375 protein-coding genes, 5 tRNA genes, 5 riboswitches and 3 other annotated features (1 of these 388 cut by a window edge) are annotated in these 371,573 nt (G+C 42.1%); of the genes, 301 read left to right on the top strand and 79 right to left on the bottom strand.

All coding sequences use genetic code 11. The features are described from left to right. Positions 1–506: 506 nt before the first annotated feature. From rpmH to MKX97_RS18010, 11 genes are all read left to right on the top strand, one after another. On the top strand, positions 507–641 hold the full coding sequence (gene rpmH, locus MKX97_RS18060; protein WP_040760031.1) for a 50S ribosomal protein L34: 135 nt from the start codon (positions 507–509) through the stop codon (positions 639–641). Positions 642–760: 119 nt separating this feature from the next. Next, positions 761–1,111, top strand: coding sequence for a ribonuclease P protein component (gene rnpA / locus MKX97_RS18055; protein ID WP_040760028.1), 351 nt, complete (start codon positions 761–763; stop codon positions 1,109–1,111). Positions 1,112–1,184: 73 nt separating this feature from the next. Next, entirely contained in the window at positions 1,185–1,958 is a 774-nt protein-coding gene (yidC, locus tag MKX97_RS18050) for a membrane protein insertase YidC (RefSeq protein WP_040760025.1), read from the top strand. Further along, positions 1,955–2,830 carry an RNA-binding cell elongation regulator Jag/EloR gene (jag, locus tag MKX97_RS18045; RefSeq protein ID WP_342536624.1) on the top strand — a complete coding sequence of 292 codons (876 nt, stop codon included), beginning with the start codon at positions 1,955–1,957 and terminating at the stop codon, positions 2,828–2,830. Before yidC ends, jag begins: the two co-directional genes overlap by 4 nt. A 348-nt stretch (positions 2,831–3,178) precedes the next feature. After that, positions 3,179–4,564, top strand: a complete 1,386-nt coding sequence (gene mnmE / locus MKX97_RS18040; RefSeq protein WP_009499362.1) for a tRNA uridine-5-carboxymethylaminomethyl(34) synthesis GTPase MnmE — start codon at positions 3,179–3,181, stop codon at positions 4,562–4,564. A 51-nt stretch (positions 4,565–4,615) separates the two neighbouring features. Beyond that, entirely contained in the window at positions 4,616–6,505 is a 1,890-nt protein-coding gene (gene mnmG, locus MKX97_RS18035) for a tRNA uridine-5-carboxymethylaminomethyl(34) synthesis enzyme MnmG (RefSeq protein WP_342536623.1), read from the top strand. A 51-nt stretch (positions 6,506–6,556) separates the two neighbouring features. Continuing rightward, complete coding sequence (gene rsmG, locus MKX97_RS18030) at positions 6,557–7,276, top strand: 16S rRNA (guanine(527)-N(7))-methyltransferase RsmG (RefSeq protein WP_221837403.1); 720 nt, start codon at positions 6,557–6,559, stop codon at positions 7,274–7,276. An 80-nt stretch (positions 7,277–7,356) separates the two neighbouring features. Next, positions 7,357–8,217, top strand: a complete 861-nt coding sequence (gene noc, locus MKX97_RS18025) for a nucleoid occlusion protein (RefSeq protein ID WP_342536622.1) — start codon at positions 7,357–7,359, stop codon at positions 8,215–8,217. Between the two features lie 416 nt (positions 8,218–8,633). Further along, a complete protein-coding gene (locus tag MKX97_RS18020) occupies positions 8,634–9,395 on the top strand; it encodes an AAA family ATPase (RefSeq protein ID WP_009499358.1) in 762 nt (253 codons plus the stop codon). After that, positions 9,388–10,218 (top strand): ParB/RepB/Spo0J family partition protein, encoded by an 831-nt coding sequence (locus MKX97_RS18015; protein ID WP_009499357.1) that lies wholly within the window; start codon positions 9,388–9,390, stop codon positions 10,216–10,218. The genes MKX97_RS18020 and MKX97_RS18015 overlap by 8 nt, the downstream gene beginning before the upstream one ends. A 77-nt stretch (positions 10,219–10,295) precedes the next feature. Then, a complete protein-coding gene (locus tag MKX97_RS18010) occupies positions 10,296–11,000 on the top strand; it encodes a DUF554 domain-containing protein (RefSeq protein ID WP_009499356.1) in 705 nt (234 codons plus the stop codon). Here MKX97_RS18010 and yyaC read toward each other — a convergent pair. Continuing rightward, a complete protein-coding gene (gene yyaC / locus MKX97_RS18005) occupies positions 10,911–11,549 on the bottom strand; it encodes a spore protease YyaC (RefSeq protein WP_221837416.1) in 639 nt (212 codons plus the stop codon). The two genes, MKX97_RS18010 and yyaC, sit on opposite strands and share 90 nt — an antisense overlap. 124 nt (positions 11,550–11,673) lie before the next feature. Between yyaC and MKX97_RS18000 the strand changes: the two genes are divergently transcribed. From MKX97_RS18000 to ychF, 3 genes are all read left to right on the top strand, one after another. Further along, on the top strand, positions 11,674–12,606 hold the full coding sequence (locus tag MKX97_RS18000) for a mechanosensitive ion channel family protein (RefSeq protein WP_245799558.1): 933 nt from the start codon (positions 11,674–11,676) through the stop codon (positions 12,604–12,606). Beyond that, a complete protein-coding gene (locus MKX97_RS17995; RefSeq protein WP_009499353.1) occupies positions 12,587–12,784 on the top strand; it encodes a DUF951 domain-containing protein in 198 nt (65 codons plus the stop codon). Before MKX97_RS18000 ends, MKX97_RS17995 begins: the two co-directional genes overlap by 20 nt. A 94-nt stretch (positions 12,785–12,878) precedes the next feature. After that, positions 12,879–13,979 (top strand): redox-regulated ATPase YchF, encoded by a 1,101-nt coding sequence (ychF, locus tag MKX97_RS17990; RefSeq protein WP_078818759.1) that lies wholly within the window; start codon positions 12,879–12,881, stop codon positions 13,977–13,979. Positions 13,980–14,037: 58 nt separating this feature from the next. On the opposite strand, the gene MKX97_RS17985 is transcribed toward ychF, so the two are convergent. Next, on the bottom strand, positions 14,038–14,580 hold the full coding sequence (locus tag MKX97_RS17985) for a DUF3267 domain-containing protein (protein ID WP_340760878.1): 543 nt from the start codon (positions 14,578–14,580) through the stop codon (positions 14,038–14,040). 154 nt (positions 14,581–14,734) lie between these two features. Here MKX97_RS17985 and rpsF point away from each other — a divergent pair, with 154 nt between their 5' ends. The 18 genes from rpsF to MKX97_RS17895 all read left to right on the top strand — a co-directional run bounded on the left by rpsF (position 14,735) and on the right by MKX97_RS17895 (position 36,588). Continuing rightward, positions 14,735–15,022 (top strand): 30S ribosomal protein S6, encoded by a 288-nt coding sequence (gene rpsF, locus MKX97_RS17980; RefSeq protein ID WP_009499350.1) that lies wholly within the window; start codon positions 14,735–14,737, stop codon positions 15,020–15,022. Between the two features lie 48 nt (positions 15,023–15,070). Then, positions 15,071–15,583 (top strand): single-stranded DNA-binding protein, encoded by a 513-nt coding sequence (gene ssb, locus MKX97_RS17975; RefSeq protein ID WP_009499349.1) that lies wholly within the window; start codon positions 15,071–15,073, stop codon positions 15,581–15,583. 41 nt (positions 15,584–15,624) lie between these two features. Continuing rightward, complete coding sequence (gene rpsR / locus MKX97_RS17970) at positions 15,625–15,864, top strand: 30S ribosomal protein S18 (protein WP_171805962.1); 240 nt, start codon at positions 15,625–15,627, stop codon at positions 15,862–15,864. A gap of 334 nt (positions 15,865–16,198) precedes the next feature. Then, the gene (locus tag MKX97_RS17965) at positions 16,199–17,137 is read left to right on the top strand and encodes a DUF2232 domain-containing protein (RefSeq protein WP_009499313.1); all 939 of its coding nucleotides are present in this window, start codon (positions 16,199–16,201) and stop codon (positions 17,135–17,137) included. An 11-nt stretch (positions 17,138–17,148) separates the two neighbouring features. Then, a complete protein-coding gene (locus MKX97_RS17960; protein WP_139366044.1) occupies positions 17,149–19,122 on the top strand; it encodes a DHH family phosphoesterase in 1,974 nt (657 codons plus the stop codon). Next, positions 19,122–19,568 carry a 50S ribosomal protein L9 gene (rplI, locus tag MKX97_RS17955; RefSeq protein ID WP_040760012.1) on the top strand — a complete coding sequence of 149 codons (447 nt, stop codon included), beginning with the start codon at positions 19,122–19,124 and terminating at the stop codon, positions 19,566–19,568. Before MKX97_RS17960 ends, rplI begins: the two co-directional genes overlap by 1 nt. Positions 19,569–19,583: 15 nt before the next feature. Then, positions 19,584–20,939, top strand: coding sequence for a replicative DNA helicase (gene dnaB, locus MKX97_RS17950; RefSeq protein ID WP_078818757.1), 1,356 nt, complete (start codon positions 19,584–19,586; stop codon positions 20,937–20,939). 220 nt (positions 20,940–21,159) lie between these two features. Continuing rightward, positions 21,160–21,870, top strand: coding sequence for a response regulator YycF (gene yycF / locus MKX97_RS17945; RefSeq protein ID WP_078818756.1), 711 nt, complete (start codon positions 21,160–21,162; stop codon positions 21,868–21,870). A 6-nt stretch (positions 21,871–21,876) separates the two neighbouring features. Continuing rightward, the gene (gene walK, locus MKX97_RS17940) at positions 21,877–23,700 is read left to right on the top strand and encodes a cell wall metabolism sensor histidine kinase WalK (RefSeq protein WP_340760872.1); all 1,824 of its coding nucleotides are present in this window, start codon (positions 21,877–21,879) and stop codon (positions 23,698–23,700) included. After that, positions 23,691–25,022, top strand: a complete 1,332-nt coding sequence (yycH, locus tag MKX97_RS17935; protein ID WP_342536619.1) for a two-component system activity regulator YycH — start codon at positions 23,691–23,693, stop codon at positions 25,020–25,022. The genes walK and yycH overlap by 10 nt, the downstream gene beginning before the upstream one ends. After that, positions 25,009–25,821, top strand: coding sequence for a two-component system regulatory protein YycI (yycI, locus tag MKX97_RS17930; protein ID WP_221837422.1), 813 nt, complete (start codon positions 25,009–25,011; stop codon positions 25,819–25,821). Before yycH ends, yycI begins: the two co-directional genes overlap by 14 nt. A gap of 11 nt (positions 25,822–25,832) precedes the next feature. Next, positions 25,833–26,621, top strand: coding sequence for an MBL fold metallo-hydrolase (locus tag MKX97_RS17925; protein ID WP_078818753.1), 789 nt, complete (start codon positions 25,833–25,835; stop codon positions 26,619–26,621). Positions 26,622–26,738: 117 nt separating this feature from the next. Then, positions 26,739–27,992, top strand: a complete 1,254-nt coding sequence (locus MKX97_RS17920; protein ID WP_340760867.1) for a trypsin-like peptidase domain-containing protein — start codon at positions 26,739–26,741, stop codon at positions 27,990–27,992. Positions 27,993–28,393: 401 nt separating this feature from the next. After that, positions 28,394–28,873 (top strand): 23S rRNA (pseudouridine(1915)-N(3))-methyltransferase RlmH, encoded by a 480-nt coding sequence (rlmH, locus tag MKX97_RS17915; protein ID WP_040760017.1) that lies wholly within the window; start codon positions 28,394–28,396, stop codon positions 28,871–28,873. A gap of 459 nt (positions 28,874–29,332) precedes the next feature. Then, positions 29,333–29,443, top strand: a riboswitch (cyclic di-GMP riboswitch). A 201-nt stretch (positions 29,444–29,644) separates the two neighbouring features. Further along, complete coding sequence (locus MKX97_RS17910) at positions 29,645–31,696, top strand: methyl-accepting chemotaxis protein (protein WP_342536618.1); 2,052 nt, start codon at positions 29,645–29,647, stop codon at positions 31,694–31,696. 186 nt (positions 31,697–31,882) lie between these two features. Further along, a complete protein-coding gene (locus MKX97_RS17905) occupies positions 31,883–34,063 on the top strand; it encodes an amidase family protein (RefSeq protein WP_342536617.1) in 2,181 nt (726 codons plus the stop codon). Between the two features lie 637 nt (positions 34,064–34,700). Further along, positions 34,701–35,885 (top strand): sodium/glutamate symporter, encoded by a 1,185-nt coding sequence (gltS, locus tag MKX97_RS17900; RefSeq protein WP_009499309.1) that lies wholly within the window; start codon positions 34,701–34,703, stop codon positions 35,883–35,885. 424 nt (positions 35,886–36,309) lie between these two features. After that, positions 36,310–36,588, top strand: coding sequence for a hypothetical protein (locus MKX97_RS17895; RefSeq protein ID WP_009499308.1), 279 nt, complete (start codon positions 36,310–36,312; stop codon positions 36,586–36,588). A gap of 247 nt (positions 36,589–36,835) precedes the next feature. Here the strand turns inward: MKX97_RS17895 and MKX97_RS17890 are convergent, their stop codons facing one another. Further along, positions 36,836–37,042, bottom strand: a complete 207-nt coding sequence (locus MKX97_RS17890) for a hypothetical protein (RefSeq protein ID WP_009499307.1) — start codon at positions 37,040–37,042, stop codon at positions 36,836–36,838. A 223-nt stretch (positions 37,043–37,265) separates the two neighbouring features. Here MKX97_RS17890 and MKX97_RS17885 point away from each other — a divergent pair, with 223 nt between their 5' ends. Further along, entirely contained in the window at positions 37,266–37,766 is a 501-nt protein-coding gene (locus MKX97_RS17885) for a DUF1456 family protein (protein WP_040760247.1), read from the top strand. A 123-nt stretch (positions 37,767–37,889) separates the two neighbouring features. Here the strand turns inward: MKX97_RS17885 and MKX97_RS17880 are convergent, their stop codons facing one another. Further along, complete coding sequence (locus MKX97_RS17880; protein ID WP_009499305.1) at positions 37,890–38,705, bottom strand: DUF817 domain-containing protein; 816 nt, start codon at positions 38,703–38,705, stop codon at positions 37,890–37,892. A gap of 178 nt (positions 38,706–38,883) precedes the next feature. Between MKX97_RS17880 and MKX97_RS17875 the strand changes: the two genes are divergently transcribed. Both MKX97_RS17875 and MKX97_RS17870 read left to right on the top strand, forming a co-directional pair. Then, on the top strand, positions 38,884–39,570 hold the full coding sequence (locus MKX97_RS17875) for a peptidylprolyl isomerase (protein ID WP_342536616.1): 687 nt from the start codon (positions 38,884–38,886) through the stop codon (positions 39,568–39,570). A 211-nt stretch (positions 39,571–39,781) separates the two neighbouring features. Continuing rightward, on the top strand, positions 39,782–40,651 hold the full coding sequence (locus tag MKX97_RS17870) for a DMT family transporter (protein WP_342536615.1): 870 nt from the start codon (positions 39,782–39,784) through the stop codon (positions 40,649–40,651). Positions 40,652–40,732: 81 nt separating this feature from the next. Here the strand turns inward: MKX97_RS17870 and MKX97_RS17865 are convergent, their stop codons facing one another. Then, entirely contained in the window at positions 40,733–41,350 is a 618-nt protein-coding gene (locus MKX97_RS17865; protein ID WP_342536614.1) for a YitT family protein, read from the bottom strand. A gap of 118 nt (positions 41,351–41,468) precedes the next feature. Between MKX97_RS17865 and MKX97_RS17860 the strand changes: the two genes are divergently transcribed. Further along, positions 41,469–42,248, top strand: a complete 780-nt coding sequence (locus MKX97_RS17860) for a TatD family hydrolase (RefSeq protein WP_342536613.1) — start codon at positions 41,469–41,471, stop codon at positions 42,246–42,248. A gap of 75 nt (positions 42,249–42,323) precedes the next feature. On the opposite strand, the gene MKX97_RS17855 is transcribed toward MKX97_RS17860, so the two are convergent. Next, positions 42,324–42,815: a hypothetical protein gene (locus MKX97_RS17855; RefSeq protein ID WP_342536612.1), complete on the bottom strand. Its 492-nt coding sequence runs from the start codon at positions 42,813–42,815 to the stop codon at positions 42,324–42,326. Positions 42,816–43,118: 303 nt separating this feature from the next. Here MKX97_RS17855 and isdC point away from each other — a divergent pair, with 303 nt between their 5' ends. From isdC to MKX97_RS17810, 9 genes are all read left to right on the top strand, one after another. Further along, positions 43,119–43,808 carry a heme uptake protein IsdC gene (isdC, locus tag MKX97_RS17850; RefSeq protein WP_342536611.1) on the top strand — a complete coding sequence of 230 codons (690 nt, stop codon included), beginning with the start codon at positions 43,119–43,121 and terminating at the stop codon, positions 43,806–43,808. Then, positions 43,805–45,241: an NEAT domain-containing protein gene (locus MKX97_RS17845; protein WP_078818743.1), complete on the top strand. Its 1,437-nt coding sequence runs from the start codon at positions 43,805–43,807 to the stop codon at positions 45,239–45,241. Before isdC ends, MKX97_RS17845 begins: the two co-directional genes overlap by 4 nt. A 232-nt stretch (positions 45,242–45,473) precedes the next feature. Further along, a complete protein-coding gene (locus tag MKX97_RS17840) occupies positions 45,474–46,691 on the top strand; it encodes an NEAT domain-containing protein (protein WP_342536610.1) in 1,218 nt (405 codons plus the stop codon). Between the two features lie 42 nt (positions 46,692–46,733). Continuing rightward, positions 46,734–47,621 (top strand): heme ABC transporter substrate-binding protein IsdE, encoded by an 888-nt coding sequence (gene isdE / locus MKX97_RS17835; RefSeq protein ID WP_342537536.1) that lies wholly within the window; start codon positions 46,734–46,736, stop codon positions 47,619–47,621. Positions 47,622–47,653: 32 nt separating this feature from the next. Then, positions 47,654–48,619: an iron ABC transporter permease gene (locus MKX97_RS17830; protein WP_009499296.1), complete on the top strand. Its 966-nt coding sequence runs from the start codon at positions 47,654–47,656 to the stop codon at positions 48,617–48,619. Positions 48,620–48,625: 6 nt separating this feature from the next. Continuing rightward, complete coding sequence (locus MKX97_RS17825; protein ID WP_221837436.1) at positions 48,626–49,396, top strand: ABC transporter ATP-binding protein; 771 nt, start codon at positions 48,626–48,628, stop codon at positions 49,394–49,396. A gap of 11 nt (positions 49,397–49,407) precedes the next feature. Then, the gene (gene srtB / locus MKX97_RS17820; RefSeq protein WP_342536609.1) at positions 49,408–50,184 is read left to right on the top strand and encodes a class B sortase; all 777 of its coding nucleotides are present in this window, start codon (positions 49,408–49,410) and stop codon (positions 50,182–50,184) included. Positions 50,185–50,308: 124 nt separating this feature from the next. Further along, on the top strand, positions 50,309–50,926 hold the full coding sequence (locus tag MKX97_RS17815) for a CoA pyrophosphatase (RefSeq protein ID WP_342536608.1): 618 nt from the start codon (positions 50,309–50,311) through the stop codon (positions 50,924–50,926). Positions 50,927–51,038: 112 nt separating this feature from the next. Continuing rightward, positions 51,039–51,764: a 3-ketoacyl-ACP reductase gene (locus MKX97_RS17810; RefSeq protein WP_342536607.1), complete on the top strand. Its 726-nt coding sequence runs from the start codon at positions 51,039–51,041 to the stop codon at positions 51,762–51,764. A 105-nt stretch (positions 51,765–51,869) separates the two neighbouring features. Here the strand turns inward: MKX97_RS17810 and MKX97_RS17805 are convergent, their stop codons facing one another. Further along, a complete protein-coding gene (locus MKX97_RS17805; RefSeq protein WP_342536606.1) occupies positions 51,870–52,352 on the bottom strand; it encodes a DUF2798 domain-containing protein in 483 nt (160 codons plus the stop codon). Positions 52,353–52,483: 131 nt separating this feature from the next. Between MKX97_RS17805 and MKX97_RS17800 the strand changes: the two genes are divergently transcribed. From MKX97_RS17800 to MKX97_RS17770, 7 genes are all read left to right on the top strand, one after another. After that, complete coding sequence (locus MKX97_RS17800) at positions 52,484–53,674, top strand: DUF4317 domain-containing protein (RefSeq protein ID WP_340760825.1); 1,191 nt, start codon at positions 52,484–52,486, stop codon at positions 53,672–53,674. A 111-nt stretch (positions 53,675–53,785) separates the two neighbouring features. Continuing rightward, positions 53,786–54,328 (top strand): RNA polymerase sigma factor, encoded by a 543-nt coding sequence (locus tag MKX97_RS17795; protein ID WP_221837440.1) that lies wholly within the window; start codon positions 53,786–53,788, stop codon positions 54,326–54,328. After that, positions 54,321–55,583: a DUF4179 domain-containing protein gene (locus tag MKX97_RS17790; protein ID WP_078818738.1), complete on the top strand. Its 1,263-nt coding sequence runs from the start codon at positions 54,321–54,323 to the stop codon at positions 55,581–55,583. The genes MKX97_RS17795 and MKX97_RS17790 overlap by 8 nt, the downstream gene beginning before the upstream one ends. 258 nt (positions 55,584–55,841) lie before the next feature. Continuing rightward, a complete protein-coding gene (locus MKX97_RS17785) occupies positions 55,842–57,341 on the top strand; it encodes a malate:quinone oxidoreductase (protein ID WP_078818737.1) in 1,500 nt (499 codons plus the stop codon). Positions 57,342–57,548: 207 nt separating this feature from the next. Next, on the top strand, positions 57,549–58,574 hold the full coding sequence (locus MKX97_RS17780; protein ID WP_342536605.1) for a LytTR family transcriptional regulator DNA-binding domain-containing protein: 1,026 nt from the start codon (positions 57,549–57,551) through the stop codon (positions 58,572–58,574). 250 nt (positions 58,575–58,824) lie between these two features. Beyond that, positions 58,825–59,673: an ABC transporter ATP-binding protein gene (locus MKX97_RS17775; RefSeq protein WP_221837449.1), complete on the top strand. Its 849-nt coding sequence runs from the start codon at positions 58,825–58,827 to the stop codon at positions 59,671–59,673. Continuing rightward, complete coding sequence (locus MKX97_RS17770) at positions 59,670–60,377, top strand: ABC transporter permease (protein ID WP_221837452.1); 708 nt, start codon at positions 59,670–59,672, stop codon at positions 60,375–60,377. The genes MKX97_RS17775 and MKX97_RS17770 overlap by 4 nt, the downstream gene beginning before the upstream one ends. Before the next feature lie 51 nt (positions 60,378–60,428). Here the strand turns inward: MKX97_RS17770 and MKX97_RS17765 are convergent, their stop codons facing one another. After that, a complete protein-coding gene (locus MKX97_RS17765; RefSeq protein WP_078818735.1) occupies positions 60,429–60,965 on the bottom strand; it encodes an ECF transporter S component in 537 nt (178 codons plus the stop codon). A 188-nt stretch (positions 60,966–61,153) separates the two neighbouring features. Between MKX97_RS17765 and MKX97_RS17760 the strand changes: the two genes are divergently transcribed. Next, the gene (locus tag MKX97_RS17760; protein WP_009499281.1) at positions 61,154–61,873 is read left to right on the top strand and encodes a sulfite exporter TauE/SafE family protein; all 720 of its coding nucleotides are present in this window, start codon (positions 61,154–61,156) and stop codon (positions 61,871–61,873) included. An 83-nt stretch (positions 61,874–61,956) separates the two neighbouring features. Here MKX97_RS17760 and MKX97_RS17755 read toward each other — a convergent pair whose 3' ends face one another. Then, positions 61,957–62,319, bottom strand: a complete 363-nt coding sequence (locus tag MKX97_RS17755; RefSeq protein ID WP_009499280.1) for a DUF779 domain-containing protein — start codon at positions 62,317–62,319, stop codon at positions 61,957–61,959. Positions 62,320–62,340: 21 nt separating this feature from the next. After that, positions 62,341–63,861 (bottom strand): aldehyde dehydrogenase family protein, encoded by a 1,521-nt coding sequence (locus MKX97_RS17750; RefSeq protein ID WP_342536604.1) that lies wholly within the window; start codon positions 63,859–63,861, stop codon positions 62,341–62,343. A 729-nt stretch (positions 63,862–64,590) separates the two neighbouring features. Between MKX97_RS17750 and MKX97_RS17745 the strand changes: the two genes are divergently transcribed. Continuing rightward, positions 64,591–65,445, top strand: coding sequence for a YitT family protein (locus tag MKX97_RS17745; protein ID WP_078818734.1), 855 nt, complete (start codon positions 64,591–64,593; stop codon positions 65,443–65,445). Positions 65,446–65,743: 298 nt separating this feature from the next. Next, on the top strand, positions 65,744–67,213 hold the full coding sequence (locus MKX97_RS17740; RefSeq protein WP_342537533.1) for a YdiU family protein: 1,470 nt from the start codon (positions 65,744–65,746) through the stop codon (positions 67,211–67,213). Between the two features lie 151 nt (positions 67,214–67,364). Here MKX97_RS17740 and MKX97_RS17735 read toward each other — a convergent pair whose 3' ends face one another. The 9 genes from MKX97_RS17735 to abc-f all read right to left on the bottom strand — a co-directional run bounded on the left by MKX97_RS17735 (position 67,365) and on the right by abc-f (position 77,394). After that, a complete protein-coding gene (locus MKX97_RS17735; RefSeq protein WP_078818732.1) occupies positions 67,365–68,663 on the bottom strand; it encodes a hypothetical protein in 1,299 nt (432 codons plus the stop codon). 150 nt (positions 68,664–68,813) lie between these two features. Continuing rightward, positions 68,814–70,352 carry an AbgT family transporter gene (locus MKX97_RS17730; RefSeq protein ID WP_340760794.1) on the bottom strand — a complete coding sequence of 513 codons (1,539 nt, stop codon included), beginning with the start codon at positions 70,350–70,352 and terminating at the stop codon, positions 68,814–68,816. An 11-nt stretch (positions 70,353–70,363) separates the two neighbouring features. Further along, positions 70,364–71,548 (bottom strand): amidohydrolase, encoded by a 1,185-nt coding sequence (locus MKX97_RS17725; RefSeq protein WP_221837457.1) that lies wholly within the window; start codon positions 71,546–71,548, stop codon positions 70,364–70,366. A 222-nt stretch (positions 71,549–71,770) separates the two neighbouring features. Further along, positions 71,771–72,718, bottom strand: coding sequence for an ABC transporter permease (locus MKX97_RS17720; RefSeq protein ID WP_340760790.1), 948 nt, complete (start codon positions 72,716–72,718; stop codon positions 71,771–71,773). Continuing rightward, positions 72,687–73,610 (bottom strand): ABC transporter ATP-binding protein, encoded by a 924-nt coding sequence (locus MKX97_RS17715; protein WP_078818728.1) that lies wholly within the window; start codon positions 73,608–73,610, stop codon positions 72,687–72,689. Before MKX97_RS17715 ends, MKX97_RS17720 begins: the two co-directional genes overlap by 32 nt. A gap of 107 nt (positions 73,611–73,717) precedes the next feature. Continuing rightward, a complete protein-coding gene (locus MKX97_RS17710; protein WP_176132620.1) occupies positions 73,718–74,389 on the bottom strand; it encodes an ABC-2 transporter permease in 672 nt (223 codons plus the stop codon). Further along, positions 74,386–75,246 carry an ABC transporter ATP-binding protein gene (locus MKX97_RS17705; protein WP_342536603.1) on the bottom strand — a complete coding sequence of 287 codons (861 nt, stop codon included), beginning with the start codon at positions 75,244–75,246 and terminating at the stop codon, positions 74,386–74,388. Before MKX97_RS17705 ends, MKX97_RS17710 begins: the two co-directional genes overlap by 4 nt. 5 nt (positions 75,247–75,251) lie before the next feature. Beyond that, positions 75,252–75,623, bottom strand: a complete 372-nt coding sequence (locus MKX97_RS17700) for a GntR family transcriptional regulator (protein ID WP_078818725.1) — start codon at positions 75,621–75,623, stop codon at positions 75,252–75,254. A 220-nt stretch (positions 75,624–75,843) separates the two neighbouring features. Beyond that, complete coding sequence (abc-f, locus tag MKX97_RS17695) at positions 75,844–77,394, bottom strand: ABC-F type ribosomal protection protein (protein WP_009499265.1); 1,551 nt, start codon at positions 77,392–77,394, stop codon at positions 75,844–75,846. A gap of 347 nt (positions 77,395–77,741) precedes the next feature. Here abc-f and MKX97_RS17690 point away from each other — a divergent pair, with 347 nt between their 5' ends. Beyond that, a complete protein-coding gene (locus MKX97_RS17690) occupies positions 77,742–77,969 on the top strand; it encodes a hypothetical protein (protein WP_342536602.1) in 228 nt (75 codons plus the stop codon). A gap of 15 nt (positions 77,970–77,984) precedes the next feature. On the opposite strand, the gene MKX97_RS17685 is transcribed toward MKX97_RS17690, so the two are convergent. Together MKX97_RS17685 and MKX97_RS17680 are read right to left on the bottom strand one after the other, a co-directional pair. Further along, on the bottom strand, positions 77,985–78,143 hold the full coding sequence (locus MKX97_RS17685) for a hypothetical protein (RefSeq protein WP_009499263.1): 159 nt from the start codon (positions 78,141–78,143) through the stop codon (positions 77,985–77,987). A gap of 72 nt (positions 78,144–78,215) precedes the next feature. Then, positions 78,216–79,124, bottom strand: a complete 909-nt coding sequence (locus tag MKX97_RS17680) for a patatin-like phospholipase family protein (RefSeq protein WP_221837473.1) — start codon at positions 79,122–79,124, stop codon at positions 78,216–78,218. A gap of 183 nt (positions 79,125–79,307) precedes the next feature. Here MKX97_RS17680 and MKX97_RS17675 point away from each other — a divergent pair, with 183 nt between their 5' ends. Together MKX97_RS17675 and MKX97_RS17670 are read left to right on the top strand one after the other, a co-directional pair. Then, entirely contained in the window at positions 79,308–79,643 is a 336-nt protein-coding gene (locus tag MKX97_RS17675; RefSeq protein ID WP_040759996.1) for a DUF378 domain-containing protein, read from the top strand. Positions 79,644–79,870: 227 nt separating this feature from the next. Further along, positions 79,871–81,865, top strand: a complete 1,995-nt coding sequence (locus tag MKX97_RS17670; RefSeq protein ID WP_342536600.1) for a methyl-accepting chemotaxis protein — start codon at positions 79,871–79,873, stop codon at positions 81,863–81,865. A gap of 99 nt (positions 81,866–81,964) precedes the next feature. Here MKX97_RS17670 and MKX97_RS17665 read toward each other — a convergent pair whose 3' ends face one another. From MKX97_RS17665 to MKX97_RS17645, 5 genes are read right to left on the bottom strand one after another with little or no spacing between them, the layout of a single operon-like run. Beyond that, entirely contained in the window at positions 81,965–82,726 is a 762-nt protein-coding gene (locus MKX97_RS17665; RefSeq protein ID WP_340760776.1) for a polyphenol oxidase family protein, read from the bottom strand. Between the two features lie 39 nt (positions 82,727–82,765). Continuing rightward, complete coding sequence (gene menC / locus MKX97_RS17660) at positions 82,766–83,878, bottom strand: o-succinylbenzoate synthase (RefSeq protein ID WP_342537532.1); 1,113 nt, start codon at positions 83,876–83,878, stop codon at positions 82,766–82,768. Beyond that, positions 83,868–84,686 (bottom strand): GNAT family N-acetyltransferase, encoded by an 819-nt coding sequence (locus tag MKX97_RS17655; protein WP_340760773.1) that lies wholly within the window; start codon positions 84,684–84,686, stop codon positions 83,868–83,870. The genes menC and MKX97_RS17655 overlap by 11 nt, the downstream gene beginning before the upstream one ends. Further along, the gene (locus MKX97_RS17650; RefSeq protein WP_342536599.1) at positions 84,683–85,831 is read right to left on the bottom strand and encodes an amidohydrolase; all 1,149 of its coding nucleotides are present in this window, start codon (positions 85,829–85,831) and stop codon (positions 84,683–84,685) included. The genes MKX97_RS17655 and MKX97_RS17650 overlap by 4 nt, the downstream gene beginning before the upstream one ends. Positions 85,832–85,847: 16 nt before the next feature. After that, entirely contained in the window at positions 85,848–86,696 is an 849-nt protein-coding gene (locus MKX97_RS17645) for a MurR/RpiR family transcriptional regulator (RefSeq protein ID WP_340760769.1), read from the bottom strand. Positions 86,697–86,862: 166 nt separating this feature from the next. Between MKX97_RS17645 and MKX97_RS17640 the strand changes: the two genes are divergently transcribed. From MKX97_RS17640 to MKX97_RS17625, 4 genes are all read left to right on the top strand, one after another. Further along, positions 86,863–88,485 carry an ABC transporter substrate-binding protein gene (locus MKX97_RS17640; protein WP_340760767.1) on the top strand — a complete coding sequence of 541 codons (1,623 nt, stop codon included), beginning with the start codon at positions 86,863–86,865 and terminating at the stop codon, positions 88,483–88,485. Between the two features lie 344 nt (positions 88,486–88,829). Continuing rightward, positions 88,830–90,311 carry a BCCT family transporter gene (locus tag MKX97_RS17635; RefSeq protein WP_040759993.1) on the top strand — a complete coding sequence of 494 codons (1,482 nt, stop codon included), beginning with the start codon at positions 88,830–88,832 and terminating at the stop codon, positions 90,309–90,311. Between the two features lie 107 nt (positions 90,312–90,418). Next, entirely contained in the window at positions 90,419–90,883 is a 465-nt protein-coding gene (locus MKX97_RS17630) for a RidA family protein (protein ID WP_040759991.1), read from the top strand. A 168-nt stretch (positions 90,884–91,051) separates the two neighbouring features. Next, the gene (locus MKX97_RS17625; RefSeq protein ID WP_078818720.1) at positions 91,052–92,608 is read left to right on the top strand and encodes an ABC-F family ATP-binding cassette domain-containing protein; all 1,557 of its coding nucleotides are present in this window, start codon (positions 91,052–91,054) and stop codon (positions 92,606–92,608) included. A 194-nt stretch (positions 92,609–92,802) separates the two neighbouring features. On the opposite strand, the gene MKX97_RS17620 is transcribed toward MKX97_RS17625, so the two are convergent. From MKX97_RS17620 to MKX97_RS17605, 4 genes are all read right to left on the bottom strand, one after another. Further along, positions 92,803–93,810, bottom strand: a complete 1,008-nt coding sequence (locus tag MKX97_RS17620) for an iron ABC transporter permease (RefSeq protein ID WP_342536598.1) — start codon at positions 93,808–93,810, stop codon at positions 92,803–92,805. Beyond that, positions 93,807–94,814 carry an iron ABC transporter permease gene (locus MKX97_RS17615; RefSeq protein ID WP_342537531.1) on the bottom strand — a complete coding sequence of 336 codons (1,008 nt, stop codon included), beginning with the start codon at positions 94,812–94,814 and terminating at the stop codon, positions 93,807–93,809. Before MKX97_RS17615 ends, MKX97_RS17620 begins: the two co-directional genes overlap by 4 nt. Before the next feature lie 74 nt (positions 94,815–94,888). Continuing rightward, a complete protein-coding gene (locus MKX97_RS17610; RefSeq protein WP_078818718.1) occupies positions 94,889–95,821 on the bottom strand; it encodes an iron-hydroxamate ABC transporter substrate-binding protein in 933 nt (310 codons plus the stop codon). Continuing rightward, a complete protein-coding gene (locus tag MKX97_RS17605) occupies positions 95,818–96,618 on the bottom strand; it encodes an ABC transporter ATP-binding protein (protein WP_342536597.1) in 801 nt (266 codons plus the stop codon). The genes MKX97_RS17610 and MKX97_RS17605 overlap by 4 nt, the downstream gene beginning before the upstream one ends. Before the next feature lie 121 nt (positions 96,619–96,739). Between MKX97_RS17605 and MKX97_RS17600 the strand changes: the two genes are divergently transcribed. Further along, positions 96,740–97,786 carry an NAD(P)/FAD-dependent oxidoreductase gene (locus tag MKX97_RS17600; RefSeq protein WP_342536596.1) on the top strand — a complete coding sequence of 349 codons (1,047 nt, stop codon included), beginning with the start codon at positions 96,740–96,742 and terminating at the stop codon, positions 97,784–97,786. On the opposite strand, the gene MKX97_RS17595 is transcribed toward MKX97_RS17600, so the two are convergent. The 4 genes from MKX97_RS17595 to MKX97_RS17580 all read right to left on the bottom strand — a co-directional run bounded on the left by MKX97_RS17595 (position 97,746) and on the right by MKX97_RS17580 (position 100,231). Then, positions 97,746–98,543 (bottom strand): alpha/beta hydrolase, encoded by a 798-nt coding sequence (locus MKX97_RS17595; RefSeq protein WP_342536595.1) that lies wholly within the window; start codon positions 98,541–98,543, stop codon positions 97,746–97,748. The two genes, MKX97_RS17600 and MKX97_RS17595, sit on opposite strands and share 41 nt — an antisense overlap. A 20-nt stretch (positions 98,544–98,563) precedes the next feature. Beyond that, on the bottom strand, positions 98,564–99,229 hold the full coding sequence (locus tag MKX97_RS17590) for an MOSC domain-containing protein (protein ID WP_040759990.1): 666 nt from the start codon (positions 99,227–99,229) through the stop codon (positions 98,564–98,566). Positions 99,230–99,366: 137 nt separating this feature from the next. After that, a complete protein-coding gene (locus MKX97_RS17585; RefSeq protein ID WP_040759989.1) occupies positions 99,367–99,828 on the bottom strand; it encodes a spore coat protein in 462 nt (153 codons plus the stop codon). Positions 99,829–99,898: 70 nt separating this feature from the next. Beyond that, a complete protein-coding gene (locus MKX97_RS17580) occupies positions 99,899–100,231 on the bottom strand; it encodes a hypothetical protein (protein ID WP_040759988.1) in 333 nt (110 codons plus the stop codon). 168 nt (positions 100,232–100,399) lie between these two features. Here MKX97_RS17580 and MKX97_RS17575 point away from each other — a divergent pair, with 168 nt between their 5' ends. The 3 genes from MKX97_RS17575 to MKX97_RS17565 all read left to right on the top strand — a co-directional run bounded on the left by MKX97_RS17575 (position 100,400) and on the right by MKX97_RS17565 (position 102,068). Continuing rightward, positions 100,400–101,179, top strand: a complete 780-nt coding sequence (locus MKX97_RS17575; protein WP_342536594.1) for an alpha-hydroxy-acid oxidizing protein — start codon at positions 100,400–100,402, stop codon at positions 101,177–101,179. Further along, a complete protein-coding gene (locus MKX97_RS17570) occupies positions 101,164–101,523 on the top strand; it encodes an alpha-hydroxy-acid oxidizing protein (protein ID WP_340760743.1) in 360 nt (119 codons plus the stop codon). Before MKX97_RS17575 ends, MKX97_RS17570 begins: the two co-directional genes overlap by 16 nt. A gap of 188 nt (positions 101,524–101,711) precedes the next feature. Continuing rightward, positions 101,712–102,068: a hypothetical protein gene (locus tag MKX97_RS17565; RefSeq protein ID WP_342536593.1), complete on the top strand. Its 357-nt coding sequence runs from the start codon at positions 101,712–101,714 to the stop codon at positions 102,066–102,068. Between the two features lie 64 nt (positions 102,069–102,132). On the opposite strand, the gene MKX97_RS17560 is transcribed toward MKX97_RS17565, so the two are convergent. Continuing rightward, positions 102,133–102,465: a DUF5658 family protein gene (locus MKX97_RS17560; protein WP_340760738.1), complete on the bottom strand. Its 333-nt coding sequence runs from the start codon at positions 102,463–102,465 to the stop codon at positions 102,133–102,135. Between the two features lie 225 nt (positions 102,466–102,690). Between MKX97_RS17560 and MKX97_RS17555 the strand changes: the two genes are divergently transcribed. From MKX97_RS17555 to MKX97_RS17540, 4 genes are read left to right on the top strand one after another with little or no spacing between them, the layout of a single operon-like run. Further along, complete coding sequence (locus MKX97_RS17555) at positions 102,691–103,053, top strand: GntR family transcriptional regulator (RefSeq protein ID WP_340760956.1); 363 nt, start codon at positions 102,691–102,693, stop codon at positions 103,051–103,053. After that, on the top strand, positions 103,050–103,961 hold the full coding sequence (locus tag MKX97_RS17550) for an ABC transporter ATP-binding protein (RefSeq protein ID WP_009499236.1): 912 nt from the start codon (positions 103,050–103,052) through the stop codon (positions 103,959–103,961). The genes MKX97_RS17555 and MKX97_RS17550 overlap by 4 nt, the downstream gene beginning before the upstream one ends. Then, complete coding sequence (locus tag MKX97_RS17545; RefSeq protein ID WP_342536592.1) at positions 103,930–104,679, top strand: hypothetical protein; 750 nt, start codon at positions 103,930–103,932, stop codon at positions 104,677–104,679. Before MKX97_RS17550 ends, MKX97_RS17545 begins: the two co-directional genes overlap by 32 nt. Continuing rightward, positions 104,676–105,386 (top strand): hypothetical protein, encoded by a 711-nt coding sequence (locus MKX97_RS17540; protein WP_340760732.1) that lies wholly within the window; start codon positions 104,676–104,678, stop codon positions 105,384–105,386. Before MKX97_RS17545 ends, MKX97_RS17540 begins: the two co-directional genes overlap by 4 nt. Positions 105,387–105,436: 50 nt before the next feature. On the opposite strand, the gene MKX97_RS17535 is transcribed toward MKX97_RS17540, so the two are convergent. After that, complete coding sequence (locus MKX97_RS17535) at positions 105,437–106,306, bottom strand: arginine deiminase family protein (RefSeq protein WP_009499231.1); 870 nt, start codon at positions 106,304–106,306, stop codon at positions 105,437–105,439. 174 nt (positions 106,307–106,480) lie between these two features. On the opposite strand from MKX97_RS17535, the gene selD reads away from it, so the two are divergent. From selD to MKX97_RS17510, 5 genes are all read left to right on the top strand, one after another. Next, the gene (gene selD / locus MKX97_RS17530; RefSeq protein WP_340760729.1) at positions 106,481–107,527 is read left to right on the top strand and encodes a selenide, water dikinase SelD; all 1,047 of its coding nucleotides are present in this window, start codon (positions 106,481–106,483) and stop codon (positions 107,525–107,527) included. Between the two features lie 21 nt (positions 107,528–107,548). Next, on the top strand, positions 107,549–108,583 hold the full coding sequence (mnmH, locus tag MKX97_RS17525; protein WP_340760728.1) for a tRNA 2-selenouridine(34) synthase MnmH: 1,035 nt from the start codon (positions 107,549–107,551) through the stop codon (positions 108,581–108,583). Between the two features lie 250 nt (positions 108,584–108,833). Then, positions 108,834–110,129: an MFS transporter gene (locus MKX97_RS17520; RefSeq protein ID WP_340760727.1), complete on the top strand. Its 1,296-nt coding sequence runs from the start codon at positions 108,834–108,836 to the stop codon at positions 110,127–110,129. Between the two features lie 120 nt (positions 110,130–110,249). After that, a complete protein-coding gene (locus tag MKX97_RS17515; RefSeq protein ID WP_040759981.1) occupies positions 110,250–110,504 on the top strand; it encodes a PepSY domain-containing protein in 255 nt (84 codons plus the stop codon). A 92-nt stretch (positions 110,505–110,596) separates the two neighbouring features. Beyond that, complete coding sequence (locus MKX97_RS17510) at positions 110,597–111,076, top strand: GAF domain-containing protein (RefSeq protein WP_078818712.1); 480 nt, start codon at positions 110,597–110,599, stop codon at positions 111,074–111,076. Between the two features lie 41 nt (positions 111,077–111,117). Here the strand turns inward: MKX97_RS17510 and MKX97_RS17505 are convergent, their stop codons facing one another. Beyond that, the gene (locus MKX97_RS17505; RefSeq protein ID WP_009499225.1) at positions 111,118–112,440 is read right to left on the bottom strand and encodes a sodium-dependent transporter; all 1,323 of its coding nucleotides are present in this window, start codon (positions 112,438–112,440) and stop codon (positions 111,118–111,120) included. A 172-nt stretch (positions 112,441–112,612) separates the two neighbouring features. On the opposite strand from MKX97_RS17505, the gene MKX97_RS17500 reads away from it, so the two are divergent. The 3 genes from MKX97_RS17500 to MKX97_RS17490 are packed head-to-tail and all read left to right on the top strand — an operon-like array spanning position 112,613 to position 114,561. Continuing rightward, positions 112,613–113,065 (top strand): helix-turn-helix domain-containing protein, encoded by a 453-nt coding sequence (locus MKX97_RS17500; protein ID WP_078818711.1) that lies wholly within the window; start codon positions 112,613–112,615, stop codon positions 113,063–113,065. A 16-nt stretch (positions 113,066–113,081) separates the two neighbouring features. Then, positions 113,082–114,227: a substrate-binding domain-containing protein gene (locus MKX97_RS17495; protein ID WP_340760726.1), complete on the top strand. Its 1,146-nt coding sequence runs from the start codon at positions 113,082–113,084 to the stop codon at positions 114,225–114,227. A 31-nt stretch (positions 114,228–114,258) separates the two neighbouring features. Beyond that, the gene (locus MKX97_RS17490; protein ID WP_340760725.1) at positions 114,259–114,561 is read left to right on the top strand and encodes a hypothetical protein; all 303 of its coding nucleotides are present in this window, start codon (positions 114,259–114,261) and stop codon (positions 114,559–114,561) included. 328 nt (positions 114,562–114,889) lie between these two features. Here MKX97_RS17490 and MKX97_RS17485 read toward each other — a convergent pair whose 3' ends face one another. Next, entirely contained in the window at positions 114,890–115,222 is a 333-nt protein-coding gene (locus tag MKX97_RS17485; protein WP_078818699.1) for a helix-turn-helix domain-containing protein, read from the bottom strand. A 174-nt stretch (positions 115,223–115,396) separates the two neighbouring features. Here MKX97_RS17485 and MKX97_RS17480 point away from each other — a divergent pair, with 174 nt between their 5' ends. Beyond that, on the top strand, positions 115,397–116,245 hold the full coding sequence (locus tag MKX97_RS17480; RefSeq protein WP_340760955.1) for a VOC family protein: 849 nt from the start codon (positions 115,397–115,399) through the stop codon (positions 116,243–116,245). Between the two features lie 60 nt (positions 116,246–116,305). Here MKX97_RS17480 and MKX97_RS17475 read toward each other — a convergent pair whose 3' ends face one another. Further along, positions 116,306–116,698, bottom strand: a complete 393-nt coding sequence (locus MKX97_RS17475; protein ID WP_221836985.1) for an OsmC family protein — start codon at positions 116,696–116,698, stop codon at positions 116,306–116,308. A gap of 129 nt (positions 116,699–116,827) precedes the next feature. Here MKX97_RS17475 and MKX97_RS17470 point away from each other — a divergent pair, with 129 nt between their 5' ends. The 20 genes from MKX97_RS17470 to MKX97_RS17375 all read left to right on the top strand — a co-directional run bounded on the left by MKX97_RS17470 (position 116,828) and on the right by MKX97_RS17375 (position 136,146). Continuing rightward, positions 116,828–116,971 carry a YfhE family protein gene (locus tag MKX97_RS17470; RefSeq protein ID WP_009499217.1) on the top strand — a complete coding sequence of 48 codons (144 nt, stop codon included), beginning with the start codon at positions 116,828–116,830 and terminating at the stop codon, positions 116,969–116,971. 133 nt (positions 116,972–117,104) lie between these two features. Continuing rightward, complete coding sequence (locus MKX97_RS17465) at positions 117,105–118,085, top strand: alpha/beta hydrolase (RefSeq protein WP_221836984.1); 981 nt, start codon at positions 117,105–117,107, stop codon at positions 118,083–118,085. A 209-nt stretch (positions 118,086–118,294) separates the two neighbouring features. Then, on the top strand, positions 118,295–119,749 hold the full coding sequence (locus MKX97_RS17460) for a PAS domain-containing sensor histidine kinase (protein WP_040759977.1): 1,455 nt from the start codon (positions 118,295–118,297) through the stop codon (positions 119,747–119,749). Further along, on the top strand, positions 119,718–120,287 hold the full coding sequence (locus MKX97_RS17455) for a response regulator (protein ID WP_009499214.1): 570 nt from the start codon (positions 119,718–119,720) through the stop codon (positions 120,285–120,287). The genes MKX97_RS17460 and MKX97_RS17455 overlap by 32 nt, the downstream gene beginning before the upstream one ends. Positions 120,288–120,456: 169 nt before the next feature. Next, positions 120,457–121,716, top strand: a complete 1,260-nt coding sequence (eutH, locus tag MKX97_RS17450; protein ID WP_009499213.1) for an ethanolamine utilization protein EutH — start codon at positions 120,457–120,459, stop codon at positions 121,714–121,716. Positions 121,717–121,750: 34 nt separating this feature from the next. Continuing rightward, the gene (locus tag MKX97_RS17445; protein WP_009499212.1) at positions 121,751–122,092 is read left to right on the top strand and encodes a BMC domain-containing protein; all 342 of its coding nucleotides are present in this window, start codon (positions 121,751–121,753) and stop codon (positions 122,090–122,092) included. A gap of 12 nt (positions 122,093–122,104) precedes the next feature. Next, entirely contained in the window at positions 122,105–122,602 is a 498-nt protein-coding gene (locus MKX97_RS17440; RefSeq protein WP_342536589.1) for a EutP/PduV family microcompartment system protein, read from the top strand. 521 nt (positions 122,603–123,123) lie between these two features. Continuing rightward, positions 123,124–124,569, top strand: a complete 1,446-nt coding sequence (locus tag MKX97_RS17435; RefSeq protein ID WP_040759975.1) for an ethanolamine ammonia-lyase reactivating factor EutA — start codon at positions 123,124–123,126, stop codon at positions 124,567–124,569. A 14-nt stretch (positions 124,570–124,583) separates the two neighbouring features. Then, positions 124,584–125,948 (top strand): ethanolamine ammonia-lyase subunit EutB, encoded by a 1,365-nt coding sequence (locus MKX97_RS17430; RefSeq protein ID WP_009499209.1) that lies wholly within the window; start codon positions 124,584–124,586, stop codon positions 125,946–125,948. Positions 125,949–125,961: 13 nt separating this feature from the next. Next, positions 125,962–126,954 (top strand): ethanolamine ammonia-lyase subunit EutC, encoded by a 993-nt coding sequence (gene eutC / locus MKX97_RS17425; protein WP_342536588.1) that lies wholly within the window; start codon positions 125,962–125,964, stop codon positions 126,952–126,954. Positions 126,955–126,967: 13 nt separating this feature from the next. Beyond that, positions 126,968–127,612 (top strand): ethanolamine utilization microcompartment protein EutL, encoded by a 645-nt coding sequence (gene eutL, locus MKX97_RS17420; RefSeq protein WP_342536587.1) that lies wholly within the window; start codon positions 126,968–126,970, stop codon positions 127,610–127,612. 76 nt (positions 127,613–127,688) lie between these two features. Further along, on the top strand, positions 127,689–129,161 hold the full coding sequence (locus MKX97_RS17415) for an aldehyde dehydrogenase family protein (RefSeq protein ID WP_171805961.1): 1,473 nt from the start codon (positions 127,689–127,691) through the stop codon (positions 129,159–129,161). Positions 129,162–129,184: 23 nt separating this feature from the next. Further along, positions 129,185–129,469 carry a BMC domain-containing protein gene (locus MKX97_RS17410; protein WP_009499205.1) on the top strand — a complete coding sequence of 95 codons (285 nt, stop codon included), beginning with the start codon at positions 129,185–129,187 and terminating at the stop codon, positions 129,467–129,469. Positions 129,470–129,622: 153 nt separating this feature from the next. Further along, positions 129,623–130,504, top strand: a complete 882-nt coding sequence (locus tag MKX97_RS17405; protein WP_342536586.1) for a phosphate propanoyltransferase — start codon at positions 129,623–129,625, stop codon at positions 130,502–130,504. Between the two features lie 16 nt (positions 130,505–130,520). Next, positions 130,521–130,826: a EutN/CcmL family microcompartment protein gene (locus MKX97_RS17400; RefSeq protein WP_009499203.1), complete on the top strand. Its 306-nt coding sequence runs from the start codon at positions 130,521–130,523 to the stop codon at positions 130,824–130,826. After that, complete coding sequence (locus tag MKX97_RS17395) at positions 130,801–131,136, top strand: BMC domain-containing protein (RefSeq protein WP_009499202.1); 336 nt, start codon at positions 130,801–130,803, stop codon at positions 131,134–131,136. Before MKX97_RS17400 ends, MKX97_RS17395 begins: the two co-directional genes overlap by 26 nt. 171 nt (positions 131,137–131,307) lie before the next feature. Continuing rightward, on the top strand, positions 131,308–132,255 hold the full coding sequence (mdh, locus tag MKX97_RS17390; protein ID WP_009499201.1) for a malate dehydrogenase: 948 nt from the start codon (positions 131,308–131,310) through the stop codon (positions 132,253–132,255). Between the two features lie 113 nt (positions 132,256–132,368). After that, positions 132,369–134,471, top strand: a complete 2,103-nt coding sequence (locus MKX97_RS17385) for a methyl-accepting chemotaxis protein (RefSeq protein WP_078818695.1) — start codon at positions 132,369–132,371, stop codon at positions 134,469–134,471. Between the two features lie 407 nt (positions 134,472–134,878). Beyond that, positions 134,879–135,052 (top strand): hypothetical protein, encoded by a 174-nt coding sequence (locus MKX97_RS17380; RefSeq protein WP_171805952.1) that lies wholly within the window; start codon positions 134,879–134,881, stop codon positions 135,050–135,052. 347 nt (positions 135,053–135,399) lie between these two features. Next, positions 135,400–136,146: an IclR family transcriptional regulator gene (locus MKX97_RS17375; RefSeq protein WP_078818694.1), complete on the top strand. Its 747-nt coding sequence runs from the start codon at positions 135,400–135,402 to the stop codon at positions 136,144–136,146. A gap of 687 nt (positions 136,147–136,833) precedes the next feature. Here MKX97_RS17375 and MKX97_RS17370 read toward each other — a convergent pair. Further along, entirely contained in the window at positions 136,834–137,484 is a 651-nt protein-coding gene (locus MKX97_RS17370; RefSeq protein ID WP_078818693.1) for a DedA family protein, read from the bottom strand. A gap of 213 nt (positions 137,485–137,697) precedes the next feature. Beyond that, positions 137,698–137,873: riboswitch (cobalamin riboswitch) on the top strand. Between the two features lie 172 nt (positions 137,874–138,045). On the opposite strand from MKX97_RS17370, the gene MKX97_RS17365 reads away from it, so the two are divergent. From MKX97_RS17365 to MKX97_RS17295, 15 genes are all read left to right on the top strand, one after another. Further along, complete coding sequence (locus MKX97_RS17365) at positions 138,046–139,461, top strand: hypothetical protein (RefSeq protein WP_342536583.1); 1,416 nt, start codon at positions 138,046–138,048, stop codon at positions 139,459–139,461. A gap of 77 nt (positions 139,462–139,538) precedes the next feature. Further along, positions 139,539–140,654: a sugar diacid recognition domain-containing protein gene (locus tag MKX97_RS17360; protein WP_078818691.1), complete on the top strand. Its 1,116-nt coding sequence runs from the start codon at positions 139,539–139,541 to the stop codon at positions 140,652–140,654. Between the two features lie 164 nt (positions 140,655–140,818). Next, on the top strand, positions 140,819–141,943 hold the full coding sequence (locus MKX97_RS17355; protein ID WP_340760720.1) for a YibE/F family protein: 1,125 nt from the start codon (positions 140,819–140,821) through the stop codon (positions 141,941–141,943). Beyond that, the gene (locus tag MKX97_RS17350; RefSeq protein ID WP_078818689.1) at positions 141,940–142,701 is read left to right on the top strand and encodes a YibE/F family protein; all 762 of its coding nucleotides are present in this window, start codon (positions 141,940–141,942) and stop codon (positions 142,699–142,701) included. Before MKX97_RS17355 ends, MKX97_RS17350 begins: the two co-directional genes overlap by 4 nt. Before the next feature lie 234 nt (positions 142,702–142,935). Further along, on the top strand, positions 142,936–144,348 hold the full coding sequence (locus MKX97_RS17345; RefSeq protein WP_078818688.1) for an FAD-linked oxidase C-terminal domain-containing protein: 1,413 nt from the start codon (positions 142,936–142,938) through the stop codon (positions 144,346–144,348). Continuing rightward, entirely contained in the window at positions 144,341–145,654 is a 1,314-nt protein-coding gene (locus MKX97_RS17340; RefSeq protein ID WP_078818687.1) for a (Fe-S)-binding protein, read from the top strand. The genes MKX97_RS17345 and MKX97_RS17340 overlap by 8 nt, the downstream gene beginning before the upstream one ends. A gap of 241 nt (positions 145,655–145,895) precedes the next feature. Next, positions 145,896–146,939: a DctP family TRAP transporter solute-binding subunit gene (locus MKX97_RS17335; RefSeq protein WP_040759967.1), complete on the top strand. Its 1,044-nt coding sequence runs from the start codon at positions 145,896–145,898 to the stop codon at positions 146,937–146,939. Between the two features lie 18 nt (positions 146,940–146,957). Beyond that, a complete protein-coding gene (locus MKX97_RS17330; RefSeq protein ID WP_009499187.1) occupies positions 146,958–147,443 on the top strand; it encodes a TRAP transporter small permease in 486 nt (161 codons plus the stop codon). After that, complete coding sequence (locus tag MKX97_RS17325) at positions 147,440–148,762, top strand: TRAP transporter large permease (RefSeq protein ID WP_078818686.1); 1,323 nt, start codon at positions 147,440–147,442, stop codon at positions 148,760–148,762. Before MKX97_RS17330 ends, MKX97_RS17325 begins: the two co-directional genes overlap by 4 nt. Positions 148,763–148,774: 12 nt before the next feature. After that, the gene (locus MKX97_RS17320; RefSeq protein WP_342536582.1) at positions 148,775–149,539 is read left to right on the top strand and encodes an SDR family NAD(P)-dependent oxidoreductase; all 765 of its coding nucleotides are present in this window, start codon (positions 148,775–148,777) and stop codon (positions 149,537–149,539) included. Continuing rightward, on the top strand, positions 149,532–150,005 hold the full coding sequence (locus MKX97_RS17315; RefSeq protein WP_342536581.1) for a PPC domain-containing DNA-binding protein: 474 nt from the start codon (positions 149,532–149,534) through the stop codon (positions 150,003–150,005). The genes MKX97_RS17320 and MKX97_RS17315 overlap by 8 nt, the downstream gene beginning before the upstream one ends. Positions 150,006–150,011: 6 nt before the next feature. After that, complete coding sequence (locus MKX97_RS17310; protein WP_342536580.1) at positions 150,012–151,493, top strand: AMP-binding protein; 1,482 nt, start codon at positions 150,012–150,014, stop codon at positions 151,491–151,493. Continuing rightward, entirely contained in the window at positions 151,490–152,623 is a 1,134-nt protein-coding gene (locus MKX97_RS17305) for a beta-ketoacyl synthase N-terminal-like domain-containing protein (protein ID WP_078818684.1), read from the top strand. The genes MKX97_RS17310 and MKX97_RS17305 overlap by 4 nt, the downstream gene beginning before the upstream one ends. 4 nt (positions 152,624–152,627) lie before the next feature. After that, complete coding sequence (locus tag MKX97_RS17300; RefSeq protein ID WP_342536579.1) at positions 152,628–152,930, top strand: OB-fold domain-containing protein; 303 nt, start codon at positions 152,628–152,630, stop codon at positions 152,928–152,930. A 238-nt stretch (positions 152,931–153,168) separates the two neighbouring features. After that, the gene (locus tag MKX97_RS17295; RefSeq protein ID WP_342536578.1) at positions 153,169–154,131 is read left to right on the top strand and encodes a bile acid:sodium symporter family protein; all 963 of its coding nucleotides are present in this window, start codon (positions 153,169–153,171) and stop codon (positions 154,129–154,131) included. Positions 154,132–154,247: 116 nt separating this feature from the next. Here MKX97_RS17295 and guaC read toward each other — a convergent pair whose 3' ends face one another. The 10 genes from guaC to nhaC all read right to left on the bottom strand — a co-directional run bounded on the left by guaC (position 154,248) and on the right by nhaC (position 162,879). Then, on the bottom strand, positions 154,248–155,231 hold the full coding sequence (guaC, locus tag MKX97_RS17290) for a GMP reductase (RefSeq protein WP_009499179.1): 984 nt from the start codon (positions 155,229–155,231) through the stop codon (positions 154,248–154,250). A gap of 186 nt (positions 155,232–155,417) precedes the next feature. Continuing rightward, a complete protein-coding gene (locus MKX97_RS17285; protein WP_009499178.1) occupies positions 155,418–156,182 on the bottom strand; it encodes an ABC transporter permease subunit in 765 nt (254 codons plus the stop codon). Beyond that, positions 156,179–157,075, bottom strand: a complete 897-nt coding sequence (locus tag MKX97_RS17280; protein ID WP_342536577.1) for an ABC transporter ATP-binding protein — start codon at positions 157,073–157,075, stop codon at positions 156,179–156,181. Before MKX97_RS17280 ends, MKX97_RS17285 begins: the two co-directional genes overlap by 4 nt. Next, on the bottom strand, positions 157,059–157,286 hold the full coding sequence (locus tag MKX97_RS17275; RefSeq protein WP_009499176.1) for a PLD nuclease N-terminal domain-containing protein: 228 nt from the start codon (positions 157,284–157,286) through the stop codon (positions 157,059–157,061). The genes MKX97_RS17280 and MKX97_RS17275 overlap by 17 nt, the downstream gene beginning before the upstream one ends. Next, entirely contained in the window at positions 157,283–158,383 is a 1,101-nt protein-coding gene (locus tag MKX97_RS17270; protein WP_040759964.1) for a helix-turn-helix transcriptional regulator, read from the bottom strand. Before MKX97_RS17270 ends, MKX97_RS17275 begins: the two co-directional genes overlap by 4 nt. 193 nt (positions 158,384–158,576) lie before the next feature. After that, on the bottom strand, positions 158,577–159,257 hold the full coding sequence (locus tag MKX97_RS17265; RefSeq protein ID WP_078818681.1) for a DUF3169 family protein: 681 nt from the start codon (positions 159,255–159,257) through the stop codon (positions 158,577–158,579). Further along, positions 159,254–159,460, bottom strand: coding sequence for a helix-turn-helix transcriptional regulator (locus tag MKX97_RS17260; RefSeq protein WP_342536576.1), 207 nt, complete (start codon positions 159,458–159,460; stop codon positions 159,254–159,256). The genes MKX97_RS17265 and MKX97_RS17260 overlap by 4 nt, the downstream gene beginning before the upstream one ends. Positions 159,461–159,655: 195 nt before the next feature. Next, positions 159,656–160,252 (bottom strand): GNAT family N-acetyltransferase, encoded by a 597-nt coding sequence (locus MKX97_RS17255; protein ID WP_342536575.1) that lies wholly within the window; start codon positions 160,250–160,252, stop codon positions 159,656–159,658. A gap of 404 nt (positions 160,253–160,656) precedes the next feature. After that, positions 160,657–161,289, bottom strand: coding sequence for a YetF domain-containing protein (locus tag MKX97_RS17250; protein ID WP_078818709.1), 633 nt, complete (start codon positions 161,287–161,289; stop codon positions 160,657–160,659). Positions 161,290–161,502: 213 nt separating this feature from the next. Continuing rightward, positions 161,503–162,879 carry a Na+/H+ antiporter NhaC gene (nhaC, locus tag MKX97_RS17245; RefSeq protein WP_078818680.1) on the bottom strand — a complete coding sequence of 459 codons (1,377 nt, stop codon included), beginning with the start codon at positions 162,877–162,879 and terminating at the stop codon, positions 161,503–161,505. 391 nt (positions 162,880–163,270) lie between these two features. On the opposite strand from nhaC, the gene MKX97_RS17240 reads away from it, so the two are divergent. Both MKX97_RS17240 and MKX97_RS17235 read left to right on the top strand, forming a co-directional pair. Further along, on the top strand, positions 163,271–164,512 hold the full coding sequence (locus MKX97_RS17240; protein WP_342536574.1) for a cytochrome P450: 1,242 nt from the start codon (positions 163,271–163,273) through the stop codon (positions 164,510–164,512). A gap of 43 nt (positions 164,513–164,555) precedes the next feature. Beyond that, entirely contained in the window at positions 164,556–166,109 is a 1,554-nt protein-coding gene (locus MKX97_RS17235; RefSeq protein ID WP_245799555.1) for a DASS family sodium-coupled anion symporter, read from the top strand. Positions 166,110–166,167: 58 nt separating this feature from the next. Here the strand turns inward: MKX97_RS17235 and MKX97_RS17230 are convergent, their stop codons facing one another. The 3 genes from MKX97_RS17230 to MKX97_RS17220 all read right to left on the bottom strand — a co-directional run bounded on the left by MKX97_RS17230 (position 166,168) and on the right by MKX97_RS17220 (position 170,287). Next, a complete protein-coding gene (locus tag MKX97_RS17230) occupies positions 166,168–167,427 on the bottom strand; it encodes an erythromycin esterase family protein (protein WP_342536573.1) in 1,260 nt (419 codons plus the stop codon). Positions 167,428–167,504: 77 nt separating this feature from the next. Further along, positions 167,505–169,019 carry an APC family permease gene (locus tag MKX97_RS17225; RefSeq protein ID WP_342536572.1) on the bottom strand — a complete coding sequence of 505 codons (1,515 nt, stop codon included), beginning with the start codon at positions 169,017–169,019 and terminating at the stop codon, positions 167,505–167,507. Between the two features lie 134 nt (positions 169,020–169,153). Beyond that, positions 169,154–170,287: a bifunctional cystathionine gamma-lyase/homocysteine desulfhydrase gene (locus tag MKX97_RS17220; protein ID WP_342537530.1), complete on the bottom strand. Its 1,134-nt coding sequence runs from the start codon at positions 170,285–170,287 to the stop codon at positions 169,154–169,156. Positions 170,288–170,476: 189 nt separating this feature from the next. On the opposite strand from MKX97_RS17220, the gene MKX97_RS17215 reads away from it, so the two are divergent. Genes MKX97_RS17215 through MKX97_RS17205 form a run of 3 tightly spaced genes read left to right on the top strand, consistent with a single transcriptional unit; the run spans position 170,477 to position 172,759 of the window. Further along, positions 170,477–171,322 (top strand): amino acid ABC transporter substrate-binding protein, encoded by an 846-nt coding sequence (locus MKX97_RS17215; protein WP_342536571.1) that lies wholly within the window; start codon positions 170,477–170,479, stop codon positions 171,320–171,322. Next, positions 171,312–172,028 carry an amino acid ABC transporter permease gene (locus MKX97_RS17210; RefSeq protein ID WP_009499160.1) on the top strand — a complete coding sequence of 239 codons (717 nt, stop codon included), beginning with the start codon at positions 171,312–171,314 and terminating at the stop codon, positions 172,026–172,028. Before MKX97_RS17215 ends, MKX97_RS17210 begins: the two co-directional genes overlap by 11 nt. Further along, complete coding sequence (locus MKX97_RS17205) at positions 172,025–172,759, top strand: amino acid ABC transporter ATP-binding protein (RefSeq protein ID WP_009499159.1); 735 nt, start codon at positions 172,025–172,027, stop codon at positions 172,757–172,759. The genes MKX97_RS17210 and MKX97_RS17205 overlap by 4 nt, the downstream gene beginning before the upstream one ends. Positions 172,760–172,814: 55 nt before the next feature. Here MKX97_RS17205 and MKX97_RS17200 read toward each other — a convergent pair whose 3' ends face one another. Further along, on the bottom strand, positions 172,815–173,138 hold the full coding sequence (locus MKX97_RS17200) for an MGMT family protein (RefSeq protein WP_078818677.1): 324 nt from the start codon (positions 173,136–173,138) through the stop codon (positions 172,815–172,817). A 381-nt stretch (positions 173,139–173,519) separates the two neighbouring features. On the opposite strand from MKX97_RS17200, the gene kynU reads away from it, so the two are divergent. The 6 genes from kynU (at position 173,520) to MKX97_RS17170 (ending at position 179,710) form a co-directional block, all read left to right on the top strand. Further along, positions 173,520–174,791, top strand: a complete 1,272-nt coding sequence (kynU, locus tag MKX97_RS17195) for a kynureninase (RefSeq protein ID WP_342536570.1) — start codon at positions 173,520–173,522, stop codon at positions 174,789–174,791. Further along, the gene (kynB, locus tag MKX97_RS17190) at positions 174,788–175,420 is read left to right on the top strand and encodes an arylformamidase (RefSeq protein WP_342536569.1); all 633 of its coding nucleotides are present in this window, start codon (positions 174,788–174,790) and stop codon (positions 175,418–175,420) included. The genes kynU and kynB overlap by 4 nt, the downstream gene beginning before the upstream one ends. Beyond that, positions 175,417–176,235 carry a tryptophan 2,3-dioxygenase gene (gene kynA, locus MKX97_RS17185; protein ID WP_221836948.1) on the top strand — a complete coding sequence of 273 codons (819 nt, stop codon included), beginning with the start codon at positions 175,417–175,419 and terminating at the stop codon, positions 176,233–176,235. Before kynB ends, kynA begins: the two co-directional genes overlap by 4 nt. 66 nt (positions 176,236–176,301) lie before the next feature. Continuing rightward, a complete protein-coding gene (locus MKX97_RS17180; RefSeq protein ID WP_342536568.1) occupies positions 176,302–177,945 on the top strand; it encodes an S-layer homology domain-containing protein in 1,644 nt (547 codons plus the stop codon). A 136-nt stretch (positions 177,946–178,081) separates the two neighbouring features. Continuing rightward, positions 178,082–178,501 carry a MarR family transcriptional regulator gene (locus tag MKX97_RS17175; RefSeq protein WP_342536567.1) on the top strand — a complete coding sequence of 140 codons (420 nt, stop codon included), beginning with the start codon at positions 178,082–178,084 and terminating at the stop codon, positions 178,499–178,501. Between the two features lie 12 nt (positions 178,502–178,513). Then, the gene (locus MKX97_RS17170; protein ID WP_342536566.1) at positions 178,514–179,710 is read left to right on the top strand and encodes an MFS transporter; all 1,197 of its coding nucleotides are present in this window, start codon (positions 178,514–178,516) and stop codon (positions 179,708–179,710) included. 95 nt (positions 179,711–179,805) lie between these two features. Here the strand turns inward: MKX97_RS17170 and MKX97_RS17165 are convergent, their stop codons facing one another. After that, positions 179,806–180,996 carry a coenzyme F420-0:L-glutamate ligase gene (locus MKX97_RS17165; protein ID WP_340760708.1) on the bottom strand — a complete coding sequence of 397 codons (1,191 nt, stop codon included), beginning with the start codon at positions 180,994–180,996 and terminating at the stop codon, positions 179,806–179,808. Between the two features lie 112 nt (positions 180,997–181,108). Between MKX97_RS17165 and MKX97_RS17160 the strand changes: the two genes are divergently transcribed. Beyond that, on the top strand, positions 181,109–181,993 hold the full coding sequence (locus MKX97_RS17160) for a LysR family transcriptional regulator (RefSeq protein WP_009499150.1): 885 nt from the start codon (positions 181,109–181,111) through the stop codon (positions 181,991–181,993). Between the two features lie 60 nt (positions 181,994–182,053). Here the strand turns inward: MKX97_RS17160 and MKX97_RS17155 are convergent, their stop codons facing one another. Both MKX97_RS17155 and MKX97_RS17150 read right to left on the bottom strand, forming a co-directional pair. Next, a complete protein-coding gene (locus MKX97_RS17155) occupies positions 182,054–184,108 on the bottom strand; it encodes a catalase (RefSeq protein ID WP_342536565.1) in 2,055 nt (684 codons plus the stop codon). Positions 184,109–184,177: 69 nt separating this feature from the next. Beyond that, entirely contained in the window at positions 184,178–185,845 is a 1,668-nt protein-coding gene (locus MKX97_RS17150; protein ID WP_342536564.1) for an AarF/UbiB family protein, read from the bottom strand. Between the two features lie 297 nt (positions 185,846–186,142). Here MKX97_RS17150 and MKX97_RS17145 point away from each other — a divergent pair, with 297 nt between their 5' ends. The 7 genes from MKX97_RS17145 (at position 186,143) to MKX97_RS17115 (ending at position 194,734) form a co-directional block, all read left to right on the top strand. Further along, the gene (locus MKX97_RS17145) at positions 186,143–187,390 is read left to right on the top strand and encodes an HDOD domain-containing protein (protein WP_078818672.1); all 1,248 of its coding nucleotides are present in this window, start codon (positions 186,143–186,145) and stop codon (positions 187,388–187,390) included. A gap of 183 nt (positions 187,391–187,573) precedes the next feature. Continuing rightward, the gene (locus MKX97_RS17140) at positions 187,574–189,274 is read left to right on the top strand and encodes a BCCT family transporter (RefSeq protein WP_009499145.1); all 1,701 of its coding nucleotides are present in this window, start codon (positions 187,574–187,576) and stop codon (positions 189,272–189,274) included. Positions 189,275–189,338: 64 nt separating this feature from the next. Continuing rightward, positions 189,339–190,115 (top strand): ABC transporter ATP-binding protein, encoded by a 777-nt coding sequence (locus MKX97_RS17135; protein WP_009499144.1) that lies wholly within the window; start codon positions 189,339–189,341, stop codon positions 190,113–190,115. A 65-nt stretch (positions 190,116–190,180) separates the two neighbouring features. Beyond that, on the top strand, positions 190,181–191,632 hold the full coding sequence (locus MKX97_RS17130) for a phospholipase D family protein (protein WP_009499143.1): 1,452 nt from the start codon (positions 190,181–190,183) through the stop codon (positions 191,630–191,632). Between the two features lie 106 nt (positions 191,633–191,738). Further along, on the top strand, positions 191,739–192,356 hold the full coding sequence (locus MKX97_RS17125; RefSeq protein WP_009499142.1) for an SDR family oxidoreductase: 618 nt from the start codon (positions 191,739–191,741) through the stop codon (positions 192,354–192,356). A gap of 138 nt (positions 192,357–192,494) precedes the next feature. After that, positions 192,495–194,069 (top strand): sensor domain-containing diguanylate cyclase, encoded by a 1,575-nt coding sequence (locus MKX97_RS17120; protein ID WP_342536563.1) that lies wholly within the window; start codon positions 192,495–192,497, stop codon positions 194,067–194,069. Positions 194,070–194,122: 53 nt separating this feature from the next. Further along, positions 194,123–194,734 (top strand): SAM-dependent methyltransferase, encoded by a 612-nt coding sequence (locus MKX97_RS17115; protein WP_340760700.1) that lies wholly within the window; start codon positions 194,123–194,125, stop codon positions 194,732–194,734. A gap of 916 nt (positions 194,735–195,650) precedes the next feature. Here MKX97_RS17115 and MKX97_RS17110 read toward each other — a convergent pair. The 3 genes from MKX97_RS17110 to MKX97_RS17100 form a co-directional block, all read right to left on the bottom strand. Continuing rightward, positions 195,651–196,958: a uracil/xanthine transporter gene (locus MKX97_RS17110; RefSeq protein ID WP_342536562.1), complete on the bottom strand. Its 1,308-nt coding sequence runs from the start codon at positions 196,956–196,958 to the stop codon at positions 195,651–195,653. A 208-nt stretch (positions 196,959–197,166) separates the two neighbouring features. Then, positions 197,167–199,587, bottom strand: coding sequence for an EAL domain-containing protein (locus MKX97_RS17105; protein ID WP_342536560.1), 2,421 nt, complete (start codon positions 199,585–199,587; stop codon positions 197,167–197,169). Positions 199,588–199,825: 238 nt separating this feature from the next. Next, positions 199,826–200,530: a pseudouridine synthase gene (locus tag MKX97_RS17100; protein ID WP_009499137.1), complete on the bottom strand. Its 705-nt coding sequence runs from the start codon at positions 200,528–200,530 to the stop codon at positions 199,826–199,828. A gap of 186 nt (positions 200,531–200,716) precedes the next feature. Further along, positions 200,717–200,939, top strand: a binding site (T-box leader). Positions 200,940–201,023: 84 nt separating this feature from the next. On the opposite strand from MKX97_RS17100, the gene MKX97_RS17095 reads away from it, so the two are divergent. From MKX97_RS17095 to MKX97_RS17000, 20 genes are all read left to right on the top strand, one after another. Beyond that, entirely contained in the window at positions 201,024–202,406 is a 1,383-nt protein-coding gene (locus tag MKX97_RS17095) for a chorismate-binding protein (protein ID WP_342536559.1), read from the top strand. Between the two features lie 184 nt (positions 202,407–202,590). Beyond that, positions 202,591–203,628: an anthranilate phosphoribosyltransferase gene (gene trpD / locus MKX97_RS17090; RefSeq protein WP_009499134.1), complete on the top strand. Its 1,038-nt coding sequence runs from the start codon at positions 202,591–202,593 to the stop codon at positions 203,626–203,628. Further along, a complete protein-coding gene (gene trpC / locus MKX97_RS17085; RefSeq protein ID WP_342536558.1) occupies positions 203,625–204,413 on the top strand; it encodes an indole-3-glycerol phosphate synthase TrpC in 789 nt (262 codons plus the stop codon). Before trpD ends, trpC begins: the two co-directional genes overlap by 4 nt. Continuing rightward, positions 204,410–205,045, top strand: coding sequence for a phosphoribosylanthranilate isomerase (locus MKX97_RS17080; protein WP_342536557.1), 636 nt, complete (start codon positions 204,410–204,412; stop codon positions 205,043–205,045). Before trpC ends, MKX97_RS17080 begins: the two co-directional genes overlap by 4 nt. Then, a complete protein-coding gene (trpB, locus tag MKX97_RS17075) occupies positions 205,026–206,216 on the top strand; it encodes a tryptophan synthase subunit beta (RefSeq protein ID WP_342536556.1) in 1,191 nt (396 codons plus the stop codon). The genes MKX97_RS17080 and trpB overlap by 20 nt, the downstream gene beginning before the upstream one ends. After that, the gene (gene trpA / locus MKX97_RS17070; RefSeq protein WP_009499130.1) at positions 206,216–207,007 is read left to right on the top strand and encodes a tryptophan synthase subunit alpha; all 792 of its coding nucleotides are present in this window, start codon (positions 206,216–206,218) and stop codon (positions 207,005–207,007) included. Before trpB ends, trpA begins: the two co-directional genes overlap by 1 nt. A gap of 180 nt (positions 207,008–207,187) precedes the next feature. Then, entirely contained in the window at positions 207,188–208,216 is a 1,029-nt protein-coding gene (locus tag MKX97_RS17065) for an ABC transporter ATP-binding protein (RefSeq protein WP_342536555.1), read from the top strand. Then, positions 208,194–209,120, top strand: coding sequence for an ATP-binding cassette domain-containing protein (locus MKX97_RS17060; RefSeq protein ID WP_342536554.1), 927 nt, complete (start codon positions 208,194–208,196; stop codon positions 209,118–209,120). Before MKX97_RS17065 ends, MKX97_RS17060 begins: the two co-directional genes overlap by 23 nt. A 12-nt stretch (positions 209,121–209,132) precedes the next feature. Continuing rightward, positions 209,133–210,101: an oligopeptide ABC transporter permease gene (gene opp4B / locus MKX97_RS17055; protein ID WP_009499127.1), complete on the top strand. Its 969-nt coding sequence runs from the start codon at positions 209,133–209,135 to the stop codon at positions 210,099–210,101. A gap of 49 nt (positions 210,102–210,150) precedes the next feature. Then, on the top strand, positions 210,151–211,014 hold the full coding sequence (locus MKX97_RS17050) for an ABC transporter permease (protein WP_221836986.1): 864 nt from the start codon (positions 210,151–210,153) through the stop codon (positions 211,012–211,014). Positions 211,015–211,028: 14 nt separating this feature from the next. Then, positions 211,029–212,771 carry an oligopeptide ABC transporter substrate-binding protein gene (opp4A, locus tag MKX97_RS17045; RefSeq protein ID WP_342536553.1) on the top strand — a complete coding sequence of 581 codons (1,743 nt, stop codon included), beginning with the start codon at positions 211,029–211,031 and terminating at the stop codon, positions 212,769–212,771. A gap of 231 nt (positions 212,772–213,002) precedes the next feature. Next, on the top strand, positions 213,003–213,932 hold the full coding sequence (locus tag MKX97_RS17040) for an LD-carboxypeptidase (protein WP_342537529.1): 930 nt from the start codon (positions 213,003–213,005) through the stop codon (positions 213,930–213,932). Beyond that, complete coding sequence (locus tag MKX97_RS17035) at positions 213,933–215,042, top strand: dipeptide epimerase (RefSeq protein ID WP_078818660.1); 1,110 nt, start codon at positions 213,933–213,935, stop codon at positions 215,040–215,042. Next, positions 215,029–215,934 (top strand): C40 family peptidase, encoded by a 906-nt coding sequence (locus tag MKX97_RS17030; protein ID WP_342536552.1) that lies wholly within the window; start codon positions 215,029–215,031, stop codon positions 215,932–215,934. The genes MKX97_RS17035 and MKX97_RS17030 overlap by 14 nt, the downstream gene beginning before the upstream one ends. A 188-nt stretch (positions 215,935–216,122) precedes the next feature. Then, positions 216,123–216,602 (top strand): acyl-CoA thioesterase, encoded by a 480-nt coding sequence (locus MKX97_RS17025; RefSeq protein WP_078818658.1) that lies wholly within the window; start codon positions 216,123–216,125, stop codon positions 216,600–216,602. A gap of 126 nt (positions 216,603–216,728) precedes the next feature. Beyond that, a complete protein-coding gene (locus tag MKX97_RS17020) occupies positions 216,729–217,514 on the top strand; it encodes a hypothetical protein (RefSeq protein WP_221836906.1) in 786 nt (261 codons plus the stop codon). Positions 217,515–217,516: 2 nt separating this feature from the next. Further along, on the top strand, positions 217,517–218,311 hold the full coding sequence (locus MKX97_RS17015; protein ID WP_342536551.1) for a hypothetical protein: 795 nt from the start codon (positions 217,517–217,519) through the stop codon (positions 218,309–218,311). 2 nt (positions 218,312–218,313) lie between these two features. Next, complete coding sequence (locus MKX97_RS17010; RefSeq protein WP_040759947.1) at positions 218,314–218,682, top strand: GntR family transcriptional regulator; 369 nt, start codon at positions 218,314–218,316, stop codon at positions 218,680–218,682. Further along, entirely contained in the window at positions 218,672–219,367 is a 696-nt protein-coding gene (locus MKX97_RS17005; RefSeq protein WP_176132615.1) for an ABC transporter ATP-binding protein, read from the top strand. The genes MKX97_RS17010 and MKX97_RS17005 overlap by 11 nt, the downstream gene beginning before the upstream one ends. Before the next feature lie 392 nt (positions 219,368–219,759). After that, positions 219,760–221,667 (top strand): DUF2207 domain-containing protein, encoded by a 1,908-nt coding sequence (locus tag MKX97_RS17000; RefSeq protein ID WP_342536550.1) that lies wholly within the window; start codon positions 219,760–219,762, stop codon positions 221,665–221,667. 21 nt (positions 221,668–221,688) lie between these two features. On the opposite strand, the gene mscL is transcribed toward MKX97_RS17000, so the two are convergent. Both mscL and MKX97_RS16990 read right to left on the bottom strand, forming a co-directional pair. Then, positions 221,689–222,075 carry a large conductance mechanosensitive channel protein MscL gene (gene mscL, locus MKX97_RS16995; protein ID WP_078818653.1) on the bottom strand — a complete coding sequence of 129 codons (387 nt, stop codon included), beginning with the start codon at positions 222,073–222,075 and terminating at the stop codon, positions 221,689–221,691. Between the two features lie 27 nt (positions 222,076–222,102). Beyond that, positions 222,103–222,768: a phosphatase PAP2 family protein gene (locus MKX97_RS16990; protein ID WP_221836895.1), complete on the bottom strand. Its 666-nt coding sequence runs from the start codon at positions 222,766–222,768 to the stop codon at positions 222,103–222,105. 141 nt (positions 222,769–222,909) lie between these two features. On the opposite strand from MKX97_RS16990, the gene ytxJ reads away from it, so the two are divergent. From ytxJ to MKX97_RS16965, 5 genes are all read left to right on the top strand, one after another. Continuing rightward, complete coding sequence (gene ytxJ, locus MKX97_RS16985) at positions 222,910–223,239, top strand: bacillithiol system redox-active protein YtxJ (RefSeq protein ID WP_078818651.1); 330 nt, start codon at positions 222,910–222,912, stop codon at positions 223,237–223,239. 182 nt (positions 223,240–223,421) lie between these two features. Further along, a complete protein-coding gene (locus MKX97_RS16980; protein WP_342536549.1) occupies positions 223,422–224,468 on the top strand; it encodes a fatty acid desaturase in 1,047 nt (348 codons plus the stop codon). 239 nt (positions 224,469–224,707) lie between these two features. Beyond that, positions 224,708–225,835, top strand: a complete 1,128-nt coding sequence (locus MKX97_RS16975; RefSeq protein ID WP_078818649.1) for a sensor histidine kinase — start codon at positions 224,708–224,710, stop codon at positions 225,833–225,835. A 6-nt stretch (positions 225,836–225,841) separates the two neighbouring features. Then, the gene (locus MKX97_RS16970; protein WP_078818648.1) at positions 225,842–226,453 is read left to right on the top strand and encodes a response regulator transcription factor; all 612 of its coding nucleotides are present in this window, start codon (positions 225,842–225,844) and stop codon (positions 226,451–226,453) included. A gap of 24 nt (positions 226,454–226,477) precedes the next feature. Continuing rightward, the gene (locus MKX97_RS16965) at positions 226,478–227,788 is read left to right on the top strand and encodes a D-serine ammonia-lyase (RefSeq protein WP_342536548.1); all 1,311 of its coding nucleotides are present in this window, start codon (positions 226,478–226,480) and stop codon (positions 227,786–227,788) included. 110 nt (positions 227,789–227,898) lie between these two features. Here MKX97_RS16965 and thiE read toward each other — a convergent pair whose 3' ends face one another. Genes thiE through thiM form a run of 3 tightly spaced genes read right to left on the bottom strand, consistent with a single transcriptional unit; the run spans position 227,899 to position 230,176 of the window. Then, positions 227,899–228,567 (bottom strand): thiamine phosphate synthase, encoded by a 669-nt coding sequence (gene thiE, locus MKX97_RS16960; RefSeq protein WP_342536546.1) that lies wholly within the window; start codon positions 228,565–228,567, stop codon positions 227,899–227,901. Next, entirely contained in the window at positions 228,567–229,382 is an 816-nt protein-coding gene (gene thiD, locus MKX97_RS16955; RefSeq protein ID WP_078818645.1) for a bifunctional hydroxymethylpyrimidine kinase/phosphomethylpyrimidine kinase, read from the bottom strand. The genes thiE and thiD overlap by 1 nt, the downstream gene beginning before the upstream one ends. A 23-nt stretch (positions 229,383–229,405) precedes the next feature. Then, complete coding sequence (gene thiM, locus MKX97_RS16950) at positions 229,406–230,176, bottom strand: hydroxyethylthiazole kinase (protein ID WP_342536545.1); 771 nt, start codon at positions 230,174–230,176, stop codon at positions 229,406–229,408. Between the two features lie 61 nt (positions 230,177–230,237). Continuing rightward, positions 230,238–230,342: riboswitch (TPP riboswitch) on the bottom strand. Positions 230,343–230,535: 193 nt separating this feature from the next. Here thiM and MKX97_RS16945 point away from each other — a divergent pair. Continuing rightward, on the top strand, positions 230,536–231,732 hold the full coding sequence (locus tag MKX97_RS16945) for a DUF3238 domain-containing protein (RefSeq protein WP_342536544.1): 1,197 nt from the start codon (positions 230,536–230,538) through the stop codon (positions 231,730–231,732). A gap of 31 nt (positions 231,733–231,763) precedes the next feature. On the opposite strand, the gene MKX97_RS16940 is transcribed toward MKX97_RS16945, so the two are convergent. The 3 genes from MKX97_RS16940 to MKX97_RS16930 all read right to left on the bottom strand — a co-directional run bounded on the left by MKX97_RS16940 (position 231,764) and on the right by MKX97_RS16930 (position 235,143). Then, positions 231,764–233,167 (bottom strand): HAMP domain-containing sensor histidine kinase, encoded by a 1,404-nt coding sequence (locus MKX97_RS16940; protein ID WP_221838257.1) that lies wholly within the window; start codon positions 233,165–233,167, stop codon positions 231,764–231,766. Then, positions 233,164–233,859: a response regulator transcription factor gene (locus MKX97_RS16935; RefSeq protein ID WP_221838255.1), complete on the bottom strand. Its 696-nt coding sequence runs from the start codon at positions 233,857–233,859 to the stop codon at positions 233,164–233,166. The genes MKX97_RS16940 and MKX97_RS16935 overlap by 4 nt, the downstream gene beginning before the upstream one ends. Positions 233,860–233,997: 138 nt before the next feature. Beyond that, the gene (locus MKX97_RS16930) at positions 233,998–235,143 is read right to left on the bottom strand and encodes a trypsin-like peptidase domain-containing protein (protein ID WP_342536543.1); all 1,146 of its coding nucleotides are present in this window, start codon (positions 235,141–235,143) and stop codon (positions 233,998–234,000) included. A 286-nt stretch (positions 235,144–235,429) separates the two neighbouring features. Between MKX97_RS16930 and adh the strand changes: the two genes are divergently transcribed. Both adh and MKX97_RS16920 read left to right on the top strand, forming a co-directional pair. Next, on the top strand, positions 235,430–236,971 hold the full coding sequence (gene adh, locus MKX97_RS16925; RefSeq protein WP_009499098.1) for an aldehyde dehydrogenase: 1,542 nt from the start codon (positions 235,430–235,432) through the stop codon (positions 236,969–236,971). A gap of 53 nt (positions 236,972–237,024) precedes the next feature. Further along, positions 237,025–237,381, top strand: coding sequence for a DUF779 domain-containing protein (locus MKX97_RS16920; RefSeq protein ID WP_009499097.1), 357 nt, complete (start codon positions 237,025–237,027; stop codon positions 237,379–237,381). Positions 237,382–237,411: 30 nt separating this feature from the next. On the opposite strand, the gene MKX97_RS16915 is transcribed toward MKX97_RS16920, so the two are convergent. Next, complete coding sequence (locus tag MKX97_RS16915) at positions 237,412–237,813, bottom strand: thiol-disulfide oxidoreductase DCC family protein (protein WP_342536542.1); 402 nt, start codon at positions 237,811–237,813, stop codon at positions 237,412–237,414. A 170-nt stretch (positions 237,814–237,983) separates the two neighbouring features. On the opposite strand from MKX97_RS16915, the gene MKX97_RS16910 reads away from it, so the two are divergent. Together MKX97_RS16910 and MKX97_RS16905 are read left to right on the top strand one after the other, a co-directional pair. Further along, entirely contained in the window at positions 237,984–238,181 is a 198-nt protein-coding gene (locus tag MKX97_RS16910) for a hypothetical protein (RefSeq protein WP_009499095.1), read from the top strand. 146 nt (positions 238,182–238,327) lie between these two features. Beyond that, positions 238,328–238,675: a hypothetical protein gene (locus tag MKX97_RS16905; protein WP_342536541.1), complete on the top strand. Its 348-nt coding sequence runs from the start codon at positions 238,328–238,330 to the stop codon at positions 238,673–238,675. A gap of 573 nt (positions 238,676–239,248) precedes the next feature. On the opposite strand, the gene metH is transcribed toward MKX97_RS16905, so the two are convergent. Together metH and MKX97_RS16895 are read right to left on the bottom strand one after the other, a co-directional pair. Next, positions 239,249–242,689 carry a methionine synthase gene (metH, locus tag MKX97_RS16900; RefSeq protein WP_342536540.1) on the bottom strand — a complete coding sequence of 1,147 codons (3,441 nt, stop codon included), beginning with the start codon at positions 242,687–242,689 and terminating at the stop codon, positions 239,249–239,251. Continuing rightward, on the bottom strand, positions 242,670–244,529 hold the full coding sequence (locus tag MKX97_RS16895) for a bifunctional homocysteine S-methyltransferase/methylenetetrahydrofolate reductase (protein ID WP_342537528.1): 1,860 nt from the start codon (positions 244,527–244,529) through the stop codon (positions 242,670–242,672). Before MKX97_RS16895 ends, metH begins: the two co-directional genes overlap by 20 nt. A gap of 81 nt (positions 244,530–244,610) precedes the next feature. Further along, positions 244,611–244,720: riboswitch (SAM riboswitch) on the bottom strand. 164 nt (positions 244,721–244,884) lie between these two features. On the opposite strand from MKX97_RS16895, the gene MKX97_RS16890 reads away from it, so the two are divergent. From MKX97_RS16890 to rpsI, 67 genes are all read left to right on the top strand, one after another. Further along, positions 244,885–245,082 carry a hypothetical protein gene (locus MKX97_RS16890; RefSeq protein ID WP_009499090.1) on the top strand — a complete coding sequence of 66 codons (198 nt, stop codon included), beginning with the start codon at positions 244,885–244,887 and terminating at the stop codon, positions 245,080–245,082. A gap of 267 nt (positions 245,083–245,349) precedes the next feature. Beyond that, the gene (locus MKX97_RS16885; RefSeq protein ID WP_342536539.1) at positions 245,350–245,952 is read left to right on the top strand and encodes a biotin transporter BioY; all 603 of its coding nucleotides are present in this window, start codon (positions 245,350–245,352) and stop codon (positions 245,950–245,952) included. Then, a complete protein-coding gene (bioB, locus tag MKX97_RS16880; RefSeq protein WP_009499088.1) occupies positions 245,949–246,953 on the top strand; it encodes a biotin synthase BioB in 1,005 nt (334 codons plus the stop codon). The genes MKX97_RS16885 and bioB overlap by 4 nt, the downstream gene beginning before the upstream one ends. A gap of 229 nt (positions 246,954–247,182) precedes the next feature. Beyond that, positions 247,183–247,653 (top strand): CtsR family transcriptional regulator, encoded by a 471-nt coding sequence (locus tag MKX97_RS16875; RefSeq protein WP_009499087.1) that lies wholly within the window; start codon positions 247,183–247,185, stop codon positions 247,651–247,653. 11 nt (positions 247,654–247,664) lie between these two features. Next, positions 247,665–248,216 (top strand): UvrB/UvrC motif-containing protein, encoded by a 552-nt coding sequence (locus MKX97_RS16870; RefSeq protein ID WP_342536538.1) that lies wholly within the window; start codon positions 247,665–247,667, stop codon positions 248,214–248,216. Then, positions 248,206–249,294, top strand: a complete 1,089-nt coding sequence (locus MKX97_RS16865; RefSeq protein ID WP_009499085.1) for a protein arginine kinase — start codon at positions 248,206–248,208, stop codon at positions 249,292–249,294. The genes MKX97_RS16870 and MKX97_RS16865 overlap by 11 nt, the downstream gene beginning before the upstream one ends. Positions 249,295–249,485: 191 nt before the next feature. Then, positions 249,486–251,933, top strand: a complete 2,448-nt coding sequence (locus tag MKX97_RS16860; protein ID WP_040759940.1) for an ATP-dependent Clp protease ATP-binding subunit — start codon at positions 249,486–249,488, stop codon at positions 251,931–251,933. A gap of 82 nt (positions 251,934–252,015) precedes the next feature. Next, positions 252,016–253,386: a DNA repair protein RadA gene (radA, locus tag MKX97_RS16855; protein ID WP_009499083.1), complete on the top strand. Its 1,371-nt coding sequence runs from the start codon at positions 252,016–252,018 to the stop codon at positions 253,384–253,386. 144 nt (positions 253,387–253,530) lie between these two features. Continuing rightward, positions 253,531–254,613: a PIN/TRAM domain-containing protein gene (locus MKX97_RS16850; protein ID WP_009499082.1), complete on the top strand. Its 1,083-nt coding sequence runs from the start codon at positions 253,531–253,533 to the stop codon at positions 254,611–254,613. 28 nt (positions 254,614–254,641) lie between these two features. Further along, positions 254,642–255,322 carry a 2-C-methyl-D-erythritol 4-phosphate cytidylyltransferase gene (gene ispD, locus MKX97_RS16845; protein ID WP_078818702.1) on the top strand — a complete coding sequence of 227 codons (681 nt, stop codon included), beginning with the start codon at positions 254,642–254,644 and terminating at the stop codon, positions 255,320–255,322. A gap of 13 nt (positions 255,323–255,335) precedes the next feature. Then, complete coding sequence (gene ispF / locus MKX97_RS16840) at positions 255,336–255,815, top strand: 2-C-methyl-D-erythritol 2,4-cyclodiphosphate synthase (protein ID WP_342536537.1); 480 nt, start codon at positions 255,336–255,338, stop codon at positions 255,813–255,815. 78 nt (positions 255,816–255,893) lie between these two features. Beyond that, positions 255,894–257,354, top strand: coding sequence for a glutamate--tRNA ligase (gene gltX / locus MKX97_RS16835; RefSeq protein ID WP_342536536.1), 1,461 nt, complete (start codon positions 255,894–255,896; stop codon positions 257,352–257,354). A gap of 55 nt (positions 257,355–257,409) precedes the next feature. After that, positions 257,410–257,625: a binding site (T-box leader), on the top strand. A 205-nt stretch (positions 257,626–257,830) separates the two neighbouring features. Beyond that, entirely contained in the window at positions 257,831–258,505 is a 675-nt protein-coding gene (gene cysE, locus MKX97_RS16830) for a serine O-acetyltransferase (protein WP_342536535.1), read from the top strand. Beyond that, on the top strand, positions 258,486–259,886 hold the full coding sequence (gene cysS, locus MKX97_RS16825; protein WP_342536534.1) for a cysteine--tRNA ligase: 1,401 nt from the start codon (positions 258,486–258,488) through the stop codon (positions 259,884–259,886). Before cysE ends, cysS begins: the two co-directional genes overlap by 20 nt. A 4-nt stretch (positions 259,887–259,890) precedes the next feature. Next, positions 259,891–260,310, top strand: a complete 420-nt coding sequence (locus MKX97_RS16820) for a Mini-ribonuclease 3 (protein WP_009499076.1) — start codon at positions 259,891–259,893, stop codon at positions 260,308–260,310. After that, positions 260,307–261,065: a 23S rRNA (guanosine(2251)-2'-O)-methyltransferase RlmB gene (gene rlmB / locus MKX97_RS16815; RefSeq protein WP_342536533.1), complete on the top strand. Its 759-nt coding sequence runs from the start codon at positions 260,307–260,309 to the stop codon at positions 261,063–261,065. Before MKX97_RS16820 ends, rlmB begins: the two co-directional genes overlap by 4 nt. Beyond that, on the top strand, positions 261,062–261,574 hold the full coding sequence (locus MKX97_RS16810; RefSeq protein ID WP_342536532.1) for an NYN domain-containing protein: 513 nt from the start codon (positions 261,062–261,064) through the stop codon (positions 261,572–261,574). Before rlmB ends, MKX97_RS16810 begins: the two co-directional genes overlap by 4 nt. Positions 261,575–261,656: 82 nt before the next feature. Continuing rightward, positions 261,657–262,295 carry an RNA polymerase sporulation sigma factor SigH gene (gene sigH / locus MKX97_RS16805; protein ID WP_078818379.1) on the top strand — a complete coding sequence of 213 codons (639 nt, stop codon included), beginning with the start codon at positions 261,657–261,659 and terminating at the stop codon, positions 262,293–262,295. Between the two features lie 80 nt (positions 262,296–262,375). Next, positions 262,376–262,525 carry a 50S ribosomal protein L33 gene (gene rpmG, locus MKX97_RS16800; protein WP_342536531.1) on the top strand — a complete coding sequence of 50 codons (150 nt, stop codon included), beginning with the start codon at positions 262,376–262,378 and terminating at the stop codon, positions 262,523–262,525. 56 nt (positions 262,526–262,581) lie between these two features. Beyond that, a complete protein-coding gene (gene secE / locus MKX97_RS16795; RefSeq protein WP_009499072.1) occupies positions 262,582–262,767 on the top strand; it encodes a preprotein translocase subunit SecE in 186 nt (61 codons plus the stop codon). 105 nt (positions 262,768–262,872) lie between these two features. Continuing rightward, positions 262,873–263,409 (top strand): transcription termination/antitermination protein NusG, encoded by a 537-nt coding sequence (gene nusG, locus MKX97_RS16790; RefSeq protein ID WP_040760196.1) that lies wholly within the window; start codon positions 262,873–262,875, stop codon positions 263,407–263,409. A gap of 171 nt (positions 263,410–263,580) precedes the next feature. Beyond that, positions 263,581–264,006, top strand: a complete 426-nt coding sequence (gene rplK, locus MKX97_RS16785; RefSeq protein ID WP_029053289.1) for a 50S ribosomal protein L11 — start codon at positions 263,581–263,583, stop codon at positions 264,004–264,006. Positions 264,007–264,126: 120 nt separating this feature from the next. After that, positions 264,127–264,825 carry a 50S ribosomal protein L1 gene (gene rplA / locus MKX97_RS16780; protein ID WP_040759935.1) on the top strand — a complete coding sequence of 233 codons (699 nt, stop codon included), beginning with the start codon at positions 264,127–264,129 and terminating at the stop codon, positions 264,823–264,825. A 44-nt stretch (positions 264,826–264,869) separates the two neighbouring features. Then, positions 264,870–265,010 (top strand) — a sequence feature (ribosomal protein L10 leader region). Between the two features lie 30 nt (positions 265,011–265,040). After that, positions 265,041–265,541, top strand: a complete 501-nt coding sequence (gene rplJ / locus MKX97_RS16775) for a 50S ribosomal protein L10 (protein WP_009499068.1) — start codon at positions 265,041–265,043, stop codon at positions 265,539–265,541. A gap of 66 nt (positions 265,542–265,607) precedes the next feature. Next, positions 265,608–265,970, top strand: a complete 363-nt coding sequence (gene rplL / locus MKX97_RS16770) for a 50S ribosomal protein L7/L12 (protein WP_009499067.1) — start codon at positions 265,608–265,610, stop codon at positions 265,968–265,970. Positions 265,971–266,062: 92 nt separating this feature from the next. Continuing rightward, positions 266,063–266,677, top strand: a complete 615-nt coding sequence (locus tag MKX97_RS16765; RefSeq protein WP_342536530.1) for a class I SAM-dependent methyltransferase — start codon at positions 266,063–266,065, stop codon at positions 266,675–266,677. 208 nt (positions 266,678–266,885) lie between these two features. Further along, positions 266,886–270,431, top strand: a complete 3,546-nt coding sequence (gene rpoB / locus MKX97_RS16760; protein ID WP_342536529.1) for a DNA-directed RNA polymerase subunit beta — start codon at positions 266,886–266,888, stop codon at positions 270,429–270,431. A 179-nt stretch (positions 270,432–270,610) separates the two neighbouring features. Beyond that, positions 270,611–274,204 carry a DNA-directed RNA polymerase subunit beta' gene (gene rpoC, locus MKX97_RS16755; protein ID WP_009499063.1) on the top strand — a complete coding sequence of 1,198 codons (3,594 nt, stop codon included), beginning with the start codon at positions 270,611–270,613 and terminating at the stop codon, positions 274,202–274,204. Between the two features lie 293 nt (positions 274,205–274,497). After that, on the top strand, positions 274,498–274,917 hold the full coding sequence (rpsL, locus tag MKX97_RS16750; protein ID WP_009499062.1) for a 30S ribosomal protein S12: 420 nt from the start codon (positions 274,498–274,500) through the stop codon (positions 274,915–274,917). Positions 274,918–274,951: 34 nt separating this feature from the next. After that, positions 274,952–275,422: a 30S ribosomal protein S7 gene (rpsG, locus tag MKX97_RS16745; protein WP_009499061.1), complete on the top strand. Its 471-nt coding sequence runs from the start codon at positions 274,952–274,954 to the stop codon at positions 275,420–275,422. A gap of 47 nt (positions 275,423–275,469) precedes the next feature. Continuing rightward, positions 275,470–277,548, top strand: coding sequence for an elongation factor G (gene fusA / locus MKX97_RS16740; protein WP_009499060.1), 2,079 nt, complete (start codon positions 275,470–275,472; stop codon positions 277,546–277,548). A gap of 117 nt (positions 277,549–277,665) precedes the next feature. Then, on the top strand, positions 277,666–278,853 hold the full coding sequence (tuf, locus tag MKX97_RS16735; RefSeq protein ID WP_009499059.1) for an elongation factor Tu: 1,188 nt from the start codon (positions 277,666–277,668) through the stop codon (positions 278,851–278,853). 378 nt (positions 278,854–279,231) lie between these two features. Beyond that, entirely contained in the window at positions 279,232–279,540 is a 309-nt protein-coding gene (gene rpsJ / locus MKX97_RS16730; protein WP_040759929.1) for a 30S ribosomal protein S10, read from the top strand. A 36-nt stretch (positions 279,541–279,576) separates the two neighbouring features. After that, the gene (gene rplC, locus MKX97_RS16725; RefSeq protein WP_009499057.1) at positions 279,577–280,206 is read left to right on the top strand and encodes a 50S ribosomal protein L3; all 630 of its coding nucleotides are present in this window, start codon (positions 279,577–279,579) and stop codon (positions 280,204–280,206) included. A gap of 25 nt (positions 280,207–280,231) precedes the next feature. Then, positions 280,232–280,855 carry a 50S ribosomal protein L4 gene (gene rplD / locus MKX97_RS16720; protein WP_009499056.1) on the top strand — a complete coding sequence of 208 codons (624 nt, stop codon included), beginning with the start codon at positions 280,232–280,234 and terminating at the stop codon, positions 280,853–280,855. After that, positions 280,855–281,139, top strand: a complete 285-nt coding sequence (gene rplW, locus MKX97_RS16715) for a 50S ribosomal protein L23 (protein WP_009499055.1) — start codon at positions 280,855–280,857, stop codon at positions 281,137–281,139. The genes rplD and rplW overlap by 1 nt, the downstream gene beginning before the upstream one ends. 32 nt (positions 281,140–281,171) lie before the next feature. After that, a complete protein-coding gene (gene rplB, locus MKX97_RS16710; RefSeq protein WP_040759928.1) occupies positions 281,172–282,002 on the top strand; it encodes a 50S ribosomal protein L2 in 831 nt (276 codons plus the stop codon). Between the two features lie 60 nt (positions 282,003–282,062). Further along, positions 282,063–282,341 (top strand): 30S ribosomal protein S19, encoded by a 279-nt coding sequence (rpsS, locus tag MKX97_RS16705; RefSeq protein WP_009499053.1) that lies wholly within the window; start codon positions 282,063–282,065, stop codon positions 282,339–282,341. 19 nt (positions 282,342–282,360) lie between these two features. Then, positions 282,361–282,705: a 50S ribosomal protein L22 gene (gene rplV, locus MKX97_RS16700; RefSeq protein ID WP_009499052.1), complete on the top strand. Its 345-nt coding sequence runs from the start codon at positions 282,361–282,363 to the stop codon at positions 282,703–282,705. Between the two features lie 3 nt (positions 282,706–282,708). Continuing rightward, entirely contained in the window at positions 282,709–283,365 is a 657-nt protein-coding gene (rpsC, locus tag MKX97_RS16695) for a 30S ribosomal protein S3 (protein ID WP_009499051.1), read from the top strand. A 2-nt stretch (positions 283,366–283,367) separates the two neighbouring features. Beyond that, positions 283,368–283,802: a 50S ribosomal protein L16 gene (gene rplP / locus MKX97_RS16690; RefSeq protein WP_009499050.1), complete on the top strand. Its 435-nt coding sequence runs from the start codon at positions 283,368–283,370 to the stop codon at positions 283,800–283,802. Next, complete coding sequence (gene rpmC, locus MKX97_RS16685; protein ID WP_009499049.1) at positions 283,792–283,992, top strand: 50S ribosomal protein L29; 201 nt, start codon at positions 283,792–283,794, stop codon at positions 283,990–283,992. The genes rplP and rpmC overlap by 11 nt, the downstream gene beginning before the upstream one ends. A 17-nt stretch (positions 283,993–284,009) precedes the next feature. Beyond that, the gene (rpsQ, locus tag MKX97_RS16680; RefSeq protein WP_040759927.1) at positions 284,010–284,273 is read left to right on the top strand and encodes a 30S ribosomal protein S17; all 264 of its coding nucleotides are present in this window, start codon (positions 284,010–284,012) and stop codon (positions 284,271–284,273) included. Between the two features lie 38 nt (positions 284,274–284,311). Continuing rightward, positions 284,312–284,680 carry a 50S ribosomal protein L14 gene (rplN, locus tag MKX97_RS16675; protein ID WP_009499047.1) on the top strand — a complete coding sequence of 123 codons (369 nt, stop codon included), beginning with the start codon at positions 284,312–284,314 and terminating at the stop codon, positions 284,678–284,680. Between the two features lie 35 nt (positions 284,681–284,715). After that, positions 284,716–285,027: a 50S ribosomal protein L24 gene (rplX, locus tag MKX97_RS16670; protein WP_342536527.1), complete on the top strand. Its 312-nt coding sequence runs from the start codon at positions 284,716–284,718 to the stop codon at positions 285,025–285,027. A 26-nt stretch (positions 285,028–285,053) separates the two neighbouring features. Next, a complete protein-coding gene (gene rplE / locus MKX97_RS16665; protein WP_009499045.1) occupies positions 285,054–285,593 on the top strand; it encodes a 50S ribosomal protein L5 in 540 nt (179 codons plus the stop codon). Between the two features lie 20 nt (positions 285,594–285,613). Continuing rightward, complete coding sequence (gene rpsN / locus MKX97_RS16660; protein ID WP_009499044.1) at positions 285,614–285,799, top strand: 30S ribosomal protein S14; 186 nt, start codon at positions 285,614–285,616, stop codon at positions 285,797–285,799. Between the two features lie 29 nt (positions 285,800–285,828). Then, on the top strand, positions 285,829–286,227 hold the full coding sequence (rpsH, locus tag MKX97_RS16655) for a 30S ribosomal protein S8 (RefSeq protein ID WP_009499043.1): 399 nt from the start codon (positions 285,829–285,831) through the stop codon (positions 286,225–286,227). 30 nt (positions 286,228–286,257) lie between these two features. Continuing rightward, positions 286,258–286,797, top strand: a complete 540-nt coding sequence (gene rplF / locus MKX97_RS16650) for a 50S ribosomal protein L6 (RefSeq protein ID WP_009499042.1) — start codon at positions 286,258–286,260, stop codon at positions 286,795–286,797. Positions 286,798–286,830: 33 nt separating this feature from the next. Next, positions 286,831–287,193, top strand: coding sequence for a 50S ribosomal protein L18 (gene rplR / locus MKX97_RS16645; RefSeq protein ID WP_078818360.1), 363 nt, complete (start codon positions 286,831–286,833; stop codon positions 287,191–287,193). Positions 287,194–287,215: 22 nt separating this feature from the next. Next, positions 287,216–287,716, top strand: a complete 501-nt coding sequence (gene rpsE / locus MKX97_RS16640; protein ID WP_009499040.1) for a 30S ribosomal protein S5 — start codon at positions 287,216–287,218, stop codon at positions 287,714–287,716. A gap of 13 nt (positions 287,717–287,729) precedes the next feature. Beyond that, positions 287,730–287,912, top strand: a complete 183-nt coding sequence (gene rpmD, locus MKX97_RS16635; protein WP_009499039.1) for a 50S ribosomal protein L30 — start codon at positions 287,730–287,732, stop codon at positions 287,910–287,912. A 32-nt stretch (positions 287,913–287,944) separates the two neighbouring features. Continuing rightward, complete coding sequence (gene rplO, locus MKX97_RS16630) at positions 287,945–288,385, top strand: 50S ribosomal protein L15 (protein WP_009499038.1); 441 nt, start codon at positions 287,945–287,947, stop codon at positions 288,383–288,385. Next, complete coding sequence (gene secY / locus MKX97_RS16625; protein WP_342536526.1) at positions 288,385–289,677, top strand: preprotein translocase subunit SecY; 1,293 nt, start codon at positions 288,385–288,387, stop codon at positions 289,675–289,677. The genes rplO and secY overlap by 1 nt, the downstream gene beginning before the upstream one ends. Before the next feature lie 48 nt (positions 289,678–289,725). Then, positions 289,726–290,379, top strand: coding sequence for an adenylate kinase (locus tag MKX97_RS16620; protein ID WP_009499036.1), 654 nt, complete (start codon positions 289,726–289,728; stop codon positions 290,377–290,379). A gap of 345 nt (positions 290,380–290,724) precedes the next feature. Continuing rightward, positions 290,725–290,943 (top strand): translation initiation factor IF-1, encoded by a 219-nt coding sequence (gene infA, locus MKX97_RS16615; RefSeq protein ID WP_040759924.1) that lies wholly within the window; start codon positions 290,725–290,727, stop codon positions 290,941–290,943. Between the two features lie 39 nt (positions 290,944–290,982). Then, positions 290,983–291,096: a 50S ribosomal protein L36 gene (rpmJ, locus tag MKX97_RS16610; protein WP_076758849.1), complete on the top strand. Its 114-nt coding sequence runs from the start codon at positions 290,983–290,985 to the stop codon at positions 291,094–291,096. 24 nt (positions 291,097–291,120) lie between these two features. Continuing rightward, positions 291,121–291,486 carry a 30S ribosomal protein S13 gene (rpsM, locus tag MKX97_RS16605; protein ID WP_009499032.1) on the top strand — a complete coding sequence of 122 codons (366 nt, stop codon included), beginning with the start codon at positions 291,121–291,123 and terminating at the stop codon, positions 291,484–291,486. 25 nt (positions 291,487–291,511) lie between these two features. Continuing rightward, the gene (rpsK, locus tag MKX97_RS16600) at positions 291,512–291,901 is read left to right on the top strand and encodes a 30S ribosomal protein S11 (protein ID WP_009499031.1); all 390 of its coding nucleotides are present in this window, start codon (positions 291,512–291,514) and stop codon (positions 291,899–291,901) included. Positions 291,902–292,025: 124 nt separating this feature from the next. After that, positions 292,026–292,970 (top strand): DNA-directed RNA polymerase subunit alpha, encoded by a 945-nt coding sequence (locus MKX97_RS16595; RefSeq protein WP_009499030.1) that lies wholly within the window; start codon positions 292,026–292,028, stop codon positions 292,968–292,970. Positions 292,971–293,001: 31 nt separating this feature from the next. After that, complete coding sequence (rplQ, locus tag MKX97_RS16590) at positions 293,002–293,382, top strand: 50S ribosomal protein L17 (protein ID WP_009499029.1); 381 nt, start codon at positions 293,002–293,004, stop codon at positions 293,380–293,382. A 292-nt stretch (positions 293,383–293,674) separates the two neighbouring features. Continuing rightward, positions 293,675–294,532 (top strand): energy-coupling factor ABC transporter ATP-binding protein, encoded by an 858-nt coding sequence (locus tag MKX97_RS16585; RefSeq protein WP_009499028.1) that lies wholly within the window; start codon positions 293,675–293,677, stop codon positions 294,530–294,532. Beyond that, positions 294,508–295,383, top strand: a complete 876-nt coding sequence (locus MKX97_RS16580; protein WP_221835282.1) for an energy-coupling factor ABC transporter ATP-binding protein — start codon at positions 294,508–294,510, stop codon at positions 295,381–295,383. Before MKX97_RS16585 ends, MKX97_RS16580 begins: the two co-directional genes overlap by 25 nt. Further along, positions 295,377–296,174 carry an energy-coupling factor transporter transmembrane protein EcfT gene (locus MKX97_RS16575; RefSeq protein WP_342536525.1) on the top strand — a complete coding sequence of 266 codons (798 nt, stop codon included), beginning with the start codon at positions 295,377–295,379 and terminating at the stop codon, positions 296,172–296,174. The genes MKX97_RS16580 and MKX97_RS16575 overlap by 7 nt, the downstream gene beginning before the upstream one ends. A 5-nt stretch (positions 296,175–296,179) precedes the next feature. After that, on the top strand, positions 296,180–296,917 hold the full coding sequence (gene truA, locus MKX97_RS16570; protein ID WP_221835285.1) for a tRNA pseudouridine(38-40) synthase TruA: 738 nt from the start codon (positions 296,180–296,182) through the stop codon (positions 296,915–296,917). Positions 296,918–297,090: 173 nt separating this feature from the next. Continuing rightward, complete coding sequence (gene rplM / locus MKX97_RS16565) at positions 297,091–297,528, top strand: 50S ribosomal protein L13 (RefSeq protein WP_009499024.1); 438 nt, start codon at positions 297,091–297,093, stop codon at positions 297,526–297,528. A 19-nt stretch (positions 297,529–297,547) separates the two neighbouring features. Further along, complete coding sequence (gene rpsI, locus MKX97_RS16560; protein ID WP_009499023.1) at positions 297,548–297,940, top strand: 30S ribosomal protein S9; 393 nt, start codon at positions 297,548–297,550, stop codon at positions 297,938–297,940. A 68-nt stretch (positions 297,941–298,008) separates the two neighbouring features. On the opposite strand, the gene MKX97_RS16555 is transcribed toward rpsI, so the two are convergent. The 4 genes from MKX97_RS16555 to MKX97_RS16540 all read right to left on the bottom strand — a co-directional run bounded on the left by MKX97_RS16555 (position 298,009) and on the right by MKX97_RS16540 (position 302,600). After that, on the bottom strand, positions 298,009–299,049 hold the full coding sequence (locus MKX97_RS16555; protein WP_342536524.1) for a site-specific integrase: 1,041 nt from the start codon (positions 299,047–299,049) through the stop codon (positions 298,009–298,011). A 337-nt stretch (positions 299,050–299,386) separates the two neighbouring features. Beyond that, positions 299,387–300,631: a Rep family protein gene (locus tag MKX97_RS16550; protein ID WP_342536523.1), complete on the bottom strand. Its 1,245-nt coding sequence runs from the start codon at positions 300,629–300,631 to the stop codon at positions 299,387–299,389. A gap of 176 nt (positions 300,632–300,807) precedes the next feature. Further along, positions 300,808–302,241: a hypothetical protein gene (locus MKX97_RS16545; RefSeq protein ID WP_342536522.1), complete on the bottom strand. Its 1,434-nt coding sequence runs from the start codon at positions 302,239–302,241 to the stop codon at positions 300,808–300,810. Positions 302,242–302,249: 8 nt separating this feature from the next. After that, positions 302,250–302,600, bottom strand: coding sequence for a hypothetical protein (locus tag MKX97_RS16540; RefSeq protein WP_342536521.1), 351 nt, complete (start codon positions 302,598–302,600; stop codon positions 302,250–302,252). Between the two features lie 154 nt (positions 302,601–302,754). Here MKX97_RS16540 and MKX97_RS16535 point away from each other — a divergent pair, with 154 nt between their 5' ends. The 6 genes from MKX97_RS16535 (at position 302,755) to MKX97_RS16510 (ending at position 308,666) form a co-directional block, all read left to right on the top strand. Next, complete coding sequence (locus MKX97_RS16535) at positions 302,755–303,807, top strand: hypothetical protein (RefSeq protein ID WP_342536520.1); 1,053 nt, start codon at positions 302,755–302,757, stop codon at positions 303,805–303,807. 380 nt (positions 303,808–304,187) lie between these two features. After that, on the top strand, positions 304,188–304,877 hold the full coding sequence (locus MKX97_RS16530) for an HNH endonuclease signature motif containing protein (RefSeq protein WP_342536519.1): 690 nt from the start codon (positions 304,188–304,190) through the stop codon (positions 304,875–304,877). Then, positions 304,874–305,266 carry a hypothetical protein gene (locus MKX97_RS16525; RefSeq protein ID WP_342536518.1) on the top strand — a complete coding sequence of 131 codons (393 nt, stop codon included), beginning with the start codon at positions 304,874–304,876 and terminating at the stop codon, positions 305,264–305,266. Before MKX97_RS16530 ends, MKX97_RS16525 begins: the two co-directional genes overlap by 4 nt. A 701-nt stretch (positions 305,267–305,967) precedes the next feature. After that, positions 305,968–306,204, top strand: a complete 237-nt coding sequence (locus MKX97_RS16520) for a hypothetical protein (protein ID WP_342536517.1) — start codon at positions 305,968–305,970, stop codon at positions 306,202–306,204. Next, positions 306,204–306,761 (top strand): hypothetical protein, encoded by a 558-nt coding sequence (locus tag MKX97_RS16515; RefSeq protein ID WP_342536516.1) that lies wholly within the window; start codon positions 306,204–306,206, stop codon positions 306,759–306,761. The genes MKX97_RS16520 and MKX97_RS16515 overlap by 1 nt, the downstream gene beginning before the upstream one ends. 219 nt (positions 306,762–306,980) lie before the next feature. Then, complete coding sequence (locus tag MKX97_RS16510) at positions 306,981–308,666, top strand: hypothetical protein (protein ID WP_342536515.1); 1,686 nt, start codon at positions 306,981–306,983, stop codon at positions 308,664–308,666. Between the two features lie 272 nt (positions 308,667–308,938). Here MKX97_RS16510 and MKX97_RS16505 read toward each other — a convergent pair whose 3' ends face one another. Then, on the bottom strand, positions 308,939–309,484 hold the full coding sequence (locus MKX97_RS16505; protein WP_342536514.1) for a DoxX family membrane protein: 546 nt from the start codon (positions 309,482–309,484) through the stop codon (positions 308,939–308,941). Between the two features lie 313 nt (positions 309,485–309,797). After that, a riboswitch (cobalamin riboswitch) is annotated at positions 309,798–309,974 on the top strand. A 132-nt stretch (positions 309,975–310,106) separates the two neighbouring features. Between MKX97_RS16505 and cobJ the strand changes: the two genes are divergently transcribed. From cobJ to MKX97_RS16285, 44 genes are all read left to right on the top strand, one after another. Beyond that, positions 310,107–311,789 carry a precorrin-3B C(17)-methyltransferase gene (cobJ, locus tag MKX97_RS16500; RefSeq protein ID WP_221835310.1) on the top strand — a complete coding sequence of 561 codons (1,683 nt, stop codon included), beginning with the start codon at positions 310,107–310,109 and terminating at the stop codon, positions 311,787–311,789. A 9-nt stretch (positions 311,790–311,798) separates the two neighbouring features. Continuing rightward, the gene (gene cobK / locus MKX97_RS16495) at positions 311,799–312,581 is read left to right on the top strand and encodes a precorrin-6A reductase (protein WP_342536513.1); all 783 of its coding nucleotides are present in this window, start codon (positions 311,799–311,801) and stop codon (positions 312,579–312,581) included. Continuing rightward, positions 312,571–313,236, top strand: a complete 666-nt coding sequence (locus MKX97_RS16490; RefSeq protein WP_078818376.1) for a precorrin-8X methylmutase — start codon at positions 312,571–312,573, stop codon at positions 313,234–313,236. Before cobK ends, MKX97_RS16490 begins: the two co-directional genes overlap by 11 nt. Beyond that, positions 313,211–314,347 (top strand): cobalt-precorrin-5B (C(1))-methyltransferase, encoded by a 1,137-nt coding sequence (locus tag MKX97_RS16485; RefSeq protein WP_221835368.1) that lies wholly within the window; start codon positions 313,211–313,213, stop codon positions 314,345–314,347. Before MKX97_RS16490 ends, MKX97_RS16485 begins: the two co-directional genes overlap by 26 nt. Further along, positions 314,322–315,515, top strand: coding sequence for a precorrin-6y C5,15-methyltransferase (decarboxylating) subunit CbiE (gene cbiE, locus MKX97_RS16480; RefSeq protein ID WP_342537527.1), 1,194 nt, complete (start codon positions 314,322–314,324; stop codon positions 315,513–315,515). Before MKX97_RS16485 ends, cbiE begins: the two co-directional genes overlap by 26 nt. After that, positions 315,515–316,219, top strand: coding sequence for a precorrin-2 C(20)-methyltransferase (gene cobI / locus MKX97_RS16475; RefSeq protein ID WP_078818344.1), 705 nt, complete (start codon positions 315,515–315,517; stop codon positions 316,217–316,219). The genes cbiE and cobI overlap by 1 nt, the downstream gene beginning before the upstream one ends. Beyond that, positions 316,216–316,998: a precorrin-4 C(11)-methyltransferase gene (gene cobM, locus MKX97_RS16470; RefSeq protein ID WP_040760191.1), complete on the top strand. Its 783-nt coding sequence runs from the start codon at positions 316,216–316,218 to the stop codon at positions 316,996–316,998. Before cobI ends, cobM begins: the two co-directional genes overlap by 4 nt. Continuing rightward, the gene (locus MKX97_RS16465) at positions 316,991–318,127 is read left to right on the top strand and encodes a cobalamin biosynthesis protein (RefSeq protein ID WP_078818343.1); all 1,137 of its coding nucleotides are present in this window, start codon (positions 316,991–316,993) and stop codon (positions 318,125–318,127) included. Before cobM ends, MKX97_RS16465 begins: the two co-directional genes overlap by 8 nt. Continuing rightward, positions 318,124–319,482 (top strand): cobyrinate a,c-diamide synthase, encoded by a 1,359-nt coding sequence (locus MKX97_RS16460; protein ID WP_342536512.1) that lies wholly within the window; start codon positions 318,124–318,126, stop codon positions 319,480–319,482. The genes MKX97_RS16465 and MKX97_RS16460 overlap by 4 nt, the downstream gene beginning before the upstream one ends. Beyond that, the gene (locus tag MKX97_RS16455) at positions 319,479–320,108 is read left to right on the top strand and encodes an NAD(P)-dependent oxidoreductase (RefSeq protein ID WP_221835318.1); all 630 of its coding nucleotides are present in this window, start codon (positions 319,479–319,481) and stop codon (positions 320,106–320,108) included. Before MKX97_RS16460 ends, MKX97_RS16455 begins: the two co-directional genes overlap by 4 nt. Further along, positions 320,105–320,866, top strand: a complete 762-nt coding sequence (cobA, locus tag MKX97_RS16450) for a uroporphyrinogen-III C-methyltransferase (RefSeq protein WP_221835322.1) — start codon at positions 320,105–320,107, stop codon at positions 320,864–320,866. The genes MKX97_RS16455 and cobA overlap by 4 nt, the downstream gene beginning before the upstream one ends. Continuing rightward, a complete protein-coding gene (locus MKX97_RS16445) occupies positions 320,860–321,414 on the top strand; it encodes a nitroreductase (protein WP_221835323.1) in 555 nt (184 codons plus the stop codon). Before cobA ends, MKX97_RS16445 begins: the two co-directional genes overlap by 7 nt. 13 nt (positions 321,415–321,427) lie before the next feature. Next, positions 321,428–321,967 (top strand): cob(I)yrinic acid a,c-diamide adenosyltransferase, encoded by a 540-nt coding sequence (locus MKX97_RS16440; RefSeq protein ID WP_078818338.1) that lies wholly within the window; start codon positions 321,428–321,430, stop codon positions 321,965–321,967. After that, a complete protein-coding gene (locus tag MKX97_RS16435) occupies positions 321,967–323,448 on the top strand; it encodes a cobyric acid synthase (RefSeq protein ID WP_342536511.1) in 1,482 nt (493 codons plus the stop codon). The genes MKX97_RS16440 and MKX97_RS16435 overlap by 1 nt, the downstream gene beginning before the upstream one ends. Before the next feature lie 35 nt (positions 323,449–323,483). Next, positions 323,484–324,350, top strand: a complete 867-nt coding sequence (locus MKX97_RS16430) for a methyltransferase domain-containing protein (protein WP_342536509.1) — start codon at positions 323,484–323,486, stop codon at positions 324,348–324,350. Beyond that, positions 324,343–325,383, top strand: coding sequence for an iron ABC transporter permease (locus tag MKX97_RS16425; protein WP_342536508.1), 1,041 nt, complete (start codon positions 324,343–324,345; stop codon positions 325,381–325,383). Before MKX97_RS16430 ends, MKX97_RS16425 begins: the two co-directional genes overlap by 8 nt. A gap of 2 nt (positions 325,384–325,385) precedes the next feature. Then, positions 325,386–326,171: an ABC transporter ATP-binding protein gene (locus MKX97_RS16420; RefSeq protein WP_342536507.1), complete on the top strand. Its 786-nt coding sequence runs from the start codon at positions 325,386–325,388 to the stop codon at positions 326,169–326,171. Next, positions 326,168–327,160 carry an ABC transporter substrate-binding protein gene (locus tag MKX97_RS16415; protein WP_340760660.1) on the top strand — a complete coding sequence of 331 codons (993 nt, stop codon included), beginning with the start codon at positions 326,168–326,170 and terminating at the stop codon, positions 327,158–327,160. Before MKX97_RS16420 ends, MKX97_RS16415 begins: the two co-directional genes overlap by 4 nt. Before the next feature lie 29 nt (positions 327,161–327,189). Continuing rightward, on the top strand, positions 327,190–328,386 hold the full coding sequence (locus MKX97_RS16410; RefSeq protein WP_342536505.1) for a CbiX/SirB N-terminal domain-containing protein: 1,197 nt from the start codon (positions 327,190–327,192) through the stop codon (positions 328,384–328,386). Between the two features lie 164 nt (positions 328,387–328,550). Then, positions 328,551–329,576 (top strand): iron ABC transporter permease, encoded by a 1,026-nt coding sequence (locus tag MKX97_RS16405; RefSeq protein ID WP_040760189.1) that lies wholly within the window; start codon positions 328,551–328,553, stop codon positions 329,574–329,576. A gap of 2 nt (positions 329,577–329,578) precedes the next feature. Next, complete coding sequence (locus tag MKX97_RS16400) at positions 329,579–330,382, top strand: ABC transporter ATP-binding protein (RefSeq protein WP_078818330.1); 804 nt, start codon at positions 329,579–329,581, stop codon at positions 330,380–330,382. Further along, on the top strand, positions 330,379–331,383 hold the full coding sequence (locus MKX97_RS16395) for an ABC transporter substrate-binding protein (RefSeq protein WP_078818329.1): 1,005 nt from the start codon (positions 330,379–330,381) through the stop codon (positions 331,381–331,383). Before MKX97_RS16400 ends, MKX97_RS16395 begins: the two co-directional genes overlap by 4 nt. 169 nt (positions 331,384–331,552) lie before the next feature. After that, entirely contained in the window at positions 331,553–332,575 is a 1,023-nt protein-coding gene (locus MKX97_RS16390; protein WP_342536504.1) for an ABC transporter substrate-binding protein, read from the top strand. 397 nt (positions 332,576–332,972) lie between these two features. Beyond that, a complete protein-coding gene (locus tag MKX97_RS16385) occupies positions 332,973–333,308 on the top strand; it encodes a metalloregulator ArsR/SmtB family transcription factor (RefSeq protein ID WP_078818327.1) in 336 nt (111 codons plus the stop codon). Positions 333,309–333,329: 21 nt separating this feature from the next. Beyond that, positions 333,330–334,283 (top strand): cation diffusion facilitator family transporter, encoded by a 954-nt coding sequence (locus MKX97_RS16380; RefSeq protein WP_078818326.1) that lies wholly within the window; start codon positions 333,330–333,332, stop codon positions 334,281–334,283. Positions 334,284–334,533: 250 nt separating this feature from the next. After that, on the top strand, positions 334,534–335,217 hold the full coding sequence (locus MKX97_RS16375) for a hypothetical protein (protein ID WP_342536503.1): 684 nt from the start codon (positions 334,534–334,536) through the stop codon (positions 335,215–335,217). 41 nt (positions 335,218–335,258) lie between these two features. Then, positions 335,259–335,534: a glutaredoxin family protein gene (locus MKX97_RS16370; RefSeq protein WP_009498995.1), complete on the top strand. Its 276-nt coding sequence runs from the start codon at positions 335,259–335,261 to the stop codon at positions 335,532–335,534. Between the two features lie 99 nt (positions 335,535–335,633). Beyond that, positions 335,634–335,921, top strand: a complete 288-nt coding sequence (locus MKX97_RS16365) for a metal-sensitive transcriptional regulator (RefSeq protein ID WP_041072599.1) — start codon at positions 335,634–335,636, stop codon at positions 335,919–335,921. A gap of 71 nt (positions 335,922–335,992) precedes the next feature. Then, a complete protein-coding gene (gene copZ / locus MKX97_RS16360; protein WP_009498993.1) occupies positions 335,993–336,193 on the top strand; it encodes a copper chaperone CopZ in 201 nt (66 codons plus the stop codon). Positions 336,194–336,325: 132 nt separating this feature from the next. Further along, positions 336,326–338,737, top strand: coding sequence for a heavy metal translocating P-type ATPase (locus MKX97_RS16355; RefSeq protein WP_009498991.1), 2,412 nt, complete (start codon positions 336,326–336,328; stop codon positions 338,735–338,737). Between the two features lie 885 nt (positions 338,738–339,622). Then, positions 339,623–339,925, top strand: coding sequence for an urease subunit gamma (locus MKX97_RS16350; protein ID WP_009498990.1), 303 nt, complete (start codon positions 339,623–339,625; stop codon positions 339,923–339,925). Between the two features lie 31 nt (positions 339,926–339,956). Further along, positions 339,957–340,280: an urease subunit beta gene (locus MKX97_RS16345; RefSeq protein ID WP_078818319.1), complete on the top strand. Its 324-nt coding sequence runs from the start codon at positions 339,957–339,959 to the stop codon at positions 340,278–340,280. Then, on the top strand, positions 340,277–341,995 hold the full coding sequence (gene ureC, locus MKX97_RS16340; RefSeq protein WP_078818318.1) for an urease subunit alpha: 1,719 nt from the start codon (positions 340,277–340,279) through the stop codon (positions 341,993–341,995). Before MKX97_RS16345 ends, ureC begins: the two co-directional genes overlap by 4 nt. Positions 341,996–342,005: 10 nt before the next feature. Beyond that, positions 342,006–342,461 (top strand): urease accessory protein UreE, encoded by a 456-nt coding sequence (ureE, locus tag MKX97_RS16335; RefSeq protein WP_078818317.1) that lies wholly within the window; start codon positions 342,006–342,008, stop codon positions 342,459–342,461. Beyond that, entirely contained in the window at positions 342,454–343,140 is a 687-nt protein-coding gene (locus MKX97_RS16330) for an urease accessory protein UreF (RefSeq protein ID WP_078818316.1), read from the top strand. The genes ureE and MKX97_RS16330 overlap by 8 nt, the downstream gene beginning before the upstream one ends. Positions 343,141–343,178: 38 nt before the next feature. After that, entirely contained in the window at positions 343,179–343,799 is a 621-nt protein-coding gene (ureG, locus tag MKX97_RS16325; RefSeq protein ID WP_078818315.1) for an urease accessory protein UreG, read from the top strand. Continuing rightward, positions 343,792–344,616 (top strand): urease accessory protein UreD, encoded by an 825-nt coding sequence (locus MKX97_RS16320; RefSeq protein WP_340760652.1) that lies wholly within the window; start codon positions 343,792–343,794, stop codon positions 344,614–344,616. Before ureG ends, MKX97_RS16320 begins: the two co-directional genes overlap by 8 nt. Before the next feature lie 464 nt (positions 344,617–345,080). Then, the gene (nikR, locus tag MKX97_RS16315) at positions 345,081–345,500 is read left to right on the top strand and encodes a nickel-responsive transcriptional regulator NikR (protein WP_342536501.1); all 420 of its coding nucleotides are present in this window, start codon (positions 345,081–345,083) and stop codon (positions 345,498–345,500) included. A gap of 117 nt (positions 345,501–345,617) precedes the next feature. Next, on the top strand, positions 345,618–347,231 hold the full coding sequence (locus MKX97_RS16310; RefSeq protein WP_342536499.1) for an ABC transporter substrate-binding protein: 1,614 nt from the start codon (positions 345,618–345,620) through the stop codon (positions 347,229–347,231). Between the two features lie 43 nt (positions 347,232–347,274). Next, positions 347,275–348,234 carry an ABC transporter permease gene (locus MKX97_RS16305; RefSeq protein WP_340760952.1) on the top strand — a complete coding sequence of 320 codons (960 nt, stop codon included), beginning with the start codon at positions 347,275–347,277 and terminating at the stop codon, positions 348,232–348,234. Then, positions 348,231–349,103 carry an ABC transporter permease gene (locus MKX97_RS16300; RefSeq protein ID WP_221835349.1) on the top strand — a complete coding sequence of 291 codons (873 nt, stop codon included), beginning with the start codon at positions 348,231–348,233 and terminating at the stop codon, positions 349,101–349,103. Before MKX97_RS16305 ends, MKX97_RS16300 begins: the two co-directional genes overlap by 4 nt. A 57-nt stretch (positions 349,104–349,160) precedes the next feature. Beyond that, positions 349,161–350,084 (top strand): ABC transporter ATP-binding protein, encoded by a 924-nt coding sequence (locus MKX97_RS16295; protein WP_342536498.1) that lies wholly within the window; start codon positions 349,161–349,163, stop codon positions 350,082–350,084. After that, positions 350,074–350,676 carry an ATP-binding cassette domain-containing protein gene (locus tag MKX97_RS16290; protein ID WP_009498973.1) on the top strand — a complete coding sequence of 201 codons (603 nt, stop codon included), beginning with the start codon at positions 350,074–350,076 and terminating at the stop codon, positions 350,674–350,676. The genes MKX97_RS16295 and MKX97_RS16290 overlap by 11 nt, the downstream gene beginning before the upstream one ends. Positions 350,677–351,124: 448 nt before the next feature. After that, positions 351,125–351,562, top strand: coding sequence for a HicA family toxin-antitoxin system (locus MKX97_RS16285; RefSeq protein WP_139366024.1), 438 nt, complete (start codon positions 351,125–351,127; stop codon positions 351,560–351,562). Positions 351,563–351,710: 148 nt separating this feature from the next. Here the strand turns inward: MKX97_RS16285 and MKX97_RS16280 are convergent, their stop codons facing one another. Beyond that, positions 351,711–353,765, bottom strand: a complete 2,055-nt coding sequence (locus MKX97_RS16280; protein WP_342536497.1) for a catalase — start codon at positions 353,763–353,765, stop codon at positions 351,711–351,713. Between the two features lie 250 nt (positions 353,766–354,015). Between MKX97_RS16280 and MKX97_RS16275 the strand changes: the two genes are divergently transcribed. From MKX97_RS16275 to MKX97_RS16250, 6 genes are all read left to right on the top strand, one after another. Beyond that, the gene (locus MKX97_RS16275; RefSeq protein ID WP_342536496.1) at positions 354,016–354,564 is read left to right on the top strand and encodes a hypothetical protein; all 549 of its coding nucleotides are present in this window, start codon (positions 354,016–354,018) and stop codon (positions 354,562–354,564) included. Positions 354,565–354,586: 22 nt separating this feature from the next. Beyond that, the gene (locus MKX97_RS16270; RefSeq protein ID WP_342536495.1) at positions 354,587–354,955 is read left to right on the top strand and encodes a DUF3889 domain-containing protein; all 369 of its coding nucleotides are present in this window, start codon (positions 354,587–354,589) and stop codon (positions 354,953–354,955) included. A gap of 92 nt (positions 354,956–355,047) precedes the next feature. After that, positions 355,048–355,644: a hypothetical protein gene (locus MKX97_RS16265; RefSeq protein WP_340760645.1), complete on the top strand. Its 597-nt coding sequence runs from the start codon at positions 355,048–355,050 to the stop codon at positions 355,642–355,644. Between the two features lie 80 nt (positions 355,645–355,724). After that, the gene (locus tag MKX97_RS16260) at positions 355,725–356,027 is read left to right on the top strand and encodes a rhodanese-like domain-containing protein (RefSeq protein ID WP_342536494.1); all 303 of its coding nucleotides are present in this window, start codon (positions 355,725–355,727) and stop codon (positions 356,025–356,027) included. A 259-nt stretch (positions 356,028–356,286) separates the two neighbouring features. Then, positions 356,287–357,000 (top strand): N-acetylmuramoyl-L-alanine amidase CwlD, encoded by a 714-nt coding sequence (gene cwlD / locus MKX97_RS16255; protein WP_078818305.1) that lies wholly within the window; start codon positions 356,287–356,289, stop codon positions 356,998–357,000. A 77-nt stretch (positions 357,001–357,077) separates the two neighbouring features. After that, positions 357,078–358,133 carry an Mrp/NBP35 family ATP-binding protein gene (locus tag MKX97_RS16250; protein ID WP_342536493.1) on the top strand — a complete coding sequence of 352 codons (1,056 nt, stop codon included), beginning with the start codon at positions 357,078–357,080 and terminating at the stop codon, positions 358,131–358,133. A gap of 26 nt (positions 358,134–358,159) precedes the next feature. On the opposite strand, the gene gerD is transcribed toward MKX97_RS16250, so the two are convergent. Next, on the bottom strand, positions 358,160–358,777 hold the full coding sequence (gerD, locus tag MKX97_RS16245) for a spore germination lipoprotein GerD (RefSeq protein ID WP_009498962.1): 618 nt from the start codon (positions 358,775–358,777) through the stop codon (positions 358,160–358,162). Between the two features lie 330 nt (positions 358,778–359,107). On the opposite strand from gerD, the gene MKX97_RS16240 reads away from it, so the two are divergent. Beyond that, entirely contained in the window at positions 359,108–359,791 is a 684-nt protein-coding gene (locus MKX97_RS16240; RefSeq protein ID WP_342536492.1) for a KinB-signaling pathway activation protein, read from the top strand. A gap of 35 nt (positions 359,792–359,826) precedes the next feature. On the opposite strand, the gene MKX97_RS16235 is transcribed toward MKX97_RS16240, so the two are convergent. After that, on the bottom strand, positions 359,827–360,492 hold the full coding sequence (locus MKX97_RS16235) for a hypothetical protein (protein ID WP_078818302.1): 666 nt from the start codon (positions 360,490–360,492) through the stop codon (positions 359,827–359,829). 176 nt (positions 360,493–360,668) lie between these two features. Between MKX97_RS16235 and MKX97_RS16230 the strand changes: the two genes are divergently transcribed. The 14 genes from MKX97_RS16230 to MKX97_RS16165 all read left to right on the top strand — a co-directional run. Then, positions 360,669–360,743: transfer RNA gene (locus tag MKX97_RS16230), tRNA-Asn, on the top strand. 7 nt (positions 360,744–360,750) lie between these two features. After that, positions 360,751–360,826, top strand: a tRNA-Thr gene (locus MKX97_RS16225). Between the two features lie 16 nt (positions 360,827–360,842). Further along, positions 360,843–360,917: transfer RNA gene (locus tag MKX97_RS16220), tRNA-Glu, on the top strand. An 80-nt stretch (positions 360,918–360,997) separates the two neighbouring features. Then, positions 360,998–361,082 (top strand) — tRNA-Tyr (locus MKX97_RS16215). Between the two features lie 46 nt (positions 361,083–361,128). Beyond that, positions 361,129–361,203: transfer RNA gene (locus MKX97_RS16210), tRNA-Gln, on the top strand. A 218-nt stretch (positions 361,204–361,421) separates the two neighbouring features. After that, complete coding sequence (locus tag MKX97_RS16205; protein WP_342536491.1) at positions 361,422–363,521, top strand: EAL domain-containing protein; 2,100 nt, start codon at positions 361,422–361,424, stop codon at positions 363,519–363,521. A gap of 17 nt (positions 363,522–363,538) precedes the next feature. Next, on the top strand, positions 363,539–364,444 hold the full coding sequence (gene rocF / locus MKX97_RS16200) for an arginase (protein ID WP_009498956.1): 906 nt from the start codon (positions 363,539–363,541) through the stop codon (positions 364,442–364,444). A 181-nt stretch (positions 364,445–364,625) separates the two neighbouring features. After that, positions 364,626–365,189, top strand: a complete 564-nt coding sequence (gene sigW, locus MKX97_RS16195; protein ID WP_009498954.1) for an RNA polymerase sigma factor SigW — start codon at positions 364,626–364,628, stop codon at positions 365,187–365,189. A gap of 12 nt (positions 365,190–365,201) precedes the next feature. After that, on the top strand, positions 365,202–365,837 hold the full coding sequence (locus MKX97_RS16190; protein ID WP_009498953.1) for an anti-sigma factor: 636 nt from the start codon (positions 365,202–365,204) through the stop codon (positions 365,835–365,837). Positions 365,838–365,995: 158 nt separating this feature from the next. Continuing rightward, the gene (cdaA, locus tag MKX97_RS16185; RefSeq protein WP_009498952.1) at positions 365,996–366,832 is read left to right on the top strand and encodes a diadenylate cyclase CdaA; all 837 of its coding nucleotides are present in this window, start codon (positions 365,996–365,998) and stop codon (positions 366,830–366,832) included. Then, positions 366,825–368,168 (top strand): CdaR family protein, encoded by a 1,344-nt coding sequence (locus MKX97_RS16180; protein WP_009498951.1) that lies wholly within the window; start codon positions 366,825–366,827, stop codon positions 368,166–368,168. The genes cdaA and MKX97_RS16180 overlap by 8 nt, the downstream gene beginning before the upstream one ends. Positions 368,169–368,221: 53 nt before the next feature. Further along, positions 368,222–369,571 carry a phosphoglucosamine mutase gene (gene glmM, locus MKX97_RS16175; RefSeq protein ID WP_040759912.1) on the top strand — a complete coding sequence of 450 codons (1,350 nt, stop codon included), beginning with the start codon at positions 368,222–368,224 and terminating at the stop codon, positions 369,569–369,571. A 129-nt stretch (positions 369,572–369,700) separates the two neighbouring features. Beyond that, complete coding sequence (locus MKX97_RS16170; protein ID WP_040759911.1) at positions 369,701–371,320, top strand: diguanylate cyclase; 1,620 nt, start codon at positions 369,701–369,703, stop codon at positions 371,318–371,320. 15 nt (positions 371,321–371,335) lie between these two features. Then, positions 371,336–371,573: the 5' portion of a response regulator gene (locus MKX97_RS16165; RefSeq protein WP_009498948.1), read on the top strand. Its footprint extends 128 nt past the window's final position; only the first 238 of its 366 coding nucleotides appear in the window; its start codon is at positions 371,336–371,338; its stop codon lies off the right edge, out of view.

Below are 371,573 nucleotides of genomic sequence, written 5' to 3'. Positions count from 1 at the left end.
TCGTGTGCCTCCTTTACGATGAGATATTAAAAAGCCTGGAATCCGCTTATGCACAGTATCCAAGCTTGTGGATAAAACTTATCGAAACATGTTGAAAAAACTATCCACACACTATTCACATATGTGGATAAGATTCTTTAAATAAATTATACACACAATAAAAGCTTTTTAATTGTAACAGGGAACATGAATAATGACAAGGTGTCTAATGATTTATTCACAATGCCCGCAACTGTGCATAAAATGGTTATCCACAGCCTTGTATATGTGAAAAACTTGTCGACAAATGCCGGAATAAAAAATCCACAATTTTAGTCTGCACACAATTCATCAAGAATCTGCTTTCAAAGAATTGTGGATAAGTTATATGTTGAACGAGCTAAAATCTAGTGAGTAGTCAAATGCCAGTGAATAGAAAAGCATTGACATTCTTTTACTGGGTGGCTATACTATTCAAGACTGTCACAATAGGAAAAGAGACAATCAAGCAGGAGGTGTCTTACGAAATGAAACGTACATTCCAACCAAATAAACGTAAACGCAGTAAAGTCCACGGATTCCGTACTAGAATGAGTTCTAAAAACGGCCGTAGAATTTTAGCAGCTCGTCGCCGTAAAGGAAGAAAAGTTCTTTCAGCATAAGGCCACTGACTTATCAGTGGTCTTTTTTTTGCTATTATGGCTATTTAGGCTAACGGAATTTGTTTACGTTGTTGAGGACCAGCAGATGAAGTTTGAAGAAAATTAAAGCAGGTGGAATTATGAAGAAGAGCCAGCGGATTAAAAAGAATAAAGAATTTCAGACGGTTTTTAAGAAAGGTAAATCATTCGCCAATCGGCAATTCATCGTCTATACCTATAAAAAAGAGCATCAAGAAGAGTTTCGCATTGGCTTGTCTGTCAGCAAAAAGGTGGGCAATGCAGTCACCCGCAATCGAGTGAAACGCTATATCCGTCAATCTTTCCTAGAAATGAAAGATGAGATTAGACAGGATCTCGACTATGTTATCATCGCAAGAAATCAAGCAGCCACGCTCGATTTCCATACGGCCAAAAAAAATCTGCAGCATGTCCTGCGAATTGCCAAAGTATTTAAAGACAAGAAGAAGTAGAACGTTTAGTGTCATCATGATAAACTGAGAAAAAAGTTGAGAAATCACCTTGTGATTGTTTGGGGGAAAACATGTGAAGAAGAAATTAATATTCCTTTCGTTGCTCGTCGTGGTCGCTGTCTTCATGGCTGGTTGTACGGAATTCAAAGAGCCGATCACCGCGGAAAGTACAGGGATTTGGAACGAGTACATAGTTTGGCCGCTCGTTACCTTGATTATGAAATTCAAATCTTGGCTTGGGACGTACGGATTGGCGATCATAGTCGTAACTGCTATCATTCGTACTGCTTTGCTACCATTAATTATTCAACAAACGAAGAGCTCGAAACGGATGCAAGAAATTCAACCACGTTTGAAGGCGTTGAAGGAAAAGTACAAGTCTAAAGATGCTGTGACACAGAAAAAGTATCAAGAAGAAATGCAACAAATTATGATCAATGAAAAGATCAATCCGGTTGCTGGATGTTTGCCAGTCATCATCCAAATGCCCATATTTATCGGTTTCTACCATGCAATCAACCGGATGAATGCAACACCGACGATTGAATTGGGGAACTTCTTGGGCGTTGCACTTGGTACACCGAGTATCGTATTCGCCATCATCGCCGGACTGTTCCAGTTGATGGTACTTCGCACGGGACCAGCAATGGATAACCCGCAAATGAAAGTCATGATGTATATCATGCCATTCATGATCATGGTTTTCGGATCATTCTTACCAGCAGCACTTGCCCTATACTGGGTTGTTGGAAACATCATTTCACTTATCCAAAATATTTTTATTTACAAGCCGTTTGACAAACCGAAAGACGGTGAAGTTGTAAAAACAGGAGGGAAAAAGAAATGAAGCAACTTACACAAAGGGCTGCAACCGTTGAGCTAGCAATTGCATCAGCTTTACAAGACCTGGGTGTAACGAGAAATGAAGTAGAAATAAAGGTGCTTGAAAACGGCAGAAAAGGATTTTTAGGTTTTGGGGCTAGGGAAGCAGAAATACTTGTAACAGTCACAAAACAGAAGCCAGCAAAGCAGCGAACACCTCAAGTAACAAATGAATTGACTGAATCTGATGAATCCAGAACATTAAATGAAGTCAGCGAAGTACCTTCCATTGTTACTGAGCCTGCACCAGAAGTGGTTCAGGAGCCGGCGGCGGAGTTGCAACCAGAACCGATAATTGTTTCTGAACTGGAGCAGCAGCCAACTACGCTGGATCCAATTGACGATATGAATGAAGAAACTTCTAATCTCAAGAAGTACAGCGAAGCAGAAGCAATTGAGGAAACTAAACGTTATATAGAAGATGTAGCGAACAATATGGGGATTACAGACTTAGCTATCACGTACGAAACAAAAGGAAAGTACATCAATTTTCAATTGGATAGTGAAAAGGCAGCATTCTTAATAGGAAAAAGAGGCCAGACGTTGAATGCTATTCAGCAATTAGCCCAGCTCGTTGCCAATAAAGTCACCCATCAATTCAAGATTGTACGAGTCGACGTAGCAGATTATCGAGAACGTCGAGAGCAATCACTAGAACAGCTTGCAGACCGCATGGCGGATCGTGCTATCCGTACGAAACGCCAAGTAGCACTTGAACCGATGCCTTCATACGAAAGAAAAGTCATCCATAATGCATTATCTCGCAGGCTGGATGTCGAAACTTTCTCAGAAGGAAAAGATCCATATCGACATATTGTAATTAAAGGAATCGAATAAATACTAGGCTGTCCGAAAAGTCATTTATATGACTTTTCGGACAGTTTTTTTTGTACTCGAACTCCTCATACACCGTGCCAAACTGAATTCATCATGCACTGACCAAAACCTCCGTGGACTGATCTAAACTCACTATGTACAGAAACAAACTATCCTCAAACAGTCGCAGTCTTGTCAATTTATGACTTGTACACATCTCCTAATTTGTCTATTTGTGAAATTATCCACATTTTTTCATTTCGCACGCTAGGAGATTTAGATGATTTATGATAATATAGGATGTTAGAAAGTTGTGTCCGCATTAAAGATATTCACATGTGGATAACGAAGCCAGGAAGGTGAAAAAACTTGCATTTTGATACGATAGCCGCCATATCAACTCCAATGGGAGAGGGAGCGATTGCAATCGTTCGGATTAGCGGTGAGGATGCGTGGACGATAGCGGACCGTATATTCCGTTCGCCTGCAGCTTTAGCCTTAAGTGAGCAACCCTCACATACGATTCATTACGGACATTTGCATAATCCTGCTACTGCAGAAATAGTGGAAGAAGTCATGGTCTCGATTATGAAAGGACCAAAGACGTTTACACGGGAAGATATAGTAGAGATTAATTGTCATGGAGGAATCACTTCGGTCAATCGGGTACTTGAACTCGTATTGACAGAGGGCGCAAGATTGGCGGAACCCGGCGAGTTTACCAAACGGGCATTTCTAAATGGTCGGATTGACTTATCACAAGCTGAAGCAGTCATGGATTTGATCAGAGCCAAAACGGATAAAGCGATGAACGTAGCGCTCAATCAAATGGAAGGAAAACTGTCCCATTTGATAGGCGATCTTCGCCAAGCACTTCTAGAAACACTTGCACAAGTGGAAGTGAACATTGATTATCCGGAATATGACGATGTAGAAGAAGTGACAATCCCCTTGATGATTGAAAAAGGGGAGTGGGTACGTGATGAGATTGATCAGCTATTACGTACTTCTTCGCAAGGGAAAATTTTGCGAGAAGGACTATCAACTGTTATTGTCGGGCGTCCGAATGTCGGGAAGTCTTCATTGCTAAATAGCTTAGTTCAAGAAAATAAAGCGATTGTGACTGACATTGCAGGCACTACCCGTGATATTATAGAGGAGTATGTCAATGTAAGAGGAGTTCCTTTACGTCTTGTTGACACGGCTGGAATTCGCGAAACGGAAGATATTGTGGAGCGCATCGGGGTGGAGCGTTCAAGACAAGTGCTGAAAGAAGCCGATTTGATTCTATTGATGGTCAATAGTTCAGAACCATTGACCGATGAAGACGAAAGGTTATTTGAAGCAGTTGCTGGAATGGACGTGCTCGTCATCGTCAATAAAACCGATTTGCCAGCGAAGATCGACTTGCAGCGAGTTTATGAAGTGGCGGGAAAAGAACGTGTCATCACAACGTCCATCTTACAGGAGCAAGGGATCACGGAATTGGAAGAAGCAATTGCCTCATTGTTTTTCGAAGGATCGATTGAGTCAAATGATATGACGTATGTGTCGAACGCTCGTCATATAGCGTTATTAAAACAAGCACGCAATACGATTGAAGATGCTGTAATGGCTGCTCAAACAGGAGTCCCGATTGACATGATTCAAATAGATGTAACACGTACATGGGAAATCCTTGGTGAAATTATCGGGGATACCGTTCAAGATAGTTTAATTACGGAGTTGTTTTCAAAATTCTGCCTCGGAAAATAATAAGTTCAGCCAACCAGCTGAACAATTTAATAATAGGAAGGATGAACGAACATGCCACAATTTGAAGCAGGCACGTTCGATTGTATCGTCATCGGAGCTGGACATGCAGGCGCAGAAGCGGCTTATGCTGCAGCAAAGATGGGCGCATCGACTTTAGTTTTAACAATGAATTTAGATATGATTGCTTTCATGCCATGTAATCCGTCACTAGGAGGACCTGCAAAGGGAATCGTGGTGCGTGAAATTGACGCACTCGGCGGAGTAATGGCAAAAGTTATTGATAAAACGCATATTCAAATGCGTCTTTTAAATACAGGTAAAGGCCCGGCTGTACGCGCTTTGCGTGCACAAGCCGATAAAGTTTTGTATCAGCAAGAAATGAAACGAATTTTGGAGGAACAGCCAAACCTTACTCTTCGTCAAGCTGTCGTCGAACGATTGATTGTAGAAGACGATGAAGTAAAAGGGGTGGTAACGCAAATCGGCGCCATTTTCCGCGCGAAGACCGTCATTATCACGACTGGCACATTTTTGCGCGGGGAAGTTATTATTGGAGACTTGAAGTATTCCAGCGGGCCGAACAACCAAATGCCGTCCATTAAGTTGGCAGATCACTTGAAAGAGTTGGGCTTGCAAACAGTTCGATTCAAAACAGGTACACCGCCTCGAATTAATAGCAATACGATTGACTATAGCAAGACGGAAATTCAGCCAGGAGATGACGTGCCGCGTTCATTCAGTTATGAAACGACAGAGTTCATCATGGATCAATTGCCATGCTGGCTTACGTACACGACACCTGAAACGCATGAAATCATTAACGAAAACCTTCATTTGTCTCCAATGTATTCGGGGATGATCAAAGGTAAAGGGCCAAGCTATTGCCCATCCATTGAAGATAAAATCGTTCGTTTTGCAGATAAATCAAGACATCAAATTTTCTTGGAACCTGAAGGCCGCAATACGCGTGAAGTGTATGTCCAAGGATTGTCTACGAGTTTACCTGAACATATACAACATCGCTTAATCGCCAGTGTACCTGGTTTAGAAAAAGCGGAGATGATGCGTGCAGGCTATGCGATAGAGTATGATTCCGTTATTGCTACTCAATTATGGCCAACACTGGAAACGAAGAAAATTAAAAATCTATATACGGCAGGTCAAATAAACGGAACATCCGGTTATGAAGAAGCCGCTGCGCAAGGTCTGATGGCAGGAATCAACGCAGCACGCAATGTTCTTGGCAAAGATGAGGTCGTACTAGCGCGGAGTGATGCGTATATTGGGGTGTTAGTCGATGACTTGGTCACAAAAGGAACGAGCGAACCGTATCGTCTGTTGACGTCTAGAGCTGAATATCGTCTATTGCTTCGCCATGATAATGCAGACATGAGACTGACGGAAATTGGTTATCAAATTGGCATGATCAGTGAAGAAAGACACGAAAGATTTATTGCTAAGAAAGCGCAAATTGATGCTGAAATTGATCACTTGCGTAAGACTTCCGTCAAGCGGACAGAAGAAGTCCAAGCAATTATCGCTGAAGCAGGGGGCACCGCATTGCGTGAACCGATGAAAGCTGCTGATCTATTGAAACGTCCGGAAATGAAATACAGCGAATTACGCAAAGTAGTTCCTCCTCTTGAAGAGATAAATGAGGAAGTGGCGGAGCAAGTAGAGATTTTCATTAAGTACGAAGGATATATCGAAAAGTCTATGCAACAAGTAGAGCGAATGAAGAAGATGGAGAACAAGCGGATTCCTGAACATATCGATTACGATGCGATTTCAGGAATTGCAAAGGAAGCAAAAGCAAATTTAAAGGCTGTACAGCCTTTATCGATTGCACAAGCTTCTCGTATTTCAGGGGTTAATCCCGCAGACATATCCATCTTATTGGTCTATATTGAGCAAGGGAAAATTGCGAAAGTATCCGGTTGAGTATATGGCTGGCGCAAAGATGCGTCAGTCTTTTTGAAAAGGAATGAGAACATGACGGAAGAACAGTTTTACGAAGCATTACGACAGGAAGGCATTGAATTGTCCGATGTGCAAAAACAGCAATTCAAGCGCTATTTTGAAGTGCTTGTAGAGTGGAATGAAAAAATGAATTTGACGGCGATTACGGATGCGCCGTCTGTGTATTTGAAGCATTTCTATGATTCAATCACTAGTTCATTTTACGTGGACTTGTCTTCTGTTGAATCGATTTGTGATGTAGGCGCTGGTGCTGGCTTTCCGAGTATTCCATTAAAGATTTGCTTTCCGCATCTTCAAGTGACAATTGTAGATTCTTTGAACAAGCGAATAACTTTTTTAAATCATTTGGCGAATGAATTGAAGCTGGAAAAGGTGGCGTTCGTCCATGCGAGAGCAGAGGAATTCGGACGCGATCCAAAGTATAGAGAACAATTCGATTTAGTTACCGCCCGTGCGGTAGCGCGTTTGTCTGTACTATCCGAGCTATGTATCCCGCTTGCTAAACAAGGAGGACTTTTTGTCTCCATGAAAGGCGCTGCGGCTTCAGAAGAACTGCAAGACGCAACGAAAGCTGTTAAATTACTCGGAGCAGTGTTGCAGGAAGAACATGAATTTTTATTGCCAGTAGAAAACAGTGAACGACATATCTTTATATTTAAAAAAGAGAAACAAACGCCAAAGAAATATCCACGAAAAGCAGGGGTACCAAACAAAACGCCAATTACAGGCTGAACCTATAAAAATGTTTCACGTGGAACGGAAAAAGAGATAGAATTGTAAAAGGGACTAGTTTCGAAAAGGTGGTGCAGGGGTTGAAAAATACTTTTTCGCGCTTTTTTGGTGGGGGAGAGAAGATAGGATCGATAGAAGAGGACGTTCAGAATCTTGAAAAGGTAGAACAAATTGCAATTGATTTAATCAAACCAAATCAATTTCAGCCGCGAACAATTTTTAATGACGAAAAAATTGAAGAACTCGCTAGAACGATCCATACGCATGGTGTCATCCAACCGATTGTAATTCGGAAAATGGATGAAGAACAGTATGAAATCATTGCAGGGGAAAGAAGATACCGTGCGATGCGCAAGCTCGGCTGGTCTGAAGTCCCGGCTATTGTTCGTAACCTGAATGATAAAGAAACAGCTTCGATAGCATTGATTGAGAACTTGCAACGTGAAGAGTTGACGGCCATTGAAGAAGCATACGCCTATGAAAGTCTGTTAAAGCTCCATGAACTGACACAGGAGGCGCTAGCTCAACGATTGGGAAAAGGTCAGTCGACAATTGCTAACAAGATGCGTTTATTAAAGCTGCCTGAAGAAATACAAGATGCAATTTTGAAACAAGAAATTTCTGAAAGGCATGCACGTGCTTTATTACCATTAAAAGAAGCAGCTCTTCAATTAGAAGTAATGGAAGAAGTGAAAATCAATCACTATAATGTGAAGCAACTCGAAAAACGAATCCAAGAAATTCTACATCCTAGTGAAGAAGCGCAGCCTGCCAAAAAACGAGCACCCCGTCGAAAAGCAGTCAGCAAAGATGTAAGAATTGCAGTGAACACACTGAGACAATCTCTGTCTTTGATGACGAAGAGTGGAATCGAAGTGGAATCAGAAGAAGAAGACTCAGAAGAATTCTATACTATCACGGTCAAAATACCTAAAAAGTGACGAACCAAAACTCTTGCTACTCGACTAGCAAGAGTTTTCTTATATATCAATAGAGTTCATCTAATGAAGATGATAAAATGATAGAGACAGTATAACGAAAGTTTATACTCTTACGAACATAATACCGATTAGTTCCACAATGATTTTCACTTTAGTATTGAGGTTTTTAATGTAGAGACCAATTTATAAATGTTGGATTAAAGTTTTTACATGAGTTTAGGTAGAAATGGAAATCAGTGTCCTCACATTTTATTTTGATTGTAATTTATTTATTTCAGTTTATATAGTAAAGAAACTGAAGCAAATCTAGCGAAGGTTCAACTGCAGAGTCGACCGGAGCCCGGGGACTGGCAGCGATTATTGGTTTTTGCTTAAAGAATAAAATAATTGAACTATGAAAGAAAGCAGGTGCGAGAGTGGGTAAGATTATTGCCATAGCAAATCAAAAAGGAGGAGTCGGCAAAACGACGACTTCTGTAAACTTAAGCGCATGCCTTGCCCATATCGGCAAAAAAGTGCTTTTAATCGACTCCGATCCTCAGGGCAACGCAACGAGTGGAGTCGGCATCAATAAGGGAGACGTGCAAGACTGCATCTACAGTATATTGATTGATGACGTACCTGTAAAAGACGTCATCCTTCAGACGGAAATTGAAAATCTTGAGATTATCCCTGCGACCATCTCCCTAGCAGGGGCAGAAATTGAATTAGTCTCTACAATTTCTCGTGAGGTACGGATGAAACACGCCATACAGGATATTAAAGATCAATATGACTACATCATCATCGATTGTCCTCCGTCGCTTGGTCTGTTGACGTTAAATGCACTGACAGCTTCTGACTCGATCATCATTCCAGTACAATGTGAATACTACGCACTGGAAGGGCTCAGCCAGCTGCTCAGCACCGTCCGGCTCGTGCAAAAACATTTGAATGACTCGCTTTATATTGACGGTGTATTACTGACAATGTTCGATGCACGAACGAATTTGGGAATTCAAGTCATTGAAGAAGTGAAAAAGTATTTTCAAGACAAGGTGTACCGTACGATCATTCCGCGGAATGTTAGATTAAGTGAGGCACCGAGTCACGGTAAGCCGATTATTATGTACGATTCAAGATCAAAAGGTGCAGAAGTCTATTTAGAGCTGGCAAAGGAAGTGGTGGAGAATGAGTAAGGGTCTAGGTAAAGGGCTTAACGCATTGTTTCCTGGTGAGTCACTGGAAAAAGTGGAACTTCTGCGTTTGAACAGCATCATAGAAAATCCATACCAGCCACGGAAAGAGTTTGATGATACATCGCTTTCGGAGTTAAGTGAATCCATTAAAGAACACGGTGTGCTACAACCGATTATCGTACGAAAAGCAGGGACGCAATACGAAATTGTTGTAGGGGAAAGAAGATATCGTGCATCGAAGTTAGCGGGGAAAAAAGAAATTCCAGCGGTCGTCCGCGAATTAACAGATGAACAATCGATGGAAATGGCTATCTTAGAAAACTTGCAAAGAGAAGACTTGACTCCAATTGAAGTTTCAGAAGCCTACCAAAAGCTTATGGAAAGTCTGCAACTCACACAAGAACAACTAGCTTTTCGCCTTGGAAAGAGCAGACCGCATATTGCGAACCATGTCCGATTGCTCGCATTACCGGAGAAGGTACGAAAAGATATATCACAAGGAAATCTGACGATGGCGCATGGGCGGACTTTATTAGGTCTTCGAAAAAAGGAACAAATCCTATTAATTGCAGAAAAGACAAAGAAAGAGCACTTAAATGTTCGCCAATTAGAGAAGCTTGTACAACAATTAAATGAAGATGTTCCACGTGAAACAAAAAAAGAAAAGAAGAAAGATTTGTTCATTGCAGCTCAAGAAACTACACTAAGAGAACAATTTGGGACGAATGTAACGATTAAAAAGACAAAGAATAAAGGAAAAATTGAAATCGAATTTTTCTCAGACGAGGATTTTGAACGAATCCTTGAACTCTTGAATGATTAATAATTCGTCAAATACCTATTTTGCGAATAAAGCAAAATAGGTATTATTCTGACTGAAGAGGACACGGATGTGACTGCATGATATTATTTGGATCGGTGTTTAATGTGCTGACTATTGTGGTAGGTACATTGATTGGGCGTTTTTTACATGGTATACCTGAGCGAATGAAAGAAACGATCATGTATGGGATCGGACTAGCAGTAGTAGCAATTGGTTTGCAAATGACGTTCGAGTCCACACAAATCGTCATCGTAATTATCAGCATCGTGATAGGAGCAATCATTGGTGAGTGGGTAGATTTGGATCAAAAGATCAACCGACTCGGCCAATGGATTGAAGGAAAGCTGCCGGCAAGAAAAGAAGGCCCAGGTATAGCCCAAGGTTTTGTGACCGGCACACTTATATTCTGTGTAGGTTCTATGGCAATTATCGGTGCCATAGACAGTGGGCTTCGAAACGATCACAATGTACTCGTGATGAAAGGGATTTTGGATGGTTTTACTTCTATTATTTTAAGTTCTACATTAGGGATTGGCGTGGCTTTTTCAGCTGTTCCAGTTCTTCTGTATCAAGGTAGTATTACGTTTCTTTCAACGTTCATTAGCCGTTTTGTTCCAGATGATTTGTTACAGTTCTTTATATCTGAAATGACTGCGACAGGTGGGCTAATGATTGCGGCAATTGGCCTGAACTTAATCGGCCTGACGAAGATGCGTGTGGCGAATTTTATCCCTGGTATTGGTGTAGTTGCCATCCTGGTGACGATTGTTTATGCTTTTTGAAGTTTGCCGATGATGTGCTAGTTGTAAAGCTCGGCCAATCATGCGGCTCATTTCAAAAGGAAGATGCAAACGGGTACTTTGTAAAACGGCTTGTTCCATAAAACCAGCAATGTTGACGATGCCTTTAATTGAGACATCGCCGATTGGAGGAAGCTCTTTGCCCACTGCTTTTCCTGGTGAAATTGGTCCGCTATGGAACAATAGATCACCGACTGCGTCCCTTTTACTAAGACACGCGTCAATAGCAACAGTGAATGCATCAGGATAAATCTCGGTTGTTTGTTTGATTCGTTGTTGTAAATTTAATGCATGAAGAGGTTCCCTTAAAGTACCGATCACCGGGTAGGGAAATAAGCTGAGTTCAGATAAGTAGGAGCCAGTCAACGGACCCAGGGAGTCACCTGTTGAACGATCTGTCCCGATACAATAGAAAACAATAGGTTTTTGGTTAAAAGGGATATGCTCTGCGAAATAAGAACTTAATTTCCAGACAACACCGGTTTCTTTGTGGGGAATACGGTAATGATAAGAAGACTCAGCAATATACATACGGAAACACCAGTCCTTTATAATTTTTATACGTTAGGATACTGTGGTAAAAAAATGTAAGTACGTATTGCTGTGCAGTATAACCTGGGGGATTGAGGTTTATACGAAAGGAGGATTTCTTTCAATGGCAGTGTCTACAAATACAGAAGTGAAAGAAAACCTAGAAGATGTTGGGGAAGCGTTTAAGCAAGTGAATAAAACATTATTTGATTCGGATTTTTGGATCAGTACCGGCTTCTTTGCGCTACGAATCTTTTTGATTGTCATGATTTCTATTGTGTTGGTTAAGGTAGGACATATGTTGATCCGCCGATTTTTTTCTATCAAATTAAAGAGTCCAATGCGTAAGAATGAACGGCGTGAAAAGACGATGATCAAGCTGTTGGAAAACGCATTGACGTATGTCGTGTTTTTTTCCGCGATGCTTTCCATTTTGACGGAGTTCGAAATTGATGTAAAAGGACTTCTAGCCGGAGCTGGAGTTCTTGGGTTAGCAGTTGGTTTTGGAGCACAAAGCTTAGTGAAAGATGTCATTTCAGGTTTTTTTATTATCTTCGAAGACCAATTCGGCGTGGGAGATTACGTACGCATTAATTCTGCCGAAGGAACAGTTATTGAAATTGGCCTGCGAACGACAAAGATTGGTTTATTCGGAGGCGAAGTATTTATCGTGCCGAATGGACAAATTGGCGAAGTTATAAATTTTTCGGTGACTAACTCTATGGCCATATTGGATATCGGGGTATCTTATGAAACAGATATCGACCATGCAGAAGAGCTGATATCCGAGTTTTTAAAAGGATTGCCAAAAGATCGCTATCCGGAAGTAATTGGCATTCCGGAAATGCTTGGCGTTCAAAGTATCGACCCATCCAAAATCGTGTTACGCATTGTAGCTGAAACAGAGCCTGTTGCAAATTTCAGAGTGGGAAGGAAGTTACGTCAAGATTTAAAGAAATTCATGGATCAAAATGGAATTGAACTGCCTTATCCAAAAATGGTGTTATTCCAAGAGAAGATGGAAGGGGATTCGCAAAATGGCGGAGAAAGAGTTTGATTTGCATGACGTGGTGGAGATGAAAAAACCACATCCTTGCGGCAAGAATGCATGGAAGATCATTCGAATGGGTGCCGATATCCGAATAAAATGTGAGGGATGCGGGCATAGTGTCATGATTCCACGTAATGAATTTGCCAAAAAGATGAAAAAAGTTCTTCTGAAGAACGAGTCTTGAGAACAAATAGACATTCAAGCATATTGTCCTTATAATGAAATGGTTGACTATCGAATAATGCAAGCTTTGGATAGATGAGAAAGGTGTGGGAAGAATGGCGTTAACAGCTGGGATTGTAGGTCTTCCGAACGTGGGGAAATCAACATTATTTAATGCAATTACAAAGGCAGGAGCGGAAGCGGCAAACTATCCATTTTGTACGATCGATCCGAACGTAGGGATCGTTGAAGTACCAGATGAGCGTTTGGATAAGCTGACAGAACTCGTTGTTCCTAAAAAGACTGTTCCGACTGCATTCGAATTTACTGATATTGCAGGAATTGTAGAAGGCGCGAGTAAAGGAGAAGGATTGGGAAATAAGTTTCTTTCCCATATTCGTGAAGTCGATGCAATCTGCCAAGTAGTCCGTTGTTTCGTGGATGAAAATATTACGCACGTTGCAGGTAAAGTGAATCCGATTGATGATATTGAAATCATTAATTTGGAATTGATCTTAGCGGACATGGAAAGCGTGGACAAACGTTTGGCGCGCGTTTCCAAAATGGCGAAGCAAAAAGACAAAGCGGCTATGATCGAAGAACCAATTTTATTGAAGTTAAAAGAGGGCTTTGAAAACGAATTGGCAGCGCGTTCTGTTGATTTGACGGATGATGAATATCAAGTGGTCAAGGGCATGCATTTATTGACGATCAAGCCAATGCTTTACGTTGCAAACGTCTCGGAAGATGAAATTGCCGACGCTGACAATAATCCGTATGTTCAGCAAGTGCGTGATTTTGCTGCGAAAGATAATGCAGAAGTCATTGTCGTATGCGCGAAGATTGAAGAGGAAATGGCAGAGCTTGAAGACGATGAGAAGGAAATGTTCTTAGAGGAACTCGGCATCAAAGAATCAGGACTCGATCAATTGATCAAAGCAACGTATAATTTGCTTGGATTGGCTACTTATTTCACGGCAGGCGTTCAGGAAGTGCGTGCATGGACGTTCCGTAAAGGCATGAAAGCTCCGCAATGTGCGGGCGTTATTCATACCGATTTCGAACGGGGCTTTATTCGGGCGGAAACGGTAGCTTACGATGATTTAGTAGAGAATGGGTCGATGGCAGCAGCGAAAGAAGCTGGAAAAGTCCGTTTGGAAGGTAAAGAATACATCGTTAAAGACGGCGATGTTATGTTGTTCCGTTTTAACGTGTAATTGGGGTATTTGAAAAGCTGTTTCCTTATCTTGATAGGGAAACAGCTTTTTTGTACATTCATTCAGTACTATAAATGTAAAGCTTCGGCAGCTCGGGATCATCTTTCACCATGGCGTTATCAGGAAACTTCTTCAGCTCTTTATACATTGCAAAATCCCCGGCTGCTCCGCCAATCAGTAATGCACCCAGCATCAGCAAGACACCGTCACCTATATAGAGCGCAATTACAGCCGGTAAAATCCCTGTCATCCAAAAGGGCAGTAATAACGCTTTACGAATTCCTTTATTGTCCATTAATTGATCTGCCGTGGCATAAGCAATTCCCATTTTTAAATTGACTCCGTAGTCCATGTTCTTCCAAGGTACTTTGCAAAAAACACGGAATCCTAGCAAATGGAAAAACTCATGTACCACAATTAAAATAAGATATCCGATAAATCCATAAAGCAAATACCAAAAAGAAAAGGTCAACTCCAATCCGCCTTCTAGCAGAAAACGAATCAGGAAAAGTGCGAGAAGTGGAAGGACTGTCAGCCAAATACTCTCCTTCGCTACTTTTTGCAAATCTAATTCTACAATCACAGGATGTTGTTCTTCCATACGCAATCACTCCTTGATCCTCTCAGTATAGTCTATTAAGGGTTGATGTTTCAACGGAGTTGTGGTAATATCAACTGATGTGAGTAATATCAAAATTACTTACTCCTTGCCCGCTTGAAAAGCAGGGCCCAAGTCCATAAGGAGGTGACTATTGATGAGAAAGTACGAGATTATGTACATTATGCGCCCAACTCTTGAAGATGACGCGAAAAAAGCATTGATCGAACGTTTTGATAACGTCCTAACTTCAAACGGAGCGGAAATCATCGAGTCGAAAGAGTGGGGCAAGCGTCGTCTTGCATACGAAATCGACGACTTACGTGAAGGTTACTACCAATTAGTAACTGCAAACGCAGGTACTGAAGCAATCGATGAATTTACACGTCTAGCGAACATCAACGAAGGTATCATTCGTCATATGACTGTTCGTGTGGATGCGTAAGCTGATATAAACTAATTTAATCTGATGATGAGGGAGGTTTGATTCTGAATGATAAACCGTGTCGTTTTAGTTGGTCGATTAACGAAAGATCCTGAACTAAAGTATACACAGAGTGGTATTGCAGTGACTCGTTTCACTCTGGCAGTGAACCGTGCGTTCTCTAACCAGCAAGGAGAGCGAGAAGCAGATTTTATTAACTGTGTAGCTTGGCGTAAACAGGCTGAGAATATCGCGAATTACTTACGAAAAGGAAGTCTTGCCGGAGTAGATGGTCGTATTCAGACGGGCAGCTTTGAAGGACAAGATGGTAAGCGTGTTTACACGACAGAAGTTGTTGCAGACAGTACTCAATTTTTGGAACCGCGTAGTGCCAATCAAGAACGGCCACAAACGCCATCTTATGGTGGAGCGCCTTCTTATAATAATGCACCTTCGCAAGACCAAGGGTACAACCAGCAATCCTACCAACCGAATCAGCAAAATATGACGCGTGTCGATAACGATCCATTCCAACCAGGCGGCGGTCCGATTGAAGTAACAGATGACGATTTGCCGTTCTGATTGATAGGTTCATTCATACGCAAACAGGAAGGAGGACAACAATTATGGCACCACGTCGTGGAGGTCGCAGACGCCGTAAAGTTTGCTATTTTACTTCAAACAACATTACACACATCGACTATAAAGATGTAGATTTGTTGAAGAAGTTTATCTCTGAGCGAGGAAAAATGTTGCCTCGTCGAGTTACTGGTACAAGCGCTAAATACCAACGTAAATTGACGATCGCAATCAAACGTGCACGTATCATGGCACTTCTTCCGTTCGTAGCAGAAGAGCGGTAATATATAAACCGCCACTGACTGAATTATTCAGTCAGTGGCGGTTTTTTTATCTAAATTCACGAAAGTTTGGTCCATTTTACGTTAGTGTCAGTGAAGTAATCCCTTAAGAGTCGTCCATTTAGAATAATAGCTATTGATTGCGTAGTGTTCACTAGATATCCTAATTAACTGGAAGTCATAGCTCCCTCTACTTTTGTTTTCAGAGTGAATCATGATACAATTAGAAGGATGAATGTAACAAAATTTTAATAAAGACCAGTAGAACATTGTCTGCTTACGGAAAATCCGTATGCTGGAACAGAACAAGTTGTGAATGAATTGAGGCGTGAAGGATATGCAAGATCAAGCAAGGAGAATTACGTACGGAGCGATGATGATCGCATTATTTGCCCTACTATTGGCGTTCACGATGTATGTACCGTTGCTCGGTGCATTGACGCTGCTGTTTATTCCGCTACCTATAACGCTGTATCGTTTGCGTTATGACCGGCTTTCTACATTGCTGGTGGCCGCGTGCACTTGGCTCATTACACTGCTGATCGGTGGACTGCTGTCGATTCCGTCAGCCATCGTATTGAGTGCTGTCGGATTTGTCATCGGAGATACAGTTCGTACAGGCAAATCAAAGCTTTATGTATTTATGGCGACAGGGCTGACGTTATTAGTGTCTTTGAGTCTATTGTATCTCGGTTCTGTATGGTTTTTTAAGATGAATCCGATTGAACAGCTATTGCAGCAATTCCAATCGATACAGGAAGAAGCATTGGTCATGCTTACCGGAATGGGGAATTCAACAAGAGACATAGAAAAGATGGTGGCTGAGGCGTTTACCTATTATCAAACGATCGTCCCGTCGCTGTTTATTTTATCAGTTTTTATAGCGGCCTATTTGTTTGTAATGCCAATTTTGGCGGTCGCTGCACGCTTACGTTTTGAAGTTCCTAAGTTTGCTTCCTTCCTTACTATGCGTTTGCCGTTTGCTACTGTGGTCGTCTATATGGTTTTGTTATTGATTTCCATTTTATCACAGACGGAACAAGGAACGACATTGTATCTTATGGAAGCGAATGCCATTCTCATCTTTAGATTCTTATTCTTCATACAAGGTTTGGCGTTGATTTATTTTGCATTACACACGATGAAGTTACCGGGAATCGTCAATGTACCGGCTACGTTGCTTGCAATGTTCCTCAGTCCGTTTACTGTAATGCTAGGTGTTATAGATATCGCCATCAACGTTCGTGCTTGGATAGGTAAAGACAAGAGAGGGTAGGAGATGAACTATTGAATTTATTTTATAAAAAACGAGCTATACGGACTCCGTTGGCAATCTTGTCACTCCTTGGAGCGGTAGGTGCTGTCTTGCTGATGCTTTACCAATTTTGGATTGGGCTGTTTTTCGCGGTCATTTTTGCAATGGCACTCGCGATGGCCTGGAAGATGGAAAATGAAAGTTATCAAGAAACTGAAAAGTATATTGAAACGCTATCTTATCGAATGAAAAAGGTCGGTGAGGAAGCGTTATTGGAACTCCCCATCGGGATCATCTTATTAAACGACAAGTACTTGATCGAGTGGGTGAATCCATTTGTCTCTTCTATCTTTCCGGATGAAACATGGATTGGAACCGACCTGTATGATATGAATGAAGGCTTCCGCCAAATAACGAAAGAGGACAATGAGCAGGAAGTCATCACACTGAATAACCGTTCGTACAGAGTATATTATAAACCGGAAGAGAAGTTACTATATCTATTTGACGTAACGGAGCGGATGAAGATCCAATCTCTTTATTACGAGGACCGTACGACCATCGGAATTTTGCTGGTAGATAATTATGATGAGCTTTCGCAAACGATGGATGATCAAACTCGGAGCCGTATGAATTCCTTGGTCACTTCACTTGTCAACGAGTGGGCAGAGGAGAATGGTATTTTTGTTAAGCGTATTTCTTCTGATCGTTTCTTAGCGGTGTTCAATGAAGGTACATTGGAAAAGTTAGAGAAGACCAAGTTTGCCTTGCTAGATACAATCCGTGAGAATACAGCAAAGCATACCGCACCGCTTACATTGAGTATTGGTGTTGGAACAGGTACTACGTCTCTCACAGCTCTTGGTGAGTTGGCTCAGTCAAGTCTAGATTTGGTTCTAGGCCGAGGCGGTGACCAAGTCGCCATCAAGCATTACGATGGTAAGTTGAAATTTTACGGAGGTAAGACAAATCCGGTTGAAAAGCGGACGAGAGTGCGGGCGCGGGTTATATCTCATGCGCTGCGTGACTTAATCCAGGGCAGTGATCGTGTATTTGTCATGGGTCATAAGATGCCAGACATGGATGCGGTAGGTGCGTCAATCGGAGTACGTAAAATGGCGCGTATGAATAATGTAGAAGGCTATGTTGTTGTTAATTTTGATGAGTTGGATGCAAGTGTCAATCGACTGATGGATGAAGTTGAAAAAGACGAAGAACTATTTAAGCATATGCTTATGCCAGATGAGGCACTGGAATTGATGACAGAGCGTTCATTGGTGGTCATTGTAGATACGCATAAGCCAAGTATGGTCATTGACGAGCGTGTCTTAGAAAAGGCACAAAAGGTTGTCTTGATTGATCACCATCGACGTGGCGAGGAGTTCATAAACAATACCGTTCTTGTTTATATGGAACCTTATGCATCATCTACGGCGGAACTGGTTACGGAACTTCTGGAATACCAGCCGAAAAATGAAAAATTGACGATGTTGGAATCTACTGCAATGCTCGCGGGGATTGTCGTAGATACGAAGAGCTTTACGTTGAGGACAGGAGCCCGGACATTCGAAGCTGCTTCATATTTACGGACGAATGGAGCCGATACCGTATTGGTGCAACGCTTATTAAAAGAAGATATTGCAACGTATATCGAGCGTTCCAAGTTAATTGAGACCGTAGAGTTTGCGGGCGATGGCGATATTGCGATTGCGAAAGGACACGATGGTGTCGTCCATAGTTCAGTGCTCATTGCACAGACCGCTGACATCCTACTGACAATGCAAGGCATCTCCGCTTCCTTTGTAGTGGCTCAGCGTGCTGATGGAAAAGTTGGAATCAGTGCCCGGTCATTAGGTGAGCTAAATGTCCAAGTCGTTATGGAAGACCTAGGAGGCGGAGGTCATCTGACAAATGCAGCTTGTCAATTAGAGATAGGATCAGTTGAGGAAGCTGTCGAAATGTTGAGGAATACACTAGATCAATACGTGGAGAGGGGAAATGGATGATGAAAGTAATTTTTTTGCAAGATGTAAAAGGAAAAGGTAAAAAAGGTGAAGTAAAAGAAGTATCAACGGGTTATGCGCAGAACTTTTTGCTGAAAAATAAGATGGCAATCGAAGCAACGGCAAGCAATCTTAGCCAGTTGGAAGGCCAAAAGAACCGTGAAAAGAAAGATGCAGCAGCTGAACTGGCAGAAGCAAAGGAACTAAAAGAGACAATTGAGAAATTAACAGTTGTACTAAAAGCAAAGTCCGGTGAAGGCGGCCGACTATTCGGTTCTATTACATCGAAACAAATTGGACAAGCATTGGAAAAACAACATAACATCAAAGTGGATCGTCGAAAAATGGAGCTGCCGGATGCGATTCGTGCGCTTGGATTCACAAATGTACCGATAAAATTACACCCTGATGTAACCGCAACATTAAAAGTGCAAGTTACAGAAGAATGATAAGGAGATAATAGTTTGAACCAGATGATCGAACGTACACCTCCTCATAATAATGAAGCAGAACAGTCGGTCATTGGGGCTATATTTTTAGAACCACAGGCACTAATTACCGCATCGGAAATTTTATTGCCAGATGACTTCTACCGGATTGCCCATAAGAAGATTTTCGATACAATGCTTGTGTTGAGCGATAAAGGACAGCCGATCGATCTTGTTACCATCACCGAAGAACTAAAGGTGAAAAATGAGCTTGAGGATGTTGGAGGAATCTCCTATTTAACGGAGCTTGCCAACGCCGTACCAACCGCAGCGAATATCGTACACTACGCAAACATAGTAGAAGAGAAGGCTTTATTGCGACGACTGATTCGAGTAGCTACGGGCATTGTAGAAGATGGTTATACTCGAGAAGATGAAGTTGAAGCTTTGCTTGGTGAAGCTGAGAAAAAGATGATGGAAGTGTCCAACCGCAAAAATGCCGGTGACTTCCGTCATATCAAAGATGTTTTAGTAGAGACGTATGATAACATTGAATTGTTGCATACACGTAAGGGTGAGGTGACAGGGATTCCAACTGGTTTCCGTGACTTGGATAAAATTACGGCAGGCTTTCAGCGCAATGATTTAATCATTGTGGCGGCTCGTCCTTCTGTTGGTAAGACGGCTTTCGCCTTGAACGTCGCACAAAATGTGGCGACAAAGACGGATGAAAACGTCGCGATTTTCAGTCTGGAAATGGGTGCTGAGCAGCTCGTCATGCGGATGCTTTGTGCGGAAGGTAATATCGATGCACAAGTGCTTCGTACAGGGAATTTAGAAGCGGATGATTGGCGCAAGCTGACTATGGCGATGGGGTCCTTATCCAATGCCGGAATTTTCATTGATGACAGTCCAGGGATTCGTATCAATGAGATTCGATCCAAATGCCGACGCCTGCAGCAAGAGCACGGTCTTGGGATGATCATGATCGACTATTTGCAGCTTATTATGGGAAGTGGGCGCTCCAGTGATAACCGTCAACAGGAAGTGTCCGAGATTTCGCGTTCATTGAAGGCATTGGCGCGTGAATTAAAAATACCTGTTATCGCTCTTTCTCAGCTTTCCCGTGGCGTAGAACAGCGGCAAGACAAGCGACCGATGATGTCTGACTTACGGGAATCGGGAAGTATCGAGCAAGACGCCGATATCGTATCGTTCTTGTACCGTGAGGATTATTATGACAAAGAAACTGAAATGCAGAATATGATTGAGATCATCATAGCCAAGCAGCGTAACGGTCCGACCGGTACGGTGACGTTGGCTTTTGCAAAGGAATACAATAAGTTCTTAAATATTGACTGGAGTCAGCATGAAGCGCCTCCATCCTATTGAGCGACAACACTTCTTTTCTCTAGATGTATAGAAAAGGAGTGTTGTTTTTTCACTATCCACCGAACATGTATTTCCCGGGAAATAGCAACATGTGGTAGCTACTTGAAAAAAGTGCGATTTGAGTGTAATCATGATAGAGTTAAAGGATATGGAAAGATTTTTTCTTTGTAGCTAATTGTCTATAAAACCGATTGCCAAATTGGCAGGAAAGGAACAGACCATGCAAAATAAAACAATATTCATAGTAGACGATGAAAAACCCATCGCAGATATAATAGAATTTAATCTGAAAAAGGAGGGCTTTACGGTTTTTTGCGCGTATGACGGAGAAGATGCGATTAACCGCGTGGAAGAAATTCAACCGGATCTTATGCTGCTCGACATCATGCTGCCAAAGCGTGATGGTATGGAAGTATGTCGGGAAGTCCGTAAGAAATATGATTTTCCGATTATTATGCTGACAGCTAAGGATTCAGAGATCGATAAAGTATTAGGACTAGAGCTTGGAGCAGATGATTATGTCACTAAGCCATTTGGTACTCGTGAATTAATTGCGCGTGTAAAAGCGAACTTGCGACGCCATGCGAGAACAATGGAAGAAGACAAGGAAGAAGCGACAAATGATATTACGGTCGGACAGCTTGTCATTCAGCCAGATGCTTATTTTGTACAAAAGCGCGGTGAAACGATTGAACTAACACATCGTGAATTCGAGTTGCTGTTTTACTTGGCAAAGCATATTGGACAGGTGATGACTCGAGAGCACTTATTGCAAACAGTATGGGGCTACGATTATTTTGGGGATGTGCGAACAGTCGATGTCACGATTCGTCGTTTGCGTGAAAAGATTGAAGACACGCCGAGTCACCCAAGCTGGATTGTCACAAGACGTGGCGTAGGTTATTACTTGCGCGACCCGGAACAGGAGTAAGTCACTATGCAGAAAGTTGGCTTCTTCCGGTCGATCCATGTCAAGTTCGTCTTGATCTATGTTTTACTCATTCTCGTGGCGATGCAGATTATCGGGCTTTATTTTGCTACTACGCTAGAAAAAACACTAAAAGAAAACTTTACAAATTCGATTGTAGACCGGATGAATTTGGTAGAGTTCAGTGTGAGGGAAGAAATTACGAAAGAACGGGAAGATGGCGATCCCACGCTCGAACAAGGCTTAAAAAATGTTCTCACTGAGTTTACTTCAGATGATATTAAAGAAATACAAGTCATTAACCCAAAATATCGTATTTTAGCTACTTCTTCATTTGAAAATCAAATGAGAGTCGGACAGCATTCAAATAATGACAGTGTACGGAAGTCCATCACATCTGAAAGTATTAAAGATGTCATCACACTCGATCCTCAATCGCATAAACGAGTCCTTGCGTTAGCACAACCTATATTCAATGGGAATGAAATTATCGGTTCGCTCTACGTCGAAGCCAATATCGAGACCGTCTTTCAGCAAATCGAACAAATTAATCGAATACTAGCTGGAGGAGCCGCGTTTTCGCTTACCATCACGATTATCGTCGGGATTTTCATTGCACGGACTTTTACTCGTCCCATCTCGGACATGCGGCGACAAGCACAGGCAATGGCGAGCGGAAACTTCATGCGAAAGGTTAAAGTGTACGGAACCGACGAAATGGGTCAGCTGGCAATTGCGTTTAATCATTTGACCAATCAACTGCAAGAGTCGCAATCAACCACCGAGAGTGAGAGGCGAAAACTAGCCTCTGTTCTGGAAAATATGACGGACGGAGTTATTGCGACCGATCGAAAAGGTCGTGTCAGTTTGATTAATGATTCTGCACTACAGATGCTTAACCTAACGACGGATTTGGTGATTAACCGTCCAATTGCTAGCATTCTGGGCATTGAATCAGAGTATACATTTGAAGAGCTGATTCAAGTAAAAGAGTCGATTCCTCTAGATTTCAGTACGGAAGAGCAATCTTATATTTTACGTGCAACGATTTCTGTGACGCAACGCGAAACAGGCTTCGTCAACGGTTTAATTGTCGTATTGCATGACAATACGGAGCAAGAAAAGATCGACATGGAACGCCGTGAATTCGTTTCAAACGTCTCCCATGAATTACGTACACCGTTGACTACGATGCGCAGTTATTTGGATGCGTTGGCTGAAGGGGCATGGAGAAGTGAAGAAATCGCACCGAATTTCCTTCACGTAACACAAAATGAAACAGAGCGGATGATCCGTCTCGTTAACGACCTACTGAAGCTATCTCGAATGGACAGTAAGGAATATGAGCTGAATAAAGAATGGGTAGAATTCAACCGATTCTTCAATGCAGTCATCGAACGTTTTGAGTTCTCCAAGTCACAAAATGTACACTTCACACGCAACCTATATTCAAGCAGTTTATTTGTCGAAATTGACACCGACAAACTAACTCAAGTACTCGACAATATTATTTCCAATGCGTTGAAATATTCACCAGACGGCGGGGAAGTCCGTTTTGGCGTTACAGTTTCCGGTGATCATATTAAAGTTATGATCTCAGACGATGGGATGGGAATCCCCAAGTCGAATGTGAATCGCATTTTCGACCGTTTCTATCGAGCGGACAGAGCGCGCTCTCGTGCCCTCGGCGGGACAGGTCTAGGTCTCGCAATTGCGAAAGAAATGATTGTTGCACATAAAGGAAGCATTTGGGCTCAAAGTGAGGAAGGAAAAGGGACAACGATCTTCTTTACATTGCCATTTGAACAACAAGAGGACGGTGAGTGGGATTGAAGTATATTGAAACAATCAAATCCATCATATTACTGTTGCTGGTCCTTTTGAGTGTCATGTTTACCTTCACAATTTGGACGTTTACACCAAATTATGAACCGATGGAACAATTACAGACGGTTGATATTTCCATTGCCGAAAAGAAGACGATAGATGAGATTATCAAACCGTATAAAGTGATTACTAATTTGAAAGATCAGGTGCTAGGTTCCGTTGATTCTGGCAAGATTAATACGATCCTTTCAGAGATGGGTACTTGGAATTTGACAAACTTGCAGAGAGTGAATCAAGACATGACGAAATTGGATATTTCACAAGTGTTGCGGCAGCCAAGTCAGATGATACTTTACTTCCAAGGCGAAGTCCCAATACTTGTCTATGATAATGTACTATTGATTGACGATACTAGTATTCCGGAGGACACATTCAATCGACTGGTCATCGACTGGAGTCAATCCACTCAACTGCCGACTGTTCATTTTTTAAGTGAAACAAGTGGCATACATTATCAAGCACAAGTCAGTTTGCCGAATAGATCAAGCTTTCTACGCAATATTGTTGATGTCGGTCAGTCGTTTGCCGAGTATGCTGAAATTGATCGAGGCAACGCACCATTCTTGGCAGTTTCAAAAGATCCAGTCACTATTAAACGGTATACGTATTATCAAGAAGAGGTTAATCCAATTCAATTTCGAAATGCATTATTCAGTGATCCGAGTGCTGTCCGACGCAATCAAACCGATACCAACATAGAAGAGTATGTTGATGACCATCGTGCGCGAATGGACGTCAATACGAAGAATAAAACACTGACCTATGTCATGCCGGTCGCGGAAAGTCAGGAAATTGCAATTCCTTCAGAGCTGCTTGTAAACACAATTGATTTCATCAATGAACATGGTGGTTGGACGGACGACTTCCGCTATGCATATATGAATCCCATTTCCCGCTATGTTAAATTTCAGTTATATGTGGACGGTTTTCCAGTCTATAGTGATCAGTCCGGCACAAATGAGATAATAGAATACTGGGGAGAGTCTCAAATCTACAAATACATTCGGCCGTATTACAAACTTGTCAATTTCGAGACAGTAGATGAAGAACTTCCGTCAGGTTTGGATGTGGTAGAAGCACTCAAAGATTCTGACGAATTGGACTTTGATTTGATTGATGAAATCTCCACGGGTTATTACTTGATTCATGATGAAAATAGCAGATTGCTCATTTTGCAGCCTTGCTGGTATTATCTGATCAAAGACAACTGGTTCCGCTTTATACCAGACGGCTCTTCTGAAGGAGGTGACCGGGTTGGATTGGAATAGAACCAAAACGATCTTTATCATCGTCTTTTCAATTTTGAATATTTTCTTGTATTCTTTATACGTGAATCGCCAAATGGATGTCGGGGATATGCAGGTCATTGGAAAAACTTCTTTGGAAGAAACGTTGCAGTTAGAAAATATCACCTACAGTCCGATCCCGTTCACTAAAAAGGAAGTCTCTTATTTATCAGCCCATATGGCTACATTTACTGAAGAAGATCTGAAGCAATTAAATAATCAGTCATTTGTACTGATTGATAAAACACGTTTGCTTTCTCATCTGAAAAAGACAGTAAAGGCGAGAGATGGGGATGGCAATTATGAGTTCGATGATTTTCTAGCGAAGTATATTCTCAAAGGTGATAGCTACGCATTGTGGGATGTCGATGAAGAAGAGCAACGTGCTGTATTCTTTCAGCGAGTGAAAAGTGAAACCATCTTCTACAGTCCCAATGCAATGTTGGTTGTTCATTGGGATGACGAAGGGAACATTACGCATTATGAACAGCGTATGCTAGAGGATTTTGTCAGCTTCAATCACAAAAAGGAATTGTTGTCACAGGACGCTGCAGTAGGCTCACTTGTAACGCGTGGCTATTTGAAACCCGATTCTACTGTCGTACAGGTCAAGTCAGGATATTCTATTCTAGTCCAATTGACGGAAACCCAAGTATTTGCACCGACGTGGAACATTCAGGTAAAATTGAAGGATGGAACTATCGAAAACTACTTCATTAATGCAATTGAAGGAAAAGTGATTGAGTTCCAATCCGATCTACTAGAAGAACAGACAGAATAGGAGTTTTCCACATGCGTTTTAGCATTTTAGCGAGTGGCAGTACAGGCAACTCGCTTTATATAGAGACGGACGAGCATGCTTTTCTCGTGGATGCCGGGATGAGCGGTAAGAAAATCGAAGGCTTGCTCGGCTCGATCAATCGCTCCATGAAAGAAATAGATGCTATTTTTGTCACACATGAACATAGCGATCATATTAAAGGAATTGGTGTTCTCGCGAGGAAATACAAAACCCCCATTTATGCTAACGCAAAGACATGGTCAGCGATGGACGGTCTTGTTGGAGAGATTCCATTGGATCAACGTTTTCATTTCGACATGGAGACAGTGAAAACATTCGGGTCGTTGGATATTCAATCATTTGCCGTGTCTCACGATGCAGCAGATCCCATGTTTTACACATTCAATGAAGGGGATCGAAAGCTAGCTGTTATCACCGATACAGGATATGTCAGCGATCGTATGAAGGGTCATATCGCAGGAGCTGACAGTTTCGTCTTTGAAAGCAATCATGATGTAAGCATGCTGCAAATGGGGCGTTATCCATGGTCTATTAAACGTCGAATCCTGAGTGATGTCGGCCACGTGTCGAATGAAGATGCAGCTGTCGCGATGAGTGAAGTCGTAGCTCAAAAAGAGACGCATATTTATTTAGCACACCTTAGTTTAGATAATAATATGAAAGACTTGGCGCGCATGAGCGTGGCACAGACATTGGAGAGTTGCGGTATTCGTGCAGGCGAATATGTCCATTTACGCGATACTGACGCAGCAGAATCTACAGAGCTTGTACTTGTCTGAAAAAATGCGAAAAGCCTTGCTTTAATTAGTAAGGCTTTTTTGCATTTTCAATGATAGATTGGGGTAAAGTACATGTATGATATGTAATGAGAACATTTGGATAAGGAGGATATGCGAATGGATGATGAAAGAAGAGGGATGGATGGAGAAAGAGAACAAGAAAGAGAAGAAACATCATGGCAGCCAATCCCGCCTGCCGAAACGAAACAAGAGAAAAAACGTAAAAGTGGTTTTTGGATGGGCCTGCTAGGTGGAATAATAGGTGGACTGATCGTTTGGTTGGTCGTAATGTTTGCATCTGATTCAACAACAAATGAAGTACAAGTAAATAAACCTTCTAATTTAACAGAGACACAACACAGCCAAGTTCCTATGGATATTTCAACAGAGATTACGGACGTAGTAGATGACGTAGCTTCGGCTGTTGTTGGTATTACCAACATCCAGACAGTTCAAGATTTCTGGTCGGCAAGGACTTCTGTCCAGGAAGCTGGGTCAGGCTCAGGCGTTTTGTACAAAAAAGATGGAGACAAAGCATATATCGTCACCAATCATCACGTCGTGGAAAATTCAGAGCAATTGGAAGTCAGCTTTGACGACGGAACTAAAGTAGAAGGAAAGCTGATCGGCAGCGACTTATGGACGGATCTAGCTGTAGTTGAAATTGATTCGAAACATGTAGATACGGTAGTGGAATTCGGTGATTCCGATGCGCTAAAACGCGGCGAGTCGGTCATCGCCATAGGTAACCCACTTGGACTAGGATTCGCAGGGTCTGTCACAGTCGGTGTCATTTCAGGGAAAGATCGTTCGATTCCAATGGATCTGAATAAAGATGGAATCATCGATTGGCAAGCAGATGTATTGCAGACAGATGCTGCAATCAATCCAGGGAACTCAGGTGGTGCACTGATTAATATGGCAGGTCAGCTGATCGGCATTAACTCCATGAAAATTTCACAGGAGACAGTAGAAGGAATCGGATTAGCAATTCCGATTAATATTGCATTACCGATCATTGAACATCTTGAGGAGACAGGGCAAGTGAATCGACCGACAATGGGTGTTTCCTTACTCGATCTTCAGCAAATTCCAAGTCAACAGCAGCAACAGACCTTGAATTTACCCGAGGATGTGACGGAAGGCGTGGTCGTAACAGAAATCATGCCGAATTCCCCAGCACTTGCGGCAGGCGTTAAAAAGTATGATACAATTGTTCAATTGGATGAGGAGAAAGTGACGGATATGGTCGCGCTTCGTAAATATTTATACAATAAAAAAGAAATTGGCGATCAACTGAAATTGAAAGTGTATCGTGATGGAAAACCAGTGGAGTTAGAGATGGTCTTGAAGGATGGCAACACATTCTAAGACTATCCACAACCTGAACAAATTACAATCCACATCAGGCATCGAGCAGAAACGTGCTACGGTGCCTGATTTTTTATGGAGTTATCCAATTGTGGATAAAATCTAAATAATGTGTATAGTATTGTGTAAAAGAAAATAAGTATATACTAGTAGAAAAGCTGGTTAGTGTAAGGTATAAAGCCTTGGCATTCATGGTTTTTGAAATTTTCTATTTTACTGGTAGACATGAAAGTTTTCATTATGAGAATAAAACTATAAAAGGTTATCCACAGAACAAGATAAGAATAGTTAGTGAATTTTACATGTAGTAGGGAAGAAATAGTCGGGCACAATATGTAGAACGCGCTGTGGATATGTGTATAAGTATTGTGCATAACTTTTGGAGAGCGAGTGGATAAGTTGTGAATATAACAATTGTGACCGTGGGTAAGTTAAAGGAGAAGTATTTGAAGCAAGGAATTGAAGAGTATACAAAACGGCTGAATAGCTATGCCAAAATGCAATTAATTGAAGTGGCGGATGAAAAAGCACCCGAAACTTTGAGTGAAGCGGATATGGAAATTGTTAAAAAGAAAGAGGCAGATCGGATCTTGGCGAAGATTGCTCCGGATGCTTATGTAATTGCTTTGGCGATTGATGGAAAGATGAAAACTTCGGAAGAATTTGCTGCGAGTATAGAATCGCTAATGACATATGGGAAAAGTAAGATCGTGTTTGTAATTGGCGGTTCGCTTGGATTGCATATGAGCGTGTTGCAGCGGGCGAATGAGAAGTTATCTTTTTCAAAAATGACGTTTCCACATCAGTTAATGAAACTTGTGCTGGTCGAGCAGGTTTATCGGGGGTTTCGGATTATTAAGGGAGAGCCATATCATAAGTAAAGGCGGTTATCGATAAAATAAGACGAGACTCGGTCAGTGACAGACACTAGACATAAATGAATTCAAAGAGAACCATAAGAAAAGTGCTTCCATTGAAGTAGAAAATGCGAAGCTTTAATAGTTTTCAAGGTCTATTTCGAAGCTGGAGATAGGCCTTTTAGGCGTTTCAGAGCAATCGAGATTAGTTAATATTGTAACTAATAGTAGGCGGGTGAGTGATAGTATCAGCATAATACCGGATAAAGTCCCAAAATTAATTAATTACTAATTTGAAATCATATTTTTGACTTCATATTTATAAAACTATATACACAGTGAAAAAAACATCCCTTTTCATCAGTTTTGAATTATTCACATGATTCTTTTATCACATAATAAAAGTTGTTTCCGGTCAAAAAGTCTTGAATTTAATGGAGTTACGTGAGATTATAAGGGAGCATAATTTTAAACTAAAACTATAGAAGTTAAAGGCAAACTGATCTGAAAGGGCAGGACGCAAAGCTTAGGGTCTAAAGTTTAGGGATTATTTAAAAGTCCTGCAATCTAAACAATGATCGCCTGGTTACCAAGTTTATGGATTAATATATTCCTTTGGCTATTCTATATTATATAGAATAGCTTTTTTAGTGTTTAAAATTACCTGGCATGAGTTTGGCGTCAAGATATAGTTAGAAAGGATTAAGAGATTCTTTAAGTTATCAATTTAGAAGCTTTGCAGTTGTTGGTAACTTACGCTTTGATTCACTATCATAAACAGAAAGAAGTGTAAAAATGAATAAGAAAAGAATTTCGTTCAAAGCGAAGTTATTGGTTTTTTCATTATTACTATCACTAGTACCAATTATTTTTATTGGAGTTTTAGTTAATAAAACAGTTAGCGAAAAAACCGAGGATGATTATATCAGTTTCAGCGAGAAAGAAATTAAACAGGTGGACAATGGCATTTCTCTATACTTTGAAACGATTAGAGAAAATGTCAATTTATTAGCTAATGACAATTCCGTTTTAAATGCCGATTCAAGTATTACTTCATATAAAGATATAGCGGGAGATGCCTCTATTGATATGACCCCTTCAGAAAATGGGGATAAAGAGAAAGCCATTTTTAATGTGTTTTCTCAATTTAGTATTAATCACCCTAAAGCTTCTTATGTTTATATGGGCACATCGGATGGAGGTTATGTCCAATATCCTGAGGGACCAGTGTCAGCAGGTTTTGATCCTAGAGACCGTCCTTGGTATAGCACAGCTATTGAAGAACCAGGTGAAGTAAAATTAACAAGCGCCTATGAGGCAACTGGTATAGAAGGAATTATAGTAAGTAATGTAGTGTCGATTGAAAAAAATGGAAAACAAACAGGTGTGTTAGGTTTAGATGTAAGTTTGGAAGGCTTAACAGATATTATCAAGGAAATTAGTATAGGCGATAATGGTTATGTAATTCTCGCGCAAGAAGATGGAACAATTCTTGCACATCCAAAAGATCCTGAATTGAACTTCCAACCAGTGTCTAAACTAAACATACCTTCTTTAAAAGATCTAAGTAAAGATGGCTCATTTGAAGCTGAACTAGATGGAGAAGACTATGTATTAAACACAATCACTTCAGAAATTGATGGCTGGAAGTATATTGCTGTTATAAAGAAGGATGAAATTTTAAGTACCGCTACTTTTATTCGCTCAATGCTTTTTCTTATAGGCGGTATTTTTGCGATTCTTGCTGTAATCGCATCTATTGTTATGAGTTTACGGATAACGAAGAGAATTAAAAGTATTAGTGATTTGTCTTTAGCGATGTCAAATGGTGATTTGACTCAACAAGTCACGGTGAAGGTGAAAGATGAAATCGGGGATATGGGCGAAAATTTCAATACCATGTCTAACAGTTTAAAAGAAACAATAAAAAAAATTGCACATGAATCCCAACAATTATCTGCGACATCTGAGGAGCTGGCAGCCTCTTCAATCGAAAATCAAACAGCTTCCAATGAAATATCCGAATCAATTCAATTTGTTGCTACTGGAACAGATGAACAGGATGCTGCTATGAAAAATGCGGTAGGTATTATCAATGAAGTGTATAAGCATGTTGATGACGTGACAGTGAGCATGGACAATGTAAGTAATTCCATACATTATTCGACAGAAACTGCTATACAGGGCAGTGATGTCGTTGAGCAAACTGTAAATCAAATGGTTGAAATTGATAAAAACGTGAGTTCTTCCGCTGAGAAAATTAGCATGTTAAATGAAAAATCAAATGAAATTAGACAAATCAGCTTTATCATTCAATCAATTTCAGAGCAAACGAATTTATTAGCTTTGAATGCTGCAATTGAAGCTGCAAGAGCTGGCGAACATGGAAAAGGATTTGCAGTAGTGGCAGATGAAGTTCGAAAACTCGCAGAGCAATCCAGTAATTCAGCATTGCAAATCAATGAAATTATTCAAGATATTGAAGATGGCATTGAAGATTCGATGGGTCTAGTAAATCTAGGGGTAAGCTCGGCAAAAGAAGGAATGAAACTCGTGAATGAAAGCGGGAAAGCGTTTGGAGAAATTAAGGACTCCATTCTCGCTGGTACAACAAAAATATCCGAGGTTAACATAGCAATGGAAAACATGAAGAATCATATAGCTGAAGTGGTAGTTCACATAGAGGACGTTTCAAAAACGAGTATTGAAGTAAATAATTATTCTCAAAACGTCGCAGCATCCTCCGAAGAAATGAGTGCCTCAATGGAGGAGGTTTCATCGGTTTCTCATGAGTTAGCTAGGATGTCAAATGAATTGGAAGTAGCCATCCAGGAATTTAAACTGTAAAAGTATAATTTCTATCTAAACAATAACCAAAAGAATGTGTTAGATATCCTAACATTTTGATCCATTATATTTAACTTTGTTTATGATATACAGAAATGTTGTATAAAATGACCTCTGAATATTGTTATATAACTTTCAGGGTGAAAATTTTATAGTTAATTTGTTTTAGAATAGGGAGGAAACATTATGTTTAACATATTAAATCGAGTTAGAACCTTGATAGCTCTTATGCTAGTAGTAGCCGTGCTTCCATTGGCAAGTGTCTCTGCGGAAGAAACTGAATTTAATCCATTTGAAAAAAGTATTAGCGAAATTTCCGATGCTTTAGATAACAACCAAATTAAATCTGAGCAGTTGGTTAAGTATTATCTAGAACGTATAGAAGCATATGACAAGCAAGGTCCTGCGATTAATTCGTTCACTAATATTAATGAAGAAGCTATAGAGATTGCAAAGCAATTAGATGCAGAGAGACAAAGTAAAGGCAAAAGAAGTGTACTTCATGGTATTCCAATCGTTGTAAAAGATAACTTTGACGTCAAAGGCATGCCGACAACGGCTGGCTCTGTTGCACTAAAGGATGCTTATCCCGTAAAAGATGCTTTTGCTATTCGGAAACTTAAGGATGCAGGAGCCATTATCATTGGAAAAACAAATATGTCAGAGTTTGCAGCATCTTATGGTAGATTAGGATATAGCTCTTTGGGCGGTTTAACCTTGAATCCTTACAACCTTAAACGTGATGCTTCTGGTTCTAGCAGCGGAACTGCCGCGGCAATCACAGCAAACTTTGGTGTATTTGGATTAGGTACTGATACGTCTGGATCGGTCAGAGGACCATCTCATGTTACGGGACTTGTCGCTATCAGACCGACATTAGGTTTAATAAGCCGTGGCGGAATCGTTCCGTCCTCGTTAAATTTCGATACTGCTGGTCCAATGGCTAGATCTGTAGAAGATGTAGCGATTGCATTGAGTTTTATGGCTGGAGTCGATGATAAAGATGACCAAACCTTATCTGCAAAGGGACATATAGTTGAAGACTATAGTAAGTCCTTAGACAATACTGCTTTACAAAATGCAAGAATTGGAGTAGCTGTTGACTTTTTTGGAGACAACGCTGAGGTGGATACAATTACTAATAAATCCTTGAAGAAAATGGAGGAAATAGGGACGGAACTTATTCCGGTATCTTTCTCAGAGACGACACAATATCTTTGGACACCAATTATTGGGCCAATTAATGAAGCTAATTTTAAGTCTCAGTTGGAAGAGTATCTAAAACAGTTCCCTGAAAGTCAGCCGAAAACACTAGAAGAAATAATTAAAATTAGTGAATCACCAGAGGTTTTGAATTCAGCAACGCCAGTAAATCCAGCAGGTTTGGAAGGTCTAAAAACGAATTTAAAACAAGCGGCGTTTAAAGACACACCAGAGTACAATGATTTAGTAACAAAAGAGATATCTAAAGTACGTGATGAAGTACAATCAATAATGGAAAAAGAAAATTTGGATGCCATTGTTTTTCCAACAATGTCATGTCCTGCATCACCAAGATTCGATAAGGAAGACCCGACATATTTATGTGATGCCTATGACACGTATGCCGCAAGTTATGTAGCGTCTGCTACAGGATTCCCTGAGATTACTGTTCCTGCCGGTGCTACTGGTGAAGAACTGCCTGTTGGGATCTCTTTCATGGGGTTGGCATTTAGTGAACAGTCTCTATTAGATATAGCTTATTCTTTTGAACAAGCAACCAATGCTAGAACGCTGCCTAAAACAACGCCTAATTTCGAAATGAATGCAGATGAAAAGCCAGCATTTAAAGATGTAAGTTCATATGTCGATGAAATTATGTATTTGACAGACAAAGGAATAATTAATGGTTATCCAGATGGAACATTTAAACCAAATGAGTCAATTACACGTTTACATGCTATACGATTGATTTTGAAAGAAAAGGGAATTGTCGACTATTCAGATGTTACTAACCCAGGATTTGTTGATGTTTCACCTGGTGATTATGGATACGAGGAGATTGCTAAGGCTGTTGAATTGGGTATCGTCAACGGAAAAGTTAATTCCCAAGGTGAAAAGTATTTCGACCCTACCGGAAAATTAAGCCGCTCGCAAGCGGCTGCAATCTTAGTGTTAGCTTATGATTTAAAAGGCACTCACCCAACCGATTTTAAGGATGTTCCCAAGGGGAATTGGGCTCACAACTATATTTCTGCGTTGGTAGCAAATAATATTACAACGGGTTATTCCAACGGTAAATTTAAGCCTAATATTAATATATCACGTCAACATTTCGCGGCATTTATGGCCCGATACCTAGATGATCAATTTAAGCCCACGAAGTAAAGGCCGATAGAGGCCTTTCTTCAATTTAGATAAAGGTTACACAAAAATTATAGAAAAGATTTAGGCTTCTCATAAGCAGTCAGAGCTTATGAGAAGCCTTTTGTATGTGTAGAATTACGGTCATGTTAAAAAGCTTTGGTTACTATAAACAAATTACAGGTTAATATGTTATGGCGAAGCTTATCATAAATAAGGCAATTCATAGAGAGGACCACCTGAAACGTTGACATGACAATGACTTAGGTGGTTTTGTCTTTTATATTATGTAAATTATCAAGTCAAGTCGTACAATGCTGAAGCAAAAGAAAAGTATAGCGATGGCTAATTGAACAAAAGATTAAAAAATATCATTTTTTTAGAAATACATATCGAAAAATGTCGGATTTTGTAGGATTCAATAGGTTTACCGTAAAATATCGACATAACTCTATTTTCTAGGTATGAAAGCGTTTACCAAGGAGAGAGGGAAACGGAATCATGCCGTGATTAGCCGGCTACATTCATTCGGCACGTAAGTAAAAAAAGACAAACTTTAACATAGGCTTGGTTAACCCGGCTCTTGATAAATCGGTTGAACGGTTCGGCTGAGGGAACTTATCAATGAAGCGGTAAAGGCTTTTTAGAAAGGTGAAGATATATGATTGAACTCAACCAGATTACAACACTGTTCCTTGCAGTAGCTCTCTATTTGCTTGGAATGGCACTTGTCAGCCGGGTCGGATTCCTTAACCGGTTCCTGATCCCGGCGCCTGTCATCGGCGGTTTGATATTCGCCACTTTAGCGCTCGTGTTGAAAACTACGGGGATTGTCGAGATTACATTGGATACATCGCTACAGTCGTTGTTCATGATCGCCTTCTTTACGACGGTCGGCCTTGGAGCAAGCTTCAAGCTCATCAAACTGGGCGGAAAGCTCTTAGTCATCTATTTGCTCTTGTGCGGCGTCACGGTGTTCTTGCAGAACGTCATCGGTGTTTCGTTTGCTCAATTGTTTGGAATTGATCCACTATTGGGTGTCATGGCCGGAGCAGTTTCGATGAACGGAGGACATGGCGGTGCTGCGGCCTACGGACAGACGATTGAGAACTTGGGCGTTTCCTCAGCCTTGACGATTGGAATGGCTGCCGCCACACTTGGCCTAATTTGTGGTAGCCTTACCGGCGGTCCGGTTGCGCGGTACCTGATTAAAAAACATGACTTAAAGCCATCAGCGGGTAAAATAGAAGAATATGTAGAAAATGATGAGAGGCCGATTCAAGAGTGGTCGTTCATGGTGCAAGTTGCCCTTCTCACGTTCTCCATGGCAGTGGGAACGTATCTTGGGGATTTGTTTACAAATGTGACCGGCTTCGTCCTGCCGTCCTATATCGGGGCGATGTTCGTAGCGGTTATTGTTCGGAATCTTACTGACCGCTTTGTAAAGGGTACGGTGAACATGAAGGAAATCAACTTAATCGGGGACGTTTCGCTTGCAATCTTCCTCTCGATGGCACTGATGAGCATCAAGCTGTGGGAAGTTGCAGATCTCGCACTACCGCTCATCGGCATTATACTCATCCAGGTTATCGTCATCGTCCTATATGCCGTCTTTGTGATGTTCCGAATGCTTGGCAAGGACTACGATGCGGCTGTTATGATCTCCGGATTCTTAGGCCACGGGCTGGGTGCAACACCGAACGCAATGGCGAACATGTCCGCAACCGTGAGCAAGTATGGTCCTTCTCGCACGGCATTCCTGGTCGTGCCAATTGTCGGTGCATTCCTTATTGATGTTGTATTTAGCGCGCCGATCATTATCACAACCATTAACTTGTTCAAGTGAGTTATTGGAATGACTGTTTCCACATTAACTATCTCTAATTTAATAAAAAAAGCTTCTAGCCCTTGTCTATCGGCTGGAAGTTTTTTTGTATAGGAAAGGATGAGGAAGATAAAGTTTTCATCCAGAAATGAGAATCCTTATGTTAATGTTTTTTATATTTACTAAGTCCACTTCTTGCTCACCTGTTAAGACAAGCTTATTTGTTGGCATATGTATTATCTCCTTCTAAATATTCTAAATATTTATTGGGAAAGTCGTATTTACATTAGCAACGGAGAACCTTATTATAAATAAATGTTATAAAAGGAAATGCCACGTAATTATATCTACTGTCATTAATCCCTGACCACGCATAGTTCCAGGTTTTTTTACAATACTAAGCATGCCGTAAAATATCTTATTTGCAGGAGGGAAAGAATCGTAAATGGCTAAGAATTCAAAACAAAGTTGGAAAAAGGATCATCCAGGCACTTTTTTAAGCAATTCTGTTCAGAAGGCTGATCGTTCGGTGAAGCAGGCGATGTCGCATCCTGAGGAGATAGCTGTGGAGCATGCTTTTAATTCGATAGCACGAACAGAAAAGGCATTAACGAAGGCAGAGCAATATGATGAGCGTATGGATTCCGTTCAACAAAACAAAGAACAGTTAGACATGATGAAGAAACAGTTGAACGAAGCACAAGAGATTGTAGAAGACCAATAAACGAAGACAATCCCCCCTCTAGGTTTTGTTAGCCTTTTGGGGTGATTTCTTCATGACCGTCAAATAACGAAAAACTTATCCTGACATTAAACTCCATAAAATATTCGTTGATATTTTTCAATTGAATTTAGAAATGTATTACATAGCTTTTAATGGAGTGGTAGTAACTCTATCAGCTGCTCTAAATGGAAATAAAACGCGAGATAAATAGGTAAGCCTTATTTTCAGGCATAAGACCGGAAGCATTTCATTTTCCAATCGTCTTCTTGAAGACCCTCGGATTCTCCACATAGCTCCCGAGCACCCAACCACAATCCGTACAGATGAGATGGATCAGCTTATGACCTATTCCCATCTTTTTATAAGTTGTCACGCTTGCGTATCCGCTTTGAACTCCTTTTCCGATCGCCGATCCTCCGCATTGCGTGCAAGCTTTTACATTTGTAGGCTGCATTTATTCTCCTCCTCTCCTGTATACGAATCATTTCCTTTAAAAGATTCGAGCGCTTCTTTCTATAAATGTCTGTGTGGAATCGGAATTCTCATATTTCAAATGTATTAATAATGTAAAAATGAGTTGAATAATATAGAGAAAAAAGAAAAGGGTTAATTGAGACAATGAAATGCAAATAGTACTATACTTAGAACAACAGCTAAAACAGGAAAGGTGTTAGGTGATCCTATTGAATAATAACGATATACTTACTCGATTAAGATATGCATTGGATATAAAAGACACAGCGATGGTAGAGATTTTTGAGTTGGGTGGTATGGAAACGACGAAAGAAGAAGTTCAGAAAATGTTGTCGAAGTCAAAAGAAGATGAAGCGCAAGAAAATGAGTACGTTAAAGAAGTCAATAATACTATGTTGGAGTCCTTTTTAAATGGATTTGTGAGCCTGAAAAGAGGAGTGCAGGATGTTAAGCCGGAGAACGAGCAAAACCAATTCTTAATGACTGACCGAAACGTGAATAATATCCTGCTCAAGAAGATGAAAATTGCACTTTCGCTCACGAGTGAAGATATGTTGGAGATCTTACAGGATGCAGGGGTTAATTTATCAAAAAGTGAATTGAGTGCAGTTCTCAGAAAAGAAGGACACCGAAATTATAAGGAATGTGGCGATCGATACGCTAGAAATTTCTTAAAAGGTTTGGCGCTAAGATATAGAGAATAGGAGTAGTAAATTGCTTGTCTGATTAAAAAAGGTATCTACGCATTATTGAATATAGGGTTCAATATTGCGCAGGTACCTTTTTGCATAACTTATTCTCCATTCTGTATAGGTCTCTCTAAGTTGCTATTTCACAGGTGATTTTTCTTTAATCATCTTCAACGTCGCTACAATTAGAAAACTAACAATGACCAACAGCAGCCAAGAACTTAATTTTCCTATGCCGACCAGCTGCCATGTGTCGCTTTGATTCGGATATTTCCAAGCGCCAAAAAACGTTGCGATGTTCTCTGCAACCCAGATAAAAAAACCGATAAGTACAAATGAAAACGCAAGGGGCATACGGTATCGTGTTCCGTTCACTGCATATGTGACCCAAGACTGCCAAAAAACAATTACAACCAGCGCAGACAACCACCAACGAATATCAATCCAATAATGATGAGTGAAAAAGTTTAAGTAGATGGCAGCGGCGAGTGGCACGACTGCCCAAAGTGGCGGCCATTTCACGAGATTCACATCCAGTCTCCTCCATGCCTGGCAAAGATAGCTTGCAACACTTGCATACATGAATCCGCTGTATAAAGGCACTCCTAGTATTTTGAAATACCCATCCTCGGGGTATGACCAGGATCCCATATTAACTTTAAATACTTCAAGGGCCAGACCGATCAAGTGAAACATAGTGATGACTTTTAATTCATCACGAGTTTCTAGCCCCGAACGCACCATCCACCATTGCATAAGAAGAAAGATGATGAGTAGCCAGTCGTATCGAGGCAGTATAGGCAGGGGAATGACTTGGGTCAAGGCTAAGGAGCCAAAGATAACGACTGGAAACAGGCAGGACAGGGCTTGCTGCCATCCAAAATGGACAAGTTGCAGCCAGGCTCTCTTGATCTGTGTTTTTACTGTTTTTTGCTGAATTAAGCTGTCTCTCATAGGGCATCTCCTTCTAGTTTCATTTATAATCTGGAAATATAAATAAAGATGAGATGTAGTCTCTGTGGAAGTTAGTATGACGATGAATGATCGGATAGGGTTCGCTATTTAGCGTGAATTGCCTGATTATGTGTTATATAATGAACGAGCAGATTACATAAGGGAGTTGTAAAAGTAGATGTTTATAAGAAATAAAGCATTTTATTTAATCTTTAGCCTGATGGCGCTGGCTTTTCTTTTAGTGGGGTGTGGATCGTCAACAAAAGACGAGCAGCAGGAGGAGAAGACAGACGGGCAATCAGAGGAACAACCGGTAAAAGAAGCAGATTATTCGGAAGAAGTGGAAGAAAACCCGATTGTGACGATTACGATGGATAACGACGAAAAAATCGTCCTAGAATTAGATCCTTCTGTAGCTCCAAATACAGTAGCCAACTTTATTTCATTAATTGAGGAAGGTTATTATGATGGACTGATTTTTCACCGAGTCATTCCAGGTTTCATGATCCAAGGGGGAGATCCTTCGGGAAATGGATCAGGCGGTCCGGGATATTCGATTGACGGGGAATTCACTAGTAATGGATTTGAAAATAATCTGAAACATGAACGCGGCGTTGTCTCTATGGCACGCACAGGGGAACCAAATTCTGCAGGCTCCCAATTTTTTATTATGGCAGAAGATACGTCCCAGCTTGACGAAGAATATGCTGCGTTTGGAAAAGTAATTGAGGGCATGGAAACTGTGGATGCAATCGTTGCTACTGAAACAGACTCTTCAGATAAGCCGTTAGAAGATCAGAAAATGAAGAAGGTGGAAGTGGATACGAAAGGCTTTGACTATCCATCTCCGAAAGTGAACGACTAATGTAAGAAGGGTGTCCTAGTAGGTTTCGGGGCTTTTATAAAAAAATTAAGGTACCTGCATCATATTGATTTCCGAAATCAGTATGGTACGGGTACCTTTTTTAACTGTTATATGAACGTAAATGATAAGAACCAAACAAAAATGTATACGAAAATTCTTGCGGGGTATAAAATAGGGCAGTTAGCATTATGTTGCAGGAAGGATGATGCAAATGTTAAAAGCTTACGCTTGGCTAACATTTTGTGTGCTCGTATGGGGAAGCAATTTTGTTTTCGGAAAGATGTTAGTTGAAGTGTTTTCCCCCTCCATGTTAACCACACTCAGACTTTTATTTATCGTATTATTTCTAATTGGGATATCTGCTTACAAAAAGCAGTTACGAAGAGTTACGAAAGCAGACTTCCTTGCGCTGTTTTTTCTTGGAGTAATTGGCGTTTTCATCAATCAATGGTCATTTTTCGAAGGGTTGCAAACGGCAGACCCTACAACTTCTGCATTGATTTTAGCCACAGCACCTATTGTAACTGGCGTATTAGCGGCTATCTTTTTAAAAGAAAAGTTCACCATTCGAATGTTGATGGGATCAGTTGTTGCTCTTATAGGGATTTATTTTGTCGTGACCAAAGGGGGCGTATCTTCCCTGCAGATCGACAAAGGTTTAATATGGATTGTGATTACGATGATTACCTTCGCTATTATGGTTATAATGACCAGACTTCTTTCTCAACGAATAGACCCATTCACCATTACGCTCTATTCAAATGTTGTCGGTTTAGTGGTGTCAATTCCCTTCGCTTTTACATTAGATACTCCTTTGCGAATCAGCTTCGAGATATCAGATTGGGCTTTTCTGATTAGTACCGCCATTGTGGTGCACGGCATTGCGACATTGATTTGGAACAATAATATACGGTATGTCGATGCTTCAAAGGCATCTATATTATCTAATCTTGAACCTTTTGTCGCCATGGTAATGGGAGTATTACTGCTTTACAAACCAATCGCTGGATCAGAACTTTTGGGATCTTTATTTATAGTTGGCGGAGTCTTGTTGTCCACATATCAACGAAAGAAGCGTTAGGTGCCTGCGTACCAGAAAACGTGTTAGCAGGAACATCCATAAATGTTTGAACTAACACGTCAGTTTTTTACGGTTTTTTCATTACTTAAGTAGTTCTGGACGATTTGTTAGTGCTTTTATGTAAGGTGAAAAAAAACTAATAAATACTCCTGTAAATAGCGCGTTCACTAGCGTCCCCAGCCCGATTGCTCCATCAAATAATAAAGCAATGATAACGAGAATAAAACTGATCATGGCGCGGGTATACGTCACACTCAAACCCGTTAGCTTGGATAATATTAGCATGGAACGATCCATTGGGTTGGGCTCAAATTGGGATTGTAAATAAATCGCAATACCTAGACCTATCAATACAATTCCTGCTCCTGTACAGATCCATTGACCGATCCAAGTTCCCGGTGCAATCCAATCACGCAATAAAATTAACCATGCGTCAATTCCAAGGCCAGTGATAAATGCCGAAATTAATGCGTAATATTCAGGTCTTTTCTTCTTCGCAATGGCGTTACAAAAGACCATTGCTGCCCCAACGACAATTTCCCAACTGCCGATTGTTAAGCCAAATGTGCGGTATAAGCCAACAAGAAGGGCATCAAACGGTGAAGCACCCAGTGCGGATTGGATCGTTAATGTGATGCCTAACGTCAAAACAATTAGACCGGCAAGATAATAATGAAATCCGGCTTGCAGCAATCGCAAAGAACATAACCCCCTAGACGTGATAATATGATAAATATAGCAACGATCATCTAGTTCTGATTGTATAGTAACTTCCAGAATGTTCAAACATTGTAGGAACAGAAAGCGAGGGGTGTTCATGAGCAGACGTCTGATTGATGCCCATATTCATTTGGATATGTACGAAGACGGGGAAAGAATCGTTCTCCTAGACAAGTTAGAAGAAAGTTCGGTTGATGCACTGGTTGCTGTATCGAATAATTTAGCATCATCCAATCGTCAATTGGAACTAGCAGGTTTAGACAATAGGATCAAACCAGCAATCGGATATCATCCAGAACAAGCTTTGCCGGCTGAGGAAGAACTTCAAACAATCCTAAACGTAATCGATCAAAACCGTCATCGGCTTACTGCCATTGGAGAAGTGGGATTGCCGTATTATACGCGTCAAGAACAACCTGATTTAGAAGTAGAACCTTACATAGAAGTACTTGAGCAATTCATTCGAAAGGCGAAGGGCTATGAGTTGCCGATCGTGCTGCATGCCGTTTATGAAGATGCTGCTCTTGTTTGCGATCTACTGGAGTCTTATTCAATTGAAAAAGCACATTTTCATTGGTTTAAGGGAGAGGATACAATTCTAAAACGTATCCTAGCGAATGGATATGTCGTCTCCGTGACACCGGATGTCACATACAAAGTAAAGGTTCAGCATATTGTCGACCAGACACCACTTTCACAGTTGATGGTCGAGACAGACGGACCATGGCCGTTTGAAGGTCATTTTTCAGGAAAAGTGACACACCCTTCGATGATGCACAAAAGTATCCAAACGATCGCGGAAATAAAGCATTTGAATATAGATGAAGTCTATCGAAAGATTTATGCAACGACTAGAAATTTCTATCGGATTGAATAAAAGAAGAGACGTGCCCTCGAAAAGTAGAGGATTCGTCTCTTTTTATATACCCATTTTGAGCTCAACGTGGTCGGTTTAAGAGCAAAGTACAATAATCTTATAAGGTGTAGTCTGAGCAGGTATACTTCTTGTAGAAGCACCGTATACCACAATTAGATCGCGTCCGCCAATATCTCCATTAAAGGATTGGCCATTTTGTAAGATGATTTGAGTTTGCGGGGATAGATTCAGTCGCAGCGTTCCGTCACTACTTTCCAGACGACGGTTAAAATAGTCCACTTTCACATTTTGATATGGAGAATCTCTACTCATGACAAGTGCCCTGAATTGTGGTGGGTAGATAAGAGGGGCTGGTGCATTTGCATCGTAGAAACCAGTTACCTGATCACCTATCTCTACCATTACATGATCTACAAAATAAGTTGTCGGTCCTACTACAAAATTCACTATGTTTCCGTAACCGCTATCTACCATGAACAGCTTATAACATCCGGCTCCATTATCTTGGCCTGTTGAAAAATCATCAATCATCATTACAATTCCGCTAAAAGATTGAAATTCCATCATCCGACTCCTCGCGTTATTAATTAACTACCTCTTTATAGATTATGTATTCCTCCCAGCTTGGTGAATGATTTGACTAGAACAATACGATAGTTAAGTCTGATTAGAAAGGTTTGACATTGATACGATAACAGGATATATTAAATGATAATCGTTCTCATTTGTCGACTCAATTGAATATGAATCTTCAATTGTCACACAAATGCCATGAGAAACGGTAGAAAAGTATAGTTTATCATTCGTACTTTCTACCATTTGTGCGATAATTTAGATGTGGAATTTTGCCCAGTTGTTGGGGCTTCCCTAGTGTCAGTTATTTTTTACAATGATTTATTGAAAGGAGATTTACAACAAGTGAAAAAAGGATTTATTTATGTTTTACTTACAAGTTTTTTACTGTTTACTGTTGCCTTGCCAAAAGCTTCAGCACAGGTTGCGGATGGTACACATTCACTCGAATATCAAGTGAATCAGCCGGATAGTAACTCTGCTTCAATCGCCAATGATTATTTCGTAAAACCGGCGAAAGTAACGACTAAAAATGGAACTGCCACCGTGCAAATCACACTGAAAAACAGTGAGTGGATTACAAAGTTCGAACCGCCGGGCGGGGCGACTATAGTCAGTGAAGATAAAGAAGCCGACACACGTGTTGTTCAATTTACAGTAAGTGATTTGTCACAACCTATTAAAACGGCGATGAAAGTTGATATTGAAGATATTAATTACCATCATGAATACACAGTATCAATAGTTTTCGATGCGATGGAGGATGCTGCTCCGGTCACTCCGCCAGCTACGAATGAAACTAAAACAACTGAAGATATGAAAGTAACCACAAACGCCACAACAACTAAAAAGCCAACAACTGAAGGACAAGTGGCAAACCCACAGACTAGTGACTCAGCGCCATACCTATTAATCTTTGCGTTAGCAGGTTCTGCATTTTTACTTTATAGAACTAAATTTAAAAGAAAACAGGGGGAACAATCATGACGAAAAAACAATCATCACGCGCAACGAAAGTGGTCCTTGCATCATTACTCGCAGCATCACTCTCCATTCCAACAGCGGCGTCTGCAAATATTGGAACAAGTGACAAGGCTGCGACTACTATTGCAGCTACAGTTGCAACGGATCAGGTAATAGATTTTCATGTATACAAACCAGGAACTAACGAGCCACAGCCCGCAATTAGCGGTCACATCGTCCCTCAAGGAAAGCTAATTGAAAAAGACGGTGAATATGAAGCTCAATTAACAATCCCGGCCAAATCTGCACCAATGATTGCAGGACTTCAGACAAAACAGGGCGAAACATATGTTGATGCAACAGAAGTAAAAAATGCAGACGGGACGATTACATACAGTTTCCCAATGGCAACGGATACCGTTTACCCAGGTAAAATCCATGTAGTTGTAGCTGCTGCCAATATGGATCATTGGTATGACTTCGATTTCAAAGCACAGGTTGCTAAAGAAGAAGCAGAGGCAGTTAAGAATGTAGCAGTGCAAGTGTTCAAAGATGGTACGAGTGAAGAATCGATCATGAAGAATTACATGTCACCTACAGCAAGCGTTAAGAAAGTAACAAATGGCAATGAAGTAACAGTAACATTTCCGAAAGGTCACTATATTCAAGAATTCAAAATCGATGGCAAAAAAATAGCGATTGCTACCGAAGACAAGTCAACAGATGAGCGCACATACACATTTAACGTGGCTGATCTTACAAAATTAGTTGATGCAGAGCTTCACGTTATCGTAGACGAAGCAGGCGTTAAATATGATTCAAATCACAAAGTTCAGATCGGCTTGGATGGTGTAAAACCAAGCGACAAGCCAGTTGTAAATCCAACTCCAAGTGCGAATCCTTTTAAAGATATTGACAAGGATGGAAATAAAGCTGCGATTCTAGCTCTTTATGAAAAGGGAATTGTTAAAGGTGCAGATCAATTTAACCCTCGTAACAACATTACACGTTCCCAATTTGCATTAATGGTAGCACGTGCGTTGGACTTGAACTCAACTCAATCTGCAGGATTTAAGGATATCGCTAACATTACAGACAAAGAACGCGTAGGTGCAATCAACGCGCTGGCCGAAGCAGGAATCGTCAAAAAAGGTGACAAGTTCAATCCGAATAACACATTGACTCGCCAGCAAGGCGCATTGATGCTTTATCGTGCCGTAAATTACGCTGCAGGAAAAGAAATGAGCTACGGAGATACAAGTCTATCCTATTATGCGGACAGAGCTCTTATAACAGATCCAGAGACGAAAAAGGCTTTCGCTCTTCTGTATGCGGGAGATATAATGACAGGCTCTAAAACGACGGACGGTAAGACAGTTATCAATCCAGGCAGCCCATTGAAACGTACACAAATGGCTAAGATCTTAAATGGTTCACTTGAATTTATGGAGAAATAATAAGTTTTGACATGTACTTCCTTTCGCTGTTCTACTCAGCGGGAGGAAGTTCCTGTCGTTTTATCTTTATTCAGCAGCACGCTGAATAATAGAAGTATGTAGGCTAAGATCGCCACATCCTGTGGCAACATCTGCATGACCTACATCCTGTAGGTCTAAGCACAATTCAAAATCTGGACGCAATTACGCCGAGGCATAATTGTTTTTCAATTAAAGGGAGCGACCGTTGGAAATGAGAAGAATAATCTATATAGCTTTGCTTACATCAATCATCTCTGCGCTGCTTCCTTTTCATTTTGGAGAATCTGTCGTAACAGCAGATGAACCAACAAAATTTAAGAATGGCGTGTATCAAGTTGAACTAAATTTTCTAGCACTTGAAGCGGTGGAACTGGGAGAGTTATTCAGCAAGCACGCTACGTTAATCATCCATGAAGGTCGATATGCATTGTCGGTTCCAATAAGGTTTGAAGGCGGCATCATCAATTCCATAACTGCAAAACAGCAGGAAACCACAATTAACTCCCTACTGGATAGATCTGAAAATTTAGTTCAGTTTGATATGAAAGATGTAAAACAGAAGATCGTGCTCGAAGGGACAGTAAAATTATCGGCAGATGAAAAGCCGAGAGTGTTTTCTCAGGAAATGGTAATTAACTTTGATTCATTCCTCGAAAGAGAAGAACCATCAATAAGTGACAGTCAACAAAGCCGTGACCTTATCAATTACACGCTATTAAAAGACGGCAAAGAAGAACTCTCCGTCATGCAGACATATGTAAACCCTGTCATGAAAATAATTGAAAAAGATGACAGCTTTTATGCACAGATGGAGATCATCCAATCATCTTGGATCAAAGTTCTGACGGTAGAGCGTCAAGGAAAAATGGTAGAGCCGAAAGTCATCTCACAGAGTGACAACACACGTATTATTGAGTTTGAAGTGGAAGACTTCCGCAAGAAAATCCGGCTTTGGGCTGAAGTGGAAATTCCTCAATTAATGTATTCGTCTAGCTACTTTACACAGTTACAGTTCGATGAAAAGCAAGCAATGAAATTTGAAACCAAAGTGGATATACCTGAACTGGTTACGTCGAATGAGACAAAGATACCTCTTGTGAGAAGGCCTGTACAATCACCTGAGTCAACACGGCCATCTCAAAAGGAGAGGCAGTCGAGTCCAACTGTCGCAACACCTAAAGAAGTTCCTGTAGAAGAGCAATTACTATTTGACCGTACTTTGGATGAACTGAAGAAAGATGAGAAACTACCAGTTAGACAGGTGGCAGAAGAAGAGGTGAAGGGGGATCAAATCGCCTATAAGCCAGATGAACAAGTCATACCCTTCAATTTATTAAAGGTCGGTCTTCTTTTCTTCGTCTGTATCCTATCGGGGATCTTGCTGATTCGTCGTATTAAGAATGGAAAAAAAGAAATGGTTAATGAGTAATGAGTGGAGGATCACAACGTGCAAAAAAAATGGAGAAATTTCATGCTCTTCGTAGCGATTATGGCATTATCCGTTGTAGCCGGGTGCAGTGGCAGCGATACCAGTAAAGAAACGGAAGCAGCAAGCTCGCCTGTTGAGAATGAAGCTGAAGAAACGAATGATCGACGAATCATAGCGGGGACTGTCGTGATTGCAGAAATTCTTGATAAATTAGATATTGATGCAATTGCCGTGCCAGAGTCTGAAAAGCAATTAGCCAGTCGTTTCAATGATCTTCCTACGATCGGCAATGCCATGCAGCCTGATATGGAAATCGTAAAGTCTCTGAACCCAACGGACTTTTTATCTGTTTCTACATTGGAATATGATTTGACGGATGGTTTTGAGCAATTGAACATACCGGCACATTTTTTAAACTTCCAAAGTGTCGATTCTATGATACAGGAAATTCAGACACTCGGTGAACGCTATGAACGGACAGAAAAAGCCGATAAGCTGGTTGCCGATTTGCAGAAAAGTATTGATGCAGTAGAAACGGTTGCAGCGAATAGAAAAGGACCAAGTGTGCTAATTTTACTTGGGATTCCAGGAAGTTATTTAGTGGCTACTGAAAATTCTTATGCAGGGGACTTGGTAAAACGCGCGGGCGGCACCAATGTAATGGAAGGCCAAGATCCAGAATACTTATCATCTAATACAGAATATCTTCATAACAGCAATCCTGATATCATATTGCGCCTATCACATGGAATGCCAGAAGAAGTCGTGGAAATGTTCAATGAGGAATTTCAAACAAATGATGTTTGGAAACATTTTGATGCAGTGAAGAACGATAGAGTATACGATCTTGAAGAAGAGCTTTTTGGAACGACAGCCTCATTGAAAGCACCTGAGGCGTTAAAGGAATTAATGAAGATTTTCTATCGTTAATTGATGAATTCAAGTGAAAAGGGAAGACCACCATGACAAAAAGAATTGTAAGTTATGCGGTAGTAGCTGTGTTACTCATCGTGACCATTGTTTACTCAGCTACTACCGGCAGCATTAAGATGGGTTTTTTTGAATTTTTAGGAGCATTATTTGAACCGGGTAACAGTCAGATGGAAGCAATTCGAGATTTGCGTTTTCCACGAATGATTGTTGCGCTATTTGCAGGTGCGGCTCTTTCCGTTTCCGGTGTTTTATTACAATCCGTTATGCGCAATCCCTTGGCGGACGCAGGTATTATCGGGATATCTTCCGGCGCGGCGTTTGTTCAGCTATTCATTATTTCATTCTTCCCGGCGCTCTTTTTCATGACGCCTTTATTTGCGTTCATGGGAGGGGCATTCGCTTGTTTTCTCGTCTTTGCCTTGTCATGGAGATCAGGTTTGAGCCCGCTTAAGTTGATTCTGGTTGGAATTGCGATCAATGCTATGTTTACAGGGTTAACGGAAGCGTTCATTAGCTTTGGGGGGTCGCTAAATGTATCAGCCTCGAGTGTTATTGGCTCGAATCTAACAATGCGTACATGGAGTGATGTATCGACGATTGCAACGTACGGTACAATTGGATTGATTTTATCATTTGTGCTCTATAGTTGGTGCAACTTACTGGTGTTGCAAGATAAAACAGCGAAAAGCATTGGGTTTCATGTAACGCGTGCCCGACTGATCATTGCGGCGGTGGCAGTGTTACTAGCGGCAATTTCGGTTGTGGTAGCTGGTGTGATTTCGTTTGTAGGGTTACTCGTACCGCATATAGCACGTCGTTTGGTTGGCTACGATCATAAAGTATTGATTCCATTTACAGCCCTTTTAGGTGCACTTATTATATTATTGGCTGATACCATCGGCAGAACGATTGTATCACCACTAGAAATACCTGCTTCTACGATTATGGCGATTATCGGCGGACCGTTCTTAATATTCTTACTGCGAAAAGAGTGACCAGCTATGGAAATGAAGAGTATCATCGTATCGCATGATAATAAAACAAATCATTTGGATGGTGTGACGACAACGATTCCAAAAGGTGAAATTACAACAATCATTGGGCCGAATGGTTGTGGAAAATCAACGTTATTAAGCGTCTTATCCAGAAATAACATGCCGAAATCCGGTTCCGCTTCATTAGAAAATCGCGATTTGGTCATGTATAAGCCAAAAGAATTTGCAAAGAAACTTGCAATTGTTTACCAGCAAAACGATGTGCCGAAAGACTTGACAATTGAAAAACTTGTTAGCTTTGGTCGGCTGCCTCACAAGACAATGCTACAGCGTAATCAGGAAGAGGATCATCAAGCAATTGATTGGGCATTATCTGTTACGAATCTAGTCGAAAAACGACATAATGACTTAGAGGCGTTGTCAGGAGGAGAGCGTCAACGAGTGTGGATTGCAATGGCATTAGCACAGCAATCTGAAATCCTTTGTTTGGATGAACCGACCACCTATTTAGATATTTATTATCAAATCGAATTATTGGAACTCGTGAAATCGTTAAATGAAGAGTATGGGTTGACGATCGTGATGGTATTACATGATATTAACCAGGCAATCCGCTATAGTGATCAGATTATCATGATGAAGGATGGACAAATTATTGCAGAAGGCCCTCCGAGGGAAGTAATCACTAAGGATGTCATAAAAAAAGTTTATGGTGTCAATGCAATTTTTAAGGAAGATGACGAGATTGGCCTCTATATGATGTCACTTGGTATTTAGGGGGTCTCCGAATGAGAAAACGTATTTCTAAATTGATGCCGTTCGTCTATTTGGCCGTGTTCCTTTACTCAGGTTACTTACTAGCGCAGTATCTTTATACATACATTGAAGCCTCTAGTTCTTTGAAGGAAACGCAATTGATCTATGAGACGGCGTTGGAAAATAGTGTAGAACCTGTGGAGACGGAGAGTTCATCTAAAGAGGATATTTTATCTCGCTATACAATGCGTCCGCAATTTGAAGAGTTACATGCGGTGAACGAACAGATTGTCGGATGGCTTTCAGTAGAAGGAACAAAACTGAACAATCCTATATTGCAGTCGGAAGATAATGACTTTTATCTGAATCGCAATTTTAAAGGCGAATATAGCCGTGCTGGCAGTGTGTTTATGGACTATCGTAACGATGTGACAGATATGAGCCGCAATACAGTGATTTACGGACATGCGATGAGAAATGATACGATGTTTGGTAGTTTGAAGAAGTTTGGTAAGCAAAGTTATGCAGATGACCATCCCGTGATTTATATGGATACACTTTATGATGGTTATGATATCGAAGTGTTCGCTGCGTATGAAACGACAATTGACTTTTATTACATTGAGACAAATTTTAAAACGGATGAAGACTTCATGCATTATTTAGAGGAAGTAGAATCGCGTTCATTAATTGAAATGCCTGTTGAAGTTAATCGAGATGATCAAATTGTCACACTGTCTACATGCAATAATTCAGTTAACAGTAAAGACAAACGTTACGTTGTACAAGGAAAACTCGTGAAAAGATGAGAGATCATATACTTATTAAATTAGGAAGTCACCTTGCTTAAATTGGGTGGCTTTTTTTGAAATTCTTTAAATGGGAACTCTCTAATGATACGATAGATGTAAAATGTCGGGGTGAGAAAACTTCATGAATCTTGATCACTTAAATCAACAGTTAAATGAAAATAAGTCTTTATTCATTGGAGAGGAGACAGCTTTTCGTGCCGCAGTGCTAATTCCGTTAGTTGAATTAGATGAAGAATGGCATGTTCTGTTTGAAGTGCGTTCACTCACGATGAGAAAACAACCAGGGGATATAAGTTTCCCTGGCGGTCGCATAGATGCCACAGACGCATCACCTATGGCTGCTGCTTTACGAGAAACAAATGAAGAGTTAGGTGTTGATCCAAAAATGATCACTATGATAGGGCAATTAAGTCCTTATGTGGCCTCTCCTTCATTTGTCGTCTACCCATTTGTTGCGACCATTGATTATGATCAGACTATTCATAGCTATAACAAAGATGAAGTGGAAGAGGTCTTCACGATTCCTGTAGAATGGCTCTTGAACTATGAGCCGTATATGCATTTAGTTTCCGTTCAGCCAGCTCCATCGTCCACCTTTCCTTTTGAAAAGATTATGAACGGTGATCAATATCAATGGCGAGCCCATTCAATGGAAGAATGGTTTTTTGAATATGGAAAATACACAGTTTGGGGACTAACCGCTAGGATTTTAAAACACTTCATTGAGATCATCAAATGAGTATAGATTGTATGGTGATAGTTCATGAACTTCACATGAATTCAAATCCATGCTATACCCCATGGCAAGCAGTATAATGGGACTGATATCAGTATGAAAAGGAGACGATCACATGACACAATCTTTAAAAGGAAAAGTAGCATTTATTACAGGTGCAGCTAGAGGGATTGGAAAGGCGACTGCGATTGCGTTAGCAAAAGAAGGGGTAACGGTTGGTTTACTTGCAAGAACTGAATCAACTTTACAAGAAGTGGCTACTGAAATTGAAACATTTGGTGTGAAAGCAGCGTATGCTACGGCTGACGTTTCATCTAAAGAGCAAGTGGAAGCGGCGATTGCCTCATTAACTGCTGATTTAGGTGCTGCAGATATTTTAATAAATAATGCGGGTATTGCGACTTTTGGTTCGGTACTGGATATGGAACCAGAGGAATGGAAAAAAATCATTGATGTGAATTTAATGGGTACTTATTATGTGACACATGCCGTCTTACCTCGATTGATTGAAAAAAATGGCGGCGACATCATTACGATCTCATCGACCAATGGGTTGAACGGAGCTGCTACATCCAGTGCATACAGTGCATCTAAATTCGGAGTAATTGGATTCACTGAATCATTGGCACAGGAAGTCCGTCGAAATAATATTCGTGTTTCTGCATTAACTCCAAGTACGGTGGCAACTGACTTGGCTATGGAGTTAAGTTTAATTAAGGAAAATGATGATTCAAAACTAATACAAGCTGAAGATATTGCTGAAGTGATCGTGAATCAATTAAAGCTGAATCCTCGGATTTACGTAAAAGCGGCAAGCTTCATCGCGACCAATCCTTATTGACTTGGAATCGTAAAAGAACAAGCTAACTATCCATATATGGGGTAGTTAGCTTTTTAACGGCTAATTGCAAAATATGCCGCATATTTTGCTGCGAAAGATATTCATTTAAATATTTAGTTCTGGTTTTGGTATTGCTGGTTTAATATATTTGATCAGTAGCCTGCGTGAGCACGGCCCCACGATCAGTAATTGCGCCGGGAGTGCGACTATAAAGTTTAGCCCAACTATTTTAAGATAGGCTAAGAAAATAGAGCCTTCAATACCTGTCATGAACGCTGTCAAAATTAACCCATAGACGGACATAATCAGAACCATTGCAGGGACCATACAAATAGCAATTGCTAAAATAAAATTGTTTTCTTTGGAATTATCATATGGCAGAGCAAATGCAAGTTTGCGCGCTTTTGGTTCAACCAACGACTCCGCGATAAATGCGACAATAAATGTTATGATAAATTGGATCGCGACACCACCTACTGTAAATGATGAAAATCCATGTAACGCCATGTTGTAAACGGACATAATTAAAACCATACCGAAACACATAAACAACCCAAAAATAATACCTTCTTTTTTATTACTAGGCAAATAATAACTTCCTTTCTTTTAGTGAGTAGTGTAATTATATATGGTCAATTTTTTTTACATAAGTGACGTTTTTGTGTCTTTTATTTCAGTCGGTAATTAATGGTTGGATTAACGAGGGAGTTGGAAAGTAGATGAATAAAAAAGATATTGCGGACATTAGGAAAAGATTTAAGCTGGATTCAGATCTTTTGACGATCACGGATATTTATAATATCTATATTAGGCAAGAGAGCAGTGAGATCTATCATGAGGAAAGCCAGGCATTTCCTTTGCTGGATCGCGAGCAACAGGAATTGTTTCTAACAAACTTCAAAAAAGTATTAGGTGGAAAGCTGGGTATGAAATTGTTTGAAGTGAAATTCGAACGTCAAACAGAAGAACAACCCGACCACGCACAGCAACTTTTGTATGACGGTCTTCAGGCGGAAGAAGCAGATGAATGGAAAGACGAAATGCAGCAACTCGCATTGAAGATGGTGAAGGACGTTCAATATGAAAAAGATCTTGTTGTTACGTTTATTCGGGGGAAGTATTTCAAAAAGACGAAGCGTGCTAGTGAAGAATCAGAAGTCGATGCACGAGACGAAGTGTTCACGACTCCTTTTATTCTTTGCAGCATGAATCAGACGGACTTACCGAAACGCTCGCTTGTATTTGATTTCATTGGAAGGGAATTTAAGTCGAGTGAGATGGTTGATCCAATCATAAATCTTGCCTCTCCTATTGGCGGATTTTTATTTCCTTGCTTCACAGACAATGCAGCAGACGTCAATCATATTTTGTATGCAGCGGGTAAGGCGAACAAGCCGGATTACCGCTTCATTGAGGAAGTATTAAATGGGGAAGAGATCATGACGGCGGCAGATGATAAAGCGGTATTTGAAGAGATCGTTAAACAAGTGGTGGGTGAGGAAGTGGATTCGCAAACTCTCGCCAACGTGTATGAAGCAGTACATCGCTTGACGGAAGTGGATGAAGAAGAGGAAGAACCAGAAGAACCACCTGCTTTGGACAAGCATCAGATGGAGCGCGTACTGAAGATGAGCGGTGTAGATTATGTAGACGCTGAACAAGTGAAGACAGCTTTTGAAACTGTAGTTGATGATGAATTGTATGAAATGAAAGCAACCCATATTGTTCCGAGCTACACATCCAAGTCGATCAAGATTGAAACGAAAGTAGCCAATATCTCGATCAGTCCGCAAGATTTAAAGTACGTCAAACAAGTGAATTATGATGGAAAACGCTGTATTTTAATCGAGGTAGAGGAAGATACGATCATTGAAGGATTTAAATTGATTCCGGAAGAGTTGTTGAAGTAGAAGTAAACTTTATATATAAACAAACCGTTCGCCTACCTTGGCAGAACGGTTTTTCTAATTAAAATGAACTTTTTGCTGCTATGATGACTCTTATAAGCGAGAGGTGAGAACATGAGGGTCGTTCGGTTAGTGAAAAAAGCGAAAAAAGGCAGTAAAGAAGCTTTGTTGCAATTAATTACTGAGCAACAAGATGAGTATTATCGACTGGCTCTCAAATATATGGGTAATTCACATGATGCCATGGACGCTATGGAAGAAATGATTGTTAGTTTGTATCGGAACATACAGCAACTTGAGAAAAACGACGCCTTCTATAGCTGGAGTAAGACAATTTTAGTGAATCAATGCAAACAAATGCTTCGCAAAGTAAATAAGGTTACGCTGATTGACAATTGGGAAGCAATTGAATCTCACTCTGATTCATCTGCTGTCCAAAATCCTTTCGAGCAAACAGAACAACGCATGGATATACAGGATCTGTTGCTGCGAGTGAATGCACAGCAAAGGGAAGCAATCGAGTTAAAATACTTTCACGATTTAGATTACGAAACAATCGCAATGATGACACAAACCTCTATAGGAACAGTGAAGTCGAGAGTCTTTAATGGATTGAAAAAAATGCGTGAACAAGCAAGGGGTGGATTCGATGAGTGAACTGGAGCGGCAATTGGCGGAAGAGAAAAGACGTTTAGAAAAGACGACAGCCCCAAAAGAATTGGAAGAAAGGCTACGTACGGCATTGGAGAAAATACCGAAACGACAAAGAAAACGTATACCAAAGTGGGTTTCCGTGGTGGCTGCATTGCTCATTCTCTTTGTGGTTGGCTATCAATATGATGCGTTTGCTTATTACGGAAAAAAACTGCTTGGTTTTGAAGAAATCATGCCTGCTACGCTCGCCCAATTAAATGAGTCGGACAAAGGACAGTCTATTGATCGAAAAATAATGCTGACTGATGGAACTGAATTGAGGCTGGAAGGTCTCATGACAGATGAAAACCAATTGGTACTTTATTATACACTCAGCAATCCTGAAGGCTTAGGGGAAGATATTTCGTTAATGAAATTGACTGGTCTATTTACAAACTCTTCTTCGCGCTTCGGTACATCCTCTATGAATGAGGAAGGAACGGAGCTAAAAGGAATGCAGACGTTCGAGCCGGTGAGTCCATTCGCGAAAAAGCTGACATTAGAATTTCATGACTCTAACATACAGGACTGGTTTGAGATCACATTTCCATATGATCCAAAAGCTGCGATGCAAACAGAACTGAAGAAAGCCATAAAAAAGAACGTCCAAGTGGATCAAGGAAGTATTCGCTTTGATTCTATTACGGCAACGCCCAGTCAAACGACAATCAAAGGTAAATTAAAAGTTGATAATTTTGATCGGATTCCCTTAGGATTTGACGGAGTGAAGTTGTTGGTCAATGGGGTGCCGATGGATCAGATAAGTGGCAGTGTTTCATCGGCATTCAACGGCGATATATTTACAATTGATTTTGATGCTTTGCCGGAAGGTCTTAATTCTCTTGCACTTGCAGTAGACAGGTTTGTTGGATATAAGCATGTGGATGAAACAATAATTCTAACTTCTAGAGAAGAAATGTCTGCTGATCTTGAAGGTGAGGAAGTAAATATCCGGAAAGTAGAAGTGACATCGGAGGGCTTAGAAATTATAGTAGCAACAGATGGAAATATCCTGTTGGATAACGTTGCTGTGCAAATTGATGACCATAAAGTTCCTTTGCAAACGACATTGAGACAGAATTATGTAACGGATGAAAAAGGTAAGGAGTACAAAGAACGAATCCTACTATTCGATACAAATCAACTGCCAGATGCCTTCTTGGTTGAAGGCCTTCATTATGAAAAAGAGTACAATAAAATAATTAAGATTCCACTGTGAAAATAACAGATTCAAATAAGGAAAATGTCACGAATTTTAATAAACACACCGAAATTCCGACATTTTTCTATCTAATTCCTTACAATTAAACAAGTCTCTTTAATCCTAGTTGCATTTAAGGTATAATAGAAAAGATAGTAGTAGATGTATGGTCAAACTAAGACAGAAAAAATGCTCCTAGGACGCGCCATGTTTGCTGTGACGCCTTATTTAGGAACATTTACATTTCTGTAAATTTCACATATAAGGAAGGTCAAAATGAGTAATAGACAAACAAAATCAGATGTTATCTTAATAGGTGCCGGAATTATGAGTGCGACGCTGGGGACAATGCTTAAGGAGCTAGCGCCAGATTGGAAGATCACATTGTTTGAAAAGCTGGATAAAGCAGGAGAAGAAAGTTCTCATGAGCTAAACAATGCGGGAACAGGACACGCAGCTTTGTGTGAACTAAACTACACTTCCGAAAAAGCGGATGGTTCTATCGATATTACAAAAGCTGTGAAAGTAAATGAGCAGTTCCAATTATCGATGCAATTTTGGTCTCATTTAGTTGATAAAAAGCTAATTAAAAATCCAGAACAGTTTATTATGCCATTACCTCATATGAGTTTAGTTCAAGGCGAAGATAATGTAACATATCTAAAAAAACGAGTCGAAGCGATGACTGCGAATCCATTGTTTGAAGGAATGGAATTTTCTGAGGATCCGGAAAAACTAAAAGAATGGATTCCGCTTATTATGAAGAATCGTCAAGTGAATGAATCAATTGCAGCAACTAAAATTGACTCAGGAACAGACGTAAACTTTGGAGCATTGACACGGATGCTGATTGAACACATGAATAAAGTAGACGTTGAAATTAACTATGGTCATCAAGTAGAAGATATTAAACGTACTAGTGATGGCGAATGGGAATTAAAAATAAAAAATAATCAAGACGGCAAACTTGAGTATCATAAGGCTAAATTTGTTTTCATCGGCGGTGGTGGCGGAAGCCTTCCGTTGCTGCAAAAGACAGGAATTCCGGAAAGCAAGCATATTGGCGGCTTCCCAATTAGCGGTATTTTCATGGTCTGTAAAAATCCAGATGTGATTGCGCAGCATCATGCCAAAGTATACGGTAAAGCAAAAGTCGGTGCGCCTCCAATGTCGGTTCCGCATTTAGACACACGCTATATCGACAATGAAAAGTCCTTACTATTTGGACCGTTTGCAGGCTTCTCACCGAAGTTCTTGAAAACGGGTTCAATGCTAGACTTGATCGGTTCTGTAAAACCGAATAACGTGACGACAATGCTTGCATGTGGTGCGAAAAACATGTCCTTGACTAAATATTTAATCGAACAAGTCATGCAAACAAAAGAACAGCGTATGAATGAATTACGTGATTTTATTCCAGATGCAAAAAGTGAAGATTGGGATTTGTGGACTGCAGGCCAGCGTGTTCAAGTTATTAAGGATACAGAGAACGGTAAAGGAACCCTTCAGTTTGGTACAGAATTAGTAACAGATGCGGACGGTTCAGTTGCTGCGTTACTTGGAGCTTCTCCAGGAGCATCCACTGCAGTAGCAGTAATGTTGGATCTTATGCAAAAATGTTTCCCTGAGCAGATAGACGAATGGGAACCAAGATTGAAAGAAATGATTCCTTCTTACGGCAAGTCATTGGTTGAGAATCCTGAGCTTCTGAAGGAGATTCATGCTTCTACAGCTAAAACATTAGGCCTGACTGAAAAAGAAGTCGTTCATAATTAAATAAGAAACAAACTAGAGCTCTGTGACGATATCTATCGCACAGGGCTTTTTTAATTGTTGCCAGTCGACACCGCTTTCACTGCAAGGTAGATTGGGTTTAGTTATAAAATAGTTAACGACAGAACTGTTCACACAATGAAGTGGGATTTTACTCAATGATAATATAGAATGAATATGATAGATAATTCATGAAATGAGGGTTTATTCATGTCACTTCACTTTATTAACGCGGAAAAACGGATTCACGATTCTGTTATCTTTCCTTCATTTGACTTATCAGTCGATCCGGGGGATATAGTGGCTGTCTATTCGAGCGTAAATGTTCGAGAACAGCTGATAGAATTACTTTTAGAGAAAACGAGGCTTTCAAATGGAGAAATTAGAGTAGACGATAGTAAGATCTCCAATAATAGGCAGAAGGTCGGGATTCTTTTTCTTCAGGATGGTCTATATGAGCGATTGTCGATTGAGGAAATGATTAGTTTTATAAAAGATCTTTATACATCAAACGTACTCAAAGACGATGTAATACAAGCCGTACAATTAGATTCAAAGCGAAAGGTAAAGATAAAGCAATTATCCTACTCGGAAAGAAAACGTGTCCAGCTGGCCTGCTTACTTATTAGGGATCCGGATATTTACATATTTGAAGAAGCAGATCAGAACCTTGATTTGGAATCGAAACGGATTTTTGTATCAATACTTCAAAGATTGAAAAAGCAGAATCGCAGTGTCTTAATTCTAACGGGTAATATGGAAAGTGCCGTTACTACATCTGATAGAGTCCTCAGATTGGATGAAAATGGGCTACATTCAATTCATACACAGGAAGCCATTGAAGATCAAGCCACTCTGATTGAGGAAAAGCCATTGGTTGCAGATTCGGTACTGCCTGTTCGTTTCGAAAAAATTCCAACGAAAATCAATGAAAAAATTGTCTTGTTTGATCCACCTGAAATTGACTATATTGAAAGCAATGAAGGACTCTCTCTTTTGCATATAAAAGGAGAGTCCTTCCCATCCGTTTCTACACTGACTGAATTGGAAGCACGGTTACTGCCATTTGGTTTTTTCCGCTGCCATAGATCGTACATTGTAAATTTACAGAAAGTACGCGAAGTGATTACATGGACTAGGAATAGTTACAGTCTCGTGTTGGATGATACTCAAAAATCGACAATTCCATTATCGAAGTCTAAGATGGTAGAACTAAAAGAGATGCTAGGGCTCTAATGTTGTCGAAATAAGTGTTATTTCCCGGGGAATAACATGAAAATAGTATTTGGACTAACCGAATAGGAGCTTATTTCAGAGAGTCAGCTGTAACTATACATAATTGACGATTCATTCAACTTTGATATTGTCCCATTCACCCTTTACTAGCCTCTTTTCATTTGAAATATGATGCAGTCCACTTTTCTTTTACGTATTCTAAAGGTGTGAAGAGCAGATACTTGCAAAGTTATACACGAGGAGGAAGGAAATGGATAACATTATTGAGGTGAAGGGGCTAGCAAAAGTATTTGGAAATCAAACAGCAATTGAGGGGTTGAATTTTCATGTTAAGAAGGGAGAAATTTTTGGTTTTCTAGGTCCCAGTGGATCGGGTAAAACAACAACTATTAAAATACTAACTGGGCAAGTAACACCAACGAACGGAACAGCAGTTGTTTTCAATCAGTCCGTTTCACAGCTGAAGAAACCAGAATTTCGCAGCCGTTTCGGTGTGCTTACCGATAACAGCGGACTGTATGAGAGATTATCTATTCATGATAATTTGAAATTATACTGTGAGTTATATAACATACCGTACTCAAAAATTGATGAAGTATTGGACACTGTCAATTTAAAGAAGGAAAAAAACAAAAGAGTCTCCACTTTATCTAAAGGGATGGCACAGCGAGTGACGCTTGCGAGAGCGTTGATTCACGAACCGGAGTTGCTTTTCCTGGACGAACCGACGTCTGCACTTGATCCGACAAATTCTCTTCATATCCATGAAGGGTTGCGTGCGCTCAATGCAAAGGGTACGACCATTTTCCTGACAACGCATGACATGCAGGAAGCTGAACTCTTATGTGATCGCGTAGCCTTTTTAAATAAAGGTTCTATCCAATTACTGGATACACCGGATAAGCTAAAAAAGCGCTATTCCGATTCTACAATCACAGTAGAGCTGATGACAGAAGAGAAAGTAGTTTTGCCTGCGGGAACCGAAGGAGCAGATCGCTTGTTTGAATATATGAATACAAATCAGGTAGTAACAATCCATTCAAATGAACCAACTTTAGGGGAAATTTTTGTGCAAGTGACAGGGAGGAAATTGGCATGATGATTTCATTGAGACGAATGAATGCGATATTGCAGAAAGACTTTAAAGACTTTTCACGGAACTTGGCAGTTTCTACAGTTCTCATTATGCCTATTGGATTAGGGGCATTCTATGGACGTGGGGGAGTGAATTCAATTGAGGCACATTATATGCTCATTAACTTGGCATTTGTGATGATTGCGACATTCGTACAGTGTTGTTTAATCGCAGAAGAAAAAGAGAAAAACACATTGCGTGGTCTTATGCTTTCACCTGCAAGCACAACTGAAATCCTTGGCGGGAAAAGCTTACTCACATTTATCTTGACGATGATTACTGTCTCTATAACAGCCTACTTAGCTGATTATAGACCTGCAAATATTGGTGTTATTGTGCTGGCATTCATTTTATCTTCTTTCTTTTACATTGCAGTCGGTACATTACTCGGTCTCTTTTCAAAATCTGTTATGGAAGCATCTGTTATTGTAATGCCTGTAGTTGCGGTTTTCTCAATGGGAACGTTTCTTCCAACATTTGTGGATCAGTATCCGTTCTTAAAAATGGGGATGTACTTGCCAAATATTCAGCTGATAGAATTGGCTGTAAAAGTCGAAGCAGGCGGTGGTTTCGGGGATGTCCTGATAGAGTTACTCATCATACTTGCATGGACTATTATCCTATGCATGCTGACGGCTGCTATTTATCGAAAGCGGATGGTGGATTGATAGAAAAAGAGTTCTTGCGCTTGAGACTTTACAGCGCAGGAACTCTTTTTGTTATTTAAAAAACTGTACTTTTTTCAGCATCGCACAAACCGGAATTGCAATCGCAATTCCCACAATACATTGGACGATATCACCAGGAATCGATGCCAATGGGATGATCCAACTGTTATATAAAATTCGTTCGCCAATATAATAACCAGCAATCGTTATGGGAACAGACACGGTCATAGCTAGCAAGTTAAACTTGAGGCTGGTTCCTTTACGACCGTTCGACCAAGCAATTTTTCCCACGATATAACCTTGTAAACCGCGTGTCAAAAAAGTGATAGGTGCCCATAACGTCCAGCCGCTAATCAAATCAAACAGGCCCATTCCAATAGCTCCTGCGAGCGCACCTTTTTTAGGTCCGAATAAGATAGAAGCTATGAACAGCATAGCGGTACCGAGATGAATCAATCCGCCATTTCCAATTGGCAACTTAATATTGAGTAAGAGAGTCGCAACAAATACGAGTGAAGCAAGCATGGAAGTTAGTATCAGATCGAACGTCTTCGCTCGGGAAGCTGCATATCCTTGTGTTTTTTGCATTGTCTAGACCTTCCTAACGTTGTGAGATTTATTGGTTTAGGATATAGGAAATCTGGTGTTTTTAAAAGCATCACTTTCTAATAAAGTTTAGGGGTCAGCAAATAAACGTACATACAAATGTGGAAATGGTAGAATAAACATCAACATAAGAAAGCTGTAGCATAGTAAAAAAAGATTGTAGGTGTTGTATGGAGACTTTTATATTTATTCTTATAGTTTTAGTCGCATCGATTCTTCAAACTAGTACAGGATTTGGATTCTCCATTTTGGCGACTCCATTTCTTCTCTTCTTGTTCGAACCGCTTGAAGCGATCCAGTTGAACTTACTATTATCATTAGTCATTTCTAGCGTCTTGATCCTAAAAATCAGGCAAGATATTGACTTGGGAATACTAAAGAGATTTGTAATCGGAAGTACTGCTGCTTTACCCGTGGGCATTCTAATTTTCGCGTTATTGGATATGAGACAATTAAAGTTAGGGATAGGTCTATTTCTTCTCGCAGTTACGATTCTATTGCTATTCAATTTTAGAATAGCTCTAACTAAAAGCAAGGACTTAGTAGTAGGCGGCATTTCAGGGGCACTGACAGCCAGTATCGGCATGCCGGGACCTCCGATTTTGGTTTATTTTTCAGGAGCTGATACATTAAAAGAAAAAGTGAGGGCTACTACATTAGCTTTTTACTTATTTATCTATTCCACTAGCTTGATCATCCAAGTGCTTTTCGTAGGGACTGCTAAGAGTATTTGGGTAGCGGGTGGGTATGGATTGCCTATCGTGGTGGTTGGTTTGTTTTTGGGGCAACGGTTGTTCAATCGGATTAACCAAACGGCCTTCCGTTTCATTATGTATGCAATTTTACTAATTACAGGAGTATATCTGCTTGTTGAAAATTGGCCTTATTAACGACTTGATTGGTATCTGTTAAGAAAAATAGAGGCTGTCCTGTAGACGCATTGTAGCGACTAGCAGAACAGCCTCTTATGTTGTTAAAACAGACTTTTCAACTCTTCATACTCTTCTTCAGTGAACACGCGAGATTGAGTAATAAAGTGTGTTTCTTCAATACTATCTAGCGAAAACTCGGCACCTCTTCCAGGTACAGCATCGATTATGAGCTGGGTATGCTTCCAATATTCATATTGACTTTTATGCATATAAAATGGTGTGTCGGCCATCATGCCGAGTAATACATCTGCATCACCGAGTTGGAAATCACCTTCTTTATAGCACATCGGCGCAGAACCATCACAGCAGCCGCCTGATTGATAAAGTAAAACGGAGCCATGGATATTCTTAATAGTATTCAGAAATAAAACAGCCGCTTCTGTAGCTATTACCCGTTCAATCATGGAACAACAGATCCTTTCGATTTAGAAGAATCCTTGAGAGCTTTTATCGTAGCTGACTAATAAACATTTAGTTTGTTGATAGTGATCAAGCATCATTGCATGGTTTTCGCGTCCGATTCCCGATAATTTGTAGCCGCCAAATGCAGCGCCCGCAGGATATTGATGATACGTATTTGTCCATACACGTCCTGCTTGAATGCCACGTCCTGCACGGTATGCAATATCGCCTGTACGTGACCAGACACCTGCACCTAATCCGTAAAGTGTGTCGTTTGCGATTTCCATTGCTTCATCGAAATCTTTGAATGTCGTAACTGCAAGAACAGGTCCGAAAATTTCTTCTTGGAAGATGCACATTTTGTTGTGACCTTTGAATACAGTTGGCTTAATATAGTTACCATTCTCAAGATCGCCACCCAAATGGTTCTCTTCTCCACCGATTAAGCATTCAGCGCCTTCTTCAGTACCCAATTTAATGTATGAAAGGATTTTTTCTTTTTGTTCATTAGAAGCTTGCGCACCCATCATTACTTCTGTGTCCAGTGGGTTGCCGATTTTAATAGCTTTTACTCGTTCAAGTGCACGTTCCATGAATTCATCGTAAATGGACTCTTGGATCAAAGCACGAGAAGGACATGTACAAATCTCACCTGAGTTTAAGGCGAACATTACGAAGCCTTCAATTGCTTTATTCAAATATTCATCATCATGAGCCATTACGTCTTCAAAGAACACGTTTGGTGATTTTCCACCCAGTTCGAGCGTTACTGGAATAATATTTTCTGTAGCATATTGCATAATTTGACGACCAACCGCTGTAGATCCTGTGAATGCAATTTTCGCAATTCGTGGATTTGTCGCTAGCGGTTTCCCTACTTCTACACCGAAACCATTGACGATGTTTAGGACACCTGCTGGAAGTAAGTCTTCGATTAACTCCATGAGTACCATGATGGAAGCAGGCGTTTGTTCAGCTGGCTTTAAGACGATACAGTTCCCGGCAGCTAAAGCTGGTGCGATTTTCCACACAGCCATTAGAATTGGGAAGTTCCAAGGTATAATTTGTCCGACAACGCCAAGTGGTTCTTGGAAATGGTAAGCGACTGTGTCGTTATCTAACTGCGATGTACGCCCTTCTTGTGCACGAATAGCGCTAGCGAAGTAACGGAAGTGGTCAATAGCTAGTGGAATATCGGCATTTAATGTTTCACGTACTGCTTTCCCGTTATCCCAAGTTTCAGCTACTGCTATCATTTCAAGATTCTCTTCCATACGATCCGCAATTTTATTCAAAATCATTGCACGTTCCGCAGCAGAGGTTTTACCCCATGCATCTTTTGCAGCATGAGCGGCATCTAATGCTAGTTCAATATCTTCTGCCGACGAACGAGCAGCCTTCGTAAAGACTTCTCCAGTGACAGGGGATTTATTATCAAAGTATTGACCGTTTACAGGTGCGACCCATTTCCCGCCAATAAAGTTATCATATTTTTCCTTGAATTGAACGACTGCGCCTTCTGTATTAGGATTTGAGTAAATCATAGATGTAAGTCTCCTTTAAGAGTAGTTTAAAACCACACCCAAACGACGGATTAAAATTATACGGTAAAAGTATTATTCAGGTGTTGTTCTATTAATATAATGTTCCTAATCGTTTTAAAATGCAAGTAACATAAACTTTCTTGTGTTAATTCTACTCTTTGAAGGTATATCAGTATATCTATTGTATAACAGTAGAATAAGGGGAACTCTGACGCATAACGGTTTCCTTCGCAAGAAAGAATCTTAGAATTAATTTGGACGTTCTACAAATCCTACTCAATATGTTATTTTCTATAGTTGGAAAGACTGTTAAATTCAACATGTTAAGTTTTTGTAGTATAGTAAGATGGGTAGTGTATGATAACAAGTTTGACCGTACACAAACTTTTGACGCAAAGGAAGGAAGGCAAATACCTCTTCTTTTGCGCTTTTTTCTTGTTCTTACAAATTAATTTGAAAATATCTAATCCGATTTAATTGTCTTAACATCATCAGTCAAACCTTCTAACAATTGTAGAATCCGTTCTTCCATAAGTTCATCCTCCTTTTCAATGTTATATTGCGTTCATTATATAACGCTTAAAGAGAATTATCTGCTGAAAACAGAACGAATGTTTCTGTGTTTTAATTGGAAATAAAATTAGATAAACGTGCCTAGATGCCAAGCCATTCAATTTGAGGTAAAATGGCAAGGGTAGATCAGTCTGCTGGGAAAGGAATGATTGAACTTTGAAGACCTCTACAGCAAAAAGAAAGTTACTTACAGAGTACATTTGGATTATGATTGGCTCGGTTTTTGTCGGCTTGGCCTATAATATATTTTTCCTTCCTGCAAGGCTTGCAGCAGGTGGAGTATCAGGGATCAGTACGATTGTGTATGAACTGTATGGATTCGAGCCTGCGTTCGTGCAATGGCTGATCAATATTCCGCTATTTTTCCTCGGCCTAGCGCTTCTTGGAAAGGATTTTAGTCTAAAAACTTTAGTTGGCACTTTTTTTGTGCCATTTACGATTTGGTTGAGTGCAGACCTTCCGTTCACAATCGATAACCCTTTATTATCGGCAATCTACGGAGGCATTCTGTTAGGTGTGGGACTGGGTATCGTTTATCGAGGGAATGGATCGACTGGAGGGCTTGCAACGGTTGCACAAATCGTGAAAAAGTATACGGGCCTGTCCAGCGGCTATGCCCAACTCATAGTAGATGGGGTAGTTGTAATTTGCTCAGCATTTGTATTTAATTTCGAGTTGGCTCTATTTGCAATGATGGCGATTTTTGTGACGAGTAAAGTAATTGATTTTGTACAGTTGCAAACATCTCATTCGAAACTTGTGTTAATTATTACAGAGCAAGAAGAGCGAATTCAGACGATTATTAAGGAAGAGATCGATCGGGGATTGACGAAAGTACGGTCTGTCGGTGGTTTCGCCAACCAAGAAAAAACTATGATTTTATGTGTAGTGGAGCAACAAGAAGCGATTTATTTAAAGAAAATTCTACAGGAAGAAGAACCGCATTCATTTGTCGTGTTCTTGAATGCATCTGAAATTCTAGGAAGAGGATTTTCTTTGGCGAAAAGCTAACAGACATGAGTTGTCTAAAGCGTCTACATGGCGTTCTAGACAGCTCTTTTTGTTTAGTGAACATTTGCAAAAAACTCAAAGAAGATACAATGTTTTTACAAAATACGAGCTTAGTAAATACTATCGAGTATCCATCCGATTAGAATATAATTTGGTTTATATTTGAGTAATTAATTTAAAGAAGTGCAAAATACAATATACTTCATCTCTTGAATGAACAATTTGGCGGAATCGCGGAAGTGGACAATTTGTTTTGTATAAAGGACGATAGGGATAGTTATACCGTTTGTCACGCGGAATGAAAGGAGAGATTATGGTGAATAATTATTTGTCTGGTTGGAACTTAGAACTCAGCTTCTGTGATTTGCCCGATACATTTTACGCATTAGTGGAACCGAACATTGTCAGTTCACCCCAACTCGTCATCGTGAATGATGCGCTCGCTTCTTCACTTGGTCTGGATGTGGAGCAGTTGAAGACATCGGAAACAATAGACGTTTTTGCAGGAAACAAAAAGCTTGAAGGAATTGAACCGATCGCACAAGCGTATGCAGGACATCAGTTTGGCAATTTTACGATGCTCGGTGATGGACGCGCAATGCTTCTTGGGGAACAGATCACACCTCAAGGAAACCGTATGGATATCCAGTTGAAAGGTTCGGGTCGCACGCCATTTTCTCGCGGCGGTGATGGACGTGCAGCGCTTGGTCCGATGCTTCGTGAATATCTAATTAGCGAAGCTATGCATGGACTCAGTATTCCGACGACACGAAGTCTTGCCGTTACGGTAACAGGTGAGCCGGTGCTGCGTGAGACTGCATTGACAGGTGCTGTATTGACAAGAGTCGCATCAAGTCATTTGCGTGTAGGGACGTTTCAATATGCAGCTGCACGACAAGAAGTCGAAGATTTACGTGCTTTGGCGGACTATGCCATAAATCGACACTATCCAAGCATAGCCAAAAAAGATAATCCTTATTTATCCTTACTAGAAGAAATAATTGCACGCCAAGCTTCCTTAGTTGCGAAATGGCAGCTAGTTGGTTTCATCCATGGTGTGATGAATACTGATAATATGACGATTAGTGGAGAAACGATCGACTATGGTCCATGTGCATTTATGGATACCTACGAGCCGACAACAGTTTTCAGCTCGATTGACGTGCAAGGACGCTATTCTTATCGCAACCAGCCTGGTATTGCAGAGTGGAATCTGACACGATTAGCGGAAACTCTTTTGCCGCTATTGCATGACGATCAGGAGAAAGCAGTGGAGCTTGCAGAGAATAAACTGTCCGAATTTGCAAAGTTGTATGTGACGAATTGGATGGGTGGAATGAGAGCGAAACTTGGATTATTCAATGAAGAAGAGCAAGATGAAATACTTGTGAAAGATTTATTGGCATTAATGCAAGAGCATCAGGCAGACTATACGAACACATTCCGTTCATTAACGTTAGGGCGGTTGGAGAAGATGTTCGAAGAGTCGGGATTCGTGGAATGGAAAGAGCGGTGGACAGCTAGATTGCAACGTCAATCGAATAATGAACAAGCTGTCCAGCAGTTAATGAAGAAGCATAATCCTTCTGTTATTCCGAGAAATCATCGAGTGGAAGAAGCATTACAGGCCGCGGAAGAGGGGGATATAAAACCTTTCTTAAAGCTCTTGCATGTGCTGGAACATCCATATGCTTATACAGCTGAGCAAGAAGATTATACAGTACCATCTGATAACGGAAACTCCTATCAGACATATTGCGGAACATAAGGACGGCCTATTCGACGGAGACTCTTGTCGAATAGGCCGTTTTTATCTTTATTCTGGCTCCCATCTCTAAAGGCGGGTGAGATGAATAAAGTCTGCGGCACGGAGTTCTCAGCACCATTTAAAATCTGGACGCAATTACGACAAGGTGTAATTAAGTATACTGCTCCTTAAATGCATATAACTTACTTGGTCTTCCTTTTGAAACGGCTTTCTCCTCACCGACTTGCTTTATAATTCCTGCAGTGCTTAACGCAAGAAGCGCACGTTGTGTATTGCGGTCACTCATTTTTAATTCAAACGCAAGCTCTTTTGCGGTAAAAGCAGACCATCTCTTACGTCTTATGACTTCGCGTATTCTATCAAATAATTGAATATTAATATTTTCGGCTTTCAAAAGCTCAAGCAGATAATTCTCATGGTGGACTGAAGATTCATCATATTGATCTTTTGGTAAATCTAGGACTTTTCCTTCATGATCAACCATAATGATCGTATCAGACTCTCGTTGCGTAAGTTGCAATGCTTTCCTTGCATGCATCTCAGCTTTTAGTGCAGAGTCGCCAAATCCTATACCACTTGTGATTTTCCTATTCCACGCACGCTCTAGTCGCCCAATTGTCTCTCGTAATACAGAAAATGTGTCAATGATTTCTCCGCGCGAGCTGAAAATCATGTACTGTCCTTCTCGATAGCTGATAAAGGAGCCGTTCATTTCTCGACTTAATAGTAGTAGTTCCTCATTCAATTTTAGTGTGGTGAACTGGATATCATATGACAGGTTGGTGGGATGCTCGTACAACAGATTATCAATATGTACCATACACACTCCGATTTGTGAACGTTTTAAAAATGAAATTTCTGCATGGTTATCGATGATTTCCAACGCATGCCGCGTCGCTAGTTTTGTTGTACTGATCCAATCGGCAGGGATACCTTTTTTGTGTAATGCATTCATGATATCGGGATAACATGTCAAGACGGCATCTACCTTTCCAGACTCCCATAAGCGGACATGATGTTCGTACAAAGACCAATAATCGACAGCCGCGTCAAATGCCTCCACAAAGACTTCTTTGACCGGGAGATTCAGTTGGCTAAGAGAGGCATCGACTACATTCGAGGTATTAATAATATCGATACTTAATCGCTCAATTGGTTTTCTTACTTGATTCGTTATATTAAGCAGTGCTTTGTAAAGTCCAGTTTCCAACAGAACGATGGAAAAGAATTTAGCAGAATCCAAGCCTGTCCGTGTAGCCAGTTCATAAGGAATGGGGCCAGAGAATAAAAAATAGTCAAATGCATCATATTGTGCCTTGACGATATCGATAGTTTCGATTGCTGTTTCATAAGTGAAAGAGGTAAATGCCAGTCGTGAAGGAAAATCTTCAATTACACTCTGAATCCGTTCGACAGAAACTAGCGGACCGATAATTGCCACTTTAAACATTCTATACCTCCCATAAAGCCACTGTATTTATGTCAGTATATCAAAGAAACAACATGTAACGTCAAATTTCTTTAGGCAGAGTAGCCCCTCATTCTTTTAGACAAAAAAGTGTCTCTTGGCCGTAAACATCGCTAAGAGACACTCTGCATATTACTTATCCAAAAAAATAGGTGCATCCGGTCCTACTGGAATTCCTAGTAAATACCAAACGACTAACAGAATAATCCAGAAGATGCCATAGAACACCGAGTAAGGGAACAGTCCTGCAATTAATGTGCCAAGCCCAGCTTTCTTATCAAACTTCTGAGCGAATGCTAATATGAGTACTAAATATGGAAACATCGGTGTTATAGGATTCGTAATGGAGTCACCGATTCGGTACATCATTTGTGTGAATGCCGGATGATAATCCAAGTACATAAACATTGGCACAAAGATTGGAGCTAATATAGCCCATTTTGCAGAGGCACTCCCAATTAATAAATTAACCAAGGCCACAAACAAAATGAAAGAAACGAATAGTGGAATGCCTTTAAATCCAATAGAATCTAAAAAGTTTGCCCCTTTAATTGAAATAATTGCTCCCAGGTTACTAGCGTTGAAATATGCAAGCATTTGGGCAGAGACGAAAACAAGAACAATGTAAGGTCCCATCGAGCTCATCGCACGACCAATTTGTTGTGCAAAATCCTTGGAGCTCTTAATCGTTTGTGCCCCAATTCCGTAGAAAATGCCTGGTACTAAGAACAAAATCATTACTAGCGGAACAACTGAAGCCATAAGTGGAGAGTCCTGAATAATAGAACCCGTTTCTGCATTTCGTAACCATCCATTGACTGGGATGACGCCGATCAATAGGATTGCAACTACAGCCACTACAGAAATATTTGCCCAGCGCAAACCTTTATTTTCAAGTGGAGTAATTGCTTCATTCTCCAACATATCTCCCTCGAATGCGCCATAACGAGGAATCGTAAATTTATAAGTGACCCATGTCCCAACAGCCAGTAGGAAGAAAGTTGATACGGCAATAAAGTAATAGTTCATTGCTGGATTCGCAACGAAAGAAGGATCTACAGTTTGTGCGCCGATTTCCGTAAATCCGGCAGCTAACGTATCGGTCATACCAATAAGTATATTTGCGGAAAACGCACCAAGCGTTGATGCGTATGCGGCAATTAATCCCACAAAAGGGTGATAGCCAAAAGACATCAGAATCGTTGCAGCAAGTGGCGGTAATACAACTTGTGTTGCATCTCCTGCGACGTTACCAATAATACCAATTAAGACGATCATCGGAATGATAATCTTTTTCGGCGTAGAAAGTACCGCTCTTCTCATTAATGTCTTGAAGTATCCACTTTCATCTGCGAGCCCGACACCAAGCATGATGACCAAAACTGCACCAAGTGGCGGGAAGTCACTAAAGTTTTTGACCATTCCTGTCAGTTGCTCTAAGATTCCATCTCTTGAGAGGAGATTCTTTGCTATAATCTCCTCTCCATCTACAGGACTAATTGCCGAAACGTTAAAGAAAGAGGATAAGGCTGAAATGACAAGAATAGCTAAAGCCATTATGGCAAATAAAACGATAGGATCTGGCAACCTGTTACCGACGACTTCAATACGGTTTAGCATCCGATCAAAAAATGAGTTTTTAGTTTTTACCTTATCTTGTTTTTTCGACATGTCAGCACCCCTTAGTATTGGCTAGTTAAAAATAGGGCAGTTGAAACAAAATATGAGATGCCTATTTTAAGAGCCTTTTCGTTTATTTCAAAGCGAGGATGATGATGAGGATAAAAGACATCGTCTTTCTTTTTCATGGCACCTACTCCGATATAACAACCCGGTACGACATTACTAAATGCAGAAAAGTCTTCTCCGCCCATCATCGGGGGAATCTCCTCTACCTTTGCATCCGTAAAAAATTCGGTTAGATGTTGCATCACTTTGGTCGATAAATCAATATCATTGAAGACCGGATCATAACCATATTGATAAGATAACTCAGCTGTGGCGCCATGGGCTTCTGCTATATTTGTGCTGATTTTTTCTAAATTATCTTTAATTTTCTCTCTGACGTCATTGGATAGAGTACGAACGGAACCACCAATTAACGCTTGATCGGGAATCACGTTATAAGCGTCACCACTATGGAAACGAGTACAAGAGACCACTCCGCTTTCGAGGGGACTCAAAACTCGGGAAACGATTTGCTGAAGGTTTGAAACGATTTGAGAACCGATGGCTAGCGCATCTATTGCCCCTTCTGGCTGCGAAGCATGTCCTGACTTCCCTTTAACGGTAATATCAAAAATGTCCGATGCAGCAGACATTGGACCTTTTGTTACTTGAATTTCTCCGACAGGTACAGTGGACCATAAATGCATACCTAAGATACAATCCACACCTTCAAGCACTCCCGCCGCGACCATTTCCTGAGCTCCGCCAGGGGGTAATTCCTCTGCGTGTTGAAATATAAAAACAAATTCCCCGGTAAGCGTTTTCTTTATTTCGGAAAGAACTTTTGCTGTACCTAGCAACATAGAAGTATGCCCGTCATGACCGCAAGCGTGCATCTTCCCGTCCACTTTTGATTCAAAAGAGATACCCGTCTCCTCATGAATTGGCAACGCATCAATGTCTGCCCGCATAGCAATCGTTTTGCCATCGCCTGCTAATCCTTTTAATCTTCCCATCACACTGGTTTTAGTGGGTCTTGATACTTCTATTCCATCAAATGTATTCAGCTGTTCTTCAATAAATTTAGATGTCTCATACTCTTCAAATGATAGTTCAGGATGCTGGTGTAAATGGCGTCTCCATTCTACTACCTGCGGAAATACTTCTTCTACCATGGTTGTAATCGTTTTCTTTTGCATGTCATTGACCTCTCTCACTTAACGCAAATTTAACGACAAGGTCGTTATTTGGATATTATAGTATCTGAGAGGGGGAAATATCAATAGCTAAATTTTCTTATCTTTCAAAGAAGGGGAAATTTTCTACTTGTCAATAGATAAAAGAAAAGGCAGAAAGATTGCTATAGCAATCTTTCTGCCCGTTTCTAATAATCCAAATAAACTAGTAATATTTTTTATCGGTTATGCGGTAATATCCCGTTTCGTAAACACAGAATAGCTGATAACTAGGAAAACCACGAGATAAACGACCAAGACGGTAAGAGAAAAAGGCATGGTCATTCCTTCTACGAAAGGCTGACCCATTTCATAAACAGTCAGATCCATATGTGTGAATACAAGATACTTTACGATTTCATAATTTGAGAGCAACAATACAATCGTGTTGCCGGTGAAAAAAATGAACAGGGAAAGGCCGATTGCCATTCCGTTCGAACGAAATACACTGCCGATCATGAAAGCGAAGGTAGCCGTAATGATCACATTGGCAAAGGACAGAATAAGCAAATATAGTCCATGTCCCCACACAGGAACAGAAACGATTGCATTGCCGTCCATCTTGAGTTCTTGACCACCGCCAGAAGGGAACAGAATGTACGCACAGGCTATGGTTACAACAAAACCAATAAGCATCAGCAACATCCCAAACAGCAGAACCGTGATATATTTTGACGTCATGATTTTCCAGCGTTTTACTGGCCGTGTCAGTAACATTTTAATCGTTCCTTGTGAGAATTCAGAAGCAACGATCCCTGCCGCAACAATGACTGTCAGTAACACAACTAGACTGCCAATTCCTACAGGATTAATAATCATAGACTCCCGACTGTCTTGCGCTAAAGGCGGGACATTCTGGTCTAAGCGATATTCCAAAATTTTAGCGGTTTCTTCCGTTTGTTTTCGTTCGCTTTTCGATAAGTCCATTTGAAGTGTTTCGTTCGTAAATTTTAATTGCTCCTGAACATTGGTTTTCCAATCAGTCGGTTCAGTCGTATTCTGACTGTTTATCCACTTCGTCAGTCCCATTAGGCCAATGACGATAGCGATAAGTAACAAAGTCATGAGCCAAGTACCTCTTTTAGCCCAAAGTTTCATCCATTCATTTTGTATGAGCTTCAGCAATCTGCCCACCTCCCGTCATTTCCAAGAATTGATCTTCTAACGTTTTTCGATGTGGCTGTACGGCAAATACTTGGATTCCATTTGCGGTTAGAAGTTGAACGATTGCTGGAATTTGGCTTTTCTCTGCCTGTAACAACAGACCAACAGGCATTGTTTCGACAATGAACCCTTTGGACAAAAGTAATTCCTGTGCATCTTCAGCGGGGGACGCTTCCAGATAATAATGAGATTGCACAGGCTCTGTCATGTCTTGTATATCAACAAGCTTACCGTTTTGGATGACGGCAATCCGGTCGCACATCAATTCGATTTCAGAAAGCATATGACTGGAAACGAAAACAGAGACATTCTCAGTGGCAGCGATTTCTCGCAAATATTGTCGAAACTCTCGAATACCGGCAGGGTCGAGCCCGTTTGTCGGTTCATCTAGAATAAGAAATTCAGGTCGATGCAATAAAGCTTGTGCTAAACCGAGTCGCTGGCGCATTCCAAGAGAGTAGGTGGAGACTTTTTCGTGGATACGTTGTTCCAACCCTACTTGGCTAATGACTTCATCGATTCGTTCTTTGCTTATATCGCTTTGCATGCGCGCAAAATGCAGCAGATTTTTATAGCCAGTCATAAATTTGTACATCTCAGGATTTTCTACGATCACCCCGATTTTTGACAATCCCTCTTCAAAGTCTTCAGACAGTGGTTTTCCATCAATGAGAATTTCGCCGCTCGTTCGTTTCATCAGCCCAACCATCATACGGATGGTTGTAGTTTTTCCAGCTCCATTAGGTCCTAGAAATCCGGTGATTTGCCCGGGATATAACGATAAATTGAGGTCATCAATAATCTTCTTGTTTCCAATGACTTTGGTCAGATTCTTTAATTCTACTATTGGTTTAATAATCATCGAACCTCCTTTTTTTCTACAAGGTGTGTATGGGTACATACCGCCTTGAATAGTGAGTCGTTGTTATATATACGGCTATCAAGAGAAAAAGTTCTGTTTAATAGCAATTAAGCATGATCAAAATCTGAATTGCCATAAATTCGTATCGACAATTGGATGGATAGCCACGTTACCAATGCACTGACCAAGAGAAACAAGAACGCAAAGGTCCATTGATTTGTAGTCAATAGCTGAGCGATATGCATCATCCACTCGTGAGTTGAAGTCATTCTTGGATTTTCCAAAATATTTTTTATTATAGTAAGTGACATCATGGCCAACACGGGAATCATGACAGTCAAAGTGGAGGCCAACACATAGCCAGCTTTAAATTGCAGTGGATAGTAAATAGAAATCAGTAGAAAAAAGCTGCCCAGTGCTATAAGCAATTCAGTTATACTCATCATGCGTGCAGGAAACGGAGCGAACGTTTCAAACAGGAAGATATATATAAGCACTGCCACAGCGGATAGAACAAACCAAATGAGCCCTGCAGCATACTTAGCTAGCACGACTTGTTTCCTCGTGACCGGCAGACTATTTATTAGGACAGACTCCTTTTCAAACGACTTGGTATTGGAAGAAATAGCTATAAAGTAAGCAACAACGGCAAGTAGGATGACATGACGGATCGGTTGACCATCTGTAAAAAAGTTTGTAAATATAATAAACCACAAAATAGTTAGGAAGTAAGTACTCACTCTTTGCGTATATAAATCTTTGCGTATCAAAAGATTCATTGGTATCCACTCCTTACTGTGTAATACATAATGTCTTCGAGTGTCGGTTTTTCCATAAGCAATGCATGAAAGTGACTTAAAGAGGTTTTTACAGAATCCACCAGACATTCAAAGCCTACATCTGTTTCCCTCAACCCGATCACAGGCAATCCATTGAGCAGGCTGCGCTGGTCAGCTGTGCCTTTTACAAGCACATAGCGCTCGGTGAATTCATCCATCTCGCCTTGAAAGATGATTCGTCCATCGTGAATGAAAATAATAAAATCAGCAATCCTCTCTAAATCAGTCGTAATATGTGTTGAAAAGAAGATGGCTTTCTCTTCATCTTGAATAAGTTCTTGCATCAGATCCAGCAATTCTCGACGAACAATAGGATCTAATCCGGCTGTCGGCTCATCCATAATAATGAATTCGGGATGGTGGGCAAGTGCCATCGCGAGTGAAAACTTCATTCGCATTCCTTTTGATAAATGTTTTACGAGTTTAGTAGCAGGGAGGTGAAATTTTTTTAGATAGTAGTAAAATAATTCATCATCCCAATTTTTATAGAAAGGGGATAGAATCCGTTTGTTTTTTTCAATTGAGCTATCCTCATAATAGTAATTTTCATCGTAAACAAACCCAATTCGCTGTTTGATCTTCGCCGTATGTTCGCTATGAGACCTATCAAAAATACGGATATCGCCTTGATCTTGACGGATTAAGTCCATAATGCAGCGAATGGTAGTACTTTTTCCTGCCCCATTCGGTCCAATAAAACCAGTAATGAAACCTTTCTTAATATCAAAGTTCAGATCATTCAGCACAAAGCCAATCAACTGTTTCGTCAAGCGGCGGACTTCCACAACATTTTCCACTTTTCTCACTCCTCATATAACAATGTCAGCATATCAACCAATTCTTCTAATCCCACATCGAAAGCTCGGCTATCTTCAATGACCATTGCCAGTTGATCCTCAATTTTCTTCAATTGCTCTTCCTTCAGCAATTCATGATTTTGTGCTGCGACAAACGAACCTTTTCCCGGGAAAGTTTCAATCAGTCCATCTCTTTCCAGCTCTTCATACGCTTTTTTTGTCGTGATGACACTGACCTGCAAGTCTTTCGCGAGTTTTCGAATGGAAGGCAGTGCTTCCTTCTCCTGTAATTCTTTAAGTAGGATCTGCTCTTTAAGCTGGTTCTTAATCTGTACATAAATTGGTTGGTTCACTGTATTGGAGATGACAATATTCAATACATCACCTCATTTCTTTTCATATACTGTATATGCACAGTATATACAGATAGCTAAGTAGAGTCAAGTGTAGTTAAATAAAAAAACCTTCAAATGAGATTTCATTTGAAGGGAAGGTGCAACTATGCAAAAGCTTTCGAAGAATGATACCGTTTCGGCGTGATTGGTGACGATAGGATTAATAGTACTTAGCCTTAATTATTCGCAAGCTTATAATTAATCACGATTTAGCCTTTTTAATTAACTTCAATAGTTCAGTGAAGCGAGCATCTAGCACGGCGTATTGTGGATCCTTAGGAGTCAAATATGACAATTGTCCAAGCACGGCCTGTTTTTCAGTCTCGAGTGCAAGTAATACTTCATTCATTGTTTGTTTAGCTTGTGGTAAGTGCAGTGTGCCATTTTCAACTGTTACACTGCGAGTAGCTAGTTTTTCCCGAAAGTAGCGGTCGTGGGAAACGAAAATAAGCGTGCCTTCATAAGCCAGTAGCGCATCTTCCAATTGCTCGCGAGACGCAATGTCGAGATGATTTGTTGGTTCGTCTAATAATAAAACATTGCGTCGCTCCATGATAAACTTAGCAATTTTTAATTTAATCCGTTCGCCCATGCTTAACTCATGAATGGCTGTATGCCAGTGTGCATTAGTGAAGCCTAAAAGAATGAGTTGTGTACGGATTGTGCCTTCTTCCTCGAAGTTATCGTACGTAAAGAATTCGGCAACCGTTTGTTCAAGAGGAAGATCGAAAACTGACTGCGATAAATAGCCAATGTTTGCTGCCTCTGTTAGCCAAAGTTCTCCGCTTGTTATCGCAGATGTATATATTGCGTGTAGTAAAGTAGATTTACCGGCTCCATTTGCACCAAGTATTGCAACTTTTTCGCCACGGGTCACAACTAGGTTTACATCTTGTAAAATAGGAGAAACTGCTACGTTTTTTAATTCAATAATGCGTTTGCCTATCGTACGCTCGACGGCAAGCGAGAAATGAATGGTATGTTCCTTGCTGACTTTATCAATGTGATGTTCCTGCAATTGTTGTTCGAGTTTTTTACGTTTCGATTTCACTTGCTTATCTGCACGTTTAGCTTTGGTTCGGTAATATTCCTTCGCGCCCATTGCTTTCGGGTGGTGGGCAGCTGTGGATTCTTTATGCATAGTAGCCGACCATGTCTGGAGCTCATTTAATTGCTGCTCGACACGTGCAATGTGCTTTTGTTGTACAGTGTACGCATGCGCCTGGCTATCACGCTTCGCTTTGCGCCATGTTTCATAATGACTATAATCGCCAGTGACCACATCAATCGCGCCATCATCAATCGCCCAGATAGTCGTGGCGACTTGGTCTAAAAAGAATCGGTCATGTGATACGATTATCCATGTTTTGGAACTTGTTTGGACCAGTTCTGTAAGCTTTGCTAAGCTGTCATCGTCTAGATGATTAGTCGGCTCATCGAGTAAAAGAATCGGTGCGCGCGAAGTTAACGCCTTCGCGAGGCGGAGCTTCAATTGCTCACCTCCGCTTAACTTTTCGTAGGGAAGGGCTGGGACCTGCCAATCACTGAGGAATGCAAGTTCCTCGGATGTAAACTCCAGTTTTTCGCTTTGCGCCTCTTGTGTCATAAGCGCACTTGTTTTTATAGTGTCGTGTAGTTGGTGTAGAAGCGTAGATTTGCCGCAGCCATTAGGCCCGACAATCCCAATGGTTTCACCACGCTCGATCGTCAAGGTAGTTTCTTTGAATAAACGGTGTGTCACAGTAACTTGCATGTAGCATCTCTCCTTAATGTTTAGAAAGAAAAAATCCTTCTAAACAAGTAGTTTAGAAGGATTAGCCATGTTTAAAAATCGCACTATTATTGTGCGAGCGGCAAAATGTACAGACTAATCCTATGGTTCTTGAAAGCGAAAAATATTCGTTTCCTTAATCTTCCACAGATTAGTTATCCATTGTCCACTCGTCACCCCGTTCATATAATTAACCTCAGTATAGTAGGTGCTTGTTGTGTTGTCAAATGGATAAACTAAGGCTTGCAGCACACACATCTAAGCAGCAAGCCTTGGTTTTTAGTTTATTGAAAATTGTGATAGAGTGTTGAGTAAAGGAGTGAACGCAAATGAGCAGGTGTACAATCGACCATTCTCAAAATGATGTCTTGCAAAAGCTGAAAGAACAACACATGTTTTTGCCGAAAGATTTATTCAAGCGTAGTGAGATTTTTTTAAGCAAGCCATTGGATCGAGGGACGTTGAATGAGGTATTTCATCTACTGAAAAAATATGATTTGGCAACAGGAGAAGAAAGAATGGAGCGTAATAAAAACTTGGAAAAACTGTATAGCTAAGTGGATGTTTCTATATTAACTTGCATCGCCTTGCAAAAGAGAGATCGCTGTTTTGAGCAGCTGAATATCTTTTAGGATAAAAGATTTTACATCGGCGGGTGCAGTTTGGTATTCATCGGTCAAAAGTTGCAGCTCTCTGTTGAAGATAAAACTTTCTTGACAATTAGTCATCATTGCAACCCTCCTTATAAGTCATTTTACCCGCCAAATCTATGAGTTAAACAGAGATAAGAGCAAATATTTCATTTAGATGACATTTTGTTTTCTGACGACCTGTAAACGTGTTGGAGACCAAGTGCGTAAAAATTGCTTGGTTCGGTTTCGTCCAATATTGAGCAATTCCTCCATTTGTTCTTCGGTCAGATCAAATTGCGTTGCACTGTAATCATCCACGGGAATAAAGACGATGTTTTTTTCGTGTTCTCGAGAAATATATTTTTCATCATGCGCATTTTTCATCGTGGAAAACAATGCTTCGAATAATTGCAATGCATTGTGAATGGGACGACCGGATGTTTCCTCTTGGCGGCGGCTTAATTTCAATCCAATCAATGGATGGCGTGTATCGTCATCAAAAATCCACATTGGAAAATTACTCAGCACGCCACCGTCTACAACTACTGCTCCCTTTGGTGCATCCAGACGGACGGGTTCAAAGAAATAGGGAATTCCGCAACTCATACGCAATGCTTTCGCAATAGAAAATTTATCGGGATCATAGCCATATTGCTCTAAGTCATCAGGCAACAGCATCATTTTTCCGTTCGTTAAATCAGATGCCACCAGTTTCAACGAGCCTTTCGGCAGATCGCCAAATGCATAGCAACCTTTTCTTGCGAGCTTGTCAAAAAACCAATCCTCTAGTGCTTTTCCTTGATAAAGACCCATTCTCCAATAAAGCGAAACCCATTTCATGAAAGGAAATGGCAGCAAGGTTTTTCGTGGATCAAGCAATGATTGAAAATCTTCTTCCGCTAACATTTTCTCTATCTCATTTGCTGTATATCCTGCAGCCAAAAAGCTTGCTAAAATTGCCCCAGCACTCGTTCCCGCCAAGTTTCTAAAACGATAGCCTTGTTTCTCCAATTCTTGAACGGCACCTACTAATGCAAATCCTTTCAATCCGCCTCCTGAAAAAACTCCATCAATTCGCATGTCGTCCCTACTTTCATTTGTAGTCTTCTTCTACTGTAGAGTCCAGACAACAGAAATAGAACCTGTTAACGGTCTATGTGTATAAAAATATGCATGAAAAATCTCTTTTAGTGAACTATAAGAAGGAATCTTTACAGTTCTGTATTGAATTCGATTATGGATTTACTGAAGGAGGTGTTAGGTATGAGTATGGTTATGCGGGTTGCATTGGCATTGGTCATTATCGGAGCTCTTAACTGGGGATTAATAGGGTTTTTCGGTTTTGATTTAGTGGCAACTATATTTGGGGGGCAAAACACAATACTTGCAAAGATTATCTATGCAATTGTAGGGCTTAGTGGATTGGCAGCGATCGCTCTTTTATTCAAGCCGGATGAAGAGATAGAAGGTGAATACAGTGAAAACCGTGAAGCATTTAGAAATGTGAACTATAACGCTGAATTCGGTGATGAACCAGACTTTACGGCAATGAGAAAAGACAATGAAAGAGACATAACAATTGAGGATGAGGATAAATAGTGAATGATTGATGGAAGACCGGTAAGAAATCGAGCAAATAAATATTAAAGAATTCGAATAGAATAACACAAGATGTCGGAAATCCTCTCTACTTAATGTGGAGGGGATTATTTTTATTCGATACTAGGTTTAAAATTATTAAAAATGTTTTAAAGAAACTAAACTTACGGATACTTTAGACGATAAACTAGTGGGGAAGTACTATATACAGACAGGGAGAATGGATTATGAAAAGGTCGATAAAGACGAAAATCATCAGCAGTTCAATTGTTTTGTTTTTCTTAGGGGCTGCAATTATGACAGCGTTCAGCAGTAATGCAGTACAAAAAAATTCTTTTGAGAACAATGTCGAGGCAAGCGAAGCAATTGTTCATGAACTAAGTCGTTCGACAGGAAAGTACATAGAGCAATTTGAAAAGGGCCTTAGCCAATTAGCAAGTTCTTCGGATTTTAGAGATTATAAAAGTGCGACAGGCGAATCGGAAGTGGATGTGCAGCAACCACTCAATCAAATTCTACTAGACTTTTTAGAAGTTCATGACAAAACCACATTCATTTATTATGCGACACCTGACAAGAATATGTTTCACGTTCCGTTCGTTGAAATGGAAGAGGGCTTTGATCCCACTAGCAGGGGCTGGTATAAAGGGGCAGCAGAAAATCCTGATTCAGTATTTTGGACAGATCCATACATAGACGCGGGAACGAATGAATTGGCCATCACTGGAGCAAAAGCAGTCGAGTTAGATGGTCAAATTGCGGGAGTAATCGGTATAACATTGGATCTGTCTACCTTTACTTCAGAGTTAGAGGAAACAGAGCTGGGCTTTCATGGCTATCCTATTATGCTAGACAAAACCGGTACAGCCATTTCACATCCCACTCTTCAAGGTGAAAGTCTTATGGAGCATCCATATATTGCTGAAATGTATGCAAAAAATAAAGAGTCGGACGTTATCCACTACGAGGTGGAAGGTAACGATCATGTGATGGTCTATTCCACACTCCCTGATTTAGGCTGGAAAATCAGTGCAGTCTATGATAAGAAGGAAATTAACCTGATGGCCAATAAGCTAAGAACATCCATGATTAGTATCACACTTATCACATTGGTCATTTTAGCCGCTTTCCTATATGCCTTAATGTCAAAAACCTTAAAGCCGGTAGATACACTGAAAGATCTCATGGCATCTGTCGCGCAAGGTGATTTAACTGTCCGTTCCAACAATCAATCGAAGGATGAATTTGGTGAACTAGGGAATTCATTCAACACAATGATAGGGCATATGGATACGATCATTACAGTTGTCAATCAATCCGCGGCAGACGTACGAATGAATTCAGAGAGTATGAGCGCGGTAGCAGAAGAAACGAGTGCTTCCAGTTCAGAAGTGGCACATGCAGTTAATGAAATTGCAAAAGGGGCGGCAAAGTCTGCAGAGGATTCGGAAGACGTTACGGTACAGGCAGACTCACTTGGCGAACAAATCAATGAAATTGCAAGCCGTTCTCGCCGAATGACGGAAATGGCGCAGCAAGCAGGTGTGATGAACACAAATGGGTCTGAACAGATGAAACAGATGCAAGGTTCATTTGCCGATTGGGAAAATGATTTAAAATCCATGTTCAGTGTGATTGGGAACTTAGGGAATAAGGTGAAAGCGATCGGCAGTGTTATGGAGACGATTACCGATATTTCTTCTCAGACCAATCTGTTGGCGTTAAATGCGAGTATTGAAGCTGCCCGTGCAGGGGAGCATGGAAAAGGTTTCGCTGTTGTGGCTGAAGAGGTGCGCAAATTAGCAGAGCAATCTGCACGCTCTACGGACGAAGTGAAAGTCACAGTTTTAGAATTACAAGAAGAGTCGCGAATGGTCACGACTCAAATGCAAGAAACTATGGATAATTTTCATCGTCAAAGCAGTGTTGTGGAAGAGACCGAAACAACATTTAAAGATATTTCACACTTGATGAGCGATATGCAAGAGTCCATTGATGATATTTATAGCCAAGTACAAAGCGTGACAACGTATAAAGAGCAAGTGGCTCAGACCATCCAAATGATGGCGGCGACTTCACAGGAAACGGCAGCAGCGTGCGAAGAAGTGAGTGCATCGACAGAAGAGCAGCTACGGGCTACTCAATCCGTCACGGACTCCGCGGTAAAATTAACAGAACTCAGTGAAGAGCTCAGTAAAGTAGTACAACAATTTAAGATCTAATCTTTTAGTAATTTATAAAAATACAACATGTTAAAAATAGTAGGAAACTAAATTAGTGGCTATCCCAAAAAGATGAAACAACTTTTTGGGATAGCCTTTTTATTTTGTTCTCCGGATAAAGCTCAAATGTCGGCCCGCTTGTTTATCTTCACGATAAGAAAAGCCGTCCGTACTTTGAAACGTACACATGCGGTCAACCGAAATATTGCCAGGAGGAATACCGGCCAATTCGCATTGCTTTTTCACCGTTAGCTGGTTGTCGATATGAAATTTATTTGTCACTTCATTGTATTCAATCCATTCGTCTGCATAGCCAAGATCGTGGAATTTTGTATAGACGTCTTCATCGACTTCAAACTTCCTCTGACTAAGCGCCGCGCCCATTTGTACATGCACATGATTGAGGTTGCACTGTTCCGTTTGCTGCAAGTGCTGGAACAGTTTCAGCGTGATTTCCTTCACGGTCCCTTGCCAACCCGAATGAATGACACCGATCAGTGGATTGTCTTCGCTATAAAAAATCACAGGAACACAATCTGCGGTCAAGCTGCATAATACAATGTTCGGTTCAAATGTATACAGCGCATCTGTGTCCGCTATGGCGGTATCTTGACGTAGCGCACCTTTACCCCGATCGTTTTCAGTCACATGATGAAAGTTTGCGCTGTGTGTTTGATTGGCAAAAACGAAATTTGCAGGACTGGACTGTAGAAAGCTGGCTAATCGCTCTCGGTTGTAGAGCACACTTTTAGCAGATTCGCATGCATGAAGTGCCATGTTGTTGCTTTCCGGACTTTCGAAATCTTTCATTGTCATGCCTGCTTGGTGTTTTTCATTTTGGATATATATTTTTGATTTCATGAAGATCCCTCCAGCCTTACTATATGCCAATTTCTTTCCTTAACCCCTGTGAAACACCCGGCTATGCACCATGCACTCTTCTACCTTGTCCCAGTTTAAATCAAATCCAATTCCTGGAGTTGTAGGCACATCAATGAGTCCGTCATTCATGGTGACTTCCGGTAAGATAATATCTTCGTCCCAATAATGAGCGGAAGGAGCGGTGTCACCCGGCAGTGTGAAGCCTGGCAAGCTTGTGATCGCGATATTGTGAGCGCGTCCGACACCTGCTTCGAGCATACCACCGCACCAAAGCGGAATATTATGCTGAACACATAAGTCATGGATTTTCTTCGATTCCGTTAATCCACCCACACGTCCAATTTTTAAGTTGATGATCTTCGTACTGCCGAGTTCAATCGATTTTCGTACGTCTTCCGCGGAATGAATGCTTTCATCCAGACAGATCGGTGTTTCGATATTGGCCTGCAATTGCGCATGGTCCACAATGTCGCCGTGTGCAAGGGGCTGTTCGATCATTGTCAGACCAAACTCATCAAATTTTCGCAAATGCTCGATATCCGCCAACGTATATGCACAGTTTGCGTCCGCCATTAGCTGGATATCAGGAAATTCTCCGCGAATCGCCTGCAGAATATCCAAGTCTCTTTCCGGCATCACTTTGACTTTGATACGTTTGAAGCCACTCTCCAAATAGCCTTCTACTTTCTTCAACAATTTTGCTTCCGTTTCTTGGATTCCTACGCTGACACCTACTTCGATTTGCTTTTTCGTGCCACCTAAAGCGGCAGCTAGCGACATATTCTGTTTTTTTGCACATAAGTCCCAAACAGCACCTTCAATTGCCGCTTTCGCGTTATAGTTCCCTCTGAAGTGATCAAACATCTTCGTAACATCGTCAGGATGCTGAATATCTGACTTCAAAAGTAACGGAATCAAATAATCACTCAGCATATGCCAATTCGTTTGGACCGTTTCTTCATGAAACAGCGGGGAAATCGAAGCAACTGATTCACCGAAGCCGGATTGCCCATCTGCTGATTTCACTTCCACCAAAATAAAGTCTTTGTCCTGCTCCACTCCGACACTCGTCTTGAATGGGTGAAGTAATTGCATTTTCATATACCGCAAAACAACTGTTTTAATTTCCATCATAATTTCCTCTTTTCTCTAAAATATAGACGTAGCCTTCATTGTTTTCGGGATGTTTAAGCAGATCGGTCACGATCCAGCCATTGCTCAAGCAACCTTTAAAGATTTCTCTCGTTTTTTCTCGCCAGATAATTGCTGCTGTCAAATCATGTTGTTTGAGTTCTTGGAAGTTTGCAGGCACTGGAACGATTAATTTCTGATGGTCGGTTTGCCAATTCATATGCTCTGCATGCAAGAAACCATTATCCACACTCGTTTCAACTAGTGAATGTACTTTGTCTAAATCGATAGGCGCAGAATCGGTGGGCTGTTCCCGAATATTCCACTCCACTGTAAAACGATCGGTCGGTATTCCATTGTTCATTCCATCTTCCATTTCTCCGTACGCATTTTCTGTATAATCCACTACTACGGCACGCAGTTTATGTAGATTCAGATTGGCATTGACTGTTTCAAGTGGATCGTATGTCCAAACGATACGATCATACCCTTTTTCGAGTGCCACTTTCTTTTGAGCCACTTTCAATTGTTCACCAATACCCAGTCTGCGGTAATCGGGATGAATGCCTAGACTGTGTGAATAAAGATAGATACTTTTGCCATCGAAACCGGGGAAGCTATATTGAAAACCAATTAGTCGGTCTTCATCAAATGCTCCCAAAATCAGCCCGCCGTTCTTTACGGTAGCGATCGTATGGCTGGTTGGCACGGTGTCTTCCACACTCCAAACGATGGATTCAAGAGCATGAACTTTTTGTAGATCTTCAAGCGAATCGATTGTTCGAATCGTCAGGGTTGAGTTTTTCACAGGATATTCTCCTCCAATTCTTGGTCTGCCTTCATAACCAGCTCAATCAGTATTTTCGTTCCATAAACCAAAGCGTCCGTGTTAAATGTCATTTGCGGATGATGTAGTCCTGGCTTTAAATCGCAGCCTAATCCAATCATCGTAGCTGGAATATGAGGTGTTTTCCATGTGTAAAAATGAAAGTCTTCAGCTCCTTGTGAAATACAAGGGCCGGCAACGTTCTCGCGACCCAATACGGAACCAATTGCATGTTGTGCCATTCGAACGGCAACTGAGTTTTCGGTAGCTGCCGGGGAGTAGCCTATTTGTTCGCAAGCAATGTTCGTCTCTGTCAGCTTTGCGGTGCTCTCGATAATATATTGTGCCTTTGCCAGCAAAGCAACCATCGTTTCATTCGCTTCTGCACGTACATCAAGCGTGAAGCGAGCACTTTCTGGGATGGAGTTACTCGTCTCTCCGCCATGCAGTTCCGTCATTTTAATAGAGTACTTTTTATTGCCTTGCAGACGAATTTGTTTTAATGCTTGAATCAATAAACTCGCCGCTTCAATTGGGTTATTACCTTCCTCTGGCCGTGCTGCATGAGCGGGTGTCCCCATGATGACGCCAGTCAATGTTGCAGATGAACCGTGCAAGATGACAGGGGCCGATTTGCCATAAGGTACTTCCGTGTGTGGTCTTACATGGACACCGCCTAAAAACAAGACATTTTCTAAGACACCCTCCTTCATCATCTGCAATGCTCCTTCAGCTTTTTCTTCAGCAGGCTGGAAGATGAATCGAATAGTATGTTGTAAAGTGGCTTTGCTATTCTGCAGCGCAAGCGCAGCATATAATGCCATTGTGCTATGTCCATCATGGCCGCAAGAATGATTGGCTTTTACAACGCCGTCCACTTCTTGAACCAACGCATCCATATCGGCACGAAGCGCGATAACGCTCTCTTTTTCACCGGGTATTTCTGCAATAAATCCATAGTGATCTGGATATGTTTTGATTTGCAAGCCGGCAACTGAAAGTTTGTCCTGTAGATAGCGAGAAGTTTTCTTCTCTTCCCAGCTAGGCTCTGCCAGTGCATGCAACTCTTGATAGGTTTGTAGAAGTTGTTCTTTATGATCTGAAATGAATTGAATTGGGTTGTTCATTGAGTTATCCTCCATTCTATTCTGAAAATAATTGTTGTTCAGCATATAAATGCTCTAGCTGTTGTTGGCGTTTGGCAATGTGTTCGCAGTCACGTATTCGCATACCTGCAAGAAGCATATCCAATAGACTGATGATCGAGGCAATGGAATGAGCATCTGTCACCTCATTTTCCGAACTCGTAAATGTCATATCCGCTAGTTGACCGATAGGGGATAGTGTTCGGTCTGTAATGCCGATTACTTTTGCTCCTTGCTCTTTCGCAATCGTTGCGGCTTGCACGGTATCTTGACGGTAGCGGGGAAATGAGAAAATTACAGCCGCTGAATTTGTAGTCAAGTCACAAATGTCTTCCGTCATAAATCCAGTAGGACTGGATATTACAACATTGGCTCGCATTTGTTTCAGTGCGTAATATAACCAGTAGGCTGCAGCATATGAACTGCCGAAACCGCCAATATATATTCGATCTGAATGAATAAGCGTCTCTGCCATTGCCCAAACGTCATCCACTTTTATCTGCTCGGCCAGGTTCTGTAAAATGGCTTGCTCTCTTAGGATTACTTGACGAATGAGTTGATTGTCGTTTGTTTGTCCATCTTTTGAAGGCAATACTTCGGAAATGTCTTGTTTAGGTAAAAGCCAATCTTTTCGAAGGGCTTGTTGTAATTCAGAATAACCGCTAAATCCTAATGCATAAGCCAAGCGAATAACTGTCGTTTCACTGACGCCCACTTGCTTTCCGATCTGGAAAGCAGTTAACAATGCAGCTTCTTGGGGTCGTTCTATATAGAAGGCAGCTACTTTCTGTTGACCGGGTGATAAAGAAGAGTAATGTACTTTTATTGTTTCTTGCAATGTTCTCATAAGTCACCTACAATCGTATGAAGTTTATCCTTCCTCTATTAAAACACATTGCATGTAAAACTTCAAAAGTCTGTGAATAAAATTTCTAAGTACATTGACTTTTCAAACCAATTAACTGAGAATAGAAAAAGAACATCTAAGATAGTTACCTGAAGGGGGAAATTTTATGAAGCGATTTTTGTATGCAATGAGTGTAATCTTAGGGTTATTTATCCTCAGCGCTTGTTCGAGTGATAATGACAAAGAGGCGGATGCTTCAAAAGGGAATGGGAGCTCAAAAGAAGGCGGTACGATGGTCTATGCAAGAGGTGCCGACTCTGTAGGATTAGATCCGATCAATATTACAGACGGAGAATCCATTCGAGTGACTCACGCTATTTTTGAAACTTTATTTGAGTATGATAAAGACTTGCAATTACAGCCTAAATTGGCTGAATCCTATAAAACGAGTGAAGATGGCTTAACATGGACACTTGCACTTAAAAAGGGCGTAACTTTCCATGACGGCACTGATTTTAACGCCGATGCTGTCGTGTTTAATTTTGAACGTTGGATGGATACCGAAAACGAATATCATATCGGAGATTTCCCGTACTATCCATTCTTGTATGGTGGATTTAAAGGAGACGAAGAACATAAAATCGACTATGTGAAGGCTGTGGATGAACATACGGTAGAAATCAAGTTGAAGGAAAAGGTCGCTCCATTTATCAGCTATTTGGCAATCCCGATGTTTGGTATTGCAAGCCCGACAGCTATAGAACAGTACAACGAACGATTTTATGAAAATCCGGTAGGTACGGGACCATTCCAATTTGATAGCTGGACACGCAATGACAAAATTGTCGTCAAAGCGAATGAAAATTATTATGTAGAAAGTCAGCCGCTGCTGGATCAGATTATCTTTACAGTTGTTCCGGACAACTCGGCCCGTTTGAATGTTTTGCTGAGCGGAGAAGCAGATTTCATTGATGGGATGAATCCGGAAGACGCAAAAACCGTAGAAAAAGACGAAAAATTAAAACTCGTCAAACGACCAAGTTTCAATGAAGGCTTTATGGTGATGAATACGCAGAAAGCACCATTTGACGATGTCAAAGTGAGACAAGCGATCAATATGGCGATTGACAAGAAGGCACTTGTTGATGGGTTCTACAGTGGATTTGCAGATGTTGCAAAAAGTCCGGTGCCGCCTGCTTTATGGGGGTATAACGATGAAATCGAGGATTATAAATTTGACGTAAAGGCAGCAAAAGCATTGCTTGCAGAAGCTGGCTATCCTGAAGGGTTCGAGACAGAAATCTGGGCGATGAGCAACCCTCGTCCATACCTTCCACAACCAATGAAAACAGCTGAAGCAATCCAAGCCAATTTGGAGGAAATTGGTATCAAAGCAAAAATTGTCACTTATGAGTGGGCAACATATTTGGAAAAGACGGGTGACGGACAGCATCCAATGGCTTTATATGGATGGACTGGTGTTATGGCAGACCCAGACAACTTCCTCTACCCAAATCTGAGCAATACGAATATGGAAACCCCTGCGAACAATTTAGCGTTCTATGATAATGAAGAGTTCCAAGAATTAATTGAACAGGCACGTGTCACATTCGACCAAGATGAACGGGTCGAATTGTATAAGAAAGCACAGGAACGATTCCACTTAGACGCTCCTTGGGTTCCATTGGCGCATACTACACCGCCGATCGCATTTGCTGATTATGTTAAAGGATTTGAGCCGCATCCAATGGAAAACGATAATTATGCTGTAATGTATTTAGACAAATAAGAAGAAGTCGGCAAGAGATGACAGTCCAATCTCTTGCCGGCTTTTTTATTGAATAACACTTCGTACTATAAATAAAGACAACTAGAAAAGACTTCCAAGTATCAAAGACCTAAGGCTAACCAATTGGTCAATATTTGGGGAATAACCGGGAAATTCCTTTTAAACTACTGTGTAAGAAGTTTTCATTTTAAATTTCAGAAAAACACAATATAGACCGCCATGCAAGGGTTTAGGGCTCCTCACGTACTAATAAAATAAAAAACTTCCACATATTCATTTGATTTCTTAATTAATTGAGAGTATAGTGTACAACTGCTATGCAAACTATGTTAATTGGGGGAACCATGAAGAAAATTTCAAATGTCTTTTACATTACAATAGGATTGATCATCTTGGCTGTTGGCTATGGTGTAATTGATCCAGAACATTTTGAGCAGATCACAAACTCCGGCAAAGCATTTGTAGCATCATCGTTTGGTTGGTATTACATGTTGCTCATGACTGCACTCTTGTTACTCAGTATTTTTATGATATTCAGCCCTTATGGAAAGATTCGTTTAGGAAAAGATTCGGATCGACCGCAATTCTCTACAATTACATGGATTGCAATGCTTTTCTCTGCAGGCATGGGAATTGGTTTGGTTTTCTACGGTGCTGCAGAACCTATATCCCACTACGCTGTTCCGGCTACTGAAGATCCTTTCACAGCTGCCGCATTTAAAGAATCGATGCGAAAAACATTTTTACATTATGGTCTTCACATCTGGGCATTGTATGGAATGGTAGCATTGGCTTTAGCATATTCTCAGTTTCGAAAAGGTGAACCTGGTTTAATTTCAGCAACACTGAAGCCGATTTTTGGAGCGAAGATGAAAGGTCCTTGGGGGACAGTAATTGATGTTCTTGCTGTTTTTGCAACAGCTTTTGGCGTAGCAACCTCCCTCGGCTTTGGCGCAGTTCAAATTAATGCAGGTTTGAATTATTTATTCGGATTCTCGATCGGTATACAGTCTCAATTTATCATTGTAACTGTCGTGACGTTTTTGTTTATCGGCTCCGCGTGGTCAGGGTTAAATAAAGGAATACGATATCTATCCAACACGAATTTGATATTAGCTGTCGCGCTTTTAGGGTTTATTTTAATCTTAGGACCGACATTGTTGATCTTGAATATGTTCACAGATTCAGTTGGGGGCTATTTTACTCATCTCATCGAAATGAGTATGGGAACAGCTCCGTTAAATGGAGAAAATCGAGGGTGGCTTGACGGTTGGACAATTTTCTACTGGGCTTGGTGGATTTCTTGGTCTCCATTCGTCAGTATGTTCATTGCGCGTGTCTCAAAAGGACGCACAATCCGTGAGTTTATGGCGGGTGTGCTACTCGTTCCATCATTCTTCGGTTTTATCTGGTTTGCTGCGTTCGGTTCGACAGCTGTAGATATACAGAATTCAGGCGCAGTGGACTTGGCATCTTTAGATATTGAGATAGTTGTGTTTGAAATGTTTAACGAGCTACCATTGTCGTTCTTGATCTCGTTATTCGCCATTCTTCTTGTGACATCTTTCTTCATCACATCAGCAGATTCTGCTACATATGTGCTCGGAATGCAGTCAACGTATGGCTCATTGACGCCGCCGAATTCTGTGAAGGTCATTTGGGGAATCATTCAATCTGCAATTGCATTGATCTTACTTTCAGTAGGTGGTCTCGCTGCTTTGCAAAATACAATCATTATAGCGGCCTTGCCGTTCTCGTTCATCGTCGTGCTGATGATTTACTCCTTATTCAAATCCTTGAATCAGGAATTGTACAAAATGAAATAATGGAAGGAACATGTGGATGGTCACATGTTCCTTTTTGAATTGATTTTGACGGTTCCTAGGCTACATGATACGATCAATTCAATATTTTTAGGATCGGGGGACAAGAGATGAACATCGAAGGAAAACTCAAAGAACTAGGAATTGAATTACCACCAGCTTCACGGCCTATGGCGAACTATCAGATGACTGCCCGTCTGGGAAGTGCACTTTACACATCAGGTGCCGGTTATATGCGTGAAGGAAAAGCAATGATTACAGGAAAACTGGGCGATGATGTTTCAATGGAGCAAGGCTATCAGGCAGCCCGAGAAACGGCTCTTCAGTTAATGAGCAATCTGCGGGCCGAGCTTGGTTCATTGGATAAAATCAAAAGCTTTGTGAAGATCTTAGGCTTTGTTAATTCGACTGATGATTTTATTCGGCAGCCGGAAGTGATCAACGGAGCATCAGATGTTATTGTCGAAGTGTTTGGCGACAAAGGAGAGCATGCTCGCTCAGCGATCGGCGTCAATACGCTTCCGTTTGATATTCCTGTCGAAATTGAGCTTATTGTGGAAGTGGAAGAAGAATAATCGAGCCAGCCTATAATGAGGCTGGTTTTTTGTTTTTAAAGCAATTGGAAGTCGGGGATGGTAAAATAATAGAAACAGCTATGATTAACGCATTACTGTCCAAGTGTTCTTGTTGTACAGTAATTGTTTTTTAGAATATCAATGAATAAAAAGGAATAGGTGTACATCATGAGTTTATTAACAGTGAAAAATATTAGTCATGGATTTGGAGATCGGGCGATTTTCGATGACGTGTCGTTTCGTTTGTTGGCAGGGGAACATATCGGATTGATAGGTGCGAACGGAGAAGGGAAATCTACGTTCATGAATATCATCACGCACAAGCTGGAGCCAGATGCAGGGACAGTGAATTGGTCGAAACGTGTACGGATTGGATATTTGGATCAACATGCCGTTTTGAAACAAGGAATGTCGATTCGCGATGTATTGCGTACGGCATTTCAGTATTTATACGACATGGAAACTGAAATGAATGAACTGTTTGCTAAGATGGGTGAAGTAGAGCCGGATGAATTGGAAAGCCTTTTGGAAGAGACGGGACAGATTCAGGACACATTGGAGCAAAGTGGATTTTATATGATCGATGCGAAAGTGGAAGAAGTGGCGAACGGTCTTGGTTTGAATGAATTCGGTCTGGATCGGGACGTACACGACTTAAGTGGTGGACAACGGACCAAAGTATTGCTAGCGAAGCTTTTGCTTGAGAAGCCGGATATTTTGCTGTTGGATGAGCCAACGAACTACTTGGACGTAGAACATATCGAGTGGCTACGTACCTACTTACAGGAATACCCTGGTGCATTTATTTTGATTTCGCACGATATTCCATTTTTGAACAATGTCATCAATTTAATTTATCATATGGAAAATCAGAAAATTAATCGCTACCCAGGCGATTATAACGAGTTTTTGCGCGTGCATGAGATGAAACAACAGCAAGTGGAAGCTGCGTATAAGAAGCAACAGAAAGAAATCGCCAATTTGAAAGATTTCGTTGCACGTAATAAAGCAAATGCTGCGACAAGCCGAATGGCGATGTCCCGTCAGAAGAAGCTGGATAAAATGGATGTAATTGAACTGGACTCTGAAAAGCCGAAGCCGCATTTTGATTTCAAAACGGCACGGACGCCAGGTAAGTATTTATTCGAAACGACTGGACTCGTAATTGGTTATGACGAGCCCCTTTCAAAACCACTCGACCTGACGATGGAACGAGGACAAAAAATTGCATTGGCAGGAGCGAACGGTATTGGGAAAACAACACTTTTGAAAAGTATTCTCGGTGAAATTCCGGCTTTGCAAGGAAAAGTAGAGCAGGGAGAACATTTATCCATTGGTTATTTTGAACAGGAAATGAAAGCTGAGACAGATAATACATGTCTGGAAGAAATTTGGAGTGAGTTTCCGCACTTTGCACAATATGAAGTACGTGCTGCTTTAGCACGTGTCGGATTGACGACGAAGCATATCGAGAGCAAAGTGAAAGTGTTAAGTGGAGGGGAACGTGCGAAAGTACGACTATGTAAGCTGGTAAATCAGGAGACAAATTTATTGGTACTGGATGAGCCGACCAATCACTTGGATGCTGATGCAAAAGAAGAGTTGAAGCGTGCATTGAAAGAATATAAGGGCAGTATCTTACTCATCTCACATGAACCCGATTTTTATGAAGATGTTGTTTCAACCGTGTGGAATGGCGAAACATGGACGACAAAATTTTTTTAATTGACAAAATCCTACAATGTTCCACGTGAAACGTTAAAAAATCCAGCCGTTTACTTGGTTGGGTTTTTTACTTACTATTTACTTACTCAATTTTAAACAAGAGTTATTTAGTTAGATAAGAATGAGACAGATGAGGATTTAAAAGCCAGAATGATATATCCTTTAAAGGATGTGTCGTTCTGGCGTTTTTTAATTCATTTTTTCAATAGCAAGTAACAAAAGTACGGGGCTCCTATCAATGAGACGATGATGCCTGCGGGAATTCCATCTGGTTCTAAAATATTCCGTCCCAACGTATCCGCTAGCAACAATAGAAAGCTACCGATCAGAATGGCAATAGGTAAATTCAATCGATGGCGCGGGCCAACTAAGGACTTTGCAATATGTGGCGCCATTAAACCAATAAATGCAATTCCGCCTGTAACAGATACAGCAGAAGCAGCTAATGCAACTGCTGTAAGTAACAAAATCAACCGTTCTCGTTCAACTGAAACACCAACCCCTGTAGATATAGATTCATTCAGACCTAATAAATCCAATCGATATGCTTTATAGAGAGCGAAAGGTATCAATATCAGCAGCCAAGGCAGAAGAGCCCAAATATACGGCCAATCAGTGCCCCAAATATTACCTGCAATCCACCTGGAAATGAAATCAACCTTTTCCCGTTTAGCAGAGGAGGTGATCACAACCATGATTCCAGAAAGTGCCATGGAAAACCCAATTCCGACAAGTACAAGCCGCATAGGCTGCAGTCCGGATTTACGGCTGTATGCAAATAGATAAATGAGAACAGACGTCACAATAGCACCTGCAAATCCTACCAGCGGTAAGAAAAATGAGAATGATCCTGCTTCGATCGGAAAAAATAGGAAGAATATTGCAATCGCCACGCCAGCGCCTGAATTAATTCCGATAATTCCAGGATCGGCTAAATCATTTCGTGTAATTCCTTGTAAAATAGCACCGGACAGGGCGAGTGCGGCACCGGCTAGAAGGGTGATGATGATTCGCGGAAGACGGATCGAAAACAGTACGAATTCTTCTTTGAATGTTCCTTGACCAAGTAAAGTAGGGATTATTCGATTCCATTCGATAGATGCATAGCCAAGTCCCATCGCAACTGTGGTCAGCAGCAATATTAAAACAGTTAAGCAGCCGGCTAAGAGACGCTGCTTTTTTCTTGTAGCGGGAAGAATCATGAGAATGCACAGCCTCCTTTACGGACAATCACTAAAAAGAACGGTAGACCAATTATAGCAATCAAAGCGGCTACAGGTGTTTCAAAAGGTGCCTGCAAGGTTCTGCCGAGTATATCAGCGAGCAACATAAAGCTTCCGCCTATTACTACGGATACAGGGATGATGAATCGATAATCCGTTCCGACGATTGCACGTACAATATGCGGAATCATGAGTCCTACAAACGCCAGATTGCCGACTAATGCCACTGCGGCTCCGGCCAATAGAATAATGATTAGGAATAGAATGACTTTCACTTTGAAGGTATTTTGTCCAAGTCCAATTGCAACCTCTTCATTTAAGCTCAATAAAGTCAGCTGGCGGGACAGCAAAATTGCGATGAAAATCCCAGCGAGAATGACAGGCACGATCACCTGCAGCTGTCCCCATGCAGTGCCGATCAATCCGCCTGCAGTCCACATGGAAACATCTTTGGAAATCTTAAAATACAGACCAACCCCTTCTGCAATTGCAAATAAGAAGGTGGACACTGCAGCTCCGGCCAGAACCAATCGAATAGGCGCGAATCCTCCACGTTTGGCAGAGGCGATACCGAAAACGAGAAGAGCGCCGACAGCAGATCCTATGAAGCAAGCAATCATAATTCCAAAATAATTAACGGCAGGCACCAATGCAAGAGTAATAGCCAGAGCGGCATTGGCCCCGGCAGTCAGTCCGAGTAGTCCAGGATCTGCCAGCGGATTTCTTGTCATGCCTTGCATGATGGCCCCTGAGACCGCTAACGCGGCGCCGACAGCCAGTGCACCGATTTCGCGAGGCATACGGATTTCCTTTAGGATCAGAGCGCTTTGTTGTTTGCTGCCTGTGAATGACAGCCAGACATCCCTCCAGGAAGTGTGGGCGGCTCCAAGCTTCATAGCCAGCAGAAATACAATCAGTAAAAGCAGTATACTCGCCAGCAACTTGATACTAAAAGGAGTAGTTTTTCTTTTCTGTTCTTTCATTTGGACCGTTCCTGCCTTTCCGTTCATTAAAAAAGGAGCCCGCTTCTGTGGTAGAGGGGCTCACTGTTCGATTATTAGTTAGTGCCCAAAAAATGCTTTGTAAAGAATTCTAGTTGATATTCCAATGTCAGCGGATCGTTGAAATAAAATTCCTCTCCATTGGCTTCAAACACTTGATTGTTCTTCACTGCCGGGATATTTTTATAGGTATCTGTTTCCATGAAGGAATTATCCGCTGCATCAAAGGAACTTAAGATCATGTAGTCTCCTGCAAATTCAGGCAACACTTCAGTGGAAAGTGCGTAATAGCCTGGTTCCATTGCCATTTCTTTTACTTTCTCGGGCATAGCAAGTTTCATTTCTTGATAAAGGATTTCTGTACCGCGCCCCCAACTGTCGCCATAAACATATAATTGTTTGTCAAAGTTTTCGATAACAGAAACGGTAGAATCTTCACCGATTTTTTCTTTAATCTTTTTACCTGTATCTTGTGCACGCTGTTTAAAGTCTTCCACCCACTTTGTCGCTTCTTCCTCTTTGTTGAGAAGTTTTCCAATTTCAATATGTTGTGTCAGATAATCTACTTTGCCGTATGTATAGGTCACAGTAGGAGCAATTTCCTTCAATTTATCAATATTTTTAGTGGTAGAAAATCCAATAATTAAATCGGGTTCAAGCTCAATGATTTTCTCGATGTTTTCTTCGGATACTTCTTCTACGTCACGTAACGCGGAATCAAAACGGGGATTCGACTTTGACCATGAATCGACGCCGATCAAATTCACATCAAGTGCCATAACATTACCCGCAAAGCTGGCCAGCACCACGACTTTTTGTGGATCTGCCGGAACTTCCACTGGACCATCTTCAGATTCATATGTGATCGTATCGCTTTTTCCTTCGTCTTCTTTCACTGTGTTTTTATTCGATGATTCATCCTGTTTGTTTCCACAAGCCCCTAACGCAAGTGCGAGAAGCAAAATGGCGGGTAATATAAATTTCTTCATTTTCTATTATCTCCTTTATGTAGATCGTATGTAATGCACAGCGGTTTTCCAGTCCTTGGATCTATGCCGATTTCGGCATCAATTCGAAACACTTGGCGCAATATATCTGGCTGGATGACTTCCTCGCATATCCCGGCACGAATAATCTCTCCATCTTTCATTGCGACAATGAAATCAGCAAAGCGTGCGGCTTGATTCAAGTCGTGAAGCACCATCACAATTGTGCGCTGCTGTTCAATGTTTAACTTCTGAAGCAGTTCTAGCACTTCAAGCTGATGCGCCATATCCAAATAGGTTGTCGGTTCGTCGAGGAAAATGATGTCTGTCTCCTGGGCAAGAGCCATTGCTATCCAAACACGTTGACGCTGACCACCTGATAAGGCATCCACTTGACGATATTTGTATTCACTTGTATTGGTCACTTCTAAAGCCCAATCAATCACTTCTGTATCATGCGTTGTGAGTCGGCCCATCGCATTTTGATAAGGGAATCTTCCATATGAAACCAATTCACCGACCGTTAAACCGCTGGCGGCTTCCTGTGTTTGAGGGAGGATCGCCATTTTCTGTGCTAACTTTTTCGTATTTTGTTTGGCGATATTTCCACCATCCAACACAACTTTTCCTGCTTGATGGGGGATCAATCGGGTAACAGCTTTCAGAAAGGTAGATTTTCCACATCCGTTGGCACCGATAATGGCCGTCACTTTTTGATCTGGTATTTGCACGGATATTCCTTTAACGATCAGACGATCGTCGTATGAAATTTGCAAATCCTCTGTATATAAACGAACCATTTATAATATTCTCACCTTTCTTACATGAAATTGGTTGATAATGATTCTCATTTTCAGTACAATAAAAACTATAAGTTGAAACGCTGTCTTTGTCAATAATTTTTTTAAGGGAGTAGATATCGTGGAAAGAAAAGATATATTGGATGTAACAATCATTGGTGGGGGACCTGCTGGGTTATATGCGGCTTTCTATAGTGGTCTACGTGAAATGAAGACAAAAATTATTGAGTATCAGCCACAGCTCGGCGGAAAAATTCATGTCTATCCAGAAAAAATGATTTGGGATATAGGGGGAATCACACCAGCGCCGGGAGCCCATGTAATTGAGAAATTGGTAACTCAAGGCCTGACATTTAATCCTGAAGTTGTGCTGAATGAAAAGATTGTGCAAATTGAAAAGTCAGTGGAAGGTCATTTTGTTTTACGAACTGCTTCTGGGACAATTCATTATAGTAAAACAGTGATCTTAGCTACGGGAACAGGGATTTTAAATCCTCAAAAGATTGAGGTTGAAGGTGCAGAACGGTATGAAGTGACGAACTTGAATTACACAGTAAAGTCTCTGGGGCGTTTCAAAGGAAAAGACGTTCTCATCTCAGGCGGCGGCAATGCGGCTATTGACTGGGCGAACGAATTGCAACCGATTGCGAAGAACGTATTCTTGACCTATCGAAAGGACAATTTGAATGGGCATGAAGCGCAAGTGCGGCAATTGTTAGAGGGAGGAGTGACTTGCTATTTCAATACAAATATCTCGCGTTTTATTGCATCTGATGATCATAGCTCGATTGAGTCAGTGGAGCTGCAGCACAATGAAGACCAAACCATTATTACAGTACCTGTAGATGAAGTAATCATCAATCATGGATATGAGCGAGATACCTCATTGATTGGTGACCAGCAACTCGGGATTCAATTGACGGAACATAAGCAAGTCGCTGGAACTTGCATGAGTGCCACGTCTGTAGACGGAGTCTTTGCAGCAGGCGATGTGCTGAGTCACGATGGGAAGTTGCATTTAATTGCCGGAGCATTCCAAGATGCTGCAAATGCAGTGAACTGTGCAAAGATATATATAGATCCAGAAGCGACTGAACACGGTATGGTTTCTTCTCATAATGAGTTATTTAAGGAGCGGAACCGTGAGTTGGTGAAGCAACTGATCTGACGCGGCTCAGCGAGCGGGTAGTAAGCCAATGCGTCAAAAGACGATTGAAGGCTTCAGGTTGTGCAATTGGAAACCCATGTCCGACATCTGAAATGAGAAGCGACTGGCAGTTGTTGAACTGAGCGAGCCGTGAAACGGATTTTATCACACTTCGCGACTCCTTAGTTCCAGCTGTTGCCAAAATGCGTGTTGTGCTGCTTTCCAAATCTTCGGAAAGCGAAAACGACAGGTTTTCTTGTATCATTTCAATCAACGTGCCAGAACTCATCTGCAAGCTTGTAGTGTAATAGCGTTCAAAAAACTCCCGATCCAAATAGAGTTGTTTCGCTTGTTGCCTGGCAAATTGACGGTTTTGGATGAGTGGATAAGTGAGCTTAATCATTGGCTTGACGAAAGGGACGGCAAATTTCATTGGCGTAAGCAACGCGCTATTGATCATTGCGGAGTGAATAAAGTTCGGTGCAAGACGAATCATTTCCAGTCCAATTTGCGCACCAATGGAAAATCCGACAATGTGTATACGTTTGCTGCCTTGCTTTTCTTCAAGCAGTTCCAACAGTTCTACAGCATTTTGATGTATGGAGAAAGAGGTTTTATCGCTTCTTTCACCATGTCCTTGAAGCGTGGGAACGAGAATATGGTAGTTACTGAATTTCGGAATTTGTTGATCCCACATCCAACCGTCCACGCCGCCTCCGTGGATAAACAGTAGAAGTTCACCATTTGAATCACCAGCCTCTTTATAGTGAAGAGCCATTTTGCCGTCACCCTTTCAATTTACGTAGTTTGAAGTTTCTCTATCCGTTTCACAAGCTTTTCTTTCCAAACATCCGCCAAGGCATCCACTGCTACTATCCGTTTCATTCCATCCAGATCATTCGGTCGATGAAAATAAATTTCATTCGCATAGAGTATAGAGACACCATTCGGGTCGCGTTCCAATAAAGTAATGGATGAGTCATCGCGCACCATTCCTTCCCCCAGCACCCGACATAAATAACCTGTGAATCCAGTGTCCACGATCTTCTTCATGAGAGTAGGCAAGCCGGTTCGTTTATTGATCGTACTGCAAGGAACCCGGCCTTGTGTTACTTGTAGCACGGCTTCTCCTACCCGAAAAGTATCTCCAATATACACTTCATTTTCGAGCATGCCTGAGATAGTCAAATTTTCCCCAAAAGTAGAAGAGGGTAGAGTACAGTTGTATTCATTTTCCCAATGCGGATAATGCTCAGCAGGATAGATACAAACTGCACGATCCGGTCCTCCGTGATGTTTGGTATCTGCAATGCCATCCCCCCGAAAACCATCTATAGAAAGAAATGCCTCTCTAGAAGGCTGTTTGCAAATTGCACTGATGTAATCTTGTCCTTTAGAAGTCTGTAATTTTTTCGGGAGGCCGATGGATAAAGTAATCAGTTTCCGTGTACTCGGTTCAATCATGATATCACTCTTTTCTCTTATGTATAACTTATATCCTACCATACAAATAGTAGGGCATTTATATTATTCAGATATTTAATTATGATATTAAATTTCAATAATAAAAAATGGGCTATCGGTTAGATAGCCCACCAGTCTTATAGAATATCCAGTTGTACGATTAACGCTAAGAGAATTTGTAGCAATAGCTGCAAAGAAATCGCTACGTCAGTGTCTACTGTTGTGACTTCAATATTACGGCTATTTTCAATGATGAGTTTTTGGCGGTTCGTCTGTCGAATCTGAGCTCTCTCCAATAATTCTGCTGTCACTTTCTCTGCACGTGTACCGTCTGCAATTGAGATATTTACAACAAATGCAATGGCTACTTGTAGTGCAGCTTGTAAGGATACTGCGACCTGTGTGTCCGTCGTACTAACCATGACATCGCAAGAATCTCGAATGACGATGACCTCGTTGGAAAACTGGTCAATGTCAGAAATTACATCTGCGTCGGCTCCTGTATTGTTTGAGTCATTGGAACAAGGGGCGCAAGGGTGTTTTGAAGACGTGTCTAATGCAGACCATCTTTCTTCTTCGTGTTCGTAGTGGTGGCTCATGGGTTCATCCCTCCTCTCTCTCTCTATTACATGCGTTGGAAATCTCTTAAGCTGAACGAAACGTCTATTTTTATTGTCCCTGACCATCCTCATTATTTTCATTTTCACTCTCTTTCTTTGTTGTTTTTTTCAAAAGAGCTTCTCTGAGTGGATTTGATTTCAAGTCCGTTGCATTTTCTGTTTCGGTAATTATTTTTTGTGAATTTTTTTCTTCTAAAAATTCCTCTACCTGTGTCTTTAATTGCTCTACAGTTTGCTTAAGTTTTTCTTTTTGGACCTCTGTAAGGCGTTGCTTTGTTTCCTCTGTACTAACTTTATTCTTGGTAAATAAGTCTGAAACAAAAAGTTCCATTAACTGATTTGACAGCCCATAGAGTTGGTCGCGATTATTCTTCTTCTCCAATTCATTCACCTCCTATTGCATTTACTAATATGTATACTCTACTTTGGAGGAAACGGCAGGGCGTCTGCTGGCAACTGTATTAGAATGAAAGGGTTTCTTTTTAAAATGAATATCTGCTATACTAGTAAAATATTGTTGGAATATTCTGAATAAATAAGAGGAGTGAGCATGCGTAATATTGGAAATCAAATTCAATATCAGATTTACATGACAATGCAAAATCCTGATCCAAACAGATTGCCAGTCACATATGAGGAATGGGAGAAACTCGCAAGAGAAAAGTTGCAAGATGGTCCTTTTTATTATATTGCTGGTGGCGCTGGCGGAGAACAGACAATGCAATCCAATTTGAAAGCATTTACACATTGGCAACTCGTGCCTCGAATGTTGAACAATGTGGATGATCGTGATTTATCTATTGAACTATTTGGTAAGACATATCCTTATCCTGTATTTCATGCCCCAATTGGTGTCCAATCAATTATTCATCCAGACGGTGAAAATGCCTCCGCAAAAGCATGTGCAGAGTTAGGTATCCCATATATCGCAAGTTCAGCAGCTTCTGTCTCTATGGAGAAGATTGCTGAAGTGATGGGTGATGCCCCTAAATGGTTTCAATTATATTGGAGCAGAGATCCAGACATAGCGGCCAGTTTTTTTAAGCGTGCAGAAGCCTCAGGCTATTCGGCGATCGTCGTGACACTCGATACGCCGATGATGGCATGTCGAGAGTATGATTTGAAAAATATATATTTGCCGTTTTTGGCGGGGGAAGGAGTGGGAAACTATTTCTCAGATCCAGTATTTTGTGCAAAACTGGAAAAATTTCCAATTGAAGTTCCGCAAGCCGTCATCCTACATTGGACAAAGATTTTTGGAAACACGAGCTTAACATGGAAGGATATTAATTTCTTAAAAAGGAACATACGAGTTTGCCAATTATTTTGAAAGGCATTCTTCACCCTGCGGATGCACAGCAAGCAATGGAGTTTGGAGTAGATGGCATCATAGTTTCCAACCATGGCGACAGACAAGTAGATGGAGCAATCGGAGCATTGGAAGCGTTGCCTGCAATTTGTGAAGTTGTTCAAGACCGAATCCCTGTACTGATGGATAGTGGAATTCGTCGAGGATCAGATGTGATCAAAGCGATAGCACTCGGGGCGAAGGCAGTTTTGGTCGGGAGGCCGCATATGTATGGACTCGCTGTTGCGGGACAGCAAGGCGCGAAAGAAGTACTTCAAAATATAGTTGCCGACCCTAGATATCACTCTAGGACTTGCAAGATCTAATTCAGTCAGAGAGTTGGATGTGGACATATTAAGATAAAAAACCTTCAAAAACATAAGGCTTTTGAAGGTTTTTCTGGATACTTACGACAAATAGGGTGGATGCTAGCCAGTATCCACCCTATACTGATTAGATAATTCATCCAATCAGTATGCTGAAATATATACCAATGAAAGGAAGGTGAGAGGGTTTGGGGTTTACAGGACTATTATTTTTATTCATGAGTATGCTTATGGTAGCTGTGCTCTTACTTGCAGTACACCTACATAAGAATCATGGTGCAGGACCAAGACCATACATATTTTCAGTTCTCAGTCTTAGCCTGCTTTTACTCAATGTGCTGCTCTTTATCATCATGTTATTTACGGTGGTTCCTGATATAGTTGATCGATTGTTTTTCCTCTATGGGAGCATCGTATGTGGGATGGGAATTATAGCCACATTTTTTGAAGTAAGGAATAACAAAATCTTCGCATTAGCTACAGCGACCGTTACGTTAAACAGTTTATTAGTCCTGCTGCTTGTTTTAGCCATTTCGGGCATGTAAATGACTCGTAATGCTGTATAAAGGAAAAAGGGTATCACAAAAGATAGCCCTTTTTTATAGAATTTTAAATTGCGATTACGACCAGCCAAAAAATATGGATACACATAACGGCTATATACAGGAACAAGGCGGTCGTCAAAGAAATACGCAATACTATGCCTGACTTACTGATCGTGATTATATATAAAAGTAGTAAAGGCAGCCCTAATTTGACAATGTAGAACATTGGGATGCTTTGCTCATACAGCAACGCAACGAGTACATTTGCTTCTTGGATATGACCGGAACGAATGCCATAGTCGGTGAATACAGCATCTAATAAACATAAACAAACTAATAGAAAGCCGGCATTCAGTAACCGGTTCTGTTGGATGGGCAAGTCTTTTACGGTATTCATTTAATTCGCTCCTAACATACATTGTAAATAAGTAGGATGTGTCAAAAGCGGGCGATTTATTCACACGAATTGATGCCGTTAAATAAATAGGATGGATTGAAAAGATGCCTGGTAGTTATCCTGCATCTTTTTTGTGTTTATTTGCTTTTCTTAAATAAAAAATGTATAGTACATTACAACAGTAATGTACTGGGTAACCAGAAGGTGGTGAAGCTCTTGCTGGAGATGGATGGGGAAAAACCAATTTATGTACAGATAGCAGAATGGCTGGAGAGAGAGATTATTGACGAAACACTGAAAACAGATGACAAAGTATATTCACAATACCAGTTGGCGGAGCTTTTTAATATTAATCCCGCGACTGCCGGGAAGGGGCTGACGATTTTGCTGGATGCGGAACTCATTTATAAAAAGCGCGGCCTTGGTACATTTGTGTCGGCAGATGCACGAAAGAAGTTGTTGGCGAAAAGAAAAGATCGGACATTACGCCGTCTAGTACATGAGCTGCTCGACGAAGCAAAATTATTAGGCATAGAAGAAGAGCAGCTTTTCCAATTAATTCGGGCAGAGCGAAAGGAGAGACTATGATGCAAACTGTTACACTACGAGACGTGACGAAAAAATATCGATCCCTCACCATATTGGATAAAGTCAATCTGGACATTCGGGAAAGCGTCATTACTGGCGTGGTAGGACGAAACGGTGCGGGGAAGACGACGCTGCTGAAGATGATTGCAGGCTTTATGAAAGAGTCTAGTGGCGAGTTGAGGGTGTTTGGTGAGCGTCCTTTTAACAGTCTCTCCGTCTCTGCAAATATGATTTTTATTGATGATCTGATGGGATTTCCAGACTCTTTGACGTTGGGTGATATTTTAGTAGAGTGCGAACGTTTTTATGCGAATTGGGATGGAGAACTAGCTAAACGATTATTGGAGTACTTTTCCTTACCGCTAATTTTGAATCATCGGGTGCTATCTAAAGGGAAGCGCAGTACATTTAATGCAGTTGTCGGGATTGCAGCACGTTGTCCGTTGACGATGTTCGATGAGCCAATTACAGGAATGGATTCGGCTGCGCGCCGAGATTTCTATCGGGCATTGTTGAAAGATTATATTGCACATCCGAGGACAATTTTATTATCAAGCCACCATGTGGAAGAGATGGAAGACATTTTGGAAGATATTTTACTGATCGATGGGAAAGGTATCGGGTTTCATGGTCCCATCACTGAGTTGCAAGAAAAGTTCTTATTACTGCAAGGGAAACTAGAGGTATTGGAGAAGTATGCCAATAAATATGCAGTCATTCACCGTTCTTCAGCTGGTCCAATTTCTGAATGGATTGTTGATAGTGAACACACAGAAGCGGAACTAAAAGAATTGAAGCAAGCAGGCATCCGTATTTCAGCAGTGTCGGCGAGTAATGCATATTTAGCGATGACAGGTCAGACGAGAGGAGGGGTGGATGATGTTTTCAACGCAATGGAGCGTGCATGAGCTGGCGAAGCGCCAGTTTTTATTCAAATTTAACGCCAATGGACCGATTTTCACGATGTTGATCGTGTTGCAGATCATTTCTACAGTGTTCTTAAGCGGTGCATCTACTTCTACCTCTTCGTACGAGGACGGGGACACACTACTATCGTTTAACTATGCGAATGTATCTAATGATGGTCAGGTAGGGTTGACGTTGTTTTGGGCATTTATCGTAGGCTTTTTGCTAACTTCCGCTGCCCAGCGAAATGAATCCTTTGCCTTTGTGACGAATCGTTTGACCTTTCAGCTGGCCAACTTCTATTTCTTCTGTATGGCAGCGCTAATTGGCGGTGTGACGACAGTTTTGCTAGGATCGGTTATGAAAATTGTTGCGATTTTCAATGACAATGCCATCATTGAAACGAGTGGCTTATTTTCGACTCCTTTAAACTTCTTTTCGCAAATTATTGCGATGACGGCCTATACATTGCTGCTCATGCTTGTAGGCTATACACTTGGCACATTCATTCAGTTCAGCAAGCTATTCATTGCGCTGTTTGCTATGATCTGGATTGCCTTTACGCAAGTATCATTCGGCAGTGACAGCAACGGTTTATTAAATTTCTTTTATGGAGAGACTTCTATTCTACTATTCATATTGAAAGTTTTGATTGCCATAGCGCTATTATTCGGTGTAAGTTTTTGGGTGACGAATCGGTTGGAGGTGAGAAATCCATGATGATGTTTGCAATCGTGATGCCCATCCTTTTGATAATAGGTGTACTGACGATTATGATGGTAGTGAAAAGTATGGGTAATGTGCGAGTGAAAAAGAAGTTTCATCACAAGCTGATCATAGGGTATGTTGCGTTGCTGGTTATCGTGTTGATAGTGGCAGAAATAATGGTACAGAATCATCAAATGGAGCCACCGCCGACAGTAACATCGAGCGAGGCTGGGTTCGACTTGAGATACGCGATCGATCAGGGGGCACCTATCCCGGAACGCCTGATTGCGGCTCAAAGAACGCATGAAGTGGAAGGAGAGTTCTCGATACCCAAATTCTATAGACACGCATATATTCTAATTGAGCGAACGCCGGAAGAAAGCAATACAATTGAAGAAACAGTCTATAAGCCTGAATTACTGACAGGGTTTGATGAATCAGGTGGGATATATTATGATTTATCAGATCAACTGCAAATCGAATTGCCAATTTGGGACAGTCATTCTATGTCTGTGCCAAAACAACCGATAAATAAAATTCAGTATACGTTTTATCACGACTCGAATATGTTGAATCAATTCACCGGGGTACAAAATCACGGCTATAGTTCAGGTATGGTTTCAGGCGTGATAACCATTCACTTAGTCATACCCGAGTCGGTTGAGTTGGATATTCAGGAAACGGGTGACGAATACGGCGATTATATAGAATTCCTTTGACAACAAATAAAACCTGTCCGTAGCTCATACAGCCATGGACAGGTTTTATTTTACCCACGTTCGATCGGCATTGAACAACATCTGAAAGAGCCGCCGGATTTGATAATCTCGGAGAAATCGACCTCTATGACATGGAATCCATTTGCGCGTAATGCCATGTTGACCTGATGATTTTGTGGCAGGCTAAAGACGTGCCCTTTACCGATTGAGAGTACATTTGTGCCGAGTGAAAACTGCTCGTCTGCCGATACTTCAATCAATTGGTATGAAGCGGCGAGCTCCTTGAGTGTTTCCCGGTCGAATGCAGATGGAAAAATAAGCGCCTTCTCAGGTGAGAGAATATTGAATACACAGTCAAGATGCAAATAGCGCCCGTCAAAAGGTACGCGTTTAATTTTGTAATCGGGCAACTTCTTTTCAAGCTGGTTAATGGCTTCTTTTGACGTACGGCTGCTGATTCCGACATAGACGGTGCCTCGATCAACGATAATATCGCCGCCTTCCATCCGCTCCGTTGCAGATTGATAGGGGACATCTTCCTCTGACAACCATTCTTTGAGCGGCGCCTCTTCCCCTTTTCGGATATCCGCTGCCAAGTCGGCGATGAACACTTCATCTCCAATCGTAAATCCAATATCCCGCGTGAAAACTTGCTCAGGAAATTCAGAAGAAGCAGGTAGTGTGATGACTTCTACATCATGCTCTTTCAGTAATTCTTCAAATTGGGCGTGTTGTTTCATTGCACGCTGCTTATCGATATTTTCATCTTCATACTGTTTTTGTACTTCGTTGATGGCTTCTTCAATCGCCATAAATTTCGGCGGGCATAGGATCACCCGGCGCAATGTATCGTATTCTGTTATACATTTTATAGTGGATGTTTTTTGTGCATGAGCTACCAATGTTTGTGTACCTCCCATTTTGTGAAACTTCCTTTCTATTCCCTCAATTTTGATTGGGTAAACATTTTCTGACGAATGGAATAGGTTGTTCAAATGATTGGCGGAGGGGGAGCATCACAAGTCCTAATTCAGTATGACCATTGAAGTTTATGGTAAAATTAAGGTACTACAAATGAAAGGTTGATTTCGACTATGCGAAATTCTACTGTAAAACTGACTGCTTTATCTTCCAAAGGGGGTTGTGGCTGTAAAATTGGTCCAGCTGACCTTGCTGAAGTATTACATACACTGCCTCCTGGTTTAACGGATCCCAATTTACTTGTAGGGCTTGACACAAGTGATGATGCGGGAGTTTATAAATTGAATGACACAACAGCTATCGTTCAAACATTGGACTTCTTCACACCAATCGTCAATGATCCGTATGATTTTGGACAAGTGGCGGCAGCAAATGCGATCAGTGACGTCTACGCAATGGGCGGCAAACCGATCACAGCATTGAACATCGTGGCATTTCCGATCCATACATTGGAACGCAGTATATTGACGGAGATTCTACGGGGAGCAGGCGATAAACTGAAGGAAGCGGGCGCCGTGTTGGTTGGCGGACATTCCATTGACGATCAAGAACCTAAATTCGGCATGCAGGTGACAGGTACGGTTCATCCTGATAAGATCCGGACGAATGCAGGGGCTAAACCCGGGGACCGTTTAATTTTGACGAAACCAATTGGCGTGGGCATCATGACAACTTCATTGAAGAATGAATTATTGACGGAAGAAGAAATCACCCAGGTCACGAACGTCATGACAACGCTCAATAAAACAGCTGCTGAAGTGATGGATGGCTACAGTGTACATGCATCTACCGACGTGACGGGTTTTGGATTGCTTGGACATGCGTCCGAAATGGCGAAAGGCAGCAGCGTATGCTTGCGTATCAATAGTGAAAAAGTGCCTGTCTTACCCCGCACAAGAGAATTGGCGGAAGCGGGTTCTGTGCCGGGCGGAACGAAAAATAACTTTGCTCACTTGGAAGGCGTTGTCGACTATCCAGAGTCGATGGATCAAGTAGACAGATGGATTTTATGTGATGCAGTAACTTCAGGCGGCTTGCTAGTTTCAGTTGCAGGCGAGGAAGCTGATCACCTTCTAAAACAATTACGCGAAGAGGGCGTGGATGCGCATTTGATTGGAGAAGTGACCGGTGAGCAAGACGGCCGAATTATCGTGCAGTAATTCAAGGAGATGGTGAAGGACATGGTACGGGATATTACATTGACAGATGCATTGGATTTACAGAGAACAAAAGCACATATATTAGTCGATGTCCGCTCGCCAAAAGAGTTTGAAGAAGCCACTATTCCAGGCAGCTTAAACATTCCTATTTTTACAGATGAAGAACGTGCCGAAGTAGGTACATTGTATAAGCAGGTTGGCAAGCAAGCGGCAATGGATCGAGGATTAATGATTTTCTCTCGGAAACTTCCATCATTTATCAAAGCATTTCAGCAAATTGAATCACCAATCACTGTCTTTTGTTGGCGTGGCGGCATGCGAAGCAAAACGGCAGTAACGGTACTTGAATTGATGGGTATACGCGCAAATCGTATAATCGGTGGGATTCATACCTACCGACAATGGGTAATAAAACGTCTCGGGGAGCCATTTACTCCTCAGTTGCTTGTGTTAAACGGCTATACAGGAAGCGGTAAGACGAAGATTCTGCATAAACTAAGGGAAGATGGCTACCCGGTGATTGATTTGGAAGGGATGGCAGGACACCGTGGCTCGATTTTTGGGCAAATTGGTGTAAAGCCGAATAATCAAAAGCGATTTGAAATGCTATTGGCCGAGAAGTTAGTGGAGTATGCGGATCAGCCATATGTATTTATCGAAGGGGAAAGTAAACGGATCGGCCAGGTACATATGCCGCCAGAGTTATATGAGAAAAAAGAACAGAGTTCGCAATGGATCATCCAGCTGCCGACAGCTGTACGTGTAGAAGAAATCCTTTCGGAGTATGAGCCGGATAAAAATCCTTCCAAGTTTTTAGAAGCGTTCGAGCTGATTCGAAAGCGAATTCATCAGCCGATTGCTATGCAAATCCAAAATGATTTAGAAAACGGCCGATTTGCTGAAGCAGTTGAACAGTTGTTGACTTATTACTACGATCCACAATATGAACATTCCGTTGCACGTTTTGCGAAGTCGGGTGAACATGTGATTCAGGTCGATACTGTGCAGGAAGCGTATGAAGAATGTTTGAAAAGGTATAAAGAACTGGCGAAGTAAGAGGCTAAATTAAGGGACAATTTGTTTTGGACTGCCTTTTGAAGTTGTAGTGGGCGTGCTTGGTGAGTTCCTTCAAAGTTAAAGAGCAATCCTTGAAAATAAGGACTGCTCTTTTCTTTTTGCAATGTATAGAATTTTCCGCTATACGTTGGCGGGGATATGATAAGATGAATGAAGTCTAAAAACCAAGGACCTAAATGAGCAGCTATAGATGACTAGGTGACGTTCCTAGAGATAGTGGAGGGGGAAAATGGCAAGCAAGCAAAAAGACTTTTCATACTATACACATTCCAAGGAAGCTCAGCAGAAATTGTACAAGCGCTCTTTGATTGTCGTAATAATTTCTCAAATATTTAGTGGAGCTGGACTGGCGGCAGGGATTACAGTTGGCGCACTATTGATTCAGGAGATGACTGGCAATGAGAACTTGGCAGGGATGCCAATTGCGCTTTCTACATTCGGTTCTGCTATTTCTGCATACCTTGTTGGAAGACTCTCGCAACGATATGGCCGAAGACTTGGTTTAGGAGCTGGCTTTATAACTGGTGGGATTGGTGCGATCGGAGTCATAATGGCTGCGATGATGGGCAGTTTAACAATCTTATTTCTGTTCCTACTTATTTACGGAGCAGGCACGTCTTCGAACTTGCAAGCTCGTTATGCAGGCACTGATTTAGCCAATGAAAAGCAGCGGGCTACAGCAGTCAGCCTAGCGTTAGTTTCTACTACTGTAGGAGCTGTCGCTGGACCTAATCTCGTACTGCCAATGGGCCATGTAGCTGATTTTATTGGGATCCCTACACTGACTGGGGTCTTTTTATTGGCTGGTATTGCCTATATTTTAGCAGGTCTCACCTTCCTGGTCTTTTTATGGCCGGATCCGCTGCTGGTGGCGCGTGAAATAGAGCTGGCTGCAGAAAAAGACAGAAAGAGCATTGAGGATGGGCAACTTATTCACCGCCAAACGACGAGTCGGATGGGAGTATGGGTAGGTGCAATTGTTCTTGTATTATCCCATGGAGTGATGGTCGCTATCATGACCATGACACCTGTACATATGCAGCATCATGGGGCTGAATTGTCGGGTATCGGCTTGGTAATAGGGCTACATATTGCCGGTATGTATTTGCCATCAATCTTTACAGGTGTATTGGTAGATCGTATTGGTCGTCCTGCTATGGTAATCGCGTCAGGTTTGACTTTGGCATTATCGGGTATTCTCGCTGCTTATGTGGCGGGAGGATCGGTTTTCTGGATGTCTATTTCATTGATTCTCTTAGGTGCAGGCTGGAATTTCGGATTGATTAGTGGAACAGCCATCGTCATTGACTCGACTGATGTGCTGACGCGTGCGAAGACTCAGGGTAGTATTGATGTATTTGTTGCGTTGGCTGGAACCGCAGGAGGTTTGGCATCGGGGTTAATCGTGGCATTCTCTAGTTTTGCCCTGCTGAGTTTTCTGGGAGTGTATATCTCGTTACTACTAATCCCGCTGATTATCTGGATGCGCTATAAAGAGAAGAAACCCCTTGTTGATTCTATTTGAACTAATTATTTCCGGGGAAATATTGCATAATTCCTCATTAAACGACACTGGATGATTAGGCACATTATTTCATTTCTTCGCATAGATTGATAGCGAGTGAAGAAATGGAGGGATCTTGTATTGAATCAACAACGAGAAGGGCAAAACCCTAATTGGGTAAATCACTGGCAACATCCACAGTATCGAAGAATTTCGATGGAACAGGCGAATGAAATTGCATTGCGACAAGTACCGGGGCAAGTGGTGAAAGCAGAGTTGGAATATGATGATGGAATCCTGATTTATGAAATTGACATTCGAAATGAACAGGGACATAAGTATGAAGTAAAGGTAGATGCTGTAACGGGTGAGGTTTTGAGGGTTAAATTGGATTGACTTGCAATGTAGGTGGAGTTTGAATACTTTTCCCTAGATGTTATTCTGTGTATGATTAAGAAAAGACCTTAATCAGAAAGCAGGGAAAAGCAATGTATACAACTATTGATTATTCAAACAATTCAAAGGAAAAGTATAAGCAACTTTCAGCGCAACTAGATGCCTTAGTGTCTGGTGAACCGAATGTCTACGCTAATTTAAGCAATGCCTCAGCTTTACTTAATCAGTTCTTTGACCGCATCAATTGGGTTGGATTCTATTTGATGGATGGCGAGGAATTAGTGCTTGGACCATTTCAAGGATTGCCGGCTTGCATCCGCATTCCGCTAGGCAGAGGGGTTTGTGGAACGGTGGCACAGTCGAAAGAAGGGCTAGTCGTCCCTGACGTCAATGCCTTTCCTGGACATATCGCATGTGATGCAGCTTCTCGTTCGGAAATTGTCGTGCCGCTTATTAAAAATGGAGAAGTATTTGGGGTACTGGATATCGACAGCCCTGAATTAAATCGTTTTACTGAAGAGGATCTAACAGGACTTATGCAATTGGCAGCTGTTCTGATGAAGCATATCTAAAAAAGCACGCTGGAGTGATGAAGTTCACTCCGGCGTGCTTTTTACATTCCGAATATCCAAGAAAAGAAAATCACTACGATTGCCAATGGCGCAAAGTAACGAACGATGACTTTCCAGAGGGAGTGAAGAGCAGAGTTCATACGTAGCTCCTCTGCAGTATCTTCTTTCGTCAGGATAAAACCGGCAAAAAGTGAAACTGCCAATGCTCCAATCGGCATGGCAATTCGGCTCGTCAGCAAGTCAGCGAAATCAAATATCGTATTGCCAAACACGTTTACGTCCGACAATAAGCCGAAGGATAACGCGCTTGGAATACCGACCAAGAAGATCAGCCCGCCGAATACCCATGAAGCACGCCTTCTCCGGTCATGTTTATTACGGATTCCGGTTGAAACGACAATTTCAAGCATCGCAATTGAAGAAGTAATCGTCGCGAACAACATCAATAGGAAGAATATGATTAAAAATACGGCGCCAAATGGAATTTCATTGAAAATGGCAGGCAAGATCACGAAGATCAACCCAGGCCCTGCCGCAGGTGAGTGACCGAGCGCGAATACCGCTGGAAAAATCACAAGACCTGCAAGAATGGAAATTCCGATATTCAATATTGATACATTAAATGCAGACTGACCGAGCTTCTCTTCTTTTGAAAGATAGGAAGCATACGTCATCATCGCAGTGACACCGACACTTAACGAAAAGAATGCTTGTCCCAAAGCGACAAGAAAAGTAGTTCCGTTAAAATAACTCCAATCGGGGACGAATAAAAAACGAACACCTTCCATTGCTCCTTCGAGAGTCAATGATCGAATTGCTAAGACGATGAAAGATAGAAATAATAAAGGCATGATCCAGCGGCTGGCACGTTCAATTCCGCCACGAATCCCACTTTGCACGATCCAAATGGTCAGTCCCATGAACAGTGCTTGTGCAAGGAGTACTTCCACTGGATTTGCAATAATAGAGTCGAATAATTCACCGTAATCTAGCTCTCCCAAGTTAAAAGTAAAAGCTCTCGCCAAATAGGATAAAATCCAACCTCCGACAACGCTGTAAAAGGACAAAATAATAAAAGATGAAGCGAGACCCATCCAGCCAACCCAAGCCCAGTTGCGTCCGGTCGATAACTTCTTCAGAGATGTGACAGCGTCTGCCTGTCCCCTTCTCCCAATTACAAACTCCGCCAATAAAATAGGCAAACCAATCAGCAACGTACAAATGATAAATAATAGGACAAATACGCTGCCTCCATTTGTTCCTGCCATATAGGGGAATTTCCAGATGGCTCCTAATCCGATAGCACTGCCTGCAGCTGCTAAAATAAATCCAATCTTAGAAGTCCATTGTTCACGCTGTTTCATATAAGTCCTCGTTTCCTGTACATAATGACAAATTCACTAAATCCTATCATAATTTTGAGAAAAAAGCGATAGTGAATGGATTTACAGAGAGTTTTGAAAACTTCTTGCATTACTTTATCTGTAGGTGTAATATTACACCTGTAGATATAAAATGTAACCCTGAGGTGAATGTATGAACCAACAAGAATTGACAGATTTGATATCTCTTAAGCTACGGGTTGTACGCTTGGAAAGAGAATACTCTCAACAGAAGATGGCGAACGTGCTTGGTCTCTCCAAAAAGACATTGATCCAGATCGAAAAGGGCAGGGCCGCTGCGAGCTGGACTGCCGTTATTGCAATATGCGCGCTATTTCGTGAAAGTGATGTCTTGCAAGCGACAGTAGGCGGCGATCCTTTAGAAGTGCTTGAAACGATTGCACATGACGGGATTGATCGACCGATTGATCAGTCGATGGGCGGTAAAGTGTGGTGGCGAGAGCTTGAAACGAATGGACGATTTCGTTTGCAGCAAAACTTGATCAGCCAGCATTTTCGTATTTTAGATGACGAACATTTTCGGTGGTATAGTTCATTTGATGAAGAGGAAGCGAGACATCGCTTGAGCGAATTGAATAAAAAGTAGAAAGGAGAGAGTTGGAATGTTCACACCCATTGTGTTTGCTGTGTTTTTTCTGATTATGATTTTGTTTTTCACAGCGATTGGCCTATTCTATTTGTTATTTATGGGTTTAGTACATTATATCCCGTTAGTGATTGGGGCGGTTGTAATTTTATATATATGGATTGTAATGATGATTTTTCACTTTTTCAATACGAAGGAGCGGAAAGTAAAGTTTGGAGCTATTGCCGGAGTAGTCTTGCTCGGTACTTCGGTTTGGCCGATTTATCAGGCTTACAAAGATAGTATTCCAACAGTAGATGCAGAGGTTGATATCTATTATTATGAGCCATTCTCAAAGAACTCGAAGCTTGCAGATATAGATGAACCTGCAACATTGCAGCTGAAAGATCAGTTGCCAAAAATCGATGGGGCGACTGCGCTGTATCCGCTGTATGCCGCATTCACTCAGGCGGTCTACCCTGAAAAGGAATATAGTCCGTATGATAGTGAAGTGATGGTCAATACGACATCGGAAGCGTACCAAAATTTAATTCAAGGCAAGGTAGATGTGATCTTGGCGGCAGGACCGTCCGATGCACAACTGAAAATGGCAGAGCAAAAGGGAGTGGAATTGGAGCTGACCCCGATTGGGCGAGAAGCCTTTGTATTTTTCCTCAATCAAAAAAATCCAATAGACAGTTTACAGTTGCAGCAAATCCAGGATATCTATGCAGGAAAGATCACCAATTGGCAAGAAGTCGGTGGGAAAAATGAACCGATCCGCGCATTTCAGCGACCCCCAGACAGCGGAAGCCAAACTGCATTGGAGCGGTTGATGGGTGACATCCCGATTATGGAAGCCCCAAAAGAAAATGTACCTGAAGGAATGGGCGGCATCATCAAAGAAGTATCGATGTATCGCAATTACAAAAATGCCATTGGGTATACATTCCGCTATTACTCAACGGAAATGGTGGGCAACGATCAGATTAAGCTGCTGGCAATTGACGGAGTAGCACCGACAAAGAAAACAATTCGTAATCACGAGTATCCGATTTCATCTGAATTTTATGCTGTGACAGCAGGGACTGACAATCCGAACGCAAAGAGGTTCATAGATTGGATGGTGTCTCCGCAAGGACAGGAATTGGTGGAGAAAGTGGGCTATGTGCCGGTTAAGTAAACTTGATGGAAACAGATAGGGATGGATTGTAATGAAGATCGTGATTTCAATAATTTCCAGCATGATAATAGCGACAATCCTAGGTGTGTCTGGTCAGGGGTTGGCTTATTTCATGACAGAGCATGCAATAGACATTAATCCGGTGTACTATTTGACTGTGTTTACTGTGATGAGCATGTTGTTGTATATAGTCAGTTTTGTTTTAGCATATTTAGTAATGAAGAAAGAAAAGGTGAGTGGAGGAAGTGCTTTTTTTAGTCTTCTCGTAATCAGTATCGTCGCCGTTCCGGTTTCCATGTTTTCATTTTTCGCTACGGCGATGTGGTGGGGATAAGATGGTGTTTTTATAATTGAAGAACTCAAGTATATTTTAATCTCAGAACTTAAAAGAGACTAAGTCAAAAAATGAGACTGGGACAAAAGGATTCCAAACGATTCCAAAACATTCAATCAAAGTTTTGTAAAATGGTTCGGTTTTTTCTAATGCAAAGGAATTGCAGACTTAGAGCTGCCTTTGAGCTTTCCGCTGCGGGCAGGGACGCTTTCCGCGGGGCGCAGGTGAGCCTCCTCGCTTCCTGTGGGGTCTCACCATTTGCGCTACCTCCCGCTGGAGTCGCCCTCCGTTCCAGCCCCGTTTTTTTATTGTAAATTCGGACTTGCCTCTACTTTATGTTTTCCGCGCGCTCTATATCCAACCACGCTTGAGACCAATTTTCTATTTCTTTCAAAACCGGCTCTAATGAATACCCTTTTTCCGTCAAAGAATACTCGATAATAACAGGAGTTTCAGGTATAACTTTACGTTTTATAATTTCCTTCTGTTCTAGGTCTTTTAAGCGTTCCGACAGGACCTTTCCGCTAATTCCAATAGAAGATTGGAGAGCGCAAAACCGATGTGGTCCTGATAACATTTGATTGATGATCAAAGCTGTCCAACGCTGACTTAAAAGCGAGATGGCTTTTTCAAATCGGGGACAAATATTGGCTTGCTTCACTTTTGTTCACTCCTTTATATGTAGTATATAACATGATGAGTTGAAATTAAATGTAATCAACTTACTTGACGAACTAAAGTTTCTCTTTTAAAGTTAGTTACATAAAGTAACTAACTTTAAAAGAGAAACAAGAAAATGAATAAAGCATAGGAAGAGAAAATGGGGGTTATAAATATGAAGTTTCATAGTAAACCAAACACTTATGTAGGGCATGTAAATATAAAGGTGCAAAATATAAATCGTTCACTTGTTTTTTATCAGGAGGTTCTCGGTTTTGAAATATTAGAGAAAACTGAAAAGGCAGTTAAACTAACAACAGATGGAAAAACGAGTGTGTTATCAATTGAGCAACCAGAAAACGTTATTCCGAAACAAGGAAGAACCACAGGCCTATATCATTTTGCTCTTCTTCTGCCCAAACGTTCTGATTTAGCCGACATCGTTCATCACTTTGCAGAAATTGGTTTGCGTTATGGGTCATCGGACCACCTTGTAAGTGAAGCGTTATACCTATCAGATCCGGATGGAAATGGGATCGAAATTTATATAGACCGTGACCCTTCTGAATGGACTTGGAATAATGGCGAAGTTTCAATGACGGTGGATCCATTAAACTTTGAAGAGCTTCTTTCTGTAACAAAACGGCAGTCGTGGAGTGGCCTGCCTGCCGGGACAGTCATGGGACATATTCATTTACACGTGGCAGAACTGAAAAAGGCTGAGGAATTTTACAGTAAGGGACTTGGTTTCGAAGTGGTGAACCGATATGGTAATCAGGCGCTTTTCCTCTCTACGGGCAAATATCATCATCAAATTGCCTTAAACACCTGGGTTGGAGTTGGTGCCCCAACGCCCTCTGAAAACAGTGTGGGTCTTGAGTCGTTTACAATCGTTTTGGCAGATGAGGCAACGAGGGATTATACTATTGCGCAGTTAAAGAGTATCGGTGCATCTGTAACGGAAGAGAGAGGATCGTTTATTACCTATGATCCTTCTGGAAATCGTATTTATTTAGAGATTTAACAGCTACAAAAAATAAGTCTCCCACTTCAAACGCAAAGCGATAAGTGGGAGACTTCGTAATCATTTTAACTTACCTATCTCGTAAGTCTTCACGACATCAATACAACCAATCACCGATTGCAACATAGAACAGTTCTTCTCTGTAAGATCCATTATCCGCGGCATTTTTTCTTCCTTAATAGCTGAGCCAATGATCGTAAAATGAAGATGAATCTTCTCCAAGCGGCTTGCATCGTCTTGTGAACGCACGACTTCTTTCACTTCAATCGAGATATCATCAGCGGGCATACGCATTTTTTCGAGAATCTTGCGCATAACGCCACCTCCGCATGCACCGATGGAAGCAACCATGAGTTGGTATGGTCGAAACCCTTTTTCTTCATTCGAGGAAATGTGTAATGTACCGAATTCTGTTTCTGTATCAAAACCGTTTTCTGTCATATGAAATTTCATTTTATCAGCTCCTTATGCAGTCAGTATACGTTGTTTTGAAATTAAATCCAATGGGCGCCAAAATCCTTGCTGTGTTTAATTTTAAAAAACTGTGGAAGACTATAGTTAAATGGAAAGGAGTGCTGTTTAGTGAGTGAAAAGAAACCACCACACGAGACGCTAACAGAAAAAAACAACGGTCTTAAAGCCGCTCAAGAAGTGCATTACGCTGAGGATTTTAAAAGAGCAGATAAAGCAACCGAACACGAGAATAACCAGAAATCCAAAAAATAAATGAGGAAATTTAAGCGAGAGTCCTATCGGATACAATTCATCCGGTGGGGCTTTTCTCACTAAATCGTCATAAACAATCTTTCGTTTTCATTGTATAATAAGAAAAAGTGCTTATACAGAGAGAACGAGGGAAATGAATATGAGAAAAATAGGCTGGAAGAAGATGCTGATCTTTGTTGTCGCCTTCTTTATTGTCTTTCAAATAGCAGGTAGTTTCTTTTTTTACAACTTGGCCATCAAAAGAGGTCCAAAAGATTTCCTCACTGGGAATGCGGATTTGAAAGTATCCGCTGAAACGATGGAAGTGTTTCTAAACGGTGATTGGCGCCAGTGGGTGGAGGAGCAAGACTATGAAGAAATGAAGTTGACGTCAAGGGATGGTCTAGAATTGATGGGCTATTATTTGCCGGCTAAACTACCAACAAATAAGCTGGTTATTTTGACGCATGGTTACTTGGGGCATGCGAAACAGATGGGGTTATATGGTCAATATTATTACGAAGAACTCGGGTATAATATTTTCATGCCGAATGCAAGAGGCCATGGAAAAAGTGGCGGTGACTACTATGGTTTTGGCTGGCCGGATCGCTTGGATATTATTGATTGGACAAAACATTTAGTAAAGCAACTTGGATCAGATACGGAGGTTGTGTATCACGGCTTGTCAATGGGAGCAGCGACGGTCTTGATGACTAGCGGAGAAGAGGAGCTTCCTGGACAGGTGAAAGCGATCATTGCAGATAGTCCATATCAGTCCGTCTACCAGTTATTCGCGTATCAGATGGATCGGATGTTCCATTTGCCCGCATTTCCACTGCTGGATAATATGAGCGTGTTGACCAAAGCTAGAGCAGGCTATTCATTGAAGGAAGCAGACGCATTAAATGCAGTAAAAAAGGCAAATGTGCCGATTCTCTATATTCACGGCAATGCGGATACATTTGTACCTACCGATATGACGAAGGAATTGTATGAAGTCACGAAAAGTGACGCAGAACTATTCTTGGTGGATGGCGCGAATCATGGAGAAGCATTTGTGATGGACGAGGGAGCTTATAAGGCGAAAATAAATGATTTTCTAAGCATTCATTTACCCTCTATAGTAAATAACTAATCGAAAATGCCGGGCCCCGAATTTATTTGGAGCCTGGCATCTTTTTAATCCAATTGCTTCACTTTATTTCCATTTGAAATGAATTTGGGCTGAAAGTGTTAACACCTTTCAGATTGCTAAAACCCTCCAATTGACCTATTCAAAAAACAACACTATAATTATTTTATATTCTTGAGAGAAATGTTTTCTTGGAAAGAGGTTGTGATGCTTTGGTCAAAGCTACAGTAGAACAGTTGTGCAAACAGCATACGAACTTGACGGACGAAGATATTCATATCTTGCAGGAAATGGCACTTAGTTTGCAGACATATGCAGACTTATCGGGGGCTTATATGTTCATTGACTGTAAACTTAAACCAGCCAACCAGGCGATAGTAGTGGCAGAAGCATTTCCTCCAGGATGTACACCGGTGTACGACAATTCCGTCGTAGGTAAAGTGGTCTTCGAATCGTTCGAGCCGGGTGTCTTTTATTCATATTGGAATGGGAAAAAATCAATTATTCGGCATGCAGTGACACAGGAAGGTAAAGTAGTGGATCAGACTGTTGTGCCAATTAAGAATACATGCCATCAAGTGATTGGAGTTCTAATCCAAGAGAAGGAAGTCGTACCACCGCTTACTGATCAACAGTTGCCGAACTTTTCAGTTGTCACTGAATCCGCGGAAGATCAGATGACAAATTCGGGGCTTGGTGTAGTTTCGGATTTATTGATGGAAATGTTGATCTTGACAGATTCCTCCAATCGACTAGTGTACGCCAATCCATCCGGCTTAAAACTTATTTCCGAAATGAGTGGAAGCGATGAAATCATGAATAGAGATTTGTTGGAAATGCTTCCGTTCCTTAAGAAGGTATACGAGCAGAAGGATGACGTATTTGTATTTGAAATGACGATTGAACGTAAAAGTTTAATTGTGAAAAAGATAAAAATGCGTGAGAAAAATAATTCGCAGGAGACATTGTTGATTATTCAAGACATCACAGAACTCCGTACGAAAGAAAAAGAATTGATGATGAAATCGGTCGTCATAAAAGAAATTCATCATCGGGTTAAAAATAATTTACAAACGGTTGCAAGCTTGCTGCGATTGCAGATGCGCAACGGCGTGCCGACAGAGGGCCGAGCCGCTTTTGAGGAAACACTGAACAGGATCTATAGTATTTCTTCAGTTTATGAAATTATTCTTGCTAAAGAACATGCAGACGATGACGATGTAAATATTATAAACTTAACAAGGAAAATTTGTTCAACAATGGTGTTGAATGAATTAAACTTAAAAGTAGACTTGATTATTGAGCCCAATGGCAATAAAATAGTAACAACCTCCAAGAAAGCGGTTTCAATCGCACTCATCATAAATGAACTCATACAAAACTCCTTAAAGCACGCATTTATAGGTAGAGAACACGGGGTTATTGATGTAGAATTTAAGGTGGACAATGAATTTGTAGAACTTCATGTTTCCGACAACGGCGTTGGAATGAAGAAACCGCAAACTTCATTGGGAACAGAAATCATCCATAACCTAGTGATAAATGATTTGAACGGTGAATTTTTGTATGTGCCTAGGGAGATCGGAACCCACGCAGTAATCGTTTTTCCAGTGGGTGCGGAGGTGGAAATTTTTGATGAGAAAACGGATTGTCATAGCGGAAGATGAATCGATTATTCGGATGGACCTGAAAATGACCCTGCAAGATCATGGCTATGAAGTGGTGGGAGAAGCGGGGGACGGAGACAGGGCCATTGAACTGGCTTTCCTGCATAAACCGGATTTGATTTTAATGGATATCAAGATGCCGAAGATGAACGGTTTGAAGGCAAGCCGCATTATTGGAGAGCAACTTGATTTACCTATCTTGATCATCACAGCATACAGCCAAAAGGAATTCGTGGAAAAGGCACAGCAGGACAATGTGGTTGGTTATTTGGTAAAGCCTATTTCCGAATCCAATTTAATACCAGCTGTAGAAGTTGCGCTTCATCAATCGGATAAAGCGAAGCGGCTGAAAGAGAATGTCCAACAAGCAAAACAGGAAGTCGAAAAACGGAAAATTGTAGAGCGGGCAAAAGGGATCTTAATGGACGCTGAGCAATTAACCGAGCAACAAGCATTTAAACAAATGCGCGATGCGAGTATGTCTCGGCAAATGACAATGGAGTCGCTTGCCCAAGAAATTATTGACAAATACAAGTAAATAAATTAAAGCAAAGGCGCTTAAAGAGGTAGGTTCTTTAAGCGCCTTTTTGTTTTTTATATTTTTCTACATATTGCGAATTTTTATAATTTGAAGGCGGTGGTGTACTGTCTGTAGGTATAGGGTGGCAACTAGTTACACAATATAAGAGATAGGGAGAGGGAATTATATGGAAATGATTGGTACGGTGATCGTATATATCATTATGGCCTGTGCGATAGCAGGTGCATTTGCTTCAATCAAAAATCCGGAGGAAGGATTAGGTAAAGAATTCATGTCGGGCCTACACGCAGTTGGGCATATTTTTGTTCCGGCGGCAGGGATCATGGCATCCATTCCGTATTTGACGTGGTTTATCAGTAAATTTATTGGACCAATATTTGATTCGATTGGAGCCGATCCAGCGATTGCTGCGACAACAATTTTGGCGTCAGACATGGGTGGCTATCAGCTAGCTGAAGCATTAAAAGTTACGAACGAAGGATGGGTAATGGCGTTAATTGTCGGCTTTATGTCGGGTGCAACAATCGTGTTTTCCATTCCGATGGGCCTTGCAATGCTCGATAAGCGAGATCATAAATATATGGCGCTTGGTATTATGTCAGGTGTACTGACGATTCCGATTGGTGCATTTATTGCGTCTAGCTTGGTAGTATTGTTTAACACAGATGTACGTGATGTGATCAGCACTACAGCTTCATCGAATTACGAGTTTGCAATTAGTTATTTACAGATTTTCATAAACTTATTGCCTTTACTAATTTTTGTTGTCTTGATTGCTTTGGGATTGAAGTTTTTCCCTCGCATGATGATCAATGGATTTATGATTTTCGGTCGCGTAATGGACGCGGCGATTAAACTTGTGTTAGTGTTCTCAATTGTAGAAGTATTTACAGGTATTTTCACAACAATCTTCGGTGCATGGGGCTTTGACCCGATTATGGCCGATGAAGCGGACCAATTCCGTGCGCTTGAAACAGCCGGCTATATTGGTATCATGCTAGCAGGTGCTTTCCCAATGATTTATTTGATTCGAAAGTATATGGCTCGACCTTTGGAAGCGCTTGGACAAAAAATTGGACTATCTCCTGAAGGTAGTGCTGGTCTGCTTGCAACTGTCGCAAATATCTTGGCAATGTTCTCGTTGGTTCGTTACATGAGACCTAAAGACAAAGTCATCAATATTGCATTTGCTGTTTGTTCCGCATTCTTGCTTGGTGACCACTTGTCCTTTACAGCGAATTTCCAACCGAATATTATTCTTCCCGTCATTCTTGGGAAATTCAGTGCAGGGATCATCGCGATTATCATTGCATATAAGTTATCTGTTCCAACTGCTTTGAAGTTGGAAAAGCAAGATCGTGAGGCTGGAATCATCCGTCCAGGTGAATATGAAGAAACAACAGAAACTCCTACTGCAAAGGCATAAGAACATAATCAGTTAGATAGGGAGTGTATATAGAATGAGTGAAGAAAAGAAACGGTTTATACAGGAATTTGTTCCGGGTAAACAGCTTACCCTCAGTCACTTGATTGCAAATCCCGATCCCGATATGTTTCAGAAATTAGGAATACAAGAAGCGGGTGCCTTAGGCATCCTTACTTGTACACCAAGTGAAACAGTTATCATTGCGGGAGATTTAGCGACAAAAGCAGCAAACGTCCATATCGGTTTCTTGGATCGATTTACAGGAAGCTTAGTAATTGTCGGCAGCGTTTCCGAGGTGGAGATGGCCATGCAGGAGATCAATCGATTTTTATCCGAAATGCTTGGTTATACACCTTCTGCTATTACGAAATCATAAGGAGTGGTGCCGATGAAAAACAAGGCAATGCTAGTCGGTGCGGTTCGAGCAGGGAAGTCTACGTTGACAAATGCCTTGTTAGGTCGTAAGGTCGAAGCGGTCAAAACGCAAACGCTCAATTATTACGATTGGATTGTCGACACTCCTGGCGAGTACACGGAAAACCCGATGTTTTATAAAAATATTATGGCAACCGCGTTAGAGGTGACACATGTACTGTATCTCCAAGAGGCGACCAGTGAAAAGCTGATTTTTCCACCAGGTTTCAGTATGGGAATCTCTAAGCTGCCAATTGGTGTCATTACAAAGTGTGATCATCCAAAAGCAGATATTGATCGAGCACTCGGCATGTTGAAAATTGTCATGAATCAAGGGCCGATTGTTGTTACCTCCTCGGTGACAGGTAAGGGGATTGCCCATTTGAGAGAACTGACGAAATTGAACGACCTGGCTGCCATGCGGCAATATGTACAGCAAACAGATGACGAGCACTTATTATTCCTAGGTTGATACTCTTTACACGTATCAGAGAGTTTGATATAGTAGGGCTCATACAAGTGAATAAAAACGGCAATGACGCCTTTACGTCCCACGGGTTTTCCATGGGTCTGTAAAGGCGTTTTTTATATCAAAAGTAAAAAGCGTCGTATAATCTTGACAGGCACTGGAGAACTTATCGACAAAGGTGCGTTTTTTTGCACCCTTTCGAAAAGGTCGAAGTGACCCGAGGGACTGGCGCTTTGAACTGGATGGTAAATCAAAAGTGAGAAGCGCCGTATAGTCTCGACAGGCACTGGAGGACTTATCGACAAAGGTGCGTACTTTGCACCTTTACGAAAAGGCCGAAGTGACCCGAGAGACTGGCGCTTTGAACTGGATGGTAAATCAAAAGTGAGAAGCGCCGTATAGTCTCGACAGGCACTGGAGGACTTATCGACAAAGGTGCGTACTTTGCACCTTTACGAAAAGGCCGAAGTGACCCGAGAGACTGGCGCTTTGAACTAGGTGGTAAATCAGAAAGAGGTGTGGGAGTGAGCAATTTCAATAAGCACGAGACAATCATCAGTGCAGGCATTGACATTGGCACAAGCACGACAAAGCTGATTATCAGTCGATTTTCTTTGCGAAATGTCGCAGGGGCGACGCATGTGCCAAGAATTGAAATAACAGACAAAGAAATATTGTACAAAAGCCCAGTCTTCCGTACACCGTTGCAAGATGCGGTAACGATTAACGTTAGAGGTGTCCAGGAGATTATTCGCTCTGAATATGAAAAGGCTGGCATTCAGCCGGCTCAAATAGAGACAGGCGCTGTCATCATTACAGGCGAAACGGCTACCAAACGAAATGCCAGTGAGATGCTTCATCAGTTATCAGATGAAGCGGGAGATTTCCTTGTTGCAACAGCAGGACCTGACCTAGAAGGAATCATCGCGGCAAAAGGTTCAGGCAGCTACGAAGAGTCGGGCAAAGGTGGCCGTGTCATCGCCAACATTGACATTGGCGGCGGGACAGCCAATATTGCGGTATTTCAGGACAAACAGTTGCTTGGCACGTGCACGATGCACATTGGTGGGCGATTGATCGAATTCGAACAAGGCAAAGTGCGAACAATCTCTCCGCCTGTTGAACGATTGCTGGAAGAGCAAGGCTACACTTTGCAAGTTGGTGATCCACAAGATGCAGCAGCAGTTGAATTCGTCACAACGTATATGGCAGAGGCGATGGCGCGCATCTTGAAAAAAGAAGTGCATGCACAAGATCATGTATTATTGCTAGGTCATGAACCGAATTGGAAACAGCCTGTTGATACAATTGTTTTTTCGGGCGGGATTTCCGAGTGTATGTATCGTCATGCTTCAGATGAAGAGCAGGTTGCCCGGTACGATGATATTGGAATTCAGCTTGCAGAGGCGTTATTGCGCAATCAATCACTGCAAATTTTTGAATGGCAAGAACCAATTGAGACTGTGCGTGCGACGGTGTTGGGTGCAGGAACGCAGACGACTGAGATTAGCGGAGCGACAATCCAAGTTGCGCCACATGAATTGCCACTAAAAAATATACCGATCTATCAATATGACTTTGAAGCGGATTTAGAGGCGGGTTTATCTAACTTTGAAAATGCGGTTCAACAAGCGGTTGCTTTATATGACTCCGCGAAAGAAGGACAAAATTTTGCGCTGTATTTATCCAATTTGCCGTATCTCGGGTTTCGAGACGTGCAAACATTAGCAAAAGCAATTGTGCAGATCATGAATCAACGACCACGTCCTGAACAGCCCATCATTTTGGTAATCCAGTCGGACCATGCCAAAGTGCTTGGTCAGACATTAGCGGCGTTGAAAGTAAAACAAAGCATTATTTGCATTGACCAAATCAATGTGGAAACAGGCGATTATATTGACATCGGGAAAGCATTAACTTCAGGTGTCGTGCCTGTCGTGGTGAAGACATTAACCTTCCACACAACGTAAAGGAGGCCTCGAACGTGAATTTATCGACCACTTTAGGCGGGGAACGATATGTGTTCAACGACTTAAAAGAAGTGCTTGCAAAAGCAAATGAAGAGAAATCTGGCGACCGTTTGGCAGGAATTGCAGCGGAAACCGTCCAAGAGCGTATTGCGGCAAAAACAGTTGTCAGTGAGCTACTAGTGAGTGATATTCGTAACAATCCATTGATCCCGATTGAAAGCGACGAAGTCTCACTCATTATTGAAAATGATATTAACGAGAAGGTCTATGGTGAAATTCAAAATTGGAGTATCGCAGAACTTCGTGAGTACATTTTAAGCAATGAAGTCGGCGACCGCGAACTGAAACGTCTTAGCCGCGGTTTGACATCGGAAGTCATCGCAGCTGTCACCAAGCTAATGTCCAATTTGGACTTGGTACACGCGGCAAATAAAATTGAAATCTTGTCGACCTGTAATATTACGATTGGTCAAAAAGGAACGCTTTCGTCTCGATTACAGCCGAATCACCCAACAGATAATATCGATGGAATCATCACTTCACTAAAAGAAGGATTATCTTATGGGATTGGCGATGCGGTTATCGGAATTAATCCGGTAGATGATTCTGTTGAGAGTGTAAAACGTGTCTTGCATGCTACGAAGGATTTCATCAATGAGTGGGAAATTCCCACCCAAAACTGTGTGTTAGCGCACGTTACTACGCAAATGAAAGCAATTGAGCAAGGTGCACCTGCCGATATGATTTTCCAAAGTATTGCGGGAACTGAAAAAGCACATCGTTCATTTGGTATTTCGGCAGAGTTAATCGCTGAAGCAAAAGACTTGGCGATGAAACAAGGAACAGGTACGGGCCCGCAATTGATGTATTTCGAAACTGGGCAAGGGTCTGAGCTATCAGCAGAAGCGCATTATGGTGTGGACCAAGTGACGATGGAAGCTCGTAACTACGGCTTCGCGAGACACTACGATCCATATATTGTCAACACGGTGGTTGGATTTATTGGACCGGAGTACTTGTATAACAACAAGCAAGTAATCCGTGCAGGTCTGGAAGATCATTTCATGGGCAAGCTTCACGGTCTGCCGATGGGTGTAGACATTTGTTATACGAATCATATCAAAGCAGATCAAAACGATATTGAAGATTTAAGCATCTTGCTGACTGCAGCAGGCGTGAATTTCATTATTGCAGCACCGATGGGCGATGACGTTATGTTGAATTACCAGTCCATGAGCTATCACGATGTCGCTACAGTCCTTCAGACATTAGGTAAAACTCCAGCACCTGAGTACTTGCAATGGCTTGAGAAGATGGGGATTTACGAAAATGGAAAACTGAGCAAGCGTGCAGGCGATCTTACTATGTTCAATCGATAGGAGGTGGATGGATTTGAACGAAGAATTAATTCAGCAAATCACAAAGATGGTTGTTGAAAAACTTGAGGCAGCTAGTGGCGGACAAACGTCACAGCAATCTAGCAACGAACAAAAAGTACAGCTCTTTTCACAGGAACCGATTGGCCATTTGGCAGCTGAAAGGCCGCAACAATCACCAAGCGGTGCAGTAACGTTCCATAGTACGACGAATGAAGCGAAGCCGCAACGAAATATTGCGACTGTCAAACCGAAACCTACTACGGCATACGGCAAACCAAAAGCCGAAACGACTACTCCAACAGAAGATCAATTGGCGGAGTATCGTAAAAAGACTCCTGCTCGCATTGCAGTAGGTCGTGCGGGTTCTCGTCCCAAAACGAAAACGTGGCTGCAGTTCCGACTGGATCATGCGGCGGCAGTAGATGCGGTGTACGGAGAAGTGCCGGATGAGCTACTCGATCGTTTGGGATTATTCCAAGTGCATTCAAAAGTAGCGGACAAGGAAGAATATATCCGACGTCCTGATCTCGGCAGAAAGCTTTCCGATGAAGGAAAGGCATTGATTCAAGAGCGTTGTAAAATATCACCGGTTGTTCAAATTGTAGCTTCTAACGGTCTGAGTGCAAAAGCGATTGAGGAAAATCTTGAAGATGTCTATTTGTCGCTTGAGCAATCACTCAACAACTTGAATATCGATATGGGTACAACATTTTATGTGGATAAAGGGCGAGTCGCTGTGATGGATGATATCGGTGAAGTGTTGAAACCGGATGTCGTTGTCATGTTAATTGGAGAACGTCCTGGGCTTGTTTCTGCTGAATCACTGAGTGCTTATTTATGTTATCAGCCAAGACATGGCACGATTGAGGCAGATCGAATGGTTATCTCGAATATCCACAAAGGCGGGATACCTCCTGTCGAAGCCGGTGCATATCTAGGAACGGTTATTCAAAAGATCTTGAAATATGAAGCAAGCGGAGTGGCGCTTGTTCAAAAAGAAGGCTAAGGAGGCGGATCGGATGAAGATTCTTGCGGATATATTGTCGATGCAGGTCATTCCGAACGTCAGCGATGATCTGGCGGAAAAGTTCAAGCTGAAGCCGTATCAACGCAGTTTGGGTTTAGTGACAACCACTATAGATGATGTGGGCTATACAGCGATTGATGCGGCGACGAAGCACACGGATGTAGAAGTCGTATATGCAAAAAGTTTTTATGCAGGGGCTGCTCATTCATCCGGACCGCTATCTGGTGAGTTTATCGGAATTATTGCCGGACCCTCGCCAGAAGAAGTAAAAAGTGGTCTGGATTCGATTCGGGTTACCATTGAACATGAAGCATATTTTGAAGCGATCAATGGGAATCCTGACCATGCATTTTATGCACATACCATTTCCAGTTGCGGAAGTTATTTAGCTGAAATGGCGGGTATTCCAATCGGACAATCATTGGCCTACTTGATTGCACCGCCAATCGAAGCCATTATCGGCTTGGATGCTGCATTAAAAGCGGCAGATGTAACGCTGTGTGAACTATACGCTCCTCCCTCCGAAACGAACTTCGGCGGGGGCTTATTGACAGGTAGTCAATCTGCCTGCCAGGCAGCTACCGACGCGTTTAGAGAAGCTGTACGGAACATGGTAAATGATCCGATGAGTTATTGAATTCACGGAATTAACTAGGAAGGAGTGTTTTGGCTTGGTTCAGTTAGTAGATAAAGATTTATTGGCCCTGCAGCAAATGCGATCGGCCGTTCAAACTGCAAAAGAAGCACAAGAAAAATTCATGAGCTACACCCAAGAGCAAGTCGATAAAATCGTCAAAGCGGTTGCAGATGCAGCCTTTGAACAATCTGGTCGTCTCGCTCAAATGGCAGTAGAAGAAACTGGCATGGGGGTAGCAGCTCATAAGAAAATCAAGAACGAAGTCGGTTCTCGTGACGTTTATGAGAGCATTAAAGATTTAAAAACGGTCGGCATCGTCAAAGAAGACCATTTAAATAAAGTCGTGGAAATTGCAGCTCCGTTTGGTGTGGTTGCAGCGATTATCCCGACAACAAATCCAACGTCCACTGCGTTTTTCAAAACGTTGATTTCTTTGAAAACACGTAACGCGATTGTTGTAAGTCCTCACCCATACGCAGTAAAATGTACACAGGAGGCACTTAAAGTTTGTGATGCAGCAGCAGTTGCCGCAGGTGCTCCGGAAGGTTTAATCCAATGCTTGACGCTCGCCTCTATGGAAGCGACACAGCAATTGATGTCACATAAAGATGTCAATCTGATTGTGGCAACGGGCGGCAGTGCGCTAGTAAAAGCAGCATATAGCTCTGGAAAACCAGCATACGGTGTAGGTCCAGGGAACGTTCCAGTCTATATTGAGCGTTCTGCAAAAATCGAAAAAGCTGTCAAAGATATTGTCGACAGTAAATCATTCGATTACGGCACGATCTGTGCGACAGAGCAAGCGATTGTCGTAGATAAGCATGTTGTCGATCTTGTTACTCGTGAGTTGAAGAAAAACGGTGCATATATCTTAACGGATGAAGAGAAGAAGGTCATGGAAGGCGTTATCTCACCGGCACCGGGCAAAATTAATCCGAAAGTAGTCGGTAAGAGCCCGCAGTTCATTGCGAGCCTTGCAGGTATCTCCTTACCAGAAGGCACTCGCCTGATCATTGGTATGGAAACAAAAGTCGGTAAGGACGTTCCGTTTTCATTGGAAAAACTTTCACCGATCTTTGCGATGTATATCGTGGATGGCGTGAAGCATGCGAAGGAAGTATGTCTCGATTTGCTTAACCTCGGCGGACGTGGACATAGCTTGTCGCTCCATACGGAAATCGACGCGGTAGCGCGTGAATTTGCGATGGAAATGCCAGTATCACGTATTATGGTAAACACGATGTCTTCTGTCGGAGCAGTTGGTGGAACGACGGGTCTGATGCCATCATTTACATTAGGTTGTGGATCATTCGGTGGGAATATTACATCGGATAACGTAACGGCGAAGCATTTATTGAATATTAAACGGATGGCGTACGGCACAAAAGAAGTCCAATTGCCGAAGCATTCCGAAACAACAGTAGCAAGCACGAAGGATGAGCTTGTCTCAGAAGTCATCAATAATGTTTCATCTTCAACAAACAGTAATATTGATCCAGCGTTAGTGCAAAACTTAGTCAGTGAAATTGTTAAACAACTTACAAAATAAAACCCTATTAGGAGGAAACAATTATGAACAGAGAAGGTACAGCATTAGGAATGGTAGAAACTAAAGGTTTAATCGGTGCAATTGAAGCAGCAGACGCAATGGTGAAAGCAGCAAGCGTTAACTTAGTCGGCAAAGTACATGTCGGCGGCGGAATTGTAACTGTATTGGTACGCGGTGATGTAGGAGCAGTTAAAGCAGCAACAGACGCAGGTGCAGCATCTGCACAACGTGTGGGCGAATTGCTTTCTGTTCACGTAATCCCAAGACCACATAACGAACTTGAAATGATCTTGCCAAAAAGCGAATAATTCATCTGAATTCAATAGAATTCAGATGAAGCCTCCGGCGGATGTCACGAATTTTGAAAGGAGTTAATTGTGCAAGCACAATTCAAAATTCAGACGCAATTACGCCGAGGCGTAATTGATTTTGTTCGGAAACAACAGAAAGGCGTGAACTAAATGAATCAGCAATTGATTGAACAGATTGTCGGAGAGGTTCTCGGACAGCTGGGGAAAAACCCTACTCAATTGCCGGAACGAGCGGTTCCAATTGCGGTTTCCGCCCGTCACGTACATTTACAGCCTGAACATGTGGAAGTATTGTTTGGCGCAGGGTATGAATTGACACAACGGTCCGAGCTTTCACAGCCGGGCCAATTCGCCGCAAATGAAACGGTGATGATTGCGGGACCTAAAAGCAGTATCGAACGTGTGCGGATTTTAGGACCTGTCCGAAAAGCGACCCAAGTTGAGGTCAGCTTTACGGATGCCATGAAGCTCGGCGTCAAGCCCCCACTTCGGGAATCCGGCAACATCGAAGGATCGGCACCGATTACATTGATCGGTCCAAAAGGCAGTGTGCATATTGAGCAAGGCCTCATTATTGCGCAATCGCATATCCATATGGGGACCGAAGATGCGCAGCGTTTTGGCGTTCAAGATGGTGAGTACGTCACAGTGGAAGCGGATGGAATCCGTCCGATTTCATTCCGTAATGTACGGATCCGAGTGAATGAACGCTATCGTTTGGAGATGCATATCGATACGGACGAAGCGAATGCCGGGTTTATTACACAAGGGACGATTGGTCGTCTGGTAAAACCAAACGAGGCGACTGAACCTGTTGCTTGTTCATTACCTGTATCGACGACAGTGAATGCCCCTAGTCCGGCAAAGACAGTTGCTCCAAAATCATATGAATTTACAAAGAAGCTCTTATCCACTGAGGATCTAGCTGCAATTTCAGAAGATGAGATTATAGTTCCAAAAGGTACGATTGTCACAGCGCTTGCAAAAGATACTGCTCGGGAACTCGGAAAAACGATAACCGTCAGAAAGTAGAAAAAGGTGATTATGCATGCGAATGGGGAAAGTGATCGGTAATGTGTGGGCAACTCGCAAAGAAGATGGACTGGCAGGGCTTAAGCTATTGATTGTCCAACCAATAGATGCATATGGCAGTAATATACAGACCCATTTGGTAGCCGCCGATCGGATTGGGGCAGGAATTGGCGATGAGGTACTCATTACAAGTGGAGGCGCCTCACGTTTCATTTTGCCGAAAGAGAACCCGATTCCGATTGATGCGGTTATTATCGGAATTATTGATTCGACAGAAGTAAAGAGAGGTGAGATACATGAGTCAAGCGATCGGAATGATTGAAACAAAAGGTTTAATTGGATCGATTGAAGCAGCAGATGCGATGGTGAAGGCGTCGAATGTGGAAGTAGTATCACAGGAAATGGTCGACGGCGGAATTGTGACGGTCATCGTTCAAGGTGACGTCGGGGCAGTTCAAGCAGCTGTCGATGCAGGACGAGACGCAGCATCACGTGTTGGCGAATTGCTTGGTGCGCATGTAATCCCGCGACCAGACGATTCAGTATATGGCATGGTGAAACCACCTGCGCCGGCTGTTCCAGAAGTGAAGAAAGTAGCGGAACCGAAGGCGAAAACACCGAAGAAAGACTAAGTTGTATTGGCTTATGAGCGCGAACGCGTCTTTATGGGCAGTGATCGTGTACTTATGAGCGAGTTTTTGCTTTTATGAGCGGATAAACATTTTTATGAGCGCTTGCGTTGTCTTTATGAGCGCAAGCGTTTGCTCTACACAATGCATTCTATTTAGAAAGGAGTTATTTCCATGGCTTTCAAAAGACATAAAATTGCAGTTATCGGAGCAGGTCACACAGGTTCGACTGTAGCATTGATGGCTGCCCAGAAAGAATTGGGCGACGTCGTCTTAGTCGATATCCCGGATCTCTCCAATCCGACCAAAGGGAAGGCATTGGATCTCCTCCAAACTAGCCCTGTCCAGCAATTCAACTCTCGAATTACAGGGACATCTAATTATGAGGACATTCAAGACGCTGCCATGGTCATCATTACAGCAGGAGTGGCGAGGAAACCAGGCATGAGCCGGGATGATTTAGTCGCGACCAATGCAAAAATCATGCGTTCTGTTTCCGAACAAGTGAAACGCTACGCACCAGAAAGTACTGTGTTAGTTTTGAGTAACCCGGTCGATGCGATGACTTACGTTTGTTACAAGACGACTGGTTTCCCTAAAAACCGTGTTATCGGTCAATCAGGCGTGCTCGATACTGCGCGTTTCAATGCATTCGTCTCAGAAGAATTAGATATTTCTGTTGAGGATATTTCTGGTTTCGTCTTAGGCGGGCATGGAGACGATATGGTTCCTCTTGTTCGGTATTCCTACGCAGGCGGTATTCCATTGGATAAAATTATTCCTTCTGATCGTCTGGAAGCAATTGTCGAGCGTACGCGAAAAGGCGGCGGGGAAATTGTGGGATTGCTAGGGAACGGCAGTGCATATTATGCACCTGCAGCGGCTTTAGTTGAGATGGCGGAAGCAATCATCAAAGATAAGAAACGAATTTTACCGTCCATCGCGTACTTGGAAGGCGAATACGGCTACCAAAACATCTATTTGGGTGTTCCAACGGTCCTTGGCGGGAATGGAATAGAAAGTGTTATTGAACTTCCACTGACAGTGGACGAGCAAAAAGCACTGGATCATTCGGCAGACTCTGTGAAGTCAGTCATTGAAATTTGCGAACGTCAAATGTAATAACGAGTCAACAAAAAATATCTCTCTAAGTCGAAACTTAGAGAGATATTTTTACGCTTTAATTTAGATAAGAATGAAGAACTAATGAACGAGTTATCAGGAGGTCCTACCAGTTGTCGAAATTTAAAAGTATTGCTTGGAAATTGTCTGGAATTATTATTGGGGTATTTGTGCTTTTATTCTTAATTTACACACTGAGCACAAGCACAATTTTACATAAACAAAGTACGTCGGATGCCGAAGAATATGCAGTGGAAAATACACAGTTAAATGCAAAAAAACTGAGTGAACGATTTAATAAGACAAATGAAATGTTGCACACGACAAAGCATATTTTAGAGACATTGCAGTCACAAGGAAATTTAACGACAGATGAAATCCTTGCTATCATTCAAAATAACTTAAAAAAGAATGCGGATGCAATGGGGATGTCAGCAATATTCGAAAAAGGCTTTATAACGTTAGATGAACAGTTGAATCAAAGTTTAGTCGATTCTCAAAAACGCTTCATACCATATCTATACAAAGAAGGCAGCAGTATTAGCGTAGAGGCGCTTAGCGAGTATGAGACGCCTGGTGTAGGAGATTGGTATTTGATTCCGAAATCAGAAAACCGTGCCATCATGACTGAACCATATGAGTACAAAGTTGGAGGTCAGAACATCCTCATCACGACTTTGTCTGTGCCGCTAGTCAGTGAAAACGGTCAGTTTTTCGGCGTGTTGACAACAGACTTATCTATTGAGTTTTTAAATGAACTCGTAAATGAAATAAAGCCTGAAGGCGGGTATGCTTCCATTATATCCGAGAAAGGGAATTTAACAGCCAGTAGTTTAAAGGATGAACTAGTTGGAACGAACATGAAACAGCTTATCGACTGGGAACCTGTTAAGCAAAAGCTCGACAATTATGAAACTAGTAAATTATATATAGAATCAAGTTTATTGAATGAACAAGCCTTTAATACTTTCGCACCAATCGTACTCGATCAAATCGATGAGAAATGGTCTGTGGAAACAGTTGTGCCAAAGTCAAAAATTCTAGAAACATACAATAAAATTTTATGGATTACCATCGGAGCAGCAATTTTGATGATCATTTTAATGACTACTGTCACAGCAGGATTCATTTTCAAACAGCTAAAACCTTTATCTTCTCTGCAACAGTCCATTGAAGCAGCTGCAAAAGGGGATATGACGCAGAATGTGGGAGAGCAGTTGATCCGCAATGATGAAATCGGCGCAGTATCCATGGCATACAATAATATGCTCGATCAAACCAATCACGCCATTCATGCTGTCCGTGAAGCAGCCACCCGTCTAAATGAATCATCCACACATGTTCATCAGGCATTTGAGGAAATTGTGGCGGCTAGTGAAGAAGTTTCATTGGCAACAAATGAAATTGCACATGGTGCTTCCAAGCAATCTGAAGATACCGAGGAAACGAGCAACCGAATGTCCGAATTGGCTGATCAAATTAGAGCACTGTCTGAGTTGTCCGGTAACATGAATCAGTTATCCGAACAGACTGTTTCCTCAACGGAAATTGGGATGAACGAAGTGATTAAGTTGCGCGAACATAATGCATCCGCAAATGAAATGACAGAAAAAGTTCAACTTCAAATGGAGACGCTGTCGAATAAAATTGGTGCCATCAATCAAGTAATCATTTCGATTCATGATATTACTGCACAAACGAATCTACTCGCGCTAAACGCCAGTATAGAAGCGGCGAGAGCGGGTGAGCATGGTAAAGGATTTGCAGTTGTGGCAGAGGAAGTACGGAATCTCGCTGAACAGTCACAAAAAGAAACAAGTGTTATCCAAGGGATCGTTCAGGAAATTGTAGACGAATCTAAGCATACGACAGAAGTGATCGCAACAAATATGCAAGTGATGGTAGAACAAAACCAATCCGTCACGAGTACAGAAGCATCCTTCTCGCAAAATGTCGAATTGACGAACCAAATGCGTCAAGCGATTATGGAATTGAGTGCGGAGTTGGAAGAAATGCTTGTACACAAAGATCAAGCAATGCTGGCCATACAAAGCGTCTCTGCAGTATCAGAAGAAACCGCAGCGTCCGCTGAACAAGTCAGCGCCTCGTCCGCCGCTCAGCAAACCGAAGTAGAGCGTGTAGCAGACTCGACTAATCGAATGAAAGAAATTGCTGAAGAGTTGCAGACAGTGGTAGACCGCTTTCGATTAGAATAGGAAGTAAATAAATTTAAAAAACTGTTCACTATCCATGAATTTAGGTAGTGAACAGTTTTTTATTCTTCTGTAGGAAAGGAAAGTAAGTAAACTCCCATTTAGCAGAAGCCTAAAAAATATGCTAGTGGTAATTTAATTAGGTAATTTTCTTGTGGACTTTTAGGTAATTCTTGAGTATAATAGACTGAATAGGAAGAATTAAAATGTGCAAGTGATTATGCAAGCAGAAAAACAAGGAATTCCATGTATCTTTATTTTTTAATGTAAGCGCTGTCATTTCGGGTATGTTTAGGAAGACTGAGTATTTTAACGAGTGTGGAGCTACATTAAATAAAGATAAAAGTGGTTTTCAAATTCACTGTTCTTGCATATACTATGCAAAATACAAAAAAGCAGGAGGTCATCCTATGAAAAACAACAACAACTCTCACCAAGCATCTTCACTACCCGAGCAAAATGAGCAATTTTATTTAATCACAGGCTATTCGGAAGGTGGCTTCATCCATGGCATTACATGGGAAGAAGCTTACATTGAAGGACTAGCGGAGTGTGGCTATTTATGCGATCAGCAGATGATGTAAGTGGCAGTATAGAAAGCTCCATACAGGGTGCCTAGCAAGAAACAAAGGTGTTTGTCCAAACATTCACGTTTGTTTTGCGCATAGGCATCCTTTTTATTGTCTCTTCATATACCAAGTCTCCTCATTCCTCAGTTTTAAACTCCCTTTTTCACTACTCCAAATCCTTAAAATGCCCCGTGGAACAGGCAACCTAAATTTCCTGACATCACCGAAAATCCTTCTGTTCTCAAGTAGTAAAAAAATTATAGTCTCTTTACTATAATGTGAATTTTCACACTATGAAAAACTTTAAATTTGCTATACAATGAATAATAAAATTCCGACATAGTTGATGAGGAGGAATATAGATGATTGCATCCATAAGAAAAGCTTGCCAAGTAATTAGCTGTTTTTCAAATGACGATCCAGCTCTTGGCGTTGGAGAAATTGCTGAGCTACTAGATATGCCTGTCAGTACAACGCATCATATTGTCAGTACTCTGTGCAAAGAAAATGTTTTAATGAAAGACCATCAGAAAAAGTATCGATTGGGCTGGAGGTTGCTTGAATGGAATAATCATGTAATGTTCCAGCAAGACGTTTACGACAAGGCAATGCCTTTTGTGAAAGACCTCATATCCCAGTATAAAGGTACTGCCCATATTGCGATGTTTGATAAAGGGACAGTTGTATTTGTGTTGCGTGTGTCCTCCCATGACGCTTCCTCTATCCAAACGTATTTAGGATCAAGAAAACCATCTTATGCAACGAGTTCGGGGAAAGTACTCTTGGCAAATAACCCCGCTTATTTAAAAGAAACAGTGGCTCAGGGCTTGGCACATGATGGCCCAAATACAATTACAGATATAAGCAATTTAAAGAAAGAGCTAGCAGATATACGCACAAAAGGATATTCAATTAGTGACAGTGAAAACTCTGACGGCATGTACGGCATTGCTGCGCCTATTTTTTCTTACTCTGGCGGAGTAATAGCAGCCGTGAATTTAGTAGGGTTATCCTCTTATATGCAAGGAACTCAGCGCACACAGATGATCCAAAGCGTTATGAACACAGCGCAATTGATTTCAAAGGAATTAGGATATATTGAAATTTGATAATTCTATTGCTAAGTCTATTGTAAAAGTTATTTGTATTTCCAAATGGAGAGAATACAGTAATGTCATGCGCTCTTAAAAGACATTAAATATTCTGTCTATTCCACATTATGAAAAAACACAAGGTAAACCACTCCGGTATTCTGTTAAATTTAATTTATAAATTTAGGATAAGGAGTGAGGAAAGTGGAAAGTACGATACAAGCAGAGCAGGTAATGAGGGTAAGAGATACTAAAATAGTAAATTCTGAGAAGCAAGTAGAGGGAAAAAGCAAATGTGGAAATGAATGTGAAAGTTGTAAAATTTGCTTCTACCAAAGAGAGGGGAAGAACGAAGTATAGATATAATAATTATTGATATGTAATAGAAATTTAAAAGTTCTCGCTGCATCATTGTTCGGTATAATAAAATATGTTAATACGTTAGAGTTATTCAGCGAAAAAATAACTCGGTATTTAAGGTAACTATTTCGCACCGTAGGTAACCAAAAGACGATTGGAAAAAATAGACTCCAACAACCACCCTTCTTAAGGCAGCGGTTGTTAAGAGTCGTATATATGGTTATAAAGAAGTAGAGAAATTCACGATTATCAGTAACGACCATTTTCTGTTAGAACCAATCTGTACTGCTCCATCGTTCAATTTTTGGTGTGCACTATTTACACAGAACTTGCTTCAACGATTGCTCAATTCTTTTGTATTTGGAAACGACTCTTTGCAAAAGAATAGAAGACTGGCAGAACTGAGAGAAAAATTACTGACAGAATAATGGTTGAGAAATTATTTTTAACAAACGGGATATTTCCAAACAGGTAACCAACTGTTGTAAATAGTCCCACCCATAGTACAGCACCAATTACATTGTAAGCGAAGAAATATCGATAGTTCATTCGACTTGAGCCTGCAATAAACGGTATAAACGTACGGACAAATGGCATGAAACGAGCAATGACGATCGTTTTACCACCATGCTTATTAAAGAAATCCTCAGCTTTTCTCATCTTTTTCTGGTCAATAAATTTACCCATCCGTCTATTTTGAGTGATTGCTGTTCCTACTGCTTTACCGATATGATAATTTATTGTATCCCCTAATACTGCGGCTACAAAGAATACTAAGATTAATAGGACAATATTAAATGCATCCATCGCAGCGAGAGCACCAGCTGCAAACAAAAGTGAATCACCCGGCAAAAAAGGAAAAATAACAATACCTGTTTCAACAAACACAATTAAAAATAGAATAACATAGGACCAATTTCCAAAGTTTTGAATAATTTCAATCAAGTGTTCATCAATGTGTAAGATAAAGCTTATTATGTTTTGGATGAATGTCATTCCTATTCTCACTTTCGAGTAGATTATTTTTTTCTCTTAAACATACGAGTCAACCATAGATATTATACTTCTTTTTCGCATGCTTGTCATGAATAACTCAATTGTGATGCAGCCTCCAAATGATCACACTCCTTAAACGAAAGGTAAGGCAACAACTATTTCTACCACCTCTCCGACTATTCATGGTAAACTAGAATAAATAAAATACTAAATGAGTTTGCACGATGCGTTGGTACCTATCAAGGTGTAAAAGGGAATCCGAAAATCGGAGCTGTCCCCGCAACTGTACACACGGACGACCGCTGAGAAAAGCCACTATGGAGACATGGGAAGGCTTGGCGGAAGGATGAAGTGAAGCCAGGAGACCTGCCAGACATCGTCAAAGCAACACTTTCTTCGGGGGTTGAGAGGTGGGGGCAAAAGGGTCTCTGCGGTTCATGCGATTTGCATGAAGTTCTTTAGAGCTGCCTATTTTTGTTTCCTCAATCACAACTATTACAATCATCCTGCCGAAGAGCCAGGATGATTGTTTTTTTGTTGTATAGGAAAGGAGACGGCGAAATGAGAGTTCTCGAACAATCAGACGAACGTACACATGAACGTGCGTTGCTCGAAGTTTTGTATAGACAAGCGGAACAATTGCACAAAAAGCCAGCATACCAAGGATTTCATCAAGTAGTGCGGAAGCTGGTGAGTGACGGTTTATATGGAAGCTGGATCAATCACTATTCATCCAATGAAATCAAATGGCTAGGATTGCAAATTATGCCGGAGCGAGATCAATTGCTATCCGCTAAACAGCTTCTTCAGTATATGAAAGAATTTGTCACTTGCAATCATTATGATCGAAGACTGGGACTGCCGCAAGAACGGCTGATGCTTATTGCGATGGCAGCCATGCGGGATGAAACTGTGCAACGGTTGCAAAAAGTACGAGAAGCCTATTGGGTCTTGAGTATGGGGTATGTGACGTTACCGGATGATATCATGGCGTTTTTCGGCAAGACATTCTATCCAGGGCAACCTGTACGTCGTCTTCATTCAATGAACCTCTTGGATTCACGGATTCCATCATTTTTGGCCAGTCAAGTGAAGGAAAAGCACATCCGTATACCTACTACATTTATGGAACAGGTGAAGGCATGTGGATCTTGGCTCGTATTTGATATGGAGGAAGTACGTCGCGTGATGAATGGTTCTCTGCAGGACGTCGGCAGTGAGTCGTTCCGTCGGGCCGTTGCGAACCCATCCATCACGCACAAAAGGCTTTCCGCTATCGGACTGATGAAGCAGCTGTTAGCTAGTGACGGCATCGTTTTCCATTTTGACGATGACTTTCAGCGTGGAACAAAAGGATTGCATTCGCATATCCAGCTGTCGAAAGTGCTACGGAGAAACGTCTTGGCTCGTGTTTGTGGAATTCATGTCCGTTTGCTTAATGGCATTTTGGATGTATGGGAACGAGAAGACAATAGACGAGATCTGCAAATTGAAGCAGCCGGATGGGAAGAAGCGCTTGCAGATCAACGAATTAGCTTACATTCGGAACAGGCAGTGTCATTCATTGAAGAACTATCTGAAGAAATTAATCTACATGTGATAAAAACTTCATTGCAACTGGCGAAGGAAAAAGGTCCGTATCTTCAATTTGAAGGCTCAGATTGGCAGAGTGGAAGCTACTTTGAACAGCGTAGTTATACAACAGAAGAGTGGCAAAAAGTAAGGAATGAAATTGCAGGGAACGGAATCCGGAACGGCTGCTTACGGAAGGCGTCAGATACTGAAAATTTGTCTGGATATTCCTTAACAAAGCACCAACAATTGTCGATGATTAACCGGCTTGCGGTGCAACAGAACCACACGGATGTCGGCGGCTCAATCACATTGGAGAAGTCTGCTTTCATAGAAACGGCAGAACTTTTGCAGTTGCTCATGAAAGCGTGGAACTGCGGAATCAAAGAAGTTCATATAAAGTAATGGTCCCGCCTATTGAGATGAAGACTGAACTGGCGTAAAGTTAAGATAACTAGCAGTTTTCATCCGAGGTGAGGTAGATGTTCCAGTTTGATACACTAGGGCAGGAAATGGTGAAGGAATTTTCGAATTTAATACAGCAAGAAGTGATTTTAACGGATCGGAGAGGCTTCATTCAGGCCAGCACGGATGTTACACGGCTCAATCAGTTCCATGAAGGCGCATTACTATGCATTCGCCAAAAGGAAATGCTCTATATGGCAGATGAGGAAGTAGAACGGTTGCGTGGTGTACGTAAAGGTATTGTGCTGCCAATCCTCATTGAAGGTGAGCCGATTGCCGCGCTTGGTATCACAGGCGAACCTAAGATGATCCGTCCGCAAGCACAGTTGATCTTACGGGTGGCAGAACTATTTATCCAAGATTCATTGAAACGAAAGCAGAAAGATGAAAAAGTACGGGACATGGAGTTTTTCGTATTTGATTGGCTGACGGGTACGAGAAAAGATGAACGGTTTATGGAAAGAGGTACACTGCTTGGAATTGACGTTACGCTTTATCGGCAGGTAGCGGTTCTGGAAGTGGTCGATTTACTAGAGCAGTTTTCGGTTGAGGAAATGGAAACATTTGCGTCCATTCAGAATATCCATGATTCCATGAAAATGATCCGCTGGGCACAGAATAAAATCTTGTTGTTGCTTCCAGAAATGAATCAAGAGACGCTTGAGCATGAATTGAAGTTCTTATTGCTTCATATGAAACGACGCAAAAAAATACAAGTTGTTGCAGGGATCGGTGCGCCAACACATTATTTTGACTTAGCCAAATCATTCGCACAAGCAGAACGTGCAGTCAATGCCTCAAAAAAATCGGGCGAGATTGTCTTCGAACATGAGCTGCGTCTCGAAATTATTTTGCAAAGCATCCCAGAAGCCGTGCGTGCGGATTTTTTGGGCCGAACGGTAGCTCCACTTATTAAAGAAGAAGAGCTGATGAACAATTTGAAAATCTGGTTTTCAGAGAATCAATCTATGCAAAATACAGCACAGCGTTTGCATATCCATAAGAACACATTGTCTTATCGTCTGCAAAAAATCGAGCAGTTAACGGGGTTATCTGTATGGAGTACACATGATGTGTTTTTACTGTACTTGGCATTGTGTTTGATGGAAGAGCAATTGTCAAATAATGAATGAGAGAAAAGTTTGCTTCATTTCCTTTATGGGAATGGGGCTTTTTTATCGTTGGCAGCCTACTTATATAGTCTTTTAAGAAACAATGATCGTTTTTGTGAATTATAGGTCCTATACATGGTAGGCTTACTATGTGCTCTATCCTTTAAGCAGTGGAGGGATTGTGGATGATAAATAAAACTAGAAACAGGACGACTAAACGCTGGACCCTATATATCCTTCTATTATTTTGCTTGGCCTCTTCCCTTCTATTTGTGAATCACAACTATTCATTTTATGATCGTCCAATTGCTCAAGTGGTTCAAACGACATTGGAAGATACAACGAAAACGAAGGATATGCATGGCAATGAAGATACTCTGTTTACTCAGCATATCGTAGCTATATTGAAAAATGGGGAAGAGAAGGGTCAGCAAATTCATTTAACGAATCAGTATTCCACTTCAGGAGCATATGATCAGCAATATCATATAGGAAATAAACTGTTTGTCTCCATTGATTCGGAGACAGGAGAGAAAATAGCAGGCAGTATCACAGATGTAAAACGTGATCAATATGTGCTGGTTGTTGCTTGGATTTTTATCTTTACGTTATTGATCGTTGGACATAAGCAGGGGCTGCTTGCGATTGTCAGTTTTGTGATCAATGTCCTGCTGCTGTCTTTCGCCTTAGATATTTATGTACATTATTCTCAGGTCAGTCTGCTGCTGATTTGTGGGATATGCATTCTTTTATTTACCGCCATATCGTTATTGCTCGTTAGTGGCTTCAATGAAAAAACGTATGCAGCGATTGTGGCGACGCTCATCGCAACAGTGGCATCGCTGTCTATTACTTCTCTTGTCATCTGGCTCACGTCGGGAAGCGGTCTGCGCTATGAGGAAATGCAGTTTTTGACGCGACCGTATCATACAGTGTTCATGGCAGGACTGTTCATCGGTTCGTTAGGCGCCATTATGGATGTTGCGATTACGATGTCTTCCTCGATCTTTGCCTTATATGAAAGAGACCACGATATATCGATCAAATCGCTGAAGACTTCTGGAATGGATATAGGGAAAGATATTATGGGAACGATCACTAGTATTTTATTTTTCGCTTACATCAGTGGTTCGATTCCAATGCTGATTTTGTATTTGAAAAACGCCTCTCCATTGGGTTTTGCTCTTTCGATGAATCTTTCATTGGAATTGGCCCGTGCACTGGCTGGCGGAATAGGGATTGTTCTTACGATACCGATTGGTCTGTATACGACAGTATTTTTCGTTAAGCGAAAGAAGGCGAGAGTATGAACGTATTGGTATGGCTCGCAGCGATTTTACTTCTATTGATGGTATGGGTGGGTGGAAAACAAGGAGCTAGATCTTTTCTCTCTTTATTCTTGAATTTTGGGGTCATATTTCTAACTGTGATGTTTATGATGGATCCGGCTGTCAATCCGATTTTGATCACATTCATTGCGAGCATATTGATTGGCTGTGTTAGTCTATTTTTTATTAATGAAGTGAACGGTAAAACGACGATCGCGTTTATTTCTACTATGGTCACCATCGTAATTTTATTGGTTTTCATTGTGATCGTATCGCAGAAATTAATGATTCAAGGTTTTGGTGAAGAGGAGGAAGAGGCGATTAGCGGTCTGTCCCTTTATATTGGTGTGGACTTTATGAAGATTGGAGCTTCCGTTATTATCATGAGTACAATCGGTGCCATTATGGATGTGGCCATTTCGATTGCTTCGTCCATGCATGAAATATTTAAACACAATCCACTCCTCAGCAAAAAAGAGCTGTTCAAATCTGGAGTCAGTATTGGCAGGGACATATTAGGAACCGATACAAATACATTGTTCTTTGCGTTTTTCGGAGGATATTTGGCATTGCTTATTTGGTTTAAAGATCTGAACTATTCCATTGGAGAAATCGTCAATTCGAAAATATTTAGTTCTGAGATGATCTTGATACTTTGTGCAGGAATGGGGGTCGCCTTGGTGATACCGATTGCTTCCTGGATCAATGCGTATTTTTTGGTCAAGACAAGAGAAAAGTAGGAAGAATTAAAGCGAGAGAAGCCCTTAATAGCTTCTCTTTTTTACATTTGAAAATGTAAGCGTTTACTGTCCGTAGGTGGAATGATTTAGTTGTTTTCATGCTTATATTTGTACCTTTGCACAAGAATCCAATGAAAATTAAATACAACATTGTACTTTTGTCTATATGAATTAAATAGTTAGACTATTAGAATTAGACTAATAAGTTGGATTTTTTGAAAGGGAGGGGGTTGGGTGGATACTCACGTGCTGGAGCGATTGGTCGCCATTACAGGAACCTCGCATGCCAAAACGACGGTTGCGCAGAAGCTTGCTTACTCTTATGATGCGACTGCAAACTTTCAGGCCATGCCGGATATCGTATTGTCGCCTTCTTCAATTGAAGACATAAAAGAGATCGTCAAAGTTTGTGCGAAGCATCAGATACCGATTGTCTCTCGAGGATCCGGAACCAATTTGGCAGCAGGCACGACACCGACATCTGGCGGAGTGGTACTTCTATTTAACCGGATGAACCGAATCTTAGAGTTGGATCAAGAGAATCTTACAATTACAGTGGAGCCCGGTGTCATTACGCAGGCGATCAATGAAAAGGTCGCGTCGAGCGGTCTGTTTTACCCGCCTGATCCGAGTTCGATGAGTATTTCCACGATTGGAGGCAATGTCAGTGAGAACTCAGGGGGGCTGCGAGGGCTAAAGTATGGCGTGACACGAGATTACGTCAAAGCCTTGAAAGTCGTCTTGCCCACTGGTGAAGTGATTACGACGGGCGGTAAGTTAGCGAAGGACGTAGCGGGTTATGATTTGACGAGTTTATTTGTCGGATCGGAAGGAACGCTCGGTGTCATTGCGGAAATTACGCTTGGTTTGATTCCTGAACCTGAAACGAAGAAGACGCTGCTGGCATTTTATAATGAATTGGAACAAGCCGCCGAGACCGTGTCTTCCATTATTGCAGCGAAGATTGTGCCGGCGACTCTTGAATTCATGGATAAAGGGACCATTCAAGCAGTGGAGGATTTCATGCATATCGGCCTGCCGGCGGATTGTGAAGCGATGCTGCTCATTGAACAGGATGGTGATCCGGCAGTAGTCGAAAAGGATATGGCGCTCGTCCATCAGCTCTGTTTGGAACTTGGCGCCACGTCCGTGCAAATGGCAAAATCAGCTGAAGAAGCGGCACAACTCAGTATCGCACGTCGGGTTGCATTATCTGCACTTGCTCGATTGCGGCCGACGACGATTTTGGAAGATGCGACGGTACCACGTTCCGAGATTGCCAAGATGGTTAAGACAATTCAACAGGTAGCGGTCAAATACGACTTGCTAATTTGTACGTTCGGACATGCAGGGGATGGCAACTTGCATCCAACCATTTTGACAGATGAACGAGATGAAGAAGAGATGAGCCGAGTGGAAGCTGCATTTGCTGAAATCTTTGATCGTGCTATTCAGCTGGGCGGCACGATCACAGGTGAACACGGTGTAGGCGAAATGAAATCCCCGTATCTTGAGTGGAAGATTGGTTCTGAAGGTATGGCGGTCATGAAAAGCATCAAGCAGGCAATGGATCCGCTTAATATTATGAATCCAGGAAAGATGTTTGCGAAGGATACGAAGAAAAGGATTGTGGTGCAACATGAGTAACGCACAACCCGAAGCAATCCGCCAAGCGTTTGTCACCCACGTAGATGAAAATCGGCTGATGGACTGTATGCGATGTGGGTTTTGTTTGCCTGCCTGTCCTACATATATTCATTCAGGGTATGACGAAACACAATCACCGCGTGGACGTATTGCTTTGATGAAAGCCGTACGAGATGGAGTCATTGCGTGGGACGGTTCAGTTGAGGAGGCATTTGATCTCTGTCTTGGTTGCCGCGCGTGCGAACCAGCTTGCCCGGCGGGTGTCCAGTACGGTACGTTGATTGAAGAGACGCGTGATGCAATCGTCTCAGCTAAGCAGCTTTCTGTGCAGGAGAAAGTCATCCGAAAAGGCGCGTTTGATCATTTATTCGCCGACCAGAAGCGAATGAAGCAGGCAGTGGGGCTTGTAAGGTTTTATCAGAAATCCGGTTTGCAAAGCATTGTCAGAAAAGTTGGTTTTCTGGATCTTTTTCCATCTATGATGCGAGACATGGAAAAAGTCCTGCCTGATCCACCGAAACGGCCGAAAGTGCTCGTTCATTCAGAAGAAAAGAAGACCAAGGTGGCATTTTTTACTGGCTGCTTGATGGATACGATGTTTCAGGAAACGAATCGACATACGATCGATTTGCTGGAGTATTTAGGCTGCGAGATTGTTATCCCGAAAAACCAGCAATGCTGTGGTGCGTTGCAAGGTCATAGTGGGGAGATGGATCGTGCGAGCCGCAATGCGCGAGTTAATTTAGAAGCATTTGATGCTGACAATGTAGACTACATTGTCAATAATGCAGGCGGCTGCGGGGCATTTTTAGCGGAGTATGATCGTTTATTCGAAAAGGACAAGGTGCTCTTGGAAAAAGCCGAAGTGTTTGTTGCAAAACAAATCGATATCTCCTCCTTGCTCATGCAATTGGGCATTGTCGAGAAACTGGCTGCGCGTCCAGCTTCCGAAATAAAAGAATTGATCACCTATCAAGACTCTTGCCACCTGTGTAACGTCAATGGTGTCATCCATGAACCAAGGCGGATTTTACAAGCAATTAACGATACAATATTCGTGGAATTACCCGGCGCCCGCCTATGTTGTGGCTCCGCCGGTATATATAATTTATTGCAGCCCGAGATGGCGATGACGATCCTGGATGCCAAAATGGAAGAAGTACGAGAAATCGAAGCAACCACCATCGTCACAACCAACCCCGGTTGCTTGCTGCAGATGAAAGTAGGTGTGGAGAGAGAAGGGTTAGCACAAACTTCGAGAGCTGTACATATCGTTGATTTAGTACATGAGAAGCTATTTAAGTAAGTTAAATAGACTAAATTTTTTTGCAAGGACAGATACTAGTTGATTGTAGTGGGAGGCAGCCTAAAATCGCCGCGTCCTGCGGCAAAACCGACTCCAGCGGGAATAGCATGAGTCTTGAGACCCCGCAGGTAGCGAAGCGGACGAGGAGGCTCAAGCCATGCCCGCGGAAAGCGTCCGTCTGGAACGGAAATCAACGGTGTTTGGATGACTGTACTTAGATAAAAACTAGGGGGAAATGAAGATGAAAATGAAGAAAAAAAGTGTATTGGGAGCTATCGGCTTATCGGCTATGCTCATGTTGGCGGCTTGTTCGTCGGATAAAGAAGGGTCAACTTCCGCTGACAGCAGCGGTGCAGATTCAGATGGGAAATCCTACAAACTGAAAATGTCTGTAACGGTCAATGACTCATCCACTTGGTATCAAGCGGCAGACAAACTGGCGCAAGATTTAGATGAAGAGACAGATGGCCGAATTAAAATCGAAGTCTTCCCGAACGAACAACTATCAAATGGAGATCAAGGCAAGGGTGTCGAGCTTCTGACAAAAGGGCAGACCGATTTAAGTCTTCACTCCACAATCATTTACTCCATTTTGGATGACCGTTTCGGAGTAGCGAGCGCACCATTCCTATTTAAAGATAAAGACGGCGTTGACAAAGTTTTTAACGGTGCAGGCGGCGAAGCTATTGCAGAAATTCTGAATGAAAAGAACGTAGAGTTACTAGGGTTTGGTGAAAATGGTTTCCGTCAAATTACGAACGGTAAACATGAGATTAAGACACCGGCTGATATGAAGAGTCTGAAGATTCGAATTCCTGGAATTACGATGTATACCGACTTGTACCGTACATTAGGTGCTGACCCGACGACTATGGCATTTTCAGAAGTCTTTACGGCTTTGCAGCAAGGAACAATTGACGGACAGGAAAATCCAATCGACGTTATCCATTCCTCTAAATTGGATGAAGTACAGGATTACTTAACGACTTGGAATTACTCTTACGATCCATTGGTGCTTGGAATTAACAAAAAGTTGTTTGATTCCATGAGTAAAGAAGATCAAGAGCTAGTTAAGAAGTTAGGTAAGGAAGCAGCGGAATATCAAGTAGAATTGGCACGTGAAAAAGAAGCGAAGCAAATTGATGAACTGAAGGATGCAGGCATGCAATTTTATGCACCGACTGATGAGGAGTTGGCGCAATTCGCAGAAGCAGTACAGCCTGTTTACGATAAATACGAAGACATTTGGGGCAAGGATCTGTTAGACAAGTTCCGCGACCAATAAAAACTGGAGGGTGGATGTATGGGAAGAATACTCAATAGATTAGAAGAGTGGATTGTTGTCATCGTGTTGTCCATCATGTCCACCATTGCATTCGTAAATGTGCTTTCCAGAGGATTTGCCAATTATTCATTTTCCTTTACAGAGGAAATCACGGTCAATTTGTTTGTCATGTTAACATTCGTCGGAACGGCCATTGGTGTGCGTGAATACGCGCACCTTGGTTTTACCTTACTTTATGATATGGGAAATAGATTGCTGAAGAATATTATTACGATCTTGGTAGGTTTAATGATGGTATTATTGTTTGTTATTCTATTATATTTCGGGATTAAGATGGTGCAGTATCAGGTGGATATGGGTCAGAAGACACCTTCACTTGGATGGCCGCAATGGTGGTTCTCGACATCGATGCCAATTGGGGCACTGTTTTGTTTGATTCGTTCAATCCAAGTAACGATTACTGAATTTCGTGAGCAAAATGGGAAGGGAGAGCAGCCATTATGACAGCTTTAATTTTATTCGGCTTGTTTTTCATTCTCGTCATGCTTCGAATGCCGATTGCTGTAGCCCTTGCCATCTCGTCCATTGCGGTGCTATTTACGGGAAGCGGCTTGTTTGGCTTGGAATTGGTAGCGGATATTATGTACACGAGTGTAGCAAAGTTCACGTTGCTTGCAATTCCATTTTTTATTTTAGCGGGCGTTATTATGGAATACGCGGGGATTTCCAAACGTTTGATAGATTTTGCTCAAGCGTTGGTCGGTCACCGGAAAAGTGGAATCATCTTTGTGACAGTCATGACCGCAATCTTTTTTGCGGCTATTTCGGGTTCTGGACCTGCAACTGTAGCAGCAATTGGTGGCATTCTCATTCCCGGCATGGTGAAAAATGGATATAAGGTAGAAACAGCTGCTGGCTTAGTTGCAAGTTCGGGAGCCATTGGAATTATTATACCGCCCAGCATTGCATTTATCGTTTTCGCAGTGGTAGCTGGTGATCAGATTCCGGTTTCAATTGGCCGTCTGTTTATGGCGGGTGTGATTCCTGGATTACTTTTAGGTCTCGGTTTCATCCTCGCAGCAATGTTTGTCAGACGTGGTCAGGAAAAACAGGAAGGTCCAGTGGCGGCTCAGCAGAAAACTGAACCAGCGACAGGCAAAGAACGTTTTCAAGCGTTTATAAGTGCGATTTGGGGCTTGTTGATTCCGGTAATTATTTTGGGCGGAATTTACGGCGGATTTTTTACACCGACAGAAGCTGCGGTTGTCGCAGTCTTTTATAGCTTATTCATTGGATTTTTCATCTATCGTGAATTGACGTTGAAGAAACTGTACGATATTTTGGTTGCGGCGGGTGTTCAGACAGCAGTTGTCATGTTCATCGTTAGTGCGGCCAGTGTCTATGCGTATATTATTACGACAGAGCAGATCGCCAGCCAAGTTTCTGACGTAATGTTAAGTTTTTCGGATAATAAAATTATTATTCTACTATTAATTAATATGATTTTATTGATTGCTGGAATGTTTATCGATGCAATCTCTGCGTATTACATTTTCGTTCCAATTTTATTGCCGATTGTGTTGATGTTCGATGTAGACCCAACCGTGTTCGGTGTGTTTATGACCGTCAACTTGGCGATTGGGCTCTTTACACCACCTGTAGGTCTCAATTTATTTGTGGCCGCCGGGATATCGAATACATCGATTGGGCAAATATCGAGAGGGGTCTTTCCTTTCGTTGTCTCTTCCGTAATCATCTTGTTGCTCATTACGTTTATTCCGCAAATATCAACATTTTTACCAGACCTATTAAATATTAAATAGAGTAGTGGAGGGATGCTTGTGAAACTGAAAGGACAGACGGCAATCATTACAGGGGCGGCTAGTGGAATTGGTGCCCAGACGGCCCTCCTTTTTTCGCAAGAAGGGGCCAATGTTGTTTTGGTGGACTTGAATAGCTGCAGTAAAACGCTTGCAGCTATTCAAGAAACCCGAAAAGATGCAGTCTTTTTGGAGTGCTTAGGAGATATAAGAGATCCGGAGTTTGTCAGCGCGACCATTGCCAGAGCTTCTGATAAGTTTGGAGAATTGCATATTTTAGTGAACAATGCGGGAACTTGCAGTCGGCTAGGCTTGGATACGATGACGCTGGATATGTGGGACCGCGATATGGAAACGAATGTAAAGGCTGCGTTTTTATTCATTCAATCGGTTGTCTATCAACATATGATCGAGCAGAAATACGGGCGCATCATTAATATCAGTTCCGTTTCAGGGCTTAACGGAGGCGTGACTTCAGGAGGTAAGAAGGACGGCAGATCTGGACCAGCCTATTCCGCTTCAAAGGGCGCAATCATCGCATTAACTAAATGGGTGGCCAAGGAGCTCGGTGAGCATGGCATCACATGTAATTCTGTAGCACCTGGCGCAACGGAAAGTGCAATTACAGCAGGCGTGGAATACGATATCGGCGGACAAGCGATTAAAAGGATTGGTACACCTTCCGATATCGCTGAGGCTATTTTGTATTTTGCAACATCCGAATCAGGCTACACAACAGGACAAGTTTTGAAAGTAGACGGGGGATACAGTTTTGGATAATCGCATTCAAGCGGTGTATGACAACAAAACTCATCGCATTATTGGCCGTTTGAAGAAAGAAATCGATTTATTTGAAGGCATTATTGAAGTATGTAAGGAATATGGAGTCGAGGCAGCTCAGTTTCAATGTATGGGTTCCCTCGCACATGCGACAATTGTACAACCGCATCAAAATGAGGATAAGAGCTTACAATACTCCGATCAAATCGTGACAGATACACCTGTTGAGTTGCTGTCTGGTACAGGGTTTCTCGGTTATAGTGTGGAAGGGGAGCTAGACATCCATTTCCATGGCATATTCGTTGACTGTGATAAGAAGATTAACGGCGGTCATTTCATCCGAGGCAATAATCCAGTTGCGATTACGGTAGAGTTTATTGTATTTCCAGTATTCGACGTAAATATGCAGCGGAAACCGGATGAGATGTTGGGCATACCACTGTTTCACTTTTTAAAGAAGGAGTGAGAAGATTTGGAAACAATCGGAAAACTGGCAATGAAATCGGCAGCTGCGTATCCGAATAAGATAGCGGTGAAAGATGAGCAACGATCATTTACGTATAAAGAAATGATGGATCGAGCATTTGCGCTTTCTGCGTATTTCGAGAAGATAGGATTAAAAAAAGGAGATCGTTTTGCAATTCTGATGTCGAATCGTCTGGAGCATATTGAGCTAGACGTAGCGGCAGCCATTTCTGGCGTCATCAAAGTCCCGTTAAATTATCGGCTTCACCCGAAAGAACATGAGTATATGCTAGAAGATGCCGATGTGAAATTGATTATCGGAGAAGAGCAATTAATCCGATCAATTGATGTGGTATTGGAAGTGTTGCCAATTGGAGAGGTATACGAAAAAACGATTGAGAGCTGCCAAGGCGCTCATTCAATTGCCGAAGTAGATGAAGATGATACATTTGCCATCATGTATACCTCGGGCACTACAGGAAATCCGAAAGGTGTTATGTTGAGTCATCGTAACGTCATTTCAGGTGCATTGTCGCTCGCGTTGGCATGTGAAACGGATTATGACGATGTCATTGGTCACGTTGCTCCATTGACGCACGGCAGTAATTTCCTTTCGCATGTCGCTTGGCTGTATGGTCTGACGCAAGTGGTATTCAGTAAGTTTGAACCGGAAGAGTTTGTACTGGACCTGAAGAGAGAGAATATCACCGTTATCTTCTTAGTGCCAACGATGGTAAATTTGATGGTCCAACATCCAAAATTCGAACCGAAAAATCTTTCCACGCTGAAATCGATCAATATGGCAGGATCGGCAATAGCCGCGAGTAAACTTGAGCAAGCACTCGCTTTGACGGGACCTATTTTCGCGCAGACATTCGGACAGGTGGAAGCACCGATGTGCATTACGATGATGCCGAAACGGGAACTTGGTGAACATTTGGAATCATGCGGGCGCACAGGACCGTTCGTAGATGTGAAAATCGTCGATGATCAAGGAGATCAACTGCCGGCGGGAGAGGTCGGAGAAATTGTCTGCAAAGGTTCCCTTGTCATGAAAGGCTATTGGAACAATGAAAAGGCGACGAATGAAACGCTGATTGACGGCTGGCTACAAACAGGGGATCTAGGCTGGCAAAGTGAAGAAGGTTACGTGCATATTGTCGACCGCAAGAAAGATGTCATTATCTCAGGCGGTGTCAATATTTACCCTAGAGAAGTCGAAGAAGTCCTCAACAAGCATGCTGGAGTCAAAGAGACGTGTGTCATCGGTGTGCCGGATGACAAATGGGGTGAGAATGTCATTGCTTATGTAGTCCCGAACGGAACGAAAACTGTTACAACTGAAGAATTGATTCAACTATGTCTAGATCATATGGCAAGTTTCAAAAAGCCGAAGGAAATTCACCTGGTGGAGGAGTTGCCAAAAAGTTCATACGGCAAAATATTGAAGCGTGAGTTGCGCAATCAGCACGAGGGGGTGCAGTCGTGACGAATGTCTATATACAAGGAATCGGGATGACCAAGTTCGGGAAGTTTGTGGATCAATCCATGAAATCGCTGTTACTCGAAGCCTCCATTCAAGCGCTGGAAGACGCAGGGAATCCAAAAGTCGATGCGGTATTTGTCGGAAATTTCATGGGCGGCTCAATATCCAATCAAGAAATCCTTGGTGCAATTGTCGCGAATGAACTCGGACTTGGCTATGTTCCGACAGCCAAAGTGGAAGGTGCCTGTGCTTCAGGAGGAATTGCGTTGCGCCAAGGAATTATGGGCATCTTAAGCGGTGAGTATGACACCGTGTTAGTAGCAGGTGTGGAGAAGATGAAACACGCTTCTACCGCAGACGTAACCCAGGCCATTAACGCAGCGATGGATACCGATTCCAATGAAAAACAGGCAGGTCTGACCTTCCCTGGGTTTTTCGGAGTACTGGCGAATCGCTATTTCTATGAGACAGAGGCGACCAAAGAACATTTGGCGATGATTGCAATGAAGAATAGAGAAAATGCTTTAAACAATCCATTGGCCCAGTTCCGGAAGCCGACAACGATGGAAGAGATCATGGAGGCACGAATTATAACGTCGCCGCTCGGTTTATTCGATTGTTCACCAACCACTGACGGAGCGGCTGCATTAATTATTTCACGGAAAAAAGGAGGCGTTCATATTCGAGCGTCTGCACAAAGTTCGGGTCCTACGCAAATGCAGGACGCAGCTGATTTGTTGTCGCTTCCAGCAGTTCGGGAATCTGGTCGTTTGGCATATGAAAAGGCGGGAGTTAGCCCGGACGATATCGATGTAGTCGAAATCCATGACTGTTTCTCCATGACGGAGATGTTAGCGATTGAGGAACTAGGTTTCTTTAATAAACGGGAAGGCTGGCTCGCAATAGAACAAGGCCAGACGAAAGTGACGGGCGGCAAACCAGTGAATACAAGCGGTGGATTGCTATCGCGTGGCCATCCTATCGGGGCAACAGGCATTGCCCAGATTTATCATCTCGTCCAGCAGCTGCGCGGTACTGCTCCGAACCAAGTTGAAGGTGCTCGGCTTGCATTGGCGCAAAACTTAGGCGGAACCGGTTCGTATTCTACCGTTCATATACTGGAAAGGTTGTGAAGAGATGAAAGTTTATCAATGCGCTCATTGCGAGTATGCCAGTGTGTCGAGCAAGTATCGATGCCCGAGCTGCGGAACCGGCTCGTTGCAGGAACAGGAAGTTTCTTCGAAGGGTAGTGTCTATAGCTATACGGATATCCACATCGCACCGGCTGAATTCGTACATCTTGCCCCTTACACAGTTGTACTCGTTCAGCTCGACGAAGCCAAAGTAAAAGTGACCGTGCGAATGAATTCGGAAGTGTCGATAGGGGATGCAGTTGACTTGGATCATATGGAGAATGGCGCGTATGTTTATACGAAATAATAGGGGGGATGGTTGCAAAGTGGGCCGCGCTCATACAGAATGGTTTGGCGCTCATAAATAGCTCGTTTGCGCTCATACACCTCTCGCGGCGCTCGTAGGCAACTATTCTGCGCTCATAAACTCCGGTCAGCCGCTCATACGCATATGTGTTAAGATCCAAGTAAAGTGTCAACGGCTTGTGCTTGGCATGAACTTACTTGTGCCAAGTACAAGTTTTGCTCGTTAGGGAGAGTTGTGTGTGAAAACGATTCAAATCATTTCAAAAATTATTTCGAAATACTTGCCAATCTGGATTGTACTTTTATCCATTATTGCTTACGCTACCCCAGATGCATTTGTTTCTATCCGACAGCTTACGGGATTCGGATTAGGAACAATTTTCTTCCTGATGGGGTTATCCCTATCGTCAGAAAAGTTGCTAGAAGTTATTAAAAACCCAAAATATGCACTGCTTGGCGTCTTCCTGAAATGGACCATTATGGTGGGTGTATCGATTGGTATTGCGTATCTATTCTTTAGCAATCAAGCTGAAATTGCAACAGGCATCATTTTGTCGGGGACCGTACCAAGTGGGACATCTGCGAATATTTATACATTTATCGCAGGCGGAGAAGTCGCCCTAAGCATTACGATGGCGACATTGGATACATTTATCTCGCCTGTGTTGACACCTGTTTTATTGCAAGTTTTTGCAGGACGCTTCATTCCAATTGAATTTTGGCCATTATTCCTTAATATAATTTATATTGTATTTTTGCCCTTGTTGGCAGGATTATTTGTACAGTGGATGTGGCAACGGCAGGTGGAAACAGTGAAGCCGTATACGCCGGTTTTATCGCAGCTCGCTTTATTCATTGTTATCCTGTCCGTTATTTCCAACGCACAGCAGGCACTTTCTGAAAATCTGTCGGTGTTGCCGCTTGTTTTCGTGGCGGTTACTTTGCAAGTCTGTATTCCGATGATGTCGGGATATTTCATTGCCAGATGGATGGGCGTAGCCGAACGCAACGCGCGCGCAATTTTATTCCATACAGGGATCTGTAACTCGGCTTTAGCTGCGACACTCGCAATGGAGCATTTTGGATCGCTTGCTGCAGTTCCTGCAGTCGCAAATATGGTGATGAACTTGACGATCGGTGCGTTGATGGCGAGTTTGTTTGAGAATAAATTTCGGATTGAAGAAGAGGATGTGCAACCATAACGAAAACACTCTCTTCGTCATTGGAAGAGAGTGTTTTTACTTAGATAATGTATGAAAGGCTGGCCTGGTTATCCGGAGAGCAACCTAGAGGATAGTCTCCGAACAGTTATGCTCATTTAAAACACTTTATCCCCATTGAAAATTGAGTTCTTCACAATCACGTAATCCACATTGCGAATGGCCTCAAGCTTTTTGCCGCCTGCGTATGAAATAGAGGACTGCAGATCTTGTTCCATTTCAATCAAAGTGTCTTTCAACGGACCTTTGTATTCCACAAACATCTTTTTACCTTCGACGTTCTTCTTCTCACCTTTTTGGAACTCTGACGCAGAACCGAAGTACTCTTTATACTTCTGTCCATCCTGTTCCACGGTTTGCCCTGGTGACTCTTCATGTCCAGCAAATAACGAGCCAATCATGACCATGCTGGCACCAAAACGAACAGATTTTGCGATGTCCCCATTTGTGCGGATACCGCCGTCTGCAATAATCGGTTTAGACGCCGCTTTTGCACATAAACGAACTGCCGCCAATTGCCAGCCGCCAGTACCGAAGCCAGTTTTAATTTTCGTGATACATACTTTTCCCGGTCCAATTCCCACCTTCGTTGCATCCGCTCCAGCATTTTCAAGCTCGCGAACTGCTTCTGGTGTACCGACATTTCCTGCGATGACGAAGCTCATTGGCAAATGCTTTTTGATATGCTGGATCATTCGGATGACTTGATTGGAATGACCGTGCGCAATATCGATCGTGATGAATTCAGGAACGAGAGCGTCGATAGCGAGCTGTTCAACAAATCCGTATTCCTCTTCTTTGACGCCCACGCTAATAGAAGCAATTAAACCGCGTGCGTGCATATCCTTAATAAAATCTACACGCTTTTCCGGGTTAAAACGATGCATAATATAGAAATAGCCTTCTTCTGCAAGTTGAATCGCAATCTTTTCATCAATGATGGTCTGCATGTTGGCAGGTACGACAGGCAATCTGAAAGTATGTCCGCCTAACGTAACTGAAGTATCGCATTCCGAACGACTCTCAACCACACATTTTGCAGGAACTAGCTGTATATCTTCATAATCAAATACTGTATCCATTACAATCACCTCTATAAACGAATATTTTCATTTAAAATCACTGGATTGTTCGTCCTTTAGTAATTTACCTGAATCTATACTAAATGTCAACAAAAGTGGAAAGCGCCGTCTAACTTCGAAACGTCCCGAGAAGCTGGCGCTTGCAACTGGATGTCAACGTTTTCAGAGAGGTTTTTGGAAAATAAATCACAGCAACTTTTTCTTGAAATGGGTAGTCGTTAACCAGACAAAAAATAGAGTCAATCCGATAGTTAAGACATAAGGTATTACTAGATCTGACGGTATCACGTCACCAGTTAGTATTTCCGGAGGAGTGGCCATTAATTCAAGCGGACTCCATGAATGAGATTTCGGAAAAATAGCAAAGATAAATAAGCTGATCATGAAAAGTAGAGTGACCAATATTCCGCCGGAGGAAGTCGCGAAAAATGTGTTCCCCCATAATGTGATGGCGAGAAGCAGTAAGCCAAATGCATAAAGGCAGCTGACAGCAAAGAATAGATGATGCAGGCTGTTTTGATCCCAATAGTAAGCTGTATAGGCGTATGTGATACTGAACGATAAAGCGATAGCGAGCGTCCAATAACAAAGTGCGATAAAAAACTTCGTTGTAATGACTGTACTTCTATGCAATCCCTTTGTAAGCAAAATCACAAGTGTACCTTTTTCCAGCTCCTTCGACATCATCGTGCTGAATAATAAAATGAAGACGATCAAGCCCATTTGCGGTACATTTTTGTAAAACTGCAGCCAAGAGTCAAGCGCAGCAGGCTCAGGCAAATTTAGCACAGCTCCTTCAGGCATAAAATTCTCCATTAGGACGGGGGTAATTTTAGCCGTGAAAGGATTCAGCACACCAAGTATCGAGAAAATGACCAGCACAAGCAGGAGTTTGTATGTCTTCACGCTCTCGAACCATTCTTTCTTGAAAAATCCAACCCAGCTATTCATCCGAGCACCTCCAGTACGACTTGTTCCAACATTCGAGTTTGTGGATGTATGGACTGTACGATGAGTTCTCGCTGTGTCAGCTCACGCATGAACACCAAACGTGCCCTGTCATTCGGTAAGCTGACAATTAAAGTATCATCTTCAATATGCATTTTGGCTTGAGTGGATGCAAGTTGTTTCATAGCTTCCTTCGCAGGAACTGTGAATGTATAGACAAATTGGTCGTGAAATTGCTGTTTTAATTTTGCCAGTTTTTCTTGAAAAATAATTTCTCCTTTATGTAGCATCGCGACATGATCACAGATTTGTTCCGCGTCAGATAGGATGTGTGTAGAGAAAAAAACAGTTGTTTCAGCTTTCGCTTTTTGCAATATCGAAAGAATTTGTGCGCGACCTGCCGGGTCTAACGCAGAAGTCGGCTCATCGCAAATGAGCAGCTTTGGCCGGTTAAGCAAGGCCTGCGCGATACCGAGACGCTGTTTCATACCCCTTGAATAGGTGCGAATCAAGGAAGTTACATCTGCTAGTCCGACTAATTCCAACAGCTCATCAATCCGTTGTTTCCATTCCTTTTTCGGCATGTCAGTAACCACCGCGCAAAGCTCTAAATATTGTCTCGCGTTATAAAATGGATAGAATTCCGGAACGTCCGGTAAAAAGCCAATATGTGCGTTTGATTTCGTTTCTCCGAACGTCACCTTTTCACCCGCGATCGTAATCGCTCCAGCAGTGAGTGGGAGCAGACCAAGCATACACTTCATCAAAGTGGTCTTGCCGGCTCCATTTGCACCGACAAATCCGAAAATAGAATGCTCAGGAATATGCATATGAATGTCATGCAGTACGTCCCGACTTCCAAAGCGTTTTGTTACACCTTCAATTTGCACGACCATGATCATCACCTCTTCCGAAGACAAAATAAACTAATGGACCGATAAACTGAATGAATAACACAATTAGCAGCCACATTACCTGATTACCAAAACGATAGTGGGGATTTCGGATGACGTGGACAGCTGAAAATATCCCGAGTCCGATTTGTAATAGGATAAGAGGAATTAGAAAAGGCAAATACTCGATTAGAATCTCTACGTCCGTATTCATTGAATGCCCTCCAATCCCCAGCGTAATTTTTCAATTAATTCCTTCATCTCCTCCTCATTTTGGAAAGGTGCGAAGAAAGGTGCCTCGATAGCTTCCAAAGCCGATTGCTTAATAATACTCGTATTGCGCAGGGCATTGGGGCCTAAATCCAATTGTGCCAACCAGTCTTCCAATAAATCAAAATAGTCGTCGCCCCGCAGCTTAATGGGAAACAAATCTTCGATACAGACTTCAACAAACTTCTTCAAATACGAATACATCAACTCGCGTTTCTCCAACGCTGCAGCACATTGAGCTACGCCAAAATAAAATTGCAGACAAATATTCGGATGCAGTTTTCTTAGTGAATACAATTCGATCAATCCATTCATTCGGCGAATCGTTTCTTCAAAAGCATTCGAATCGGCTGTAGTCAGTCGTAAGTAAATCGGACTGCTTCCAACTAGCTGGATGATGTTCTGGTACATCATAACTTGGATCACACGCAAGGCTTCGTCTTGCTTTTCCACTTGTTCATAAGCAGTCGCCAGCAAAATTTCATCACCAATACTTGGTTTAATTACGCCATCCAATAAATGAAGTGTTGTGTTTGGATCAGCTTGCATGAGCGCGATGGTTGCCTGCAAGGAATTGGCTTGGCGCAACATCCAGACGTCTTCGCTTAATTGGCGGATACGCTCGAGCCATTGGTTAGTCTTTTGCAAGATATGAGGGCTTTCATCACTTAGCATATGATGATTAAGCATTAAAATACTCATTTGCAATAGAAATGAAGGATCGTGATAGAATGACTTCACCTGTTCGTCTACTTCATCATAAACTTGTTCAAACGGTTCTATCCCAAAGCGTTCAGCAAATTCGTAATACTGTTTCTGAATTTCTGCTTTTGACAATTGACGTTCATAGCCAAGTAGCTCATCCACTGTTAGTTTGAAATAAGAAGCCAGCTTCGGCAACAACGTGATGTCAGGATAACTTTGTCCTTTCTCCCACTTGGATACCGATGCTTTTGAGACCTGGCAATAGGCAGCCAGCGTATCCTGTGTTACCTGCAGCCGTTTTCTCTCTTTTAATATGATCGACCCGATTTGCAGCATTTTTTCACGTCCTTTCTGCTTTATAATTAGTGTAAGGTCAATCAGTTGGTGATTCAATCAACTATTAGGTTACTTATTTAGAGGAAAGTCAACTAGAAGGAAATAAAGTAGTCTAGAAATAGAAACCATAAAAAAGAGAACTTAGGAGTGCTATATTTTTCCTAAGTTCTCTCAAACGATTCATCACACTACATTATTTACTTCGTACTTTAAACATATATTGTGTATTAACGGTAACTAACACGATTGCAATGACAAGAATAGCAAATAGTTGTGAGTTACCTGATCCGACAGAGTAGATAATGAACAAACCCATCGCGCCAATTAATAATATGTTTGTGCTGTTGTATGCTGAATAGAGTCCTTCCAACATAACGTGCCGTTCTCCCTCGTCAGTTGCAGCCAGCAACTTTTTCGCATAATTTTTGTCTGAGGCTTCTGGCAAGTTACGGTCAGGATATACAAATTTTATTACTGATAATCCCGCCGTGTTACAGATAAGGGTTGTGATCACTAGCAGTAATGCGCCAATAATCAGTGCCAAAGATTGTTTTGTCACGAGTGCGATTCCTAATGTGCTGATAGCAAAGATGAGACTGCTATTGCCAGCCAATGTCGCGTCGCTATATTTTTTATATTGCCATTCATCCCGTAAATCTTCCTCTTCTCCGGTTAGAGAAGCAGTTGCCTTTTTCTTAATTTGCCAGATGTTCATTATACATAGCAGCCCCAGAAAAAAAGATACTCCGCCAAGCACTACAGTCATCTCCAACCCGATACTTTCCATTGTCTTTTCAAAATCCGAGGCTAGCAGCGTGTATGTTGCAAAAAAACCGATCATCGCCCCGACTAACATTTTTCCTATTGTTTTCATGATAATTCCTCCCCATCGAAAATAAAAATCTTTTCAATTGGTTCATTAAAAATATGAGACAGACGTACAGCAATCAGCAAGGAAGGCATCAGGTCTTCCCGTTCGATTAAACTGATCGTTTGCCGGGAGACTCTAGCGCGTTTAGCCAGCTCGGTTTGATTGAATCCTTCTCTTGCACGAAGTTCCTTCAGTCTCGTCTTCATCACATCATCCCACCTTTTTTATTCAATTAGATTATAAATCAGATTCTAAATACGTTGAATACATATTATACTTTACAATTTGACTAGTATAATTGTCAAGTTGATAAGCAAAATAGTCAAAACAAGTAAATGAAAGCCAAATAAAAAGCGCCCAGCATGTTAGCTTGGACGCTTGATTGGAACTATTTTTCTGCCTTATACACTGACGGCATCAAAATTTTCCAAAATATTTATTTTCGGTTTCATATAAAATTGAAGCACTTGTGCTGTAGGTTCGTATGAGGCTCCATAAAAGTGCTGATCTTTGTAAGTGTGAATTTCTTCGTAGGTGGTTTTCATCGCGTTGAAGATGACCTTTTCATCCACTTTGGCAGGTGTTGCGGGTGACCAATAAAGAATCTCGAGGTTGTTTTTTTCTCCGGTTGCCAGTGAACGACGCACATAACTAATTTGTTGTGCGTGAGAGAAGTCTTCTCTAGCATAGAATTTGAGTCGTTTACCCGTATCGGGTTCTTCTTCAACAGCAGGCTCAACTTCCAATAAAATCGGCTTATTTTTGGTCTTCAACGAATCCAGTAGTTTTTTTCCGAGACCTTCGCCGCGCGCAGCAGAAGATACGAAAAGATAATCCACGAAAACAAAATCCTCCGTCTCCACGTACATTAGTACATGTTTCGGTCCTTCTTCCTTATGATAGACATTTCTTTTATCAATCAGCAATGTCTCCATATGTTCTTTTGACTTCATCTCTTCAATCGGAAAATACTCTTTCAATTTGTTGTACCAATGCATGTGGTTAATTCTCCTCCATAGGTAATGTGGTGTACCTGGAGCTTTTTGTTTGGGGATCAAACATAGAGAGGAAAAAAGAGGTCAGAAAAAAATCCTCAACACTAGTATACTCTTTTCAGTAAGAAAATAAACCAATTTGAACAAAATACTTTATTTTTTTATCCATATAAAAATAAAAGCACTGACAAAATACAGTCTGTCAGTGCTTTTCATATATCATTATCTTGCGTTCTTTCCGCGTGAATAAGCCTCTTTCTTATTTTTTTCATTCATAATCTTTTTTATGACAGGATACAGCAGAGGTCCCCATTTTATTACGCTTTTTATTAATCTTTTCATATAGAAAACTTCCTCTCATTATGGAGTTGTTATGGATAAATTCCCTTTATCTACATACTCTAAACTTATTCTAGACGCTTTGGCACGGGGTGAGAATGACCTTCTACAATTTCAGAGAACAAGTTAGTGGTTTCTGGGATTGGAGGAGGACTTTGCTCGGAAGCTAAGTGTAAATTTAGCTGACGACTCATTTCCTCTAAGGTTAGTTGAATACGATCAATATCCTCTTTTGTTGCATACTTTTTTCGGTCAATTAACGAATAGCCGAGCTGTCCGCTCATCTCGATAGTGGCATACTTAACATCTTCTGCCTTATCTATGCCCTTTTGGCGGAGATGCATTTCTAGTTCGTCGACTGTCATTCGTAATTTTTTCATCGTTTGCAGCTTCAGTATGCCATTTTCAATGATTACTCTTGAACTTCCCCTTGCCAGACGTTCGAATACATTAATTTTTAAAGATAGGTATTCGATTACCAATAACGTTAACACAAGAACGAGAGCGGTCAATAATGTGTGCCAAAGGTTCTTGCTGACTACTGGCTGGATCAAGAGTGTTCCAACAGCGACCATTAACACGGTTTGTCCGATTGTCATTTGCGAAATGGATTTTCGTCCTGAGATGTGCAAGAGAACGATACCTGCAACGATGATCAGCACAGCTTGCCAAATAAAATTGAAATCCACGCCTTCATTCACCGCCAATTCAAGATTTCCATTTAGTATTGGTCAATCAAAAGGTCTTATGCATGGTCATCGGGAATCTTTATAAGGATACGTGGTAATGGGGTGTTGGAAAGCTTGCTTGATAATTTCGATAATGAAAACGCAAAAAAAGCTGTATAGTGTTCTGAAAGATGTTCCTTAAAAGCAGAACAACTCATTAGAACCCATACAGCTTCCTTTAAAATCTTAAATACGTGTCAATGTCTTCCCTAAGTATCCGAAGAGCACTGTCAGTACAGGACTCAATAAGCAGAAAAATGTAAACGGTAAATAGGCAAGTGTCGGCACGCCAAGCACAGTAGTAATGAAAATTCCCGCCACACTCCATGGAACGAGAGGGTTGATGACCGTTCCGGCATCTTCCATAACACGGCTCAAGTTTTTATTGGCCAGTCCGACTTTTTCATAAGATGACTGGAATGCTTGTCCTGTCAGTAAAATGGATAAATATTGCTCACCAATCAGTACGTTGATACCGATTGCTGTAAGTGCAGAAGCCATGATAACTGAAGACACTTTACGCAGTAAGCTTTCGATCTTTGCAAGCAGACATTGTACAATTCCCAGCGTAAACAGCATACCGCCCATACTTAAAGCTAGCAGTACAAGTGAGATGGTGAACATCATGCTTTCCATGCCTCCGCGAGAGAGTAGTTCATCTACTTCGGTTACGCCAGTTAATCCTTTATAACCGCTGAATAAAATCTCTAGTACTTCCGAAAAACCATATTGAGTATGGAAAAACGCAATGATCACAGCGACAAACGAGCTGGCTGCAAGCGTTAAAATTGCTGGTACCTTTGCAAATGTCAAGACGAATAGGACGATAATCGGAATGACAGTATACCAATGAATCATATTTGTACCCATTAATGCATCGCGAAAGGTCTCAATCTTTTGAAAATCACCAGATGCTGTACTGGGAGAGAGTATGCCGAAAAGTATTAGGGAGATGAAAAAAGCAGGGAACGTCGTCCACCCCATATTTCGTATATGTTCAAATAAGTCCACGCCAACAATAGAAGAGGCTAAGTTGGTCGTATCGGAAAGCGGCGACATTTTATCTCCGAAAAAAGCGCCTGACACAATTGCACCCGCAGCAAGTGGCAAGGACAAGTCCAGTACGTGAGCCATCCCGATAAACGCCACCCCGACTGTTGCAACTGTTGTTAATGAACTGCCGACGGATAGACCGATGATTGCGGTAACGACAAAGGCGATGGCATAGAAGTAGGCCGGTGTAATGATTTGAAACCCAGCATAGATCAAAGTAGGAATGGTCCCGCTCATCATCCAGCTACTGACAAGTACGCCAATAAAGAAGAATAAGAACACGGCACTCATACCTGAACTAGCGCCGTTTACTAGCCCTGTTTCAAGTTGTTTAAACGTAAATTTATTCCACATTCCATATCCAAACAACAATAAAATGGCCAATAAAATAGGTAAATGTGGTGCAGATTTAAACTGCACGATACAGATACTGATAAGTGCGACAATGGCAACGGACAAACTGACAGAAGCCTTAAAAGTTGGTTTATGAATCGCTTTGATTTGCAACATGCTGACTAGATGCCTCCCCTATAAATACGAAAAACCCCTGTCGCCCCCATAAGGGACGAAGGAGTTCTCCGCGATACCACCCTAATTGATAGCCTGAGCTATCCTCTCCATTGCATGTGAAGACAACTCGTTGGTGTAGTTCATTTCATACGTCGCCTGAACTTGCACCTACCGTTCAGTCTCTTGTTGCTGCCGCGAATGAAATTACTGAAGACAACGCTTCACTTTATATAAGACCTTGTTTTGTTTACAGAAAGATATACCGTTTTGAATATAACCACTTCTAACAGATAAGTCAATAGCTGAATGGAACGATTATAGAAAGACTGAAATGGGTAGAGAATAAAGAAGCAGCAGAAAGGACGTGACGGGTTTGCGGGAAACTAAATCTATGCCGAAGTTAGAAGGGAAAGATCACACAGCGAGTATGTTGAGGGAAGGCTATCAGTTTTTGCGAAATCGAAGAAGAGGACTGCACTCTAACGTATTTGAGACTCATTTACTTGGTGAACAAGTGATTTGTCTGTCCGGAGCGAAAGAAGCCGAACTATTTTATGATACGGATAAATTTATTCGCAAAGGGGCAGCACCGAAACGTGTCCAGCAAACATTGCTTGGTGAAAAAGGAGTCCAGACGCTGGACGGAGAGGCTCATTGTGTACGCAAGGAAGCATTCATGTCGCTAATGGGACCGGAGCAGATTCAGCAACTGAAAGAGATGGCCGCTGGGCAGTGGGAAAGAAAGTTACGTGACTGGGAACAGCAAGGGGAAGTGAATTTGTACGAAGAAGCTCAAGAACTTCTGCTTCGTCTTGCATGTCAATGGGCGGGTGTTCCATTGAAAGAAAAAGAAATTAAAGAGAAGCAAGAGGCAATCGTTCAGTTGTTTGAAACCCCTGCAACACTGGGCTATACGCATTGGAAAGGTAAGAAAGCACGTGAAGAAATGGAAGAATGGATCGGTGGCTTAATCAAATCTGTTCGTAAAGGAGATTTGATTCCTTTTGAAGGAACGGCTATGCATGTTTTTTCATTCCATCGTGATGAGAAAGGCAAGCTGCTTAGTGAAAAGATTGCCGCTGTTGAAGTGCTGAATATTGTCCGTCCAATAGTAGCAATTGCTATATATATCGCATTTACAGGACATGCCTTAATCCAACATCCTGAGGAGGCCAAAAAGCTCTCTTCTGGTAAGGAAAAAGATCTGCAGGATTTTGTTCAGGAGGTTCGTCGTTTGTATCCTTTCTTCCCATTTAATGCGGCACGTGTAAAAGAGAACTTTAAATGGGAAGGCTATGAGTTTAAGAAGGGAACGCTGACGATTCTCGATTTTTACGGAACGAATCACGACCCGAAATTATGGAATAATCCAGAAGTGTTTAATCCGTCAAGATTTGCAGAGGAGCCGATCACGCCATATAACTTAATTCCGCAGGGTGGTGGGGATTACATTCAAAATCATCGCTGCGCAGGAGAATGGGTAACGCTTGAGGTGATGAAGGTCAGCTTAGATTACTTGGCAAATCGAATGACATTTGAGGTGCCGGCGCAAGATTTAAGTTACAGTTTGGTGGATATTCCGAGCATTCCAAAGAGTGAAGTTATACTGAAACATGTGAAACGAAAAAATTGATCGATGCCCGGCCATTCATCCGCGAAGAGGTGGCCGGTTTTTAATGGGTAACCAAAAGCAGTATGAGGTAAGTGAACAGAATTATGTTTTGGAAAGGAAGGGGCAGCTTGTGAAAACATCTGAAGAAACAGCACCAAAGCCTAAACGAAACCTGAACGGATTGTGGATTATCCTGGCATTTGTCGTCCTTATAACAATTGTATTGCTTCCGAATCCCGCAGATTTGCCGGTAACGGGGCAACGTGCATTGGCCATCTTAGCATTCGCGGTCATCTTGTGGGTGACAGAGGCAGTACCGTATCCTGTGAGTGCAGCCATGATTTTAGGTTTGGCTGCAGTGCTGTTGGGTTTGGCACCCGATATGGCAAATCCGGATGAAATGCTTGGAACGAAAGAGGGCTTGAAAATGGCGTTGGCGGGGTTCTCCAGCCCAGCAGTGGCGCTTGTGGCAGCTGCCTTATTCTTGGCTACGGCAATGCAAGCGACCAATTTGCATAAACGTTTGGCATTGTATATCTTATCGAAAGTCGGTGTAAAAACAGGCGCCATTATTTTTGGTTCGATTGTAGTGTCTATCATATTAGCGTTTTTCGTACCGAGCGCTACAGCGCGAGCAGGAGCGGTTGTTCCGATTTTGCTTGGTATGGTGGCGGCTTTCGGACTTCCGGCAAACAGTCGATTAGGCGCGTTACTCGTCATAACTGCTGTGCAATCTGTATCGATTTGGAATATCGGTATTAAGACAGGCGCTGCACAAAATATGGTGGCACTTGGATTTATCGAGAAAGAATTTGGTGTTTCCGTTGCCTGGAGTTCTTGGTTCCTCTACGCCGCTCCTTGGTCGATCATCATGTCGATTGTTCTATACTTCGTCATGCTTGCAATTATTAAACCCGAAACAAAGGTAATAGAGGGAGGAAAAGAGTTGATCCAAGGTCAATTAAAAGAATTGGGTAAAATGAAGTCTTCCGAACTCCGCTTAATTATCATTTCTTTGATATTGCTGTTTCTATGGGCCACGGAGGAGAAGCTTCATTCATTCGACACGACAACAGTGACGATAGTGGCAATCGCTATTTTATTGACACCGAAGATTGGTGTATTTGATTGGAAAACTGTGCAGCAGATGATTCCGTGGGGAACGATTATCGTGTTCGCAGTCGGTATTTCCTTAGGGACCATTTTATTGGATACGACAGGTGCACAATGGCTGTCAGATAAAGTATTTGGGGCGATGGGCTTAAATAATATGCCGTTGCTCGCAACAATCGCGCTTCTGTCGCTATTTAATATTCTAATTCATCTAGGATTCGCCAGCGCCACGAGCTTATCATCTGCGCTTATCCCAATTTTTATTGCTCTGACTTCAACCATTGCATTGGATGTCAATGAAGTTGGTTTTGTCTTAATCCAGCAATTTGTCATCAGTTTCGGCTTTTTATTACCAGTGAGTGCGCCACAAAATATGTTAGCATACGGAACAGGCGCCTTTTCAGTGAAGGATTTCTTGAAGTCAGGAATACCGCTGACAGTTATCGGTTATTTGCTGATCCTACTGTTCAGTGCAACCTATTGGAAATGGATAGGACTGTTGTGAAAATTTATAGAAAGAACAAAAAGCAGAGGCAATGTGCCTCTGCTTTTCTGATGACTCTCTACTCAGACAATGGAGCTAGCGCAGACGATTGGTCAATGTATATAAATGCATCGTATCGCTGACTGATACGGGAAGGGACAAAATTTCCGTACGCCTCAAATTCAGGATTATAGACGACGCCAATTGCGCGGTGACCGATCCATTCATCAAATTGCTGTCGATTTTGATCGTTGAAAATCAACAGCTTGTCCTCCGCACCGGCGGCATGCAATTGTCCCTCCCACGTGTTGAATTTGGCAGGCGGCACCGTCATCCTTTCATACGACTCACCCCAACTGCTGCCCGCAATAACTGTTCCTTCGTAAGTACCGAATCCTATAGCCAATGTATTCTCTTTACCGTATTGCTCTCGAATTAATTGACCTACGTTGATCAATTGCTGGTCAGCCATGGATGTGGCCGTTGCGTCCCCGATATGAGTATTATGTTCCCAAACAATAAGTTTCGTGTCTTTTCCATAGTAGTTGTGAATTTCTTTAATTGCTTCTGTCATATGTGTGTCACGGATATTCCAGGACAGAGCATCGTCTTGGAGCATCGCACGATAATATGCCTCGGCATTTTTTGCTACCATCGCATTCATTTCCAAGTTCAAGTCCTGCTCATGTGCGTGTGGATAGCGCTCTTCATTGGAACGAATGGACTGCAGCAAGTTTGTGACTTCGCCTATGCATTCATCGGTGAAATGGGCAGATGAAAGTGCATAATGCTCGGGCATCCGGTTATAGGGCTCGAAGCAGGAGAAAGCTTTTTTGGCAAGTTCTAAATCAACACCATACGAGTCATTGCTTTCTAAAAACCCTAACACTTCATCGATGGATTCGTATAAGCTATATAAATCAATCCCATAGAAACCAACTTTCTGCTGAGGGGCACGCAGCTGGTTTACCTCTTGCAACCATCTTGCGAACGACTCGATTTCTGTGTTCGCCCACATCCAGGAGGGCCATCTGCTGAACGATCGAATCAATAAATCTCGTAAGTTCTCTTGTGCACTTTCGTAACCTTTAACATAATTATTGACAGCTTGAACGGAAGGCCAATCACCTTCTATGGCAATGGCAGAGAAGCCTTTTTCCTGAATCAGCCGTTTGGAAAACTCTGCGCGCAGCTGGTAGAATTCAGAAGTTCCATGAGAAGCTTCACCGATCAGAACAACTTGCGCATCTCCAGCTTTTTGCAACAATTGATCGAAAGCTATCGGATCCTTTAAAGGAATAGATTGCTCGCGTATAGCAGTTACTAGTTTTCTCGACATATCAAAACTCCTTTCCGTTTACCCAAGTATACCCGGGAATTATCCGAATTAACGGTGGAAAGGAGTGTATATATATATTAGGAGGAAGCATTGAATAACGGTGCTCGGTCATCCTTTTTCGGCTCGTCTGTTGTATCCATCACCTCGGATTCAATGGTTTTACCGAGCACATAATATTCAGTTTCCTCCTGTGTCAAGCTATTATAACGCTTACGGATAGCTAGATAGAAAATGCCGCCGACTACAGCCCATGCCAACAATAAAATATAAGAGGGTGTAGAAAGTGCAGCGGGAGAATTCGGTACGAGCAATAGAGCTAAGAAAGCTCCGCTGGCGATCATCCCAATCAATGCTAGAAATTTTTTCATTGGCGCTATTTCACGGCCTGTTTTTTCCTTATTCCAAGCAAGCACCTTATAAGCTGCTAGACAAGTGAAGAAATAGGCGACTGAAACGCCAGTTGAGGACATATCGACAATCCATGTGAGCGCCTGGCGTCCGAACCACGGAGTCGGCAATGTGATCAGGGCCACAAACCAGATTCCCCATACAGGTGTCTGGTTTTCCTTTGTCATGGTACGGAAAAAGTTAGGCAATGCACGAGCGCGGGCCATAGAAAACAGCAAGCGGCTAGACGACATGAAAAATCCATTGAGTCCTGTGAAGATTCCCATGACAATTGCCACAGCCATAACGGCTAGCCCGCCAATTCCTAATGCGGAACGGACTACTTCTCCTGTCAACCACAAATCACCAGTCCCGACTGCGGTTAGAGAAGGGAATGTCCAGCCGGTTAAACCAATCATAATTGCGTAAATCAAGAATGATGTAAATAAAGATGCGACGATAAGCATCGTAGCTTTTCGAGGAGAAAAATTAAATTCTTCAGCTGCTTGAGGCACATTGTCAAATCCAACATACGCCCAAGGAGCGATCGCCAGAATGACGAGTACCGAAGTTAAAATAGATTGGTTGCCTTTAAAGAAAGGTTGCAAGTTTGTAAGTGGCTGATCGGCGACGCTGAATGTGAAGAAACCTAGTAGCACCACGCCTGCCACAAGCAGCACACTGAAGTAGAACTGAATTTTTCCTGAAACACTGGTTCCTGTAGAATTAATGAGAGCGAACAGTAGAATCAACACACTGGCTATCAGTATTTCCGGCACATAGACATCCCATCCCGCTACCGAGTATAAATAGCCTTGCTTCATGAAACCTGGTGCCAAAAACTTTAACAACAATGTCAGCGCTGAGGCGTTCAATGCTACAATCGAAATATATCCGAGTGATAAAAACCAGCCGCAAATGAACGCCCATACTTTACCAGCCGCGATAAAAGCATATGTAAATCCGCCTCCGGATACCGGAAACTTCTTGATCATGACACCATAACTCGAAGCAATGATCATCATGATAAGGGCACCGATCCCTAGACCGATGATCGCACCAAGCGGTCCTGAATCGCGAATCCAATCACCGGGTAAAATGAAAGCACCCCAGCCTACTGATGAGCCAAGTGCAATCGCGAATACCCATGATGGTTTTAATGTTTTATGTAGTTTCCTTCGTGCATTCTCAGATCCTTGTTCCATATGAATCAATCCCTTATCAGTTGTATAGCGATTGTTTCCCCCTTTTAATTTGGTTTAAAACTTGTAAATAACTAGAAGGATACATAATGTGAAAAAACCAGGAAGATTTCAGTTTCCCTGGCCCTCGGCTTCAGTCATTCAAATGCCTGCTGCAAATCTTCTAACAAGTCTTCCACATCTTCAATGCCGACAGATAATCTTACTAGTTTAGGCGTGATGCCTAATTTGGTTTGTTCTTCAGTGGGAATGGTTGCATGTGTCATTTTGGCTGGTACAGAAATTAGACTTTCCACTGCTCCCAGACTAACAGCAAGCTGGAAAATCTTCACTTTCTCAATAATTTGCTCGGCCAGTTCTTCACTATCCACTTCAAATGATAAGACACCACCGAAACCCCGTGCTTGTTGTTTGGCTAATTGATGCCCTGGATGGCTCTCGAGTCCGGGGTAGTAGACCTTTTTTACTTGTGGTTGCTCCGTCAGCCATTCAGCGATACGTTTCGTGTTCACTTCATGTTCTTCCATTCGTATGCCCAATGTTTTCATCCCACGCAACAACAGATAGGAGTCTTGTGGACCAAGTATGGCGCCTACGGCTTTTTGAACCAAATGAATATCTTCTCCGAGCTGCTTATCTTTCACGGCAACGAGACCTGCTACGACGTCGCTATGTCCGCTTAAGTATTTCGTGGCGCTGTGGAACACGACATCAGCTCCGAGCTCCAGAGGATTTTGCCAATAGGGAGTCAGGAATGTGTTATCGACAATCAACGTCAGGTCATGCTCTTTCGCTACTTTTGAAAGAGCTGCAATATCGACTACTTTTAAGAATGGATTCCCTGGCGTTTCGATGACAATCGCTTTCGTATTTGGCTGGATTGCCTCTGAAATATTTTCGATAACAGTTGGGTCGACAAAAGTTGATGTTAAATTCAGTCGATTTAGTACTTGATTGAGAACACGGTATGTACCGCCGTATACGTCATTGCTAATGATGAAGTGATCACCGGCGTTAAATGTCATAAGAACAGAGGACAAAGCGGCCAATCCAGACGCGAATGCAAGTCCGCGTTTTCCGCCTTCGATATCGGCAATGTATTGCTCCACCGCATTTCGTGTGGGGTTACCGGCTCGTGAGTAATCATAGCCTCTGTTTTTGTCGGGTGCATCCTGTTTGAACGTACTGACCTGATAGATTGGGACAGTCACCGCTCCTGTCAGTGGATCACCTGAAATCCCTGCGTGAATCAATTTCGTTTTTAATCTCAACATAATTCCTCCTTATTTCCAAGTGGTTTAATAGGTTTTAAACTAACGATAGATTAAAGTAATTTGTTTAGTTTGTCAATTCTATATAGTATAATTACTTGCATGAAGAGTTTTGAATGTTGACAGAGTCTGCACAATCTCTTATGATTCTAAACAACAAATACTTATTAGAATAGTGGGGTTTAAGAAATGAAGAAGATTTTATTACCATTTCTATTAATTTTATTGTCCGCAGTTTTGGTTGCTTGCGGCACGAAAGAGGACGATAAGACGAACGGTTCCAATGAAAAACCTACAGAAGAATCGTCGGGTGATTCCGCTGCAAATAATGGCCTGTTAGAAGAAGTGTTAGAAAAAGGTATACTAAATATTGGAACAGAAGGAACGTACGCACCGTTTTCGTTTCACGATGAATCTGGAAAATTAACGGGCTATGATGTGGAAGTGACTGAAGAAGTCGCAAAGCGTTTAGGCGTGGAAGCGAAGTTTTTTGAAACGCAGTGGGATGCTATTTTTGCGGGGTTGGATGCCAAGCGCTTTGACGTCATCGCCAACCAAGTCGGCATCAATGATGACCGCAAGGCGAAGTACGAGTTCTCTCAGCCATATACACGCTCTCATTCTGTACTGATCATTCATGCAGATGAGCAGATTGCATTTGATGGAATGGAAGGTAAGAAAGCAGCACAAACATTGACGAGTAACTATGGTGAGCTAGCCAAGTCGCATGGTGCAGAAATCATCAAAGTAGACGGCTTTAATCAGGCGGTCGATTTGATCGTCTCCAAGCGGGTGGATGGTACGTACAATGACAAAATTTCCGCTCTAGACTACCTGCAGCAAAAACCAGACGCTCCTATTCAAATAGTGGAAGAGGAAGATACTTCAGCTGAAAATGAATCGGAAAACGCGTTTTTATTCAGACAAGGAAATGAAGATTTAGTTGATGAAATAAACAAAGCGTTAGATGCGATGCGTGAAGACGGTAAGTTGAAAGAGATCTCCGAAAAATGGTTTGGTGAAGATGTTTCTTAATAGTATTGCGTTAAGTCCCGAACGGATACAGAGACTCCAAGAAATCGCATCAACATCCATCGGGCCGTTGATTGAAGGGGCTATTAAGTTCACAATACCTTTGGCGATCATTACATTCATCATTGGGCTTATCATTGCGATCTTTACAGCTCTGGCACGGATTTCTTCCAGCAAAATATTGCGCGGGATTGCACGGGTATATGTTTCCATCATCCGAGGTACTCCATTGTTAGTGCAATTATTTATTATCTTCTACGGACTGCCGACGATCGGGGTTGTTATCGATCCATTCCCATCGGCGGTCATCGGATTTTCATTGAATGTGGGCGCATATGCTTCTGAAATTATTCGGGCTGCGATTCTATCCATTCCTAAAGGCCAATGGGAAGCGGCCTATTCAATCGGCATGAATTATTCTCAGGCATTGCGTAAAATCGTGTTACCACAAGCCGCGCGGGTCTCTGTTCCGCCGCTTTCCAATTCATTTATCGGATTGGTTAAGGACACCTCGCTGGCCGCGACAATTTTGGTGGCAGAGACGTTTAGACGAGCACAAGAAATTGCATCGATGAACTACGAATTTTTATTCGTCTATACCATGGCTGCACTTGTCTACTGGGTGATCTGTTTCATCCTATCGATTATTCAAGGTAGAATTGAAGGGCGACTGGATCGGTTTGTCGGCAAGTCAGGAGGTTTATCATGATTTCGATACAGGGTTTAAGAAAGTCTTTCGGGTCGATGGAAGTTATCAAAAATGTAGACTTGGATATTGAGCAAGGGAAAGTGGTTGTTATCATTGGACCTTCGGGCTCTGGTAAATCTACATTACTACGCTGCCTAAATGTACTGGAAACCCCGAACGGTGGAATCATTTCCATCGACGATCAGCAGTTGGATTTCAACAAGTCCGTATCTAAAAAAGCAATTGGGGCGTTTCGCCAGCTCACGGGCATGGTGTTTCAGGGCTATAATCTATTCCCGCATTTGACTGCAATGGGCAATGTCACTGAAGGATTGACGACGGTCAAAGGGCAGTCCAAGAAAGAAGCAGAGAAAACTGCGGGACAATTGCTGGCGAAAGTGGGATTGGCTGATCATAAAGAAAAATATCCGTACCAGCTTTCGGGTGGCCAGGAACAACGTGTGGCGATTGCACGAGCTCTTGCAATGGATCCGAAAGTGATGTTATTCGACGAGCCGACGTCTGCACTTGATCCGGAGTTGGTCAATGAAGTGCTGCGCGTTATGAAAGACTTGGCTCATGAAGGAATGACGATGGCTGTCGTGACACATGAAATGCGATTTGCACAAGAGGTCGCAGATGAAGTGATCTTCATTGATGGAGGCGTCATTGTAGAAAGAGGAGCGCCTGCGGATATCTTTAACAATCCACAGCATGAGCGGACGAAGAAATTTTTGAGTTTATTGCAGTGATATCAAAAATGCTTGGCTGAGATTCATTCAGCCAAGCATTTTTTATGTCTGATCTTTAAGATTGCAGAGGAGGGTGCCAGCGATAGGTTTCCAGTGGGATTCGGCTGTTTGCATCAAATTCTATTCCTTCCGATTCCAAACGTTCTCGCTGCATCTCGCCTTTTGATTCGGCGTTTTCTGGAGTAGAGATTGTTCCCTTTGCATTGATAATTCGATGCCACGGTAAATCATACTTGGCACTCATTGAATGCAGTATGCGTGCAACTTGTCGGGCACCGCGTGGATTTCCTGCTTCTGCGGCTACTTGTCCATACGTCATGACGTGGCCTGGCGGGATTTGTTGGATGATCTTCACAGTGTTTTCCGTAAATGTTTGCAAGATATTGCTCCTTTTTAAAAAAGCGTAGCATAAATTATAGAAGAAGTCACATGAGCCATAGTCATCTGCAAGTTCTATCTTGGTAGTTTCCTCTTGTTCTCCAACTTACTTCGAGCTAATCGCTTTTTCTTCCGTGATCAAGTGAAAATGGCAGGAGGCCGCGCCAAAGTCTCGCTGTACCGCACCAAATTTTCATTGGTCCGAACCAACCTCATCGCGTACCGCGCATTTGACAAGTTGTACCGAACCAAACCCCTCTCCAAACGAGCCAAAACAGCCGTACACCGCACATTTCCAACGCCTGTCGAGCCTACCCGGGCGCTTTCCACTTTTGATAAATGATGTGCTATTATTTATGTACGGTTAGAAAGGGGAATGTAAATGGACATTAACACATTAGAATATGCCCAAAAACTTGATTCACAAGATCAATTAGCTTCATATCGGCAGGAGTTTTATTTGCCAGAACAGAAAATCTATATGGATGGAAATTCTCTTGGCCTGTTGTCGGGCAGGGCGGAACGAACGTTACTGGAACTGCTTGATTCATGGAAGACGTTAGGCATTGACGGTTGGACGGAAGGTGCGAACCCATGGTTTTATATGGCGGAGCAATTGGGAGAGCGGATGTGTACATTGGTAGGTGGAAAAGAGTCTGAAGTAATCGCAACGGGTTCAACGACGACGAATTTACATCAGCTCGTGTCGACATTCTATAAGCCGTCAGGTAAGCGAACGAAAATATTGGCGGATGAATTGAATTTTCCTTCTGATATTTATGCACTGCAAAGTCAGATAAGATTGAAAGGCTTGGACCCTGATGAGCAATTGGTTCGTGTGAAAAGCGATGATGGGTTGACACTCGATGAAAAACGGATCATTGAGGCAATGACGGACGAGGTGGCGTTGATTGTACTGCCGGCTGTGCTTTATCGAAGCGGACAAGTGCTGAATATGAAGGCGCTTACAGAAGCTGCGAATGAAAAAGGTATCCCCATCGGTTTTGACTTATGTCATTCAATCGGAGCGATCCCTCATGAACTTCATGACTGGGGAGCAGACTTCGCATTTTGGTGTACGTATAAACATTTGAATGGCGGACCGGGTTCAGTGGGTGGATTATTCATTCATGAACGGCATTTCGGAAAAGCAGCTGGACTCGCAGGTTGGTTTGGCTCAGATAAGACGAAGCAATTTGACATGGATCATAAAATGACAGCGGCTGCTGATGCGGGGGCATATCAGATTGGTACGCCACATATATTGAGCTTGGCGCCGCTGATCGGTTCGTTGGAGATGTTCGAAGAGCTTGGAATGGAGCGGATTCGGGAGAAATCTCTTGCGCTCACGAGCTATATGCTGGAATGCATCGAAGGAGATTTGAGCGATTATTCTTTCGGCATCGGCAATCCGATTGATTCCACACGCGGCGGACACCTTTTATTGCTGCATGAAGAAGCGGCAAGGATTTGTCAGGCGTTGAAAGCGGAAGGTGTCATTCCGGATTTCCGAGCGCCGGACGGTATTCGCTTGGCACCGGTTGCGCTTTATAATTCATTTGAAGATGTGTGGCAGACAGTACAAATCTTAAAAAGAATTATGAAGGATGAGACGTATAAACAATTTCCGAATGAACGAGGTGTTGTAGCATGACAAATGAATGGATTGATATCACACAACTGCTGAACAAAGAAATTGCAGAGTGGCCGGGAGACACACCGTTTTCCTACGAAGTAGCCGTTTCTAAAGAGCAGTCGGGGTCGGTCAATATTGGAAAGTTGACGATGAGCACACATATCGGGACACATACCGATGCACCGTTTCATTATGATGATGAAGGGTTGCGTATCTTGGACTTGCCTATAGATCTTTACATCGGCCGCGCTTGTTTGATTGATGTGACAGGAGTGGATTGTGTAACGCGGGCAGACTTGGAACATGTGAACTTCGTGGGGGCAGAACGAATTTTATTGAGAACAGGCAGTCATCCGACATCAACGAAATTTCCGGAATGTTTCACGGTAATTGGTGAAGATGTAGGGCCCTTGTTGAAAGAGCGCGGTGTGCGGTTACTTGGAGTAGATACACCTTCCGTTGATGCGGAGGATAGTAAGGAATTGCTTGCGCATCATTCCCTATATCGCAATGATGTCATCATTATAGAAAATTTAGTATTGCATTCATTGGAGCCTGGTCAGTATGAATTGATCGCTTTGCCTTTAGCACTGGCAGAAGCAGATGGCAGCCCGGTTCGTGCAGTCGTTAGGAAGTGGGAATCATGACGGAAAAAGGGATTCATACAGATTTTCGTGAGTCGATGACATATGGTGAGTATTTAAATTTGGATAAAGTGTTGTCGAGTCAAGAACGTTTATCGGGGCACCATGACGAAATGCTGTTTATCATTATCCACCAAGTGAATGAGCTGTGGATGAAATTAATTTTGCATGAGCTTGAAACAGCGATTGATTCGATTCAGAAAGATGAGTTGCCGGAAGCTTTCAAGATGCTTGCCCGTGTGTCGAAAGTCCAAACCCAGATTATTCAAGCGTGGGATGTGCTCGCTACACTGACACCTGCAGAATATATGGAGTTCCGCGATAGTTTGGGGCGTGCGTCTGGTTTCCAATCGTATCAGAATCGGTTGATCGAATTTGCACTAGGTTATAAGCAACCGCAGATTATCCAAATTTATGAGAAGGATCCGAAACTATCCGAGGCGTTAGAAAAAGCCTATCATGCGCCGGGTATTTACGACGTGGCGATTCAAGCTTTGGCACGTGCAGGTTTCCCGATCAACCCTGAATTGCTGAAGCGCGATTTCTCTATTACGTACGCAGGTGATCCAAGTGTGGCAGCTGCCTGGCTTGAAGTATACCGTGATGTGGATCGCTATTGGGATCTTTATCAACTTGCAGAAAAGTTGGTGGACATTGAAGACAGTCATCAGCAATGGCGATTTAGACATATGAAGACTGTTGAGCGTATCATCGGTTTCAAAACAGGAACTGGCGGTTCATCAGGCGTTAGTTACTTGAAGTCTGTACTAGATCATCGCTTCTTTCCAGAGCTGTGGGACGTGCGTACTAAAATTTGACAGACTGGCAAGCTAGCAACTATGATAGAAATTAAAATAATCAGAAAACGAAAGGTGGTCGATGTATTGAAAAAGAAATCGTGGGGTCATCTGTTGCTTGCATTCGCTCTACTGTTGCAGCTTGCTGTGCTTCCATTGAAAACCGTTGCCGCAGAACCTGAAAAGTCACCAACTTGGATTGCTCCAATCAATTATTTAGCACTTGGGGATTCATTGGCTTTTGGTATTAATTCCACGGGAGAGCCAGGTAAAGGGTATGTGGACTTTTTGGCGGATGAGTTAGCAAAACAGGAAGTCTTGCAAACGAGTAATAAAGGTTTTTCGTTTCCTGGCTATACGTCTAGTGATGTGCTGAAAGATTTGCAGACAGACATTTCAAAGCCCGTAATTGGTACAGGCAGTCAAGATAAAACCGCGGCTCTTCATCAGTCAATCAAGGAAGCTAATTTAATTACATTGACCGCTGGCGCCAATGATGTGCTTCCATATTTCAAGTTTGATGAAAGTACGGGGAAACCAGACTTCAACCTGGAAGAGATTCAAGCTGCTATGACGAAGGTTGGGGGGAATATCCAGCAGATTTTGGCGAAAATCTATCAATTGAATCCTGAAGCACAAGTATATGTGATGGGGTATTACAATTCATTCCCGCATATGCCTGCTGAGCTTCAACCTCAAATTGCACAGCTTGTAAAGGGATTAAATGGTGCAATTCAAGGTGGAATGCAAGGTACACCAGCTAAATTTGTTCAGACAGATGAATTAATTGCGAAGGACTTTTCAAAGTATTTACCAAACCCTAAAAATATTCATTTAAGTGAGGCAGGCTACCAAGTAGTAGCAGGTGCATTCCAAGAATCATTGATGAATAATTATCCATGGTTTCCGAAAGATGTACTGACAGCGGAAGCAAAAGATCAATCCACTGTCGTATTGAATTGGGGGCCGGTTATTGATACAGGAATGATTATGACGTATCAAGTGTACAATGGCGACAAAATGGTAGGCGAAGTAATGGGCCCTGTTTTAACTTATGAAATTGGCGACCTGCAGCCAGACAAAGAATATCAATTCTCTGTCCAAGCTGTAGATCAGCATGGTAAAAAGAGCATGCATACCATCAAAACGTCGTATACACTAGAAAAGGTACCAGTAGAGCCATCTGTCACTTTTACAGATATTTCGAATCATTGGGCGAAAGATGTGATTGAACTGGCTGCGGAGAAAGGTATTGTAGGCGGCTACTCGGATCTTACATTCCGTCCTGACAAGTCTTTGACACGCGCTCAGGCTACTTCCATTATCGTACGTGCATTGGATTTGAAGCCAAAGAGCAACAACATGCCATTTGAGGATTTGGCATATTATGCAGATAGCACAAAAGCAGATATTCAAGCCGCTTACGATCACGGACTGATTAACGGGGTAAATGGGCAGTTCATGCCAAATCAATCGATCAGTCGTGCACAATTGGCATTATTGCTCAGCCGTACCTATGAAGCGGCTACTGGAAAACCATTCACACCAACAGTCACTGCACCATTTAAAGACATCCAGAACTTTGCAAAAGAAACGCAAGGGGCAATCGCAGGATTGTATCAGCTAAATATTGCGACAGGAGATCAAGGGAAGTTCATGCCGAACGCTCCAACGACTCGAGCACATGCGGCGAAGATGATTGTTAATTCCTTGGAAGCGATCGGACAATAATAGAAAGGAAGGGCTTGGATACACCAAGACCTTCCTTTTTTTGGATTTATTCTGATTTTAACTTTACAAACAAAGGAATATATGGTTTACTATAATAATTAGTTAGGATAACTAATTATCGAGAGGAAGATAAAATATGAAACGTCAACAAATGTTTTTTACAGAGTATTTTCAAGTCTATCGTCCTGTGCTGAATCGATTGAATATGCTGCTTGCGCCGCACAATTTATTTCATTCTCAATGGGGGATATTAAAGCTATTGAAGCTGGAAGGTGAAATGACTTCAGCAGAAATTGCCTTACGTCAACAAGTAGAAAAACCAAGTGTCACAAAGATTATTCAGCGTTTAGTAGAAATGAATTTAGTCAGTGTACGTCCTGGAACAGATCGCCGTGAAAAGTGGATTGGTTTGACTGCGGCTGGTCAGAATACAGTGGAGACAATTATGGCGGAATTAGAAATACTGTATTGTGAACTATTGAATGGAATTGAACTTGAAGAGCTTGAATCCGCAATTCGAGTTATGGAGTCCGCGAGAAAAAATCTGAACAACTAAGAGAGTGATTAAATGGACAATAAAACTATATGGACAAGGGACTTTATCGTCACTTCTATTATAAATTTCTTTTTAATGCTAGTCATGTATTTACTGATAGTGACCATTGCGCCATATTCAGTAAAAGAATATGGTGTATCGACAGGCGTGGCGGGGTTGGTCTCAGGCATATTCATCATCGGAACGCTTATGTCCCGGCTAGCTATCGGTGGACTAATTGAAAAAATCGGCAGCCGAAGACTTTTATTGATCGGATTGGCGATCATTGTTCTGGCGTCTGTCTTTTATTTTGGAGCTGTTAACTTGCCTTTACTGATGGCGAATCGATTTTTCCATGGAATCGGTTTAGGAATTTCATCTACAGCTACCGGTACGATGGTTGCGCAGATGCTGCCGCCTTCGCGAAGAGGCGAAGGAATTGGATATTTCAGCCTTAGTGCAGTTTTGGCAACGGCAATTGGTCCGTTCTTTGGAATTTACCTTAGTCAACACTATGACTATCAAGTATTATTTTTGTTCTGTTTAGCGCTTAGTATATGTTGCGCAGCGATGTTCTTTTTCGTCAAGAAATCGCCAATGGTCATGCCTGCAAAGGAAATCCAAGCAAAAACAGAAAAGTTGGGGATACATGGTTTATTGGAAAGAAGGGCGTTGCCTATTGCATTAGTGACGTTATTGGCTGCCGTTGCCTATTCAGGTGTATTATCGTTTATTTCGTTTTATGCGGAAGAAATCAATTTGGTAAGTGCCGCGAGTTTCTTCTTTTTAGTTTATGCCGTTGCCGTGCTGTTTTCTAGACCGTTTACTGGTCGGTTGCTGGATGTGAAAGGAAATAAGTTCGTTATCTATCCATCACTTATCCTGTTTGCAGGAGGCCTTTTATTGCTGAGTGGAGCACAAGCCGGCTGGATGTTGCTTCTGGCGGGAGGTATCTTGGGTCTAGGTTTTGGTAACTTCCAATCATGTGCACAGGCGATTGCATTGCAGGGAGTAAAACCTGAACGTCTTGGTGTAGCTACTTCCACGTTCTTCATCTTTTTGGACTTCGGCTTTGGCTTCGGACCATATGTGATAGGGTCACTCGTACCGATCATCGGTTACCGAAAGTTGTATGTGGTCCTGATGCTTGTTGTATTGGCGGCACTTGGCCTATTCATGTTGTTTAGTAAAATTCAACAGTCTAAGTCCAAGCGAGTAACAGTTGAATAATCATGAGAATAAATGAAGGGCACTCACATCAAAAGACACTACGATAAATTTGTAGTGTCTTTTGTATGGAAAGGCAATACCAAAGCCAATGTGGTTTAATTCGTATAGTTATCGAAGTAGCCTTGAATAAAGACAATAGGTGTTCCTTTATCACCGCTGCCTGAAGTTAAATCAGATAAAGAGCCGATCAAGTCTGTCAGCTTACGCGGTGTAGTACCTTGCGAAGCCATGGAGCCCATAAGGTCCGTGTCTTTTTTCTCAATATAGGCTGAAACTGCCTTTTTCAGTTCTTCTCCACGTAAATCAGAGAAATCATTATCAGCCAAGTACTTCAGTTTTACTTCATTAGGAATGCCATCCAATCCACCAGTATAGGCAGGAGAAACAACAGGATCTGCCAGTTCCCAAATCTTACCGACAGGATCTTTGAACGCACCGTCTCCGTAGATCATGACTTCAATATGTTTTCCTGTTTCCTTTTTCAGCATGGCTTGAATATTATCCACAACAGGCTGACAATTATGCGGGAAAAGCTTGATGCTATCTTCTTGTGCTTTGTTTGCGCCTAACAAGCCAAACTGTTCATTATATCCACTGCCGTCAATCGATTCCGTAAGTATATCGTCCAGGCTGTAGATCTTTGTGGCGCCATTTGCTTCAAGAATGCGTTTCGATCTGAATCGTGTATGAATATCACATGTTAATACTGTTTTTGTGTAATCTAAAATTGTTTTAGCATTGTTGGAGAAAATCACTTCATGTTCGACGCCGAATTCATCCATTAATGATTTGTAGTATTCAATGTAATCAACGCCGGTGAAAGGGTGTTTATTATCGCCGAAATGCGCACGGAACTCTTCCTCTGTCAAAACATCAGTCCACGGGTTGACTCCTTTTTCGTCTAAACGATCAAGCTCTACTAAGTGGTTACCGACTTCATCGGAAGGATAGCTAAGCATCAAAACAATTTTCTTTGCGCCTTTCGCGATTCCACGTAAACAGTTCCCAAATCGATTTCGGCTGAGGATAGGGAAGATAACGCCAATCGTATCGTCACCGAATTTTGTTTCGATATCTTTTGCGATGTGGTCAATCGTTGCATAATTACCTTGTGCACGTGCCACGATCGATTCAGTAATCGAGACAATATCCTTATCTTGAAACGAAATATTTTCAACTTTAGAAGCTTCCAATACACTGTCTACTACGATCTGTTCGATATTGTCACCTTCATTGATGATCGGGCAACGCAATCCTCTGACAACCGTCCCTACTACTCTTTCCAAATCAATCGCTCCTTAGTGAAACTTAATTTGATCACTCTTCTTTGTATTATAACGTGCTTTTGTGATATAAGTAAAATTAATATACTTAATAGGTGGTATAAGGGGTGTTTATATGTCGATTAACTTGGAGTGGTATAAAGTCTTTCGCAAAGTCGTCCAAAATGAGAGCTTTTCCAAGGCGGCAAGACAATTATTCATGACGCAGCCAGCCGTCAGCCAGATCATATCTCAGCTCGAACGAGAACTGGATACACGGCTGTTTAACCGGACATCTAAAGGTGTATCGCTGACAGATGAAGGTTCATTGCTATTCGAATACGTCAACTCAGCTTTAAATTTGATTGATGCAGGCAATGAAAAATTATACGAGCTGAAGAACTTATCGGCGGGTGAACTGAAAATTGGTGTAGGAGATACTATTTCCCGTTACTATTTATTGCCCTACTTGGAAGCATTCCATACCAATTATCCAAGTATTCGTTTTAAAATTATTAACGGAACGACTGTGGAGTTGATTGCAGCCTTAAAATCCGGAGAAGCGGATATCGCGGTTTGCAATTTCCCTGTAGAGGATGAAACATTAGAAAAAAGAGTATGCTTTGATGTGCAAGATGCGTTTGTCTATGGTGATCGATTCAAAAAATTATTCTTGCGACCTGTCCCATTACAGGAGTTAACAAAGTTGCCGTTAATTTTATTGGAATCGAAATCTAACTCGCGCCAATATGTAGAAGACTTTCTATCAGAAAAAGGAGTGAAGATCTATCCCGAATTCGAGTTGGGGTCGCATGAATTGCTGCTGGAATTTGCGCAAATTAATTTAGGTATTGCGTGTGTGGTCAAGGAGTTTTCTGCAGACTATCTGGACTCAGGCAAGCTGCAGGAAGTAGAGTTTCTGGAGCCTATTCCGAAAAGAAGCATTGGAGTATGCTATTTAAAAGGTGTTTCTTTGTCACCTTCCGCGTCTAAATTCATTGAGATTCTTGAGAAAGACTGAATGGAAAAAGATAAGAAAAGTCGGATAGAATCAAAATCATCCGACTTTAGTATGTTCTTATTAATAGATTTCACGATTCCAGAAGCGGTGCTCTGCAACAGTATTTACCCATTGCTTGCCATCTCCTGAAACAGTCAAGTCTAACAGTATTCCTGGCCCTGGTTTGGCTTGCGTTTTCTCAAACAGCGCTTTAGCAGTTGGCGCTATGCCAATTGGCTTGTAGTGCATATATGCCTCGTTCACAAAATCAGCTACATCCTTTTCAAACTTATTTTGCTGCTGTGCTTGTCCGCCAGCGACATACAGAGCATCATACAGTACAGAATGGACAGTCAAGAAAGTTTCATCGACAACTACTGTCGATCCACCTTTACCAGTTAACGTACCGAATTTCTCGCTTATAATATGAATTGACATGCCTGCATCCAACGACGTTTTTATGATTGGCTCCAGAATAGTTTCGTCAAACTGATCTGCAATCAACACCGCTACTTTACGTGTATCGGGCAACTTCGCCTTGTTTTCCTGGCTGAGGGCAGGGGAAGCTTTCCTTACATCGGATTGTTCTGCATTCTTCGGAGCATTGACACCGACTGCCTGTGCTACCTTTGTCATCATATCTACATCCACATTGGCAAACATGTCGACGACTTGCTGTCGCACATTCATGTTCTTCACTTTCCCAACTTCGAAGCTAAAAGCCTCAATAATATGCTGCTTTTCTGCCAAGGACATACTCTTCCAGAATAAACGGGCTTGCGAGAAGTGATCTTTGAATGAATCACTTCTCGCTTGTATTTTCCGTCCGTCAACATTTTCTTGGTAATGCGCATAGCCGCCTTCTTCCTCTGAAGAAGTGTTCGGCTTGTTGTCAGCGAGCGAGTTTTTATGATAGCTTACTTGTCCTACGTTAATCGTTTGTCTACCGTAGCCATCGCGTTGGTTGTTGTGAAATGGACAGACAGGACGGTTGATTGGCAGCTCGTGGAAGTTCGGACCCCCAAGCCGGATTAGTTGTGTATCTGTATAAGAGAATAATCGTCCCTGTAATAATGGATCGTTTGTGAAATCAATACCTGGCACCACACTGCCTGGATGAAATGCTACTTGTTCAGTTTCCGCAAAAACATTATCCACATTGCGATTTAATGTCATTTTCCCGATGATCTTCACTGGCACTTCTTCTTCAGGCCAAATTTTCGTCGGATCAAGAATATCGAAATCAAATTTGAACTCATCTTTCTCCTCTAACAGCTGAACGCCGAGCTCGAATTCCACGAAATTGCCATTTTCAATTGATTCCCATAAGTCACGTCGATGAAAGTCAGGGTCTTTCCCGCTGATCTTCTGTGCTTCATCCCAAACTAGTGAATGAACGCCTAGCTTCGGTTTCCAATGGAATTTTACGAAATGTGCTTTGCCTTGTTCATTGATAAAGCGGAACGTATTAACTCCAAACCCTTCCATCATCCGGAAGCTTCTTGGAATTGCGCGGTCGGACATGTGCCACATGACCATATGTGCAGATTCTTGATTATTGGCAACAAAATCCCAAAATGTATCATGAGCTGAAGCGGCTTGCGGCATTTCGTTATGTGGCTCAGGCTTCACTGCATGGATTAAATCAGGAAACTTAATGGCATCTTGAATGAAGAATACTGGCATATTATTGCCGACAAGATCGTAGTTTCCCTCTTCCGTATAAAACTTCACAGCAAAACCACGTACATCGCGCACGGTTTCAGCAGATCCTTTGCTTCCAGCTACTGTAGAAAAGCGAGTGAAGACCGGTGTTTTCGAGCCAGGCTCTTGCAAGAAACCAGCCTTCGTATATTTTTTCATCGACTCATATAATTCGAATTCGCCGTGTGCGGCATACCCACGTGCATGGACAGCTCTCTCTGGAATTCGTTCATGGTCAAAATGCGTTATTTTCTCACGGAAGTGAAAGTCCTCCATTAAAGTGGGGCCGCGTGTTCCTGCCTTTAATGAATGTTCATCCTCCGTAATCTTTAGACCTTGATTGGTCGTCATCGGTTTCTTTTGGTCATGTATACGAAAGGTTTCCAACTGTTTATTTTTGCTGTTACTGTTTATTTTGCGATTGTTGTTCACAAAAAATCCTCCCAACGTAAAATAGTTGTCTGCTTTTCTATTCCCGAATTAAATAGGAGTAAACAATAACTAGATACGCCCCGAACGCACAATAGAGAACAGCAGATATGCAAACAGAAGCGTCGCAATCAAAGCACCTACTTCTATGAGTGGAAGGCGGAAGAACATGGCGGTCTGACCAGCGATAGCAGATCCGATGATGAGACCGACCATCAGGATACTGAACGCCAGCAAAACGATACTGAATGATAGTCGATTAGCGATCTTGTCAAATCGTCGAAAAATGATGGTTGACTCTTTCAGCCCGACGTCCAAATCGACTTTTCCTTTTTGTATGGTTTTGACGGCTTTCTTAATATCGCTTGGCAGTTCTGCTATGATTTCCGCATTCTTAACTAACGAATGCCAACTATTTTCAACTAGATAGCGGGGATCGAATTGTCTTAGCATCATCTTCTTACCATAAGGCTCAATGGCTTTCATAATGCTGAAGGAAGGATCTAGTTTACTGAGAACACCTTCCAACGTTAGAATGACCTTTGAAAGAATTGCAATTTCATTTGGAAGTCGGATGCGATAACGGTAGGCGATTGAAAAAACTTCCATGAACACATCACCGAGTTTCAAGTCGTTCAAAGAAGCTTCGTAATACTTTCGCTGAATGATTTGCAAATCACGATATAAGGCGGCAATATTGGTGTTTTCGTCAAGAATATCCATGTCAGAAAACACATCGATCAGTCGCTCGATATTTCCTTTCCGTAAAGCGAACATAAGAGAGATAAAATGGTATGTCATTTCCTTGCTAAGTTGACCGACCATACCGAAGTCTATAAAGTAAATGACGTTTCCTGAGGTCACGAATATGTTGCCTGGATGCGGGTCGCCATGAAAAAAGCCGTGTTCCATCACTTGCGAGAGCATGGAGTCGGCTATTCGTTCAGCTAAGAGCTGGCGGTCATAGCCCTCCGCATCCAACTGTTTTGTATTACTCACTTTTATACCAGTAATTAACTCTGTCGTTAACACAGTACGTGTAGAATACTCGTCATAAACGTATGGAATTTGAATTTCGGGTACTTTCGTGAATTGCCGGGCAACTCGTTCCGAATTGCGGGCTTCTAACTGATAATCCAATTCCTCCCGCAATGAATGGGAAAATTCATAGATGAGATCACGCAGACGATAGGTCTTGGCCCACGCCATATTCTTCTCCAAAAAACTCGCTAAATCATGCAGTATCGCCAAATCTGTTTCCACTTGACGCTGGATATTTGGGCGCTGCACTTTCACCGCAACCAGTTCACCTGAGATCAATCGAGCTCGGTGCACTTGCCCGATTGATGCAGAAGCAAGAGGCTCTTCATCAAATTCTTGAAAAAACTCTTCCATGGTCCCTGCTAGCTGATGCTCGATAATTTCCCGTACTTCCACAAAAGGAAATGCTTCCACATGATCCTGCAGCTGTTCAAGTTCCACTGCGATTTCTTCAGGCACTAAGTCACGTCGTCCACTGGCGATTTGACCAAGTTTGACGAATGTAGGCCCAAGTTGTTCCAATGCGATTCGTAATTTTTTTCCGACGTGATATAAATTCAAATCCGCTTCCTCGTCTGTGGCGGAGAATTTACGATCTGTTATACCTAATCGAAATAAAACATGACTAAATCCATTTTTTAAAAATACATTTAAGATTTCTTGAGAACGTTGTGCATTCTTCATTTTTCTTTTCAACATAGAGAACACCTCCGTGTACACCCTCCTTACAAAACATACCATAGAATATGATTTCCTAAACCCATAATAGGACTGGGACTAGATAGGATTCTTAGGAGTTGCGTATGCTGTCTGCTACAGGATGTTATGACAAAGGTATTATAGAAAAAACATCCTTTTATCCCAACTTATATTTCTAAAATTCTTTCGATCACGTACAATGAAGAGAAAGCCGATAGACTCTTGGGAGAAGCGTCTAGAGAACAAGGTAGTCGGACGGTTGCACAAGCTTTAAAATGGGATTTGGAGATGAATTAAATGAATGAGTACTCGATATTTATCGGGAGACAGCCCATTTTAGGGCGGCAAGGTAATATCTATGCATATGAATTGTTATATCGAAACAGTGAAAAGAATGTTTTCCCAGACATAAATCCTGAACAGGCTACAATCAGTCTGCTTGTCAATACGTTTCTGACTATAGGGGTTGATCAAGTTACTAGTGGTGTGCCTTCCTTCATCAATTTTTCTGGTGAATTATTGGCGCAGGATATATTCATGAGTTTGAATCCGGATAAAATCGTTATTGAAATTCTGGAAAACGTGGAAATTACGCCTGCGCTGTTAAGACGTTTGCAAATGTTTAAGGAAGCAGGCTTCAAGTTAGCGCTTGATGACTTTGTTTTACAAGACCAGTACATAGCATATCCTCAGTTATTCGAACTTGTAGATATAGTAAAAGTGGATTTTATGATGACTAACACGGCTGAAAAGACAAAGATTAAGGAGTTTTTCAAAAAATATCCATCGATTGTTTTATTGGCTGAAAAAGTAGAAACAGACGCGGATTATCAGCTGGCGTTGAAAAGTGGTTATGATTTGTTCCAAGGTTATTTCTTCGCCAAGCCAGAAATTATCAAAAGCAAAGAAATCCCAGCTAATACTTTAGTTCATTTGCAAATCATTGAGTTTTTTCAAAAAGATACACAGTCAATCAACGAGCTTTCCGAATTGATTATGCGAGACGTATCGATCTCCTATAAACTTTTGCGTTTCATCAACACTTTGGCATTCGAGGTGCCAAAAAGAATCAGTTCGATCAAGCAAGCAATCGTATTGATTGGCTTAAATGAAACAAAAAAATGGTTACAAGTACTGATGCTCCATGATTTGGGGCAAGACTTGCAAAGCGGTCGTGTGACGGCACTTGTGGAACTTTCACTTAGACGTGCGAGGGCTTGCGAACTATTGGCAAAATATAAAGGCAAGCCCAATAAGGATGAGTATTTCCTGACAGGGATGTTTTCGATGATCGATGCAGTCATGGGTAGGAAATGGGAAGATATTTTACCGCTCTTGTCTTTATCAGATGTCATTATTAACACATTGAATGGTAAAGAAACCGAAATGACTCCCTACATGCAGCTCATTATAGCGGTCGAGCGTTTTGAGTGGGAACAAGTGAAGAAGCTGACCGAGCAGTTGAGAATCCCCGAAAAGAAACTAAGTGAAATTTCCTTGAATGCTTTGCGCTGGTCGCAAGGAATCGAAGAACACTTTAGCTGAATACATCATGAAAGGCACTTTCGCTTGAAGATGCCTTATTCGGTGTGTATTATAAACAGTTACAATCTATTTGGTAGCTCTTCACATCCTATTGCATCAGTGAAAATGCGTTACATTTCGTAAGAATAGGGTATGAAGTTTAGTAAGTAAGTTACCAAATGAACACTAGGAGTCGATATAGTTGTGAATAAAAAGTTTTGGAAAAACCCCGTGTTTTCCATATCAGCAGTATTTATCTTACTACTGGTACTATTAGGTGCCATGAAGCCAAAACCATTTGGAGTGATTTCCGAAAAACTCTACCACTTTACGACAGATAAATTTGGTTGGTTTTATTTGCTTGTTGTTTTTATTGTTATTATATTTTTAGTAGGACTAGCCATCAGTAAATTCGGGGCAATCCGTCTAGGCGGTGATACCGAACGTCCCGAATATCCGTTTTTTACTTGGATTGGTATGCTGTTTTCAGCTGGCTTTGGTGTGGGGCTTGTATTCTGGGGCGTTGCAGAGCCGATGAGTCATTATTTTAGTTCCCCTCTTTCAGGTGTGGAGGCACAGACCGAGGAAGCGGCACGGATCGCAATGGGTTATTCCTTCTTTCACTGGGGTATTTCACAATGGGCAATCTTTGGTATTGTCGGTTTAGTCATCGGATTTTTACAGTTTAGAAAGAAGAAGGATGGGTTGATTTCTACCGCTTTAGAGCCGCTGATCGGCAGCAATCGCCATCTCAAAACAGGGATTGACTCGTTTGCTGTTATAGCAACTGTCATGGGGATTGCTACTTCCCTTGGCATGGGCGTTCTGCAAATGAGCGGCGGGATGGAATACGTTTTCAACATTAAGAGTACATTTACAATTCAGCTTCTCATAATTGCCGTCGTATTTGTAGCCTATATGACATCGGCTTCATCCGGATTGAGTAAAGGGATTGCGTACTTGGGGAATTTTAACCTCGGAATGGCGATTGCCATGCTGGTGTTTTTCTTCATTGTTGGACCGAAAGTATTCATACTTGAAACATTTACATTAGCCATTGGTGATTACATCAATAATTTCATTACGTATAGCTTACGGTTGCAGCCATACCAAGGCGGTACGTGGGTGAAGGATTGGACGATCTTCTATTGGGCTTGGACGATTGCATGGTCTCCTTTTGTGGGCGCTTTTGTAGCGCGCGTTTCAAAAGGACGGACGATTCGCGAGTTTATAATGGGAGTCATGGTTATTCCGCCGGCATTTTCCTGTATGTGGATCGCAACACTTGGTGGAACAGCATTATACAGTGACTTGCGTAATGGCACGCAGATTGCCGAAGCTGTTGACCAGGACGTAACATCTGCCATTTTCGCGACACTTCAGCATTTACCATTTACTAATGTTATGTCATTTTTAGCGATTGTCCTTATTTTTACATTTTTGATTACGTCCGCAGACTCTGCAACGTATATTTTAGCTAGTATGACAACTCGTGGCAGTTTGTTTCCTCCACTGGTTGTAAAGTTTATCTGGGGCTTCTTGATGACTGCAATTGCAGCAGTTCTTCTGTTTGCCGGTGGACTGGAAGCATTGCAATCGGCTTCCCTCGTATCAGCTTTACCGTTTACATTGCTTCTCCTGCTGTTGATCTTCTCATTGAGCAAGCTATTGGTGCGTGAACCGATCACGGTCCGACCAACAGATATTCGTCAATTCGAGCATGTGGAAGGAGAAGTTAAAAAGAGACGGAAACGTAGAGAAAGTGAAAAGGAAAAAAGAGAACGTAAGGAAAAAGAAAGAAAGCAGAGAGAAAAAGAAAAAAGAGCTAGGAAATACCAAGAACTTGAAAAGAAAAAATACCAGGAATACGAGAAAGAGAAAGAGAAAGAAAACGAAGAAGGGTAAATAGTAGACCGGTTCGCTGCACACTGCTTGAGCCGGTTTTCTGTATAGGGAAAGGGGAATTCAAATGGCGGTCGTGAAAGTTGAGGACATCTATTTTAGAAGAGGCGACAATGAAATACTCCGAGGTCTCGATTGGGAGATTTCAGAAGGAGAGCAATGGGGGATGCTCGGGTTAAACGGTTCTGGAAAGACATCGTTGTTATCGATTATTTCTACATATGAATTCCCGTCTTCAGGTGAAGTGGAAGTGCTGGGAAATCGTTTTGGCAGTACGTACTTGCCGGAGTTGCGGAAGAAGATTGGATATGTCAGCAGTTCATTGGAAAAGTTTTCGGACTTTTTCTGGAATGAAACGATCGAACGAGTCATCGTCAGTGGAAAGTTCGCCAGCTTCGGTATTTATGAACAGGTCATTGAAGAAGATTGGACACGTGCAAATTACTTAGTGAAGGAATTTAGGCTGGAACATGTAAAAGAGAAAAAGTTCAGGGTACTATCAGAAGGAGAAAAGCGTCGAGTATTAATTGCGAGGGCGCTAATGGGTGAGCCGCACTTGCTGATCCTTGATGAACCATGTTCTGGACTGGATATTCTGGCGAGAGAGCAATTTTTAGAGGCGCTAGAGATTGCCACGAAAAACAACGTCCATCTTGTCTACGTCACACATCATATAGAAGAACTAGTCGCTGAGATGACACATGTTCTATTGTTAAAAGAAGGTAGAGTAGTAGCGTCTGGCCCGAAACATGAAGTTCTCACCAACGAGCTGTTATCCGAGACCTACAAAGTGCCTGTATCTGTAGAATGGCGTGCCGACCGCCCGTACCTCTCCATTAAATAAAGATTTCATAGATAGGCGAAGAGGGATTTTCATATATACAGAACCCTCCGGAAGGGAGCAACGCCATGGCGGAGAAGAAACGAAAATGGACGAAGAAACGGATTGCTTCGTATGCCTTGCTCCTATTTGCTCTTCTCTACGCTGGTGTCATGCTCTGGCATACTTACAAACCATTGCCTGCAGGCATCTCGTATGAGGGAGAACTACATCAAGTAGAAGACATCGAATTTATTTACGATCTGACCTACTCCAAATCCAAATCCAAAGAACAGTACAAATCAGAACTTCATATTTTCGATGAAGTGTCAAAAATGATTCAGGAAGCGAAAGAATTCATCGTCCTAGACTTCTTTTTGATGGATGATTATTACGATGAGAAAGAAGACTTCCCACAGCTTGCCGATCAATTAACAAATGCTCTTGTAGAAAAAAAGAAGAAAAATCCGGACATGCCCATCGTCTACATTACCGATCCGTTAAATACGGGTTATGGATCGTATGAGTCTAGTTGGTTCAAGGACTTAGAAAAGGCTGGCGTCCAGGTAGTCTATACCGATTTGGAACCGTTACGCGACTCAATGCCGATTTATTCGGGATTATATCGTACGCTGTTCCAATGGATACAAATTGACGGCAAATCCCATTTTCCAAACTTCTTGGCAAGTGATGCTCCAAATGTAAAATTCACTTCTTATTTAAAACTGTTGAACGTCAAATCCAATCACCGTAAAACAATAGTGACGGATCAAGCAGCATTGGTGACATCATCTAATCCCCACGCAGCCAGTGGTCTCCATGGAAATGTGGCATTTAAAGTCAAAGGTCCAGTGCAGAACGATATATTGGAAGCAGAAGAAGCTGTCGTGCGGTATACGGAAGGTGGAAAGTTGCCGCGTGTCGAGAATTTGGAAGAAGAAACGGGTCCTTATCAAGTTCAGTATTTGACGGAACGTAAAGTATTGGATGCGTTAGTGAAAGATATTGAACGAGCGAAAAAGGGTGATCGTATCCGCATGGGAATGTTCTATCTATCTGAACAGCAAGTTATTCAGCCTTTGGTAAGCGCAGCGAATCGAGGCGTGCAGGTGGAAATGATTCTGGATCCTAATGAAAATTCATTCGGTAGTAAAAAGTCTGGCTTACCAAATCGACCGGTTGTCCAAGAGATAAGGGAAAACACTGACAATAAGATTGAAGTGCGCTGGTATAATACCGTGATTGGACAGTATCACACGAAATTAGTTACAATCCAAACAGCCGAGGAAACTTTCATTACAAATGGCTCTTCAAATTTAACAGAACGTACATTGCGTGATTATAATTTAGAAGCAAATCTAAGGATTATTGCGCCAACAGACAGTGTATTGACGAATGAAATTAATGATTATTTTGATAGACTGTGGGAAAATGAAGATGCTCTTTATACTTTGGATGTGGAAGAGTTTCAAAACGGCCTGACATTTTTCCAACGAGGTATCTATGCGTTGCAGCGCTGGGTGAAGCTTACGACATATTAATTATAGGACGCCGTTCAGGTAACTGAGCAGCGTCTTTTCTTATATAAGCGTAGAACATGCAAAGCTTCGGAAATCTAATGTAAAGTGAAAAGAGGAGGGATGTCAGATGAAAATTGTAATATTCGGAGCAACGGGGCGGACGGGAAACGAAATCGTTCGTCGGGCATTGCGGGACGGCCATGAAGTGAAAGCACTTGTACGGACGCCAGAGAAATGTACGCCGCGTCAAGGTTTAACCTTGTTTCAAGGAGATGTACGCGATACTGAAGCAGTGAAGCAATTGTTTGAGGGAGCGAATGCTGTAGTAAGCGCCTTGGGGACAGATCGGACCACTACACTGACGGAAGCGATGCCGGTAATTGTAGAAGAGATGGAACTTCATAGCGTCTTGCGTATTTTGACTATTGGAACTGCTGGAATACTGCAGAGTCGCAACGATCCATCAAAGCTGCGATACGAAGCAGGAGATTCTAATCGTAAGCTCACTTTCGCGGCAAAGGAACACCATAAAGTCTTTGATATATTACGTAGTTCTTCATTGGACTGGACGATTGTCTGTCCTACATATTTGCCAGATGGTGAAGCAGTAGGAAATTACCGCGTAGAGCGTGATTACCTCCCGGTTGATGGAAAACAGATTTCGGTTGGTGATACGGCAGAATTTGCTTATCAAGAATTGATTGCAGGAGAGCATATCGGTCATCGCATAGGACTTTCCTATTGATGTGAAGGTATTTTGAAATTGAGTTGTTCTTGAATAAATCATTAGAACCAAAAACATGGTGAATAACTGCTAACGTTGCCTTTTTCTTATGATATAATAGGTTGATAGCATCATAGGGAGAAGGAGAATGGAAGATAGATGAGATGGTCTTTGAAAAAATTGATTCAGGTCGTGGCATTATTGGCAATCGTTCTGACCTTTCTTACTAGTACAACTGTCGGTTATCGTGTGCACAAGCAAACTTTAATCGATTCTACTTTAGAGACGAACAAAGCATATGCTGAGAAATTGTCTGCTACAACAGATACATATTTACGTGAGATCCTTCAGACACTTCAAGTGAATGCAGAAGAAGTCATCCCCTTACTCAACAACTCAGATTCTCAGGTACAGTTAAATAAAATAGCAGAACGAATTAGAACACAGACGAGTACCTTCAATTCTGTTGCAATTGCTTCCCCGGAGGGTATGGTAATAGGAATTTCCCCTCCGAGCCTAGACTTGATTGGTGAACGATTGACGTCTTTGGGGGCAGAACAGGCTATGAAAGAAAGAAAACCATTGATTTCTCATCCCTACATGGGGATTACAGGAGAGTTTTTGATATTCATCAGTGTCCCGTTAATTTCAGAAGATGGTGTGTATCGCGGGTTTTTGGGTGGAGCTATCTATTTGAATCAACCGAATATCTTAGAAAAGATTCTTGGGGATCATTTCTATGAAAATGGATCGTATGTCTATGTTGTCGACGGAAAGGGGACATTGATTTACCACCAACTTAAAGATCGGTTGAATGATGACGTTTCTGAGAACCAAGTAGTTAAAAAGGTCGTAGCAGGAGGAAGCGGTGCGCAGGCAATCGTTAATACGAAAGGCATTCCTATGCTCGCCGGCTACTCTTATATACCGATTGCTGATTGGGGCATCATATCCCAGCGGCCCATAAGTGCTGCTGTCGCTCCTGCAAAAAGCATGGTACTGGAGATGGTGTGGAAATCACTGCCTTTGTTGTTGCTAGCTTTTTTCTTAGTATGGTTTTTATCGAAGAAGATTGCGCTGCCATTGCAGAAGCTGGCTTACTATACTGAAACTAGCACGAAAACAGATCATAAAGAGAAAATGGAAGCTGTTTCTGATTGGTATTATGAGGCCAAACAGTTAAAAGGAGCAATGCTGCATAGTTTGGATTATTTCAAAACAGAAATGAACTACTTCATTCACCAGTCGACGACAGACCCTTTGACAAAACTGATGAATCGCAGGTCGATGGATGATTACATGAAAGAGTGGATAGAGAATCAGACGCCATTTTCTATGATCATCCTAGACATCGATAAGTTTAAACGAGTGAATGATACCTATGGGCACGCTGTAGGGGATGAAGTCCTAATTTATTTGGCGAATCTTATGCAGCAAACTGTAAGAAAAGATGATATCTGTTGCCGTTATGGCGGAGAAGAATTTGTAATTTTATTACCGAAAGCAGATAAAGTGAGGGCTTTTTTAACAGCGGAGAGGCTCCGTGAAAAATTAGAGAGCACAGTCAGTCCATGTGGAGAAGTTGTCACAATTTCTTCAGGTGTAGCTGCATATCCCGTGCATGCGGATCATCCTGCTCGTCTCATTGAACTGGCCGACCGGTGTTTATATGAAGCAAAACGTACGGGGCGGAATAGAACGGTCGTCGTGTCAGATGAACCACAGCAGAAGTAATATATGCTGTGGTCTTCTCGGTCGACAGGAGAATTTGTAAAGGAGATGAAAGGGTGGAGGAACGAGAGCTGGATAAACGTTTGCATATCCAAACTGTAGGGGTGCGTGAGTGGGTGCATCAGTCATCACATTACAATCGTTATGAAGCTACGCCGTATGAAGGGATGGATTTTTTATTTGCTCAGCATGAAATTCTGGTAAGTGGTAGTTTTGTCGACTTCGGATGTGGTAAAGGACGAGTACCTTTTTATGTGCATCATCGCTATTCGATAGACGTAATTGGGATTGAGATGAATAGTGTCTTATATCAGGATGCGATGAACAATCTAATAGACTATCGGCAAGCTTTTCCTAAAAAAAGAGGAATGCTGTCATTCGAATGCTGTTTAGCAGAACGTTATGAACTCCCGGACGATGCCTCTACTTTCTATTTCTTCAATCCTTTTTCTCTCGATATTTTTCGGAGGGTCATTCAAAATATTGTGCGCTCGATCGAATTGGTTGCACGTCCCGTAGAGGTGATTTTATATTATCCAACGGCAGACTACGAACAACTTTTGCACAACCATTCTTTATTCGAAAAGACGGCGGAAATCCCTATTGCCCATTTACAGGTCCATGACGACCAGGAACGGTTTATTGTCTACACCTATACAAAGCCCTGATCGACTAGATCAGGGCTGAAGTTTATGGATAAAAGAATTGGCAAGTGGGTAATGACGCCGTTGATCTATATTTCAGGCGGACGCTTTTTTACCTCTAATCAAGAGTTTTGTTAAAATAAAAGATAAGAATTGTGGTTACTTATCCGAATAGATATGTGGAATTACAGCTAGCAAGTGCACCGGGATTTCCGTTCCAGACGGTACGCTTTTCGGGGGGGGAGTGGCCTTGAGCCTCCTCGTTCGCTGCGCTTCCTGTGGGGTCTCAAGACGCACGCTAATCCCCAGGAAAAGCCGTCACGAAGAACGGCTTTTGCGAGCATAAGCGAAGCGTTGGGAGCACATCTTTGCCTTTCGACCGTCTTTCACTCCAATACTTAGTTTGTGAAGTGTAAACATATAGAAAGCTCTTTGTAGTTTTTTAAAATCTAAGAAGGTAGAATTAGCTCGTAGTATATAATTGGCATCCTACCTTCTCACAGTTAAAATACGTTAAAGGCTTCGTTAGATAAACTTCAATTGCTCAATGTGTTTTCAGAATGTTAATGAGCCCATTGACTATTCACTGAGCGTTGTAGGCACAAGAAGCACCATCCAAGCGAATGTGTGTTTCGTTTTTTTGTCTCAGGAAATGGCAGCTCAATCTCACACTACTTACAGTGAATTCGCTATGTAGTAAAGCATACTTCGTAGGGATTGTAGCGGAAGATGGGCGACTCCAGCGGGATTAGCGTGACAGGTGAGACACTGGACTGAGCGAAAGCGAAGCGTTAGGAGCACACGCACTTAGAAGGAAGCGGCTCACCGCACGCCAGGCGGCAAGCGTCCCATCTGGAGCATAAATCCCCGGACCGCACGCCCTGTATTCTTTTCTTGCATTTCTTCCTTATAACTTTAACATTTGGCTGCAGTCTGAAGTTTATAAAATGTTGCGCTTACTGAAACGTTGACCAATCCAAAATATTAATTCCATTAGAAGCGCTGCCAAAATCCCGACAAGCAGTCCGCTTGATAGAAGAGGTTGCAGCAATTCAGGTAACGAGGCAAACACATCTGGCGGCAACGTCATGATCGACAAGCCAAGTAATGCAGGCAATGCCACGCGGTAAACTGTCTTAGGTTCAAAGGTCAATCCTTCCACATTACGCAATGCAGACCGGAACAATTGCAAATACGCTACGAAAAGTACCGTATTCCCAACGCTTTGTGGAATGGTGGAAAAGAATGCACTTAAAGGCGGCACGAGCCCAAGAATGATGAAGAGAATCGAACCAATGAAGAAAGGAGCTCGTTCTTTAATACCGCTGGACTGCAAAAAACCAATAGAAGAAGCGTAAGGAGCGTACGGTACGAGCCCGAGAGCACCTGCCCCGACATTCAACCCCCCTGTGATGAAGAAAGACGTTTTGTACTGCTGTTTTGTTGTTTCCTTTTCAAAAATGTCCTCTGCCCCTTTTAAAGTCGCTACCGTGTTTGTTGTGTTTAATAGCCCTGTAATGATCACAGTGATGACGATACCCATTTCAATTGTTGGCTCACCCCAAGGGAACCACTGGATAAAGGGAGTTGTCTTAATCGTTTCAGCGGCCTCTTGAGGAAAAATCAACACCGCACTGATCCATCCGACAGTCATTCCAATCAAAAGATTCAAGCTGCTAATGATTCCCTTGCCTTTAATGTGAACAAGAATGGTCAAGGCTGCTAAAGCAAAAGAAAATAGCGTCATCGGCAAATTTATGTAATCTCCATTATTGAGACCGATCATCCCTTTTAAGAAGATGGTGATCAACTGATTTGCTAATAATAATAGAAAGACGAACATCACTGCTGGCGTAAACCACTTTTTCAGTATTTCCCCCATACCTAGAACGCCAAGAATGGCAACGAGCACGCCTGAAATCATTGCACCTACCGCAATGCTGCCCCCCACAGTGGCTAGGCTCAGTCCCATCGCATTTGCTGTTCCTGCCAAGCTAAGTACAACTCCCCACCATAGTCCAGATTGACCTTCCATCAATGCCAAACGATGTCCCAATGTACCTTGTAATAGACAGGCAATTCCTGTGAAAATAAATGAACGTTGAATCGCAGAGACAATTTCAATTTGTTCTAGTTCGAATGCCGTGCCCACTGATATCGGGATGACTACCGTATTGGCAAACATGAAAAAGAGCCATTGAAATCCTGCTAACGCGGTAATGGAATACCGCATCTGATTTGTTCCCACCAAACATCTCCCCCTGTGAATACTTTTTGACGATTTTTGACTTAATTAAAGAGTTTAAATATAGTGAAAACTATAGCACACTAGCAATTGAATTAGTATGGTTACTTGCGGATTCAAAAACAATTTTAATGATCTAAGAGTTCTAGACATCTGTTCTGTAATAGACAAACAACCCAGCAGACGAAATGTCTGCTGGGTTGCTGCAATATTATAATATATTGTCTTCTAACAATTTTGCAATTTCTTCACTTGGCACTGGTCGGGAATAAAGAAAACCTTGTGCTTCATCGCAATTAAGAGTCTTCAAAAATTCCGCCTGCTCTATCGTCTCCACACCTTCTGCAATTACCTGAAGATGCAAGTTCTTAGCCAAATCAATGATGGCTTTGACGATAACGGAATTGTCGGTCAGCTCTCTGACGAATGACTGGTCAATTTTTAAGTGAGTAATCGGGAACTTACTTAAATAACTCAAAGACGAGTAGCCGGTTCCGAAATCATCGATGCTTGCTTTGATACCAATCTCTCGCAGTTCTTGTAACACTCTTTGGCAGTTGTTTACGTCCGATGTCATACTCTCTGTAATTTCGATGTTCAGATAGTTCGGTTGCAATCCAGTAGTGCGCAAGGTCTCTTTCACATCTGAGACAAATGTATGGCTCTTAAACTGACGCAATGAAACATTGACGCTCATGCGGAGAGGAGGGTATCCAAGGTCTTGCCATTCTTTTGCCTGCTTGCACGCGGTCTCCAACACCCATAAACCGATCGGCAGTATCAAACCCGTCTCTTCTGCAATGGGAATAAACTGACCAGGAGAAATCATTCCACGGGAAGAATGATTCCAGCGTAAAAGTGCTTCCACGCCTTTTATTTTACCGGTTGTGAAATCGAGTTGCGGCTGGTAATGGAGGGACAGCTCGTCTTTTTTGAGAGCTTGTCGCAGTTCCATCTCAAGTAAGGTCCGTTCGATTAAATCATTATAAAGTTCTTCAGTGAAAAATTGATATGTACCTTTGCCGGATTGTTTTGCCAAATACATGGCTGAGTCCGCGTTGCGCATAAGGGTATCATAATCTTCACCGTCTTCTGGAAATAAGCTGATTCCGATACTTGGAGCGATAAAGACCTCCAAATTATTGATGAGAAATGATTTTGATATTTCTTCAACTATACGCTTAGCAACTAATCGAACCCCATTTTTATTTGTGGATTTACATAATACGATAAACTCATCACCACTTAGTCTTGCTACTAGATCATTTTGCCGAACGAGTAAACCTAAGCGTTCTCCAACTGATTTCAACAGCTGGTCACCTACGTAGTGGCCCATCGAATCATTAATATTCTTAAATCGGTCCAAGTCAATATACAATAAGGCAAAAGGCTCTTTGCTTTTTGCTCGGTCTTCGATCGCATTCTCTACAGTTTGCTTGAGTAAGCGTCTATTTGGTAGATCTGTTAAATGATCATGGAATGCCATATGCTTAACTAGCCGCTCTGCTTCTTTTCGATCTGTAATGTCAATAGCAGTACCTACGACTTCTGCTACTTCGTCTTCTTCGAAAATCGGAGACAGATAGACGAGGAATGTATACGATTTATACTCTATTTCGAATTGCGAGCTAAGACCATGCAGTCCTTCTTGGAGATGCCGTTTAATTGACGTCAAGTTCAAACTTTTCTCATAGAGAAAAGCATTAAGAGTGTCTTTGGTCATGCCGAGTTTTTCAGTGATCTTTCCTTCGAGTAACGTGAAGTGAATTTGTTCATATTTATCAAGCGAGTATTTGAAAATCGCATTCTGAAGGTTCTTTACTGTTGTGGTAAAGTCGTTTTTCAGCGCCAGCTCCAAGGATTTCTCAGCTGCTTTATGAGAGGTGACATCTTGACGAATAGATATATACTGAAATGGCTTTCCGTCCGCTCCTACAAAGGGGATAATCGTCGTGTTGACCCAGTAAAACTCTCCGTCTTTGGATAAGTTTTGTATATCTCCACGCCAGACTTTTCCTTGCTGGATTGTATTCCACATCTCTTCAAAAAAACTTTTAGGATGAGTCCCGGAATTAACAACCCGATGTGTTTTGCCGATGAGTTCATCTCGCGAGTATTTTGACAGTTCACAGAAGCGGTCGTTCACATAAGTAATCGTGCCTTGTGGATTGGTAATCGCTACAACAGCCGATTCGTCCAGCGCATATTTGAAATTTTGCAAGTCAGTACGTGCTTTTGCAAATTCACGAGAAACTAATTCAGGTCCCGTCACATCAATATCCAGAGATAAATAATGTGTCAAATGTCCATCGACATCGTAAATAGGAACGACCGTTGTATCCAGCCAATACTTCCTTCCATCCTTCGAAAAAATCCGCACGGACTCCTGATATACTTTATGGGTCATAAAATGCTTTTCAAAAATAAGGATTGAGTTTTCAATAGTTAATCCTCTGTTTAATAATTCCCACGTATTCCCGATTAGCTCTTCCTCACTGTAGCCCGTCAGTTTGCAGAAGTTTTGATTCACGTAGGTCAGACGACCATTTAGATCGATCAGTGAGACGCAGAATGTTTCTTCAAATAAAGTAGTTAAAGATGGATTGAATGTAGGCGTTCGTAAGGGCATCATACTAACTTCCTCTCTCAAGACTCCTGTCGTAAAGTATGAACCATACATTAGTCCTGAAGTTATATTGATATACTGAATAAGCCATATTATGCAGTTATTTTAGATAATTATACCATAAAAAAAGAGAGTATTGAACTAGTTATAGAGGAAATATAAGGATTTTTAGAGGGTTGAGTGTTAGATTATAACTACTTTTGAAAATATGGAAAGAGGGAAGTATTAGTTACCTCCCTCTTTTTTATCTTTTTGGCTGGTAGTCCAATGTATGAAATAATTCTTTCTGCTCTGAATCTGTCAATTCACGCCATTCGCCAATCGGCAGATTTCCTAACTCGATGTTGAGGATTCGTACTCGCTGTAAACGACGTACATGATAGCCGAGAGCTGCGCACATTCGGCGGATTTGTCGGTTTAGGCCTTGTGTCAGCACGAGGGAGAAGGTCCGTGGACCTAGCTTTGTCACCGTGCAAGGCTTGGTTACAGTATCGAGGATTTTCACACCATTCTCCATTTTTGAAATAAAAGAAGAAGTCAATGGACTATCTACAGTTACGATGTATTCTTTCTCATGATTATGTTCTTCTCTCAAAATTTCATTGACGATATCACCATCATTGGTCATTAAAAGCAATCCGTCCGAATCTTTATCCAATCGACCGATATGAAAAATGCGCAGTGGGTGATTAATGAAATCCACTACATTGCCTTCGATATGCCGTTCCGTTGTACTCGTTATACCGACGGGTTTGTTGAGTGCGATATAGACCAACTGTTCTTCTTTTTGTACCTGTTTACCATCTACTTCAACCTGATCGCCTGATTCGACTTTGCTGCCAAGCTCTGCTGGCTGTCCGTTAATTTTAACACGGCCGTCAGTAATCCACTTATCGGCACCGCGTCTCGATACAATGCCTGCTTCACTTAAAAATTTATTGATACGCATAAATACTCCCCTTCCGAGCTTGTTATGATAAGGTGATTATATCATTTTTACTTATTCGTAACTAAAGAAGATGTTGACATTAAAGATTCTGCATATTAAGATAAATGTACTTAACAAGATGGACAGAAGATTTCGACAGCGGAATCGTCCACGGTAGACGAGCAAAGATAGATGAGAAGAGAATAGCGAAAAGATATGAATAAGAAGAGTAGCGATTGTGCGTGCTTGCTAGAGAGTCGGTGTATGGTGGGAACCGATACACGGCAGTCGTGAATGGACTTATGGAAGCTGTTTTTTCTAATGAAAAACAGACGTGTGCTCGCGTTAAGGGCAGTGTGAAAACACATAAAGTGGGAGTGCTGCGGCGCTTCAATTTGAGGTGGCAACGCGGTTATCGATCGTCCTCTGCAACAGGCTTAATCTGTCTGTTTGCAGAGGGCTTTTTATTTGGAGAAAATTAGGCGGATATTTAGTGGAAAAGAGGAGAATGGACATGACGACAGAAAAGAAGAACTTACGAGTGACAGCAAGAAAAATTGAGGGCGATTCGTTAACGCCTATATTGATCTTCAGAAGACTAAAAGGAAGCCATAAATTTTTGCTGGAAAGTTCTTCGCAGGCAGGGGGATCAGGACGATATTCTTTTATCGGGCTGAATCCCCAGAAAGCGTACCGCGGACGCGACGGCGTAGTCGAGGAAATCGTTTATTCATCAAATAAGACGTATACGCATGAAGGAGAACTTTACACATTATTGAAGCGCTTGATGCCACGTATTACAGAAGATGCTGGATTCCCCTTCACAGGCGGTGCGGTTGGTTACGTAGGATATGGAGCCGCACGTAATGGTGAAAAGCGCACAGCGGACGATCTGCATATACCAGATGTCTACTTCAATATTTACGATACCGTTGTCATTTACGATCATCATAAGCATGAAGTGACGTTGTTGCATACTGAGATCAATCCTGTCTATGAAACACCTGATCTAGATGCCATCGAGGATATGATCATCAATGGTTCGGTAGAAAAAGAAGAAGAGGTGGCGCTTTCGGATTATCGATGTGCGATTTCGAAAGAAGAATTCGAACGGCGTGTTCAACTCGTCGTTGATGCAATAAAAGATGGTCAGGCAGAACAAGTCGTGTTGTCTCGTCGATTAGAAGCAGATATTGCAGGCGATCCATTTGTATTGTACCGCAAACTGCGCCGAAGCAATCCATCGCCTTACATGTACTACATGGAATTTGACGATCATACTGTTATCGGTACATCTCCGGAAAGTTTAGTGCGTGTCTCAGGAAACAAGGTGCTGACGAATCCGATTGCGGGTACTCGAAGAAGAGGCCGTGACGAAGCGGAAGATCTGGGGCTGGAAAAAGAATTGCGCAGCGATCCGAAAGAACTGTCAGAACACGATATGCTAGTAGAAGTGAGCAAAAAAGAAATGCAGCAAGTATGCCGCCCTGAAACGATTGAAGTAGCGAAGTACTTAGAGACTGTACGATACGAACATGTCATGCACTTAGTATCCGAAGTGGAAGGCGACCTAGCGCCTGGCTTACATGCATTAGATGCCTTGAAAGCAACAATGCCGGCAGGAACCGTAACAGGATCACCAAAACAAGCGGCAATGACGATCATCGACGAACTGGAAGACCAGCACCGCGGCATTTACGGAGGTGCGGTCGGTTACATTGGCCTTAACGGCAATATCGACTTCGCATTGACGATTCGTACGATGCTAGTTAAAGAAGGGAAAGCTTACGTGCAAGCAGGAGCCGGAATAGTAGAAGCTTCCGTCCCGGCGCTTGAATACAAAGAAACGTCCAACAAAGCCCGTTCATTGCTCGAGGCTACTGAAACGGTGAAGTAACCTGTAAATCTGTAGATGAAATGGTAGTTGGAGTTTTATGTTTAGAACAGTCGATAGTTTTTTGCAGTGACGATTAGGTTCGACCACGCCTCGCGGAAAGCGTCCACCTGGAATGGAAATCAACGGGATCTAAATTTTACTTTGAGTGTAAGTTATTTATCTCAGTTTATATAGATGAGGAGAGATGAGCTTGGAAAAGTATTTGAGCATAGTAGAGAAGAAACGTCACTTAATGTACGAAGAAATGAGAGAAGCAGCCGAATTACTATTCAGCGAACAAACCAATGAGGAACAAATTATACAATTCCTAATCGCCCTATCCAATAAGGGAGAGACCTCACACGAAGTTGCGGCACTAGCAGCTGTTATGAAATCATACGCTATGGATCTAACACCAACATCTGCACGATACCTAGACAATTGCGGAACAGGCGGAGACGGCGTCAACACATTCAACATCAGCACTACCGCTGCATTTGTACTTGCAGGCGCAGGTGTACAAGTGGCCAAACATGGCAACCGTAAAATTTCCAGTGCAGCCGGCAGCCAAGATGTGCTTGACGCACTTGGTATTCATTCCGACTACCAAACAGACGATATGCAGCGTCTGCTGGAACAGGAAGGTATCGCATTTCTGTTCGCACCGGCGATTCATCCGAAAATGAAGCGTATTGGCGCAATCCGCAATAAAATTGGCAAGCCGACGATCTTCAACCTAGTCGGCCCGCTAACGAATCCAGTTTCCTTAGAAACCCAGTTCACGGGCATCAACCGCCCAGACTTCATAATGGAATATGCGTCTGTGTTGCGGATGCTTGGTCGTGAGCGGGCGATCGTAGTAAGTGGAGCAGGCGGCATGGATGAAGCCTCTCTTGCCGGGCAGAATGAATTTGTCCTGTTGGATCACGGCGATTTGATTCCATTTTCATTAACAGCGGATGATGTGGGGCTTGAATATGCACCATTGTCTGCAATCAAAGGTGGAAGTGCAGTGGAAAATGCTGCAACGACCCGGGCGATTTTGAACGGAGTGCGCGGTCCTAAGTTTGATACAGTTGTCTTAAATGCCGGCATTGGATTGTTTGCAAACGGTCGAGTGAAGACGATTCAAGAGGGCGTTAAACGAGCGAGCGATAGTATTTTGTCGGGAAGAGCATTAGAAAAATTAGAAGCCGTTGTCGCATTCAGCGAAACGATTCGGCAAAAGGCGGTTGTCCAATGACGATTTTAGATAAAATTATTGCACAGAAGAAAATAGAAGTGGAACGGTTGCTCGCGAGCAATGTCATTTTTCCAGAGAGAGAAACTTCCCGTCCATCCTTATATAAGACACTGCGAAAAGCAAAGAAGCTCCAAGTGATTTCCGAAATGAAACGTGCATCGCCTTCTAAAGGTTTAATTGCTGAAGGAGCTAATCCTGTCAAGCAGGCTATTGCTTATTATGAAGCGGGCGCTGCGTGTATATCGGTTCTGACGGACAATGAATTTTTCAAAGGTTCATTTGAGGATTTGGCGGCTGTCGCAGACGTGGTTCCGATTGCGTTGTTATGTAAAGACTTCATAATTCATCCGATACAGATCGACCAGGCGAAAAGTGCGGGGGCGTCCGTTATTTTATTAATTGTTGCGGCATTAGACGATCAGACGCTTGGGAGTCTGTATACGTATGCAAACGAACTTGGATTGGATGTGTTAGTAGAAGTCCATAGTGTGGAGGAATTACAGCGTGCGTTGGCAATTGATGCGAAAATTATTGGAGTCAATAATCGAGATTTGCGTACGTTTGAAGTTGATTTAGCGCAGACCGAGCTGATCGCGGAACAGTTCCCATTTGATGAAGAACGTGTCTTCATCAGTGAAAGCGGCATCTGGAACCCTGAAGATGCGGAACGTGCTGCGAAAGCGGGGGCGAGCGCGGTGTTGGTTGGAGAATCGTTGATGCGCAGTGATTCAGTGAAAGATGCATTACGGGCGCTACAAGTGGAAAAGCAAGGGATCCGTTCATGACAAAGGTGAAGATTTGTGGTCTGATTCAGGCAGAACATGTGCGGGCGGCAGTAGATGCAGGCGCAGACGCAATAGGATTTGTCTTTGCGCCGAGTCGGCGGGAAGTGACGATTGAGCAGGCGCGGGAACTTGCGAAAGGCATTCCGGAATCGGTCCTGAAGATTGGTGTATTCGTGGATGCATCAAAGGAAGAACTGCAACGAACATTCAAGGAAGTGCCTCTGGATTATATTCAGTATCATGGGAATGAATCACCAGAATTCATTCGGGAGGTCGGTTTGCCATCCATTAAGGCATTAGCGATCCGCGATGAAAAGGATGCTAAACGTGCTGCTGCCTATGATGTGGATTACTTTTTATTCGATACGCCAGGTGTGGAGTATAAAGGTGGCAGTGGCAAGACGTTTGACTGGTCGCTGCTCGCAGACGCAGGTGTTTCACTAGAGCAAATGATTTTGGCAGGTGGTTTGCATGCCGGGAATGTGCAAAGGGCGATCCAGCAAGTGCATCCATATATGGTAGATGTATCGAGCGGAGTAGAAATTGATAAGCAAAAAGATGCGGAACGTATTCGGGCGTTTATTCATAAAGCGAAGGGTAGGAGTGATCAAGATGCAGACGACAGAAACTAAAGGACGTTATGGAAAGTTTGGCGGACAATTTGTTCCTGAGACATTGATGACAGCGTTGCAGGAATTGGAAACGGCTTATGAGGAAGCGCAGCAAGATCCTGCATTTAGTGAAGAATTGAACGGCTATTTGAAGGACTTTGTTGGACGGGAGACTCCGCTGTTTTTTGCAGAGCAGCTGACGAAGCATGCAGGCGGAGCCAAGATTTATTTGAAGCGCGAGGACTTGAATCATACAGGTGCGCATAAGATCAATAATTCATTGGGGCAGGCATTGCTGGCTCTCCGAATGGGCAAGAAGAAGATCGTGGCAGAAACGGGTGCTGGTCAACACGGTGTCGCTACGGCAACGGCTTGTGCTTTGCTTGGTTTAGAATGTGTCGTCTTCATGGGGAAAGAAGATATTCGTCGTCAGGAATTGAACGTTTTTCGCATGGAGCTGCTCGGTGCATCCGTTGTTTCTGTCGATAAAGGAGCAGGCACGCTGAAAGACGCGGTCAATGAAGCACTGCGTTATTGGGTATCCAATGTAGAGGATACGCATTATATTCTCGGATCAGCACTCGGTCCACATCCATTTCCGCAAATCGTCCGTGATTTTCAATGCGTCATCGGCAATGAAACGAAACAACAGATAATGGAGAAGGAAAATCGCCTTCCCGATGCAGTTGTCGCGTGTATTGGGGGTGGCAGTAATGCAATTGGCATGTTCCATCCATTTGTTGACGATGAAGATGTTAAATTATATGGAGTTGAAGCGGCAGGAAGCGGAATTTCAACAGGAAAGCATGCGGCAGCGATTGCAGGTAAACAAGAAGGCGTTTTACACGGAGCATATATGTATGTGTTGCAAGATGAGGATGGATTCATTCAGGAAGCACATTCCATTTCGGCCGGTTTAGACTATCCGGCAGTTGGTCCTGAGCATTGCCATTTGCACGATATTGATCGTGTCCAGTACGATTCTGTGACCGATCAACAAGCATTAGAAGGTTTGCAGTTATTGTCTCGTGTGGAAGGCATCATTCCTGCTCTTGAAAGTGCGCACGCGGTCTATTATTCTGTGCAATTGGCTAAAAAAATGAAGGAAGAAGAAATTCTCGTCATCTGTTTATCGGGCCGTGGAGATAAGGACGTCCAAACTGTACGGGATGCGTTAGGAGGCCAAGCATAATGACAAAACAAAAGGTAATGCAGGCAATTTTGCAATGTAATGAACGAGGCGATAAGGCGTTTGTTCCTTATATTATGGCAGGCGATGGTGGTTTGCAGACGTTAAAAAAGAATATTTTATTCTTGCAGGAGGCAGGTGCAGCCGCGATTGAAGTAGGTATTCCGTTTTCTGATCCGGTGGCCGATGGTGAAGTGATCCAGCAAGCAGGTGAGCGGGCTTTGACAGAAGGCGTAACGCTTCGCAAAGTGATGGCTGAACTAGCTTCATTCAAAGAAGAAGTGACAGTGCCGCTCGTAATCATGACGTACTTGAATCCTATCCTGAGTTACGGATTGCAAGCGATGGCTGCTGACTGTGAGAACAGCGGAGTGTATGGTCTGATTGTGCCGGATCTGCCTTTAGAGGAAAGTGGTCTGCTGAAATCTGCTTTAGAAGGTACGGATATCGCGCTGATTCAACTTGTGTCGTTAACGAGTCCGGCTGAACGTATTAACGCAATTGCTGAAGCGGCGGAAGGTTTTATTTATGCTGTGACAGTTAATGGCATTACCGGTGTTCGTGATTCCTTCACTGAAGGTTTAGAAGACCACTTGGAACGTTTGAAAGCTGCAAGTTCCGTTCCTGTTCTCGCTGGATTTGGAATTTCCACACCAGAGCATGTACGAAGTTTAGGTGCGTTAGCTGACGGTGTCATCGTCGGAAGTGCGATTGTGAGTGCATTTCATGAAGGTGATTTGCCGACAATTCGAACGCTGATCGATGCTTCGAAAAATCAAGTTTCGCAAATATAATGCTAGACCGAATGACTGGAGAAATTCAGTCGTTCGGTTTTTTTGTTTGTGTACAATATGTGCGAACATTACTTTATACGTTCTAAACTATCCACAACGACGGGAATGTGGGCAACTTTTTAAAATTCAACGCATAATTTCCCGTTACTTATTCACACTATCCGCAAAGGAGTTGATGGTATGGAAGATATCTTATTAACTATCCACAAACTCCGGACATCTTTTCAGATTCATGGAAAATTTTACCCAGCCGTTGACGGAATTTCATTGACGATTCAAAAAAATGAAGTGTTGGCGATCGTTGGTGAATCGGGTTGTGGAAAAAGTGCGCTTGCGTTGTCAATCATGGGCTTACATCCATCTGATAGAACACTTGTGGAAGGCATTATCGAGTTTCAAGGCCGTAATCTGTTGCAGTTACCGATAGCAGAACTCAATCAAATCCGCGGAAAGCGACTAGCGATGATTTTCCAAGATCCGATGACAGCATTACACCCACTAATGATTGTGGGAAGGCAAATTGAAGAACCAATGAATGTACATCTGACCTTATCCACAAAAGAGAAAAAGCATCGGACATTACAGTTGCTTGAACGTGTGGGTATTCAAAATAACGAACAAGTCTATCAACAGTATCCCCACGAGCTGTCTGGCGGTATGCGGCAACGTGTACTGATTGCGATGGCACTTGCCTGTGATCCTGTGCTGCTTATTGCGGACGAACCGACAACGGCCCTCGATGTGACGATTCAAGCGCAAATCTTGGAATTGATGAAAGATTTGCAACGCCAATCGCAAGCGGGTATTTTATTGATCACGCATGACTTGGGTGTAGTAGCGGAGATGGCCGATCGTGTGGCAGTGATGTATGCAGGAGAAATTGTCGAGTTGGCACCGGTTCGTGAGTTGTTCTACAACCCAAAACACCCCTATACAAGATCGCTTCTTCAATCACTTCCTTCGGCCACCGGTCAGAAGCAGAAATTGCATGTCATTGATGGCATTGTTCCAGCCATTGAACATCTTAAAAGGAATGGCTGTCGTTTTGCCTCTCGTATTCCGTGGATTTCGAATGAACTGCATGAAGGCGAACCGATATTGCATGAAATTGCTGCTGATCATTTCGTTCGTTGTCGATGTCACGAACACTTCTACTTGCCTGCGGAAAGAATGGGAGACGAAAGCAATGCCTCTATTACAGCTACATGACGTGACGGTTCAATTCCCTGAGAAAGGTGGTTTTTTGAAACGGACTATTCCACCGCGTTCTGTCGTGGATCAAGTAAGTTTTCAAATTTTCCAAGGTGAAGTTTATGGTCTCGTGGGGGAATCTGGATGTGGCAAGTCGACAACAGCGAGAGCGATCATGGGCTTGAATTCGTTAGCGAATGGACAGATTTTATTCCAAGGTGACGATTTATACCAGATGTCTCGAGCGTCACGGAAATTGCGGATGAAAGATATCCAAATGATATTCCAAGACCCTTATTCTTCGTTAAATCCACGAAAAAATGTCTGGAATATTATTGCGGAACCGTTGCGTAATTTTGAAAACCTCTCTAAAGAAGAAGAGCTGGCAAAAGTTCAAGAGTTGGTGGAGCGAGTAGGTTTGAATGCTGAATCAATATATCAGTATCCTCATCAATTTTCAGGCGGACAGCGGCAGCGTATCGGTATTGCTCGTGCGCTCGCTTTGCGTCCGCAGTTACTTATTGCGGATGAGCCGGTCTCTGCACTCGACGTTTCTGTGCAGGCTCAAGTACTAAATTTCATGAAAGATATTCAAGAAGAGTTTGAGCTGACTGTGTTATTTATTTCTCACGACTTAGGAATTGTTCGCCATATGTGTGATCGGATTGGCATCATGTATAAAGGACGTTTGGTTGAAGAAGGGACAGTCGAAGACATTTATGAACGGCCCAGTCATTTATATACTAAACGTCTAGTGGCGGCGATGCCGGAATTGAATCCAGAAAAACGTTCGGAAAAAGTGAAGCAAAGACGGCAGATAAATGAGCAATATGAGCTGGCTGCAGATCAATTTTTTGATTCGTCGGGCAGAATTATAGAGCTGCGGCAGATTTCAGATACCCACAGGGCAGCTTTGAAGTGAGGAGGTAAGGAAGTGTTTGTTTTTATTGTAAGAAGAACCTTACTGATGATTCCTCAGTTGCTTTTACTGAGTATCCTCATTTTCTTTTTGGCTAAACAGATGCCAGGCGATGCAGTAACAGGTGCATTCATGGGAAAACCGAATGTATCGGCAGAACAAATGGAGAAGATCCGTGAACAGCACGGTTTAAATGATCCATGGATTGTGCAATATGGGCGCTGGATAGGCGATGCAGTACGAGGAGATTTTGGGCAGTCATTTGTGCATAAGCAGCCGGTTACACAACTGCTGGCTGGGCGTATTGAAAATACGATCTGGCTGTCGGTTGCAACGTTGGTGGTTACGTATTTGATTGCGATTCCGCTGGGCATGATTGCGGGCAGATGGACTGGAAGCTGGGCGGATCAGTTCATCGTGACGTATAACTATGTTTCATTTGCAACACCTGTGTTCGTCTTCGCTTTACTGATGTTATATGTTTTTGGCTTTGTGCTGAATTGGTTTCCGAGCGGAGGCAGCGTGGACATCCGGGTTGAGGAAGGAACTGCAGAGTATGTGATGGATAAGCTGAAACATTTGGTGCTGCCTGTTTTGTCAGGCTCGCTGTTGCTGACTTATTCGACTGTGCAGTATTTGCGTAATGAAATCATTGAGACCAAAATGAAAGACTTTGTGAAGACGGCTCGTGCGAAAGGCGTATCGGAAGATATAGTGTATAGTCGACATATCCTTCGGCATTCGATATTGCCGATTGCAGCTTTTTTAGGCTATGAGATTACGGGATTGATTGCAGGTTCGGTATTTATTGAAACGATTTTTAGTTATCCAGGACTCGGCCGACTTTTCATCGACTCGATTATGACACGTGATTTCACGGTGGTCACAGCACTTGTTCTTATTTCTGGCGCAGCGGTTATCGTAGGGACGATGTTGTCGGATATTATTTTGCGCATGGTGGATCCGCGGATTCGTCTTGGATGAAAGGGAGATGGAGATGGAGCTTACGAATGAAGTTTTGCGACAGGCAAAAATGAACAATCAATCGTTTCTGTCTGCGGCTTGGCGGGAAATTCGACATGACGGGATGGCGTTAGTATCGTTGATCGTGCTCGTTTGCATCGTAGGGATTGCGTATATCTCCCCCTTCTTTCTTTCCATAGACCGTGTGACGAGAATCGATTTATCCAGCATTTATTTGGCACCGTCTGCTGTGCATTGGCTTGGGACGGATGACGGAGGGCGGGATGTCTTTGGTCAGCTGCTGCTCGGTGCACGGAATTCGTTTACGATTGGAGTTTGCGTCACATTACTGGCAAGTCTGTACGGCTTGACGATTGGCTTGATTGCCGGCTTTTATGGTGGAATTGTTGATCAGATCATTTGTAGGGTACTTGATTTTCTAATGATTTTACCGTCTTTGATGATCATCATTGTTTTTGTTGTGATGGTACCGAATTACAGTGTCTTCAATTTCATTCTGATTATGAGCATCTTTGCTTGGTTCGGCAAGGCTCGCCTTATCCGCTCGAGAGGATTGGCGGAACGAGAGCTGGACTATATTCATGCTTCCAAAACACTCGGCACACCAGATTGGAAAATTATGCTCTTTGAAATGTTGCCGAATTTGAGTTCATTGATCATCGTCAACATGACCCTGACGTTAGCGGGGAATATCGGGCTGGAGACAGGTTTGACGTTTCTCGGATTCGGTCTGCCATCTGGGACCCCATCACTCGGCACACTGATTGCGCTGGCAAAGAACCCTGATATTGTCCAAAACAAATGGTGGGTTTGGCTTCCTGCTGCACTGCTCATTTTAGTGATCATGCTATGTATTAATTATATCGGTCAAGCAGTCAAACGAGCTTCAGATGCGAGACAGCGAATTGCGTAAAGGAGGAGAATGGCTTGCAGAAAAAGTGGATGCTCATCTTGCTAATATTTGTGGTAGCGGGCTGTTCGGAGGCACAATCACGTGTTCAAGGAGAAACCGAACCGCCTGTATTTCCATTGGAAGTATCCAATCAAGATAAGCCGATAGAGGATGGAGAGATGATTGTTGCATTGGTCAGTTCAGACCCTTTTGAAGGTACACTAAGCCGGCCTTTTTACAGCGGTTCATTTGACGCGGAAATTATGAATTGGTTTGATGAAGCTTTACTTTCCACTGACAGTGATTTTGAGATTACGAATGATGGAGCAGCGACGTATGAGCTGTCTGATGATAAACGAACGATTACGCTCCGCATTAAAGAGGGAGTTTATTGGCATGATGGTGAGCCGGTTTTGGCAAGTGATTTACTGTATGCCTATGAATTGCTAGGTCATCCCGATTATGCAGGAGAGCGCTATACGTTCACAGTCGAAAACATCGAAGGTATGGATGACTATCATGCTGGGCGAACGAAGAAAATTTCGGGAATTCAAGTACATGATGAACGGACGATTAGCGTGACATTCAAAACTGCATCTCCTTCCATTATGACGGGATTCTGGTCCGTTCCAGTTCCGCGACATCACGTAGGAGATGTGACGGCGGGCGAGTTGACGATGGAGGAGCTGGAGTCGTCTGAGAAAATTCGTATCACACCGATCGGGTTCGGTCCTTATATTATAGTGAAAATCGTGCCGGGTGAATCGGTGCTCTTGGAACGAAACGAGGACTATTGGAGAGGCCGACCTCAGCTGCAATCCGTGGTATTGAAAACAGTGAACGAAGCCATTGTTGTGGAGTCGCTTAAAAAAGGGGACGTAGATTTGGCGAAAGTCCCTGCCGATCAATATGAAACGGTGAAGAAGTTGGACAATATCGAGTTGCTCGGTGACTTGGATCTGGCTTATAGCTATATTGGATTCAAAATAGGCAAGTGGGATGATGAAAAGAAAGAGAACCGGATGGATCCAAAGTCGAAACTGGCCAATAAATTGGTGCGTCAAGCAATGTGGCATGCTATGGATAACGAGTCAGTCGGCACCTATTTATATCATCATCTGCGCTTTCCTGCCACGACACTCATCGTACCTGGATTTGAATCGTATCATGACGCAAAAAATCTCGGACGTCCGTATGATCCTGAAAAGGCGAGGGCCTTGCTGGATGAAGCAGGGTATATCGATAAGAACGGAGATGGCTTTCGTGAAGATCCTGCTGGCAAGCCATTCATTCTTCACTTCGCGTCAATGGCAGGAGGCGATGTCGCTGAGCCGATCGCGAAGTACTATATACAAAACTGGGCGGATGTCGGCTTGAAAGTAGATTTGACGGATGGCCGTTTACACGATTTCAATGCGTTTTATGAGCTAGTAAAATCAGATGATCCGAAAGTGGATATTTTCCAGGGAGCATGGGGCACAGGTTCCGATCCAGATCCGTCCGGTTTATACGGTCGCAAAGCGCTGTTCAATTATTCCCGGTATACGAGCGAAAGGAATGATGCACTGCTAGAAACGGGCACATCTAAACAGGCGTTTGATACGGAGAAACGACGAGAAATTTATAAGGAATGGCAGGCGTTGATGGTGGAGGACGTCCCACTTGTGCCAACATTGTACCGCTATGAGTTGATCGGTGTGAATACGCGAGTGGTGAATTATTCAATCGATCCAAATTCGGAAAATCGTCATGTGTGGAAGTGGGGTGTGTCGGCGTAATAAATTTTTTTGGCCGGCGATCATAAACTCCTGAGACGCGATCATATATCTGTGCAGGCGCTCATAATTCATCCATACTCGCTCATACCATCTTCCTTAGCGATCATAATACTTCTGCTCGCGCTCCTAAACATCCCACCTGCGCTCATATCCCCCACGTATCATACCGTCGTTTTGTGGTATTATCTCTGTCCTGTTCTGAATATGATAGAGTAGGACGTAGAAAGGGTGATGAATAGGATGATTCGTCCAAAGCGTTTAGTAAAAGGTGATTTGATAGGGATTGTGGCGCCGGCCAGCCCGGTTGCGCGCGAAGATGTAGAGCGATCGTTTTCATTTCTCAGGCAACTGGGACTTCGCTATGTATTGGGCAAGTCTATATACGAAGTAAATGGCTATTTGGCAGGCTCTGATGAAGAGCGTCTTGCCGACTTGCATAATATGTTCAGCAATCCTGAAGTGAAAGGGATTTTTTGCGCGGGTGGAGGGTATGGTTCGGCTCGTTACGCGGATCAAATCGATATGGAATTAATTCATGAGCATCCGAAGGTGTTTTGGGGATTCAGTGATATTACTTATTTACATACAGTGATCCGACAAGGTTCCGGACTTGTGACCTTTCATGGTCCGATGCTCGCTTCCTGTGTTGCGAAGGATGAATTTCATGAACTGTCGGGGAAAATGTTCGGACAGCTATTTGAACCTGTGGAAGTTCATTACACGGAAGAAATTTCACCGCTAGAATCACTGAGTGGAGGAATAGCAGAAGGAGAGGTAGTCGGTGGTAATTTGACACAGCTTGCGAACAGCCTCGGCAGTGAGTTTGAGATTAAAACTAACCAAAAATTGCTTTTCATTGAAGATATCGGAGAAGAGCCGTATAAAGTAGATCGTTTGTTAAATCAATTACGTTTGGCAGGAAAGCTCCGCGAAGCAGCGGGCATCATCATTGGGGATTTTGCGAAAGCACAACCTTCCAATCCAGAGAAAACTCTGTCGCTGGATGAAGTGTTCGCTCATTACTTCGATGGGCTTGGCAAGCCGGTTGTTAAAGGATTTAAGATCGGGCATTGCGAACCGAATATCGCAATCCCGCTCGGTGTAAAGGGACGTTTAAATGCGGAGGAAAAGACGCTGACTATCTTACCGGGAGTGGAATGAATGAAAATTCGCACCGTAGAAACATTTTTGGTGCAATCATCGCTTCAGAAACCGTTCGTAACAGCATTACGGACGGTGCATACGGTGCAGTCCGTAATCGTCAAATTGACCGCAGAAAATGGGTTGATCGGCTGGGGAGAAGCTGTACCGACGCATGTCATAACTGGCGATTCAATTGGCAGTATTCGCTATGCTGTTGAAAGAGTGTTGGCGCCGGAGCTGATCGGGCAGGATGTGACAAAGCGCGAGATTTTATTTGAACGCATGAATCGAGCACTCGTAGGCAATCCGAGCGCCAAAGCGGGGGTTGATTTGGCGATTCATGATTTATTTGGAAAACTATGCAAATTGCCCTTGGTTCAATTGTTAGGGGGATATCGCGAGAGCTTGTCGACCGATTTGACCGTCAGTGTTGGGACGCCGATTGAAATGGCGCATGAGGCAGCAAAGCATTTAGCAAAAGGCTTCACTACATTGAAAGTGAAAATCGGTACAGGAAGTCTTCAGGAGGACAGAAAGCGAGTTCGGGAGATACGCAGGAAAGTTGGGGCAGATGTGGTCATTCGTCTCGATGCCAATCAAGGTTGGAAACCGAAAGAAGCCATCCGGATGATTCAGCAGTTGGAAGACGACGGGATGGATATTGAATTGGTCGAACAGCCGGTTGCTGCATATGATATCGAAGGGTTGAAGGAAGTGACGCGGCAGACACAGACATCCATCATGGCGGACGAATCACTATTTTCAACTGTTGATGCTAGACGATTGCTGGAGATACGTGCAGTCGATGTTCTGAATATCAAATTGATGAAGTCGGGGGGAATCCACGAAGCCTTGAAGATCAATGCGTTGGCTCAAGCATTTGGGATCGAATGCATGATGGGTAGTATGATGGAGACGGCTGTAGGAGTGACAGCAGCTGCTCATTTTGCAGCGAGTCAGTCGAATATTACACGAGTTGATTTAGATGCACCGCTTTTATTGTCGAAGGGTTTTGAAAGTGGCGGTCTTCAATACAATGGTTCCGCCATTGAATTGGGCAGCGGACCTGGATTAGGTTTTGACTCGAATCGGATGGGGCAGTGGATGAAGGAACATGCCTGTGAATGAGCGGTGGGTGTGCGCGGTGAGTGCAGCAACGGTTTGGTCGGATCCGAATTCACCTAGGCTCGTAGATCTCCCTGCGTTGAATTACCCGGTACAGTTGGAAAAGTGGTTAGCACAGCTATCGTTTGAAGAGCGTTTAGCCTTAAGTGACAAAGGTCAGATTCAAACACAGATTTTATATGGCGAGTCGGTGATAATTGATGAAGTGGTGGGGGATTGGGCGAAAGTAATCGCTTGCCGACAGCCGTCTCGCAAAGATCCGCGCGGCTATCCTGGCTGGGTGCCGCTTGTACAATTATCAGCAGCCAAAAAAGTACACACTGAAGAATTTGTTCGCGTGTCTGCCCGCAAAGCTTGGGTGTTGGAGAAGTCGGGAGACCCTTTTTTGCGTGTATCTTTCAATACAATTTTTCCTTGCGGTGCACAGCAAGCCGACAGGACGCATATCTGGACACCCCATGGTTGGAAGCTGATCAGCAATGCAGATGTGAAGCGGTTCAAGCCGATTGAAGAATTATCTTGCGATAAACCGTTGACTGTAGGCAAACAGTTTTTAGGACTTCCCTATTTATGGGGGGGCATGTCAGCATGGGGTTTTGATTGCTCAGGCTTCATCTTTAATCTTTGGAAGGCGTGCGGAGTCCTATTACCACGAGATGCATCTGACCAGGAGAAGACAGGGAGACCTGTTTCGCTGAATCAGACCGAATGGCGGCAAGGTGATCTATTGTTCTTCAGAGAAGAGGAAGATGCCATTGTGAGCCATGTTGGCATGTATGCTGGGAATGGACAGATGCTTCATGCACCGTCGACTGGAAAGTCAGTAGAGCAAATTCAACTGGCTTCATCTGTTTATGCCGATAAATTATGCCGTGTACGCAGAGTGTGCAAGTGAGTTGTCGAGGCGTGTAGTGTTCTTTTTGAATATAGGAAAAACCGAACTCAGTAGCGCGTTCGGTTTTTTGTGTTCGTTTCTATATGTTCTGAAGAGCCTAGAAATTCTTATTGAATTAATTCTTTAATGGAGAAGTACAACCTTTTTTCGGTATACTGATAAAAGGAATACATAAGGGAGCTGTCAAAATGTCTGAACCAAAATCAATGGGTCAATCAAGGACCATTCAAAGTAAGCTGGTATTACCGCCTGATACGAATCACATTCAGTCCATTTTCGGAGGGAAAGTGCTTGCTCATATTGATGAAATTGCTGCGATTGCTGCGATGAAACATGCGGGTACGAGAGCAGCTGTAACGGCATCGATCGATTCAGTCGATTTTGTATCGCCAGCATTGCTGGGAGATATGATTGAATTGGAAGCGATCGTCACTTCTGTCGGTAACACGTCAATGGAAGTGTTCGTATCGGTCCATTCCAAGAACTTGGTGACAGGAGAAGTGAGGTTAACTACCGAATCATTCTGTACGATGGTGGCGGTGGACGAGACGAACCGACCTATATCGGTAGCGCCGATTTATCCGGAAACAGAAGCCGAAAAGCGTCTTTTCGACTCAGCGCCGGCTAGAAGAGAACTGCGGCAGCAACGACGTTTGATGAAACATTAAAATAACGCAAGGAAGGAACAGTTTTTCTGTCCATCCTTGCGTTTTTAATTTGTAACCACTTGTTACTTTTTTTCATATAGTGTACTATGTAACTAACACACTAGAACGAAAGGAGATGATTAGAGTATGAAGACTTGGAAAGGGTTATGGAAAAAGGAATGGCAGATGATGAGAGGCTGGCTTTCCGCAACGACGGTTATAGCTATTTTGTTAATCATTGTTTCGTCATCCGCATTGTCACTTTTAGTTGAAGGCAAATTAGTGATTTCATTTATGCTCGGTATTTCATTGATGATGATGACATTAATCGTTGTGTGCGTCCCGGTGTCTTTATTGCTGAATAGCTTATGGATAGAATGGAAACGACCGGATGTGTGGCTGCATTCTCCTCAAACCATCTACCAATTGTTTGGAAGTAAAACGGTGTTTGCCTCAGTCATTGGGTTCGTCAGCATGATTGTCCCAGGCGTTACTCTTGCTCTATATGCCTCTATTTTTGACGCTTCTATTACAGAAGTAGGGGTGGCAAAGTTTATCGGAATGATGTATACCTTCATCTCTTCGGTTTACTTAGGGGCAGTCGGTTTAATGCTGATTGGCTTATTTCTTGCAGTTGTCTACCGAGTGATCAAGTCATATGTTCGCCGGGGAGCTTTCTTCATCTGGCTGATTGTTCTATTCATTTTGATGTGGCTATTTCAGACAGCACTGGAATCCAAGTTGTATCAAAAGATTGTTCATCTTGGTCAATTTTCCACTTATACTGACTCGAGAAATATCTCAGTAGGAAATTTTTATTTTGCTCAAAGTACTATGGCGCTATATGCAGGGCAGATCTTTGTAGTAGTCGGATTCCTAGCGTTTCTCTTTGTTTCCTCCGCTTGGCTATTTGAAAAGAAGGTGAGGTTATGAGAATGGATTCTACATGGCGCGGATTGTTCAAGAAAGAATGGATTTTGTTGAAGTGGACGGTGGTATGGGTTGTTTTGCTGAACGTGTTGGTAATTTTAGTGGTACCTTCATTAATCAGCAACCTCGTAGGCATTCCAGGTAAATTGTATGAAAACACATATGTGCTAGGTGGAACCTGGTTTGCTTTCTATACCTTTATGGGTGCTGGGATTTTGTCCGTAAGTTTGACGAAGGAAATGAAAAGCCTGGAAATGTGGCTGCATTCTCCAAGATCTATGTTGCAGTTAGTCGGAGCAAAGTCGCTGTTCGCTGCCTGTACATCAATTGTTACATTGTTTTTCGGAGGAGCATTGCTAGGAGTTACACTTTATTTCTTAGAAGATTGGACCGTTTCCTCCGCTTGGCAAGGGTTTTTGGCATTGGTTAGCATTTTACTGGCAATTTCATTGAAATTGATCTTCGTTATGACTATCGGGTTTTTCTTCTGGAGCGTATATCAAGTGTTGCGGTGCCGAACAAGTTTCTTTGCTGTACCAATTACAGGGTTTCTCTTCGTGTTTGCAAGTATTTTATGGGAAGTCCTCAGGATAAACAACTTCTTTAACTGGCTTCGTACATTAGTGCCGCTGAGATTAACGAATGAATCTTTTTATAATGAACAAACAAGTTATTTTTTTACAGGATTTGTGCCGAACGGAATCGTATTTTCCATAGGAAGTCTGTTGTTTTACTTGGTTCTCAGCTATTTATTAGTGGCTGCTGGATCGAGGTTGTTTGAGAAGAAAGTGAGGTTGTGAAGATGAGCATGAAGTTTCTTCCGGATAAACCCATTTACCAGCAGCTCATCGATCATATTATCGGTGACATCATTCGTGGGGCACTCGCAGCTGGAGAGAAACTGCCATCTGTTCGAGAATATGCTGTTGCAGTCGGTGTCAATGCCAATACGATGCAGCGCGTGTATAAAGAATTGGAACAAATGGAGATTACGGAGACAAGAAGGGGGCAGGGATCATTCGTGACAGAGAATAAAGAGCGGATTGAGGAGCTTCGTGAAGAGATGAAGGAGCAGCTCGTGCAGTCATTTATCCAAAATGTAGAGGCTCTCGGATTTACGACGAATGAAATGGTCAACTATCTGTCGAAAAGAGGTGGGAATGATGATTGAATTGCAAACTGTCTCAAAGCGTTATGGTTTTAAGCACGCACTAAACGGAGTGACGCTTGCGTTGCCAAAAGGGAAAATCATCGGCTTAGTTGGTGAAAATGGAAGCGGGAAAACGACCGTGCTCAAGTTGATGGCAGGTTTACTGTCACCCAATGCAGGAGTGGTTGCATTAGATGGAAAGACGATTACAAGAAGAGTTGCAGCGAAAATTGCTTATATGCCAGATACCGATTTGTTTTATCCATATTTCACAGTGGGCCAGTTATTTGAATTTTATGATTCGCAGTTTGAAGACTTTCAACTAAAGAAGGCGAAAGAGATTGCAGACTTTCTGAAAGTTTCGTTGGATGTCAAAATCAGTACGCTGTCGAAGGGAAACCGGGGACGTGTCAAAATTGCAGTTACACTCGGTCGGGAAGTGGATTATTATTTATTGGATGAACCATTTTCGGGCTTGGATCCGATGGTTCGCGAAGATATCTCGAAAGGTCTCATTCGCTTTACAGATACCGAACGGCAAACCGTATTGATGTCCACGCATGAGATTAAAGAAGTGGAACCGCTGCTGGATGAGCTAATTGTGTTAAAGGAAGGACGGATTCTGGCTCATAAGGAAATCGACGAGATTCGCGACGTGTATGGAATGGATGCGACTTCTTGGTTAGTTTCTCTTTTTCGGGCATAAACAAAAAACAGCAGGAGATGAAATGGTAACTACCAATTCATTCACTGCTGTTTGTTTTAGTTATCGCTACTGAATGTACGAACTAGGCCGAGTACTGTTCCACCGAGAATAAATGCGAACAACGCATACATGATGTAGATGAACCACATGAATATTCACTCCTTTAATCAGTATCCTGCCTTTTATTGTATCACCTAGGCAGGTGCGTTGCAATGGCGTTCACCGGACAACTGTGTCGGCTGTGCGACTGTAGGCATAGATCATTTCCGTGGGAAAATAGACAGTTGTTTCCGCATATACTACCCCCTTAACTCCTAACTTTACCAGTGGATGAAACTGTTGCATGACTTGGTTCGTAAGCAATTCAACAGACTGGTGGCGGAGGGGTTGTTATGAAGAGAATTTTCGCAGTATGCGTATTTTTATTAGTTGTAGGGCTGCCGATTGGTTCGGTAGCAGCGAAGTCGTACTCGATAGATGAAGTTCAGATCCGAGGATGGATTGATCGCGACGGCACGATGCTGGTGAATGAATTATTCACCTATTCATTTGACGGAGATTTTACAAAGCTGACACGAGCTTTTCCAGCTGAGCATCGACAGCAAATTTCAGGATTCAAAGCATTTGAAGTACAAGACGGTCATGCGGAAGTGGGCTTTGTCGATGAAAGTAAGATGCACAGACTTCCTGTTTCATTAAACAAAGAAAATTGGGTAACGAAAATAGCACAAACAGATGGAACGATTCAAGTAATGTATATTTATTACATGAAAAATGCGGTAGTTTCATATGATACATACAGTGATCTGCAATTAACCCTTTTCGAAAAGGGTTCAAATCATAATATTGATATGAAACAATTGCAGATTTCCTTTATTTTGCCGGAAGGCGTAAGTGAACAAAATCTTCATGGCTATTTACAGGCCTCTAACGGAGAAGAGCCAGTTGTTCATGAAAATGGAATTCAGTTTTACACGCCTGTATCTAAAGCAAATACCCTGACAGCGACACGAATGCTGTTTCCTTCATCTATAATGACAGCTCAGAATAAAGGTGAGGCACCAATTCCATTGGAAGAAGTAATGGCAGAAGAACAACAAAAGGCAGAGCATGAGGCTTGGAAGGCTGCGCAGATTCCGAACCTCGAAAAGATTGCCCTAGTTTTAAGTGTCCTTCTCGGGCTGTTCGCAGCTTTTTTCATCTGGATGCGTTCACCTGGCCGTGGATATTTTGGAAGTGTCGACTATGTGATGAAGACAGATCCTTTATACCTCAGCTTTGTAGACCATTCCGGCAGTTGGTTTAGAAGCAGTTTCTTGGCGGGTTTGTTTTCATTAGTCGATAAAGGGGAGGTCGATGTAGAGTTGGCGGACAGTGCTGACCGTTTTCTAGACCATCCGGGCTCGCCTCCAAAGTCGCTGCAATTTCATTTGTTAAAGGGAAGAAGCGGACTATCAGAGTTTGAACGTACACTAGTGACGTGGTTATTTAAGATACGGAAATCACAAAGACAGTTTCATTTGCACGATATTGCGGAAGGTAAGGAATCCAAAGCAGCTTTGAGAAAACAGCATGCATTTGAAGTAGAACATGGAAAATGGCATGAAGAAGTTAAGGAGTTACTAGTGGATTCGGGAACATTGTCCAAACGGCTTTCAAACCTTTTAAAGCTTTCAATTTTAATCGTTACTGGCTTTGTAGCGGCTGGGGCTTTTTATGTAACAGGTGATGAAGAGTGGGGTTGGAACCTAGTGTTACCGGCAATTTTCTTCTTCATAGCCCTCTATAGCATCAAAGAAAAGATCCAAAAATGGCCGTCGATTATCTATTTCGTCGTGTTGTTATTTTTAGTTAATTCTATAGAGTATGGAGAGTTAGTAACGGCTTTAAGTATTTTTATTATAGTGGCATTTATCGCATTTTACTTAATTCCAAAGACTATACTTAGTTCCAAGACAGCACTCTATGCAAAGATGAGCATGAATAAGTTTCGCAGGCAGATGAAATATGGCATGCCTGAAGGATTGTCAGAGGAAGAACAGCAACAATTTTTGATTCGAGCCTATTTGCTTAAACCTTCTAAAAAGAAACTGCCTCAATTAGCAGGTGTAGGAACGGCGACAACAGCGTTGGCAACGTTATTCATGTTGCCTGAAGATCCGCTGCAATTTGTATATTCTAATTGGGGACCGTCACTAAAAGTGCAAGCAGACAGTTCGGGTGGAACGTCATACGATGGAGGCGGTGTATACTCTGGCGGAGGCGGAGGTGACGGAGGTGGGGGTGCAGGGGCGGATTGACCGCCTTCTACACATCTTCTTTTATCTTTGCTCTTTCAATAAATCTCGAATTTCGGTCAGTAATTCTTCCTTAATGTCTAACGGCTTTTCTTCAGGCTCTTCCTCGACAGGTTCTTCTTTTTTTATTTTCAGTTTGATGAGCAACCGAAGGAATAAGAAGAGTGAAGCCGCCACGATCATGAAATTGATAATTGATTGAATGAACAGTCCATACATGATCTCTGCGTCTTTATATTCGAAGCTCAATCCTGAGAAATCTAGACCACCCGATAATATACCGATAATCGGTCCAATGATGTTATCGACAAGTGAAGATACGATCGTACTGAAAGCAGCTCCAATAACAACGCCTATAGCTAAATCAAAAATATTTCCTTTAAACGCAAATTCTTTAAACTCTTTCCACATATACAGTCATTCCTTTTATAACAAAATTCAATTAACCCCGGACTCTTTCCAAGCGCTTAGCATTTTACGTTGGAAACGTTGATAAACGGCAATCGAAGCTATTACCCAGACAGCGCTTGCCAGTATACCCCCGACAATATCACTAGGGAAATGTACGCCTAAATAGATTCGGCTAACCGCAATCATCATAATCATCAATGCAGCGGCTGTGATAATTGCTGCACGGCCCCAGGAAGTCCGCAGGTTGCGCCAAACAATATAAGCGATGATGGTATACAAGCTAAATGCCATCATCGTATGACCGCTCGGAAAGCTGTATCCCCCAATATCGATCAAACGATGGAATTCTGGACGTTCTCGTTTAAAGATGAACTTCAGGACTTGATTCAGAATTCCTGTACCGCCAATAACCGCGACTAGTAAAACAGCTTGTGCGCGGTGACGCTTCCATAGTAGGATCGCCAAACTAGCGAAGGAGATGAGTGCGACGATGCCGGTAGAGCCAATGGTTGTGAAAGCCTTCATCGTGGCCGTCAGCCAGGGAACTTCAGAGCCTTGCACGAAAGCGATAATCACTTCATCAAAACTAGTGATCGTATGTAAGTGAATAGCAGCAGAGACAAAAACAAATAAACCCATCAAAATCAAACTGGCAATCCAAGTGAGCAATAGGCGAAGTGAGAGGTCACGCACGTTCCATAACATCCTTTCTATAGTAACTATATTGTGAAGGATTGCAAAAAAAATGTACAGTGATAGGTCGGAATTTGTGAGCTCAATCACTTTTTCCGTGGAAGTGAGATGAGGTATACTAGTAAAAAGGAGTGTTGCCATATGCATGAAATCTTTACGACAGAACAATGGGATGATCTTCTTGATCAATCCAATGAAGTACCTATCCTGTTAATGAAGCATAGTTCTACCTGTCCAATCAGTTTAGCTGCATTTGACGCATTTCAGCGTGTTGAAACAGATTTGCCCAAGTATTATCTGATCGTCCAAAAAAGTAAGCCGCTATCTCGGGAAATCGAGCGGGATATGCAAATTCGCCACGAATCACCACAACTATTTTTGATGAAGAATGGAAATGTAGTTTGGCAGGCAACCCATTATTCTATCCGAGAACCTGCTATTACCCAGGCGATCCAAGAGCATTATGCTTGATGGGCGGATAAAAAGAAGTAGGACGCGTACTCCACAAAGGAGTACGCTTTTTAGATTAGGATTTTATCAAAATTCGATATGACATTTGTCATCTCAAAGTCATGACATATATGTCTACCCCTCCTTGCCGATAAAAGTTATTCTTAAGTCACTAGCAATCCCATTAGGAGGGAAAACAAAACATGAGTAAAGAGAAAACGAAGCAGTTGCATAAAGATGTCGCGCCTTTCGCGAAATCTGACTTGAAGAAAAGTACTATTCAGTTGCTGAACACGATACCACCTGTTTTTATTTTATGGTTCTTGGCATATCAAAGCTTGAAAGTTTCTGTTGTTTTGACAATCGCCGTCTCAATCGTGGCTGCATTCTTCGTAGTCCGCACGTTTATTATCTTTCATGACTGTACGCACGGTTCATTCTTCCGCAATAAAAAAGCGAATAATATTGTTGGAACAATCACTGGCGTCCTGACATTATTTCCTTATGAAAAGTGGAAAAGAGAGCACTCTATCCACCACGCGACTAGTTCGAACTTGGACAAACGCGGAGTAGGCGATATTTGGGTAATGACAGTGGAAGAATATGCACAAGCTTCTAAATGGGAACGTCTTGGCTATCGTTTCTATCGTAATCCTCTTGTATTGTTTGGATTAGGACCATTGTATTTAGTTTTGATCGCAGGTCGTTTTAATCGCAAAGATGCGCGTAAGAAAGAGCGTATAAACACGTATCTGATTAATGTAATTCTTGTGTTGGTGTACAGCGGATTGATTTGGCTCATTGGCTGGCAGGCATTTCTGTTGATTCAAGGAGTGATGATGTTCACGGCTGCTATGCTTGGGATTTGGCTGTTCTACATTCAGCACACATTCGAAGATTCTTATTTTGAAGAGGAATCTGACTGGGACTATGTAAAAGCTGCTGTAGAAGGTAGTTCTTATTATCAATTGCCACGTGTTCTACAATGGGCGACGGGGAACATTGGTTTCCACCACGTGCATCATTTAGCTCCACGTGTACCAAATTACAACCTTGAAATGGCGCATGAATTGACACCGCCATTGCATAATGCAACTACGATCACATTGAAAACTAGCTTGGAGTCATTACGCTACCGTTTGTACGATCCAGCTAATAAAACATTCATTACATTTAAAGAAGCAAAACAATCTATAACAAAAAACAAGTTAGCGATTGATCTAAAACCGAAACGCACGCGACTTGAGTGAATTGGCGAGAGAAGGATTTCCTTCTCCGCCTTTTTTATCTTTAATCAGCCGGTGTTCAAACGTTTGCTGAACGGGGAACTCAGGCTAAGGCCACTACATGCTGTGCCAGCGCCTGCATGATCAACATCCTGTTGATCTAAGCCTGCAGCCAATGTCACGGATTTGGAGAAAACAGGTGCAATGGGCGAAGAACAGAAATATTTGTTACAATGAAATGAAAAGGACGGCGATGAGACCCTATGCGCAGCTGGTATAGTATTTTTCCGAAAAGCCCATGGCTCAGCATTTATGCATGGGTTGTATTTTGTATACTACCTTTCTTCTATATTTTAAGAAGCGCTTCACCCGTGGATTTAACGATCGGGGTGACGCTGTTAGTATTCTTTTTCCTCTCCTACTATTTTTCCGTGAAATCTAAGAGCGGTCTCATGTATATGTGGATAAGCTTTGAAATCGTAATTACGGTACTGATGACTTTATTGTTCGGTTATGTATATTTATCGATTTTCATTGCATTTTTCATTGGGAATATCCGCAATACTGTTGGGTTCTTCATTATTTACGGTCTACATATTGCCATTTTAATCGGTGCAATCGTGGCAGGTTTTTTCATCGAGATTGATCTATTTCTTCCGCAAATCCATTTTATTATTATCTCAGTAATCGGTGTCGTGTTACTGCCTTTTAATTTATACAATCGTCAGAAACGCGATCGACTGCAAGATCAGCTCGAAGTAGCAAGACAACGTATTTCAGAGTTGACTATTGTCCAAGAACGTGAGCGAATTGCAAGGGATCTTCATGATACGCTTGGCCAGAAACTGTCCATGATCGGATTGAAAAGTGACCTGGCTGTACGTTTGATGGAACGAGACACTAAAGCTGCTGCAACAGAAATTCACGATATTCGACAAATCTCCAGCACTGCTTTAAAAGAAGTCCGTGTACTAGTTAGCGGTATGCGCCGTGTAAAGTTGAAAGATGAGCTAGTCCGTGTCAGGCAATTATTGAAAGCGGCAGAAATCGAACTCGAACTGGAAGGAGATCCGAACTTTCCAGACATGTCGCCCATTGTGGAAAATGTATTGGTTATGTGCTTAAAAGAAGCGATTAATAATGTCGTCAAACATAGCTATGCGAAATATTGTTGCATCGTTTTTGAGCGAACGGAAAAAGAGTTTACGATTAGTGTAAAGGATAATGGAATTGGGATAGCACAAAATGGCGTAAATCTTCCGGGGAACGGTCTCGATGGTATGGAAGAACGACTGGAATTTGTAAATGGCAGTTTGTCTATAACTAGTCGGGAAGGGACACAGGTTATGATCACTGTTCCAGCTGTCTTAAAACAAATAAAGGAAGGGTGATAGATTATGATCCGCATTGTAATAGCAGAAGATCAAGGGATGATGCTCGGTGCATTAGGGTCGTTACTCAATTTAGAAGAAGATATGGATGTAGTCGGAATGGCCAAAAATGGTCAAGAAGCAGTGGACTTGGTTAAAGAGCTACAACCTGATATTTGCATCATGGATATTGAAATGCCGATCAAGACAGGCTTAGACGCTGCAGAAGAGCTGCAAGATGAAGAGTGTCAGATCATCATATTGACGACGTTTGCAAGAACGGGATATTTTGAGCGGGCACGAAATGCGGGTGTCAGAGGGTATTTGCTGAAGGATAATCCCATTGAAGAGCTTGTGAAGTCGATTCATTCTATCATCAAAGGGCGTAGAATTTATGCTCCCGAATTAATCGATCTGGCTTTTGACATGAAAGATGATGAAAAAAATCCATTGACAGAACGTGAATGTCAAGTGTTGAAACTGGTATCCGAAGGAAAAACAACGAAACAGATAGCAGGAGAATTGTTTTTGTCCCCTGGCACTGTTCGCAATTATATATCGACTATATTGGATAAATTAGGCGTGCGAAATCGTATTGAAGCCATCTCGATGTTTCAAGAAAAGGGTTGGTTCAAATAATTACTAAAAGGAGCGAATGATGGAATGAAGAATCTTGCACAAAGTGAATGGCTGGCTAAGCAGCCTTTATTGGAACAAGTAATGGAGAAGAAGGAAATCTTATGGCGCAACCCATTAGTAGAACCTATTAAGACAGCTCTTAATCATACAAAGCTTTCAAAAGAAGATGTGGAAGATGCACGTCTAAGGTTGGCAAGATTCGCTCCTTACTTGGAAAGGGTGTTTCCAGATACCGCTGCAAATCAGGGCATTATTGAATCGCCATTAACTCCTATTCCTAATATGAAGCACGTACTTGAACAATCTTATGCAATCGACATTCCGGGTCAGCTATTATTAAAACAAGATAACGCCTTACCTATTTCGGGTTCTATAAAGGCTAGAGGCGGTATTTATGAAGTCCTGAAGCATGCAGAAACATTAGCAATTGAACATCAATTGCTAAATGCTGAAGAAGACTATAGTCAATTCGATGAACCGGCATTTCGTCAGTTGTTTGCAAACCATAAAATCGCTGTTGGATCGACAGGGAATTTGGGACTCAGTATTGGCATCATGAGTGCGAAACTCGGTTTTGACGTCACGGTGCATATGTCAGCAGACGCAAAGCCGTGGAAAAAAGATTTATTGCGTTCTAAAGGTGTCCATGTCGTAGAATATGAAGATGATTACAGCAAAGCTGTGAAAGAAGGCCGACGCCAAGCGGAAGCAGATCCAACATGTCACTTTGTAGATGATGAAAACTCAACGGATCTTTTCATGGGATACGCGGTTGCAGGTGAGCGTGTAGCCGTCCAGCTGAAAGAACAAAATATTAGGGTCGACGGGGAGCATCCTCTTTTTGTTTACTTACCTTGTGGAGTAGGCGGTGGACCTGGCGGTGTCGCATTCGGATTGAAACTTGTATTTGGAGATCATGTACATTGCCTGTTTGCAGAGCCAACCCATTCTCCGTGTATGATGATTGGCATGATGACAGGATTACACGATCAAATTTCAGTTGCTGATTTTGGCTTGGATAATAAAACAGCGGCTGATGGATTAGCAGTTGGAACAGCCTCAGCTTTTGTCGGAAAAACAGTGGAACCTTTCTTAGCAGGCTGCTATACAGTAGAAGATCGTACTTTGTTCAAATTATTAAAAGAGTTAGCAGACAGTGAAGATATTTGGCTAGAACCATCTGCACTCGCAGGGATGACAGGTCCTATACAAACTATACAGTCGGATATCTCTTCAGCAAATTCTCCGAAAGCTACACACCTTGTATGGTCTACGGGTGGAAACATGGTACCGGAAGAGGAAATGAAGAGCTACTACGAGCAAGCGAAGAAGTAATTATTCGTTTAATTTCCCGGGAAATCGACAAATGTTTCTCGGTATGTCGATAAAAGAGCTATGGAGAAAAATTCTCCATAGCTCTTTTGGGTGCAAAAGATATATAAAATTTAATTTTTAATGGCTCGTATTGATTCAGAAAAGGTTTGCGTTGCTGCTGAAGGGTTTTCAGCAGATGCGATAGAAGAAATCACTGCGATGCCATCCGCGCCTGCATGCAAAGCGGGACCGAAGTTCGCCAAAGAAATACCCCCGATCCCTACAATCGCCATATCAGGAAAAGCTGTATGGATTTCCTTAATAAGCGCAGGGCCAACGACAGCAGAGGCATCTAGTTTGGTCGCTGTCGGATAGATCGGACCAATGCCTACATAGTCAGCACCGATTGCTTGAGCAAGCTGTACTTCTTCTGCGTTATGGGTAGAGACACCTAGCCATTTACTTGGACCGATTCGCGTTCGGACAATGCCAGCTTGCTCGTCGTCTTGGCCAACGTGGACGCCGTCTGCATTAATGGCCAAGGCAAGATCCACATCATCATTAATGATAAAAGGAATATGGTACTGACGACATAATACCTGACATTTTTTCGCGAAACCGACCAATGCCTCTCCTTTCAAAGCATTCTCGCCTTTTTCGCGCAACTGGAAGCAAGTAATACCCCCACGAAGAGCTGCCTCTAAGATGTCCAGCGTTTCTTGCTCCCCATTTGTTGCAGTATTTGGGGTACCCATCACAAAATAAAGACTCAAAGCTTTTCTCACTTCTGCATTCCGCATTAGTGCATCTCCTTCTTTAAACGATTATATGCCCAGTGGTTCGTCGGTCCATGCCCAGAACCAATGCGTAGACTGTCTTCGATCGCAGCTTGGATAAATTGTTTTGCTTCTGCAACGGCATCTGACAAGGAATAGCCTTTTGCGATAAAACCGGTTAAAGCAGCTGCAAACGTACAGCCTGTACCATGGGTATCTTTTGTTTGTACCCAAGGCGTTGTCATGGTGAAAGATTGACCTTCACAATCAGCGTAATAATCTTTTGCTTCGAGCACATCGTTGCGGTGGCCGCCCTTCATAATGACGGCTCTTGCACCTAGCTCGATGATGATTTGCGCCGCTTCTTGAATATCCTCATCCGTTACAATCTTCATGCCTGTTAGTACTTCGGCTTCCGGAATGTTGGGCGTAATAATAGTGGCAATTGGGATTAAATTTTCCTTCATCGCTTGGACCGCTTCTTGCAGTAATAATGATTGACCACCTTTGGCAATCATGACAGGATCAATCACGAGAGGAATCGGCGGGTATTCTTCCAATAAAGAAGCAATAGCCATTATAATTTCTGTAGAAAATAGCATACCTGTTTTACAGGCTTTCACTTCAAAATCATCCAGTACAGCACGTACTTGAGCTACTACGCCTTCTACTGGTACTGGATAAACACCATGAACGCCTTGTGTGTTTTGGGCGGTAATGGCAGTAAGTGCGGATGTGCCAAATACACCGAGCTCTTGAAACGTTTTTAGATCGGCTTGGATTCCAGCACCGCCACCGCTGTCTGAACCGGCAATAGTCAATGCTACTTTTACTGTCAATGAAAAAACCCCCTTACTCGTAGTTATACTAAGTACGTTTTGGTTTTGCGATCCAATGTATATAATGCATTCAAAAAGTTCATAGCAAAATCACCTGGCCCATGAGAAACTTTGGCCGCTTCTTCGCCTGCACGTTTATAAAATGCGAGTGCCGCCGCTGCTGCTTCTAAAGGACGTTCGCTCCCGATTGATAAGAATGCTCCTACTACGGAACTGAGTAAACAACCTGTACCCGTAATATTCGTCATCATAGGGTGTCCCCCAGTAATGGATAACGTGGAATGGCCGTCAGTAACGATATCAATTTCTCCAGATACAGCCACTAAGCATGCATATTTCAAGGCAACGATTTTTGCGATTCCCTCTACGTCGGCTTGTCCTTCTCCTGCATCTACGCCTTTTGCATTCCAGGGGATGTCTACGATAGCAGCCAATTCTCCGACATTACATCGAAGCAGAGTAACATCCACTTCATCTAAGATTTGCAGTACACAAGCTTTTCGGAAGGGAGTCGCGCCTGCACCGACCGGGTCCAGCACAACAGGTTTTCCCGCTGCGCGGGCACTGTTGCCTGACAAAATCATTGCATCTACTGTTTGTTGCTTCAACGTCCCGATATTCAGAATGCTACAATCGGCAACTTTTGCGATATCCTTTGCTTCTTCTATTGCATCAGCCATTACAGGAGAGGCTCCGATAGCTAATAGACCATTCGCTTGAAAATTCGCTACTACGATATTCGTAATGCAATGAACCAGTGGTTGTTCCTTGCGAAGTTGGTGAATAAGCGGCATGTTTCTCTTCCTCTCTATAAAGGTATATATACAAAAAGCCCATTCGAAATGGGCTGTTGGGTACGATAACTACCCACTTCCCTTCGCTAGTATGACTAGATCAGGTTCCAAGGGTTTGCGGTAAATGCATCTCAGCCCATTAAACCGGGCTCCCCTAGTGGTGAATATGAATCAGACATATTGATTGTAGCATATATTTACAGAAGGATAAAACGATACTGGGATGAGCAGAATGAATTGTATAAAAATGATAGATAACACATAGAAGAAGTAGGTAAACACATATGCCCAATGTTGCATAAGTGTCTGAAATGAAACAGTCGATTGATATGAAATGAATAAAAAGGAGCAGATGAAAAATGGAGCCATTATTCGAAGTTCAAAGTATGAAGCATTCATTGGGGGAGCTATCGTTTGTTTGGAGTGATACAGGAGGGTACTATAGGGTCTATAAAAATGAACGGCAGTTGTATGAAGGGACTGTTGCTGAATTTACTGACGGAGAACTCGATTCAAGACACCCATTTCAATATACGATTGAACGTGTAAAAGACGAAAAAGTAGAAGACGTCATAGTGATTCAAACATCTGCTTTAACGAGCAGGGTGGAAGACGAACATCCTCTACAACGTTTGGTCATCACAACAATTGCGGCTTCGTCACAAATTGCTTTGTCTTGGGAGCGAATTAAAGGCGTAGAAAAATACGATATTTACCGTAATGGAATATATCTCGATACCGTAGAGAATAACCGCTTCATCGATCGAGAATCAAGCATGTCCGAGGCGGTTACATATAGTGTTTTGGGTACTCGTCCACTAATTGACAGCAATCAGCAAATGAATGTCAGTAAGTCGATCGTATCGAAAGCATTTGAAGTAGTGATGCCGCCTAGTTCAGAGAACAAGCCGACGGAGGAAAGCTATACGTTTTCAATACGAGTGAATTGTCGGGATCACTTATTGCAACCGGTGGCAAAGCGTAAAAAGGTGCTAGAAATAGATCGGTGGAAGTTTCGCTATATTACATTTTTAAAAGAAGATATCCTGAAAAATCCTAATCTCTTGTCTCCGTTGCCATACTTCGCTGGTGATGACCGGGATTTCGACCCAGAAGGGAAAAGTTATCGGACGCGAGTGGATATGCGAGGTGAATTCAATATTGAAGAAAGCTCGCTTCAATTTACGAAGGCTGTCGGTCCATCTATTGGCATGAATTATTTGAAACGCTATAAGCGTCATGGTCATGCATCGTTAGAAGATATTGAAATCAAACGTTTGGAAGGGAAGCCGTCAGAAATCAATTTTGAGATAGTGCATGATGTCGGGAATCCACTGACAGTTTCTCCACCCATCCATTATGAAGTGAAGGGTCATCTGGATTGTGGAGGAAATATCGATTTGGTTGGTTATCATAACGACGCTCCTCATCATGAGATCTATCTATCGCTTGGTGACGGTGATTGGTGGACTATACGTCAGTCGGAAAGCGAAGGGCTGGCATACTTATCAGGTGTCTTAGGTGATGATTATTGGCGTTATATGACGTGTAATTAATCACGAAAAGCCGCTATGTGAGCGGCTTTTTTTATTTTGGCAATCTTATCGTAAAGAGAGCACCTTTGCCTTTTTCACTCTGTACATCGATCACGCCCTCGTGTAGAAGGACAAGCTGTTTGACGATTGAAAGACCAAGCCCAAATTCACCGTACGGCGTGGAAGTTCTTGAAATGATAGCTTTATAAAAACGATCCCAAATTTGTTCGATTTCAGCGGGGTTCATGCCGATTCCCGTATCTGCGATTTCGATAATCGTTTCTTTCTCGTTTTCCTTGGCAATTAGAGTAATCGTCCCGTTTTCACAAAATTGGATACTGTTTTTGGTGATATTGATGAAAATTTGCATGAGCCGGTCGTAATCTGCAAAGACAGACAGCTGATCGGATGCATTGACTATAATGGTATTTCCACGTTCAGCTGCTGCATGTTCAAGTTGGTCGGCAGTCATTTCAAGGAGTTCTTTCAGAGGAAGTCTCTGCTTATTCAATTGAATTTGATTGGCACGGATCTTTTCGTAATCCAAGTTTTCGTTGACGAGTCGAATCAGTCGTTTCGATTCATTCTGTGCCAACTGCAGTGCTTTATCTTGTTCATCTTCAGAAATCATTCGCTCACGCAACCCTTCGATCACCCCGCGAATCGTGGTAAGAGGTGTTCGCAGTTCATGGGAGACATCCGCCATGAACTGCCGTCTGCGTTTTTCAAGTGTGTCGATTTCCTTCATTGAAGTCTCAAGTTTGTCGGTCATTTCATTGAAATCCCTAGATAATTCGCCAATCTCATCAAATTCTGATGACGGGACACGAACGGTATAATCACCGCCTGCCACAGCGGCTGCGGCTCGGCGCAACCTTTGGATCCGCCGCACATGAATCATCGACAACAAGCCACTCAGCAATAGGGCTAGAAGTACAGCTGCGCCTGTCGCATAGAGGACGTAGTGATTCATTTGAGAAATAATGGCGCGTGACCCTGTAATAGGGGAGGTCAGTAATACACCGCCGCCAAACTGCTGTCTTTCAAAATACGGCAACAGGACAAAGGTGACTGCTTCATCAAATCGTTTGAATTCTTGTTTGACAGTTACCGTTTGACCATTTTGCAAAGCATGCCATTCCTCTTGATTGAGTTCAATTAAAGGTGATTTCAGTCCAGTGGAATAAACGATAGAAGAGTGTTCGTCAAATAAACTATATTGAATGGCACGGGTGTCCAAGACATGGCCGTAGGTCTTCAAAATTCCATTCGATCCGCGAGTGCTTTGTCTAAGGTCAGTTAGGATCGCTTGACCGTACGTCTTAAGTTCATCTGTTTTCTGCTCGTAGACGACTGTCTCCAAGTAATGTGTCAGCGATAAGCTGAGCACGAGTACAGTGATGAGGATAACACTGAAGTGGCTGAGCAATTGTTGATAAAAGGTTTTGATCTTCACTGGTTCGTCACAACACTTTCGTCGAATCGATAGCCTACTCCCCAGACAGTATGGAAAAATGGGTGTTCAGGCAGCGACAGCTTCGAACGGAGTCGCTTAATATGAACATCTACCGTACGATCATCACCATAGAAGTCATATCCCCACACCTGATCGAGCAGTTGGTCACGTGTGAAGACCTGTTTAGGATGTCGAATGAAAAAATAAAGTAAATCAAATTCCTTGGGCGTCAAATTGGTGACCAAGCTGTCTTGTACCCATACTTCGCGTGTATTGGGGTTCAGTCGGAAATAGGAGGTATGGATTGGAACCGCATCATCCTGTACCTTTGGTGTATATCGGCGTGTCACTGCTTTAATTCGTGCCATCAAGGCGAGAGGGCTGAACGGTTTCGTGACATAATCATCAACCCCCATCTCAAAGCCGAGCACTTGATCCGCTTCTCCGTCTTTTGCAGTCAGCATAATGATTGGCACTTCAATTCCGCGCTCCCTCAGTTTGTGGCAAATCGTTAAACCATCAAGATCCGGCAGCATCCAATCAATGATGAGGCAGTCCCATGCAGAAGAGATCGCCCGTTCATAACCGTCCAACCCGTTTGCTTCAAACGCCCCTTCTATGCCTTCCTTTTCAAAGAATAATCTAATCATGGAAGAGACACTGTCATTGTCCTCAATCACCAGAATCTTCATTGTACGACCTCCTTGCATCTTTGTATCTAAAAATAGTACGAAAACGTGGAAAATGCAATGAAGAGTATTTTGGCCGCGTGTTTGTCTGTAGTGCTATAAACAAATAAGAGACAGCGTAAAAGCTGCCTCTTGCGTCGATTATTTCATTTGTCCACCACTAAATTTGACACTCACTTGCTGTTTTTCACCATTACGGTATATAGTGATGTTTGCCTTGTTGCCGATTTGTAGTTTGGAGTATAGATATTTACGCAGTTCCATAGAATTGTCAATTGATTCACCATTTATCTCGGTGATGACATCCTGTTCTTTCAAGCCGGCTTGATCTGCTGCAGAATTGGGTTCTATTCCTGTTACCATCACGCCGCCTTTGACAGCTTCGGGTAAATCCTTGACATACATATAGGGAATTTCCGCTAATTCCGCTAAACTTACTCCGAGATAGGGCCGTTCGATTTGTCCTTTTTCTGTAAGTTGTTCGACCAATGTTTTCACTTCATTACTTGGAATAGCAAATCCTATTCCTTCCACACCACTTTGCGCTACTTTTAGACTGTTGATACCGATGACTTCACCTGCCGTATTGAACAAAGCACCGCCGCTGTTTCCGCTATTGATTGCTGCGTCTGTCTGAATAACTTCTGTCTGCCAGGTTCCTGCTGATGTATTGACGTCCAATGTACGAGACACTGAACTAACGATTCCTTTTGTTACGGTGCCGGAAAAATCAAGACCAAGTGGATTACCGATCGCGATTACGGAGTCTCCCGCTCTCAATAAACTTGAATCTCCGAACGTCACTGCAGTAGTTGCGAACTTTTTATCGATTTGTAAGACCGCGATATCCGTCAGTGCATCTGTGCCTAAAAGTTTTGCCGATGCTTTTACGCCTTTATCTAATGTGACTTCAATCTTTTGTGCACCCTCAATGACATGATTATTCGTTACGATATACGCATATTTATCGTCAATTTTGTAGATCACACCGGAACCAGTGCCCGCCATTTGCTCTGTCGCAGCCTCAGCAAAACGATTGCCTGGCGTTTGATAATTAACTACGCCAACAATAGCTTTTGAAGACTGTTCTACCATATCGGCCAATGAATCTGTTGGTGCAGTGGACACCTTCTCGACCTCATATGTAGGAGTATCTATATTTGCTGATTCTACTTCCTTCGGAGACCCTAACCAATCGGTGTTGGCAACAACGCCAAGCGTCAGCATAGAGCCTACAACACCTGAACCGACAATAGAGAGTAACTTTTTTGCTGCTTTACCTTCCATATTGACAACCCCTGTCATTTGTATTTCTTTCATCGTACAGCCAAGTTATGAACAAATTATTAATGAATCCTTACCAACCTATGAAATTGATAAATTCACTACGACAGTATTAATTTGAATAGTAATTAGTTGAAAGATATATAATTTTCAGATAGAATAAAAATAGCATATGTAAGCGTAATCATTATGCATAACGTGTTCTTGATATTCGTATAGTGGCTTTGTGTGCAAAAACGATTGCACTAGAATACAAGCAAAATAAAGAGAATAGGGAGTGTGACGCAGTATGGTACAAGCTTCAGAAAACAAGGTATATGCAAATCCGAATTCAGAAGGTGCAAAGGTTCATTTTAAAGAACGTTACGATAATTTTATCGGCGGTAAATGGACGGCGCCGGTGAATGGCCAGTATTTCGATAACCCAACACCTGTGACGGGTAAAGTTTTTACTCAAGTAGCAAGATCCACAGCAGAAGATATCGAACTGGCGCTTGATGCAGCTCATGCAGCAAAAGAGGCGTGGGGAAAAACCTCAGTCACTGAACGTGCCAATATTTTGTTGAAGATTGCAGATCGTATTGAGGAAAATCTCGAGATGCTAGCGATTGCGGAGTCGTGGGAAAACGGAAAAGCAGTTCGTGAGACATTGAATGCCGATCTACCATTGGCAGTGGATCATTTCCGTTATTTTGCCTCTGCTATTCGTGCACAAGAAGGTGGAATCAGCCAAATTGACGACAATACGGTATCATACCACTTCCATGAGCCGTTAGGCGTAGTAGGTCAAATTATTCCTTGGAATTTCCCGATCCTTATGGGAGTGTGGAAACTGGCTCCGGCCTTGGCGGCAGGGAACTGTGTCGTCTTGAAGCCTGCCGAGCAAACACCGGCTTCTATCTTAGTTCTTGTTGAGCTGATCGAAGACTTGCTGCCGGCAGGAGTCCTCAACGTAGTGAACGGGTTTGGCGTAGAAGCAGGGAAGCCATTGGCGTCTAATCCTCGGATCAACAAGGTTGCATTCACTGGTGAGACGACAACAGGTCGCCTAATTATGCAATATGCATCACAAAATTTGATTCCGGTGACATTAGAACTTGGCGGAAAATCACCGAACATTTTCTTTGAGGATATCATGGATGCAGATGATGAATTCTTTGACAAAGCAATCGAAGGTTTTGTCATGTTTGCCCTGAACCAAGGAGAAGTATGTACATGTCCATCCCGTGCGTTGATTCAAGAATCAATCTACGATAAATTTATGGAGCGCGCAATAGAGCGTGTTAAAGCGATCAAGACAGGAAATCCGCTTGATCCTTCAGTAATGATGGGAGCACAAGCATCTACGGAGCAAATGGAAAAAATCCTGTCTTACATGGATATAGGAAAACAAGAAGGCGCAGAATGTCTTGCAGGCGGAGAGAAAAACGAACTGGAAGGCGACTTGAAAGATGGTTACTACGTGAAACCTACTGTGTTCAAGGGTGATAATAAGATGCGTATTTTCCAAGAAGAGATCTTTGGTCCAGTCGTGGCGGTTACGACGTTTAAAGATAAAGAAGAAGCACTTGAAATTGCCAATGATACGCTATACGGCTTAGGGGCAGGTGTCTGGACGCGTGATATGAATACAGCATATCGTTTTGGGCGCGGCATTCAAGCTGGCCGTGTGTGGACAAATTGCTACCACGCATATCCTGCACACTCTGCATTTGGGGGCTATAAAGCATCCGGTATCGGCCGTGAGAACCATCTGCAGATGTTGGCTCATTACCAGCAGACGAAAAATATGCTAGTGAGCTACGATGAAAGTAAGCAAGGATTCTTTTGATTGAAATAAAACGCATCTGTCTATAGGATCCGACGTGAAATGGAGGAATTCCCATGCCAGACCGTGTAATTGCAACAGAAGAAGCATTAGCTCTCATTGAATTGCTGAAAAAGAAGCATGGACCTTTAATGTTTCATCAGTCAGGCGGTTGCTGTGATGGATCTTCCCCAATGTGCTACGAAGAAGGAGATCTGCTCATCGGTGATCAAGATGTATTGTTAGGACGTATCGGCGATGTGCCTTTCTATATGATGAAAAGCCAGTATGAATATTGGAAGCATACACAAGTAATCATTGATGTAGTGGAAGGTCGCGGAGGTATGTTTTCGCTTGAAGGAGTGGAAGGGAAACGATTCCTTTCTCGATCACGCGCATTTACGGATGAGGAATATAAGCAATTGACTTCATGATAAAGGCCTTCCGGTAACGGAAGGCCTTTTTTACGCGATAAAACGCTGGCGCTCTTCAGGAGACGGCAGCATACAAGACAATTCTTTTTTACCGAACCATTTATAACGATTCGTTGCAATATAGTCATATGCGCGGTTGCGGATTGCTGACGGCACGACTATGAATAGGAAAGCTAAATGCCAGAGTCCGTCTAGCTTTTTTGCGATACGTAAAGCGGCACTTGATTTTGTATACGCTTTCCCATTTTCGATTAAAACTAAACTGTCGACGTTGTCTGGAATCTGGTATTGTTTTCGAAGTTCTTTCCCTACGTCGTCCTGCAAGGAAGCGAAGGAAAAATATCGATACGGATCACGTTTAATAATGAACTGTACGCTCGCATCACAAAAGTTACATTCGCCATCAAATAATACAATTCGATTTCGATTCATACAAACTCTCTCCTTCAATAAATAGGTTATATCCTACTATACCCATTCCTAAGATTCTTCACGCACATATAATATATGGAGTATTTTTATTTATCAAAGTATGGCGTGTGATCAGTAGTGAATTGGCTGGTTTTGTCTTGTGAACTATCCAACAGAAAGGATGAAAAAGTATGGGTCGTCAATTTGTTAATCCGGCTGAGCTGGATTTGCGTCGTGATCTTGACTTTTTAGGCTCTTTGAATATGGTAGACGAAGGTGCTCCATCCCAATGTCCAGTAAATGAATGCAAACTAATTATGAAGCAATTGGAGTCAATTGAAAAAACAAAAGGATATGATCGATCAGTGAATCCTCGTCAATGTGGTTAATGCAGTATTGGAGCGATTCAGACCGCCAAATATAGGCGGAAGGATTGCTCTTTTTTAATTGATATCAATAAATTTCCACATCCCCACGGCGCTAGCCCGTAATAATTCTGTAGGCTGGCATGTAATAGGGTATAGGAGGTGAGAAAATGATGATGAATCAAGGACAATATCCTGGTATGTCAGGACAATTCCCAGGAATGCAGGGGCAACAACCAGGTTTTCAGATGCAGCCAATCGTTTGTCCAACACAGTACCGTTATAATGATTGCTTTTCTCCGCAAGAAATTCCTTATATTCACCCGATTGTGAACGTTAATCGCCATAACGTAGTAGGGGTACCGCAACATTATTATACAGAGACAACTCAGGATGTTATGGGCTCTATGATAATGCCAGGCAGAGGACCTTCTCATGGACATGGACATGGACATGGACATGGACATGGAATGTGGGGCGGCGGAGGATGTGGCCGGCGCAGAGGTTGCTGCCGTTAATCGTTCATCAAGGAAATGAAAACCGCTGTCTCCAATTAATCGGAGACAGCGGTTTTATTTTGCTATAATTATTCTGTTTCCGTCGCTTGTTGTAGTTGACCAGCGGTCTCGGCTTTTGATTACATCCAGTTGCAGGCGCCAGCCTCTTGGAACGTTTCGGTAAGCCCTCCAACGCCTGTCGAGGCTAAACGGCGCCTTTCACATTTGGTTACATCCAGCTCCGACGGCTAGAGACTTGGGTCATAAGCCAAAGCTGCTGCGTGGCAAAAAGCGCCACTCCGCATCTTTGGCTTATGCCTGTCGCCTCTGACCAGCCGTCTCCACATTTGGTTACATCCAGCTCCGATGGCTAGCCCCTCGGGACACTTCAGTCTTAAAGTAAAGGCAAAGAGCGCCTTTAATTTAAGCCTTCCAGTGCCTGTCGGGACTGACCAGCCGTCTCCGCTTTTGAATACATCCAGTTGCAGGCGCCAGCCTCCTCGGGACGTTTCGGTCTTACCGAAAAGGCAAAGAACGCCTTTTTGGTAAGCCCTCCAACGCCTGTCGAGGCTACATGGCGCCTTCCACTTTTGTTCATTCCACGTTAAAGTATCTTGCGTCTGGGTGGGCGAAGACGATAGCGGATACGGAGGCTTCGGGTTCCATCATGAATTCTTCTGTTAAGATGACGCCATGGTCTTCAGGTTTGATCAGTCCGAAGAGTTTGGCTTGATCTTCTAAATTTGGACAAGCAGGGTAGCCAAATGAGAATCGCTGACCTTGGTATTTTGCAGCGAACCGTTCGCGCATTGTGAAGTCCGTAGGGTCCGGGAATCCCCATTGATCACGGATTTCTTGGTGAATACGTTCAGCAAAGCCCTCTGCCAATTCTAGAGCGGTTGCCTGAAAAGCATGGCTTTCTAGGAACTTCCCTTGCTCTTTCAGCTGGTTTGCATAGTCTCGAACCCCTTTACCCGCAGTAACTTGCATGAAGGCCACATAGTCCATTTCCCCACTGTCAACTGTTTTCAAGTAGTCTGCCAGACAAAGGAATGGTTCTTTTTCTTGGCGAGGGAATGTGAACCGTTCAATTTCTGTTTTCGCATCTTCTGGATCGTAAATGATTACGTCGTCTCCGTCTGCTTGAGCAGGGAAGAACTGATAAATACCTGAAGCGGTTAATTTATCGGATTGCAGGAAGCTTGTGACCATTTCATGAAGCTGAACAGCCCGTTCTTCTTTCTTTTCCAGCATTTTATCGACATTTCCGCGTAAGCCAAGATGATGGCCGATCAGTGTGCGCATGTTCACGTATGGGTGTAAGTGAGCAACTGAATAGTCTTTTACAACGCGTCTGCGTAAATCAGTCGGTACGAATACAGGTACGTCGGTACGTACTGTTTTCACTGGTCGCGCCGCCACTGCAACTGCAGTATTTCCGCGGCTTGCTTTAATCGCATCATTTGCTTCCCGCTTCTCAAGGCTTTCCTGTAATTCTTCCAGTAGTGCTCCTTTGTCTTCGCTTTGAAGACGGTTAGCCAAATCTAATCCTTGCATTGCGTCCTTGGCAAAAATAACAGGGCCATCGTATTCAGGCGCAATCTTCGTTTCTGTGAAACGTCTTGTCAGAGCAGCTCCACCGACCATAACAGGCAAATCGATTCCTGCTGCCTTAAAGTCCTGTGCCGTCAACACCATTTGTTGAGCGGATTTTACGAGCAATCCGGATAAGCCGACAATGTCTGGCTTTTCTTTACGAATGACCTCGATCAATGCCGCTGGGGTAACCTTGATCCCAATATCAATAACTTTAAAGCCGTTATTGCTTAGAATAATATCTACAAGGTTTTTCCCGATATCATGTACATCGCCTTTGACGGTAGCTAAGATAATTTTACCCTTCCCGCTGTCGTCTTCTTTCTTCTCCATAAATTGTTCGAGATAGGAAACGGAAGCTTTCATGACCTCAGCACTTTGTAATACTTCCGCTACGATAAGTTGATTGTCATTGAACAGGCGCCCGACTTCTGCCATCCCTTTCATCAATGGACCATTGATAATATCCAGTGGTGCATCGTATGTTTGGAGGGCAGCCTCTAAGTCAGGAATTAAGCCTTCCTTCGTTCCTTCCACTACATAGTAGGCAAGACGTTCGGGAACAGTTTTCGGGATATCGTCTTCAGTTTTTTCTTTTTTCTTATCTCGATAAAAATCTGCAAAATCAGCTAATGTCTCATCTGTTGTCGTAAATAGCAAATCATTAGCTAGTTTGATTTCTGCTTCTGGGATGGAAGCATAGCGTTCTAATTTTTCTGTATTGACGATGGCGTAATCCAAGCCAGCTTGCGTGCAGTGATATAAATACACTGCATTCAGCACTTCACGACCAACAGGGGGCAAGCCGAATGAAACGTTACTGACACCTAGCGTGGTCAGCGTACGCGGTAACTTTTCCTTAATCAAACGAATGCCTTCAATTGTCTCAACAGCTGAACCGATATACTGCTCATCTCCTGTACCGACAGGGAATACAAGCGGATCGAAAATAATATCTTCGGGTGCAATTCCCCATTTATTTACGAGCAGATCATAGGAACGCAAGGCGATTTCCAGTTTGCGTTCTCTCGTAACAGCCATTCCGATTTCATCGATGGTACCAACCACCACTGCCGCGCCATAATTTTTCACGAGAGGCAAAACTGCGTCAAATCGTTCTTCGCCGTCCTCCAAGTTGATCGAGTTGATAATCGCTTTTCCTTGGGAATACTTTAATGCTTCCGCGATGACATTTTCGTCCGTTGAGTCAATTACTAGAGGGACTTTAACCTTTTTTACGACTTCTTTCATAAAACGCGTCATATCGATCAGTTCATCACGATCTGGATTCGCCAGACAAATATCGAGTACGTGCGCACCGCGTTTTACTTGTGCACGTGCAATTTCAGACGCTTCTTCAAACTTCTCTTCTATTATTAGCTTCTTAAACTTCCGTGAGCCGATAACGTTTGTACGCTCCCCAATTAATAAAGGACGCAATGTGTCATCATATAGCAAAGGTTCAATACCTGAAACGGCATGACCAGGTTCTTTTTCAGGCATTTGACGAGGTGCTTTGTCTTTTACAGCTTCTCGAATTGCTCGAATGTGCTCAGGTGTCGTACCACAACAGCCGCCGACCATGTTCAACCAGCCTTTTTCTGCAAATCCTTCCAGCTTCTTCGATAGGGATTCTGGAGACTCATGATAATGACCTTCTTCATCTGGCAATCCGGCATTCGGATAGCATGTCACATAGCTAGTTGCCAGGTCAGATAACGAACGTAAGTGATCCGTCATGAATTCTGGTCCAGTCGCACAGTTTAGGCCGACAGATAGGGGATTGACGTGTCCAATGGAAATGTAAAATGCTTCGATACTTTGACCTGCAAGTGTTGTACCCATCGGTTCGATTGTACCGGAAATCATGATTGGTACTTCGCGTCCTAGCTCTTCAAAGGCCTTTTTAATACCAATCGTGCCGGCTTTGACGTTTAGCATATCCTGACTAGTTTCCATGAGGATTAAATCGCTGCCAGCTTCAACCAATGCTTTCGCCTGCACGTAAAAATCATTAGAAAGTTCATCGAATGTAATGCCGCCTGTGACAGAAAGAGTCTTAGTCGTCGGTCCGATCGCCCCTGCGACAAAACGCGGCCACTCCGCAGTGGAATACTTTGCTGCACTTGCCTTTGCAATTTCGACAGCTTTAGTATTGATTTCATGTGCACGATGTCCTAGTGCAAATTCATTCAGAACAAGGGGAGTGCCGCCAAATGTGTTGGTACAAATGATGTCGGCTCCTGCCTCTAGGTACTCATCATGAATCTTCTCCAAGATATCAGGTCGTAAAACGTTTAAATATTCATTACAGCCGTCGTAATCTTCGCCTCCAAAATCTTCTGTTGAGAGGTCCTCCGCCTGCAGCATCGTCCCCATCGCGCCATCAATGATAAGGATTCGTTTGTCTAGTTGTTCTTCAATAGGATGTCTCTGCATGTGATAATTCGCTCTCCTTCTGCTTATCTATTTGTTTAATGTAGTCATGTAGCTCAAGTGTCATGTCGTAACGGAGGAATGGTGTGATTAAATACAGTCCGTTAAAGTATTGCGCTGCTGTATCGATCAGCTCCTTTGCGATCTGAATTCCTGTTTCAGTGGCTTTTGCTCGGTCGTCGCCACAGGCGCACATCCGTTCAAGCACTTCGTCAGATAGTTTAATGCCAGGCACTTCATGATGCAGAAACTCTGCGTTGCGAATATTTGTCAAAGGCATAATACCTATGAAGATAGGTGTATCTAGATGTTTTGTAGCCTCATAGACGTCAATAATCTTTTCTTTTGTATAGACAGGTTGCGTTATGAAATAATCTGCACCTGCTTCAATCTTTTTCTCCAATCGCTGAACAGCCCGGTCCAATACACGGACATTCGGATTGAACGCAGCTGAAACTGAGAAGTTCGCTTTTTTACGTAATGGTTTACCGGAGAATGAAATCCCTTCATTCAACTGTTTGATTAACTGCAGCAGTTCCATACTCGATACATCGTAGACGCTTGTTGCGCCAGGGAAATCACCAACTTTCGTCGGATCACCTGTTACAGCCAGAATATCGTGGATGCCTAACGCGTCAAGCCCCATTAGATGAGATTGTAACCCGATCAAGTTGTGATCTCGACACGTTAAGTGGACAAGAGGGCGGATATTGTGCTGCATTTTAATGATGGAACCCATTGCCATATTGCTGATCCGAGGGGATGCCAATGAGTTATCCGCCATCGTTACGGCATCAACACCTGCATCGTAAAGTAAATTGGCACCTTTAATATAATCTTCTGTCTCTAAATGCCGTGGTGTGTCCAATTCCACAATGACCGTACGTTCTGTTTTGGCTTTCTCGTGGAGCGGTTGATGTTTTACCGGGCCGGCTTCCTGAATAACGATTGGCTTTGTTGGTTCTACTACTTTCTTGGTGATAGGAGACAATCCCGCTAATCGAGTTTTCGCTGCTTTAATATGTTTAGGAGTAGTTCCGCAACACCCGCCAATTAACCGTACACCTTGATCACGCAGCAATACTGCAGCTCGCCCGAAGTACTCAGCTTCAGATTCATAGACAATGCGGCCATCTTCCACATCCAGTAAAGATGCATTCGGATAAGCGGATAAAAATGCATTTTCCGGCAGTTTCACATTTTCAAAAGCTTGGATTGTATGGTAAGGCCCTAAGCGGCAGTTTACACCGACTATACTTGCACCTAGTGATTCCAGTTGATGCAACGCGTCATTCAATGAAAGTCCGTTTTGCAAAACTCCAGGATCGTGCATGGAGACTTGCGCAATTAGCGGAACATCTGTGATTTGACGAAGTGTTGAAACGACGGATGATAATTCTTCGAAATCATAATACGTTTCGAGCAACAGTCCGTCTGGATCTCCAGTCAATAATGCGTTGGCCTGTTCAAGGACTACTTGCTTTACTTCATCGAGCGATGCATCACTTTTGCGAATTCCACGCAAACCGCCGATGGTACCAAGCACAAATTGACCACCTGGTGCAGCAGCCCGCTTTGCAATTTGGATTGCTGCTTTATTGAATTCCGTAACACGGTTTTCCAATCCATAACGAGCCAATTTCACTGCATTGGCACTGTATGTATTGGTCTGAATAATATCAGCTCCCGCCTCGATATAGTCGTGGTGGATTTTCTCTATAATTTCAGGTTTCTCTATATTTAATTCCTCATAGCAATAATCGATCCCATATGAATACAAAATAGTTCCCATTGCCCCATCTGCTGTCAGGACATTTGTTTGAAGTTTCTCCATTAATGACATCATCAAATCCCCCTTTGTTTTCTCTAATCAAAAAAAGCCTTCAAGTAAATAGAAGGCTTTGTAATCGCAATGACCAGTTCCCTCTCATCTTTCAGTGTGCCATTTCGGCATACTGCTGGAAGTAGCACCTTGCCCATCGGCTGGTTGCTGAAGCGTCTTTGGGCCAGTCCCTCTGCTTCTCTTGATAAGATATGATTCTTATTAAATTATTTCGATAATTCTAACCATATCATAGCGGCTTTGTAGGTAATCGTCAAGTGAATGTTTGATGAAGTTCTTGAAGACCGGAGTGCGCATAGAGAAATTTACTGAAACATGGTAAAATTAAAGGAGTAACTTGAAAAGGTGAGGAATCATGCAGTTTTTTAAATACTCCATTCCGATAGCGGCACTTGTCGGCACGCTTGCCTGGATTATGTTGGAGAATAATTATGAAGAAGTACCGTGGGATTCGCGTGTTTGGATTACCTTTGGCGCCGCTGCATTAAGTGGTGTACTTGCTTTTTTTCTTTTCAGGAAAGAAAAAGAAGACAAAGTCGATAAAAAGAAATAGGAGCTGCCCGAGAAGTCATGTTCATCTGACTTCCCGGGTAGTTCTTTTTTTGCAGAGAAAGCATTTTGTTCATTCTAAGAAATTGCCAGCAGGGGTAGATGTGGGTCTTGTCTGTTTCTTTCTTGCCTTATTGGATAAGAAAAGGGTGTCATTCCTTACATATAAGATGTTCCATAAATTATTAGTTAACTTAAATTAAAAACGAGTTGACAATCAATGAGTCAACCATTACTATTTTTATAGTAACTCAAAATAGAAAGAGGTGTCATGATGACGACAGCTTCGGAAGGACGTCCGCAAAGTAAATTCAGTACATTGTCAATTGTATATAGTGGAATGTTTGCTGCTTTAATGATGAATGGGGCTAATATCACTTCTTTCATACCATTTTTAGTAGTCGGGGGAGTACCTATTACATTGCAGACATTTTTCGCTGTTTTGTCAGGATTGTTATTGGGTAGCCGTCTTGGTGCATTGTCGATGACTGTCTATATGATGGTCGGCCTTGCAGGGGCTCCTGTATTTGCTAAGTTTCAAGGTGGATTTGGCCAAATCTTAAGCCCGACATTTGGTTTTATCGTTACTTTCATCTTGATTGCTTATGTAGCAGGTAAAATCGTGGAGCGTAAGAATACACTGCCATCTTATATTATTGCATCACTTGTTGCGACAGCAATCAACTATTTATTGGGTACGAACTGGATGTATGTCGCCTATAAAGTTTGGGCTGCGGCGCCAGAGGTGTTTACGTACAAAATTGCATGGCTTTGGATGATTCCTCCATTACCGAAGGATATTGTGCTAGCCGTACTGGCGGGAATATTCGCATTTAGAATTTCAAAACATTTGAAAGTGAGGCATACATTTTGACGAACTATCAAAGGCTGGCTGACCAAGTTTTGAAAGGTCACGTATTAACAAATGAGGAAGCGCTTTCAATATTAAATAGTCCGGATGAAGATTTGCTGTTGCTGCTTCATGCGACGTACTCGATCCGATCCCATTACTATGGAAACAAAGTAAAACTTAATATGATCATCAATACGAAGTCGGGGTTGTGCCCGGAAAACTGTGGCTACTGTGCCCAGTCGATTGTGTCAAAAGCACCGGTTGAAAAGTATGCAATGATGAAATCAGAAGAAATATTACAAGGTGCAGAGCGAGCTGCTGCAAATAAAGCGGGCACTTATTGTATCGTGGCAAGTGGACGAGGACCTCGGGCTAGTGAGCTTGAAATCGTTATTGATTCCGTCAAGCAAATTAAAGAGAAACATAAAGGAATGACCGTTTGTGCATGTTTAGGAATTCTGAAGCCAGAACAAGCCGCACGCTTGAAAGAAGCAGGTGTAGACCGATACAATCACAACTTGAACACCTCTGCCGAACACCATGAAAGCATCACTACGTCGCACACATACGATGATCGTGTAAACACAGTAGGACATGTAAAGGAAGCGGGAATATCTCCTTGCTCTGGCGTAATAGTCGGAATGCGTGAAACAAAAGAGGATGTCATTTCCATGGCACACAGCCTGCGGATACTCGATGCAGACTCCATTCCAGTCAACTTCCTGCACGCCGTGGATGGGACGCCGCTAGAAGGGACCTCTGAACTGGATCCGCGCTATTGCTTGAAGGTACTTAGCCTATTTCGTTTCATCAATCCAACAAAAGAAATACGAATTTCGGGTGGACGCGAAGTGAACCTTCGCAGCCTTCAACCACTTGGCTTATATGCTGCAAACTCTATCTTCATCGGTGACTATTTGACAACATCGGGTCAGGAAAACGACAAAGACCAACAAATGTTAGAAGATATGGGCTTTGAAGTGGACTTGGAACCATTGAAGAAAGAACCTATGACTATATAAGAGAGATCTAACCGCGCAGACAGCTTGCGTGGTTTTTTTCGTTCAATGAAAAACATGAAAAGATCTTGAATAATCCTCCATGTAGAGAGACAGCCTAACGCAAGACATGCAAAAAAATCAAACATACATATTAAAACAAATCAATTGCATCTCACGCATTTTCTGCGATACAATCAAGTCAAAGATAGTCAAAGTCAACTAAGAGAACGAGCAGAAACGAGGTGACGAGATGCGGAACATTTCTGACATTATTGAAGGGTATTTGAAGTCCATTATCGAAAAGGAAGACAGTGCCTCTGTTGAAATCAAACGGAATGAAGTCGCCGAGAAATTCCAATGTGTTCCTTCGCAGATCAACTACGTAATCAAAACTCGCTTCACAGTCGAGAGAGGCTACGCAGTAGAGTCAAAACGCGGAGGCGGTGGATACATTCGGATTTATCGGGTGCAGACGAATTCACGGAAGGACTTGCTCGAGCAAGCGCTGGGAAGTTTGGAAGCGGGAGCATCCTCTACGATGGCTGAAGATGTAATTATTCGTTTGATTGAAGAAGAAGTGATTACAGAGCGTGAAGCCAAACTTATGTTAGCTGCGGTGGGTCGAGCCACACTGCGCTATATGCTTCCTGAACGAGATGCATTGCGTTCGCGAATACTCCGCGCCATGTTAGTCACATTGATTTATGAAGAAGTAGAATGAGGTGATGATAAATGCTTTGTGAAAACTGCAAAGAACGTCCGGCCACTGTGGTTTTTAAACAAGAGACAATGAATGGCACGACAGAGCGGCATTTATGTGATAAATGTGCGTTTTACTCCCAGACATTTTCATTCAGCCCTGATCAAGAGCCGTTGTCCATTCAACAATTTCTGGCACATTGGCTTGGAGGTTCAGAATTATTACAAGGTCAAAAGTCGAATGAGACTTTGCCTGATGGCCCCAAATGCCCGAGTTGCGGACTGACTTTTCATAGGTTTTTAGACATTGGGAAATTTGGATGTGCGACGTGCTACGATACTTTCCGCGAGCAGCTGCCACGAGTGTTTGCTAAATTGCATAACGGCAATACAAATCATGGTGGTAAGGTACCAGTCTCCTTCAATGAACGGTTTGCTTTGAAAAAACAATTAGAGGACATCCGCACAAAAATGAAGGAAGCGGTAGAAGCTGAGCGTTTTGAAGAAGCTGCCGTATTACGAGATGAAGCCAATACAGTAAAAAAGCAATTGGCCGATGGAGGTGACGATCAACATGTCATTTGAAAAATTCATCAAACAAGAGCTGACAGGCTGGATGGTGGCAAAGGGAGAACATTCGGATATCGTCCTATCTACAAGAATCAGATTAGCACGCAACCTGCAAAGTTACCTATTCCCTATTTGTGCTTCTGAAGAAGACGCTAAACGTGTCAATGAAGCAGTTGACCAAGCGGTGGCTACTATGGAAGAGCATCATTTTGCGGGCACGTCGATGTCAGACCTATCGCCTCTTGAGAGACAAATATTAGTTGAGAAACATTTGGTAAGCCCACAGTTAATCGACCCAGATAAATACGGTTCGGTCCTGCTTTCAGAAGATGAAACAATCAGTATTATGGTGAATGAAGAAGACCATATACGTATCCAATGTATTTATCCTGGCTTTCAAATCGATACTGCCTATGAGCAGGCGAATCAAGTAGACAGCGAGATAGAACGAAACTTGGATTATGCTTTTGATGAGACGTTTGGCTATTTGACTAGTTGTCCATCCAACACAGGAACCGGTATGCGGGCATCTGTCATGATGCATTTACCGGCTCTCACCATCACCAAGCAAATTGAACGGATTATTCCTGCAATATCACGTCTTGGGATGGTGGTGCGCGGTAGCTACGGAGAAGGCAGTGAAGCCCTTGGAAATATTTATCAGATATCCAATCAAACAACACTTGGCAAGTCTGAAGAAGAAATATTGAAGGATCTGGACAATATATCAAAGCGTTTGATTGCACACGAGAAAAAGTCCCGTGAAATATTATTAGCGAAATCACAGGTCCATTTGGAAAATCGGCTTTACCGTTCGCTTGGTACGATTACTCATGCCCGTATACTACCTTCCGCAGAAGCAGCCAGATGTTTGTCCGATGTCCGTTTGGGTATTGATTTAGGTATCATAGAAAATTTAGACATGGCAATTTTAAATGAATTAATGATTTTCATGCAGCCAGGTTTCCTTCAGCAATATGCGGGTACAGAATTAACATCAGACCAACGCGACGTATTTCGTGCAAAATTATTCCGTGATCGCTTAGGAATTGAATGTACGCAAGCTCCAGGAAACAATTCTGAAAAGTCCTGAGCATACTTTTTGCAAGATCGTCAATTTGGATTTATAGTTAATCAAAGATAGTCAAAGTCAGTATTGAGGTTTAAATTACGGCTTTTTATGAAATGATATGAATAGGTATAGAGTGAAGGATTAAAGCAATGAGGATTCAACTGGCATAACATAGAATAGGTTCTATTTATGAAGAAAAGAGGGGAATGGATATGATGTTTAATCGATTTACACAACGTGCGCAAAAAGTTTTGCAACTGGCTCAAGAAGAGGCAATACGCTTAAAACACGAATCAATTGGTACAGAGCATATTTTACTTGGATTGATCCGAGAAGGCGGTGGAATTGCAGCGAAAGCGCTGGACGCCATTAGTGTCAATGCGGATACGATTGAACGGGAAGTAGAGGCTCTTGTAGGCGTGGGCTCGAAAGATGTAGGACCGATCGTTCATTATACACCGCGTGCAAAACGCGTCATCGAGCTTTCGGTTGATGAATCCCGTAAGCTGGGTCATTCCTATATTGGTACAGAACATATTTTATTAGCATTAATCCGAGAAGGAGAAGGCGTAGCGGCTCGCGTCCTGAACAATGCGGGCGTCAGCTTAAACAAAGCTCGCCAGCAAGTTCTTCAGTTACTCGGCAATGATGAAAGTTCAGTTGGCAGTACTTCAAACAACGCTTCTGCCGCTACACCGACATTGGATAGTTTAGCTAGAGATTTAACAGAGATTGCACGTGAAGGCACTTTGGATCCAGTTATTGGACGAAGCAAAGAGATTACGCGTGTAATTGAAGTGCTGGCTCGTCGTACCAAAAACAATCCAGTCTTGATTGGAGAGCCTGGTGTTGGTAAAACTGCAATCGCAGAAGGGTTGGCACAGCAAGTAGTCAACAATGAAGTACCTGAAATCTTACGTGACAAACGTGTTATGACGCTCGATATGGGTACAGTTGTTGCGGGCACGAAATATCGCGGTGAATTTGAAGACCGCATGAAAAAAGTGATGGAAGAGATTCGTCAGGCAGGAAACATCATTCTGTTCATCGATGAATTGCATACATTGATTGGCGCGGGCGGAGCGGAAGGTGCGATCGATGCATCTAATATCTTAAAACCTTCTCTCGCTCGAGGAGAATTACAATGTATCGGCGCTACTACATTAGATGAATATCGTAAATACATTGAAAAAGATGCAGCACTTGAACGTCGATTCCAGCCGATCCAAGTAGATGAACCAACGGTGGAAGAGACTATCCAAATCATTAGAGGACTTCGTGATCGCTATGAAGCGCATCACCGAGTGAAGATAACGGATGAAGCAGTAGAAGCAGCTGCGAAAATGTCTGATCGCTATATTTCCGATCGTTTCTTACCGGACAAAGCGATTGATTTGATGGATGAGGCAGGATCTAAAGTTCGTCTTCGTTCATATACGACTCCTCCAAACTTGAAGGAATTAGAAGTGAAGCTAGAAGCGATCCGTTCTGAAAAGAATGCAGCTGTTCAGAGCCAAGAGTTTGAAAAAGCGGCTTCTTACCGTGATACAGAGCAGAAGATGAAGGAAGAATTAGAAACAACAAAAGCAGCATGGAAAGAAAAACAAGGAAAAACAGAGTCTGAAGTAACTGTCGATGATATCGCTGCAGTTGTAGCGATGTGGACGGGAGTCCCAGTGGATAAGATTGCGGAAACCGAATCAGCTAAATTACTCAAAATGGAAGAAATCCTACATGAGCGCGTGATTGGTCAAAATGAAGCAGTCTTAGCGATTTCACGAGCAATCCGCCGTGCGCGTGCCGGATTGAAAGATCCGAAACGTCCTATCGGTTCATTTATCTTCCTAGGTCCAACAGGTGTTGGTAAAACAGAGTTGGCTCGTGCGCTGGCAGAAGTGATGTTCGGTGATGAGGATGCTATGATTCGTATCGATATGTCCGAGTATATGGAGAAACATGCAACGTCTCGTCTTGTAGGTTCACCTCCAGGTTATGTAGGCTACGAGGAAGGCGGCCAACTGACAGAAAAAGTTCGCCGTAAACCATACTCCGTTGTCTTACTGGATGAAATTGAAAAAGCACACCCGGATGTTTTCAATATTTTACTTCAAGTGTTGGAAGACGGACGCTTAACAGATTCTAAAGGTCGGACGGTAGATTTCCGTAATACGGTCATGATTATGACGTCAAACGTTGGGGCTACTGAGTTGAAGAAAAACCGATATGTCGGATTCAATATCCAAGACGGCGAATCTGATTATGAAGATATGAAAGAAAAAATGCTGAGCGAGTTAAAGAAAACGTTCAGACCGGAGTTTTTAAACCGTGTGGATGACATGATTGTATTCCATTCACTGGAGAAAGAACATTTGCGACAAATTGTCAGCCTAATGTCTGAAGATCTTGCGAAGCGATTAGCAGAACAAGATATTGAGCTTGTGTTGACAGAAGCTGCACAGGATAAGATCACCGACGAAGGGTATGATCCGGAGTATGGAGCTCGACCATTGCGCCGGGCGCTACAGAAGCACGTAGAGGATCGTTTATCTGAAGAATTACTAGAAGGTAAAGTTCTTATGGGTGAAAAAGTAGTGATTGATGTGAACGACGATAAATTCGTGGTACGGACAGAAAAACAAACTGAATCCGTAAGTAACTAACTAAATAAAAATCCGGATAGCTCGCTCGCTTAGAAATTTAAAAAGCGCAGCGAGCTGTCCTTTTCGTATAGGGAGAGAGAATATGGCTAAGCGTAAATCTAAATTCATGTGTCGTTCCTGTGGATACGAGTCTCCGAAATGGATGGGACGCTGTCCAGGCTGTGGTGAATGGAACACGATGGATGAAGAAGTGGAAATTGTGCAAAAAGGTCCCCGTGCAGCTTTTCAACACGGTGAAAAAGTGAAGCAAAAGGCCTTACCGATTAGTGCGGTTGAAATGGTGGAAGAGCCGCGTGTGAAAACAGAATTGAATGAACTGAATCGCGTGCTCGGTGGGGGGATTGTGCCCGGCTCACTTGTATTGATTGGCGGGGATCCGGGGATAGGAAAGTCGACATTGTTGTTGCAAGTATCTTCGTTGCTTGCCAACCAGCAACAACGCGTCCTGTACATATCCGGCGAGGAGTCGATACGACAGACAAAGTTGCGGGCAGAAAGATTGGGTGTCAAATCAGATGAGCTGTATATTTACGCAGAAACAGATCTAGGTATGATCCATGAAACAGTCGATGAAGTGAAACCGAAATTTCTTGTTGTGGACTCCATTCAGACAGTACATCATCCCGAAGTTACTTCTGCCCCTGGGAGTGTGTCGCAAGTTCGAGAGTGTACTGCGGAATTAATGCGGATTGCCAAGACGCAAAATATCGCGATTTTCATCGTCGGTCATGTTACAAAGGAAGGGCAGATTGCAGGACCGAGGTTGCTCGAACACATGGTGGATGCCGTCCTTTATTTTGAAGGAGAGCGCCATCATACCTACCGTATTCTACGGAGTGTGAAGAACCGTTTTGGTTCGACCAATGAAATCGCTATTTTTGAAATGCTGCAGTCTGGGTTGAAGGAAGTATTGAATCCTTCCGAATTATTCCTGCGTGAACGATCTCAAGGAGGCGCGGGTTCGACCATTGTTGCTTCGATGGAAGGAACACGTCCGATATTAGTAGAAATACAGGCGTTGATTACACCTTCTAGTTTCAACTATCCGAAGCGGATGGCGACGGGCCTTGATCAAAATCGCGTTTCTTTGCTGATGGCGGTTCTTGAAAAACGTGCAGGCATGTTATTACAAACTCAAGATGCGTATATTAAGGTGGCTGGGGGAGTAAAGTTGGATGAACCGGCGATCGATTTAGCAGTGCTGTTAAGTATCGTGTCGAGTTATCGGGATACCGCGGTAGGGGTTGGAGATTGTTTTATTGGTGAAGTAGGGTTAACGGGTGAGGTAAGAAGGGTATCAAGAATTGAGCAGCGTGTCACAGAGGCTGCCAAGCTGGGGTTTGAGCGGATTATCATGCCGTCATCCAATATGGGGGGATGGGATGTACCGTCAGGCATCCAAGTAGTCGGGGTTGAAACAATCTCGGAGGCGCTTGGAATTGCTTTTAAGTAAGTAGACTGGTTGAAGCGTTAAGAAACCTTTGCCGCATTTAGATTGTCCTAATAGAAGTGAGGGGGCAATAAACCCCTCGCTTAACCTAAGCGACTTACTGTGATTCGTTGTATACTAATAGGAAGGAAAAGGAGGTGAAAGAGAATGTTGAAAAGAGTAGTCCAGGTTTCTTTCCTGTTAATCGGAGGAACTCTCGGTGTTTTATTTTTACCGTACTTATTTGCCATGTTCGCTTTTACGTCACGCCCCGCGATAGAAAACGCATACGTCGAAGCTGTTTTAGGAGCAATCATTCTATATTTATTTAGCTTATTTTTAACAGAACCGATTGTGGACTTTATTAAATGGATTGAAGAACGACTTTTGAAGGCGCCGATCATGCATTTGCTATTCGGTACTATAGGTTTAATCGTAGGGTTAAGCGTAGCGTTTTTGGTCAGTTTCGGATTGAATGCGATTGAGATTCCTGTTATTTCATCTGTACTGCCCGTCTTGCTATCCATACTTCTAGGGTATTTAGGTTTCCAGGTAGGTTTTAAGAAATGGGAAGAGTTTATCAACGCTTTCTCTAATTTGCGCAATACAACGATAAAAAAGAAGGAGCCGACTGAAACTGTGGCGCCTCAGAAGAATGTTTATAAGCTACTTGATACAAGTGTCATCATTGACGGACGTATCGCGGATATTGCGGCTACTGGATTTTTGCAAGGAATTCTCGTCGTTCCTCAGTTTGTGTTAACTGAACTGCAACACATAGCCGACTCATCCGATACATTAAAGCGAACTAAAGGGAGACGCGGTTTGGATATTCTAAAGCGTCTGCAAAATGACGACGGACCGACCGTGCTCATCACGGATGAGGATTTTAACGATGTAGCGGAAGTGGATTTAAAACTTGTGAAGCTGGCAAAGAAGATGGAAGGTCTTGTCGTGACGAATGACTTTAATTTGAATAAAGTCTCTGATTTGCACGGAGTGGCAGTCTTGAACATCAATGATTTGGCAAACGCAGTTAAACCGGTCGTTATTCCGGGAGAAGAAATGCATGTAGTCGTCATCAAAGATGGTAAAGAACATAACCAAGGTGTAGCGTACTTGGATGATGGCACGATGATTGTCATTGAGGATGGCAGAACGCATATCGGGCAGGCAATTGATGTCGTCGTAACAAGTGTTCTTCAAACATCTGCGGGACGAATGATTTTTGCAAAACCGAAAGGCCGGTGAATCGGCTACAGAAAGCAGAGGACTTAATGTGAATTATACAGTAATGATCCCGGCTGCAGGCAGTGGAAAGCGTATGGGTGCCGGTCAGAACAAACTTTTCTTAGAGATCGGCGGATTGCCGATTTTGTATCATACGGTGAGTGTTTTTTTAGAGGATCCTCACTGTGAGGAAATTATTATAGCTGTAAAGCCTGAAGAACAAACTGTCATTAAAGAAATGCTTGCAAGAAGTGACAAAGGAAAGACTATTACCTTTGTGAAAGGCGGCGGAGAACGGCAAAATAGCGTAGCCGCCTGCATAGAGACATATGAAGGTAACGGCATTGTGCTTGTACATGATGCCGCAAGACCTTTCCTTGATTCGTCTGTCATCCGCAAACTGGTCAGCACAGCGAATGAAAAAGGTGCAGCAATTGCAGCAGTGAGAGCAAAGGATACAATCAAGCTTGCGGCGAATAATGTCGTGCAGCAAACGCTGGACCGTGAGAATTTATGGTTAGTTCAGACGCCGCAAGCATTTCGATATGAATTGCTGAAAAGAGCTTCTGATGCAGCAGTTCGAGAAGGTTTTCTCGGGACTGACGAATCGATGCTTGTAGAGCGCATAGGATACAGCGTGCAAATTGTAGAAGGTTCATATGATAATGTAAAAATGACGACCCAGGAAGATCTAGCAATTGGCGAAGTCTTGCTGGAAAGAAGAAAGTAGGAGGAATCACCTCATGTTTCGAATTGGACAAGGTTTTGATGTACATGCATTTGCAGAAGATCGCCCCCTCATTATTGGAGGCATCACAATCCCGCACACAAAGGGATTAATTGGCCACTCGGATGCAGATGTCTTATTGCATACAGTGACAGACGCGGCACTCGGAGCGATTGGAAAAGTGGATATCGGCACACACTTTCCGGATACAGATGAAGCATTCAAGGATGCGGATTCTGCTGTATTACTGGAGAAAGTTTGGGGAATGGTCAAAGAAGAAGGTTATCGTCTAGGGAATATCGATTGCACGATCATTGCGCAACGACCGAAGATGGCGCCGCATATCGGTGACATCCGTCAACGTGTAGCAGAATTATTGGAAGCGGATCTAACTCAAGTAAATGTCAAAGCAACGACTACGGAACGTCTTGGGTTCCCAGGGCGTGAAGAAGGTATCGCTGCGATGGCTACGATCTTATTGATGAAAAACGAGTGACTTTCAAAAAAAACAACACAATGCTAAAATAGATAGGCAATTAACTTCTTTCAACAATCAGAACGGAGAGGGACAATTATGACACAAGAAGTACGTGTGCGCTACGCACCAAGTCCGACAGGCCAACTACATATTGGTGGCGCGCGGACCGCTTTATTCAACTATTTATTTGCCCGCCATTACGATGGGAAATTCATCATCCGAATTGAAGATACAGATACAGAACGAAATATCGAGAGTGGCGAGTTATCGCAGTTGGAGAACCTGACATGGCTCGGTATCCATCATGACGAATCAATCGACGTGGGCGGCGAATACGGACCATACCGCCAGACAGAACGTTTGGAGCTGTACAAGAACTATGCAGATGAAATGCTTGAAAAGGGTCATGCCTACAAATGTTTCTGTTCGCCCGAAGAGCTGGAAGCAAAACGCGAAGCGCAAAAAGCAGCAGGAATCGCAGCACCGATGTATGATGGGACATGCCGCAATTTAACAGCAGAGCAAGTAGCTGAAAAAGAAGCGGCGGGTCTCTCTTACAGCCTTCGTATGCAAGTGCCTGATAATATTACGTACACGGTACAAGACTTAGTTCGCGGTACAGTTACATTTGAATCGAAAGATATCGGTGACTGGGTAATGGTCAAGACGAATGGTATTCCAACTTACAACTTTGCTGTAGCAGTGGATGACCATCTGATGAAGATCTCCCACGTCTTCCGTGGAGAAGAGCATTTGACGAATACGCCGAAACAATTAATGGTATTCGACGTGTTCGGCTGGGAACATCCCCAGCTTGGACATATGACGTTAATCGTCAATGAAGACAGAAAGAAACTTTCAAAGCGTGATGAATCCATTATTCAATTCATTTCACAATATAAAGACTTGGGTTATTTACCTGAAGCGATGTTCAACTTCTTTGCATTGCTTGGCTGGTCACCGGGCGGGGAAGAAGAAATCTTCTCTCACGACGAACTTGTAAAATTGTTCGATGAATCGCGTTTGTCTAAGTCACCGTCTATGTTCGATACAAATAAATTAACATGGATGAACAATCAGTACATTAAGAAATTGTCACTTGACGAAGTGATTGATCTGACGTTGCCGCACTTGCAGGCAGCAGAACTCGTACCAGAAAAAATGACCGAGGAAGAAAAAACATGGGTGCATGATCTAATCGCTTTATACCAAGGTCAATTAAGCTTCGGAGCTGAAATTGTCGAGCTGTCCGCCCAGTTCTTCCAGGACACGGTTGAATATGATGAAGCAGCATCGGAGATTTTGGCGGGCGAACAAGTACCGGAAGTAATGACTTCATTGAAGGGGCAACTGGAAGCTCTTGAGGTGTTTGATGCGCCATCCATTAAAGCTGCCATCAAAGCTGTGCAAAAGGAAACAGGACATAAAGGGAAGAATTTATTTATGCCAGTTCGTGTCGTGACAACAGGTCAAACATCTGGTCCGGAATTGCCGGACGCAATTGCGCTAATCGGGAAAGAAAAGATTTTGCAGCGTGTCGAAAGATTTGCAAAATAATCAATATTGACTTTTCTTTGGATTTGTGTAAAATGAACGTAATATGAATCTTCATAAAAAAGCGTTGAGAAGGAAAGTACATGTTGAATGCTCCAAAGAGAGGGTCATCTAGGCTGGGAATGACCTGAGTTAATTTAACATGGAAATGCACCTTTGAGCGATGAGCTGAACTAATTAGTAGGCCATACGTATCGTCTGCGTTAAAGACATTAAGCGGGAAGAGAAATTTCTTCCAAGCGGAGTGGAACCACGCAACCAATGCGTCTCTGTCATCATAAATGACAGGGACGTTTTTTTATTCTAAAGCGGAAAGCGCCGTCTAGCCTTGACAGACACTGGAGGGCATGCCGAGAAAGGTGCGGTCTTTGCACCTTTTCGGAAAGACCGAAGTGTCCCGAGAGGCTGGCGCTTGAAGCTGGCTGTCACCAAAAGCGGAAAGCGCCATCTGGTTTAACTGAAAAAAAGGGGGAAGTTCAGTGTTCAAACGTATGAAAGAAGATATCCATTGCATTTTTGAACAGGATCCGGCAGCTCGTAGTTCATTTGAGGTGATATTGACATATTCGGGATTGCATGCCATATGGGCACACCGCATAGCCCACGCCTTCTATAAGCGGAATCTTCGTTTTCTGGCGCGTGTGGTATCGCAGGTCAGTAGATTTTTCACAGGGATTGAAATTCATCCGGGCGCAGTAATTGGCAGACGTCTCTTTATTGATCATGGAATGGGTGTAGTCATTGGAGAAACTTGTGAAATCGGAGATGACGTTACGCTGTATCAAGGCGTGACTCTTGGGGGGACTGGGAAAGAAGGCGGAAAGCGCCATCCGACTCTGCATAATAACGTGTTGGTTGCATCGGGAGCCAAAGTCCTCGGATCCATTACGATCGGAGAAAATAGTAAGGTGGGAGCAGGCTCGGTAATCTTGAAAGAAGTACCGCCCAATTCCACAGTAGTCGGAATTCCGGGTAAGATTGTCATTTCGAATGGTGTCCGAGTGAAAGATCGATTGGATCATACGCTGCCTGATCCGATAGCAGATGAAATTAAACGTCTGGAAGGAAAAATTCAAGAATTGCAGCTGCGGACAGAACAGCTAGAATCAACGAATGGAAAAAAGGGAGATTTACATGAGCATTCAACTCTATAACACATTAACGCGTAAAAAAGAGAAATTCATTCCGATAGAAGAAGGAAAGGTCAAGATGTATGTCTGCGGCCCGACTGTCTATAATTACATTCATATCGGAAATGCGCGACCTGTCATCGCATTCGACACCGTCCGCCGCTACTTGGAATACCGCGGCTATGAAGTGAATTACGTTTCGAACTTCACGGATGTAGATGATAAAATCATTAAAGCGGCAAACGAATTGAACGAGGAAGTCGGAGAATTGACGAATCGTTTTATTGAAGCGTATTTCGAGGATGTGGGCGCGCTTGGTTGTGAAAAAGCAACAGCCCATCCTCGGGTAACGGAGCACATTGGTGATATTGTGCAGTTTATTCAGCTGTTGATTGAGAAAGGGTACGCATACGAATCAAATGGAGATGTCTATTTCCATACGCGTGAATTTGACGGTTACGGAAAACTTTCACACCAATCAATCGATGAATTGAAGGTTGGTGCTCGTATTGAGGAGAATGCAATCAAATCAGATCCTCTTGATTTCGCGCTATGGAAAGCAGCGAAGGAAGGCGAGATTTCGTGGGATAGTCCTTGGGGGAAAGGTCGGCCGGGTTGGCATATTGAGTGTTCGGTCATGGCGAGAGAACTCCTTGGAGACACGATTGACATCCACGCAGGCGGGCAAGATTTGACATTCCCGCATCATGAAAATGAAATTGCGCAATCTGAAGCGGCGACTGGTAAAACATTTGCAAACTATTGGATGCATAACGGCTATATTAATATCGACAATGAAAAAATGTCCAAATCACTCGGGAACTTTATTTTGGTTCATGATATTCGTAAGCAGATTGACCCGCAAGTGCTTCGTTTCTTCATGCTGTCTGTACATTATCGTCACCCTGTGAACTTTGCGCAAGACTTGGTGGAGAATGCGGCAAATGGACTTGAAAGAATTAGGACGGCACATCATAACGTACAACATCGGCTGACAACATCTGCTGACCTGGCGGAAGATCCACAACCGTGGCTAGGTCGTATCGATGAGCAGATTACTGCATTTGAAAATGCGATGGATGATGACTTTAATACAGCCAATGCCATCGCTGCAATCTTTGAATTAGCAAAGCAGGCGAATGTCTATTTATTGGAGAAAAATACGGATCGTCAAGTGCTGGAACGATTCTTAGAAGCGTTCGACCAGTTGATGGGTGTCCTTGGCTTACCGTTTGAGAGTGTCGATGAGTTAGTGGATGAAGAAGTGGATGCACTCATACAGGAACGTCTAGATGCACGTAAAAATCGAGACTTTGCAAGAGCGGACGAAATTCGAGATCAATTGAAGGCGAAAGGCATTGTATTAGAAGATACAGCGCAAGGCACTCGCTGGAAAAGAGGGTAACAGCGTGGGGAATTTGCGAGATATAGACGTCAAACAGCTTAATGCACTTGCTCTCGCCTATATGGGTGATGCGGTTTACGAGCAGGCAGTCAGAGAACATTTATTGCGGAGCGGCCGTGTAAAGCCTCAAGTGCTTCATAAAGAAGCTACGCGATATGTCTCTGCGAAAGCTCAGGCACAAATCATCCGGACAATGAGAGAACAACAACTGCTGACAGAGGAAGAAGAGGCCGTCATGCGTCGCGGACGTAATGCGAAGTCAGGCTCTGTCCCTAAAAACACTGATGTCACTACGTATAATTATAGCTCTGCATTTGAAGCGGTCCTCGGTTATGTTTATTTATTAGGCCGACAGGAACGCTTGACAGAGCTGATGGCGAAGGCGATTCATTTTGTGGAACATCCTGAGGAGGAAATGGCATGACGGAACAAGAAATTGAGCTGATCGGCGGAAGGAACCCTGTAGTGGAAGCATTGCGTTCCGGAAGACAGCTAAATAAGATCTGGGTAGCAGAAGGTGTCAATAAGAAAAGCATAGGAGAAATAATGAAGCTGGCAAAAGAGGCAGGAATAGTCATCCAGACGGCACCTAAACAAAAACTGGATGGGATGACGGAGTTGAGCCATCAAGGGATTCTTGCGTCAGTTGCTGCCTATGACTATGCGGAGCTAGACGATTTGTTTGAAATAGCACGTGATAGGAAAGAGGATCCTTTTTTCATCATCCTTGATGAGTTGGAAGACCCTCATAATTTAGGGTCGATTTTGCGGACTGCGGATGCATCTGGTGTCCATGGCATCATTATTCCGAAGAGACGGTCTGTTGGGTTGACTGGGGTTGTGGCAAAAGCCTCGACAGGCGCAATTGAACATATTCCAGTAGTACGAGTCAACAATTTGTCGCAAACTGTGGATGACCTGAAGAAACGTGGAGTTTGGATTGCTGGAACGGACGCATCAAATTCTACAGATTATCGCCACATGGATGCGACGCTCCCTCTTGCTGTCGTTATCGGCAGTGAAGGTAAGGGAATGTCGAGAATTTTGCGTGAGCGATGCGACTTTCTTTATAGCTTGCCAATGGTGGGCCGAGTGACCTCTTTAAATGCTTCAGTGGCAGCGGCATTGCTGATGTATGAAGTTTTAAGAAAGCGCCAATCTGCCCAGGCGACATCATGAAAAAAGATGTGCTGCTCGTTGATGGCTACAACGTCATCGGGGCATGGCCTGAACTGCAAGCGTTAAAAAAAGAGGACTTTGCGCAGGCGCGAGATCGTCTGATTGAGCGAATGGCTGAATACCAAGCGCATAAAGGCTGGCGTGTGATCGTAGTTTTTGATGCGCATCTAGTGCCGGGTATCGAAAAACGTAAGAAGCAATACCGCGTGGATGTAGTCTTTACTCGAGAGAATGAAACGGCAGATGAGCGGATTGAAAAACTTGTGTCTGAACTATCGAATCGATTGACGCAAATTCATGTAGCGACTTCAGACCTTGTGGAACAATGGGTCGTGTTCGCACAAGGAGCGCTTCGTTTGTCGGCTCGGGAGTTAGAGTTGGAGATGAAAGAAGTTGATCGGATGATTGCCTTGAGAGTCAGAAAGATTCAAGAGAATCGTCCTTTTTCGAAAATCCCGCTAACAGATGAGGTTGCGGCGGTCTTTGAAAAGTTGAGACGCGGGCAATGAGCAGTTGACGTAAAAAAATTCCACGTCTATACTAACTTTATTAAACCAATAGAACTCTGGGGTGGAGAGGTTGGTGCGGAATATGAAAAATGGGAACAGTAAAAATGATTTTTCTACACTTTCAGATGAAGAGATGATTGAACGAATTCATCAAGGAAACTCAGATATATTAGATTTTTTAATCACGAAATTTCAGCCGATTGTCCGCATGAAGGCCAGGACATACTTTATCATTGGTGGAGATCGGGAAGATATTGTACAAGAAGGAATGATCGGACTGTATAAGGCGATTCGTGATTATCGACCGGATCGGTTGAGTTCATTCAAGGTATTTGCTGAACTTTGTATAACGAGACAGATTATCACAGCCATCAAAACAGCAACTCGCCAAAAGCATATTCCGCTCAATACCTCGGTTTCACTGGACAAGCCCATGTATGATGAGGAACAAGAGCGTACGTTGCTCGACATCATTGCAGGATCTACATTAGATGATCCTGAAGATTTAATGATTCATAAGGAGAACTTTTCGTTCATGGAAGAAGAGATGAACAAGGTGCTTAGCGCTTTGGAGAAAGAGGTACTGACGCTTTATTTGGAAGGACAATCCTATCGCGAAATATCAGAAGTGTTGAACCGGCAAGTGAAGTCGATTGATAATGCACTTCAGCGCATCAAACGTAAGTTGGAGCACTCTATGGCGATGGATTTGGTACGATGATCACGTCGGAAGTAAATTGACATGTCGTTGGTAAGATGGTACTCTTTAGCAAGACTATTGTCTTGAATAGGTGAATCCAAATGGTTAAAAAAATAATTATATGCTGTGATAATTGTGGTTCGCGAAACTATACTTTGCCGGCTGGTAATCAGGGCCGCGACGGAAGAATCGTCATCAAAAAGTTTTGCAGTCATTGCAACGCGCATACGTTGCATAAGCAAACCATTTGACCAGTTACATAGAGTTCAATGTTGGGCGCTATGTCATTCGGAAGGGTTGGAGAAGAATGAGCAAGATCAGCGATTTTTTGAAAAAAGTGGTTTCAGAGATGCGGAAAGTCAGTTGGCCGAAGCGTAAGGAACTGACGAAGTACACGGTAGTTGTTATTTCAACTGTCATTTTTATGGCTGTTTATTTTGGACTGGTAGATATGGGTATTTCAGAGGTCATGAAATGGTATACTGGTTTATGATAAAGAAAGTATGAATAGCTTGAGAATATCCCGTTTTGATGAATAAACGGGTTTTTTCAGTTTAATTAAAGGAGGGACGGACGCGTAGTCCTCAATGTGATGGAGATGGAGAAAAATTGGTATGTAGTTCATACATACTCAGGATATGAAAATAAAGTAAAAGCCAATCTTGAAAAGCGTGTCGAAACAATGGGCATGCAAGATAAGATTTTCCGTGTCGTCATTCCGGAAGAAGAAGAAACAGATATCAAAGAAGGTAAAAAGAAAACCGTCATGCGAAAAACGTTCCCTGGTTATGTGCTTGTGGAATTGATTATGACGGACGATTCTTGGTACGTTGTCCGAAATACGCCAGGGGTAACAGGCTTTATCGGCTCTTCAGGCGGTGGGGCGAAACCAACTCCGCTATTACCGGAAGAGGTCGAATTCATCCTGAAACAAATGGGAATGAAGGAACAGCGAGTGGACGTGGATTTCGAAGTTGGCGAAAGCGTGACTGTATTGGAAGGACCGTTTGCTCATTTTGAAGGTAAAGTGGAAGAGATCGAATTGGACAAAGGGAAAGTAGTCGTAACTGTCGATATGTTTGGACGCGAAACGAAGATGGAGCTGTCATTTGACCAAGTTGAAAAAATGGATTGATGTGTAATTGGTTTATTTCTACTTGCAAAATCTGTGTAATGGTGATATCATTTCAAAGGTCAGACGTAGTCTGTACGGATAAACCAATTCTACCGACATTGTCGGCAGGCACATATTTGAGTGGGAGGGGCAACCCAATTACCACATCACGGACTTAAGGAGGTGTGTCTCGTGGCTAAAAAAGTTACTAAAGTAGTGAAGTTGCAAATTCCAGCTGGTAAAGCAAACCCAGCACCACCAGTAGGACCGGCATTAGGTCAAGCAGGTGTTAACATCATGGGATTCTGTAAAGAATTTAACGCGCGTACAGCTGATCAAGCAGGTTTGATTATTCCTGTTGAAATCTCTGTATTCGAAGACCGTTCATTTACATTCATCACAAAAACTCCACCGGCAGCAGTATTGCTAAAGGTTGCAGCAAACGTTCAGAAGGGTTCTGGTGAGCCGAACAAGAACAAAGTTGCTACAGTTAAACGTGATAAAGTTAGAGAAATCGCTGAACAAAAGATGCCGGACTTAAATGCGGCGTCAGTTGAAGCGGCGATGGCAATGGTCGAAGGTACTGCTCGCAGTATGGGATTCAAGATCGAAGACTGATTTCGTATCTTCTTGATAAAGCAATGGTTCAAGGTGAAGGCTGCGGTCGTATGAGATGCGCAGCCTTCATTAAGTGGGAGGTTTAATCCGTTAAAACCACAAATGAGGAGGAAAATTCAGATGACTAAAAGAGGTAAAAAGTTTACAGAAGCGGCGAAGCTTGTAGATCGTACAGCAGCGTACTCTGTGAAAGAAGCAATTGAACTTGCTAAAAAAACTACTACGACAAACTTCGACGCAACAGTTGAAGTAGCTTTCCGTCTTGGTATCGATACTCGTAAGAATGACCAGCAAATCCGTGGAGCTGTAGTGCTTCCAAATGGTACTGGTAAAACTCAACGCGTTTTGGTATTCGCTAAAGGTGAAAAGTTAAAAGAAGCAGAAGCTGCGGGTGCAGATTATGTAGGCGATGCAGAATATATCGCTAAAATCCAACAAGGTTGGTTCGATTTTGATGTAATCGTTGCAACTCCTGACATGATGGGTGAAGTTGGTAAAATCGGTCGTGTTCTCGGACCAAAAGGCCTTATGCCGAACCCTAAAACAGGTACTGTAACATTTGACGTAGCGAAAGCTGTTGAAGAAATCAAAGCTGGTAAAGTTGAATATCGTGCGGATAAAGCTGGAATCATCCATGCGCCAATCGGGAAAGCTTCTTTTGAAAACGAGAAGTTGGAAGAAAACTTCTTGACGATCTTTGATACGATTCAAAAAGCAAAACCTGCTGCAGCAAAAGGAACATACATGAAATCAGTAAACGTTACGACAACTATGGGTCCTGCTGTAAAAGTTGATCCGTCTAGCGTAACTGTAAAATAATATATTGACAAGTGTACAGTGATCTGATAAGATTACGCTTGTTATGATGATAACCATTTGTACCGAAGACAGCAGGTGTGGCTTGCCACTTAATGTTCCTGCCGAGGACAAGACGCTCTTTTTTAAAAGATGACGACTTTTCAGCCCTCTATGTCTTAGACAGAGAGGGCTTTTTATATCGGTATAAGTGACCCTAATTTTCAGGAGGTGTCAACATGAGCAAAGTTTTAGAAGCTAAACAGGCGGTTGTAACAGAAATCGCTGACAAGTTGAAAGAAGCAGCTTCTGTAGTAGTTGTGGATTACCGTGGTTTAACGGTTTCACAAGTAACAGAATTGCGTAAACAACTTCGTGAAGCAGGCGTTGAATTTAAAGTTTACAAGAACTCTATGGCACGTCGTGCAACAGAAGTAGCAGGACTTGAAGGCTTGAATGAACACCTTACAGGCCCGAATGCTATTGCCTTCTCAACAGAAGACGTAGTGGCTCCTGCGAAAATCATGCATGATTTCGCTAAAAAGAACGAACAACTTGAAATCAAAGCAGGCGTAATCGAAGGAACAGTCGCATCGGCAGAAGACGTAAAAGCATTGGCAACTCTACCTTCACGCGAAGGTCTACTATCCATGCTACTCAGCGTTCTTCAAGCACCAGTGCGCAACTTCGCACTTGCTACAAAAGCAGTTGCAGAACAAAAAGAAGAACAAGGTGCATAATTACGCATCTTAACTACCGCCGGATAGAACAAACCGGTTAATACAAATTTCCAGGAGGAACTTAAAATGACTAAAGAACAAATCCTAGACGCAATTAAAGAAATGACAGTTCTTGAACTAAACGACCTTGTTACAGCAATCGAAGACGAATTCGGCGTAACAGCAGCAGCACCAGTTGCAGCAGCAGCAGCGGGCGGCGGCGAAGCAGCTGAAGAGAAAACAGAATTTGACGTAATTCTTGCAGGCGCAGGCGCTGAAAAGATTAAAGTAATCAAAGCTGTTCGTGAAATCACAGGCCTAGGCTTGAAAGAAGCTAAAGCACTTGTAGACGAAGCACCAAAAGCTCTAAAAGAAGGCGTATCTAAAGAAGAAGCTGAAGAAATGAAAGCTAAACTTGAAGAAGTTGGCGCATCTGTAGAAGTTAAGTAATTTCTACTTATCTGAGAAAAGCCCGTCTATTTGACGGGCTTTTTTTCTTCATCTACAGTTATTTACGGTAAACCAAAGCAGGAGGCATGAACATGGGAGAGCATTATTATTCTAAAAACCCTCAAGTTTCTAGTGCGCCGAAGGAATGGAAAGCAGAAATTCGGAATAAAGTTTTCACATTTACGACTGATGCAGGCGTGTTCAGCAAAAGTGGAATTGACGAAGGTTCAAAATTATTAGCTGAAACGTTTAAAGAGCCGGACGTTAGGGGAGACTTGTTGGAAATTGGCTGCGGTTATGGACCGATTGCGTTGTCGATAGCCTCTGCTTTTCCAGACCGAATTATCCATATGGTCGACGTTAATGAACGTGCATTAACTCTTTCTAAGCAGAACGCTGAGAAGAATAATATTCAGAATGTAAAGGTTTACGAAAGCAGCGGCGTGGAGCAGGTGGAGTCCGATCACTTTGCGGCTGTTCTGACGAATCCGCCTATACGTGCGGGTAAGCAAACGGTCTTTTCGTTCTATAAAGGTGCCTATGAAAAACTGATTTCAGGCGGAGAGCTATGGGTAGTTATCCAAAAGAAACAAGGGGCTCCTTCCACTGTAGAGTATTTACAGGACTTATTTGGTAATGTCGAGACGGTTGCGAAGAAAAAAGGGTATTTCATTTTACTAGCAAAAAAGGTTGACAGTAGGATTTAATTGTAGTAGCATTATTGAATGCATAAATAATTATATTGCAGCTGTATGCCCTTTTGTGTGAATTGGAAAAGAAAGAGGCATACTGATGTTTGGATAAAAGATTGTGAAATCGAAAATGAGCTCTTGCCGGAACTCGTTTTCTTTTTGTTTTTTCGAAGTCACAGCTGAAATTCTGATTTTGCAAAAACTAATATTGTCTTAATGAGGGGTGAATGAGTTGACAGGTCATTTAGTTCAGTATGGTCAACATCGTCAGCGTAGAAGTTTTGCGCGAATCAACGAAGTGCTCGATCTGCCAAATTTGATTGAAATTCAAACGGCATCGTATGAGTGGTTCTTGGAGGAAGGTTTGCGAGAAATGTTCCGAGATATTTCTCCTATCCAAGATTTCACTGGAAACCTATCCTTGGAATTTATCGACTACCAACTGGGTGAACCAAAATACCCGGTAGACGAATCGAAGGAGCGCGATGTGACATACGCAGCACCGCTTCGTGTAAAAGTACGTCTTCACAATAAAGAAACTGGCGATGTAAAAGAACAAGACGTTTTCATGGGAGATTTCCCGCTTATGACCGAAAACGGCACATTCATTATTAATGGAGCAGAACGAGTTATCGTTTCTCAGCTCGTTCGTTCGCCAAGTGTCTATTACAATGATAAAATGGACAAAAACGGTAAACGCGGTTTTGGCGCTACTGTTATTCCGAACCGTGGTGCATGGCTTGAATATGAGACAGATGCAAAGGACGTTGTACATGTACGGATCGATCGTACTCGTAAATTGCCCATTACTGTCTTGCTGCGTGCATTAGGCTTCTCGACTGACCAAGAAATTATCGATTTGATCGGTGATAATGAATACCTACGTAATTCACTTGAAAAAGATAACACCGAGACTTCGGAAAAAGCTATGCTTGAAATTTACGAGCGCTTACGTCCGGGTGAACCACCAACGCTAGATAGTGCAAGAAGTTTGCTTTATTCTCGTTTCTTTGATCCGAAACGTTATGATTTGGCGAATGTCGGACGTTATAAAATGAATAAAAAGCTTCATCTGCAAAACCGACTTTTCAATCAAACTGCCGCGGAAACGCTTGTTGATCCTGAAACTGGAGAAATTCTCGTGGAGAAAGATCAGTTGATTGACCGACGTACTCTAGATCGACTGCTTCCGTTTTTATCCGAAGGTATTAACACGCAGTCAATTGAACATGTCGGATCGGTTTTGGAAGAGCCAATGACGATTCAAACGCTAAAAATTTACGCACCGAAAAGTGAAGAAAAACAAGTACTCAATGTCATTTCTAATGCTGAAGTAGACGAGTCTGTTAAACATATTACCCCTTCAGATATTGTAGCTTCTATCAGCTATTTCTTTAACCTCTTACATGGCGTGGGAAATACAGATGATATAGATCACCTTGGAAATCGTCGTTTGCGTTCTGTTGGTGAGTTGCTTCAAAACCAATTCCGTATCGGACTATCCCGGATGGAGCGTGTTGTTAAAGAACGTATGTCCATCAACGATACACAATCCATCGTACCGCAACAATTGATCAATATACGTCCAGTTATCGCGTCTATAAAAGAGTTCTTCGGAAGTTCCCAGCTGTCTCAGTTCATGGACCAAACGAATCCGCTTGCTGAATTGACGCACAAACGTCGTTTATCTGCACTCGGACCAGGTGGTTTGACTCGTGAACGTGCAGGGATGGAAGTTCGTGACGTGCATTACTCACACTACGGCCGTATGTGTCCGATTGAAACGCCGGAGGGTCCGAACATTGGGCTGATTAACTCATTATCTACATTTGCTAAAGTAAATCGTTTTGGTTTTATTGAGACACCTTATCGGAAGGTAGATCCTGAAACAGGCCGTGTAACAGCGCAAATCGATTATCTGACAGCGGATATTGAGGATAATTACGTAGTAGCACAAGCAAACGCGCCACTTGGCGAGGACGGTTCATTTGTCAATGATGAAGTCGTAGGACGTTTCCAAGGGGACAACACAGTCTTCAAACGGGACCAAATTGACTATATGGACGTTTCTCCTAAACAGGTCGTTTCTGCAGCGACTGCATGTATCCCATTCCTAGAGAATGATGACTCCAACCGTGCGTTGATGGGGGCGAACATGCAACGTCAAGCGGTTCCTCTATTGAACCCGGAAGCGCCTTTCGTAGGAACGGGTATGGAGCATATCTCAGCGCGTGATTCAGGCGCAGCGGTTGTTTCCAAGCATTACGGAATCGTGGAGCATGTGGAAGCGAAAGAAGTACGCATTCGCAGAATTGAAGAAATTGACGGTAAAGAAGTGAAGGGTGACCTTGCAATTTATCGTTTGTCTAAATTCATTCGTTCCAACCAAGGGACTTGCTATAACCAACGTCCGATCGTCCAAGTGGGCGACCGTGTAAAACCGCTTGATATATTAGCAGACGGCCCGTCTATGGAACAAGGAGAGCTTGCGCTCGGTCGTAATGTTCTGACTGCGTTCATGACATGGGATGGTTATAACTACGAGGATGCTATTATCATGAGTGAACGTCTAGTAAAAGACGATGTCTTCACATCTGTCCATATTGAAGAATATGAGTCAGAAGCGCGTGATACGAAGCTTGGACCGGAAGAAATCACTCGTGACATTCCGAATGTCGGAGAAGATGCATTGCGCAATCTTGACGATAGAGGAATTATCCGAGTAGGTGCAGAAGTTCGGGACGGCGATATCTTGGTCGGTAAAGTAACTCCTAAAGGGGTAACGGAATTGACTGCTGAAGAACGCCTTCTACACGCAATCTTTGGAGAAAAAGCACGTGAAGTCCGCGATACATCACTGCGTGTTCCACACGGTGCCGGTGGGATCGTGCTTGACGTGAAAGTATTCAACCGTGAAGACGGCGATGAACTTTCTCCAGGAGTTAACCAGCTAGTCCGAGTATACATTGTACAAAAACGTAAAATCTCTGTCGGAGACAAAATGGCCGGACGTCACGGAAACAAAGGGGTTATTTCTAGAATCTTACCAGAATCTGAAATGCCTTACTTGCCGGATGGCACACCGATTGATGTCATGTTGAATCCACTAGGGGTTCCGTCACGGATGAACATCGGACAGGTTCTTGAAATGCACTTGGGTATGGCGGCACGCAGCCTAGGGACGCACATGGCATCCCCTGTATTTGACGGGGCGAACGAAGAAGATGTGTGGTCTACTATGGAAGAGGCAGGCATGAACCGAGACGGTAAAACTGTCTTGTATGATGGCCGTTCAGGTGAACCATTTGATAACCGCGTATCTGTCGGTGTCATGTACTTGATTAAGCTGGCGCACATGGTTGATGACAAGTTGCACGCACGTTCCACTGGTCCGTACTCTCTCGTTACACAGCAACCACTTGGTGGTAAAGCGCAGTTCGGTGGACAGCGTTTCGGTGAGATGGAAGTGTGGGCACTTGAGGCATATGGTGCAGCTTATACCTTGCAAGAAATCTTAACAGTCAAATCCGATGATGTCGTAGGCCGTGTGAAAACATACGAAGCGATTGTCAAAGGAGACAGTGTGCCTCAACCAGGTGTACCGGAATCGTTTAAAGTTCTTATCAAAGAACTGCAAAGTCTTGGGTTGGATGTCAAAATGCTGACCGAAGACCTTGAAGAAATCGAGTTGCGAGACTTAGAGGACGAAGAAGACTTGCAGCCAACTGACGCATTGAACTTGATGAAAGAAGATCAACCGATATCCTAAAGCGGAAAGCGCTGATCTGAACTAACATAAATAAGAAAATCACAACCGAATAGAAGAGGGCTTCGAGCACCCTCTTCTATTCTATTCAGCTTAAGAAATACTTCTGGCTGAATGCGACACTACAAGTAAAGTTGCCTGACAAGCCATTGCGGCGATTAGACTAAAGGGAGGTAGGCTCCTTGATCGATGTTAATAATTTTGAGTATATGAAAATTGGCCTGGCTTCACCAGACAAGATCCGTTCTTGGTCATATGGAGAAGTAAAAAAACCTGAAACTATCAACTACCGTACGTTGAAACCTGAGAAGGACGGATTGTTCTGCGAAAGAATTTTCGGACCGACAAAAGACTGGGAATGTCATTGCGGTAAGTATAAGCGGGTTCGTTACAAAGGCGTCGTCTGTGATCGTTGTGGCGTAGAAGTAACGCGTCAAAAAGTGCGCCGCGAACGAATGGGTCACATTGAGCTTGCAGCACCTGTCACGCACATTTGGTATTTCAAAGGAATTCCTAGCCGGATGGGCTTGATTCTAGACATGACACCACGTGCATTAGAAGAGATTATTTATTTCGCTTCTTACGTAGTAGTAGATCCCGCTGATACACCACTAGAGCGGAAACAGTTACTTTCGGAAAAAGAATACCGGATTTATCGTGAAAAATACGGTTCTAAATTCCAAGCAGCCATGGGAGCAGAAGCGATTGAGCAACTGCTGCGTGCAATTGATTTAGACAAAGAAACAGATTCCTTAAAAGAAGAGTTGAAAACGGTCCAAGGTCAACGTCGTACAAGAGCGATCAGACGCCTGGAAGTTGTGGAGTCATTCCGTAACTCAGGAAACCGCCCAGAGTGGATGGTTTTGGAAGTTCTCCCTGTTATCCCTCCAGAGTTGCGACCAATGGTACAGCTAGACGGCGGACGTTTCGCAACTTCTGACCTAAATGATCTGTACCGTCGTGTCATTAACCGGAATAACCGACTGAAACGACTATTAGATTTAGGTGCACCAGGCATCATTGTCCAAAACGAAAAACGTATGTTGCAAGAAGCGGTAGATGCGCTTGTAGATAATGGACGCCGCGGTAGACCGGTTACAGGTCCTGGTAATCGTCCTTTGAAATCTCTTTCTCATATGTTGAAAGGGAAACAAGGTCGTTTCCGTCAGAACTTACTAGGTAAACGAGTAGACTATTCAGGTCGTTCCGTAATCGTAGTAGGACCTAGTCTGAAAATGTATCAATGCGGACTGCCGAAAGAAATGGCGATTGAGCTATTCAAGCCGTTCGTTATGAAAGAATTGGTGGAACGTAATTTAGCCCATAATATCAAGAGTGCGAAAAGAAAGATTGAGCGTTTGCATTCCGAAGTATGGGATGTACTTGAAGATGTAATTAAAGAACATCCAGTACTTCTTAACCGAGCACCGACGCTTCACCGTCTGGGAATCCAGGCATTTGAACCGATGCTCGTAGAAGGTCGAGCGATTACATTGCATCCACTCGTCTGTACGGCATATAACGCTGACTTTGACGGTGACCAAATGGCAGTCCACGTTCCTCTTTCTGCGGAAGCACAAGCAGAAGCGCGTCTGTTGATGCTAGCTGCTCAAAACATTTTGAATCCGAAAGACGGGAAGCCGGTTGTTACTCCTTCACAGGATATGGTTCTCGGGAATTATTATTTAACATTGGAACGCAAAGATTCAGCTGGGGAAGGTTCAGTATTCAGTGATCCGAATGAGGCATTAATTGCTTATCAAACCGGACACGTTCACTTGCACACCCGTATTGCAATCCAAGCGGGTAGCATAAATAATCCTACATTTACAGAAGAGCAGAACAAACAGCTTTTACTGACTACTGTAGGTAAAATAATTTTCAACGAGATTCTGCCTGAGTCGTTCCCTTACATCAACGAACCGACCGACAACAACTTGCAAGTGGAGACGCCTGATAAGTATTTCGTAGATGGAACGGTAAATGTGAAAGAACACTTGGAGAATGCAGAGCTTGTATCGCCTTTCAAAAAGGGGATCTTAGGAGACATCATCGCGGAGATCTTCAAACGATTCCATATTACGGAAACGTCAAGGATGCTGGACCGAATGAAAAACCTCGGATTCAAATATTCTACTCGTGCTGGTATTACAATCGGTATTTCGGATATCGTTGTCTTGCCGAACAAAGCGGATATTTTACATGATGCACAGGAGAAAGTGGATAAGGTCACTCAACAGTTCCGCCGTGGTTTAATTACCGAAGAAGAACGTTATGACCGTGTTATTTCTTACTGGAGCCATGCGAAAGATGTTATTCAGAATAAATTGATGGATTCATTGGATAATGAAAACCCGATTTACATGATGAGTGACTCCGGGGCACGTGGTAATGCATCGAACTTTACGCAACTCGCAGGTATGCGGGGACTGATGGCCAACCCGGCTGGACGGATTATCGAACTTCCGATCAAATCCTCTTTCCGTGAAGGACTGACAGTACTCGAATACTTTATCTCCACTCACGGTGCGCGTAAAGGTCTTGCAGATACAGCCTTGAAAACAGCTGACTCAGGTTACTTGACGCGTCGTCTAGTAGACGTTGCACAAGATGTCATAGTGCGCGAAGACGACTGTGGTACAGACCGTGGTCTTGAAATCGCTGCTTTGACAGAAGGAAATGAAATGATTGAAACTCTTCAAGAGCGTATTGAAGGCCGTCATACGAAAAAGACTATTTTCCATCCGGAAACAGGCGAAGTGATTCTGGAGAAGAATGGTTTAATTACAGCTGATGCTGCTACTACAATCATTCAGGCAGGTATTGAACAGGTGACGATTCGTTCGGCATTTACTTGTAATACAAAGCATGGTGTTTGTAAAAAATGTTACGGAATTAACTTGGCTACAGGTGAAGCAGTGGAAGTAGGAGAAGCAGTAGGTATTATTGCGGCTCAATCTATTGGTGAACCTGGTACGCAGTTGACGATGCGGACATTCCACACAGGTGGGGTAGCTGGAGACGATATTACACAAGGTCTTCCGCGGATTCAGGAGATATTCGAATCTCGGAATCCGAAAGGGCAGGCGGTCATTTCAGAGATTGCCGGAACAGTTGTGGATATCGACGAAATCCGTGAAGGTCAAAAAGAGATTACCATCCAAGGTGAAGTGGAAACACGTAAATATTTGGCTCCGTATAATGCGCGCTTGAAAGTAGAAGAAGGCGACGTGATTGAACGAGGCGAAAGTATTACAGAAGGTTCCATCGATCCGAAAGAATTGATCGTGGTCAAAGATGTAGCAACTGTACAAGAGTATTTATTAAAAGAAGTACAGAAGGTTTACCGAATGCAAGGGGTAGAAATTGGCGATAAGCACGTAGAAGTAATGGTTCGTCAAATGTTGCGCAAAGTTCGGATAATCGAAGCTGGAGATACAGATCTTCTGCCAGGTTCTTTATTGGATATTCATCAGTTTGCTGAAGCGAATGCGAAAGTGTTGTTGTCAGGCAAAGCGCCAGCGACTTCACGTCCAGTTATTCTTGGAATTACTAAAGCCTCGCTTGAAACAGAGTCCTTCTTATCAGCGGCTTCGTTCCAGGAAACGACGAGAGTTCTTACAGATGCGGCCATCAAAGGTAAAACAGATGAGTTGCTAGGTCTGAAAGAAAACGTCATTATCGGGAAATTAGTACCTGCAGGAACTGGTATGCAAAGATACCGTCAGATCAAGATGGAACATGAAGAACAAGAAGAAACAATTACAGTAGATTAAGAATAAACGGGACCTCGGTCCCGTTTATCTTTATTAAGCAAAATTGATTTTCTCAAACTTGTTGACAAGTCTTTCTGCAGATGATAATATACAAAAGGTTGATAGTTGTTGGTCGAAACTTTTATAAGTGACGGCGAGAAGCAATCATCATTATAAAACAACAGTGAACAGAGATCTCTGGAGTTTACTGAATTCCGTTTTTGTGTGTGCACGCACAAGAACTTTGTTTTTACCTAAAAATGAACCACCTGGATGTGTGGTATTACAAAAAGCTCGGAAGGAGGAACAACCTGATGCCTACAATTAACCAATTAGTCCGTAATCCTCGTAAGTCGAAATCGGAGAATTCTAAATCACCGGCTCTAGGAAAAAGCTACAACAGCTTTAAAAAGTCAATGACAAACGTGAACTCACCACAAAAAAGAGGTGTTTGTACACGTGTTGGTACTATGACTCCTAAGAAACCGAACTCGGCGCTACGTAAATATGCTCGTGTTCGTTTGACAAATACTTTGGAAGTTAACGCGTATATCCCAGGTGAAGGCCACAACTTGCAAGAACACAGTGTGGTACTAATCCGCGGAGGTCGTGTAAAAGACTTACCGGGTGTTCGTTACCATATCGTACGTGGTGCGCTTGATACAGCTGGAGTTACTGGCCGTATGCAAAGCCGTTCTCAATACGGCGCAAAGAAACCAAAAGAAAAGAAATAATATAATCTAATGATATCGAAAGGAGGAACTAATTATGCCTCGTAAAGGTCCAGTTGCAAAACGCGATGTATTACCTGATCCGATTTATAATTCCAAGCTTGTAAGCCGCCTTATCAACAAAATGATGGTAGACGGTAAGAAAGGTACTTCTCAAAAAATCCTTTATGGAGCGTTCGAAATTGTTAAAGAACGTTCTGGTAAAGAACCAATTGAAGTATTTGAAGCAGCTTTAAATAATGTAATGCCAGTTCTTGAAGTGCGTGCTCGCCGTGTTGGTGGAGCGAACTATCAAGTGCCAGTTGAAGTGCGTCCTGAACGTCGTACTACGCTAGGTCTTCGTTACCTTGTTAACTATTCACGTACTCGTGGAGAGAAAACAATGGAAGAACGTCTAGCGAACGAAATTCTTGATGCTTCTAACAACACAGGTGCTTCTGTAAAACGCCGTGAAGAAATGCATAAAATGGCTGAAGCCAACAGAGCATTCGCTCACTATCGTTGGTAAGTCCGGATAAACTACAGCAGTAATCCGAAACGGAAGGAGTTTACAATATGGCTAGAGAGTTCTCCTTAGAGAATACTCGTAACATTGGTATCATGGCTCACATTGACGCTGGTAAGACAACGACAACTGAGCGGATCCTTTTTTACACAGGTAAAATCCACAAAATTGGTGAAACACACGAAGGTGCTTCACAAATGGACTGGATGGAGCAAGAACAAGAACGTGGAATTACGATTACATCTGCTGCTACAACAGCTGCATGGAAAGGTCACCGCGTAAACATCATCGATACACCGGGACACGTAGACTTCACAGTGGAAGTTGAACGTTCATTGCGTGTACTAGATGGTGCCGTTACAGTACTTGATGCTCAATCAGGTGTTGAGCCACAAACGGAAACAGTTTGGCGTCAAGCGACAAACTACAAAGTACCACGTCTTGTATTCGTAAACAAAATGGATAAAACAGGTGCAGATTTCCTTTACTCTATCGGAACTCTTCGCGATCGCCTACAAGCGAATGCGCATCCTATCCAATTGCCGATCGGTGCAGAAGATCAATTCTCTGGAATTATCGACTTGATCGAAATGAAAGCGACATTGTATCCGAATGACCTAGGCACTGATGTGACAGTGGAAGATATCCCTGCTGAATATTTAGAGCAAGCGAATGAGTACCGTGAAAAGCTAATTGAAGCAATCGTAGACTTTGACGAAGACTTAATGGAAAAGTATCTCGGCGGCGAAGAACTAACAGTAGAAGAAATCAAAACAGCTATTCGTAGAGCTACATTAGCGGTTGAATTCTATCCTGTAGTTTGCGGAACAGCTTTCAAAAACAAGGGAGTACAATTAGTGTTGGATGCAGTAGTCGACTACTTGCCATCACCACTTGATATTCCTCCAATGGTAGGAACAAATCCTGATACTGAAGAAGAGGAAGAGCGTCATTCTAGCGATGAAGAGCCATTCTCTGCACTTGCATTTAAAGTAATGACGGATCCTTATGTAGGGAAACTTACATTCTTCCGTATTTATTCAGGCGTACTTCAAGCAGGTTCTTATGTTACAAACTCTTCAAAAGGCAAACGTGAACGCGTAGGACGTATCCTGCAGATGCACGCGAACAGCCGTGAAGAAATTTCTGAAGTGCATGCGGGTGAAATTGCTGCTGCTGTAGGTTTGAAAGATACGGGAACAGGCGACACACTTTGTGATGAGAAAGCCTTGATTATCTTAGAATCAATGGAATTCCCTGAACCTGTTATTTCCGTAGCGATCGAGCCAAAAACAAAAGCGGACCAAGATAAAATGGGTCAAGCTCTTGCTAAGTTACAAGAAGAAGATCCAACGTTCCGTGCACATACGGATCAAGAAACAGGCGAAGTTATCATCGCAGGTATGGGTGAACTTCACTTGGACATCATCGTTGACCGTCTGAAGCGTGAATTCAAAGTGGAAGCAAACGTGGGCGCGCCACAAGTTTCTTACCGCGAAACATTCCGTCAGTCTGCTGAAGTCGAAGGTAAATTCGTACGTCAATCAGGTGGACGTGGACAATTTGGTCACGTTTGGATCGAGTTTGGTCCAAATGAAGAAGGAAAAGGATTCGAATTCCAAAACAATATTGTTGGTGGTACTGTTCCTCGTGAATATATCCCAGCAGTTGAAGCAGGACTTCGTGATTCATTAGACAACGGTATTTTGGCTGGATATCCATTAATCGATATCAAAGCACGTCTATATGATGGATCTTACCATGACGTTGACTCCAACGAAATGGCATTCAAGATCGCTGCATCCATGGCTTTGAAAAATGCAGCATCTAAATGTTCACCAGTACTTCTTGAACCAACAATGAAAGTAGAAGTAATCATTCCAGAAGAATACATGGGCGACATTATGGGTGACATTACATCCCGTCGTGGACGTGTAGAAGGTATGGAAGCTCGTGGTAACGCACAAGTTGTTCGTGCAATGGTTCCACTTGCTGAAATGTTCGGTTATGCAACAGCACTTCGTTCTAATACGCAAGGCCGCGGAGTATTCTCCATGGTGTTCGATCACTATGAAGAAGTTCCAAAGTCAGTTGCTGAAGAAGTAATCAAGAAAAACAAAGGTGAATAATAAAGTTCATCCTTGTTTCTGACAGTGAATACTTGTAAGATATGGATAGTCGAGGGTACGCTTTCGGCTTCCATGCTATAAAAACTAAACTTTTGAATTTAAGGGAGGACCTCTAAAATGGGTAAAGAAAAATTCGACCGCTCCAAGGAGCACGCAAACGTAGGAACAATTGGTCACGTTGACCATGGTAAAACAACTTTGACTGCAGCTATTGCAACAGTTCTATCTAAAGCAATGGGTGGAGAAGCGAAATCATACGCTGACGTTGATAACGCACCTGAAGAAAAAGAGCGTGGAATCACAATCAGTACTTCACACGTTGAGTATGAAACTGAAAAGCGTCACTATGCACACGTTGACTGCCCAGGTCACGCTGACTATGTTAAAAACATGATCACTGGTGCTGCACAAATGGATGGCGGAATCCTAGTAGTATCTGCTGCTGACGGCCCAATGCCACAAACTCGTGAGCACATCCTTCTTTCACGTCAAGTAGGTGTTCCTTACCTAGTTGTCTTCATGAACAAATGTGACATGGTAGACGATGAAGAACTACTTGAACTAGTAGAAATGGAAATCCGTGAACTTCTATCTGAATATGACTTCCCTGGCGATGATATTCCAGTAATCCGTGGATCTGCTCTTAAAGCTCTTGAAGGAGAAGCAGATTGGGAAGCTAAAATCATTGAATTGATGCAAGCTGTTGATGATTATATCCCAACTCCAGAACGTGATACTGACAAGCCATTCATGATGCCTGTTGAGGACGTATTCTCAATCACAGGTCGTGGTACAGTTGCAACAGGACGTGTTGAGCGTGGAGTAGTTAAAGTCGGAGATGTTGTTGACATCATCGGTCTTACTGAAGAACCAAAATCTACTACTGTAACAGGTGTAGAAATGTTCCGTAAACTTCTTGACTATGCAGAAGCTGGAGACAACATCGGTGCACTTCTTCGTGGAGTATCTCGTGAAGACATCGAGCGTGGACAAGTTCTTGCTAAGCCAGGTTCAATCACACCACACACTCAGTTCAAATCTGAAGTGTATGTTCTTTCAAAAGAAGAGGGTGGACGTCATACTCCATTCTTCTCTAACTACCGTCCTCAGTTCTACTTCCGTACAACTGACGTAACAGGTATTATCCAACTTCCTGAAGGCGTAGAAATGGTTATGCCTGGGGATAACGTTGAAATGACAGTTGAACTGATCTCTCCAATCGCGATTGAAGAAGGTACTAAATTCTCAATCCGTGAAGGTGGACGTACAGTTGGAGCTGGCGTTGTAGCTACAATCACAAAATAATTCGATTGAATCCCGCCTTAACGGCGGGATTTTTTTATGTTTATCAAAAGAAATATTAAGCAGTAGTGATGCACTACATCTGCCTAATCTAAATCACTTGCATTTGATTATAATTTACATGGTTTAAAAGAAAAAAGTGCTTTCTAAATACGTGCATCTCGCTGTAAAACCTGTTAAAATAATAAACGGATTAAAAAATAGACTAATTTCTTCAAAAGGGTTGCGCGATCCTCTTAAGTTATGTATAATGTTGAATGTTGGTCTTTGACTGCGATGAAGCGAGAGGTTGCCGATACACCCGGCCGCTTTGCCATGGCGCGTGTATGGGAAATTTTCGTGGAGAATTGTCTAGAAAATAGGCGAAAGGGAGGGAAAGTAATGGCAAAACAAAAGATTCGTATTCGTTTGAAAGCTTATGATCACAGAATGTTGGATCAGTCAGCTGAGAAGATTGTTGAAACGGCTAAACGTTCTGGTGCAAGTGTTTCAGGTCCAATTCCGTTGCCAACTGAAAGATCAGTTTACACGGTATTGCGTTCAGTTCACATTTACAAAGATTCACGTGAGCAATTTGAAATGCGTACACACAAACGTTTAATCGATATCGTGAATCCGACTCCACAAACTGTGGATGCGTTAATGAAGCTTGATTTACCATCAGGCGTCGACATCGAAATCAAACTATAAAAAATAAAACAATGAATATTACAGGAGGTGTGACTAATGACCAAAGGAATCTTAGGAAGAAAAGTCGGTATGACGCAAGTATTTGCTGAAAACGGCGATTTAATCCCAGTAACAGTGATTGAAGCTGCTCCAAACGTTGTTCTTCAAAAGAAGACAGTTGATACAGACGGCTACGAATCAATCCAACTTGGATTTGACGATAAACGTGAAAAGCTTTCAAACAAGCCTGAGCAAGGCCACGTAGCAAAAGCTAACACGGCACCTAAGCGCTTCATTCGCGAAATTCGCGGAGCAGACGTTAGTGCATACGAAGTTGGTCAGGAAGTCAAAGTCGATACATTTGCAGCAGGCGATGTAGTAGACATTACAGGAGTATCAAAAGGTAAAGGATTCCAAGGTGTCATTAAGCGTCACGGTTTCTCACGTGGACCAATGACTCACGGATCTCGTTTCCACCGCGCACCAGGTTCTCTAGGAGCGGTTGATGGACAACGTGTATTCAAAGGGAAGAAACTACCTGGACGTACTGGTGGCAAAACAGTAACGATCCAAAACGTTGAAATCGTACGAGTTGACGAAGAACGCAACTTGTTGCTAGTAAAAGGTAACGTTCCTGGAGCTCGCAAATCACTTGTTCAAGTGAAAAGCGCAATTAAAGGGAACTGAGTAAAACAGGAAGGAGGAAATAGGAATGCCTAAAGTATCTGTAGTAAGTCAAACAGGTTCTGCAGTCGGCGACATCGAATTAAACGATGCGATTTTTGGAATCGAGCCGAACGAAGCAGTATTATATGAAGCAATCGTTCAACAACAAGCTTCTTTGCGCCAAGGTAACCATAAGGTTAAAACTCGCGCAGAAGTTGCAGGCGGCGGTCGTAAACCATGGCGCCAAAAAGGCACAGGCCGTGCACGTCAAGGTTCAATCAGATCACCACAATGGCGCGGGGGCGGTATCGTATTCGGTCCAACACCACGTAGCTATAGCTATAAAATGCCTAAGAAAGTTCGTCGTTTAGCACTTCTTTCTGCACTTTCAACGAAAGTTCGCGCAGAAGAACTAATCGTTGTGGACAACTTGGCGTTTGATGCACCAAAGACAAAAGGCTTTGTTAAAGTACTTGAAGATCTTTCAATTACAAAGAAAGCACTATTTGTTACAGCTGACCTGGAAGAAACAGTAGCTTTGTCTGCACGTAATATTCCTGGCGTTAGCGTAGTTACAGCGAACGGCATCAATGTTCTTGACCTAGTCGGACATGATCAACTCGTTATGACTAAAGCAGCAGTTGAAAAAGTAGAGGAGGTGCTTGGTTAATGGAAGCACGTGATATTTTGAAACGTCCGGTCATTACCGAGCGTTCTTCTGAGCAAATGGATCTTAGAAAATATACATTCGAAGTGGATACACGCGCGAACAAAACGCATGTTAAACAAGCTATCGAAGAAATTTTCGGTGTAGAAGTTGAAAAAGTAAACGTTCAGAACTACAAAGGTAAGTTCAAACGTATGGGGAAACATGCTGGCTATACAAACAAACGCCGCAAAGCGATTGTTACACTTACAGCTGATTCCAAAGATATCGAACTTTTTGAAATGTAATTAACGCACAAATAATGAAGGAGGGAACACAAATGGCGATCAAGAAGTACAAAGCTACCTCCAACGGGCGTCGTAACATGACTTCTTCTGATTTCTCTGAAATTACTACAGATAAACCAGAAAAATCATTGCTTGAACCAATCAAGCGTAACGGCGGACGTAACAACCAAGGTAGAATGACAGTTCGTCACCATGGTGGAGGACATAAGCGCCAATACCGCGTCATCGATTTCCAACGCCGGAAAGATGGCATACCAGGACGCGTTGCTACGATCGAATACGATCCAAACCGTTCTGCAAACATCGCATTAATCAATTATGCTGATGGAGAGAAAAAATATATCCTTGCACCAAAGGGATTGCAAGTAGGTTCCACAATCATGTCAGGACCTGAAGCAGATATCCGTGTAGGGAATGCACTACCACTAGAAAACATTCCGATGGGTTCTACTATTCACAACATTGAAATGAAGCCAGGCAAGGGTGGACAACTTGTTCGTTCTGCAGGAACTTCAGCTCAACTACTTGGACGTGAAGGCAAATATGTCATCATTCGTCTACAATCAGGTGAAGTGCGTATGATTCTTTCTACTTGCCGTGCAACAATCGGTCAAGTCGGTAACGAACAGCACGAATTGATTAACATTGGTAAAGCAGGTCGTTCACGTTGGTTAGGCAAGCGTCCAACTGTTCGTGGATCTGTTATGAACCCTAACGATCACCCACACGGTGGTGGTGAAGGACGTACACCAATCGGCCGTCCGAGTCCTGTTACTCCTTGGGGTAAACCAACTCTTGGATACAAAACTCGTTCTAAGAACAATAAATCAGATAAACTTATCGTTCGCCGTCGTAAAAAATAATGTGATTGCACTGCGGTTCAGAAGATGGACCGTAGTACAAACTCGGAAGGAGGTTCCAGAATGGGCCGCAGCTTGAAAAAAGGACCTTTTGCAGATGACCATTTACTAAAAAAGGTTGACGCACAAAAAGATTCAGAAAAGAAACAGGTAATTAAAACTTGGTCACGCCGTTCAACAATCTTCCCGTCATTCATCGGTATGACGATTGCAGTATATGATGGACGCAAACATGTTCCTGTTTATGTAACAGAAGATATGGTAGGACACAAACTAGGTGAATTCGTACCTACGCGCACATACAAAGGCCATGGTGCCGACGATAAGAAAACAAAACGCTAATTGAGAGGAGGTTATCCTGATGCAACAAGCTAAAGCATCTGTACGCACAGTCCGTATTGCTCCTCGCAAAGTCCGTTTGGTCGTTGATCTTATTCGGGGCAAGAAAATCGGTGAAGCTGTCGCGATTCTACGACTTACGCCTAAAGCGGCATCTCCGGTTGTAGAAAAACTTTTGAAATCAGCGATTGCAAATGCTGAACACAATTACGAAATGAACACTGAAGACTTGATCGTCAGTGAAGTATTCGTAGATGAAGGACCAACAATGAAACGTTTCCGTCCACGTGCACAAGGTCGTGCAAGTGCGATTAACAAACGTACGAGCCACATCACGTTAGTGGTATCCGAAAAGAAGGAGGGGTAATTAGTGGGCCAAAAAGTACATCCTAATGGACTGCGTGTCGGTGTCATCCGTGACTGGGACTCAAAATGGTACGCGGAAAAAGATTATGCGTCCTTACTACACGAAGACTTAAAGATTCGTGAATATATTGAAAAGCGTCTTGTAGATGCATCAGTTTCTAAAGTTGAAATTGAGCGTGCTGCTAAGCGTGTAAACATTACAATCCACACTGCAAAGCCAGGTATGGTTATCGGTAAAGGTGGTTCCGAAGTCGAAGCACTTCGTAAACAACTTAACGAAATCACAGGCAAGCGTGTACACATCAATATCGTAGAAGTAAAACGTGCTGATTTGGATGCGAAACTAGTCGCAGAATCAATCGCTCGTCAATTGGAAAGCCGTGTATCTTTCCGTCGTGCACAAAAACAAGCAATTCAACGTACGATCCGTGCAGGCGCTAAAGGTATCAAAACACAAGTTTCTGGACGTCTCGGCGGTGCCGATATTGCGCGTGCAGAACACTATAGTGAAGGAACTGTCCCTCTTCATACATTACGTGCTGATATAGACTATGCACATGCTGAAGCTGATACTACTTATGGTAAGCTTGGCGTTAAAGTATGGATTTATCGTGGTGAAGTCCTTCCAGTCAAGAAGAACTCTGGGGAAGGAGGCAAATAATCATGTTAATGCCTAAACGTGTTAAACATCGTCGTGTATTCCGTGGGAAAATGCGTGGTGAAACAAAAGGTGGCGCTACTGTACAATTTGGTGAGTTTGGTCTTCAAGCTACAGAATCAGGTTGGATCACGAACCGTCAAATTGAATCTGCGCGTATCGCTATGACTCGTTATATGAAACGTGGCGGTAAAGTTTGGATCAATATTTTCCCGCATAAACCATATACTAAAAAGCCTCTAGAAGTCCGGATGGGTTCCGGTAAGGGTGCTGTAGAAGGCTGGGTTGCAGTTGTGAAGCCCGGTAGAGTAATGTTTGAAATTGCAGGTGTTCCAGAAGAGGTAGCTCGTGAAGCGCTTCGACTCGCATCGCACAAACTTCCTGTAACAAGCAAGTTTGTAAAACGTGAAGAAATTGGTGGTGAGTCTAATGAAAGCTAAAGAAATTCGTGACTTAACAACTGCAGAAATCGAGCAAAAAGTGAAATCACTGAAAGAAGAGCTTTTCAACCTTCGCTTCCAGTTAGCGACAGGTCAATTAGAAAACACTGCACGCATCCGTGAAGTACGCAAATCGATTGCGCGCATGAAAACTGTAATACGTCAAAGAGAAATCAGTGCAAATAACTGATGAAGGAGGTTGCAGCCATGACTGAGCGTAACCAGCGCAAAGTATACACAGGCCGTGTCGTTTCCGATAAAATGGATAAAACCGTTACGGTAATGGTAGAAACACATAAAAAACATTCTTTATACGGTAAGCGTGTAAAGTATTCTAAAAAGTTCAAAGCACATGATGAGCTAAACGAAGCGAAAATTGGCGATGTAGTTCGTATTATGGAAACTCGTCCATTATCCGCAACTAAGCGTTTCCGTCTTCTAGAAGTCGTTGAAAAAGCGGTCATCATCTAATCGGTTTTTAACTCAGATTTTGGAAGGAGGTAGCCTCGATGATTCAACAAGAAACTCGTATGAAAGTTGCTGACAACTCTGGTGCTCGTGAAGTACTTACGATCAAAGTGCTAGGTGGCACAGGCCGTAAAGTAGCTAATATCGGTGATATCGTTGTTTGTACAGTGAAGAAAGCAACACCAGGTGGCGTTGTTAAGAAGGGTGACGTTGTAAAAGCGGTCATCGTTCGTACGAAAAGTGGAGTTCGTCGTAAAGACGGTTCTTACATTACGTTTGACGAAAATGCTTGCGTTATCATCCGTGATGACAAGGGACCACGTGGAACACGTATTTTCGGACCAGTTGCTCGCGAACTTCGTGACAGCAACTTCATGAAAATCATTTCACTCGCTCCAGAAGTTCTTTAATTCTAATGACAGAGCCAGTCAAGGAGGTGCGATAGATGCACGTTAAAAAAGGCGACAAAGTTATGGTGATCTCTGGTAAAGATAAAGGTAAAACAGGTGTGATCCTAACTGCTTATCCGAAAAAAAACCGTGTGCTTGTTGAAGGTATTAATATCGTCAAGAAACATACGAAACCGAACCAAGAAAACCCTCAAGGCGGAATTGTAAGCCAAGAAGCTGCTATTCATGTCTCAAACGTGATGGTCATCGATCCTAAATCAGGCGAGCCGACTCGTGTAGGTTATAAAGTGGAAGACGGTAAGAAAGTACGTATTGCGAAAAAATCCGGTGAAGCACTGGATAAGTAAGTAAGGCATGAAAGGAGGTCCGACTGATGAGTCGTTTGAAAGAGAAATTTACTAAAGAAATCACTCCTGCTCTTATGAGCAAGTTTGAATATACATCTGTAATGCAAGTCCCTAAAGTTGATAAAATCGTTATCAACATGGGTGTTGGTGATGCTGTTCAAAACGCGAAAGCACTTGACGCAGCTGTTGAAGATCTAACAATTATCTCAGGTCAAAAACCAGTCGTAACAAAAGCGAAGAAGTCTATCGCTGGTTTCCGTCTACGTGAAGGTATGCCGATCGGAGCAAAAGTAACGCTTCGCGGTGAACGCATGTATGAGTTTCTCGATAAATTAGTGTCTGTCTCACTACCACGTGTACGTGACTTCCGTGGCGTTTCTAAAAAAGCGTTCGATGGTCGCGGAAACTACACATTAGGTGTGAAAGAGCAACTTATTTTCCCTGAAATTGACTACGATAAAGTATCAAAAGTACGCGGAATGGACATCGTCATCGTGACGACTGCAAACACTGACGAAGAAGCACGTGAACTGCTTACACAGTGTGGCATGCCGTTCCAAAAGTAAAATAATAGGGAGGCGAAAACGTGGCTAAGAAATCAATGATCGCTAAACAGAAACGTACGCCAAAGTACAAAGTACAAGAATATACACGTTGCGAACGTTGTGGTCGCCCACATTCAGTATATCGCAAATTTAAACTTTGCCGTATTTGTTTCCGCGAACTTGCATATAAGGGACAAATTCCTGGCGTCAAAAAAGCCAGCTGGTAATCCCCTAATTAGGGAAGGAGGTTAATTCAATGACAATGAGTGATCCGATTGCAGATATGCTTACACGCATCCGTAACGCGAACATGGTTCGCCACGAGAAGCTTGAGGTACCTGCTTCAAACGTAAAGAAAGAAATCGCTGAAATCTTAAAACGAGAAGGTTTCGTTCGTGATGTGGAATACGTGGAAGATAACAAACAAGGCATCATCCGCATTTTCCTTAAATACGGCCAAGATAACGAGCGCGTAATCAACGGCTTGAAACGTATTTCTAAACCAGGACTTCGTGTGTATGCAAAATCAAATGAAGTACCTAAAGTGCTTAATGGCTTAGGTGTTGCACTAGTTTCTACATCAAACGGTGTAGTAACAGACAAAGAAGCCCGCGCTAAACAAATCGGTGGAGAAGTCGTCGCTTACGTTTGGTAATTTGCGACAAATGAATGGAGGTGCAATAGAATGTCCCGTATTGGTAATCGTCAGATCGAAGTTCCTGAAAACGTTACGGTAACAATTTCAGCTGATAACTTCGCAACTGTTAAAGGTCCGAAAGGTGAACTTTCAAGACAATTAGATCAAGAAATCACTATCAACCAGGAAGGTAATGTCATTACATTGACTCGTCCTTCTGATTCTAAAGATCATCGTTCAATCCACGGTACAACACGCTCTGTGCTTAACAACATGGTGGTTGGTGTATCAACTGGATTTGAACGCACGCTAGAATTGATCGGGGTTGGATATCGTGCACAAATGCAAGGTAAGAAACTTGTATTGAATGTTGGGTATTCACATCCTGTTGAATTCACACCAGAAGAAGGTGTAGAAGTTGAAGTGCCGGCGAACACGAAAATTATTGTCCGCGGCTACAACAAAGAACACGTAGGTGCTCTTGCTTCTAACATCCGTCAAGTACGTCCACCAGAGCCTTATAAAGGTAAAGGTATTCGATATGAAGGCGAAATCGTTCGTCGTAAAGAAGGTAAAACAGGTAAATAATACCGCCTGAGGTATTTGGAAGGAGTGACCACGATGATCACGAAACAAGATAAAAACGCTGTCCGTAAAAAGCGTCACGCACGTGTGCGTACGAAAATCAGCGGAACTGCAGAGCGTCCACGTCTAAACGTTTACCGTTCAAACAAACATATCTATGCACAATTGATTGACGACATGAATGGTGTAACAATCGTTAGTGCTTCTACAATGGATAAAGAAGTTGAGGCTGGATCTACAGGGAACGCTGCATCTGCAGCTAAAGTCGGCGAGCTTATTGCGAAAAAAGCTGTTGAAAAAGACGTCAAGTCGGTTGTTTTCGACCGTGGCGGATATCTTTTCCATGGCCGTGTTAAAGCTCTTGCTGATGCAGCACGCGAAAATGGACTGGAATTTTAATTAAGAAGGAGGGACATATTTCATGCGTCGTAATGATCAAAACAAAAGTGAGTTTGAAGAACGCGTAGTAACGATCAACCGAGTTGCGAAAGTGGTGAAAGGTGGACGTCGTTTCCGCTTTACTGCACTTGTCGTTGTCGGTGATAAAAACGGCCGTGTCGGTTTTGGAACTGGTAAAGCACAAGAAGTTCCAGACGCAATCCGTAAAGCGATTGAAGATGCGAAGAAAAACTTGATTGAAGTGCCAATGGTTAAAGGTACAACTCCACATGAAGTGCTAGGACGCTTTGGTGCAGGACAGATCCTTATCAAACCAGCTGCTCCAGGTACTGGAGTAATTGCGGGCGGACCAGTTCGTGCGGTACTTGAACTTGCAGGCATCACGGATATTCTTTCAAAATCTCTTGGATCAAGCACACCAATCAACATGGTACGTGCGACAATCGAAGGATTGCAGAATTTGAAACGCGCAGAAGATGTAGCAAAATTGCGTGGTAAATCCGTGGAAGAACTGTTAGGTTAAGGGGGGAAATACAATGGCGAACAAACTTGAAGTCACCCTTACGAAAAGTGTTATCGGTTCTAAGCCGACACAACGTAAAACAATTGAAGCGCTAGGTCTTCGAAAGTTAAATCAAACAGTTGAGCATCAAAACAATGATGCAATCCGTGGTATGATCACAAAGGTCAGTCACTTGGTAACCGTTAAGGAAATCTAAGTGTTATTTTAGAATAAGGAGGTGCCGATAAGATGAAATTACACGAGTTAAAACCAGCTGAGGGATCTCGTAGAAACCGTAAACGTATTGGTCGTGGGATTGGTTCTGGAACAGGTAAAACTTCCGGTAAAGGTCACAAAGGTCAAAACGCACGTTCAGGCGGCGGTGTACGTCTTGGTTTCGAAGGTGGACAAATTCCTCTTTTCCAACGACTTCCTAAGCGTGGGTTCACGAACATCAATCGTAAAGATTATGCGATCGTTAACCTTGACACATTAAATCGTTTCGAAGAAGGCACGGAAGTAACGCCGGAACTGCTAATTGAAACTGGAGTTGTTAGTAACGCAAAATCTGGTATCAAGATTCTTGGAAACGGAACACTTGAGAAAAAGATTACTGTTAAAGCTAATAAATTCTCCGCTTCTGCAAAAGAAGCAATCGAAAAAGCGGGCGGGCAAACTGAGGTGGTATAATGTTTCAGACAATCTCTAACTTCATGCGTGTGAAAGAGATCCGGTCTAAAATAATTTTTACCCTCCTAGTGCTCATCGTGTTTAGACTAGGGACATTTGTTCCGGTTCCAAACGTTGATGCAACTGCTTTACAACAATCAAATAACCAGTTTATCGGTTTTTTGAACACTTTCGGTGGAGGTGCACTTTCAAACTTTTCAATCTTCGCAATGGGGATCATGCCGTATATCACTGCTTCCATCATTGTGCAGTTATTGCAAATGGATGTTGTGCCGAAGTTTACTGAGTGGTCAAAACAAGGGGACGTTGGAAGACGTAAACTTGCACAGTTCACAAGATACTTCACAATTGTTCTGGCTTTTATCCAAGCAATTGCCATGTCCTTTGGTTTTAACCAAACGTTTGGTGGTCAGCTGATAGCGGATAATAGTGTGTCTACATATGTCGTAATTGCGATTGTGTTGACTGCAGGAACATCTTTCCTACTATGGCTTGGTGAACAAATTACTGCGAAAGGTGTCGGAAATGGTATTTCCATCATTATTTTTGCAGGGATTGTCGCCGGTATTCCGAATGCTGTAAACCAGTTGTATGTAACTCAAATCCAAGACGCTGGAGATGCACTATTTATCCGGATTGCAACGATGATATTACTGCTGATCGTAATCGTAGCGATTGTAGTTGGAGTTATTTACTTCCAAGAAGCTTTGCGGAAGATTCCGATTCAATATGCGAAACGCGTTTCAGGACGTAATCAGTCGGTTGCAAGCCAACAAACACATTTACCTTTGAAATTAAATGCTGCGGGTGTTATTCCAGTAATCTTTGCTGTGGCATTTTTCATCACACCACAACAAATCGCTCCATTTTTCGGTGAGAATAGTGTAACTAAAACAATCATTCGGATTTTCGATTATACAAATCCGATCGGGATGATTTTATATGTAACACTCATTGTCGCGTTCACCTATTTCTATGCATTCATTCAAGTGAATCCGGAGAATATGGCTGAAAACCTGAAAAAACAAGGTGCGTATATTCCAGGAATTCGTCCGGGTGCAAATACTCAAAAGTATTTAACTAGTACTCTGTATAGACTGACATTCGTCGGCTCGATCTTCCTTGCCGTTGTTGCTGTCATGCCTATTTTCTTCATCAACTTGGCGAATCTGCCTCAATCCGCTCAAATCGGCGGAACGAGCTTGCTCATCGTAGTAGGGGTTGCCCTTGAAACAATGAAGCAATTGGAATCTCAGTTAGTGAAGAGACATTACAGAGGCTTTATGAAATAAAAAGCAATAGCCTGACCTATTGTGTAACTAAATGGAGGGCAAGGACGTATGAATATCGTATTAATGGGTCTGCCGGGTGCTGGTAAAGGTACGCAAGCAGATAAAATTGTCGAAAAGTACGGAATCCCTCATATTTCTACAGGCGATATGTTCCGTGCTGCCATCAAAGATGGCACGGAACTTGGAGTTAAAGCAAAATCGTTCATGGATCAAGGAGCATTGGTTCCTGATGAAGTTACTATTGGTATCGTACGTGAGCGGTTGAGCAAATCGGATTGTGACAAAGGTTTTCTTCTTGATGGATTTCCTAGAACAGTTGCTCAGGCAGAAGCATTAGATGCATTGCTTGAAGACTTAGGTAAGCAAATCGAGTATGTATTAGACATTGAAGTCGATACAGAAGAATTAGTTGCAAGATTATCTGGACGTCGTATTTGTAAAGTGTGCGGCACGTCCTATCACTTGATCTTCAACCCGCCAAAGGTAGAAGGTATTTGTGATAAAGACGGTGGCGAGCTTTACCAACGCGCAGATGACAATCCCGAGACTGTCATGAATCGTTTGGAAGTAAATATGAATCAGACAGCTCCTTTACTCGACTTTTATGGCGAAAAAGGTGTGCTGACAAAAATTAATGGTCAACAAGACATTGATCTTGTATTCAAGGATTTGGATACAGTATTGCAAGGAAACACGAAGTAATCAATCCTTTTCGGGCACAACTGCATCACTGTTCGGAAAGTAATGGTTGAAAACGAGCTGCAAAAGCATAGGGTGCCCGGTATAGGACAATGAGAGTTTTTCGATTGATTCTTCAGTAGTTCCTACATGCATTATCGCGTAAACCGCGTTATAATGTTTAATTGGTAACCGCTGTGAGAACAATAAAGGAACTCACTCGCAGAAATGCGAAACAGCGAAATGTGGCAGACGTCTTTCGAACATCACTCATGCAAACTGGACATATGTTGAAGGAAGCTTTTTGAAGGCGACTGATGCCGCTCGATGGTGAAAGCCTTTATTGGATATAGAAGGGAGACAGGATTGATGGCGAAGGACGACGTAATTGAGGTAGAAGGAACTGTTCTTGAAACGTTGCCAAATGCGATGTTTAAAGTGGAGTTGGAAAACGGACATACGGTGCTAGCACACGTATCAGGTAAAATTCGTATGCACTTTATTCGTATTCTGCCTGGCGACAAAGTGACAATGGAACTTTCGCCTTATGATTTGACACGTGGTCGTATCACATACCGTTTTAAATAAAACTTTTGCACTCCGGAATATTGAAGGAGGTTGGGTAGGATGAAAGTAAGACCATCTGTAAAACCGATCTGCGAAAAATGTAAAGTTATTCGTAGACGCGGCCGAGTAATGGTAATCTGTGAAAATCCAAAACACAAACAAAGACAAGGTTAAAACACAAGGAGGTGCACAACTTATATGGCACGTATTGCTGGTGTAGACGTTCCGCGCGATAAGCGCGTTGTCATTTCATTGACATATATTTTTGGAATCGGTAAAACAACTGCGAAAAATATTTTGAATGCAACTAACATATCTGAAGAGACACGAGTTCGTGATCTAACGGATGCAGAGCTTGACAAAATTCGTGAGGAAATTGACAGCTTGAAAGTAGAAGGGGATCTACGTCGTGAAACTTCTCTTAACATCAAGCGTTTGATGGAAATCGGTAGTAACCGTGGAATCCGTCACCGTCGTGGATTGCCTGTTCGTGGACAAAACACGAAAAACAATGCACGTACTCGTAAAGGTCCAAAACGTACAATCGCAAACAAGAAAAAATAATAGGTAAAGGAGGGCTCTTTCCAACATGGCACGTAAACAACAAACTCGTAAACGTCGTGTGAAAAAGAATATTGAAACTGGTATTGCACATATCCGTTCGACGTTCAATAATACTATCGTTACTATTACAGATAGCCACGGTAATGCACTTTCATGGTCTAGTGCTGGTGCACTTGGCTTCAGAGGTTCTCGTAAATCCACTCCATTTGCTGCACAAATGGCTGCTGAAACTGCAGCGAAAACAGCAATGGAACATGGTTTAAAATCATTGGAAGTAACAGTTAAAGGACCAGGTGCTGGTCGTGAAGCGGCTATCCGTTCACTACAAGCTGCAGGTCTTGAAGTTACTGCGATCAGAGACGTAACTCCGGTTCCGCACAATGGTTGCCGCCCGCCAAAACGTCGTCGCGTATAATCGGTTTGAATCTATTGGATTAAGAAAGACAATTTTTGTTAATACTGTTGAAATAGGATACCTATTATCAGTGAATTCAATATGGTTAAACCAATACAGAAGACGTTTTGAGGAGGGTAAATAAATGATCGAGATTGAGAAACCAAAGATTGAAACAGTTACGATCGGTGAAGATTCACAGTTTGGTAAGTTTATTATCGAACCGCTGGAGCGTGGATACGGAAACACCCTAGGGAATTCCTTGCGTCGCATACTCTTGTCTTCATTACCAGGAGCGGCTGTGACATCTATTCAAATCGATGGAGTGCTTCATGAATTCTCAACAATTGAAGGTGTCGTTGAAGACGTATCGACAGTTATTTTGAACGTGAAGAAGCTCGCTCTCAAGATTTACTCAGATGATGAGAAAGTTATTGAGATCGATGTGAAAGGTGAAGGCGTCGTGACGGCTGCGGATATCACACATGATAGTGATGTCGAAGTATTGAATCCAGATCTCCCGATTGCTACTCTCGGTAAAAATGGACATTTACGTATGCGTATGTATGCTGTACGTGGACGTGGATATGTTCCTTCCGATCAAAACAAACGTGAGGATCTAGCGATTGGTGTAATTCCGATCGACTCAATTTACACTCCAGTATCACGTGTTAATTTTCAAGTAGAGAACACTCGCGTCGGTCAAAGTACCAACTTTGATAAGTTGACACTCGATGTGTGGACAGATGGCAGCATCGGCCCTAAAGAAGCTGTTTCACTTGGAGCTAAAATTTTAACGGAACACTTAAATATATTCGTTGGTATGACTGACGAAGCACAAACTGCAGAAATCATGGTAGAGAAAGAAGAAGACCAAAAAGAGAAGGTTCTTGAGATGACGATTGAAGAACTTGACCTTTCTGTCCGATCTTATAACTGCTTGAAGCGTGCAGGCATCAATACCGTTTTGGAACTTGCGAACAAGTCCGAAGACGAAATGATGAAAGTGCGAAACCTAGGCCGCAAATCACTTGAAGAAGTGAAGGCTAAATTGGATGAGCTAAACCTTGAGTTACGCTCTGAAGAATAACTGACATATACTTGAAGGAGGGAAACTTCAAATGGGATACAGAAAACTTGGACGCACAAGTTCACAACGTAAAGCAATGCTACGCGACCTTACGACAGATTTAATCGTCCATGAGCGCATCCAAACAACTGAAGCGCGTGCGAAAGAATTGCGTTCAGTAGTAGAAAAGATGATTACTCTTGGTAAACGTGGAGATCTACATGCACGTCGTCAAGCTGCTGAATATATTCGTCGTGAAACGGTGACTGTTGAAAATGAAGAGGGCGAAGAAGCAACAGTGTTTGCACTTCAAAAACTCTTTGATACAGTGGCACCTCGTTATGCAGATCGCCAAGGCGGTTATACACGTATAATGAAAATGGGCCCTCGCCGCGGCGATGGTGCACCAGTAGTTATTATTGAATTGGTGTAATTCCATACACTTTGAGGGTGTGTCTGTCACGCACAGCCACACCCTTTTATCTTAATCTGGATTAAGCTTTTGGCTGATATTACAGATTGGAACACATATTAGATTTATACGACTTAAAAGCTGAGTGTTATGATCAGCGAGCAATCGACTGGTCTAGCTCTACGTACCTCATCTGAGATGTCGGCATGAGCACCCGGCATTTACGTTATGAAAAGGCGCATTCCTTAGATGAGGTACGCGCTTTTTTTTTATACATAAGAATGGCATACACATAGCAAAAGGAGGAATCCGAATGAAGGAAATTGCATCGATGCATCATGTTACGTTTTCATATGACACGGAAGAGGAAGGGTCTTCGCTTATTTCAAATAAGGCGTTGGATGATGTGTCCTTCACTTTGTATGAAGGGCAGTGGCTGGCAATTGTAGGTCATAATGGTTCTGGTAAATCTACGTTGGCTAAACTGCTGATCGGTTTAATGTTTCCTTCGTCAGGTGAAGTAAACCTCTTTTTGGAGTCGCTATCTGAGGAGAATTTATGGGAAATGCGTTCAAAGATGGGGATTGTTTTTCAAAATCCCGATAACCAATTCGTTGGTTCAACAGTGCAGGATGATGTGGCGTTTGCCTTGGAAAACAACGGCGTACCTCACGAGATGATGGTGAAACGAGTGCATGAAGCGCTCGAGCAAGTGAAGATGACGGATTATGTCAATCATGAGCCACATCATCTATCTGGCGGGCAAAAGCAGCGTGTGGCCATTGCAGGCGCGTTGGCATTGCAGCCGGAGCTGTTGATTTTGGACGAGGCGACTTCCATGCTCGACCCTCAAGGTAGAGAAGAAGTTATTGAGATTGTAAAGAAACTACGCACGGAAATTGGTTTGACAGTTGTATCGATCACGCACGACTTAGAAGAAGTTTTGCTTGCGGATCGGGTTCTTGTGATGAATGAAGGGAAAGTACTCATGACAGGGACACCACATGAAATATTCCAGCAAGGGACTGAATTGGAGTCAATCGGGCTCGACTTGCCGTTTGCGCTGCGTGTTTCGGAACTATTAAGAGATACGGGTGTCGAGTTGCAGGGTAACCATATGACAGAAGAAGAGTTGGTGAATGAATTGTGGACATTTCACTTCAGCAAGTAGGTTATTTATATGCGAAGGATTCCCCATTTGAGAAGCGCGCATTACAAAATGTTACAGCCGCTATTCCATCGGGATCTTATACTTCGATCATCGGGCATACAGGTTCGGGAAAATCGACACTTCTCCTTCATTTGAATGGCCTTCTAAAACCATCGGAAGGCGTCGTTAAAATTGGAGATACGATGATTACATCTCAAACAAAGGGAAAGCAACTAAAGGATATTCGTCATCGAGTCGGTATTGTATTCCAGTTTCCTGAGCATCAGTTGTTTGAAGAAACAGTTGAAAAAGATATTATGTTTGGACCACTCAATTTCGGTGTTCCTAAAGAAATTGCTCGTGATCGGGCGCATGAATTGGTGAAATTGTTGGGATTGCCTGAGGATGTCCTGCAGAAGTCTCCTTTTGAGCTATCAGGCGGCCAAATGCGGCGTGTTGCGATTGCCGGGGTATTGGCATTCAAGCCATCGATACTCGTGCTAGATGAACCGACAGCAGGCTTAGACCCAAGGGGTCGTAAAGAAATCATGGAACTGTTTCATAGGTTGCATGAAACGGAAAATCTGACGACGATATTAGTGACGCATAGTATGGAAGACGCGGCACGCTATAGTGATCGGATTCTTGTCATGCATGAGGGTACATCGGTCATGGAAGGACCACCCGAAGAGATATTCGAGCAGGAGGAACAGCTACATTCATATAGGCTTGGTATTCCTCGTTCCGTTCATTTCCAGAGAAAAGTGGAAAATATGATTGGTCAGCGCTTTGGACGTATAGCTTTGACGGAAGAGATGCTAGCGCAGGAGCTGTCTGTTGCTATCGAAAGGAAGGGAGAGCGGCCATGTTAGAAAAAATGATCATTGGCCGTTATATTCCAGGAAATTCGATCGTTCACCGAATGGACCCGCGTTCGAAACTGCTTTTTGTCTTTCTATTCATCATTGCTGTATTTCTTGCAAATAATGTTGCATCTTATGCAGTATTGTTTGGCTTTACAGTATTCGTTATAGCTTTAGCAAGGATACGTCCGTACTTTTTGGTCAATGGCTTAAAACCGGTCATCTTTTTGATTGCTTTCACGCTTTTACTGCATTTATTCTTTACACGCGAAGGCGCCATCCTATTTGAATGGAAGTTCATCAAAATTTATGAAGAAGGTTTGCGAATGGGGATTTTTATTTCTATCCGTTTTTTGGTGTTAGTTTTAATCACTACGATACTGACACTGACTACTTCTCCAATATCGATTACCGATGGATTGGAAACGCTACTGAATCCCTTCAAGAAGCTGAAGCTACCTGTGCATGAATTAGCTTTGATGATGTCAATCTCTTTGCGTTTCATTCCGACATTAATGGATGAGACAGATAAAATCTTAAAAGCCCAATTGGCAAGAGGGTCTGATTTGAGTACTGGCTCGATAAAAGAACGGGTGCAGGCAGTCATCCCATTGCTGGTACCATTGTTTGTCAGTGCGTTCAAACGTGCAGAGGATTTAGCGGTCGCTATGGAAGTGCGCGGTTATCGTGGAGGCGAAGGACGGACAAGATTTCGTCAGCTGTCCTGGCAAACGAGGGATACCGGTGTCCTGATTTCGTTTGTTATATTAGTGGCCGTGTTGGCTTGGGTAAGGAAGTGAATAGAATGAAACGGATGAAAGCAACGATTGCATATGACGGCACGAATTTTGCAGGCTATCAATCTCAGCCGAATATGCGAACAGTGCAATCCGAAATTGACAAAGCGTTAGTCAAGTTGCATAAAGATTCCTCGGTTTACTCTGTAGCAAGCGGACGAACTGATGCGGGCGTCCATGCGCTCGGGCAAGTCATTCATTTTGATACACCACTGGACTTAGCAGATCGTTGGAAGATGGCTCTAAATGTATTGTTGCCGAAAGATGTGCGGGTAGTTGAAGTAGAAGAAGTGGCTGTTGATTTTCACGCGCGTTATGGAGCGACAGGTAAGACCTATGTGTACAGATGGTCTTACAGTGAAGTGCAAAGTCCATTTGAAAGGAATTTCGCAGTCCATTTAGGCAGATGGAATCCCAATGTAGAACGGATGCAAGAAGGAGCTCAGCATTTAATCGGGACTCACGATTTCACGAGCTTCTGTTCAGCGAAGACAGCTACAACAAACAAAGTCCGAACCATTCGGAAATTGTCGCTCGAGCGGCAAGGGGATCATCTTGTACTTGAAGTGGAAGGTGATGGGTTTCTTTACAATATGGTGCGTACAATTGCGGGTGTTTTGCTGGCGGTGGGCATTGGTTGGGACGAGCCTGAAGACGTCAGGAAAATACGTGACGCAAAAGATCGGAAAATGGCCGGCAAAACAGCGCCGGCACACGGTTTGTACCTTATGGAAGTGACCTATTGAGCTCATGGCAACTAATCCTGGCGTTTTCATAAAAACGCTTGACTTTAATTGGATTTCAGGTTAACATGATAAATGGTATTTCAATAACCCCACAATAAGCCCCGGAAAGTTTATTTGTGTTTAGGGATAGAGAAAACAACGGAACAGATTGATATTTTTAGGAGGATTACACTATGCGTACAACATTCATGGCTAAAGGTCACGAAGTAGAACGTAAATGGCTTGTTGTCGACGCTGAAGGACAAACGCTTGGACGTCTTGCTTCAGAAGTTGCATCACTTTTACGTGGTAAACATAAACCAACGTTCACACCACATGTTGATACAGGTGACCATGTCATCATCATCAATGCAGAGAAAATCGAATTAACAGGTAACAAATTGAAAGATAAAATTTACTACCGTCACTCAGGATATACAGGCAGCATCAAGCAGCGTACAGCTCTTGAAATGCGTACAAACTATCCTGTTAAAATGCTTGAACTTGCGATCAAAGGAATGCTTCCAAAAGGTCCTCTAGGTCGTCAAACAATCAAGAAACTACACGTATACGCTGGAGCAGAACATCAGCATGCAGCACAAAAACCAGAAGCATATGAGCTTCGCGGATAATTAAGAGGAGGAAACACACTTGGCACAAGTACAATATATCGGCACTGGCCGTCGTAAAAGTTCAGTAGCTCGTGTACGTCTAGTTCCCGGCGAAGGCAAAATCGTTGTTAACAATCGTGACGTAGAAGACTACGTACCATTCGAAACACTTCGTGAAATCATCAAACAACCATTAAATGTAACTGAAACACTTGGAAGCTACGATATCCATGTGAACGTTCACGGTGGTGGCTACACAGGTCAAGCAGGCGCAATCCGTCACGGCGTTGCACGTGCATTGCTTACTGTAGACCCTGATTTCCGTCCAGCACTTAAATCTGCAGGACTTCTAACGCGTGACCCACGTATGAAAGAACGTAAAAAATACGGTCTTCGTGGCGCTCGTCGTGCACCTCAGTTCTCAAAACGTTAATCGATTTCTTATTGTATCAACGTTTACAAAGGTTTTTTGGTTCAAGTTGGTTCAAATCAGCTCGATCATTATAAAGAACTTAACAGATTTAAAGCATCAGCATCTTGCTGGTGCTTTTTTTCTGGCATTAATTCCAGATAATAATTTTGTGTCGTTTGAATATTAACATGACCTAATCGTTTTGATACATAAGCAATGTCGATATCTTGTGCAAATAAAAATGATGCATGTGTATCTCTTAAACCGTGAAAAGTAGTTTTTTCGATGTCTAATTCCTTTAGTAACTCCGCTAATAGCTCGGACTGTTTAAAGCCGCCAAAGTTAAAAATATAACCATTGTCTTTAACAGGCACTTTGCGAATAAGTTCATACACTTCCTTATTTATAGAAACGTCACGCTTTGCGTTTGGTGTTTTTAATGAAGTGTCATCAGAAGTAGGACTTATCGAAAGTCTGACTTGTATTCCATACTCATATAAGTGTTCTGGACGAATTCCTAGTAGTTCTCCACGCCTCATACCTGTTTCTAACCCTAGTAGTACGAGTAGGTTAAATTCCTCTTCTGGATGCTGTAAGACATGATTACGAAGCTGCTTAAAGGCTGTGATAGATAAAGCTTTGTTTCGCTTCGGGGGATTTTCTCCACGTGTTTTTAGTAAAGCAGTAAAGTCATTAGTAATATAGCCACGTGCATACGCATCACGTAAGGCTGTTCTTATTTTCAGAAGAACTTCATGAGTTGTTTTTCGAGAATGTGTTTCCGCATATTTATCAATTTTTCCCTGAACGACGATATCATTTAAATCTTTCAAATGAATATCCTGAAATAAGGTTTTAATCACTCCGAGAGCACGAGTATAATTTTGAAAAGTAGTTTCTTTAACGTCTTTAATCTTCACCACATAAATCCAGTTCTCGAAGAAATCGGCAAATGTTATATTTCTGTGAGCAAGTTCTTTCCCTTCTCCTTTCGCTAATTCCATTTCTAAAGCCCATAGCTTTGCCTCTTTCTTTGTGGAGAACGTTTTAGTGAGTTTTTTGTGTTCTCCATGTTTGTATAAAGAAACTTGTCCTCTATATGATTTTCCTCTTTTTACAATACTAGCCATGCTATCAATTCCCTTCGTAAAAAAAGTTGATAGATGCTAGTTGAATACAACTGTATTGTATTCTGAACCAAGCATATTATCAACTGTCAAAAAATCAAACCGAGTGTTTTTCAATAAACTTTATTAGTGACTCAACTGTATATCGTTCTTGCCGACCAATCATGAAGCGTTCAAGTGCTTCATGCGGGCGTAAATATTTATCAAATGACTTAGGGTCTATACCTAAAAAGTTCGACGCTTGTTCCCTTGTTAGTAAATAGGGAAAAGGGATACACTTCTTGTTCTCCATGAATTGAATTGATTCACCTTTCATTTCTTTTTAACAAAAATGAGATAGTTAGAACAAGACAGTTTGTGAATTGTCTTGTGGCCTGTCATTATTAGCTTCGGGCTGCTTGGTGACAGGCTCATTTTTAAGCATACTAAGTACCTGTTTATATAACTTTTCGGTAGTTAAAGCTTGTAAATAATCTTCATTCCTTGTTACTTCAATATATGGGTTCGACTCTTTACTTGATTTTTCAAGAAAAAAGTTATCTATTTTGGTGTCATAAAAAGCAGTTTGTATTGAATCCTTATCAAGGTGCAAAACTAAATTTATTCGTCTTGCTAGTTGCTTGAATGAATCAGTACGTGAATCAAACTTCTTATTTTCCACTATTATTTTCATATAAAAATCTTTAGGCTTATATGGAGAAGTGATGATGAAAATATTTGCTGTAAGTGGTTTATCAAAATATCGACTAGCCCCCATTACATCATCATTGAAGGGATCAAGCATTTTCAGCAAATCACTATATTGAAATATTGATGGTCTTAATTCGTCCAAAATTATAATCTTTTGCCCATGATAATGCTGAAATGGGTCTCTGCTAGAACCAGTAATAAAATAATCATCACCGTATTTAGACGCGTAGTCTTTTGCAAGTCTTGTCTTTCCTACACCCGCAGCTCCATATATCCAAATAACTTCAATGGAAAGATTGTTTTCCCTCATGTGTTTTCTCCATTTATCTGCGATAATTTCCAAATGCTTTTGATAAACGGAGTCAATTCGGGTTTTAGCTTTTGCATATTGTGAACCCGATAGATGTTTTTCTACTTCTTCTTTAGTAATTTCTCCTATATATAACTTGTCTAGTAGTACCTTAATAATTAATTCGTCTTTTCCTGTTAAGGTGAAATTAACGCCCTTTTTAGCTTTATCTATTAAATCTTTGTAATCAAAGCTGGCTTTTACTTCATTGACATCATATTGATGTTGATCTTGGGCGTCAGTAGTTGCATGAATCAAATAAGAGTAGCCGTTTGTAGAGTCTCCTTTCCATTGTTGAATATATTGGGTCTTATCCTTTAGTATTTTTGCGACATTGTCAATACTTCTGGCATTTTCAAATTGTAACATTACATGAATGTGAGGTGATTTAAGGGAACCATCTTCTTTTATATCTTTATTGTGTAGAATACCAGCGTATTTTATAGGGTTTAGATGTTTCTTAATATGTTCCAGGCATTCTGTTAAGTCTGCAAAGGGTAGGTGTTCTAAATCCTGGACATACATCATATTTTTTGCTTTAACCATAGGTCTAACCTCATTTCGTGTTTATTGGCAACACTGGCACTTTCGAAATTAGGGGTGATAACAAGCCCTCACCCCTTTGTCTGTAGGGTTTATATGAATATGGCACTAATAAAGTGAATGTATTATAAAGCACACGCGCTTTGCCTTAGGCACGCGCGTTTGTGCATAAAATAAAATTAACGATTGTGACCAATTTTATATGCTTCTTTAAATATCGTGTATAAGTCATCACCAAGATTAGTTAAGTCAGTTGTTTCAATCAATGATGGTGTATTATTTACTCCGTCTAAAAGAATCAAACCTTCTCCTTGCACAAATCTGGTTTTAGGATATTCAAAACCATCACCAAAGGTCATTGTTCTAGATTGTTGGCTAGAACTACCAAGTAAAATTCTAAGAGAGAGTTGTTCACGAATTGAGCTATTGCCACCAAGAGCTTGAACATTACCCTGCTGAGTTAGCAACAATATACAAATTCCTGCAGAACGAGACATCATGATAAGTTGTGTTAAATTATGCAAGAATGTTTTCTTATCCTTTTCACTTTGAAAGGAAGTAAATAGACTAGCAACTTCATCAATAACTATATAGATTGGTTTCATTTCTGGAAAATGAGTAAAATCCACATCGAATTTTCCATTCTGTTTTGCTAAGCTATTTATTTGTTGTTGTCTTTGTTTCATAATGTTTATTGCTTTTGAAATCAATTCTGTTATATCTTCTGTTTTTGATAAGACATGATTAGGTGGTAAGAAATCAGAAAGTCTAACAAGACCACTTACTTTTGGATCGCAAATGAAAATTGTAGATCCAGATAAAAAGATTTGAACTAATAATCCGTAAAACATAAAAGTTTTTCCTGAGCCTGTAGAACCTGTAACTAATCCATGACAGTTTTTAGATATATCCCAATGTACATTTTCCATTAGTTTTAAAATGTAAGGATTTTTAGGAATCATATCCTTTAAGTTAGTAGGCCTCCACCTAAGTGATATGGAGGAATCTCTCAAGTAAAATGTATACCATCTCCCATCTATGCTTTGTTCAATATCATCTACAATAAAATCAGAGAATTTATTTCTTAAATTAGAATTAATCAATGACTCAATAGAATTCATTTTTTTAGCTGTATCTCCTATAACTTCTATCATGATAAAAGGTTCAATATAATCTAGGTTAGCGATCACTTCCCCAACTTCAAAGGTATTAGGAGTTTTAATTTTGGGATTAATAATTCCCTCATCTATTAACCCACTTTCAATTTGGTTTTGAATTTTTAATTGGTTGTACCTGAGAATCGGCTTTCCAGTATTATATTTATTTCCGTTAAAATAAAGAAACTGAACAATTAAAACTAAAGCAGTTAGAGATAGCAAAGCTATCCCCAACCCAAAACTCACTTTACTTACTTTATTACAAGAATTAACGAGAGCTGCTAGATAATAGGGTATAATAGTATTGTCTAGCAAAATGAGTATAAGCTTTGATGAAATTTTGCTAACTAAACCAATTCCAAATAGAATAGACATAGATCTAATAAAAAATGATTTGAATTTACGTCTCTTAGGGTCTACTACACCATTAATTGTCTCATAATATATTTTGGACATAGACTCGCCTACTTACTTTCTATTTTTACAGGAACAACATCTTTGGCCGTTACAGATAGTTGATTTCTAAAGTCTCCAAAAATAACGCCAGAAGGTTCAAGTAATTCTACAAGAATAGGCTGGATAATTTTTTTTGGTTTTGCTCCTTTCACTTTTACGGAAAAAGTTTCTCCGGCATTAGAGATATCATCTCTATCGTAATATGGACACTCATCTTTCCAAATGAGTATTGTATATTTGGCGCCTATAACTTCTTTTGTATTAAAGTCAACAGCTTCCTCAGATTTCATGGCCATTAATACTTTACCTTCCAAAAATTCGTCAATCATCATCTTTGTAAATAAATTTAATCTTTTCATATTAAACTGCTCCTTTGGAATTAAATTTGTATTAACTAAATCAGCGCTGTTTAGTTACTTATATTTTATTATTGATTTTACTTTGTTACTATGAATGTAAAGAATAATAATCTAGGGTTAAATTATTATGGTTTTTATTATCCGGAGGTATTACGTGAATATTGAGGCAGAACTTATAAGGAAAATAAGCAAAAGAATTTCAGCGTTGTATGAAGACAAGGCAGCAATTATAAGTGCAGAATTAAATGGAAAAAAGATGATATCTGAAAATGTAGTAAATGTATTGAAGAATGGTAAATTATTCAACAAGAAAAATACATATCTTACTAAGGGACAAATAGAACGTTTAGAAAACATTTTTGAAATACCCAGAAGAAAGTTATTGTTTGGAAATGATGGTGAAATAAAGGAACTCGTTGAAGAATTGTATTATAAGGTTGCATATAACTTTAATATTGAAAAGAGGAATGTGTGGAATAGACATATCTTCTTTGAAGAAAAAATAGTTGATATTTCTAGGGAATACCACGAGCTAACATTTTTTAGTGCTCGTTTAGCTTTTTTATGGTCACTGACTGAGATGGAAGAATCAAAGAAAAAAGCATATAGTCCGCAATTTGATTTTGATGAATCACACAGACAACAATATGATATGATTGTAAATTTTATTTGGAGTAATAATAATAAGACATTTATAGATTCTTTTAGAGAAGAAATAGTATATCAAGATGATATAACTTTTAAAGACCTTGAAGCACTAATAATTTATTGGCTTAGAAAAAGCTTCATTAGAATTATTAGACAACTAAAAGAAAGCTGTTTTATGTCTGATATTATTTTTAATATTGGCTATCAAGTTAGAGAGATATTATGTATTGCAAAGAATGAAGTATCACAAAAGATTAAAGAAATAGAAAAAAAGAAAGAAATTCCTGAGGGATTATATGAAGATTTATATAATAAATGGTATCCTATTAAACCTGAAACTACACAGAGTTATATTCTGATGCACGAGCCCGATGTTGATACACCTGTAATTATTTCTAATGATGAGGAATTAGAAAATTTCGAAGTCCTACTTAATATTGAAAAAGTATATATAGATCATGCAATTAATTTAATGAGAGTCCAGGATGCTTTAATTGATTTAAAAGGAAACAATCAAATAGATTTTTTGGTTATTCCGAGGGTTATACGAGGAAAATAATATTATATAAAAAGGGCTTTAAACTGAACTGTGTAAGTAAGGGAGCGTACGGCTCTTAATTCACAGTTCAGTTTTTTTATTATGTGGGGGTTGTTCTATTGGTGAAAACTAAACGTAATAAGGTTTCTTAATACACCTAATGAAATGTATCACACGTGACATAGATTGTACGAGTGAGTGACATTGCCTTCACCATTTCATACCTTCTGGATAATTATTTACAATGAATTTACTTTTCAGATATGGAAGTGCTATACTTATTGTACAAAATCGGTTAATTCGTAATAAAGTCTCAATTCCGTAAGCTGTCCATTTTGTGTAGTAAGTATTAAAGGTTTTTTAATAGAAGGATAGAATATATGTTTGATAGGGGGAGTAAATTGGCCATACAGGAAAAAGAGTTGAAATTGTTATGGGGAAAAGCAGCCGGAAGGTGCTCTTATTGTAATGAAGACCTCACCCGGACATATGATACGGGTTCTATTACACTTGGTGAAATGGCTCATGTAATTGCAAGAAGTGAAAAAGGACCTCGAGGTAACGAGGTGTTTTTAGCAGCAGATAAAAGAGATAAATATAGCAACTTAATTTTACTATGTCCTACGCATCATACAATGATTGATAAAGCACCCGAAAACTTTAGTGTCCAACAGATAATAAGTTGGAAAGAAGAGCATGAAGAAAAAATTAGAATTGCCTTAACTGAAATTAAGTTGGAATCTACAAAAGAACTATTTGAAAAAGTAGCTCCAATTTTATTAGAGAACTCACAAATACATAAACAATATGGTCCAGAATCTCTAGTTGCAAATCGTAATCCATTGTCAGAAGTAGCAGATATATGGACAGTAAAGAAACTCACTAAGTTAATTCCAAATAACAAAAAAATTATTAACGTTATTGAAAGCAATATTAATCTATTGATATATAAACAACAAGAGATATTTTATGGATTTAAGGAGCATGCCGAAGCATTTGAAATGAATGCGCTAGGAAGATTAGATAGAGAAGTAGTACCAGTTTTCCCTTTAACGTTTAAAAAAATGATAGAAGAGGGGCTCGAGTCATGAATCCTAGGCAAGATAGTGTTGTTTTTTTAGAAGATAGACTAAGAAGTCACTCAAAGGTAGAAGAGTACAAGAAGATTAGTGATTATTATTATTTGATTAAGCGTCGCCCAGGCCTTCGGAATATTAAATTACTTATTACAGATCTTTATACTATTGGAATGGCTGATTTTATTGAACAAAAGAATAACTACCCTGAAATGAATGCTATGCTTACCATTTCTAGCTGGAACGGTTATACACCATCAGTTAAAAATGAAGCTAAAAAAGAACAAATAGGAATATTTGTATTAGCTGAATTTTTAGGAGCGATAAACTTTGATGAGTTTTGGAATTACATTAAGGAAGATAATGAAGGAGAGCCTATTTTCTTCGGGGGCAGAAGCGGCTAATGTTCAATTCTATTTATTTGGATCAATCCTTAAAGATAATTGTAGACCAAATGATATTGATATATTAATATTATATGATGATTCTTCAATTAGTAATTTTGATTCAGTGATAAATTTGAGGAAGACCTTAGAGGAGAGATTAATGCGTATTATTAATCTGCCAATAGATATAACCTTACTATCGTATAAGGAAAATACAGAGATAAGTTTTGTTTCATCAGAAAACGCAGAGTTTTTCTATTCCATATTTAAATAATGCGCTTGTATTGTTTTTCCTTATTCAACTATTGGGAGCGATTGTTTAAGTTTAAGATCATATGCCTAGTTCCCCGTTCAAGATACGGAGGGGTTAGGTATTTTTATCTTTCAAAATCCTTAACGTTAGCCCATTTGTAAACTCATTAGCAATGAATGGTAAGTCTTACGTTAATCGTAGGAAGTCACGGAAGAGATGGTCCATTCTTATAGCTGTATTTAGTTATTAAACGAATTCTATGATTTCAGTTCTATAGTAAGTAATATCATTAATTTATTTATTATCCTTAATTGCAGAGTCGTTGCCTATAGCGAGCCGCTCAACTTGATAATTTTCATAATATTTTATAGGTGTTAGATATACTTGTTTTGGGTTATTAATACCAAACTCATTTATTGACTTTATGATATGATAGAAGAAAATTTAGAGTATTTGAGGTGTAATAATGTTAACTGCAAATCTTATATTAGGAATTATCGCTTCAATCCTATCTATTACTTCGATTATTTTTACAAAAAGAGTATCTGCTAAAAATAGAGAAATTGAACAACATTTGAAACAAGAATTAAATATTACATTGGATTCATCGAAAAAAGATATATTGTCTAGTAAAAAGGCAGTATCGGGTAAAAATGGAAACAGTATAATAGGAGATGGAAATAATATTCGTGGAGGAAAATAATGGCCTTAAGTAGTAGTGCTAGAAGCGGAGATAATGGAACTTCAATTGTTGGTAAAAATAATACGCTTACAACCTTTAATTTTGGCAGCCGGACCCCTAGAATATTAAAACGGAGTGCTATCTTTGATGTGTGTAAAACGATTGCAGAGCTTAACATCGAATATGACGATGAATATTCGATCCAAACAAATTCTGATTGGATGGAGAAATTTGTGCATAATGAGGTTGACCTTTATATAGAAGTTTTTGATAATTATTCGGACGGTTACGATGAAGTTTCAAAGGTTTTACATAGTTATTTGAAAAAGGCAATAATGGTGAAAAAAATTCGTACGGTCTATCTAGAAGTTGAAAAGGTAAGAAAACAAGAAAGTCTTGATGGTGACTATGTAATTGAACAAGTGTTTCGTCGACTCAAAGAAGAGGTTTGTTATAGTGCGTTAATCAGTGAAAGTGACTTATTAGATGAAGAAGTCGATGAAGCTATTTATCTGATAATGTTCTATGCGTTTACCAAGTGTAAACTATTAAAGCCGGTACCTACGGGTGAAGGGTAAGATGATTATCGACAGAGATTCAAATCCTAAAGATACTGTCTACTATACCGCTGCGTGTATAATGGAGGTCATTTCATCTAACAACTACAGCGTTGAGGGGTTATACGAAACCTTAAAGGTGCAATATAACGACTCGCTTGAATACTCCATCTATTTGTTATCATTAAATTTTCTTTTCCTTATAGATAAAATTCAAGTTAGTAGGGAGGGATTTCTAAAGTGTTTATAAAGCGTTTGACTATTAAAGAAAAAATGCCTGCTGAAAAAATCATCAGAGAAATCCCTTTTGTTAAAGGAATGAATTTTATTGTTGATGCGGGAAAAGATCAGGAAAAAGGTAATAGTGTTGGCAAGACCACTATTTTAAAATTGATAGATATATGTTTCGGAGCAAAACATAGGAAATACGTTTATTATGATGACGAAACAAAGCAGACAAATGAGAAATTAAAAAACTATATTATTAATAACCGAGTTAATGTTGAACTAATTATTGTTGATTCTTTGGATAAGGAAGATTCAACTGAATATATTCTTTCAGTAGATCTTTATCCTCGAGGTAAAAGATATATTAATGGTGTAGAAAAGAATCAGAATGAATACTGGCAACAACTTAATCTTATTTTATTTTCTAATTCAGCTAATTCTCCTACATTTAGGCAGTTAATTAATATGTTTGTAAGAATAGATCAGCGAGCAGATAATAATAAGTTCCTCAAATTCTTGGATAGAACTAATGATGCAACTTATGAGAATATTTATTCGTATCTTTTTGAGTTGCAAGACCAAGAAGTGAGCAACTATATTTTGGATTTGAGAAAAGAAATTACGGAAAAGAAAAAAGAAATAAAGAACTTCATGTCTATAAATAGTTTTAAATCCATAGATAGTGTTAGTCAAAAAGTAATTCTATTGGAAGCGACTATTGATGAATTAAATAATCAAATGAGCATATTAGTGAATTCGAGGAAATTCAAAGAGAATGAAGAAAAGATATCTGAAATAAAAATCGAGTATGCGAATTATAATGATCGAATCGATGAACTTTTATTTAAAAGAAAGAGAATCACAGAGATTCTTACTGATGCTAAAAAGGAAATAAATAATGGCATTGACGAAGAAGTTTTAAGGAATCTTTATAGTGAAACTCAAAAAGCAATGGGCACTTTACATAAAGAATTTGAAGACTTAGTAAAATTTAATGATGAGCTTGTGCATAACAAAATAAAATATTTTAATTCTCAATTGAAAAAGATAGATGAAAAAACTGTTTTTCTTGAAAATAGTAAGAATCTACTCTTTGAAAATCATAAGAATGTAATCATGTTAATAGAAGAAAATAAAATTGACCAGTACACTTCGTTGCAGAATAAACTAGCAGAATATAACGAAGAACTGGGAAGTAACAAGAGCATTAGATTAACTTATACACACTTAGATAATCGTATAGCGGAACTCGTTGAAGAGTTAGAAAAAACTGAAGATGGTGCTGATGTAAAAGAAGATGCACTAACTACTTTTAATAAATATTTTTCACAATATAGTGAAAAAACTAACGGAGAACCTTTTATGCTCTATCAAACAGAAGAAGGCTTTCCCTTTGGTATCGATCATGTGAAAAGAGGGTTAAGTACAGGTACAAGGAAATCCATTATTGCTGCATTCGATTTAGCCTATCAACAATTAGCTAAGGATTTGGGAAAAAGAGTCCCGAATTTTATAGTGCATGATGTAATAGAAACCATTGATCAGGTAGCTCTAAATGCGATTCTCAATATCGTAAACTCTATAGAATGCCAATACATTGTAGCAGTTCTAAAAGAAAAGATTCGAGATAATGAGTTAATACAAAGTTCAAATGTTGTAGTTACACTCTCTGAAAATGATAGACCCTTTAGAATTTAAATGACAGACAAAAGTTTTAGGGGAAATGTATTCAACTAGCCTCTATCATTTTGGTTCAAATTGGTTCAAGCATTATCATTTTCTATACTTCTTCATACAGTTTTATCCACTTGTTATTAAGTAGATTGTTGATATGAATGGTTTTCGATGGATTAGATATACTTAAATTATATAAGTATATTTCTCAAAACGTTAATATTGGGTTCACTTCAATTTTTACGATCTCTTCCCGAGTTTTCAGGAAGAGATTTTTTCATTTTCGACGTCTACCTTCATAACTTGTCATTTTTCACCCAAGGCGTACCAAGCATCGGCAATGCCCAGCGGTCGAGGCCATACCAGCCTGCTACTTTCCATGCGAGTACGAGCCAAGTTGCGAGAATGAACAATAGGGGGTTCGTGCTAAGAGTACCTGCAAACAGAAAACTGACATTCATGAATGCACCGAAGAAAGCAGCAATTCCTGTCAACAATCCGAAGATCAAACCGAGACCAACAAGCATCTCCCCATAGGCAACTATGAAACCGAATACCTTGGCGTTCGGCAAGACGACATTTTCCAGAAATGATGCATACCAGTTGGTCACATCTCCGCCTTCAGTCGATTTTTTAAGAGCGCCGCTTACAAATCCATGGATGGCGACACCTGCATTTTCACCGGTCCATGCATCGCTCATTGCTTTTCCCCAGCCAGCCTTCAACCAAGCAAATCCGACATAAACCCGAATGACTAACCAAATAAGTCCGGAGCGAGAATCGTTGAATAAAAACTGTGAAATGGGGTTCTCTGGTATTAGGATTGCTTTATTTTTCTTCATAATAACCACCTCCAATGAACAGTTTACACTACAACTTAATGCCTATCCAAAAAGTTCACAACCTTGTAATTAAAGAGTGTGAATAGTTTACGAAATGTATAAATATGCTTGACTTTGATGAGATGATTCTAAAATATAACAAAGTTATCCTGTACGTATCCACCTTGCTCATGATTGCGCTCATGATAAGTTTTGTATAGGAATAGAAATTACAATTATCCAAAGCGTTTCCAGAATCTAGTTTATGGATTCATAAATAAATCTAAAGGAAGTTTGTAGATTTAGAGATTGTATGTTATATTTATGAAAATTAAATAAACTAATTTAAATAAGTGCTCACATAGTGAGGTAAAAGGGAAACTAGTGAAAGTCTAGTACAGCCCCCGCTACTGTAAAGCTGATGAAATTACAATACCACTGAGAAATCGGGAAGGTGTAAGAGTAAAATGAAGCTTGAGTCAGGAAACCTGCTTATTTAAACGACACATACTTTTCGGAGGGAGAAGTATAGGCGGGACAATAAAATTAATTGTTTTATGTTTCAGTATGATTTCTATTATACTTTCACATGCCTACATTCCTTTGAAAAGGAGTGTAGGCATTTTTTATTTGGAGGGAAACCATGAAAAAGGGAAAAATTTTCGTCGTTGGATTCGGTCCCGGAGCTACTGAACATATAACAGGACGAGCATTAGAGGCGCTGCAAGAAAGTAATTATATTATTGGTTATAAAACGTACGTAGAGTTGATTAAGCATTTAGTAACAGCGAAGTCCATTGTTAGTACAGGCATGACTGAAGAAGTGTCACGTGCACAAGATGCTGTTAAGAAAGCGGAGGCTGGCGGTATTGTTTCAGTGATCTCGAGCGGTGATTCAGGTGCATACGGTATGGCTGGATTAGTTTATGAAGTGCTGATTGAAAAAGGTTGGACTGAAGCAGAAGGAATTGAAGTGGAAATTGTGCCAGGTATTTCGGCGATCAATTCATGTGCGAGCTTACTGGGCGCACCTGTCATGCATGATGCTTGTACGATCAGTTTAAGTGACCATTTAACACCTTGGACTGTTATCGAAAAACGTATTGAAGCAGCGGGGATGGCGGATTTTGTAGTAGCTTTATACAATCCGAAAAGTGGACGTCGGACGCGTCAAATTGTAGAGGCACAAAGGATTTTACTGAAATATCGTTCCCCTGATACACCTGTAGGGCTAGTGAAAAGTGCTTATCGTGAAAATCAACATATTGTCCTGACAACATTAGCGGAAATGCTAGAGCATGATATCGGGATGTTGACTACTGTTATTATCGGTAACTCTTCGACTTTCTTTTATGATAATAAAATTATTACTCCGAGAGGATATCAACGTAAGTATACATTAGGGGAAGGTAAACAAAGTTTAAAACCGCACCAGCGTTTGAAAAAGGAAGCGGAACCATGGGCGCTTGATCAAGAAACTGGGGAGGCGCAGTCCGGTCATGAAGAAATTATAAGTAAGAAACCAGAGCACACACCAATGCCAAAACAGGCAGAAGTGGAACGGTCAGAACCAGCACCGGAACAAAAGGTTCAGTCATTGGATATGGCTTTAAAAGCACTATCTATGGTGACGAAAGAGGAAGTGGAAAACCCTTTTTTGGTGAGACAGCCGATTGAAGATATCTTTGAGTTTTCCGTTTCACCAGGCGTTGCCAACAAACTGATTACAGCAGAACAAATGCGTGTATTGGCTGAAGTCGTTGGTGAGAAAGGTACCTTGGAATATACTCCAAACCATCATTTCGTAGTAAAGGTTACGACAGATGACCCTGAAGCGATTGTTGAAAAGCTAGAACACATTAACTTGACTGTTATGCCGGCAGGGGAAGTCTTAAAAGTCAAAGCTTGTGATTTTTGCTATGGGGAAAAGGCGGATTCTATCCCATACGCGGAAGAAATCGCAGCGAAGTTTGAAGGGATGAAGCTTCCGAAGCAGTTGCATGTCGGATTCAATGGATGCGGGATGGCGTGTTATCGCCCGGTGTTCGATGATATCGGCATCGTTTATCGGAAGAAAAAATTCGATTTATTTATTGGAGCGAAGCCGGTTGGTCGTACTGCTCATGCGGCTCAGCCGGTTGCAGAGGGAATTGAACCGGAAGATTTAATTCCGCTAGTAACAAAAATTATAGAAGAATACGAACAAAATGCGCATCCTAACGAACGTTTCTTCAAGTATTTCAAACGTGTTAAAAAAGTTTTGAATTATGACTATTACGATATGAGCTGCAAGATTGAAGTAGAGCCAGCACCTTGCGGGGACTAGGAGGAAACTATGATTTTATTTTTAGCAGGCACTAGCGATGCTAGAGCTCTAGCCATTCATTTACAGGGTCTTGGCTATCCTTTAATCGCCACGGTCGTTACCGAATCTGCAGCTGAAAGTTTAAAAGCAAATGATCTTTCCTATCTGGTAGGAAGACTAACAGTGGAGGACATGATCGCGCTAATCCAGAAGCATGAGATGACTTGTGTCGTCGATGCCAGCCATCCTTACGCAGAAGAAGCATCGAAAACCGCAATGGAGGCAGCAAGAGTATGCGGGATTCCATATATTCGCTATGAGCGGCCAAAAGAGGAGTTTGTTTCTCCTCTGATTACCGAGGTTGAGAGTTATGAAGACGCTGCTAAACTTGCTCAAACGCATAAAGGGACAGTTATGTTAACGACAGGCAGTAAGACATTGGAAGTATTTGCGAAGTATTTATTGCGTGACGAAATTCGGATGCTTTGCAGAATGCTGCCGAATGTAGGGAATATGGAGAAATGCGATAAGTTAGGAATTAAACAAAAAGATATCATCGCGATTCAAGGACCTTTTTCCGAATCACTCAATAAGGCTTTATGCGAGCAGTATGACGTGACGTTAATGATCACAAAAGAAAGCGGTAAAGTAGGTTCTGTCGATGAAAAAATAACGGCGGCTCTGGACTTGGAGATCCCTGTCATTCTGATTAAACGACCAAAGGTTCAATATGAAAATTTCTGTACGTCTTTCGAAAAAGTTACTCAACTATTAGGAGGTTTTATTGATGAAAAATCCAAACATGAACTTTAATACAAAATTCACGCCACTGACTGTAGATCCAGATAAAATTTACGACCATAGTTTCGCGATTATCAAAGAAGAAATGGGAGATCACCCGTTTACAGATGAACAATGGATGGTTGTTCGCCGAGTAATCCACGCTTCAGCAGATTTTGAATTAGGACGCAGCATGATTTTTACACCGGATGCTCTTGAAGCAGGTATTGAATCAATTTTAGCAGGCCGTCATGTAGTGGTGGACGTGCAGATGATTGAGAGTGGTTCAGGTCGCAAACGTTTCCAGAAACATAACAGTGACTTGCATTGTTATATTGCGGACGAGGATGTCGCGAAGGAAGCGAAAGCCGAAGGAACAACACGCGCGATCATTTCAATGCAAAAAGCAACACGTCTGCATGAAGGTGGAATTTATGCTATCGGTAATGCGCCAACAGCGTTGCTAGAGTTGATTCGTTTAATTAAGGATGGCGTCGCTAAACCAGACTTGATTATTGGAATGCCAGTAGGCTTTGTTTCGGCAGCAGAATCAAAGGACGAGTTAGCAGTACTCGAAGGGATTCCATTTATTACAAACAAGGGGAGAAAGGGTGGCAGTACAGTGACGGTAGCCGCACTGAATGCCATTTCGATCATGGCAGATGAGCGCGCAAAGCAAACGAACTAAAAAAGATCCATCCCAAATGCGTCATGGCTATACAACAGGTTCTTGTGCAACGGCGATGACAAAAGCGGCATTGCAAGGTTTGGTGACGGGAAAAGTGCCGGAAGAAGTCACCATTTATCTACCGGTTGGCCGATACGCCACATTCAAAGTATCGTCATTTGAAGTATTAGAGGACGGAGTAATGTGTGAGACGATCAAAGATGCTGGGGATGACCCGGATGCCACACACAAAGCGCGTATCCAGAGCACCGTTTACTATTCAAAAAAAGAAGGCATTCATTTGGATGGCGGGGTTGGGGTAGGTCGAGTAACAAAAGCGGGGCTTCCCGTCCCGGTTGGTCGAGCAGCCATTAACCCGGTGCCGTATAAAATGATAATGGGTGTGGCGCAAGAAGGGTATGAAGAGTATCAATTAAAACAAGGCATCGACGTAGTGATTTCCGTTCCGGATGGGGAAGAAATCGCTAAAAAAACGTTAAATGGACGACTGGGCATCATCGGGGGAATTTCGATTTTAGGAACCCGTGGAACAGTGGTGCCATTTTCAAGCTCTGCTTACATGGCAAGTATTGAGCAAGCGATCAGTGTAGCCAAAGAAGCCGGTTGTGATCACTTAGTGATCACAACCGGTGGGCGCAGTGAAAAGTTTGCTTTGAAGCAATATCCAGACCTACCAGAAGAGGCGTTTATAGAGATGGGCGATTTTATCGGTTTTACGCTTAAACACATCGCACGCAAGCAGATTCCTAAAGTTTCTATGGTCGGGATGATGGGGAAGTTTTCAAAACTGGCACGTGGCGTAATGATGGTTCACTCAAAAAGTGCACCTATAAGCTTCGAGTTTTTAGCGGAAATGGCAAATCGAGTAGGTGTTGATGAAGCTGTACAAAAAGAAATTTTAGAAGCGAATACAGCTTCACAAGTCGGTGAGATACTTCAAGGAAACGATGCATTCTTTGAAGCGCTTAGTAAAAACTGTTGTTACTATGCACTAAATCATATGAATGCCGAAATTGAAGTGTCGACGTCGTTATATGCCATGAACGGAGACTGTTTAGGAAAGGCTGAGAATATTGACAAATTGGATGAAAATGATTGGTATAGGGGATAATGGCGCGGCAGGATTGCTTCCTCAATATATAGAGTGGATCAATGAATGTGATGTTCTTGTAGGTGGAGAACGCCATCTTCAATTCTTCCCTTCATTCGAAAAAGAGAAGAAAGTAATCAAGGGTGGTTTGTCTGCATTAACAGCGGAATTACAAGAGGAAACACGCAATGTCGTAATTTTAGTGTCTGGCGATCCGTTGTTTTATGGACTGGGAGGCGTGCTTGCGAAAAAGCTACCACTTGAGATCTATCCATATACCAGCTCGGTCCAGCAGGCTTTTTCAAGAATGCAGGAGAGTTGGCAAGATGCATACATTGTCAGCTTACACGGTCGTTCTATAAAAGGCTTTGCGCAGAAAATAGACGGGCGTAAAAAAATAGCTGTGTTAACAGATGAAACGAATTCACCTCAAGCGATTGCAACGTATTTAAAGCGTTTCAACATGACGGAATATGATGCCTTTGTTGCTGAGAACTTGGAAGGTGAAAATGAACGTTGCCGCTTCCTTTCATTGGACGAAATGGAGCAGACTTCTTTCTCTTCTTTAAATGTTGTCATATTAAAGCAGCACCATGCAGTAGAGCGTGCCTCGATTGGCATTCCTGATGATGCATTTTTGCAGCGGAAACCGGATAAAGGCTTGATTACCAAACGGGAAATCCGCACGCTTTGCCTGCAGGAACTGAGACTGAAAGAGAGCAGTACAGTCTGGGACATTGGAACTTGCACGGGATCGGTTGCGATTGAAGCTTCCAAGATAGCGCGTGAAGGGGCAGTATATGCCATTGAAAAAAATGAGGGAGACCTTGAAAATTGCTTGGAAAATCAATTGAAACATCGGACAGACTTTGTTGCCGTGTTAGGAAAAGCTCCTGATCGTCTTGAAGAGTTCCCGGACCCCCATGCTATTTTTATTGGCGGTAACGGTGGGAATATGGAGCATTTACTGCAAACCTGTATTTCACGCTTACAGCCAAATGGCCGACTTGTCATGAATATCGCTACGATAGAAAATTTAGCTGAAGCAATGAACCTTTTAAAAGCGTTGGGCTGTGAAGTATCCATATTGCAGGCACAACTTTCAAAGAGTAAACCAATTTTACATTTAACGCGTTTTGAACCGTTAAACCCTATCTACATAGTGACAGCACAGAAAGGACAAGAATAATGACAATAGGAAAATTATATGGACTAGGCGTTGGCCCGGGGGATCCTGAATTAATTACTGTAAAGGCATTTCGTAAATTACAAGAATGCCCGGTCATTGCGTATCCGAAAAAATTAAGAGGTAGTAAATCGTATGCCCATCGTATTGTGGATGTGTATATCAACCCAGCTGAAAAAGAAATGCTCGGTTTGGTATTCCCTATGACCAAAGACGAAGCAATCTTGCGTGAAGCTTGGGAAAAAGCGGCAGAAGAGATTTATGGCTATTTAGTCCAAGGGAAAGATGTGGCGTTTGTGACCGAAGGCGATCCGATGCTGTTCAGTACATTCATTCATCTTTTAGGCTTAATGAAAACGAAGCATCCAGAAGTACCAATTGAAACGGTGGCCGGTATTTCATCATTTAATGGTTCTGCCAATCGTTTAGGGATTCCGCTAGCTGAAGGGGATGACCATGTCGCTATGATTCCAGCGACAGACGATATGGAACAGATGCGTCAAGTCATTGAAAGTCACGATGCCATCGTCTTTATTAAAGTAGCCAAAGTGATAGATGAAATGTTGGATTTATTGGAAGAACTGAACTTATTGGAGAAAACGCATGTCGTCACAAAAGTTACTTCTGACGAAGAAGTGATTTGGAATACGGATGAACTTCGAGGCGCGGATTTGAATTACTTATCATGTATGGTGGTGCGCAAATGAAAAAGATTTGGATTATCGGTGCAGGTCCAGGGGATCCCGATCTAATTACAGTAAAAGGTTTGAAGTTATTACAACAAGCGGATGTCGTCATGTACACCGATTCACTCGTAAGCGAAACGTTAGTGGAGGAAGCGAAGGAATCAGCAGAAGTTATCCGTACGGCAGGGATGCATTTGCAGGAAATGGTAGATTGCATTGTTGAACGTGTCAATGCAGGTAAAACGGTTGTACGTTTACATACAGGAGATCCGGCGATGTATGGCGCAACAATGGAACAAGTGGCGTTACTGAAGCAACATGATATCGGTTATGAAGTCGTGCCGGGTGTCAGTTCCGTTTTTGCAGCTGCTGCGGCAGTCGGTGCAGAGCTCACGGTTCCTGATTTAACACAAACACTTATTTTAACTAGAGCGGAAGGGCGGACGCCTGTACCTGAACGCGAAAAATTGAAGGAGCTCGCAAGTCATCATTGCACAATCGCTATGTTTTTAAGTGCCACTTTAACAAAGAAAATAGTAAAAGAATTGCAAGCGGCAGGCTGGGCAGATGATACGCCAGTAGCGGTCGTGCAGCGTGCTACATGGCCGGATGAAAAAATTGTTCAGACAACATTGATTGAATTAGATGAAGCGATGCGTGTCAATGGTATTCGTAAGCATGCGATGATTTTGGCAGGCTGGGCATTGGATCCGAATATCCATGAAAAAGACTATCGCTCCAAGCTGTATGACAAAACATTTACCCATGGTTTCCGAAAAGGCGTGAAGGCGGATGATTAATTTACGTGAAGGCGAAATTCCTGAAGTTGACAAACGTAAACCGTATGCTCTCGTCGCCATTACGAAACACGGGGTTGCCAATGCAAGAAGCTATACGGAAAAATTCCCATATGCAGATCTTTATTATATGAAGAAGTTTGCAAGAGGTGATGAAGAAGCACGCCAAATTCAACTATTTGACGGTACGGTACGCTTATTATTGCCTGCTTTGTTCCAGCAATATAAAGGAGTTATTTGTGTAATTTCACTTGGCGCGGTCGTACGAATGATTGCTCCTATCATGGTGGATAAAATGACAGACCCTGCTGTATTGGTTGTCGACGATCTTGGTCAATATGTAATAAGCGTGTTATCAGGACATATTGGTGGCGCCAATGCGTTGACGTATGAATTTGCAAAAGCGATCGGTGCAACACCTGTTGTGACGACGGCTTCCGATGTGCAAAAGACCATTCCTGTCGATTTATTCGGCGCTCAGTTTGGATGGATGTGGGATAGTGAAGAAAAATTGCTGCCTGTCAGTGCATCAGTAGTCAATGAAGAGCATGTCGCAATTGTACAGGAAACGGGAGAAAAAGATTGGTGGATGCATGATCGTTCTATGCCAGAGAACTTGAAAATCTATTCATCGACAGCAGAAGTAATTCAAGCGAAGCCACATGCAACTTTACTTATAACAGACCGTTTGATCGATTCCGACGAAGAAGTACTGCTTGAAAATGGAGTGATCTACCGCCCGAAATCCATCGTACTCGGTATTGGCTGTAATCGCGGGACGGCACTCGAAGAGATCGAGCAAGTCATAGACGAAACCTTAGCTGAGTTGCGTTTGAGTAAGAAAAGCGTTAAAGCAGTAGCGACCATCGATTTAAAGAAAGATGAAGAAGGCTTGCTTGCACTCACTGCCAAACACAATTGGCCTTTTATTACGTACACGCCTGAACAGCTCAATGAAATGCCGCTCCGTAATCCATCAGAAACGGTATTTAAGTATACAGGTTCGTATGGTGTGAGTGAGCCGGCAGCATTACGCTATGCAAATACAGAAGAATTGGTATTGGAGAAAAAGAAAAGTGGCAATGTGACGGTCTCCATTGCGCGCGTTAATTTTGAGGAGCGAGGACAATGAATCGATTTGTGTTGGCCGGTACAGGAAGCGGTGTAGGAAAAACGACATTCACGATTGGCATTATGCGTGCATTGATGAAGCGCGGTTTAACTGTACAAGGTTTTAAATGCGGTCCCGATTATATTGACCCGACGTACCATACAGCTGTCACCAAACGCCCCTCTCGAAATATTGATAGTTTCATGATGGAACATGAAGTTATTCGTGCCATTGTCGCAAGAGCGAGTCAAGGCGCGGATGTAGCGATCATCGAAGGCGTGATGGGCTTTTACGATGGCAAATCCCCATTATCAAATGAAGGATCGGCTGCCGATATAAGTGAGATTACAAAAAGTCCTGTCATTTTAATCGTTAATGCGGCAAGTATGGCAAGAAGTGTGGCAGCGATCGTTAAAGGATTCCAACTGTTGGATGAAAGCTCCAATATTGTTGGCGTAATTGCGAATCAATTAGGTAGCAAGAGTCATTTTGATATTGTCAAAACAGCGATTGAAAAAGAGTGTGGAATTCCTGTCATCGGCTATTTGCCGAAGGATGCGGTTCCAGCTATGCCGAGCCGTCATTTAGGTTTAGTACCGGCTATTGAACGTGGAGATCTGGATTCCTATTTTGATAGCCTGGCAACAGCTATTGAGGAAACTGTCGACATTGATCAACTGATGGAAATTACCAAAGCACAACGAATAGAAGTGTCTTCATCGATTTTTGATATTCAACCTGAAAAAGAAGAGGTTCATATTGCAGTAGCTAAAGATGCAGCTTTTAACTTCTATTATGAAGAGAATTTAGAGTTATTGCGTGCGCATGGTGCAAAGCTTCATTTCTTTTCACCATTACAAAATGAAGAAGTTCCAAATGAAGCGCAAGGGTTGTATATCGGCGGTGGCTTCCCGGAAGAGTTTGCAGAGCAACTGTCAGCAAACGAGCAAGCGAAAGAATCCATAAGAAACGCAATCAATCGTGGACTGCCGACTCTAGCCGAATGTGGCGGATATATATACTTAACAGAAGAAATAGTGGATCGCCAGGCAAATGCGTTTCCCATGCTTGGAATGATTCCAGGACGTGTACGTATGCAAGATAAGCGAGCGGCACTTGGTTATAGGGAAATTACAGGTGTTTCAGGGAATTTCCTGATTGGTGAAGAAGAGCAGGCGAAAGGGCATGAGTTCCATTACTCGAAATACGAGGGAGAGCATACTACGCCTGCTTATTTTAGTAAAGGTCGTTTTCGCGCTCAGCAAGAAGGCTATTTACATAAAAATCTTGTAGCAGGCTTTACACATTTTCATTTTGCTTCAAATCCACAACTTGTGGAAAATTGGCTGAAAGCATGTTTGGAGGGAGAGCAATGAACTATTTTCCGCTGTTAATGAATGTGGATTATAAAAAGGTTGTCATTGTTGGAGGCGGACATGTAGCACGTCAAAAAATAGAAGCCTTACTTCCAACAAAAGCAATGATAACCGTAGTTAGCCCATCGGTGACAGAGACGGTTCAACAGTATGTTAGTGAAGGGTTTGTGACATGGAAAGAAAAAGCATTTGAATCAGCTGATTTGGATGATGCGACATTGGTTTTTGCCGTTACAAATGACGAAGAAGTAAACAATGCAGTCGAAGAAGCGACACAGCATTGGCAATTACTCAGCCGGGCGGATGCAAAAGGACGTGTAGATTTCATCAACCCGGCAGTCGTGCGGCGTGGAGAATTTGTCGTGACCGTATCAACGTCTGGGGCCAGTCCAGGTCTAACACGTAAAGTAAAGACGGATTTGGCAGAACAATTCGGAGGCCACTACGCAGCGTATGTGTCTTTTTTAAGAGAGGCTCGTCAGCAGATCTTACAAGTGTTTAGCGTAGACGCAAAAAAACAAGTTCTGGCTGAACTTCTGGATCCAAAACTTTTGCAGTGGATGGAGCAAGGTGAAAACCAAAAGTGTGAAGAGTGGCTACAACAACGGATAGGAGAACAACAGTGAGCGGATCTGTATATATTGTAGGGGCTGGTCCTGGTGACCCGAAACTATTGACAATTAGAGGATTAGAGTGCATTCAACAAGCAGATGTGATTTTGTATGACCGTCTAGTGAATATTGAATTATTACAACATGCGAAAGCGGATGCTGAGCTGATTTATTGTGGTAAAGAGCCAGGCAAGCATGGAATGATTCAAGATGAAATTCATCGGGTGTTAGTAGAACAGGCAAATTTAGGCAAGCAGGTGCTTCGTCTAAAAGGCGGCGATCCGTTTGTTTTTGGGCGAGGTGCGGAGGAAGCTGCAGTGTTACGACAAGCTAATATACCATTTGAAATCGTCCCTGGCATTTCGGCAGGAATTGCTGCACCAGCATATGCGGGGATACCGGTTACCCATCGTGACTATGCGGCAAGCTTTGCGATTGTTCCTGGTCATGGCCGTGCTGAAAAAGGGCAGGACTTTTTAAATTGGTCAGCACTTGCTCAAATTGATACGGTGGCATTTTATATGAGTGTAGGTAACATTGATCATATTACAAAAAGCTTAATTAAAAACGGTAAAAGTGAAACAACCCCTGTGGCGGTTATTGAATGGGGAACCACTGAAAACCAACGTACAATCACAGGTAATCTCGCGACGATTGCACAAGAAATCCAAGCACATCAGATTTCGAATCCATCGATGATTTTAGTTGGGGATGTAGTGAATGTTCGTGAAGAAATTTCCTGGTTTGAAGAAAAGGAGCGTAACCAATGTTAGAAGCATTAAAGAAACGCCGTGCGATTCGCCAATTTAAAACACGTGAAGTAGAACGAGAGAAAATCGAGACATTACTAGAAGCAGCTACGTATGCACCAAATGACCGACTGCGGGAGCCATGGCATTTTTATGTATTGCAAGGCGACAGCTTAAAACGTTATGAACAAGTAGCACTTGATTATTTACAAAAACGCTTTCCGACAAAACCACACTTAGTGGAAAGTTCAATGGAAGCGATCACCAAAACGCCGCTTATCATCGTAGTAACTTCGGCCATTGTGGATGGAGATGAAGGCGCGACAAAAGATAATACCTTTGCAGTCAGTGGTGCTATCATGTCGATGTGGTTAATGGCGGAACAGCTAGGTTTAGGTATGGTATGGCGCACACGTGGCGTTGGTCTTGTGCATGATACCGCATTGCATACGTTTATCGGTGCATCGGATAAAGAGCAATTAATAGGGACGCTTTGCATAGGGTACCCGGCAGAAGAAATCATCACTGCGAAAAAACGTACACCATTTGCTGAGAAAACAACTTGGCTATAAGGGGGAATTGAAAATGGCACGACAAGGAATGTTGTTAGTATATACAGGTGAGGGCAAAGGAAAAACTACTGCTTCACTTGGAGTCACTTTGCGTGCAATTGGTCGCGGTATGAAGGTGAAGTATTTTCAATTTATTAAATCACCCGAACGTACATATGGTGAACAAATTGCTTTGCGGAAACTTGGTGTTGAAACCGTGCAATTAGGCATCGGATTCACATGGACAAAAACACCGGAAGAGCATCGCGAAGCACTTGCAAAAGCTTGGCAAACCGTAAAAAAAGAGCTCCAAGACGAAACGACAGATGTATTGGTGCTGGATGAGTTGAATAATGCATTAGCCATCACACGTTTTCCAGTGAACGATGTATTACCTCTAGCAGAAGTGCTAGAAGCAATAGAGAACCGACCGAAAACTATGCACTTAGTCATTACAGGTCGCTCTGCACATCCATCCCTCCTCGCATTAGCCGATTTAGTATCAACAATCGATGCAACTAAGCATTATTATACGGAGCAAGATGTCCAAGCGATGAAAGGTCTTGAATTTTAATGAAAGCCATCATGATTCAAGGGACTGCTTCAGATGTAGGAAAAAGTGTTTTATGTACTGCTCTCTGCCGTATCCTAGTGAACGACGGATATCGGATCGCACCATTTAAATCACAAAATATGGCACTCAATTCCTACATCACGAAAGACGGCGGAGAAATCGGTCGGGCACAGGGTGTCCAAGCAGAGGCTGCAAAGATTGATGCCACGACTGACATGAATCCTATTTTACTGAAACCGACAGGCAATATGGTGTCGGAAGTAATTTTACATGGTAAACCATTTGCCGACATGGATGCGGTGTCGTATCGCGAAAAGTTTGTTGAACAAGTGATGCCTGAGGTACGAAAGTCGTTGCGACGCTTAGAGGCGGAATATGATGTACTTGTACTGGAAGGCGCTGGAAGCCCGGCCGAAATTAATTTAAAGAGCCGGGACATCGCCAATATGCGCATGGCACATGAAACGGATGCAGCCGTTATTTTAGTAGCAGACATAGAACGTGGTGGAGTATTTGCATCACTTGTCGGTACTTTAATGTTATTGGATGACGAAGAACGTGCACGTGTTAAAGGGATCATTATTAATAAGTTCCGCGGCATGAAAGAGTTACTCGAAAACGGCATCGATTGGCTTGAGGAGTATACAGGGATTCAAGTACTTGGTGTCATTCCATATTTCGATGTGCAAATAGAAGCGGAAGACTCGATGGCTCTTTCAAGTTTACGTTTAAAAAAACCTCAACATCAAGAGTTTGAAATTGATGTGGCGGTCATTAGACTTCCTCTAATCTCCAATTTTACGGACCTTGATCCATTATTTGAAGAGCCCGATGTAGGTGTGCGTTTTGTTTCTACTTTAAAAGATTTAAAAAATCCTGATGTCATCATATTACCTGGGACGAAGAATACAGTTAGTGATTATGTATGGTTGCAAGAAACGGGTTTGGCGCAAGCGATTATACAGCTTTCCCGAAAAGGAAAAAAGATTATGGGTATTTGCGGAGGTTATCAAATGCTTGGCGAAACGGTTTTAGACAACCAAGCAATTAAGGATGAGACCAAGACGTATGTCACGCTAGGCTTGTTACCAATTGAAACTGTGTTAGTTGATGAAAAACAAACAACAGTTGTCAAGGGCACGAACTATGCGGGTCAGGAGATGACAGGCTTTGAGCTTCATTTGGGGCGCAGTACACCAACTCGACCGATACAAAGCTTCATTTGCCTGGACAATGGAAGGCAAGATGGCGTCTATACAGACCAAGTGATGGGTACGTATTTACACGGAGTTTTTCAAAATCGCATGTTCACACGTAACTATTTCAATCAAATACGGGTGGAAAAAGGCTTAGAAGAAGTCTCTGGTGAAATACTTTCTGATTACGAGCGACGGGAGCAAGCGTATGAAATGTTGGATCATCATGTGCGCAAGCATTTGAATATGGAAAAAGTTTATGAATTACTAGATGAATCAACGTAACAACAGGATTACAGAAGCATTGAGGAGAAGGTTCAATGAAGAATGGGTCGGGAACGAAGCTTGAGTTGGGGAAGTCCCCTTTACAAATCGATTTCGAAAAGTTCTGGAAAGAAGGCATGCTGGATTGGCATGGCAAGATGCCAGAGCGTATGGTGGATGACGAACTGGAAGAAGCTTTTTGGGCACAGTCCATGAAGAAAAAAACATATAAGCAAACAGATGACTACGCGAAGAAAATCTATGAAAAAATGAAGCCGCATATTCCACAAGACGCCAGTTGCATTGAAATTGGACCGGGTTGGGGCAACTATACATTCCAACTAGATGAAGACGTTAAAAGTTTAACGCTTGTCGATGGTTCTGAAAGCGTACTTGCATATTTAAAACAATACTACGAAAGCGATGCATCTGTTCAGTTTGTTTATAGTAAATGGGAAGAAGCGCAAATTGAACCGCATGATGTCGTTGTTGGAGTGAACTGCTTTTACCGTATGTATGAAATGAAAGCAGCATTGAAAAAGATGGACGCACTTGCACAAAAACGCGCCATCATCGGCTTAACGACAGGTCCAATTCAGCCGCATTATGTCATTTTAGATGAGCAGTATGGCTATGAAATTAAATATCCGCGTCGTGATTACATTGCCATTCTTAACATCCTGTATCAATTAGGCATTTATGCTGATTGTGAAATGACTAAGCTGGAACGCACCTATCGTTACGATACGTTAGAACAACTATATGAGGCGCAAAGTAAAAAAATCTTATCGCCTCAATTTGAATTGATACATGTGAGAGCCTCACTTGAACCTTTTATTACACTAGAGGAAGGTCAATATGTGTACCGTCATCCGTTCTATGCAGCAATAATTAGTTGGGAACCTTCGAATTCACATGACTAGGTTACGATTTACATTATTAATTGGAGCGTTGCTGGCGGGATTGCTTGTTTCCATGACTTTTGCAGTGATGGTGGGCTCCGTTGGTATAACACCAAGCATTATTTGGGAAATGCTTTTTTCAAAAATTGGTTTACCAGTGGAAGCTACGGCTTCAAAAGCACAGAACATTATCATTTGGGAAATCCGCTTACCTCGAATTATACTTGCTGCAATTGTTGGCGCGGCCCTGGCAATCAGTGGCGCGGCGATTCAAGCATTAGTTAGGAACCCTATTGCAGATCCTTATATTTTGGGGGTATCTTCTGGAGCATCAGTTGGTGCAACAATGGTTATTTTACTTGGCGCATTTAGTTTTTTAGGGACTTATGCGTTATCTTTTGCTGCCTTTTTAGGGGCTATCCTCGCTGTTGTGATCGTATTTTTATTGGCTCGTGTCAACGGCCGAACGTCTGTTATACGCCTGCTTTTAGCAGGGATTGCGATATCGATGGTGTTTTCCGCTATTACAAACTTCATGCTTATGACATCAAAACAACAAGGCGGTATTCAAGCTGTTATGCATTGGATGCTTGGCAGTTTAGCAGGCGCAAAATGGTCAACGATCGGAATACCGTTTTTTACGTTCCTTTTGGTTTTCCTGTTGCTTTTATTGAATTATCGCCAACTGAATGCGTTGCTTCTTGGTGAAGAACTAGCTACGACACTTGGTATCAACTTAGACCGTTTTCGAATTTTTATTATCCTGGTTGTCTCGTTGCTAACAGGTGTTGTAGTTGCCAGCAGTGGAAGTATTGGTTTTGTCGGATTGATTATTCCTCATCTTGTGCGAATGATAGTAGGTTCAAATTATAAATTCGTCCTGCCGATCAGTGCATTAATGGGTGCCGTCTTCTTAGTCTGGGCGGATATGGTTGCACGGATGGCGATAGCACCTGAAGAAATGCCGATTGGAATCATTACTGCTGTTTGTGGAGGACCCTTCTTTATTTGGATGCTTAGACGCCGTCGATACTCTTTTGGGGATGGTGAATAAAGATGTTGCAAGTGAAAAATATTTCATTCTCTGTGCCGGAAAAACAGATTTTGCATGACATTTCATTTTCAATGGATCAAGGCAAATTTATTGGGATTATTGGTCCGAATGGCAGCGGGAAATCGACGATGTTAAAAATTATCTACCGCTATTTGAAACAATCAAGCGGACAGGTGATGTTATATGAAAATGACATGGAGCAGATGACTCGAAAAAAGATCGCTCAAGAAATGGCGGTTGTGAGCCAAGAAACCCCTGTACTCTTTGATTTTACCGTAAAGGATTTAGTCATGATGGGGCGAACGCCGTATAAACAATGGCTTGCACAGGACAGCAAAGAAGATTTTGCTATTGTTGAAGAAAGCATGAAGCTTGCCGACGTGCTGTACTTAAAAGACCGAACGCTCGGTCAGTTATCCGGCGGTGAGAAGAAACGGGTAATGCTCGCGCGTGCACTCGCGCAACAGGCAAACATCTTAATTCTAGATGAGCCCACCAATCATCTTGATATTGAACACCAACTTCAATTAATGGATTTGGTGAAAGAGCTACCCATTACAATTATAGCAGCATTGCATGACTTGAATTTAGCGGCTAGCTATTGTGATGAATTGCTTTTAATGGATGAAGGGAACCTCCATATGAAGGGAACTCCCGAACAGGTACTGACAGAAGAAACCATAAAACAAGTATTCCATGTACAAGCTGGTATTTCAAAGAACCCGTTTACACAAAATTTGCATTTGTTTTTTTACGCAGAAAACGTTGGGAGAAGTGAAGACAAATGAAAAAGAAATTAATCGGTGTACTAATGTTTTTAACAGCGTTGCTTTTATTGGCAGCATGCTCAAGCAGTGATACAGGAAAAGAAGGAAAGAAAGACGATGCAAAAAGTGGAGAAACAGAGCAGACGGATAAGGTTGTAATCGACAATGATGATTTTGTCATCGAATACGATGAAGCTCCAAAAAGTGCGATTTCATTAAACCAACATGTAACAGAAATTATGCTAGCGCTTGGTCTGGAAGAATCCATGGTCGGTACCGCTTACTTAGATGATAAAATTTACGAACCGTTACAGGAAGCATATGAGAAAGTACCGGTATTAGCTGAACAATATCCATCAAAAGAGCAAGTGATCGAAGCAGAAGCAGACTTTCTATATGGTGGTTGGTCAAGTGCATTCAATGAAAAAGGTATTGCTACGCGTGAAGAATTAAAAGAGTTAGGTATTGATAGCTATTTACAGATGTCCTCTACTAAAGTGGCACCAACATTGGAAGATATCTATACAGACATTCGTAATATCGCAAAGGTTTTCCGTATAGAAGATCGCGGTGAAGAACTAATTACTCAAATGAATCAAGACATTGAAGAGATTACAGCTAAATTGCCAGAAGTGAAAGATCCTTTGGAAGTTTTGGTATTTGACAGCGGAGAAACAGATTTGACTACAGCAACGCAGAACTTCATGAATACACTTGTAGCAATGGCTGGTGGAAATAACGTCTTTGGTGATGTTGAAGGAAACTGGGCTACGGTTTCAAAGGAAGATGCGGTAGAACGTCAGCCGGAAGTGATCGTTGTAATTGATTATGGTTCAACTACAGTAGAACAGAAAATTAATTTCCTTAAATCAGATCCAGCACTAAGTCAAACACCTGCCGTACAAAATGAGAAATTTGTTACGTTGCCATTATCAGCAGCTTCCGAAGGTGTTCGTGTAGCAGAAGCAGTTGAAATTTTGGCAAAAGGTTTCTATCCAGACGCTTATTAAAATCTTAAGAGAGTGGGAGGTCATATTTTATGACAACATGGAATTTAACGCAGATGCAACGTCATGTACTCATTTGCAATGGCGATACATGTATGGGCGCCGGGGCTGAAGAGGTCACGCAACAAATCCGTGATGAGATCCGAACCAATCGTTTAGATGAACATATCCACACATCGCGCACCCGCTGTAATGGACGCTGCAAGGATAAATGTGTTGTCATCGATTATCCAAAAGGAACATGGTATTCCGTGCAAAAAGAAGAAACGGCACGGGCAATTGTTCATGAAACTGTGAAGGAAGAGTCGATCATTTATTCAATGGAGCACGGCGAACGAAAACGTGGTGAATCTCGTTTTAAAGGGATAAATAAATACAGAAAAGCTAGAGGAACGGTGAAAAAAGCTGTATTGTTTGTCGGGCATGGCAGTAGGTTGGAGGCAGGAAATGAAGAGGTCCGCCAATTTGTTGAACAAATGAAAGAGCGTATCGATTCATCCTTACTTGTAGAAACATGTTTTTTAGAATTTGCGTCGCCGAATATCGAAGATGGAATTCAACTGTGTATTGAAAAGGGTGCAGGTGAAGTCCATGTGATCCCGATCATATTATTGCATGCAGGTCACTCTAAATTGCATATTCCAGCTGAAATTGAACATGCAAGAGAGCAGTTTACGGATATTCGGTTCACGTATGGTCAAACGATCGGTATTCATGATGAGGTTATTGAAATCTTAACGACACGACTTACTGAAGTTGGTTTTGATATTAGTCAGAAGCACGAGGATACAGCTATCCTCTTTATTGGGCGAGGTAGCAGTGATTTGGATGCGAAAGAGGATTTTTATAAAATTAGTGGATTGTTACAAAAGAAAGTAAATGTACCAATCATTGAAAATGCTTTTATGGGGGTTACAACGCCCACAGTGCAGGAAGGAATGGAGCGTTGTATAGAATTAGGTGCAAAAAAAGTAATTATGCTGCCGTACTTTTTATTCACGGGGATCTTAATGGAACGAATGAAAGGAAACGCGGAACAGTTTAGGCAGTATTATCCACAAACGGAAATTGAGATTGCCAAGTATTTTGGCTACCATCCGAAGTTACAGACAGTATTGCTGGAACGGATGAATCAAGCTTTGGACGGTACTTCGACAGGAATGCAGGATTTAGAGAATTTCCGTATATACGTGGAAGAGCATGGATATGTGCACGAGCATCAACATTAAGTAGTTAACCGGAAATTTTTCAATACACCTGTTAGTAGGAAGGGGTAATGGGAGTGAAGAATCTCGCTGCTACAAAAGGGGACGGTGAATTAATAGAATCACCACCGGTAAGAAAAATAGATAGTAGTGAAAAAGAAAAAAACAAGCATCAAAGACGTTTTAAAATTTTGTTGTTCATCTTGCCTCTCGGTCTTTTCTTGTCATTGACGCTGTCTGTTATGCTTGGCCCTGTGACAATTGATATGGTAACGGTTTGGAAAATCGTGTTGTCCAATATACCTTATATAGGGGATGGAGTTACAGCATACTGGTCGACTGCCCAACAAAACATCATATGGGAATTGCGATTTCCTCGTGCTTTATTGGGAGGAATAGTAGGTGCTGGTTTGGCTATCGCAGGAGTAGGAATTCAGGCGCTTGTCAGAAACTCCTTAGCAGATCCGTACATCCTTGGGGTATCATCCGGAGCTTCCGTTGGTGCGACACTCGTCATTTTGTTTGGAGCGTTGCAATTTTTTGGTCAATACGCCCTATCGATTGCTGCTTTTCTAGGAGCATTTTTATCCGTTGTTTTTGTTTATACATTCGCACGGGTAGGTGGTCAGATTTCGACAATACGCCTGTTGCTTGCAGGGATTGCAATATCTATGATCCTAGGCGCTGTCACAAATGTCATTGTTCTTTCTGCGCCTGAAGAAGAAGGTATTCGAAGTGCAATGTATTGGATGATGGGAAGCTTAGCGGGAGCAAATTGGACAGTTCTGCCTATACCGGCAACAGCCGTAGTGTTGGTTTTCGCATTTTTGCTGTACCAATCTCGTTCTTTAAACCTCATATTGATGGGAGAAGATACAGCCGCAACGTTAGGCATTAACGTCGACGCATTCCGAAAGTTATTAATCGTCGTCACTTCTCTTCTAACTGGGGTTCTTGTTGCAGTGAGTGGAGCTATCGGCTTTGTTGGATTGATGATCCCGCATATGATCCGCCTACTCGTAGGTTCAGATCATAAAAGAGTGCTGCCGATTAGTGCGTTATTCGGTGCTGTCTTTATGATCTGGGCAGATATTGTAGCCAGGCTCGTAGTGGCTCCTGAAGAACTGCCAATAGGAGTGGTGACAGCATTGTGCGGTGGACCATTTTTCATTTGGTTATTACGAAGAAGTTCCTATTCATTCGGAGGTCGTTGACGATGGGTATAACAGTTGAAGGCATATCAGCCAGCATACAGGAAAAGAAGATTATCTCCGACATTCATTTGCGGGTGAAGCCTGGGCAATTTGTTGGACTGATTGGTCCGAACGGAAGCGGAAAATCCACGCTGTTAAAAAGCATTTACCGGATCAACAAGCCGGATTGCGGAAAAATTACATTGGATAGTGAAAATCTGTACGAAATATCAGCAAAAAAAACGGCTCAAAAAATGGCGGTAGTCAGTCAGGAATCGCAGCATACATTTGAGTTTTCAGTAATGGAAATCGTGCTGATGGGACGAGCTCCGCATAAGAAGATGATGGAAACGGACACAGTTGAAGACATGCGTATTGCAGAAGAGGCGCTTGAAAAAGTAGGACTGGAAAGCTATGGAGATCGTCTGATTTCTACGCTATCCGGCGGGGAAAAACAAAGAGTTATGGTAGCGAGAGCTCTCGCCCAGCAAGCGAAATATTTGGTACTGGATGAACCTACGAACCATTTGGACATTCATCATCAACTTCAGCTAATGGACTTGGTTAAGAAATTAAATATCACGGTCATAGCGGCTCTTCATGATCTAAATATCGCTTCGGTCTATTGCGATCATATATATGTGTTGAATCAAGGACAGCTGGCTGTTGCAGGTCAGCCAGAAGAAGTTTTAACGGAGACAATACTACAAGAAATATTCCGGGTAAATACTCATATCATCCAGCATCCGATAACCGGAAAGACACATATTACCTTTCTTTCTGACGCGGCTCCTGCTATTAAAAGACATGAAGAGGTGTACATATGATGAAAAAGTATTCGAAACTGTTAAGTGTACTGATGGTGATAGCCATCCTATCTGCATGCGGTCAATCGGACAATAAAATAGAATATGGTTCTTCTGATGATCAGACAAATGAGGCAGACAGCGCTGAAACTTACGAGCCTGTAACGCTAGATAATTTCGGTCGGGAGGTAACGTTTACGGAACCGCCAAAACGAACGGTTGGGTTGATGCAAGATAATGCTGAATTAATGCTGGCACTCGGATTAGATGAGTATCTTGTAGGCTACTCGTTTCCACGGGATAAAGCAGCACCCGGATTGGAAGAGAAAGTGAAGAAAGTTCCGCTTTTATCTGAAATGTATCCTTCAAAAGAAGTGTTACTAAGTAAGGAACCTGATTTTGTCATGGGATCAGACGACTTTTTTGTTGACAGTGTAATCGGTACGACTGCTGAACTTGAAAAACGTGGGGTGAAGTCCTATATACCTGAGGCGGCTGGAAAACCGGCAACTTTGGAAAATATGGTATACAAGGAGATTAGTGAAGTATCCCGTATTTTTGGCGTTGAAAGTCGTGGAGATGAATTAATCCAGTCAATAAAAGAGACTGTAATGGGGATACAAGAAAAAATAAGTGACGAAGAGCCTGTGAGAGTTTTCTATATGGGCGGCGGCGATAGTGGGTCTGCTATCACTACTGGAGGAGATATGATACGATCCCATGTCGTCGGTTTAGCAGGCGGAGAAAATATTTTCAGTGAGTCAACAGGATGGATGCCAGAAGTTAGTTGGGAAGAGGTAATTGAGCGTGATCCCGAGGTGATTGTGTTAGCTTATTGTTGCGGAACGACACCTGAGCAGTTAATGGATGCGATCTCTAATAATCCATCGCTTCAGGACGTTACCGCAGTCAAAAATAAGCGGTATGTCACTATCGAGCACGCCGATGTAGAACAGTCGGTTCGAATTCCAAGTGGACTAGAGACATTGGCGAAAGGTTTTTATCCAGAACGCTTTGAATGAGCTTTTAAAGATGATGTAGCAGAACTGGAAAGTCTAGATATAATCGATTTTTATATCTGGACTTTTTTAGTTAGAGAGTAGAGGTTTTATGGATTCTTAAAACTAGGCAATCAAGGTATAAGCATGGGATGCCGTAATACAAAAACCAATATGAATAGGAGTTCGTCCAATGAGTAAAAAATACATGCTGCTGTTTTTAATCATGGTAATGGCAATCTTGACAGCTTGTGGTGAATCCGACAGTACGATGGAGACCTCCGCTTCGAAAGCGGATGGAGACAAATCGAAGAACGAAGGGGTTTATGAACCCGTTTCCGTTAAAACGAAAAATGGGCCGATCCAATACGAAGAGATGCCTCGTCGTGTGGTTACGCAAGACTTACACACACTGGAACTCATGTTGACACTGGGACTGGAAGAACATATTGCAGGAACGGTTGGTGCAAATCCAGATCATGTATTACCCGAATTCGAGGAAGCATTTTCAAGGATTCCTGTTGTTTCGCGTGGGATGCAACCCTCTAAGGAAGTGCTATTGGAAGTGGATCCTGACTTCGTCTATGCTGGCTGGGATACACTATTCCAAGAAGAGCGTCTAGGCTCAGTGAAAAAACTGAACGAACTTGGTATTAAGACATATACTCACGAGTCGTCCAACATCATAGGTCCGACGCTTGACGATGTTTATCAGGATATCCGTAATATCGGTCTTATTTTTAAGGTAGAGGACAGAGCAGACGAATTGATTGAGTCTCTTCAACATTCTATTCGAGATGTAGGTAAACAGATTGATGAGCAGATTGGAACAGTCGAAGAACCAGTTAGTGTTTTTATCTATGACAGTGGAACAGACATACCTTATACAGCAACTCAAACAATTTTGACCGAAATGATACGACTGGCAGGAGGAGAAAATATATTTGGTGATATTCCGAAAAACTGGACAACCGTTAATTGGGAAGACGTTGTTGAACGGAATCCAAAAGTGATCGTCATCATGGATTATGGAGAAATGACGGCCGAGCAAAAGAAAGATGTTCTGTTTAGCAACCCTGCCTTAACGGGTATTGACGCGATTAAAAATGATCGAGTTGCGGTCATGCCACTTGATTATACTTTCGAGGGCGTGCGAATCCCCACTACAATTGAAATGCTTGCGAAATCATTTTATCCCGAAGCATTTGAAAATTAATGATTTTACTGCTGGTAGAAATATGAACACTAAAAGGTATCAGGTTCCCCCTAATTGTTTGTAGACCTGGTACCTTCCTCTATTGTTAGCTCCAAGCAATATCCCGCCGTCAACTGCTAATTTCACTTTCTTCTATATGCATGTTGCTTGTACACATCTTTCTTTTAAATAACCAACAATGAATTAATACAATACAGCGGTTGGGTATAAAAATACAATAATTATTATTCAATTAAACCCTGCTTTAAAACTTATTGAAGTGTAAAAATTTATTTTTGGGGGTATATAAAAATAGGGGGTAATATGTATTTCCATTGACACTATACTAAATTATACATAATATATGAATATATGCTCATATAAGCAATTAATTATTGAAAGTTAGGGGGAATTTAAATTGAACAAAGAAGAAAATGGAGAACAGTTTTTGAGAGAAGACACACAGCTTTTGGATGAGGAAACACTTTTCGTCGTGTCCCAAACATTTAAGGCATTGAGTGATCCAACAAGAATCCGGATTTTAAATTTATTATGCAAGGAAGAGCATTCAGTGAATGATATTGCGGAAACACTGAATTTAAGCCAGTCATCCGTCTCTCATCAATTGCGTTTTTTGAAAAATTTACGTCTGGTGAAGTTCAGGAGGGAAGGAACAACACTTTACTATTCGGAAGATGATTATCATGTTATGAATTTATTGAAACAGGCGATAGAGCACGCAACGCATAATTAATTACACGAAGGGGGTAATCGAATGGGGCATGAACATGGACACGACCATACGCATGGTGCAAATAAGAAAGTATTATTGATTTCCTTCCTAATCATTACTTTATATATGATAGTGGAAGTGATCGGCGGATTTTTGACGAATAGTCTTGCCTTGTTGGCAGATGCTGGTCATATGTTGAGCGACTCAATTTCACTAGCGATTGCACTGATTGCATTTAAGTTAGGAGAAAAGGTCGCAAATAAAAGCAAAACGTATGGCTATAAGCGATTTGAAATTTTGGCCGCTGTATTAAATGGGGCAACTTTGATTGTCATCGCATTGTTCATTTTTATTGAAGCGGTGAAACGCTTTGCAAACCCGCCAGATGTTGCGACGACAGGTATGTTAATCGTTAGCAGCATCGGTTTGGCGATAAATATCTTAGTTGCATGGATTATGATGCGCGGCAGCGATGTTGAAGGAAATTTGAACATGAAAGGCGCTTACCTTCATGTTATTAGTGACATGCTAGGCTCTATTGGGGCGATCGCTGCGGCTTTGCTTATGATGTTTTTCGGCTGGGGCTGGGCAGATCCGTTAGCTAGTGTCATTGTCGCTATACTCGTTTTGCGTAGCGGATACTATGTATCAAAGTCTGGATTACATGTATTAATGGAAGGCGTCCCTCAAAATGTAGATATAGATAATGTCATCCGTACAATTCAAAGTGCGGAAGGCGTCCAAAGTGCTCACGATTTGCATGTTTGGTCCATTACAAGCGGACTGAATGCACTTTCCTGTCACGCAGTTGTAGATGATCAGATGTCCATTGCGGAAAGTGAGCAACTTCTGCGTAGTATCGAGCACGATCTTTTACACCAAAATATTCATCATGTAACGATTCAGTGGGAAACGTCTGCCCATCAGCATGATGATTCAATTTTATGTAAGGTAAAACCAGAAGTATCAGCAGACCACCATCACCAACATCATTAATGTGATCAGTGACCAGAAGTAATGCGCTGGTCACTATTTTTTTGGGAATGAAACAAAACACTTTACATACCCTACACCGGTATACTAATATGTGGCTATACACTAATATTCCTTTTCATAACTGACACCCAAGTTTTGTGTGATTGAAAAAAGGAATATCGGGTAATATATTTTTATAAACTGTATACCCCTATACTGTATGTATATTAAGGAGTGATGCAGGAAACTAACTTACAAGGAGGACTACGAGATGGACCAACATGCAGAACATCACCACTACCAATACAAAGCTCAAGGAGAAAGTGAAGTGACAGCAAATGTCACTTACAGAGACGCTATCATTACAATTGAATTGAAAGACAAACATGGAAAGACACCTGAATTAGGTGTTTCCCATGAAAAGGAAATGCATTTGATCGTTGTGAGCGCAGATTTGAAAGAATATATTCATGGGCACCCCGAAAAGCAAGCAGACGGTGTATATATGTTGCAAAGAGAATTGAGGGACAACGACTACAAGATATTTGTTGATATCGCTCCAAAAAACTTATCTTATACAGTTTCGCCAATCACGCTCCATGTCGGGCACGCGTATCATCCAAACCATGGCAATGAACTCAAGGTTGATACAGACTTTGTCAAAATGGTAGATGGATATTCAGTGGAATTAAAAGCTAATAATTTTGAAGCCGGGCAGGATATTTCATTGTTATTCGACTTAAGAGGAGCAACACCTGAACCGTATTTAGGCGCATTAGGCCATGTTGTCATTTTAGATGAAAATGCAGAACATTTTATCCATGTGCATCCAGTATCTGATGACAAAACTCAATTCAAAACAGTTTTAACAGAGGCAGGGAAATACAAACTTTGGGCAGAGTTTCAATTTGACGGCGAAGTTTATGTATATGCGTATGTCATAGAGATAAAATGAATGATCTTGAAAGGGATTCTCATAATAGGAGGTAACGATCTATGGAGGGTAAGACATTAAAACTTTATACAAGACCGACATGTTCGGACTGCCAAGAAGCGAAAGCGTTTCTTTTGAAAAACAATATTCCATATATCGACTATGATTTATCGATAGAACCGGAAAGGGAGAAAGAACTTATTAAGTTAAGTGGCTCGAGGGTAGTACCGGCTTTCGTTTTCAAGAAAAAGTCTTTTATAGGATTTGGAAGCAAACCGAAAGTGCTGATCGGTTTCGAACGGAATGAAGAAGAGATTAAAAAACTGTTAGCAGTATAGTGATTGATGTAATTGAACAAAACAATATCATTGCTCTCTCATGAAACGCGTGTTAATATAGGGGTAAGGGGTATATAGTAAACTCTGAGGAGTGATGGTATGTCAGAAACAACAAAGAAGACTGTACAGCCGAATAAACAGCAGTTATTAAATCGTTTAAAGCGTATTGAAGGGCAGGTAAGAGGTGTTCATCAAATGATTGAAAATGACCGTTATTGTGTGGATATTCTCCATCAGATAAGCGCGATTCAATCGGCAATGAACAAAGTATCCTTAGCTTTACTGGAAGACCATACGCATCATTGTGTTGTCAATGCCATTAAAGGGCAAGATGGTGAAGCGGCTATTCAGGAGCTTATGAGTGTCATGAAAACGATGACTAAGTAATCATTTAGCATTGTAGACTGGAACAGAGTATGGAGTACTGATATTAACAACAAAACAGGAGGTTTTTCATTATGAAAGAAGTATTAAAAGTAGAAGGTATGTCTTGTGGACATTGCGTGAATTCAATTGAGTCAAGTGTAGGTGAACTGAACGGTGTTTCATCAGTAAAAGTGGACCTTGCGAATAAAGAAGTGACAGTTGAGTATGATAACGAAGCGAATTTAAATCAAATCAAAGAGACGATTGAAGACCAAGGCTATGAAGTTGCTTAAACAATAGGCATAAAACGTCTTCCGCTTAGACCATGTGGGGGTACAAGCGGCTGTAGAAGTGATTATACGACAACCGTATAATCCTTCTTTTTTCAAAACTATATACCCCCACGAAGTATCGGAGGGATACAAATGGCAACAACGGAAAAAACATTAAAGATCAATGGGATGACATGTGCAGCTTGCGCAAACCGGATTGAAAAAGGGTTATCCAAAATAGAAGGTGTCGAAAAGGCGAATGTAAACTTTGCTTTGGAAAGTTCGACAATCGTTTACGATCCGGAAAAAACAAATATTGATGATTTTACGTCAAGGATCGAAAAATTAGGTTATGGTATCATTCAAGACAAAGTTGAATTCGATATTTCGGGCATGACATGTGCTGCTTGTGCGACGAAAATAGAAAAACGGATTAATAAAATGGATGGTGTTTCTAAGGCGACTGTCAATTTCGCGATTGAAACACTGACTGTAGATTATGATGGTGGTCAAACAAGTCCGAACGAGATGATGGCAATTGTGAAAAAAATGGGCTATGAATTGATTCCAAAATCTAACGGCAAGGAAAAGTTGGATCATAAGGAGCAGGAGATAAAAAAGCAATACCGGAAATTCATATTTTCGGCAATCCTGACACTCCCGCTGTTATGGACAATGGTAGCGCACTTTGAGTTTTTATCTTTTCTATACTTGCCTACTTTTTTAATGAATCCTTGGGTGCAATTGATCTTGGCAACGCCTGTCCAATTTATCGTCGGTGCTCAATTCTATAAAGGGGCATTTACTTCCTTAAGAAATAGAAGCGCCAATATGGATGTTTTAGTGGCATTAGGTACTAGTGCAGCTTATTTCTACAGTTTATATTTGTCTTTTGAATGGATGAATGGGGGCAGTGTCGGAGAACCAGAACTATATTTTGAAGCATCTGCCGTTATTATTACGCTAATCGTCCTAGGTAAGTTATTCGAAGTGAGGGCAAAAGGAAAAACGAGCCAAGCCATTCAAAAACTACTAGGATTGCAAGCAAAAACAGCACGTGTCTTAAAAGACGGCGTTGAAAAAGAACTGCCGATTGAAGAAGTAGTAGCTGGCGATATCATCCTCGTCAAACCGGGGGAAAAGATTCCTGTCGACGGAGAAATCATTTCTGGGCAATCGGCAATTGATGAATCAATGATCACCGGTGAAAGTATCCCTGTCGATAAAGTGCCAGGAAACTCGGTCATTGGTGCAACGATCAATAAAAACGGGTCATTACAGGTCAAAGCGACGAAAGTTGGGAAAGACAGTGCATTATCTCAAATCGTCAAAGTCGTTGAAGAAGCACAAGGCTCAAAGGCGGAAATTCAACGGTTGGCGGATAAAATATCAGGCATCTTCGTTCCTATAGTCGTTGGAATTGCGATTTTGACATTCTTCATTTGGTATTTTGTCGTAACGCCTGGCGATTTCAGATCTTCACTAATTCCGACCATTTCCATATTGGTCATTGCATGTCCATGTGCGTTAGGGTTGGCCACACCAACCTCCATTATGGCTGGATCGGGTAGAGCAGCTGAAATGGGTATGCTTTTCAAAGGCGGAGAACATCTTGAAAACACACGTTTCATCGACACAGTGGTATTGGATAAAACAGGTACAGTGACGAAAGGCGAGCCAGCGTTGACAGATGTCATCGTGTTGAAAGACTTTGCAGAAGAGGAAGTCCTTCAATTGGTTGCATCAGCTGAAAATCAATCCGAACACCCATTGGCGCAAGCGATCGTAATGGGAATCAAAGAAAAAGGAATCGAATTGATCGAACCAGAAGGGTTCAATACGCTCCCAGGGTATGGAATTGAAGCGAAAGTCTCCGGAAAGCAAGTGCTTGCCGGGACACGAAAGTTAATGCACAGCCGGGATGTGGCTCTTCAAGATGTGGAATCCACAATGGAGAACATGGAGAAAGAAGGAAAGACAGCGATGCTCATCGCGATTGATGGGAAACTTGCGGGTGTCGTGGCAGTTGCGGATACTGTGAAAAAAACATCTAAACAGGCAATTGAAAGAATGCTTGAACTTGGGTTGGATGTCATTATGCTAACGGGTGACAACCAACATACTGCAGAAGCAATCGGACGACAAGTCGGGTTGAGCCATATCATCGCAGAAGTCCTTCCAGAGCAGAAAAGCGATGAGATTAAGAAATTACAGATGCAAGGAAAGAAAGTGGCAATGGTCGGAGACGGTATCAATGATGCTCCTGCACTTGCGCTTGCGGATATCGGAATGGCGATTGGTACTGGAACAGATATTGCAATCGAAGCAGCTGATATCACCCTCATGCGCGGCGACTTAAATAGCGTTGCAGACGCTATCATTATGAGCCGGAAAACAATGCGCAACATTAAACAGAATCTATTCTTTGCTTTTTTCTATAACACAATCGGTATTCCGGTTGCTGCACTCGGATTGTTAGCCCCTTGGGTAGCCGGAGCAGCTATGGCATTTAGTTCAGTGTCTGTCGTTTTGAACGCGTTAAGGCTTCAACGAGTAAAATTTTGATGGGTCACAAAACTTCTAGTATAAAATAAAATGGCCATGAAATTGAACGGTCGATAGGATGAATGGTCTTCATTTTATAGCTAGTGATGAGACAGCGATTCATCATAGAACCCTTCGGAGCAATAGAGGGCAGGTCAGAAAAAATGTTTTCAAGGTATGACATTCCTTTAGGTTTAAAGTGAATTTGATATTCTCAAAAAATTAATAGTGATTTTCTGCAGCCCTTCCCGAGATGATTGGGAGGGGTTTTTAATGTATATATTCAAATGAATGATCATCCTGTTTTGTCGGCCTTACTTACCACTTCTGCAAGTAGTCGATCGGACTGGTTCCCTCATAAGCAGGAACACTTGATTCTTCGCCGCAAAGCTGTACAATAAATTAGTAGCAGTAACTCCAAGCCGCTTTCCCATGTTTTTAAGACGAGGAAAATGGACACAATCCCCCCCATTCCAGTTGTTTCGAATACCTAAGAGATTCACCGATCCTTCCCGGATGTATGAATCACAACCGAATCAACTTGCGATCAAACCATTAAATAAAACACTTTGTTACAACACATTTATAGTTCGAACTTGTATTCACGGCTAGGCCGGCTGTTCCATGGCTGCTCATTAGTCTTTTAAAAGCTAAAAGTTAAAGCGTGGCAACGTTTACGCTAACTTGCTTAAGGGGATACTGTCGTTATAATGAATTTTTCTGTACTTAATTGCTTTAGATTGACTGAATTGAGCTTTTAAAGGGTACAGTTCAAGTTTATCGATAGAAGTAGTATGGCCTATTAACGCCTTGCGGACTATTCGGAATATTTCATGCTTTTTGCTAAAGTGTATTTAGGGAGAAGAGTTCTATTACAAACTATCATATATTTCAGGAGGTTGAACGATGCAATTACTACCACGTGAAATCGACAAGTTAATGATTGTTGTGGCTGCCGATGTCGCCAGAAGACGTAAAGAACGAGGTCTTAAATTGAATCATCCAGAAGCAATGGCGCTTATTACATACGAGGTGATGGAAGGCGCTAGAGATGGCAAAACTGTCGCAGATCTTATGGCTTACGGAGCGACGATATTAACTCGTGAAGACGTGATGGATGGTATTCCCGAGATGATTGACGACATTCAAGTGGAAGCAACGTTTCCGGATGGTACAAAACTAGTTACTGTGCATAACCCCATCCGATAACTTGCTAATGAAATGGAGAGGAGACGAAGCGATGATCCCAGGTGAGTATATTTTAAAAGATGAACCAATTAATTGTAATGAAGGGGCAGAAAGTACACGTGTTCACGTTGTGAATGAAGGGGACAGGCCAATACAAGTCGGTTCTCATTATCATTTTTATGAGGTAAATGGTGCGCTGAGGTTTAGACGGGAAGAGACATACGGCAAACGATTAAATATTCCAGCCGGCGCTGCTGTCCGCTTTGAACCAGGCGATGAAAAAGAAGTGCAATTAATTGACTATGCTGGAAAAAGAGAAGTTTACGGATTTCATAATGAAGTGGACGGACCATTGGAAGGCGGGAATGTTAAATGAGTTTTAAAATGGATAGAGAGCAATATGCACAAATGTACGGACCGACAACAGGAGACTCCATCCGCCTGGCAGATACAGATTTGTTCATTCAAATCGAAAAAGATCATACAAAATACGGCGAAGAAGTTGTATTTGGCGGCGGGAAAGTCATTCGTGATGGAATGGGACAGCATCCGTTCATTACGCGCGAAGAAGACGAACGAGTACCCGATACGGTCATCACAAATGTCGTTGTCCTTGATTATACGGGAATTTATAAAGCGGATTTAGCGATTCGTGACGGTAAAATTTCTGGTATTGGAAAAGCTGGTAACCCGCTCGTGCAGGACAAAGTTGACATTATTATCGGAGCATCCACGGAAATTATTTCTGGGGAAGGTAAAATTATTACTGCAGGCGCGATTGATACGCACGTGCATTTTATAAATCCAGGACAAGTTGATGTTGCGCTCACTGCTGGAACGACGACATTGATTGGCGGTGGGGCAGGACCGGGCGATGGATCTAGAGCAACGACTGCTACACCAGGCGCCTGGCATCTTCACTCGATGCTCAAGGCTTTAGAGGGGCAACCAATCAATATCGGTTTAACAGGGAAAGGGCATGCAGCAGCCGGCGGACCTTTAGCGGAGCAAATACTCGCTGGTGCGATCGGTTTGAAAGTCCATGAAGATTGGGGTGCGACACCATCCGTACTTGATCATTCATTACGGATTGCTGATGAATATGATGTGCAAATTGCGCTTCACGCAGATACGTTAAATGAAGCTGGATTTTTTGAAGATACGATGAAGGCGATCAACGGCCGTGTCATCCATATGTACCATACAGAAGGTGCAGGCGGCGGACATGCGCCAGACTTGATCAAATCCGCCGGTATGATGAATGTATTGCCGGCGTCCACAAATCCAACATTGCCATACACAATCAACACGATTGACGAGCATCTGGACATGGTGATGGTTGCTCATAACTTAAATCCTTCTGTTCCGGAAGATATTGCATTTGCTGATTCACGCATTCGCAACGAGACAATTGCGGCGGAAGATGTCTTACAAGATATGGGTGTCTTCAGCATGACGAGCTCCGATTCGCAAGCGATGGGGCGTGTGGGTGAAGTTGCACTTCGGACATGGCAAGTAGCCCATAAAATGAAAAAACAGCTTGGAATTATGGAAGGGGATAGTCAGTACTCGGATAATAATCGGGTAAAACGCTATATAGCCAAATATACGATCAACCCTGCAATTACTCACGGGATTTCCGAGTATATTGGCTCAATTGAAGTTGGAAAAATGGCCGACCTTGTACTATGGGATCCGAAATTCTTTGGCGTCAAACCGGAAATGATTTTGAAAAATGGAATGGCGGTCTTTAGCTTAATGGGAGATGCCAATGCGACGATTCCGACACCACAGCCAATGATTTACCGACCAATGTATGCAACGCTAGGAAAGGCATTGTCGCAAAGTTCTATTACATTTGTTTCCCAAGTTGCATACGATAACGGTATTAAAGAAAAGCTTGGACTCGAAAAAGTGGTACTTCCTGTACGCAATATGCGCGATCTTACGAAAAAAGATATGAAATTGAATACTGCTACTCCTCATATTGACGTGGATCCGCAAACGTACGAAGTGAGAATCGATGGAAAACCTATTACATGCGATCCGATTGACGTTGTGCCGATGGGGCAGCGCTATTTCTTATTTTGAGGTGAAGAAAATGATTGTAGAAGAAGTCGTAATGAACGTAAGAGATTTAGACTCGAACGAATTTGAAAAACGACATAAAGAGAAAGTGTATCTAGAGAGCGCGCATTTAATGAAAAGAATTCAACGTGTAGAAACAGATCACGGACGTGAAATCGGCATCCGATTGAAAGACCCGCGTGATTTGGAAGCTGGCGACATTCTCTTTATGGATGATAAAAATATAATTTTGATCGACGTACTTTCCGATGATTTAATTGTCATCAGTCCACGTACGATGCTTGAAATGGGAACGATTGCTCATCAGCTTGGAAATCGTCATTTGCCAGCTCAGTTTGAGGATAAGGATATGCTTGTTCAGTATGATTATTTGGTTGAGGAATTGTTGCAAGAAATGGACATTCCATTCAAGCGAGAAGAACGAAAAGTAGCAAAAGCATTCCGTCATATCGGGCATAGTCATGACTAATCACGCATTGTCTTTGTTTCAGCTGTGCGACTCCAATTTTCCAACCGGCTCTTTTAGCCATTCTTTCGGCTTGGAAACGTATATTCAAAAAGACATTGTCACAGATGCGAAATCATTTTCCGAATGGCTGAACGTTTATGTGCATGAACAGCTCGCTTATGCAGACGGCTTGGCAGTAAGGCTGGCTTATGATGCACTTGAAGCGGAAGAACTTGAAGATATTTGGGAATTGGATCGCATTTTGACTGTGCAGAACTTGGCACGGGAATCACGCGATGGTACACAGCGCATGGGTGACCGTATGTTGGATATTGCACAATCAATTTATGAAATACCGATGTTGTCCACCTACATGCGAAAAATACGTGATAAACAAGCTTTTGGCCATCCCGCTATTGTTTTTACGATGGTAGGGCATCATCTGCAAGTAGAGAAGGAAACGACGATTTTATATTATTTGTATTCGACAGTCGTTAGTCTCGTACAAAATGCTGTGCGGGCAATCCCGCTCGGACAAACTGCAGGACAGAAAATTATTTATGCATTTCAACAACAGCTTCAGCAGGCAACAGATAAAATTATGAAGTTAGATGAAGAAGAGTTTGGAGTCGTATCACCAGGGCTCGAACTTTCACAAATGCAGCACGAGCGAGTTGGGATACGTATTTTCAGCTCGTGAAAAACGTGAAATTAATTGAGAATAAGGATGTGCTTAGAATGGAACCAATTAAAATAGGTGTTGGCGGACCCGTTGGTGCCGGTAAAACGATGTTAGTTGAAAAAATCACCCGTGCTTTAAACGGGGAAGTGAGTATGGCAGTCATCACGAATGACATTTATACGAAAGAAGATGCTAAGTTTTTAGTTGCAAACGGCATCCTTCCGGAAGATCGCATCGTCGGTGTAGAAACAGGTGGTTGTCCGCATACGGCTATTCGAGAAGATGCGTCAATGAACTTTGCGGCGATTAATGAGTTGAAGGAAAAGCATCCGGATGTTGAACTGATTTTTGTAGAAAGCGGCGGCGACAACTTAGCAGCTACATTCAGCCCAGAGCTTGTGGATTTCTCCATCTATATAATCGACGTGGCGCAGGGGGAAAAAATCCCACGCAAAGGCGGCCAGGGAATGATAAAATCTGACTTGTTTATAATTAATAAAACAGATTTGGCGCCATATGTTGGAGCGAGTCTTGAAGTAATGGAGTCTGATACAAAAGTGTTCCGCGGAAACAAACCATTCTTCTTCACCAATTTAAAAGATGATGAAGGACTGGCTGAAGTGGTAGATTGGATAAAAAAACATGCGTTATTAAAGGGACTAGGGCAAGATGTCTGAATGGACAGGCGTTCTTGACCTTGCCATGGAAAATCGTCAAGGACGTTCCGTGGCGAAAAGTGTCTACTTTCAGGGTGCGTTTAAAGTGATGCGCCCTGTCTATTTGAATAATTATAGTTATCCATGCTACTACTTATTGAATCCAGGCGGAGGCTATCTAGACGGAGACCGGTACCGCATGGAAATAACGCTCGATGAACAGGCGCAACTGACATTGACGACCCAGTCGGCAACAAAAGTATACAAAACGCCAACCAGACAAGTATATCAAGAGTCGGTCTTTCATATGAAAAAAGGTAGTTATCTGGAGTATTTGCCGGATGCATTGATAGCATATAAAGATGCCAAATACTATCAAAAAAATATTGTACATATGGAAAAAGGAGCGACATTGCTGTATTCCGATATATTGACTCCTGGCTGGTCGCCAGAAGGGGAAAAGTTCAGTTACGACATGCTTCGTCTGAAAACAGAAATATATATGGAAGACGAGCTAGTTGTCTTTGATCATATTAAACTTCATCCGGCATCTCAGCATATGAATGGGTTAGGTTTTATGGAAGGGTACACACATTTAGGTTCGTTTATTGTCGTTGGAGAAAAGACGAACGATGATTTATTGGATCGCCTGCATGAAACGATTCAGAAAGAGGCTGGAGATTTTGCATTTGGATTATCCAAGCTTGCTGTTCCTGGCTTTACTATCCGAATAATGGCAAATTATACACAAGTTATTGAGCGGATCATCTCTGCCTGCCATCATGTAATCAGCGACGAATGGTATCAGACGAAACCAAGTTTTTTACGGAAGTATTAGAAAAATGCCCGACAATTCGAAAAGAGTTGTCGGGCGATTTACTGCGATTAATGTCTCTATTCAACAGAACACTCTATACTTTATAGATTGTGAGATGGGTGCAGTTGGATTTCTATTTATTGCATGCCCAATTATTCGCAATTAATTATCAATTATCGAGACATACATAAAGTGTATAGCGAGTACATTAGTAGGCATGTAGGTGTTACGTAACAAAAGAAAAGTAGCACAATGATGGATAACTATTTGTTTGGTTGTTGTAAATGAAAAGTTGAGTTTTGCGTGCTATACATCGTTAATGATTCCCTAGAAAGTAAATTTAATTCGATTTCTACAAAAGGTTTAAATTGGGTTATTGAAGAACATAAACTTCCAAGTAATGGTCAGTTATGTATCATCGTGTTACGATTCTATATAAATGTGTTACTGCGTTAAAAATAGTAATAAAAAGAGGTGGTTGCAGTATGCAGGAATCAACGTTAAAGAGATTTGGAATCTCAATGGAAGGGGGCTTACTTAGGAAGTTTGATGATTTAGTTCAAAAAAAAGGATATGAAAATCGCTCGGAAGCGGTTCGGGATCTTGTTCGAGAGGCAATTATTCAGCAATCATGGGAAGATGGAGAACAGATAATTGCAGGAAGTATACTATTATTTTATGACCATCATCAACGCAATCTACTTGAAGAGATGACAAGGATTCAACATAGTGTGCACGATGTAATCCTTGCGACAACACACTTCCATTTGAATCATGATAGTTGCCTTGAACTAATTGTTGTAAAAGGAAAAGCAAAAGAAATTCAGGAACTAAGTCATAAACTGACGAGTTTGAAAGGCGTATCATATGGGAATTTCACAGTGGCTCCAGTGGAACAAGTTTAATTGTTAACAATCATGTTTTACGGTTTTGATAGGATCTGAAATTATAAAACCCTACTGCAGATGTGCAATTTAATGAAGGATTGTAGATAAATAATATGTTTAGAAGGAGTGTACTAAATGACAAAGAAATTCTTAAGTCTCATCGTAATAGCTACCGTATTTATTTCGCTTATGTTAGCAGGCTGCTCTTCATCTAAGTCCGATGATAAAAATAAGAAGAATGATGAAAAGCCGAAGGACGAGCTTGTGCTTGCATTTGATTCTGAGCCGGCAACGGGATTTGACCCGACAACTGGTTGGGGACGTTATGGTTCACCGCTATTTCAAAGTACATTGTTGAAAAGAGATGACAAACTAAACATTGTAAATGATCTTGCAACAAGTTATGAAGTAGATGAAGAGGGTAAAGTTTGGACTGTTTATTTGCGCGATGATGTCAAATTTTCTGATGGGAAACCACTAACGGCTAGGGATGTGGTATTCACATTTGAAACAGCAGCCAATAGTGGGTCGGTTGTTGATTTGAACGTATTGGATAAAGTCGAAGCAGTTAATGATACGACCGTGAAATTCACATTAAAAGAAGTGCAATCCACATTTATAAACAATCTAGTGGCAACGGGAATCGTCCCACAACATGCATACAGTGAAGACTATGCTGAGAACCCGATTGGTTCAGGCCCCTATCAACTTGTACAGTGGGACAAGGGACAACAGATCATTGTGAAAAAGAATCCAGAATACTATGGAGAAAAACCATATTTTAACAAATTGACTTTTGTATTTTTAAATGAGGATGCTGCATATGCAGCTGCCCAAGCGGGAACAGTCGATCTTGCCTATATACCAGCCGCGTTTAGTAATAAGGAAGTACCTGGCATGAAACTTGAAACAGTTAAAACTGTGGACAATCGTGGAATCGTATTTCCTTACGTGAAGTCAGGTGATTTCACTGAAGATGGTTTACCAATCGGGAATGACGTAACATCAGATCCAGCCATCCGTCATGCAATTGATATGGCAGTTGATCGGAAAGCGTTAATTGACGGTGTGTTGGAAGGATACGGAACACCTGCCTATACTTCTGTTGATGGGCTTCCTTGGTGGAATCCAGATACAGTCATTGAAGATGGTGATTTGGACGGAGCGCGTAAGGTATTGGAAGAAGCGGGTTGGAAAGATTCTGATGGAGATGGAGTACTTGATAATGGCTCTTTGAAAGCCGAATTTAGTCTTTACTATTTAGCAAATGACACAATCAGACAGTCTCTTGCCATTGCAGTTGCAGATATGATGAAACCACTCGGTATTAATATTAAAGTAGAGGGTGGAAGCTGGGACATTATTGGTAAGAAAATGTATTCCGAGGCTGTACTTATGGGGTGGGGAAGTCACGACCCGCATGAATTATACAACATCTATGGCAGCGATAATGCTGGAATTGAGTATTATAATACAGGCTACTATAAAAATGACAAAGTAGATGAATACTTCAAGAAGGCCCTTCATGCGAAAAGTGAAGCTGAGGCAATCGAGTTTTGGAAAAAAGCCCAATGGGACGGTACGACCGGTTTAAGTGGAAAAGGGGATGCCGCTTGGGCATGGCTAGTTAACATCGATCACTTGTATTTGGTGAAAGATGGTCTTGATATCGGAGATCAACGAATCCATGTACATGGACATGGTTGGCCGGCAACAGACAACATTGCCGACTGGAAATGGAGTAAATAATGTGCGTAAAAATATCGGTGTAAAGATAAGTAAGTTTCTGTTGATGAAGGGTTCAAGAATGCTTACTTTATTATTTGCGATTTGCTTAATATCCTTTTTATTAATAAAGAACTCCCCGATTGATCCGATTCAAGCTTATGTTGGTGCTGATATGTTAAAGGTAAGTCCTGAACAGCGAGAGAAGATTGCTGAGTATTGGGGGCTTGATCAACCTGTAATGGTGCAGTTTTTTAGTTGGCTTTCTGCTTTACTTTCAGGTGACTTGGGAACTTCAATGATTTTCCGCCGCCCGGTGTCTGAAATCATCGGAGAGCGCTTTTGGAACTCGCTTGTCCTGATGCTGACCGCATGGATATTATCGGGAGTTATCGGTTTTGTCATGGGCGTTGTGTCGGCCATGAAAAAGGATACTTGGATTGATCGGATTATAAAGTGGTATTGTTATACATTGGCCTCAACTCCGACTTTTTGGATGGGCCTTCTTATGCTGATTGTTTTTGCGGTGTGGCTCGGGTGGTTCCCAATTGGATTAGGTGTTCCAACAGGGGTCCTTGCTGAAGACGTCACATTAGCAGATCGATTACAGCATCTTATCCTCCCAGCCATGACACTTAGCATTCTTGGAGTTGCGAATGTAGCCTTACATACGCGACAGAAGCTGATAGATGTCCTGGCGAGTGATTATGTGTTGTTTGCGAGGGCGAGAGGTGAGCGTGGCTTTCTCTTATTTTGGAGACACGGCTTGCGTAATGTTGCCTTGCCTGCAATCACTTTACAATTTGCCGCTTTTAGTGAACTGTTTGGTGGAGCGGTGCTTGCTGAGCAAGTATTTTCATATCCAGGTCTTGGACAAGCGACAGTAGAGGCAGGCTTAAGGGGAGACGTCCCTCTTTTATTAGGGTTAGTACTATTTAGTACGATTTTTGTTTTTGCAGGAAATCTAATTGCCGATATGATCTACTACGTTGTAGATCCGAGAACGAGGGAGAGTCGAACAATATGATTCCAGGCCTCAAAATAGGAACGAAGGAAGAAAAGGTGAAACGGTTTTATCTGAATCGAAGACAGAAGACGCTTCTTACAATCGTTGTTGCGACAATTATCTTACTAAGTGTTGTAGTAGGTGGCGCAATGCTTGATCAAGAAAGAATTGCTACGAATCTTAATGAACGAAATTTGCCCCCCTCTCTTAAGCATCTTTTTGGTACAGATTGGCTGGGTAGGGATATGTTTACCCGGACGATTATGGGGCTTTCCTTAAGTATGGGGGTAGGGTTGATTGGAGCAATTGGCAGTACGTCAATTGCTCTTGTCTTGGGTATGGTGTCTGCAACAATGGGGAAAATGGCCGATCGTCTAATTACATGGCTCATCGATCTCTTTCTAAGTGTTCCACATCTTGTAACGTTAATTTTGATTGCTTTTACATTGGGCGGAGGATTTAAAGGCATTGTTATAGGGCTTATGCTAACTCATTGGCCAAGCCTTGCACGAGTCATTAGAGCAGAGGTTATGCAAATCCGCTCAGCAGAATATGTTCAGATTTCTCAACAGATGGGAAAATCCAGTTGGTGGATTGCTGTACATCATATTTTTCCTCATTTGATTCCACAACTCTTAATTGGTTTCATGTTGATGTTTCCCCATGTGATCTTACATGAAGCAGCAGTCACATTTTTAGGATTAGGATTATCGCCCCATGAGCCAGCTATTGGGATAATTCTATCAGAATCTATGAAGTATTTGTCTTCGGGTATGTGGTGGCTCGCCTTTTTCCCAGGGCTTTGCTTACTAATTATTGTACGGACTTTCGAGACGATTGGAGAGAACTTCCGTATGCTGATAGACCCGACAAGGGCTAATGAGAAATAAAGATGAGTAGGATGATGAAAAGCAAGTGGTCCTATTTGGTTGGTAAGGAGGTAGCGAATGTCTATCCTTGTAGTGGAAAATTTGTCGATATCTTTTAATCAGTATACAGAGAGTTTGAAACAAAAAAATGTAAACGTCATTTCAAGTTTGAATGTCACGCTTGAAGAAGGTGAAATACTAGCAGTTGTGGGAGCCAGTGGTTCTGGGAAGAGCTTGCTTGCGCATGCCATTCTTGGAATCTTGCCAAACAACGCAAATATTAGTGGAACGATTAGCTATGACGGAGAAATTCTTACGGCTGCACGGCAAGCTTCGTTACGCGGAACAGAAATTGCACTTATTCCACAATCAGTGAACTATTTAGATCCATTGATGCGAGTAGGGAATCAAGTTCGCAATTCTGTAAAAGTTGGAGATGCAGTTGCGGCACAACGCAAGGTTTTTGAACGGCTTCGCTTGAAGTCAGGCGTTGAAAATATGTACCCATTTCAGCTTTCTGGAGGCATGGCAAGGAGAACTCTTTTATCCACAGCTATTGTCAGTGGTGCAAAGGTAATTATTGCGGATGAACCCACGCCAGGCCTCGATCCAGTCGTTATCAAAGAGGCGTTAGAAAACTTCAGGGAATTCGCAGACAATGGATGTGCGGTTATGCTCATCACACATGATATTGAATCCGCTTTAACAATTGCAGATAAAATTGCTGTGTTTTATGCAGGTACAACCGTGGAGATCGCCCCTGTAGAGAACTTTAATGGGGATGGTGAAGCGTTGCGGCATCCTTATAGCAAAGCGTTATGGAGGGCCTTGCCACAAAATGAATTTATACCAATTCCAGGCTCGCAGCCCCGCCCAAATAATTTACCATCCGGTTGCTTATTTGCCCCACGCTGTCCTATAGCAACCCCTGAATGTGAACTAGCACAACCGGAAATGCGCGAACTTCGGAATGGAAGGGTAAGGTGCATCCATGCAACTTGAAGCAAAAAATATCGGTTTTCGTTATGGTGATGGACCTTGGCTGTTTCAAGGCGTCAATTTCACTGTAAAACCAGGAGAGATTGTTGGGCTTACAGCACCTAGTGGACGTGGTAAAACAACTTTTTGCCGGATTTTAGCGGGATATGAAAAGCCTCTGGAAGGAAGCATTACCATTGAAGGTTTGCCGGTACCTACAAGGGGATTTCATCCTGTACAATTGATATTTCAGCATCCAGAAAAAGCAGTCAATCCACGTTGGAAAATGGAAAAGGTTTTGAGTGAAGGGGAGAAGCCAGACCCTGAACTGCTAGATTTATTAGGAATTGAGCAGGAATGGTTGACTCGTTGGCCTAACGAGCTATCTGGAGGAGAATTACAACGCTTTTGTGTGGCAAGGGCGTTGGGGTCCAATCCACATTTTTTAATTGCAGATGAAATGACAACAATGCTTGATGCCATTACGCAAGCTCAGATTTGGCATGCTGTTCTCGAAATCGCCAAAAAGAGAAAGATGGGTATCATCATCGTTAGTCATGAAGAAAAGCTGATGCAACGATTGTGCCACCGAGTGGTTGAGTTGAAAAGTTTTTAATACAAATAGAGAGTTTGAGATTTTCTTTTACTTTATTGTAGAGTCGAGAATTCGATTAAATAGAATTGCAGTAGCATAAGGCTGATTTTTCCTTGAACGAAGAGGGGGAATCGGTTCTTTTTATGCTTGGTATAGAAAGTCTAAGTATTTCTAACGTCGTCTCAATTGCTTAAAATATAGAAATTAGGGTATCACTATATAAACGGACCGTTGCTTTTTGAACACTTAGCTTCTTTACAAAGATGGTAGAGATTTTTTTACCGGTATTACTAAATAATCGGTTGGTTTGACATTTATCCTTCACAGTTTTATACTTGGATTTAATTTTCATTAAAAAGACGGATTCGTTAGTCAATAAGGAATATTGAAAAATATTGAAATTGTAGTAATACGAATTTAGCGAGGAAAGTTTTTTGATGAACTTGACACTATTTTGGGAGGTGTTCCTGTGGTTGACGACTTTGAAGTAGAAAAAGTTTTTGAAGACAGGCCGTATGAGCGGATCCAGTTTAAGCTCATCATAGACGGTCGTAATTATAAAGGCGACTATCATGATGGCGAGATCCAATGGCTTAATCCGCATCCCAAGCAAGATGTCGGCGAAGAAGAAGTAAAAGCTGTAGAGGATGAAGTTCTTGAACTGTTATCCGAACATGGGATCAGGGATGAAGTAGATGCTATTGAGATTGAACGTTCCCTAAGCAATAATCAAACTCGACCGCTTCAAATGTTTAAGTTAAAAATTCAAGGCGAAGAGTATAAAGGGACTTTTATTAACGGCGAGATCGAATGGTTTCATCCAAAACCGAGACGCAAACTAAAAGACGAACGCGTAAAAAAAATAGAAGAAGATGTTCAAAAGAAATTGACAGAGCATCTTGAATAACGAATTGAAGTGCGCAGTCTGAGTTATTATACTAACTCAGACTGCGCCTTTTCTTTTTGCAATTATTCCTATCTCCGCAAAAAAACGAGTTGAGTAATGGAAAATAGAAAGAGAAGCTTTCTGTTTTGCTCTTTCCTGCCCGACGATTTTATTTTCTATTCCAAAAGCGTTGCTGGGCGATAGCGGAAACAAATTCCTCTCCGAAGTTTTGGTTGTTAGTCGCAAAAACGACACCTGCTAAATTATTTTCTTCAGAGGTTTGAAGAAGCGACTGTCCGGTTGAAGCAATACCGATCGGCTTATAATGTTTGTATGCGACCTGTATGAAATTCATAACATCAGAATTAAATTTTGCCTGATTATTGGAGCTGCCGCCAACGACATAGAGCGAGTCAAGCAAGTAAGGGCTCGTGGTCAGGAATGTATCATCTACTTTGAGCTTCGTACCATCCGTACCTGTGACAGTGCCAAGTTTTTCACTGACGATGTCGACAAACACTCCATATTTTTCGAGTGTATTCAGTACGTTGGTTACTTCATTACTGTTAAAACCATTGCCGATCAACACTCCGACCTTTAATGAATAAGCATAACCTGGTGTATTGGCCTGACTAAGTGAAGGGTAGCTAGTTGAGGTAGAGACATTTGTGCCGCTTGGACGATCAACACCTATATTATCCGCAACGATCATAGCCAGTTCTTGGTCAACATTTACTATCATATCGACGTTTTGCTGTCGGACCGATTCACTTTTCACTTTTCCAAGTTGATAGCTTAACGCTTCAATCGTATGCTGTTTTTCAACTGGGGTCAGGCTATTCCAAAAAATTCTTGGCTGAGTAAAGAAGTCATCGAACGATTTGCTTCGTGCCCGTATGGCGTGCCCATCGATTTTTTTAGGGTAGGATTCGTAGCCTCCTTCTTCTGGCGGCGTAGTATATGGAGTATTATCAGCTAATGAGTTTTCATGATAGTTTACTTGATCTACATCGATTCGATACCTCATAAAGCCTTGTCTTGTATTATTATGGAACGGACAGATTGGCCGGTTGATGGGTAAGTCCTGAAAGTTTGCGCTGCCAAGACGATGGTATTGGGCACTTTGATAAGCGATTAATCTTCCTTGCAGGACGGGATCATTAGAGAAATCAATTCCCGGAACGACATTTGCGGGATTGAATGCCACTTGCTCCAATTCCGCAAATTCATTATCCACATTACGGTTTAATGTCATCTTTCCAATTGGCTGAACGGGGACGAGTTCTTCTGGCCAAAATTTTGATGGATCTAAGACATCAAAATCAAATTTGAATTCATCTTCCATCGCAATCAGCTGGACACCTAATTCATATTCTGCGTATGCACCACGGTCAATCGCCTCTCTAAGATCTCGCCGATGAAAATCCGGATCAATCCCGCCAATTTTTTGTGCCTCGTCTTGAAGCAAGGAATGAACACCAAGCACAGGCTTCCAAGTAAATCTCACAAAAGTTGCTACTCCTTGTTCATTAACAAATAAGTACGTATTGATCGACCATGATTCCATCATGCGATAGCTTCTTAGAATGCCTCGATCCGACATGATCCACAATACCATGTGAAAACTTTCTTGGTTATTTGCTACGTAATCCCAAAAATTATCATGCGCCCCAGCAGCTGTCGGCATCCCGGTACGTGGCTCAGGTTGGTATGCATGCATTACATCAGGGAACTTCATGGCGTCCTGATTGACCAATACAGGCATAGCGATTGTAGTTAAATCATAATTTCCTTCTTCGGTGTAAAATTTCACACCTTTGCAGCGTAAATCCCTTGCCGTATCCTTAGAGCCTCTGCTCCCTTGCACAGTAGAAAATCGGACGAAAACAGAAGTCTTTTTACCTGCTTCCTGTAAGAATCCAGCTTTTGTGAATTGTTTCATCGACTGATAACATTCAAATTCACCATGGGCTCCGTAACCTCTAGCATGAACTTTTCTTTCTGGTATTGGTTCATGGACGAAATGAGTCATCTTCTCAAAGAATTCAAAATCTTGACGTAGTGAAGGACCACGGTCACCCGCCTTTAATTGTTCCTGATCGTTTGATAATTTTTTTGATTGATTGGTCGTCAGTGGTTTACCTGTGTTTTGTACGCGGAACTCATCTAGCTGTTCATTTTTTAAATTTTTCTCCCTATGGTCTTTTGGAGACTTCCCATCCATTGAATCACCCATCCTTACGTCTTAATTTTTGTGTTCACATATATACCTATGTAGAGTTTTCTAGGTCTAGAATGAAATTGGCTTGGACTTTATCTGCGAATCAAAAAGACAGAGTATAGCGTAGATGACCCAACTCATAACTTTGGTGAATGGGAGGTCCTATACTGGTAATCAGGTATCTATTAAGCATGCATTTTTTTACAGAACTTGTACAATGAACATAGAATAACGAGAAATGAGAGTGACTGCCATGCCGAAAACTAAACGCAAACCACAAGAAAGAAAAAATGTACTTAGTGTAAGTGCATTACTGGTCGTCTGTGGCATTGTGTTATTCAAATCCTTCATTTGGGATGAGTATATAGTCAATTCGACAGCCCGGGCTGCGTTAGAAGGCCGAGAAGGCGAAGTGGGAGTAGGATATGCCATCAGCAAGAAACAAGAGTTGGCCATTAAACCCTTTAAAGATGGATTTAAGATCTATGCTGTATCTAAAGGTTTTTTTGGCTGGACTGTCACAGATGAAGAGTTTGTTGGCAATAAAGAAAACGAGTTTTATGAGATAGGTGAATTGGATTTGCAATTTAATTCAAGTGAAAAATTGTATTTGAATTTCATTTTGGATCAAGACGAATACTTCGATAAAATAAAGGCTTACTCTCCGGGCGGTGTAGAAATAGGATTCAATCGATCTGTAGGCAATGACGTGTTTTTCTACTACCATTATAGCGATAAGCCTTTAGGTGACGTGATGTATGAAGGAATTCGTTCAAACGGGAGTGTGGAGAAATTGAAATAACGAGCAGAATGATTCTTATCAAATGACGCATCCTATCCTAAAGGAGGTGTGCGTCATCATTCGAAAAATAAGCTTGGTAATTGGAATTTCAATGGCGAGTGTCTCAATGTTCACTTATCTGCCTACTGAACTCGTTGCTCAATCAGCGATTCCTTCATATGCTAAATGGTCTAGGATCGCGATTCAAGAGACGCAAATGAAATATCCTCATGCAAATATTATGGATTACTTGCATATCGGAAGTGAGTCCAGGAAAGAGTCCACTGTTGAAAAGTTTCGATTGTGGCTGCGGGAAGGTGACAAAGAATTCGCGGTGTTTGTCAAAGTCACTTATTCTATTAAAACAAACAAACTGATCGATATTGAACTTCAGGAGATGGATTTTTCCTGAATGCAATCAAACTCACGCCTCTGCATTCGGTTCGTAGTTTTGTTACAATTGACGGACAAGTATGTCTACCAAATGAATGAGGGGTGGCTTTGATGAAAGTCGATAATGAAGAATTGTTGCTGGACTATATTGCGGCCAGTACGAACCTATATGGGGTAATCCCGTTTGCTAAAGCAACGGAGATATACAATGAACATAACGGAGAGAAGATTTCATTAAACATCATGATTGCTTTTGTGAATAACCAAGCAGTTATTAAGAAATTGGAAGAACGTTTTGTTCATGTCAATACAGATGCATTTGTGGCAGAAGTCATTCATGTATTTGACGAAAAGGAAGTAGTGGAGCAAGCAGCCGCGGGTAAACCTTATTATGTACCGAAACCAGAAGAATTTCTCTTGTTTACAGATCAATCTTATTTTCAGCGGACCCCTCAGCAAGAGCAACTGAAAAAGATGATGCTAGAGGATCTTGATGATTCGGTCGATATTGAGGAAGAAGTGGAAGAACTTGTGCTGGATCTGCAAATGAGCGGTGGAGATTTCACAAAAGAACTGTCAGAGTTCCTTGGGCGGCTGAAGTTACCTATGGAAAAAGCTGAGCGTTATATTCCAGTGATTATCGATATTGCCAATACTACGAGACTGTGGGAAAATCGGGGCCATACGCCGAATGAGTTGATGCAGTAAATCATCAGTCCGTTTCGATAGACAATCATTACACAGGCGATATAATGAAGGTAAATCAGATAATTTGGAGGATGTAACTCATGACATTGAAAGAATTAACTGCAAGAGAAGTACAAGAGCAACTGGAAAGCGGCAAAGAACTGCATATTATTGATGTCCGCGAAGACGACGAAGTAGCACAAGGTATGATTCCGGGTGCCACACATATCGCACTTGGCAATCTTCCTATTGAAATGCATGATTTGGACCAAACAACACCTTATATTCTAGTCTGTCGTTCAGGCGGAAGAAGTGGACGTGCACAAGAAATTATGGCAGATGAAGGCTTTGATGTGACGAACATGGCGGGCGGCATGCTGGCTTGGGAAGGGCAAGCTGAATAAATGAGTAGAACACCGCCGAGAGGAACATCTCTCGGCGGTGTTTTAATTTGAATTGCACGATTGATCAGTAGGGAAAGAGCTTCCTGGCTATAAATACATTTTACACTGAGCCCAACCCGCCTCGGAAAGCACCGAAGTCTCCTCGCATCGAAGTTGACATCCTCGATCCAAACCCATTTCTCAGAATGAACAATTCCTTCACCCGCAGACATAACCGGAAAGGTCCAAGCGTATAGTGAAAGAAAAAGGCGGTGTAGAGATGAAAAAATGGCTTGCGGCAGGCTTGCTGTTATTTTTTTCGATAGGAGGTGTATGGTATGGAGTGAAAGCTTCAGATCGGGGATTTTTCACACCCGCTGAGCTAGGTGGTGTGAAAATTTTAATCGATCCGGGGCATGGCGGTGAGGATGGGGGGGCTTCGGCGGAAGATGTCATTGAAAAGGATGTAACCTTAAGTATCTCCCATGAAGTTAAGAAATTACTTGAAAAAAAAGGTGCGACTGTGAAAATGACGAGGGAAAAAGATGGAGATGCGATTGCTGAACATGCCCCATCTGAAAAATTCACTTCAAATCGAAGTCGTAAATTCGCAGATTTGAAGTTGCGGGAAAGTATGGCGATCGAATCGAAGCCGGATATGTTCATAAGCGTTCACGTTAATGCGATTCCAGAAGAGCGTTGGCGAGGTGCGCAAGTATTCTACCATCCTGATGGCAACCCGGCAGGAAAACAGTTGGCGACTTCTATCCAAGACGAACTGCGTGATCAGCTGAAAAATACAGAACGCGAAGCGATGAAAATTACAGGTGTCTATTTGCTGAAGAAAGTACCGGTCCCTGCCGTTTTAGTGGAAACAGGATTTTTATCCAATCCGGAAGAACGGGGTTTATTGGCGGATAAGGCTTATCAGAAAAAGGTGGCGGCCGCCATCGTGGATGGAATTGTGAAATATGAACATGCAGAAGAACAGTGAGTCAAAAGACGGTTGATAGAGTAGTGATTATGGTATACTGGGGGGAGATTGGATAATATCAGTAAGGAGTGTCGAATGTGATTAATGAACAGCAAGTCCGTGAATTGATTGGCGCATTGGAAGATCCGTTTTTACATAGAACACTGGCAGAAACAAATGGTATTGTAGGCGTTACGATTAAGCCTGAAAAGCAGCATGTCAGTGTCAAAGTAGCAATTGCAAAAGTAAATACCGGTGAGCAATTGACGCTTCAATCAAAAGTAGTGGACGTTTTGAAAGAGGCAGGGGCAGACTCTGTAGGAATTCGTTTTGAAGAACTGCCGAAAGAAGTTCTCGAGCAATTCCGCGGAACTGTAACAGAAGCAGAAACCCAAGATATTTTATCTCCTCTATCCAACATCGAATTCATTTCGATTGCGTCCGGTAAAGGTGGGGTCGGGAAGTCGACAGTATCTGTCAATTTGGCTGTTGCTTTAGCAAGACGCGGTAAGAAAGTTGGTTTGATCGATGCGGATATTTATGGATTCAGCGTTCCCGACATGATGGGGATCACGGCTATGCCTGAGGTCAGAGAAGAGCGCATCATTCCGGTAGAACGATTTGGTGTTAAGGTCATCTCAATGGGCTTTTTCGTGGAAGATAATGCGCCAGTTGTATGGCGGGGCCCAATGCTTGGTAAAGTGCTGGATCAGTTTTTCCGCGATGTTGAGTGGGGGGAGCTTGATTACTTATTGCTTGATTTGCCGCCGGGTACAGGCGATGTAGCGCTTGATATCCATCAAATGATTCCGGCATCTAAAGAAATCGTTGTCACAACACCGCATCCTACAGCTGCATTTGTAGCTGCGCGTGCAGGTGCGATGGCTTTGCAGACGGATCATGAATTGCTTGGCGTTATCGAGAATATGGCGTGGTTCGAATCCAAAGCATCCGGGGAAAAGGAATATGTCTTTGGACAAGGTGGCGGCGTCCGTCTGTCAGAAGAGCTTCGCACCGAGCTATTGGGTCAAATACCACTGGGTCAGCCTGATTGGAACGACACGGAATTTGCTCCTTCTGTGTATGCGGAAGACCATCCGATTGGTCAGATTTATTTACAAATTGCCGATACCGTGATTGAAAAAAAATACTAAATAATTAGTTGGCAGGCGAGAGGGGTTTATGGACCTCCTTCACCTGCTTTTTCTTCTGCTCCACCGCCACCACTCTCTTCTTTCCCGCCTTTCTCATCTTTTCCGCCCTCTTCTGTTGTCCCTTTTCCTGCTTTCATGATCAGTTGCTGCCATTTCGCTTGCATTAAAGGGCTGTTGATCGTGTCTTCCACTGCCTTTTCCATTTCTTTTTTCATTTTACTGGAATTTACGACTTTCTCCATTTGCTTCATCATGTCTGGCTGTCCAAAAAACTTTTCCATTTCCTTTTGAAACGATGCATCTCCCATTAAATCCTTCATAATATCTGCTTGCTGCTTTTTCATACTTTTGGCGATAGACTCTGTAAATTTCGGATCTTCAAATGCGGTTTTCCAAAACTGTTCACCCTCTTTTGAAAGCAGCACATTCTCAATGCTTTCTTTCACTTCTGGTTGTTCCAATACTAAAAGCTCCCGAAATTCGGGATCTGTCATCAATTTGCGTAATGCTTTTTTTCCATCTTCCGTTTGGATCGCATCCGTCATCATTTTTTTCATTTCATCATAACTCGGACCTGACTGTTGTCCGTTGCTGCAACCCGCTAGGAATACAAGGAATAGGAAAATGCCTGCCAATTTTTTCATTCCGATCAACCTTCCACTTGTATTTTCATTTATTGTTCACAATATTAGAGGGAATATGCATGATTCGTTCAATGAAATAGATTTTTTTGTCGAACGTTGATACACTAAGTGAGACATGAAACAATTAAGCGATGGCATAATTGCGTCTGGATTTTGATACGAGTTAGCTCGATTAACTCCTTTTAAAATCCATGATACCTTCTGCCGGAGGCACTATTTTCTTCAGAGAGCGTCTGAATACCCGCTGAAGAGGAAATAAAACTGCATTCATCTCGCCATCTATAGAGGTGGGAGTCTTCTGTTGAATAAAGATAAAAGGGGAACAGTGTTGTGACAATACGAAATTGGGTAAAATTTTTCTTGCGCGCTATGGCCATTGGTGGAAGTATCACAGCCATTGTCGGGTTAATTGTACGTTGGGACTTCTTTTTTGGGTATATACAGGAAGGTGAGATTTGGCAATTTCTTGGTGCCTTTTTATGGATGATCTTTTTAGGCTTCACGATGAGTGTTATTGCGCAGATGGGTTTTTTCGCCTATTTAACAGTTCACCAATTTGGCGTCAATCTGTTCCGCACGCTGACATTGTGGAACTGGGTGCAAGTCCTGATCATTGCAGTTGTGTTGTTTGATTTAGTCTTTTTCCGCTTCCAGTTAACGAAGGAAGATACAGGAAGAACGTTCTTGTATATTTTCTTGCTTTTGACACTCGTTATAGTGTCTGCGGTAACTGCATACTTTAAAGCGCAGTGGACGAAAAAACATGCACTGATCTCCGCTCTATTCTTTATGATTGTGATCACAACACTTGAATGGTTGCCAGCTCTAATGGTCACATCAGGAAATAAAGATGAATGGGTAACCATCCTTCTGTTTCCTTTGCTGGCAGTGAACGCTTTTCAACTATTAGTATTGCCTAAATACAATAAGCAATCCGATATTGATAAGGCTAAATTGGACAAGCGTCGTAATGAACGAAAAAAAGCTAAGCAAAAATCATCAAAAGCTAAATAAATGTAAAAAACCGACAGAATGCCGCTGTCGGTTTTTTACTTTGGAATTTTTTTAGTTTTAATTTTGGGTTGAAAAAGTAGATCTTCAACAGATTGAAACGGTCGGCTCGCCATTAAACGCTCTATATCCTCCACCTGCGCTCGTTCGTCTAAATGGTGAGGAATGGAAATGATATCACCTGCTGCAGCTTTGGGCAAAGCACCCTCTTTCCAATGAACAGTCGAACCGAGCGCATTGATTTCTGCTTCGTTTAACTTATGTAGCAGAGGCTGTGGAAATTGCTCATCAACAGTGCGAAACCATAATGGCCTTGTTTCAAAAAAAGTCTCAAACTGATCCAATTGCTGTTCAAATAATTCACGATCGACCTCATACCTATTGCCTTCCTGCCCAAGCAATGCGACAGGCAAAGAACGCTTCTTCATCTCTTCGACGAGGTTTGGAAAGCGGGATGCCCATTCTACGTCAACAAACAGCAGCGGATATGGTTGAGTCAGCTGCTCCAAAAGATCCTTCACTTCTTGCTCGCCAAATGAAATGTTAATGGTCAAAGCAGAACCTTGGGAACCTCTTACGATGACTGTCGGGTTTTCGGTTAAACGAAAAGCAGTCGTTAAAGCGGGGGATGGTTTGATCAGTTGTGGCAAATATAAAATAAGTAAAAAGCATAGTGTCAAAAGGAGTATGATTTTTTTGAGCATACAGATCTCCTTATTTTTAAAAGTATAAATTAATATATGAAAAAGCCTTGACGCATATGACCGAGCCGCTATATAATAAAAAAGGTTAAAGTATTAAAAGAAAGTTGTTGCACATACTTAATAAGTGTGATACAATGATTTTTGTCGTTAGAGATAGCAACTAACTATTTTATTTTTCCGCAGTAGCTCAGTGGTAGAGCAATCGGCTGTTAACCGATCGGTCGTAGGTTCGAATCCTACCTGCGGAGCCATTTCTATGCTTCCATAGCTCAGCAGGTAGAGTGCTTCCATGGTAAGGAAGAGGTCGCCGGTTCGAGCCCGGCTGGAAGCTCCATGAACGCTATTTTCATGGCCCCTTGGTCAAGCGGTTAAGACACCGCCCTTTCACGGCGGTAACACGGGTTCGAATCCCGTAGGGGTCACCATTATTTTTATAACAAGTTAAGTAATGCGCGTCATATCTCGTTGAAGAAGCGAGTTGAGCGAGAAATTGTAATTTTAACACGGTGGGGTAGCGAAGTGGCTAAACGCGGCGGACTGTAAATCCGCTCCCTCCGGGTTCGGCGGTTCGAATCCGTCCCCCACCACCATGTTTGTTTTATTTTACACTCAATAAGAACGTAACCAGCTTCACGTTGGGGTATAGCCAAGCGGTAAGGCAACGGACTTTGACTCCGTCATTCGTTGGTTCGAATCCAGCTACCCCAGCCATTTTACTTTTATTAAAGAATATAATGCATAATGAATCCTTATTATTATTAAAATAATGAAGGGTTTTTTTGTGTTTAAATTTAAGTGATAGGTATAGAAGAGAATGATTAATCGTGTATACTATTTAATAATACATATAGGCATTTTCTCTTGTAGAATAAATAAAAATATATAAACATAGGGATTGTGATATAGATATGCAAGAGTTTCTTAATGGTATGGAGAAATTCATCAAACCTAATAGTTCAAAAGGATTGCAAAAACTTCTTGGTGACATTGCCTACACTTTGGAACAGGCCGCCATTGTTTCCATTACCGATCCTCGGGGAACGATTCAATACGCCAATGAAAAATTTGAAAAACTCTCAAAGTATCCATTAAAAGAACTAATTGGAGCCAATCAACGGATTGTCAATTCTGATTACCATGATGCTTCCTTCTTCAAGGAAATGTGGGCGACAATCGGAAGTGGAAAGACGTGGAGAGGAGATATCCGAAACCAAGCCAAAGACGGGTCCTATTATTGGGTTGATACAACGATTGTCCCTTTTTTGAATGACAAAGGCAAACCCTATCAGTACGTATCCATCCGTTATGATATTACAGCTAGAAAGTTGATGGAGGAAGAGATACGAAAAAACGCAGAGCTCTATGAAATTATTACAACCAATGCTTCAGACTTCATTGCAATCATTGATCGCGATGGGAAGTTTCAATACTTGTCTCCTTCTTTCGAAAATTTGTTGGGCTACTCTTTGGATAGCTTGTATTCTGATACGTTATATTCCATTCTCTATAAAAAGGACCGTCAAAAAGTAGAAAGGAAGATTGCGCAATTCAAAGGGTTTCATCGGAAGGCTATCGGTTTAGAATATTCCATGCTGGATGTGAAGGGTGGCTTGCATGTCATGGAAGCCAAGTTAAATGAAGTGCGAGGCTCCATTGATTACGAAGACCAGCTATTGGTCGTCATGCATGACGTGACAGAGCGTGTGAAATCTGAAGAAAAGATCAAACATCTTGTCTATAATGATCAGCTAACTTCTTTGATGAACCGTAATTCATTCCGCGAGCAATTGGCTCTAGCTTTTGAAAGGGCAAAGACTAGGAAGCAAGTATTTGCGCTCGTACATATCAATATTGACCGTCTGCGTTACGCCAACGATCTTTTAGGTCATGAGGCGGGGGATTACTTGTTGTCGATGGTCGGTGAAAGATTAAAAAAGAAAACCGGTCCGGAAAGTTTGCTGGCACGGATTGCTGGAGACGAATTTGCTTTTATTGTAACGGGGTTGTCGGACGAGACAGAAATCTACAATTATGCTGAAGAAATACGGTTGTATTTGGAGCAACCTATTCAGGTGGGGCAACAAACGTATTCGTTATCTATTAGTTGTGGTATCTCAATGTATCCTGAACATGCCAATCAACCGTCTGAACTGGTGACGAAAGCGACATTGGCGCTTGGAAAAGTGAAGACGCGAGGTGGCAGTGACAGTGAGATGTATGAGCATGGTACCTCTAAAATGTCATTGGAAAGAATTTTATTGGAAAATGAAATGCGGAAAAGTATACAGCAACAGCATTTTTATTTGGAGTATCAGCCCAAAGTATTTTTAGGAACTGGTGAATTAACTGGCGTAGAAGTGCTTGTCCGATGGAACCATCCAGATTTAGGTGTGATTCCTCCAATGAAATTTATTCCCCTTGCGGAAGAAACGAAAATTATTGTATCCCTTGGTGAATGGATTTTACGAGAGGTTTGTAAGCAAGCAGCTGCAGAGATCGAAGCCGGTGCATTTTGTAAGTTCGCGGTCAATGTTTCGACTGTACAGATGAAAGAAGAAGGTTTTGCCGATTCGGTATTGAGTATTCTGGAGGAATTTCAAGTTCCCGCTAACATGTTGGAATTGGAGTTGACGGAAAGTTCGTTTATGGATACAGAAGGAATGAAAGAATCCATTCAAAAGCTTCGAAGTATCGGTATCACGGTGGCCATTGATGATTTCGGAACAGGATATAGTACATTTAGCTATATTAAAGAACTTCCTGCTGATACATTGAAAATTGATATGGCATTTGTGCGGGATATATTGGAAAATGAAAATAGTCAGGCGATTGTAAAAGCGATCGTGACACTGGCGGATACAGCAGGATTGAATGTGGTGGCTGAAGGTATTGAATTAAATGAACAAGCGAAGATGCTTTACAACTTAGGTTGTAGAGAAGGGCAGGGCTATTATTTTGGTCGTCCAACCACTTTATTGGAAGCAAAAAAAGCAAACTATAATTCTTCTGAAATTAACAAGAAAATGTAATATAAGGGGGAAGTGCTATGCGCAATCTGGATATTTCGATGATCGGTGTACCTATAGATCTTGGTCAGAGCAGACGTGGAGTGGATATGGGACCGAGTGCCATGCGGTACGCGGGAGCTGTGGAGCGGTTACGTGCATTAGGCCATCAGGTAATGGATCAAGGCAATATAGTAATATCAGCTGTACATGAAAAAACAAGTTCTGAAGCTGGGCTGAAAAACTTGGAAGAAGTGACGGCTGCAACTGTTAAGTTGGCTGAAGCGGTCTCGAATATCGTAGCGGATAATCATTTTCCTTTAGTACTTGGCGGGGATCACAGCATTGCGATTGGCACACTCGCAGGATTAGCGGATCACTACAAAAACCTTGGTGTCATTTGGTATGATGCACATGCAGATATGAATACACGTGAAACCTCGCCTTCAGGTAACATACACGGAATGCCGCTTGCGGTCAGCATGGGTCTTGGACATGAGCGCTTGGTTAATGTGCATCGGGATGGTGTGAAAATTGATCCGAGAAACGTTGTCATTATCGGTGCGCGTGCATTAGACCCGGGAGAACGGAAATTAATTAAAGAACAAGGCGTAAAAGTATTCACTATGCATGAAATTGATCGCTACGGCATGTCTGCCGTCATTCAGCAAACCCTTGAATACTTTTCAACCCGTCAAGTTGATGGTGTTCACTTATCTCTGGACTTGGATGGCTTAGATCCTCTTTATACGCCAGGCGTAGGGACGCCGGTCCCAGGAGGTATCACGTACCGTGAAAGCCACTTGGCGATGGAGTTACTTGAAGATGCAAAAGTCATCACTTCGGCAGAATTCGTTGAAGTCAATCCTGTGCTTGATGAATACAATAAGACTGCAGACGTCGCAGTCGCCCTGATGGGTTCGTTATTCGGTGAAAAATTATTGTAATCAGACGTGACGAAAGCCGATAAAGGCTTCCGTCACTTTTTTAGCTGTAAACTTTTTATCATTTTACGGTGTAAAAATGATAAAGTAGAAGAGGACACAAAAAAGTGGAGAAAAAATGAAACCAAATGAAGTTTCTAACGTATATAGAGGGACAGCCGCATGGAGCGGAGAGTGAAGCCTAATGGATGAATTGATTACAAAACGAGTTAAAGAAGTGTTGAATGGCAATCAAGATGCTTTTGAGGAAATTGTCATTCATTTTCAACATCGGTTGTATCAAGTATGCTACCGTATGCTGAATAACGCTGCAGAAGCAGAGGACATAGCGCAGGAAGCATTCGTACGTGCCTATGTCAATTTGGAGACGTTTGATCAAAAGCGGAAGTTTTCGACCTGGCTCTATCGCATTGCTACAAATTTATGCATTGACCGAATCCGTAAGAAAAAACCGGATTATTACTTGGATGCCCAGGTACCAGGAACAGAAGGCTTAGATATGTATTCGCAAATTGCTGCAGATCAGCGTTTACCAGAAGAAGAAGTGGAAAAGATGGAAATGAAAGACCGTATTCAGTATGAAGTAAGCAGGCTGCCCGATAAATACCGTACGATAATCATTTTACGATATATGGAAGACCTACAGTTGCAGGAAATCGCCGACATTTTGGAGATGCCTCTAGGCACAGTCAAGACGCGAGTACATCGCGGACGAGAAGCACTTCGGCAACAAATGGGGAGTATGTAGGAGGTTGGATTCATGGAAAAATGTCCTAAACATGTTGTCCATTATATGCATGCGTTTTTAGATGGAGAAATTAGCAGTGAAGAAGAAAAAATTTTAACAAAACACTTGGAGTCTTGTGAAGACTGCAAGGCGTTGATGGAAGAATTAGAGCAGACGGAGACGCTCTTTGAGAATGTAGCAACAGTACAGGCGCCGTCTGGATTTTCCAATAATGTTATGGCGAGATTACCGCAACCCAACAAACAAAAAGGACCTAAAAAGTGGTTGCGGCAGCATCCGATGATGGCAGCAGCAGCACTATTCCTTATTCTGATGAGTGCATCTTTTTTCTCAAGCTTTGAAAACGAACAGCAATTTTCATTTACAAAACAGCCTAATATCATAGTCGAAGGGGAAACAGTCATCGTACCCGCAGGCGAGGTTGTAAAGGGTGATTTAGTTGTGAAAAATGGTGATCTTCGAATTGAAGGCGAAGTGGATGGCGATGTTACAGTCATCCGCGGTTCGAAATACATGGCTTCAACGGCTGTCATTACAGGGTCGAGTGAAGAGATCGATGAAGTGTTTGATTGGCTTTGGTATAAAATAAAATCTGTCGCGAAAGAGGTTATTCCTTCTTCGAAAGATGACAAATCGAACAACGAATAGTTTTATTGATAGTTTTGATAAGTGATGTGAGCAGCAAAGCTCTTGCATCACTTTTTTGTCGTTTGTCGAATAGTAGGACACCCTTTAGATAGGCATGTTAGCTGGAAATTATGCTATACTAGATGAATAAGAACTTTTGTAAAAGGTAGGGGAAGCACATGCCGGTTTTGGAGCAGGTAACAACATTAGCACCAATGGAAATTCTGAAAAATATTGTGGATGTGCTTCTTGTTTGGTTTGTACTATATAAATTAATTACAATTATTAAAGGAACGAAAGCCGTCCAATTATTGAAGGGTATTTTCGTTATTTTGATCGGACGTTACCTCACCGAATGGCTGGGATTAAAGACACTTCAATGGATGATGGAAGAAGTTCTCCGCTGGGGTTTCTTAGCTGCAATTATTATATTCCAGCCAGAACTGCGCCGGGCATTGGAGCAATTAGGGAGAGGCCGACTGTTTGCACGCACTGCCATGCAGGAAGAAGAGGAACGCGACCGTTTAGTGAGTGCCTTCAGCAAATCAGTCAGTTATATGGCTAAACGCCGGATCGGTGCTTTAATTACAATTGAAAAAGAAACGGGTTTAAGCGAATATATTGAAACGGGTATCCCGATGAATTCGCATATTTCATCCGAATTGCTGATCAACATTTTCATTCCGAATACTCCGTTGCATGACGGTGCGGTTATCGTAACTAAAAATCGCATTGCCGCTGCAGCCTGTTACTTGCCGTTATCTGAAAGCCCGTTCATTTCGAAGGAACTTGGTACGCGACACCGTGCTGCGCTTGGCATCAGCGAAGTGACAGATGCCGTAACGATTATTGTGTCTGAGGAAACGGGTGCCGTCAGCTTAACGGTGGACGGGGATATCAACCGTCATTTAGACATGGATGAATTTGAAAAGTTATTAAGGATTTCATGGTTTGGAAGCGAAGTCGGTCAAGCGGATACTTCTCTATGGAAGTGGGGGAAGAGAAAAAATGGATAAATTCATGGACAGCCCCTGGTCTCTGCGTCTGATTGCTCTGTTTTTGGCTATTATGCTGTTTTTTACAGTAAAAGCCGAAGATCAAACGAGCCGCAATACAGCAAATGATGTTGTCGCTCTCATTCAAGATGTTCCGGTAGAGGTATATTATGATACAGAAAACCTAGTCGTGACAGGCGTTCCGGAAATGGTCAATTTAACAATTGAAGGGCCTGCCAATATTGTGCAGACAACAAAAGTGCTGAAAGATTTCACATTGAAGTTGGACTTGCAAAATTTGACGTTGGGAGAACATACTGTACGGATCCAAGCAGAGAACTTATCCGACAAGCTGGACGTTCGTTTGGATCCCGCAACCGTGCATGTCAATATTGAAGAGAAAGTGACACAATCATTCCGCGTAGATCCCGAAATGAATACAAGATTACTTGCGGAAGGTTATGAAGTGAAAAATATAGAAGTTCAACCGGCTACTATTAGCGTGACAGGTGCAAAGAGTATTGTGGAAGCCATCAGTTTTGTGAAAGTGTCGGTAACTGGCGACAACAATTTGAATAAGTCTTTTGAGCAAAAGGCACGGGTTCGTATTTTGGACCGAGACTTGAATAAAATGTCTGTTTTATTAGATCCAGAAGAAGTGACAGTCAAGGTGGATGTACAGGAATACAGTCGTGAGGTACCGGTAAAGTTAATTCGGAAGGGAAAAGCGGCAGATGAGCTGACAATTGAAAGCTTGACACCAGTAGATGAATTGGTTCGTGTATACGGTGCAAAAAGTGCAGTGGAGGCCATTAATGAAATACCAGTAGAGGTCGATCTTTCGAAAGTGAGTAAATCTGGTAAGTTCGAAGTGGATGTTAAAAAGCCAGAAGGCGTCAGTAAAGTGACACCGAATAAAATAAAAGTACAAGTTAAAGTATCTGGCGATTCAACAAAGTCTGATGAGAGCGAAGAATCGGTGGAGGAAGAAGTAACAATGGGGGATACGGAAGAACCTGAAGCCGAGACACCCCCGACCACCCCGACCACTGCGCAAGTAACACAGCAAATTACGGACATCCCAATATCAGTCAGAAATCTTGATCCCATTTATACTGCTTCTATTAAGCAACCGTCCAACGGCAATGTGTCGTTACAAGTAACAGGGGATAAAGCCGTTGTCGAACGATTGAAACAAACAGATATAGCGGTATATATTGATGCAGCCAATGTAAATGCGGAAGGTGAAGTCTCCGGGCCTTTACTTGTAGAGGCACCTAAAGAAATTTCATGGAAATTGGCAGTTCGAAGTGCCGTATTTGACGTACAACTTGTCGAAGCAAAAACGAAAGCTTGAGATTCGTAATACCAGTGATTCAATTAGGATATGATCGAAAGGAAGAATTTAAAATGACACAGTATTTTGGTACAGATGGAGTCCGAGGTATTGCAAATACCGAACTGACACCAGAACTTGCGTTTAAACTAGGTAGAATTGGCGGATATTTACTCACAAGAGATGTAGAAGGAAAGGCAGAAATTCTTGTGGGAAAAGACACTCGAATTTCTGGGGCTATGCTTGAAAATGCTTTGATCGCAGGATTATTGTCAGTAGGAGCGGAAGTCATGAGACTTGGCGTTATCAGTACACCTGGCGTCGCCTATCTGACAAGAGTGATGAATGCACAAGCCGGAGTTATGATATCGGCTTCTCATAATCCTGTAGAGGATAACGGCATCAAGTTTTTTGGCGAGGACGGTTTTAAATTGACCGACGCGCAAGAGGCAGAATTTGAAAAGCTGCTGAATGAAGAGGAAGACAAGTTACCGCGTCCAATTGGTGGACAGGTAGGAACGATAACAGAGTACTTTGAAGGCGGACAAAAATATATCCAGTATTTAAAACAAATTGTGGATGAAGATTTTGAAGGAATTCACGTTGCGTTGGATTGTGCACACGGAGCTACTTCCGTATTGGCGACACATGTATTTGCTGATCTCGATGCCGATTTGACAACAATGGGTGCTTCTCCGAACGGCTTAAATATTAATGACGGTGTTGGATCAACGCATCCCGAGACATTGGCAGGCTTGGTTATTGAAAAGAACGCAGATATCGGTTTGGCATTTGACGGAGATGGAGATCGTCTCATCGCAGTAGATGAAAAAGGAAATATTATAGATGGCGATCAAATCATGTTTATTGTAGGCCGATACTTACATAGCAAGGGTCGTTTGAAAGCGGACACGATCGTTTCTACTGTGATGAGTAATCTAGGGTTTTATAAAGCGTTGGAAGAGTGCGGAATGAAAAGTGTACAAACGGCTGTCGGTGATCGATATGTCGTGGAAGAAATGCGCAAAAATCATTATAATTTAGGCGGAGAACAATCGGGCCACATCATCTTCATGGATTATAATACGACAGGCGATGGTCTGCTCACGGCATTACAATTAGTTAATATCATGCAGCAAACAGGCAGAAAACTATCCGATTTGGCCAGTGAAATGAAAGTATATCCCCAAAAACTTGTAAATATCCGAGTGGTCGATAAACATGCGGTTATGGAGAACATCCGTATCGTCAGCGTCATCAATGAAGTCGAACGGGAAATGGCTGGGCAAGGACGTGTGCTTGTACGCCCATCAGGTACAGAGCCACTCGTACGAGTGATGGTAGAAGCGACGACGGAAGAACAATGCGCAGAATATGCGGAACGGATTTCATTCGTAGTGAAAGAGGAAATGGGTTTGGAATAAGTAACGTCAATGAAGCTGGAAACAGGCATATACGTGTTTCCAGCTTCATTTTCATATAGGGAAATAGATAAAAGGAACTTGATTATGAATCGATGGGGAAATGCTTCCGATGGACGAGGGGGGAAGGAAATGAACCAAAAAAAGTACCAGGATATGTTGGCGCAACGAACGGAGAACATCTTTAAGGATTGGGAAGCAAGAGGTAGCTTAACAGAGCGCGAATTGTATTACTTCCTCCATAAGCTTAAAGGAACGTCCGGAACGATTGAATTACAACAGTTGTCTCTTTTTTGTGCATCTCAGCTAGAAATCTTGTCTTCTTCCAATGATCAGAAGATTCCTGTGTCATCATTGGAAAACTTGAAAAATCGTATTCGTTCTCATTTTGATGGCTCTGAAGCTGTCAAAAAAGAAGAATTCCAATTACCGGACTGCTACATTAATCAATTAGATCAAGAAACATTTATTTTAATTATTGATGACGATTTAGAGTTTGTTTCTTACTTAAAGGAACTGCTTGAGAAAATGGGCGCCCAAGTAATTATTTCATTGAACGGCAAGCGGGGAATCGAGCAGTTTTATTCCATGCGGCCGAGTATAATACTTGTAGATACAAAATTACCGGATATGTCAGGTTTTGAAGTTCTTGATCAAATTGCAGATACGGCTAGACAGAAAAATACGATGGTAGCTCTCACTAGCGAGCAGGCTACTAAAGAAAACGAGATTGAGAGTTATCGAAGAGGGGCTATGGACTTTATTCCAAAGCCGTTTGATATGGACATTTTTTTCCCTTATTTGTTTAATCGGCAGCAACGACAACATGCAATTAGCAGCAGTATTATTACAGATAGTCTGACGGGTATTGGTAATCGTCGCTATTTCGATGAAGTCATTAATAACTTTGCGAAAAAAGCAGATCAGTCAGATACAACATTCTCTTTAGTGATGGTAGACTTAGATCATTTTAAACAAGTGAATGATTTATATGGGCATCCAGCAGGTGACGATGTATTACGGAAATTCGGTGAAATTCTCCATGATGAAAAACGCGAGGGTGACTATGTTTTCCGTTATGGCGGAGAGGAATTTGCCTTATTGTTCGTTAATCTCCAAGCAGATGAGGCGGTTCATGTAGTGGAGCGCATTCGCAATAAATTTAATCCACTCTCCTTCAATTCAGGCGACCAATCATTCAATGTGACATTTTCAGCTGGCAGTGCTGACTATCAGGGTGATACAGAAGAGCTAATTTCAGCCGCAGATCAAGCGTTATATGAAGCAAAGCGGACAGGCAGGAACCGAACCATCCTGTATGATCAGCGAAAGCGTATGGTCAAGCGGAAGTTGATGGTCATTATTGTAGACGATGACTCATTTATTCGGCAAATTCTTCAGCAAACTTTGCTGGAATTGCAATCACCTGATATTGAGTTTACTGTAAAGACCTATTCAGATGGTCCGGCTTTTCTCGAAGATGACTGGTATACGCCAGATGACTACTTTATAGTGTTGTTGGATGGTGTTATGCCGAAAATGGATGGGCTAGAAGTGTTGAGCCGTTTAAAAAGCGACCACGCCAAAACAAATGTGACGGTTTCAATGATGACAGCAAGAAAGAGTGCAAACGATATTAAAGCAGCGCTATGGTTAGGGGCGGACGACTATATTATCAAGCCGTTTCAGCCGGCAGACGTACTAGGTCGTATTGAAAAATTGGCCAATCGTTTGTTTGATAAGAGAGAATAGAAGGGAGACCGCGCCATGTCATATGCAGAGAAGAAAGTGTTGGTTGTAGATGATGAAGAAATTTTACGTATGCTGCTGACAGATACATTAGAATTCGCGGGATTTCAAGTCGACGAGGCAGAGGATGGGCTGGAAGGATTGCGGAAAATCCAAGAAAATCAGTATGATGCCGTTCTTCTGGATTATATGATGCCTCATATGACGGGTTTGGAAGTACTGGAGCGTATACAACCGCTCCAGCTCGACACTACTG

The organism is Sporosarcina sp. FSL K6-3508 (assembly GCF_038615825.1).
Taxonomy (GTDB): Bacteria; Bacillota; Bacilli; order Bacillales_A; family Planococcaceae; genus Sporosarcina; species Sporosarcina newyorkensis.
Note: the sequence above shows the minus strand (reverse complement) of the source record. Positions and strands in the feature narration are given on the sequence as shown.

What these genes read in the sequence shown, in the direction of transcription:
- rpmH (WP_040760031.1), top strand. Translation starts at nt 507, where the DNA reads ATGAAACGTACATTCCAACCAAATAAACGTAAACGCAGTAAAGTCCAC.
- rnpA (WP_040760028.1), top strand. Translation starts at nt 761, where the DNA reads ATGAAGAAGAGCCAGCGGATTAAAAAGAATAAAGAATTTCAGACGGTT.
- jag (WP_342536624.1), top strand. Translation starts at nt 1,955, where the DNA reads ATGAAGCAACTTACACAAAGGGCTGCAACCGTTGAGCTAGCAATTGCA.
- mnmG (WP_342536623.1), top strand. Translation starts at nt 4,616, where the DNA reads ATGCCACAATTTGAAGCAGGCACGTTCGATTGTATCGTCATCGGAGCT.
- rsmG (WP_221837403.1), top strand. Translation starts at nt 6,557, where the DNA reads ATGACGGAAGAACAGTTTTACGAAGCATTACGACAGGAAGGCATTGAA.
- MKX97_RS18015 (WP_009499357.1), top strand. Translation starts at nt 9,388, where the DNA reads ATGAGTAAGGGTCTAGGTAAAGGGCTTAACGCATTGTTTCCTGGTGAG.
- MKX97_RS18010 (WP_009499356.1), top strand. Translation starts at nt 10,296, where the DNA reads ATGATATTATTTGGATCGGTGTTTAATGTGCTGACTATTGTGGTAGGT.
- yyaC (WP_221837416.1), bottom strand. Translation starts at nt 11,549, where the DNA reads ATGTATATTGCTGAGTCTTCTTATCATTACCGTATTCCCCACAAAGAA.
- MKX97_RS18000 (WP_245799558.1), top strand. Translation starts at nt 11,674, where the DNA reads ATGGCAGTGTCTACAAATACAGAAGTGAAAGAAAACCTAGAAGATGTT.
- MKX97_RS17995 (WP_009499353.1), top strand. Translation starts at nt 12,587, where the DNA reads ATGGCGGAGAAAGAGTTTGATTTGCATGACGTGGTGGAGATGAAAAAA.
- ychF (WP_078818759.1), top strand. Translation starts at nt 12,879, where the DNA reads ATGGCGTTAACAGCTGGGATTGTAGGTCTTCCGAACGTGGGGAAATCA.
- MKX97_RS17985 (WP_340760878.1), bottom strand. Translation starts at nt 14,580, where the DNA reads ATGGAAGAACAACATCCTGTGATTGTAGAATTAGATTTGCAAAAAGTA.
- rpsF (WP_009499350.1), top strand. Translation starts at nt 14,735, where the DNA reads ATGAGAAAGTACGAGATTATGTACATTATGCGCCCAACTCTTGAAGAT.
- ssb (WP_009499349.1), top strand. Translation starts at nt 15,071, where the DNA reads ATGATAAACCGTGTCGTTTTAGTTGGTCGATTAACGAAAGATCCTGAA.
- MKX97_RS17965 (WP_009499313.1), top strand. Translation starts at nt 16,199, where the DNA reads ATGCAAGATCAAGCAAGGAGAATTACGTACGGAGCGATGATGATCGCA.
- rplI (WP_040760012.1), top strand. Translation starts at nt 19,122, where the DNA reads ATGAAAGTAATTTTTTTGCAAGATGTAAAAGGAAAAGGTAAAAAAGGT.
- yycF (WP_078818756.1), top strand. Translation starts at nt 21,160, where the DNA reads ATGCAAAATAAAACAATATTCATAGTAGACGATGAAAAACCCATCGCA.
- walK (WP_340760872.1), top strand. Translation starts at nt 21,877, where the DNA reads ATGCAGAAAGTTGGCTTCTTCCGGTCGATCCATGTCAAGTTCGTCTTG.
- MKX97_RS17925 (WP_078818753.1), top strand. Translation starts at nt 25,833, where the DNA reads ATGCGTTTTAGCATTTTAGCGAGTGGCAGTACAGGCAACTCGCTTTAT.
- MKX97_RS17920 (WP_340760867.1), top strand. Translation starts at nt 26,739, where the DNA reads ATGGATGATGAAAGAAGAGGGATGGATGGAGAAAGAGAACAAGAAAGA.
- MKX97_RS17910 (WP_342536618.1), top strand. Translation starts at nt 29,645, where the DNA reads ATGAATAAGAAAAGAATTTCGTTCAAAGCGAAGTTATTGGTTTTTTCA.
- MKX97_RS17905 (WP_342536617.1), top strand. Translation starts at nt 31,883, where the DNA reads ATGTTTAACATATTAAATCGAGTTAGAACCTTGATAGCTCTTATGCTA.
- gltS (WP_009499309.1), top strand. Translation starts at nt 34,701, where the DNA reads ATGATTGAACTCAACCAGATTACAACACTGTTCCTTGCAGTAGCTCTC.
- MKX97_RS17895 (WP_009499308.1), top strand. Translation starts at nt 36,310, where the DNA reads ATGGCTAAGAATTCAAAACAAAGTTGGAAAAAGGATCATCCAGGCACT.
- MKX97_RS17890 (WP_009499307.1), bottom strand. Translation starts at nt 37,042, where the DNA reads ATGCAGCCTACAAATGTAAAAGCTTGCACGCAATGCGGAGGATCGGCG.
- MKX97_RS17880 (WP_009499305.1), bottom strand. Translation starts at nt 38,705, where the DNA reads ATGAGAGACAGCTTAATTCAGCAAAAAACAGTAAAAACACAGATCAAG.
- MKX97_RS17875 (WP_342536616.1), top strand. Translation starts at nt 38,884, where the DNA reads ATGTTTATAAGAAATAAAGCATTTTATTTAATCTTTAGCCTGATGGCG.
- MKX97_RS17870 (WP_342536615.1), top strand. Translation starts at nt 39,782, where the DNA reads ATGTTAAAAGCTTACGCTTGGCTAACATTTTGTGTGCTCGTATGGGGA.
- MKX97_RS17860 (WP_342536613.1), top strand. Translation starts at nt 41,469, where the DNA reads ATGAGCAGACGTCTGATTGATGCCCATATTCATTTGGATATGTACGAA.
- MKX97_RS17855 (WP_342536612.1), bottom strand. Translation starts at nt 42,815, where the DNA reads ATGATGGAATTTCAATCTTTTAGCGGAATTGTAATGATGATTGATGAT.
- MKX97_RS17845 (WP_078818743.1), top strand. Translation starts at nt 43,805, where the DNA reads ATGACGAAAAAACAATCATCACGCGCAACGAAAGTGGTCCTTGCATCA.
- MKX97_RS17840 (WP_342536610.1), top strand. Translation starts at nt 45,474, where the DNA reads ATGAGAAGAATAATCTATATAGCTTTGCTTACATCAATCATCTCTGCG.
- isdE (WP_342537536.1), top strand. Translation starts at nt 46,734, where the DNA reads ATGCTCTTCGTAGCGATTATGGCATTATCCGTTGTAGCCGGGTGCAGT.
- MKX97_RS17830 (WP_009499296.1), top strand. Translation starts at nt 47,654, where the DNA reads ATGACAAAAAGAATTGTAAGTTATGCGGTAGTAGCTGTGTTACTCATC.
- MKX97_RS17825 (WP_221837436.1), top strand. Translation starts at nt 48,626, where the DNA reads ATGGAAATGAAGAGTATCATCGTATCGCATGATAATAAAACAAATCAT.
- srtB (WP_342536609.1), top strand. Translation starts at nt 49,408, where the DNA reads ATGAGAAAACGTATTTCTAAATTGATGCCGTTCGTCTATTTGGCCGTG.
- MKX97_RS17815 (WP_342536608.1), top strand. Translation starts at nt 50,309, where the DNA reads ATGAATCTTGATCACTTAAATCAACAGTTAAATGAAAATAAGTCTTTA.
- MKX97_RS17810 (WP_342536607.1), top strand. Translation starts at nt 51,039, where the DNA reads ATGACACAATCTTTAAAAGGAAAAGTAGCATTTATTACAGGTGCAGCT.
- MKX97_RS17800 (WP_340760825.1), top strand. Translation starts at nt 52,484, where the DNA reads ATGAATAAAAAAGATATTGCGGACATTAGGAAAAGATTTAAGCTGGAT.
- MKX97_RS17795 (WP_221837440.1), top strand. Translation starts at nt 53,786, where the DNA reads ATGAGGGTCGTTCGGTTAGTGAAAAAAGCGAAAAAAGGCAGTAAAGAA.
- MKX97_RS17790 (WP_078818738.1), top strand. Translation starts at nt 54,321, where the DNA reads ATGAGTGAACTGGAGCGGCAATTGGCGGAAGAGAAAAGACGTTTAGAA.
- MKX97_RS17785 (WP_078818737.1), top strand. Translation starts at nt 55,842, where the DNA reads ATGAGTAATAGACAAACAAAATCAGATGTTATCTTAATAGGTGCCGGA.
- MKX97_RS17780 (WP_342536605.1), top strand. Translation starts at nt 57,549, where the DNA reads ATGTCACTTCACTTTATTAACGCGGAAAAACGGATTCACGATTCTGTT.
- MKX97_RS17775 (WP_221837449.1), top strand. Translation starts at nt 58,825, where the DNA reads ATGGATAACATTATTGAGGTGAAGGGGCTAGCAAAAGTATTTGGAAAT.
- MKX97_RS17770 (WP_221837452.1), top strand. Translation starts at nt 59,670, where the DNA reads ATGATGATTTCATTGAGACGAATGAATGCGATATTGCAGAAAGACTTT.
- MKX97_RS17765 (WP_078818735.1), bottom strand. Translation starts at nt 60,965, where the DNA reads ATGCAAAAAACACAAGGATATGCAGCTTCCCGAGCGAAGACGTTCGAT.
- MKX97_RS17760 (WP_009499281.1), top strand. Translation starts at nt 61,154, where the DNA reads ATGGAGACTTTTATATTTATTCTTATAGTTTTAGTCGCATCGATTCTT.
- MKX97_RS17755 (WP_009499280.1), bottom strand. Translation starts at nt 62,319, where the DNA reads ATGATTGAACGGGTAATAGCTACAGAAGCGGCTGTTTTATTTCTGAAT.
- MKX97_RS17750 (WP_342536604.1), bottom strand. Translation starts at nt 63,861, where the DNA reads ATGATTTACTCAAATCCTAATACAGAAGGCGCAGTCGTTCAATTCAAG.
- MKX97_RS17740 (WP_342537533.1), top strand. Translation starts at nt 65,744, where the DNA reads ATGAAAGGAGAGATTATGGTGAATAATTATTTGTCTGGTTGGAACTTA.
- MKX97_RS17735 (WP_078818732.1), bottom strand. Translation starts at nt 68,663, where the DNA reads ATGTTTAAAGTGGCAATTATCGGTCCGCTAGTTTCTGTCGAACGGATT.
- MKX97_RS17730 (WP_340760794.1), bottom strand. Translation starts at nt 70,352, where the DNA reads ATGTCGAAAAAACAAGATAAGGTAAAAACTAAAAACTCATTTTTTGAT.
- MKX97_RS17725 (WP_221837457.1), bottom strand. Translation starts at nt 71,548, where the DNA reads ATGCAAAAGAAAACGATTACAACCATGGTAGAAGAAGTATTTCCGCAG.
- MKX97_RS17715 (WP_078818728.1), bottom strand. Translation starts at nt 73,610, where the DNA reads ATGATTATTAAACCAATAGTAGAATTAAAGAATCTGACCAAAGTCATT.
- MKX97_RS17710 (WP_176132620.1), bottom strand. Translation starts at nt 74,389, where the DNA reads ATGAATCTTTTGATACGCAAAGATTTATATACGCAAAGAGTGAGTACT.
- abc-f (WP_009499265.1), bottom strand. Translation starts at nt 77,394, where the DNA reads ATGCAAGTTACTGTGACACACCGTTTATTCAAAGAAACTACCTTGACG.
- MKX97_RS17690 (WP_342536602.1), top strand. Translation starts at nt 77,742, where the DNA reads ATGAGCAGGTGTACAATCGACCATTCTCAAAATGATGTCTTGCAAAAG.
- MKX97_RS17685 (WP_009499263.1), bottom strand. Translation starts at nt 78,143, where the DNA reads ATGATGACTAATTGTCAAGAAAGTTTTATCTTCAACAGAGAGCTGCAA.
- MKX97_RS17680 (WP_221837473.1), bottom strand. Translation starts at nt 79,124, where the DNA reads ATGCGAATTGATGGAGTTTTTTCAGGAGGCGGATTGAAAGGATTTGCA.
- MKX97_RS17675 (WP_040759996.1), top strand. Translation starts at nt 79,308, where the DNA reads ATGAGTATGGTTATGCGGGTTGCATTGGCATTGGTCATTATCGGAGCT.
- MKX97_RS17670 (WP_342536600.1), top strand. Translation starts at nt 79,871, where the DNA reads ATGAAAAGGTCGATAAAGACGAAAATCATCAGCAGTTCAATTGTTTTG.
- MKX97_RS17665 (WP_340760776.1), bottom strand. Translation starts at nt 82,726, where the DNA reads ATGAAATCAAAAATATATATCCAAAATGAAAAACACCAAGCAGGCATG.
- menC (WP_342537532.1), bottom strand. Translation starts at nt 83,878, where the DNA reads ATGGAAATTAAAACAGTTGTTTTGCGGTATATGAAAATGCAATTACTT.
- MKX97_RS17650 (WP_342536599.1), bottom strand. Translation starts at nt 85,831, where the DNA reads ATGAACAACCCAATTCAATTCATTTCAGATCATAAAGAACAACTTCTA.
- MKX97_RS17645 (WP_340760769.1), bottom strand. Translation starts at nt 86,696, where the DNA reads ATGAGAACATTGCAAGAAACAATAAAAGTACATTACTCTTCTTTATCA.
- MKX97_RS17640 (WP_340760767.1), top strand. Translation starts at nt 86,863, where the DNA reads ATGAAGCGATTTTTGTATGCAATGAGTGTAATCTTAGGGTTATTTATC.
- MKX97_RS17635 (WP_040759993.1), top strand. Translation starts at nt 88,830, where the DNA reads ATGAAGAAAATTTCAAATGTCTTTTACATTACAATAGGATTGATCATC.
- MKX97_RS17630 (WP_040759991.1), top strand. Translation starts at nt 90,419, where the DNA reads ATGAACATCGAAGGAAAACTCAAAGAACTAGGAATTGAATTACCACCA.
- MKX97_RS17625 (WP_078818720.1), top strand. Translation starts at nt 91,052, where the DNA reads ATGAGTTTATTAACAGTGAAAAATATTAGTCATGGATTTGGAGATCGG.
- MKX97_RS17620 (WP_342536598.1), bottom strand. Translation starts at nt 93,810, where the DNA reads ATGATTCTTCCCGCTACAAGAAAAAAGCAGCGTCTCTTAGCCGGCTGC.
- MKX97_RS17615 (WP_342537531.1), bottom strand. Translation starts at nt 94,814, where the DNA reads ATGAAAGAACAGAAAAGAAAAACTACTCCTTTTAGTATCAAGTTGCTG.
- MKX97_RS17610 (WP_078818718.1), bottom strand. Translation starts at nt 95,821, where the DNA reads ATGAAGAAATTTATATTACCCGCCATTTTGCTTCTCGCACTTGCGTTA.
- MKX97_RS17605 (WP_342536597.1), bottom strand. Translation starts at nt 96,618, where the DNA reads ATGGTTCGTTTATATACAGAGGATTTGCAAATTTCATACGACGATCGT.
- MKX97_RS17595 (WP_342536595.1), bottom strand. Translation starts at nt 98,543, where the DNA reads ATGGCTCTTCACTATAAAGAGGCTGGTGATTCAAATGGTGAACTTCTA.
- MKX97_RS17590 (WP_040759990.1), bottom strand. Translation starts at nt 99,229, where the DNA reads ATGATTGAACCGAGTACACGGAAACTGATTACTTTATCCATCGGCCTC.
- MKX97_RS17585 (WP_040759989.1), bottom strand. Translation starts at nt 99,828, where the DNA reads ATGAGCCACCACTACGAACACGAAGAAGAAAGATGGTCTGCATTAGAC.
- MKX97_RS17575 (WP_342536594.1), top strand. Translation starts at nt 100,400, where the DNA reads ATGCGTAATATTGGAAATCAAATTCAATATCAGATTTACATGACAATG.
- MKX97_RS17560 (WP_340760738.1), bottom strand. Translation starts at nt 102,465, where the DNA reads ATGAATACCGTAAAAGACTTGCCCATCCAACAGAACCGGTTACTGAAT.
- MKX97_RS17555 (WP_340760956.1), top strand. Translation starts at nt 102,691, where the DNA reads ATGGATGGGGAAAAACCAATTTATGTACAGATAGCAGAATGGCTGGAG.
- MKX97_RS17550 (WP_009499236.1), top strand. Translation starts at nt 103,050, where the DNA reads ATGATGCAAACTGTTACACTACGAGACGTGACGAAAAAATATCGATCC.
- MKX97_RS17545 (WP_342536592.1), top strand. Translation starts at nt 103,930, where the DNA reads ATGATGTTTTCAACGCAATGGAGCGTGCATGAGCTGGCGAAGCGCCAG.
- MKX97_RS17540 (WP_340760732.1), top strand. Translation starts at nt 104,676, where the DNA reads ATGATGATGTTTGCAATCGTGATGCCCATCCTTTTGATAATAGGTGTA.
- MKX97_RS17535 (WP_009499231.1), bottom strand. Translation starts at nt 106,306, where the DNA reads ATGGGAGGTACACAAACATTGGTAGCTCATGCACAAAAAACATCCACT.
- selD (WP_340760729.1), top strand. Translation starts at nt 106,481, where the DNA reads ATGCGAAATTCTACTGTAAAACTGACTGCTTTATCTTCCAAAGGGGGT.
- mnmH (WP_340760728.1), top strand. Translation starts at nt 107,549, where the DNA reads ATGGTACGGGATATTACATTGACAGATGCATTGGATTTACAGAGAACA.
- MKX97_RS17520 (WP_340760727.1), top strand. Translation starts at nt 108,834, where the DNA reads ATGGCAAGCAAGCAAAAAGACTTTTCATACTATACACATTCCAAGGAA.
- MKX97_RS17510 (WP_078818712.1), top strand. Translation starts at nt 110,597, where the DNA reads ATGTATACAACTATTGATTATTCAAACAATTCAAAGGAAAAGTATAAG.
- MKX97_RS17505 (WP_009499225.1), bottom strand. Translation starts at nt 112,440, where the DNA reads ATGAAACAGCGTGAACAATGGACTTCTAAGATTGGATTTATTTTAGCA.
- MKX97_RS17500 (WP_078818711.1), top strand. Translation starts at nt 112,613, where the DNA reads ATGAACCAACAAGAATTGACAGATTTGATATCTCTTAAGCTACGGGTT.
- MKX97_RS17495 (WP_340760726.1), top strand. Translation starts at nt 113,082, where the DNA reads ATGTTCACACCCATTGTGTTTGCTGTGTTTTTTCTGATTATGATTTTG.
- MKX97_RS17490 (WP_340760725.1), top strand. Translation starts at nt 114,259, where the DNA reads ATGAAGATCGTGATTTCAATAATTTCCAGCATGATAATAGCGACAATC.
- MKX97_RS17480 (WP_340760955.1), top strand. Translation starts at nt 115,397, where the DNA reads ATGAAGTTTCATAGTAAACCAAACACTTATGTAGGGCATGTAAATATA.
- MKX97_RS17475 (WP_221836985.1), bottom strand. Translation starts at nt 116,698, where the DNA reads ATGAAATTTCATATGACAGAAAACGGTTTTGATACAGAAACAGAATTC.
- MKX97_RS17465 (WP_221836984.1), top strand. Translation starts at nt 117,105, where the DNA reads ATGAATATGAGAAAAATAGGCTGGAAGAAGATGCTGATCTTTGTTGTC.
- MKX97_RS17455 (WP_009499214.1), top strand. Translation starts at nt 119,718, where the DNA reads ATGAGAAAACGGATTGTCATAGCGGAAGATGAATCGATTATTCGGATG.
- eutH (WP_009499213.1), top strand. Translation starts at nt 120,457, where the DNA reads ATGGAAATGATTGGTACGGTGATCGTATATATCATTATGGCCTGTGCG.
- MKX97_RS17445 (WP_009499212.1), top strand. Translation starts at nt 121,751, where the DNA reads ATGAGTGAAGAAAAGAAACGGTTTATACAGGAATTTGTTCCGGGTAAA.
- MKX97_RS17440 (WP_342536589.1), top strand. Translation starts at nt 122,105, where the DNA reads ATGAAAAACAAGGCAATGCTAGTCGGTGCGGTTCGAGCAGGGAAGTCT.
- eutL (WP_342536587.1), top strand. Translation starts at nt 126,968, where the DNA reads ATGAAGATTCTTGCGGATATATTGTCGATGCAGGTCATTCCGAACGTC.
- MKX97_RS17415 (WP_171805961.1), top strand. Translation starts at nt 127,689, where the DNA reads ATGCGATCGGCCGTTCAAACTGCAAAAGAAGCACAAGAAAAATTCATG.
- MKX97_RS17410 (WP_009499205.1), top strand. Translation starts at nt 129,185, where the DNA reads ATGAACAGAGAAGGTACAGCATTAGGAATGGTAGAAACTAAAGGTTTA.
- MKX97_RS17405 (WP_342536586.1), top strand. Translation starts at nt 129,623, where the DNA reads ATGAATCAGCAATTGATTGAACAGATTGTCGGAGAGGTTCTCGGACAG.
- MKX97_RS17400 (WP_009499203.1), top strand. Translation starts at nt 130,521, where the DNA reads ATGCGAATGGGGAAAGTGATCGGTAATGTGTGGGCAACTCGCAAAGAA.
- MKX97_RS17395 (WP_009499202.1), top strand. Translation starts at nt 130,801, where the DNA reads ATGAGTCAAGCGATCGGAATGATTGAAACAAAAGGTTTAATTGGATCG.
- mdh (WP_009499201.1), top strand. Translation starts at nt 131,308, where the DNA reads ATGGCTTTCAAAAGACATAAAATTGCAGTTATCGGAGCAGGTCACACA.
- MKX97_RS17380 (WP_171805952.1), top strand. Translation starts at nt 134,879, where the DNA reads ATGAAAAACAACAACAACTCTCACCAAGCATCTTCACTACCCGAGCAA.
- MKX97_RS17375 (WP_078818694.1), top strand. Translation starts at nt 135,400, where the DNA reads ATGATTGCATCCATAAGAAAAGCTTGCCAAGTAATTAGCTGTTTTTCA.
- MKX97_RS17370 (WP_078818693.1), bottom strand. Translation starts at nt 137,484, where the DNA reads ATGACATTCATCCAAAACATAATAAGCTTTATCTTACACATTGATGAA.
- MKX97_RS17365 (WP_342536583.1), top strand. Translation starts at nt 138,046, where the DNA reads ATGAGAGTTCTCGAACAATCAGACGAACGTACACATGAACGTGCGTTG.
- MKX97_RS17360 (WP_078818691.1), top strand. Translation starts at nt 139,539, where the DNA reads ATGTTCCAGTTTGATACACTAGGGCAGGAAATGGTGAAGGAATTTTCG.
- MKX97_RS17355 (WP_340760720.1), top strand. Translation starts at nt 140,819, where the DNA reads ATGATAAATAAAACTAGAAACAGGACGACTAAACGCTGGACCCTATAT.
- MKX97_RS17350 (WP_078818689.1), top strand. Translation starts at nt 141,940, where the DNA reads ATGAACGTATTGGTATGGCTCGCAGCGATTTTACTTCTATTGATGGTA.
- MKX97_RS17340 (WP_078818687.1), top strand. Translation starts at nt 144,341, where the DNA reads ATGAGTAACGCACAACCCGAAGCAATCCGCCAAGCGTTTGTCACCCAC.
- MKX97_RS17335 (WP_040759967.1), top strand. Translation starts at nt 145,896, where the DNA reads ATGAAAATGAAGAAAAAAAGTGTATTGGGAGCTATCGGCTTATCGGCT.
- MKX97_RS17330 (WP_009499187.1), top strand. Translation starts at nt 146,958, where the DNA reads ATGGGAAGAATACTCAATAGATTAGAAGAGTGGATTGTTGTCATCGTG.
- MKX97_RS17325 (WP_078818686.1), top strand. Translation starts at nt 147,440, where the DNA reads ATGACAGCTTTAATTTTATTCGGCTTGTTTTTCATTCTCGTCATGCTT.
- MKX97_RS17320 (WP_342536582.1), top strand. Translation starts at nt 148,775, where the DNA reads ATGCTTGTGAAACTGAAAGGACAGACGGCAATCATTACAGGGGCGGCT.
- MKX97_RS17300 (WP_342536579.1), top strand. Translation starts at nt 152,628, where the DNA reads ATGAAAGTTTATCAATGCGCTCATTGCGAGTATGCCAGTGTGTCGAGC.
- guaC (WP_009499179.1), bottom strand. Translation starts at nt 155,231, where the DNA reads ATGGATACAGTATTTGATTATGAAGATATACAGCTAGTTCCTGCAAAA.
- MKX97_RS17285 (WP_009499178.1), bottom strand. Translation starts at nt 156,182, where the DNA reads ATGAATAGCTGGGTTGGATTTTTCAAGAAAGAATGGTTCGAGAGCGTG.
- MKX97_RS17280 (WP_342536577.1), bottom strand. Translation starts at nt 157,075, where the DNA reads ATGGTCGTGCAAATTGAAGGTGTAACAAAACGCTTTGGAAGTCGGGAC.
- MKX97_RS17275 (WP_009499176.1), bottom strand. Translation starts at nt 157,286, where the DNA reads ATGAATACGGACGTAGAGATTCTAATCGAGTATTTGCCTTTTCTAATT.
- MKX97_RS17270 (WP_040759964.1), bottom strand. Translation starts at nt 158,383, where the DNA reads ATGCTGCAAATCGGGTCGATCATATTAAAAGAGAGAAAACGGCTGCAG.
- MKX97_RS17265 (WP_078818681.1), bottom strand. Translation starts at nt 159,257, where the DNA reads ATGAAAACAATAGGAAAAATGTTAGTCGGGGCGATGATCGGTTTTTTT.
- MKX97_RS17260 (WP_342536576.1), bottom strand. Translation starts at nt 159,460, where the DNA reads ATGAAGACGAGACTGAAGGAACTTCGTGCAAGAGAAGGATTCAATCAA.
- MKX97_RS17255 (WP_342536575.1), bottom strand. Translation starts at nt 160,252, where the DNA reads ATGCATTGGTACAACAAATTGAAAGAGTATTTTCCGATTGAAGAGATG.
- nhaC (WP_078818680.1), bottom strand. Translation starts at nt 162,879, where the DNA reads ATGTTGCAAATCAAAGCGATTCATAAACCAACTTTTAAGGCTTCTGTC.
- MKX97_RS17240 (WP_342536574.1), top strand. Translation starts at nt 163,271, where the DNA reads ATGCCGAAGTTAGAAGGGAAAGATCACACAGCGAGTATGTTGAGGGAA.
- MKX97_RS17235 (WP_245799555.1), top strand. Translation starts at nt 164,556, where the DNA reads ATGGGTAACCAAAAGCAGTATGAGGTAAGTGAACAGAATTATGTTTTG.
- MKX97_RS17230 (WP_342536573.1), bottom strand. Translation starts at nt 167,427, where the DNA reads ATGTCGAGAAAACTAGTAACTGCTATACGCGAGCAATCTATTCCTTTA.
- MKX97_RS17225 (WP_342536572.1), bottom strand. Translation starts at nt 169,019, where the DNA reads ATGGAACAAGGATCTGAGAATGCACGAAGGAAACTACATAAAACATTA.
- MKX97_RS17215 (WP_342536571.1), top strand. Translation starts at nt 170,477, where the DNA reads ATGAAGAAGATTTTATTACCATTTCTATTAATTTTATTGTCCGCAGTT.
- MKX97_RS17210 (WP_009499160.1), top strand. Translation starts at nt 171,312, where the DNA reads ATGTTTCTTAATAGTATTGCGTTAAGTCCCGAACGGATACAGAGACTC.
- MKX97_RS17205 (WP_009499159.1), top strand. Translation starts at nt 172,025, where the DNA reads ATGATTTCGATACAGGGTTTAAGAAAGTCTTTCGGGTCGATGGAAGTT.
- kynU (WP_342536570.1), top strand. Translation starts at nt 173,520, where the DNA reads ATGGACATTAACACATTAGAATATGCCCAAAAACTTGATTCACAAGAT.
- kynB (WP_342536569.1), top strand. Translation starts at nt 174,788, where the DNA reads ATGACAAATGAATGGATTGATATCACACAACTGCTGAACAAAGAAATT.
- kynA (WP_221836948.1), top strand. Translation starts at nt 175,417, where the DNA reads ATGACGGAAAAAGGGATTCATACAGATTTTCGTGAGTCGATGACATAT.
- MKX97_RS17175 (WP_342536567.1), top strand. Translation starts at nt 178,082, where the DNA reads ATGAAACGTCAACAAATGTTTTTTACAGAGTATTTTCAAGTCTATCGT.
- MKX97_RS17170 (WP_342536566.1), top strand. Translation starts at nt 178,514, where the DNA reads ATGGACAATAAAACTATATGGACAAGGGACTTTATCGTCACTTCTATT.
- MKX97_RS17160 (WP_009499150.1), top strand. Translation starts at nt 181,109, where the DNA reads ATGTCGATTAACTTGGAGTGGTATAAAGTCTTTCGCAAAGTCGTCCAA.
- MKX97_RS17150 (WP_342536564.1), bottom strand. Translation starts at nt 185,845, where the DNA reads ATGTTGAAAAGAAAAATGAAGAATGCACAACGTTCTCAAGAAATCTTA.
- MKX97_RS17145 (WP_078818672.1), top strand. Translation starts at nt 186,143, where the DNA reads ATGAATGAGTACTCGATATTTATCGGGAGACAGCCCATTTTAGGGCGG.
- MKX97_RS17135 (WP_009499144.1), top strand. Translation starts at nt 189,339, where the DNA reads ATGGCGGTCGTGAAAGTTGAGGACATCTATTTTAGAAGAGGCGACAAT.
- MKX97_RS17130 (WP_009499143.1), top strand. Translation starts at nt 190,181, where the DNA reads ATGGCGGAGAAGAAACGAAAATGGACGAAGAAACGGATTGCTTCGTAT.
- MKX97_RS17125 (WP_009499142.1), top strand. Translation starts at nt 191,739, where the DNA reads ATGAAAATTGTAATATTCGGAGCAACGGGGCGGACGGGAAACGAAATC.
- MKX97_RS17120 (WP_342536563.1), top strand. Translation starts at nt 192,495, where the DNA reads ATGAGATGGTCTTTGAAAAAATTGATTCAGGTCGTGGCATTATTGGCA.
- MKX97_RS17105 (WP_342536560.1), bottom strand. Translation starts at nt 199,587, where the DNA reads ATGATGCCCTTACGAACGCCTACATTCAATCCATCTTTAACTACTTTA.
- MKX97_RS17100 (WP_009499137.1), bottom strand. Translation starts at nt 200,530, where the DNA reads ATGCGTATCAATAAATTTTTAAGTGAAGCAGGCATTGTATCGAGACGC.
- MKX97_RS17095 (WP_342536559.1), top strand. Translation starts at nt 201,024, where the DNA reads ATGACGACAGAAAAGAAGAACTTACGAGTGACAGCAAGAAAAATTGAG.
- trpD (WP_009499134.1), top strand. Translation starts at nt 202,591, where the DNA reads ATGAGCTTGGAAAAGTATTTGAGCATAGTAGAGAAGAAACGTCACTTA.
- trpC (WP_342536558.1), top strand. Translation starts at nt 203,625, where the DNA reads ATGACGATTTTAGATAAAATTATTGCACAGAAGAAAATAGAAGTGGAA.
- MKX97_RS17080 (WP_342536557.1), top strand. Translation starts at nt 204,410, where the DNA reads ATGACAAAGGTGAAGATTTGTGGTCTGATTCAGGCAGAACATGTGCGG.
- trpB (WP_342536556.1), top strand. Translation starts at nt 205,026, where the DNA reads ATGCAGACGACAGAAACTAAAGGACGTTATGGAAAGTTTGGCGGACAA.
- trpA (WP_009499130.1), top strand. Translation starts at nt 206,216, where the DNA reads ATGACAAAACAAAAGGTAATGCAGGCAATTTTGCAATGTAATGAACGA.
- MKX97_RS17065 (WP_342536555.1), top strand. Translation starts at nt 207,188, where the DNA reads ATGGAAGATATCTTATTAACTATCCACAAACTCCGGACATCTTTTCAG.
- MKX97_RS17060 (WP_342536554.1), top strand. Translation starts at nt 208,194, where the DNA reads ATGCCTCTATTACAGCTACATGACGTGACGGTTCAATTCCCTGAGAAA.
- MKX97_RS17050 (WP_221836986.1), top strand. Translation starts at nt 210,151, where the DNA reads ATGAACAATCAATCGTTTCTGTCTGCGGCTTGGCGGGAAATTCGACAT.
- MKX97_RS17040 (WP_342537529.1), top strand. Translation starts at nt 213,003, where the DNA reads ATGAATAGGATGATTCGTCCAAAGCGTTTAGTAAAAGGTGATTTGATA.
- MKX97_RS17035 (WP_078818660.1), top strand. Translation starts at nt 213,933, where the DNA reads ATGAAAATTCGCACCGTAGAAACATTTTTGGTGCAATCATCGCTTCAG.
- MKX97_RS17030 (WP_342536552.1), top strand. Translation starts at nt 215,029, where the DNA reads ATGCCTGTGAATGAGCGGTGGGTGTGCGCGGTGAGTGCAGCAACGGTT.
- MKX97_RS17025 (WP_078818658.1), top strand. Translation starts at nt 216,123, where the DNA reads ATGTCTGAACCAAAATCAATGGGTCAATCAAGGACCATTCAAAGTAAG.
- MKX97_RS17020 (WP_221836906.1), top strand. Translation starts at nt 216,729, where the DNA reads ATGAAGACTTGGAAAGGGTTATGGAAAAAGGAATGGCAGATGATGAGA.
- MKX97_RS17015 (WP_342536551.1), top strand. Translation starts at nt 217,517, where the DNA reads ATGGATTCTACATGGCGCGGATTGTTCAAGAAAGAATGGATTTTGTTG.
- MKX97_RS17010 (WP_040759947.1), top strand. Translation starts at nt 218,314, where the DNA reads ATGAGCATGAAGTTTCTTCCGGATAAACCCATTTACCAGCAGCTCATC.
- MKX97_RS17005 (WP_176132615.1), top strand. Translation starts at nt 218,672, where the DNA reads ATGATGATTGAATTGCAAACTGTCTCAAAGCGTTATGGTTTTAAGCAC.
- MKX97_RS17000 (WP_342536550.1), top strand. Translation starts at nt 219,760, where the DNA reads ATGAAGAGAATTTTCGCAGTATGCGTATTTTTATTAGTTGTAGGGCTG.
- mscL (WP_078818653.1), bottom strand. Translation starts at nt 222,075, where the DNA reads ATGTGGAAAGAGTTTAAAGAATTTGCGTTTAAAGGAAATATTTTTGAT.
- ytxJ (WP_078818651.1), top strand. Translation starts at nt 222,910, where the DNA reads ATGCATGAAATCTTTACGACAGAACAATGGGATGATCTTCTTGATCAA.
- MKX97_RS16980 (WP_342536549.1), top strand. Translation starts at nt 223,422, where the DNA reads ATGAGTAAAGAGAAAACGAAGCAGTTGCATAAAGATGTCGCGCCTTTC.
- MKX97_RS16975 (WP_078818649.1), top strand. Translation starts at nt 224,708, where the DNA reads ATGCGCAGCTGGTATAGTATTTTTCCGAAAAGCCCATGGCTCAGCATT.
- MKX97_RS16970 (WP_078818648.1), top strand. Translation starts at nt 225,842, where the DNA reads ATGATCCGCATTGTAATAGCAGAAGATCAAGGGATGATGCTCGGTGCA.
- MKX97_RS16965 (WP_342536548.1), top strand. Translation starts at nt 226,478, where the DNA reads ATGAAGAATCTTGCACAAAGTGAATGGCTGGCTAAGCAGCCTTTATTG.
- thiE (WP_342536546.1), bottom strand. Translation starts at nt 228,567, where the DNA reads ATGCGGAATGCAGAAGTGAGAAAAGCTTTGAGTCTTTATTTTGTGATG.
- thiM (WP_342536545.1), bottom strand. Translation starts at nt 230,176, where the DNA reads ATGCCGCTTATTCACCAACTTCGCAAGGAACAACCACTGGTTCATTGC.
- MKX97_RS16945 (WP_342536544.1), top strand. Translation starts at nt 230,536, where the DNA reads ATGGAGCCATTATTCGAAGTTCAAAGTATGAAGCATTCATTGGGGGAG.
- MKX97_RS16935 (WP_221838255.1), bottom strand. Translation starts at nt 233,859, where the DNA reads ATGAAGATTCTGGTGATTGAGGACAATGACAGTGTCTCTTCCATGATT.
- MKX97_RS16930 (WP_342536543.1), bottom strand. Translation starts at nt 235,143, where the DNA reads ATGGAAGGTAAAGCAGCAAAAAAGTTACTCTCTATTGTCGGTTCAGGT.
- adh (WP_009499098.1), top strand. Translation starts at nt 235,430, where the DNA reads ATGGTACAAGCTTCAGAAAACAAGGTATATGCAAATCCGAATTCAGAA.
- MKX97_RS16920 (WP_009499097.1), top strand. Translation starts at nt 237,025, where the DNA reads ATGCCAGACCGTGTAATTGCAACAGAAGAAGCATTAGCTCTCATTGAA.
- MKX97_RS16915 (WP_342536542.1), bottom strand. Translation starts at nt 237,813, where the DNA reads ATGAATCGAAATCGAATTGTATTATTTGATGGCGAATGTAACTTTTGT.
- MKX97_RS16910 (WP_009499095.1), top strand. Translation starts at nt 237,984, where the DNA reads ATGGGTCGTCAATTTGTTAATCCGGCTGAGCTGGATTTGCGTCGTGAT.
- MKX97_RS16905 (WP_342536541.1), top strand. Translation starts at nt 238,328, where the DNA reads ATGATGATGAATCAAGGACAATATCCTGGTATGTCAGGACAATTCCCA.
- metH (WP_342536540.1), bottom strand. Translation starts at nt 242,689, where the DNA reads ATGCAGAGACATCCTATTGAAGAACAACTAGACAAACGAATCCTTATC.
- MKX97_RS16895 (WP_342537528.1), bottom strand. Translation starts at nt 244,529, where the DNA reads ATGTCATTAATGGAGAAACTTCAAACAAATGTCCTGACAGCAGATGGG.
- MKX97_RS16890 (WP_009499090.1), top strand. Translation starts at nt 244,885, where the DNA reads ATGCAGTTTTTTAAATACTCCATTCCGATAGCGGCACTTGTCGGCACG.
- MKX97_RS16885 (WP_342536539.1), top strand. Translation starts at nt 245,350, where the DNA reads ATGATGACGACAGCTTCGGAAGGACGTCCGCAAAGTAAATTCAGTACA.
- MKX97_RS16875 (WP_009499087.1), top strand. Translation starts at nt 247,183, where the DNA reads ATGCGGAACATTTCTGACATTATTGAAGGGTATTTGAAGTCCATTATC.
- MKX97_RS16870 (WP_342536538.1), top strand. Translation starts at nt 247,665, where the DNA reads ATGCTTTGTGAAAACTGCAAAGAACGTCCGGCCACTGTGGTTTTTAAA.
- MKX97_RS16865 (WP_009499085.1), top strand. Translation starts at nt 248,206, where the DNA reads ATGTCATTTGAAAAATTCATCAAACAAGAGCTGACAGGCTGGATGGTG.
- MKX97_RS16860 (WP_040759940.1), top strand. Translation starts at nt 249,486, where the DNA reads ATGATGTTTAATCGATTTACACAACGTGCGCAAAAAGTTTTGCAACTG.
- radA (WP_009499083.1), top strand. Translation starts at nt 252,016, where the DNA reads ATGGCTAAGCGTAAATCTAAATTCATGTGTCGTTCCTGTGGATACGAG.
- MKX97_RS16850 (WP_009499082.1), top strand. Translation starts at nt 253,531, where the DNA reads ATGTTGAAAAGAGTAGTCCAGGTTTCTTTCCTGTTAATCGGAGGAACT.
- ispF (WP_342536537.1), top strand. Translation starts at nt 255,336, where the DNA reads ATGTTTCGAATTGGACAAGGTTTTGATGTACATGCATTTGCAGAAGAT.
- gltX (WP_342536536.1), top strand. Translation starts at nt 255,894, where the DNA reads ATGACACAAGAAGTACGTGTGCGCTACGCACCAAGTCCGACAGGCCAA.
- cysS (WP_342536534.1), top strand. Translation starts at nt 258,486, where the DNA reads ATGAGCATTCAACTCTATAACACATTAACGCGTAAAAAAGAGAAATTC.
- rlmB (WP_342536533.1), top strand. Translation starts at nt 260,307, where the DNA reads ATGACGGAACAAGAAATTGAGCTGATCGGCGGAAGGAACCCTGTAGTG.
- MKX97_RS16810 (WP_342536532.1), top strand. Translation starts at nt 261,062, where the DNA reads ATGAAAAAAGATGTGCTGCTCGTTGATGGCTACAACGTCATCGGGGCA.
- sigH (WP_078818379.1), top strand. Translation starts at nt 261,657, where the DNA reads ATGAAAAATGGGAACAGTAAAAATGATTTTTCTACACTTTCAGATGAA.
- rpmG (WP_342536531.1), top strand. Translation starts at nt 262,376, where the DNA reads ATGGTTAAAAAAATAATTATATGCTGTGATAATTGTGGTTCGCGAAAC.
- secE (WP_009499072.1), top strand. Translation starts at nt 262,582, where the DNA reads ATGAGCAAGATCAGCGATTTTTTGAAAAAAGTGGTTTCAGAGATGCGG.
- nusG (WP_040760196.1), top strand. Translation starts at nt 262,873, where the DNA reads ATGGAGAAAAATTGGTATGTAGTTCATACATACTCAGGATATGAAAAT.
- rplA (WP_040759935.1), top strand. Translation starts at nt 264,127, where the DNA reads ATGACTAAAAGAGGTAAAAAGTTTACAGAAGCGGCGAAGCTTGTAGAT.
- rplJ (WP_009499068.1), top strand. Translation starts at nt 265,041, where the DNA reads ATGAGCAAAGTTTTAGAAGCTAAACAGGCGGTTGTAACAGAAATCGCT.
- rplL (WP_009499067.1), top strand. Translation starts at nt 265,608, where the DNA reads ATGACTAAAGAACAAATCCTAGACGCAATTAAAGAAATGACAGTTCTT.
- MKX97_RS16765 (WP_342536530.1), top strand. Translation starts at nt 266,063, where the DNA reads ATGGGAGAGCATTATTATTCTAAAAACCCTCAAGTTTCTAGTGCGCCG.
- rpsL (WP_009499062.1), top strand. Translation starts at nt 274,498, where the DNA reads ATGCCTACAATTAACCAATTAGTCCGTAATCCTCGTAAGTCGAAATCG.
- rpsG (WP_009499061.1), top strand. Translation starts at nt 274,952, where the DNA reads ATGCCTCGTAAAGGTCCAGTTGCAAAACGCGATGTATTACCTGATCCG.
- fusA (WP_009499060.1), top strand. Translation starts at nt 275,470, where the DNA reads ATGGCTAGAGAGTTCTCCTTAGAGAATACTCGTAACATTGGTATCATG.
- tuf (WP_009499059.1), top strand. Translation starts at nt 277,666, where the DNA reads ATGGGTAAAGAAAAATTCGACCGCTCCAAGGAGCACGCAAACGTAGGA.
- rpsJ (WP_040759929.1), top strand. Translation starts at nt 279,232, where the DNA reads ATGGCAAAACAAAAGATTCGTATTCGTTTGAAAGCTTATGATCACAGA.
- rplC (WP_009499057.1), top strand. Translation starts at nt 279,577, where the DNA reads ATGACCAAAGGAATCTTAGGAAGAAAAGTCGGTATGACGCAAGTATTT.
- rplD (WP_009499056.1), top strand. Translation starts at nt 280,232, where the DNA reads ATGCCTAAAGTATCTGTAGTAAGTCAAACAGGTTCTGCAGTCGGCGAC.
- rplW (WP_009499055.1), top strand. Translation starts at nt 280,855, where the DNA reads ATGGAAGCACGTGATATTTTGAAACGTCCGGTCATTACCGAGCGTTCT.
- rplB (WP_040759928.1), top strand. Translation starts at nt 281,172, where the DNA reads ATGGCGATCAAGAAGTACAAAGCTACCTCCAACGGGCGTCGTAACATG.
- rpsS (WP_009499053.1), top strand. Translation starts at nt 282,063, where the DNA reads ATGGGCCGCAGCTTGAAAAAAGGACCTTTTGCAGATGACCATTTACTA.
- rplV (WP_009499052.1), top strand. Translation starts at nt 282,361, where the DNA reads ATGCAACAAGCTAAAGCATCTGTACGCACAGTCCGTATTGCTCCTCGC.
- rplP (WP_009499050.1), top strand. Translation starts at nt 283,368, where the DNA reads ATGTTAATGCCTAAACGTGTTAAACATCGTCGTGTATTCCGTGGGAAA.
- rpmC (WP_009499049.1), top strand. Translation starts at nt 283,792, where the DNA reads ATGAAAGCTAAAGAAATTCGTGACTTAACAACTGCAGAAATCGAGCAA.
- rpsQ (WP_040759927.1), top strand. Translation starts at nt 284,010, where the DNA reads ATGACTGAGCGTAACCAGCGCAAAGTATACACAGGCCGTGTCGTTTCC.
- rplN (WP_009499047.1), top strand. Translation starts at nt 284,312, where the DNA reads ATGATTCAACAAGAAACTCGTATGAAAGTTGCTGACAACTCTGGTGCT.
- rplX (WP_342536527.1), top strand. Translation starts at nt 284,716, where the DNA reads ATGCACGTTAAAAAAGGCGACAAAGTTATGGTGATCTCTGGTAAAGAT.
- rplE (WP_009499045.1), top strand. Translation starts at nt 285,054, where the DNA reads ATGAGTCGTTTGAAAGAGAAATTTACTAAAGAAATCACTCCTGCTCTT.
- rpsH (WP_009499043.1), top strand. Translation starts at nt 285,829, where the DNA reads ATGACAATGAGTGATCCGATTGCAGATATGCTTACACGCATCCGTAAC.
- rplF (WP_009499042.1), top strand. Translation starts at nt 286,258, where the DNA reads ATGTCCCGTATTGGTAATCGTCAGATCGAAGTTCCTGAAAACGTTACG.
- rplR (WP_078818360.1), top strand. Translation starts at nt 286,831, where the DNA reads ATGATCACGAAACAAGATAAAAACGCTGTCCGTAAAAAGCGTCACGCA.
- rpsE (WP_009499040.1), top strand. Translation starts at nt 287,216, where the DNA reads ATGCGTCGTAATGATCAAAACAAAAGTGAGTTTGAAGAACGCGTAGTA.
- rpmD (WP_009499039.1), top strand. Translation starts at nt 287,730, where the DNA reads ATGGCGAACAAACTTGAAGTCACCCTTACGAAAAGTGTTATCGGTTCT.
- rplO (WP_009499038.1), top strand. Translation starts at nt 287,945, where the DNA reads ATGAAATTACACGAGTTAAAACCAGCTGAGGGATCTCGTAGAAACCGT.
- secY (WP_342536526.1), top strand. Translation starts at nt 288,385, where the DNA reads ATGTTTCAGACAATCTCTAACTTCATGCGTGTGAAAGAGATCCGGTCT.
- MKX97_RS16620 (WP_009499036.1), top strand. Translation starts at nt 289,726, where the DNA reads ATGAATATCGTATTAATGGGTCTGCCGGGTGCTGGTAAAGGTACGCAA.
- infA (WP_040759924.1), top strand. Translation starts at nt 290,725, where the DNA reads ATGGCGAAGGACGACGTAATTGAGGTAGAAGGAACTGTTCTTGAAACG.
- rpmJ (WP_076758849.1), top strand. Translation starts at nt 290,983, where the DNA reads ATGAAAGTAAGACCATCTGTAAAACCGATCTGCGAAAAATGTAAAGTT.
- rpsM (WP_009499032.1), top strand. Translation starts at nt 291,121, where the DNA reads ATGGCACGTATTGCTGGTGTAGACGTTCCGCGCGATAAGCGCGTTGTC.
- rpsK (WP_009499031.1), top strand. Translation starts at nt 291,512, where the DNA reads ATGGCACGTAAACAACAAACTCGTAAACGTCGTGTGAAAAAGAATATT.
- MKX97_RS16595 (WP_009499030.1), top strand. Translation starts at nt 292,026, where the DNA reads ATGATCGAGATTGAGAAACCAAAGATTGAAACAGTTACGATCGGTGAA.
- rplQ (WP_009499029.1), top strand. Translation starts at nt 293,002, where the DNA reads ATGGGATACAGAAAACTTGGACGCACAAGTTCACAACGTAAAGCAATG.
- MKX97_RS16585 (WP_009499028.1), top strand. Translation starts at nt 293,675, where the DNA reads ATGAAGGAAATTGCATCGATGCATCATGTTACGTTTTCATATGACACG.
- MKX97_RS16575 (WP_342536525.1), top strand. Translation starts at nt 295,377, where the DNA reads ATGTTAGAAAAAATGATCATTGGCCGTTATATTCCAGGAAATTCGATC.
- truA (WP_221835285.1), top strand. Translation starts at nt 296,180, where the DNA reads ATGAAACGGATGAAAGCAACGATTGCATATGACGGCACGAATTTTGCA.
- rplM (WP_009499024.1), top strand. Translation starts at nt 297,091, where the DNA reads ATGCGTACAACATTCATGGCTAAAGGTCACGAAGTAGAACGTAAATGG.
- MKX97_RS16555 (WP_342536524.1), bottom strand. Translation starts at nt 299,049, where the DNA reads ATGGCTAGTATTGTAAAAAGAGGAAAATCATATAGAGGACAAGTTTCT.
- MKX97_RS16550 (WP_342536523.1), bottom strand. Translation starts at nt 300,631, where the DNA reads ATGGTTAAAGCAAAAAATATGATGTATGTCCAGGATTTAGAACACCTA.
- MKX97_RS16545 (WP_342536522.1), bottom strand. Translation starts at nt 302,241, where the DNA reads ATGTCCAAAATATATTATGAGACAATTAATGGTGTAGTAGACCCTAAG.
- MKX97_RS16540 (WP_342536521.1), bottom strand. Translation starts at nt 302,600, where the DNA reads ATGAAAAGATTAAATTTATTTACAAAGATGATGATTGACGAATTTTTG.
- MKX97_RS16525 (WP_342536518.1), top strand. Translation starts at nt 304,874, where the DNA reads ATGAATCCTAGGCAAGATAGTGTTGTTTTTTTAGAAGATAGACTAAGA.
- MKX97_RS16520 (WP_342536517.1), top strand. Translation starts at nt 305,968, where the DNA reads ATGTTAACTGCAAATCTTATATTAGGAATTATCGCTTCAATCCTATCT.
- MKX97_RS16515 (WP_342536516.1), top strand. Translation starts at nt 306,204, where the DNA reads ATGGCCTTAAGTAGTAGTGCTAGAAGCGGAGATAATGGAACTTCAATT.
- MKX97_RS16505 (WP_342536514.1), bottom strand. Translation starts at nt 309,484, where the DNA reads ATGAAGAAAAATAAAGCAATCCTAATACCAGAGAACCCCATTTCACAG.
- cobJ (WP_221835310.1), top strand. Translation starts at nt 310,107, where the DNA reads ATGAAAAAGGGAAAAATTTTCGTCGTTGGATTCGGTCCCGGAGCTACT.
- cobK (WP_342536513.1), top strand. Translation starts at nt 311,799, where the DNA reads ATGATTTTATTTTTAGCAGGCACTAGCGATGCTAGAGCTCTAGCCATT.
- MKX97_RS16490 (WP_078818376.1), top strand. Translation starts at nt 312,571, where the DNA reads ATGAACTTTAATACAAAATTCACGCCACTGACTGTAGATCCAGATAAA.
- MKX97_RS16485 (WP_221835368.1), top strand. Translation starts at nt 313,211, where the DNA reads ATGAGCGCGCAAAGCAAACGAACTAAAAAAGATCCATCCCAAATGCGT.
- cbiE (WP_342537527.1), top strand. Translation starts at nt 314,322, where the DNA reads ATGAAAATGATTGGTATAGGGGATAATGGCGCGGCAGGATTGCTTCCT.
- cobI (WP_078818344.1), top strand. Translation starts at nt 315,515, where the DNA reads ATGACAATAGGAAAATTATATGGACTAGGCGTTGGCCCGGGGGATCCT.
- cobM (WP_040760191.1), top strand. Translation starts at nt 316,216, where the DNA reads ATGAAAAAGATTTGGATTATCGGTGCAGGTCCAGGGGATCCCGATCTA.
- MKX97_RS16465 (WP_078818343.1), top strand. Translation starts at nt 316,991, where the DNA reads ATGATTAATTTACGTGAAGGCGAAATTCCTGAAGTTGACAAACGTAAA.
- MKX97_RS16460 (WP_342536512.1), top strand. Translation starts at nt 318,124, where the DNA reads ATGAATCGATTTGTGTTGGCCGGTACAGGAAGCGGTGTAGGAAAAACG.
- MKX97_RS16455 (WP_221835318.1), top strand. Translation starts at nt 319,479, where the DNA reads ATGAACTATTTTCCGCTGTTAATGAATGTGGATTATAAAAAGGTTGTC.
- MKX97_RS16445 (WP_221835323.1), top strand. Translation starts at nt 320,860, where the DNA reads ATGTTAGAAGCATTAAAGAAACGCCGTGCGATTCGCCAATTTAAAACA.
- MKX97_RS16440 (WP_078818338.1), top strand. Translation starts at nt 321,428, where the DNA reads ATGGCACGACAAGGAATGTTGTTAGTATATACAGGTGAGGGCAAAGGA.
- MKX97_RS16435 (WP_342536511.1), top strand. Translation starts at nt 321,967, where the DNA reads ATGAAAGCCATCATGATTCAAGGGACTGCTTCAGATGTAGGAAAAAGT.
- MKX97_RS16430 (WP_342536509.1), top strand. Translation starts at nt 323,484, where the DNA reads ATGAAGAATGGGTCGGGAACGAAGCTTGAGTTGGGGAAGTCCCCTTTA.
- MKX97_RS16425 (WP_342536508.1), top strand. Translation starts at nt 324,343, where the DNA reads ATGACTAGGTTACGATTTACATTATTAATTGGAGCGTTGCTGGCGGGA.
- MKX97_RS16420 (WP_342536507.1), top strand. Translation starts at nt 325,386, where the DNA reads ATGTTGCAAGTGAAAAATATTTCATTCTCTGTGCCGGAAAAACAGATT.
- MKX97_RS16415 (WP_340760660.1), top strand. Translation starts at nt 326,168, where the DNA reads ATGAAAAAGAAATTAATCGGTGTACTAATGTTTTTAACAGCGTTGCTT.
- MKX97_RS16410 (WP_342536505.1), top strand. Translation starts at nt 327,190, where the DNA reads ATGACAACATGGAATTTAACGCAGATGCAACGTCATGTACTCATTTGC.
- MKX97_RS16400 (WP_078818330.1), top strand. Translation starts at nt 329,579, where the DNA reads ATGGGTATAACAGTTGAAGGCATATCAGCCAGCATACAGGAAAAGAAG.
- MKX97_RS16395 (WP_078818329.1), top strand. Translation starts at nt 330,379, where the DNA reads ATGATGAAAAAGTATTCGAAACTGTTAAGTGTACTGATGGTGATAGCC.
- MKX97_RS16390 (WP_342536504.1), top strand. Translation starts at nt 331,553, where the DNA reads ATGAGTAAAAAATACATGCTGCTGTTTTTAATCATGGTAATGGCAATC.
- MKX97_RS16380 (WP_078818326.1), top strand. Translation starts at nt 333,330, where the DNA reads ATGGGGCATGAACATGGACACGACCATACGCATGGTGCAAATAAGAAA.
- MKX97_RS16375 (WP_342536503.1), top strand. Translation starts at nt 334,534, where the DNA reads ATGGACCAACATGCAGAACATCACCACTACCAATACAAAGCTCAAGGA.
- MKX97_RS16370 (WP_009498995.1), top strand. Translation starts at nt 335,259, where the DNA reads ATGGAGGGTAAGACATTAAAACTTTATACAAGACCGACATGTTCGGAC.
- MKX97_RS16365 (WP_041072599.1), top strand. Translation starts at nt 335,634, where the DNA reads ATGTCAGAAACAACAAAGAAGACTGTACAGCCGAATAAACAGCAGTTA.
- copZ (WP_009498993.1), top strand. Translation starts at nt 335,993, where the DNA reads ATGAAAGAAGTATTAAAAGTAGAAGGTATGTCTTGTGGACATTGCGTG.
- MKX97_RS16355 (WP_009498991.1), top strand. Translation starts at nt 336,326, where the DNA reads ATGGCAACAACGGAAAAAACATTAAAGATCAATGGGATGACATGTGCA.
- MKX97_RS16350 (WP_009498990.1), top strand. Translation starts at nt 339,623, where the DNA reads ATGCAATTACTACCACGTGAAATCGACAAGTTAATGATTGTTGTGGCT.
- MKX97_RS16345 (WP_078818319.1), top strand. Translation starts at nt 339,957, where the DNA reads ATGATCCCAGGTGAGTATATTTTAAAAGATGAACCAATTAATTGTAAT.
- ureC (WP_078818318.1), top strand. Translation starts at nt 340,277, where the DNA reads ATGAGTTTTAAAATGGATAGAGAGCAATATGCACAAATGTACGGACCG.
- ureE (WP_078818317.1), top strand. Translation starts at nt 342,006, where the DNA reads ATGATTGTAGAAGAAGTCGTAATGAACGTAAGAGATTTAGACTCGAAC.
- MKX97_RS16330 (WP_078818316.1), top strand. Translation starts at nt 342,454, where the DNA reads ATGACTAATCACGCATTGTCTTTGTTTCAGCTGTGCGACTCCAATTTT.
- ureG (WP_078818315.1), top strand. Translation starts at nt 343,179, where the DNA reads ATGGAACCAATTAAAATAGGTGTTGGCGGACCCGTTGGTGCCGGTAAA.
- MKX97_RS16320 (WP_340760652.1), top strand. Translation starts at nt 343,792, where the DNA reads ATGTCTGAATGGACAGGCGTTCTTGACCTTGCCATGGAAAATCGTCAA.
- nikR (WP_342536501.1), top strand. Translation starts at nt 345,081, where the DNA reads ATGCAGGAATCAACGTTAAAGAGATTTGGAATCTCAATGGAAGGGGGC.
- MKX97_RS16310 (WP_342536499.1), top strand. Translation starts at nt 345,618, where the DNA reads ATGACAAAGAAATTCTTAAGTCTCATCGTAATAGCTACCGTATTTATT.
- MKX97_RS16305 (WP_340760952.1), top strand. Translation starts at nt 347,275, where the DNA reads ATGAAGGGTTCAAGAATGCTTACTTTATTATTTGCGATTTGCTTAATA.
- MKX97_RS16300 (WP_221835349.1), top strand. Translation starts at nt 348,231, where the DNA reads ATGATTCCAGGCCTCAAAATAGGAACGAAGGAAGAAAAGGTGAAACGG.
- MKX97_RS16295 (WP_342536498.1), top strand. Translation starts at nt 349,161, where the DNA reads ATGTCTATCCTTGTAGTGGAAAATTTGTCGATATCTTTTAATCAGTAT.
- MKX97_RS16290 (WP_009498973.1), top strand. Translation starts at nt 350,074, where the DNA reads ATGCAACTTGAAGCAAAAAATATCGGTTTTCGTTATGGTGATGGACCT.
- MKX97_RS16280 (WP_342536497.1), bottom strand. Translation starts at nt 353,765, where the DNA reads ATGGATGGGAAGTCTCCAAAAGACCATAGGGAGAAAAATTTAAAAAAT.
- MKX97_RS16275 (WP_342536496.1), top strand. Translation starts at nt 354,016, where the DNA reads ATGCCGAAAACTAAACGCAAACCACAAGAAAGAAAAAATGTACTTAGT.
- MKX97_RS16270 (WP_342536495.1), top strand. Translation starts at nt 354,587, where the DNA reads ATGACGCATCCTATCCTAAAGGAGGTGTGCGTCATCATTCGAAAAATA.
- MKX97_RS16265 (WP_340760645.1), top strand. Translation starts at nt 355,048, where the DNA reads ATGAAAGTCGATAATGAAGAATTGTTGCTGGACTATATTGCGGCCAGT.
- MKX97_RS16260 (WP_342536494.1), top strand. Translation starts at nt 355,725, where the DNA reads ATGACATTGAAAGAATTAACTGCAAGAGAAGTACAAGAGCAACTGGAA.
- cwlD (WP_078818305.1), top strand. Translation starts at nt 356,287, where the DNA reads ATGAAAAAATGGCTTGCGGCAGGCTTGCTGTTATTTTTTTCGATAGGA.
- gerD (WP_009498962.1), bottom strand. Translation starts at nt 358,777, where the DNA reads ATGAAAAAATTGGCAGGCATTTTCCTATTCCTTGTATTCCTAGCGGGT.
- MKX97_RS16235 (WP_078818302.1), bottom strand. Translation starts at nt 360,492, where the DNA reads ATGCTCAAAAAAATCATACTCCTTTTGACACTATGCTTTTTACTTATT.
- MKX97_RS16205 (WP_342536491.1), top strand. Translation starts at nt 361,422, where the DNA reads ATGGAGAAATTCATCAAACCTAATAGTTCAAAAGGATTGCAAAAACTT.
- rocF (WP_009498956.1), top strand. Translation starts at nt 363,539, where the DNA reads ATGCGCAATCTGGATATTTCGATGATCGGTGTACCTATAGATCTTGGT.
- sigW (WP_009498954.1), top strand. Translation starts at nt 364,626, where the DNA reads ATGGATGAATTGATTACAAAACGAGTTAAAGAAGTGTTGAATGGCAAT.
- MKX97_RS16190 (WP_009498953.1), top strand. Translation starts at nt 365,202, where the DNA reads ATGGAAAAATGTCCTAAACATGTTGTCCATTATATGCATGCGTTTTTA.
- cdaA (WP_009498952.1), top strand. Translation starts at nt 365,996, where the DNA reads ATGCCGGTTTTGGAGCAGGTAACAACATTAGCACCAATGGAAATTCTG.
- MKX97_RS16180 (WP_009498951.1), top strand. Translation starts at nt 366,825, where the DNA reads ATGGATAAATTCATGGACAGCCCCTGGTCTCTGCGTCTGATTGCTCTG.
- glmM (WP_040759912.1), top strand. Translation starts at nt 368,222, where the DNA reads ATGACACAGTATTTTGGTACAGATGGAGTCCGAGGTATTGCAAATACC.
- MKX97_RS16170 (WP_040759911.1), top strand. Translation starts at nt 369,701, where the DNA reads ATGAACCAAAAAAAGTACCAGGATATGTTGGCGCAACGAACGGAGAAC.